This is a genomic window from Streptomyces sp. Ac-502, assembly GCF_045222935.1.
In the GTDB taxonomy this organism is placed as follows: Bacteria; Actinomycetota; Actinomycetes; order Streptomycetales; family Streptomycetaceae; genus Streptomyces; species Streptomyces monomycini.
The window spans coordinates 7,971,913-8,433,285 of sequence record NZ_JBHFFO010000001.1 but is presented as its reverse complement, the minus strand read 5'-3'; the positions used below and the strand labels follow the sequence as shown (position 1 = coordinate 8,433,285).

335 protein-coding genes, 69 pseudogenes and 1 riboswitch (2 of these 405 cut by a window edge) are annotated in these 461,373 nt (G+C 72.0%); of the genes and pseudogenes, 208 read left to right on the top strand and 196 right to left on the bottom strand.

Annotated features, from left to right (window positions below; translation table 11 throughout):
- Together ACEXOX_RS38280 and ACEXOX_RS38275 are read right to left on the bottom strand one after the other, a co-directional pair.
- Positions 1-1,313: pseudogene (locus tag ACEXOX_RS38280) on the bottom strand (type I polyketide synthase) (it extends 2,553 nt beyond the left edge of the window).
- Complete coding sequence (locus tag ACEXOX_RS38275) at positions 1,314-1,712, bottom strand: DUF5988 family protein (RefSeq protein WP_406525363.1); 399 nt, start codon at positions 1,710-1,712, stop codon at positions 1,314-1,316.
- Positions 1,713-2,395: 683 nt separating this feature from the next.
- Between ACEXOX_RS38275 and ACEXOX_RS38270 the strand changes: the two genes are divergently transcribed.
- From ACEXOX_RS38270 to ACEXOX_RS38255, 4 genes are all read left to right on the top strand, one after another.
- Entirely contained in the window at positions 2,396-2,644 is a 249-nt protein-coding gene (locus tag ACEXOX_RS38270) for a hypothetical protein (RefSeq protein ID WP_406525362.1), read from the top strand.
- Between the two features lie 28 nt (positions 2,645-2,672).
- Positions 2,673-4,223 (top strand): ABC1 kinase family protein, encoded by a 1,551-nt coding sequence (locus ACEXOX_RS38265; protein WP_406525361.1) that lies wholly within the window; start codon positions 2,673-2,675, stop codon positions 4,221-4,223.
- Between the two features lie 267 nt (positions 4,224-4,490).
- Positions 4,491-5,201, top strand: coding sequence for a hypothetical protein (locus ACEXOX_RS38260; protein ID WP_406525360.1), 711 nt, complete (start codon positions 4,491-4,493; stop codon positions 5,199-5,201).
- 135 nt (positions 5,202-5,336) lie between these two features.
- The gene (locus tag ACEXOX_RS38255) at positions 5,337-5,816 is read left to right on the top strand and encodes a hypothetical protein (RefSeq protein WP_406525359.1); all 480 of its coding nucleotides are present in this window, start codon (positions 5,337-5,339) and stop codon (positions 5,814-5,816) included.
- A gap of 368 nt (positions 5,817-6,184) precedes the next feature.
- Here ACEXOX_RS38255 and ACEXOX_RS38250 read toward each other — a convergent pair whose 3' ends face one another.
- Positions 6,185-6,379 carry a hypothetical protein gene (locus tag ACEXOX_RS38250; RefSeq protein ID WP_406525358.1) on the bottom strand — a complete coding sequence of 65 codons (195 nt, stop codon included), beginning with the start codon at positions 6,377-6,379 and terminating at the stop codon, positions 6,185-6,187.
- Positions 6,380-6,559: 180 nt separating this feature from the next.
- Between ACEXOX_RS38250 and ACEXOX_RS38245 the strand changes: the two genes are divergently transcribed.
- On the top strand, positions 6,560-7,099 hold the full coding sequence (locus tag ACEXOX_RS38245) for a DUF6211 family protein (RefSeq protein WP_406525357.1): 540 nt from the start codon (positions 6,560-6,562) through the stop codon (positions 7,097-7,099).
- Positions 7,096-7,380 carry a hypothetical protein gene (locus ACEXOX_RS38240; protein ID WP_406525356.1) on the top strand — a complete coding sequence of 95 codons (285 nt, stop codon included), beginning with the start codon at positions 7,096-7,098 and terminating at the stop codon, positions 7,378-7,380. The genes ACEXOX_RS38245 and ACEXOX_RS38240 overlap by 4 nt, the downstream gene beginning before the upstream one ends.
- A gap of 215 nt (positions 7,381-7,595) precedes the next feature.
- On the opposite strand, the gene ACEXOX_RS38235 is transcribed toward ACEXOX_RS38240, so the two are convergent.
- The gene (locus tag ACEXOX_RS38235) at positions 7,596-8,141 is read right to left on the bottom strand and encodes an isoprenylcysteine carboxyl methyltransferase family protein (protein ID WP_406525355.1); all 546 of its coding nucleotides are present in this window, start codon (positions 8,139-8,141) and stop codon (positions 7,596-7,598) included.
- Positions 8,142-8,459: 318 nt separating this feature from the next.
- Here ACEXOX_RS38235 and ACEXOX_RS38230 point away from each other — a divergent pair, with 318 nt between their 5' ends.
- The 4 genes and pseudogenes from ACEXOX_RS38230 (at position 8,460) to ACEXOX_RS38215 (ending at position 12,044) form a co-directional block, all read left to right on the top strand.
- Positions 8,460-9,383 (top strand): acyl-ACP desaturase, encoded by a 924-nt coding sequence (locus ACEXOX_RS38230; RefSeq protein ID WP_406525354.1) that lies wholly within the window; start codon positions 8,460-8,462, stop codon positions 9,381-9,383.
- A gap of 51 nt (positions 9,384-9,434) precedes the next feature.
- Positions 9,435-9,695, top strand: coding sequence for an acyl carrier protein (locus ACEXOX_RS38225; protein ID WP_406525353.1), 261 nt, complete (start codon positions 9,435-9,437; stop codon positions 9,693-9,695).
- Positions 9,682-10,904: pseudogene (locus ACEXOX_RS38220) on the top strand (beta-ketoacyl-[acyl-carrier-protein] synthase family protein). Before ACEXOX_RS38225 ends, ACEXOX_RS38220 begins: the two are co-directional and overlap by 14 nt.
- Before the next feature lie 33 nt (positions 10,905-10,937).
- The gene (locus ACEXOX_RS38215; RefSeq protein ID WP_406525352.1) at positions 10,938-12,044 is read left to right on the top strand and encodes a type III polyketide synthase; all 1,107 of its coding nucleotides are present in this window, start codon (positions 10,938-10,940) and stop codon (positions 12,042-12,044) included.
- A gap of 133 nt (positions 12,045-12,177) precedes the next feature.
- Here ACEXOX_RS38215 and ACEXOX_RS38210 read toward each other — a convergent pair whose 3' ends face one another.
- Entirely contained in the window at positions 12,178-12,516 is a 339-nt protein-coding gene (locus ACEXOX_RS38210) for a hypothetical protein (protein ID WP_406525351.1), read from the bottom strand.
- 72 nt (positions 12,517-12,588) lie between these two features.
- Between ACEXOX_RS38210 and ACEXOX_RS38205 the strand changes: the two genes are divergently transcribed.
- From ACEXOX_RS38205 to ACEXOX_RS38195, 3 genes are read left to right on the top strand one after another with little or no spacing between them, the layout of a single operon-like run.
- Complete coding sequence (locus tag ACEXOX_RS38205) at positions 12,589-13,314, top strand: MMPL family transporter (RefSeq protein WP_406525350.1); 726 nt, start codon at positions 12,589-12,591, stop codon at positions 13,312-13,314.
- Positions 13,227-14,798, top strand: coding sequence for a protein NO VEIN domain-containing protein (locus ACEXOX_RS38200; RefSeq protein WP_406525349.1), 1,572 nt, complete (start codon positions 13,227-13,229; stop codon positions 14,796-14,798). Before ACEXOX_RS38205 ends, ACEXOX_RS38200 begins: the two co-directional genes overlap by 88 nt.
- The gene (locus ACEXOX_RS38195) at positions 14,716-15,465 is read left to right on the top strand and encodes a transposase family protein (protein WP_406518867.1); all 750 of its coding nucleotides are present in this window, start codon (positions 14,716-14,718) and stop codon (positions 15,463-15,465) included. The genes ACEXOX_RS38200 and ACEXOX_RS38195 overlap by 83 nt, the downstream gene beginning before the upstream one ends.
- A 361-nt stretch (positions 15,466-15,826) precedes the next feature.
- On the opposite strand, the gene ACEXOX_RS38190 is transcribed toward ACEXOX_RS38195, so the two are convergent.
- From ACEXOX_RS38190 to ACEXOX_RS38175, 4 genes are all read right to left on the bottom strand, one after another.
- Positions 15,827-17,941 (bottom strand): N-6 DNA methylase, encoded by a 2,115-nt coding sequence (locus ACEXOX_RS38190; protein ID WP_406525348.1) that lies wholly within the window; start codon positions 17,939-17,941, stop codon positions 15,827-15,829.
- The gene (locus ACEXOX_RS38185) at positions 17,887-18,522 is read right to left on the bottom strand and encodes a class I SAM-dependent DNA methyltransferase (protein WP_406525347.1); all 636 of its coding nucleotides are present in this window, start codon (positions 18,520-18,522) and stop codon (positions 17,887-17,889) included. Before ACEXOX_RS38185 ends, ACEXOX_RS38190 begins: the two co-directional genes overlap by 55 nt.
- Positions 18,522-19,091, bottom strand: a complete 570-nt coding sequence (locus ACEXOX_RS38180; protein ID WP_406525346.1) for a type I restriction-modification system subunit M N-terminal domain-containing protein — start codon at positions 19,089-19,091, stop codon at positions 18,522-18,524. The genes ACEXOX_RS38185 and ACEXOX_RS38180 overlap by 1 nt, the downstream gene beginning before the upstream one ends.
- 554 nt (positions 19,092-19,645) lie before the next feature.
- Positions 19,646-19,771, bottom strand: a complete 126-nt coding sequence (locus ACEXOX_RS38175) for a hypothetical protein (protein WP_406526705.1) — start codon at positions 19,769-19,771, stop codon at positions 19,646-19,648.
- Positions 19,772-20,618: 847 nt separating this feature from the next.
- Between ACEXOX_RS38175 and ACEXOX_RS38170 the strand changes: the two genes are divergently transcribed.
- Entirely contained in the window at positions 20,619-21,827 is a 1,209-nt protein-coding gene (locus tag ACEXOX_RS38170; protein ID WP_406525345.1) for an aspartate aminotransferase family protein, read from the top strand.
- A 160-nt stretch (positions 21,828-21,987) separates the two neighbouring features.
- On the opposite strand, the gene ACEXOX_RS38165 is transcribed toward ACEXOX_RS38170, so the two are convergent.
- Positions 21,988-23,022, bottom strand: a complete 1,035-nt coding sequence (locus tag ACEXOX_RS38165) for an alcohol dehydrogenase catalytic domain-containing protein (RefSeq protein ID WP_406525344.1) — start codon at positions 23,020-23,022, stop codon at positions 21,988-21,990.
- Between the two features lie 281 nt (positions 23,023-23,303).
- Here ACEXOX_RS38165 and ACEXOX_RS38160 point away from each other — a divergent pair, with 281 nt between their 5' ends.
- Complete coding sequence (locus ACEXOX_RS38160; RefSeq protein ID WP_406525343.1) at positions 23,304-25,247, top strand: primary-amine oxidase; 1,944 nt, start codon at positions 23,304-23,306, stop codon at positions 25,245-25,247.
- A 193-nt stretch (positions 25,248-25,440) separates the two neighbouring features.
- Positions 25,441-26,927, top strand: a pseudogene (locus tag ACEXOX_RS38155) (pyridoxal phosphate-dependent decarboxylase family protein).
- Between the two features lie 112 nt (positions 26,928-27,039).
- Here ACEXOX_RS38155 and ACEXOX_RS38150 read toward each other — a convergent pair.
- From ACEXOX_RS38150 to ACEXOX_RS38095, 12 genes and pseudogenes are all read right to left on the bottom strand, one after another.
- On the bottom strand, positions 27,040-27,693 hold the full coding sequence (locus ACEXOX_RS38150) for an NADPH-dependent F420 reductase (protein WP_406525342.1): 654 nt from the start codon (positions 27,691-27,693) through the stop codon (positions 27,040-27,042).
- Between the two features lie 73 nt (positions 27,694-27,766).
- Positions 27,767-29,035 (bottom strand): MFS transporter, encoded by a 1,269-nt coding sequence (locus tag ACEXOX_RS38145; protein WP_406525341.1) that lies wholly within the window; start codon positions 29,033-29,035, stop codon positions 27,767-27,769.
- The gene (locus ACEXOX_RS38140; protein ID WP_406525340.1) at positions 29,032-29,235 is read right to left on the bottom strand and encodes an alpha/beta fold hydrolase; all 204 of its coding nucleotides are present in this window, start codon (positions 29,233-29,235) and stop codon (positions 29,032-29,034) included. The genes ACEXOX_RS38145 and ACEXOX_RS38140 overlap by 4 nt, the downstream gene beginning before the upstream one ends.
- Positions 29,223-29,882: an alpha/beta fold hydrolase gene (locus ACEXOX_RS38135; protein WP_406525339.1), complete on the bottom strand. Its 660-nt coding sequence runs from the start codon at positions 29,880-29,882 to the stop codon at positions 29,223-29,225. Before ACEXOX_RS38135 ends, ACEXOX_RS38140 begins: the two co-directional genes overlap by 13 nt.
- Complete coding sequence (locus ACEXOX_RS38130; RefSeq protein WP_406525338.1) at positions 29,882-30,424, bottom strand: 6-carboxytetrahydropterin synthase; 543 nt, start codon at positions 30,422-30,424, stop codon at positions 29,882-29,884. Before ACEXOX_RS38130 ends, ACEXOX_RS38135 begins: the two co-directional genes overlap by 1 nt.
- A complete protein-coding gene (locus tag ACEXOX_RS38125) occupies positions 30,421-34,056 on the bottom strand; it encodes an SDR family NAD(P)-dependent oxidoreductase (protein WP_406525337.1) in 3,636 nt (1,211 codons plus the stop codon). Before ACEXOX_RS38125 ends, ACEXOX_RS38130 begins: the two co-directional genes overlap by 4 nt.
- Complete coding sequence (locus tag ACEXOX_RS38120; RefSeq protein ID WP_406525336.1) at positions 34,053-34,484, bottom strand: beta-ketoacyl synthase N-terminal-like domain-containing protein; 432 nt, start codon at positions 34,482-34,484, stop codon at positions 34,053-34,055. Before ACEXOX_RS38120 ends, ACEXOX_RS38125 begins: the two co-directional genes overlap by 4 nt.
- Positions 34,484-34,827: pseudogene (locus ACEXOX_RS38115) on the bottom strand (beta-ketoacyl synthase N-terminal-like domain-containing protein). Before ACEXOX_RS38115 ends, ACEXOX_RS38120 begins: the two are co-directional and overlap by 1 nt.
- Positions 34,828-34,883: 56 nt before the next feature.
- The gene (locus ACEXOX_RS38110) at positions 34,884-35,255 is read right to left on the bottom strand and encodes an acyl carrier protein (RefSeq protein ID WP_406525335.1); all 372 of its coding nucleotides are present in this window, start codon (positions 35,253-35,255) and stop codon (positions 34,884-34,886) included.
- A gap of 205 nt (positions 35,256-35,460) precedes the next feature.
- The gene (locus ACEXOX_RS38105) at positions 35,461-36,741 is read right to left on the bottom strand and encodes an AMP-binding protein (protein WP_406525334.1); all 1,281 of its coding nucleotides are present in this window, start codon (positions 36,739-36,741) and stop codon (positions 35,461-35,463) included.
- Positions 36,732-37,352, bottom strand: a complete 621-nt coding sequence (gene folE / locus ACEXOX_RS38100) for a GTP cyclohydrolase I FolE (RefSeq protein WP_406526599.1) — start codon at positions 37,350-37,352, stop codon at positions 36,732-36,734. Before folE ends, ACEXOX_RS38105 begins: the two co-directional genes overlap by 10 nt.
- 147 nt (positions 37,353-37,499) lie before the next feature.
- Complete coding sequence (locus tag ACEXOX_RS38095; RefSeq protein WP_406525333.1) at positions 37,500-38,849, bottom strand: condensation domain-containing protein; 1,350 nt, start codon at positions 38,847-38,849, stop codon at positions 37,500-37,502.
- A gap of 149 nt (positions 38,850-38,998) precedes the next feature.
- Here ACEXOX_RS38095 and ACEXOX_RS38090 point away from each other — a divergent pair, with 149 nt between their 5' ends.
- Positions 38,999-39,673, top strand: a complete 675-nt coding sequence (locus tag ACEXOX_RS38090; protein WP_406525332.1) for an HAD family hydrolase — start codon at positions 38,999-39,001, stop codon at positions 39,671-39,673.
- A gap of 189 nt (positions 39,674-39,862) precedes the next feature.
- Positions 39,863-41,187, top strand: a pseudogene (locus tag ACEXOX_RS38085) (lysine N(6)-hydroxylase/L-ornithine N(5)-oxygenase family protein); the annotation flags it as partial.
- 107 nt (positions 41,188-41,294) lie between these two features.
- On the opposite strand, the pseudogene ACEXOX_RS38080 reads toward ACEXOX_RS38085, so the two are convergent.
- The 3 genes and pseudogenes from ACEXOX_RS38080 to ACEXOX_RS38070 form a co-directional block, all read right to left on the bottom strand.
- Positions 41,295-43,069: pseudogene (locus ACEXOX_RS38080) on the bottom strand (IucA/IucC family protein).
- The gene (locus ACEXOX_RS38075; protein ID WP_406525331.1) at positions 43,066-43,566 is read right to left on the bottom strand and encodes a GNAT family N-acetyltransferase; all 501 of its coding nucleotides are present in this window, start codon (positions 43,564-43,566) and stop codon (positions 43,066-43,068) included. Before ACEXOX_RS38075 ends, ACEXOX_RS38080 begins: the two are co-directional and overlap by 4 nt.
- A gap of 76 nt (positions 43,567-43,642) precedes the next feature.
- Positions 43,643-44,913 (bottom strand): annotated as a pseudogene (locus ACEXOX_RS38070) (lysine N(6)-hydroxylase/L-ornithine N(5)-oxygenase family protein).
- A gap of 389 nt (positions 44,914-45,302) precedes the next feature.
- On the opposite strand from ACEXOX_RS38070, the pseudogene ACEXOX_RS38065 reads away from it, so the two are divergent.
- Positions 45,303-46,861 (top strand): annotated as a pseudogene (locus ACEXOX_RS38065) (penicillin acylase family protein).
- Positions 46,777-47,499 (top strand): penicillin acylase family protein, encoded by a 723-nt coding sequence (locus ACEXOX_RS38060; RefSeq protein ID WP_406526598.1) that lies wholly within the window; start codon positions 46,777-46,779, stop codon positions 47,497-47,499. The pseudogene ACEXOX_RS38065 and the gene ACEXOX_RS38060 overlap by 85 nt, the downstream one beginning before the upstream one ends.
- A gap of 188 nt (positions 47,500-47,687) precedes the next feature.
- Here ACEXOX_RS38060 and ACEXOX_RS38055 read toward each other — a convergent pair.
- Positions 47,688-48,110, bottom strand: a pseudogene (locus tag ACEXOX_RS38055) (transposase family protein); the annotation flags it as partial.
- 454 nt (positions 48,111-48,564) lie between these two features.
- Between ACEXOX_RS38055 and ACEXOX_RS38050 the strand changes: the two are divergent.
- Together ACEXOX_RS38050 and ACEXOX_RS38045 are read left to right on the top strand one after the other, a co-directional pair.
- Complete coding sequence (locus ACEXOX_RS38050; protein WP_406525330.1) at positions 48,565-49,566, top strand: HNH endonuclease; 1,002 nt, start codon at positions 48,565-48,567, stop codon at positions 49,564-49,566.
- A gap of 299 nt (positions 49,567-49,865) precedes the next feature.
- Complete coding sequence (locus ACEXOX_RS38045) at positions 49,866-50,615, top strand: transposase family protein (protein ID WP_406518867.1); 750 nt, start codon at positions 49,866-49,868, stop codon at positions 50,613-50,615.
- Between the two features lie 113 nt (positions 50,616-50,728).
- Here ACEXOX_RS38045 and ACEXOX_RS38040 read toward each other — a convergent pair whose 3' ends face one another.
- From ACEXOX_RS38040 to ACEXOX_RS38030, 3 genes are all read right to left on the bottom strand, one after another.
- Positions 50,729-52,171: a flotillin family protein gene (locus ACEXOX_RS38040; RefSeq protein WP_406525329.1), complete on the bottom strand. Its 1,443-nt coding sequence runs from the start codon at positions 52,169-52,171 to the stop codon at positions 50,729-50,731.
- Between the two features lie 68 nt (positions 52,172-52,239).
- A complete protein-coding gene (locus ACEXOX_RS38035) occupies positions 52,240-52,743 on the bottom strand; it encodes a hypothetical protein (RefSeq protein ID WP_406525328.1) in 504 nt (167 codons plus the stop codon).
- Positions 52,744-53,480: 737 nt separating this feature from the next.
- Positions 53,481-53,882 carry a hypothetical protein gene (locus tag ACEXOX_RS38030; protein ID WP_406525327.1) on the bottom strand — a complete coding sequence of 134 codons (402 nt, stop codon included), beginning with the start codon at positions 53,880-53,882 and terminating at the stop codon, positions 53,481-53,483.
- A gap of 354 nt (positions 53,883-54,236) precedes the next feature.
- On the opposite strand from ACEXOX_RS38030, the gene ACEXOX_RS38025 reads away from it, so the two are divergent.
- Both ACEXOX_RS38025 and ACEXOX_RS38020 read left to right on the top strand, forming a co-directional pair.
- A complete protein-coding gene (locus ACEXOX_RS38025; RefSeq protein ID WP_406525326.1) occupies positions 54,237-54,743 on the top strand; it encodes a hypothetical protein in 507 nt (168 codons plus the stop codon).
- 1 nt (position 54,744) lies between these two features.
- Positions 54,745-55,920 carry an MAB_1171c family putative transporter gene (locus ACEXOX_RS38020; protein WP_406525325.1) on the top strand — a complete coding sequence of 392 codons (1,176 nt, stop codon included), beginning with the start codon at positions 54,745-54,747 and terminating at the stop codon, positions 55,918-55,920.
- A gap of 9 nt (positions 55,921-55,929) precedes the next feature.
- Here ACEXOX_RS38020 and ACEXOX_RS38015 read toward each other — a convergent pair.
- Positions 55,930-56,210, bottom strand: a pseudogene (locus ACEXOX_RS38015) (GNAT family N-acetyltransferase); the annotation flags it as partial.
- Between the two features lie 325 nt (positions 56,211-56,535).
- Here ACEXOX_RS38015 and ACEXOX_RS38010 point away from each other — a divergent pair.
- Positions 56,536-56,739, top strand: coding sequence for a hypothetical protein (locus ACEXOX_RS38010; protein ID WP_406525324.1), 204 nt, complete (start codon positions 56,536-56,538; stop codon positions 56,737-56,739).
- Between the two features lie 206 nt (positions 56,740-56,945).
- Positions 56,946-63,608 (top strand): DUF3320 domain-containing protein, encoded by a 6,663-nt coding sequence (locus ACEXOX_RS38005; RefSeq protein ID WP_406525323.1) that lies wholly within the window; start codon positions 56,946-56,948, stop codon positions 63,606-63,608.
- A gap of 147 nt (positions 63,609-63,755) precedes the next feature.
- On the opposite strand, the gene ACEXOX_RS38000 is transcribed toward ACEXOX_RS38005, so the two are convergent.
- Positions 63,756-65,063 carry a PAS domain S-box protein gene (locus ACEXOX_RS38000; protein ID WP_406525322.1) on the bottom strand — a complete coding sequence of 436 codons (1,308 nt, stop codon included), beginning with the start codon at positions 65,061-65,063 and terminating at the stop codon, positions 63,756-63,758.
- A gap of 676 nt (positions 65,064-65,739) precedes the next feature.
- Between ACEXOX_RS38000 and ACEXOX_RS37995 the strand changes: the two are divergent.
- From ACEXOX_RS37995 to ACEXOX_RS37985, 3 genes and pseudogenes are all read left to right on the top strand, one after another.
- Positions 65,740-66,282: pseudogene (locus tag ACEXOX_RS37995) on the top strand (acetyl-CoA carboxylase biotin carboxylase subunit family protein); the annotation flags it as partial.
- A 667-nt stretch (positions 66,283-66,949) separates the two neighbouring features.
- Entirely contained in the window at positions 66,950-68,962 is a 2,013-nt protein-coding gene (locus ACEXOX_RS37990) for a PEP/pyruvate-binding domain-containing protein (RefSeq protein WP_406525321.1), read from the top strand.
- Positions 68,959-70,308, top strand: coding sequence for an MFS transporter (locus ACEXOX_RS37985; protein WP_406525320.1), 1,350 nt, complete (start codon positions 68,959-68,961; stop codon positions 70,306-70,308). Before ACEXOX_RS37990 ends, ACEXOX_RS37985 begins: the two co-directional genes overlap by 4 nt.
- A gap of 137 nt (positions 70,309-70,445) precedes the next feature.
- On the opposite strand, the gene ACEXOX_RS37980 is transcribed toward ACEXOX_RS37985, so the two are convergent.
- Both ACEXOX_RS37980 and ACEXOX_RS37975 read right to left on the bottom strand, forming a co-directional pair.
- A complete protein-coding gene (locus tag ACEXOX_RS37980; RefSeq protein WP_406525319.1) occupies positions 70,446-71,054 on the bottom strand; it encodes a hypothetical protein in 609 nt (202 codons plus the stop codon).
- A 245-nt stretch (positions 71,055-71,299) separates the two neighbouring features.
- Entirely contained in the window at positions 71,300-72,220 is a 921-nt protein-coding gene (locus ACEXOX_RS37975; RefSeq protein WP_406525318.1) for an NADP-dependent oxidoreductase, read from the bottom strand.
- Positions 72,221-72,303: 83 nt separating this feature from the next.
- Here ACEXOX_RS37975 and ACEXOX_RS37970 point away from each other — a divergent pair, with 83 nt between their 5' ends.
- Positions 72,304-72,915 carry a TetR/AcrR family transcriptional regulator gene (locus tag ACEXOX_RS37970; protein WP_406525317.1) on the top strand — a complete coding sequence of 204 codons (612 nt, stop codon included), beginning with the start codon at positions 72,304-72,306 and terminating at the stop codon, positions 72,913-72,915.
- A gap of 183 nt (positions 72,916-73,098) precedes the next feature.
- Here the strand turns inward: ACEXOX_RS37970 and ACEXOX_RS37965 are convergent.
- Positions 73,099-73,253 (bottom strand): annotated as a pseudogene (locus ACEXOX_RS37965) (glycine hydroxymethyltransferase); the annotation flags it as partial.
- A 223-nt stretch (positions 73,254-73,476) separates the two neighbouring features.
- Positions 73,477-73,809, bottom strand: a complete 333-nt coding sequence (locus ACEXOX_RS37960) for a DUF6461 domain-containing protein (RefSeq protein WP_406525316.1) — start codon at positions 73,807-73,809, stop codon at positions 73,477-73,479.
- A gap of 189 nt (positions 73,810-73,998) precedes the next feature.
- On the opposite strand from ACEXOX_RS37960, the gene ACEXOX_RS37955 reads away from it, so the two are divergent.
- The 5 genes and pseudogenes from ACEXOX_RS37955 (at position 73,999) to ACEXOX_RS37935 (ending at position 78,605) form a co-directional block, all read left to right on the top strand.
- Complete coding sequence (locus tag ACEXOX_RS37955) at positions 73,999-75,459, top strand: HNH endonuclease (protein WP_406525315.1); 1,461 nt, start codon at positions 73,999-74,001, stop codon at positions 75,457-75,459.
- A gap of 327 nt (positions 75,460-75,786) precedes the next feature.
- A pseudogene (locus ACEXOX_RS37950) lies at positions 75,787-76,078 on the top strand (urease subunit gamma); the annotation flags it as partial.
- Complete coding sequence (gene ureB / locus ACEXOX_RS37945; protein WP_406526597.1) at positions 76,061-76,495, top strand: urease subunit beta; 435 nt, start codon at positions 76,061-76,063, stop codon at positions 76,493-76,495. The pseudogene ACEXOX_RS37950 and the gene ureB, both read left to right, overlap by 18 nt.
- 5 nt (positions 76,496-76,500) lie before the next feature.
- A pseudogene (locus tag ACEXOX_RS37940) lies at positions 76,501-77,541 on the top strand (urease subunit alpha); the annotation flags it as partial.
- A 65-nt stretch (positions 77,542-77,606) separates the two neighbouring features.
- Positions 77,607-78,605 carry an urease accessory protein UreD gene (locus ACEXOX_RS37935; protein WP_406525314.1) on the top strand — a complete coding sequence of 333 codons (999 nt, stop codon included), beginning with the start codon at positions 77,607-77,609 and terminating at the stop codon, positions 78,603-78,605.
- A 225-nt stretch (positions 78,606-78,830) separates the two neighbouring features.
- On the opposite strand, the gene ACEXOX_RS37930 is transcribed toward ACEXOX_RS37935, so the two are convergent.
- From ACEXOX_RS37930 to ACEXOX_RS37910, 5 genes are all read right to left on the bottom strand, one after another.
- On the bottom strand, positions 78,831-80,606 hold the full coding sequence (locus tag ACEXOX_RS37930) for a PIG-L family deacetylase (RefSeq protein ID WP_406525313.1): 1,776 nt from the start codon (positions 80,604-80,606) through the stop codon (positions 78,831-78,833).
- 115 nt (positions 80,607-80,721) lie between these two features.
- Complete coding sequence (locus ACEXOX_RS37925; protein WP_406525312.1) at positions 80,722-81,180, bottom strand: GtrA family protein; 459 nt, start codon at positions 81,178-81,180, stop codon at positions 80,722-80,724.
- Entirely contained in the window at positions 81,177-82,148 is a 972-nt protein-coding gene (locus ACEXOX_RS37920; RefSeq protein WP_406525311.1) for a glycosyltransferase family 2 protein, read from the bottom strand. Before ACEXOX_RS37920 ends, ACEXOX_RS37925 begins: the two co-directional genes overlap by 4 nt.
- Entirely contained in the window at positions 82,145-84,844 is a 2,700-nt protein-coding gene (locus tag ACEXOX_RS37915) for a YfhO family protein (protein ID WP_406525310.1), read from the bottom strand. The genes ACEXOX_RS37920 and ACEXOX_RS37915 overlap by 4 nt, the downstream gene beginning before the upstream one ends.
- A gap of 550 nt (positions 84,845-85,394) precedes the next feature.
- The gene (locus tag ACEXOX_RS37910) at positions 85,395-85,559 is read right to left on the bottom strand and encodes a hypothetical protein (protein WP_406525309.1); all 165 of its coding nucleotides are present in this window, start codon (positions 85,557-85,559) and stop codon (positions 85,395-85,397) included.
- A gap of 337 nt (positions 85,560-85,896) precedes the next feature.
- On the opposite strand from ACEXOX_RS37910, the gene ACEXOX_RS37905 reads away from it, so the two are divergent.
- Both ACEXOX_RS37905 and ACEXOX_RS37900 read left to right on the top strand, forming a co-directional pair.
- Positions 85,897-86,073: an SHOCT domain-containing protein gene (locus ACEXOX_RS37905; RefSeq protein WP_406525308.1), complete on the top strand. Its 177-nt coding sequence runs from the start codon at positions 85,897-85,899 to the stop codon at positions 86,071-86,073.
- 60 nt (positions 86,074-86,133) lie between these two features.
- Positions 86,134-87,806: pseudogene (locus ACEXOX_RS37900) on the top strand (alpha/beta hydrolase).
- Positions 87,807-87,856: 50 nt separating this feature from the next.
- On the opposite strand, the gene ACEXOX_RS37895 reads toward ACEXOX_RS37900, so the two are convergent.
- Entirely contained in the window at positions 87,857-88,093 is a 237-nt protein-coding gene (locus ACEXOX_RS37895; RefSeq protein WP_406525307.1) for a type II CAAX prenyl endopeptidase Rce1 family protein, read from the bottom strand.
- 708 nt (positions 88,094-88,801) lie between these two features.
- Between ACEXOX_RS37895 and ACEXOX_RS37890 the strand changes: the two are divergent.
- Positions 88,802-89,989 (top strand): annotated as a pseudogene (locus ACEXOX_RS37890) (lyase family protein); the annotation flags it as partial.
- Between the two features lie 142 nt (positions 89,990-90,131).
- Complete coding sequence (locus ACEXOX_RS37885; RefSeq protein WP_406525306.1) at positions 90,132-90,926, top strand: methyltransferase domain-containing protein; 795 nt, start codon at positions 90,132-90,134, stop codon at positions 90,924-90,926.
- 61 nt (positions 90,927-90,987) lie between these two features.
- Here ACEXOX_RS37885 and serC read toward each other — a convergent pair whose 3' ends face one another.
- The 4 genes from serC to ACEXOX_RS37865 all read right to left on the bottom strand — a co-directional run bounded on the left by serC (position 90,988) and on the right by ACEXOX_RS37865 (position 95,558).
- Entirely contained in the window at positions 90,988-92,136 is a 1,149-nt protein-coding gene (serC, locus tag ACEXOX_RS37880) for a 3-phosphoserine/phosphohydroxythreonine transaminase (RefSeq protein WP_406525305.1), read from the bottom strand.
- Between the two features lie 137 nt (positions 92,137-92,273).
- On the bottom strand, positions 92,274-93,665 hold the full coding sequence (locus ACEXOX_RS37875) for a glutamate-cysteine ligase family protein (RefSeq protein ID WP_406525304.1): 1,392 nt from the start codon (positions 93,663-93,665) through the stop codon (positions 92,274-92,276).
- A 40-nt stretch (positions 93,666-93,705) separates the two neighbouring features.
- Entirely contained in the window at positions 93,706-94,395 is a 690-nt protein-coding gene (locus tag ACEXOX_RS37870) for an O-methyltransferase (RefSeq protein WP_406525303.1), read from the bottom strand.
- Positions 94,395-95,558, bottom strand: coding sequence for an amidohydrolase family protein (locus ACEXOX_RS37865; protein WP_406525302.1), 1,164 nt, complete (start codon positions 95,556-95,558; stop codon positions 94,395-94,397). The genes ACEXOX_RS37870 and ACEXOX_RS37865 overlap by 1 nt, the downstream gene beginning before the upstream one ends.
- 640 nt (positions 95,559-96,198) lie before the next feature.
- Here ACEXOX_RS37865 and ACEXOX_RS37860 point away from each other — a divergent pair.
- Positions 96,199-96,684, top strand: coding sequence for a hypothetical protein (locus ACEXOX_RS37860; RefSeq protein ID WP_406525301.1), 486 nt, complete (start codon positions 96,199-96,201; stop codon positions 96,682-96,684).
- Between the two features lie 9 nt (positions 96,685-96,693).
- Complete coding sequence (locus tag ACEXOX_RS37855; protein ID WP_406525300.1) at positions 96,694-97,629, top strand: hypothetical protein; 936 nt, start codon at positions 96,694-96,696, stop codon at positions 97,627-97,629.
- Positions 97,630-97,712: 83 nt separating this feature from the next.
- Here the strand turns inward: ACEXOX_RS37855 and ACEXOX_RS37850 are convergent, their stop codons facing one another.
- The 9 genes and pseudogenes from ACEXOX_RS37850 to ACEXOX_RS37810 form a co-directional block, all read right to left on the bottom strand.
- The gene (locus ACEXOX_RS37850; protein ID WP_406525299.1) at positions 97,713-98,585 is read right to left on the bottom strand and encodes a hypothetical protein; all 873 of its coding nucleotides are present in this window, start codon (positions 98,583-98,585) and stop codon (positions 97,713-97,715) included.
- The gene (locus tag ACEXOX_RS37845; protein ID WP_030023694.1) at positions 98,582-99,703 is read right to left on the bottom strand and encodes an ROK family glucokinase; all 1,122 of its coding nucleotides are present in this window, start codon (positions 99,701-99,703) and stop codon (positions 98,582-98,584) included. Before ACEXOX_RS37845 ends, ACEXOX_RS37850 begins: the two co-directional genes overlap by 4 nt.
- Before the next feature lie 388 nt (positions 99,704-100,091).
- Entirely contained in the window at positions 100,092-100,976 is an 885-nt protein-coding gene (locus tag ACEXOX_RS37840; protein WP_406525298.1) for an ATP-binding cassette domain-containing protein, read from the bottom strand.
- Positions 100,973-102,043 carry an ABC transporter permease gene (locus tag ACEXOX_RS37835; protein WP_406525297.1) on the bottom strand — a complete coding sequence of 357 codons (1,071 nt, stop codon included), beginning with the start codon at positions 102,041-102,043 and terminating at the stop codon, positions 100,973-100,975. Before ACEXOX_RS37835 ends, ACEXOX_RS37840 begins: the two co-directional genes overlap by 4 nt.
- Complete coding sequence (locus ACEXOX_RS37830) at positions 102,040-103,053, bottom strand: sugar ABC transporter substrate-binding protein (protein WP_406525296.1); 1,014 nt, start codon at positions 103,051-103,053, stop codon at positions 102,040-102,042. Before ACEXOX_RS37830 ends, ACEXOX_RS37835 begins: the two co-directional genes overlap by 4 nt.
- Before the next feature lie 279 nt (positions 103,054-103,332).
- Entirely contained in the window at positions 103,333-103,485 is a 153-nt protein-coding gene (locus ACEXOX_RS37825) for a hypothetical protein (protein WP_406525295.1), read from the bottom strand.
- 179 nt (positions 103,486-103,664) lie between these two features.
- Positions 103,665-104,383, bottom strand: a pseudogene (locus ACEXOX_RS37820) (GntR family transcriptional regulator).
- Between the two features lie 245 nt (positions 104,384-104,628).
- Positions 104,629-105,492, bottom strand: coding sequence for a transporter substrate-binding domain-containing protein (locus ACEXOX_RS37815; protein WP_406525294.1), 864 nt, complete (start codon positions 105,490-105,492; stop codon positions 104,629-104,631).
- Between the two features lie 145 nt (positions 105,493-105,637).
- Positions 105,638-106,537 carry a LysR family transcriptional regulator gene (locus ACEXOX_RS37810; protein WP_406525293.1) on the bottom strand — a complete coding sequence of 300 codons (900 nt, stop codon included), beginning with the start codon at positions 106,535-106,537 and terminating at the stop codon, positions 105,638-105,640.
- A 143-nt stretch (positions 106,538-106,680) separates the two neighbouring features.
- Here ACEXOX_RS37810 and ACEXOX_RS37805 point away from each other — a divergent pair, with 143 nt between their 5' ends.
- A complete protein-coding gene (locus ACEXOX_RS37805; protein ID WP_406525292.1) occupies positions 106,681-107,850 on the top strand; it encodes an MFS transporter in 1,170 nt (389 codons plus the stop codon).
- A 289-nt stretch (positions 107,851-108,139) separates the two neighbouring features.
- Here the strand turns inward: ACEXOX_RS37805 and ACEXOX_RS37800 are convergent, their stop codons facing one another.
- The 3 genes from ACEXOX_RS37800 to ACEXOX_RS37790 all read right to left on the bottom strand — a co-directional run bounded on the left by ACEXOX_RS37800 (position 108,140) and on the right by ACEXOX_RS37790 (position 110,978).
- Positions 108,140-109,345 carry a cytochrome P450 gene (locus tag ACEXOX_RS37800; protein WP_406525291.1) on the bottom strand — a complete coding sequence of 402 codons (1,206 nt, stop codon included), beginning with the start codon at positions 109,343-109,345 and terminating at the stop codon, positions 108,140-108,142.
- A gap of 141 nt (positions 109,346-109,486) precedes the next feature.
- Positions 109,487-110,155 carry a bifunctional 4-hydroxy-2-oxoglutarate aldolase/2-dehydro-3-deoxy-phosphogluconate aldolase gene (locus ACEXOX_RS37795; protein ID WP_030023706.1) on the bottom strand — a complete coding sequence of 223 codons (669 nt, stop codon included), beginning with the start codon at positions 110,153-110,155 and terminating at the stop codon, positions 109,487-109,489.
- Positions 110,156-110,534: 379 nt separating this feature from the next.
- A complete protein-coding gene (locus ACEXOX_RS37790) occupies positions 110,535-110,978 on the bottom strand; it encodes a ribonuclease (protein WP_406525290.1) in 444 nt (147 codons plus the stop codon).
- Between the two features lie 170 nt (positions 110,979-111,148).
- Between ACEXOX_RS37790 and ACEXOX_RS37785 the strand changes: the two genes are divergently transcribed.
- The 5 genes and pseudogenes from ACEXOX_RS37785 to ACEXOX_RS37765 all read left to right on the top strand — a co-directional run bounded on the left by ACEXOX_RS37785 (position 111,149) and on the right by ACEXOX_RS37765 (position 115,581).
- Positions 111,149-111,778, top strand: coding sequence for a helix-turn-helix domain-containing protein (locus ACEXOX_RS37785; protein ID WP_406525289.1), 630 nt, complete (start codon positions 111,149-111,151; stop codon positions 111,776-111,778).
- A 20-nt stretch (positions 111,779-111,798) separates the two neighbouring features.
- Complete coding sequence (locus ACEXOX_RS37780) at positions 111,799-111,975, top strand: DUF6126 family protein (RefSeq protein WP_406525288.1); 177 nt, start codon at positions 111,799-111,801, stop codon at positions 111,973-111,975.
- A gap of 276 nt (positions 111,976-112,251) precedes the next feature.
- Positions 112,252-114,219 (top strand): annotated as a pseudogene (locus tag ACEXOX_RS37775) (beta-N-acetylglucosaminidase domain-containing protein).
- 103 nt (positions 114,220-114,322) lie between these two features.
- Entirely contained in the window at positions 114,323-115,018 is a 696-nt protein-coding gene (locus tag ACEXOX_RS37770; protein WP_406525287.1) for a transcriptional regulator, read from the top strand.
- A gap of 122 nt (positions 115,019-115,140) precedes the next feature.
- Positions 115,141-115,581 (top strand): DUF732 domain-containing protein, encoded by a 441-nt coding sequence (locus ACEXOX_RS37765; RefSeq protein ID WP_406525286.1) that lies wholly within the window; start codon positions 115,141-115,143, stop codon positions 115,579-115,581.
- Positions 115,582-115,634: 53 nt separating this feature from the next.
- On the opposite strand, the gene ACEXOX_RS37760 is transcribed toward ACEXOX_RS37765, so the two are convergent.
- Complete coding sequence (locus ACEXOX_RS37760) at positions 115,635-116,342, bottom strand: RraA family protein (RefSeq protein WP_406525285.1); 708 nt, start codon at positions 116,340-116,342, stop codon at positions 115,635-115,637.
- A gap of 109 nt (positions 116,343-116,451) precedes the next feature.
- Here ACEXOX_RS37760 and ACEXOX_RS37755 point away from each other — a divergent pair, with 109 nt between their 5' ends.
- Positions 116,452-117,849, top strand: a complete 1,398-nt coding sequence (locus ACEXOX_RS37755; protein ID WP_406525284.1) for an inositol monophosphatase family protein — start codon at positions 116,452-116,454, stop codon at positions 117,847-117,849.
- A gap of 110 nt (positions 117,850-117,959) precedes the next feature.
- Here ACEXOX_RS37755 and allB read toward each other — a convergent pair whose 3' ends face one another.
- Entirely contained in the window at positions 117,960-119,294 is a 1,335-nt protein-coding gene (allB, locus tag ACEXOX_RS37750) for an allantoinase AllB (RefSeq protein ID WP_406525283.1), read from the bottom strand.
- Positions 119,295-119,732: 438 nt separating this feature from the next.
- Here allB and ACEXOX_RS37745 point away from each other — a divergent pair, with 438 nt between their 5' ends.
- Positions 119,733-120,530 (top strand): IclR family transcriptional regulator, encoded by a 798-nt coding sequence (locus tag ACEXOX_RS37745; protein WP_406525282.1) that lies wholly within the window; start codon positions 119,733-119,735, stop codon positions 120,528-120,530.
- Between the two features lie 53 nt (positions 120,531-120,583).
- On the opposite strand, the gene ACEXOX_RS37740 is transcribed toward ACEXOX_RS37745, so the two are convergent.
- The gene (locus ACEXOX_RS37740) at positions 120,584-120,901 is read right to left on the bottom strand and encodes a DUF5955 family protein (protein ID WP_406525281.1); all 318 of its coding nucleotides are present in this window, start codon (positions 120,899-120,901) and stop codon (positions 120,584-120,586) included.
- A gap of 222 nt (positions 120,902-121,123) precedes the next feature.
- Between ACEXOX_RS37740 and ACEXOX_RS37735 the strand changes: the two genes are divergently transcribed.
- The 4 genes from ACEXOX_RS37735 to ACEXOX_RS37720 all read left to right on the top strand — a co-directional run bounded on the left by ACEXOX_RS37735 (position 121,124) and on the right by ACEXOX_RS37720 (position 124,911).
- Positions 121,124-121,786 carry an NTP transferase domain-containing protein gene (locus ACEXOX_RS37735; protein ID WP_406525280.1) on the top strand — a complete coding sequence of 221 codons (663 nt, stop codon included), beginning with the start codon at positions 121,124-121,126 and terminating at the stop codon, positions 121,784-121,786.
- Between the two features lie 221 nt (positions 121,787-122,007).
- Positions 122,008-123,636 carry a malate synthase A gene (aceB, locus tag ACEXOX_RS37730; RefSeq protein ID WP_406525279.1) on the top strand — a complete coding sequence of 543 codons (1,629 nt, stop codon included), beginning with the start codon at positions 122,008-122,010 and terminating at the stop codon, positions 123,634-123,636.
- 125 nt (positions 123,637-123,761) lie between these two features.
- Positions 123,762-124,553 carry a VOC family protein gene (locus ACEXOX_RS37725; protein WP_406525278.1) on the top strand — a complete coding sequence of 264 codons (792 nt, stop codon included), beginning with the start codon at positions 123,762-123,764 and terminating at the stop codon, positions 124,551-124,553.
- A 94-nt stretch (positions 124,554-124,647) separates the two neighbouring features.
- Positions 124,648-124,911: an SCO5918 family protein gene (locus ACEXOX_RS37720; protein ID WP_406525277.1), complete on the top strand. Its 264-nt coding sequence runs from the start codon at positions 124,648-124,650 to the stop codon at positions 124,909-124,911.
- 21 nt (positions 124,912-124,932) lie between these two features.
- Here ACEXOX_RS37720 and ACEXOX_RS37715 read toward each other — a convergent pair.
- The 3 genes and pseudogenes from ACEXOX_RS37715 to ACEXOX_RS37705 all read right to left on the bottom strand — a co-directional run bounded on the left by ACEXOX_RS37715 (position 124,933) and on the right by ACEXOX_RS37705 (position 129,255).
- Positions 124,933-126,523: pseudogene (locus tag ACEXOX_RS37715) on the bottom strand (YfcC family protein).
- Between the two features lie 8 nt (positions 126,524-126,531).
- A complete protein-coding gene (locus tag ACEXOX_RS37710; protein WP_406526596.1) occupies positions 126,532-127,893 on the bottom strand; it encodes a M20/M25/M40 family metallo-hydrolase in 1,362 nt (453 codons plus the stop codon).
- Positions 127,894-128,175: 282 nt separating this feature from the next.
- Positions 128,176-129,255, bottom strand: coding sequence for an FAD-dependent monooxygenase (locus ACEXOX_RS37705; RefSeq protein WP_406525276.1), 1,080 nt, complete (start codon positions 129,253-129,255; stop codon positions 128,176-128,178).
- Between the two features lie 66 nt (positions 129,256-129,321).
- Between ACEXOX_RS37705 and ACEXOX_RS37700 the strand changes: the two genes are divergently transcribed.
- The 3 genes from ACEXOX_RS37700 to ACEXOX_RS37690 all read left to right on the top strand — a co-directional run bounded on the left by ACEXOX_RS37700 (position 129,322) and on the right by ACEXOX_RS37690 (position 131,810).
- On the top strand, positions 129,322-129,903 hold the full coding sequence (locus ACEXOX_RS37700; RefSeq protein WP_406525275.1) for a TetR/AcrR family transcriptional regulator: 582 nt from the start codon (positions 129,322-129,324) through the stop codon (positions 129,901-129,903).
- 67 nt (positions 129,904-129,970) lie between these two features.
- Positions 129,971-130,813: a GNAT family N-acetyltransferase gene (locus tag ACEXOX_RS37695; protein ID WP_406525274.1), complete on the top strand. Its 843-nt coding sequence runs from the start codon at positions 129,971-129,973 to the stop codon at positions 130,811-130,813.
- Between the two features lie 130 nt (positions 130,814-130,943).
- Positions 130,944-131,810, top strand: a complete 867-nt coding sequence (locus ACEXOX_RS37690) for a chitosanase (protein WP_406525273.1) — start codon at positions 130,944-130,946, stop codon at positions 131,808-131,810.
- A gap of 93 nt (positions 131,811-131,903) precedes the next feature.
- On the opposite strand, the pseudogene ACEXOX_RS37685 reads toward ACEXOX_RS37690, so the two are convergent.
- From ACEXOX_RS37685 to ACEXOX_RS37650, 8 genes and pseudogenes are all read right to left on the bottom strand, one after another.
- Positions 131,904-133,242, bottom strand: a pseudogene (locus ACEXOX_RS37685) (nucleobase:cation symporter-2 family protein).
- Positions 133,243-133,617: 375 nt separating this feature from the next.
- Positions 133,618-135,021, bottom strand: coding sequence for an 8-oxoguanine deaminase (locus ACEXOX_RS37680; protein WP_406525272.1), 1,404 nt, complete (start codon positions 135,019-135,021; stop codon positions 133,618-133,620).
- 75 nt (positions 135,022-135,096) lie between these two features.
- Positions 135,097-136,498: pseudogene (locus ACEXOX_RS37675) on the bottom strand (nucleobase:cation symporter-2 family protein).
- Positions 136,499-136,584: 86 nt separating this feature from the next.
- Positions 136,585-137,532 carry a factor-independent urate hydroxylase gene (gene pucL, locus ACEXOX_RS37670; protein ID WP_406525271.1) on the bottom strand — a complete coding sequence of 316 codons (948 nt, stop codon included), beginning with the start codon at positions 137,530-137,532 and terminating at the stop codon, positions 136,585-136,587.
- Between the two features lie 7 nt (positions 137,533-137,539).
- Positions 137,540-137,956: a hydroxyisourate hydrolase gene (gene uraH, locus ACEXOX_RS37665; RefSeq protein WP_406525270.1), complete on the bottom strand. Its 417-nt coding sequence runs from the start codon at positions 137,954-137,956 to the stop codon at positions 137,540-137,542.
- A complete protein-coding gene (gene uraD, locus ACEXOX_RS37660; protein WP_406525269.1) occupies positions 137,953-138,495 on the bottom strand; it encodes a 2-oxo-4-hydroxy-4-carboxy-5-ureidoimidazoline decarboxylase in 543 nt (180 codons plus the stop codon). Before uraD ends, uraH begins: the two co-directional genes overlap by 4 nt.
- A gap of 171 nt (positions 138,496-138,666) precedes the next feature.
- Positions 138,667-139,047 carry a helix-turn-helix domain-containing protein gene (locus tag ACEXOX_RS37655; protein WP_030025205.1) on the bottom strand — a complete coding sequence of 127 codons (381 nt, stop codon included), beginning with the start codon at positions 139,045-139,047 and terminating at the stop codon, positions 138,667-138,669.
- Complete coding sequence (locus ACEXOX_RS37650; protein WP_078624746.1) at positions 139,044-139,304, bottom strand: hypothetical protein; 261 nt, start codon at positions 139,302-139,304, stop codon at positions 139,044-139,046. Before ACEXOX_RS37650 ends, ACEXOX_RS37655 begins: the two co-directional genes overlap by 4 nt.
- 116 nt (positions 139,305-139,420) lie before the next feature.
- On the opposite strand from ACEXOX_RS37650, the pseudogene ACEXOX_RS37645 reads away from it, so the two are divergent.
- The 3 genes and pseudogenes from ACEXOX_RS37645 to ACEXOX_RS37635 all read left to right on the top strand — a co-directional run bounded on the left by ACEXOX_RS37645 (position 139,421) and on the right by ACEXOX_RS37635 (position 142,977).
- Positions 139,421-140,268, top strand: a pseudogene (locus ACEXOX_RS37645) (TIM barrel protein).
- Between the two features lie 28 nt (positions 140,269-140,296).
- Positions 140,297-141,190, top strand: a complete 894-nt coding sequence (locus ACEXOX_RS37640) for a 2-hydroxy-3-oxopropionate reductase (protein WP_406525268.1) — start codon at positions 140,297-140,299, stop codon at positions 141,188-141,190.
- A 317-nt stretch (positions 141,191-141,507) separates the two neighbouring features.
- Entirely contained in the window at positions 141,508-142,977 is a 1,470-nt protein-coding gene (locus ACEXOX_RS37635; protein WP_406526595.1) for a catalase, read from the top strand.
- 358 nt (positions 142,978-143,335) lie between these two features.
- Here the strand turns inward: ACEXOX_RS37635 and ACEXOX_RS37630 are convergent, their stop codons facing one another.
- Positions 143,336-143,572 carry a hypothetical protein gene (locus tag ACEXOX_RS37630; RefSeq protein ID WP_406525267.1) on the bottom strand — a complete coding sequence of 79 codons (237 nt, stop codon included), beginning with the start codon at positions 143,570-143,572 and terminating at the stop codon, positions 143,336-143,338.
- A 138-nt stretch (positions 143,573-143,710) separates the two neighbouring features.
- Between ACEXOX_RS37630 and ACEXOX_RS37625 the strand changes: the two genes are divergently transcribed.
- Complete coding sequence (locus tag ACEXOX_RS37625; protein WP_406525266.1) at positions 143,711-144,445, top strand: hypothetical protein; 735 nt, start codon at positions 143,711-143,713, stop codon at positions 144,443-144,445.
- A gap of 101 nt (positions 144,446-144,546) precedes the next feature.
- Here the strand turns inward: ACEXOX_RS37625 and ACEXOX_RS37620 are convergent, their stop codons facing one another.
- The 8 genes and pseudogenes from ACEXOX_RS37620 to ACEXOX_RS37585 all read right to left on the bottom strand — a co-directional run.
- Positions 144,547-144,780 (bottom strand): ferredoxin, encoded by a 234-nt coding sequence (locus ACEXOX_RS37620; protein ID WP_406525265.1) that lies wholly within the window; start codon positions 144,778-144,780, stop codon positions 144,547-144,549.
- A 4-nt stretch (positions 144,781-144,784) separates the two neighbouring features.
- A complete protein-coding gene (locus ACEXOX_RS37615; RefSeq protein ID WP_406525264.1) occupies positions 144,785-146,083 on the bottom strand; it encodes a cytochrome P450 in 1,299 nt (432 codons plus the stop codon).
- Positions 146,084-146,169: 86 nt separating this feature from the next.
- Positions 146,170-146,961 (bottom strand): ABC transporter permease, encoded by a 792-nt coding sequence (locus tag ACEXOX_RS37610; RefSeq protein ID WP_406525263.1) that lies wholly within the window; start codon positions 146,959-146,961, stop codon positions 146,170-146,172.
- Complete coding sequence (locus tag ACEXOX_RS37605) at positions 146,961-147,965, bottom strand: ATP-binding cassette domain-containing protein (RefSeq protein WP_406525262.1); 1,005 nt, start codon at positions 147,963-147,965, stop codon at positions 146,961-146,963. The genes ACEXOX_RS37610 and ACEXOX_RS37605 overlap by 1 nt, the downstream gene beginning before the upstream one ends.
- Positions 147,966-148,007: 42 nt before the next feature.
- Entirely contained in the window at positions 148,008-148,898 is an 891-nt protein-coding gene (locus ACEXOX_RS37600) for a DUF4097 family beta strand repeat-containing protein (RefSeq protein ID WP_406525261.1), read from the bottom strand.
- A gap of 101 nt (positions 148,899-148,999) precedes the next feature.
- Positions 149,000-149,532 (bottom strand): annotated as a pseudogene (locus ACEXOX_RS37595) (hypothetical protein).
- A 7-nt stretch (positions 149,533-149,539) separates the two neighbouring features.
- Entirely contained in the window at positions 149,540-151,399 is a 1,860-nt protein-coding gene (locus tag ACEXOX_RS37590; RefSeq protein WP_406526594.1) for an endo-beta-N-acetylglucosaminidase, read from the bottom strand.
- Positions 151,336-151,536, bottom strand: a pseudogene (locus ACEXOX_RS37585) (endo-beta-N-acetylglucosaminidase); the annotation flags it as partial. The pseudogene ACEXOX_RS37585 and the gene ACEXOX_RS37590, both read right to left, overlap by 64 nt.
- A 691-nt stretch (positions 151,537-152,227) precedes the next feature.
- Here ACEXOX_RS37585 and ACEXOX_RS37580 point away from each other — a divergent pair.
- Together ACEXOX_RS37580 and ACEXOX_RS37575 are read left to right on the top strand one after the other, a co-directional pair.
- Positions 152,228-152,932, top strand: a complete 705-nt coding sequence (locus ACEXOX_RS37580) for an ABC transporter ATP-binding protein (RefSeq protein ID WP_406525260.1) — start codon at positions 152,228-152,230, stop codon at positions 152,930-152,932.
- Positions 152,929-154,611 carry a hypothetical protein gene (locus ACEXOX_RS37575; RefSeq protein WP_406525259.1) on the top strand — a complete coding sequence of 561 codons (1,683 nt, stop codon included), beginning with the start codon at positions 152,929-152,931 and terminating at the stop codon, positions 154,609-154,611. The genes ACEXOX_RS37580 and ACEXOX_RS37575 overlap by 4 nt, the downstream gene beginning before the upstream one ends.
- Before the next feature lie 38 nt (positions 154,612-154,649).
- On the opposite strand, the pseudogene ACEXOX_RS37570 reads toward ACEXOX_RS37575, so the two are convergent.
- Positions 154,650-154,742, bottom strand: a pseudogene (locus ACEXOX_RS37570) (aminoglycoside phosphotransferase family protein); the annotation flags it as partial.
- Between the two features lie 605 nt (positions 154,743-155,347).
- On the opposite strand from ACEXOX_RS37570, the gene ACEXOX_RS37565 reads away from it, so the two are divergent.
- The 3 genes from ACEXOX_RS37565 (at position 155,348) to ACEXOX_RS37555 (ending at position 157,512) form a co-directional block, all read left to right on the top strand.
- On the top strand, positions 155,348-155,875 hold the full coding sequence (locus ACEXOX_RS37565) for a GNAT family N-acetyltransferase (protein ID WP_406525258.1): 528 nt from the start codon (positions 155,348-155,350) through the stop codon (positions 155,873-155,875).
- Between the two features lie 317 nt (positions 155,876-156,192).
- On the top strand, positions 156,193-157,080 hold the full coding sequence (locus ACEXOX_RS37560) for a CopD family protein (RefSeq protein ID WP_406525257.1): 888 nt from the start codon (positions 156,193-156,195) through the stop codon (positions 157,078-157,080).
- Between the two features lie 57 nt (positions 157,081-157,137).
- On the top strand, positions 157,138-157,512 hold the full coding sequence (locus ACEXOX_RS37555; protein WP_406525256.1) for an MmcQ/YjbR family DNA-binding protein: 375 nt from the start codon (positions 157,138-157,140) through the stop codon (positions 157,510-157,512).
- Between the two features lie 84 nt (positions 157,513-157,596).
- Here ACEXOX_RS37555 and ACEXOX_RS37550 read toward each other — a convergent pair whose 3' ends face one another.
- Positions 157,597-159,243, bottom strand: a complete 1,647-nt coding sequence (locus ACEXOX_RS37550) for an AMP-binding protein (protein ID WP_406526593.1) — start codon at positions 159,241-159,243, stop codon at positions 157,597-157,599.
- Positions 159,244-159,340: 97 nt separating this feature from the next.
- A complete protein-coding gene (locus ACEXOX_RS37545) occupies positions 159,341-161,113 on the bottom strand; it encodes an AMP-binding protein (RefSeq protein ID WP_406526592.1) in 1,773 nt (590 codons plus the stop codon).
- Between the two features lie 138 nt (positions 161,114-161,251).
- On the opposite strand from ACEXOX_RS37545, the gene ACEXOX_RS37540 reads away from it, so the two are divergent.
- On the top strand, positions 161,252-162,136 hold the full coding sequence (locus ACEXOX_RS37540; RefSeq protein ID WP_406525255.1) for a LuxR C-terminal-related transcriptional regulator: 885 nt from the start codon (positions 161,252-161,254) through the stop codon (positions 162,134-162,136).
- Positions 162,137-162,155: 19 nt separating this feature from the next.
- Here ACEXOX_RS37540 and ACEXOX_RS37535 read toward each other — a convergent pair whose 3' ends face one another.
- On the bottom strand, positions 162,156-162,551 hold the full coding sequence (locus tag ACEXOX_RS37535) for a MerR family transcriptional regulator (protein WP_406525254.1): 396 nt from the start codon (positions 162,549-162,551) through the stop codon (positions 162,156-162,158).
- Positions 162,552-162,674: 123 nt separating this feature from the next.
- Between ACEXOX_RS37535 and ACEXOX_RS37530 the strand changes: the two genes are divergently transcribed.
- Entirely contained in the window at positions 162,675-163,598 is a 924-nt protein-coding gene (locus ACEXOX_RS37530) for an alpha/beta hydrolase (protein ID WP_406525253.1), read from the top strand.
- 118 nt (positions 163,599-163,716) lie between these two features.
- Here the strand turns inward: ACEXOX_RS37530 and ACEXOX_RS37525 are convergent, their stop codons facing one another.
- From ACEXOX_RS37525 to mgtA, 4 genes are all read right to left on the bottom strand, one after another.
- Positions 163,717-164,064: a PRC-barrel domain-containing protein gene (locus tag ACEXOX_RS37525; RefSeq protein WP_030018791.1), complete on the bottom strand. Its 348-nt coding sequence runs from the start codon at positions 164,062-164,064 to the stop codon at positions 163,717-163,719.
- Between the two features lie 159 nt (positions 164,065-164,223).
- Positions 164,224-165,435 carry a GNAT family N-acetyltransferase gene (locus ACEXOX_RS37520; RefSeq protein ID WP_406525252.1) on the bottom strand — a complete coding sequence of 404 codons (1,212 nt, stop codon included), beginning with the start codon at positions 165,433-165,435 and terminating at the stop codon, positions 164,224-164,226.
- 33 nt (positions 165,436-165,468) lie between these two features.
- Complete coding sequence (locus tag ACEXOX_RS37515; RefSeq protein WP_406525251.1) at positions 165,469-166,347, bottom strand: MgtC/SapB family protein; 879 nt, start codon at positions 166,345-166,347, stop codon at positions 165,469-165,471.
- A gap of 68 nt (positions 166,348-166,415) precedes the next feature.
- On the bottom strand, positions 166,416-169,151 hold the full coding sequence (mgtA, locus tag ACEXOX_RS37510) for a magnesium-translocating P-type ATPase (RefSeq protein WP_406525250.1): 2,736 nt from the start codon (positions 169,149-169,151) through the stop codon (positions 166,416-166,418).
- 628 nt (positions 169,152-169,779) lie between these two features.
- Here mgtA and ACEXOX_RS37505 point away from each other — a divergent pair.
- Entirely contained in the window at positions 169,780-170,778 is a 999-nt protein-coding gene (locus ACEXOX_RS37505) for an endonuclease/exonuclease/phosphatase family protein (protein WP_406525249.1), read from the top strand.
- A gap of 13 nt (positions 170,779-170,791) precedes the next feature.
- Here the strand turns inward: ACEXOX_RS37505 and ACEXOX_RS37500 are convergent, their stop codons facing one another.
- Positions 170,792-171,283: a winged helix-turn-helix transcriptional regulator gene (locus ACEXOX_RS37500; protein WP_406525248.1), complete on the bottom strand. Its 492-nt coding sequence runs from the start codon at positions 171,281-171,283 to the stop codon at positions 170,792-170,794.
- A gap of 126 nt (positions 171,284-171,409) precedes the next feature.
- Here ACEXOX_RS37500 and ACEXOX_RS37495 point away from each other — a divergent pair, with 126 nt between their 5' ends.
- Positions 171,410-172,909, top strand: coding sequence for an MFS transporter (locus ACEXOX_RS37495; protein ID WP_406526591.1), 1,500 nt, complete (start codon positions 171,410-171,412; stop codon positions 172,907-172,909).
- On the opposite strand, the gene ACEXOX_RS37490 is transcribed toward ACEXOX_RS37495, so the two are convergent.
- The 5 genes and pseudogenes from ACEXOX_RS37490 to ACEXOX_RS37470 form a co-directional block, all read right to left on the bottom strand.
- Positions 172,851-174,107: an XdhC family protein gene (locus ACEXOX_RS37490; protein ID WP_406525247.1), complete on the bottom strand. Its 1,257-nt coding sequence runs from the start codon at positions 174,105-174,107 to the stop codon at positions 172,851-172,853. The genes ACEXOX_RS37495 and ACEXOX_RS37490 overlap by 59 nt on opposite strands.
- Positions 174,108-174,141: 34 nt before the next feature.
- Positions 174,142-175,599, bottom strand: coding sequence for an NCS2 family permease (locus tag ACEXOX_RS37485; RefSeq protein WP_406525246.1), 1,458 nt, complete (start codon positions 175,597-175,599; stop codon positions 174,142-174,144).
- Positions 175,600-175,767: 168 nt separating this feature from the next.
- A pseudogene (locus ACEXOX_RS37480) lies at positions 175,768-178,192 on the bottom strand (xanthine dehydrogenase family protein molybdopterin-binding subunit).
- A 2-nt stretch (positions 178,193-178,194) separates the two neighbouring features.
- Positions 178,195-178,839 carry a (2Fe-2S)-binding protein gene (locus ACEXOX_RS37475; protein ID WP_406525245.1) on the bottom strand — a complete coding sequence of 215 codons (645 nt, stop codon included), beginning with the start codon at positions 178,837-178,839 and terminating at the stop codon, positions 178,195-178,197.
- Positions 178,830-179,717: an FAD binding domain-containing protein gene (locus tag ACEXOX_RS37470; RefSeq protein WP_406525244.1), complete on the bottom strand. Its 888-nt coding sequence runs from the start codon at positions 179,715-179,717 to the stop codon at positions 178,830-178,832. The genes ACEXOX_RS37475 and ACEXOX_RS37470 overlap by 10 nt, the downstream gene beginning before the upstream one ends.
- 316 nt (positions 179,718-180,033) lie before the next feature.
- On the opposite strand from ACEXOX_RS37470, the gene ACEXOX_RS37465 reads away from it, so the two are divergent.
- From ACEXOX_RS37465 to ACEXOX_RS37455, 3 genes and pseudogenes are all read left to right on the top strand, one after another.
- Positions 180,034-181,713, top strand: coding sequence for a PucR family transcriptional regulator (locus tag ACEXOX_RS37465; protein WP_406525243.1), 1,680 nt, complete (start codon positions 180,034-180,036; stop codon positions 181,711-181,713).
- 467 nt (positions 181,714-182,180) lie between these two features.
- Positions 182,181-183,049, top strand: a pseudogene (locus ACEXOX_RS37460) (hypothetical protein).
- Positions 183,050-183,216: 167 nt separating this feature from the next.
- A complete protein-coding gene (locus ACEXOX_RS37455; RefSeq protein ID WP_406525242.1) occupies positions 183,217-184,092 on the top strand; it encodes a hypothetical protein in 876 nt (291 codons plus the stop codon).
- Between the two features lie 49 nt (positions 184,093-184,141).
- On the opposite strand, the gene ACEXOX_RS37450 is transcribed toward ACEXOX_RS37455, so the two are convergent.
- On the bottom strand, positions 184,142-184,909 hold the full coding sequence (locus tag ACEXOX_RS37450) for a GntR family transcriptional regulator (RefSeq protein WP_406526590.1): 768 nt from the start codon (positions 184,907-184,909) through the stop codon (positions 184,142-184,144).
- A 301-nt stretch (positions 184,910-185,210) separates the two neighbouring features.
- Here ACEXOX_RS37450 and ACEXOX_RS37445 point away from each other — a divergent pair, with 301 nt between their 5' ends.
- Together ACEXOX_RS37445 and ACEXOX_RS37440 are read left to right on the top strand one after the other, a co-directional pair.
- On the top strand, positions 185,211-186,050 hold the full coding sequence (locus ACEXOX_RS37445) for a (2Fe-2S)-binding protein (protein ID WP_406525241.1): 840 nt from the start codon (positions 185,211-185,213) through the stop codon (positions 186,048-186,050).
- Between the two features lie 196 nt (positions 186,051-186,246).
- Positions 186,247-187,370 (top strand): annotated as a pseudogene (locus tag ACEXOX_RS37440) (DUF2637 domain-containing protein).
- A 36-nt stretch (positions 187,371-187,406) separates the two neighbouring features.
- On the opposite strand, the pseudogene ACEXOX_RS37435 reads toward ACEXOX_RS37440, so the two are convergent.
- From ACEXOX_RS37435 to ACEXOX_RS37425, 3 genes and pseudogenes are all read right to left on the bottom strand, one after another.
- Positions 187,407-187,773 (bottom strand): annotated as a pseudogene (locus tag ACEXOX_RS37435) (ATP-binding protein).
- A 286-nt stretch (positions 187,774-188,059) separates the two neighbouring features.
- On the bottom strand, positions 188,060-189,802 hold the full coding sequence (locus ACEXOX_RS37430; RefSeq protein WP_406525240.1) for a pyruvate dehydrogenase: 1,743 nt from the start codon (positions 189,800-189,802) through the stop codon (positions 188,060-188,062).
- A gap of 209 nt (positions 189,803-190,011) precedes the next feature.
- Complete coding sequence (locus ACEXOX_RS37425) at positions 190,012-191,526, bottom strand: protein phosphatase 2C domain-containing protein (RefSeq protein ID WP_406525239.1); 1,515 nt, start codon at positions 191,524-191,526, stop codon at positions 190,012-190,014.
- 298 nt (positions 191,527-191,824) lie between these two features.
- Between ACEXOX_RS37425 and ACEXOX_RS37420 the strand changes: the two are divergent.
- Positions 191,825-192,301: pseudogene (locus tag ACEXOX_RS37420) on the top strand (DUF456 domain-containing protein); the annotation flags it as partial.
- Here the strand turns inward: ACEXOX_RS37420 and ACEXOX_RS37415 are convergent.
- Complete coding sequence (locus ACEXOX_RS37415) at positions 192,184-193,776, bottom strand: DNA-3-methyladenine glycosylase 2 family protein (protein ID WP_406526589.1); 1,593 nt, start codon at positions 193,774-193,776, stop codon at positions 192,184-192,186. The pseudogene ACEXOX_RS37420 and the gene ACEXOX_RS37415 sit on opposite strands and share 118 nt — an antisense overlap.
- Before the next feature lie 217 nt (positions 193,777-193,993).
- The gene (gene rsgA / locus ACEXOX_RS37410; protein ID WP_406525238.1) at positions 193,994-195,127 is read right to left on the bottom strand and encodes a ribosome small subunit-dependent GTPase A; all 1,134 of its coding nucleotides are present in this window, start codon (positions 195,125-195,127) and stop codon (positions 193,994-193,996) included.
- Between the two features lie 345 nt (positions 195,128-195,472).
- On the opposite strand from rsgA, the pseudogene ACEXOX_RS37405 reads away from it, so the two are divergent.
- The 3 genes and pseudogenes from ACEXOX_RS37405 to ACEXOX_RS37395 all read left to right on the top strand — a co-directional run bounded on the left by ACEXOX_RS37405 (position 195,473) and on the right by ACEXOX_RS37395 (position 197,690).
- A pseudogene (locus ACEXOX_RS37405) lies at positions 195,473-196,518 on the top strand (LLM class flavin-dependent oxidoreductase).
- A gap of 372 nt (positions 196,519-196,890) precedes the next feature.
- Positions 196,891-197,292 (top strand): STAS domain-containing protein, encoded by a 402-nt coding sequence (locus ACEXOX_RS37400; protein WP_406525237.1) that lies wholly within the window; start codon positions 196,891-196,893, stop codon positions 197,290-197,292.
- Positions 197,289-197,690 carry an ANTAR domain-containing response regulator gene (locus tag ACEXOX_RS37395; protein WP_406525236.1) on the top strand — a complete coding sequence of 134 codons (402 nt, stop codon included), beginning with the start codon at positions 197,289-197,291 and terminating at the stop codon, positions 197,688-197,690. The genes ACEXOX_RS37400 and ACEXOX_RS37395 overlap by 4 nt, the downstream gene beginning before the upstream one ends.
- A 90-nt stretch (positions 197,691-197,780) precedes the next feature.
- On the opposite strand, the gene ACEXOX_RS37390 is transcribed toward ACEXOX_RS37395, so the two are convergent.
- Entirely contained in the window at positions 197,781-198,737 is a 957-nt protein-coding gene (locus ACEXOX_RS37390; RefSeq protein WP_406525235.1) for an LLM class F420-dependent oxidoreductase, read from the bottom strand.
- A gap of 448 nt (positions 198,738-199,185) precedes the next feature.
- On the opposite strand from ACEXOX_RS37390, the gene ACEXOX_RS37385 reads away from it, so the two are divergent.
- From ACEXOX_RS37385 to ACEXOX_RS37350, 8 genes are all read left to right on the top strand, one after another.
- On the top strand, positions 199,186-200,376 hold the full coding sequence (locus ACEXOX_RS37385; RefSeq protein ID WP_406525234.1) for a zinc-dependent alcohol dehydrogenase: 1,191 nt from the start codon (positions 199,186-199,188) through the stop codon (positions 200,374-200,376).
- Between the two features lie 55 nt (positions 200,377-200,431).
- Positions 200,432-201,430 (top strand): SDR family NAD(P)-dependent oxidoreductase, encoded by a 999-nt coding sequence (locus tag ACEXOX_RS37380; RefSeq protein ID WP_406525233.1) that lies wholly within the window; start codon positions 200,432-200,434, stop codon positions 201,428-201,430.
- A 98-nt stretch (positions 201,431-201,528) separates the two neighbouring features.
- A complete protein-coding gene (locus ACEXOX_RS37375; protein WP_406525232.1) occupies positions 201,529-202,206 on the top strand; it encodes an HAD family hydrolase in 678 nt (225 codons plus the stop codon).
- Positions 202,203-205,295: an FAD-binding and (Fe-S)-binding domain-containing protein gene (locus ACEXOX_RS37370; protein ID WP_406525231.1), complete on the top strand. Its 3,093-nt coding sequence runs from the start codon at positions 202,203-202,205 to the stop codon at positions 205,293-205,295. The genes ACEXOX_RS37375 and ACEXOX_RS37370 overlap by 4 nt, the downstream gene beginning before the upstream one ends.
- A gap of 148 nt (positions 205,296-205,443) precedes the next feature.
- Positions 205,444-207,249 (top strand): thiamine pyrophosphate-requiring protein, encoded by a 1,806-nt coding sequence (locus ACEXOX_RS37365; RefSeq protein ID WP_406525230.1) that lies wholly within the window; start codon positions 205,444-205,446, stop codon positions 207,247-207,249.
- Positions 207,250-207,327: 78 nt separating this feature from the next.
- Positions 207,328-207,960 (top strand): diguanylate cyclase, encoded by a 633-nt coding sequence (locus ACEXOX_RS37360; protein ID WP_406525229.1) that lies wholly within the window; start codon positions 207,328-207,330, stop codon positions 207,958-207,960.
- 127 nt (positions 207,961-208,087) lie between these two features.
- Positions 208,088-208,420 carry a plasmid stabilization protein gene (locus tag ACEXOX_RS37355; protein WP_406525228.1) on the top strand — a complete coding sequence of 111 codons (333 nt, stop codon included), beginning with the start codon at positions 208,088-208,090 and terminating at the stop codon, positions 208,418-208,420.
- A gap of 15 nt (positions 208,421-208,435) precedes the next feature.
- Positions 208,436-209,083, top strand: coding sequence for a DNA polymerase ligase N-terminal domain-containing protein (locus ACEXOX_RS37350; protein WP_406525227.1), 648 nt, complete (start codon positions 208,436-208,438; stop codon positions 209,081-209,083).
- A gap of 2 nt (positions 209,084-209,085) precedes the next feature.
- On the opposite strand, the gene ACEXOX_RS37345 is transcribed toward ACEXOX_RS37350, so the two are convergent.
- From ACEXOX_RS37345 to ACEXOX_RS37315, 7 genes are all read right to left on the bottom strand, one after another.
- Complete coding sequence (locus ACEXOX_RS37345) at positions 209,086-210,408, bottom strand: 4-hydroxybenzoate 3-monooxygenase (protein ID WP_406525226.1); 1,323 nt, start codon at positions 210,406-210,408, stop codon at positions 209,086-209,088.
- A 5-nt stretch (positions 210,409-210,413) separates the two neighbouring features.
- On the bottom strand, positions 210,414-211,667 hold the full coding sequence (gene pcaC / locus ACEXOX_RS37340) for a 4-carboxymuconolactone decarboxylase (RefSeq protein ID WP_406525225.1): 1,254 nt from the start codon (positions 211,665-211,667) through the stop codon (positions 210,414-210,416).
- Entirely contained in the window at positions 211,664-213,103 is a 1,440-nt protein-coding gene (gene pcaB, locus ACEXOX_RS37335; RefSeq protein ID WP_406525224.1) for a 3-carboxy-cis,cis-muconate cycloisomerase, read from the bottom strand. Before pcaB ends, pcaC begins: the two co-directional genes overlap by 4 nt.
- On the bottom strand, positions 213,090-213,881 hold the full coding sequence (gene pcaG / locus ACEXOX_RS37330; protein ID WP_406525223.1) for a protocatechuate 3,4-dioxygenase subunit alpha: 792 nt from the start codon (positions 213,879-213,881) through the stop codon (positions 213,090-213,092). Before pcaG ends, pcaB begins: the two co-directional genes overlap by 14 nt.
- A complete protein-coding gene (pcaH, locus tag ACEXOX_RS37325; RefSeq protein ID WP_406525222.1) occupies positions 213,881-214,744 on the bottom strand; it encodes a protocatechuate 3,4-dioxygenase subunit beta in 864 nt (287 codons plus the stop codon). The genes pcaG and pcaH overlap by 1 nt, the downstream gene beginning before the upstream one ends.
- Positions 214,745-214,816: 72 nt before the next feature.
- Positions 214,817-215,599 carry a CoA-transferase subunit beta gene (locus ACEXOX_RS37320; RefSeq protein ID WP_406525221.1) on the bottom strand — a complete coding sequence of 261 codons (783 nt, stop codon included), beginning with the start codon at positions 215,597-215,599 and terminating at the stop codon, positions 214,817-214,819.
- Complete coding sequence (locus ACEXOX_RS37315; RefSeq protein WP_406525220.1) at positions 215,599-216,438, bottom strand: CoA transferase subunit A; 840 nt, start codon at positions 216,436-216,438, stop codon at positions 215,599-215,601. The genes ACEXOX_RS37320 and ACEXOX_RS37315 overlap by 1 nt, the downstream gene beginning before the upstream one ends.
- 287 nt (positions 216,439-216,725) lie before the next feature.
- On the opposite strand from ACEXOX_RS37315, the pseudogene ACEXOX_RS37310 reads away from it, so the two are divergent.
- Positions 216,726-218,485: pseudogene (locus ACEXOX_RS37310) on the top strand (IclR family transcriptional regulator C-terminal domain-containing protein).
- Positions 218,486-218,651: 166 nt separating this feature from the next.
- Positions 218,652-219,461 (top strand): hypothetical protein, encoded by an 810-nt coding sequence (locus tag ACEXOX_RS37305; RefSeq protein WP_406525219.1) that lies wholly within the window; start codon positions 218,652-218,654, stop codon positions 219,459-219,461.
- Between the two features lie 16 nt (positions 219,462-219,477).
- Here ACEXOX_RS37305 and ACEXOX_RS37300 read toward each other — a convergent pair whose 3' ends face one another.
- From ACEXOX_RS37300 to ACEXOX_RS37290, 3 genes are all read right to left on the bottom strand, one after another.
- A complete protein-coding gene (locus ACEXOX_RS37300) occupies positions 219,478-220,053 on the bottom strand; it encodes a restriction endonuclease (RefSeq protein ID WP_406525218.1) in 576 nt (191 codons plus the stop codon).
- 260 nt (positions 220,054-220,313) lie between these two features.
- On the bottom strand, positions 220,314-220,484 hold the full coding sequence (locus ACEXOX_RS37295) for a hypothetical protein (protein WP_406525217.1): 171 nt from the start codon (positions 220,482-220,484) through the stop codon (positions 220,314-220,316).
- Positions 220,485-220,633: 149 nt separating this feature from the next.
- On the bottom strand, positions 220,634-221,365 hold the full coding sequence (locus tag ACEXOX_RS37290) for an XRE family transcriptional regulator (RefSeq protein ID WP_406525216.1): 732 nt from the start codon (positions 221,363-221,365) through the stop codon (positions 220,634-220,636).
- Positions 221,366-221,498: 133 nt separating this feature from the next.
- Between ACEXOX_RS37290 and ACEXOX_RS37285 the strand changes: the two genes are divergently transcribed.
- The 4 genes from ACEXOX_RS37285 to ACEXOX_RS37270 all read left to right on the top strand — a co-directional run bounded on the left by ACEXOX_RS37285 (position 221,499) and on the right by ACEXOX_RS37270 (position 222,924).
- A complete protein-coding gene (locus ACEXOX_RS37285) occupies positions 221,499-221,696 on the top strand; it encodes a hypothetical protein (RefSeq protein WP_406525215.1) in 198 nt (65 codons plus the stop codon).
- Positions 221,693-221,923: a hypothetical protein gene (locus ACEXOX_RS37280; protein ID WP_406525214.1), complete on the top strand. Its 231-nt coding sequence runs from the start codon at positions 221,693-221,695 to the stop codon at positions 221,921-221,923. The genes ACEXOX_RS37285 and ACEXOX_RS37280 overlap by 4 nt, the downstream gene beginning before the upstream one ends.
- 103 nt (positions 221,924-222,026) lie before the next feature.
- Positions 222,027-222,566 (top strand): YcxB family protein, encoded by a 540-nt coding sequence (locus ACEXOX_RS37275; protein WP_406525213.1) that lies wholly within the window; start codon positions 222,027-222,029, stop codon positions 222,564-222,566.
- Positions 222,559-222,924 carry a hypothetical protein gene (locus ACEXOX_RS37270; protein ID WP_406525212.1) on the top strand — a complete coding sequence of 122 codons (366 nt, stop codon included), beginning with the start codon at positions 222,559-222,561 and terminating at the stop codon, positions 222,922-222,924. Before ACEXOX_RS37275 ends, ACEXOX_RS37270 begins: the two co-directional genes overlap by 8 nt.
- Positions 222,925-223,053: 129 nt before the next feature.
- On the opposite strand, the gene ACEXOX_RS37265 is transcribed toward ACEXOX_RS37270, so the two are convergent.
- Positions 223,054-224,253, bottom strand: coding sequence for a YihY/virulence factor BrkB family protein (locus ACEXOX_RS37265; RefSeq protein ID WP_406525211.1), 1,200 nt, complete (start codon positions 224,251-224,253; stop codon positions 223,054-223,056).
- An 18-nt stretch (positions 224,254-224,271) separates the two neighbouring features.
- Between ACEXOX_RS37265 and ACEXOX_RS37260 the strand changes: the two are divergent.
- From ACEXOX_RS37260 to ACEXOX_RS37190, 15 genes and pseudogenes are all read left to right on the top strand, one after another.
- Positions 224,272-225,941: pseudogene (locus ACEXOX_RS37260) on the top strand (acyl-CoA dehydrogenase family protein).
- Between the two features lie 437 nt (positions 225,942-226,378).
- Complete coding sequence (locus tag ACEXOX_RS37255) at positions 226,379-227,659, top strand: GAF domain-containing protein (protein WP_406525210.1); 1,281 nt, start codon at positions 226,379-226,381, stop codon at positions 227,657-227,659.
- A 24-nt stretch (positions 227,660-227,683) separates the two neighbouring features.
- Positions 227,684-227,809, top strand: a pseudogene (locus ACEXOX_RS37250) (LLM class flavin-dependent oxidoreductase); the annotation flags it as partial.
- Positions 227,810-227,906: 97 nt separating this feature from the next.
- Positions 227,907-228,473: a GNAT family N-acetyltransferase gene (locus ACEXOX_RS37245; protein ID WP_406525209.1), complete on the top strand. Its 567-nt coding sequence runs from the start codon at positions 227,907-227,909 to the stop codon at positions 228,471-228,473.
- A gap of 183 nt (positions 228,474-228,656) precedes the next feature.
- On the top strand, positions 228,657-228,740 hold the full coding sequence (locus tag ACEXOX_RS37240; protein WP_331785330.1) for a putative leader peptide: 84 nt from the start codon (positions 228,657-228,659) through the stop codon (positions 228,738-228,740).
- Positions 228,741-228,944: 204 nt separating this feature from the next.
- The gene (locus ACEXOX_RS37235) at positions 228,945-230,642 is read left to right on the top strand and encodes a nitrite/sulfite reductase (protein ID WP_406525208.1); all 1,698 of its coding nucleotides are present in this window, start codon (positions 228,945-228,947) and stop codon (positions 230,640-230,642) included.
- 189 nt (positions 230,643-230,831) lie between these two features.
- Complete coding sequence (locus tag ACEXOX_RS37230; RefSeq protein ID WP_406525207.1) at positions 230,832-231,536, top strand: phosphoadenylyl-sulfate reductase; 705 nt, start codon at positions 230,832-230,834, stop codon at positions 231,534-231,536.
- A 71-nt stretch (positions 231,537-231,607) separates the two neighbouring features.
- The gene (gene cysC, locus ACEXOX_RS37225) at positions 231,608-232,141 is read left to right on the top strand and encodes an adenylyl-sulfate kinase (RefSeq protein WP_406526588.1); all 534 of its coding nucleotides are present in this window, start codon (positions 231,608-231,610) and stop codon (positions 232,139-232,141) included.
- Positions 232,138-233,108 (top strand): annotated as a pseudogene (gene cysD, locus ACEXOX_RS37220) (sulfate adenylyltransferase subunit CysD). Before cysC ends, cysD begins: the two are co-directional and overlap by 4 nt.
- 2 nt (positions 233,109-233,110) lie before the next feature.
- Positions 233,111-234,463: a sulfate adenylyltransferase subunit 1 gene (locus ACEXOX_RS37215; protein WP_406525206.1), complete on the top strand. Its 1,353-nt coding sequence runs from the start codon at positions 233,111-233,113 to the stop codon at positions 234,461-234,463.
- Between the two features lies 1 nt (position 234,464).
- Entirely contained in the window at positions 234,465-234,596 is a 132-nt protein-coding gene (locus tag ACEXOX_RS37210; RefSeq protein WP_406525205.1) for a hypothetical protein, read from the top strand.
- A gap of 101 nt (positions 234,597-234,697) precedes the next feature.
- Positions 234,698-235,801: an ABC transporter substrate-binding protein gene (locus ACEXOX_RS37205; protein WP_406525204.1), complete on the top strand. Its 1,104-nt coding sequence runs from the start codon at positions 234,698-234,700 to the stop codon at positions 235,799-235,801.
- Between the two features lie 30 nt (positions 235,802-235,831).
- A complete protein-coding gene (locus ACEXOX_RS37200) occupies positions 235,832-236,674 on the top strand; it encodes an ABC transporter ATP-binding protein (RefSeq protein ID WP_406525203.1) in 843 nt (280 codons plus the stop codon).
- Positions 236,661-237,689: an ABC transporter permease gene (locus tag ACEXOX_RS37195; protein ID WP_406525202.1), complete on the top strand. Its 1,029-nt coding sequence runs from the start codon at positions 236,661-236,663 to the stop codon at positions 237,687-237,689. Before ACEXOX_RS37200 ends, ACEXOX_RS37195 begins: the two co-directional genes overlap by 14 nt.
- A gap of 3 nt (positions 237,690-237,692) precedes the next feature.
- Positions 237,693-238,469 carry a sirohydrochlorin chelatase gene (locus tag ACEXOX_RS37190; protein ID WP_406525201.1) on the top strand — a complete coding sequence of 259 codons (777 nt, stop codon included), beginning with the start codon at positions 237,693-237,695 and terminating at the stop codon, positions 238,467-238,469.
- 12 nt (positions 238,470-238,481) lie between these two features.
- Here the strand turns inward: ACEXOX_RS37190 and ACEXOX_RS37185 are convergent.
- From ACEXOX_RS37185 to ACEXOX_RS37175, 3 pseudogenes are all read right to left on the bottom strand, one after another.
- Positions 238,482-238,973 (bottom strand): annotated as a pseudogene (locus ACEXOX_RS37185) (metallophosphoesterase family protein); the annotation flags it as partial.
- Between the two features lie 34 nt (positions 238,974-239,007).
- Positions 239,008-241,040 (bottom strand): annotated as a pseudogene (locus tag ACEXOX_RS37180) (CocE/NonD family hydrolase).
- A 60-nt stretch (positions 241,041-241,100) separates the two neighbouring features.
- Positions 241,101-242,437 (bottom strand): annotated as a pseudogene (locus ACEXOX_RS37175) (acetyl-CoA carboxylase biotin carboxylase subunit family protein).
- A gap of 207 nt (positions 242,438-242,644) precedes the next feature.
- Between ACEXOX_RS37175 and ACEXOX_RS37170 the strand changes: the two are divergent.
- The gene (locus tag ACEXOX_RS37170) at positions 242,645-242,839 is read left to right on the top strand and encodes a DUF2795 domain-containing protein (RefSeq protein ID WP_406525200.1); all 195 of its coding nucleotides are present in this window, start codon (positions 242,645-242,647) and stop codon (positions 242,837-242,839) included.
- 90 nt (positions 242,840-242,929) lie between these two features.
- Here the strand turns inward: ACEXOX_RS37170 and ACEXOX_RS37165 are convergent, their stop codons facing one another.
- The 3 genes from ACEXOX_RS37165 to ACEXOX_RS37155 form a co-directional block, all read right to left on the bottom strand.
- Positions 242,930-244,264: an MFS transporter gene (locus ACEXOX_RS37165; protein ID WP_406526587.1), complete on the bottom strand. Its 1,335-nt coding sequence runs from the start codon at positions 244,262-244,264 to the stop codon at positions 242,930-242,932.
- A 486-nt stretch (positions 244,265-244,750) separates the two neighbouring features.
- Complete coding sequence (locus ACEXOX_RS37160; protein WP_406525199.1) at positions 244,751-245,131, bottom strand: hypothetical protein; 381 nt, start codon at positions 245,129-245,131, stop codon at positions 244,751-244,753.
- Positions 245,128-245,385, bottom strand: coding sequence for a hypothetical protein (locus ACEXOX_RS37155; RefSeq protein ID WP_406525198.1), 258 nt, complete (start codon positions 245,383-245,385; stop codon positions 245,128-245,130). The genes ACEXOX_RS37160 and ACEXOX_RS37155 overlap by 4 nt, the downstream gene beginning before the upstream one ends.
- Before the next feature lie 251 nt (positions 245,386-245,636).
- On the opposite strand from ACEXOX_RS37155, the pseudogene ACEXOX_RS37150 reads away from it, so the two are divergent.
- From ACEXOX_RS37150 to ACEXOX_RS37090, 13 genes and pseudogenes are all read left to right on the top strand, one after another.
- A pseudogene (locus ACEXOX_RS37150) lies at positions 245,637-246,685 on the top strand (glycosyltransferase family 9 protein).
- Positions 246,686-246,812: 127 nt separating this feature from the next.
- On the top strand, positions 246,813-247,670 hold the full coding sequence (locus tag ACEXOX_RS37145) for a polysaccharide pyruvyl transferase family protein (RefSeq protein WP_406526586.1): 858 nt from the start codon (positions 246,813-246,815) through the stop codon (positions 247,668-247,670).
- Between the two features lie 240 nt (positions 247,671-247,910).
- Positions 247,911-248,873 (top strand): UDP-glucuronic acid decarboxylase family protein, encoded by a 963-nt coding sequence (locus tag ACEXOX_RS37140; RefSeq protein WP_406525197.1) that lies wholly within the window; start codon positions 247,911-247,913, stop codon positions 248,871-248,873.
- A gap of 145 nt (positions 248,874-249,018) precedes the next feature.
- Positions 249,019-250,800 (top strand): carbamoyltransferase, encoded by a 1,782-nt coding sequence (locus ACEXOX_RS37135; RefSeq protein ID WP_406525196.1) that lies wholly within the window; start codon positions 249,019-249,021, stop codon positions 250,798-250,800.
- Positions 250,797-251,852, top strand: a complete 1,056-nt coding sequence (locus ACEXOX_RS37130) for a glycosyltransferase family 2 protein (RefSeq protein WP_406525195.1) — start codon at positions 250,797-250,799, stop codon at positions 251,850-251,852. The genes ACEXOX_RS37135 and ACEXOX_RS37130 overlap by 4 nt, the downstream gene beginning before the upstream one ends.
- A 36-nt stretch (positions 251,853-251,888) precedes the next feature.
- The gene (locus ACEXOX_RS37125) at positions 251,889-252,551 is read left to right on the top strand and encodes an HAD-IIIA family hydrolase (RefSeq protein WP_406525194.1); all 663 of its coding nucleotides are present in this window, start codon (positions 251,889-251,891) and stop codon (positions 252,549-252,551) included.
- Positions 252,548-253,651 carry a glycosyltransferase family 9 protein gene (locus tag ACEXOX_RS37120; protein WP_406525193.1) on the top strand — a complete coding sequence of 368 codons (1,104 nt, stop codon included), beginning with the start codon at positions 252,548-252,550 and terminating at the stop codon, positions 253,649-253,651. Before ACEXOX_RS37125 ends, ACEXOX_RS37120 begins: the two co-directional genes overlap by 4 nt.
- Positions 253,648-254,613 (top strand): glycosyltransferase, encoded by a 966-nt coding sequence (locus ACEXOX_RS37115; RefSeq protein ID WP_406525192.1) that lies wholly within the window; start codon positions 253,648-253,650, stop codon positions 254,611-254,613. The genes ACEXOX_RS37120 and ACEXOX_RS37115 overlap by 4 nt, the downstream gene beginning before the upstream one ends.
- Positions 254,610-255,850, top strand: a pseudogene (locus ACEXOX_RS37110) (glycosyltransferase). Before ACEXOX_RS37115 ends, ACEXOX_RS37110 begins: the two are co-directional and overlap by 4 nt.
- A gap of 178 nt (positions 255,851-256,028) precedes the next feature.
- Positions 256,029-256,676, top strand: coding sequence for an SIS domain-containing protein (locus ACEXOX_RS37105; RefSeq protein ID WP_406525191.1), 648 nt, complete (start codon positions 256,029-256,031; stop codon positions 256,674-256,676).
- 34 nt (positions 256,677-256,710) lie between these two features.
- A pseudogene (gene rfaE2 / locus ACEXOX_RS37100) lies at positions 256,711-258,112 on the top strand (D-glycero-beta-D-manno-heptose 1-phosphate adenylyltransferase).
- 17 nt (positions 258,113-258,129) lie between these two features.
- Positions 258,130-259,039: pseudogene (locus ACEXOX_RS37095) on the top strand (glycosyltransferase family 2 protein).
- A gap of 145 nt (positions 259,040-259,184) precedes the next feature.
- The gene (locus ACEXOX_RS37090; protein WP_406525190.1) at positions 259,185-260,129 is read left to right on the top strand and encodes a glycosyltransferase family 2 protein; all 945 of its coding nucleotides are present in this window, start codon (positions 259,185-259,187) and stop codon (positions 260,127-260,129) included.
- Positions 260,130-260,257: 128 nt separating this feature from the next.
- Here ACEXOX_RS37090 and ACEXOX_RS37085 read toward each other — a convergent pair whose 3' ends face one another.
- The 4 genes and pseudogenes from ACEXOX_RS37085 to ACEXOX_RS37070 form a co-directional block, all read right to left on the bottom strand.
- Entirely contained in the window at positions 260,258-261,484 is a 1,227-nt protein-coding gene (locus tag ACEXOX_RS37085) for a S8 family peptidase (RefSeq protein ID WP_406525189.1), read from the bottom strand.
- A 587-nt stretch (positions 261,485-262,071) separates the two neighbouring features.
- Positions 262,072-263,382 carry an ABC transporter substrate-binding protein gene (locus ACEXOX_RS37080; protein WP_406526585.1) on the bottom strand — a complete coding sequence of 437 codons (1,311 nt, stop codon included), beginning with the start codon at positions 263,380-263,382 and terminating at the stop codon, positions 262,072-262,074.
- A complete protein-coding gene (locus ACEXOX_RS37075; protein WP_406526584.1) occupies positions 263,382-264,248 on the bottom strand; it encodes a carbohydrate ABC transporter permease in 867 nt (288 codons plus the stop codon). Before ACEXOX_RS37075 ends, ACEXOX_RS37080 begins: the two co-directional genes overlap by 1 nt.
- A gap of 82 nt (positions 264,249-264,330) precedes the next feature.
- Positions 264,331-265,227: pseudogene (locus ACEXOX_RS37070) on the bottom strand (carbohydrate ABC transporter permease); the annotation flags it as partial.
- Positions 265,228-265,549: 322 nt separating this feature from the next.
- On the opposite strand from ACEXOX_RS37070, the gene ACEXOX_RS37065 reads away from it, so the two are divergent.
- Positions 265,550-266,440 carry an aminoglycoside phosphotransferase family protein gene (locus ACEXOX_RS37065; protein ID WP_406525188.1) on the top strand — a complete coding sequence of 297 codons (891 nt, stop codon included), beginning with the start codon at positions 265,550-265,552 and terminating at the stop codon, positions 266,438-266,440.
- A gap of 61 nt (positions 266,441-266,501) precedes the next feature.
- Here the strand turns inward: ACEXOX_RS37065 and ACEXOX_RS37060 are convergent.
- The 4 genes and pseudogenes from ACEXOX_RS37060 to ACEXOX_RS37045 all read right to left on the bottom strand — a co-directional run bounded on the left by ACEXOX_RS37060 (position 266,502) and on the right by ACEXOX_RS37045 (position 271,108).
- A pseudogene (locus ACEXOX_RS37060) lies at positions 266,502-267,295 on the bottom strand (3'-5' exonuclease).
- Positions 267,296-267,425: 130 nt separating this feature from the next.
- Positions 267,426-268,691 (bottom strand): SAV2148 family HEPN domain-containing protein, encoded by a 1,266-nt coding sequence (locus ACEXOX_RS37055; protein WP_406525187.1) that lies wholly within the window; start codon positions 268,689-268,691, stop codon positions 267,426-267,428.
- A gap of 102 nt (positions 268,692-268,793) precedes the next feature.
- Positions 268,794-269,915: a copper amine oxidase gene (locus tag ACEXOX_RS37050; RefSeq protein ID WP_406526583.1), complete on the bottom strand. Its 1,122-nt coding sequence runs from the start codon at positions 269,913-269,915 to the stop codon at positions 268,794-268,796.
- Between the two features lie 385 nt (positions 269,916-270,300).
- Positions 270,301-271,108 (bottom strand): annotated as a pseudogene (locus ACEXOX_RS37045) (Tat pathway signal sequence domain protein).
- A 238-nt stretch (positions 271,109-271,346) separates the two neighbouring features.
- Here ACEXOX_RS37045 and glgX point away from each other — a divergent pair.
- From glgX to ACEXOX_RS37030, 3 genes and pseudogenes are all read left to right on the top strand, one after another.
- Positions 271,347-273,656, top strand: a complete 2,310-nt coding sequence (gene glgX / locus ACEXOX_RS37040) for a glycogen debranching protein GlgX (protein ID WP_406525186.1) — start codon at positions 271,347-271,349, stop codon at positions 273,654-273,656.
- Positions 273,657-274,131: 475 nt separating this feature from the next.
- Positions 274,132-276,608: pseudogene (gene treY / locus ACEXOX_RS37035) on the top strand (malto-oligosyltrehalose synthase).
- Between the two features lie 320 nt (positions 276,609-276,928).
- Positions 276,929-277,078 (top strand): hypothetical protein, encoded by a 150-nt coding sequence (locus ACEXOX_RS37030; RefSeq protein WP_406525185.1) that lies wholly within the window; start codon positions 276,929-276,931, stop codon positions 277,076-277,078.
- Positions 277,079-277,450: 372 nt separating this feature from the next.
- Here ACEXOX_RS37030 and ACEXOX_RS37025 read toward each other — a convergent pair whose 3' ends face one another.
- A complete protein-coding gene (locus ACEXOX_RS37025) occupies positions 277,451-278,386 on the bottom strand; it encodes a LysR family transcriptional regulator (protein ID WP_406525184.1) in 936 nt (311 codons plus the stop codon).
- Between the two features lie 95 nt (positions 278,387-278,481).
- Here ACEXOX_RS37025 and lpdA point away from each other — a divergent pair, with 95 nt between their 5' ends.
- From lpdA to ACEXOX_RS37010, 3 genes are all read left to right on the top strand, one after another.
- A complete protein-coding gene (lpdA, locus tag ACEXOX_RS37020) occupies positions 278,482-279,972 on the top strand; it encodes a dihydrolipoyl dehydrogenase (RefSeq protein WP_406525183.1) in 1,491 nt (496 codons plus the stop codon).
- Between the two features lie 254 nt (positions 279,973-280,226).
- A complete protein-coding gene (gene otr(A) / locus ACEXOX_RS37015) occupies positions 280,227-282,161 on the top strand; it encodes a tetracycline resistance ribosomal protection protein Otr(A) (RefSeq protein ID WP_406525182.1) in 1,935 nt (644 codons plus the stop codon).
- A gap of 53 nt (positions 282,162-282,214) precedes the next feature.
- Positions 282,215-283,399 carry an IS701 family transposase gene (locus ACEXOX_RS37010; protein WP_406518361.1) on the top strand — a complete coding sequence of 395 codons (1,185 nt, stop codon included), beginning with the start codon at positions 282,215-282,217 and terminating at the stop codon, positions 283,397-283,399.
- 228 nt (positions 283,400-283,627) lie between these two features.
- On the opposite strand, the gene ACEXOX_RS37005 is transcribed toward ACEXOX_RS37010, so the two are convergent.
- Positions 283,628-284,593 carry a helix-turn-helix transcriptional regulator gene (locus ACEXOX_RS37005; RefSeq protein WP_406525181.1) on the bottom strand — a complete coding sequence of 322 codons (966 nt, stop codon included), beginning with the start codon at positions 284,591-284,593 and terminating at the stop codon, positions 283,628-283,630.
- Positions 284,594-284,688: 95 nt separating this feature from the next.
- Here ACEXOX_RS37005 and ACEXOX_RS37000 point away from each other — a divergent pair, with 95 nt between their 5' ends.
- Together ACEXOX_RS37000 and ACEXOX_RS36995 are read left to right on the top strand one after the other, a co-directional pair.
- Complete coding sequence (locus tag ACEXOX_RS37000; protein WP_262036924.1) at positions 284,689-285,054, top strand: VOC family protein; 366 nt, start codon at positions 284,689-284,691, stop codon at positions 285,052-285,054.
- Positions 285,055-285,141: 87 nt separating this feature from the next.
- A pseudogene (locus ACEXOX_RS36995) lies at positions 285,142-286,006 on the top strand (integrase core domain-containing protein).
- 108 nt (positions 286,007-286,114) lie between these two features.
- Here the strand turns inward: ACEXOX_RS36995 and ACEXOX_RS36990 are convergent.
- Positions 286,115-286,660 carry an FHA domain-containing protein gene (locus tag ACEXOX_RS36990; RefSeq protein ID WP_406525180.1) on the bottom strand — a complete coding sequence of 182 codons (546 nt, stop codon included), beginning with the start codon at positions 286,658-286,660 and terminating at the stop codon, positions 286,115-286,117.
- A gap of 284 nt (positions 286,661-286,944) precedes the next feature.
- Here ACEXOX_RS36990 and ACEXOX_RS36985 point away from each other — a divergent pair, with 284 nt between their 5' ends.
- On the top strand, positions 286,945-287,871 hold the full coding sequence (locus ACEXOX_RS36985) for a GNAT family N-acetyltransferase (RefSeq protein WP_406525179.1): 927 nt from the start codon (positions 286,945-286,947) through the stop codon (positions 287,869-287,871).
- A gap of 46 nt (positions 287,872-287,917) precedes the next feature.
- A pseudogene (gene treZ / locus ACEXOX_RS36980) lies at positions 287,918-289,817 on the top strand (malto-oligosyltrehalose trehalohydrolase).
- Positions 289,818-289,854: 37 nt separating this feature from the next.
- Here the strand turns inward: treZ and ACEXOX_RS36975 are convergent.
- Entirely contained in the window at positions 289,855-290,388 is a 534-nt protein-coding gene (locus ACEXOX_RS36975) for a type 1 glutamine amidotransferase domain-containing protein (protein WP_406525178.1), read from the bottom strand.
- A gap of 249 nt (positions 290,389-290,637) precedes the next feature.
- On the opposite strand from ACEXOX_RS36975, the gene ACEXOX_RS36970 reads away from it, so the two are divergent.
- Complete coding sequence (locus ACEXOX_RS36970; protein ID WP_406525177.1) at positions 290,638-292,200, top strand: PucR family transcriptional regulator; 1,563 nt, start codon at positions 290,638-290,640, stop codon at positions 292,198-292,200.
- Positions 292,201-292,430: 230 nt separating this feature from the next.
- Positions 292,431-293,336: a metallophosphoesterase family protein gene (locus ACEXOX_RS36965; protein WP_406525176.1), complete on the top strand. Its 906-nt coding sequence runs from the start codon at positions 292,431-292,433 to the stop codon at positions 293,334-293,336.
- Between the two features lie 72 nt (positions 293,337-293,408).
- On the opposite strand, the gene msrB is transcribed toward ACEXOX_RS36965, so the two are convergent.
- The 4 genes from msrB to ACEXOX_RS36945 all read right to left on the bottom strand — a co-directional run bounded on the left by msrB (position 293,409) and on the right by ACEXOX_RS36945 (position 297,300).
- Complete coding sequence (gene msrB, locus ACEXOX_RS36960) at positions 293,409-293,816, bottom strand: peptide-methionine (R)-S-oxide reductase MsrB (protein ID WP_030024422.1); 408 nt, start codon at positions 293,814-293,816, stop codon at positions 293,409-293,411.
- Positions 293,817-293,831: 15 nt separating this feature from the next.
- The gene (gene murC, locus ACEXOX_RS36955) at positions 293,832-295,238 is read right to left on the bottom strand and encodes a UDP-N-acetylmuramate--L-alanine ligase (protein WP_406525175.1); all 1,407 of its coding nucleotides are present in this window, start codon (positions 295,236-295,238) and stop codon (positions 293,832-293,834) included.
- A 125-nt stretch (positions 295,239-295,363) separates the two neighbouring features.
- Positions 295,364-296,023 (bottom strand): response regulator, encoded by a 660-nt coding sequence (locus tag ACEXOX_RS36950; RefSeq protein WP_406525174.1) that lies wholly within the window; start codon positions 296,021-296,023, stop codon positions 295,364-295,366.
- A complete protein-coding gene (locus tag ACEXOX_RS36945) occupies positions 296,020-297,300 on the bottom strand; it encodes a sensor histidine kinase (protein ID WP_406525173.1) in 1,281 nt (426 codons plus the stop codon). Before ACEXOX_RS36945 ends, ACEXOX_RS36950 begins: the two co-directional genes overlap by 4 nt.
- A 199-nt stretch (positions 297,301-297,499) precedes the next feature.
- On the opposite strand from ACEXOX_RS36945, the pseudogene ACEXOX_RS36940 reads away from it, so the two are divergent.
- Positions 297,500-298,683 (top strand): annotated as a pseudogene (locus tag ACEXOX_RS36940) (ABC transporter permease).
- Between the two features lie 473 nt (positions 298,684-299,156).
- Positions 299,157-299,867 carry an ABC transporter ATP-binding protein gene (locus ACEXOX_RS36935; RefSeq protein ID WP_406526582.1) on the top strand — a complete coding sequence of 237 codons (711 nt, stop codon included), beginning with the start codon at positions 299,157-299,159 and terminating at the stop codon, positions 299,865-299,867.
- Here ACEXOX_RS36935 and ACEXOX_RS36930 read toward each other — a convergent pair.
- Entirely contained in the window at positions 299,833-300,372 is a 540-nt protein-coding gene (locus ACEXOX_RS36930) for an indole-3-glycerol phosphate synthase (protein ID WP_406525172.1), read from the bottom strand. The two genes, ACEXOX_RS36935 and ACEXOX_RS36930, sit on opposite strands and share 35 nt — an antisense overlap.
- A 141-nt stretch (positions 300,373-300,513) precedes the next feature.
- Positions 300,514-301,266, bottom strand: coding sequence for a pyrimidine reductase family protein (locus tag ACEXOX_RS36925; protein WP_406526581.1), 753 nt, complete (start codon positions 301,264-301,266; stop codon positions 300,514-300,516).
- Between the two features lie 434 nt (positions 301,267-301,700).
- Between ACEXOX_RS36925 and zapE the strand changes: the two genes are divergently transcribed.
- Complete coding sequence (gene zapE, locus ACEXOX_RS36920; protein WP_406526580.1) at positions 301,701-302,786, top strand: cell division protein ZapE; 1,086 nt, start codon at positions 301,701-301,703, stop codon at positions 302,784-302,786.
- 168 nt (positions 302,787-302,954) lie between these two features.
- Positions 302,955-304,322, top strand: coding sequence for an alkaline phosphatase PhoX (locus tag ACEXOX_RS36915; RefSeq protein ID WP_406525171.1), 1,368 nt, complete (start codon positions 302,955-302,957; stop codon positions 304,320-304,322).
- Between the two features lie 14 nt (positions 304,323-304,336).
- On the opposite strand, the gene ACEXOX_RS36910 is transcribed toward ACEXOX_RS36915, so the two are convergent.
- The 4 genes from ACEXOX_RS36910 to ACEXOX_RS36895 form a co-directional block, all read right to left on the bottom strand.
- Entirely contained in the window at positions 304,337-304,540 is a 204-nt protein-coding gene (locus tag ACEXOX_RS36910; RefSeq protein ID WP_406525170.1) for a hypothetical protein, read from the bottom strand.
- Positions 304,541-304,670: 130 nt separating this feature from the next.
- Positions 304,671-305,339, bottom strand: a complete 669-nt coding sequence (locus ACEXOX_RS36905; protein WP_406525169.1) for an ABC transporter — start codon at positions 305,337-305,339, stop codon at positions 304,671-304,673.
- Complete coding sequence (locus ACEXOX_RS36900; RefSeq protein ID WP_406525168.1) at positions 305,336-306,328, bottom strand: ATP-binding cassette domain-containing protein; 993 nt, start codon at positions 306,326-306,328, stop codon at positions 305,336-305,338. Before ACEXOX_RS36900 ends, ACEXOX_RS36905 begins: the two co-directional genes overlap by 4 nt.
- 94 nt (positions 306,329-306,422) lie before the next feature.
- Positions 306,423-307,100, bottom strand: a complete 678-nt coding sequence (locus ACEXOX_RS36895; RefSeq protein ID WP_406525167.1) for an AIM24 family protein — start codon at positions 307,098-307,100, stop codon at positions 306,423-306,425.
- Positions 307,101-307,186: 86 nt separating this feature from the next.
- On the opposite strand from ACEXOX_RS36895, the pseudogene ACEXOX_RS36890 reads away from it, so the two are divergent.
- Positions 307,187-307,932: pseudogene (locus ACEXOX_RS36890) on the top strand (peptidyl-tRNA hydrolase).
- 40 nt (positions 307,933-307,972) lie between these two features.
- Here the strand turns inward: ACEXOX_RS36890 and ACEXOX_RS36885 are convergent.
- Positions 307,973-308,338: a darcynin family protein gene (locus ACEXOX_RS36885; RefSeq protein WP_406525166.1), complete on the bottom strand. Its 366-nt coding sequence runs from the start codon at positions 308,336-308,338 to the stop codon at positions 307,973-307,975.
- Positions 308,339-308,539: 201 nt separating this feature from the next.
- Between ACEXOX_RS36885 and ACEXOX_RS36880 the strand changes: the two are divergent.
- Positions 308,540-309,510: pseudogene (locus ACEXOX_RS36880) on the top strand (LysR family transcriptional regulator).
- A 9-nt stretch (positions 309,511-309,519) separates the two neighbouring features.
- Here the strand turns inward: ACEXOX_RS36880 and ACEXOX_RS36875 are convergent.
- Positions 309,520-310,308, bottom strand: a complete 789-nt coding sequence (locus tag ACEXOX_RS36875) for a pyridoxal-phosphate dependent enzyme (protein WP_406525165.1) — start codon at positions 310,306-310,308, stop codon at positions 309,520-309,522.
- Positions 310,305-310,487, bottom strand: a complete 183-nt coding sequence (locus tag ACEXOX_RS36870) for a hypothetical protein (protein ID WP_406525164.1) — start codon at positions 310,485-310,487, stop codon at positions 310,305-310,307. The genes ACEXOX_RS36875 and ACEXOX_RS36870 overlap by 4 nt, the downstream gene beginning before the upstream one ends.
- Before the next feature lie 256 nt (positions 310,488-310,743).
- On the opposite strand from ACEXOX_RS36870, the gene ACEXOX_RS36865 reads away from it, so the two are divergent.
- Positions 310,744-311,685: a LysR family transcriptional regulator gene (locus ACEXOX_RS36865; RefSeq protein WP_406526579.1), complete on the top strand. Its 942-nt coding sequence runs from the start codon at positions 310,744-310,746 to the stop codon at positions 311,683-311,685.
- Here ACEXOX_RS36865 and ACEXOX_RS36860 read toward each other — a convergent pair.
- Both ACEXOX_RS36860 and ACEXOX_RS36855 read right to left on the bottom strand, forming a co-directional pair.
- Positions 311,674-311,895, bottom strand: coding sequence for a hypothetical protein (locus ACEXOX_RS36860; protein ID WP_406525163.1), 222 nt, complete (start codon positions 311,893-311,895; stop codon positions 311,674-311,676). The genes ACEXOX_RS36865 and ACEXOX_RS36860 overlap by 12 nt on opposite strands.
- On the bottom strand, positions 311,889-312,380 hold the full coding sequence (locus ACEXOX_RS36855; RefSeq protein WP_406525162.1) for a nuclease-related domain-containing protein: 492 nt from the start codon (positions 312,378-312,380) through the stop codon (positions 311,889-311,891). Before ACEXOX_RS36855 ends, ACEXOX_RS36860 begins: the two co-directional genes overlap by 7 nt.
- Before the next feature lie 127 nt (positions 312,381-312,507).
- On the opposite strand from ACEXOX_RS36855, the gene ACEXOX_RS36850 reads away from it, so the two are divergent.
- From ACEXOX_RS36850 to ACEXOX_RS36820, 7 genes and pseudogenes are all read left to right on the top strand, one after another.
- Positions 312,508-313,185, top strand: a complete 678-nt coding sequence (locus ACEXOX_RS36850) for a LysE family translocator (RefSeq protein ID WP_406525161.1) — start codon at positions 312,508-312,510, stop codon at positions 313,183-313,185.
- Between the two features lie 196 nt (positions 313,186-313,381).
- Positions 313,382-313,684 (top strand): DUF692 family multinuclear iron-containing protein, encoded by a 303-nt coding sequence (locus ACEXOX_RS36845; protein ID WP_406525160.1) that lies wholly within the window; start codon positions 313,382-313,384, stop codon positions 313,682-313,684.
- Positions 313,685-313,722: 38 nt separating this feature from the next.
- Positions 313,723-314,793, top strand: coding sequence for a DUF692 family multinuclear iron-containing protein (locus ACEXOX_RS36840; RefSeq protein WP_406525159.1), 1,071 nt, complete (start codon positions 313,723-313,725; stop codon positions 314,791-314,793).
- Between the two features lie 5 nt (positions 314,794-314,798).
- Positions 314,799-315,836: a TIGR04222 domain-containing membrane protein gene (locus tag ACEXOX_RS36835; RefSeq protein ID WP_406525158.1), complete on the top strand. Its 1,038-nt coding sequence runs from the start codon at positions 314,799-314,801 to the stop codon at positions 315,834-315,836.
- Positions 315,837-316,037: 201 nt separating this feature from the next.
- Entirely contained in the window at positions 316,038-316,838 is an 801-nt protein-coding gene (locus tag ACEXOX_RS36830; protein WP_406525157.1) for a DUF4142 domain-containing protein, read from the top strand.
- A 14-nt stretch (positions 316,839-316,852) separates the two neighbouring features.
- Positions 316,853-318,169 (top strand): DUF1996 domain-containing protein, encoded by a 1,317-nt coding sequence (locus tag ACEXOX_RS36825; protein ID WP_406525156.1) that lies wholly within the window; start codon positions 316,853-316,855, stop codon positions 318,167-318,169.
- Between the two features lie 181 nt (positions 318,170-318,350).
- Positions 318,351-319,978, top strand: a pseudogene (locus tag ACEXOX_RS36820) (alpha/beta hydrolase).
- Positions 319,979-320,097: 119 nt separating this feature from the next.
- On the opposite strand, the gene hemQ reads toward ACEXOX_RS36820, so the two are convergent.
- Together hemQ and hemG are read right to left on the bottom strand one after the other, a co-directional pair.
- Positions 320,098-320,844 (bottom strand): hydrogen peroxide-dependent heme synthase, encoded by a 747-nt coding sequence (gene hemQ, locus ACEXOX_RS36815; protein ID WP_406525155.1) that lies wholly within the window; start codon positions 320,842-320,844, stop codon positions 320,098-320,100.
- Positions 320,845-320,855: 11 nt separating this feature from the next.
- Positions 320,856-322,322, bottom strand: a complete 1,467-nt coding sequence (hemG, locus tag ACEXOX_RS36810) for a protoporphyrinogen oxidase (protein WP_406525154.1) — start codon at positions 322,320-322,322, stop codon at positions 320,856-320,858.
- 186 nt (positions 322,323-322,508) lie between these two features.
- On the opposite strand from hemG, the gene ACEXOX_RS36805 reads away from it, so the two are divergent.
- From ACEXOX_RS36805 to ACEXOX_RS36790, 4 genes and pseudogenes are all read left to right on the top strand, one after another.
- Complete coding sequence (locus ACEXOX_RS36805) at positions 322,509-323,501, top strand: DUF4349 domain-containing protein (RefSeq protein WP_406525153.1); 993 nt, start codon at positions 322,509-322,511, stop codon at positions 323,499-323,501.
- An 86-nt stretch (positions 323,502-323,587) separates the two neighbouring features.
- A pseudogene (locus ACEXOX_RS36800) lies at positions 323,588-324,813 on the top strand (thiolase family protein).
- Positions 324,814-325,002: 189 nt separating this feature from the next.
- Complete coding sequence (locus ACEXOX_RS36795; RefSeq protein WP_406525152.1) at positions 325,003-326,433, top strand: aldehyde dehydrogenase family protein; 1,431 nt, start codon at positions 325,003-325,005, stop codon at positions 326,431-326,433.
- A 98-nt stretch (positions 326,434-326,531) separates the two neighbouring features.
- Positions 326,532-327,913 (top strand): annotated as a pseudogene (locus ACEXOX_RS36790) (FAD-dependent oxidoreductase).
- A 111-nt stretch (positions 327,914-328,024) separates the two neighbouring features.
- Here the strand turns inward: ACEXOX_RS36790 and hemE are convergent.
- Positions 328,025-329,091 (bottom strand): annotated as a pseudogene (hemE, locus tag ACEXOX_RS36785) (uroporphyrinogen decarboxylase).
- Positions 329,092-329,193: 102 nt separating this feature from the next.
- Between hemE and ACEXOX_RS36780 the strand changes: the two are divergent.
- The 3 genes and pseudogenes from ACEXOX_RS36780 (at position 329,194) to ACEXOX_RS36770 (ending at position 332,278) form a co-directional block, all read left to right on the top strand.
- A pseudogene (locus ACEXOX_RS36780) lies at positions 329,194-329,849 on the top strand (DUF3000 domain-containing protein).
- A 407-nt stretch (positions 329,850-330,256) separates the two neighbouring features.
- Entirely contained in the window at positions 330,257-330,919 is a 663-nt protein-coding gene (locus ACEXOX_RS36775) for a response regulator transcription factor (RefSeq protein WP_030020731.1), read from the top strand.
- A gap of 85 nt (positions 330,920-331,004) precedes the next feature.
- Positions 331,005-332,278, top strand: a pseudogene (locus ACEXOX_RS36770) (HRDC domain-containing protein).
- A 129-nt stretch (positions 332,279-332,407) separates the two neighbouring features.
- Here ACEXOX_RS36770 and ACEXOX_RS36765 read toward each other — a convergent pair.
- The gene (locus tag ACEXOX_RS36765) at positions 332,408-333,079 is read right to left on the bottom strand and encodes a PepSY domain-containing protein (RefSeq protein ID WP_406525151.1); all 672 of its coding nucleotides are present in this window, start codon (positions 333,077-333,079) and stop codon (positions 332,408-332,410) included.
- Between the two features lie 294 nt (positions 333,080-333,373).
- Between ACEXOX_RS36765 and ACEXOX_RS36760 the strand changes: the two genes are divergently transcribed.
- On the top strand, positions 333,374-334,594 hold the full coding sequence (locus tag ACEXOX_RS36760) for an acetyl-CoA C-acyltransferase (protein WP_030020734.1): 1,221 nt from the start codon (positions 333,374-333,376) through the stop codon (positions 334,592-334,594).
- Complete coding sequence (locus ACEXOX_RS36755) at positions 334,591-336,717, top strand: 3-hydroxyacyl-CoA dehydrogenase NAD-binding domain-containing protein (protein WP_406525150.1); 2,127 nt, start codon at positions 334,591-334,593, stop codon at positions 336,715-336,717. Before ACEXOX_RS36760 ends, ACEXOX_RS36755 begins: the two co-directional genes overlap by 4 nt.
- Before the next feature lie 42 nt (positions 336,718-336,759).
- On the opposite strand, the gene ACEXOX_RS36750 is transcribed toward ACEXOX_RS36755, so the two are convergent.
- Complete coding sequence (locus ACEXOX_RS36750; protein ID WP_406525149.1) at positions 336,760-337,284, bottom strand: NUDIX domain-containing protein; 525 nt, start codon at positions 337,282-337,284, stop codon at positions 336,760-336,762.
- A gap of 79 nt (positions 337,285-337,363) precedes the next feature.
- Here ACEXOX_RS36750 and ACEXOX_RS36745 point away from each other — a divergent pair, with 79 nt between their 5' ends.
- Positions 337,364-337,762 (top strand): NTP pyrophosphohydrolase, encoded by a 399-nt coding sequence (locus tag ACEXOX_RS36745; RefSeq protein WP_406525148.1) that lies wholly within the window; start codon positions 337,364-337,366, stop codon positions 337,760-337,762.
- A 41-nt stretch (positions 337,763-337,803) separates the two neighbouring features.
- Here ACEXOX_RS36745 and ACEXOX_RS36740 read toward each other — a convergent pair whose 3' ends face one another.
- Complete coding sequence (locus ACEXOX_RS36740; protein ID WP_406525147.1) at positions 337,804-339,366, bottom strand: amino acid permease; 1,563 nt, start codon at positions 339,364-339,366, stop codon at positions 337,804-337,806.
- Positions 339,367-339,736: 370 nt separating this feature from the next.
- Positions 339,737-341,707, bottom strand: coding sequence for a 1-deoxy-D-xylulose-5-phosphate synthase (dxs, locus tag ACEXOX_RS36735; RefSeq protein ID WP_406525146.1), 1,971 nt, complete (start codon positions 341,705-341,707; stop codon positions 339,737-339,739).
- A gap of 744 nt (positions 341,708-342,451) precedes the next feature.
- Here dxs and ACEXOX_RS36730 point away from each other — a divergent pair.
- The gene (locus tag ACEXOX_RS36730; RefSeq protein ID WP_406525145.1) at positions 342,452-343,441 is read left to right on the top strand and encodes an ArsR/SmtB family transcription factor; all 990 of its coding nucleotides are present in this window, start codon (positions 342,452-342,454) and stop codon (positions 343,439-343,441) included.
- Positions 343,442-343,501: 60 nt separating this feature from the next.
- On the opposite strand, the gene ACEXOX_RS36725 is transcribed toward ACEXOX_RS36730, so the two are convergent.
- The 5 genes from ACEXOX_RS36725 to ACEXOX_RS36705 form a co-directional block, all read right to left on the bottom strand.
- Complete coding sequence (locus ACEXOX_RS36725; RefSeq protein ID WP_406525144.1) at positions 343,502-344,197, bottom strand: TauD/TfdA family dioxygenase; 696 nt, start codon at positions 344,195-344,197, stop codon at positions 343,502-343,504.
- Positions 344,083-344,478 carry a hypothetical protein gene (locus ACEXOX_RS36720; protein ID WP_406525143.1) on the bottom strand — a complete coding sequence of 132 codons (396 nt, stop codon included), beginning with the start codon at positions 344,476-344,478 and terminating at the stop codon, positions 344,083-344,085. Before ACEXOX_RS36720 ends, ACEXOX_RS36725 begins: the two co-directional genes overlap by 115 nt.
- A 41-nt stretch (positions 344,479-344,519) precedes the next feature.
- Complete coding sequence (locus ACEXOX_RS36715) at positions 344,520-344,729, bottom strand: MbtH family protein (RefSeq protein WP_030020743.1); 210 nt, start codon at positions 344,727-344,729, stop codon at positions 344,520-344,522.
- Positions 344,730-344,836: 107 nt separating this feature from the next.
- Positions 344,837-345,859 carry a histidinol-phosphate transaminase gene (locus tag ACEXOX_RS36710; RefSeq protein ID WP_406525142.1) on the bottom strand — a complete coding sequence of 341 codons (1,023 nt, stop codon included), beginning with the start codon at positions 345,857-345,859 and terminating at the stop codon, positions 344,837-344,839.
- 35 nt (positions 345,860-345,894) lie between these two features.
- The gene (locus ACEXOX_RS36705; RefSeq protein ID WP_406525141.1) at positions 345,895-346,908 is read right to left on the bottom strand and encodes a class I SAM-dependent methyltransferase; all 1,014 of its coding nucleotides are present in this window, start codon (positions 346,906-346,908) and stop codon (positions 345,895-345,897) included.
- 410 nt (positions 346,909-347,318) lie between these two features.
- Between ACEXOX_RS36705 and ACEXOX_RS36700 the strand changes: the two genes are divergently transcribed.
- The 16 genes and pseudogenes from ACEXOX_RS36700 to ACEXOX_RS36625 all read left to right on the top strand — a co-directional run bounded on the left by ACEXOX_RS36700 (position 347,319) and on the right by ACEXOX_RS36625 (position 378,107).
- Positions 347,319-348,065 carry an ABC transporter ATP-binding protein gene (locus ACEXOX_RS36700; RefSeq protein WP_033038097.1) on the top strand — a complete coding sequence of 249 codons (747 nt, stop codon included), beginning with the start codon at positions 347,319-347,321 and terminating at the stop codon, positions 348,063-348,065.
- A 3-nt stretch (positions 348,066-348,068) separates the two neighbouring features.
- Entirely contained in the window at positions 348,069-350,690 is a 2,622-nt protein-coding gene (locus ACEXOX_RS36695) for an FtsX-like permease family protein (protein WP_406525140.1), read from the top strand.
- A gap of 165 nt (positions 350,691-350,855) precedes the next feature.
- A complete protein-coding gene (locus tag ACEXOX_RS36690; protein WP_406525139.1) occupies positions 350,856-351,935 on the top strand; it encodes a sensor domain-containing protein in 1,080 nt (359 codons plus the stop codon).
- Positions 351,920-352,132 (top strand): hypothetical protein, encoded by a 213-nt coding sequence (locus ACEXOX_RS36685; protein ID WP_406525138.1) that lies wholly within the window; start codon positions 351,920-351,922, stop codon positions 352,130-352,132. Before ACEXOX_RS36690 ends, ACEXOX_RS36685 begins: the two co-directional genes overlap by 16 nt.
- A complete protein-coding gene (locus tag ACEXOX_RS36680; protein ID WP_361151376.1) occupies positions 352,102-352,782 on the top strand; it encodes a response regulator transcription factor in 681 nt (226 codons plus the stop codon). Before ACEXOX_RS36685 ends, ACEXOX_RS36680 begins: the two co-directional genes overlap by 31 nt.
- Before the next feature lie 279 nt (positions 352,783-353,061).
- A complete protein-coding gene (locus ACEXOX_RS36675; RefSeq protein ID WP_406525137.1) occupies positions 353,062-354,411 on the top strand; it encodes a serine hydrolase domain-containing protein in 1,350 nt (449 codons plus the stop codon).
- Positions 354,412-354,553: 142 nt separating this feature from the next.
- On the top strand, positions 354,554-356,299 hold the full coding sequence (locus ACEXOX_RS36670; RefSeq protein WP_406525136.1) for an amino acid adenylation domain-containing protein: 1,746 nt from the start codon (positions 354,554-354,556) through the stop codon (positions 356,297-356,299).
- A complete protein-coding gene (locus ACEXOX_RS36665; protein WP_406525135.1) occupies positions 356,242-361,104 on the top strand; it encodes an amino acid adenylation domain-containing protein in 4,863 nt (1,620 codons plus the stop codon). The genes ACEXOX_RS36670 and ACEXOX_RS36665 overlap by 58 nt, the downstream gene beginning before the upstream one ends.
- Positions 361,062-364,295: an amino acid adenylation domain-containing protein gene (locus ACEXOX_RS36660; RefSeq protein WP_406525134.1), complete on the top strand. Its 3,234-nt coding sequence runs from the start codon at positions 361,062-361,064 to the stop codon at positions 364,293-364,295. The genes ACEXOX_RS36665 and ACEXOX_RS36660 overlap by 43 nt, the downstream gene beginning before the upstream one ends.
- Positions 364,296-364,349: 54 nt before the next feature.
- On the top strand, positions 364,350-364,577 hold the full coding sequence (locus ACEXOX_RS36655) for a hypothetical protein (RefSeq protein ID WP_406525133.1): 228 nt from the start codon (positions 364,350-364,352) through the stop codon (positions 364,575-364,577).
- Positions 364,484-367,327, top strand: a pseudogene (locus ACEXOX_RS36650) (non-ribosomal peptide synthetase); the annotation flags it as partial. The gene ACEXOX_RS36655 and the pseudogene ACEXOX_RS36650, both read left to right, overlap by 94 nt.
- Positions 367,328-367,416: 89 nt before the next feature.
- A pseudogene (locus tag ACEXOX_RS36645) lies at positions 367,417-375,348 on the top strand (amino acid adenylation domain-containing protein); the annotation flags it as partial.
- A gap of 113 nt (positions 375,349-375,461) precedes the next feature.
- On the top strand, positions 375,462-376,805 hold the full coding sequence (locus ACEXOX_RS36640) for a condensation domain-containing protein (RefSeq protein WP_406525132.1): 1,344 nt from the start codon (positions 375,462-375,464) through the stop codon (positions 376,803-376,805).
- A 2-nt stretch (positions 376,806-376,807) separates the two neighbouring features.
- Positions 376,808-376,978, top strand: coding sequence for a hypothetical protein (locus tag ACEXOX_RS36635; protein ID WP_406525131.1), 171 nt, complete (start codon positions 376,808-376,810; stop codon positions 376,976-376,978).
- Entirely contained in the window at positions 376,975-377,496 is a 522-nt protein-coding gene (locus ACEXOX_RS36630) for an MFS transporter (protein ID WP_406525130.1), read from the top strand. Before ACEXOX_RS36635 ends, ACEXOX_RS36630 begins: the two co-directional genes overlap by 4 nt.
- A 5-nt stretch (positions 377,497-377,501) precedes the next feature.
- Complete coding sequence (locus tag ACEXOX_RS36625; RefSeq protein WP_406525129.1) at positions 377,502-378,107, top strand: MFS transporter; 606 nt, start codon at positions 377,502-377,504, stop codon at positions 378,105-378,107.
- Between the two features lie 108 nt (positions 378,108-378,215).
- On the opposite strand, the gene ACEXOX_RS36620 is transcribed toward ACEXOX_RS36625, so the two are convergent.
- The 8 genes from ACEXOX_RS36620 to ngcE form a co-directional block, all read right to left on the bottom strand.
- Entirely contained in the window at positions 378,216-378,902 is a 687-nt protein-coding gene (locus ACEXOX_RS36620; protein ID WP_406525128.1) for a DUF4097 family beta strand repeat-containing protein, read from the bottom strand.
- A gap of 374 nt (positions 378,903-379,276) precedes the next feature.
- Entirely contained in the window at positions 379,277-380,563 is a 1,287-nt protein-coding gene (locus ACEXOX_RS36615) for a sugar ABC transporter permease (RefSeq protein ID WP_406525127.1), read from the bottom strand.
- Positions 380,560-381,348 carry an ATP-binding cassette domain-containing protein gene (locus ACEXOX_RS36610; protein ID WP_406525126.1) on the bottom strand — a complete coding sequence of 263 codons (789 nt, stop codon included), beginning with the start codon at positions 381,346-381,348 and terminating at the stop codon, positions 380,560-380,562. The genes ACEXOX_RS36615 and ACEXOX_RS36610 overlap by 4 nt, the downstream gene beginning before the upstream one ends.
- 85 nt (positions 381,349-381,433) lie before the next feature.
- On the bottom strand, positions 381,434-382,543 hold the full coding sequence (locus ACEXOX_RS36605) for a substrate-binding domain-containing protein (RefSeq protein ID WP_406525125.1): 1,110 nt from the start codon (positions 382,541-382,543) through the stop codon (positions 381,434-381,436).
- Between the two features lie 168 nt (positions 382,544-382,711).
- Positions 382,712-383,989 carry an ROK family protein gene (locus ACEXOX_RS36600; RefSeq protein ID WP_406525124.1) on the bottom strand — a complete coding sequence of 426 codons (1,278 nt, stop codon included), beginning with the start codon at positions 383,987-383,989 and terminating at the stop codon, positions 382,712-382,714.
- A gap of 291 nt (positions 383,990-384,280) precedes the next feature.
- Entirely contained in the window at positions 384,281-385,198 is a 918-nt protein-coding gene (locus ACEXOX_RS36595) for a carbohydrate ABC transporter permease (protein WP_406525123.1), read from the bottom strand.
- Positions 385,198-386,121, bottom strand: coding sequence for a carbohydrate ABC transporter permease (locus tag ACEXOX_RS36590; protein WP_406525122.1), 924 nt, complete (start codon positions 386,119-386,121; stop codon positions 385,198-385,200). Before ACEXOX_RS36590 ends, ACEXOX_RS36595 begins: the two co-directional genes overlap by 1 nt.
- 69 nt (positions 386,122-386,190) lie before the next feature.
- Positions 386,191-387,633 (bottom strand): N-acetylglucosamine/diacetylchitobiose ABC transporter substrate-binding protein, encoded by a 1,443-nt coding sequence (ngcE, locus tag ACEXOX_RS36585; protein ID WP_406525121.1) that lies wholly within the window; start codon positions 387,631-387,633, stop codon positions 386,191-386,193.
- 678 nt (positions 387,634-388,311) lie between these two features.
- On the opposite strand from ngcE, the pseudogene ACEXOX_RS36580 reads away from it, so the two are divergent.
- Together ACEXOX_RS36580 and ACEXOX_RS36575 are read left to right on the top strand one after the other, a co-directional pair.
- A pseudogene (locus ACEXOX_RS36580) lies at positions 388,312-391,464 on the top strand (GH92 family glycosyl hydrolase); the annotation flags it as partial.
- 128 nt (positions 391,465-391,592) lie between these two features.
- Entirely contained in the window at positions 391,593-392,540 is a 948-nt protein-coding gene (locus ACEXOX_RS36575) for an FG-GAP repeat domain-containing protein (RefSeq protein ID WP_406525120.1), read from the top strand.
- A 210-nt stretch (positions 392,541-392,750) separates the two neighbouring features.
- On the opposite strand, the gene acnA is transcribed toward ACEXOX_RS36575, so the two are convergent.
- Positions 392,751-395,492, bottom strand: coding sequence for an aconitate hydratase AcnA (gene acnA, locus ACEXOX_RS36570; protein ID WP_406525119.1), 2,742 nt, complete (start codon positions 395,490-395,492; stop codon positions 392,751-392,753).
- Positions 395,493-395,756: 264 nt separating this feature from the next.
- Between acnA and ACEXOX_RS36565 the strand changes: the two are divergent.
- From ACEXOX_RS36565 to ACEXOX_RS36545, 5 genes and pseudogenes are all read left to right on the top strand, one after another.
- Positions 395,757-396,673, top strand: a pseudogene (locus tag ACEXOX_RS36565) (ABC transporter ATP-binding protein).
- Positions 396,670-397,646, top strand: a pseudogene (locus tag ACEXOX_RS36560) (ABC transporter substrate-binding protein). The pseudogenes ACEXOX_RS36565 and ACEXOX_RS36560 overlap by 4 nt, the downstream one beginning before the upstream one ends.
- Before the next feature lie 22 nt (positions 397,647-397,668).
- Positions 397,669-399,741 carry an iron ABC transporter permease gene (locus tag ACEXOX_RS36555; protein WP_406525118.1) on the top strand — a complete coding sequence of 691 codons (2,073 nt, stop codon included), beginning with the start codon at positions 397,669-397,671 and terminating at the stop codon, positions 399,739-399,741.
- A 155-nt stretch (positions 399,742-399,896) separates the two neighbouring features.
- Positions 399,897-400,328 carry a helix-turn-helix domain-containing protein gene (locus ACEXOX_RS36550; RefSeq protein WP_406525117.1) on the top strand — a complete coding sequence of 144 codons (432 nt, stop codon included), beginning with the start codon at positions 399,897-399,899 and terminating at the stop codon, positions 400,326-400,328.
- Positions 400,325-401,194: an alpha/beta fold hydrolase gene (locus ACEXOX_RS36545; protein ID WP_406525116.1), complete on the top strand. Its 870-nt coding sequence runs from the start codon at positions 400,325-400,327 to the stop codon at positions 401,192-401,194. Before ACEXOX_RS36550 ends, ACEXOX_RS36545 begins: the two co-directional genes overlap by 4 nt.
- 40 nt (positions 401,195-401,234) lie before the next feature.
- Here ACEXOX_RS36545 and dnaE read toward each other — a convergent pair.
- Positions 401,235-404,836, bottom strand: a pseudogene (gene dnaE, locus ACEXOX_RS36540) (DNA polymerase III subunit alpha).
- A 155-nt stretch (positions 404,837-404,991) separates the two neighbouring features.
- On the opposite strand from dnaE, the gene ACEXOX_RS36535 reads away from it, so the two are divergent.
- Positions 404,992-405,975: a LysR family transcriptional regulator gene (locus ACEXOX_RS36535; RefSeq protein WP_406525115.1), complete on the top strand. Its 984-nt coding sequence runs from the start codon at positions 404,992-404,994 to the stop codon at positions 405,973-405,975.
- Here ACEXOX_RS36535 and ACEXOX_RS36530 read toward each other — a convergent pair.
- The 3 genes from ACEXOX_RS36530 to ACEXOX_RS36520 form a co-directional block, all read right to left on the bottom strand.
- Positions 405,954-407,045, bottom strand: coding sequence for an NAD(P)/FAD-dependent oxidoreductase (locus ACEXOX_RS36530; protein WP_406525114.1), 1,092 nt, complete (start codon positions 407,043-407,045; stop codon positions 405,954-405,956). The two genes, ACEXOX_RS36535 and ACEXOX_RS36530, sit on opposite strands and share 22 nt — an antisense overlap.
- A gap of 122 nt (positions 407,046-407,167) precedes the next feature.
- Positions 407,168-407,527, bottom strand: coding sequence for a GntR family transcriptional regulator (locus tag ACEXOX_RS36525; protein WP_406525113.1), 360 nt, complete (start codon positions 407,525-407,527; stop codon positions 407,168-407,170).
- Position 407,528: 1 nt separating this feature from the next.
- Positions 407,529-408,563, bottom strand: a complete 1,035-nt coding sequence (locus ACEXOX_RS36520) for a DUF1648 domain-containing protein (protein ID WP_406525112.1) — start codon at positions 408,561-408,563, stop codon at positions 407,529-407,531.
- Between the two features lie 151 nt (positions 408,564-408,714).
- On the opposite strand from ACEXOX_RS36520, the gene ACEXOX_RS36515 reads away from it, so the two are divergent.
- Positions 408,715-410,244 carry a UDP-N-acetylglucosamine 1-carboxyvinyltransferase gene (locus ACEXOX_RS36515; protein ID WP_238782730.1) on the top strand — a complete coding sequence of 510 codons (1,530 nt, stop codon included), beginning with the start codon at positions 408,715-408,717 and terminating at the stop codon, positions 410,242-410,244.
- A gap of 374 nt (positions 410,245-410,618) precedes the next feature.
- Here ACEXOX_RS36515 and ACEXOX_RS36510 read toward each other — a convergent pair whose 3' ends face one another.
- The gene (locus tag ACEXOX_RS36510) at positions 410,619-412,016 is read right to left on the bottom strand and encodes a DEAD/DEAH box helicase (RefSeq protein ID WP_406525111.1); all 1,398 of its coding nucleotides are present in this window, start codon (positions 412,014-412,016) and stop codon (positions 410,619-410,621) included.
- Positions 412,017-412,651: 635 nt separating this feature from the next.
- A complete protein-coding gene (locus tag ACEXOX_RS36505; protein ID WP_406525110.1) occupies positions 412,652-412,981 on the bottom strand; it encodes an alpha/beta fold hydrolase in 330 nt (109 codons plus the stop codon).
- 297 nt (positions 412,982-413,278) lie between these two features.
- Here ACEXOX_RS36505 and ACEXOX_RS36500 point away from each other — a divergent pair, with 297 nt between their 5' ends.
- Genes ACEXOX_RS36500 through ACEXOX_RS36490 form a run of 3 tightly spaced genes read left to right on the top strand, consistent with a single transcriptional unit; the run spans position 413,279 to position 414,603 of the window.
- Positions 413,279-413,467, top strand: a complete 189-nt coding sequence (locus ACEXOX_RS36500; RefSeq protein WP_406525109.1) for a hypothetical protein — start codon at positions 413,279-413,281, stop codon at positions 413,465-413,467.
- A gap of 60 nt (positions 413,468-413,527) precedes the next feature.
- A complete protein-coding gene (locus ACEXOX_RS36495; protein ID WP_406525108.1) occupies positions 413,528-414,067 on the top strand; it encodes a winged helix-turn-helix domain-containing protein in 540 nt (179 codons plus the stop codon).
- The gene (locus tag ACEXOX_RS36490) at positions 414,064-414,603 is read left to right on the top strand and encodes a transposase (RefSeq protein WP_406526578.1); all 540 of its coding nucleotides are present in this window, start codon (positions 414,064-414,066) and stop codon (positions 414,601-414,603) included. The genes ACEXOX_RS36495 and ACEXOX_RS36490 overlap by 4 nt, the downstream gene beginning before the upstream one ends.
- Here the strand turns inward: ACEXOX_RS36490 and ACEXOX_RS36485 are convergent.
- The 6 genes from ACEXOX_RS36485 to ACEXOX_RS36460 form a co-directional block, all read right to left on the bottom strand.
- Positions 414,592-416,508, bottom strand: a complete 1,917-nt coding sequence (locus tag ACEXOX_RS36485) for a hypothetical protein (protein WP_406525107.1) — start codon at positions 416,506-416,508, stop codon at positions 414,592-414,594. The genes ACEXOX_RS36490 and ACEXOX_RS36485 overlap by 12 nt on opposite strands.
- A gap of 2 nt (positions 416,509-416,510) precedes the next feature.
- Positions 416,511-417,323 (bottom strand): hypothetical protein, encoded by an 813-nt coding sequence (locus tag ACEXOX_RS36480; RefSeq protein ID WP_406525106.1) that lies wholly within the window; start codon positions 417,321-417,323, stop codon positions 416,511-416,513.
- Between the two features lie 35 nt (positions 417,324-417,358).
- Complete coding sequence (locus ACEXOX_RS36475) at positions 417,359-418,195, bottom strand: vWA domain-containing protein (RefSeq protein ID WP_030020793.1); 837 nt, start codon at positions 418,193-418,195, stop codon at positions 417,359-417,361.
- Between the two features lie 383 nt (positions 418,196-418,578).
- Entirely contained in the window at positions 418,579-419,064 is a 486-nt protein-coding gene (locus ACEXOX_RS36470; RefSeq protein ID WP_406525105.1) for a PTS sugar transporter subunit IIA, read from the bottom strand.
- Positions 419,061-420,320, bottom strand: a complete 1,260-nt coding sequence (locus ACEXOX_RS36465) for an MFS transporter (protein WP_406525104.1) — start codon at positions 420,318-420,320, stop codon at positions 419,061-419,063. Before ACEXOX_RS36465 ends, ACEXOX_RS36470 begins: the two co-directional genes overlap by 4 nt.
- Positions 420,321-420,491: 171 nt before the next feature.
- On the bottom strand, positions 420,492-421,250 hold the full coding sequence (locus tag ACEXOX_RS36460) for a DeoR/GlpR family DNA-binding transcription regulator (protein WP_030020796.1): 759 nt from the start codon (positions 421,248-421,250) through the stop codon (positions 420,492-420,494).
- 163 nt (positions 421,251-421,413) lie between these two features.
- On the opposite strand from ACEXOX_RS36460, the gene ACEXOX_RS36455 reads away from it, so the two are divergent.
- The 4 genes from ACEXOX_RS36455 to ACEXOX_RS36440 all read left to right on the top strand — a co-directional run bounded on the left by ACEXOX_RS36455 (position 421,414) and on the right by ACEXOX_RS36440 (position 425,986).
- Positions 421,414-422,004 carry an HAD family hydrolase gene (locus ACEXOX_RS36455; RefSeq protein WP_406525103.1) on the top strand — a complete coding sequence of 197 codons (591 nt, stop codon included), beginning with the start codon at positions 421,414-421,416 and terminating at the stop codon, positions 422,002-422,004.
- 742 nt (positions 422,005-422,746) lie between these two features.
- Positions 422,747-424,015, top strand: coding sequence for an aspartate aminotransferase family protein (locus tag ACEXOX_RS36450; RefSeq protein WP_406525102.1), 1,269 nt, complete (start codon positions 422,747-422,749; stop codon positions 424,013-424,015).
- Complete coding sequence (locus tag ACEXOX_RS36445; RefSeq protein ID WP_406525101.1) at positions 424,012-425,205, top strand: inositol monophosphatase family protein; 1,194 nt, start codon at positions 424,012-424,014, stop codon at positions 425,203-425,205. Before ACEXOX_RS36450 ends, ACEXOX_RS36445 begins: the two co-directional genes overlap by 4 nt.
- Positions 425,099-425,986, top strand: coding sequence for a zinc-binding dehydrogenase (locus tag ACEXOX_RS36440; RefSeq protein ID WP_406526577.1), 888 nt, complete (start codon positions 425,099-425,101; stop codon positions 425,984-425,986). Before ACEXOX_RS36445 ends, ACEXOX_RS36440 begins: the two co-directional genes overlap by 107 nt.
- A gap of 69 nt (positions 425,987-426,055) precedes the next feature.
- Here the strand turns inward: ACEXOX_RS36440 and ACEXOX_RS36435 are convergent, their stop codons facing one another.
- The 3 genes from ACEXOX_RS36435 to aceA all read right to left on the bottom strand — a co-directional run bounded on the left by ACEXOX_RS36435 (position 426,056) and on the right by aceA (position 428,774).
- Positions 426,056-426,403 carry a hypothetical protein gene (locus ACEXOX_RS36435; RefSeq protein ID WP_406525100.1) on the bottom strand — a complete coding sequence of 116 codons (348 nt, stop codon included), beginning with the start codon at positions 426,401-426,403 and terminating at the stop codon, positions 426,056-426,058.
- A gap of 81 nt (positions 426,404-426,484) precedes the next feature.
- Positions 426,485-427,351 (bottom strand): 3-hydroxybutyryl-CoA dehydrogenase, encoded by an 867-nt coding sequence (locus tag ACEXOX_RS36430; RefSeq protein ID WP_406525099.1) that lies wholly within the window; start codon positions 427,349-427,351, stop codon positions 426,485-426,487.
- 139 nt (positions 427,352-427,490) lie between these two features.
- Positions 427,491-428,774, bottom strand: a complete 1,284-nt coding sequence (gene aceA, locus ACEXOX_RS36425; protein ID WP_406525098.1) for an isocitrate lyase — start codon at positions 428,772-428,774, stop codon at positions 427,491-427,493.
- Positions 428,775-429,138: 364 nt separating this feature from the next.
- On the opposite strand from aceA, the gene ACEXOX_RS36420 reads away from it, so the two are divergent.
- The 7 genes and pseudogenes from ACEXOX_RS36420 (at position 429,139) to ACEXOX_RS36390 (ending at position 438,373) form a co-directional block, all read left to right on the top strand.
- Positions 429,139-430,548 carry a short-chain fatty acyl-CoA regulator family protein gene (locus ACEXOX_RS36420; protein ID WP_406525097.1) on the top strand — a complete coding sequence of 470 codons (1,410 nt, stop codon included), beginning with the start codon at positions 429,139-429,141 and terminating at the stop codon, positions 430,546-430,548.
- An 86-nt stretch (positions 430,549-430,634) separates the two neighbouring features.
- Positions 430,635-430,808, top strand: a riboswitch (cobalamin riboswitch).
- Between the two features lie 207 nt (positions 430,809-431,015).
- On the top strand, positions 431,016-432,515 hold the full coding sequence (locus tag ACEXOX_RS36415; RefSeq protein ID WP_406525096.1) for a CoA-acylating methylmalonate-semialdehyde dehydrogenase: 1,500 nt from the start codon (positions 431,016-431,018) through the stop codon (positions 432,513-432,515).
- A 5-nt stretch (positions 432,516-432,520) separates the two neighbouring features.
- Positions 432,521-433,731 (top strand): annotated as a pseudogene (locus ACEXOX_RS36410) (acyl-CoA dehydrogenase family protein).
- Complete coding sequence (locus ACEXOX_RS36405) at positions 433,728-434,798, top strand: enoyl-CoA hydratase/isomerase family protein (RefSeq protein WP_406525095.1); 1,071 nt, start codon at positions 433,728-433,730, stop codon at positions 434,796-434,798. The pseudogene ACEXOX_RS36410 and the gene ACEXOX_RS36405 overlap by 4 nt, the downstream one beginning before the upstream one ends.
- A 62-nt stretch (positions 434,799-434,860) precedes the next feature.
- Positions 434,861-435,766 (top strand): 3-hydroxyisobutyrate dehydrogenase, encoded by a 906-nt coding sequence (gene mmsB, locus ACEXOX_RS36400; RefSeq protein WP_406526576.1) that lies wholly within the window; start codon positions 434,861-434,863, stop codon positions 435,764-435,766.
- Positions 435,763-436,572: an enoyl-CoA hydratase gene (locus ACEXOX_RS36395; RefSeq protein ID WP_406525094.1), complete on the top strand. Its 810-nt coding sequence runs from the start codon at positions 435,763-435,765 to the stop codon at positions 436,570-436,572. The genes mmsB and ACEXOX_RS36395 overlap by 4 nt, the downstream gene beginning before the upstream one ends.
- Before the next feature lie 115 nt (positions 436,573-436,687).
- Positions 436,688-438,373, top strand: coding sequence for an IS1182 family transposase (locus tag ACEXOX_RS36390; protein WP_406523765.1), 1,686 nt, complete (start codon positions 436,688-436,690; stop codon positions 438,371-438,373).
- On the opposite strand, the pseudogene ACEXOX_RS36385 reads toward ACEXOX_RS36390, so the two are convergent.
- A pseudogene (locus tag ACEXOX_RS36385) lies at positions 438,370-439,060 on the bottom strand (short-chain fatty acyl-CoA regulator family protein); the annotation flags it as partial. The gene ACEXOX_RS36390 and the pseudogene ACEXOX_RS36385 sit on opposite strands and share 4 nt — an antisense overlap.
- A gap of 326 nt (positions 439,061-439,386) precedes the next feature.
- Positions 439,387-440,526 (bottom strand): acyl-CoA dehydrogenase family protein, encoded by a 1,140-nt coding sequence (locus ACEXOX_RS36380; protein WP_406525093.1) that lies wholly within the window; start codon positions 440,524-440,526, stop codon positions 439,387-439,389.
- Positions 440,527-440,902: 376 nt separating this feature from the next.
- Here ACEXOX_RS36380 and ACEXOX_RS36375 point away from each other — a divergent pair, with 376 nt between their 5' ends.
- Entirely contained in the window at positions 440,903-442,558 is a 1,656-nt protein-coding gene (locus ACEXOX_RS36375) for an AMP-binding protein (protein WP_406525092.1), read from the top strand.
- Positions 442,555-443,488: pseudogene (locus tag ACEXOX_RS36370) on the top strand (PaaX family transcriptional regulator C-terminal domain-containing protein). The gene ACEXOX_RS36375 and the pseudogene ACEXOX_RS36370 overlap by 4 nt, the downstream one beginning before the upstream one ends.
- A gap of 13 nt (positions 443,489-443,501) precedes the next feature.
- Here the strand turns inward: ACEXOX_RS36370 and ACEXOX_RS36365 are convergent.
- Positions 443,502-444,266 (bottom strand): HAD family hydrolase, encoded by a 765-nt coding sequence (locus ACEXOX_RS36365; protein ID WP_406525091.1) that lies wholly within the window; start codon positions 444,264-444,266, stop codon positions 443,502-443,504.
- Positions 444,267-444,669: 403 nt separating this feature from the next.
- Between ACEXOX_RS36365 and ACEXOX_RS36360 the strand changes: the two are divergent.
- Both ACEXOX_RS36360 and ACEXOX_RS36355 read left to right on the top strand, forming a co-directional pair.
- A pseudogene (locus ACEXOX_RS36360) lies at positions 444,670-444,852 on the top strand (hypothetical protein); the annotation flags it as partial.
- A gap of 254 nt (positions 444,853-445,106) precedes the next feature.
- Positions 445,107-445,343: a hypothetical protein gene (locus tag ACEXOX_RS36355; RefSeq protein ID WP_406526704.1), complete on the top strand. Its 237-nt coding sequence runs from the start codon at positions 445,107-445,109 to the stop codon at positions 445,341-445,343.
- A 41-nt stretch (positions 445,344-445,384) separates the two neighbouring features.
- Here ACEXOX_RS36355 and ACEXOX_RS36350 read toward each other — a convergent pair whose 3' ends face one another.
- Entirely contained in the window at positions 445,385-446,368 is a 984-nt protein-coding gene (locus ACEXOX_RS36350) for an MDR family NADP-dependent oxidoreductase (protein ID WP_406526575.1), read from the bottom strand.
- 327 nt (positions 446,369-446,695) lie between these two features.
- Here ACEXOX_RS36350 and ACEXOX_RS36345 point away from each other — a divergent pair, with 327 nt between their 5' ends.
- The 3 genes from ACEXOX_RS36345 (at position 446,696) to ACEXOX_RS36335 (ending at position 448,509) form a co-directional block, all read left to right on the top strand.
- On the top strand, positions 446,696-447,292 hold the full coding sequence (locus ACEXOX_RS36345) for a ScbR family autoregulator-binding transcription factor (protein WP_406525090.1): 597 nt from the start codon (positions 446,696-446,698) through the stop codon (positions 447,290-447,292).
- A 234-nt stretch (positions 447,293-447,526) separates the two neighbouring features.
- On the top strand, positions 447,527-448,225 hold the full coding sequence (locus tag ACEXOX_RS36340) for an AfsA-related hotdog domain-containing protein (RefSeq protein WP_406525089.1): 699 nt from the start codon (positions 447,527-447,529) through the stop codon (positions 448,223-448,225).
- Entirely contained in the window at positions 448,177-448,509 is a 333-nt protein-coding gene (locus ACEXOX_RS36335; protein WP_406525088.1) for an AfsA-related hotdog domain-containing protein, read from the top strand. Before ACEXOX_RS36340 ends, ACEXOX_RS36335 begins: the two co-directional genes overlap by 49 nt.
- A gap of 211 nt (positions 448,510-448,720) precedes the next feature.
- Here ACEXOX_RS36335 and ACEXOX_RS36330 read toward each other — a convergent pair whose 3' ends face one another.
- Entirely contained in the window at positions 448,721-449,077 is a 357-nt protein-coding gene (locus tag ACEXOX_RS36330) for a winged helix-turn-helix transcriptional regulator (protein ID WP_406525087.1), read from the bottom strand.
- A gap of 73 nt (positions 449,078-449,150) precedes the next feature.
- Between ACEXOX_RS36330 and ACEXOX_RS36325 the strand changes: the two genes are divergently transcribed.
- On the top strand, positions 449,151-450,077 hold the full coding sequence (locus tag ACEXOX_RS36325) for an NADP-dependent oxidoreductase (RefSeq protein ID WP_406525086.1): 927 nt from the start codon (positions 449,151-449,153) through the stop codon (positions 450,075-450,077).
- Between the two features lie 73 nt (positions 450,078-450,150).
- Here the strand turns inward: ACEXOX_RS36325 and ACEXOX_RS36320 are convergent.
- The 4 genes and pseudogenes from ACEXOX_RS36320 to ACEXOX_RS36305 form a co-directional block, all read right to left on the bottom strand.
- Positions 450,151-452,474: pseudogene (locus ACEXOX_RS36320) on the bottom strand (bifunctional salicylyl-CoA 5-hydroxylase/oxidoreductase).
- A complete protein-coding gene (locus tag ACEXOX_RS36315) occupies positions 452,459-453,286 on the bottom strand; it encodes an enoyl-CoA hydratase family protein (RefSeq protein ID WP_406525085.1) in 828 nt (275 codons plus the stop codon). The pseudogene ACEXOX_RS36320 and the gene ACEXOX_RS36315 overlap by 16 nt, the downstream one beginning before the upstream one ends.
- Positions 453,287-453,461: 175 nt before the next feature.
- Positions 453,462-453,965, bottom strand: coding sequence for a hypothetical protein (locus tag ACEXOX_RS36310; protein WP_406525084.1), 504 nt, complete (start codon positions 453,963-453,965; stop codon positions 453,462-453,464).
- Between the two features lie 87 nt (positions 453,966-454,052).
- Positions 454,053-454,526 (bottom strand): MarR family winged helix-turn-helix transcriptional regulator, encoded by a 474-nt coding sequence (locus ACEXOX_RS36305; protein WP_406525083.1) that lies wholly within the window; start codon positions 454,524-454,526, stop codon positions 454,053-454,055.
- 56 nt (positions 454,527-454,582) lie between these two features.
- Here ACEXOX_RS36305 and ACEXOX_RS36300 point away from each other — a divergent pair, with 56 nt between their 5' ends.
- On the top strand, positions 454,583-455,107 hold the full coding sequence (locus ACEXOX_RS36300) for a DUF6790 family protein (protein ID WP_406525082.1): 525 nt from the start codon (positions 454,583-454,585) through the stop codon (positions 455,105-455,107).
- A gap of 14 nt (positions 455,108-455,121) precedes the next feature.
- Here the strand turns inward: ACEXOX_RS36300 and ACEXOX_RS36295 are convergent, their stop codons facing one another.
- The 4 genes and pseudogenes from ACEXOX_RS36295 to ACEXOX_RS36280 all read right to left on the bottom strand — a co-directional run bounded on the left by ACEXOX_RS36295 (position 455,122) and on the right by ACEXOX_RS36280 (position 459,753).
- On the bottom strand, positions 455,122-456,570 hold the full coding sequence (locus ACEXOX_RS36295; RefSeq protein WP_406526574.1) for an amino acid permease: 1,449 nt from the start codon (positions 456,568-456,570) through the stop codon (positions 455,122-455,124).
- A gap of 224 nt (positions 456,571-456,794) precedes the next feature.
- Complete coding sequence (gene argF / locus ACEXOX_RS36290; RefSeq protein ID WP_406525081.1) at positions 456,795-457,796, bottom strand: ornithine carbamoyltransferase; 1,002 nt, start codon at positions 457,794-457,796, stop codon at positions 456,795-456,797.
- A gap of 143 nt (positions 457,797-457,939) precedes the next feature.
- A pseudogene (locus ACEXOX_RS36285) lies at positions 457,940-459,162 on the bottom strand (arginine deiminase).
- A 117-nt stretch (positions 459,163-459,279) separates the two neighbouring features.
- Positions 459,280-459,753, bottom strand: coding sequence for a hypothetical protein (locus tag ACEXOX_RS36280; RefSeq protein ID WP_406525080.1), 474 nt, complete (start codon positions 459,751-459,753; stop codon positions 459,280-459,282).
- 86 nt (positions 459,754-459,839) lie between these two features.
- Here ACEXOX_RS36280 and ACEXOX_RS36275 point away from each other — a divergent pair, with 86 nt between their 5' ends.
- Positions 459,840-460,088, top strand: a complete 249-nt coding sequence (locus ACEXOX_RS36275) for a hypothetical protein (RefSeq protein ID WP_406525079.1) — start codon at positions 459,840-459,842, stop codon at positions 460,086-460,088.
- Here the strand turns inward: ACEXOX_RS36275 and ACEXOX_RS36270 are convergent.
- Both ACEXOX_RS36270 and ACEXOX_RS36265 read right to left on the bottom strand, forming a co-directional pair.
- Positions 460,046-461,257 carry a hypothetical protein gene (locus ACEXOX_RS36270; protein ID WP_406525078.1) on the bottom strand — a complete coding sequence of 404 codons (1,212 nt, stop codon included), beginning with the start codon at positions 461,255-461,257 and terminating at the stop codon, positions 460,046-460,048. The two genes, ACEXOX_RS36275 and ACEXOX_RS36270, sit on opposite strands and share 43 nt — an antisense overlap.
- Positions 461,254-461,373, bottom strand: the final stretch of a protein-coding gene (locus ACEXOX_RS36265) for a hypothetical protein (RefSeq protein WP_406525077.1). It continues 984 nt past the right edge of the window; the window shows 120 of its 1,104 coding nt (coding positions 985-1,104); its start codon lies beyond the right edge, outside the window; its stop codon occupies positions 461,254-461,256. The genes ACEXOX_RS36270 and ACEXOX_RS36265 overlap by 4 nt, the downstream gene beginning before the upstream one ends.

The following is a 461,373-nucleotide window of genomic DNA, read 5'->3' as shown; positions in this document are numbered from 1 at the left end:
CGCGTGACGGCCCGGTCGGCCGGGGCCTGCTCGACGAGCATGTGCGCGTTGCAGCCGCTGATCCCGAACGCTGAGACCGCGGCCAGCCGCGGGGCCGAGCCCCGCACCGGCCAGGGCACCGTCTGCGTCGGCACGAAAAGCCGCGCGCCCTCGGCGTCGATCTGCGGGTTCCAGCGGGAGAAGTTCAACGTCGCGGGAACGAGACCGTGCCGCAGGCTGGCGATCACCTTCAAAAGCCCGGCGACCCCGGCGGCCGGCTCCGAGTGCCCGAGGTTGGTCTTCACCGCCCCCAGGGCGCAGCCGTCTTTCCCCGCGCCGTAGACCGAGGCCAGGGCGGCGTACTCGATCGGGTCACCGACCGCTGTGCCCGTCCCGTGCGTCTCGACCAGGCCCACCTCGTGCCCGGCGACTCCGGCACGCTGCAGAGCCTGCTGGTAGACCGCCTGCTGGGCCCGCAGCGACGGCGCCGTCAGACGGGTGTCCCGGCCGTTCTGGTTGATCGCGGAACCGCGTAACACCGCCAGTATTCGGTCACCGCCGCGAACAGCGTCCTGGTATCGCTTGAGCACCACCACGCCGCACCCTTCGCCGCGCACATAGCCGTTGGCGGCGGCGTCGAAGGCAGAGCAGCGGCCGGTCGGTGAGAAGACCAGCCAGTGCGCCATGGCGGCTGTGGTCTCCGGCAGCAGATGCAAGATCGCCCCGCCGGCGAGCGCCAGGTCGGCCTCCTGGGCCCGCAGGCTCTGGCACGCCAGGTGCACTGCACCCAGGCCGGAGGCGCAGGCCATCTCGAACGGCAGCTGGGGGCCGCGGACATCCAGCAGGAACGCCAGGCGGCCCATGCCGATGCTGTCGCTGTTCGCGTACAGGGCGTACGGCTCGCTGTCGGCCAGCGGCCGCTGACTGCGCAGCAGGTAATCCCGGCTGTAGAGACCGAAGTACAGTCCCGTCCGGGTGCCGGCCAGGGACAGCGGAGGGATGCCCGCGTGTTCCAGCGCCTCCCAGGTCACCTCCCACAGCAGGCGTTGCTGCGGGTCCACCCAGGCGGCCTCCTGCGCGTTGACACCGAAGAACTCCGGCTCATACGCGTACACGTCGCCGTCGAGGAAACAGCCGTAGCGCATCCGGTCGGCCACCGCGGGCGGCAGGACTGCCAGGTCCGCCTGGGACCATCGGTCGGCGGGGACTTCACCCACCGTCTCACGCCCCGCGAAGAGCAACTCCTCCAGTGCCTCCAGCGAATCAGCGCCCCCGGGAAAGCGGCACCCTGCCCCCACCACGGCGATGGGCTCATCGACCCTGTTGTCGGTCATCTACGGAACCTTCCTTTCTCGATCACAGAAAAAAGCCCCACGCCACTGCCCCCGCAGAGCCTCGGCGTGGAAGGCCGGCCGCAGTCTCGCTGCCCGCGGCAAGACGCCCAGGAATTCCAGACATTGCCGCACGGCACCAGGCCCCGGCCGGATGCGCCAAGTGTCCTCATTCAGCGATTGCGGTGCTGTAAGCCCACTCGGCGACCGGCACCGCAACACCCCCAGCCTCTGGAACCAGCCGGTGAAAGTGAAGTGCTCGTTGCGTCCGCAATGAGCAATCACCAGCCGGTCACTGTCCGCGATCACCGCGTCGGCCAAGGAGAACATCTGCGGCAAAGTCGGCGGCCCGCCACGAAGAAATGCACTGATCTCCTCCGGTGCGGTTTTCCCTTCAGGCATATGACACCCGCCTTTCGAAACCGGAAGACCAAGCCTCCATTCGCTCTACCCGGAAAACGCGAAAGCACGCTGCCATTCCCCGGAAAAAGGTGGTGAAGGAGCACGGGAAGCGCACGCAGTGTGAAACAGGAACGCCCGGTCCGGTCGGCGCACTTTGGGTGGCCGCCGCACTCCTGAGTGCGCCCCCAGCCTGGCTGGGAATGTTCCCCACGTACGCCAGAGGGGGCTGCAGGGCACAACAGAAAGAGTCCCACGTCTCTTCGCCATAGGCCGCCGACTGCTCGCCATGTCCCTCACACTCGCCTCCCGCTGCCTCTCCTGACATGCTCGCCGTGAGACAGCAGGCCCTCCCGGCCGGTACTGGGGCCAGCGGTGCGAACCACTTGCGGAGCGCGTGAACGCACATTCTCGCCCTTCTGCAAAGGGGGCGTTGACGTGAGAGCGTCCGGTCGCGTTAACGTCGAAGAGCACAGGTCGCCGCAGAAGGCGGCAGCACCTGTTCGCCTCAATGTTTTTCTTCGGCAGTGACAGTGACCGGCGCATCAAGCCGTCTTCACGGGCCCGGACGTATTCAGTACCGTTACCGCCCTGCGCTCTGCGTGATCGTGTGCCGGACGGCGCAGCGACGCCGATTGCCGCCCGCACTGCCGCGTAACCGACGTTTCCATGAGAAAGGTTGTGACATGACAAAGAAAAAGAACGTTCTTGAGAGGATGACACGCGGCATGGACCGCGTGGACAAGGACGCCCGAAAAGGCATCAACACGGCCCTGGGGACGAAGAAAAAGAAGAACGGTGCCAAGAAGCGGGCGAAGCAGAACCAGCAGCACCTCGAAGCCCTCTCCGAGCAGGTAGGCCGGCTCAGCCAGCAGGTCACCGCGCTTACCTCGACCGTTGCCGACAGCCGCAAGGGCAGCTCAGCCGACCGGTAACGCGGAACACGGCCCAGTACACCGCCCCGTGGGGAGGAAACATGCCCGAGGGGCGTGCCCGCCGTACCGCCCGCATCGTCGCCGGGGTCGCCGGCGCCGAGACCGCCCGGGCGGTGCGTTCGCGGGGCAGACGCCCCCAGGGGCAGCCGCCCCCGAAGCCGCCAAGCTGGACAGGGCCCGGCGCATCCGGCACACGCTGGAAGAACTGGGGCCGCTGTACGTCAAGGTCGGCCAGATCCTGGCCACCCGCCCCGACTTTGTCCCGCAATACATCCGGGACGAGCTGGAAAGCCTCAACGACCAGGCCCGCATCGAACCGTTCTCCCGCTTCGAGACTGTCCTGGAACAAGACCTCGGGTCCAACTGGCGGACCGGCTTCACCGAGATCCGGACGGAGAAACCCCTCGGGTCGGCTTCACTGGCCCAGGTATACAAAGCGGTCGACACCGACGGCAGACCGTGTGTCATCAAGGTGCAGCGGCCGGACGCCCACGAAGCCGTACTCAAAGACATGACCGTCCTGAAGACGGCCGTGCGCCTGTTCGCCAAGGCGGCCCCCCACTTCAACGAAGTCGTGGACATCGGCGCCATGCTGGACGTCCTGTTCACCGTCATGCAGGCCGAGCTGGACTTCACCAAAGAAGCCCGGAACATGAAGGACGCCCGCAAAGCCGCCAAAGGCTTCAAACGCGTCTGCGTCCCCAAAGCCCTGCACGCCACACCCAGGGTGCTGGTGCAGAGCTTCGCGGAAGGAACCCCCGTCAACCGGATCAAGCCCGACGAGCTCAGCAAGAAACACCGCAAAGCCATCGCCTACCAGCTCATGGAGTACATGTTCCGCGGATATTTCCTGGACCGCCGCTTCCACGCCGACCCGCACCCCGGAAACATCATCATCAGCACCGACGGCAAGGCCCACCTCATCGACTGGGGCATGGTCGGCAGAATCGACCGCGGCACCAGCCTCGCCACCCTGGGAGTATTCCTCGCACTGGCGCAGAACGACGGCGCCGCCATGGCCCGCCAATGGATCAGCCTGGGCACCGCCACACCGTGGAGCAACCCCTCCGCCTTCATCCAGGACATCAGCAGAATCGTCCCCCACTGGACCGACGCCTCCCTGGAAGAACTCAACTTCGGCGTCGCCCTGATGACCCTGCTGCGCTACTCCTCCCAGCGCGGAATCCAGATCACCCCGCTCACCTCCGTCGTAGGCAAGTCGGTCGCCAACATCGAAGGATCGGTACGCTGCCTCTACCCCAAACTGAAACTATCCACCGCCCTGCACGGCACCCTCACAGACGTCATGCAAGACCTCATCCTCGAAACCCTCTCCGGAGAACAAGCCGCCCAGACAACCCTGCACCTGCTGAGCACACTGATCCACGGGCCCGCACAACTACAGTCCTCACTGAACGACCTCTCCACCCGGCAACTCACCTTCCAAGCCCGCAACAACCTGGGAGACCCCATACAGGCAGGACGCCATCATCGCGGCGTGGCTCCCGTCGCCAGCATGCCAGTGCTGGCCCTGGGAGCCGCCTGGGCCCGTGCCCACTCCCGCAGGAAGGGCTCTTGACGGCCCTGTCGCAGGCAGGCAGCGGGGCGGCGGCTGGGCACGCCGCCCCGCGGGCTGAACAACCGGCACCGTACGCTTGCCGAGCATGACGGCCATCGCCGACCGGTGCCCTTGACGGGCTCCCGCAGGCCCGCCGGACAGGCTGGGCCATCCGGTGCTTGTTCAGTCACACTCGCCTCTGCCCGGCTAGGTTCATCCTCGAAGACGGCATGCCGCGGCGATACCAGCGGTCCAAAGGCCCAAGGCGGCGGGTGGGACCATGAGCGTATGCCCGAGATATCCACTTGTGTGACTGCGCGATGGCCGCTGGCTCCCTCCTCTGCAGCCGACTGGCTCCTTGAGCTGTGCGGGGACGGCGTGACCGGCTTCATGCCGCCGGCGATGCCCGACGCGGCCTGGGTCCTCAACGCCATGTACGAGCACGAACAGGGCCCGGCGGACATGTCGCACCACGAGTACCACCAGGCTCGTCTGGCCGACGGAAGCATCGAGCCGCACATCGTGGCGGGCATCAACCTCGACGCCGAGTCGGTCGCCACCGGTGGAGGACTGGGCCACGCCGAGCACCCCGGCCCCGGCTGGCGGCACCTGCGCTGGGCAGACCTCGCGCGCCGCATCGGCGACCCGGTCGTCTGCGAGGGGCTGCTGCCCTCCTACCGCTGCTTCCCTTCAGCCAAGAAGGACGGCAGCTGGCCACTGAGCATCATCCCGCCCACCGAAGGCAGCACGGACCGCGAAACCTGGAACCGGCTGATCACCCTCCTCATCGAGCACAGCCCGGACGGCACAGACACCGCCTGTTTCGCCTACTACAACCCGCTGATGGCCCCGGGCTGCGACTTCGAGAACCTGCACGTGCGCACCGGCCGCCTCGGCGACGCCGTGATGCTCTACGACAACCCCGAGACCGAGTTCAGCCCGTCCAACCTGTGGGCCGCCGACCGCTCATGGGTGCTGTGCACCGACTACGACCTGTGAGCCACCAAGGTCTCCGGGCCCCACCCCTCATCAACGCGCTACTGCACGACAGTGAGATCGAAGCCATACGTATGCCCAACGACCCCACCGAATCAGCGGGCCAGGTGTTGCCTTCGCGCCCCTAGGCTCCGGATCATGAGCACGTCCGATCAGAGCCACCGCGTCCGTATCTCCGCCGCACCCGAGCAGTCCGCCGTCATCGAGGTCGACGGCTACGACATCGCCTCCTCGGTGGAGGCGTACCGGATCACCCAGACCGTGGACGACGGATCCGAGGTGACGTTGTACGTAGCCAAGGGCTGGAACGGTGTGCGGTTCGAGGGCCTGGCGGACGTGGTGGTCGAGCCAGCGGATGTGCGGCACGTCGTGGCCGAGTTCCTGAACGCGGTGGACTGGCGCAAGCCCGACGAAGCCGTCCTCGCCCGTGATGACCTCGACGGCGCGCCCGGCGAGCTGACGCGCGGGATGCTGGCGCAGCTGCGGGAGTGGGCACTGAGATCAGCGCGGTGTCGCCCGGATTGTACGGCTGTTGCCGGGGAACTGGTGTCCGGTCGTTCTAGTACTCCAGTTGTGCTTCTTCGTTGCCCCTGGTCACAGGGCCTCTTTGGGGTCTAGCGAGCTGATGCGCCATCAGGGGGCAGTGGTTCGTGACGTACCCGATCGGGGTGCGTTGAACCGGTCATGGAGCGTTCCCCGGCTGGCGAGCCCTCCCGGCCGTCGACAAGGCCCAGGGAGAGTGGGCGCTGGCCCGCAGCTAACGCCTCTGGCGGCAAATCAGCGTTCGCTACCCACCCGGCTGGATCGGTGCCGGCGCGCCGCTGCTGGTCCGGGCCCGCTGTCGCAAGGAGCACACGACCCGCCGTACAAGAAGTGTTGTCCTGTGCCGCTGATTCTGAGCAGCCACGCGTGCCATGGCACAACTGCCCTGGGGCACCGCCGCACGCGGTAGTGCCCCAGGGCGCAGTCCACGAACGCCGTCGCGGCTACTCGCGGCCGCTCTGCTTGATGCTGGTGATCTGGACGTTGTCCGCGCTGGTATTGCCAGGCGAGAAGACGGAGGCCGGGATGCGCTTGGCGTTGACCAGATTGAGAACGTCGGTGGCGTGCGCCGGCGCGGTGGCGGCCAGTAGGGCGCCGCTCGCGGCGGCCACGGCGAGGATGCAAGAGGTGATCTTCATGGCCTGTGTAACGACCGGATCGTACGATCGTCACCCATGGCACCCGCTGGGCATGCGGGTCTGTGACCGGCACAGATGCTGCGGCGCTCAGAGTCCGGTGTCACGAGCTGCTGTTGGTCAGCCTTCGGCGGCACGTGATCAAGGTTCGCCGTCTCAGGACCAGCGTCTCCGGTACGAGTTGTGCGTGAGCCAGGAAACCCAGCAGGCAACGGCCGCCCCCACGGAATAGAAGACGCTCTTCTGAACGGCCACGGCCCGGAACGCAGCGGTCCCCGACAGCCCCGAAAGAAGGTATTTCCTCGTCGTGGTCTGAGCGGGCAACCTCCGGCCAGTACCCCGGCCCGCTTGGTGGTCGGGCCCCAAACAGAAGTGACGACCAGCGCACAAGGGCAACAAGGCGCTGGCCGGCCGTCGTGTTCTCTCACCAGAAAGAACCCCTCCACGCTAAGCGACCACGACGCCGCTCGTCCCCAGCCCGGCGACCTCGCCCACCTCAAGGTGGGTAACCGCATCGGCGCCGGACCGGACGACCTCTTCGTCATCGTTGACGACGTACCGCCCCGCGGGGAACGTCTCATACTCAACCGCTCGGGCGGCCATCCGGACCGATACGACTGGGCCGCAGCCCTCGTCCTGGCCGACGTCGCCACCCTCACCCGGATCATCCCCGAAGGCACCCGAACCTGGGTGCCGCCCCATGTCCCCGAGGCCACCTCATGACCCCGCCGGCCCCTGACGACCCCGAGCACGGGCAGGAGAACGCCTTGCACCGAGATGACGGCCGCACGCTCTTCTCGCGCGCCGACCTCCAGGAGGGTTACCACCTCAGCGAATCGACCCTTCAGAACCTCTGGACCGACCGGGAGAATAACGATCACCCGGACGCCGAGATCATCGACGGCGTCATGCACTGGGACGACGCCGAGTGGGCCCCCTGGTACCGGAAGCTCCAGCGGCAGCGTGCCACCGTGGCCGAGCAGTCGGCAGGGCCCTTTCGATGACCACTAGAACTTAAGGCTGGACGGGGCTCAGGGCTTTCCAGCATCACTGTTGCAGAACTGCGGTCACCGCGATAGCCAAGGTCATCGCCGCCGAGAAGGCTGTAGACGGTGGCTGGCTGCTTGGGCCCCAGATGTCGGGAGGTTTCCTCTCGCGTCTTCGGAGTGGTGGTGTGCTTGCCGGTTCTGGTGCCTGGCGTCCGTCTTCCGGTGGCGGCTCAGGAGTTCCGTGCCGCCAGGGACAGGGCGGAGTTCTCCACCCGCAGCCGGACGCCGAGGACGGTTGCGTTGGCGGCGGTGAACGACAGGGCGGTGACCCAGGCGCCGTACACCAGGGGAAGGGAGAGTCCTTCGACGGCCACGATGAGGTAGTTGGGGTGCCGCATCCAGCGGTACGGGCCCCGGTCGACCAGCGGCATGCCGGGCACCACGATGACACGGGTGTTCCAGCGCGGCCCCAGGGAGCGCACGCACCACCAGCGGCCGCCGTGCACGAGTACCTGGACGCACAGGGCCGGCCAGCCGAGGGCCGGAACGAAACCGCGGTGCAGGAGGATCACTTCCAGCGGGATGCCGAGGAACAGGCCGATGTGCGCGGCGGCCATGAAGGGGAAGTGCCGCCGCCCGTACTCCACTCCGCCGCGTGCCCTCGCCCACCGGGCGTGGCGGCGGGACAGCCGCAGTTCGAGCAGCCGCTCGCAGGCCACTGCCGGCAAAAGGAGCTGCAGACCCACGGGGAGGGCCGCCAGGTTCACGTAAGACATCACGTTCCGCCTTCGTTGCGCGGGGACACGGTGGCTCGACGACGGCCCGGCGGATGGTTGCCGTACGCTTTTTATCGTACGAATTCTTCGAATGCCTCAGCGGGCCCCCCGAGCGCGTGCGAGCCTTTTTGCGGCTGTTCCTCCCTTTCCGCCGTCTCTCGGAAATTCTTCTACCCGCCCCCTGCATACAGGCGCCATACCCGCGACACACTCACCGTAAGTACGATCAGCCGAAAGGCGTCACCCGCAAGCCGATAAGCATCGATTGGCCTTTGCCGGCGGCTCGTCGGAATCCCGGGAGAGGAAGAGGCGGACCATATGACTGCCACCTCGGCGGACAGCATGCTGCGAGAACTGGAGCCGTCCGTGGAGCGGTTGCTGAACCGGCATCTGGACGTGGCCCAGGACTGGCTCCCCCACCAGTACGTGCCGTGGGGCGAAGCCCGGGACTTCGACGGGCCTTGGGGCGGTGACGCCTGGGAGCCGGAGCAGTCGGCGCTGCCGCGCGCCGTACAGGACTCACTGATCATCAACGTGCTCACCGAGGACAACCTGCCCAGCTACCACTTCGAGATCGCGATCCGGCTCGGGCGGGACGGAGCCTGGGGTGCCTGGGTCCACCGGTGGACGGCCGAGGAGGACCGGCACTCCTTCGTTCTGCGTGCCTACCTCCACGCCCGGCGGGCGGTGGACCCGGTCGTCCTGGAGGATCTGCGGCTGCGGAACATGGCGAGCGGATGGTTTTCCCGCAATTGGTTCACCCCGCTGCACACCCTGGCGTACGCCACCGTCCAGGAACTCGCCACCCGGCACGCTCACCGCAATACCGGTGTCCTGTGCGGTGACCGGCTGGGCGAGAGGCTGATGACCAGGATCGCCGCCGACGAGAACCTGCACATGCTCTTCTACCGAGAGCTGCTGGCCGACGCGTTCCAGGCGTTCCCCGACGACGCGATGACGGCCCTGGCGGACGTCCTCGGCGACTTCCGGATGCCGGGGGTGGGCATCCCGGGATTCGGATCGCGGGCCGCCCGTGTTGCGGCGGCGGGCATCTACAACCCGGCTGTCCACCACGAGCATGTCGTCGCGCCACTGCTGCGCACCCTCTCGGTGCCGGCGGCGACCGGGCTCGGCCCCGTCGGCCGACAGGCGCAGGAGCGCATCGGCCTGCACGAGGAGCGGCTGAAGTCGCGGGCGGCCCGGGCCCGCGACCTCTACGAGAGGACGCGCGCAGGCAGGTGAGCGCCGCTCATCTCCCAGGCTGCCTGCACAGAGGGGATAGGAGCCATGAGCATGACCGAACCGGTGGAAGACTTTGTACTGCCCGAGCGACTCGTCACCTTGCTGACCGACCATCTGAAGGTGGCGGTACCACCTGAACGGCTCTCTCCCGCGATGACGCTGGAGAGCCTCGACTTCGACTCGCTGGCGCTGATGGAACTCGTGGTGGCGGCGGAGGAGACGTACGGGCTCTCCCTGCCCGACGATCTCCTGGACCTCTCTCCCGCCTCCACCCTCGAAGAAGCGGCGAGGCTGTTCGATGCGGCGAGCTGAGATCGCGGTCACCGGGCTGGGCCTGGTGACCCCGGCCGGGCACACCGCGCAGGAGAACTGGGCGACCCTGTGCCGGGGCCGGTCGACGGCCGCCGCCGACCCGGTGCTGGAAGGTCTGCCCGTCGACTTCTCCTGCCGGGTCGTGGGCCTGGACGCCACGGCCGAGTTCGGCCGGTCGGCGAAGCGGCTGGACCCCTTCGCCCGGTTCGCCGTCATCGCGGCGAGGCAGGCGGTCGCCGATGCGGGTCTCGATCCGCTGACCTGGCCCAAGGAACGGGTCGGTGTCGTCCTCGGCGTCACGGGCAGCAGCCTGAGCACCTACGACACCGAGTACGGTCACCTCAACGGGGGCCGGCCGGATCGCGTCTCCCCGCTCGCGGTGCCGCGCAGCATTCCCAACATGGCGGCGGGCGAGGTCGCGATCGACCTCGACGCGCGTGGCCCGAACTTCATCGTCTCCACGGCCTGTGCCTCGGGTGCGACCGCGATCGGGACCGCGCGGGAACTCCTGTACTCCGGCGCGTGCGACATCGTGCTGACCGGCGGTTCCGAGTCGGCGCGCACCCGTATGAACTCCGCGGCCTTCGCCCGGATGCGGGCCCTGTCCCGCCGCCGGGATGAGCCGCACGCCGCCAGCCGGCCGTTCGACGCGGAACGTGACGGTTTCGTCCTGGGGAGGGCGCCGCCGTCCTGGTGCTGGAGCGTCCGTCCGCCGCACGCGCCCGGGGAGTGCCGGTTCATGCTCTGCTGCGCGGCTTCGCGGCCAACACCGACGCGTACCACCCCATCTCCCCGCACCCCGAGGGCCGTGGTGTGCTCCACGCCATCACCACCACGCTCCAGGACGCCGGATGCCGACCCGGCGACATCGGCCACATCAACGCGCACGGCACCTCCACCCCAAGGAACGACGCCCTGGAGGCGGCTGCCATCTCGCGGATCTTCGGAGACCATGCCCCACCGGTCACCGCTCCCAAAGGCGTCGTCGGGCATGCCCTGGGCGCGGCCGGAGCGATCGAGGCGGCCTATACCGTTCTCGCGCTCCGCCACGGATGTGTGCCGCCGGTGGCGAACTTCAGGGACCAGGACGGTGACCACAAGCTCGACATCGTGGCAGGACACCCGCGCCCGGTATCCACGGGCACGGCCCTGAGCTTTTCCTTCGGGTTCGGCGGACAAAACGCGGTGCTGCTGTTCACAGCCGGCTGATGCCCGGGGCGAGGGAAGGGAGGGGACAGACCGATGGAAAGGACGACCGACCCCCCAGTACGGGAGTCGGACGGGCCTGCACCACGAGTAGCGGCGGTCGAGGTGGCCTTCACCCCGCACCGCTACCCGCAGGAAGAACTCGTGGACGCCCAGGAGCGCATGCAAGGGCAGCGCCCGGCGGCACTGCAGATTCTGCGCAAGATCCGTACCAGCACGGGCATCGCCACACGGCATGTGGCACTTCCGCTACCGGACCTCGAAAAGCTCCTCCGGTGCGGGGACTTCACCGAGACCAACGGCGTGTACCTGACCACCGCCCTGGAGTTGGGAGAGCAGGCACTGACCCGGGCCCTGCACTCAGCCGGCATACGGCCGGACCAGGTCGACACCATCATCAGCACCACCGTCACCGGGCTGGCCGTGCCCTCGCTGGAGGCCCGGCTGGCCTACCGGGTGGGGCTGCGCCCCGATGTGCGGCGCGTTCCGCTGTTCGGCAACGGCTGCGCGGGAGGAGCCGCCGGGCTGGCGCGGCTCCACGACTGCCTGCTGGCCCGCCCCGGCCAGGTGGCCGTGCTGCTCGCGGTGGAGATGTGCTCCCTGCACTACCGCGCTGGTTGCGGTGCCGCGGACCTCGTCGCCGGCAGCATCTTCGGGGACGGCGCGGCCGCCGTCGTGGCCGTGGGAGGGAGCCGGTCCGGTACCGCAACCGGGCCGGAGCTGGTCGACACCTCCAGCCTGCTCCTTCCGGACAGCGCGGAGATACTCGGCTGGGACATCGGCTCCCACGGCTTCAGGATCGTCCTGTCTCCGGAGATCCCGGCCCTCGTGAAGAAGCACCTGCCCCATGCCGTGGGGGAGTTGCTCAGCCTGCACGGACTGACGACGCGAGACGTGGGCAGCTGGATCGTGCACGGCGCGGGACCGAAGGTCTTCACCGCCGTGGAGCGGGCCTTCACCCTGCCTCCCCAGGCCCTCGAACTCACCCGCCGGTCGGTGTCCGCCAAGGGCAACCTCTCCTCCGTGTCCGTCCTGGACGTGCTGTGTACGGTGGCAAAAGCTCCGCCGCCTGGGGGTACGCCCGGTCTCGTCGTGGCGATGGGGCCCGGATTCGCCATCGAGTTGGCTCTCATCCGCTGGTGAGCCGCCGTCGCGTGCGGCGCGACGGAAGCACCTCCCCTCATCACGACAACGCCGCCGCTCCCTCATCGGCGGGCGTTCGAGGGACCGCGCACGCGGCTCACCGGCCCGTCGTCCGCGAAGACAGCAAGCTGGATCAGGAGGTGGGCAGGGTGCGAAGAGCCTGGCTGGTCGTCGCCAGCGCCGTTGTGGCGATGGTGTGCGCCGGTGTGCTGGCCCCGGCGGCGTTCGAGGCGCTGAGCACGGGTGGTGCGGCGTACACCGGCAGTGAGGCGCAAAGAGCCCGGCGGGAGGCGGAACGGCTGGGCGTGCCCACCCCTGATCTGCTGCTCGCCCTGTCACCGCGGGCCACAGACAACTCGTCGATACCGGCGGAGGACGCCGCCCGTGCGGTGGTGGAGAAACTCTCTCGGCGCCCCGACGTGCGCACGGCATGGTCCGCGGCGACGGTCGGCGATCCCTGGCTGAGGTCCAAGGACGGCCGGACACTACTGGTGGCCGTACAACTGGAGGGCACGGCCAAGGAACGCTCGGCCACAGCCCCCGCGTGGTGGCCGACGCCCGCTCCGCCGCCCCGGGCAGGCGCGTGGAGCCCAGCGGCGAAGTGTGGGCCAACCGGGAGATCGACGAGGCGATCGAGCGGGACGCGCGCCGCGCCGAACTGCTGGCGGCACCCGTGATCTTCGCCGTCCTGGTGTTCGCCTACGGGTCCGTGGTGTCCGCTCTGCTCCCGGTCGTAGTGGCCGCTCTGGCCGTCGGGTGCTCGCTCCCTGTGCTGGGCGCGCTCACCCAGGTGATCGACGTGTCCCGGACCGCGGCCAGCGCCGCCTCGGCGATCGGTCTGGGCCTGGCCGTGGACTACAGCCTGTTCCTCCTGGCGCGGGTGCGGGAGGAGACGGCACGGGGCGCCACCCTCAAGGCGGCACTGTCGGGCGCGCTGCGCTCCGCCGGGCACTCGGTGGCGTTCTCGGCCGCCGCCATCACCGCCTGTGCCGCGGCCGCCATGGTGGTGCCCGTCCCCCTGCTGCGCGGACTGTGCGTGGCGGCCATGGTCGTTCCCGTCATGGCGGCGGTGGCCGCCTTGACGGTCGTACCCGCCTGCCTGCGGCTGCTCGGCCCCCGCGCCTGTGTCTGGGATCCACTGGCGCGATGGCGGCGCAGCCGTACGGGCGACAAGAGCCCCTTTTGGCAGGGGACGGCGCAGGCGGTGACCGCGCGGCCCGCGGTACGGACGAACTGCGGCGCGCCCTGGGCATCGGATTCGCCGAGCTGAACGACACCCTGCGCGCGATGAGCCCGCCCCTGGACCCGGTCAGCCACGCCGCCGAGCACGAAGAGGCGCTCCGCACCTATCTGGGCCTGCGTAAGAAGGAGCTCGTCAACCGGCTGCGCTGGGCAGTGCTGGAGGACTTTGACGCGCGCCGTCCGATGCCTGACTGGCCCTCGGTCCGGGCGCTGGACTGGATCACCGCGCCGGAGGCATGGGCGTACACCATGGATACGGCCGACACAGGGGTCCTGGAGGCGCATGTGGAGGAGCAGCTGGCGCTGCGCCTGGGCCGCTCGGTGCCGTTGCCCCGGTCGGGCGAACGCCTGCCTGCCTCCGACCAGGTACGCGGCGCGAACTTCCGTACGATCACCAGTCTGGCCGCTGAACTCGTGGTGCTGGTCAGGGCGGCCGGACGCTCGTTGCCGGCGGCCCTGACCGGAGACGAGCCCGCCCAGGAGGTCACCGCGCAACTGGAGGCTGCGGGCGCGCTGGACTTCCGGCCCCTGTCCCCCACCGATGTCGTCGGCTGGCTGGCGGCCCTCGGCCAGTGGCCTGACGGGATGGCGGTGGCGACGGATCCCGAACGGCACGGGCTGTCCGAGGCCGACCTGAAACGGGTGCGCGACGCGGCGGAACACGAGCGCCACGAGCGGGAGCGCAAACGGCGGTCGATCTCCGTCGGCGGCCGCAACTTCGACGTGTACTCCGGCGACTTCACCGCCCTCACCCGCGAGCTCGACCGGATCCTGCACAGCGGCTCGGCGCCAGGCATCACCACCACCGGGCCCCTCCGCTTCACAGACCCCCGCCCCCAGCCCGAGCGCACCCGGACCACCGGCCGCACGCGCGGGCGACAGTACGGGGACGGCGCGGACAACGGGCTGACCAACACCCAGCGGGAGGCCATCGGCTACGTCGGCGAGTGGTACGCGTACCAGTGGCTGTGTGCGCACTACCCGGACCGCATGGACGAAACCTGCTGGGTGTCGAGCAACCGCCGCAAAGCCTTCCCCGGCCCGTCCGGCGACGACAACCTCGGCTTCGACTTCCGGACCGGCTCCGGCAGCCGGCCCTACCTGTACGAGGTGAAGGCGACCCGTGGCGAAGGCGGCCGCTTCGAGCTGGGAAGCAGCGAGGTCCGCGCGGCCCGCCAGCACGCGGGCAACGACCACTGGCGCCTCCTGGTGGTCACCCACACCCTCACCCCTCACCAGATGGCCATCCAGGTGCTCCCCAACCCCTACGGAAAGCGCGGCCGGGACCGCTACCGCGAGGAGGGCGGGGCACTGAGCCTTTTCAGTCTGCCCACTGATCGGGTGATGGTGAGGCGGTGCGCAACGCACGAGGCACCCGTGCCGTTGAGGGAGGTGTTCAACGTCTCGACTCAACAGCGCAGGTGCCTCGTTGGTTCCTTATCCTGCCGCACTCGACTTGCCGCACGCCGTGGTCGAGTGGGTCACGATGCTCATCGTCACCCGCGAAGGTGACCGCCGGTGCAAGCTCCCGCCGCACCAGCGTGCCCTGATCGGTCTGGTGTACCTGCGCCGCCACGACACGCTTGCCCAGCTCTCGGCCGGTTTCGGCATCTCCGTCGGGACCGCTCACGCCTACGTCGGCGCCGTCATCACTCTGCTCGCCGTCCGTGCGCCGGGCCTGCTCAAGGTCCTGCGGGAGAGCGATCCCGGCTTCGCCCTGCTCGACGGGACTCTTGTCGAGTGCGACCGCGTCGGCGACGGCCAGGCGGACTACTCGGCCAGGCACCGGCGTCACGGAGTGAACGTGCAGGTGGTCACGGATCCGGCGGGACGGCTGCTGTGGCTCTCGCCCGCTCTGCCGGGCCGAACCCATGACCTCACCGCCGCCCGCACCCACCGGATCATCAGGATCTGCGGACGCCAGGGCGTCCCACTCGTGGCCGACCTCGCCTACCAAGGAGCCGGCCCCTGGCTGACCACGGCGGTCAAACGACGACCCCGCCAAGAGCTCACCCTGACCCAGAAGACCGTCAATCACGCGCTCGCCCGCACAAGAGTCCCGGTCGAGCGTGGTGTCGCCCGGCTGAAGACCTGGAGGATCTTCCGTCACGCCCGCTGCAGCCCGAATCGAATGACGTCAATCGCCAGGGCTGTCCTCACCCTGGAGCGGCAACGCTGAAAAGGCTCACTGTACTTCTCGTACCTGCTGTGACCTTGACGCTCAACTCCACCGCGAGATGAGTCGGGGTTGAACGTGGGGGTCAAGGAGCTCGTGCACGGTTGACGGTGAGACGCCGGGCCTGGGTGGTTGACCATGGTCGGGTGGTGGGGGAGTCGACGCATGCGGTGATTATCAGCAATCGGCGGCTCACGGGCCTCGTACCAGTCACGCCCCTGAAACCAGGAGAAGACATTGAGCGACGGCATCTAGCTTGCGATCGACGCGGTGTCCCGCAGCCTTCCGGCTGCGGGACACCGCAACTGCCAAAACCCTCTACTCGGCTCAAGCAGTCCCCAGCAGCCGCGCATCCCTCGCGAAATCAATTCTGGTTCTGGGTAGTGTACGGGATTGTCAGCTCGTGCTCCTCCAGGCTGCGCAAAACTGCCGCGCCACCTGAAATGCTGTTAAGCAGGAACAGTTCCCGCGTGCGACAGTCCGGGCACAGGCTGACCATCGCCAATGGCCATAGATCAATCGGGACGCCTGACGGGTTACCGTCGACATATATCCTGTCCGGCCGCAGGGGGTGGTTGATCGACCGGCTAAACGGCTCCCAGCTCGGGTGGCTCCCTCGTAGCCTCAATCCCACAGCCTGAAAAGATGAATCATCGAGGTATTCACAACGCTCCACCCAAAACCAGTCGGTGCTCGAAAGCCAGTTAACTGAGTTGAGCGCCGATACCACATAAGGTTCTAGATTTTCGACATCCTCGTCGATTTCGTGATTCCTGCGCACCCCGTGAGCGTGGTGGGAATTATTACGGTGATCCTTGATTTCCTTTAGGAACGATAACGTGACGTCGTGTTCGCGGAGCGCTAGGAGTTCCGGCAGCTGAGGCGTTGGGACCTCATCCGTAAATCTCTTAATGAGCGTGGTCCAGGTACCAAAGGTCGCCCCATGACCGATAGTCTTGCGTAGAGAGCTGGTGAAGCTCCCATGGTGCGCGATGAGTTCACGCAAGGCAAGGACACCCAGCGTGCGTGCCGTTCCTTCACCAAGCTTGAGCAGTCCGTCCTTCCTCTCGGCCGGGTGGGTGCTCACGCGATAACGCCGCGCGAGAGCGGCTACGTGAAATGGATAGCTTGCCTCTGCACGCCACACGGGGTCATCAAAAGGGCGCACCAATTGTTTCGCGAGGCGCGCCTCGCGGGCGATGAACCGGATGAACTGGCGGATCTCCGCAACGCGTGTCTCGGAGCCGGCGAAGACGTTCGGCAAGATGCCGTCCGTCGCCATTCGTAGCGCATGACGGCCCTCCTGCACCTCTTCCAGTAGATCCTCGACCTCCGGGGCGGCGACCAGCTCCACTGGAACCGGCGTGTCGAGCAGCTCTCGGGCTTGCGGGTACGCCGCGTGTCCCTTGCGGGAGTTGAGCCACTCGCATAGTCCACGACCGCTCCCCGGGGTGGGGTGCAGTACGAACAGCCGAGTCACTGCGTCACCGAACCCTGCAGGCAGAAGGCGCCAGTTACCAGAGCGCCCGACCAAGTCGCCACCCGTACAGGGTGTCAGCTCGGAGTCATCCAGTTCCGCATCCGGCAGTTCCAAGGCCGAGTCGACACTGTGCAGGTAAGAAGCCGTGAGGTGCTTGGGCGGGATGGGCTCTGCCTCGCCGCGTCGCGGACGGCGCAGCTTGACACGCTCTGTCTCCAGCTGCGCGAAGGTACGCAGCGGCCCGAACTCCCCGTCAAGCTCCGCGACGTAGAAGAGCGAAGTCCGGATAGCGCACCCGAGCCGGGTCTTCGCATGGTTGAGCCAGGCATCTGGAGCGTGGGGCAACACCTCTTTACGGAAGTACTCAACAGGATCGTCCCGCAACGGCATGACGACCAGGTCACGCAACTCCGGATCAGGTTCCGTCACACCTCGGCGCTGCTGCACTTCTCCTTGGTCATCGCGCACCCCGATCGCGTTTCGGACGCTCCTTTCGAAGGCGGCACCTCGCGGCCAGGTCTGGCCGGCAGTCGCGACCGCGTGCCGCAGTGCCGAGAAGGCGTCGGAGCTGGTGGCCCAAGACGTTCCGACGAGCCCGCGCAGCGCGCCAACCAGCTTCTCGGGGTGGTCCCCTCGCTGGATCGACCGCAGGGAGGAGAGCTGCTGCAAGCCGTCGGTGGTGAGTTCGAAGCGCAAGCGCAGGGGGCACTCGATAACAATCTGCCGGTATAGCAGGTCCTCGTTCCGCACGACACTCACCTGATCGCGTGGAGATCCGCCGACCGGAGTCGACAGCGCCTCTTCGTAGAGCCGGACGATCTTGTTGAGTTGATCGGGGCCAAGGTACTTCCGCTTGCTGCCCGATGACTGCCGCGCCTTCTGCCAGTGGTCCTGTGCCTTGACCAGGGCCACCCTGCCCCTGTGCGCCGACTTCTTGCGATTACTCAGGACCCACAGGTACGTGCTGACGCCGGTGTTGTAGAAAAGTTGGTCAGGCAAAGCGACGATGCCCTCGAGCCAGTCATTCTCGACAATCCATCGCCGAACGTCAGACTCACCCAGACCAGTGGCTCCCCCTGCATAGGGGAGCCACTGAAAAGGACCGCGACACGACTGCCACCATCACCGGAAGCGTCCACTGGCTTCATCTTCGCCAGCATGTGCTGAAGGAAGAGCAGCGATCCGTCGCTGACACGCGGTAGTCCCGCACCGAACCGCCCTGCGTTGCCCAGCTCATGCTCGGCGCGGACCTGCCGCTCAGCGTGCTTCCAGCTGAGGCCGAACGGAGGATGCGCCAACAGGTAGTCAAAGCGCTGACCGCGGAAGCGGTCCTCCCGCAGGACGTTCCCGAACAGGATCTGCCCCGGGTCGCGTCCGATCATCAGCATGTTGGAACCTGCGACAGCCCAGGTCTCGGCGTTGACCTCCTGGCCGTACAAGGACACATGCGCCTCGGGGTTAGAGGTCTCAATGCGCCTGGCCACCTCCTCGAGCAGTCCGCCCGTTCCGCAGGCCGGGTCATGAACCGTGCGAAGCACGCCGGGCTCATGCTGATCGTCCTGCAGCAGCAGTGCAGACATCAGTCGGCCAACGTCACGGGGGTGACGTGCTCGTCGGCGCCAGTCCCTCCTGCCTGGTCGGCAGAGCGCCGTACGAGGTTCTCGAACACAAACCCCATGTCGCCGGCAGAGAGGGGCGCCCCCAGGTCCATGGAGAGGAACCGGCTGACGACGGCATACAGCAGCCCAGCGTGGTGCAGCCGTTCGACGGTGCGGTCGAACTCGAAGCGCTGGAACACCTCCCTGACGTTCTCGGAGTAACCGCCCACGTACTCACGCAGCAACGCCACCGAGTCGCTCGGGGCGGCGACGACAGCATCCAGAGCGTACCGACTGGTGTTGAAGAAGGGATGACCAGAGGCGCGGCGGAGCGCAACGTCCCGGAACGAGTCCGAATGGGGACCGTTGTCTGCCCATTTGACCGCGGCGTCCAGGACCTCCTGGCGTGTGGGCTCGAGCAGGCAATCCAAACGCCGCAGTACGGTGAACGGCAATATGACGCTGCCGTACTCGGATGTCTTAAAGTCCCCGCGAAGAAGATCCGTGAGTGACCAGATATGCCTGGAAAGCTGCGTCCCCGAGTCGCTCATGACATTCCCCTCCGACCACCCGACCCCTCCCGCACCCCGGGCGGATCTTCACACAGTCAATGGATCTTACGCAGGGGACATCACTGCGGCGCCCCCTCCCCCGCCAATCAGCCAGCGCCGCTCGCCCGGCAGCAGCCCATGCCCCACGATCCCCACCTAACATGACCGGCGTCAGCAGCCGTCATCACGGCACGTCACTACGCTGGCCGGCTCCTTCCGGGACGACCAACCACCATTGCGGCTGGTTCGAGGATGGCGACGCATTCCACGTGATGCGTCGGCGGCGGGTTCGAACTTGAGACTGCTCAGGCAGAGTCAGACTCACGCCTCGCGTTCATCCACTCAGCTCCATGCTTCTCCCCTGCCTCACAGGCAGTCACTCAACGTGCCCTTGGCAGCACCTCCGGCGGCATGACCTCCCGTGCCACCCAGGCCCGCCGCAACGTCACTTCCTGGGGAGAATCTGGGGAGCCGCGTAACGCAGCACGATCCCGAAAGACGCTGAAAGATTAATCCGCGCAGGTCAGGGGCGGGCACAGCCGCATCGATGCAGGTCAGTGCCCCCAGGTGGACAACTTCATGACGTACGTACCGAGATCGTCGGCTTCGACGATCCCCGGAAGTGACCCGCCCTCACGCAACGGCGTGACGTGGCGGGTCGCGATGAGTCCGGACAACATGCGGAACAGGCTACGTCTTGGGCTTCGTCGTCGCTGGTCAGCGACGGATGGAGAATCCAGCACGCCAAGACCAGGTGCACAGCTGAACGAACAGCTGAGTGAACTGTACTGAGATTTGTACAGTCCCTGATGCCAAGGTTACGGTCCTGGCGAAGGAGAACCACCGGAACCATGGCAGCACCCGTACATATCAGGCCGAGGCCGGCTGCGGCGAGCATGCAGCGTGCTCGCGACGCCGGATGCGAGGAATACAGGCGACTCCACGAGGGGGCAGGGGAGTCTCGGCGAGCGAACGCGGACCTCGAAGCGGCCGGTGTGCGCTTCGCCGTGAAGGCCGGCCATGAGTGCGTACGACGAAGTCACGGCTGAGCTCTGAACGGTACGACCGAGGCACCGGCCTCGGCGTGCCGCGGCGCCGTGGCACAGGGGCCGTGGCAGCACACCGAGCAAGTCCAGCGAGCGGCTCCCGGCCGGTGAGCCGCGCAGAAGGAGAACGGCTTCGCTCCGCATCCTGATCGAGTACGGCGAGGGCTTCGGCAGCGCCGGTGGTTCACCTCTTCAATCCGCTGATCCAACCACTACCGGACTTCACGGAATGCGGAGCGGCTCAGACCGCTCCCCCACCCGTCGTGGGAACTGGAGAAACAGACATGACCGTCATTCCTGACCCTGGCCTGGCGCCGACCGACCGCCCGGACCAGGCCGACCTGCCAGCCCCGTCGGTGACCGGGCCCCTGCCGGGCCCGCTCAGCGCCGCCCTGCTGCGCCGGCAGGAGGAGCGCGAGTCCAACTCGCGTTCCTATCCGCGCCGGCTGCCCATCGCTGTCCGCCGGGGGCCGGCAGCTACGTGGAAGACCTGGACGGCAACGTCTTTCTCGACTTCCTCAGCGGGGCCGGCGTGCTCTCGCTCGGACACAACCACCCTGAGCCGCTGGCGGCCGCGCACGCCCAGCTGGACGAGTTCGTCCACGGTCTCGACTTCCCCACACCGGTCAAGGACGAGTTCACCGAGCTGACCATCAGTATGCTCCCCGAGTCCATGCGGTCCCGCACGAAAATCCACTTCTGCGGGCCGACCGGCGCCAACGCCGTGGACGCGGCCCTGAAACTGTGCAAGACCGCCACCGGCCGCGAGGACGTCATCGCTTTCCAGGGAGGCTTCCACGGCGCGACCCTGGCGGCGATGACCGTCTCCGGCCTGGTCGAGCAGAAGGAGCCGGTGCGCGGCCGAATGCCTGGCGTGCACTTCTTTCCGTACTCCTACTGCGCCCGCTGCCCGCTCGGCCTCAAGCGGGAGACCTGTGGGACCAACTGTGCCGAGTACCTGGAACGGGCGCTCAGCGATGCCAACGGCGGCATCCCGTTGCCGGCCGCGGTGCTGCTGGAGCTGGTGCAGGGCGAGGGTGGTGTCATCCCTGCCGAGGTGGAGTACGTCCAGCGGGTGCGCGAGCTGTCCCGGAGACTGGACGTCCCGCTGATCGTGGACGAGGTCCAGACAGGTTGCGGCCGTTCCGGCACCTGGTTCGCCTTCGAGCAGTACGGCATCGAACCCGATGTCGTCGTCGCCTCCAAGGCGCTCAGCGGCATGGGCCTGCCGGCTGCCGTCATTCTCTACGACAAGAAGCTCGACGTGTGGCAGCCCGGTGCGCACAGCGGGACCTTCCGCGGCAACCAGCCTGCCTTCGCCGCCGGGATCGCGACCATGAAGGTGGTCCGGCGCGACGGTGTGCTCGACAACGTCCGCGAGCGGTCTCGGCAGCTCATGGACCACCTCAGCGCCCTGCGCGAAGTCAGCGCCTGGGTTCACGACGTACGCGGCCTGGGGCTGATGATGGGCGTCGAGCTGGCCGATCCGGAAACTGGTCGACCCGCTGCCGAGCTGGCCAAGAAGGTCCAGTGGGAGGCTGTCAGCCGCGGGCTGATACTCGAACTCGGTGGCCGTGCCGACTGTGTGGTGCGCATGCTGCCACCGCTGAACTGCACGGAAGAGGAGATCGACCACGCCGGCCGGATCCTGCGCGAGTCCCTCCTAGCCGCGCTCGCCCAGGCCGTGTGAACGCCTGCCGCGCCGCCGCAGGTGCCGGGCAGCCCGTGGGCAGGGTCCCGCGCCGGCTGTCCGACCTCGGCGTCCAGAACGGCAGGAGAAGAAGCCACTTGCTGCCCGGTGCGAAGCAGCCGCGTACCTGCTTGGGCCGCGAACCCGGGCAGAGTGGGGATCAGGGGCGAAGGAGGACCTTCAGAGCCTCTCGGGCGGCCATGGCGCGGTAGCCCTCGGGCGCCTCCTCCAGGCCGACGGTGCGGTCGAAGACCCGGCCGGGGCGCACCCGGCCTTCGAGCACGTCGGGCAGCAGCTCGTCCATGTAGGCGCGGGCGGGCGCCACGCCGCCGGTGAGCGTGACATTGCGGTTGAAGACCTCAAAGCCGATCGGGCCGGTCTCGTACCGCGGCACGCCCACCCGGCTGACCGTGCCGCCGGCCCGCACGACGCCGAGCGCGGTCTCCAGTGCGGTCAAGGTGCCCACGCACTCCAGGACGGTGTGGGTGCCGTGGCCTGCGGTCAGTTCACGCAGGCGCTCGACGCCCTCCCGGCCCCGTTCCGCGACCACGTCGACGGCGCCGAAGTCGCGCCCCAGGCCGGTACGCTCGGCGTGCCGGCCCATCAGGACGATGTACTCGGCGCCGAGCCGCCGGGCGGCGAGGACGGCCGAGAGGCCGACCGCGCCGTCGCCGATGACCGTCACCGTCGTACGCGGACCGACTCCGGCACGCAGGGCGCAGTGATGACCGGTGGGGAACACGTCGGACAGCGTCAGCAGCGAAGGCAGCAGTTCGGAGTCCGCCGCCACGGGCAGCTTCATCAGAGTGCCCTGCGCCCATGGCACCCGCACGGCCTCCCCCTGCCCGCCGTCCACGCCGTCGAGGCCCCACAGGCCGCCTCGCGGGCAGGACGTGTGCAAACCATCGGCACAGAAAGAACAGACATTGTCGGCGTACACGAAGGGCGCGACCACCAGATCACCGCGCCGCAGCGCGGTGATGTCCGAGCCCGTCTCCTCGACGACGCCGATGAATTCATGGCCGATGCGATACCCCTGTGCGGAGGCGGGCATGGCGCCGAAGTGCAGGAGGTCGCTGCCGCAGATCCCCGAGCGCAGCACACGGACGATCGCATCGGTGGGCGCTTGCAGCCGGGGGTCAGGAACGTCCTCGACGCGTATGTCCTCAGCGCCGTAGATCAAAGTTGCTCGCACCGGCCAATTCCTATCACGACCCTGTCGCCCAACTCCGACCGAGCGTGGTCGCCGTACGTCCGGAGGCTTCGCAAGCCCTTTGAACTGGTTCTTTCCGGTGGGCTTGGATAGAGTCGCTGACCGGCTTGGATGGAGTTGCCTGCGCACCCGGTCGTGAAGGCGCTTGCGTAAGCGGGGTAGCTTCGGATGGGCAGAGCCCTCCAATTCGGCAGGTATCCCGCCCGCCGAACAGCCGCCACGGGCCTCGTCCTTCTACCTCCTCGAAAAGGTGTAGTTCTTTCGTGACCGACCGTATACCGACCCCGGTTCCCCCTGCCCATCCGATCGCTCTGCTCACCACCGAGGAGGTGCACGCGACGCGCGCCATTCTGGAGGAGGCGGGGCGGCTGGGACCCACCGTGAGGTTCGTTTCCGTCATTCCGGAGGAGCCGGGCAAGGCGGAATTGCGGGCGTTCGTTCCGGGCGGACCGGTGGACCGGATCATGCGGGTGCAGTTGCTGGACCTCGCCGACAGCGCATCGTTCGAGGCGCTGGTCTCGGTCACGCACGGCACGGTCGTTTCCTTTGAGCGGATAGACACCGTTCAGGAGGGCCAGCTGCCCATCCTGAACGAGGAATTCGTGATCGTGCAGGAAATCCTCAACGCCGACTCCCGGTGGCGCCAGGCTCTGGCGCGGCGCGGGCTCACGACGGAGACCGTGCTGGCGACGTCGCTCTCGGCGGGGCACTACGGCATCGCGGAAGAAGCCGGGCACCGTATCGTCCGCGCCTTCGGCTTCAACCAGCCGCGCAAGGGTGACCAGCCGTGGGGGCACCCGATCGACGGACTGGTCGCCTACATCGACCTGACGGACCGCAAGGTACGCGAAGTCATCGACCACGCGGTGGTCCCCGTACCGCAGGACCCGGGCAACTTCCACGATCCCGAGTACACCGGGCCGTACCGTACGTCGCTGAAGCCGATCGAGATCACGCAACCTGAAGGGGTCAGCTTCTCGGTGGAGGACAATGTCGTCCGCTGGGAGAACTGGACCCTGCGGCTCGGCTACAACGTGCGTGAGGGCTTGACGCTGCACGACATCTCGTTCTTCGACAAGGGCCAGAGCCGACAGCGCTCCGTGGTCCACCGCGCGTCGATCGCCGAGATGATCGTCCCCTATGCCGATCCCTCGCCGACGCGCTTCTGGCAGAACTATTTCGACCAAGGCGAATATCTCTTCGGCCGGTACGCCAACTCCCTGGAACTCGGCTGCGACTGCCTCGGCGAGATTCATTACACCGATGCCGTGATCGCGAACGAGGACGGCAGCCCGTGGACCATCCGCAACGCGATCTGCATGCACGAGGAGGACTATGGCGTGCTGTGGAAGCACACCGACCTCGTGCTCGGTGTCCACGAGACCCGCCGCCAGCGGCGCCTGGTGATTTCGTTCTTCACCACGGTCGGCAACTACGACTACGGCTTCTACTGGTACCTGTACCTCGACGGCACGATCGGGTTCGAGACGAAGGCCACCGGAGTGGTCTTTACCTCCGGCTACCAGGAGGAGCGCGGTGAGCACGCCACCGAGATCGCTCCGGGCCTCGGGGCGCCCTTCCACCAGCACCTGTTCTGTGCCCGGCTCGACATGGCCGTGGACGGTGACCGCAACGCGGTCGACGAGGTCGAGGTGACGCGGCTCCCGTTGAGCGCGGAGAACCCGTACGGCAATGCCTTCGGTCGCCGGGCGACCCGGCTGGTCTCCGAACAGCAGGCGACGCGCGACGCGTGTCCGGCCCTCAACCGGGAGTGGCACGTTGTCAACCCGGGGTCTCTCAACTACCTCGGCCATCCCGTCGGCTACGCGCTCGTACCCGAGGGCCTGCCGCCGCTGCTCGCCGACGAACAGTCGTCCATCTCGGCCCGCGCGCGCTTCGCCCGGCACCACCTCTGGGTGACCCGGCACGCCGACGACGAGCGTTACCCGGCCGGTCACCTGGTGAACCAGCACCCCGGTGGCGCGGGCCTGCCCGCCTGGACGGCGGCCGACCGCTCCATCGACGGTGCGGACATCGTGCTGTGGCATACCTTCGGCCTCACGCACTGGCCCCGTCCCGAGGACTGGCCGGTCATGCCGGTGGACACCGCTGGCTTCACCCTGAAGCCGGTCGGCTTCTTCGATCGCAACCCCACTCTCGACGTCCCGCCCAACAGCAACGGTCGCGGTTGCCACGGGACCGCTTGAGGCCGTCAGTCGCAGCCGTATCCGTATCCGGAGCGGCGACCAGCGTGGTGCGCCGCGGCGCGCATCCCAACCGCCCGGCCGGTACGAGGCGGTCGCGTCGCGGCGTGTCCGCACCGGCGTCGGCGGGGCGGCCGTCCGTCCCGCCGGGAGCCCGCATAACCGCCGGCTATCTCGATCTTTGAGGACTTATTCCATGGACAGCAGGGCACACCTGCTCAACAGCCACAGCGTCGAGCACTACCAGGAGTCCGTCGCCGCAGGGGCCGAACGGGTGGCGCGGTCGGTCGCCGCGGCGAAGAAACCCTTCAGCGGTACGACGCCCGACGCACTGGCTCCCCTAGTCGACGCCGTCGACCTGGACGTGCCGTTGGGGAGCGTCGCGGACGCCCTCCATGAGCTGGAGGGGCTGTACCTCCGTGACGCCGTCTACTTCCACCACCCCCGCTACCTGGCCCACCTGAACCCCCCGGTGGTGGTACCCGCCGTGGTCGGTGAGACGGTGCTGTCCGCCCTGAACTCCTCGCTGGACACTTGGGACCAGAGCGCCGGGGCGACCCTGATCGAACGGCGGCTGGTCGACTGGGCCGCGCGACAGGCCGGCTTCGGACCAACTGCGGACGGGGTGTTCACCAGCGGGGGACCCAGTCCAACCTGCAGGCCATGCTGTTGGCTCGCGAGGAGGCGTGGCACCGCGCGACGGCCGCCGACCCGCGCCTAGAGCGGGCGGACGTGCTACCGCGCCTGCGCATCCTGACCTCGGAGTACAGCCATTTCAGCATCGTCAAGTCGGCCACCCTCCTGGGGCTCGCGGAGGACTCCGTCATCGCGGTGCCGTGCGATACCGACCGCCGGATGCGCGCGGACGCGCTCGCTGAGCAGATAGCCGGGTGCCGCGCCGCAGGGTTGCTGCCCATGGCTGTCGCCGCCACGGCCGGGACTACCGACTTCGGCAGCATCGATCCACTGCCCGAGATGGCCGCGCTGTGTGCGCGGGAGAGGATCTGGCTGCACGTGGATGCCGCCTACGGATGCGGCCTGCTCGTGTCCCGGCAGCACCGGTCCCGTCTGGCGGGCGTCGAGCGGGCCGACTCCGTGACCGTGGACTTCCACAAGTCCTTCTTCCAGCCGGTCAGTTCCAGCGCGCTCGTGGTACGTGACGGGCGCACGCTGCGGCACGTCACGTACCACGCCGACTACCTCAACCCGCGCCGCAGCGTGCGCGAACGCATCCCAAACCAGGTCGACAAGAGCATCCAGACCACCCGCCGGTTCGACGCCCTCAAGCTGTGGATGACCCTGCGCGTCATGGGCGTAGACGCCATCGGAGAACTCTTCGACGAGGTGGTCGCTCGAGCGGCAGACGCCTGGCGACTGATGGACGCCGACCCGCGCTTCGAGGTCATCACCGAGCCGCGTTTGAGCACCCTCGTCTTCCGCTACATGCCCGGCACGGACGCGGGCATCGCGCCGGAGATCATCGATGAGGCAAACCTGTACGCACGCAAGGCCCTGGCTGCGGACGGCGACGCGGTCGTGGCCGCCACCGTGGTCGACGGGCGGCACCACTTGAAGTTCACTCTGCTCAACCCGGAGACCTCGCTGCACGACATCGCCACCGTACTGGAACTGGTGGCCGGGCACGCGCAGCGATACGTGGACCGGGCCGCGAACGGCGGATGAGCGAGTGCCGCACCGAGTGTTCTCCCCTTGGGGGCGCGGCGTGACGGCAAGGGGCCGGGCCGGACGGGGACTCCGTCCGGCCCGGCCCCTTCGTTCGCCGGGCGGCTCGCCCTCAGCGGACGATCTTGAAGCCGAACATGTGCGTGCCCACGGCCGCCGAGGTATCGATCCACATGCGCAGCATCATCTCCGTGGCGCGGGCGGACCGGATGCCACCGAGATCGAGGACGTCCTTCCAGCCCAGGGAGGTGAGCAGTTCGCTCACCACGGCCTTGGCGGAGGCGTCGTCGCCGCTGACGAAGACCGTATGGTCGCCGTCACCGATCAGCGCGGGCGCCGTCATGGCCTGTGCCGACAAGGTGTTGAGCGTCTTGACCACCTTGGACCGCGGCAGCGCACGCTGCAGGCGCTCGCCGAGGCTGTCGGTGTTGACCGGGTCGAGGACGGCATCCGGGACGGACCAGTCGAACGGGCTCGACACGTCCACGACGACGCGGCCCACAAGGGCCGGGGCAAGCGGGGTGAGCGCCGCGACGCACGATGGGCCGTCGATCGCGTTCACCACCAGGTCGGCCCCCGGCACCGCGTCAGCGAACGTACGCAGTTCCAGGGCGGGGTACCGGCTGGCCAGCCGCGCGTACGCCTTGTTGGCTTCCAGCGTGGTGCGGGGCGAGCGGGTTCCCACGACCACGTCGTGGTCCAGGGACAGCAGTTCAGGGGCGAGGGCGTGGCACACGGCACCTGTTCCCAGCAGGGCTATTCTCATCGGCTTGCTTTCGTTCGAAGGAGCTGCGGCAGGGGGCCGACGGGCCGGGCGGACCGGGCCCGCCGTCTCACGGTCAGTCGACACTCCTGATGGAGCGGGTACCGACCAGGGAGAACATCAGGACCGCCGCGGCGAGCTGGCCGACGACGATGAGCGTCGCCGCTGGGTAGTACTGCGCCAGCCAACCGGACAGACCGTATCCGATCGGCATCAGGGACTTGGTGCCGAACATGTTGATGGCGAAGACGCGGGAGAGCTTGTCCCGGTCCACGACGTCCATCAGCAGGGTCTCCCACAGCGCGTAGCCGAAGCCGCTGAGCACCCCACGTACGAGGCAGATGGCCAGCGCCGCCCCGAGGGAGGTGGACAGGGCCATGAGTGCGCACAGCACGTGCGCCAAGGCCCAGGCGGTGTAGATGAGCACGGCTCGGCGCCGCCCGGGTTGCAGCCTGGCATACAGATAGGCGCCCAGGGCGGTCCCCGCGCCGATGGTCGTGTTCAGCGCTCCCAGCGCACTGGTCCCCGCGCCCAGTTGGTCCTCAACCAGCTGGGGAAGCAGGGTCTGAGTCGGTCCCTCCGCCAGCAGCAGCGCCACGGCGGCCACGGGGATAGAGATCAGCAGGGGCACGGAGAAGATGTAGCGTGCCCCCTCCGCGATGTCGCGCAGTGCCCCGCCGGGACGCTGCGGCCCCTCGGCCGGGCGCGGCTCCTCGGGGAGCTCGAGCAGCATCGCGGTGACGAAAGCGACCAGGAACGAGAACGCCGTCAGCGCCAGGACGGCCGCAGGTCCCGCCCAGCCGTACAACGCCCCGCCGACCAGCGGGCCGCACACGCCGCACACCGCGCGGACGAAGCCCAGCGCGGCATTGGCCGACCCGATGAGGTGGACGGGCACGGTGCGGGGCACGAGACCGCTGAACGCCGGGGAGAAGAACCCGTCGAACAGTCCGGTCACGGCGGCGAACACGGTGAGCAGCGTCAGGTTCGTGCGGTCCGTGAGGGCCAGCACCGCCAGGGCACTCACGGCGAGGAACCGTCCGCAGTCCGAGACGATCATCATGCGCCGCCGGTCCCGCCGGTCGGCGACCGCGCCGCCCAGCAACAGCGTGGCCACCGTGGACAGGGCAACCGCCCCGAGCACCGTTGCCGAGGCCCCGGCTCCGCCGCCGAGCTGGTACGCGTACCAGGACAGCATCGTGAGATAGGCGCCGTAAAACAGCATGGACAAGCTCTGGCCGGCGACGAGCAGGCGGAAGCTCGGGACCGTGAGGGCTGCGAAGGACGTGGAGCGGCCGGTGGACTTCCCAGTCTCCGGGGCGGACTCCGTCAACGGCGCCGTCATGCGGACCGGCCGGATGGTTCGGCGGTCACCCGGGCGCACCAGGCCGACAGCTCGGCGGCGGTCTCCCGTGGGCTGTCCACGTGCGGTGAGTGCCCGGCGCGTGCCACGGTGCGGTACGTGCCGTGGGCAGCGCGCTCGGCCAGTTCCCGCGCCAGGCCGCCTGGGAGCATCGCCGACAGCGCACCGTTCAGTACCAGCACGGGGCACCCGGCCGTGTCGAGGAATGTGCCGACGGCGCGGGCCCGTTCCGCGGCCAGCAGCTCGGCCCCCGGTGGGCGGGCGGGCAGGGCCGCAGGCCGCCCCCAGCTCGTGCTCGCGCCCGCGATGGCGCGCAGCGTGGTGGGCGCGGCGAGCGGATACAGACGCCGCAGCTCCTCCACCGCGTCCGCCGGGTCGGTGTCGCCGGGCACCAGGTCCGGGGCTCCGGCCCGGGGGTGGTGCGGGTCATGCCGAGGTGCTCAGGTACGGGGTCCACCAGCATGGCCGCCCGGAGGCCGGAGCCGGGGGTGGCTCCGGCGCTCAGGAGGGCCGCCGGCGCCCCTGCCGAGTGCCCCACGACCGCGCGCGCGCCGTGCCGGGCCGCGGCGTCGGCCAGCAACCCCGCCAGCTCGACGAGCCGGTCGTACGACCCGCGCGGCGCCGTGCAGGCCGCCGATAGGAGGGGCATGTCAGCGGCAAGCAGGGCGGTGCCGTCCGCGGCCAGCCAGCGGGCGACCGGAGTCCAGTAAGCACCGGTCTGCCCAAGGCCGGGCAGCAGCAGCCAGCGCCGTCGCGCCGGAAACGACCTCTGCGGCAGTACGGGGCGGAGCACCGCGCCGCCGGCGGCGCGGTGGGTCGCGTGCGGCATTACACCGGGCCGCTTTCGGCGGGGCGGAGCACCACGGCGTTCTTGCGGCACTCGCGCGCCTCGACGCGGGAGATCCACACCCGGCCGCCGGTGCTCTCCTGGATGAGGCGGCCCGCCTCCTCCAGCACCCAGGCGGCGGCTCCCTCCATCCCCGTGTGCTTCATGACGCGCAGGTCCACCACGCCACGCTTGGCGAGTTCCTCGAACATGGCTCGCTCGGGGTCGTTCTCCGCGACCAGGGTGGTGTGGTCGAACTGGGAGGCCAGCAGGGCGCGTACACCCTTGAGGGCGCTGAAGTCCACGACGAAGCCGGTGGCTGGGTCCAGTGCGGCACAGGCGAATTCGATCTCGAACGTCCGCTCGTAGCCGTGCAGGAACGCGCACTTGCCCTCGTGCGCCCAGGAGCGGTGGCAGCACGGCAGGTCGTCGAAGAGTTTGGTCACCGTGAACGCCGCCGCCGCGTGCGGCGCGAGCGGCGCCGCCCCCGCGTCGGTGCTAGTGGCGCACCGGCATTCCGGTGCGGTGAGGTCTGGCGTGGTCATCGGGTTCCTTCCGGGGTGATGCGGTGCCGCAGCCGACGGATCTCCGCTGCCGTCTCGGCGATCGTCGGGTTGTCGAACATGGTGATGACGGAGAGGACGACTCCGAACCGCAGGCTGAGCCGGTGGGTGACCGTCACACCGAGCAGGGAGTCACCGCCCAGGGCGAAGAAGTCGCTGGCGGGTGTCAGGTCCTTGGCGCCGAGCACCTCCTGCCACACCTCGGCGATGCCCTGCTCGACATCGTCGGCCGGGTCGCCTGCCGAGGCGTCCGGGGCGGGCGCGGCGGCAGCCACGGAGCCGGACTGCCGGTCCACCGGTTCGCGCACCCACTGGTCGATGCGGCGCTCGAAGTCCGCCGTGGAGATCAGTACCTGGTGCGGCACGGCCATGTGCATCAGCCGGCTGTAGAACTCCTGGCCCTCGCTCGGTCGGATGGCGATCTCCGCCACCACACCGAAGTCGGGGGAGGCGAAGGACGGCGACACCACGGACTGGTGCACGGTGTCGTCGTCGCGCTCGCGGAAGATCCAACCATCCCAGTTGACCGTCATCCACGGGACGTCCTGATTACGGTGCCGCTCCGCGAAAGCGTCCATGAAGGCGTTGCCCGCGGTGTACGCGTAGAAGCCGAGCCCGCCCAGGTGCGAGGAGAGCGAGGACTGCATCAGTACGAAGTCCAGCTTGCGGCCCCGCAGGAACTCCGCGAGCACCAGGGTGCCCTCGACCTTGGGGCGCAGCCGGCGCACACAGTCCTCGCGGCCCGTGTCATCCAGGCCGCGGAAGGCACGCTGGGTCTCGAAGACACCGGCGGCGTGCACGACTCCGTCGAGGCGCCCGAAGCGGGCGTCAATCGCATCGAACAGCTCGGCGGTCTGTTCACGGTCGGCGGCGTCACAGCGCGCGACCATGACCTCGCCGCCCAGCCCCACCAGCTTGCGGATGCGGGCCACGCGTTCAGCGAGTGCCGGATCTTCCACCGGGGTGTCCGCCCCGTCCTCCCACAGGGCGGCGTCCGGCACCGCTTCCATACCGGTCAGCACGAGCCGGGCCCGGCAGGTGGTGACCAGGTACTCGGCCAAGGTCATGCCGATGCCGCCCAGGCCGCCAGTGATCAGATAGACGCCTTCCTCGCGCAGCCGCAGCGGCAGTTCGCCGGCGGGTACGGCCGGGAGGTCGTCGCGTTCGTATGAACGCACCCAGCGGGTGCCGTGGCCCAGCGCGACCGTGGGGTCGGCCGAGGTGGTAAGCAGTTCCGGCAGGACCTCCGCTACGAACGCGTCGTCGGGGATGCCGGTGACATCGACCGTACGGGCGGACATCGCGGGGAAGTCCTGCGGGATGACCAGGCCGGGACCGGCCAACAGGGCGCGCTCGGGAACGACATCTGCCGGATCGGTGGAAACCGGATGCATGCCCGTGGCGATGATGTCCAGGTGGACGCGGCGCGACCCTTGGAGCAGGCCCAGCTCCTGGACCGTGTACAGCAGCGTGTAGAAGCCGCTTTCGTACTCGGTGTCCAGCGTCGCGAGGCGGCTGTCGAGCGTGCCCCCATCGACGACCTCGCCGCGTCCCCACAGGTGCACCACGCGGTCCACCGGGCGCCGTTCCGGAGCCAGGGCGCGGATCATCCCCTTGACCGAGTCCTCGTCGCCCGGGCGGACGGTGACCGCCCCAGGCGCGTCGGCGGACGCGGCGCCCTCGCGCAGTACGAGCACGCAGTCCACGCCCAGGGCGGCGAGCCGGTCGACCAGTTCGGTGCCGGGCCTGTCGCCGTCGGCGAAGACCAGCCAGCGCTGGCCGTCCACGTCCTGCGTCGTGACGTTGCGACGCCTGTTGCGCCAGCTCGGGTAGTACACCCAGCGGTCGATCGACTTTTCGCGGCGCACCACGCGGCGCCCGGCGGTCTCCGTGACCACGGGGGCGGCAGCGGGATCCTTCACGTACATCTGGCGGTTGAAGGCGCGGGTGGGCAGCCGGACGATCCGGGCCTCGGTGTCCGCGGGGCTGGCGCTCACATCGACGGGCAGGCCACCGACCCACAGGGCCGCCAGGGCCCTGAGGTAGGCGGTGCGCGTCCGGGCACCGGCCGGAAGCAGCCGTACGACGTGGACGGCACCCTCGGCGGCCGACTCCACGCAGCGCCCGAGGAAGCCGTCGGGGCTGAGGTCGACCACGGTGCAGCCCCCGGTGGCGGCCAGGGCGGCAGCCTCACGGACGACGGCGGTCAAATCGAGCGGGCCGCACAAGTGGGCCGGCCAGTACCCGGCATCGATCCGCGGACGTCCCGCGACCGTGGTGACCAGGCTCTCGACGGCGCGCGCCGGCACCGTGTCGGCGAGCGTGGCGAAACGCTCGGCGACAGGGGTGAGCAGCGCGGAGTGGTAGGGCACGGCCAGGTCGAGGATCCGGTGCAGATGGCCGGCGGCGCTCAGGCGCTCGCGCACGCCGTCGACGGCTTCGGCCGCCACGGACAGGACGTGCCGGTCTTCGGCGAGCGTCACGGCCGGGACGGTGCCGGGCAGCACCTCGTCGATCTGCTCGCGCGTCAGGCGTACGACGAGCATGGTCCCGGCCGGCGCGTCGGCCAGCAGCCGCGCCCGTTCGACGACCAGCCGCAGGACGTCGGCGGACGAAAGGGCCCCGGCCGCCGCCGCGGCGGCGTACTCACCCAGCGAGTACCCGGCCACCCGGTCCGCCACGAGGCCGCGGGCGAGCAGCTGCTCGTACAGCGCCAGCTCGACGGCCACGTGCATGGCCTGGGCAACGGTCTGGTCCGGCTTCGCGTCCTCGGAGAGGGCCTCGGCGAGCGCGCCCGCTTCCGGCGTCAGCTCCCTGACCGTGCTCCACATCCCGTCCAGGGCAGCGGTGAACACCGGCTCCCAGCCGTACAGGGCACGGGCCTGCGGCAACAGGTCGCTCCCCTGTCCCGGCAGCAGGAGCAGCACGCGAGAACCCGGTCGCCGCCAGCCCTCGACGAGGTGCTCTGTGGCCCCCTGCAGTCCCTCCGCCAGGGCCTCACGGTCGTCACCGACCACGGCCATGCGGTACGCGTGCTCGTCACGGCCCCGGTCGAGGGTGTGAGCGACGTCGGCCGGGTGCGGCGCGTCGGCGGCGGTCAGCCGGTCCGCCACGAGCCCCGCGGTGGCGAGGCAGGCGTCGGGGTCGGCGGCGGACACCTTCAGCACGTACGGACCGGGGCGTGCGCCGGACGGCTGCGAGGCCGGGTCGGCACCGCGTACCAGTACGTGCACGTTGGTGCCGCCGAAGCCGAAGGAGCTGATGCCCGCGACGCGGGCCGCGGGCGGCGCGGTCAGCTCCTCGGCCTCCCGCGGCAGCCGCGCCCCCAGACCGAGGGCGGCGTCCATGTACTCGCGGAGGTTGGCCAGCGGCGGGATGACGCCGCGGGCCACGACCTCGCACGCCTTGATGAAGCCGATGACGCCGGCGCCGACGCGCAGATGCCCGAAGTTGGCCTTCGCCGAACCCAGCGGCGGCAGCGGTGCGCCGCCGAAAGCCTGTGCCAAGGCGTTGAGTTCGCTGCGGTCGCCCAGCTGCGTGCCGGTGCCGTGGCACTCCAGGTAGCTCACCTCGTCCGGGCGTACGTCGGCCGCCGCCAGCGCCTGCTGGATCACCTCCGCCTGGCGGGTCGACCGGGGGCCGTGAACGACGCCTTCTCGGATCCGTCGTTGTTGACCGCCGAGCCGGCGAACACCGCGCGGACCGGCCAGCCGCGTTCCCTGGCGACCTCCAGGTCGGCGAGGAGGACCAGGCCGCCGCCGGAGCCGAAGACGGTGCCGCTGGCCTCGGCGTCGAAGGGACGGCAGACGCCGTCCCTGGACATGATGCCGCCCTCCTGGTGGAGGTAGCTGGTGGGCTGCGGGAACTCGATGTCCATGCCGCCCGCCAGGGCGAGGTCGCACTCACCGGCCTCGATGGCCTGGGCGGCGACGTGGACGGCCAGGAGCGAGGACGAACAGGCCGAACCCACGGACAGGGCAGGGCCGGTCAGACCCAGCTTGTAGGCGATCCGGGTCGCGGCGTAGTGGCCGTCGCCGCCCATCAGGGCAGAAAGGTCGTCGGCCTCCCCGCTGCCGGGGTGCGGGTGTTGAGCAGGTAGCCGCTGAGCCCCGTGGCGGCGTAGACGCCGATGTCGTGCGGGAGGCCGTCGACGCGGACGCCGGCCGACTCCAGCGCCTCGACGGCGCATTCGAGCAGCAGTCGCTGCTGCGGGTCGATGTCCGTCGCCTCCCGGGGGAGTAACCGAAGTGACCGGCGTCGAACGCGCCGAAGTCCCGCAGCACGCCATAGGCGTGCACCCGCCCGCTGGTCGTGGCACCGACGTTCGTGGACGCCCGCGTCACGGTGTCCTGTCCGGCGATGACCGCGTTCCACAGGTCTTCCACCCGGCTGCCGCCGGGCACCCTGCAGGCGTATCCGATGACGGCGATTGCCCGACCATTCACTGGTTTCCTCCAAGCCCGCTGCCGGGCCCCTGTCCGTTCTGTTGACGTGCTTGCTGGGCTGCCCGCGCAGCCCGTCTGCGGTCGGCCCTGGACCGCTGTGCATTGTGGGTCGCCGACGCCGACGCCGACGCTTCCCGGAGGCCCCCGGGAAGCGGCCGTTCCCCGGCCGCCCGCTGCTGTGCGAGCCGGTTGATCTGCGTCCGGATGCGCGGCGCGTCGAGCAGTTCGGCCGCGGTCACGGTGCGGCCGAGCACTCGGGAGAGCCGCGCGGCGGCGGTCACCACTCCAAGCGAGTCGACGCCCGCTTCGAAGAGGTTGGTGTCCGGGTGGACGCCCGCGCCGAGGATCTCCTCCCAGACGGACCGCACGGCGGACGCGACGTCCCCCGCGGCGGGGGTGCCCCGGCCGGTGGCTGGGGCAGCCTGCGCATGTCGACCTTGCCATTGGGCAGGCGGGGCAGCTCCTCGCACAGGTGGAGCCGCAACGTGACCGGGGCGCCCAACGCCGCGACGGTCGCCCTGCGGATGCGGGTTGCGACGTGCGGTTCGCGTCCCACAGGCACCGCCGCGACGGTCAGGCACTCCTGCGGTGCCGTGCCGTCCAGTTCGAGTGTGCCGGGGGCCGCGGAGACCTCCGTGACGTGCCCGGCGGCAAGCAGTTCCCGCTCCACCACGTCGAGTGCCACCCAGCGTCCGGCCACCTTGACCCGGCGTCCTCCGCGTCCCACGACGTACAGTCCGCCGTCCTCCCGCCAGCGGCCGATGTCGCCGGTGCGGAAGGCCGCGGGCCCCCGTCGGGGCTGGGCGCGGTAAAGCGCGCCGCGGTCTGCTCCGCGTCCAGGTATCCGGCGGCGACCGTTGGTCCCGACACCCAGATCTCCCCGGTGGCGGCGGTGTCCGCGCAGGGCACGGTCCGTCCGTCCGGGCCGCGCAGCGTCACCTCCACCCCGGGCAGGGGGTGCCCGACGTAGCCGTTCATGGCCGCCTCGACGTCCGCCGCGGTGATCCGGCTGACCGTCACCTGCCCGGCGGTCTCGGTGGCGGCGTAGGTGTTGACCATGTACGTGTGCTCCGCCCCGGGCAGGGCGAAGAAGTCGGCCAGCTGGGTGCGGTGGGCCGGTTCGCCGCTGAGGATGACGTGTGTGGGCGCGCAGGCACCGGACTCCTGCAGCCTCTGAGTGAGCAGGGTGAGTTCCGAGGGGGTCAGGCAGAGCACCTGGCCCGCGTCGTCGTCCGCGAGGCCGTCGTGCAGCGCGGTGCAGGTCAGGGGGCGTTCGCGGGGGACGATGTCCAACTCGCCGCCCAGCGCCAGCGACCCCAGGACCTCGCACATGGTGTAGCCGAACGTCAGCGGGTGGAACTGGGTCCACCGCAGGCCGGAAGGGACGTGCGGGGCCAGGGCCGTGCGCAGCGAGCCGAAGACGTGCCGCAGTCCGGTCCGGGTGACCACGGGCTCCTTGGGAGCGCCCGTGCTGCCGGATGTGGTCATCACGTAGGCGGCGTCCGGCGGCAGTACGGCCGCGCCCCGGAGTATCCGCCGGGTGCCGGGGCCGCCCCCGGCGCCGTCCGCCAGCGGTACGAAGGCCACTTCGGCGGCAAGCAGCGCGAGCAGTTCGACGATCGTGGCGACGGAGCGCTCCGTACTGAGCGGCACGAGGGAGCCCGGTCCAAGGCCCCGCGCGCGCAGTTCTGTGCCGCGGTACCGGACGCGCTCGCAGAGTTCACCGTACGTCACGGCCCCGGAGGCGTCCCTCAGCGCGGTGCGCCCGGGCTCCGGCAGCCGGGCGGCCGGCGGGGTGCCGAGGCAGAGTGCCAGGACGTCCCCGTGATGCGGGGTGCGGTCCATCACTGCCATCCCGCCGGCGCCTGGCCGGAGCCCTCGGCCCGCTGCATGAACTCCGCGCGGCGCGCCGGGTCGTCGCGCAGAACGCCCCGGGTCGCCGATGTGGTGGTCCAGGAACCGATGGCCCGCACGCCTCGGATGGACATGCAGGTGTGCTGCGCCTGGACGACTACGCCTGCGCCCTGTGGGGCGAGTTCGTCGACGAACCAGTCGGCGACCTGGTTCGTCAGGCGTTCCTGGATCTGCAGTCCGCGGGCGCGGGCCTGTACGACGCGGGCGAGCTTGGACAGCCCGAGCACGCGGCTCCCCGGAATGTATCCGACGTGCGCAACGCCGAAGAAGGGCAGCAGGTGATGCTCGCACAGCGAGTGGAAGGGAATGGAGCGCACCAGCACCAGTTCGTCGCAGCCGTCCTCGTTCGGGAACGTGGTGGCCTTGAATTCGTGCGGTGACAGCAGTTCACGATAGGCGGCCGCGACGCGGCGCGGAGTGTCCGCCAGGGATTCACTGTCGAGGCTGACTCCCAAGCTCACCAAGAGAGCCGCGACCGCTTCTTCGGCGGGGTCCTTGGCGCTAGCCGTACCGTTTTCGCCAGCGAAATCACCCGGCGCCGGAGCGGTAATGTGTGCGCCTATGTCCGTCTTATCCATAGTGGTGCTCATAGTGAATTTCCTGGTCGGTGGCATGAGGGCTGCACCGCTCTCCGGTTCCGTTGGGAGCGACGCGGGGAATATGTGAACTCATGGAAGCGCGTGGGTCGCAGCCGGACGTCACCACACGAGATCCTCGACCACAGCCGTTAGCGTCTCCTCGTAACGGCGGACGACGCGCGCCGCCGTCCGGGGCGTGTACAGATCGGTGTTGTACTCCAGCTGGCCGCTGATTCCCTCGGCCCGCACCCAGAGATTGAGCGTCATGTCGGCCTTGCTGGCGCGCTGGTCGAACGGCCGACGCTCGACGGTGGCATCCCCCAGCCGCAGATCGGTGTGCGGATGGGTGTGGCAGATGAACAGGGTCTGGTAGAGATAACGTGGCAGCGCTTCCTCGCCGTACCTCTCCAGGAGTTCCTGATAGACGTTCCGCAGCGGGATCGCCTGGTTCTGGACCGCGCCTGCGAGGAGGTCCGCCGTGGTGTGCAGCAGATCGCGAGTGGGGGTCGCGGTCGGCAGCCGCTGACGCAGCACATGCGTGTTGATCAGGAGCCCCACGCAGTCCCGGGCTCCGGGCCAGCCGCGGTTCGCCAGCGGCAGCCCGACAGCGACATCCTCCTGCCCGGAGAGCTCGCGCATCAGCAACTGGTATCCGAGCATGGCCACGGCCGTGGGCGTCACCCGCTCGCTGCGGGCGACCTCCCTGATGTGCCTGGCCAGCGCGTCCGGCAGCTCGAAGTCGCACCGGTCCCCCGCGAAGGAGAGGCCGTCGGGCGCCGGGTGATCGTACGGGACGGTGGTGCCCTCGGGCGTGTGCCGCAGCCGACGGACCCAGTGGTCGGTCATGCGGCCGGCCTCAGGGGAGGCCAGCCATTGCCGCTGGTGTTCGGCGAAGTCGCCGAACTGGCGCACGCCGTCGGCCGTGGGCAGAGGGCGGCCGGCGCGCGCCAGGTCGTAGGCGTCCGCGAGGTCATGGAGCAGGACGCCCATGGACCAGCCGTCGAACACCAGGTGGTGCACCACGATCACGAGCACGTGTTCGTCGGGCGCCATCCGGTAGAGCGAGAAGCGTACCGGGGGTGCGTCGGTGAACGAGAAGAGACGGGCGGATTCGGTGGTCACGGCCTCTTCGAGGAGCGCCGTCCGCTCATCCGGTGTCCGCGCTGAGAAGTCGTGCGTGGCCAGGACGCCGGATACCGGCGGCAGGACCATCTGCTGTACGCCTTCGGGCGATTCGGCCAATACCGTCCGCAGGGCGTGATGGCGGTTGACGACCGCGTCGACCGCCGCCATGAGGGCCGGTATGTCGAGCGGACCCCGGATGTCGTACACACTCTCGATGTTGTAGGCCCTGGACGCGTCATCGGAATCCCGTATCAGCGACCAGAGATCCTCTTGGATCACGGACGTCGGACGGTTTTGCCGCTCAATCAGGTCCAGTTGACAACGGGGCGGCTTCGCCTCCGTCACCTGCTGTGTTTCTTGCGGCCTCACACGTCTCCCCGAAATCGACTAGCCGGATGATCTTACCTCACCGTCCAGCGGGACACCTTGCAGGCCACCGCCCCGGCAGCACCCCGAACTCCTTGATGGCGAGCCATTGCCACTAGGGTACGGATGTGAATAGCCCTATTGACATCGTCATATTTGACTGCGACGGAGTCCTGGTCGAGAGCGAATGGCTCGCGGCGCGCATCCAGGCGGAACTCGGTACGGAAATGGGCTGGCCCTTGTCACCGGCCGAGGCCGCCGCGCGCTTCCTGGGCTTGTCGGCCGAATCCATTCGCACGCAGATAGCCGCACACCTTGGGGCCGATGCCGCGCACACCTGGTGGGAGCGCTTCATGGAACGCTACCGCCGGGGTGTCGACGCGGGCCTGGCGCCACCGGTCGACGGTCTGACCGAGGTGCTGGACGACCTGACCGTACCGTTCTGTGTCGCGTCCAGCGGCAGTCACGAAAAGATCGCGTACTCATTGCACCGCGCCGGGCTCTACGACCGTTTCGCGGGCCGCCTGTACAGCGCCACCGACGTCGCCCGGGGCAAGCCGGCGCCCGACCTTTTCCTGTACGCCGCCGAGGCCATGGGGGCCGACCCGGCTGCCTGTGCGGTCGTCGAGGACAGCCCCGCCGGGGTCGCGGCCGCCCGCGCGGCGGGCATGCGGGTGTTCGCCCGCACCTCGGGCCTGTGTCCCCCCAGCCGACTCTCCGGAGCCCGCACCATACTATTCGGCGACATGCGTGACCTGCCCGGACTCTTCGGCCGGGGCCCGCGGCACGGAGCGGAAGAATGACCGTCCCGGCCGGGCTCCCCGGCCCGGGGACGGCCCGGCCGGTCATCGTCCGGGCAGGGCAAAGCGCCCGCACCGAGCTCCCTCGGGACCCGGTCCCGCACCACGGCAGCCACTGACCGGGGGTGCCAGCGCGTCACCCAAGGCGCGGACGGCGCCCGGCCATCGTGTATATCGTTCTGGAGGACAAGAATGACCATGTACGGCGAGGAAGAAACCCTCGATCTGCTGGGGGTGGGCATCGGCCCGTTCAACCTCTCCCTCGCTGCTCTCGCCGACGGCCTACCGGGGCTGCGCACCGCCTTCCTGGAGCGCCGCGCGGACTTCCACTGGCATGCGGGCATGATGATCGAGGGCTCGACCCTTCAGGTCCCGTTCCTCGCCGACTTGGTCACGCTGGCCGACCCGACGAGCCCGTGGTCCTTCCTGAATCACATGCGCACCCGAGATCGCCTCTTCCCCTTCTACGTGGCCGAGCGCTTCCACATCCAGCGGTCCGAGTACGACGCCTACTGCCGCTGGGTCGCCGAGCGATTGCCGTCGTGCCGTTTCAACCACACCGTGGAGGTAGTGCGTTGGGACGAGCGCCGCGCGGTGTTCGCCGTGGACTACACTCGGACCGACGGCGGCGTCAAGGCGAGCGGGCGCCTCTTCACCCGGAACCTCGTCCTGGGCGTCGGCACCGCCCCCCACATACCGGAACCGCTGCGTCCGCTGGCCGAGGACGACGCGGCGGCGGTCTGGCACTCCGCCGACTACCTCCCTCACCGGGAGCGGCTGCTGGCGGCGGACCACGTCACGGTCGTCGGCTCCGGACAGTCCGGCGCGGAAGTCTTCCTCGATCTGCTCCGCAACCGGCCGCCGGGCCGCGAACGCCTCACTTGGATCGCGCGCACCGCCGCCTTCGCGCCCATGGAGTACAGCAAGCTGGGCTTGGAGCACTTCATGCCTGACTACACCCGCTATTTCCGCGAATTGGCGGAGCCGGTGCGCGACGCGCTCCTACCGCAGCAGTGGCAGCTCTACAAGGGCATCAGCGGTGACACCCTCGGCGACATCCATGACGAGCTGTACCGGCGCGCTCTCGACGGGGGTGGCCGGACGTGGTGCTGACTCCCGGTGTCGAGGTGCGATCCGCGCACCGCGGGGGTGGGCGGATCGAACTGCGTGTCGAGCACGCTCAGCAGTCGGACGGCGCGAGCCTGGTCACGGACGCCGTAGTGCTGGCCACCGGCTACGCCGAGCGCCAGGTCGGCACGCTGCTCGAACCGCTGGCGCCCCACCTGGCCAAGGACGCTTCGGGACGGCCGCTGGTGGACGCGGACCACCGCCTCGTCCTGCACGGCGGCGTCGGCGGCTCCGTCTTCGTCCAGAACGCCGAACGCCACACCCACGGCGTGGGCGCGCCCGACCTCGGCCTGGCCGCGTGGCGCAGCGCCACCATCCTCAACGCGCTGACCGGCGGCCGGGCCTATCCGCTGCCCGAACGGACCGCCTTCACCAGCTTCGGGCTGGAAGGCATCCGGGGGCCGGTTCCGGAGCAACCGTGGCAGCAGGTGGCGTCTCGGCCGAGTGACGCCCGGGGGCCGCGGTGCCGCCGGTGCCGCGGCCCGATGAGCGAGCGTCAGGCGAGGGGATTGCGCAGGGTGCCGGCGAGTTGCACACTGCCCGCGGGATCCGTCAGATCCACCATCTGCGCGTTGTCGCGCAGCTGGAGCCGGTTGTGGCACGACAGCGGGAACTCCGGCGCGAACATGTCGTACCTCTGGAACACCTCCCGCAATTCGGGGTGGGAATCCTGGTACTCCGTCACGCACTCGGCGACCCCGCGCCAGAAGTCCGCCTCTGCCAGCACGCCCTCGGCATCGAGGGCCGCGGACAGGAACCGGAAGAACCCGTCGAAGACATCGGTGAAAATCGGCAGAATCTTCTGCTCTTCGGGAAGATCCACCCTGATGCGCTCGACCGCCGGGGAAGCTCCATCTCCCCGTCCATCACAATGATCTCCTCAGCGATGTCCTTGAAGATCACGCGGGAGACGCAGTCGTTGTCGTCGAGCACGAGGATGACATTCTCACCGTGCGGCATGAACGCCAGTGAGTAGGCGTAGTAGCTGTGCAGCAACGGCGCCAGGTAGGCACGCAGGTAGCGGCGCAGCCACGCGACAGGGGCGAGGCCGGACGCCGCGATGAGCGCCCCCGCAACGGAGTGCCCGTCGCGGTCGACATGGAGAAGGCAGGCCATGGTGGCGAGGCGCTCGCCGTCGCGGAGGGACGGCACCGGGCTTTCCCGCCACAGTGCCGCGAGCATCTTTCGGTACGGGCTATAGCGGTCGGTGGCGGCCTCGTACTCCAGGTGCCGGTACCCGGTCGCCGCCAATTCCCGGATGATGGAAAGGCCGGTCGAGCGGAAGTAGTCGTCCTTCTCGATCAGTTCGGCGAGCCAGTCGTTGATCGCGGGCGTCGCCGCCATGTAGGCCGCGGAAAGCCCCCGCATGAAGCCCATGTTGATGACGGAGAGCGCCGTCTTGACATAGTGCTTGCGCGGTTCCGTGCGGTTGAAGAACGTGCGGATGGACTGCTGGGCAAGATAGTCGTCGTCGCCTTCCCCCAGGTACACGAGGTGTTCCCGGGCCACCTCCGAGACGAAGGTCACCGACAGCTTGTTCCGCCACTGCCACGGGTGGACGGGCATGAACAGGTAGTCGTCGGTGTCCAGGCCACGACGGCGCAGGACACCACGGAACCGGTCGAGGGTGCGCTCGCCCAGCTCGGCGCGAAGCAGCTCCTCGTAGTCGACGCCGGAACCGGCGGTGAAGGCAGCGCGGTCACGGCGGGCCGCGAGCCAGACCAGGCGCACGGGCGCGGCCGTTTCGGGTGCGTACGCGAGGTAGTCGGGCCCTCCGAAACCGAGACGACCGCTGTTGGCCACGAAACAGGGGTGTCCCTGGGTCATGCCGCTCTCGATGTCCTGGAATCCGGCGCGGGCCAGTTCGACGGCGGTGGCGGCGCGCTTGGCGGCCTTGTAGCAGTTGCCGGCAAGGGTGGAGGAGATCTCCTCAAGGTAGACCGGGAGTACCGTGTCGCTCAGCCCCAGCACACCGCGCAGCTCACCGAAGAACTCCAGGGCGTCCAGAGGAAGACTCTTGCCGTTACAGGTGTGCAGGCGGGTGATCGAGGCCGGGTCGACCTGCCAGTGGTTCAGCGCCAGTACCCGTGCCTCGTAGACGTAGGCCACACATCCGTCGTCGCTGAGCACGCGGTAGCGGTCGTCGCCGAGCTTCTCCGGGGCCAGCAGGCGTTCATGGGCGAATTCGGAAAGCGCCTTCTGTATGAGGGCACGGCCGGCCCGCGCCCAGGCGTCGGGGGTCAGGTGGGCCGTGTCGGTGTCGGTGGTCATGTCCTCGTTCCTCGGGTGACGGTGAACTGCTCGCGGGTGCAGAAGCTAAGCAGCGCTCTTTTCTCGGGCTTGTCGATCTCTCGCTCCGGCACGAAACCGACCGTGGCGTTCAGCACGTGCACGGCGGTGTTGCGCACGTCCGGCTCGACCACGACGCGGCGCACCGCCGGAGCAGCGAAAAGGAATTCCATGACAGTGCGGATCACGGCACGGGTGAAGCCGGCTGTGCGGACATCGGACGGGGCCGTGAGGAAATGCATGCCCACATCGCCGGGCCTGGCCTCGTACAGACCGCGCAGTTCAACCTCGGCCGGGTCGTAGCGTTCCGCGAGGAACGCCGGGACCCCGCGGTGCAGACCGATGAACGCTTCGTGGTGCGGTGACACCGCAATCTCCGTGTACGCCGCCACGACGTCTTCCGGCCGAGCGTCCTGCATCATCCAGAAGACGGACTTCGGATGCGTCAGCCAGCGGTGCAGCAAGGGCCCGTCGGTCACCGGGTCGAGCGTGCGGAGGAAAACTCCCCCAGGACCGGATGGACCGTGGAGAAGACCGTCTCAGGAGTGTTTGCCGTCATGTGACCGTTTCTTTCGGCGCGGCGAATTCCTGGAAGGCGATCCGCTTCTCCAGGGCATAGTGCTCATAACCCAGGATCTCATTGATGATGTAGGAATTGCGGTACGGGCCCATACCGAGGTCCGGACTGGTGATGCTGTGCGTGTGGACGCTTCCGTTCTGGAGGAAGATCTCCCGTCCGGTGACGTCGATGGAGTAGTTACGGGCCGTGTCGAAACGGCCTTGGCGGTCCCACCTGATCCGGTCACGTACGGGTTCCAGGAAGGCCGGCGGGGTGAAACGGTAACCCGTCGCCAGGACGAGCCCCCCGGTGCGGATCTCGAATTCCTCCCCTGTTCCTGCTGCCGCAGGCCCAGGATGTACGCACCGCTCTCCGGATCGTAAGCCGCGCTTTCGAGTGAGGTGTTGGTGAACAGCCGGGCCGGCACCGCCCCGTCGACGTTCTTCTCGTAGAGGAGATCAAATATGTCATTGATGAGGTCGGCGTCGATGCCCTTGAACAGGCCCTTGTGGGCGGCTTCGAGCCCGTAGCGCTTGGCCTCTGGCAGGGCGTGGAAGTAGTCGATGTACTCCGGAGAGGTCATCTCCAGTGTCAGCTTGGTGTATTCGAGCGGGAAGAAGCGGGGTGACCTGGTCACCCAGTTCAGCCGGTAACCGTGGACATCGATGTCGGACAGCAGGTCGCGGTAGATCTCTGCCGCGCTCTGCCCACTGCCGACAAGGGTGATCGACTCCTTCTTCTGCAGCTCGTCCTTGGCGAACGCGTACTGAGAGTTGTGGATGGCGTCCCCGCCCAGATCACGGCAGCAGCCCGGGACATACGGCGGGGTTCCAGTACCGACCACGAGACGGCGGGTACGGTAGACGTGCCCCGCCGCGGTGATGAGGGAGTAGTGGTCGCCGGTGTGACGGACGGCTTCGACGGTGGTGTTGAAGCGCACGTTCCGCAGCTTCGCGGACGCCCAGCGGCAGTACTCGTTGTATTCCCGGCGCAGCGGGTAGAAGTTCTCGCGGATATAGAACGAGTACAGCCGCCCCGTCGCCTTGAGATAGTTCAGGAAGGAATACGGGGAAGTCGGATCGGCGAGACTGACCAAATCGGCCATGAAGGGCGTCTGGAGGTGAGCGCCCGCCAGAAACATCCCCGGGTGCCACACGAACTCCGGATCCGCCTCCAGGAACACGGCACGCAGCTCGCCGATCGGCTCGATCAAGCAGGCCAGCCCCAGGTTGAAGGGCCCCAGGCCGATCCCGATGACGTCGTACATATCGTCGGGGGCGGTCAATGCTGTCTCCTTCGGTGAATTGATCATGCGAGGGTACTCGAAAGCCAGGGCGCCGAATGACGAGGCCCTCGGGCGGTACGGAGCGGTCAGGAACTGCGCCGCAGACACCGGGCGCATACCTCCGGTAGCTCCGGGCGGGCCTTCGGCGGATGTGGTCCCGGACAGCAGCGGCCGGATCGGGGCAAGGCCGACCCGGACTCGCACGCCAAGGCGCGCGGAGCTCCCCGGTGGCGCGAAGAAGGTTGGCCGGCGCACTCCGAACCATGTCGGTCTGCTTTCGGGCTGACCACCTGTCGGGGCGGCCGGTGAGAGAGCCGATGTGAGGCGAGTCGGGTATTCGTGCTGCTCTGGTAACTCACACGTCCTAGCGCATGGAGGGGCTCTCGGTGACGTTCTCGGTGGCGCTCGCAGGGGAGGGCGGTCGCCGGTGTGCGGTGTGTCTGAGGATACGCTGTCGCACCGACGGCCCGGCCACCGAGTGCGCACGGCTGCCGGCCGTCACGGAAGGCGTGCCAAAGGAGAGACTTCGGGGTGGCTGGCGAAACATACCGGGATGCCTGGGGCATTCCTCATTTGAGGGCCGGCGACATGTTCGAACTTGCCTTTTGCAGGGCCGTAACGCCGCGTTGGACCGCGCGTGGCAGATCGAGGTCGAACGCCACCGCTTCCAGGGGACGACCGCCGCCGTCTTCGGCGCCGACGCCCTCGGCTGGGACCGGTTCGCCCGGCAGGCCCGCCTGGCGGACACCGCGCGCCGCTGTTTCGCCGCCCTCGGGCCCGAGACGCGGGACTGGGTCTCCGGGTACGTCGACGGCGTCAATTCCGGCCTGCAGGAGGGAGCGGAGGCGGCCGACCAGTTCGCCCGCGTCGGCCTGCGTCCCGAGAAGTGGGAACCTTGGACCCCGCTGGGAATGTGGCTCTCCATCCACATCCTGCTCTCCGGATTCCCCACCAAGCTGTGGCGGGGCCGGGTCGCCGAGGAACTCGGCGCCGACGCCATCTCGGTGTTCGCCGCCGACGGGCGCGGCGTGGCGGGAAGCAACGGCTGGCTGGTGTCCGGCGACCGCACGCTCACCGGAAAGCCGATCCTGGCCGGTGACCCCCACCGTGTCATCGAGGATCCCGGCGTCTACCAGCAGATTCATCTGTCCTGTCCGCAGTTCGACGTGGTGGGTTTCGCCGTACCCGGCGTGCCGGGCATACCTCACTTCGGCCACACCGCGAAAGCGGCCTGGTCGATCACGAACGCGATGGCCGACTGTCAGGACGTCTACCGCGAACGGCTACGGCGCCGCGGCAGCGTGGTCGAGACCCTGGGGCCCAACGGCTGGGAGTCCGCGCACACGCACGTCGAGCGCGTGGCGGTGGCGGGCCGCGAGCCCGTCGATGTCGAGATAATCGAGACGGCGCGCGGCCCCGTGATCGTGGGCGGACCGGACGACACCGAGGCGCTGAGCCTCGCGTACCCCGCGCGCTTCGGTGGGCACCTCGGCTTTGACGCGCTGCCCGCGTTGCTACAAGCGACCTGCGTGGCTGATGTGGACGCCGCACTGGACCAGTGGGTCGACCCGGTCAACGTGGTCCAGGCCGCGGACGTGGACGGGGACTCCTGCACCGCGTGGCCGGGCGGGTACCGGTACGCGGGCAGGACAACCGGACGCACCCCGTACCGGCCTGGGATCCGGGGCACGCTTGGCAGGGCTGGTACACACCGATGCCCCAGGAGGCTGTGGACGGCCTGGCGGTGATGGCCAATCAGGCCGGCCTCGCCGCCCCGCTGGGCGTCGAGTTCGCCCCGGACCACCGGGCCGACCGCATCCGCGAACTGCTGGCTGCGCGGCGCGACTGGACGGCCGCCGGAATGACCACCGTCCACATGGACACCCACGCCGGAGCCGCTGCCCCCTGCTCGAACTGCTGGCGGGCCTGACCGGTCTCGGCCCGGAGGCCGAGCGGCTCCGCGACCGGCTCCTACGGTGGGACCGGCACATGCGGGCGGAATCCACCGAGGCGACGGCGTACGCGCGGGTGCGGTCCGCGCTGGTGCGGCGCCTCGCGGAGCGCCCCGCCCTGGCGCCGCTCGCCGAGCTCCCCGCCTATCCGGACGTCCTCCTGCCCTGGCTCTTCCTCGTTCCCCGGGTCGCGATGGGGCTCAACAACTTCCTCGCCGAGGACGAACCGTTCGGCATCGACCGTACCGAGCTGGTGCGGGCCGCCGTCGAGGACGCCGCGGCCCAGCCAGAGCCGGAGCCCTGGGGCATGCGGCACCGGCTCTCCGCCTGGACGGCGCTGCCGGAGACCGACGACGGAGTGGCATGGCCCGAACTCGCCGGCGATTCCGAATGCGTCCTGTCCACCACCCGCATCCCGGATACCGCGGGACACCTCACGCGCGGCCCCGCCGCACGCTATGTGTGGGACCTCGCGAACCGGGATGACAGCCTCTGGATCGTCCCCCTCGGTGCCTCTGGCGTCAACGGCCCCCACCGCTACGACCAGCTACCGCTGTGGGCGCGCGGCGAACTCGTGCCCGTGGTCACGGACTGGAACCTGCTGCGTAAGGAATGACGGCCGCGGCGGCGCGACCGGGCGCCCGCATCGAAGCGGCTTAGGGCTTGCAGAGAAATAACTTGCTTTCGTACACCCTGCTTGAGCTGGGGAGTCAACGACCAGAGCACGTAAGTTGTATCTCTGCGGCCTCTTACGAGTTGGTGCGTGATAGTGCCTGGGCCGTGTCGGGCCTGCTCGGGTGGTGTTCAGGAGGTGCGGGTCCGGTCGAAGACGCGGCTGACGATGGCTCGGTAGGTGTCGGGCAGGCGGTCGCTGCGATGGGACCAGCGCATCAGTTGTTTCCAGCGTTTGTGGTCGGCCACAGCATGTTCGACGGTGATGCGGTCGCTCGAGTGGTCGTGTCGGTCGCGTTCCGGTTGCTCGAATCTGCCGGGCAGTGCTCCTGGCCGTGGTTTTCTCGGCGGGGTAACGGCCTGGCCGGGATGGTCGCGGCCCAGACCCAGGTAGCCGTCATCGAGCACAACCTCGACCAGGCCGAAGTGGCGGAAACAGCCGGTGATACCGGCAGCGCGAGCTGCGGTCACATCGTGCATCCGCCCTGGCCACAGAGCATCGGTCCACAGGGTGCGGCCTTTCCCGTCCGCGACGACGGTGGCTTTCATCGTGTCCGCACATCATGCGCACGCACAAAACTGCCTTACGATGAGTTCCGCTCAGTCATTATCCGTTTGCTTTACTTGGCAGGCAATGTTCATAGATTTCGACCACGAGCCCTTCCAGCCTTCCGCCACACAGCACGTGTTGTGTGGCGGCATACCCGTCGGCTTCGATGTCCCGGTTTACGTGGAAGGTGCGGATCTACATCCGGATCACGTGGCACGAGGGCTACTTCGACGCTACCCAAGAGCACCTCTTGGGCTGTGCACGGCCGAAGCCCTAGCAGAGAACGGTCTCCGTCCGCACAACTTGCTCCAGCCCGACGCCTATGTTCTCGGGCCCGCAACGAAAGCCGTCATACGCGGGCACGGCGGCCCCGATTGGACGGACGTCGTTCACCCGCCCGCACCCCTGTACCGCTCGGACCGCGCCGTGGCACTGACGACTTCGCCAACCACTCAAGAGATGGAAGACGATCGCCAAAGGGCAATCGAGTGGGCACAAGAAGCGCTCCACGACCCAAACACCGTCATCCTCGCCATCAATGCCGTTGGATCGCTGGCACCGACCGCAGAACCGCTCACGCGGGCAACTCCCTATGAAGTGGCCATCACCTCAGCCACGGGCCGAAAGAGGTGGCATCGTCTCATCAACCCGCAGTGGGAGGCGAAATACCTTCAGCAAATCAACCTGCACGGAGCCACGCCACCTGCCCTGGAAGCAGCCCCCACCTTCGGCGAGGTGCGAGATTCCCTACTGAGCAGAATTGCCGGGAAAAGAGTCGTCACCTACGGACGCAACATGCAGTACGCCGCACTCTACACCGCGCTGGAATACTCATGGCTCGGGGACAACCTACCGGAAGGCAGCATGTTCCCCGACACGGCAACTACGCTTAAGGAACTAGCCCGCAGCCGCTGGCAATGCGCACGCCTGCGCCACGCAGAGTTCCAGAACGAGTGGGACCCGCTCAACGGGCACTACACGCTCCCGCCTCTCTTTCCAGCCGGGAACGCCTTGCAACATTGCCGGGCTCTTAGCGAGCTCATGCAGCAAATCGCGGTGCCGACACTGCGCTATGCTCAGCTTAACGCCACGGCCGAACAAGCTGTGCGCGACGGGAAGAGTCACATTCCGCGCCCGCTCTCCGGAGTGCGCCTGAGCCGCATCAGCGCATCGCGCCAGGCAGTCCTCCAGCGAAGCGGCGGAGCCTGCGAGAACCCGGACTGCCCAGACCCCCGCTACACCTCGGCCCGCAGCAGGAACGGCACCTACCTCCTTGAGGTCGATCACATCGAGGACCACGCCAAGCACGGTGAAGACCTACCCCGCTCCATGATCGCTCTCTGCCCGAACTGCCACGCCCTCAAAACGCGAGGCACCGTGACCGAAGAGTTCCGCGAGACGCTACGCGCCACGGCCCTGGCCAACCACCATCGCCTGATGGCGGACGCCCAGCAGCGGTGATTTGGACCATTCACGGACCACCCCTCCCCCAACGACAGCCCCAGCCAGCAACGCAACAGGTCAACACCACCATGGCCCCTGTACCACCAGCAGACGAAGAAACTGTGCGGGCAGTTTCGCCGTCCCACACCCGACCCAGGTCCGTGTCACGCAGCGTACTCACCAAAAGTCTCCGTTAGCGCTGAGCCTTTTCAGTCTGCCCACTGATCGGGTGATGGTGAGGCGGTGCGCAACGCACGAGGCACCCGTGCCGTTGAGGGAGGTGTTCAACGTCTCGACTCAACAGCGCAGGTGCCTCGTTGGTTCCTTATCCTGCCGCACTCGACTTGCCGCACGCCGTGGTCGAGTGGGTCACGATGCTCATCGTCACCCGCGAAGGTGACCGCCGGTGCAAGCTCCCGCCGCACCAGCGTGCCCTGATCGGTCTGGTGTACCTGCGCCGCCACGACACGCTTGCCCAGCTCTCGGCCGGTTTCGGCATCTCCGTCGGGACCGCTCACGCCTACGTCGGCGCCGTCATCACTCTGCTCGCCGTCCGTGCGCCGGGCCTGCTCAAGGTCCTGCGGGAGAGCGATCCCGGCTTCGCCCTGCTCGACGGGACTCTTGTCGAGTGCGACCGCGTCGGCGACGGCCAGGCGGACTACTCGGCCAGGCACCGGCGTCACGGAGTGAACGTGCAGGTGGTCACGGATCCGGCGGGACGGCTGCTGTGGCTCTCGCCCGCTCTGCCGGGCCGAACCCATGACCTCACCGCCGCCCGCACCCACCGGATCATCAGGATCTGCGGACGCCAGGGCGTCCCACTCGTGGCCGACCTCGCCTACCAAGGAGCCGGCCCCTGGCTGACCACGGCGGTCAAACGACGACCCCGCCAAGAGCTCACCCTGACCCAGAAGACCGTCAATCACGCGCTCGCCCGCACAAGAGTCCCGGTCGAGCGTGGTGTCGCCCGGCTGAAGACCTGGAGGATCTTCCGTCACGCCCGCTGCAGCCCGAATCGAATGACGTCAATCGCCAGGGCTGTCCTCACCCTGGAGCGGCAACGCTGAAAAGGCTCACTGTACGGGCCGCTACGGCGCCTCTTCCCTTACGCATACGGACCGGCCCGCGCGACACCCCCCAGCCGAAACCCGGGCCTGCGTGGCGCCTTCGCGGGCCGGGGTCAGGCGGCCCTGTTTGTGTTCTTGTCGCCGGCGGGGGCCGGTGCAACTCCCGCCGCGCCGGACGTGCGGGTTGTCGCGCGCCGGGAGACGTTCTTGAGGAGTTTGACGAGGTCGACTCCGGTGGTGGAGCTGAGGAGTTCGACGCCCTGGGCGACGTTGTCGGTGACCGTACGCGAGAGCCGGCTCGCGCCGTCCGTGGAGATCACCGTCATCTTGTCGACGGCGCTGAGCGGCTCGGACGCCTTGGCCACGACCTGCGGCAGAACCTCGGTCAGCATCTGGATGACCGCCGCGTCACCGTACTGGGCGAAGGCGTCGGCCTTCTTGCGCATCGCCTCCGCTTCGGCAGCGCCCTTGGCGGCGATGGCGGCGGCCTCGGCCTCGCCCTCGATGCGCACGGCGTCGGCAAGCGACGCGCGGTGGGCCTTTTCGCCCTCACCGGTCAGGCGGGCGCGTTCGGCGTCCGCCTCGGCCTCCTTGACCAGGGCGACTCGGCGGGCCTCGGCCTCCTGCTCGGCCTGGTAGCGCGCGGCGTCCGCGGGCTTGCGGACCTTGGTGTCGAGCTCGCGGTCGGTCAGTGCGGCCTGGCGCTGGGCGACCTTTTCCTGCTCGGTGAGGACTTCCTGACGGCGTGCGGCCTCGGCGAGCGGGCCGGCTGCGTCGGCCTTGGCGGCAGCGGCCTCGGTCTCCATGCGTATCTCGGCCTGCTTCAGGGCGAAGGTCCGCTCGGCGATGGCGATTTCCTCGGCCGCCTTGAACCGGGCCTGCTCGGAGGCGCGGCGCGCGTTGGCCTCGGCGATGTCGGCCTCCTGCTTGGCGCGGGCGGCCTCGGGCCGTCCCAGGTCCTCCAGGTAGGAGCCCTCGGTGGTGATGTCCTGGATCTGGAAGGCGTCCAGGACCAGACCCTGGCCGGACAGACTGGCTTCGGCCTCCTCGGCGACCTGGCCGGCGAAGGCCGCGCGGTCACGGATGACGTCCTCCACCGACATGCGTCCGACGATGGCCCGCAGTGCCCCGGAGAGCACTTCCTGGGTGAAGCCGACGATGCCGTCCTGCTGCTGGAGGAAGCGCTGGGCGGCGGCCCGGATGGCGTCCTCGTTGCCGCCGACCTTGACGATGGCGACGCCTTCGAGGTTGGCCTTGACGCCGCGCAGGGTGACGGCGCCGCGCACGGCGACGGGGATGTGCCGGCTGGACAGGTCCAGGGTGAACCGCTGCTGGACGAACGGGACGACGAAGACGCCGCCGCCGACCACGACCTTCTGGCCGCTGTTGTCGATCGTGGTGCGGCCGGTCTCCGGGTCGGTGGACTTCCTTCCGCGCCGGCCGGTGATGATAAACGCCTCGCTGGGGCCGGCGACCTTGTACCGCGTGATCACAACGAGGGCCAGCAGAACCAGGAGTACGACGACTCCCACTACAGCGATGAGGGTTGGACTCATGAGAAATCCCCTCTGCCACCCTGGGGCGGCAGGTTGCGTCGGGCTGTCGGGAAATGGGCTTGAGGGGATCAGCGTTCGACGGGGCGCACGGCGACCGACGTGCTCGACAGGGCGGCTTCCACCCAGATCTCGGTGCCCCGCGTCACGGGCACCTTGCTCTTGGCCGCCAGCTTCACCGGCTGGCCGGCCATCCGGACCAGCACCTCGCCGTACCCATCGGCGGGAATCGCGGTGATGACCGAACCCGGGGTACCGACCAGGTCGTCGCCGCGCGGGGTGGCCGCCGTCTGGCCGCGCATCAGCGCGCGGCTGAGTTTCCACGTCAGCCAGCCCGCGGCCGCGCCGGTGACGATACCGATCGCCGTGGCCGCGCCGACGCCCAGACCGCTGGTACCCAGCACGATGACGCCGGTGAAACCCAGCATCGAGACGAACCCCGCCACAACCGGCAGCGACAGCCATCCGTCGAGCAGGCCGTCCAGGCCGAAAAGCCCTTCGAGGACGTTGCCGAAGACGAGGGAGAGGGCCAGCAGAGCGATGCCCGCCAGGCCGAGTCCGAGGAAGGTGGTCATTTACCCACCCCGCACCCCGGATGCCCATGGCCCTCCAGGACCTCTGCCGGAACTCGTGACCGCGTAGGCGAAGCCCTGGCACGGCTCGACCATGAGTTCCTGCCCCTTCCCCGGCCTGCCGACGTGGGTCCGGTGGAAAAGGCCCCCGTACGGCAGAACCTGCTCCGGCCGACACGGCTGAAAGGGCGTACGGACGGAAAGGCCGGCCATGGCGGGAATCCGTTCTCGCTGTTCGATGGCTCCGTTCGCACGGCTGGCCGAGGCTGCCCGACGCCCGGCTCCGGGTGCGCAGAGGCGACGTGTCGCCCCCTGGGCGGGACCGCTCGTTGCCTCACGAAGTGGAGTTTCACGCGTCCCTCCATGTGCTCTCATCGGGCGCCGAAAGCCCTGAAACGACCGCCGGCAGCCCAAGAAGCCGCCCGGCAGTCAGCGCCCTGACGAACTAGTGACACCGGAACCCCTCCATCGTCCAACAAACTGGACGACGTGATGAATATAGGCCGCCAGGTCGCATGTCTGTCAAGTTGACTGGATGCACACCCCGGGCGACACGAGAGGGTCATCCACTCAAGTGGACGACGGTTAGAATACGGCCACCACAGCGGTGATCTGGTGACGGAAATGGGAGAAGTGATCGCGACGATGGGTGACCAGCAGCCCACCGACAGGCGCACCATTGCGCAAAAACTGGGTTACCTGATCGAGGCGCTCCATCCCAAGGGCCGCGGACCCTACAGTTACCAGGAGATCGCGGAGCTGATCCGGCAGCGGGCGGGCGACGGCGATCCCACGGTCTCCCACGGCACGATCCACAACATCGCCATCGGCAAGGTCACCAACCCCGGCGTGGACTCCTCCGGGCCCTGGGGGACTTCTTCGGCGTCGGTGCTCGCTACTTCCTGGACGACGAGGCCGCGGCAGCCGTGGACGCGCGTATCCGGAACATCCGAGAAGAAACGGAGCGCGCGGACGCCGGCGACGAGCTGGCCGATGTCCTGGAAGACAAAGACGTCCGGGCCGTGGCTTTCCGTCTGCGCGGGCTGTCGGCCAACGCCCTTCGCGGTATCAAGAGCATCGTCGAAGGCGCCCGCCAGGCCGAAGGACTGCCAAAGGTGGAGGGAAACAAGCCCCGACGCCACGGACGATCACAGTAATCGCCCCTCTGCACCTGCACGCGGCCAGGGCCGACCGATCCGCGCCTTTGTCGGCTAATATCACCGACCAGCCAAGGCGTGAAACGAACAGGAACAGCCCGACACGTCCGGCGTGAACGCCCGGACGAGTCGGCGGTCGTAGGACGGAATGGGGATCGGCCAGGCATGCGGTGGTGGAGGAAACGCCCGGTTGGCATCTGCCTCGTCACGGCGAATGAGCTGGAGATTCCGCACCCCTTCGACCTGCGGGACTTCTGTGCGTCCATCGCTCACCAGCGTGGCCGCCCGCTTCTTCTCCTCCCGCTCGACGGCTCGCCGAACCCGGACTTTCCTTGCGGTATGTGGATCGGCCTCGACACTGCTGACCTCGTGTTCTACGAAGCGACCGCCGCCGGCATCCTGCGCGTGCAGATCATCCTGCACGAAATCTCGCACATGCTCCTCGGTCATGTCGCCCCTCAGCTCGGCGGGAGTGAAGACATCTGCGAGGAGGAACTGGCCGCGATGAGTGACCAATTCAAGAGGCTGCTCTCACGCACTTCCCGGGCGGTAGAGGCCCAGCCACCACTTCCGATCGCGGAGATCATGCGCGCCGAATCCAACCGTCTCCGTGGCCTGGCTGCGGCGGCGCAGCCCACCGATGACGAACTGGGCCTGTCCGCCGACCGTATCGTCCGCCTCCTCGGACGCACGAAATTCGACAGCCGCCAGGAGCGGGACGCAGAAACTCTCGCCACGCTCATTCTTGAGCGGGCCAGTCGCAACGAGGCACGACCCACCTGCGAGCAATCGGCCAGGGCTCTCGCCCGCCTCAACGAGAACTTCGGGCATCCGGTACGCCGATAGCATGCACCCCATCCAAAATGTTGTCCTTGCAGCACTCTGGGCTGTTACCGCATGGCGTCTGCCCGCTGCCGTCCGGGATGCGAAGCAGCGATCTGCGTGGATCGCTTTCGCCTCAATGGCTGCCGCCAACACCCTCGCCCACCCCGCCGTTGAAAGCCCCTTCAATGAAGTCACCGGCATCAACAACCTGGCCACATTAACCAGGAACCTGATAGGAATCCTTGGTTTCAGTGCGTTCGTACAGTTCGTCGTCTCCGTAGCCCGCCCTCGTGCTATTCGCTCCAGCCGCCGCCTGCTGACTGTCTGCGGATTCGTCGGGGCGTTCGGACTCGTCTTCCTGTTCGCCGTCACCCCGCGCCCCCGCAACGTCGACAACTTCTTCGAGGCGTATACCGGCCGACCCCTCGGGACCGCGTACTGTTGCGTTTTCCTGGGCTACGTCGGCGTCAGCACGGTGATCGCGACCTGCCTCTTCACGGGATACAGCCGCCACGCCGAAGACGCATGGCTGCGCGCCGGACTGCGCCTCCTGGGCACCGGCACTGCCATCGGCACTCTCTACACCATCTTCTGCGCAGCGCGCATGCTCACCCGGCTCGCCCATCAACCATTTGTGACCAACGACCACACAGCCGCGGCCGTCGCCCACATCATCCAGGACACCGCCATCGCCTTGATCGTCGTCGGCAGCTCGATACCCGCCTGCGGCGTCCTGCGGCGCACCCTCGGCGACCGGCGCACCCTGCGTCGGCTCCGGCCCCTGTGGAGCGCTCTCACCGACGCAGTGCCCGACGTCATCCTGGAAGCCCCTGTCCCCCGCTGCTCACGCATCCGGCTCCTCCGCCAGATCATCGAGATCCACGACGCCATGCTGGTCCTTGCCTGCTACGCCCCTCCTCAGCTGCACGAACAGGCTCGCAGCCGTGCCGCACAGGTCCTACAGAACGAGGAGGGCCGCGCCGCCCTGGCCCAGGCCCTCTGGCTGCGGGCCGCATGCGAGGCCAAGCATGCCGGCGCCCAACCGTCGGCCCACTCCGTCGAAGAGCGCACGGCACACCCGGAGCATCTCGCATTCGACTTCGCCTTCGAAGTCGCCTGTATCCAGCAACTGTGCGATGCGTACAACTCCCCGACCGCCGAAGCCTTCGCACGGGAACATCGGCTGGAACATGCATGACGTCTGCCCCAGCGCGGGGCGGTGTTCCTCCAGCGGCCGAAACTCGAACCAGCCCAGAAAGGTGTCGGTGGTCTTCTCCTGTGCGGGCCAGTAGCCGCGGGTCTGACAGCACGGGTAGTCGTGCAGGAGTCGCGGCAGGGCCGCGTATCGATCGCCGCGCGGCTGGTGGGACGGCCACCATTGATGAAGCGCATGACCTCGGGGGCGTTGTCCAGGGCAAGCAGGTGGTCGGTGTCAGCCGCTGTGAAGGCGCGCAGGACGAGCCGGCCGGTCTCCAGGAAGCCGGTCATGGCGGGACCTTCACCACGGGCGGCTGGGCCCGCCACCGGTTTTCCGACCGGCGGCAGGCTCGCCCCGAGTTGGGCAGAATACGGCAGGGCGTTGCCGACGTTGGCGATCCCCAGCAGTGGCAGGCCGGCCACCTGCCGAGGAACTGCTCCAGCCCGGGCACGAAGTCGCCCGAGGACAGACCGTGCGGATGGAGAAGGGGAAGCACCTCATTGACTTCAGCCTCCAGCACGGCGGCCGGCATCCGCCTCGCGCCCTCCCCGGCCGGGCGGTCTGGAGTGATGGCGCGCGGAAGACGGCAAGACCCCCATGGGACACACAGGTGCCATGAGCAGGGCGCGCTTCGGCACCCCGGTCAGTTGGGAGGTCGTTTCCTCCGGTGTGGATTCTCATGTGAGGCGGCGGGCCACCAGGGCGATCATCGTGGTGCAGGTCCTGGCGATGGGCGGCGGGGATCCGGGTGAGCCGGGTCTCGCCGGCGGTGGAGTCCTGAGCGGCACCGCACTTCACGCCATGGGGCCCAAGTCGTAGGATTTCCCGATCAGGGGGATCGGCGGGACCGGAGCAGCCGGAAGGCACCACTCTCTCGGGAGCGGCTTTGCCCTGGTCTTGTGCGGCTTCATCAGGACACGTCGCTTCTCATGGGCCCCGACGAGAGAACACGAGCAGCTAGGACGAGTGTGGCAAACCCGAGTGCTTTTGGCGACGGTGAAGAGCTGGAACGGTTCAAAGCAATCTTGGCCGACTGGCGGACGTCGCTCGTCGACCTGAGTGGCCGCAATCGGCTCCTCAACTTCAGGCACACCAGGGCGACCACCTTGGAGATCGCGCGTCCGTCGGCCGGGGAACTCGTCGAGGGCCTGGAGCGCGGCTGGGGTTTCGCGCCGCTGCCCGACGAGGAACCCGACGCCCAGGACTCCGAAGGGGCCCAGGCACAGACACGCATCGCCGAACAGCGTGGCGACGCGCACGGGATCGTCACCCAGAAGACGACGGGGCCGGCGCTCCTTCGTGCGCTGACACGCCTGCGCAGCAAATCCACCCAGCTCTTCAACGACTACGGTCTGTGGACTCTCCAGTTGGGCGTCGGCATCCTCCGCTGGCACGAGGACGGCGCGACGACGAGCAGTGATGCGCCGGTCCTTCTCCTTCCCGTGCGTATCGAGCGGCTGAGCAACGGACGTGTCCGTCTGGTGGCCAACGACGACGAGGAACCGCGTCTCAACCCCGCGCTCAGGGTCAAACTGGAGCAGTTCCACATCGACTGGTTACCCGTCACGGAACAGGATCCGACGGACCTTGACGCCGTGATCGACGCGGTCACCACGGCAGTGGCGGGGAAATCGGGCTGGCAGGTCTCGAGGCGCGTGGTACTGGCGCTTTTCGCCTCTCACAAGGAGTCGATGTACCAGGACCTCCTGGACAACGAGGCCCGCATCCTGAACAGCGATCTCGTACGGGCCGTGGCGCTCGGCCCCAAGGCTGGACTGGCGGCGGAGCGCTTCTCTTTCGAAGAGATCGACGCCGACCGGATCGACGAGCTCAGTCCGCCGGAGGACAGCCCGCTCGTCCTCGATGCCGATGCGTCGCAGCGTCAGGCCGTCGCGGCCGCTGTCGCAGGGCAGTCCTTCGTGCTCGACGGCCCGCCGGGTACGGGCAAGAGCCAGACGATCACCAACATGATCGCCGGCCTGATGCACGCGGGCCGCAGCGTGCTGTTCGTCAGTGAGAAGGCTGCCGCGCTCGACGTGGTGCTGGATCGGCTGAAGTCCGTCGGACTCGACTCGTACGCCCTGCCTCTGCACAGCCACAACACCAGCCGCCGGACCGTCGCTCAGGAGCTGGGGAGGGCTCTGGAGGAGGAGCCGCGGGCCCCACGGCTCTCCCAGGAGGCGGTCGCCCGGGCCCGCGAGGCGCGCGAGGCACTCAGTGCCTACGCCGAGGCGATGAATGAGATCAGCCAGCCACTCGGCCGGAGCCTGCACGATGTCATCGGCAGGGTCGGGCAGCTGTCCGAAGCACATGTGGCGTTCCTGGCTTCGGAGGCGGACGGCGGCGCCCGGCAGCAGAAGGTGTTCGACGCCGCAGCCATCAGCGGACAGGACCTGCACCTCGTCATCGAGGCGACGAAGGCCATTGCCGGTGCCTGGCAGGCGGTCGCTGATCCTTCCTTTCCCTGGCGGGGCCTGAAGGCCGACAGCAGCCACCCCCGTCCGGCGCTCGACCAGGCCACGGCCGCACGGGACGGACTTGCCGCGGCGGTGGCGCGTTATCAGGATCTCTCGCGAGACGGCCGGCCGATCGGGACGGAGAACGACGTCCGCCGGCTCATCAAGCTCCTCGCGCTGGTCGAGACACGCCGCCCGGTGCCAGAGACATGGCTGACCAGTGCCGACTTCGCCGACACGGTGGAGAGCCCGGTCGACGACTTCCTGACCGCTCTGAAGAAGGTGGTCAGGGCGCAGGCCACGGCCTGCTCCGTGGCAGGGGACCGCTGGGAGGAACTCTCGCCACGGCTCACCCCCGTGCCGAGCGAGGCCGAGCGCGCCCTGGCCACTCTCTCTCCGGCCGCTATCGATCCCTCTGAGCTGTCGGAAGAGCGCGCGAACAAGTTGGCCCACGAGTTCGAGACGACCGCGGACCGTCTTGAGCGTACGCACCGCAGCCTTGCCGAGGTCGCGCAGCAGCTGGGGCTCGACATCCCGGACAGCGCTGCGGCAGCGGAAGACCTCTGCGACGTCATCGCGCTGGCGGGAGCCGAGCACCGCCCCCTCGAACAGTGGCTTGTGCCCGGAGGAGCATCCAGGGCGGACAGAGCGGCTGTGAACGTGGTCGCCGACGGTCTGCGCGCGTTCTTCGCCCGGCGTGACACGGTTCTGTCCGCACACGCACGCGCGACCACAGAGGCCGGGCCCGGCTGGGCCTCGATTCCCGGCTCGCTCGACACGCAACCTTCGGCGTCCGAGCAGGCCCTTGCCGAGTTGGAGCCGCCCGGCCTGGACGTATGCCCTCTGACACGTACACAGGCCGCAGAGACTCGCGATGGGTTCGCGAGCCTGGGAGCGACTCTCGAATCGGCCGAGCAACATGCCGCAGCCATGGCCGGACTTCTCGGACGTGACCGGCCGAGGAACGCGCAGGAGGCCGAGGAGCTCATCGCCCTCGTGAAGCTGGCCACGGCCTCCCACCGGATGCTGGACACGTGGCTCGACCCTCAGGTGATGTCTCAGGTACGGGAAGCCTGCGCGGAGATCACCGACGCCGCACGCCGGCTCGCCGAGGCCGAGCAGGCTGCGCAGGACGTCTTCCGCCCCGAAACCGCCGTCTCCCCCGGTCTGCCGGACCTGATAGGCCGCCTGTCCGAAGGCTCACGCGGAATCGGCGGCCTGCTGTCCAGTGCAGTACGCGCAGACCGCAAGGCACTCGGTGCGTTGACGGTGGCGGGCTCGTGGCGCAGTGAGCTGTATGCCCGGTTGCCGGTCGCCCTGGCCTGGCATACGGCTCACGACCGCCTGCGGTCTCTCGCCCGTACGCATGCCGCTCTTCTCGGACACTACGCGGGGACGGATCTGCCCGACGTGCCCGCCTTGGAGGCGGCACTGGCGCACGCCAACTCCGTGCACCGGCTCGCGCCGGACACGGTCCTGGACCCGCACCGTCGCACCCTGATGGCCGCCCAGGTCGCGGACGGTGACGCCCCGGCCCCGGAACTGCTGGAGCGCTGTGGGGTATTGAGCGAGAATCTGAACACCTGGCGGCAGGACCTGGCACGCCCCCGCCTTGCGGCCGTCGCGGACGATCTCGCCAAGTGCTCTCTGGCCGACGCCGCCCGCTGGTTCCGCGACCACCTGGATCCGCTCGCTCGGGCCGTCGACGTCATCGACACGGTCACCTCCGTCGGCCGTCGCGACGGCGGACCTGACTTCGCGTACACGCTCGCAGGCGCACGGGCGGCGATCAGCGCCGCGCAGGAGAGCCAGCGAGAGACCGCTGGGTTCGCGACTGAGGAGGACACGTACCGTCGTCTGTGCGGCTCCTGGTACCGGGGGCTGGACACCGATCCCGCCGAGCTGCGTGCCCATTCCTTTGACGCGGCGCAGAGACCCGGCGACATCCTCGGCCTCCTGCACCGGGCCTGGGGCCGCCACGAATCCGCCCTGGGTGCCTGCGCCGACGAGGAGCAACGCAAGTTGCTCGGCCGGTATGCGCTCGACAGCGGCGTCGACACCGCCGCACTGCAGGATGCCCTGGAAGTCGCGCACACCGTGGAGCGGCTGGCGCCGGACACGCTCACCGATCCCGCACGCCAGGCACGTCTTATCGGCTTCCTCGCGGACGAACGTCCCGTTCCGCACGCCCTTGTGCGTCGGACGGAGCCGCAGCTCCGTATCGACCTGCACACCTGGCGGGAGTACGCCGGTCAGCCGCACCTCGCCCCCGCAGGCGCGCACCTGCTCGCCGGCCCGCTGCACGACGCGGTGCGCTGGCTGCGTGCTCACGTCGAACCCTTCGAGGACGCGGCCGACCTCCTGCGCGCTGTGGCGCGCGTCGCCGACGTCGCTGTCGACAGCGGACTGTCCCTGGCGCGGGCTCGCCAGGCAGTGACGGCAGTGTTCGACGCGCGGGCGGCCGATACGCGGTTCACTGCGGACGCCCCACGTCACGAGAGGCTGCTCGGTGAGCTCTACCAGGGCACGGCGACCGACAAGGGAGCTGTACTCGACGCCCTGGACTGGGCCCAGCAGGTACGCCGGACAGCACACGGAGGCCACGGAGCCCCTCTGTCCACCCCAGCAGCCCGGCTGATGCTGGATGCTCCCGCCGACACGTCCGTGGCCGACCGCCACGACGACTGGCAGCGCCAGCGGGACAACCTCGTCGCCCACTTCGAGGTGCAACGCGGCCGTCTCCTGCAACGCGAACTCCGGGAGTCGCTGCCCGCTGCCGCGACCTGCCTGTCCCAGCTGGACCATGACCCCTTCGGCCCCGAGGCATGGACCACGTGCTCCGAGGCCCTCAAGCAATTGCGACGGTACGGCCTGGACGGGCTGCCCTCCCAGCTCGCGCAGCGCGGCGTGTCCGCGGCCGACTTCCCCGCCTCCGTCGAGCGCGCGGTCCTCACCGCCTGGATCGAGCGACGCTTCGGGCTTGACACCCGGCTCAAGCCCCTGCGCGCGGCGGACCGCGATCAGCTGGTCGAGCGATTCCGGGACGCGGATCGCGCCCTTGTGGAGGCTGCCCACGCCGAGGTCATCGCGGCATGCAATGCCCGTCGCCCGCGCCGAACCACCATCGGCCCCGCAGCTGAGTTGCGCCGGCAGTCGCAATTGAAACGCCGCCACAAGCCGGTACGACAGCTACTGGGCGAGACGCGGGACGTCGTACAGCTCATCAAACCCTGCTTCATGATGAGCCCCCTGACGGTCAGCCAGTTTCTGCCCGCGGATTTCCGCTTCGATGTCGTCATCTTCGACGAGGCGTCCCAGGTGCTGCCGCAGGACGCGGTGAACTCCGTCTACCGCGGCAGCGCTCTCATCGTGGCAGGCGACCAGAAGCAGCTCCCGCCGACCTCGTTCTTCAGCGCCGGCGGCGAAGGCGACGATGACGACGAGTGGGACGAGGAGGGCACGGACAACTTCGAGTCCGTGCTCGACGCCTGCAAGGCCAGCGGCGTGCTGCGCGGCCTGCCGCTGCGATGGCACTACCGGAGCCGCCACGAGAACCTCATCGCCTTCAGCAACAACGATTTCTACGACAACACCATGGTGACCTTCCCGGGCGCGTACGAGCAGAGTCCGGACCTCGGCGTCGAGTTCTTCAAGGCCGACGGTGTCTACGACCGGGGCGGTCGAAGCAACAACCCAGGCGAGGCGGCAGCGGTCGCGCGGCGCGTGATCCACCATTTCGCCAACAGGCCGGGGCTCAGCCTGGGTGTGGTCGCCCTTTCCCAGGCACAGGCCGAGGCCATCGAGGAAGGCGTCCAGAAGGCACGAGCCGCTCGGCCCGACCTCGATCGCTTCTTCACCGAAGATCGCCTCGACGGCTTCTTCGTCAAGAACCTGGAGACCGTCCAGGGCGACGAGCGCGACGTCATCATCCTGTCCGTCGGCTACGGTCCGGACCACCGAGGCAAGCTGCTCTCGACATTCGGCCCCATCAACAGAGACGGCGGCTGGCGCCGTCTCAACGTCGCCGTGACCCGTGCCCGGCGACGCATGGAGGTCGTCGCCTCCTTCCATGGCTCCGAGCTGGCCGACAGCACCAACAAGAGTGTCCAGCACCTGAAGCGCTACCTCCAGTACGCCGAGCACGGCCCCCACATCCTGCAGACGGCTGCGGCCGACCCGGACGCCGCGCCGGAGAGCCCCTTCGAGGAAGAGGTGTTGGGCGTCCTGCGCGACTGGGGCTACTCCGTACAGCCCCAGGTCGGCGTCGCCGGTTTCCGCATCGACATGGCGATATGGCACCCCGCCGCCCCGGGCAGCTACGCCCTCGGCATCGAATGCGACGGCGTCATGTACCACTCCTCGCGCGCGGCCCGCGACCGCGACCGGCTGCGGGAGGCCGTACTGCGCGACCTCGGCTGGAAGCTGCACCGTATTTGGGGCACGGACTGGTACCGCAACCGCCGGGACGCGATGGCGCGCCTGCGCGCCGCGGTGGAGGAAGCATGTGCACGGGACCCGTTTCAGGTGATGCCGGATGAGCCGGTCGATGAGGGGACTCCTGCCGAGGGGCCTTCCGCGCCGGACACGGCGGTGGACATGGGGCCGGCGGTGACGTTCGTGGCGGTGGACGACGGGCCGCCGACGTGGAGCCGGGCGTACGAGGAGGTCGTCGACGTTCAACTGGTCAGCCTGCGGGACGCGTCCGCTCAGCGTCGCGGCATGCGGAATGCGGAGCTGCAGGACCCGGACGCGGTGGGAGTCGTCGCCGACGTCGCCCTCTCCGTGATCAAGGCTGAGGGCCCGATGACGGAGGATCTGGTCTTCACCCGGGTCCGTTCGGCGTGGGGTATCTCAAGGGCGGGCGCGGTGGTCCGGGACTCGGTTCGCCGAGCGCTGCGGAGGATCGCCGCCGCGGGCCAGATCGTGCGAGTCGGCGAGGCGTACGACGTTCCTGGCCGGGAGCTGGCCTTCGCTCGCACCCCGACATCGACCGTGGCACGCAAGGTCGGGCAGGTCCCGTCGGTCGAGCGGCGGCTCGTGGTGGGGCGCGTGATCGAGGAAAGTCCGGGCGTCCACCGAGAGGAGCTGCTCCGCGAGGTCGCGCGCTTCTTCGGGTGGACACGGCTGGGCCCTGATATCAGGGATGCACTCACGAGCGACGTGGACGAGCTCGTCGCGAAGGGGGCGGTCCGTGAAGCGAACGGATTCCTGATGCCCGCGGACGGTGACTGACGAGCCACGAAGGGTGCCGCTCGGCGGGACTGCCGTCGAGCGGCCGTGGGTTGAGCTGCACCCCCGCCTGCGGGTCGGTGCCGACTCGCCTGACGCGACGTCGGCACCGCTGCCCCCAAAGGCCCGCCCCGCCCACACCCCCGTACCTCACCGTGATCCGAGCGGATCGCGGGTAGCGGCCGGGCGCGGCGGCCAGGCGCGGGGGGCGAGGATGCCGAGGACGTAGGCGCGGGCTACGAGGGCGGGCCTGGTGTCGGCGTCCAGCAGGTCCCGTAGCCGGCTGAGGTGGTAGTCGACCGCCTGTCGGGAGAGCTTCAGTGAGGTGGCGATCTCACCGTTGGTACTGCCGCCGGCGAGGAGGGACAGTATGCGGATCTGCGCGGCGGTGAGCGGCGAGTGGGCCTCGTGGGCGATGCTCTGGTCGGTGACGACGGCCCACACGTGCGCAACACGGCCGACGGGCCCGCTCACCGTGGACAGGTGGAGCTGCGCGCGGCGCTGGCGCCCCTCGGTGTCCAGGAGTACGGCGGAGGTCTCCGCACGCCTGATGCGGCGGGTGATCAGACCCTCCCAGGCGCGCCGCAGGGGGCGGAGGTCGGGCGTGGCGGCGAGCAGGGTGTGTGCGCGGCGGCCGACGAGGTCGGACAGGCGTGTCCGGAAGAGTTCGGCGGCGGCCGTGCCCGCCTGTTCTATACGGCCGCCGACCGAGAGCAGCGCGCAGGGCAGACCGCTGTAGTCCCGCAGTGCGCGCAGGTTCTCCTCGGCCTCCTGGCGCTGGCTCGTCGCGCGGACGTGGTCGGTGATGTCGACATAGATCCCGGCCACACAGGTCCGGCCGTTCCCCTGGAACGGGAAGCGGTGGCCGGCCGCCTGCCCTGTGCTGCCGTCCGAGCGGTGATAGCGCAGGTGGTGGCGGACCGGCTTGCCGCGGCTGAGTATCTCCTGGTCCAGGGCCCGGAACTGGGCGGCGTCGGAGGGGGTGTCGAGGTCCTCGATACGGCTGCCGACGACCCGCTCCGGTGTGGTGCCGTAAAGATGCGCGTAGGCGTGATTGGCCCATAAGTAGCGGCCGTCGCGGTCACGGAGGAAGGCCGCGGCCGGCGCGAAGTCGGCGAAGTCCGCGAAAGCGGCGTACGGCCGGCCGCCCGCGGGCTGTGCACCGGCCTCCATCGCGAACCCGCGCGTCCAGTCCCGGCTCCCGTCCTGGGGCCGTCTCACGGTGAAGGTCCGGCCGTCGAACTGGACCAGGGGGTGGTCGTCTTGGAGGGCGTCTCCCGGAGCGGACAGCTCTTGGCGCGCGCGGTCCAGGAAGCGCTGCGCGGTGGGCAGGTCGGCGAAGGCCCCGCCGCCCCGCTCCTGGACGCGTCCCTGCTCGTCGGCCTCCCACCAGGAGACGGGGAGGTGTTCCAGCAGTGCCCTGAGACCGGGATCGTCCACGACGGCCTTTCCGTCCATGCTCCCACCGGGCGGCGGGAAGTGACATGGCGATGCCTATCCCGTGCGGAGTCCCGCCATGCTCGGTTATCGGCCGACTGCGGTACGTGAGCGCGTCGCCGGGGCAGTTTGCCATAGGTGATCCACAACCTTCGTCCGTACTCCAACGATGTCCACGACTTTGGCATTTGCCTGATTGGCGCCCGCCTCCGGTGGCACTTCCGGCACTCACTCTCTGATTCCCTTGTGTGTGTCACCGGTTACCCGTCGTGTTCTACGCGGGTTGCGTCTCCGTACCCCGGACGGACGCCCGACGCCCCTGACGACAAGTGGACAGACAAGTGATGGGAGACGAATCTCAGTGAGCACGGTGCTGTTGGTGCACGCCAAGGGCGGTCCGCCGCTCGGCCACGTCCTGTCCCGGGCAGCCGCGCGGGCGGACGTGCACCTGCTGGCGCTCAGCGCGCTTCCGCCGTCGGTCGCCGCGTCCGCGGAGCGGCTGTGCGCCTCGGTCGTGCTGCCCACCGACGCGGAGCGGTCCGACCTGGTCTCGTTGATCGTCTCGCGGGCCGGAGCCGTCGGCGCGGAGGCGGTTCTCACCTTCTCCGAGTACGCGGTCGTGGCCGTCGCCGAGGCGTGTGCGGCGCTCGGTCTCGCCGGGGCGGGAGACGCCGCCGCGCTCGCCCGCGACAAGCGGATGATGCGGCACACCTGGCACATGCACGGCCTGCCGCAGCCCGCGTTCCGCCCCGTCGCCACACCGGCGGACCTTCACGAGGCCGTCGCCGCCCTGACCGCTCCCCTGCTGCTGAAGGCGGCCTGGAGCGCGGGCTCCACCGCCCATCAGATCATCGCCTCCCCGCAGGAGGCCGACGCCGCCTGGCAGCGCTCGCGCGAAACCATGGACCAGTCCGCCCGGCTGGGCTTCGCCGAGCTCCATGTGGCCGAGGCGGCGGGACACTTCGTGGTCGAGGAGATCGTCACCGGCGACACCGCGGGCTGGTTCGACGAGCCCGGCTGGGGCGACTACGTCAGCGTCGAGGGCGTGGTGACCGGCGGCGTCTTCCGGCCGGTCTGCGTCAGCGGCCGGATGCCGACGGTGCAGCCGTTCACCGAGCGCGCCGGGATCACCCCCGCGTCGCTTCCCGCGGACCTCCAGGACCGCGTCGTCGCCCTCGCCCGGGAGGCCGTCGACGCCCTCGGCCTGCGCGACTGCGGCACCCACACCGAGATCAAGCTCGGTGCCGACGGGCGCATGTGGCTGATCGAGACGGCCGCCCGGTTCGGCGGCGCGATGACCGTTCCGCAGATCGAGGAGGTGTTCGGGCTCGACGTCGTCGGCATGCTCGTGGACCATCTGCTGGGCCGTCCGGTCGCCTGGCCCGAGCGGGTCCTCGGTCCGGAGCAGGCGCGGGGCGCCGCGGGTTCCCTCGTCGTCCTCGCGGTGGACGGCCAGGGCGCGGCCTGGCGGGACCGCAGGGTGTGGGACTTCCCCGTGGTGCGGGAGGCCGTCGCGCTGAGCGAGGGCAGCACGCTCTCGGTCGTACCGGAGAGTTCCCTGCCCGACGGCAGCACCGTGCCGGTCTACGACCCCGCCGGCGGCGCCAACACGATGGCGGCCCTGTGCCTGCTCTCCGCCGCCGACGCGCGCACCGTGCTGCGTGACTTCACGGCTCTGGTGGACGCGCTGCCCGAGGTGCTGCCGCCCGCCGTAACCGCCGCGCCGCGGTCCGGGTCCCCGGCCACCCGGCCCCTGTCCACGGCCCCGGCCCCGGCCCCGGCCCTGGACACAGTCCCGGACACGGCCACGCCCGCGCGCACGCCCGCGCCCGCTCCCACGTCCACACCGTCCGCACCCCCGCCCGCCCGCGCGTCCAGCCGGCCGTACCGCCCGAGGGAGTCGCCGTATGACCACCACCCAGCTCACCGTCAGCGTCGCGGACCCCGCGACCGACCGCACGGTCATCGGCGAGAACCTCTCGCTGCCGCTGTTCCGCACACTGTCCGGGGTCCTGGCAGGCCACCCGTACCTGAAGGTCGTCGTCGACCGTGCCGAGACCACCTGGCACCTGCTCGACACGGCCGCCCACCCCTTCCACGTGAACTACATCGCCACCCGTGTCCTCGGCATGGATCTGGCCGAACTCGACGCGCAACTGGACGAGTTCAACGCGTCCGTCTACATGGAACCCGAGCGCCGCTTCCTGCTCGGGGTGCTGTCCCTGCACACCGACGAGGACCGGGAGGGCCGCGAGCGCACCTTCCTCGTGCTGGAGACGACCGAGGCCGACACCATGCACGGGGAGTTGCTGGAGTTCTTCTACACCTTCGTCCGGGAGCGCGTCGACGGCAGGCTGCCGCTCCTGCTCAAGCCCGCCAACCACGGTCAGGAGGAGGCACTGGCCTCGGTCAGTGAGCAGCGGGTGCCGCGCGTTCTCGGTCACGAACTCTTCGGCTCCAGGGTCCGCGTGCCGCTCAACGCCGGGGAAGCCACCGGACGGCTGCGCTGCTTCACGAGCGTGGCGGAGTACGAGGCGGCGGCCGGCGGCCTCGGCTGGTCGGACATCGTCGCCATGCCCTGCCTGCCGGACGGCGTGCAGCGGGTGGCCGGATTCATCAACACCGCGCCCATCACCCCGCTCTCCCACACCAACGTCCTCGCCTCCGGGTGGGGCATCCCCAACGCGATCGTCCGCGACCTGGACCAGCTCGTCCGGAAGGACGGTTTGGACGGGGCCTGGGTCCGCTACCGGGTCAGCGAGGACGAGATCACCCTGGAGCGGCTGGAGCAGGCCCCCGAACTGCGGGCCCCGGCCTGGCACCAGCAGCGCATCCGCCTGGAACCACCGCTCTTGGAGGACGCGCCCGTACTCTCCCTGCACCGGCTGCGCAGCGCCGACCGGGACCGATACGGCACCAAGGCGGCCAACCTCGGAGAGCTGCACCACGTCCTCGACAGCCGCACGGCCGACCTCACCGCGTTCTACGGCCGCCCCCGCCCGCCCCGTAAGAACCTGTACGGGCACCTCGCGGCTCGGCTCGGCCTGGACGCGCCCTCCGCCACCGAACTCCGCGCGGCCGCGTCCTCCTTCGTGGCCGGAACGGTCGCGGCCCCCGAGGGAGTGGCCCTGCCGTTCTCCCTCCTGCACCGTTTCCTGACCTCCTCCCCCGCGCTCCAGCAGGGCATCGGCAAGCTGAAGATGGCGCTCGAACTCGACGCCATGGACGTCCTCGACCCGCTCTGCCTGCAGATCCAGCACCTGATCCGGCACACCGCGATGCCCGACTCCGTCACCGGGGAGATCACCCGGTCCTTCCCCGCCCCGCTCGCCGCGGGCGGCCGTCTCGTGGTGCGCTCCTCCTCCAACGCCGAGGACCTGCCGGGCTTCTCCGCGGCAGGGGTCTACGAATCCGTCACCACCGTCCACGGCACGGACGAACTCCTCGACGCCGTACGGCAGGTGTGGGCCTCCCTGCTCTCCCCGCGCAGTGTGCGGCTGCGCCACCAGGTGGGCATATCCCTGGACGACACCTACATGGGCGTGATCATCCAGGAGTACGTCCCCGCCGCGCTCGGCGGTGTCCTGGTGACCTGCGACCCCACCCGGCGCGAGGACTTCCGCAACGTCTACCTCAACTGTTCGCCGGGCTCCCCCGAACAGGTCGTCGAGGGAGAGGTACTGCCGCAGCAGTACCTCTACAACACCGTCGAGGGCGGCGGACGCACCGTCGCCCTCGGTTCCTGGAGCGAGGGCCTGCCCGCCGCCACACAGGCCCGGCTCGCCGACCTGTCCCTGACCGGCCGGCTGCTGCAGTCCCACTTCAGCGCCCCCGACGTGGACGACCCGCTGGACATCGAGTGGCTGCTGACCGACCAGGGCGACTTCCGCCTGGTCCAGATCCGCCCCTACGCGCTGTGAGCCCCCGCCTCCCGCGCTCCGCGGCGCGGCCCGCGGCCACGCCCCTGACCGGCACCGCCCGGCGCGTCATCCGGCTCAACTACGGCTTCCAGCTGCTGTTCAACCTGCTGTGGTGGATGCCGGTGTTCTACGCCTACCAGAAGGACGCCGGGCTCTCCGACGGGCAGATCTTCGGTATCCAGAGCATCTACTACGTGGCCTTCTGCCTCTTCGAGATACCGACCGGGCTGATCGCCGACCGGATCGGTACCCGCAACTGCCTGCGGGCCGGCGCCGTCGTGATGACGGCCGCGAATCTCGCCCCGGTGGTCAGTTCCTCGTACTCCGGCTTCCTCGTCCACTTCCTGGCCATCGCCGCCGGCCGCTCGCTCACCTCGGGCGCGGCCAGCGCCTACCTGTACGACGGGCTGCGCGCCGAGGGGTGCGAGGAGCACTACCTCAAGGCGGAGGGGACCGCCCGGGCACTCGGACTCGCCGCGAAGATCCTGTGCTGGCCCCTGGTCGGGCCGCTGATGGCTTTCGTCCACCCGGCCCCGTACCTGCTGAGCGCCCTGAGCGCGGCGGGTTCCCTGATCTGCGTCATCGCCCTGCCCCGATCCGCGACGCCCTCCAAGGCTCGCGCCACGACCTCGCCGGGCCGGGCCGGAAAGCCCCGGGCACCACGGGGCGGGCGCGGCACCTCGCTGGGCGACGCGAAGGCAGCGCTGCGCTGCGTCGTCTCCTCGCCGTGGCTGGCGCTGGTCATGGTCCAGGGCGTGGCCGTGTTCACCCTGTCCAGGATCTGCCAGGTCAACCTCTTCCAGCCGATCCTGCTCGACCACGGCATCGGCGAGTCCGCGCACGGCGGGGTACTGGCCGCCATGACGGTGGCGGAGGCCATCGGCTCGGCGCGCCCCCAGTGGCTGGGCCGCCGCCTGACACCGGTGGCCTGGGTCTCCGTCCTCAGCCTCGTCCTCGCGGGCACGCTGGCGGGCATCACCCTCGGCGGGCCCTGGACGGTCGTCGCCCTGCTGTGCGTGTTCGCCGCCGCGGCCGGCTTCGCCTATCCCATCCAGCGCAAACTGGTCAACGACGCCGTGCCTGCCGGTGCCCCACGGGCGACGCTGCTGTCGGTCGAGTCGATCGTGGACCGTGCGGTGTGCGCGCTGGCGGCCGTCGCCGTGGGCGCCTATCTCTCCGCAGGCCATCTGGACGCCCTGCTCTGGCACAGCGCCCTGGCGACCGCGGTGCTGCTCGGCGCCTTCCAACTGGTGCTGCGCAGCACGAAGATGCGGCGCGGTGCTGAGGGGATGACGCAGGAGGCGAAGCCCTCCGCACCGGACTCGCATCGCAAAGCCGCCGTGTAGGACGTCCGCACGCCCGCGCCCACATCGGGGGGCGGGCGTGCGGGCGTACGAGCGCGGGCGTGCGGGCGTGCGTACGGGCGCAGGCGCGCACGCAACGGTTCAGGCGCGCCGGTGAGAGCCGTACGTCAGGGACTCGATCACTCGGACCGGAAGGTAGGCGGGACCGAAGGGCCGTCCGACCCGATAGGCCACATAACCGAGCGAAGCCGCCACGTACGTCTCCTTGGCGGTCTCCCCTCGTAGACGAGGCGGCAGCCGTGCGCCGCGGCCTTGGCACGCTTCCAGAGGGCGGGCGCCGGCTTACGCTCCGCCTCGGTGCGCGGAGTGAGAATCCGGTCGCCGAAGTCCTTCCAGGCGAACGGGACGGGCCCCTTCCAGGCGCCGTCGACCTCCTTCTTCAGGGCGGCAGCGCGCTCGGCGTCCGTCGTGCCCCACGAGGACGGCACGTTGGTGATCAGCCCGACCTTGATGTGCCGCTCCCGCAACGCGCGCAGGTACGCGGCTGCACCCGGCAGGTAGCTGATGCTGGAGTCCGCGGCCGTGTGCACCAGAGTCTCGCCCAGATCGAAGTAGACGATGGCGCAGCCGCGCGCCGAAGGTGCCCGCGTCCCGACCGCCGGAGCGCCGTGCGACACGTCCGCCGGCACGGCCGCACCCGCCGTGGTACCCAGCACGACCGACGCCACCACGGCGGCCGGCAACGCGAGACCGGTACGGAAGAAGCCACGGAAGGAGGTTCTCTGCATGGCGTTCGGCGCCTCTCTCTTCGACGCGCCACTCGGACGCGCCCATGCCGGCTGCGTGACAAACAGATACGCGAAGTGGCCCAACAGCCCCTTGCGCACCCGGAAGAGACCTCTCCCCCGTCATCGCTGCTTCCCGCCATACCCCTGAACGGCACACGCCACTCGCCGGCACGCCACCGAGCACCACGACGGTCAGCGTGGCGTGTGGCGGACCGCCCGGTCGCGACCGGGCGGCCGGCCGCCGTTCACAGGGCGATGACGATCTTGCCGTGAACATGCCTCTCGGTCTGCGTCGTCACGGCTTCGCGAATCCGCTCGACCGGGAAGGTCGCCGCGATCGGCACCGTGATCCCGCCGGAACGAATCGCGTCGGCGATCCGCTCCAGGGCGCCCGGGCTCGCGTCGAGGGCGCCTGCCTTGCGCACACCGGGCGGCAGGGCGGGGCCGTCGGCCACGACGGAGATCCGCTCGGGTGCCACGCCGAGCTTGAGCGCGGTCTCGGCCGCCTCCCGTCCGAACAGGTCGGTTGCGGCGGTGATCCCCTCGGGCGCCAGGGCTCGCACCCGGTCCGCCAGGCCGGGGCCGTACGCCACGGGTTCGGCGCCGAGCCCGCGCAGGAATCCGAACGTCCCCTCGGAGGCGGTGCCGAGCACCCGGGCGCCCGCCAGCTTCGCCAGCTGCACGGCGAAGATGCCCACGCCGCCCGCCGCCCCACCGATCAGGACGGTGTCCCCGGCGCGGAGCCCGATCGCGGCGAGCGCGGCGGAGGCCGTCAGACCGGACACCGGAAGCACGCCCGCCACGTCGTCGCCGATGCCCTCCGGGATGGGCCACAGCGCTGCCGTGGGCGTCTTGACCAGCACGAAATCGGCGACGGACCGGCCGATCGCAGCCCCGAACACCCGGTCGCCGACCGCGAATCCCGTGGCTTCGGCGCCCACCTCGTCCACCACTCCGGCGAAGTCACTGCCGAACCCGGCCGGCAAGGTGATGCCGAACCGCGCCGCCATGTCGGGCTGTGTGGTGATTTGCCAGTCCATCGGATTCAGCCCGGCGGCAGTGACCCGGACGCGAACCTCGTCCGGTGCGGCGTGCGGCTCGGGTATCTCCTGCAGTTCGAGTACTTCGGGACCGCCAAATCGCCGGTAACGCACAGCTCTACTCATCGACGCCGCCTCCTGGGCAGTGATGGGACTTGGTCTCATCGACCGTACACCAACGATGGGACCAAGTCCCGTACACTGCTCCCATGGCTCGCTGGCAACCCGACGCACCAGGACGACTCGCCGCCGCCGCCCTCGACCTCTTCGAGGAGCGCGGCTACGAGAACACGACCGTGATCGACATCGCGGAGCGCGCGGGGCTCACCAAGAGCACGTTCTTCCGGCACTTCCCGGACAAGCGCGAAGTGCTCTTCGGCGGGGGCACGGTGGCCGGCCTGCTCGTCGAAGGGATCGCCTCGGCGCCGCCGGCGGCCGGGCCGCTCGACGCGGTGGCGGACGCCCTCGACGCGCTCGGCCGGACGTTCTTCACCGCCGACCGCCGCGAGTTCAGCGGCCGGCGCCAGGCCGTACTGAACGCCCATACGGAACTGCGTGAACGCGAAGCCCTGAAAAGGATCGACCTCACCGCCTCGATGATCGAGGCCCTCCACCGCCGCGGAGTCCCGGACCTGACCGCGCGCGTGGCCGCGAGGCTGGGCACGCTCGTCTGGGAGATCGCCTACGATCGATGGCTCGACGCCGACAACAGCGAGGACTTCGGCCCGCTGGCACGGCAAGCGCTCGCCGAAGTACGCGCGGCCGGAGCCGGGCGTCAGGAGCGGACCGGCTTCAAAGATCATCCTGGTGGTGGATCATGACGCCGTGGGACATCATCATGAATTCACCGGCCTAGCGGCCCCGTACCCGCCCCGGGCGACCAACAAATAACTCAACCGGCAGCCCCGTATCGTCCCGTATCGGGACACACCCCGCCAGTTCCCCACCGCAACACAACGTCCCGGCCAACGGCCGACACTGCGTGAGGAAGACAGCCCGGCCGGAACGCGCTGCGCCTTCGAAGGAGTGCCCCTACTGGTGGTGCCCCGCTCGGTCGCCGTGAGCACTCTGTCGATCAGGCCGGCGATCTCGCCCATCTCCACCGCACCCAGCCCCGGGTGGTCAATACCGGCGTGCCGATGCGGAGGCCCGAGGTGTACCGACGCGCCCGCCACCACGGTCTCCTGCCTGCTGATCATCAGCACCGCCCTGGTGTTGCTGTTCAGGTCACGGTCAGCAACGTGCGCGGACCCCCACCGGAGCAGCCAGGATGCTGGGCCGGGCGGCCTGGGCCCTGGGCGCGTCCTGTCTGTTTACATGAATTGCCTGGCGACACATGGGCATACAGCGCCCTCCACGCGCTCAGGTGCCGGTGAGCCTGCTCACTGCCTACCGTCACAGGACTCCGAACGTCCCATGTCCGACGCCTCGTCGAAGCCGAGGACGAGTGTCCAGTCGCCGTTCTCGCCCGGAGCGCTGAAGGCGCCCGCGACGTAGGACTCGTCCCCGTAATCATCACCCACCTCGGCGCGGTGAGCTTCGTCCGCCTCGATCAGCCCGGCCGTTCCCTCCCCGGTGCCGCGCGGCTCCGCCTCCATCGCGCGCAGCACCTCGTGCGGGGACCGCCCCTGTATGAGGGTCAGGGTGTATCCGCCCTCCATCATGTGGTGGAAGAGCGGTGAGGTGCGGATCCAGGCGTAGTCGTGCGCGGTCACCAGTTCATACGGCGAAGTGTGCCTGTTGCCGCTGACAACGCCCGGTGCAAGCCGGCGCGGCTCGACAGGCGGCTTTTCGAAGAGGCGCCGCGGGCGATGTCACCACGGGAGAAGAGGATGATGGGAGAACGTTCCAGCAGCGTTGGGAGAAATGTGAACCCCGTCTTGTTGCGAGGGCCCCTCGGGGCCATGGCCCGGGAGACCGCCCGGGGCACCGGCATCGAGGCCGATGAATTGTACGCCGCTGCGGTGTGTTGGTGGTCGACCGCGATCGCTCCTGCCGTCAAGCTTTCACACTGGCCCAAAGCGCCGCTTTCTGTCTGGGCTTCCTTCGTTACTGCCGAGACGGCGCGCCCTCCGTTGGTCGATGCCTTGATCCTCGAACAACTCGCTCCGCTCACCGTTCGCCGCCATGTGAAGAGCGACCGGGAGTTCGGCTCAGCGCTCTACACCGCGTACAAGGCCCGTCGAAACGGCCGTGCCACCGATGCCGTACTGCTGACTGGCAGCCCGTTCCCACATCGGCAGCGAAGGCCCTCGCCGATTTCCCCACTGCTGGAAGGCCCCGTCCGGAAAGCCTGGGACGGTAACCACTGCTTCCTCCCCACTCACTGGAGGCACGCCGTACCTACCGACCCCCCGCCCCGGGTCGGCGTGCTCTGGGAGCTGACCATCGACGAATGGCAACAGTTCGAAGAAGTCAACGCAGCGACCTTCTCCCGCGCCTTGCACTTCGCCCGGCGTCATGCACCCACGACGGCGCACACACATCACTCGGAGACCCCGGACCTGAGATGGTCACACGCTCTGTCCACCGCTTACGCATGGGCCTTCCAGCACCGCCCTGTCCTGGGATACAGCCAAGCCGCCGAGGAGAAGATCATCGCGTTTCGCCTGGCCGACGAGGAGAAGCGTGCAGCATTGCCCCGCCTGGCCCGCTATTTCTTGGTACGGGACAGCGACCATGTGTCCCGCATCGCCGGCACACTCGCAGCGAGCGAAGTGTCCTCCATCAAAGGCGCCCACGTGGACGCCGCCTGGTCACTCGTCCGCCGGGCAAGTCTCGACACTCTGGAACTGCTCCAGGTGCCGGCTTCCACGGTCCACGCCCTGATAGCGGACCTGGATGCGGCGATCTCCAGCGTCACAAAGACGGACACGTCAGCGATTCCGCACCCCGCAAGCGCGTGGGAGCACGAGCCAAGCCCTCGCAAGACGGTCCGCAAGACGCGAGATCCCTCGGTCGTGAAGCGCATCAAAGAGTGGTACGACAGCTGCCAGATGTGCGGTGAAACCATACGCCTGCCGACATCGGAACGTGGTTACACCGAGGCAGCACACATCCAGCCCCTGAATGGTGCCGACCCAGGACCGGACATTATCGAGAATCTTCTCTGTCTGTGCTCGAACTGCCATATACGCTTCGACCATGGCGCCCGAATCATCAATGACGACTTCATGGTGATCGACACCCTCACAGGTCAGAAGCTCCGCGCGCTCACCATCCATCCCTGGCACTACATCGGCCGGACATACCTGCGCTACCACCGGGATCGGTGGAGCGGTCAGATCGCGGCGTCGGCGCAGGATGACCACCGGATGCGTACGTCAGTAGAGAATTCGGAAACGGCCCCACTCCACGACCGCTAGGTTGCCTCGCGTCAACGGGGCAGGATGCGGTCCGAAATAGCAAGGTTCGCGAGGAATGCCGAGCAAGCCGTGCGCGCGGCCTCGCCTCATCAAGTCCCACTGCCCCGCCGTCACTCCTTCGGGTGCCGGTGCTGCGGTCCGTCGATTTCGGGATGGCAGCGTGCCGCTGACGGCTTACGCCATGTCGGGGCCGAGCAGTTGTGGATGTCGATGCTCGGGGCATCGGCATGGGTGGGCGACATCCGGGCCGCCCACCGCGCGGTGGCAGCCTCGACGGTGCCGCGCGGAACAGAAGTTCTGGGCAGGAGCGAATGCAGGGATGCGGCTGTGCACCTGACTCCACACGAACAAGAACGTCTGATGCTGCACGTGGCGGCCGATGTCGCCGAGGAGCGCCGGGCCTGGGGGTGCGGCTCAACTACCCGGATCCATGGCGCTGTTGATCGCGCACGTTCTGGAGGGGCCCCGGGACGGCAGGACCGTCGCCGAGCTGATGTCCTCCGGGCGCAAGCTGCTGACCCGTGAGGAGGTGATGGACGGCGTGCCGGAGATGGTCGAGAACGTGCAGGTGGTGGTCACCTTCCCCGACGGTACGAAGCTGGTGCCCCTCCACGCCCCCTCCCCCGTGGGCCAAGACGAGAAGCTGGTCGTCCTCCCGGGGAAGGTGGACTTCTCTCCCCGGGAAGACGACGCGGTGGTGGTGTTCAACGAGCGCCATAGGCAGGGGGATCAGATCACCACGCTGACGGTGGAGAGTCCGACCGACCGCCCCGTCCAGGTCGGTTCGCACTACCACTTCGCCGAGGCCAACGACGGGCTGAGGTTCCCTCGTGACAAGGCGTGGGGCAAGCGGCTGAACGTCCCCGCCGGCAGCTCCGTACGGTTCGAGCCCGGCGTCACCGAAGAGGTCGAACTCGTACCCATCGAGGGCGAGAGGGTGGTGCACGGCCTGCGCGGCAAGGTCAAGGGGCCGCCCGAGAAGATCGACGGGGCGCTCGACCACCTCAGGGGCCCGTTCGACCAGGAGCGGGTGTGACGGCCATGACTTCGTGCCCCGACTGTTCCTGCTGCCCGGCAGAGCCGGGGCCCTTCGACCACCTGTCCCGCGCCGCGTACGCGGACCGGTTCGGCCCCACCGTCCGCGACCGGATCCGGCTGGCCGACACCGCGCTGAGCATCAAGATCGAGGACGACTTGTCCGGCGGCCCCGGGCGCAGCGGCAACGAGATGGTCTTCGGCGGCGGCAAGGTGATCCGCGAGTGGGCAGTCCGTTGCACCGCGTGACCCGGGCCGGGGCGAGACCGGTCAGGCCGCAGGCCGCCGGGTGCTGCCGCCCGACTCCGCCATCATCGGCGCGGTCGTACTGGACCACTGGGGCATCGTCAAAGCCGATGTCGCCATCCGGGACGGCCATGTCGTCGCGCTGGGCAAGGCGTACAACCCCGAGACGATGGACCCGCTGCACGAGGAGAACGGCGCCGGTCACAACAGCACCGGCCCGGTCCCCACCGACTTCGTCGTCGGTCCGGACACCGAGGTAATCGCGGGCGCTGGCCGGATCCTCACCGCCGACGGCATCGCCACCCACGTGCACTTCGTCTGCCCCGGCCAGGGGGCGAGGCGTTGGCCGTGGGGATCACCACACTGATCGGGGGCGGTACAGGCCCCGTGGAAGGCAGCAAGGCCACCACCGTCACGCCCGGCGCCTGGCATCTGACCCGGATGTTCGAGGCGCTGGACGCCTTCCCGGTCAACATCGGGCTGCTCGGCAAGGGCGCCACCATGTCCAGGGAGTCCATGCTCGACCAGGTGGAAGCCGGCGTCATCGGGCTCAAGGTGCACGAGGACTGGGGCGCGACCCCGGCCGTCATCGACCAGTGCCTGCGGGTCTGCAAGGAGACCGGTGTCCAGCTCGCGCTGCACGCAGACTCCCTGAACGAGGCCGGGTTCGTCCAGGACACCCTCGACGCAGTCAAGGGACGTCCCCTGCACGTCTTCCATGTCGAAGGCACCGGCGGCGGCCACGCGCCCGACATGATCAAAATGGTGAGCGAGCCGAACGTCCTGCCCGCCTCCACCAACAACGGCGTCCAGCCGGTCACCGACTGGGTCCGCGCCCGCCTCACCGACTGGACCACGGGCCCCGCATGACCCTGACCACCTCGCCCGTTTCCACGGCGGCTGCTGGAGGTGTCCACGCGACCGCCCGCATCTCGGCAGCCTGCGAGGGCGGTACCACCGTCCTGCCCGTCCTCGACGGCGACGGGCCCTTCGAACTGCGGCGCCTCCGTTCCCGGAGCACCGAAGCACGCGTATGCGTCATCGGTGCCATGAGCGCCCTACTCGGCGGCGACCGGCTGCGCATCGAGGCCACCGCCCAGCTGGGCACCACGTTGCACATCACCTCCGCCGCCGCGACCCTCGCCCTGCGCGGCGCCACCGCGGACCACGCCACCTACGACGTCCACCTGACCGTCGCCGAGTACGCCGAACTCCGCTGGACTCCCAAGCCTCTGATCTGTGCAGCCGACAGCAACCTGCGGCAGACCTGGACCATCGACCTCGCCCCCACCGCGCGTCTCGTCCTGCGCGAAGAGCAACTTCTCCGGCGTACCGGAGAGCCCTCCGGCCAGATGACCACGCGGCTCACTGTCCAATGCGGCGGACGCACGCTGCTCGACCAGGAGGCCGCCTACGGGCCGGGCGCACCCGGCTGGGCCGGCCACGCCGTCCTGGCCGACTACCGAGCCACCGGCCAAGTCCTCACCGTGAACCCGGCCTACGAGCACGCAACTCCCGTAACCCTCCTTGTCGGCCTCGCACCGGACGGCGGCCACGCAGTCCTCGCCCCGCTCGCCGGACCCGCCAGCCGCGCCGGACGGCCACCGTCTACGCCGCCTCCTCGACACCGCGCAACGTACGCGGGTGATGTGAGGCCCTTCAGCCGGAGACGGGTTGAGTGCGCCACTCCTGGAACGCACTGCCGGTCCCCGCGTCCCGTTGCCGCACCACGTGCAGCCGTCCGTCGTTGCCGAGGACGGCCAGCATCGCACGCCCGCCGGTGTCCTGCCCCACGGCCGCCGCACCCGAATGCGGCACCCTCCCCGTCAGCCAACGCCCTGGCGCCCCCTGCCCCGCGTCACTGAGCGCGTACCGCAACAGACCCGCGTCGTCCTGCCCCGCCAGCACCACCGTCCGCGCGGGCTTGCCGACGGCCGCCAAGGCCACCCGCCCGTACCCACCCACCGGCTCATACCGCGCCGCCACCCGCCAGGAGCCGGACTGCGGCCGCCGCTCGGCCAGCAGCACCCGAGCCGTGACACTCTGCCGGTACGCCACACGCACTTCCCCGCCGCCCAGCGCCGCCAGACTCAACGGACTGCCCGGCTCGGGCAGACCCGTCTCCCCCGTGGGCTCCGGTATCTGCCCCGCTTCCCTCGACACCCAGTGGTGCACGGCCCGGTCAGTGCCCGGCGCCACCACGTGCACCAGCCCATCGGAGTCCACGCACGCGTCCAGCCCGTCGACGACGCCCGGCACCCGCCCCTTCGCTCCCCGGGGGTGGTCGGCGCGTCCAGCTGTCGCCACAGCGACCAGTCCCCGCCCTGGGCGCCGCTGCGGTACGCGATGCCGCCGCGCCAGTCGCGGGCGAAGACGTGCACCGTGCCGTCCTGACCGACCACTGCCACCGGGAAGCCCGTCTCCAAAGACTTCGACGGTGCGGCGTCCGGCGTGCCCAGCGACTCCCACGGGCCGAAGGCCGGCACCCCGTTGCGCGCGGTACCGCTCTGCAACGCGGTCACCAGCTCCCGGCGGTGCGCATGGTTACGGGCGGGCAGGACCGTACGGGAGGCGAAGAGCTGGAGCGCCCCACCCGGATGGCTCACCACGTGGATCTGCCCCTGGAGGAAGCCGCCGCCGAGCCGGTGCGGGCCACTGAAGCTGCCGTTGCCCGGCGCGGTCTCGGCCCAGCACACCGCACCGCCGTCCAGCACCGCGAACGCGGCCAGCCGCCCGTCCTTCAACGGCCGCAGCCAGCTGTTCGACCCGGGAGCCCGCAACCGGGTACTACGCGTCCAGTTACGCGACCACCCCTCGAACGCCGACCCGCCGACCTTACGGTCTCCACACCCCGCCCGGTCCCCACAGTCACGACCGTCCGCCCAGCCGTACACCGACAACAACTCACCCTTACGCCGGGCGGTCGACAGATCGACGTTGTTCGGAAGTGCCCCCAACTCATAGCCGAGGTAACTTTCCACGACCGTCGGGCGGCTGTGCTTGCGCCCCCAGTAGCCCGCCAGTGCCGCCTGCGCGAAGTACGCCGAGCTGGTGTGGTCCTGGTGGTCGTAGTACAGGAAGCCGCGCAGTTTGGGGTCGCCGGTGGGCGGGGGCTGGTGCGGGGCGTGGACCGCGTTCGGGTCGAGGGTGCGCACCACGGTGGGCCGCACCCGTTCCAAGAGGGCGATCAGCGACTCGATGACCTGCTCACGGGTGTAACGGAACGTGCGCTGTACGGGGGTGCCCTCCGGAAGCAGCGTGGGCAGCCCGTCGGTGGCGCCCAGCCACAGGCCGCGCAGGCTCTCCGCGCGCGGCAGGGAGACGGACCGCGCCTCCACCAGCTCCATGAAGACCAACTGGTTCTGCGGCGCGGCCCGCAACGTCTGCATCTCCACCTGCAAGCCAGGCAGCAGGGAAATGGCCTCCACATCCCACGGGCTCAGCGGGTCGCCCGTGGCCATCACCGCGTGCGCGGCCCGCAGCCCGTTGATACGGGCCCGCACGAACGCCGCCCGATCGCTCGGCGGCTTCCGTTCCCCGCTCTTGGGTCCAGGGTAGTTGCGGCCGTCCGACTCGCCGCCGGTCAGGCACACCGTCACCGAGCGGGCGCCGCTGCGCACCGACTGCTCCAGCGCCGGATTCATGAAGTACAACGAGTCGTCGGCATGCGCGACGACGTGCAAAAACGCCTGCTCCGCGCCGTGCGCGGCGGCCTCCCGCTCCCGCGCCGGGTCGGTGACCTGCAACAGCGGGGCCTCCGGCCCGAACCAGGCCCACACTCCGGCCCCGGCCGCCACCGCGGCCGCGCCGCCCCCGGCAGCCTGGAGCAGCCGCCGCCTGGACATACGGGACGGGGGCGTTGACACAACTTGCTCCTTCACGGCACCCAGCAGCACCGAAGACGTACCAGACCGGCCCAAACCGAAATGAGCCACCTGGGTAGAGGGGGTAACGGCGCGCCGGGTTCCCTGATCCCCGTTCTCAGTTCGACGTGCTGGGCACGCTCTCCCAGCCGCCGCTACGCCTCGGCGCCAGGATGCGGGTGGACACCAGGTAGGTGAACGGGATCGCGATCACCGCGGCGACCAGCGGCGCGATACGGGTGTCGAGTCCGCACCAGTTGACCAGCACGACCAGACCCGCGCTCTGCACCACGTAGTTGGTGATCTGGGTGAGTGGGAAGAGCAGGAACTTCTTCCAGGTGGGCCGGGTGCGGTAGGTGAAGTAGGTGTTCAGGAAGAAGGAGCCGAGCATGCTGAAGACGAACGCGATCGTGTAGGCCGCGAAGTACGCCATCCACGGGTGCAGCGCCAGGTAACTACCGTAGAAGGTAATGGTGTTGACGCCGCCGACGACGGCGAAGCGCAGCAGCCTGGCCAGTTGGCCGCGGCGTTCTGCGGTCAGGGCGCCGCGGCCCGGCCCGGGTGGGTGAAGGGTCATCGGCCGGCCCGGCCGGCGAGTCGGGCCTCGGGGAGGTGCGTGGGCGCCGTCCCGTTGGTCTCCTTGACCAGGAAGTGCGGGCGCCGCTTGGTCTCGTAGTAGATACGGCCGATGTACTCGCCGATCAGGCCGAGCATCACCATCTGGAGCCCGCCCAGGCCCACGATGATCGCCACCAGCGTCACATAACCCGGCGCGGTGACACCGCCGACGACCGCCGCGCCGATGATCCACAGGGCGTAGGCGGCGGCCAGCCCGGCCAGGCTCAGGCCCGCGTAGATCGCCACCCGCAGCGGACGGCTGTTGAAGGAGATCATGCCGTCGATGCCGTAGTTGACCAGAGAGCCGAAGCGCCACTTGGTCGCGCCGCCCTCACGCTGGGCGTTGCGGTAGTCGAAGGTGACGGTGTCGAAGCCTATCCAGGAGAACAGACCCTTGGAGAAGCGGTTGTACTCGGGCAGCGAGACCAGCGCGTCCACAGCCGTACGCGACAGCAGCCGGAAGTCGCCGACCCCGTCGGTCAGTTCCACGTCCACCCACTTGTTGACCGCGCGGTAGTAGAGCTTGCTGACCATGCTCCGCAGCGGCTTGTCGCCCTCCCGGCTGCGCCTGGCGATGACCTGGTCGTGGCCGAGCTGGTAGAGGTCCAGCATCTTCTCGATGAGCTCGGGCGGGTGCTGGAGGTCGGCGTCCATCAGGATGACGGCGTCGCCGCCGGCCTCCTTCAGACCCGCGAGCATCGCGGCCTCCTTGCCGAAGTTACGGCTGAAGGAGACGTAGCGGGTGGTGCTGCCGTTCTGCTGGGCGAGGGTGCGCATCCGCTGCAGCGTGCCGTCCGCGCTGCCGTCGTCGACGTAGCACAGCTCGTACTCGACGCCGAGCCGGTCGAGCACCTCGCGGATCTTCTCGTCGAAGCGGCCGATGACTTCCTCTTCGTTGTAACAGGGGACAACGACCGAAAGTTTCATGACTCAGCCCTTTCACCGGGGCGGGTCGCGGCAGCGTGCACCGCGTCCGTGGATGTTCTGGAGCCCGGAAGTGGGCTCTGGGGAGAAGAAGATGCGGATGGCGCCGGGGCACCGGGGCGTGCCGTGCGCCGCCGTACGCCGCAGGTGACGGCCACGGCGGTCAGCGCCAGCAGGGCGCCGCCGCTCGCTGCCAGGCCGGGCAGCAGCCCGGGCGTGCGGTACGAGCAGTCCAGCCGCGTGGCGCCCGCTCCGAGCGGTACGGCCATCAGACCGCCGAACGAGTGCGGGGCGCGCCAGGCACCGCCGTCCACCCGGCAGCCCCAGCCGGTGACCGTCGGCACCGCGAGGACGGCCGTGCCGGTGCTGTGCGCGGGCAGCTCGGCGGAGAGCCCGTGGCCGCTCGACGAGAGCCGTACGGGCGCGTGTTCGCGCAGGTCCGCCACGGCGGCGGCGAGCTTCTTCGGGGCCAGGCAGCCGATCGGGTGTTCCGGGATGTGCTGGGCCTTCGGGCTGCTGAAGGACACCGTCAGCCGCCCGTCGGCGGGAACCGTGCCCAGGCGCTTGATGCCATTGGCCGTCATCTGCTGCCGGCCGACACCGCGTGTGGTGCCTCCCGGGCCGGTGACGTGCCCTGCGTACCAGGGGGCGTACCAGTACGCCGTGCTCCCGGGGGTGCACTGGGCGCTGAAGGAGGTGACCACGTTGCGCTTGGGGGCGGCGGGCAGGCGCCAGCCTCCGTCGAGCTGCCGCGGTGCGGGGCCGGCCGTGGGGCGCAGGCTCGGCACCTGGTAGAGGGAAGCGCCGAGCAGCCGTTCCTGGCGGGCGAAGACCGTGCCGCCGCCGACGCGCGGGTCGTGCCGTACGTCGATGCCCCGCGCGTCGGCCCCGCTCCGCCGCTGGTCGAAATCGTCCGCCGTCAGTCCGGGCCGTACGGTCAGCAGGGGCGCGGCGGCGGACTGTCCTACACGGACCGGGCCTGCCTGCGGTCCGGTGCGGAAGCTGCTCACGCCCATGATCGCCCGGCTTACGGGGTCTTGGACGCTGAGTGTGTGACGGCCCTGGATGTACCAGCCGGCGCCCATCTCGCGCAGGGTGCGCGCGGTCCGCTTCGGCAGGTAGCTGCTGTAGTACGAGCCGCCCTCGCCGCCCAGCAGCAGGGGGTCGTTGTTGGCGAACTCGTGCGGTCCGGGGTCGGTGCGCGAGCGCGGCCAGTCGTTTCGCTGTCCGAGCTCGCGGTGGGTCCTGAGTGCCTCCGCACTCAGAGTGATCTTCGGCTTGAACCACTTGAGCTTGTCCCTGGCCGCCGTCACGGAGAACGCCGCATAGGCCGAACCGAAGAAGACGGCGCAGGTCAGCGCGGCGGCGACGACGGTATGCAGGGTTCGTCCCGCGCGGTTCCGGGCCAGCGCCAGCAGCGCCGCGAGCACCACCGCGCCGGAGCCCAGCACCAGGATCCAGGTGGCCGGGCCGACCCCGCTGCGGCCGTGGCACAGCACGGCGAGCAGGGCGACCAGTACGGCACCGGCCGCCAGCTCGCGCGGGCGCGGCCGGTGCGCCAGCGCCAGCCACGCGATGATCACCAGCACCGCGCTGAGCACGAAGGAGGCGCGGTACGGGCTGCCGTTGGGGACCGCCAGACCGTGCCAGAGCAGCAACGTCGGCTTCCACACGAAGGAGACCGCGACACCGGCGGCCAGGACGTACCAGGCGACCCGCGTACGGACCGGAATGGCACGGACGAACGGGAAGGCCGCCACCAGCAGCAGCCCCAGCACCCCGATGAACAGGTGCGGCGCGTTCACCGCACCCCGCCCGCCGGGCAGCAGCTCCGCCAGGAAGTCCAGCGTCGGCGGCCGCCCCCGGAAGACCGCCTCCGGGGCAGGCTGGGACGCCTTGCTGGCCTTGAAGCTGACGATGACGGCGGGGGCCGCCAGCAGAATGCCGGTCAGCGCCATGGTGGCCGCGCGGGCCAGGGAACGCAGCCGGTCCCGTACGGGCAGGTCCGTGGCGAGCAGCAGGCGTACGACCAGCACCAGCGCCATGGCGAGGGTCGCCATCGCCGCCGTGTAGAAGTTCCCCGCCCACGACACACCGACGAACAGGGTGCCGATCACCCAGCGGCGCCGGTGCAGGCACCAGTCGGCGGCGATGCCGATCAGCGGCAGCGAGACCAGCCCCCACATCCACATCGGGTCCGCCGTACCGTCGCTCACCACCCAGCCGCAGGTCCCGTAGCCCACCGCGAGCAGCGCGCGCAGCCACGGCGAACCGGGGTGCAGCCGCCCGAGGAAGACGGTCATCAGCGCCGTACCGAGCCCGATGCAGCCCAGCGTGACGAGAAAGACCGGCAGCTCGACCAGGTCGCGGGGGAACAGGCCGACGAGCCAGGAGAACGGATTCATCAGATAGGTGAGGAAGTCCGCGAGAAAGGGGACGCCGTAGCCGCTGTTCCAGTTGAAGGCCAAGTCGCCCGTGGCCTTGCCGTGCAGCAGGTCCCACAGATGAGCGTGGAACGGCACAAACTGATTACCGAGGTCGTTGACGGCACGGGAACGGGAGCCGAACGGATAACTGCCCAGCATCGCCATACCGAGGCAATAGGAACCCATGGCCAGCAGCGCCGAGAAAGACGGCGCGAGCCGCGACGGGGTGAGCCGCTCCGCGGGCGAGGCCAGTCTTTTGACCGCCACTGCCACGGAACCCCGCACTTCTCTGCTCACCTGCGTCATGCACGTACAGAGGGCCTTGTTTGCGGACAGGTTCCCCAAACCCGGCGAATGTGATGTGAATCTCCTCGGACGGATGGCGTGGGCATGTAACACGCAAGGAAGACGGAAGCGCCCCGCGGGCACCGAAGCACTTCCACGGAAAGAACTCAGGCCGAAAGGTTGCACGGCACGAGCCGGAGCACCGTAAATGTTGCCGTTCCGTTACCACCCCTCACCTGCGAAGTCGCCTCCCCTGCCGCCGCGCATGCAGGTTTTGCAGTCACTTGTTCACGGAGCGCATTCCATGAACCTGTGAGCGTTCATCATTTCGACGTCAGGACGCTTTCGGGCGGAGCGCGGATCCAGCGCATCGGGTATTGCTCCGCACTCTGCCCTGCCGGGCATCCGGCAGGGCCTTTCGGGCAGTCGCGTAACCCCGGCCGTCACTCGACACGGCCTCGCCCGCGGGCCACGAGCTTGCCGAGTTCCCACAGGAACAGCGGCGCGAGGGCGGGCACGAGGGCCCATGCGAAATGCTTCATGTCGAGGTCGGTGGTGCGAAACTGGCGGTCTTCAGCGCAGTGCCGGTCTCACTGCGGCATTCGAGTGCGGCCACGATCAGGCACAGGTCGAAAGCCGTGAACGCGAGGGAATTGCCGATCGCGAGACTGCCGAAGAGGGACTCGGCGAACTCCCCGCGCACGGACCTCACCGGCGGTCATCCCGCTCATACATCTCGCATCACCTGCCGCCCGTCCAGGACACACGTCCATCGGGAAACGAGCCGCCGAGGTCCGGGGCGGCAGCTGTAGAACGAGGGTACGGCGGGCCATCCGCTGGAGGAACACCGCCCGGCACTTCCCGACGGCGGACGGCGCCCCCGCGTGCGCCGTCCGCTCACCTCTTACGGGGGATGCCGCCCCGCCCGATCCGGCGCTCAATGACGTGCGACTCCCCCAGGGACGGAGAGAGACCGCGATGACGACCGGGACCGGCCCCGCACAGCTGCCGACGAACGCCTCCTGCCGGGCCGGCGCGAGGTGGGCAGGGCGCAGGCCCGGCAGGAGGCGTTCGACGCGTACGTACGCCGGGCCGCGGCGGCGGACACGCCCCGCACCAACCAGGCCGAGACGTTGGCGAAGCTGTCCCGGCTCAAGGAGCGCGGCGACCTCTCGGACGACGAGTTCCAGCGGGCGAAGGACAAAGCGCTGCACTGACTTCCGCGGTGCCGGGCGTCGTCGCGTCGTCCTGGTGGAGCCTTCCGGACGGAGGAAACCATGACGGGAGAAACACCGGAGCCGCCGACCGGTCCGTCCCCGCACGGGGATGCCGCGCCGGCGGCTGACGGTTCCGGCCCTCCGCCGCCGGAGCCCCGTCGCCGCCGGAGGCCGTTCTCCGTCGTCCTGCCCGCGTGCTGGGGTGCGCTGCTGTTCGCCTGTCTCTCCTCCACCCCGTCGCTGCTTCCGCGCGGCGGCATCCTCCAGGGTCTGATCTGCGGTATCGACGCGGCCCTCGGCTACGCGGCCGGGGTGCTGGCCGCGCGGGTGTGGCGCGCGTTCGCCGACCGGGTGCCGCGCCGCCCGCGACGCAGGTCCTGGACCGTCTTCGCCTGGAGCGCGGTCGTCCTGTTCGGCCTTTCCTTCGGCTTCGGGCAGTACTGGCAGTACCGGATCCGCCGGCTGATGGGGGTGACCCAGTTCAGCGTTCCGCTTGCCGTGCTGGCGCCCCTGGTCGCGGTGCTGGTCTTCTGTCTCCTCCTGCTGACCGCGCGCGGCATCCGCGGCCTGTACCGCCGGCTCGCGCGTCTGCTCAAGCGCTGGATCGGGCCACGCGCCGCGTCCGCCGTCGGCTGGACCGCGGTCGCCGCCCTCGTCTGGGCGATCGTCACCGGGCTGCTGCTGGACGGGCTCGTCGGTCTCGCCAACCACACCTTCTCGCTGCGCGACACGACGACCGAGGAAGGGGCGCGCCGGCCCGCGACGACCCTGCGCTCCGGCGGGCCGGGCTCACTCGTACCGTGGGACTCACTGGGCCTGCAAGGGCGCAACTTCACCGGCACCGGCCCGTCGGCGGCCGCCATCGGGACGTTCACCGGCCGCCCGGCGACGGAACCGACCCGGCCCTACGCCGGACTGGCGTCGTCCGACGACACGGAGGCCCGTGCCGCCCAAGCGGTCGCCGACCTGACCCGTCAGGGCGGCTTCCGGCGGGAGAACCTGCTCGTGATGACGACCACCGGAAGCGGCTGGGTCGATCCCGCCGCTGTGGACACCTTCGAGTACCTCAGCGGCGGCGACTCCGCCACCGTCACGATGCAGTACTCCTACCTCCCGTCATGGCTCTCCTACCTGGTCGATCAGACCAAGGCCCGCGAGGCGGGCCGCGCCGTCTACGACGCCTGGTCGAAACTGCCGTCCGACAAGCGCCCCCGGCTGTTCGTCGCCGGGGAGAGCCTGGGGTCCTTCGGCGGCGAGACCGCGTTCAGCGGGGAATACGACCTGCGCAAGCGCACCGCGGGCACCCTGTTCGCCGGCCCGCCGGCCTTCAACACGCTGTTCCGGGAGTTCAGCGACCGCCGTGACGCCGGCAGCCCCGAGGTCCGGCCCGTCTACAAGGACGGACGGACCGGCCCTGGAACGGGAGCCGCGTCCTGTACCTCCTGCACGCGTCCGACCCGATCGTCTGGTGGAGCCCGTGCCTCGTCTTCCGCGAACCGGACTGGATCGGCCGGCGCCCGGGCGACGATGTGCTCGAACAGATGGTGTGGCTGCCGTTCGTGTCCTTCTGGCAGGTCACCGCGGACCTTCCGTTCGCCGCCGACGTCCTGGGCGACCACGGCCACACCTACACCACCGAATACGTGGACGCGTGGCACGCCGTGCTGCGGCCCCCGGACGTCACCGCTCAGGACCTCGGCCGCCTCAAGGACATCCTCGCGAACCCGAAGTGACCGCCGTCCAGAGGGTGCAGACGTCTCACGCGCCCCCACTTCCCGCCTGGTCACCGCAGCAGGAAGCCCGCCAGATAGCCGAAGGCATTGACCGCCCAGTGCAGGCCCATGGGGGCCAGCAGGCTTCCGCTACGGCGGCGCAGCTCGCCGAAGAGCACGCCCGCCGCACCGGTGAACAGCACCGCCACCACCACGGCGAACACCGCGCCGAGCGGGGAACGGCCGAACAGCGGTGTCAGCGCGGGCTTGTCCACGGCCAGCCCCAGCGACGGCAGCACGTGCCACATCCCGAACAACGCGCTCTGAGGGGAGCCCGTACTCCACCGACGAAGAACGCGCTCTCTGGCATAGCCGGACGCCCATCCCACTTACCCACGCCTTGGCGTCAACCCCCGTCGGACTGCCCGGAGTTAATTACACCCTCCACCCACCCGCTTCGCGCTGCCCATGGTGGCGCGTGGACGGGATCGAGTTGCCCATCAGAGGTGCGACAGGGAAGCGTAGGAGACGAAGACTTGCCCGTTTCGCTCCGGCACTGACCTCGGTCACAAGGCGGTGTTGCGCACAATGATCAGGGCGCGTCCTCGTAGCTCTAGCGCCCGGAGCGGGAAGGCGGCTTCCGGACACCGCGCGTCCGGCGCTGAAAGGTCGCCTTCTCCTCGCCCCCGGAACAGTCCCCGCGCACCCTATTGGCCCCGACTCCCCCATGTGGTGCCATGAGGCGAGTTCTGCCGGGATGACCCAAGTGATCTAGAAGCGACTCACTGAACGCGAGGATTCATGGCTATTTCTCGCAGGCACCAGCAGGCACCCGCCACGAACGGGGACGGCCTCCCCCACGGACCCGCCGGCCCCTCGCCCGCGCCACCGGTGTTCGAGGGCGACGGCGGCCGCGCGGCGGCGGAGTGCGGGCACGAGCGGGGGCACGTACTGGACTCCGTCTTCCACGGGCAGGGGTACGCCACGGCCACCAGCCGCCGCATCTTCTGCGACCGATGTCGGCTGCACCGATGGCTCCGGGTGGAGGCGGCCCTGGCGGCCAGTCAGGAACGGCTCGGCATGATCGCCGCGGGTACTGCGGCGCGGGTGGCGCGGGCCTGCGAGCCGGGCCGGATCGACCTGGCTGCCCTGGAGCCCGAGTTCCGCCGTACGGGCCACTCGCTCGTGCCGCTGCTGCGCGGCCTGGCGGCGGCGTGCGAGGGGGCGCGGGGGAGATGGTGCACCTGGGGGCGACCACCCAGGACATCCAGGACACCTCTCAGTCCCTGGAGATGCGGGACGTGCTCGACGAGGCGGACCGGGAACTCGCCGCCATGACGACACGTCTGATCGCGCTGGCCGGGGCACACCGCGACTCCCTGATGGTGGGCCGCACCCACGCCCAGCCCGCGCTGCCGATCACCTTCGGCCTCAAGGTGGCGAGCTGGCTCGACGAACTGGGGCGGCACGGTGAGCGGCTGGCCCAGTTGCGCGAACGGGCCCTGGTGGCCCAGTTGCACGGCGGCGTCGGCACCATGGCCGGGTTCCAGGGGCGCGGGCAGGAACTGCTCACCGACTTCGCCGCCCGCCTCGGGCTCGGGGAGCCCGTCGTCGGCTGGCACGTGGCCCGGGACCGGGTGGCGGAGTACGGCACCACCCTGGCCCTGCTGGCGGGGACGCTGGCCCGGATCGCCGAGGAGATCCGGGTCCTCTCGCGCGCCGAGGTCGGCGAACTGTCCGAGGGCTGGGAGTACGGGCGGGTGGGCAGCAGCACCATGCCGCACAAGCGCAATCCCGAACGTTCCGAACAGGTCGTCCTGCTGGCCCGGCTGGCCCGTTCCGCCGCCGCGCTCGGCATCGAGGGCATGGTGCAGGAGCACGAGCGCGACGCGCGGGGCCTGCGGATGGAGTGGGTCACGGTCGCCGACGTCTCGCACTACACGCTGGCGGCGCTGGCGATCCTGAACGAGGTCCTCGCCGGGCTCCAGGTGCACCGCGAGCGGATGGCGGCGAACGCGGCCTCCGTGGCGGAGTTCCTGTGCACGGAGGCGCTGATGCTGGCGCTGGGCGAACGCATCGGCAAGCAGAGCGCGCACACCCTCGTCTACGCGGTGAGCCAGCGGGCGCAGAGCGACGGCCGCCCGCTGCGCGCCTGCCTGCGCGAGTGCGCGGACATCACTTCGCAGATCTCCGCCACCACGCTCGACGACCTGCTCGACCCGGCACGCTACGTGGGCGAGGCCGGCGCCCTGACCGACCGGGCGCTGGCCCGCGCACGGCACCGGTCCGCCGCGCCCGGGACACCCGGCGCGCCACGGGTGGCCCGTACGGAGGAGGGGTGCCCTCATGACCGCTCTCCTGCGCTTCGACGGCGAACGGGCCTGCGAGGCCGACGTCGAGGCGCACACCCCCGAGATGCGCGGGCAGCGGCAGCACCTGCTCCGGCAGCTCGACGTGACGTCCGGGCAGCGGGTGCTGGACGTCGGCTGCGGCCCCGGCTACCTGATCTCGGAGCTGGTGGACCCGGTGGGCCCGGACGGCGCGGTGTGCGGCATCGACATCAGCGCGTCGATGCTGGACCTGGCCAGGGCGCGGTGCGCGCCGGCCGGCGCGCGGGTGAACCTGGTGACGGGGCGCTGCGAGGAGATTCCGTTCCCCGACGCGTCGTTCGACGCCGCCGTCTCCTCGCAGGTCTACGAGTACGTCGGCGACATCGAACGGGCGCTGGCCGAGCTGTACCGGGTGCTGCGCCCGGGAGGCCGCGCGGTGGTGCTCGACACCGACTGGGACTCCCTGGTGTGGCACTCCGCCGACCGCCCCCGGATGCGGCGGATCCTCACCCTGTGGGAGGACCACGTCGCCGACCCCCGGCTGCCCCGACGGCTCGGTCCACTGCTCCAGGAGGCCGGGTTCACCGAGGAGAGCCTGACCACACTGACCTTCCTCGACCGGCGGTGCCACCGCGACGCCTACAGCTACTGGCAGGTCGGCTTCATCGAGGCGTTCCTCGCCGGCCATCCCGGCGCGGACCCGGAGGAGACCAGTGCCTGGGCCCGTGAGCTGCGCGAGCTGGACGCGGCGGGCCGGTACTTCTTCAGCCTCGGCCGGTACGCGTTCACCGTGGTCAAGCCCGGCGACTGAACCGGCCCGCGGGGCCCGGCCACACCCTGGGCCGGGCCCTCGTCCGCGCGGCCCGCCCGCCTCACCCCCGTACGCGCGCGAACTCCCGGAGGAAGTCCGCCAGCGCCCGTACGCCCTCCAGGGGCATCCCGTTGTAGACGGACGCCCGCACCCCGCCCACCAGACGGTGCCCGGCCAGCCCGAGAAGCCCCTGGTCCCGCGCCCGGTCCAGGAACTCCCCGGTCAGCGACTCGTCGGCGAGCCGGAAGACGATGTTGGTGACGGAGCGGTGGTCCGGGTGGGCGGTGGGGCGGTAGAACGCCGTACGGTCCAGCTCCTCGTACAGCAGCCGCGCCTTGGCCAGGTTCGTCCGCTCGACCGCCGCGAGACCGCCCTGGTCACGTATCCACTCCAGCGTCAGGGCGAGGACGAAGACGGCGAAGGTGTTCGGGGTGTTGTCGAGGGACCTGGACGCGGCGTGGACGGAGTAGTCCAGCAGTCGGGGCGTCTCGGGCAGCGCGTGGCCGAGCAGGTCGTCCCGTACGGTGACCAGGGCCGTGCCGGCGGGCCCCAGGTTCTTCTGGAACCCGGCGTAGACGATGCCGAACCGGCTGTGGTCCAGCCGCCGGGAGAGAATGTCGCTGGTGGCGTCGGCCACCAGCGGGGCGGGGCAGTCGCGTGGGAAATCGTTCCAGCGGGTGCCGTAGACGGTGTTGTTGCTGGTGAGGTGGAGGAAGGCGGCGTCCGGCGGACAGTGCCGTGCGGTCACCTCCGGTATCCGGTCGAAGCCGGTGCCCTCGCTGCCGGCGACTGTCACCGCGGTGCCGTAGCGGGCGCCTTCCCGCCGCGCCTGCTGGGCGAACAGGCCGGTCACGACGTACCCGGCGGTACGGGTCGGTGACCGGCCGACGAGGTTGAGCGGCACGGCGGCGCACTGCATACGGGCGCCGCCGTGCACGAACAGCACATGGTGGTCCTCCGGGAGCCCGGTCACCTCCCGGTACAGCGCCACGGCGGTGTCGAGCACTCCGGTGAAGCGGGGGTGTTTGTGGCTGATCTCAATGATCGACGCACCGTCGCCCACGTGCGCCGCGAACTCCTCGCGCACCCGCCGGACCACCGGCCGGGGCAGCGTCGCGGGCCCGGCGGAGAAGTTGTACGCGTCCCGGGGCTCCGGCCGCGTGCCGGGCGCGCCCCGCCGTTCCGCTTCTTCCGTCTGCCGCCGTCCCATCCCGCAGCCCTCCCGGTCATCCGTACGTCCTCGCCTCCCGGCCGCCGCCCCTCCGTACAGCCTTCACCTCACCCCCACCCCCAGCCGCACGCCCATCACCGCACCGGTCGCCTCCAGCCGTACGGTCCCACCTCCTCTCAACACATCCGCAACCCCTCCACGAACGCCTCGATCCCCTCGGAACGGACCTGCGCGACGGCGTCGGTCGCCGGGCTCGTCCGGTCCCGCAGCCGCCGGGCCAGCGGTTCCAGCTCCTCGGCCGGTGCCACCGGCTCCCGGCGCAGCGACGCGTCCGCCAGGTCCAGGGCGCGCCGGCCCCACTCCGTCAGCGGCACCCCGGCGACCTCGGCCGCCCAGCCGCGGGTCTGGACCTCGGCGGCGGCCGTGCGGGCGTCCTGGAGCGACCAGCCGCCGAACAGTTCGCGGCAGCCCTCGATGTCGCCCAGCCAGCCCAGCAGGACGGCCAGCCAGGCGAACGTCTCCTCCCGGTTCATCGTGGGCAGATGGCGGATCTCGACGAAGGTGCCGCGTCCGCCGTCCCGGAGTACCGCCTCGCCCCGGCCCGCCGCCACCGCCTCCAGCGCCTCGGCGACGGTGCACGACTCGTCCAGCCGCATCCGTACCCGTACCGCCGGCCAGCAGAAGACCAGGCCGGACGCCAGGTCGGCGGTGGTGCAGTGCAGGATGCGCTTGGTGCCGTCCGGGTCCACGAACTCGGCGTGGCCCGCCTCGGCGAACTGCCGCGTCGTCAGCTCGGGCACCAGTGGGGTGTGGAGGATGCCGTGCCGGGTGACTTCGAAGATCGGCAGCGCCCACGCCGCACTCATGTAGTCCGCCAGGCTGCCGTAGAGGTGGCGGGGGTAGTGCAGGCGGTGGGCGAAGAACGGGTTGGTCTCGGACAGTTCCGTGTAGCCGCGCAGCCGCAGGGACTGCCAGGGCTGTACCCGGCCGCCGAAGACCGCGGAGTTGGCACCCCACGCGAAGATCAACGGCGTCATCTTGATGAGCGTGTTGCAGGCGTCGATCACCCGCGGCAGCGGGACGTCGACGTTGAACTGGACGGCGGCGAATCCGGGCCAGGCGTCACTGGCGTAGTGCCCCGGATACCGCTCCGCCTGTGCCAGCCACAGACCGTAGTGCGCCTTGTCGGCCAGGTACGGGCCGCCGAGGGTCTCGGTCAGCGGCTGGCAGCCGTGCGCGAGGGCGGACAGCCCCTCGGCCGCCAGGGCCGGGAACACCACGTCGTCGAGCGTGCGGTGCCAGGCGGCCTTGGCGGCGGCGAACCCCTCTTCCGGCGGCAGGGCCGCCTCGACCGTGCAGACGCCGTAGTCGTTGCCCACGTCCAGGGTCCCGTGGTCCCGCGCCGACCGGGCGCCGACCAGCGTGCCGGTGGTGGCGTCGTGGTACGGGACGAAGTCCGGGCGGGCGGCGAGCCGTTCGAAGACGGCCCGGGTGGCCGGGTGGTCGGCCGCGGCCCCCGACGGTCGACCACGGGCAGTTCTGACTCGATGCCGATCTTCATGTTCCAAGCTCTCCGTCGGAAGAGGGGGCGTCGGTGGCGGGGCCACGCTAGGGCCCGGAACCGGGCCCTCGCCGAACGCCGGGCCGCGCTTCACGCTTTACGGTGAACTCGACCCCGTCCCCGATCTTCAGCACCTGGCTCTGCGCGTCCGGCACACCGTCCACATGCCGCCGGTACGCGGCGATGACCTCGGCGTTCTTCTTCGGGACCAGGATGTTGTCGGCCACCACCAGGCCACCCGGCCGCAGCGCCGGCCAGCAGGCGTCGAAGTCCCGTACGTACAGCTCCTTCCAGTGGTCCAGGAGGACGAGGTCGATGGGACCGGGCAGGGCGGGGACGAGGGCGGGCGCCTCCAGCGCGGTCAGCTCGACGACGTCGGCGAGGCCCGCCTCCGCCACGTTGTCCCGCTGCTCGGCCTGTTTCGCGGGGTCGACCTCGATGGAGTACAGACGTCCGCCGGTGGCCCGGACCGCCTCGGCGAGCCAGAGCGTGGAGTAGCCGACCGAACCGCCGACCTCCACGACTATGCGCGCGGCCGCCGCCCGGACCAGGGTGTTCAGCAGTTGCCCGACGTCCGGGCCGACGTCGAGCATGAACGAGCCGGCACGTGCACGCAGGGCGGTGCCGCCCTCCGCACGCAACGCATCCAGCTCCCGCTGCTCTTTGAGGGATCGTTCCTCCAGCCCCGCCAGGACAGCTTCGAACCGGCTGTCCGGTACCGCCGGAACCCGCCCCATCAGTCGATCCCGAAGAAGCGGCGGGCGTTGTCGCACAGCAGCCGCCGTTTGGCCGCCTCGTCGATGTCCTTCCGGTCGGCCAGAGCGGTGACGGCACCGGGGAACTTGGCGTCAAAATGCGGAAAGTCGCTTGCGAACAGCAGGTTCTCCGCCAGCCCCTGCTCGATCAGCATGGGCAGCAGCGGGTCCTCCGGCTCCACCCCCAGGTAACACTGCCGCTTGAAGTACGTACTGGGCCGCTCGGGAAGCGGCGGCCGGTCCTTGGCGAACTGCTCGGCGTGGTCGTCCATCCGGTTCAGCCAGAACGGGGCCCAGCCCGCGCCGCTCTCCATGAAGGCGAACCGCACGCCAGGAAACCGCTCCAGGACACCGCCGGTGATGAGCAGCATGACCGCCATCATGTGCTCGAAGGTGTGGCTGACCAGGTGGCCCTGCATGGTGTCGTGGGTGCGTTCGGTGCCGATACGGGGAATGCGCGCGACCCCGAACCCCTCGTGGAAGCAGACCGCCACGCCGTGTTCCTGGCAGAACTCCCACAGCAGGTCGTAGACCGGGTCGTCGATGTTGGTGCCGGCCACGGTGTTGGGCCGCAGGATGACGGTGCGCACACCCTGCTCCAGGACCCGGCGCGCCTCGTCCACCGCCAGCACGAGGTCGTGCTGCGGCAGCGCGGCGACCGGGAACAGCCGCTCCCGGTCCTCGGCGCAGTAGGCCAGGACCCAGTCGTTGTACGCCTTGGCGACCTCGTACGCGAAGGCAGAGCTGCGCAGGGCCGGCAGCAGGCCGAGCACCTTGGACGGGAAGATGTAGGCGCGGCTGATGCCCTCCCGCTCCATGGCGGTGAGCCGGTCCTTCGGATCCAGGCCGCCGCGCCGCAGGGCGCCGAGCACGTCCACGGCGGCCGGGTCGTCGAACTTCCAGCTGCCAGGGGTGTAGGTGGCCCCCTGGCTGCCGCCGAACCAGGCGGCCTGGGTGGGCCGGCCGTGGAAGGTGGACGAGGGCTGTTCGATGACCCGTCCCTCGGCGGTCAGCCGATCGTCCTGGTAGGACGGCATCCAGGCGGCATACTTCTCGGGCAGTCTCCCCCGCCACCAGTCGTCGGAATCGGGCAGCACGATGTGGCTGTCGGCGTCGATGACGGGGTAGTCACGATGAGCGACCATGTACCACTCCTTCGGGCGATCCCGGGAAGGTCTGTCGGTCGGCGCACCCGGCCCGCGGCCCCGCACCCACGCCCAGGCCGGCCACCGCCCGCGCGCCCGTACGGATGTCGTCCCCGCGTCCGAGACTCCGGACCATTGTGGCCGCCTCACGGGGAAAGGGAAGAGCGCCGCCGGGCTGATGAAACCTCAGCCGGTTGCTGTCGTTTCTTCTGTCTCGCCGGCCTCTTCCGGCCTCTTCCGCGGGTGGTTGGGTGGCGTGCGCATGGGGTGGTGCGGGTGGGTGCGGGGCCTCCGGAGACGCCGCGAGACGGACTCGGTGATCGCGCCTTCCCGAGGGGCGGACGAGGAGCAGTTGGCCAGATGCCGGGCAGGCCGGAATGCTCTGCTCGCCGCTGACGCAGAGGCTTCTGGCGGCTGGGGCGACGGTCCCGCCCGTACCGGGCGCGGAGGTGCCGCAAGTTGATCATTTGCCCGGTTTTGGGCGGTATTCGGCGTATCCTCGTCTGATCACGCCCGGCTGGGCGGTCCGCTCGGGCCGCACCCGAAGCCACTTCGTGAGCCTGTAGTTCATGTGCCGCCGGTCGCTGGGAGAACGTTCATCCTTCGGGTTCATCGTCAGCTGCCGCACCGCCCGGACCGGGTGGCCCTGTGGGCGCCGGCTGTCGTCGGGCTCGGTTTTGGTTTGTGGGGGATCACGGGTCCCGCCGCGTGGACCGACGAGATCGTCACCATGGATGTGGCGCGGCGGTCCGGGGCGCAGTTGGTGGAACTGCTGGGGAACGTGGACGCGGTGCATGGGCTGCACTACGTGTTGATGCACCTGGTCGGGGTGGGTGTCGGGGTCAGCGAGTTCACGGTGCGGTTGCCCTCGGCGGTGGCGATGGCCGTTGCCGCGGCCGGGCTCTCGTGGATGGGGCGGTTGCTCGGCGGGGTGAGTCTCGGGCTGTACGCGGGGCTGTTGCTCGCCGTGCTGCCGACCGCGTCACGATATGCGCAGGAGGCCCGCTCGTTCGCCATGGTGATGGCGGTGGCGGTGCTGGCCACGGGGACCTTGGTGCAGACCTTGCTGTCGGGTTGTCGCCGGTGGTCGGGCGGCTATGCCGTGCTGATCGCGCTGCTGGGCTGACTCAACGTGATGGGGCTGCTGCTGGTGGCCGCGCATCTGGTCACGTTGGTTCTTCGGCGTCCTGGTCGCGGCGTAGCCGTACGTGTGGTGTCGGCGCAGGCCGCGGGCGTTGCCGCTGTTGTTCCGCTGCTGGTCCTCGGGTTCTCGCAGCGCTCCGCCGTGGGCGAGGTCGCGCCGGTCACCGGCAGTACCCCGTACAACCTCCTCACCTGGCTGCTCACCCCTGGCCAGGGCACGCTCCCCGGCGACCTGAAACTGCTGCTCACGCCCACGTCCCTCGTCGCCGTGGCGCTCCTTGTGGCCCGTCGGCGCGGGGCGCCGCCCCTGGTTCTCGCCGTCGGTGTGCCGTGGCTGGTCGTGCCCCCGCTGATCCTTCTGGCCACGTCTCTCGGCGAGTCGCTTTTCGCCTATCGCTACCTATTGTTCTGCCTGCCGGCTCTGGCGTTGCTGCTCGCGGCGGTCGGCGCCGTCGTCCCGCTGCCCGTGCGGCTGCTGCTCGTACTCCTGCCAGCCGCCCCGTTGGCCATGTCGCATGTGGCCGTCCGCCAGCAGGACAGCCGCCCCTGGGACACCACCGCCGTGATCACCACGCTGCGGAGCCGCGCCGCCTCCGGGGACGGCGTCCTGTTCAGTGGCGGCCGGTGCGGGCTGATCGCCTCTGCCTACCCGGAGGATTTCGCCCGCCTCCGCGACCTGGGTACGGCAGAGTCGGCCGCCGAGCGCGGCACCCTGGACGAGCTGCCCGCCGACCCGGCGCCCCTGCGCCGGCGTCTGGCCGGTGCGTCGCGGGTCTGGCACATCAGCTGTGAGCATCTGTCGTCCGAGGCACGAGGAGAGGGTGCCCGGACGGCGGCGTCCCAGCGGCAGGCTCTCACCCGCGCCGGGCTGGCGGCGGCTTACCGGCGCAGCGCTCATGGTCTGGATATCGTCCCGTATCGACGCTGACCGGACGCACCGGCCCGAGCCGACGCCGGGCAGCCCTCGCTGGGCAGCCGCCGGTCGCCCGCCCACCCGCGCCCGTACGGCCCTCAGCGTTCGAAGCAGACCGTCGAGACGACGTACACCACTGGCTGGCCCGGTTCGTCGAAGTTGACGGTGATGTTCTGGCTCGGGTGGGGGTCCTCGGCCTTGAGGGAGGTGCCGGCCCACTGGCCGCCGCTGAGGTCCCAGCCGACCTTCGCCGCCTGCGCGCCCGTAATGGTGATCTCGCCGTCCTTGAGGGCGTCGCGGCTGGTGCCGATCCACTTCAGGTAGTGGTCCAGGCCCCAGTCGTTGGTGCGGAACTGGACGTACAGGGAGCTGCGGTGCCAGGCGTTGGACTCGTAGTAGTAGACGGGGGTGGCACCCGCCGGGACCGGGACGTTGTAGATGCGCTGCTGCACCTTGGAGGGGTAGTCGTTGTAGAGGCCGGTGGAGGCCGCTTCCTCCTCCTTGCTCTGGCCGCTGTCCCGGCTCTGCTCGGCGGAGATGACGATGTACCCCGCCGGGATGGCGATCAGCAGGAAGATGACCAGCGCGGTGAGCCAGCGGCGGCGCCGGCTCGGCGGCCGAGGTGCCGTGGACGCGCCGGCGGAGGGCGCGGGCGGGGGGCCGGACGGCGGACCGGACAGGGGGCCGGACGAGGAGCCGGACGAGGAGCCGGACGGAGGACCGCTGGGAGCACCGTTCAGGGGCCCGGACGGAGGACCGCTGGGAGCGCCGTTCAGGGGCCCGGCCGGAGAACCGCTCGGAGACCCGTTCAGGGGCCCGCTCGGAGGTCCGGTCGGAGCACCGTTCAGGGACCCGCCCGAAGGCCCGGTCGGTGCCTCCGGACGCTCCGGGGTCTCACGCGCGGCCGGCCCCGGGCCGGGCCGGGCCGGATCGTGTTCCTCGGTCATGGGTGGGGTGTCCAGCTCCGTCATCGCCGGCCCGATCGTTCGTACCGCTCATAGCGTTCCACGCGCCGGCGGTTGGCGCGCCGGAAGCGGCGGGCCACCAGGCGGGCCAGGTCGGCGGCGCCGACCATACCGGCCTCGGGGCCCAGCTGGGCCTTGGCGATACGGGCCTCGGGGCGGTAGCCGCGGCCGGTCAGGGTGCGCCGGAAGGCGTCCCGGGCCGGGCCGATGAGCAGGTCGTCGGCGGCGCTGACGCCGCCGCCGATCACGAAGCAGGAAGGATCCAGCGCGGCGGCGAGATTGGCGATGCCGACGCCCAGCCACTGGCCGATGTCCTGGAGCAGTTCGACGCACATGGCGTCGCCCTCGCGGGCCAGCTCGGTGATGAGCGGGCCGGTGATGTCGGTGACGCGGCCGCCGACCCGGTCGATGATGTTGTACGCGACCGGGGAGTCCGCGGCGGCCAGCTCGCGGGCCTCGCGGACCAGGGCGTTGCCGGAGCTGTACTGCTCCCAGCAGCCGCGGTTGCCGCACGGGCAGCGGTGCCCGGCCGGCACCACCTGCATATGGCCGAATTCGCCGGCCACGCCGTACTTGCCGCGCTTGACCGCGCCGTCCTCCAGGATCGCGCCGCCGATGCCGGTACCGAGCGTGATCATGACGAGGTGGTCCTCGCCGCGGCCCGCGCCGAAGCGCCATTCGGCCCAGGCGGCCGTGTTGGCGTCGTTGTCGACCATGACGGGGACCGCCAGGCGGCCCGCGAGGCGGTCCCGCAGCGGCTCGTTGCGCCAGTTCAGGTGGGGTGCGAAAAGGACGGTGCTGCGTTCGGCGTCGACCCAGCCGGCCGCGCCGATGCCCACCGCGTGCACATCGTGGCGGTCGGAGAGGTCCAGCACCAGTTCGGTGATGACGTCCTCGACGACCTTGGGGCTCTTGGACTTGTCGGGGGTCTCGGTGCGGACCTTCTCCAGGATCGTGCCGTCCGCGTCGACGACGCCGGCCATCACCTTCGTCCCGCCGATGTCGATGCCGACGGTCGGCACGCGCGGCGCGCTCAGGTGGGAGCGCCGCTCACGGGTGCCCACCGTGCGCAGCACGGTCGCTCTGGCGGATCCTCGGTGCACCCGGTCCCGGTACGTGCTCATCGACCCACCTCTTCGCCGATGCGGTGGCGGCGGCTGCGTGCTCGCAAGAGTCGTCTCGTCCCTGCGGGTGTCGGGAGGCCGGGGCCTCGGGCGTGCATGGTCCGGTGTGGTGCTCGTTCGGTGCCGTTCGCGCGTACGGGGTGGCGCTCGTGCCGTGTCGTCCGTGCGTACGGGTCGTGCTCGTGCGGTGTCGTACGCGTACGAGGCCGTGTTCGTACGGTGCCGTACGCGTACGGGCGCTCGCGGGGCCGGGCCCCGAGGGCGCGCGGTGGCCGTGCCGGCGGCGGTGACGTGCACGGTCCGGTGCGATTGTGCCCTAACAGCGCGGCGCGGCGCATGGCGGCGCGGGCCCCGCGGAACCCGCGCCACCGCCCGTGGGCCGCCCCGCTCAGCGCGTGGGGTGGCCGCCGAGGTGGCTGGGCTCGGGCGCGCGGGCCAGCTCGTGGCTGAGCTGTTCCAGCTCGCTGCCGCCTGCCATCTGGCGTGTCAGCTCGTCCAGGGCGATCTCCGACCTGGTGTGGCGGCCGGCCATCGTCCCGCGCTTGAGGAGGACGAAACGGTTGCCCACGAGGTAGGCGTGGTGCGGGTTGTGGGTGATCAACACCACGCCGAGCCCGGCGTCCCGCGCGGCCGCGACGTACTTGAGCACCACGCCGGACTGCTTGACCCCGAGCGCCGCCGTCGGCTCGTCCAGCACCAGGACCTTCGCGCCGAAGTACACGGCGCGGGCGATGGCCACACACTGCCGCTCGCCGCCGGAGAGGGTGCCGATGGGCTGGTCCACGTCGCGCAGGTCGATGCCCATGCGCAGCAGCTCGGCGCGGGTGGTCTCGCGCATCAGCTGTACGTCGAGCCGCTTGAAGGGGCCGGCGCCCTTGGTGGGCTCGGAGCCGAGGAAGAAGTTGCGCCAGACCGGCATCAGGGGGACGACGGCCAGGTCCTGGTAGACGGTGGCGATACCGCGGTCCAGCGCCTCCCGCGGGGAGGACAGCCGGGTCTCCTCGCCCTCGATCGCGAAGCGGCCCGCGTCGTGCTGGTGCAGCCCCGCGATGATCTTGATGAGGGTGGACTTGCCCGCGCCGTTGTCACCGAGCACACAGGTGATCTCCCCCGCGTGCACCTCCAGCGAGACGCCTTCCAGGGCCTTGACGTTGCCGTAGAACTTGCTGACGTCCACCAGCTCCACGAGGGGCGGGGACGCGCCGTCGGAGGGGGCGGCGGGCTCCGGGCCCGGCTCGCTCCCCGTCTCCTCCGGCCTCTCCGGACTGCTCATTTCGTCGCCTCCGCGCGCTTGCGGACCCATGCGTTCAGGAGCGTGGCCAGCAGCAGCATCGCTCCGAGGAAGAACTTGTACCAGTCCGGGTTCCACTGGGCGTACACGATGCCCTTGCTGGCCATGCCGAAGATGAAGGCGCCGACGGCGGCGCCGATCGCCGAGCCGTAGCCGCCGGTCATCAGGCAGCCGCCGACCGCGGCGGCGATGATGTAGAGGAACTCGTTGCCGACGCCGTCGCCGGACTGGATCGCGTCGTACGAGAACAGCAGGTGCTGTCCGGAGATCCAGGCCGCCAGCGCGACCCCCATGTACAGGCCGATCTTGGTCCGGGTGACCGGGACGCCGACCGCCCGCGCGGCGTCGGAGCCGCCGCCCACCGCGAAGATCCAGTTGCCGACGCGGGTGCGCAGCAGGACCCAGGTGGCGAGCGCGACCAGGCCGATCCACCACAGGATGGTGACCTGGATGTCCACGCCGCCGACGCTCAGGTGGGACGCGAAGAGCGCCCGGGCCGAGTCGAAGCCCTCCATGTCGGCGATGGACTTCGTCGAGACGGTGCCGCTGATCAGCTTGGTGAAGCCGAGATTGAGGCCCGTCAGCATGAAGAACGTACCCAGCGTGATGATGAAGCTGGGCAGCTTCGTACGGGTCAGCAGGAAGCCGTTGAAGACCCCGATGGCCAGGGTGACCAGCAAGGACACCCCGACACCCACCCAGACGTTCGCCGTCATCTGGTAGCTGAACATCGACGAGACGAGCGCGGAGCTGACGACCATGACACCGGCCGACAGGTCGAACTCGCCGCCGATCATCAGCAGCGCCACCGGCACGGCCATGATGCCGATCGTGGACGACGCGTACAGCACGGTGGAGAGGCTGGACGCCTGGAGGAACGTGTCGGCGGCGAAGGAGAAGAAGAGGAAGACGGCCGCGGCGCCGACCACCGCGCCCAGCTCGGGGCGGCTCATCAGGCGGCGCGCCGGTGACCGGTGCACCAGCCGCTCGTCCGGTCCGCCGCCGGGCTGCGGTCCGCTGTCCCGTACGGGGGTCTCCGCGGTGCTCATCGGGTCCCCCGCTTCGTGTACTCCTGCAAAGCCGCCGCGTCCTTCTTGGTGATCACCTGGGGGCCGGTGAAGACCGGCTTGCCGCCACCGAGGACGTCGGCGTTGTACTTGTAGAGCCACAGCAGGTCGACGGCCTGGTACCCCTGGAGGTACGGCTGCTGGTCGACGGCGAAGCCGAGCGAGCCGTCCTTCAGGCCGTCGGCGACCTTCGCGTTCAGGTCGAAGGTGTCGATCTCGGCGTCGCTGCCGGCCTGATCCCTGGCCTTGACGGCGGTCGGCGCGAACGGCGCGCCCAGCGTCACCACGGCGTCGATGCCGCGGTCCGACTGGAGCTTGGCCTCGATGGTGGACTGGACGTCGGGCATGTTGGTGCCCTCCACGTACAGCTTCTGCATCTCGCCCTTGAACGTCTTCCGCGCGCCGTCGCAGCGCTGCTCGTGGCCGACGTTGCCCTGCTCGTGCAGGACGCACAGCGCCTTCTTGCGGCCCCGCTCGTTCAGCTCCTCGCCGACGGCCTCGCCGGCCACGGTCTCGTCCTGGCCGACGTGGGTCAGGGCGCCGTAGGCCTTGGACGCCTCGGCGCCCGAGTTCACGGTGATCACCGGGATGCCGGCCTTCTCGGCCCGGGCGACCACGTCCTTCATGGCGTCGGGCTTGGCCAGCGTGACGATCAGCCCGTCGACCTTCTGGTCGATGTAGGACTGCACCAGCTGGCTCTGCCGCTGGGCCTCCTTGTCGTGCCCGTAGACGAACTTGATGTTGTCCTTGTCGGCGGCCTGCCGGGCGCCGTTCTGCACGATGTCCCAGAAGGTGTCACCGTCGCCCGAGTGGGTGACCATGGCAAAGGTCCACCTCGGGGTGTTGACGGCCGCCTTGCCGCCCGCGGTCTGGGCGGCGCGCGCTTCCTCGGCGCGCTTGCCGCCGGTGCTGCTGCACCCCGCCAGGGACGCGGCGAGCACCGCTGCCAGCACCGCGGTCACCGCGCGTACCCCTGTCCGAACCCTTGCCACGAGGTCGAGCCCTTCTCGTTGCTGTTGCTACTGTCACTGCGCGCCTGGGGCGCTGTGCCGGGTTTGGGCCGAAAATGATCGGTCCCGGCCGCCCAAGTATCCGTTACGCCTGTTCCGCGTGGGGTCATCGGGTCCCGCGCCTTGGGCACTCCTCCGGCTGCGGTACGACCGTGCCCGCCTGCGGTGCACCCCGTCCGGCCGCGACACGCCCGGGGCCGGCCGCCGTACGCCCGTACCGGTGACCGCGCGGCCGGGCCGGTGACCCCGCGGCCGGGCCGGTCAGTGCCGGATCGCCGGGAACCGGGCCCGGCGGACGGCGGGGGCGGTCCGGGGCTCGGCGACATCCGGCTCGGTGGCACCGGGCTCGGCGATGTCCGGCTCGGCGGTACCGGGCTCGGTGGTGGAACGGGCCGTGCGCACGGTACGCCTCATGGGACCGTCCTCTCTCCCGTGCCGCCCGACGGCGGCTGGAGGAGTTCTAGCGGTGCGCACCGAGCCCCGTCAATGCTTTGTCAGAACATTCTTACCCGGGCATGACCCGAGTGGCCGGATTTCCGGCGCGCGGCAGTCTCCGGCCCGTACGCGCGACCGGATCTCCGCATGCGGCGCCGTCAGGGCCGTACGAGCAGCTGGAACTCGAAGGCGTACCGGGAAGCCCGGTAGACGTGCGAGCCGAATTCGACCGCTCGGCCCGTGTCGTCGAAGGTCGTACGCTGCATCGTCAGCAGCGGGGCGCCCTCGGGCTCGCCGAGGCGCTCCCCTCCTCCGCCGTCGCAGCGCGCGCGCCGACGGACTGGCGGGCGCTGTGCAGGGTGATGCCCGCCGCCCGCATCAGGCGGTACAGGCCGGTCTCCTCCAACCGCTCGGTACCGAGGTCGAGCAGTCCGACGGGCAAGTGGTTGCGCAGGTGGGCGACAGGTTCGCCGTGCGCGAGCCGCAACCGTTCGACGAGCGCGACCTCGGCCCCCTCCGCGACCCCGAGTGCGGCGGCGACCTCGGCGGTGGCCTCGGTGGTGGTGTTGAGGAGCACACGGGTGGCGGGCTTCTGCCCTGCGGTCTCCAGGTCGTCGTAGAGGCTGCTCAGCTCCAGCGGACGCTTGACCTGACTGTGCACGACCTGCGTGCCGATGCCCCGGCGCCGCACCAGCAGCCCCTTGTCCACCAGCGACTGGATGGCCTGGCGGACCGTCGGCCGGGACAGCCCGAGGCGTCCGGCCAGCTCGATCTCGTTGCCGAGCAGGCTGCCCGGGGCCAGCCTGCCGGTCTCGATCGCCGCCTCTAGCTGCTGGGACAGCTGGAAGTACAGCGGGACCGGGCTGCTCCGGTCCACGCTGAACTGGACGGGGCTCTCGGCGCCCTTGGAGTCTGTATCGCGTTTCCCCACGGGCGGGAGCGTATCCGGCCGCGAAGATGACGGGAAGTCCAGAGGTCACATTGTCCGGACAATCACGTCCGAAGTTGGTACGTACCAGTAGTTTCGGCCACCGGTCACCGGTACCGGCTGCCGGTACCCGCCATCGGCGCCGTCCCCCGCACCGTGGCCGTCCTCCTCGCCTCCGCTCCCCTCCCCTCCCCTCACTTCGCCATCCAGCTGTCCTCGTACTTCTGGTACGTGCCGTCGTGCTTCGCCAGGTGGACCCACTGGTCGACGTATTCCTTGAACGCGAAGTCGGCGCGCGGTACGGCGTAGGCCTTCTCCGAGAAGGTGAAGGGCCGGTCGGGGTGGACCGCGCACAGCTCGGGGTGGATCTTGGCCTGGTAGCGGGTCTCGCTCGCGTCTGTCATCATCACGTCCGCGCGGCCCGCGATGATCTCGTCGAAAACGGTGGTGTTGTCGGGGTGCGTCTTGATGGTCGCGCGCTTGATGACGGAACGGGCGAATTGTTCGTTGGTGCCGCCCGGGTTGACGATCACCGTGGTCCCCGGGCGGTCGATCTCGTCCAGCGTCCGGTACTTGTCCTGATCGGCGCAGCGGACGATCGGGGTCTTCCCGTCGGTGCGGACGGCCTCGCCGAAGGCCACCTTCCGGGCGCGCGGCAAGGTGATCGAAACGCCGCCCATGGCGATGTCGCAGCGCCCCGCCACCAGTTCGTAGACCAGTTTCGCCCAGGTCGTGCGTACGTACCTGGGCTTGGCGTCCAGGCTCTGGGCCAGGTCGCGGGCCATCGAGATGTCCACACCGCTGTACGCCCCGGACGCGGGGTCGCGGTGGGTGAAGGGGCGGTAGTCGCCGGTGGTGCAGACGCGGAGGACACCGCGGCGGGGGATGGTGTCGAGGAGGGAGGCGGGGGTGGGGGTGGAGGTGGGGCGTGTCGTGGAGTGCGCGGTGGTGGCCGGCCGGTCCGGGCGGGTGGCCGGAGCGGTCGGGGCGGTCGTCGGTGCGGCCGTGGTGAGGGCGAGGGCGCAGGTCAGGGCGGAGAGGGCGACGGCGCGGCGCATGGGGCGACTCCTGTACGCGGCGAGGGTGCGGGCAACGGGTCGAACGGGTCGAACGGGTCGAACGGGTCGAACGGGTCGTCAGCGTGGCAGAGGGCGGGAGGGGAGTGAAGGGCGTGCCCGGCTGGCGGGACGGGAGCGAGGGGCGTCACTTCACGTCTGCGGCCCAGTGTTCGCGGGCGATGCCGGCCAGCGCGGTGAGGGCCGCGGTCGGGTTCCGGTCCTTGTGCCGTACGAGATGGACGCCGAGCACGGGCCGGCAGGTCCACGGCAGTACGGCCACCTCGCCGCGCGCCGCCTCGTCCGCCACCGCGACGGCGGGCAGCAGCGCCACACCGAGACCGGCGGCGGCACAGCGCTTGAGGGCCTCCACGCTCAGGAACTCCATCACGGCCGGCCGGACACCCGCCGACCGCAACTCCCGGTCCATCAGCTCGCGCTGGGCACAGGCGTGGTCCATCAGCAGAAGTGTCTGCGTGGCCAGGTCGGCGGTACGGACGCGGGTGCGGCGGGCCAGCGGGTGGCCGGGGTGCGCGATCAGGACCATCGTTTCGTCCGTGAGGCGTTCCGCGTGCGCCACCGGGTCCCGTACGGACTCCTCCAGCAGGAACCCCGCGTCCAGGGTGCCGTCGCGGAGGTTGGCGAGCAGGGTCGTCCTGCTGTCGGGGCCGAAGACGATGCGCAGGCGCGGGAAGCGGTCCTGGACGGCGCGCAGTACGGGCGGCAGGCGGTACGCGCAGAGCGTCTCGGGGGCGGCGATGTGCAGGGTGCCGCTGACCTGCGCCGGGTCGTCGGCGCCGCGTACGGCGTCCCGGGCCTCGTCCGCGTACGCGAGCATCCTGCGGGCGTGCCCGCGCAGTTCGCGCCCCGCCTCGGTGAGGACCACGCGCCGCCCGAGCCGTTCGAAGAGGCGGGTGCCGAGATCCTTCTCCAGGGCCTTGATCTGCGCGGTGACGCTGGACTGGACGTAGCCGAGTTCCTGGGCGGCGCGGGTGAAACTCAACTGCCGGGCCACGGCCAGGAAGGTCGTCAGGTGCTTCAGCTCCATGGGCGGATCGTAGGACGGACCGCGAGAGCCGGGCCGGGCGAGCCGGGACGGCGGGGAAGCGGGTCACCGATCGTCCGCCACGATGCTCCGGATCGGAAACATTCGTTGGACGCGATGGTTCCGAGGACCGTAGAACGGCAGGCATGGCTGCGTTCACCTCCCTCTTCCCGGCCCGGCGCCGACAGCGGCGGCCGCACGGAGTCCGGCGGCCGGCGACAGGTTTGGCCGGCCGGGACTTCCTGCTCCTGCTGCTCGCGACCCTCGGCACCTTCGCGAACTACGCGCCCATGCTGACCGTCGTCCCGCTGTGGACCGCCCGGGGCGCGGCGGGCGAGGGCGGGGCGGGCGCGGCGACCGCCGTCACGATGGCGACGACCGTGGCCGTCCAGCTCTGCATGGGTCGGCTGACACGGCGCTTCACCCTGCGTCGCCTGCTGTGTGCGGGGGCGTTGCTGCTCGGTCTGCCGACGTTCGGGTACGTGCTGTCGTCCGGGCTCGCGTGGGTGCTGACGGTCTCGGCCGTACGGGGCGTGGGCTTCGGCGTGGTGGCGGTGACGGGCAGCGCGCTGGTCGCCGAACTGGTGCCACCGGAGCAGCGGGGGCGGGCCGTCGGCTGGTACGGCGTCGCGGTGGGGCTGCCCCAAGTGGCGCTGCTGCCGCTGGGGGCGTGGCTCGCCGCCGACGGGCACTTCGGCGCCGTCTTCGCAGCGGCGGGCGCGCTGAGCGTGGCGGCGGTGCCGCTGGTGGCGGCGATGTCCGGGCGGTCCGCGGCACGCTCGCGTCCGTCCCGGTCTCCAGAGCCGTCGGCGTCCGGGAGCTACCGCCCGCTGCTCCGCCCGGCGCTCCTGCTGGCCGCCGCTTCGGCCGCGCTCGGCGGGCTCACGTCCTTCCTGCCGTTCGTGCTGGCGCGCCTCGACCTGGCGCCCACCGCGCTGCTCGTGCTCTTCGTCGCGATGATCGTGGGCCGGTGGGCGGCCGGGGTGTGGAGCGACCGGCGGGGCCCGGGGCGGCTGGTGCTGCCGGCCGCGGCGCTCTGCGCGCCGGCCGTCGCCGTGCTCGCCCTGACGGCAGGGCACGAGGAGACCGTACCGGTGGCGCTCGCGATGGTGGCGCTGTACGGGCTGGCCGACGGCGCCCTCCAGAACGAGACCTTGGTGCTGATGTTCCGCCGGGCCGGGCCGCACGGCAGCGGCGCCGCGGGCACCGCGTGGAACATGGCGTACGACGGCGGCACCGGGCTCGGTTCGGCCGGTGTCGGCCTGGCCGCGCCCTGGCTGGGGGCGGCGGCGCGTTCGGGGCCGTCGCGGCACTGATCGCACTCGCCGTCCCGGGCGGTGCGCGCCTGCGGCCCGGCGCGCGGGGGCGGTGAGCACGCCCGCCACCTCTGCGCGCCGGACGCCGCGGCGCGCAGATCGAACTCGTACCCTCGGCGCCGGAGTTCCAGGGCGCCGTACCGTACGTCCGCCGGTCACTACCGTACGGACGCGATCCCTACCGTACGGCCGCCGACCCATACCGTGCGAATGCGACCCATATCGCACGGACGCCACCCCGCACCCTGCCGACGCCGCCCCGTACCGTGCCGACGGCCGGCCGTACCTCCTAGCGCCAGCGCACCGGCAGTTGCTGAGGCCCGCGTATCGTCAAGCCCGGGCGCCAGGTCAGCGCGTCGTTGTCGGCGTCCAGGGCCAGGTCGGGGCAGCGTTCCAGGAGGGTGCGGATCGCGATGCGGCCTTCCATACGGGCCAGCGGGGCGCCGAGGCAGAAGTGGATGCCGTGGCCGAACGCGACGTGGCCGCGCGTCTCGCGGGCGATGTCGAAGGTGTCGGGTGCCTCGAAGCGTTCGTCGTCACGGCCGGCCGCCGCCAGGCCGACGACGACGACCGCGCCCGCCGGGACGACCGTGCCGCCGATCTCGACGGGCTCGGCGGCGAACCGCCAGGTGGCGTTCTCCACGGGGCCGTCGTAGCGCAGCATCTCCTCCACGGCGTTGTCGAGGAGGGAGGAGTCGGCGCGCAGGGCGGCCAGTTGCACGGGGTGCTGGAGCAGTGCGCGCACGCCGTTGGATATCAGGTTGACGGTGGTCTCGTGGCCGGCCACCAGCAGCAGGAAGGCCATGCCGAGGAGTTCCTGCTGGGAGAGCTGGTCGCCGTCCTCGTCGCTGGTCCGCACCAGGGCGCTCAGCAGGTCCTCGCCCGGCGACCGCCGCTTCGCCTCGATCAGGCCGTCCAGGTACCCGGCCATGTCGCGGGCGGCGGCCATCGACGCCTCGTGACTGGTCGGTGAGACCAGTTCGTTGGACCAGACGCGGAAGGGCTCCCGCTCGATGTCGGGCACGCCGAGCAGTTCGCAGATGACGGTCATCGGCAGCGGGAAGGCGAGCGCGTCGACGAGGTCGGCGCGGCCGTCGGGGGCGGCCAGCATGGCGTCCAGGAGTTCGTCGGTGATCTGCTGGACGCGCGGGCGCAGCGCCTCGACGCGGCGGGTGGTGAACTCGCGGGCCACCAGCTTGCGCAGCCGGGTGTGCTGCGGCGGGTCGGCGTCGAGCATGTTCATCAGCTGCCAGTCGGTGTCCTCCCCGGGGCCCAGGACGGGAGCGGCGGAGTGGGTCCAGTCCTTGGCGAGCCGGGGGTCGGCCAGGGCGGCCCGCACCTCCTCGTACCCGACCACGAGCCACACGTCCATGGTCTCGGCTTCGGGGACGCGGACCCGGTGGACCGGTCCCTGGGCGCGCAGCTTGGCGTAGTACGGGTGGGGGTCGGCGACGAAATCCGGACCGTATGCGCTCAGATCGATGATTTCCGGCATGGTCTGTCCGCCCCTCGTAGACGTTTTCGTCACCGTACGTTCGCCGGGGGCGGGGGACATCGGTCCCACGGAGGAGCCGGGGCCCCCGGCATCCTCCGTACGGAGTGCTTCACCTGCGGTACCGGCGCGGGCGGAGCGGTCTCAGACCTCGTAGAGACCCGGCGTCCCCGGGCCGGCGGGCGGCTGCGGCGCGGCGTCCGCGAGGCGGGCGAGCAGGTCGGTGGCGCGCTTGGCGACCGTCTCGCGGTCGCCTTCCGAGAGCGCCGAGCCCATGCCCACGGCCACCGCGCCGGCGGCTATCCACTCGGGCGCGGTCTCGACCGTCACACCGCCGGTGGGCAGCACCGGCGCCTGCGGCAGGGCGGCGCGTACGTCCCGGAGCCAGTCCGGGCGGTGCGCGGAGGCGGGGAAGAGCTTGAGCGCGTCGGCGCCCAGCTCCAGGGCGCGCACCATCTCGGTGGGGGTGGCGACGCCCGGGAAGACCGGTACGCCGTAGCGGTGGCCGGTGCGGATGACCTCGGCGTCGAGGCTGGGCGAGACCAGGAAGCGGGCGCCGGCGTCGACCGCCATCCGCGCCGAGACGGCGTCCAGGACCGTGCCGGCGCCGATGACGGCGTCGTTGCCCAGTTCGCGGCTGAGGGTGGTGACCGCCTCCAGCGCGAACGGCGTGGTCAGCGATATTTCCAGGCTGGTGATCCCGGCGGACAACAGGGTGTCAGCGGTGGCGCTGGCCTCGTCGTAGGTCTCGCTGCGGACGACGGCGAAAACACGCTGCGCCAGAGCGGCCCGGGTGATCTCCCAGCGGTACACGGCAGTTCGCCGCCTTCCTTGTCTCTATCGCCAAACCCGTCGCGGTACACCCGCGGAACGGCCGGGCACACGGCGCCTCCTGGGCCGTGCCGCGTCGCAGGTGACCACGGATCCTGGTCCCTTTGCCACCGTTGCCCGCCCATTCGTCGTTTCTACCGAAACGCTACCGGGGACCACTGACAATCCTCTCGCGGGGGTACGTCCCGCTGCCCGCCGAACGGCGGGAACCGGCCCGGCGGCAGGGCCGCGACACCGATGGTGACGGCTTCCCGGCCGAGCCGCCCCGGGCGGCGGGGCGGACGCCAACGGGGGCCGGGGCACCGCCCCGACCCCCGCCACGCCGGCCGGCCGATCGTTTCAGCAGCTCCGGCTGATCGTTTCAGCAGCTCCGGTCGACCAGGTCGAACGACTTGTAGTGGTCGGCGGTGTAGTAGTCCTCGTCCTTCTTCTCACCGGTCACGATGCGCCGGGCTCCGCGGTCGGGGGAGCCCGGCGTCTTCACGGTGTACTCGTGGTAGTAGCCGCTCTGCTGCTTGGGGAGGACGCCCTCCCGGTTGCTGAAGACCGTGCCGTCCTTCGGGTACGGGTAGGGGCCGCCCTTGGCGATCAGGCCCAGGGTGTCGTGGGCCTGCGAGGGCAGCTTCGAGTAGCAGATGTCGCCGACCGCGTTGATGTGCGCGGCCGGGCGGACGGTGGCCGTGTGCGCCACGGGGGCGGCGGCCGTCGTGGTGGGTGTGGCGGCGATGGCGGGCCCGCCGACGAGCAGGGCCGACGCGAGGGCGCCGACGGCGCCGAACCGGGTGATGCGTGGGGGGATCTTCATGGACACAGCATGACGCGCGTAGACAGGTACCTGTCAATGGCAACGGACGGATGTTCCCCCTGAGTTCACCGGAGATCACCCGACCGAGTGAGCGGAATGCCCTGGATTGATCCACTTGCCTGTGAGGCAAAACTTTTGCCTGAGAGGCGAAACCTGGCTATACCGGGTGCATGAGCGACACCGCTGCCGAGCCCGCCACGGGCGAGCTGCCCGAGGATCTGCCCTCCGTCGCGCCCCGGCTGCGCGAGCTGCGGCGCCGTACCGGCCTCACGCTGGAGACGGCCGCCCGGCGGGTGGGCCTGTCGCCCGCGCATCTGTCGCGGCTGGAGACCAATCAGCGCCAGCCGTCGCTGCCGATGCTGCTGGCCCTGGCACGTATGTACGGAACAACGGTATCCGATCTGCTGGGCGAGGCGGCGCCGGAACGGGACCCGGTCATCCGGGCCGGCCGCGCCGAGCCGTCCGAGGCGGGCGGCTGGACGTACTGGACCCTGGGCGGCGCCGGGCGGGCCATGCAGGCCCTGCGGGTGCACGTGCCGCAGCGCGCGCAGGGCGACCTGGTGCGGGTGCATCCGGGCGAGGAGTGGCTCTACGTCCTCAAGGGGCGGCTGCGGCTCACGCTCGGCGAGACGGCCCATGTCCTCGACCCCGGTGACGCCGCCCACTTCGACTCGCTGACCCCGCACCGCATCGCCGCCGCCACCCGCGGCGGCACGGAGCTGCTGTTCGTCCACACACTGCTGCAGAGCGGCGCGGCCGAGCTGTGCCTCGGCGACACCGCTCCGCGCCGCGGCCTGTGACCGAGGAAGGAACCTCTGCCATGTCCGACGACCCGACCCCCCAGGCCGTCCCCGGGGCCACCCCCGCCCCCGCGCGCAAATACGTGGAGAACAAACCGCCGCGCGGCGTCTACGTGCGCGTCTTCATCTACGTCGTGGCCACCCACGTCCTGCTGGCCTTCATGAGCATCATCTTCATCATCGCGAAGAATCGCTGACAGTGCCGCGCGGGGCCCTGAAAGGCACCTCGCGGCCCCCTGAGACGCACCACCCAAGGCTACTGAAACGCCCCACGCAGGACCCCTGAGAGTCACCACGCAGCACCGCTGAGGGGCCCCGCCCGGCGCCCCCGAGCGGTACGCCGCCGGAACGTCCATCCACCCGGCGCAAAAGTCCATTGTCCTCCGCCCGCGACGGGTGAACCCTGCTGTCGCTCGCAGCGCACGCACCACGGCTGATCCGCGCACCTCGTGGCACCGAGGAGGACTCGAAGGATGCACCGTACGCGCACCGTCGCCACCGCCGCCCTCGCCCTGGCCCTGGCCGCCGTCCCGCTGACCGGCCCGCCCGCCGGAGCCGGCCAGCGGGACGGCGGCGGACGGGACAGACCGCCGTCCGCCGGCCCCGCCATCACCCCGGCACCGCAGTCCGTCCACGCCCTCGGCGGCCGGGTCACCATCACCCCGACCGTCACCGTCGTCGCCGGTCCGAACGCCGACGGACCGGCGCTGGAGGTCGTCGAACGGTCACTGAAGCGGGCCGGCGCCGACCGGGTCGTACGGGCCGGGAAGGCAGGCCGCGGCCTGACCGTGTACGTGGACGGCCCGGGCGCCTACCGGACCCTGGCGGACCTCGGCGCGCGCGGTACCGCCGGACTGCCCGCCGAGGGATACGCGCTCGCCGTCGGCGGCGGCCGGATCGCCCTGGCCGGCGCGGACGCCACCGGCACGTACTACGCCGCCCAGTCGCTGCGCCAACTCCTCCCGCGGCGCGACCGCCCCGGCGCCCGCATACGCGGCACCGCCGTACGCGACTGGCCCGCCACCCCGCTGCGCGGCGTCATCGAGGGTTTCTACGGCACCCCTGGTCGCACGCCGCGCGCCTGGACCAGCTCGACTTCTACGGCGCGCACAAGATGAACACGTACGTCTACTCGCCCAAGGACGACCCGTACCTGCGGGAGAAGTGGCGCTCCCCTACCCGGCGGAGCAGCTCGCGCAGCTCAAGGAGCTGGTGGACCGCGCGCGGGCCCGGCACGTCGAGTTCAGCTACGCGCTCTCCCCGGCCTGTCCGTCTGCTACAGCTCGGACGCCGATCTCAAGGCGCTGACCGGCAAGTTCCAGGCGCTGTGGGACGTCGGCGTACGGACCTTCGCGGTGCCGCTGGACGACATCAGCTACACGGACTGGAACTGCGCCGCCGACAAGGAGCGGTTCGGTACCGGCGGAGGCGCCGCCGGAACCGCCCAGGCGCATCTCCTCAACCGGGTGAACCGCGAGTTCATCGCGGCACACCGGGACGCCGGTGCGCAGCCGCTCCAGATGGTGCCGACCGAGTACTACGACGTGAAGGCGACGCCCTACAAGGCGGCGCTGAAGAAGCAGCTCGACCCGGACGTGGTCGTGGAGTGGACCGGCGTGGGGGTCATCGCGCCGGTGATGACCGTCGCCCAGGCGGACGCGGCCCGGCAGGTCTTCGGGCACCCGATCCTGACCTGGGACAACTACCCCGTCAACGACTACGTCACCAACCGGCTGCTGCTCGGCCCCTTCAACGGGCGCGAGAAGGGACTGCCCGGGCGGCTGGCGGGGATCACCGCCAATCCCATGATCCAGCCCGCCGCCTCCAAGATCGCCCTGTTCACGGTCGCCGACTACGCGTGGAACGACGGCGCCTACGACGCCCGCATCTCCTGGACAGCGGCGCTCAAGGAACTTTCCGGCGGCTCCGCCCGTACGGAACGGGCCCTGCGCGCCTTCGCCGATGCCCACTACAGCTCGGCCCTCAACCCCCAGCAGTCGCCCGAACTGGCCGCTGCCATACGTCGTTTCTGGGACGGTGGAAGCGCGAAGTCCCTGGACGCGGCCCTGCGCACACTCCAGCGCGCGCCGGGAGTGCTCCGCGACTCCCTCCCCGACCGCGGCTTCATCGCCGACAGCGGGCCCTGGCTGGACGCGACCGCCGCGTGGGGCAGCGCCGCCCGCACGGCGCTGCGCCTGGTCGAGGCCTCGCGCGCGGGTGACGACGCGAAGGCCCAGCGGCTGCGCACCCGGCTCGCGGCGCAGGTCGCGGTCGCGAAGTCGTTCGTCTATGTCGACATGAACGGCAAGCGCGTGCCGGTCCTCGTCGCCAACGGCGTGGTGGACACCTTCGTCACGGACGCCATCGCCGAACACGACGGCCGGGGGCGCGGCACGGCCACCCGGCAGGACCGTACGCAAGGCGGCGCGCCCCTCCGCTGACCGGCGGGCCTCCCCCGTGCGGGCCGTGCCGGGCCCTAGACTTCCCGGTACGTACGCGCCCCGGCAGGTCCACCCACCAGCCCGCACGCGGGGAGGCACGATCATGGCCCCTGAGAACGACGCGTCCGCTCCGGGTCGGCCGGGCAGGCCCACCGCCGACGGCATCCTGGCAGCCGCGGCCCGGGAACCGGCCCCCGGCCCGGCGGACGTCCCGCTCGTGGCGCGGATCGCCGCGGGCGCGGCGCCGCGCGAGGTGTTCACCGTGCTCGCCCTGGAACAGCACCAGATCATCACCGCCGACCGGGGCAGTTTCCGCCACCTGGCGCGGCGCGCCGACGGCGATCCGCCGGTGGCGGCCTTCTTCGGGGCGCTGGCCGAGGGCGAGTCGATGGCGCTCGGCGCGCTGAGCGGACTGGAGGAGGCCTGCGGGCTCGACGCCGGCGCGCTGCGGGAGTACGAGCCGCGGGCCGGGTGCCAGGCGTATCCGTCGTACGTGGCGCGGCTGGCGCTGGAGGCGGAGCCCGCCGACGTGGTGATCGCCCTGACCGCCAACTTCGCGGCCTGGGGCGGCTACTGCGCCACCGTCGCCCACGCCCTGCGCACCCGCTACGCCTTTCCCGAGGCGGCGTGCGCCTTCTTCGACTTCTTCGCCGAGCCCGCCGCGGAACTCGACGTCCTGGCGCACGACGCGGTGCGGCACGGCCTCGGCGCGTCGCGGGTCACACCTGGCCTCGCGCACCGTCACGGCCGGCTGCTGCAGGAGTACGAGCTGATGTTCTGGACGGCGCTCGCGGAATGACCGCCCGCGCGCGGCCCCCGGGACACCGGAAAACCGAAAGCCGCATTTTTTCCAATGCCCCTTAGCAGCAGGCGTTTTCCCTGTCAGAATGACCGCTCATGCCCACCGGCCAGGGGAGAATCGTGAAGCACCGCACCGTCGTCGCCTGTTCCGCCGCTCTCATCGCCGCCGCGGGACTCACCGCGTGCGGCGGCAGTGCCAAGAGCGAGAGCCGGCCGGCCGCCGCGCCGTCGGGTTCCGGTGCCCCGTCGGAGCAGGCACCGTCCAAGGCCATCGCCGACGCGGAGGCGCGGCTGGGCATCCCTCCGAAGCCCGATCCCGCCACCCAGCGGCGTTACACCGCCGCCCTCGACGAGATTTCCCGGGAGATCGTGAACGGGAAGCCGGAGCGCGCGGTGAGCCGCGGCAGAAGCACCTGCGGCACGATCCATTCCTTCCCGCAGGACCACGCCAAGCAGGTGGACCTGACCCGGCAGCGTTTCTCCGGGGCGACGCAATTCACCCCGGAGCAGGCGGAGAAGATTCTGCAGGCCGTGCACACCCATCTGTGTCCGAAGAATTGACCGGCGCGGGCCTTTTCCGCCGTACGCATTCCGTGTGATGCGGCGCGGGGCCGTCATTCCTCGACGGCCCCGCCCACGGCCCGCAGATGCGCGCGGAAGGTCAGCGCGGGATCGCGCCGGCGCCCGGCGAGATAGGCGGCGAACGCCAGCTGCCGGCGCAGCGGCTCGCCGTCCCTGATGCGGTCGGCCTGGCGGCGTTCGGTGTCGCGGACGGACTCCGCGAGCGCGAGGAGTTCACCGGCTTCCGCGGCGGGCAGGAAGAGCACACCGTCGTCGTCGCCGAACACCAGGTCCGCGCGGCCGACGGTCCACTCCCCCACCGTGGCACTGTCCAGCGCGCCGTCCGGACGGGCGTCCAGTCGCCGCGGCCCGGTCGGTGTCGCACCCAGGCTGAAGACCGGCAGGCCGATCTCCCGCAGGTCGGCCGTGTCGCGGTGCAGCCCCCAGATGACGATGCCGCCCAGCCCGGCGGCCTGCGCCTCCAGCGCGACGAGGTCTCCGATGCAACTCTCGTCGGTCCGGCCGCCGTTGTCGGCCACCAGCACATCGCCGGGAGCGGCGACGTCCAGCGCTTCGAGAAAGATGTCGACACTGCCCACATGCCGGGCGGGCAGCACCCGGCCCGCCAGCCGAGTGCCCTGGACCAACGCCTGTAGCGGCGGAGGCGCGCAGCGCACCGGTGTCCGGGCGCGCAGGCACGCGTCCGCCAGATGAGCCGTGGTCAGCGCCGCGAACCGTCGTCGCAGCTCTTCGTGTTCCATACCGCGCTCCTCCCCCGGCCGGGCCGGTGCCCGGTGCCGGACGGACACCGTGCGCACACCTTCCTCCGCCGCCGCCAGGGCGCGCCAGAGGCTGTGGGAGGCTGGGCCCATGGATCACCTCACCGGCGTACCGCCCGTCTCCCAGGAGTTGTTCACCTTCGCCGTCCGGCTGACCACGCGCGCCGGGCGGCTGAGCGCCGAAGGGTTCCTCGGCGGCTGGTCGTCCGAACGCAAGGTGGACGGTACCGAGGTGACCTCGGTGGATCTCGCCGTCGAGGAGCTCGTACGCAAGGAACTGGCGGCGGCGTGCCCCGAGGACGCGGTGCTCGGCGAGGAGACCGGGCCGCGGGCCGGGACGTCCGGGCGGCGCTGGGTGATCGACCCGGTCAACGGCACCCAGCAGTTCACCAACCGGGTGCCGACCTTCTCCTGCGACCTGGCCTACGAGGACGAGCACGGGCCCGCCATCGGCGTGGTGCACCTGCCGATGAGCCGGCAGACGGTGGCGGCCGGGCGCGGTCTCGGCTGCTGGCTGCTGCTGGGCGAGGACCCGGACCCGCTGGAAGCGCTGCGCTCGGGGCAGGGCCGGCTGCACGCCCATGGCCGTACGGAACTGAGCGGGGCCACGACGCAGGCGCACAACATCGCGGGCTGGCCGGAGTCGCTGCTGACGGCGCTGCACCGGCGGGTGATGCTCGTACCGACCGGCGGCGGTGTGCTGGACGTCCTCGCCGGCCGGGCGGACGCCTGGGTGATCGCGGGCCCCGCGATGCGGTACGAGGACATCGCGCCGCTGCCCGTGATCGTCGCGGAGGCCGGCGGCCGGATCACGGACCTCACCGGAGCGCCCGTCCTGACGGGTGACGGCTCGGTGCTGATCACGAACGGCCCGCTGCACGACGCGTTCCTGGAGGCGGTGGCGGAGTCCGGAGAGGACCACGAGGCGCGGGCCCTCCTGGTCGACGCCCACCCGGGGTGGGCGGCCGAAGGAAAGGCGATCACCGAGGAGTTGCTGACGCTGCTCGCCCCGCTGGCCCGGCGGGCCGAGCACATCGGGAGCACGTCCGTGCCCGGCATGGCCGCCAAGCCCGTCTTCGACCTCCAGGTGAGCGTGACCGACCTGGCGGAGGCCGCGGACACCTTCGATGCGCCGCTGGCGGCCCGTGGCTTCGTCCGCTCGCCGTACGAGAGCGACCACGTACCGGCGGGCCGGGACGACGACCCGGCCCGGTGGGCGAAGCGGCTGTGGTCGCGGCGCGGCGGCCCCGGCCCGGACGTCAACCTGCACGTACGATGCGTGGGTTCGCCCAACGAGCGGCTGGCGCTGCTGTTCCGCGACTGGTTCCGCGCCCACCCGGAGGCGGTACCGGCGTACGCGCGCTTCAAGCGGGAACTCGCCCACCAGCTCGCGGACCTGGGCAGTTACGCGGACGTCAAGGACCCGGTCGTGGATTTGGTGGCCGAGGTCGCGGAGGTGTGGGCCGCGGAGACGGGGTGGCGCCCCTGAGGGGGCGCCGGGCGGCCCTCTGAGTCCGGTCCAGCAGCACGCCCGCAGGCACGGACAGCCCCCGCCATGGCCGGACCAGCGGCTTCCCCGCAGGCCGCGACAGCATCCCGCTAAGGCCGGCCCAGCAACTCCCCCGCAGGCGCCGACAGCGTCCCGCCGTCGTTGATCCGCCGGCCGCGCAGCCAGGTGGAGCGTACGACGCCGTGCAGGGTGCGTCCGGCGTACGCCGTGATCTTGTTGCGGTGCTGGAGGCCGGCCGGGTCGACGGTGAACGTGGCGTCCGGGTCGAGGACCGCGAAGTCCGCGTCGCGGCCGGGCTCGACGGCGCCCTTGTGGGGCAGGCCGACGAGTGCGGCCGGTGCGGTGGCCATCCAGCGGGCGACGTCGTCCAGGGTGTGGCCGCGTTGGCGGGCGGCGGTCCAGACGGCGGGCAGGCCGAGCTGGAGGGAGGAGATGCCGCCCCAGGCGTCGCCGAAGTCGGGGGTCTTCAGGTCGGCGGTGGACGGGGAGTGGTCGGAGACGACGCAGTCGATCGTGCCGTCGGCGAGGCCCTGCCAGAGGGCGTCCTGGTTGGCGGCCTCGCGGATCGGCGGGCAGCACTTGAACTCGGTGGCGCCGTCCGGTATCTCCTCGGCGGTCAGGGTGAGGAAGTGCGGGCAGGTCTCGACGGTGATCCGTACGCCCTCGGCGCGGGCGTCGGCGATCAGCGGCAGCGCGTCCGAGGAGGACAGGTGCAGGATGTGCACCCGTGCGCGCAGCCGCCGGGCGAGCGCGATCAGCCCGGCGATCGCGTCGTTCTCGGAGACCCGGGGGCGGGAGGCGAGGAAGTCGGCGTACTTGGGGCCGTGCGGCCGCGGCGCGGCCTCCAGGTGGGCCGGGTCCTCGGCGTGCACGATGAGCAGGCCGCCGAAGCCGGCGATCTCGCCGAGCGCGGCGGCCAGCTGCTCCTGGTCCAGCTGCGAGAACTCCTCCACGCCGGACGGGGACAGGAAGCACTTGAAGCCGAGGACACCGGCGTCGTGCAGCGGCCGCAGGTCCTTGACGTTGCCGGGTACGGCGCCGCCCCAGAAGCCGACGTCGATGTGCGCCTTGGAGCGCGCGACCTCGCGCTTGGTGTGCAGGTTCGCTTCGGTGGTGGTGGGCGGCAGGCTGTTGAGGGGCATGTCGACGAGGGTGGTGATGCCGCCGGCGGCGGCCGCGCGGGTGGCGGTCCAGAAGCCTTCCCACTCGGTGCGGCCGGGGTCGTTCACGTGGACATGGGTGTCGACGAGGCCGGGCAGCAGCACGTCGTCGCCGAAGTCCTCGACCCGTGCCCCGGCCGGTGCGGGGGCGTCGTGCGGGAGCAGCTCCGCGATCTTCCCGTCCCGGACGGTGACGGTCGCCGCGCGTGTCCCCCGCGGGGTGACGACGCGTGTGGAGCGCAGCACCAGATCGATCTCGGACACCCGGTCCCCTCCTCGTGCGGTCTCCGCGGGCTTCCGCACCACGGAATTCAACTTTCTGTTGAAGGAGTCTCACCCCGGCGCCGTGGCCCGTCAAGACCCCACCGGACGCGGGCCGGTGGCACAGATCGCGCCGCACGGGAAAGCGGCGGACGGGGGCTCATGACGCGATCACGTACCCGGCCGGTCGCTTGGAGGATTCCACAGAATGGATATGTGCTTTCGCTGAGCAGAACGTAGCTCCGGCCACTGGCCGGGTCCGGGGCGACCGGGTAGCGCCCGGGCGCCGCCGAGGCACGGGGTCCTGACCGGCGGGAACGAGTGTGCGACAGACCGTGTGCCCACCGGAGGGGACCGGTAGGCTGCTCCGGGTCGGTCCCGGCACCCGTACACCCAGCCCTGCGCCGGACCCGCCACCACCTGCCCCGAAAGGAACGCGTCGTGCCGCCGTCCAGCGCCAGCACTTCCGCCGCCAGATCCGCAGCTACCGGCGGTGGCGTCCAGTCCCTCGAGCGCGCCTTCGACCTGCTGGAGCGGATGGCCGACGCCGGTGGCGAGGTCGGTCTGAGCGAGCTGTCGACGAGCAGCGGACTGCCGCTGCCCACCATCCACCGCCTCATGCGCACCCTCGTGGCCTGCGGCTACGTCCGCCAGCAGCCGAACCGCCGGTACGCGCTCGGCCCCCGGCTGATCCGCCTCGGCGAGAGCGCCTCGCGCCTCCTCGGCACCTGGGCCCGGCCCTATCTGGCGCGCGCGGTCGAGGAGACCGGCGAGACCGCCAACATGGCGCTGCTGGACGGCGACGAGATCGTGTACGTGGCACAGGTGCCGTCCCGGCACGCGGTGCGGATGTTCACCGAGGTCGGCCGGCGGGTGCTGCCGCACTCCACGGGCGTGGGCAAGGCGCTGCTGGCGGGCCACCCGCCGGAGGAGGTACGGGCGCTCCTCGGCCGTACGGGCATGCCGGCCGCGACCGAGAAGACCATCACCGACCCGGACAGCTTCCTGGACGCCCTCGAAGAGGTCCGCCGGCTCGGGTACGCGATGGACGACAACGAGCAGGAGATCGGCGTCCGCTGCATCGCGGTGCCGGTGCCCGACTCCCCCACCGCGGCGGCCATCTCCATCTCCGGCCCGACCGGCCGGGTGACCGAGGCGTCCATCGACAAGATCGTGCCGGTGCTCCAGGAGATCGCGGCCGAGCTCTCCGTGGCGCTGGCCAACCAGAACCCGGCGTGACCCGCCGGCCGGGGCGCGGGGCAGGCCGTACGGCTCCCCGCCCCGGCCGGGACTCAGAACCGGCGCGGCTCCTCCCCGTACATGCCGATCAGGTCGCGCACGTCCGCGAGTGCGGGCGCCAGCGCGCTCACCGAGCCGACCGCTCCCGCGATCAGCAGCAGCGAACGGCGCAGCCGGGGCACCTCGGGATCACCGGCGCTCACCAGGGCGTGCAGCGCGGCCAGTTCGTCGTCGGCGGCCGCACGGTCGGGCAACTCCGCCGGGAGAACGGCCAGTTCACGGCGTAGCCGGGCCACCGCCCCGCACAGGGCGACACCCCGCGGGTCGTCTCCGGCTCCTGCGACTCGCCTGTGCTTCTGCCTCTGCTCCACAACGACGGTACCCTCCACGGCCGTTGGCCCCGCTCCACGACGCGGGCCAGTTAACGCCACCCTGCGCGGTCCGCGCCATACGCAGAGCGAAATCAGGATCACCGAATTCCGGTACGCGCCGACCGCCGCCGTGCGGTACCGTTCTCGGCCCGCCCCGCTCCCCGCCGCCACGCCCGGCCCCGCGCCACCCCGCCGGCCCCGGCCATGAGGTAAGCAGGCCCCATGGCACACACCTCACCTCCCGCCTCGGCCGCCCCACCCGTACGCCGCCCGGTCGCCGGGCTGCTGCTCGCCGCGGGCGGCGGACGGCGGCTGGGCGGCCGTCCCAAGGCTCTGCTGGACTTCCGCGGGCGGCCGCTGGTCGAGAACGCGGCCCGGGTCCTGCGGGAGGGCGGCTGCGGTCCGGTGCACATCGTCCTGGGGGCGGCGGCCGAGGCGGTACGGGAGCGGGCCGACCTCGCGGCGTACGAGACGGCCGAGAACCCGGACTGGGCGCGGGGCATGGGGTCCTCGCTGCGCGTCGGACTGGCCGCCCTCGCGGACTCCGGGGCGGGCGCCGCGCTGGTCTCGCTGGTGGACCAGCCGGGCATCGGCGCGGCGGCGGTGGCGCGGGTGATCGCCGCGTACGAGGGCGGGGCGGGGCTGGTCGCGGCCGCGTACGGCGGGAAGCGCGGGCATCCGGTGCTGTTCGGGGCGGACCGGTGGGCGGCGGTCGCGGCCGGCGCCTCGGGCGACCGCGGGGCGCGTGCGTACCTGGAGGAGCACGCGGCCGCCCTCACTCTCGTCGAGTGCGCGGACGTGGCCGAGCCGTACGACATCGACACCCCGGGTGATCTTTTCCGCCTGGCGTCACCGGACGCGCCGCGGGCAGGTGAGGGACGGTGACCGCGATGGCACTCCGAGTCATCCGGTCACCGCTTCTGTCGACGGAGAGAATCTCGACGTCAACAAACCATTGAAGTTCCGCGATAAGGAAACTACTCTCCACTGGTCAGAAGCGCCCTGAACCCCAACGGCGCCCGCCACCGCCTGACGCGGGCTGCGGCACCCCGTGCCGCACCCCGCCCGGCGCCCCCGGGCACCGCCGCTGAATGGAGTGACAGCTCATGTCCGCACCAGCGCCGTCCCCGCTGGCCATCGTCGACGTCGACCCCGGCAAGGCCCCCGCCCGCCAGGACGAGATCCTCACGGAGGCCGCCCTGGCCTTCGTCGCCGAACTCCACCGCCGGTTCACCCCGCGCCGCGACGAACTGCTCGCCCGCCGCGACGCGCGCCGCGCCGAGATCGCCCGCACCAGCAGCCTGGACTTCCTGCCGGAGACCGCCCACGTCCGCGACGACGCCAGCTGGCGCGTCGCCCCGGCGCCCGCCGCGCTGAACGACCGCCGGGTGGAGATCACCGGCCCCACCGACCGCAAGATGACCATCAACGCGCTCAACTCCGGCGCGAAGGTCTGGCTCGCCGACTTCGAGGACGCCTCCGCCCCCACCTGGGAGAACGTCATCGGCGGCCAGGTGAACCTGATCGACGCCTACGAGCGCCGGATCGACTTCACCGACCCGGGGAGCGGCAAGTCCTACGCCCTGAAGCCCGCCGAGGAGCTGGCGACCGTCGTCGTCCGCCCGCGCGGCTGGCACCTGGACGAGCGGCATCTCCAGCTCGACGGCACGCCGGTTCCGGGGGCGCTGGTCGACTTCGGCCTGTACTTCTTCCACAACGCCCAGCGCCTGCTGGACCTCGGCAAGGGCCCGTACTTCTACCTCCCGAAGACCGAGTCGCACCTGGAGGCCCGCCTCTGGAACGAGATCTTCGTCTTCGCGCAGGACTACGTCGGCATCGCGCAGGGCACCGTCCGTGCCACGGTCCTCATCGAGACCATCACCGCCGCGTACGAGATGGAGGAGATCCTCTACGAGCTGCGCGACCACGCCTCGGGGCTGAACGCGGGCCGCTGGGACTACCTGTTCTCCATCGTGAAGAACTTCCGCGACGGCGGCGAGAAGTTCGTGCTGCCGGACCGCAACGCGATCACCATGACGGCGCCGTTCATGCGCGCGTACACCGAACTCCTCGTCCGCACCTGCCACAAGCGCGGTGCGCACGCCATCGGCGGCATGGCGGCGTTCATCCCCAACCGCCGTGACCCCGAGGCCAACGAGACGGCGCTGGCCAAGGTCCGCGCCGACAAGGACCGCGAGGCCGGTGACGGCTTCGACGGCTCCTGGGTCGCCCACCCCGACCTGGTCCCGGTCGCCCGTACCTCCTTCGACGCGGTGCTCGGCGACAAGCCGCACCAGAAGGACCGGCTGCGCGAAGACGTCGAGGTCTCGGCCGCCGACCTCATCGCCGTCGACTCCCTGGACGCCAGGCCCACGTACCAGGGCCTGGTGGACGCCGTGCGGGTCGGCACCCGCTACATCGAGGCGTGGCTGCGCGGCCTCGGCGCGGTCGCCATCTTCGGCCTGATGGAGGACGCGGCCACCGCCGAGATCTCCCGGTCGCAGATCTGGCAGTGGGTGGACGCCGGCGTCGTGTTCGAGAACGGCGAGAAGGCCACCGCGGACCTGGTCCGCCGGATCGCGGGCGAGGAGCTGGCCGCGATCCGCGCCGAGATCGGCGACGAGGCCTTCACCTCCGGCACCTGGCAGCAGGCCCACGACCTCCTGCTGAAGGTGGCGCTGGACACCGACTACGCGGCGTTCCTGACCCTGCCGGCGTACGAGCTGCTGGACTGACCTCGGAGGCCCCTCGGAACGGCCGTCCTGAGGGGCGGTCACCGGGTCGAGGGGGCCGTGCCACCCGCACGGGCCTCTCAACCCGGTACGGTTAGGCTGCCCTTACCAACTTGGGGAGGGTGTCCATGACCACCACACAGCCGATCCGCACCCCGGATCTCCGCCCGACCGAAGCACCCCGCTTCGACCATCTGCTGCACTGCGTGCCGGACGTGGCCGCCACCGTACGGGAGTACACGGCCGCCGGGCTGCCCGCGCACACCAACCCGGTGCACGAGGGCTTCCAGAACGGCGCCTGGCGGCTGGACGACCGGTACGTCGAAATCCTCACCGTCGTCGACCCGGCGACGTACGCGCTCTCCGCCTTCGGCCGGGCGACGGCCCAGTGGCAGCCCCGTATCGACGCGCTCCTGGCGGCCGGCGGCGGCCCGCTGAACTTCGCGGTGCACGTCGCGGACTCCGCCGCCACGGCCGAGCGGCTGCGCCGCGCGGGCCACGGCACCGACGTGCACGACTTCTCCTTCCTGGAGGGCCGGGTCACCTTCCAGGAAGTGATGCTCACGGGCACCGGCGTGCCGCCCTGGGCCCCGTTCTTCATCACCGTCCGCACCGACCCCGCGCTCCGCCGCGAGCACGAGGCCTCCGGCCGTGTCGACCGGGGCGCCTTCGACCTCGCCGGGTTCGTGGTCGAGACGCCCGACCCGCACGGCGCCGCCACCTGGCTCAGCGCGCTCACCGGCATCCCGGTGGACGCGAGCGGCACCGTCGTACCGCTCGAAGGCGGCCGGGTGCACTTCGCCGCCGGACCCGCCGACCGCATCACCACCCTGCTGCTGGCCGGGGACCGGCCGCCGCACACCGAGATCGCAGGACTGCGGGTGCGCGGGGCCCGGAACGGCGCCCCGGATTCCCCGTGACCCGGAATCCGGCGGCGATCGGGGCACCGGAGGAGCGGGCCACGTGAGAAGGTGGAGGCTCGGCTCCATTCCTGCTCACCCTTGTCGAGGCAGTATGCGTGTCACCATCGCCGGCGTCTTCTTCTACCTTCAGGCGAACGAGGTGGAACAGAAGATGAGCGGGGTCGAACCGGAGCCCGTCACCGGCGACTCCGTGCTCGTCGGCTCCGTCGCCTACCCCGTCAAACAGGTCGGCCGCATCGTCACCGGCCAGGACCCGCGGGACTTCAGCGCCGGGGAGATGGTGCGGGCGCTGCGCCGGCTCGGCTTCACCTGCAAGCCGCGGCCCGCGTCACAGGAGCCGACCGCTCTCCTGTGACGCGCGGACCGGCCGGCCCGCTCAGGTCAGCGCCGCCCCCAGTCCCACGAAGCCGCAGATCAGAACGGCGAGGAGGGCGAGCAGGGGCCAGACGAAGCGCAGGTACTTGTCGTAGCCGACCTTGGCCAGCGAGACACCGCCCATGATGACGGCGGTGGTCGGTACCCACAGGTTCATCCACCCGCTGGCCGCCTGCCAGGCCGTGACGACCACCGCGCGCGAGACGTGCGCGAAGTCGGCCAGCGGGGCCAGGATCGGCATGGCGAGGGTGGCGTGGCCCGACGTGGACGGGATGAGGAAGGCCAGCGGCAGGTTGACGACGTAGACCATGATGCCGAACAGGGCCGACGGGGTGCCGGAGACGGCGCCCTCGACGGCATGCAGAACGGTGTCCGTGATGCGCGAGTTGTTCATAAGGGTCGTCACCCCCGGGCCAGTACGATCACCAGGGCCGGTGAGATGAACTCGGCGACCCCCTGCACGAACGTCGAGCTGAGCTTCTGTTCGCCCATCCGCGCGAGGATCCCGACGAGGATCGAGGCCGTGACGAACAGGGCGGCCAGCTGGGGGAAGGACCAGCCCAGTTCGAAGGCGTACGGCGCGGCGTCGGCGTCCCCGGTGAGCGCGCCGGCCCACGGGATCACCGAGAAGATCATGAAGGCGAACACCAGCGCGACGGTGACCAGCACGATCTTGTGCAGCCCGGTCAGCGGCGGTGGTTCCGCCGCGTCGTCGGCGGCCCGCGCGCGGTCCCGGTCGCCGGGCAGGAAGCCGACGAGGGAGCGGTCCGGGTCGGCCCGCACGCGCCGCGCGTAGCGCACCACGTAGCCGATGGTGACGGCGGTCAGCACCAGCCACATCACCACCCGCAGCGCGATGCCGTCGCCGAGCGAGATGTCCGCGGCGGAGGAGGCGACGCCGGTGGCGAAGGGGTTGACGGTGGAGCACAGGACGCCGATGCCCGCCCCGAGGATGATCGTCGCGGTGGCCACCATCCGGTCGTACCCGAGCGCCAGCATCAGCGGTACGACCAGGCCGTAGAAGCCGAGCGTCTCCTCGGCGAACCCCTCGACCGTGCCGAGCAGCGAGAAGACCGCCATCACACCCGCGATCAGCAGCGCGCCGCGGTGGCGGAGGCGGTGGGCCAGCCGGCCGATGCCGCGGTCGAGGGCCCCGGTGGAGAAGACGACCGTGATGAACGCGCCGATGGCCAGCACGAACAGGAACACACCCGCGCTGCCGTACAGTTCGCCGGCCAGCGTCGGGCCGACCTGCCCGGTCTTGGCGTCCTGCACTCCGTAGAGGCCGTTGACCGGGGACAGGAAGAGGTCGTTGAGGCGGTCGGTGAAGGACTGGCCGGAGGGGTGCGGTGGTAGGTGCCCTGCTGCGGGGTGCCGTCGCCGTCGCGGTCGTAGGTGCCGGAGGGGATGAAGAAGGCCAGGAGCCAGACCGCGAGGGTCACGACGACCAGGACGGTCAGGGCGCTGGGGAAGGTGAACCCGCGCCGGGGGCGCCGCGGACCGTTGCCGGGGTCGGCGTCGGCCGTCGCGGTGGACCCGGGTTGTCCGGCGGTCGGGGCTTCTTCGGCGGGCCGGGGGTTCTCGTCGGGCATCGGGACGCTCACGCGGCGGCTCCGGTACGGAACGCGGCGGCGTACTCGCGCAGGAAGACGGCCTCCGCGAGGACGGCGGCGCGCAGCTCCGAGAGCAGCACCCGTTCGTCGGGCGCGTGCAGGTTGCACTGTTTGTCCTCGGCGCCGAAGATCAGCACCTCGGCTTCCGGTACGGCGCGCGCGAGGCCGTTGACGAGCGGGATGGAGCCGCCGCCCGCGGTGTGCACGGGCTCGGCGCCCCACGCGCGGCGCATCGCGGCCTCGGCGACGCGGTAGGCGGGTCCGCCGGTACGGGCCTCGAAGCCGGCGCCCGCGTCGCCGGGGGTCACGGTCAGCGGGACCCCGAACGGACGCAGCCGTTCCAGATGCCGTACGAGCGCGTCGAGCGCTTCCTTCGGGTCCTGGCGCGGGTGGCAGCGCAGGTTGAGCTTGGCGCGGGCGTACGGCACGACGGCCGAGGCGGCCTGGTCCACCGAGGGGGCGTCCAGGCCCATGACGGTGACGGCCGGGCCGCTCCACAGGCGTTCGCCCAGACTGCCGGAGCCGAGGAGCGGCAGTTCTTCCCGTACACCGGCCAGTTCGCGGAACTCCGTCTCGGTGAGGGTGGTGCCGGTCCACGGTTCACGGCGCAGCCCTTCCACGGCGACGTCGCCGTGCACGTCGTGCAGGGTGGCCAGGGCGTTGAGGAGGACGAGCAACGCGTCCGGGGCGGCGCCGCCGTACTCGCCGCTGTGCACGGCCTCGTCGAGGGTGCGCACCTCCACGGTCAGTTCGGCGGCGCCGCGCAGGCCGGTGACGAGGGTGGGCGTACCGGCGCGGAGGTTGCCCGCGTCGGCGATGACCATCGCGTCGCAGGCGAAGCGTTCGGGGTCGGTGGGCGGGTAGTCGTCGAAGGGGCTGCCGTACTCCTCCTGGCCCTCGAAGACGATCTTGATGCCGACCGGGGGCCGGCCGCCGTGGGCGCGCAGCGCGCCGAGGTGGACCAGGAGGTTCGCCTTGCAGTCGGCGACGCCCCGGGCCCGGATGGCGGGGCCGCCGTGCGGATCGTCGAAGTCGGTGGGCTCGAAGGGCGGTGACGTCCACAGGCGGAGGTCGCCCGCGGGCTGGACGTCGTAGTGGCCGTACAGGAGGACGGTGGGGGCGTCCGGGGACGGCGGCGGGACGGTGCCCGTGATGACCGGCGCGGTGCCGGGGAGGTCGAGTTGTTCGATGTCGGTGACGCCGGCGGCGCGCAGCAGGGCGAGGAGTGCGTCGCGTGCCGCGAGGACCGGCTCGGGCGGGTGGCCGGGGAACGCGACCGAGGGGATCGCCGCGAGCCGCTTGAGGTCGTCGCGGATGCCGGGCATCAGGTGGTCGACGGCGGCTTCCAGGTCGTCGGCGGCCGGGGGCCCCGAACGTGCGCCCGGGGGTTCGGAACGTGCGTCCGGGGACGCGGACCGCGTGTCCGGGGGTACGCCTCCGGACACGGGGCCGGTTCTGCGCGGGGGCTCGGTGTCCGGCTGCCGGGCGTTCGGGGGCTGGGCGTTCGGGTGCTGGGCGTTCGGGTCCACCGCGGAACCCCTCTCCGTGGCGTTGGGCGCGCACTTGACTGACGGTCAGGACGAATGCAGCGTATCGGGCAAAACGCCAGCGCCCTCGGCACCCGCCACCCCTCAGGCCGGCGGCCCGCCGAGCGTCAGCGCGGCCCGCATCGCCGCGTTCCGCAGACCCGTCAGCCGCCGCGCGTGCGCCATCCGGTTCATCAGCCGCGCCCTGCGCGCCAGCCGCTGGGTCGCGGAACGCCGTTCATGATCATACGTACGGAGGGCCGTCGTCACGTCGGGCGACACCCGCAGGGCCCGGGCCAACTCCACGGCGTCGAGCAGCGCTTCACAGGCCCCGCGCCCCAGGTCGGGGGTCATCGCGTGGGCGGCGTCACCGATGAGCGCGGTGCGGCCCCGGACGTACGAAGGCAGCGGCGGATCGAGGTGGTACAGGTCCAGCCGCAGCACCCCTGGCTCGTCCAGCCGCTCCAGTACGTGCCGTACACCGGCGTGCCAGTGCCCGAAGCGGGAGCGCAGCACGGCGGCCTCGCGGCCCGGCTCGTGCCGCCCTTCCGGCGCCACCGCACAGGCGAACCAGTTGGTGCGCCCGCCCGTGGTGGGCGTGACGCCGAACCGCAGCCCCTCGCCCCAGGTCTCGGTGACGGCACCGGTGTCGCCGTGGACCGTGCCGCGCCAGGACGACGCGCCGACGTAGCGGGCGCGGTACCGCGACCCGAACAGGGTCGTGCGCGCGGCGCTGTTGAGGCCGTCGGCCGCGATCACCACGTCGTACGCGCCGTCCAGCGCCCGGATGTCGTCGACCGGGCGGGCGAAGGTGACCGCCCCCTCGCCGCCGGCCGCCTCGTACAGGAGGGCCAGCAGTCCGGGGCGGGAGATCAGGCGGACGACATCGCCGGTGCGCCGCTGGAGGGCGGCGACGTCGAGGGTGGCGATGCGTCCCCCGTCGGGGCGCAGGAAGGCGCCCGAGGTCTGCGGCCGGCTCCGGTCCCGCACCTGTTCGCCGAGGCCGAGGGTGTCCAGGGCGGCGAGCGCGCCGGGCCACAGCCCGAGGGCGGTGCCGGCCGCGGGGAGGCGACGGGCGCGCTCGAAGACGTCGACCGACCAGCCGCCTTCGCGCAGGTGGAGGGCGGCGGCCAGGCCGCCGATGCCGCCGCCGACGACGGCTGCCGTGCGTGGTGTCAGTTTCATGCCCGACCACGCTACTATGTTTATAGTGAATCGGCACTACAAACATAGTAACGAGAGGTGCGCAGGGTGGCACGACGGCGGGAGCAGGTCCTGGACGCGGCGATCGCGGTACTGGGCGCCGAGGGGCCCCGGCGGCTCACCTACCAGGCGGTGGACGCCGCCGCGGAGGTACCGTCGGGCACCACCTCCAACTACTTCCGCAACCGCGGCGCCCTGATCGACGGCATCGTCGCCCACCTGGAGACGCTGGAGCGCCGCGACTGGGAGGAGTTCGCCCGGCAGGCCGACCCGGCCGGCGTACCCGAACTCGCGGACGCCGTGACGCGGTTCCTCCTGTACGCGACCGGCCCCGAGCGCGCCAGGACCGCCGCCCGCTACGCCCTCTACCTGGAAGCCTCGGCCCGCCCCGAGCTGCGGCCCGCCCTCACCCGAGGGCGCGAGACCGTCGTCGGCTGGGGCACGGAGTGGATGCGCCGCTTCGGGTCGCCGGCGCCGCAGCGGCACTGCGAAATCCTCTTCGACTACCTCGACGGCATCGCCTTCCACCAACTCTCTTTCCCCGTCGACGACTTCGACCCGGAACCGGGCATCAGGGAACTGCTCACCCGGCTGCTCGGCACACCCCCGGAGCCCGCCGCGACGGCCTGACGCCGATGCGCCACGCCGCGACCGAATTCGATGGCCGCCGGCCGCGGCCTGTGGTGGAGTGACGCCGGTGACCACACAAGACACCGAGTCAGCGCGAGCCGCCGCCTACCGCGCAGCGTACGACGAGCAGATGCGGGACCGCGGTTTCGCGCCGGACACTGCGGACACCGAGCGGGTCGGCCCCGTACTGCGCAGGACCCTCCCCACCCAGGGCGGCCTGATCCTCTACCGCGACCTGGGCGGACTCGACGGGGCGGAGCTGGACGCCTTCATCGCCGCCCAGCGCGACCACTTCGCCGCCCGCGGACTGCCGGTCGAGTGGAAGTACCACGGCCACGACCTGCCCGCCGACCTGCCGGACCGGCTGGCCGCCGCCGGATTCGTGCCGGACGAGCCGGAGACGGTCGTCATCGGCGAGGCGGCGGAGATCGCCGGGCCGCCCGGCGGGGCGCCGCTCCCCGAAGGCGTACGGCTGCGCGAGGTCACCGGCCGCGCCGACTTCGACCGCATCGGGGAACTGGCCGCGACCGTCTGGGCCGACGACCGGAGCTGGCTGGCGCCGGCCATGGAGGAGTGGGTGGCGGGACGGGACGGCGACCCCTGCACGGTGACCGTGGCGGAGTCGCTGGCCGGCGAGGTGGTCTCGGCCGCGTGGATGCGCTTCCACCAGGGCACGTCCTTCACCTCGCTCTGGGGCGGCTCGACGCTGCCCAACTGGCGCGGCAAGGGCGTCTACCGCGCCCTGGTGGCGCACCGGGCGGCGCTCGCGGTGGCGCGCGGCTTCCGGTACGTGCAGGTCGACGCGATGGAAACCAGCCGTCCCATCCTCAACCGGCTGGGCCTGATCAGCGCCGCCACGACCGTGCCGTACGTCTGGCGGCCGTCCGGCGACCCGGCGAAAGGTGTCTGATACGCCGACGGTTGGCGCGATCTGACCGGTGACGGCCCTCGCCGGAGTCTGATAGGAAAGCTTCCTAACGATTGGGATCCCTCACCGCACCCCGGCCCTCACCCGGCCCGCTCCCCACTGGAGGACAACCATGCGTGCCCGCTCCATAGGCAAGGCGCTCCGCAAGCCCGCCACCGGACTGACCCTCGGCCTGGTCCTGCTCGCCGTGCCGGCCACCGCCGTCGCCGGTACGGCCGTCGCCGCCACCGGCCAGGCACCGGCCGCGGCCCGCGCCACCGCCAAGGCGGCGGCCGGCCTGGACGACCCGGCGAAGAAGGAGATCGCCATGCAGCTGGTCTCCAGCGCCGAGAACTCCTCGCTGGACTGGAAGAAGCAGTACGCCTACATCGAGGACATCAAGGACGGCCGGGGCTACACCGCCGGCATCATCGGCTTCTGTTCCGGCACCGGCGACATGCTCGACCTGGTTGAGCTGTACACCCAGCGCAAGCCCGGCAACGTCCTGGCGAAGTACCTGCCCGCGCTGCGCAAGGTCAACGGCAGCGACTCGCACGCGGGCCTGGGCTCCGCCTTCGAGAAGGACTGGAAGAAGGCCGCCCAGGACAAGGACTTCCAGAAGGCGCAGAACGACGAGCGGGACCGGGTCTACTTCAACCCGGCGGTCAAGCAGGGCAAGGCCGACAAGATCGGCGTGCTGGGCCAGTTCGCGTACTACGACGCGCTCGTCATGCACGGTGACGGCAGCGACAAGACCAGCTTCACCAACATCCGCAAGCGGGCCCTGGCCAAGGCGAAGACCCCGGCCCAGGGCGGCGACGAGAAGGCGTACCTCAACGCCTTCCTGGACGCCCGGGTGTGGGCGATGAAGCAGGAGGAGGCGCACAGCGACACCAGCCGCGTGGACACCGCGCAGCGCGTCTTCCTCAACAAGGGCAACCTGAACCTGAACCCGCCGCTGGACTGGAAGGTGTACGGGGACTCGTTCCACATCGGCTGAGCGGGGCTCCCGCCAGGCAGCGCGGCGGCCCGTACCGTTCCGGGAATCCGGTCCGGTACGGGCCGTCGGCGCGTCCGCGCCCGTACGGCGGTCTCAGTGCGCCCCGGCCGTCCGCGGGTCCGGAGCGCCCCGCTCCGGCTGCTGCGGGATCACCTCCAGCGGCGGATCCCCGCGCCGCTTGCCGAGGTGGTTGAAGGCGAGGTTGAGCACGATGGCGACGAGGCAGCCGGTGCTGATGCCGGAGTCCAGGACGACCAGCATGTCCTTGGGGAAGTCGTGGTAGAACCGCGGCGCCGCGATCGGGATCAGGCCGATGCCGACCGAGGCCGCCACGATCAGCGCGTTCTCCCCTTGTCCATCGCGGCCGTGGCCAGCGTCTGGATGCCGCTGGCGGCGACCGAGCCGAACAGCACGATGCCCGCGCCGCCCAGCACCGGCAGCGGGACGAGCGAGATCACCGAGGCGGCGACCGGGCACAGGCCCAGCACGATCAGGATCAGGCCACCGGTGGCGACGACGAACCGGCTGCGCACCTTGGTCATCGCGACCAGGCCGATGTTCTGCGCGAAGGCGCTGTTGGCGAAGCCGTTGAAGAGCGGGCTGAGGGCGGTGCCGAGGGTGTCGGCGCGCAGGCCGCCCTCGATGGTGCGCTCGTCGGCGGGCCGCCCACGATCTTGCCGAGGGCGAGCATGTCGGCGGTGGACTCGGTCATGCAGACCAGCATGACGATGCACATACTGATGATCGCCGCGATGTCGAACTGCGGTGCGCCGAAGTGGAACGGCGTCGGGAAGCCGACGAGGTCGGCCTCGGCGATCGCCCCGAAGTCGGTGATGCCGACGGGTATCGCGATCAGCGTGCCGGCGACCAGACCGAGCAGGATGGATATCTGCTGGAGGAAGCCGCGCAGCACCCGGCGCAGCACCAGTACGACGACGAAGGTGAGTGCCGCCATGCCGATGTTGGTCAGGGAGCCGTAGTCGTGCGCCCGGGCGTCGCCGCCCTGGGACCAGTTGAAGGCGACGGGCAGCAGGGAGACACCGATCAGGGTGATGACGGTGCCGGTGACGACCGGTGGGAAGAACCGCACCAGCTTGGAGAAGTAGGGCGCGAGGAGGAAGCCGAGGACACCGGCGACGATCACCGCGCCGAAGATGACGGGCAGCGCGTCGCCGGGGTCCTGTGCCGTGCCGATGGCGACCATCGGCGTCACCCCGGCGAACGAGACGCCGTTGACGAACGGCAGTCTGGCGCCGATCTTCCAGAAGCCGAGGGTCTGCAGCAGGGTGGCGATGCCCGCGGTGAAGAGGCTGGCGCCCATCAGGAACGCGGTCCCGGTGGGGCTCAGCCCGCAGGCCGGGCCGACGATCATCGGCGGGGCCACCACGCCCGCGTACATGGCGGCCACGTGCTGCAGGCCGCTGGTGAACATCTTGAAGGGCGGGAGGGTCTCGTCGACCGGGTGCTTCCGGTCGCCCTGTGCCGTCCGCCCTGAGGGTGCGGCCACTGCGGGCCTCCTTCGATTTCTGCGCCGCGAGGGGGCGGCGGCGCGAGCCTGTCACGGAGGGCGTGCGTCGGTGCGGTGGTGCAGCGGTCCGCGCTCGTGGCGCGTGAAACATCGTGACGGGTGGTCACATGGCTTTTATGAGACGGGAGTTGGGGGCGACGACGTACAGCGGTACCGGGCCGGGGGCACGGAGAGAGGCCTCCGCGCCCCCGGGTTCCGGCGCTTGTGGATCCCGCTCGGATCCACAAGCTCCCGGCCGGGGCCGTCCCCCGGCCGAGTTCTCGGGCCGCCGGGCGGGGATCAGCCCTCGGCGGCGATACGGGCCAGGCGCTGGGACTCGGCCCGCGCGGTGCGCGCGACGGTCTCCTCGTCGACGTTGGCCAGCCGGCCGTCCTCGACCACCGGCGCGCCGTCGACCAGGGACAGCGTGACGGGCGCGGCGGCACCAAAGACCAGCGCGGTCACCGGGTCGGCGATGGTGGAGTGGGCCAGACCGTCCAGCTTCCACAGCACCAGGTCGGCCAGCTTGCCGGCCTCCAGGGAGCCGATCTCGGCCGTCCGGCCCAGGACCTGGGCGCCGCCGTAGGTGCCCAGGCGCAGCGCCTTGCGGGCGTCGAGGGCCGCCTCCTTGTGCGCGCCGAGCCGGTTGATCAGCAGCGCGGTGCGCAGTTCGGTGTGGAGTTCGCCGCACTCGTTGGAGGCGGTGCCGTCCACGCCGAGGCCGACCGGTACGCCTGCCGCGAGCATGTCGGGTACGCGGGCGATGCCGGCGCCGAGCCGCGCGTTGGAGGACGGGCAGTGCGCCACGCCGGTCTTCGTCCGGGCGAAGGCGGCGATGTCGGAGTCGTTCATGTGGACGCAGTGCGCCATCCACACGTCCTCGCCGAGCCAGCCGGTGGACTCGAAGTAGTCGGTCGGGCCCATGCCGAACAGCTCGTGGCAGAACGTCTCCTCCTCGACCGTCTCCGAGCCGTGGGTGTGCAGCCGCACGCCCTTGCGCCGGGCCAACTCCGCGCCGTTGCGCAGGAGTTCGGTGGAGATGGAGAACGGGGAGCAGGGGGCCACGGCGATGTGCACCATCGAGCCGAAGGAGGCGTCGTGGTGGGTGTCGATGGCCTCTTCGGTGGCTTTCAGCGCGCCCTCGGTGGTCTCGACGGCGAAGTCCGGCGGCAGCCCGCCGTCCTTGACGCCGCGGTCCATCGAGCCGCGGGCCAGGGTGATGCGCGCGCCGATCTCGCGGGCGGCGGCCAGTTCGGCGCCGACCAGGTCGCCGGCGTCCCGCGGGAAGACGTAGTGGTGGTCGGAGGCGGTGGTGACGCCGCCCTTGACCATCATGCCCAGCGAGCCCTGGGTGGCGGCCGCGAGCATCGGCGCGTCGATGCGGGCCCAGGTCGGGTAGAGGGCCACCAGCCAGTTGAAGAGGTTGTGGTCGGTGGCCATGCCCCGGGTCATCCACTGGTAGAAGTGGTGGTGGGTGTTGACCAGGCCGGGGGTGACGAGGTGGCCGGTGCCGTCGATACGGCGCACGACGTTCGCCAGGCCCTCGGGGGCCCGGCCCGCGCCCACCGACTCGATGAGGTTGCCGGCGACCACGACATGGCCCGAGGCGTACTCGGTGTCGTGGGCGTCGACGGTCGCGACGGCGCAGTTCTCGATGACGATGCGTCGCGTCGCCGCGCTGTCAGGGGATGCCGGTGCTGCCATGGTGGTTCTCCTAGAAGATGCGGCATGGGTTTCCCCCGTGCTCGCCGGGAGCCCGGGGGAGGGCACGGCATGGCCCTACGGGATTTGAGTGCCGGAGCCGGGTGAAGCGGCTGACAGGACCGCTGCCCCCTTGGTGCTCCGGGTGCCGAGATGGTGGAAGAACAGGTTGAGCAGGACCGCGACGAGCGCCCCGGCGCTGATGCCGGAGCCGAGCACGGTCTGCGCCCAGGCGGGGAAGTCCTCGTAGAACGTCGGGGCGGCGAGCGGGATGATGCCCGCGCCCAGCGAGACGGCCACCAGGATGATGTTGGAGCTGTCGTCGAGGCCGGCTTCGGCGAGCGTACGGATGCCGCTGACCGCGATCGAGCCGAACAGCACGATGCCGGCGCCGCCGAGGACGGGCATCGGCACGAGGTTGACGACCGCGCCGAGGACGGGGAAGGCGCCGAGGACGAGCAGGGCGGCTCCGGCGACGGCGACGACGTAGCGGCTGCGTACCCGGGTCAGCGAGACGACACCGACGTTCTGCGCGAAGGCGCTGGTGGGGAAGCCGCCGAAGACCGGTCCGACGAGGGTGGCGAGGCCGTCGGTGCGCAGCCCGCGGGTGATGGTCCGCCCCGTCGTACGCCGTTCGCAGATCTCGCCGAGGGCGAGCATCCCGGCCGCGGACTCGGTCATCAGGACCAGCATCACGATGCACAGGGACAGTACGGCGGCGGGCTGGAACTCCGGCGCGCCGAAGGCGAAGGGGTGGGCAGCGCGACGACGGGCGCCTCGCGCAGCGCGTCGAAGCTCGCCATGCCGAACGGAACGGCGGCGAGGGTGCCGGCGACCAGGCCCAGCAGCAGGGCGATCTGTTTGACGAAGCCGCGGGTGAAGCGCTGGATCAGCAGGATGACCACGAGCGTGAAGGCGGCCAGCGCCAGGTACTTCATGGAGCCGAAGTCGGCGGCCTCCTTGTCGCCGCCCTGCGCCCAGCCGACCGGTACGGGCATCAGGGTGACGCCGATGAGGGTGATGACGATGCCGGTGACCAGCGGGGGAAGTAGCGCAGCAGTCTGCCGAAGAACGGGCCGACGGCGAGGCAGAAGGCGCCGGCGACCATCACCGCCCCGTATATGGCGGGCAGTTGGTGGCCTTTGGCGTTGGTCTCGGCGATGGCGAGCATCGGTGTGATGCCCGCCGAGGAGGCGGCGTTGACGAACGGCAGGCGGTTGCCGGCGAACCGGCCGGCGCCGAGGGTCTGCAGGAGGGTCGCGAGACCGGCGATCAGCAGGCTGGCGGCGATCAGCCGGGTGCGGCCCGCGGTGTCCAGGCCGGTGGCCTGGCCGATGATGAGCGGAGGGGTGACGACGCCGGCGTACATGGCGGCGATGTGCTGCAGGGCGGCGGGGACGAGCCGCTTGGGAGCCGGCTTCTCGTCCACCGGGTGGACCGGTGGGACGGGGTGTTTCTCAACGTGCGGTGGCTGTGCCATGGGTCGTTCCCCTCACAGGATTCGCGGGCCCCTCCCCGCTGCGGGACGGGGAGGGACGGCGAGGCACGGCGCTGCGTCGGGAGCCGTCAGAGGTTGGTCAGATCCATCGGGATCCCGGCTTCGACACCGTCGCGCAGGACAGTGGCTTCTATCAGGCCGTACGGGCGGTCCGCCGCGTAGTAGACCTCATGGTCGTTCTTCAGGCCGAAGGGCTCCAGGTCCACCAGGAAGTGGTGCTTGTTCGGCAGCGAGAACCGCACCTCGTCGATCTCCGCGCGGTGGGTGATGATCCGCGAGCCCATCTGGTACAGGGTCTGCTGGAGCGAGAGGCTGTAGGTCTCCGCGAAGGCGTCCAGCATGTGCTTCCTGACCTGGGCGTAGGAGCGTTCCCAGTTGGGCATCCGCTGGTCGTCGTCGGTCCAGTTGAACCGCCAGCGGCCGGAGACCTCGGTGGCCAGGATGCGGTCGTACGCCTCCTTGAGCGTCGTGTACTTGTCCTTGATGTAGCCCCAGAACTCGGAGTTGGTGGAGTTCATCACGACCAGGTCCTTCAGGCCCGAGATGACCTGCCAGCGCTCACCGTCGTAGGTGATCTGCGTCAGCCGGGTCTCCTGGCCCTTGCGGACGAAGGAGTGCCTGACCTCGTCCGCGCCGATGAACCTGGCGTTGGCCTCGGAGGTCTCGATGCGCTCCCAGGCGTACTCCTCGATGCGGATACGGGCCCGGTGGATCGGTTCCTGGCTGGTGACGAAGTGCCGGGCCAGGTGGATGCCGAACTGTTCGGCCGACTCGATGCCGTGTTCCTTGGCGAAGGCGTACACGGTGTTCTTGGTCGTGTCGGTGGGCAGGCAGTGGGCGTTGGAGCCGGAGAGGTGCACCTCTTCGAGGTCGCCGGAGAGCGCGACCGAGACGTTGAGGTCCTTGATGTGGTGGGTGTCGCCGTCCCGGGTGATGCGGACGACGCGGTTCTCCGCCTTGCCGTACTGGTTCTGGCCGAGAATCGCCGGGCGGGCGGGGCGGGACGAGTTGGTCATGTCGGTGCTAGCTCCCTCGGTATACGGAGTAGCCGAACGGGTTGAGCAGCAGCGGTACGTGGTAGTGCTCACCCGGCTGGACGGCGAAGGTGATCGCCACTTCCGGGAAAAAGGCTCCGCTGTCCCTTACGCGGGGGGCGTCCTGCTGTTCCTCGGCTTGCTGGTCGGCCGTCGCGGCCTTGCTGGCGAGGTACGCCTCGGTCTCGAAGTCGAGGCGTACGTGGGTGGTGCCCTGCGGCAGCGCCGGCAGGTCCTTGCAGCGTCCGTCCGCGTCGGTCTTGGAGGCGCCGTGCCCGGCCCAGGTCCCGCCGGGACCGGAGCGCACCGAGAGCGTGAGGGCGATGCCTTCCGCGGGGCGGCCCGTGCTGGTGTCCAGGACGTGCGTGGACACCGAGGTCTCGTGCCGGGCCGTCTCGCTGCTCATGGTCGTGCTCCTTCTGCGGCGTCTGCCGGGTCCGCCGCGTCCTCGACGAGGCGGCCCAGCCGGATGCGATTGATCTTGCCCAGTTCGGTACGGACGATCTCGCGTTCTTGTTCCGGCGTGTTGTCCAGCCGGTTACGGGCGGCGTCCCGCAGCTGCTCACCGGTCCGGCCGGTGGCGCAGATCAGGAAGACGTGCCCGAACTTCTCCTGATAGGCGAGGTTCAGTTCGAGCATCTCCGCCTTGAGGTCGTCCCCGGCCGCCGACATCCCCCGCTGTTCACGGGAGGAGGTCGCGTCGCCCGGGGTGGGCCGGCCGATGGGCGGGTGCCCGGCCATCGCCTCGGCCAGGTCCGCCGCGGTCAGCTCGGCCATGGCGGCGTCGCTGGCGGCGAACAGGGCGTCGGCGCTGGGGTACGGGCGTCGGGCGAGGAGTCGGCTCCCCCACGCTTCGCTGGCGCACGCCTCGCGCAGTGCGGCACGGGCCGTACGGTCGGCTGCGGCGTTGAACCGGGCGAGACCCGGCGTCGGGTTCGAAGACACGGGAAGCCTCCGTGGCCTGGTGCGGTACGGGCTCTGCTTGGCTGGAAACAGCTAAGACCTCCGGCAACATCACGTCAACACTTTGTTGAAAACTCGGCAACAAGAAAGCCGCCGTCCGGTTCGCCCGTACGGCGGCTCGCCCGCAAGTGCCCAACGGGCACCGCTTCCGGGTCAGTCGGCCCCCTTCGCGGCATTCTCCCTGTTCAAGTAGTTGTAGACGGTGAAGCGGCTGACGCCGAGCGCGCCGGCGACCGTCTCGACCCCGTGGCGCACGGAGAACGCGCCCCGCGCTTCCAGGATGCGGACCACCGACTGCTTGGTGCGACGGTCCAGATCGCTGAGCGGCACCCCGTGCCGGCGCTCCAGCTCGGCGAGGAGGTGGTCCAGCGACTCGGACAGGTGCGGCAGCCGTACCGCGACCCGGTCCTGCCCTTCCCAGGCCAGGACGACATCGTCACCCCGCGCCTGGTCCGGCGCGACCATCTCCGCGCCCATGGCGTCCACCAGCGGCTTCACCGCCTGGACGAACGGGTGGTCGGCGGGCTCGGTCACGTGGCGTCCTCCCCGGCCGGCGCGATCACGTTGACCTGGAGGGAGACGCGGGTGGCGCCAGCCTCCAGGGACCTGCGCAGCAGTGCGTCCACCGCGGAAAGCACCTTCTCGCCCTCCCCCTCGGCGGTGTTGCCGAACGGGCCGACGTCGACGGCGTCCAGCCCGGCACCCGTGATGATGTCGCGCCCCACGACCGCGTGGGCGGGCGCTTCGTCCAGATCGAACGGTTCCGTCGTGAATTCCACTCGCAATCGCACCATGCCCCCAAACTAGCGCCGCCGCGGGCCGGCCCCTTGACAGGTCCGGAGATCCGCGGGCAATGTTCCAATCAGCAGAAACAAAGTTCCGCCATACGGAAGGGCGCTCATCCCTCATGGGCTTCTCGGACGCGCGTTTCAACGTCAACCTGTCGATCCTGTTCACCGAACTGCCGCTGCTGGAACGCCCGGCGGCGGCCGCGGCCGCCGGGTTCGGCGCGGTGGAGCTGTGGTGGCCCTGGGCGGACGCCCCGGTGCCCGCGCAGCGGGAGCTGGACGCGCTGCGCGAGGCGTTGCGTGCTGCGGGCACGCAGCTGGTCGGGCTGAACTTCTATGCCGGGCAGCTGCCCGGTCCCGACCGCGGCGCCCTGTCGATTCCGGGGCGGGAGTCCGAGCGGTTCCGGGCCAATGTGGAGGTGGCCGCGGACTTCGCGCAGTCGCTGGGCTGCACCGCGCTCAACGCCCTGTACGGCAACCGGGTGCAGGGCGTGGACCCGGCCGCCCAGGACGCGCTGGCGCTGGAGAACCTGACGCTGGCCGCGCGCGCCGCGCACCGCATCGGGGCCACCCTGCTGATCGAGGCGCTCAACGCGCCCGAGTCGCCCGCGTGCCCGATCGTCTCGGCGCCCAGGGCCGTCGAGGTGGCGGACGCGGTCAACGCCGCCACCGGCCTGGACAACGCCCGCTTCCTGATGGACCTCTACCACCTGGCCAGGAACGGCGAGGACCTGGAAGAGGTCATCGACCGCTACACCCCCGGACCGGACACGTGCAGATCGCCGACAGCCCCGGCCGCGGCGCCCCCGGCACCGGCACCCTGCCCCTCGAAGACCTCCTGGAGCGGCTGCACACCAACGGCTACACCGGCTACACCGGCCTGGAGTACACACCCGGTGACCGGCCCTCCGCCCAGTCCTTCGCCTGGCTGCCCCGCCCCCTGCGCGCCGCCACCGCCGCCCCCTGACCACCCCGTCTCCCGAAAGGCACCGCACATGAGCACTCTTTCGAAAATCGCCTGGATCGGGCTGGGCATCATGGGCGCGCCCATGGCCGAGAACCTGCTCAAGGCCGGCTACCCGGTCACCGGCCACACCCTCGAACCAGCCAAGCTCGACCGGCTCGCCGCCGCCGGCGGCACCCCCGCCGCCTCGGTCGCCGAGGCGGTCCGGGAAGCGGACGTCATCGTCACCATGGTGCCCGCCTCCCCGCAGGTCGAGGCCGTCGCCTACGGCCCCGACGGCATCCTGGCCAACGCCCGGCGCGGCGCGCTGCTGATCGACATGTCCTCGATCACCCCGCAGACCTCCCGCGACCTGGCCGCCGCCGCGGCCGAGCGCGGGATCCGGGTGCTGGACGCCCCGGTCTCCGGCGGCGAGGCCGGCGCCGTCGAGGCGGTCCTGTCCATCATGGCCGGCGGGGCCCGGGAGGACTTCGACGCCGCCTGCCCGCTCTTCGAGGCCCTGGGCACGACCATCGTGCACTGCGGCCCGCACGGCGCCGGACAGACCGTCAAGGCCGCCAACCAGCTCATCGTCGCCGTCAACCTCCAGGCCTGCGCCGAAGCCGTCGTCTTCCTGGAGAAGTCCGGCGTCGACCTCGCCGCCGCCCTCGACGTCCTGGGCGGCGGCCTGGCCGGCTCCACCGTCCTGACCCGCAAGAAGAACAACTTCCTGGAACGCGACTTCACGCCCGGCTTCCGCATCGACCTGCACCACAAGGACATGGGCATCGTCACCGACGCCGCCCGCGCCGTCGGCGCCGCCCTGCCCACCGGCACCCTCGTCGCCTCCCTGGTCGCCGCCCTGCGCGCCCAGGGCGACGGCAGCCTCGACCACTCCGCCCTCCTGCGCGGCGTCGAACGCCTCTCCGGCCACACCACCGGCTGACACCGCGCCCGTCCACGTCTTCGGCTCCCCCGGCGCCGCCGCATCTACGCAGGCACTCGTCACCCACGTCCCGCGACCGCGCGTCCCACCCGAGGCGCAAGCCTCCCCGAGACTTCCCGGCGGCGGCGCCGACACCTGTCCTGTCGCGCCCAGGCGCCGCCGCCGGGAACACCCCCTGAGTACGCCCAAAAGCCGCTCCCGCGCCCCCTCCGAGCACCGCCCGGCAACTTTTCAACAAAGTGTTGACGGAGGTGGGGGTGCTCCCTACGCTCCAACACGCGGAAGCCGACTTCCGCGCTCTCGTACGGAAGGTCACCATGCCGAAGCCCACGACGACGCGCCGCCTCACCACGGAAGCCGGCGCTCCGATCGCCGACAACCAGAACTCCGCCACCGCCGGCGTCGGCGGCCCGCTGCTCCTCCAGGACCAGCACCTCCTGGAGAAGCTCGCCCGGTTCAACCGCGAGCGCATCCCGGAGCGCGTCGTGCACGCCCGCGGCTCCGGCGCGTACGGACACTTCGAAGTGACCGACGACGTCACCGGGTTCACCCGCGCCGACTTCCTGGGCGCGGTCGGCCGGCGCACCGACCTGTTCATCCGCTTCTCGACCGTGGCCGACAACCTCGGCGGCCCGGACGCCGCCCGCGACCCGCGCGGCTTCGCCGTCAAGTTCTACACCGAGGAGGGCAATTACGACCTCGTCGGCAACAACACCCCGGTCTTCTTCATCAAGGACCCGCTGAAGTTCCCGGACTTCATCCACTCGCAGAAGCGCGACCCGTTCACCGGCAAGCAGGAGCCGGACAACGTCTGGGACTTCTGGGCCCACTCCCCCGAGGCGACCCACCAGATCACCTGGCTGATGGGCGACCGCGGCATCCCGGCCTCCTACCGGCACATGAACGGCTACGGCTCGCACACCTACCAGTGGACGAACGCCGCCGGTGAGGCCTTCTTCGTCAAGTACCACTTCAAGACCAACCAGGGCATCCGCTGCCTGGACGCCGCCCAGGGCGCCGAACTGTCGGGCAAGGACCCCAACAGCCACCAGACCGACCTGCTCCAGTCCATCGAACGCGGCGTGTACCCCTCCTGGACGCTGTACGTGCAGATCATGCCGGCGGCCGAGGCGGCGGACTACCGCTTCAACCCGTTCGACCTGACCAAGGTGTGGCCGCACGCCGACTACCCGCTCCAGCGCGTCGGCCGCCTCGTCCTGGACCGCAACCCCGACAACGTCTTCGCCGAGGTCGAGCAGAGCGCGTTCTCGCCCAACAACTTCGTGCCCGGCATCGGCCCGTCCCCGGACAAGATGCTCCAGGGCCGGCTCTTCGCCTACGCCGACGCGCACCGCTACCGCCTGGGCGTCAACCACACCCAGCTGCCGGTCAACGCGCCGAAGGCGACCGTGGCGGACAACTACGGCCGGGACGGCCTGATGGCGTCCAACGCCTACGACCGGCACGCCAAGAACTACGAGCCCAACTCCTACTCCGGTCCCGCCCAGTCGGACCAGCCGCTGTCCGCGCCGCTCGCCCTCACCGGCCACACCGGCACCCACGCGGCCCCGGCGCACGCCAAGGACGACGACTTCTTCCAGGCCGGCGAGCTGTACCGGCTGATGTCCGAGGACGAGAAGAACCGTCTGGTGGCCAACATCGCCGGGGGCCTCGCGCAGGTCTCCCGCGACGACGTGATCGAGAAGAACCTCGCCCACTTCCACGCGGCCGACCCGGAGTACGGCAAGCGCGTCGAGACCCGGCTGCACGAGCTGCGCGAGGACTGACCCCAGGTCAGCGCGGGGGCCGACGGGAGGTCAGCCTCTCGCGCGTCCGTACCGGCCGGTCCGCTGAGGGGTGGCCGGCCGGTACGGAACGGTGGCGCGGGGCTCCGCGGCGTGGAGTCAGGGAACCGACAGCCCGCACGGCCCGGTTCCCGGGAGACACCGGTGCGGCGGTCGTGCCCGTCCGAAGGAAGGACGGGCCGTCTCCCCGACAACGCCTCGGAGCCCGCGTCCCGCCGCCTCCGGGCCTACCCTCCGGCCCTACCTGAACTCCGCCCGGCGGTGCGATTGTCCTGTCGCGCCCAACTCCCGTGCCGCCGGGCGGTACTCCTGCCTGGCCCTCGTGGAACGGGCCGCTTGCCTACGCCGGGCACAGGCCCCGCACCGGCTGGTCCGGGAGGAGTTGTGCCCAGTGGTGCTCCGCGACGAGGCGACAGAGACGCGTGGCGATGTGGTCGCTGTCGGTACTCCAGACGTCCAGGGCTGCTCGGGGGCCGAAGATGGTCAGGGCATGACCGTCGGGGGAGAAACGAAGGGTCTGCGTGTCCGGCCAACCCCCGGCCTCCGACGATCTCCTGGAGAAGCTGGTCGTCAGCATTTCGGGAAACCCGGGCCCGCGCGCATATGTCCACGGTAAAGTCGGCCCCGCATGGGGAAAATCCCCCGGCGTGAAGCCGCTGGAGGGACCATGGACGGCGGGAGAAACCGCCTGCCGACCTACCTGCCAGGAGCCGCCATGGCCGACAGCGTGCCGGTGCGCTGCCCGACGTGCCGCCGCGAGAACGCGTTCACCCCGCCCACCTTCCCGTGCGCGTGCGGCGCCCCGCTGACCCTGCCGGTGCTGCGCGGCGGCATACCCGTGGAGATCCTGCACCGCACCTGGCAGAGCTCCTGGGTGGAGGTGCGCTGCGAGACCTGCGGCCGGCTCGACGAGTGGCCTGCGCCGGAGTCCGGCTGCGCGTGCGGGACGGTAGTACGCGTCCCCGTCGTACCGGTACCGACCCCGCCGCCGCCCAACCTCCCGGCCCCCGGCAGCCCCGCGGCGGCACCGCCCGGCGGGCCACCGCGCAGGCCGCCGGTGCTGCGTCCCGCCTTCCGGCCGGTCACCATCCGTACGGCCGGCGACTGCGTCACCGCCGCCGCCCAGTACCTGAAGTGGCTGGGCTTCACCGACATCGCGCGGGTGCCGGAACGCACCGCGTCGGGCGTGGACCTTCGTGGTTCCGGGGTGGTGGCCCAGGTCGATCCGACGACCCGCGCGACCAAGCTGCGGGAGATCGAGTGCCTGTGGCTCAACGCGCTCAACGACTCCGCGGTCGCCGTCTGCTTCTCCCTGGCGGGCTACTCCCGCGACGCCCGCGCCCGTGCCGACGCCCTGCACATACCGTTGTTCGTCATGGACCTCACGGGCACCCCGCAGCCGGTCAACGACCCGGCCGACGAGCTGATCAGGGACGGTACGGGGCGGTAGGGCGGCCGCCGGTCCGGTGTCCGTGGTGACGGCCGTCGCACACACGAGAACCCCCACCGGCGCTCGGTGCGGGGTTCTCGGTCCGGGACGCGCCCCGGTCACTATGCGCCCGTGTCCTCCGCCGAGGTGAGGGCGACGGCTCCGGCGGGGCAGAGGCCGACGGCCATCCGGGCGGCGGCTCGGTGCTCGGCGGCGGGCGCGGCGTCCAGGACGACCACCAGGCCCTCGTCGTCGTCCTGGTCGAAGACTCCGGGCGCCGTCAGGACACACATGCCGGCGCCCACGCAGCGGTCACGGTCGGCGCTGAGGCGCAGCGGTTCGCGGGGGTCGCTCATCGGGCTACTCCTTGTCCCAGGTGACGGGCAGGCTGACCACGCCGTAGATGTTGGCGCGGTCGCGCAGCGGGACCTCGTGCGGCGGCACCGCGAGGCGCAGGGTGGGGAAGCGGGCGAGGAGCTTCGGGAACGCGACGGTCATCTCGACGCGGGCGAGCTGCTGGCCGAGGCACTGGTGGGCGCCGTGGCCGAAGGCGAGGTGCCCGGTGGCCTTGCGGTGGATGTCGAGCCGGTCGGGGGCGGGGAACTTGAGCGGGTCGCGGTTGGCGGCCTGGACGGACACCGTCACCGTCTCGCCGGCCTTGATCAGCCGGCCCTCGACCTCGACGTCTTCGAGGGCGGAGCGCAGGATGGGATCGGCCACGCTGAGGTAGCGCAGCAGCTCCTCGACGGTCTGCTCCGCGAGGCCCGGATCGGCGCGCAGGGCGGCCAGTTGGCCGGGGTTGCCCAGCAGGGCGAAGGTTCCGAGGCCGAGCATGTTCGCGGTGGTGTCGAGTCCCGCGGCCAGGAGGACCCCGCCGACTCCGATCAGTTCCTCCTCCGTGAGGTCGGAGGCGGTCAGGTCACTGAGCAGGTCGTCGGTGGGCGCGGCGCGCTTGGCGGCCACGAGTTCGCCCATGAGCCGGCCGACCGCCTCGAACGCCTCGCCCTTCGCCGCGACGTCCGCGGCCTGGTCGAAGAGGGTCGCCACATGCGCCTGGAAGCGGTCCCGGTCGGTGTAGGGCACGCCGAGCAGTTCGCAGATCATGAGCGCGGGTATCGGCCGCGCGAACGCCTCCACCAGGTCGGCGGTGGGTCCGGCCTGCTCCATGGCGTCCAGGCACTCGTCCGTGAACTGCTCGACGCGCTCGGTGAGTTGCCGCATCCGGCGGACCGTGAACTTGCCGGCGAGCAGCCGCCGGAAGCGGGTGTGCTCGGGGGCGTCGAGGCCGAGGAAGTCACCGACCGGTGCCGGCTGCATCTCCGTTACCCCCTCCAGCCCGGCCAGTGGCATCGGCAGGTGCAGATGTTCGTAACGGGCGCTGAAGCGCGGGTCGGACAGGACCGCGCGGGCCGCGGCGTGTCCGGTGACCAGCCAGCCGGTGTGCCCGTCGACGTAGCGCAGGCGGCGCAGCGGCTCGTCGCTCAGCGCGGTGAGTTCGGCGGGCGGGTCGAAGGGGCAGCCGGTGCGGCGGTCGGTGGGCAGGGTGGGCAGCTCTTCGGCGGTGGTGGTTTCGGCGGTGGTGACGACGTTGGTTTCGGTGGTGGCGTCGGCTGCGGTGCCGTCGGACAGCGTTCCGGCGGTCGTCGGGTCGTGCGGCATGGAGTTCTCCAGTGATGGTCGGTTCTGGTGAACGTGCTGGTGGCTGCGGCGGGTGACCGCTCAGTGCCGGTGGTGCGGGGGCCGCGTCACCGCTTGGCCCCGGTCTTGAAGGTGCGACGCGCCCAGACGTAGCCGACCAGGGTGAGGCCGACGCACCAGGCGAGGCCGACGACCGCGCTGCTGCCGATCTCCGTACCGAGCCACAGGCCGCGCAGCGTGTCGATGACCGGCGTGAACGGCTGGTACTCGGCGAACCAGCGCAGGGCGGTCGGCATCGACTCGGTCGGCACGATGGCGCTGCCGAGGAACGGCAGGAACGTCAGCGGCATCGGGATGTTGCTGGCCGTCTCGGGGTTCTTGGCGACCAGGCCGATACCGGCGGCGAGCCAGGTCAGCGCCAGGGTCAGCAGGGCGAGCAGACCGATGGCGGCGAGCCATTCGACGGGGGTGGCGTCGGGGCGGAAGCCCACCAGGAGCGCGACGGCGACGACGAGGGTGATGCTGGCCATCGTCTGGATCAGGCTGCCGACGACATGGCCGGTCAGGAACGAGGCGCGGGAGATCGGCATCGTACGGAAGCGGTTGACGATGCCTTCGGTCTTGTCCATGCAGACGCTGATCGCGGTGGTCAGGGCGCCGGACGTGGCGGCCATCAGGATGATGCCGGGCGCGAGGTAGTCGATGTACGCGCCGCCCCCGGCGGCCGACGCCCCGATGCCGCTGCCCAGGGCGGTGCCGAAGGCGTAGTTGAACAGCAGCAGCATCATGACGGGCATGATGACGACGGTGAGTGTCAGGGACGGATAGCGCAGCGCCTTCTTGAGGTTGCGCCGCAGCATGGTCCTGGAGTCCCGGGCCGCGTAGGACAGGGTGGCCATCAGACGTTCTCCTCGGTCGGTGCGGCGGTGCCGGCGGGGCGGGGCTGACCGGTGAGGGTCAGGAAGACGTCGTCCAGGTCGGGGGTGTGCACGGTGAGCGTCTCGGCCCGTACGGCGGTGGTCTCCAGGGTGTCCAGGACGGCTCGCAGGGTGCTGACGGAGCTGTCGCCGGGGATCTGCAGGGTGAGGGCTTCCTCGTCCCGCGTGGCGAGGCCGAAGAGGCCCGCGGCGGTGTCCAGGTCCCGGGCGTCGGCGAACCGCAGCCGGATGTGGCCGCCGGGGATGCGCTGCTTCAGCTCGTCGGCGGTGCCCTCGGCGATCAGTCTGCCGTGGTCCAGCACGGCGATGCGGTCCGCGAGCTGGTCGGCCTCCTCCAAATACTGGGTGGTGAGGAAGATGGTCACGCCGTCGTCGGCGACCAGGCCGCGGATGATCTCCCACATGGTGCGGCGGCTGCGCGGGTCGAGCCCGGTGGTGGGCTCGTCGAGGAAGATGATGCGCGGATCGCCGACCAGGGTCATCGCCAGGTCCAGCTTGCGCCGCATACCGCCGGAGAAGGTGGCGGCGGTCTTGCCCGCCACCTCGGACAGGTCGAAGCGGCGCAGCAGGTCCTTGGCCCGCCGTCTGCCCTCGCGCCGGTCGAGGTGGTGCAGGTCCGCCATGAGCAGGAGGTTCTCCTCGGCGGTCAGCAGGTTGTCGACGGCCGAGAACTGGCCGGTCACACCGATCGCGGAACGCACCGCGTCGGCGGCCCGGGTCAGGTGGCGGCCCGCGACCCAGGCGTCGCCCGCGTCGGCGTCGATGAGCGTGGAGAGGATCTCCACGGTGGTGGTCTTGCCGGCGCCGTTGGGTCCGAGCAGGGCGAAGACGGTGCCTTCGGCGATGTTCAGGTCGATGCCGTCGAGCACGAGCTTGTCGCCGTAGGACTTGCGCAGTCCGGTGGCGGCGATCGCCGGCGCCGTGGTGTCCACGGCGTTCGGCGCGGCGGTATGGGTGACGGTCATGCCGCTGTCCCTTCGGGTGCGGAGCGGTCGAAGTACGTACGGTCAGGCGCGGCGGACGATGACGTCGCCGGTCTCGGTACGGGCGTGCACCTCGACGGTCTCGTCGGAGTCCGCGGGGCCTGCGGCGGAGTCGAGTTCGTTGCGTACCGCGCCGTACTTGGTGTTCAGGTCGAGCCAGGCCGCGGTGCCCTCGTGGACGCCCACGGCGAGGTCGCCGAGGGAGGTGCGCAGGTCGATACGGCCGCGGACGACGTCGCCGACACGGATGCCGCCGGTGGAGCAGGAGGCGTCGACCCCGGCCAGGGCGACGTCGATGTCGATGCGGCCGTTGGCGCACTTGGCGCCGACGCTGCCGCGCGCGGTGCCGACGGAGATGTCGCCGTTGGCCGCGTTGACCTTCAGGTCCCCGGCGGCCTCGGCGATCCGGGTCGCGCCGTTGCCGTTCTTGACGGTCGCCGTACCGGTGACGGCTCCGACCTCGATCCGGCCCGCGCCGGTGATCACGACGTCCCCGGCCGAGCGGTCCAGGCGGATGTCGCCGAGGTCGGTCTTGAGGTCGCCGCCGGTCGCCTCGTCGATCTGGAGGTCGCCGAGCGAGGTCTTGAGCGTGACGTTCCCCAAGCGGCCTTCGCAGTGGAAGTGGCCCAGGCCCGTGGAGCCCCGGACGTCCGACCCCGCGGGCAGTTCGATGCTCACCTCGACGGCGCCCGGCTTTCCGAACAGGGACCGCTTCTTGGGCGTCTTGACCGAGAGGCGGCCGCCCGAGCAGGTGACCTGGGTCTGCTGCACGGCGCGCATGTCGTTGTCATCGGCTCCGTTGCGCGGCAGCACCTCCACGACCGTGTCGGTGCGCTTGCCCGCGGTGATACGGGCGGTGCCGCACTCCAGCTCCAGGGTGGCGATGATCGGGTCCGGGGTCTCGAAGGTAGGCATGACTGTCCTGTCCTCTTGGCGTGGGTGGTTGTTCCCGCTGGTGAGGCGGGTTGTGAGCAGGGTCGGCGGGGCCGGTGGCCCGCCGGTGAAAGCGGGTGGGGCTAGCGCGCCCATCCGACGAGGCCCCGGCCGCCCGGGTCCGGGGCGCGGACCGGCGGGCCGGCGCGCTCACCGCCGTCGAGAGCGGTGGACACGGCCCGCACGAGCCAGGCATTGACCGACAGCCCCTCCGCGGTCGCGGCGCCCTCGGCGCGGACCTTGAGGTGGGCGGGGAGACGGAAGTTGATCCGCGCCACGGTGCCGTCGTCGGCGTCCGCGGACGGCGGTGCCGGTACGGCCCCCGCGCCGGGAACCGCGGCCCGCTCCCCGCCTCGCGGAACGGCTCGGCGACGGGTGGCGCCGTCACCACGAACTCCGGGTCGATCCCGCGCAGCCGTACGTCGACCGAGCCCGGCGCCAGTTCCCGCGTGACCTCGCCCATGGCTGCGGACAGCGCGTCGAGGAGGGTCAGACGGACAGCGGACTCCAGGGGCGCGGCGAGCCGCTCGGCGAGAGCACGGGCATCGTCGCCGCCGGTCTCCGCGGCGACTGCCAGCTCCTGCCGGAGGTTTTCGACGTAGGGCGTCAGGTCCATGGCGTCATCATGGCACATCGATGGCGCCACGGCGAGCCAGATTGGCGTTCCATCTTCGAACAGGTCTCTGACCAGCAGGTTTGCCCGTGAAATCGATACGCCATGACGCCGTACCAAGGGAGTGCAGCAAGCGGTGACGCCACAGCGATGGCACAGTGACGCCACCTGGCCAGAGGGGAACACAGCACCGCACCACAACCACGCGCCATGGCAGCGCCACCGTGGCGCCACCCCGACATCCTGCGGCGGGGCAGCGGCCGGCGGGGTCACCAGGTGATGTCGGCGGTGGCCGTGGGGAATGGGCGCCGTCGTGGCCGACGGCGGTGACGGCGATGCGGGCGGCGGCCCGTTCGCGCGGGGCCAACTGGGGGAGGTAGAAGACCGGGTTGAGGCCGGCTCCCAGGAAGGTCTCCGCGGTGCCGGCGGTCGTCTCGTAGATCTCGTAGTGGTGCACGGCGGATTCATCACCCGGCGGCTGCCAGGCCAGGCGTACGGAGAATCCCCCGGTGATGGTGCGCTCGGGTGCCTGGAATTCCAGATCGGTGGGGGCCGGCGGCGTGCCGAAGGCCGCGTCGTGCACAGCGATCTGTCCGACGGCGAGCGGGCCGTGCACCGGCAGATCACCGGCGGTCAGGCGCAGCCCGAGCTGCGCCGGCGTGCGGACGTGGTCGGGCAGGTAGGCGGTGTAGGCGACCCAGCCGGCCGGGGACTGGCTGCCCCGGGTCAGGGCGACGGCGCCGAGTGTCTCGGGGTCGTGGGCGTCGGCGATCAGCATCTGCACCGTGCAGTCACTGTTGTCCGGGTAGGGCGTCTTGGCGCGCACGGTGAGCTGGGTACCGGGCGTGACCGGCAGGTCGAGCTGATACAGCCGTACCCACGCCGAGCCGCCCGGCAGCAGGTGGGTGTCCAGCATCAGGCAGGAGCCGCCTTCCCAGGCGTCACGGAAGGACAGGTCGGCCTTCACGGCGCAGCCTGGGTCGGCGCCGGTGAGCCACCGGTAGGTCGGCAGGACGTCCTGCAAGGAGAGGTTGGCCCACCCGCCGTGGCGTACCGCGGTTCCGGCGTGGTGGTAGGCGTGCCCGTGTCCGGTGTTGAAGTGGGTGACGAACGGCAGGGTGCCTCGGGGGCAGGCTTCGGCGACGTAGTGGGCGATGCCGGGAAATTCATCGACTGGACCGGTGGAGGTGTGGTCGGGATCGGGACCGGTCCAGAAGGCTGCTTCCTTGGCGTAGAGGTGTTCGGTCCAGGTGGTGTCGTCGACTCCCTTGGGCGGGGTGGAGACGGTGTGGGCCTTGTACAGGGCCAGGGAGCCGCGGTGGGCGTCCTCTGTGAGGAACAGAAGATCCAGACGCTTTTTCCAGTTCTCCTCCAGGACCAGTTCCAGTCCGAAGTACAGGTCGTGGACCGGGCGTTTGATCTGGTCGGCCTTGTTCTTGGAGTTGGTCAGGCCGGAGTCGTCCCAGTAGTAGTCCACGAAGAGCGAGTCGCACACACGCTGGTTGTCGTGTTGCAGAAACTGTGCGTTGTGGTCGTTCAGGCTCCGTTGCCGCATCTCGTACCAGGTGAAGTCGACGGCGCCCGGCTTGCCGGGTTCGGAGAGCGAGCGGCCATAGGCCAGGGCGGCACGGATGGCCGCGTCCCCCTGGCGGATCGTCTCGTAGTTGATGAACCAGCCGTCGAAACCGAAGTACTGGGCAACCTTGACGAGCTTGTCCACGACCGGATAGGTGCCGTCCTCCGCCTTGGTGGTGAAGTCGCGCACCCAGGCCTCTCGGCCGCCCCAGCCCGTGGGGGAAAGAAGACGCTGCCGTACACCTTGACGCCGTTGCGGTGCGCGGCGTCGGTCACGTGCCCGTTGGGCGGGCAGATCAGGCCGGTGCCGGCCACCCCGGCCCAGAAGACGAGGATCTGCACGTACTGCCAGTACCCGAAGGCGTAGTAGCGCGAGGAGGCCAGGCCCTGAGGCGGATTCTCCCCGGTGCCCCAGAACTCGGCACATGACATCACCTGGCCCTGATCGGCCCGCGCCTGCGGACGGGACTTCAGGCGATCGCTCTGCTGCCGGTTTCGCAGCGGAACGCGCGAACGGTGGAAGACGCCGTCCCGGTCCTGGTCCTTGGCCGGGTCCCAGTCCAGCAGGGGCGGGCTCCGGAGGGCAGCTCACTGTGGCCGGGATGCCAGTACGGCACATACGGCGCCCCGTACAGTTTCAGTACCTCTTTCGCCGCCCCAGATGATCGCGTACGGTCCGTGGCCATCGTCTGCTCCCTTCACGAGCAGGTGCTGAGCTTGACCGGCACCACGCCGACGGCTCCGGTGGCGGCTTGGACCGCACCCGAGAACACGGGCGACACGTACGGGGAACGGGCCCCACCGCTCGCGGCGCGAGCGCCTTCTTGCGCTGATGCGCTGCCGGCCCAGCCACGCGCACTGTTCGGCGGACGGCCCCGGCTCCGGGTGCCATGCCTCGAAGAGGCTGCCTGTTCTCATCGTCGGGCATCGGCGCGGACCCAGCATCTTGCGTCCGGTCCGGGCCGCGCCCGCGTCGGCGGCAGGCACCTGTCCTCGAAGCCTGCGCAACCGTGATCACGGCCGGCCCCGACCGCGTACACCGGCCCCGGCAGGCGCCCGCCGATGGTCCGGACCCGGGATCTAAGGTCGGACGCGACCCATCCTGCGGACGGAAAGCACTCCCATGAAGGCCAGGACCGGCGCGAAAGCGCTGTTGCAACTGCGCGGTGTCAGCCGTCGCTACGGCGACCGGCAGGCGCTGCACCCGATCGACCTCGACCTGGCCGCCGGCAGGTGCACAGCCCTGTTCGGCCACAACGGGTCCGGCAAGTCCACCCTGCTGCGCATCGCGTGCGGCCGGGACGCGCCGACCACCGGCACCGCCCGGTTCGCGGGCCGCAAGGTCGCCGAGGACGACCCGGAGGTGCGGGCGCGGGTCGCGGTGGTCGGCGACAGTGTCGCCTGCTACCCGGACCTGACCGTCCGCGAGCACCTGGAGCTCGTCACCGTCGCCCATGCCGTGGACGACGCCCAGGCCTGGATCGACCAGGTGCTCGCCGACCGCCGGCTGGCCGGTCACGCCCACGCGCTGCCGGGTTCGCTCTCCTCCGGCCAGTTGCAGTCGCTGCTGCTGGCCGCCGCGCTGGTACGGCCTCGTGACCTGCTGGTCCTCGACGAGCCCGAGCAGCGGCTGGACCCCGATGCCCGCGCGCGCCTGGCTGCCCTGCTGGTCGCCGAGAAGGCGGACGGCGTGGCCGTGCTGCTCGCCACGCACCAGGCGGAGCTGGCCCTGGAGGTCGCCGACCGCATGGTCGCGCTGGAGGACGGCGAGGTCGTCGAGACCGGCAGCCCGGCCGCGGTACTGGCGAAGCTGGGCGTCCGCTCATGACCGCGCGCGATGTCGAGGAGGAGGCCGGGGAACAGGCCGTCTGGAGCGAGGCCGACGACGACCGCACCGCCGAGACGCTGCACTGGCTGCGCGCCAAGCGCCGCGCCCACCACCGGCAGCGCCGCCGCGACCGGGCCGCCCTCGTCTACTGCGTCGTCCTCGCGGCCCTGGGGTACGGCAGCGGCTACGCCCACCGCTTCCTGCGCGAACTGAAGCTCGGCGCGGACCACGGCAGCCTCGGCGCCGACCTCCAGCGCACCCTGCCGGCCGCCTTCGTCGCCGTCACCCTCGGGCTGGCCGTGCTCGCCGCGCGCGACGCGCTGTGGCGCGGGCCGGTCGTGGTGTCCGGGCCTTCCGTCGGCTGGCTCCTCGCCCAGCCCGTACGGCGCGGAGCGGTGCTGCGCCCGGCCTTCCGTCGTTCCGCCGGGCTGGCCGTGGCGGCGGGGCTGCTGGTGGCGGCGGCCGTGGCCGTGGTCCTTCAGGTCACCGGTCAGGCCTCGTTCGGCGGCGGGTTCCCGGCCCTGCTCCCGGCGGCGGTCTGTCTGCCGCTGCTGGCCGTCTCACTCGGCATGGCGGTGGAACGCAGGCCGCACCTGGCACGGTACGTACGGCGTGCGACGGCGCCCGCGGCCCTGCTGCTCGCCCTCGGCGCGGGCCAGGCAGCCCTGGCGGGTGCCGGTCACCGCTGGGCGCCCCTGGAACTGGCCGAACTGTGGTCCGGCCCATGGGGCTGGGCAGCGCAGCCGGTCGTGTCCGTGACGGGCGGGCCGGCGCACGGGTGGCCGGCTGCGACCGTGCTCCTCGTGGCCGTCACCGCTGCCGCCGCCCTGTACGCCCACCGGGACGCCGCACACGTACCCAACACCCAGCTGCGCAGCCGCGCGGCGACGGCCACGGCCGTCACGTCCGGGGTGTTCGCCCTGGAACTGCGGGCCGCGAAACTGGCGGTCCTGGAGGCCGGCGGCGACGAACCGAAGCGCTGGGTCCGGCTGCCGTCCCCGCCGAACCGGCACCTGATCGTCGTCTGGCGCGACGCGCTGGCCCTGCTGCGCGCGCCCGGCCGGCTGGGCCGCGCCGTCGCCTGGACGGCCGCTGCCGCCGCGTCGGCGGGACTCGGGGCGGCGACGGCGGGCGAGAAGCGCGTCCTCGGCCTGGCCGTGGGCCTGTTGTGCGGGTACGCGGCGGTCGGCGCCCTCGCCGAACCGGCCCGCCTGGAGACCGACAACGTACGGCGGGCGGCCTGGTCACCGTTCCGGCTGCGGACGCTGATGCTGCATCACACGATCGTGCCCGCGGTGTTCGGCGCGCTGCTGGGCCTGCTCGCGGCCGTACCGTACGCGCTGGCCGGCGCGGCGTGGACGCTCCTGCTCATGCCGCTGTGCGCGGTGCCGTTCGCGGCGGCGGCGGTCTTCGGCGCGTGCCGCGGACCGGCCCGTACCGACCTGCTGTTCGTCGGTGGCGCCACTCCGATGGGCGGCCCGGGGCCGTTCGTGTTCGCCGCGTGGTACGCCGCCGGGCCGCTGGTGTCGGTCACCGGACTCGTCCTCGTACTGAACGCGGCCCTCGGCCACGGCCTCGACGCACGGTCCGTGACCTCCGTGGGCGCCGTGGCGGCCCTGCTCACGGCCGGTCTGCTGTTCTTCGTGACCCGCTCGGCGGACCGCCTCGTCAGACACTGACCCGGCGGGCTCGCTGACCCGGCCGGTTCGGCGGACTCCGGGGCGAAGCCGTGCTCGACCAGCCGGCGGACCCCCGGCAGGCTCCGCGACGACCACCACGCGCGGATCACGTCGAGGTCGAGGCGATGTCCCTCGCGCCGGTCCCGGCCCCGGAGGTCCTGTGGCGGACGGTGAAGTCCCGTAGGTGAGAGGCGAACGCGCGACCGGGCCGACGGGCTTCAAGTAGCCCGCCAGGAAATGCCTGGCGGTCGTTACCGACGGAGTCCCGTGGCACGTACCGCTCATCACTTTCCCCGTAGCCGAAGCCGTCATACGGACGCCCGCCTGCCGAACGGCGCCTGGCATTCCGTGGTCGTCCGCGATCTCCGGTACAGCGCCCGCAGCTTGGCCGGATCGGCGCGCGAGCCCGGGAAACCTCGGCCGCTCGCCATTCGCCGCCAGGTGGACGTCCATGCGTTCCCCCGGTACCAGCGGGACCGTTCCGTGGCCCGGTGGTCCGCCGTGGAGGAACGCCGGGCGCGTCAGCGTCTGCGGGCCCGGACCGGAATGCTGCTGCGCCGGGTGAACTCCGCCGGCGAGGAAAGCGCGCTCGACCTCGCGAATACGGTGGACGTGCTGCCGGCGCGCCATCGGCGGGGTTCGCTCTGGCTCGCTTAGGTCTCCCCAGGGCGTTACTGAGCGGGAGAGCACCCGGAATTCGGCTGCCGTACGCCGGGGCATCTGCGACGGTATTTCCATGAACGTCATCGAGACCCGTCCCGTCATCCGCGCGGCCCTACCCCGCGATCTTCCCGGGCTGCGGGACATCGAGCGTGCGGCCGGGGAGGCGTTCCGTGCCGTGGGCATGGGCCCGATCGCCGACGACGAGCCGCCGTCGCTGCCGGAGTTGGCGCGCTACCAGGAGGCGGGGCGGGCGCTGGTCGCCTGTGCCGGGGCGGCACCGGGCGACGCGCCGCTCGCGTACCTGCTCTGGGAGCCGGTCGACGGCTGCGCGCACATCGAGCAGGTGTCGGTCCACCCGGACGGCGCGCGTCGCGGGCTCGGCCGGGCGCTCATCGAGCGCGCCCGGCAGGACAGCGGGCTGCCGTCGGTCACCCTGACCACCTTCGCGGACGTGCCGTGGAACGCCCCGTACTACGCCCGGCTCGGCTTCCGAGTCCTGGACGACGCCGGCCTCACCCGGGGCCTGCGCGAGATCCGTCGCCGGGAGGCGGAGCTGGGGCTGGACCGGTGGGAGCGGGTCTGCATGCGGTGGGACGGCTGACGCTGACGGCCGGGCGGCTGACGCGGGCGACGGTACGGCCGGGCGGCTTACGCGGACGGCCGGCGCGGGGCTCTGCACTGCCGGGCGCACCCGGTGGCCTGGTTGCGTGACCCGCCGGCGCCCCCGGTTGCCCGGTGCTTCGGCTGCCGGGGACCATCGCGGGATGCATCCACGTCGACCGGCCTCTCCCCCGCCCCCGAGCCCGTCGCGACGGGCGTCGGCAACGGCGATGCGTCCAGCGCGGACCGGACGGTCACGCGCCTCTCCCCGCGCGGCGGGTCTGTGCCCTCGCCGCGGCCGGCTGCGTCGTCGTTCTCGTGCCGCTGCTCGGTACGGGGCTCGTGGTCGACGAGTCGTACGAGATCCGATTACCCGGGGACGCGGCCACCGCGCTGCTGCGGGCGGTGCTGCTGGCCGCACTGTGCGTGCAGGTCGGCGAGCTGGCCGGGGCGCGGCTCGCGCGGGGTGTGCGGGGTGTGTCGGCCGGGTTGCCGCGGGGCTGGTCGAAGCGGGCCGCGTGGGTGGGAGGGGCGGCGGCCGTGGGGCAGTTGCTGCTGGTCGCGGGGAGCGGATCGCCCTTGGCGGGGTTGTCGGGGCGGGCTCTGGTCGACGCGTACGCCACCCGGCCCGGTCTGCTGGCCCTCTTGGAGGCCAACGCTTTTCTGCTCGCCGCCCTGTGTGCCGCTTCCAGCCGCCCGGGGTGGGCCGGCATTCCGCTGGCCGCCGTCGTCTTCGGCGAGGCACTGCGGGCCCACCCCGAGACGGACACGCCGGAGATCGGCGTCGCGCTCACCCTCGTCCACCTGACATCGACGGCACTGTGGGCGGGCGGTCTACTGTACGTGCTGCGGACGCGGTGGTGCTGGCGTCAGGAGGCGGCGGCGGGGCGGGGGTTGCTGCTGCGGTACGCCCGGCCGGCGGCGCTGCTGTTCGCCGCGATCACGGTGACCGGGGTGTGCAGCACCCTGCGCCGGCTGCCGCTCGCGGAGACGTTCAGCACGGCGTACGGGCGTGTCCTGCTGGCCAAACTCGTGCTCGTCCTGGTGGTGAGCGGGCTGGCGCTGGTCGCCCGCAGGCGGTTGCGGCGGGAGGTGGCGCTGCCGGGGGCGGCGACCGGGCCGGCCCGCGCGGAGCTGGCGGCGCTGGCCGCGGTGGTGCTGGTCTCCGCCGTTCTGACCGCCGTACCGCTGCTGCCCGCGCCGTGAGGCCCGTATCAGCACCGCACCGGAACCGCTGTGCCCCTCGCGCGCGATAATGGCCGCATGTTCGATGTGAAGCGGCTGCGGGCCGTCTGCCTGGGCTTCAACGGGGCGGTCGAGGAGTTTCCGTTCCCCGGGAACCAGGAGGTGTGCACCTTCAAGGTCGGCGGGAAGATCTTCGCGTTGAGCAGCCTGGACGCCGGGCCGCTGAGTGTGAGCCTGAAGTGCGATCCGGATCTGGCGGAGCGGCTGCGGGCCGCGCACCCCGAGATCGTGCCGGGCTACCACCTCAACAAGCGGCACTGGAACACCGTCTCGCTGACGGGTGCGCTGGACGACCGGCTGGTCCTGGACATGATCGAGGACTCGTACGACCTCGTCGTCTCGCGGCTGCCGCGTGCGCAGCAGCTCGTGCTGGACTGGCCGGGCCGCGCCTGAATCCAGGGCGCGCGGCCCGGCCGTGCCCATCGCTGCGTCTGACCGCCACGTCTGAGCGCTGCGTCTGACCGGTACGTCCGGCCGCTACGTCTGAGCCGCTTCGACGGGACCGGACGGTTCCGGAGCGGCGGCCGGTCCGGCCACGCCTTCCGGTTCCGGCGTCAGCCGCGTCGCCAGCCGCTCCCGCAGTTCGACCTTCCTGACCTTGCCGCTGACGGTCATCGGGAAGGCGTCGAGGACGTGCACGTACCGCGGCACCTTGTAGTGCGCCAGGCGGGAGCGGCAGAAGCGGGCCAGCTCGTCACGGGTGAGCCCGTCCGCGGTGTCGCGCAGGATGACGCAGGCGGCGATCTCCTCGCCGTACTTGGCGTCCGGGACGCCGACCACCTGTACGTCCGCGATCTTGGGGTGGGTGTAGAGGAACTCCTCGATCTCGCGCGGGTAGACGTTCTCACCGCCCCGGATGATCATGTCCTTGATCCGGCCGACGATCCGCAGGTACCCGTCGTCGTTCATCACCGCGAGATCGCCGGTGTGCATCCAGCGCTCCGCGTCGATCACCTCGTCGGTGCGCTCCGGCTCCTCCCAGTAGCCCAGCATCACGCTGTAGCCGCGGGTGCACAGTTCGCCCGGCTCACCGCGCCGTACGGTCGCGCCGGTCGCCGGGTCCACCACCTTGACCTCGATGTGCGGCAGCACCCGCCCCACCGTGCCGGTGCGGTGCGCCAGGTCGTCGTCGCGCCGGGTCTGGGTGGAGACCGGGGACGTCTCGGTCATGCCGTAGCAGATGGAGACCTCGGCCATGTGCATCTCGGAGACGACCCGCCGCATCACCTCCTCGGGGCACGGCGAGCCCGCCATGATGCCGGTGCGCAGCGACGACAGGTCGTACGTGGCGAAGTCCGGGTGGTCCAGCTCGGCGATGAACATCGTCGGCACGCCGTACAGGGAGGTGCAGCGCTCCTCCTGGACGGCCCGCAGGGTGGCCGCCGCGTCGAAGGCGGGGGCCGGGATGACGATGCAGGCGCCGTGCGAGGTGGCGCCGAGGTTGCCCATGACCATGCCGAAGCAGTGGTAGAAGGGCACCGGCAGGCAGACCCGGTCGTGCTCGGTGTAGCCGACCGTCTCGCCCACCCAGAAGCCGTTGTTGAGGATGTTGTGGTGGGAGAGGGTGGCGCCCTTGGGGAAGCCGGTGGTGCCGGAGGTGTACTGGATGTTGACGGGATCGTGCGGCGACAGCTCCTTGGCGCAGGCGGCCAGCTTCGCCTGCGGCACCGCGGCGCCGGCCGCCAGCAGGCCGTCCCAGGTCGGGTCGTCGATGTAGACCACGTCGCGCAGGGCCCGGCTCTCGGCCCGTACCTGCTCGATCATCCGCCGGTAGTCGCTGCTCTTGTGGGCGACGGCGGAGACCAGCACGCTCATCCCGGCCTGCTTGAGCACATACGCCAGTTCGTGCACACGGTAGGCGGGATTGATGTTGACCATGACGGCGCCGATGCGGGCGGTGGCGTACTGCACCAGCACCCACTCGGGGCAGTTGGGGGCCCAGATGCCGACCCGGTCGCCCTTGCGGACGCCCTTGGCGAGCAGGCCGAGCGCGACCTCGTCCACCGCCCGGCCCAGCTCCGCGTAGGTCCAGCGGCGCCCGCCCGCCACGTCGACCAGCGCCTCGCGGTCGCCGAACCGGCCGATCGCGCGGTCCAGGTCGGCGCCGATGGTGCGGTCGAGCAGTGGCCGGCCGGTCTCCCCCGTGTGTACGCCTCCCGGCGGTGCTCCCCGCCGCTCTCCCGTGGTCCCGGCGGGTGGCTCGGCGGCCTGCTCATGTCGGTCATCGGTGGTCTTCCTCTCGGTACTCGGCGGCGCCGCCGCCCTCTTCGGCGGTGCGCTCGCGCAGTTCCACACGGCGGATCTTGCCCGAGACCGTCTTGGGCAGGTCGGCGAACTCCAGCCGCCGCACCCGCTTGTACGGGGCGAGCACCGCGCGGGAGTGCGCGAAGAGCTCCGCCGCGGTCTCCGGGCCAGGCTCCCAGCCGGCCGCCAGCACCACGTACGCCTTGGGCACGGCCAGCCGTACGGGGTCGGGCGCGGGCACCACGGCGGCTTCGGCGACCGCTTCGTGCTCCAGCAGTGCGCTCTCCAGCTCGAAGGGTGAGACCTTGTAGTCACTGCATTTGAAGACGTCGTCCCGCCGGCCGACATAGGTGACATAACCGTCGGCGTCGCGTGAGCCGATGTCGCCGGTGCGGTAGTAGCCGCCGGCCATCGCCTCGGCGGTGCGCTCCGGGTCGCCGTGGTAGCCGGTGGTCAGGCCGACCGGCCGGGCCGACAGGTCCAGGGCGATCTCGCCCTCGTCGGCGGGCCGGCCGGTGACCGGGTCCAGCAGGACGACCTCGAAGCCGGGGGTGGGGCGGCCCATGGAGCCGGGTTTGAGGGGCTGGCCCGGGGTGTTGGCGACCTGGACGGCGGTCTCGGTCTGCCCGAAGCCGTCGCGGATGGTGACGCCCCAGGCTTCCCGTACCCGTTCGATGATCTCCGGGTTGAGCGGTTCGCCCGCCGCGACGATCTCACGCGGCGGGTTCTTCAGTGCCGTCAGGTCGGCCTGGATGAGCATCCGCCACACGGTCGGCGGTGCGCAGAAGCTGGTGACGCCGGCCCGGTCCATCTCGGCCATCAGCCGGGCCGCGTCGAAGCGGGTGTAGTTGTGGAGGAAGACGGTGGCTTCGGCGTTCCAGGGGGCGAAGAGATTGGACCAGGCGTGCTTGGCCCAACCGGGTGAGGAGATGTTCAGGTGGACGTCGCCGGGCTTCAGGCCGATCCAGTACATCGTCGCCAAGTGGCCGACGGGGTAGGACGTGTGGGTGTGCTCGACGAGCTTCGGGCGGGCCGTGGTTCCGGAGGTGAAGTAGAGCATCAGGGGGTCGTCGGCTCGGGTGGGGCCCGTGGGCTCGTACGTCTCGGGGGCGGTGTACGCGTCCTCGTAGGCGAGCCAGCCCGCGGCGGCCGTCGCGGCGTCCCCGCCGACCGCGATGCGGGTGTAGTCGCCGGGTACGGCCGCGAACTTGCCGGTGTCCGCCGCCCGTACCAGTACGTGCCGGGCCCGGCCGCGTCCGACGCGGTCGGCCAGGTCGAGCGGGCCGAGCAGCGGGGTGGCGGGGATGACGACGGCCCGCAGCTTCATCGCGGCGAGGGCGGTCTCCCACAGCTCGGCCTGGTTGCCGAGCATCACCACGATCCGGTCGCCGGCGCGTACGCCCTGTGCGGCCAGCCAGTTGGCGGCCCGGTTGGAGACGCGGCGCAGCTCGTCGAAGGTGCGGCGGGTGTGGGTGCCGTCCTCCTCGACGAGGTGCAGGGCGGTGCGGCCGTTGCCGTCGGCGATGCGGTCGAACCAGTCCAGCGCCCAGTTGAAGTACGCGGGGCGGGGCCAGGTGAAGCCCTCGCGGGCGGCGTCGTAGTCCTCGCGGTGGCGGAGGAGGAAGTCGCGCGCCGCGCGGAACTCCGCGGTGGGGTCGGGGGCGCCGCCGGGGGCGGGGGCGCCGGTGCTCGTGAGGCTCGCCGCATCCACCGCTTTCGTCACTTCCGTATCAGGAGCAACCTCCCCCATACCGTCCGTACCACCCGTCGCGCCTGTCGTATCCGTGTCCGCCATGTGTCCTCCTCATTGCCGCACCGCCTACCGCCATCGTGTAATCAGTGACGCAGGTCTCACCACCCCCGAACGGGGGGAAGCGGAGGTTTCGGCGTGCGGGTCGAATCGGAGTGCGGCGGGTCCGCCGACGTACGGGCGGCGCTGTCGCGGCTGCGGCGGACGAGCGGGCTGCCGGTGGCGTTCGGCGGACTGCGGTACGACACCGGCCGCTATCGCATCAGCGAGCTGACGGGCGCCAGAACCGCCGCGCTGCACGGCCTGGCCGTCCGGCACGGCAACGGCCTCGGCGGCAAGGCGGCCGTGCTCACCCGCCCCTTCGCGGTGACCGACTACCACGCGTCCGCCGTCATCAGCCACGAGTACGACGCCGCCGTGGCGGCCGAGGGGCTGTGCTCCGTGCTCGCGGTACCGGTCGTCGTACGGCGGCGGGTGCGCGGGGTGCTGTACGGGGCGCTGCGCCGTCCCGTACAGCTCGGCGACCGCCCGCTGTCCGCCGCGATGGAAGCCGCCCGCGAACTGGAACAGGCCCTGCTGCTCCAGGACGAGGCGCAGCGGCTGCTGTCGGTCGCCCGGCAGCCCGCGGCGGCCGACCCGGCGGCCTGGGAGGAGGTCCGGGAGGCGCACGGCGACCTGCGGGCCCTGGCGCAGCGCGTCGCGGACCCGGTGCTGCGGCACGAGATGCTGGCGGCGTGCGGGCGGCTGGCGGCGGCGTCCGCCCCCGGACGGGGCCGCACGGACGGCGGACACGGCCATACGGACGACGGGCGCGGCCGGGCGGACGGCACGGTGCTGGCGCCGCGCGAGGTGGACGTCCTGGCGTGCGTGGCTTGCGGCGCGACCAACGCGATGACGGCGGAACGCCTGGGCCTGCGCCCGGAGACGGTCAAGAGCTACCTCCGGTCCGCGATGCGCAAGCTGGGCGTGCACTCGCGGCTCCAGGCGGTGGTGGCGGCACGGCGGGCGGGACTGCTGCCGTGAGCCGGGCGGGTGGGGCCGTTCAGCCCCGTCCCTGCGCGGCCTCGGACCGGCGGACCCGCATGCCCCGTACCGTCTCCAGATAGCCGGCGATCGCGTCCCGGTTGCGGGTCAGGCAGTCGATGCGCCGGGTCAGCTGATCGTGTTCATGTTCCAGAACGTCCGTCATCTCCGGCGTCAGATCGTCGAAGTGGATGCTCCGGGGCCCGTCCAGGCAGGGCAGGATCTGCCGGATGATCCGGGTCGGCAGCCCGGCGTCGAGCAGTCCCTTGATCTGCAGCACGCGGCCCACGTGCGCCTCCTCGTACGCACGGTAGCCGTTGCCGGACCGTCCGGGCGTGAGCAGCCGCTGTTCCTCGTAGTAGCGCAGCAGGCGCCGGGAGGTGCCGGTGCGCTCTGCCAACTCTCCGATCCGCATGCGCTTGAGCCTACGGCTCCGCTTCCGGCCCCTCCGCTTGACCTTCACATCAATGTGATGGTCGGAGACTCGCGGGGCGGCCGGGACGCGGCCGCGGTGCGCCTGCGCAGAGGAGGACCAGTCATGGTCACGATCGATGTCCCCGCCTTCTACCGGGATTGGGCGGCTCGCAGCGGCGACGTCATCGACGCCGCCGCCGGGCGGGGGCCCGACAGCCTGGAAGACGTCCGGCTCGCCTACCGACGGTTCTTCCAGGACTGTTTTCCGGCGCCGGACGGAGTGACGTTCACCCCGGTGTACGCCGACGGGGTGGCCGCCGAGTCGGCGGTCCCCGCGGACGCCGTCCCCGGCCGGCACCTCGTCTACCTGCACGGCGGTGCCTACCTCGTCGGCGACCCGCCGGGCTACCGTGGTCTGACCGGCGAATTCGCCCGACGGCTGCGCGCCCGCGTCCTGGTGCCGGACTACCGGCTCGCGCCCGAGGCGGTCTTCCCCGCCGCCCTCGACGACGCCGTCAGGGCCTACCGCTGGCTGCTGGAGCAGGGAGCCGCGCCCGAGAACGTGGTGTTCGCCGGCGACTCGGCCGGCGGCGCGATGGCGGTCAGCGTCCTGGTCGCGGCCCGCGACCAGGGGCTGCCCCTCCCGGCCGCCTCGATCGCCGTCTCGCCCTGGGCGAACCTCGAACACACGGGGGCGACGATGTTCACCCTCGACGGCGTCGATCCGTCCGTCAACCGCGCGGGACTGCGCCGTGCCGCGGACGTCTTCCTGGGCAGCGCCCCGCCGAACAGCCCGCCGGCCTCCCCCGTCTTCGCCGACACCCGCGGGCTGCCGCCGGTCCTGATCCAGGTCGGCGGGCACGAGGTCATGCTCAGCGACGCCGTCCGGCTGGCCGCCAAGCTGGCCGAGGACGCGGTGGCCGTCCGTCTGGACGTCGCACCGGGGATGGGACACGTGTGGCATCTGCTCGCAAGTCACCTGCCCGCCGCTGACCGGGCTGTCGCCGATGCCGTGGCCTTCGCCGAGGCGCATCTGCCCGCCGCTTGAACGCACCGTGGCAGGGCAGGAAGGGGCAGGGCAGGAAGGGGCGGGGCACGACGCAGCACGGCCGAGGACGGGGCCCGGGAGTCCCGCCCTCGGCCGGCGGAAGGTCAGGCCGCGCCGGTCACTTGTGGTGCGGCTGGTAGTACGAGCCGAGCTGCTGGTGGTAGTCCGGGTTGTTCAGGTGCTTCTCCTTGTCGAACTCCGGCGAGTTCTTGATCTCCTCCTTGGTGCGGGAGACGTAGATCTTGCGCTCGGCGGTGTCCACGGACGCGATGACGCCGGCCGGCAGCAGGACGTGCTTGCCGAAGATCCAGACTCCGGTGTCGACCACGATCCAGGCGGAGCCCACCTCGTCGGAGTGCTTGTCGACCTTGCCGATACCGCCGTCCGTGGCCTCGACCTTGTAGCCCGCGAGGTCCGTGCCGGCCGTGTGGCCGGCGCCGGCCGGGTAGCCCCAGATGTCGGTCATGGAACGCTCCTTCGCACGATCGGGACTCGGAACACGGCGCCGGGTGCCCGGCCGCACGGCACCCAAACGGCGGAGTGCGGCACGGTGCTCCGCTTCCGGCCACCGCGCGCCCCCAGCGGTCCCCAGCGGTCCTCAGCCGTTCGCGCCCCTCGACGGCCCTCAGGTGCCTTCGCCGGCGAGCGGCAGATGCTCCGTCTCCAGCGCGGCGTCCAGCAGCCGGGCCGCGCCGGGCGTGTGCTCCTCGACCAGTCCGGCCTGGACCAACCGCCGCACCAGGACGCCGCCGAGGTAGCAGGCCGACAGGTCCCGTACGTCCAGGGTCAGGTCGGCCGGGTCGCCGGTGGGCCCGTAGGCGGCGCCGGACGGGCCCGCCGTCAGCCGGAAGCAGCCGGCGTTGGCGGGCAGGGTGGCGTCGCGCACGTCCAGTACGAGGTCGACGGGCGCGGCCCAGGAGCGGGCGGTCAGCGCCCGTTCCACGTCCACCAGACGGAGCCACATCGCGGGCCACTGGCCGGTGACGCGCACCTGGGCGCGGTCGGCGGCGAAGTGCAGCAGCGGATCGTCGGGGGCGACCGTCCAGGCCTGCACCTTGCGCGTCAGGTCGATGGAGGCGAGGTAGGACCAGAGGGCGGCGGCCGCCGGCGCGTCGGCCGCCTCCAGTTCGTCCACGGTGACGGTGCCCTTCTCCCCCACCCGGTAGACGACGTATCCGGCGGCGGGAGCGTCCTTGGCGCCGAGGACGACGACGCGCGGCGGGCCGTCCTTCGCGTCGTCACCGGCCTCGTCGTCGGTGCGCGCCGCGCGCCGCCACCACGCCTCGTCGCGGGAGAGCCGTCCGCCGCGCCGCGCCCGGCCCGTCTCGTACAGCGGCGCGAGGACGGTGAAGGTGTCCGCCGGGGCGATCAGCCGCAGCGGGCGCGGGTCGGGCGTGACGCGCAGGGCCAGGGGCCGGGTGGTGTTGATCTCGACGGCGTACGTCTCGGTGGCGGGGCCGAAGCCGAAGCGGCCGTAAATCGCCTCCTCCGACGCCCACAGGCAGGCCAGCGGCCGGTGGCCGGCGGCGCAGCGGCCCAGCAGTTCCCCCATCATGGCGGTCAGCACACCGCGCCGCCGGTGGGTGGGTGCGACCGAGACGAAGTCCAGTTCGGCGACGGGCAGTTCGCCGCCCGGCACGGAGAGGCCCAGGCGGTGCGCCGCGGCGAAGCCGACGATCTCCTCGTGGTCGTACGCCCCCACCCGCTCGCACTTCAGCAGCAGTTCGCGCTGGCGCTTGCGGGTGGCGTCGCCGGCCGTCGCGTGGAAGGCGAGGTGGGCGAGGTCGAGTGCCCGGTCGACGTGCGCTTCGGGGATGTCCCGGATGTCCGTGGTCACCTGAGGGACGGTAACGCCGGGCGCCGCGCGCCGTCACCCGTTTTTACGCGAGGGTCCGCCGGGCCCGGCCGGCCCGCCCGGCCCCGAGAAGAAGTCCCGCACCCGGTGGCGGCGCCCGTGCCGCCCGCGGTCGCCGTAGTCCGCACCGTACGGCTCGTCGTAGTCCCCCTCGCCGCCGTCCGGGTGGTTCAGGACGGTCCAGCTCACGGCCGACACCGCGGGCTCCAGCGACAGCCGGCTGACCGCCTCTTCGAGGAGGCTGTCGTCGCGCCGCTCGGTGGTCAGCTCGGCGGCGACGGTGACCTTCGGCGGTGCCCCGTCGTCCGGCCGGGCGGCGCCGTCGTCGCGGCTGTGCACCGCCCGCAGCTGGAAGCCGGGCCGGGTGACGGCCTGCACGACCAGCGTCCTGATGTGCGCCTCCTCGGTTTCCAGGCACACCGCCTCGAAGTAGTAGTCGGTCGCGACCTCCGCGCCGCCGCCCGGCTCCCGGTCCATCTGCCGGCCGAGCGGCCGCAGCACCAGGTTCGCGCCGACCACCCCGGCCGTGCCGAGTGCCGCGACCACGTACAGCCCGGTGCCCGCCAGGGCGCCGACCGCGGCCGAGCACCACAGCGTGGCCGCGGTGTTCAGGCCGCGTACGTTCAGTCCGTCGCGCATGATGACACCGGCGCCGAGGAAGCCGATGCCGGAGACGATCTGCGCGGCGACCCGCGATCCGTCGTAGCCGGTGGTGCTGGTCGCGGCCGCGAAGCCGTACTGGGACAGCAGGACGAACAGGGCGGCGCCGGCGGCGACCAGCGCGTTGGTGCGCAGCCCCGCCATCCGGGCGCGCCACTGCCGTTCCAGGCCGATGACCGCGCCGAACCCCAGGCCGGCGGCGATGTTGCCGGCCAGCTGCCACTCGTTCACCATGATCCGCGCTCCTCCTCGACGCGCCGGTGCGGGGCCGCCCGGAGGCGGCCCCTTTCTCCATCGGCGGTTCACAGCCAGGTGTTGAACCGCCGGATGTACCAGGTCTTCACGCCCTGGGTCAGCAGGCAGTACGCCAGCAGCGTCCCGGCCAGCCACGGGAAGTAGCCCAGCGGCAGCGCCGTCAGACCGAGCGCCGGGGCCAGCGGCGAGAACGGCAGGGCGATGCCGAACGCCATGACCAGGGCCGTCATCACCAGCACCGGCCAGGTGGCCCGGGACCGTACGAACGGGATCTTGCGGGTGCGCAGCATGTGCACCACGAGCGTCTGCGTCAGCAGCCCCTCGACGAACCACCCGGACTGGAACAGCGCCTGGTGCGCCTCGCTGTCCGCCCCGAAGACGTGCCACATCAGCAGGAAGGTGGTGATGTCGAAGACCGAGCTGGTCGGGCCGAGGACGAGCATGAAGCGTCCGATGCCCCGGGCGTCCCAGGTCCGCGGCTTGCGCACGTACTCCTCGTCCATCCGGTCCCAGGGCGTGGCGAGCTGCGAGATGTCGTAGCAGAGGTTCTGTACGAGCAGCTGGGTGGCGAGCATCGGCTGGAACGGCAGGAAGGCGGAGGCGGCCAGCACCGAGAAGACGTTCCCGAAGTTCGAGGAGGCCGTCATCTTGATGTACTTGATGGTGTTGCCGAAGGTCCGGCGGCCCTGGAGGACGCCCTGTCCGAGGACGGTCAGGTCCTTCTCCAGCAGGATGATGTCGGCGGACTCCTTGGCGATGTCCACGGCGGTGTCCACCGAGACGCCGACGTCCGCCTCGCGCAGCGCCGCGGCGTCGTTGATGCCGTCGCCGAGGAAGCCGACGGTGTGCCCGGCGCCCTGGAGCGCGCGGACGATCCGGGCCTTCTGTACGGGGTTGACCTTGGCGAACACGGTCGTCGTACGGACCAGGGCGGCCAGCTCCGGCTCGTCGAGCAGATCGAGGTAGGGCCCGGTGACGACGGTGCCCGCCTCGATACCGACGTCGGCGCACACCCGCGCCGCGACCAGCTCGTTGTCGCCGGTGACGACCTTGACGGCGATACCGCTGCCGGCCAGGGCCCGCAGTGCCTCGGCGGCGTCCCGCTTCGGCGGATCGAGGAAGGCGAGGAAGCCGCGCAGGGTCAGCTCTTCCTCGTCGGCGACGCCGTACGTCTCGCGGGTGGCGGGCAGCGTACGGGTCGCCACCGCCAGGACCCGCAGTCCCTGCCGGTTGTGGTTCTCGGCGGTCAGGGCGACCTGCCGGCGCAGCGTGTCGGTCAGCTCCACCCGCTGCCCGCCGTCGGTGAGATGAGTGCACAGGGCGAGGACTTCCTCCACCGCGCCCTTGGTGACGAGGAGGTGTTCGGCGGCCGGTCCGTCGAGGTCGTGGCGCCGCAGCACCACCGACATCCGGCGCCGCGCGAAGTCGAAGGGGACCTCGTCGACCAGCGTGAACCGCGCGTCGACGACCACCTCCTCGGCCTCGTGCATCCGGTCGACGACGGCTTGGTCCATGAGGTTGCGCAGCCCCGTCTGGAAGTGGCTGTTGAGGTAGGCGTACTCCAGTACCTCGCCGTCCTCGTGGCCGTGTACGTCGAGGTAGCGGTCCAGGACGACGCGGTCCTCGGTCAGCGTGCCGGTCTTGTCCGTGCACAGCACGTCCATCGCGCCGAGGTTCTGGATGGCGTTCAGGCGCTTGACGACGACCTTGCGCTTCGCCATGGCGACCGCGCCGCGCGCCAGGTTGGTGGTGACCACCATCGGCAGCATCTCCGGCGTCAGGCCCACCGCGACCGCCACCACGAAGGTGACCGCCTCGGCCCAGTCGCCCTTGGTGAGGCCGTTGGCGGCGAACACCAGCGGCACCATCACCAGCATGAAACGGATCAGCAGGAAGCTGACCTTCTTCACCCCGGCGTCGAAGCTGGTCTCCGGGCGCTCGCCCGCCAGCGAACCGGCCATCGACCCGAAGTAGGTGTCCCGCCCGGTGGCGACGACCACGCCGGTCGCGGTGCCGGAGGTGACGGACGTGCCCGCCAGGACCAGGTTGCCGGCCTCCACCGGGTCGGCGGTCGCGTGCTGACCGCCGTCCTCGGCCCGGGTGTCGGCCTTGGCGACGGGCAGCGACTCGCCGGTGAGCGCGGCCTGGGCGACCATGAGGCCCTTGGCGGACAGCAGCCGCAGGTCGGCCGGTACGAGGTCACCGGCGGCCAGCACGACGACGTCGCCGCGCACGACGTCCGCCACCGGTACCTCCACGGTGGCCGGAGCCTGCGTACGGGCGGCTCTGCGCTGTACGGCGGTGGTCGCGGTGACCAGGGCACGCAGCGCGGCGGCCGAGCTGCCCGAGCGGTACTCCTGCCAGAACCGCAGCAGCGCGCTGACCAGCACCATCGCGCCGAGGATCGGGATCTTGGCGTCGAAGGGCTCCTCGTCGGCGACCTGGAGCCACTGCACACACATGACGGCGGCCAGGCCCGTGAGCACGAGGATGAACGGGTTCCAGAACGCCTTCGCCAGCTGCACGTACCAGCGCGGCGGACGCTCGTGCGCGATGACGTTGGGGCCGTCGTGCTCCAGGCGGGCCTCGGCGTTCTCCTGGAGCAGACCGTCGCGTCCGGCGCGCAGGTCCTGGAGGACCCGGGACGCCGGGCGCGCGCTGATCGCGGCCAGGTGCTCGCTGACGACGCGGGTACGGGCCGCCGGCTCGGCGGCCTTCCGCTCCCGGCGGCGCGAGCGGTGGCCCGGCGGAGCGAGCTTCTCGGGGGTGAGCAGGTCGGTCATGACAAAACCTCCCTCCGTACGGGGCGCGGCGGCATCGGGTCAAGAGGGCATGACGGCATGACGGCATGACCCGGTGACGCGGGGCCCCCGGCACAGAGAATTTTGATTATCGGTGAGATGACATCACGGGAAAAGGGAAAAGAAAGCACGCTGAAAAGCGTCACAGCGCAGCCGCACGCATTTCCGCACGGCGCGTTGTGCGCGGCATAAGGAAAAGGGCACGGAAAGGCGGGACGCGGAGCGGGAACGGCCGGGCAGCGCACGCCTGCAGCCGCAGGTCAGCGCCGCGCCCGGCGGTTCACGGGAGCGGACGCCCGGCAGTTCTCAGCGGTGTTGGCACACAGCGTGGCGGCGCACCGGGTCCCTTCGGGACACCGGTGTCAGCTCACGGGAAATCAGGCGAAATCAGCAGTCAGCACACTGCAACGCTGCGGCAAGGACTTCCTTCGGGACTCATCCCGATCACCTCCTTGCTCGCGCGGACACAAACCGGGCACCGCGCGTTCCGGCGCCCTCATCACCGAATAATGCCATATCCGGTCGCCGACCTCTCCCCTTTCGGCCAAGAATTTCCCGAACACCGGTGTGATTCAGCTCACACCCGCCCCCGGTACGGCATCATCGTCCCATGGCGACGGGAAATGCCACGGCCGCTGCGACCGGCACGGCACCACGACGGCGGCGGGCGGCCACGGTCGTCGCGGGCGCCCTCCTCCTCGTCGCCACCGTCCCCCTCGTCTTCCGCGCCGCCGGTTCGGACGGCGTGACGCCCGTACCGCAGCTGCTCGCCTTCCTGCCCTGGCTGCTGGTGCCCGCCGGGCTCGCCCTGGCGCTGTCCCTCGCGGCGCGCTGGCGGCCCGGGCTGTTCTGGGCCGCCGCCGTACTGCTCGGCCTGACGGCGTTCGTCCGGCCGTACGGCGACGGCGCCCCCGCGCCGCACGGAGCGCCCCTCGCGCGCCTCCGCGTCCTCACCGCGAACCTCGAATTCGGCCGCGCCACGGACGGACTGCTCGCCGCGCTCCGCCGGGAGAGCCCCGACCTCGTCGCGGTGCAGGAGTGCGACCCGGAGCGCTGCGCCACCGCCCTGGACTCCCCTGCCGTCCGCGCGGCCTACCCCTTCCGCCTCCTCGCCGGACACGGCGCGTCCGAGGGTTCCGCCGTACTGAGCCGGTTCCCGCTGCGCGCGGACGGCGCGGTGGCGGGCGAACTCGCCATGCCCCGCGCGTCCGTCACCGTCCAAGGCCACCGCCTGCGCTTCCAGGTCGCCCACCCGATGCCGCCGCTGCCCGCCTCCCTGGCCACCTGGCGCACCGAACTCGGCCGCCTCCGCGACCTGGCGGCCGCCCGCGGCCCCGAACCTCTCGTCATCGCGGGAGACTTCAACTCCTCCCAGGACCACGCCGCCTTCCGGGCCGTCCTGGAGGCCGGCCTGCACGACAGCGCCGGGCGGACCGGCAGTCCGCGCACCCCGACCTGGCCCGCCCGCACCACTCCCGTACTGGGCGCCCAGATCGACCACGTCCTGGTCAGTGACGCCCTGCGCCCCCGTGCGGCCCGCTTCCTGGACCTGCCGGAGACGGACCACCGGGCGCTGGCCGTCGACTTGGAGTTGTACGCGACGCGCTGAAGTGGCCCCTCCGTCAGCCCTCCCCCTGATCCCGTTCGCGGCGGTCGTACGCGGCACGGGCCCCGGCGATCTCTTCCTGGTGCTCCTCGGTCCAGGTGACCAGCGCCTGGATGGTGTCGTGCAGGGTCGCGCCCAGCGGCGTCAGCTCGTAGTCGACCCGGGGCGGGACGACCGCGTGCACGGTGCGGCGGACGAGGCCGTCGCGTTCGAGCTGGCGCAGTGTGACCGTCAGCATCCGCTGGCTGATGCCGTCGACCTCGCGGCGCAGTTCGGTGAAGCGCAGCGTGCGGCGGTCCAGCAGCGCGATGACGAGCAGCGACCACTTGTCGGCGACCCGGTCGAGGATCTGCCGGACCTCGCAGCCCTCCCGTACGTCCCACTGCCGGGCGTCGTAGTCGCACTCGGCGCCGGGGGCCGTGCCGGGTCCGTGCGCGCCGTCGTCGCACGGCTCGGCCGGACGGGTTACTCCGGGGTGCCCGGGTGACTTCGAAGTGCCTTCTTCCATAGGGGTTCACGGTGCCGGAAGATGCGGTCGGTAACAAGAGGTAACCGACCGGCACGGGGAGCACCGACCATGGACCGCACCATCGCGGCCACCACCGCCGCCCTGGCGCCCGGGGACGGCGACCGTATGAGCGGCCGCGGCCGGGGCGTGCTGCTGGTGCTGTGCGGAGCGATCTTCCTGGAGGGCATCGACATCGCCATGCTGAACGTGGCGCTGCCGTCGATCCGGGCCGATCTCGGGCTGTCCACCGGCGCGTTGCAGTGGGTGATGAGCGCGTACGTGCTCGGCTACGGCGGCTTCATGCTGCTCGGCGGGCGGGCGGCCGACCTCTTCGGACGGCGGAGGATGTTCCTGCTGCCGCTCGCGGTCTTCCTCGTCTTCTCCGGCCTCGGCGGGCTCGCGGACGACGGGTGGACACTCGTCCTCGCCCGGTTCGTGACGGGCGTCTGCGCCGCGTTCATGATGCCCGCCGGGCTGTCCGTCATCACCACCGGCTTTCCCGCGGGGCGGCAGCGCACCAAGGCACTGCTGGTCTACTCGGGCACCGGGGGCGGCGGCTTCTCGGTCGGGCTGGTCGCCGGAGGACTGCTCACGGCGGTCGGCTGGCGGTGGGTGTTCTTCGCCCCGGTCGTCCTGGCATCCGTGATCCTCGCCGCGGGGTGGCCGCTCGTTCCGCGTACGGAGGAGATACGCGCGAAAGAGGTGCGTGCGGATGCAGTCCGTACGGATGAGGGGCGTACGGATGAGGGACGTACGGAAGGGAGACGTACGGGCGGGGCGCGTACGGGCGGGGCGCGTGCGAAGGGGCCGCGCCCGCCGCGCCCCCGCCTGGACCTTCCCGGCGCGGTCACCGTCACCGGCGCGATCCTCCTGTTCGTCCTGACCGTCGAGCGCGCCTCGTACGCCCCGCCGGTCCAGACCCTGGCCGCCCTCGCCGCCGCTCTCCTCCTCCTGCTCACGTTCGCGCTGATCGAACGCCGGTCGGCGGCGCCGCTGGTGCGGCCGGGCGTCTTCCGTACGCGCTCGCTCATCGCCGTGCTCTACCTGCGCGAACTGCGCGGCTGGTCCACGCTGGAGACGAGCTTCGCGATGCTGGCCATGGGTGCCGACGTGGTTCTCGCGCCGGTCCTGACGCCCCGGCTGGTCCGGCGGTTCGGCACCGCGCGGGTGATTCCGGGCGGTCTGCTGGCGGCGGTCGTCGCGTACGCCGCCTTCCTGCCGATCGGCATGGACCGCGCGTACGCGGCGATGTTCCCGAGCCTGCTGCTGATCGGCATCGCCTTCGCGCTGGTCCACGGGCCGCTCACGATCACCGCCACGGAGGGTGTCGCCGAGCACGAACAGGGTCTGGCCGCCGGACTTCTGTACACGTCCTTGCAGTTCGGCGCCGCGCTGGGCCTGTCGGCCGCCACCGCCGTCGCCACGGCCGTCGCGGGCGCCGCCACGGCCCCCGGCGACGGCGGCCTCCTCACCGCCTACCGCGCCGCACTCCTGGTGCCCCTCCTGACCGCCGTGCTCGCCGTCCTGATCAGCCCGCGGAATCACCGCTGCCGCCGACTCCGCCCCCTCACGCCACCGAAGCCGGCCCTATGCGGTCCAGGGGCGCGGGGTGGTCGTGATGGATAGGCGTGTGGGCGCCGGTCAGAGGGGTGCCGGTGCCGCCGCGGCGGTTGGCGACGATTTCGGCGGCGATGGACAGCGCCGTCTCCTCGGGGGTGCGGGCGCCCAGGTCGAGGCCGATGGGTGAGCGCAGGCGGTTGAGTTCGAGTTCGGTCAGGCCGACGGCGCGGAGGCGGGCGAGGCGGTCCAGGTGGGTGCGGCGGGAGCCCATGGCGCCGACGTAGGCGACGGGCAGGCGCAGGGCGCGTTCCAGGAGGGGGACGTCGAACTTGGCGTCGTGGGTGAGGACGCACAGGGCCGCGCGGGCGTCGAGGTCCTGGGTTGCGAGGTAGCGGTGCGGCCAGTCGACGACGATCTCGTCCGCGTCGGGGAAGCGGGCGCGGGTGGCGAAGACGGGGCGGGCGTCGCAGACGGTCACGTGGTGTCCGAGGAACTTCCCGGCCCGTACGAGGGCGGCGGCGAAGTCGATGGCGCCGAAGACGATCATGCGGGGGGCGGGGACGGAGGTCTCCACGAGCAGGCGGACGGGCTCGCCGCAGCGGGAGCCGTCGGCGCCGATCTCGACGGTGGCGGTGCGGCCCGCGTCCAGCAGGGCGCGGGTCTCGTGGGCGGCGGTGCGGTCCAGGTCCGGGTGGCCGCCGAGGGTGCCGGTGACACCGCCGTCGGGGCGTACGAGCAGGGCGCCGCCCAGGAGGCGGGCCGGGCCGCCGACGACCCTGGCCACCGCCGCCGCTTCGCCCGCGACCGCGGCGGCCAGGGCTGCGGTGAGGGTGGCGGCCCGGCCCGTACCGTCCTCCGTACGGGCCGGGCCGCCGTCCTCCGGTGCGTCCGGTGTGCCCGGTGCACCCGGTACCTCCGTTGCACCCGTTGCACCCGGTACCTCCGCGTCGTACGGCCGTACCGGAGTGACGAGGATGTCGAGGACGCCGCCGCAGGTCAGGCCGACCGCGAAGGCGTCCTCGTCGCTGTAGCCGAAGCGCTCCACCACCGTTTCCCCGGTGCGCAGCGCTTCCTGGCACAGCTCGTAGACCGCCCCCTCCACACATCCGCCGGAGACCGACCCGATCGCCGTGCCGTCGCGGTCGACGGCCAGTGCGGCGCCGGGCTGGCGGGGCGCGCTGCCGCTGGTGGCCACGACGGTGGCGACGGCGAAGGGGCGTCCCTGCCGGGCCCACCGGTGCAGCTCGTCGGCGATGTCCAGCATGTCGGTCTCCTTACGGGTGGGTGCTGGGCAGGCGTTACTTGACGCCCAGCCAGCTCTCGATCGGGTGCAGCGAGAAGTAGACGAGGAAGATCAGACTGAGTACCCACATGAAGGCGCCGACCTCCCGCCACTTGCCCTGTGCGGTCTTGATGGCGGTGTAGGCGACGACGCCCGCGCCGACGCCCGCGGTGATGTTGTACGTGAAGGGCATCAGCGCCACGGTGAGGAACACCGGGACGGCCACCGATCGGTCGCTCCAGTCCACGTGCTTGGCGGCGCCCATCATCATCGAGCCGATGACGACCAGGGCGGCCGCGGCGACCTGGGCGGGCACGAGCTGGGTGAGCGGGGTGAAGAAGAGGCAGGCCGCGAAGAACAGGCCGGTGACGACCGAGGACAGGCCGGTACGGGCGCCTTCGCCGACGCCGCTGGCCGACTCGATGAACACGGTCTGGCCGGACGCGCCCGCGACACCGCCGATCGCGCCGCCCGCGCCGTCGACGAACAGCGCCTTGGACAGGCCCGGCATCCGGCCCTTGTCGTCGGCGAGCCGGGCCTCCGTACCGACGCCGATGATGGTGGCCATGGCGTCGAAGAAGCCGGCCAGCACCAGGGTGAAGACGATCATGCCGACGGTGATCGCGCCGATCTGGTCCCAGCCGCCGAACTCGACGTGCCCGAAGAGCCCGAAGTCGGGCGCGGCCACCGCGCTGCCGTGCAGCTCGGGCGAGGTGCCGCCCCAGTCCTTGTCGGTCAGGCCGCCGAGGCTGGTGGCGAGCACGGACAGGATCGTGCCGACGACGATGCCGATGAGGATGGCGCCGGGGATGTTGCGGGCCTGCAGCATGAAGATCAGCAGCAGGGTGACGGCGAAGAAGAGCACCGGCCAGCCGGAGAGTTCGCCGGTCAGGCCGAGCTGTACGGGGCCGCCGGTGCCCTTGCCGACGAAGCCGGCCTTCACCAGGCCGAGCAGGGCGACGAACATCCCGATGCCCATGGTGATGGCGTGCTTGAGGGCCAGCGGGATGGCGTTCATGATCATCTCGCGGAGGCCGGTGACCACCAGCAGCATGATCACGACGCCGTACAGCACACACATGCCCATGGCCTGCGGCCACGTCATGTACGGGACGACCTGCGAGGTCAGCGCCGCGGAAACGTTCAGCCCGGCAGCGAGGGCCAGCGGCACCTTGCCGACGAAGCCCATCAGCAGGGTGCAGGCCGCCGCGCCGAGCGCCGTGGCGGTGACCACGCCGGCGCCGGGCAGGGTGGTCTTCTCGACGTCCGGCGTGGCCAGGATGAGGGGGTTGAGCAGGAGGATGTAACACATCGCCATGAAGGTGGTGATGCCGCCGCGCACCTCGCGCGCGACCGTCGACCCTCTGTCGGATATGTGGAAGTACCGGTCGAGCCAGGACCGCCCGGCGGGCTGCCGCGAGCCGGCGCCCGCGTCTTCCGCCGTGGTCGGTGGCTCCAGGAACTGCTGGGTCATGGTGCCTTACTCCCAAGGTTCATAGGGGCCCTCGCGTCACGCGCGCACCGCGCCGCGAGATTTGGGATGGAACATCGGCTGCACGACCCGGGGGACGGCCCAGGCGCCTGCGGCGGGGCAGCCGTACGGCGGTGACCGGCACCGCGTACGGCTGTCCCGCCGGAGCGGCTATGTACCGGTGAGATGCTCCGGACGGACCGGAGTCTTGTTCAGTTCGAGCCCGGTCGCGTTCCGGATCGCCGCGAGGACGGCCGGGGTGGACGACAGGGTGGGGGCCTCGCCGATGCCGCGCAGCCCGTACGGGGCGTGCTCGTCGGCAAGTTCGAGCACGTCGACCGGGATGGTCGGCGTGTCGAGGATGGTGGGGATCAGATAGTCCGTGAAGGAGGGGTTGCGCACCTTGGCGGTCTTCGGGTCGACGATGATCTCCTCCATCACCGCGACGCCGAGGCCCTGCGTCGTACCGCCCTGGATCTGGCCGACGACGGACAGCGGGTTGAGCGCCTTGCCGACGTCCTGGGCGCAGGCCAGCTCGATGACCTTGACCAGGCCGAGTCCGGTGTCCACCTCGACGACCGCGCGGTGCGCGGCGAAGGAGTACTGGACGTGGCCGTTGCCCTGGCCGGTGCGCAGGTCGAACGCCTCGGTGGGGCGGTGCCGCCATTCGAGTTCTAGGTCGACGGCCGCGTCCTCCAGAACGTCCACGAGGTCGGCCAGCACCTCCCCGCCGTCGGTGACGACCTTGCCGCCCTCCAGGACGAGCTCGGCGGTGGCCCACGCCGGGTGGTGGGTGCCGAACTTGCGGCGGCCCAGCTCCAGGACCTGCTCGCGCACGTTCTCGCAGGTGTTCTTCACCGCGCCGCCGGTGACATAGGTCTGCCGGGAGGCGGAGGTGGAGCCCGCCGAGCCGACCTGGGTGTCCGCCGGGTGGATGGTGACCTGCTCGACGCCCAGCTCGGTACGGGCGATCTGCGCGTGGACGGTGATGCCGCCCTGGCCGACCTCCGCCATCGCGGTGTGCACGGTCGCGACCGGCTCGCCGCCGACGACCTCCATCCGGACGCGGGCGGTGGAGTAGTCGTCGAAGCCCTCGGAGAAGCCGACGTTCTTGATGCCGACGGCGTAGCCGATGCCGCGTACGACGTCCTCGCCGTGCGTGGTGTTGGACAGCCCGCCGGGCAGCGCGCGGACGTCGGCGCCCTCGGTGGTCTCCCACTGGTGCTCCGGCGGCAGCGGCATCGCCTTGACGCGGCGCAGCAGCTCGGCGACCGGCGCCGGCGAGTCGACCTCCTGGCCCGTCGGCAGCAGACTGCCCTGTTCCATGGCGTTGAGCTGCCGGAACTCGACCGGGTCCAGGCCCAGCTTCGCGGCGAGCTTGTCCATCTGCGCCTCGTACGCGAAGCACGCCTGGACGGCGCCGAAGCCGCGCATGGCGCCGCAGGGCGGGTTGTTCGAGTACAGGGCGATGGCCTCGATGTCCACGTCCTCGACGACGTACGGGCCGACGGCGAGGGAGGAGGCGTTGCCGACGACGGCCGGGGAGGCGGACGCGTAGGCGCCGCCGTCCAGCACGATGCGGCACTTGAGGTGGGTGAGCTTGCCGTCCTTGGTGGCGCCGTGCTCGTACCAGAGCTTGGCGGGGTGCCGGTGGACGTGCCCGAAGAACGACTCGAACCGGTTGTAGACGATCTTCACGGGCTTGCCGGTGCGCAGCGCGAGCAGGCAGGCGTGGATCTGCATCGACAGGTCCTCGCGGCCGCCGAACGCGCCGCCGACGCCGGAGAGCGTCATCCGGACCTTCTCCTCGGGCAGGCCGAGGACCGGCGCGATCTGGCGCAGGTCGGAGTGCAGCCACTGGGTGGCGACGTACAGGTCGACACCGCCGTCCTCGCCGGGCACCGCGAGGCCGGACTCCAGGCCGAGGAACGCCTGGTCCTGCATGCCGAAGACGTACTCGCCGGAGACGATGACGTCGGCGCGGCGGGCCGCCGCCTCCGCGTCGCCGCGCACGATGGGCTGACGGTGCACGATGTTCGGGTGCGGTACGTGCCCGGCGATGGGGGTCCCCCTGGACCGGAGCTTGTCGGAGGCCCTTGGGGAGGTCGGCGCGGTGCTCGTGGACCAGTGGCGCGCCCTCGCGGGTCGCCGACTCCTCGTCGGTGACCAGCGGCAGCTCGGCGTACTCGATCCGGATCTTGGCGGCGGCGCGGCGGGCAGTCTCCGGATGGTCGGCCGCGACCAGCGCGACCGGCTCGCCGTGGTGGCGGACCTTGCCGTGCGCCAGGACGGGCGTGTCCTGGATCTCCAGGCCGTAGTTCTTCACGTCCGTGGGCAGGTCGTCGTAGGTGAGGACCGCGTACACGCCGGACTGGGCGAGCGCCTCGGAGGTGTCGATGGAGACGATCTCGGCGTGCGCGACGGTGGAGCGCAGGGTGAAGCCCCACAGCATGTCCTCGTGCCACATGTCCGAGGAGTACGCGAACTCGCCGGTCACCTTGAGGGTGCCGTCCGGACGCAGTGTGGACGCGCCGATGCCCGCGTCGGTCGTGGCGCCCTGGGTGAGGTGGGTGGGTGTGCGGGTGACTCCGGCCATGGTCAGGCCCCCGTTCCGGTGGTCCGCGCGTCGCCGCGGGCGGCGGCGAGCCGGACCGCGTCGAGGATCTTCTCGTAGCCCGTGCAGCGGCACAGGTTGCCGGACAGCGCCTCGCGGATGTCCGCGTCGGCCGGCTGGGCGTTGCGCTCCAGCAGTTCGTCGGCGGCGACGAGCAGGCCGGGGGTGCAGAAGCCGCACTGCACGGCGCCCGCGTCGATGAACGCCTGCTGGATCGGCGCGAGTCCGGCCTGCTCCCCCGTCCGGCCGCCGGCGCCGGCCGGCTTGACCTGCCAGCGCCGCGCCGCGTCCAGGCTCGTACCGGACGCCTCGCCGGACGCCGCCGTAGCTGCCGCCGTGCCGCAGGCCCCGGTGGCGCATCCGCCGTGCCGCGCGCGCTGCTCGGCGAAGTCGGCCAGCCCTTCGACGGTGACGACCTCGCGGCCCTCGGCCTGACCGGCCGCGACCAGGCAGGAGCACACCGGCACGCCGTCCAGACGGACCGTGCAGGAGCCGCATTCGCCCTGCTCGCAGGCGTTCTTCGAGCCGGGCAGACCCATCCGCTCGCGCAGCACGTACAGCAGGCTCTCGCCCTCCCATACGTCGTCGGCCTGCTGCTCGCGGCCGTTGACGGTGAACTTCACGCGCACTGGGCGCTCCTCTCGTTGCCGCGGTAGGACTCCCAGGTCCAGCCGAGGGTGCGGCGCGCCATGATCCCCACCGCGTGGCGCCGGTACTTCGCGCTGCCGCGCACGTCGTCGATCGGGTTGCAGGCACCGGCCGCCAGCTCGGCGAACTGTTTCGCCGCGGACGGCGGTACGGGCCGCCCCGACTCCCAGCAGCCGCCCTCCTCCAGCGCCGCCGCCAGGAACTCCTCGGCGGCCCTGGCACGTACGGGGGTGGGCGCGGCCGAGCCGATGCCGGTCCGTACCGTCCGGGTGCGCGGGTGCAGCGCGAGGCCGAAGGCACAGACCGCGATGACCATCGCGTTGCGCGTGCCGACCTTGGAGAACTGCTGCGGGCCGTCCGCCTTCGGCAGGTGCACCGCGCGGATCAGCTCGTCCGGCTCCAGCGCGTTGCGCTTGACGCCCAGGTAGAAGGCGTCGATGGGGATCATGCGGCGGCCGCGTACCGACTCGGCCTCGACCTCGCCGCCGGAGGCGAGGAGCGCCGGGTGCGCGTCGCCCGCCGGGGAGGCGGTGCCGAGGTTGCCGCCGACGCCGCCGCGGTTGCGGATCTGCGGGGAGGCCACGGTGTGCGAGGCGAGCGCCAGGCCGGGCAGCTCGGTGCGCAGGTTCTCCATGATCTGCGTGTACGGCACGGACGCTCCCAGCCGTACGGTCTCCTCGCCCACCTCCCACTCCCGCAGGTCGTCCACGCGGTTCAGGTCGAGCAGGTACTCCGGGCGGCGGTGGTCGAAGTTGATCTCGACCATCACGTCGGTGCCGCCCGCGATCGGCACAGCGGTGGGGTGCTCGGCCTTGGCGGCGAGCGCCTCCTCCCAGCTGGCGGGCCGAAGGAAGTCCATACGGGGCTCTCTTCCACGAAACTTCGGTACGGCGGGGCGCCGGGCAGTCCAGGCACCGGCTCCGCTCGCGAATCAGGTCGTCCGCTGCCCGGGGCGAGGACGTTCGGCCCTCGCGTCCGCCGGGCTGTTCATGTCGTGTTTACGCGGTGGGGCCCAGTGAACGCGCCGGGCACCCGCCGGGTGCAGTCACCGAAACCATGAAGCGGTTGGCTGGCCACGGCGCATGTCTTGTAGATTCGAACGAAAGGCGGGGCCCAGAAACCTCGCGGCATTCCACCGGCAACACCGGACAGAGAAGAACGGCGGGCGAGAGACCATGCGGCTCCGCGCACTCCTGGACACCGGCCCCCTCGGCCTGCGGCTGCTGGGCGGCGAGGAGGAACTGGACCGGACCGTGCGCGGCGTGATGACCACCGACCTGCGCGACCCCAGCCGCTACCTGTCCGGCGGCGAACTGGTGCTCACCGGGCTGGCCTGGCGCCGCGAGCCGGCCGACTCCGAACGGTTCGTCCGCATCCTGGCCGCGGCCGGGGTCGCCGGACTGGCCGCGGGCGAGGCCGAGCTGGGCTCGGTCCCCGAGGACCTGGTGGCGGCCTGCGCCCGGCACCGCCTGCCCCTGTTCTCCGTCGTCGAGGCCGTCTCGTTCGCGTCGATCACCGAGTACGTCGTACGGCAGGTCTCCGGCGAGCGGGCGGGCGACCTGGCCGCCGTGGTGGACCGGCACCGCCGCCTGATGACGTCCGGGCCCGCCGGCGGCGGCCCGGAGGTCGTCCTGGACCTGCTCGGCTCCGACCTGGACCTGCGCGCCTGGGTACTGTCCCCCACCGGCCGGCAGATCGCCGGGTCCAGCCTGGCCGGCTCCGGCCCCGAGCTGCCCGTCGAGGTGGGCGCACGGCTGGCCGGCGAGCACCTGGCCGCATCCCGCACCGGCCGCCGCGGCCCCTGCCGCCTCCCGCTCGGCGGCACCACGTACTCCCTCTTCCCCATCCGCGGCACCGGCCGGGACCTGCGCGAGACCGTGCTGTCCGACTGGCTGCTGGCCGTCGAGGCGGACGCGGGCGACTGGGCCGAGGAGCGTCTGGACCTGCTGCACGGCGTCACCCAGCTGATCGCCGTCGAACGCGACCGCCGCGACGCGGCCCGTACGGTCCGCAGACGCCTCGCCCAAGAGGTCCTCGAACTGGTCCAGACGGGCGCCGCGCCCGCCGAGATCGCCGCCCGGCTGCGGGTGGCCGCCCCGGTGCTGCTGCCCGGTCTGGGCACCGCCCCGCACTGGCAGGTCGTCGTCGCCCGCGTCGAGTGGGAGGGCGGGGACGTGCCCGGCGGGCCGGTCGCCCAGTCCCTCCTGGAAGAGGTGCTGGTCGACCCCGGCACGTTCGGGCCCGACCCGTCCGACCGGATCGCCGTCGCGCACACCGGCGACGAGGCGGTGGCGCTGGTACCGCTGCCGGCCGTACCGGACGACGGGGACGCACGGGACGGCCGGGACGCGTCCGCCGCCGGTCTCCAGGCCGGCACCCTGCTGTCCGTCGTCCAGGAGCCGCTGACCCGCGGGCTGGCCGACGACGGGCGGCTGACCATCGGCGTCAGCGCCTCCGTCCATTCGGCGGAGGGCCTGCGCGGCGCCCTGGAGGAGGCCCGGCACGCCCGCCGGGTCGCCGCCGCCCGCCCCGGCCGGGTCTGCGCGGCGGGCCACGAGGAGCTGGCCTCGCACGTCCTGCTGCTGCCCTTCGTCCCCGACGACGTACGCCGCGCCTTCACGGCCCGCCTCCTGGACCCGCTGCGCGACTACGACCGCCGCCACCGCGCCGAACTGATCCCCACCCTGGAGGCGTTCCTCGACTGCGACGGCTCATGGACCCGCTGCGCCACCCGTCTCCACCTGCACGTCAACACCCTCCGCTACCGGGTCGGCCGCATCGAGCAGCTGACCGGACGCGATCTGGCGCGCCTGGAGGACAAGCTGGACTTCTTCCTGGCGCTGCGGATGAGCTGAGGCGTGTACATACGCGGGTGGGACGCGACGCATCTGCGGACGTCCGGCCCACCGCCTGCGCGACACCCCTCCGGCACCGGCTCGTCGGCGCCGGGCGGCAGGGCGCACATCCGGCCATAACGGAATGGCTCGTATGCGCCGTTCCGGCGGCCGATACGCAACTGGTCGCCGGGCGCCGTTAGTTGACTCCGTGTCAGCAGCGGCGAACCGTACCGGCGCGGCTTCACCCGTTCGGGGGTATCGCCGCAGCCCGGCTGAACAGCGCGTCCTGAGCGCACCGGCCCATGGGTCGCCGGGCCCCGCCCGTTTCCCGCGCGGGCCGTCAACCCCGTAGCGCGTCCAAGAGATTGTGAAATCATTCACCTTCCCCCTTGGCCGGGCGGCGGAATCCGTGCTGAGATGCGCCCACTGCTTCTCAGGTCCAGCTCAACGGTGCGCTCGGGGAGGGCAATGTGGCGGACACCGCCATGTCAGGAGCCGCAGGATCCGCGGAACCGGCGGGAACCGCGGAACCGGCGAGATCCGCGGAAACCGCGGCGACCGCGGGACCGGAGCCGGGAATTCCGGCAGCCAGGTCGGCGGCCGGGGCGGACGCCCTGGACCGTGCCGTGTGGCGGCTGCGGTCACGGGGCTGCTGGGACGACGCGGCGGCACTGCTGGAACCCCACGCGGCGGGCTTCCCCCGTACGCGATCCGCCGCGCCGCACTCCTCGTGGAGCGCTGCATGTTCACCGCCACCGGGTGGGCGGCGGCCGAGGACGCGCTGCGCGCCGCCGAGGCGCTGGCCGGCGACAACGACGAGCGCGGCGCCGCGGCCTGCGAGCGCGGCCAGCTGGCGTACGCCGCCACGGTCCTCGGCGTGCGCGACCGCGCCGACGAGGCCCGCTCCGCGCTCGGCCGCGCCGCGGCGCTGCTGGCACCGGCGGCACCCGGCCGCCCGATGCTGGACTTCCGGCGCGGCCTGATGGCCGAACACGTCGCCGACAGCCCGGAGTCCGCCCGCGCCGCCTACCGCCGCGCCCACGCGGGCGCCACCGCGCACGGCGACACCCTGCTGCTGTCCTTCACCTGGCGCCACCTCGCCGGGCTGGCCCTGCGCGACGGCGAGCTGGCGGAGGCCCGGCACGGCTTCGGCGAATCGCTGCGCATCCGCGAGGAGCTGGGCTTCCTGGTCGGTACGGCACCGGCGCTGGTCGCCCTCGCCGACGCGGCCCCGCCGGAGGAGGCGGCGGGACTGCGCGCCGAGGCCGCCCGCCTGTTCCGGCTCATGGGCGGCGTACCGACCTGGCTCGCCGAGCACCTCGCCGACGCGCCGGCGGCGCCCGCGCCGTCGTAGGGCACGGCATGCCACGCTGCCGGGGGCGCGGCAGGGGCATATGTCACTCCGCGCGTCCCACGGACCCCGAATTTGGCCTCAAGTCGCACTGTCCGTCGGCGACTTGGCACTGGATGCTGGTGCGGTCGACTCCCGACCTTCGGCAGCGCCTTTCAGGAGGCCACACCTTGGCAGCAGGAGCACCGCACCCATCGGCCGGCCCGGACTGGGGAAAGGCGGATTTCGAGGCCATCTACGACCGTCCCGACCCGCGCACGTACTTCCGGACGCTGCGCCCGCTCGACTATCAGATCCCGCACCACGGCCAGGGCGTCTTCCGCGCCCTGGCCGAGTCCCTGCAACGACGGCGCCCCGGCCGTCCGCCGCTCCAGGTCGTCGACCTGTGCTGTTCCTACGGCGTCAACGCCGCGCTGCTGAACCACAAGCTGAGCCTCGTCGACCTGTACGATCGGTACACCGACGCCCAGGAGACCGGCGGTCTGGCGCCGGGCCGGCTGGCCTCCGAGGACCGGGCGTTCTTCGACGAACTGCGCCGTCCGGAAGCGGTACGGATCCTCGGCATCGACGCGGCCCGGCACGCGGTCGGCTACGCCGAGCGGGTGGGCCTGCTGGACGCCGGGTTCGCCGAGAACCTGGAGGCCGCCGAGCCCACCGCGCGGCTGCGCGCCGCCATGGCCGGTACCGATCTGATCACCGTGACGGGCGGCGTGGGCTACATCTCCGCCACCACCTTCGGCCGGCTGCTCGCCTGTACGCCCGCCCCGCCCTGGGTCGCCGCGTTCGTCCTGCGGACCGTGTCGTACGCGCCGGTCGCCGCGCTGCTCGCGGACGCGGGCCTGGTGACCGAGCAGCTGCCCGTACGCACCTTCCGCCAGCGCCGGTTCGCCGACCTCGCGGAGCGCCGGGCCGCCTTCGGCGCGCTCCAGGACCGGGGCCTGGACACCACCGGCAAGGAGTCGGACGGCTTCTACCACGCGGACCTCTATCTCTCCCGGCCCGCGGCGGACGTGGCGGCGCTGCCGCTGGAGCGGCTGATCCCCTGAGGCGCGCCGTCGCCCAGTGGCGCGCCGCTGCCCGGACGCGCGCCGCCGCTCAGTGCGCGCGGCGGGCGGACGCCAGGTGTTCGCGGGCGATCCGCTCGACGATCGCGTACTCCCTGGCCATCAGGGCGTCCAGCAGCGCCGTGTGCTCGGACGCGGCGGCGAGCAGGTCGGCGGTGCGGGGCGGGGCGCCGCCGGGCGCCGGCCACTGCGTACGGCGGTGCAGGTCGTCGGCGACCAGGAGGAGCTGGCGGTTGCCGGTGAGCGCGAGCAGCGCGTGGTGGAAGGCGTGGTCGGCCTCCGTGTAACCGGCGCGGTCGCCGCGGGCGGCGGCCGCGACGCCGGCGGCGGCCAGCGGGCGCAGCTCCTCCCAGCGCTCGGCCGGCAGCGCCCGCGCCAGTCGCAGCAGCGCCGGTATCTCCAGCATGGCGCGCACTTCGGCCAGCTCCGCGAGGTCGCGGTGGGTGCGTTCGGCGATGCGGAAGCCGCGGTTCGGGGCGACTTCGACCGCGCCTTCCCCGGCCAGCGTCTGCATGGCCTCCCGGACGGGCGTGGCGGAGACGCCGTAGCGGACGGCGAGCGCGGGGGCCGAATAGACCTCGCCGGGGCGCAGTTCGCCGCACATCAGGGCTTCGCGGAGGGCGGCGAGCACCTGGCCGCGTACGGAATGCCGTTGCGGCTGCTTGCGCGGTACGGCGTCGGCGGGGGAAGCGGGGGCCGGGACCGCCGCGCCTCCCCGTACGCCGCCGTGCGCCGCCCTGGAGGGAGCCGCAAGAGGGGACAGCGGCACGGGCACGAACGCCGTGGCGGGGTCGGGCACGCCGGGGTCGTGCTCGTACGCGGTGTCCGGCGCGCCGGGGCCGGCGGGCACGGCGGGATGCCGCGCGGGCACGTCGCGTCCGGTGTGCTCGCCCCGCACGGGCAGCGAGCCGCCCTGCGCGGGCACCTGGGCGCGCAGCCGCGGCGCCGGTTCCGCTCTGCCCTGCTCCATACGGGTTCCTCCTCACGTCCTCCAGCACCATAGGCGCCCCCTGTGACAGTTCAAACCCGGCTCAAAACCACTGAAGATCGGGTAAGGTAAGCCTTACCTGCCAACGGACGTGATATCGGTGGTGCCCCGCATGGCCTCTCTGCTCGCCGCCCGGCCGCGCATCGAGCCCTTCGCCGGGGCGTACGCCCGGCTGACCGAGGTGTTCCCCACACTGAAGGTGACCGACTGGGAGACGGCGGCACCGCACGGCGAGGGCTGGGTGACGGCCGCCGGGCTGGCCACCGACCCCGCGGCTCTGGACGCCTTCCTGGCCTGGGACGACGCGCAGGTGGTGGCGGACTACGGACAACGGGCCCGCCCCGACGTCGTCGCGACCTTCGCGCTGCACCGTTACGCCTGGCCCGCCTGCCTGCTGATCACCATCCCCTGGTTCCTGCGCCGGCGGGTGCCGCGACTGCCCGTCGGGGCCGTCGCCCACCACCGCGAGCAGGGCCGGATGGCCGTACGGGTGCACTCGTTCGCGTGCCTGCCCGGCGACCCGGCGGCGGAGCTGCCCGGCGCCCGGGTCGTCCCGGACGAGGAGGCCCTGCGCGCCGAGGTGCGGGAGGCGGTCGCCGAGCACCTCGGGCCGGTCCTGGAGGCCTTCCGGCCCCGGATGCGGCGCGGCCCCCGGGCCCTGTGGGGCATGGTGTCGGACGAGATCGCCGAGGGCCTGTGGTACCTGGGGCACCTGCTGGGCGAGGAGCCGCGGGCGGTGGCCGAACTGAAGCGGCTGCTGCCGGGCGGCACGGCCCCGTACCCGGGCGGCGCCGCCTTCCGCGAGCTGACCGGTCCGGACGGCGCGGCGCTGCCCACCCGGGACCGGGCGAGCTGCTGCATGTTCTACACGCTGCGCCCCGAGGACACCTGTGTGACCTGCCCGCGTACGTGCGACGCGGATCGCATCAGCCGCCTCACCGCAACCACCTGACACCCACACCACCCGATCGAGTCGTCGAATTCGAACTCAACCCTGTCTTCTTCCAAGGGAGTTCGAGCCGGACCCACCCATCCGTAGGTCCCCGCACTCCCTTGCGGTGCTCTTGCCCCGAAACCCTTCGGAGCGACGGACGGATTCCGCCAGGATGTCGCGCGAAACCGCGTACGCCGAGGCAAGGGGTCCCTGGATGAGAATGACCGATATATCGCTTAATTGGCTGGCTCCGGGGGTGCTGCTGCTCGTCGGCATCCTCTCCGCCGTGTTCGTGGTCCTGCGCGGCAAGCGCTCGTCCGAAACGGCGGCCGGGGGCGAGGACTCCTGGGAGCGCGGCGAAGAACGCAAGCGCCGCAAGGAGGCGGTCTACGGCACCGCCTCGTACCTGCTGCTGTTCTGCTGCGCCGCGGTGGCGGCGGCCCTCTCCTTCCACGGGCTGGTCGGCTTCGGCGTGACCAACCTCAACCTCTCCGGAGGCTGGGAGTACCTGGTGCCGTTCGGGCTCGACGGCGCGGCGATGTTCTGCTCCGTGCTCGCCGTGCGCGAGGCCAGCCACGGTGACGCGGCGCTCGGCTCGCGCCTGCTCGTCTGGCTGTTCGCCGGGGCCGCCGCCTGGTTCAACTGGGTGCACGCGCCCCGCGGCTTCGGCCACGACGGCGCGCCCCAGTTCTTCGCCGGGATGTCCCTGTCGGCGGCGGTCCTCTTCGACCGGGCGCTCAAGCAGACCCGGCGGGCCGCGCTGCGCGAACAGGGCCTGGTGCCGCGTCCGCTGCCGCAGATCCGCGTCGTGCGGTGGCTGCGGGCCCCCGGGAGACCTTCGGTGCCTGGTCGCTGATGCTGCTGGAAGGCGTACGGACGCTGGACGAGGCGGTCGAAGAGGTACGCGAGGACCGGCGGCAGAAGGAGCAGAACCGTCACCGCAGGCGGGAGCGGGACAAGCTGGACCGCGCCCGTATCAAGGCGATCAACCGCCAGCACCGGCACTGGAGCCGCGGCCGCGGCGGCCGGCAGGTCCCGCTGACGGCGGGCGTCCCGACGGCCCACGGCTCCCCCGCCGCCGCGCAGCAGGCCGGCGCGGAACCTGCGATAGCCGGCGACCCGGAATCCCTGCCGCCCGGAGCGTTGTCCACGGGGTCCGACCCACTGCATCCGGCCGGTTCCCGCCCGGCGCTGAAGGCCGTGCACGGCCCCGGCGCCGACCCGGCGGGCCCGTACCGGCGGACCGTGGACCTGACCGCCGAGGACGACACCCAGGCACTGCCCCGGCTGGACTCCCTGGAGGAGAAACTGGCCCAGATCGAGAAGCAGTTCGGCTGACCCGCGGCGGACCGTGCCCGCACCCCCGGCCTTTCGTCAGGCCGGTCCGCCGCCCAGCTCGAACCAGACGCACTTGCCCACGCCGTGGGCCTTGACCCCCACGCGTCCGCGAGGGAGTGCACCAGCATCAGCCCCCTTCCCGAGGTGCCGTCCGTCGTCGGCGGACGCAGCCTGGGCCGCCGCCCGACGAAGTCCCGTACCTCCACCCGTAGTCGGTCGGTGACCGTGGCGGTCACGACGGCGCTCCCGTTCGTGTGCACGAGAGCGTTGGTGACCAGCTCGCTGATGAGCAGTTCCGCTATGTCGGCGTCCCCGCACTCCCCCACTGGCGCAGCAGCTGACGCAGCTCGGCGCGTACGCCCGCCACCGCCGTCAGATCCGCACGCCGCAGTGTGCGTTCCATCGTCCCCGGCAGCCGGGTACCGTTGCGGACGCCGGCGCGTCCGTCCACCGGTCCGGCTCTGTCCTCGCGCCGCACAGACTGACGCTTCATCCTCCCCGCCCCGTACGCATTTCCGTGCCGTGGTCTCGAACAGCTTCACGGTCATGCATTCCCACCCGACCCGCCGCCATGCTTCGGCCCGCCAGACGGCACGGCAGCAGGCCGCAGGCATGTGCCCGCGGCTCACCTCGGGGAACGTCCGGTCAGCGGCCGTACTCGATCTCCGCCGGGGGCCGGGTCCGCCCGCTCAAGGGCGCGGGATGTTGCGGAGGTTGGAACGGGCCATCTGGAGCATCCGGCCGACCCCGCCGTCCAGCACGATCTTGCCGGCCGAGAGCGCGAAGCCCTGGACCATGTCCTTGCTGATCTTCGGCGGCATGGAGAGCGCGTTGGGGTCGGTGACGATGTCGACCAGGGCCGGGCCCTTGTGCTTGAAGGCGTCGCGCAGCGCGCCGCGCAGCTCCTTGGGCTTCTCCACCCGTACGCCGTGCGCCCCGGCGGCCCGCGCGATGGCGGCGAAGTCCGGGTTGTGGTTGTCGGTCCCGTAGGCGGGCAGGCCGGCGACCATCATCTCCAGCTCGACCATGCCGAGCGAGGAGTTGTTGAAGAGGATCACCTTCACCGGCAGGTCGTGCTGGACGAGGGTCAGGAAGTCGCCCATCAGCATGGAGAAGCCGCCGTCGCCGGACATCGAGACGACCTGGCGGCGCCGGTCGGTGAACTGCGCGCCGATCGCCTGCGGCAGGGCGTTGGCCATCGATCCGTGGGTGAAGGAACCGATCACACGGCGGCGGCCGTTGGGACTGATGTAGCGCGCCGCCCAGACATTGCACATCCCCGTGTCGACAGTGAAGATCGCATCCTCCGCCGCCTCCTCGTCCAGCACGGAGGCGACGTACTCGGGGTGGATCGGCGTGTGCTTGTCGACCTTGCGGGTGTAGGCCTTGACGACGCCTTCCAGGGCGTCGGCATGCTTCTTGAGCATCCGGTCGAGGAACTTGCGGCTCTTCTTGGGCGTGACGCGCGGGTTGAGGCAGCGCAGCGTCTCGCGTACGTCCCCCCAGACGGCGAGGTCCAGCTTGGAGCGCCGCCCCAGCCGCTCTGGGCGCACGTCGACCTGCACGATCTTCACATCGTCCGGCAGGAAGGCGTTGTACGGGAAGTCCGTGCCCAGCAGGATCAGCAGATCGCACTCGTGTGTCGCCTCGTAGGCCGCGCCGTAGCCGAGCAGGCCGCTCATGCCGACGTCGTACGGATTGTCGTACTGGATCCACTCCTTGCCGCGCAGCGCGTGCCCCACCGGGTCCTTGAGGCGCTCGGCGAACTCCATCACCTCGGCGTGCGCCCCCGCGGTGCCGCTGCCGCAGAAGAGCGTGACCTTGCCGGCGTCCTCGATCATCCGGACCAGCTGGTCGATCTCCGCGTCACCGGGGCGTACGGAGGGGCGCGAGGTGACCAGCGCGGTCTCGATGGAGCGCTCGGGCGCCTCCTCGTCGGCGATGTCGCCGGGCAGCGAGACGACCGCGACGCCGCTGAGTCCGATGGCGTTCTGCACGGCGGTCTGGAGCACCCGCGGCATCTGGTCGCGGGTGGAGATCATCTCGCTGTAGTGGCTGCATTCGGTGAACAGCCGGTCGGGGTGGGTCTCCTGGAAGAAGCCGGTGCCGATCTCGCTGGAGGGGATGTGCGAGGCGAGCGCGAGCACCGGGGCCATCGAGCGGTGGGCGTCGAAGAGGCCGTTGATCAGGTGCAGGTTGCCGGGGCCGCAGGAGCCCGCGCAGGCCGTCAGCCGCCCGGTGATCTGCGCCTCGGCGCCCGCCGCGAAGGCGGCGACCTCTTCGTGGCGGACCTGTACCCAGTCGATCGCGGCGTTGCGGCGGATCGCGTCGACGACGGGATTGAGGCTGTCGCCGACGACCCCGTAGAGCCGCCGCACGCCGGCGCGCACCAGAATGTCGACGAACTGCCCGGCCACGGTCTGTTTCGCCATGTCGCCTCGCTCCTCCGGTGCTGGACCGAGGGGCAGACACGCGCCCGACCATGGCCCTTTTGCGGCATTCCTCTCGGTTCTACCACTCCCTCCGAGCCGTGTCCGGCCGGACTACGCCTGCCGCGTCACTCGGACACCGCCACGCCTGCCGCGTCACTCCGGTGCCGCCGTGACGGGCGCGTCACCACCGCTGCGCCGCGCCCGTCGCGTCACTCGGGCTCCTCCGCGGCCATCCCGTCGCGCCCTTCCCAGACCGCCACGGCCGTACGATCCTGGCCGTACCCCTCCGCGTGCAGCCGGACGTCGGCCAGGAAGGACGCGAGGTCCGGTGCCCCGACGCCCGACCAGCGGGCCGCCAGCCGGCCCGCGAAACCGGCCGCCTCGGTCAGCGGGCCGGCGAACCCGGGGCTGCACAGCAGCAAGGCGTCGCCGGGCCGGGTCACACAGGCCCGGAAGCGGAACGGCTCCGGCCACGTCTGCGGCACGGACTCGTACGGCGGACGCCAGTGCTGCCCGGACGGCGCCAGCGGCAGGCCGGGGAGGGTGCCGCCCGGGGCCGGGCTGGACGGGGTGAGGCCGGGGCCCGGGCCCTCGAACGGCAGGCGCAGGTCGGGGCGGGTGTCGGACGGCAGGCGGAGGCCGGGCCCGGCGTCGGACGGCAGGCGAAGGTCGGGCCCGGCGTCGGACGGCAGGCACAGGTCGGGGCGGGTGTCGGACGGCCGCTGGACGCCCCGGTAGAACACGTCCGTGGCGGGGTCGCCGGGAACCGGCCAGGGTGGCGTGTCGCCCGGCGCCTCCTGCGCGTGAGGCTCGCCGCCTGCGGAGCCGTCTCCCGGCTGCCCGGCAGCCACCGCATCGGCCCCGGCGGCCGCCTCGTCGTCCCGGGGCGGCGAGGGCTCCAGGTCGTGCCAGGCGCCGTTGCGCAGCCGGAGGAACCCGCCCGCGCCGACGCCGAAGAACACCCGGGTGCGGCAGGCCGGATCGGCGGGCAGCAACAGGCAGCGCAGCGCCGCCGTGTACTGCTCGGGTTCCATGCCGTGCTCGCCCGCGTACGCGCGGAGCCTGCCGTAACTGCGGTCGGTGAGGCGGTGCAGGCCGGACTTCAGGGCGCAGCGGTCGCCCGTACGGATGTCCTCGGCCAGCCGGGGACAGCTGCGGCCGATGGCGCCGCCGATCCAGCGGCAGACGTCGCGGGCGGCGCGGTGCGCGCCCGCGTACGCGTACGCACCGCCGTTGCCGCCGGCCGCGGTGGCCATCGCGACCAGGATCAGGGCGTGCTGCCCGGCGCCGAACCGGGCGGTGAGCAGGGCGTCCCCGCGTGGCTCGGCCCGGCGGCGGGCCGCTTCGCCGCGCAGCGAGGCGGCCCGCAGGGTGAGCGGGCCGTGTCCGGCGCCGTCCAGTTCCGTGTCGGGCACGAGGTCGTCGAGCGCGGCCGGGTCCGCGGTGGGCAGGGCCATCGGCTCAGGGCCGGAGGCAGGGGCTGCGGGCGGTCCGGGGGCGGGCCCGGACTCCGCTTCCCGGGCCGGGCCCACCCCCGTGGCGTCCTCGGTGGCCGACCCGGCCCCGGGTGTCCGGCTCACCGCGCGGAAGGCGGAGTCCACACGGTCGTCGAGCGTGTCCGGGGCCGTCGCGGGGCCGGTGTCCCGCGCCGCTTCGCCGTGATCCTCGTACAACTCCCGCCACCAGGAGTTCTCGTGGTGGCGCCGATCCCCCTGTGGGTTCATGCGGCGTATTGTCCACCGGCCGGCGTCCTGGAGACAGGGGCGCGGAAGGCACCCGGCGGGCTGCCCGGCGGGTACGCGCCACGGAGGGCACCCGGCCGGTTCGGGCCACGGCGGTCGGCGCGTCCCGGCCCCGGCGGCGCGATCACAGCGCCCGGTGCCGGCGGTCCGGCCACGGACACCCCTTGCCGGACGCCCAGCCCCGGACGCCCAGCCCCGGGCCCCCAGCCCCGGACGCCCGGTCCCGGCTCCCGGCCCCGGCCGAGGAGCGCGCCGGGCCCGCTTCCGGCACGCTGGGCCCATGGGCGTGTGGCAGTTGCTCGCGGTCGGTCTCGTCTTCCTGCTCGGCCTGCTCGGCGTGCTGGTCCCCGGGGTGCCGGGACCGCCGATCGTCTGGGCGGGCGTGCTGTGGTGGGCGATGACCGAGCAGTCCGCCCTGGCCTGGTACGTCCTGTTCGGCGCGAGCGCCGTGCTGCTGGTCGGCCAGGTCCTGAAGTGGCTGCTGCCGCCGCGCGACCCGAAGGCCGCGGGCGCGCCGTACCGCACGCTGTTCCTGGCGGGTGTCGCGGGGATCGCCGGTTTCTTCCTCGTGCCCGTGGTGGGGGCCGTGCTGGGCTCCGTCGGTGTGCTGTACCTGCTGGAGCGGCAGCGGCTGGGCAGTCACGGCGACGCGTGGGCCGCCACCCGTACGGCCATGCGGTCCATCGGGCTCGCCGTGCTGACCGAGCTCCTCGCCTGCCTGCTGGTGGTGGGCGCCTGGACGGGCGCGGTCATCGCGAGCTGACCCGCCCGGGGGCCGGGGCCCCTCTCCTGCCACAGGTGGTGCAGGGCGTACGACCGCCACGGCCGCCACGCCTCCCGGGCCGCCCCGTCGCTGTCGCCGTCCACCGGTCCCACGTCCGGATCGCCCAGCGCCCGCATCCTGATGTACGCGGCGGCCGCCGGGCCCACGCCGGGCAGACCGCTCAGTGCCCGTCCGGCGGCTTCCCGGTCCGCGCCCGCGTCGAGCGTGACCGTGCCGTCCGCGAGGGCGACGCACAGGGTGCGCACCGCCTCCGGCACCCCGGCGCCGGTCAGCGCGGCAGGCTCAGGAAAGAGGTGGGTCAGCGCGCCGTCCGCCGCGTCCAGAGGCTTCCCGTACGCCCGTACCAGCTCGGCGGCGCGCTCGGGCGCCCCGCCGAGGACGGTCCGTACGGCCAGTTCCTCCGGGTCGGCGGCGCCCGGCGACCGCAGCCCGGGGCGGGCCGCGACGAGCGGGCCGAGCAGCGGGTCCGCGCCCAGCCGCTCGGCGACGGCGAACGGGTCGGCGTCCAGATCGAACAGGCGGCGCATCCGCTGGACGGCGGTGGACAGGTCCCGCAGGTCGGTCAGGTGCAGCCGGCATTCCAGCCAGCCGCCGTCCGCGCCCCGGGCGGCCGGGCACACCAGTCCGGCGCGCGGCCGGCGCGGTGGCCGGGCCCCGGTGTACTCGTCGACCTCGGCGACGCCGCTGCCGTGTGCCAGGCGCAGCGTACGGCGGTACGTACGGGCGCCCCGGCCACCGCGTACTTCCTCCACGCCGGGCACGGCGCGCGCCTGGAGGAAGTCGAAGATCTCGGCGGCCGCGTACGGCCCTCGGTAGGCGAGCCGCAACGGCACCCCGGTCGGCTGCGCCTGCCGCCCGGCACCGGACCCGCCCCTCCCCCTGCTGACGCGGGTCCCCGCCGCCGCACGCAGCTCACTCGGCGTACTGGCGTAAATCTCCCGCATCGTGTCGTTGAACTGCCGGATGCTGGCGAATCCGGCGGCGAAGGCCAGGTCGGTGACCGGCAGGCCGGTGGTCTGGAGCAGCAGGCGGGCGGTGTGCGCACGCCGGGCCCGTGCCAGGGCCACCGGCCCGGCACCCAGCTCGGCGGTGAGCTGCCGCTGCACCTGCCGCGCGCTGTACCCCAGCCGCCGCGCAAGTCCGCCGACGCCCTCCCGGTCGACCACACCGTCGCCGATGAAGCGCATGGCACGGCCGACCAGGTCCGCCCGGACGTTCCACTCCGCCGACCCCGGCGCGGCATCCGGCCGACACCGGCGACAGGCCCGGAACCCGGCGCCCTGCGCGGCCGCCGCGGACGGGTAGAACCGCACGTTGGCACGCTTGGGAGTGACGGCCGGGCAGCTCGGGCGGCAGTAGATCCCGGTCGTCACGACGGCGAAGAAGAACTCTCCGTCGAAGCGCGCGTCCCGGCTGGACACCGCCTCGTACCTGGTCTCGTCATCCATCACACGCTCCAGTGTGCGCCACCAGCCGCACAGCTTCTGGCGGGAAACGGACATCGCGCTGGGGCGGGCCCCTTGTCCGGTTCGCCCACCGAGGCCCGGAAACGCCTACTCCTCAGAAGGCGGCTCCCGGCCCTCCCGCGCCGGAGACGAAGGCACACGCCGGAAGCCGACCCGGCCCCTCTGCCAGAGGGGCCGGGCTCTCGCCCCTGGGATCACCTCACCTCCGGGCGCCACCCCGCTTCCTCTCCCCCATGTGGCGGCCCAGGGCCTGCTTCTGCTTCCAGTCCCTGCGCATCTCCGCGCGCAGTCGGGCGTCCGTCTTGGCCACGATGCGTTCGTTCTCGCGCAGGAGCTTGCGGTAACTGTCCAGCCGCCGCTCCGGCAGTACGCCGCTGTCGACGGCCGACAGCACCGCGCAGCCTGGTTCCGTAGCGTGCGCGCAGTCGTGGAAGCGGCAGCGCGCGGCCAACTCCTCGACGTCCGAGAAAGCGCGCGCGAGGCCCGCGTCGGCGTCCCACATGCCGACGCCGCGCAGCCCCGGGGTATCGATGAGCACGCCGCCGCCGGGCAGCACCAGCAGGTCCCGGGTGGTCGTGGTGTGCCTGCCCTTGCCGTCCCGGTCGCGGGCTGCCCGTACGTCCTGGACGTCCTCGCCCAGCAGGGCGTTGGCGAGCGTGGACTTGCCCGCGCCGGACTGCCCGAGCAGGACGGACGTGCCTGCGGTCAGTACGGCGGCGAGTACGTCGAGCCCTTCGCCGGCGGCCGAACTGACCGCCAGCACCCGCACCCCGGGCGCGGCGGTCTCCGCGTCCGCGATCAGGTGGGCCAGCACGTCCGGGCCGCCGGCCAGGTCGGCCTTGGTCAGGACGACCAGCGGCTGCGCCCCGCTCTCCCAGGCCAGGGAGACGAAGCGTTCGATGCGACCGAGGTCCAGCTCGACGGCGAGCGAGACCGCGACCACGGCGTGGTCCACGTTCGCCGCCAGCACCTGTCCTTCGGACCGCTTGGAGGAGGTGGACCGCACGAACGCGGTACGCCGCGGCAGCAGCGCCCGCACCGCACCGTCCCGGCCCGCGCCGACCTCGCCGAGGTCGATCACCGCCCAGTCACCGGTGCACGGCACCCGCATCGGGTCGCCGGTCGCCACCAGCGCGGTGTCCGCCAGTACGGTCCGTACGCCGTCGCCGTCGGGCACCACGGCGTCCACGCGCCCGCGGTCGACGCGGACGACGCGGCCGGGCACGTACCCCTGCCCGGCGAAGGGAGCGAAACTGTCCGCGAAGCCGTCGTCCCAGCCGAAATCGGTCAGCGGGCGCGGCGAAGCGGAGGATGAAACGGAAGACGATTGCAAGGGAAACCCTTCACAAGGGTGGCCCCGGCTCCACGCGCACGGCGCGCGGCGGAAAGTGAGGAGGGGTCAGCCGGAGACCACGGAGGTGGAGTGGATGAACTTCTGGTTGCGGGCAGGGCCCGTCACAGAGACAGCCATCGGTCACACCTCCCTTTCTCACTCAGCCAGACATGGCGGCCGCGCGCAGCCGCGTCGAACACCATCACCGTAGAGGCGCACGCGCTGCGACGCCAACGGTTTTTTCACCGCTTCGCCGCACGGGCACCCGATGTGCACGAAGCTGGGCGGCACCGAACGGCAACGGGAACGGTTCAGCCATCTCACTGGACGGCGAGGAGAGTCACCATGCGGACCGGCATCGTCACGACAGCAGGGCCGGGTGCGGAACACCTGGCCGCCCGCGCGGAGGAACTCGGCTTCGACAGTTTCTGGGTGTACGACACGCCGATGCTCCACGGTGATCCGTTCGTGAGCCTCGCCCTCTGTGCCAAGGCCACCCACCGGATCAGGCTCGGCATCGGTGTGACCTCCCCGGCACTGCGTTCCGCGCCCGCCGCGGCGGCGGCCGTCGGCAGCCTCAACGCCCTCGCCCCCGGCCGCGTCGTCTGCGGGGTCGGCACCGGCAACACGGCGCGCCGTACGCTCGGCATGCGGCCTACGAAGCTGGCGGAGCTGGAGTCCTTCACGGCCGCGCTCCAAGATCTCACCGCAGGCCGCGAGACGGACTACCGCGAGGGAACCCGGTCCAGCAGGGTGCGCTTCCTGCACGCCGGACCGTATGTCGACACCGAGGCTCCCGTGGAGTTCGTCGTGGCCGCGTTCGGCCTGAAGGCTGCCGCGGTCGCCGGCCGGCTCGGCACGGGAGTGATCTCCTTCGGGACGCACGACCCCGCGGCCTGGACCGCCCTCGGCCAGGCCCGGCGGACGGCGGCGCGGGACGCGGGCAGCGCCGGGCGGACCCGCTCGTACCTCATGTCCTCCCTCCATGTCCTGGCCGACGGCGAGGACCGCTACGGCGACCGGGTCAAGGACTCGATGGGGCACATCGCACTGAGCGCACTGATCCTCGGCGCGGAGAACCCCGCCTTCCGCGCGGCCCTCCCCCGGAGGAGGCCGCCGCTGTCGGCCGTCTGCTCCGGCTGCGCGGCACCACCCCCACCGACCCCAAGCGTCACCAGGCGCTCTACCGCAACTACCTGGGCCGGCTGTCCCCCGAGGACCGCGAACTCATCGTGCCCTCCCTGGTGGACAGATTCGGTCTGGTCGGCACCAGGGGCGAGATCGTGGAGCGGATCGACGCGCTGGAGAAGGCGGGGGTCGACGAGCTGGTGATCCAGCCCGCCGTGGACCCGGAGAACGAAATGGCCGAGTTCGCGCGGCTGCTGGCCTGACAGTCGGCGAAGGGCGGCCGTCGGACCGTCCGGGCACGCCGCGTCCGCCTCATCCTCCTCGGCGGGTGTGAGCGTGTTCAACGCCTCGTGCAGGCGGCCCAGCACGCGCCCCGCATCCCGGGTTTCGCTTCGGCCAACCGGTACGACATGACAGCGTGGGCCGCGGTCGCGAGCCGGCCGTCCAACGGGCCGTTGATGCCGGTGCCCTTTCTTCCCCCTCGGGAACTCCCGGTGCGCCCCGGCCCGTTCCGCAGCCCCCGGGCAGCCCCGGCGCACGGTACCGGTGGCACTTCCGGCGGTGTGCTCTCGGCCGTCGGGGCGGCTCCGGTGCGGGCGTGGACAGACCGGTTTGACTCCTGCCACGATGGGGCCATGTCCCTACAGACAGACCGGTCTTCTCTGGCCGGTCCGGATGCCCTGGGGGTCCGTACCCGGCTGTTCGGCTCCTGTGCCGTGCTGACCGTACGGGGCGAGATCGACTACGGCACCGTGCCGGTTCTGGACGAGGCCGTCGAAGCGTTGCCGTGCGGCCTGAAGAGCGTGGTCCTGGAGATGACCGGAGTCACGTTCATGGATGCGGCCGGACTGCACTTCCTGCGGCGCCTGGACGCCTACGGGCAGCGGCGGGGTATTCCGGTGCGTGCGCTCAACCTGCGCCGTCAGCCCCAGCGGGTGATGGAACTGGCCCGCAAGTGGCCCGGCACGCCGCGGCTGGGCACCGTCCCCGGCCGTGCGGCCCCGACCGGGGTGCCGACGGTCCAGGAGCCGCAGTGAGACGGCGCACCCTGGCGGCCCTGCGGCTCGCCACCGATCCGGGGGCGCGGCGCACGAAGACGGAGGAGGCGTCCGGCGGTCCGGACGGCGGGGCGCGCAGCGGCGACGAGGCGGTGGTGGAGCAGCTGCGGGCGGAGAACGCGCAGTTGCGGCAGGCGCTCGACAGCCGGCCGGTGATCGACCAGGCCCGCGGCATCCTCATGGCCCACGCGTCCTGCACCGCCGAGCAGGCGTGGGACATCCTGCGTCAGACGTCCCAGCGCACGAACACCAAGGTGTACGAGGTCGCCGGCGAGGTAGTCGCGAGTGCCACCGGGGCCGTCGCGTCGGGGCCGGTGCGGGCGCAGTTGCAGGCCGCGGTGGAACGGCACCGGGCCGCCCGGCGTAAGAGTGGGTGACGGGTAGGCGGGTGGCCGGCGGGCTGCCGTTGCTGGTGTATCCGGTGAGTGGCGTGTGTGTGGGGGCAGCCGCCGTGCCGGTCCCGGTGCTCAGTCCGCCAGTTGCGGCAGCACCTTCGTACGGTAGAAGTCGAAGAACCCCCGCTGTTCCGGGCCGATCTGGTTGACGTAGACGGTGTCGAACCCGGCCTCGGCGTACGCGTGGAGCGCGGACACGTGCGCGTCCACGTCGTCGCCGCAGGTGACCGCCTCCGCGACGCGTTCGGGGGTGACCAGTTGGGACGCCTGCTCGAAGTGGCGGGGTGTGGGGAGGATCTGCGGCAGTTCGCCGGGGAGCTGTTCGTTGGCCCACAGGCGGTGCGCGGTGCGCACGGCCTCGTCGCGGTCCGGGTTCCAGCAGACCTTCACGCCGCCCAGCACGGGTTTGTTGCCGCCGCCACCGCGCCGGAAGCGCTCGACGGCGTCCGCGTCCGGGGTCATGGTCACGAAGCCGTCGCCGACGCGGGCGGCCAGTTCGGTGGCGTTCGGGCCGAACGCGGAGACGTCGATGGGCACCGGTTCGTCGGGCACGGTGTAGAGCCGGGCGTTCTCCACGGTGTAGTGCTTGCCATGATGGCTGACCTCGCCGCCCTCGAAGAGCTGCCGCATCACCTGGACGGCCTCCTCCAGCATCTCCAGGCGCACCGAGGCCTGCGGCCAGTGGTCGCCGAGGATGTGCTCGTTGAGGGCCTCGCCGCTGCCCACCCCGAGCCGGAAGCGGCCGTCGAGGAGCACTCCGCTGGTGGCCGCCGCCTGCGCCGTGACCACGGGGTGCAGCCGCATGATGGGGCAGGTCACCGCGGTCTCCACGGGCAGTGAGGTGACCTGGGACAGTGCCCCGATCACCGACCAGACGAAGGGGCTCTGGCCCTGTGCGTCGTTCCACGGGTGGAAGTGGTCGGAGATCCACAGTCTGGTGAAGCCGGCCTGCTCCGCCATGCGGGCCTGTTCGACCAGCTCCGCCGGGCTGTGCTCCTCGCAGGAGAGGAAGTATCCGTAGTCGGTCATCGGGGCTCCGTGCGGTCTCGACGGCCCGCGGAGGGCCGGGGTGGGTGGCTGGTGGGTCGCCCCCGTGGGTGCTGCGCCGGGTAACCCTTTCGCGGCCGGGAAAACCCGCGCCGGGGCCGCCGGGGCCGCACCGGTGCCGTAACGCTGCCGTGCCGGCGCCGTACCGCGGTCGTACGCCGAGGTACCGCCCCCGTACCGCCCCCGTACCGCCCGCGTACGGAAACGATTCGGCTCGGATGATCCGGGTACTGGAGCTGCCACGACAAGGCACACCGCTTTAGACTCGAAAGCGGCTTTTGGGTGGATAGAACGGTGATTCCGGCCGGGGCTGTCCGGCGGACGGTCGGCAGAACGGCCGCCGGACGCCCCCGGCCCGGCTGCCGGACCGACCGCCGGACCGATCGCCCGACCGATCGCCCGACCGGCCGCCAGAACTAGGAGATCCGCGATGCGAGCGAACGTCTGGCACGGCAAGCGTGACGTCCGCGTGGAGAACGTCCCCGACCCGCAGATCAAGAAGCCGACCGACGCGGTCATCAAGGTCACGTCCAGCGGCCTGTGCGGATCGGACCTGCATCTGTACGAGGTCCTCACGCCGTTCATGACGCCCGGCGACATCCTGGGGCACGAGCCGATGGGCATCGTGGAGGAGGTCGGCCCGGAGGTCACGAACCTCAGCCCCGGCGACCGGGTGGTGATCCCCTTCCAGATCGCCTGCGGCTCCTGCCGGATGTGCGCTGACGGTCTTCAGACGCAGTGCGAGACCACGCAGGTGCGCGAGCACGGCTCGGGCGCCGCGTTGTTCGGGTACACCAAGCTCTACGGTTCGGTGCCGGGCGCGCAGGCCGAGTTCCTGCGGGTGCCGCAGGCCCAGTACGGGCCGATCAAGGTGCCGCACGGCCCCGCCGACGACCGCTTCGTCTACCTGTCGGACGTACTGCCCACCGCCTGGCAGGCGGTGCGGTACGCCGGCGTCACCAAGGGCAGCAGCGTCGCCGTCCTGGGGCTGGGGCCGATCGGCGCGATGGCCTGCCGGATCGCCCGGCACCTCGGGGCCGAGCAGGTGATCGGCGTCGACCATGTGCCCGAGCGGCTGGCGCGGGCGCGCCGCGACGGGGTGACCGTCTTCGACCTGGACGCCTTCGACGGCGAGGACGGGCTGCTGGAGGCCGTCAAGGACGTCACCGACGGCCGCGGCCCGGACGCCGTAGTCGACGCGGTGGGAACCGAGGCGCACGGCAGCCCCGCCGGAAAGCTGGCGCAGCAGGCCGCCGGGCTGATGCCGTCCCGCTGGGCCGAGAAGCTGATGAGCAAGGCGGGGGTGGACCGGCTGGGCGCCCTGCACCTGGCGATCTCGATGGCGCGGCGCGGCGGCACGATCTCGATCAGCGGGGTGTACGGCGGGATGAGCGACCCGATGCCGATGCTGGTGATGTTCGACAAGCAGCTCACGTTCCGGATGGGCCAGGCCAACGTGCGGCGCTGGGCGGACGACATCCTTCCGCTGCTGACCGACGAGGACCCGCTCGGGGTGGACGACTTCGCCACGCACCGGCTGCCGCTGAACCGGGCGCCCGAGGCGTACGAGATGTTCCAGAAGAAGACGGACGGCGCGATCAAGGTGCTGTTCACCCCGTGACGGGGCGGCGCCTGACGCGCCCGCGTACCCACGGGGCGAGGTGAGAGGACCGGTCATGCCGCATTTCGCTGCCGCACCGCCGATCGCGGGGCTGACGGCCCTGGTGACGGGCGGATCGCGCGGCCTGGGCCTGCTGATGGCGCGTCGGCTCGTGGCGCGTGGCTGCCGGGTGACGATCCTGGCGCGCGACGGGAAGGAGCTGGCGGAGGCCGCCCGGTCGCTGTCCCGTCCCGGCGGGCCGCCGGTCGGTACGGCGGTCTGCGACGTGCGCGACCGGGCGGCGGTCGAGGCCGTCGTCGAGGACGTGGCGGCGCGGGAGGGCGGGCTGGACATCGTCATCGGCAACGCCGGGGTCATCCAGGTGGGGCCGTCCGCGTCCGTGGGCCACGAGGCGTTCCACGACGCCATGCGGACGATCTTCGACGGGGCGCTCAACACGTCCCTGGCCGCCCTCCCCCACCTGCGCCGCAGTCCGGCCGGCGGGCGGCTGGCGCTGATCGGTTCGGTCGGCGGCCTGCTGGCCGTACCGCATCTGCTGCCGTACTCCTGCGCCAAGTTCGCGGTCGCCGCGCTGGCCGAGGGGCTGCACGCGGAGGAGAGCGGGTACGGGGTGTCGGTGACGGCGGTGCATCCGGGGCTGATGCGGACCGGTTCGCATCTGCACGCGCAGTTCGGGGGCGATGCTCCGCGGGAGTACGCCTGGTTCTCGGCGCTGGCGGGCACGCCCGTCCTGTCGATGAACGCCGCGCGCGCCGCCGAGCGCATCGTCTCCGGCGTACAGCGCCGCCGCCCCCGTGTGGTCCTGACGCCGGCTGCCCATCTGGCCGCGAAGGCGCACGGCCTGGCGCCCGTCACCACCACCCGCCTGTCGTCGGTCCTGGCGAGAGTCCTGCCGCGGGACGCGGTGGGCGCACCGGGCGTGACCGAGGGCATCGCGGTGGAGAACGGCGGCCAGGCCCCCGCCTCGCGGCTGCGCAAGGTGTTCAGCGCCCTCAACGACCGGGCCGCCAGGCGGTTGAACCAGTACGGGCGGGCGGCGCCGCCCGCCCGCTGACCGGCGGTCCGGCCCGGCGCGCAGCGGGCCGGGCCCCGGCGACAAGGCACCACGGCCGGATCCGTACGAGACCGGCCCACGCGGAAGGATGGACACGGGTGAGCCCACGCGGAGCCGCACTCTTCGACGTCGACGGAACGCTGGTCGACAGCACCTATCTGCACGCCGTCACCTGGTGGGAGGCGTTCCGGCAGTCCGGGCACCGGGTGCCCATGGCGGAGATCCACCGGACCATCGGCATGGGGTCCGACCACCTGATCGGCCGGCTGCTCGGCGAGGACCGGGACAGCGACGAGGACGAGACGATCCGGACGGCGCACGGCACGCTCTTCGCCCAGTACTGGGAGCGGCTGGCCCCGCTCGACGGCGCCGCCGAACTGCTGCGGGCGTGCGCGAAGCGCGGCTGGACGGTGGTGCTGGCCAGTTCGGCGCACGGCCCCGAGCTGGAGGCGATGCGCCGGGCGCTGGACGCGGAGGACGCCATCACCGCGGTCACCAGCTCCGACGACGTGTCGGCGAGCAAACCGGCCCCCGACCTGGTGCAGAGCGCCCTGGAACAGAGCGGCGCCGCCGCGGACTCGGCCGTGTTCATCGGCGACACCGTCTGGGACGTACAGGCCAGCCACCGCGCCGGTGTGCCGTGTCTGGCGGTGCTCAGCGGCGGCTTTCCGGAGCGTGACCTGCGGGAGGCGGGCGCGCACGAGGTGTACGAGGGTCCGACGGACCTGGTCGAGCGGCTGGACAGCAGCCTGCTCGCGGCGCCGGGAAGGCGATGACGGCGGGGCCGGCCCGCGACGGAGACCGCCCCGCGCCGTGGCCGGAGGAGCGCACCGCCGCGCTGGAGGCGGCGCTCCGCGCCCGCGTGGACGGCGAGGTGCGGTTCGACGCGGGCAGCCGGGGCGCGTACGCCACCGACGGGTCGAACTACCGGCAGGTGCCGATCGGCGTGGTGGTGCCGCGGACGACCGACGCGGGCGCGGAAACCGTCGCGGTGTGCGCGGAGTTCGGCGCGCCGGTGCTGTCGCGGGGCGGGGGTACGAGCCTGGGCGGCCAGTGCACCAACACCGCCGTGATCATCGACTGGACCAAGTACTGCAACGCGCTGCTGTCCGTGGACCCCGACGCCCGTACGTGCGTGGTGGAGCCCGGCATCGTGCTGGACGAGCTGAACCGGCAGCTGGCGCCGCACGGGCTGAAGTTCGGGCCCAAGCCGTCGACGCACAGCCACTGTGCGCTGGGCGGCATGATCGGCAACAACTCGTGCGGCGCGTCCGCGCAGGCGTACGGCAAGACGGCGGACAACGTACGGCGGCTGGAGATCCTGACGTACGACGGGCTGCGCTGCTGGGTGGGCCCGACGTCCGAGGACGCGTACGAGGAGGCGGTCGCCGGGGGCGGGCGCAAGGGGCAGCTCTACGAGGGGCTGCGGAGCATCGCCACGCGCTACATGGCCGACGTCCGCCGCGACTTCCCGGACATTCCCCGGCGGGTCTCCGGTTACAACCTGGACGCGCTGCTGCCGGAGCACGGCTTCAACTTGGCCCGCGCGCTGGTGGGCAGCGAAGGCACGTTGGTGACCGTGCTGCGCGCGGAGCTGGAGCTGGTCCCCGTACTGCCTTACGAGGCGATGCTGGTCCTCGGCTACCCGGACATCTGCACGGCCGCCGACGACGTACCGCGCCTCCTCCAGCACGGCGACCCGACACAGCTGGAGGCCATAGACGGCCGGATGGCGCAGCTGATGCGGGAGGAAGGCGCCTACCTGGACTCGCTGGAGAACTTCCCTGAGGGCGACAGCTGGCTGCTGTTGCAGTTCAGCGGTGACAGCCGGGAGGAGGTGGACTCCCAGTGCCAGGCACTGCTCGACGGGATCGGCCGGTCCCAGGAGGACGCGTCGGTGGCCTTCTCCGACGATCCGGGGCGCGAGCAGAAGATGCTCAAGGCGCGGGAGGCGGGGCTCGGCGTGACCGCCCGGCCGCCGGACGACCGGGAGACCTGGGAAGGCTGGGAGGACTCCGCGGTGCCGCCGGACCGGCTCGGCGACTACCTGCGGGACCTGGGCGAGCTGTTCCACGAGTTCGGCTACGACCACGCGGCGCTGTACGGGCACTTCGGGCAGGGCTGTGTGCACACCCGCGTCCCGTTCGACCTCAAGAGCGCCGAGGGCGTGGCGGACTTCCGCGCTTTCCTCTTCCGCGCCGCCGACCTGGTCGCCTCGTACGGCGGGTCGCTGTCCGGCGAGCACGGTGACGGGCAGGCCCGCGGGGAGCTGCTGCCGCGGATGTTCGGCGAGCGGCTGATGACGGCGTTCGCCGAGCTCAAGGGGCTGTTCGACCCGGACGGCCGGATGAACCCCGGCAAGGTCGTGCACCCGGCCGGGGTCGACGAGCACCTGCGCCTGGGCGCCGGGTGGCGGCCGCGGAGCCCGGACACCCGCTTCGCCTACCCCGACGACGACCACAGCTTCACCCAGGCCGTGATGCGCTGTGTCGGCGTCGGCAACTGCCGTACGCACGAGGGCGGCGTGATGTGCCCCTCGTACCGGGCGACGGGCGAGGAGGAGCACTCCACGCGCGGCCGGGCCCGGCTGCTGTTCGAGATGCTGGGCGGGCACGCGGACTCCCCGGTCACCGACGGCTGGCGCTCCACGGAGGTACGGGACGCGCTGGACCTCTGCCTGGCATGCAAGGGCTGCGAGTCGGACTGCCCGGTCGGTGTCGACATGGCGACGTACAAGGCGGAGTTCCTGTCCCACCACTACGCGGGGCGGCTGCGGCCCGCCGCGCACTACTCGATGGGCTGGCTGCCACTGTGGGCCCGGCTCTCCCGGCTCGCTCCCGGGCTGGTCAACGCCGCGCTGAACGCGCCGGGACTGGCCCGGCTCGGCAAGCGCCTGGCCGGGGTGGCCGCCGAGCGGGAAGCGCCGGTCTTCGCACGGGAATCGTTCGTGCAGTGGTGGCGGGCGCGCGGCACCCCCGAGCCGGACCCGGCGGACCCGCGGACCGTCGTGCTGTGGCCGGACACGTTCAGTACGTACTTCCATCCGGGCGTCGCGAAGGCGGCGGTGCGGGTGCTGGAGGACGCCGGGTTCCGGGTCGCCGTGCCGGAGCGGGCGGTGTGCTGCGGGCTGACGTGGATCTCCACCGGCCAGCTGGACACCGCCGGACGGGTGCTGCGGCGGACCCTGGACGTGCTGCGGCCGTGGATCGAGGCCGGCACCCCCGTCATCGGGCTGGAGCCGTCCTGCACCGCCGTCTTCCGCGCCGACGCGCCCGAGCTGATGCCGGACGACGAGGACGTACAGCGGCTGGCGCGGCAGTTCCGCACCTTCTCCGAGCAGCTGGTCAACCATGCCCCCGAGGGCTGGCGGCCACCGTCACTGGGCCGGTCGGCGACCGTGCAGACGCACTGCCACCAGCACGCGGTGCTGGCGTTCGACGCCGACCGGGAGCTGATGCGCCGGGCCGGGGTGGCCGCGGACGTGCTGGACGCCGGGTGCTGCGGGCTCGCCGGGAACTTCGGCTTCGAGCGCGGGCACCACGGGCTGTCGACGGCCATCGCGGAGCAGGGCGTGCTGCCTGCCGTACGGGACACGCCGCCCGGCTCGCTCGTGCTGGCCGACGGCTTCAGCTGCCGTACGCAGATCGAGCAGGGCGGCACCGGGCGGCAGCCCGTGCACCTGGCCGAGGCGCTGGCCCTGGCGCTCGACCGGCGGCTGCCCGCCGACCGTCCGGAGCGGACCGCCGACCGGCCGGTCCCGCCCGCGGCCGGCACCGGCCGCCTGCTGACCGCCGCCGCGGCCGCGGCCACCGGCGGCGCGCTGGCCGCCGTCACCCGCTTGCTGGTGCGCAGGCTGCGCCGCTGATCTCCCGGACCGAGGACCGTACATCCGTTTGGGACAGGTACGTCCGTTTGAGGACGTTCCGGTCAGCCGTGCATCCGTGGAGCCGGGACGGGCACACGGATAGCCGGGCCGGCACCAGCCGTCGCGATTTGTGAGAGGAAAGAACCGCATGACCACCAAAGTTTCCGACCACATCCTCCAGCGCCTGCGCGAATGGGACGTCGACCATGTCTTCTCCTACGCGGGAGACGGCATCAACGGCCTCCTCGCGGCCTGGGGACGGGCGGACAACCAGCCGAAGTTCGTGCAGGCCCGGCACGAGGAGATGGCCGCGTTCGAGGCCGTCGGGTACGCCAAGTTCTCCGGCAAGGTGGGCGTGTGCGCGGCGACCTCGGGTCCCGGTGCGATCCACCTGCTGAACGGGCTCTACGACGCGAAGCTGGACCACGTCCCCGTGGTGGCCATCGTGGGCCAGACCGCGCGCAGCGCGATGGGCGGCTCCTACCAGCAGGAAGTCGACCTGATGGCCCTGTACAAGGACGTCGCCTCGGAATTCTGCGAGATGGTGACCGTCCCCGAGCAGCTGCCGAACGTCATCGACCGGGCGATGCGGACCGCGTACGCCAAGCGGACCGTCACCGCGGTCATCATCCCCGGTGACGTGCAGGAGCTGGAGTACAGCGCGCCGACGCACGAGTTCAAGATGGTGCCGTCCAGCCTGGGCGTCTCGCAGTACGCGCCGGTGCCGGCCGACGAGGAGCTGCGGCGCGCCGCCGAGGTGCTGAACGCGGGCGAGAAGGTGGCGATCCTGGTCGGGCAGGGGGCCCGGGGCGCCCGCGAGCGGGTCGAGGAGATCGCCGAGCTGCTGGGCGCGGGCGTGGCCAAGGCGCTGCTCGGCAAGGACGCGCTGTCCGACGAGCTGCCGTACGTGACCGGCGCCATCGGGCTGCTGGGCACCCGGCCCAGTTACGAGCTGATGCAGGACTGCGACACGCTGCTGGTGATCGGCTCCAGCTTCCCGTACTCGCAGTTCCTGCCCGAGTACGGGCAGGCCCGCGCCGTGCAGATCGACATCGACCCGTTCATGGTCGGCCTGCGCTACCCCTTCGAGGTCAACCTCGTCGGCGACGCGTCCAAGACACTGGAACGGCTGACGCCGCTGCTCAAGCGCAAGAAGGCGCGCAAGTGGCGGGAGCAGGTCGAGTCGAACGTCGAACGCTGGTGGAAGGTCATGGAGCGGCGCGCCGCCGTACAGGCCGACCCGGTCAACCCGGAGTACGTGGTGCACGCGCTCGACGCGCTGCTGCCCGACGACGTGATCCTGGCCGCGGACTCCGGTTCGGCGGCCAACTGGTACGCGCGCCACCTGCGGCTGCGCGGCTCCATGCGCGGCTCGCTGTCCGGGACGCTGGCCACCATGGGGCCGGGCGTGCCGTACGTCATCGGCGCCAAGTTCGCCCACCCGGAGCGGCCAGCGCTGGCCATCGTCGGTGACGGGGCGATGCAGATGAACGGCATGGCGGAGCTGATCACCGCGTCCAAGTACTGGCGGGAGTGGAGCGACCCGCGGCTGATCGTGGCCGTCCTGAACAACGAGGACCTCAACCAGGTGACGTGGGAGATGCGGGCCATGTCCGGGGCGCCGCAGTTCGAGGAGTCGCAGCGCATCCCGGACGTGCCGTACGCCGACTTCGCGCGCTCCATCGGCCTCGGGGGCGTCCGGGTCGAGCGGCCCGAGGAGGTGGAGGGCGCGTGGCGGCAGGCGCTCGCCGCCGACCGGCCGTTCGTCATCGACTTCCGTACCGACCCCAACGTGCCGCCGATCCCGCCGCACGCCACGCTGGACCAGATCGAGGCTGCGGCGAGCGCGATCCTCAAGGGCGACCCGGAGACGGCCGGGGTGCTCAAGCAGGGCGTCAAGGCGAAGATCCAGGAGTTCCTGCCGGGCAAGGGCCACGGGGACAGCGACAAGTGACCGGCCGGTCCGCGCCCGGCGCCACTGCCGGGCCCGGACCGCGGCCGGACCGGACGACGCGCATCACAAGGAGGACCCGTGGCGAAGTTGACGGCACTGAAGGACTGGCGGCACTGGCGGCGGGGGCGGGCCCTGCGCCCCGCCCCCGGCGCGGACGATGTGGAGAACGCGACCCAGCGCGTGCTGATGTACGGCGTACTGCCCATGTGGTTCGTGCCCGCCGTCGCCGACTGGGTGATGCACCGGCGTACGAACATCGAGAAGACCACCGGCGTCAAGGAGTCGGCGATCCACGCGCTGATGATGGCGGAGGCCGGCGTGCCGGTGCTGGCCGGGCTGGTCGCGCGCGTCAACCCGCTGGTGCTGTCGATGATGGGCGGAGCCGCCGCCGTGCACAGCGCGACCGCCATCTGGGACGTGACGGTGGCCACCGAGGACCGCGAGGTACGCCCGGTGGAGCAGCACATCCACAGTTTCCTGGAGGTGCTGCCGCTGGCGGCCGTGGTCATCACGTCCTGCCTGCACTGGGAGTCCGTACGGGACCTCGCGCGCGGCGGGAAGCGGCCGGACGCGTGGAAACTGCTGCCCAAGGAGCGGCCGCTGCCCAAGAAGTACCTGGCCGGTATCGGGGCCGGGGTGGGCGCCTGCGTCGCCCTGCCGTACGCGGAGGAATTCATCCGGTGCGTCCGGGCCCGTAAGTCCGGTGTGTGATCGCCGGGCGGAGGTGTTCCCCGCGTTCGGCCCGTCGGGGCAGTCCCGAGGGCCGTTCGTTAGAGGCTTCCCTTCACGGGTAACCGTAGGTGTCGAGAACCGGTGTGCGAGACGAAGGAGGATCACCATGCCCGCAGGATCGAACTCCAAGCGTGAGCGTCAGTACGAGCACATCAAGGAAGGCGCCGAGAAGCGCGGTACGTCCAAGGGCCGGGCCAAGGAGATCGCGGCCCGTACCGTCAACAAGGAACGCGCCCGCTCCGGCGAGTCCAAGACCGCCAGCAAGTCCTCGACCAAGGACAGCAAGTCGGCACCCGAGCGCGGCGGCCAGCGCTCCGGCAACCGCACCGGCTCCAAGGGCCCGACGCGCGACCAGCTCTACAACGAGGCCAAGCAGCGCGGCGTGGAAGGCCGGTCGAACATGAACAAGGACCAGCTGGCCAAGGCCCTGGGCCGCTGAGCCGGCGGACCGGCCATGGGCAAGGAACCGCTGCGGACCTACCAGTCCAAACGGCATTTCGACCGGACGTCGGAACCGCGGGGCGGTGCTGCGGCGGACTCTTCGGATTCCGCCGGGAAGCCGCGCTTCGTGGTGCAGATCCATGACGCGAGCACCATGCACTTCGATTTCCGGCTGGAGGTCGACGGGGTGCTCAAGTCGTGGTCCGTACCGAAAGGGCCGTCCACGGACCCGAAGGACAAACGGCTGGCGATGCCGACCGAGGACCACCCGTTGGACTACCGCGACTTCGAGGGCGTCATCCCGAAGGGCGAATACGGGGGCGGCACGGTCATCGTGTGGGACCAGGGCCGTTACCGCCCGATGTCGCACGACAAAAAGGGCCGCCCGGTCCCCTTCGCCGAGTCGCTGGAAAAAGGCCATGCGACGTTCTGGATGGAGGGGAGGAAACTGCACGGCGGTTATGCCCTCACCCGGTTCCGCGGCGGCCCCGGCAGCGACGAGCGGGAATCGTGGCTGCTGGTGAAGGCCGACGATGCCCACGCGGACGGGCAGGGCACGCCCGACCCCCGCCGGGCGCGCTCGGCGCTGAGCGGGCACACGCTCAAGCAGGTGGCCGAGGACGTGGCGGCGGAGTCCGGCGAGGGTGACGGCAAGGCATGAGTTCACCGCTCGACGGGCTGCCGCCCGCCCGGCGCCGCCCGCCGCCTCCCGGCTGACCGGGTCTCGGGCTCGGGCACGGGCACCTGCGGGATGCCTGTGTAGTTCTCGGCCAGTTCGGCGGCCGCGTGCGGGGACGTGGCGATGCGGTCGAGCTGGGCGAGCTGGAGGCGGGTGTCGAACGCGCTCTGGCCCGGGGTCGTGTGCAGCAGCGTCGTCATGAAGTACGAGAAGTGCTCGGCCCGCCAGACACGGCGCAGGCAGGAGTCGGACCAGCCGTCCAGCAGCTCGGTGGAGCCGGTCTCCTTCAGGTGGGCGAAGGCGCGGGCCAGTTCGGTCACGTCGGAGACGGCGAGATTGAGCCCCTTCGCGCCGGTCGGCGGGACGATGTGCGCCGCGTCCCCGGCGAGCAGCACCCGCCCGTACCGCAGGGGTTCGGTGACCACACTGCGCATCGGCAGGACGGACTTGGCGCTGATCGGGCCGCGCGCCGGCTCCCAAGGGCCGTCGGTGGCGGAACGAGCGTCGAGTTCGTCCCAGATCCGCTCGTCGGGCCAGTCGGCCGGGTCGGTGCCGTTGGGCACCTGGAGGTAGAGGCGGCTGACGGTGGGTGAGCGCATGCTGAACAGGGCGAAGCCGCGCTCGGAGTGGGCGTACACCAACTCTTCGCAGGACGGCGGCACGTCGGCGAGGACGCCGAGCCAGGAGTACGGGTAAGCGCGCTCGTACGTACGGCGTGCGCCGGTCGGCACCGCGTCCCGGGTGACGCCGTGGAAGCCGTCGCAGCCGACGACGTAGTCGCAGGTCAGGGTGTGTTCGCGGCCTGCGTGCGCATAGTGGATCACGGGCCGTGCGGTGGCCGCGCCGGTCACGGCGAGCGCGCGGGCCCCGAAGACCAGCGGTCCGCCGCCGGCGAGCTGGAGACCGATGAGGTCCTTGACCACCTCGGTCTGCGCGTAGACGACGACGCTGCGGCCGCCGGTCAGGGCCGGGAGGTCGATACGGTGCGAGCGCCCGTCGTAGCGCAGCCGGATGCCGTGGTGGACGAGCCCGTACCGGTCCAGGCGCTCCCCCGCGCCACAGGCGCGCAGCGTGTCGACGGTGCCCTGTTCCAGGACTCCGGCGCGCTGACGGCGTTCGACGTAGGCGCGGTCGCGGCTCTCCAGGACAACACTGTCGATGCCGGAGCGGTGCAGCAGCCGCGCCAGGAGCAGTCCTGCCGGGCCGCCGCCGACGATGCCGACCGTGGTCGTGGCCGGGGCGGGAGCGGCGGTGCGTGGGCGGGGTGTGGCGGACGTCGGGGTGGCCCTCGGAGGCGTGGTGTGCATCGGGATCAGCTCTCTTCGCGGTGCTCGGCGAGGACGCGGTCGGCCAGCGCGAACGCGGAGTTCGCCGCCGGGACGCCGCAGTAGACGGCCGACTGGAGCAGTACTTCGCGGATGTCCTCGGGGGTCAGCCCGTTGCGCAGGGCCGCGCGCAGGTGCAGGGCCAGTTCGTCGTGGTGGCCGCGTGCCACCAGGGCGGTGATCGTGACGCAGCTGCGGGTGTGCCGGGACAGTCCGGGGCGGGTCCAGATCTCGCCCCAGGCGTAGCGGGTGATGAAGTCCTGGAAGACGGCGGTGAAGGCGGTGGTGCGGGCGGCCGCGCGGTCGACGTGGTCGTCCCCCAGGACGGCACGGCGGACGGCGGTGCCGGCGGCGTGCCGGGGGCGGTCGTCGGTGGGCTGTTCCGGCGCCGGGACGGCCGTGAGATGGCCGAGGAGCGCGGCGAGGACGGGTACGGGCTGCTCGGCGTTGGCCAGGTGGGCGGCGCCGGCGATTTCGGTCAGGCTCGCGGCGGGAATGCCGTCGGCGAGTTCGCGGGCGTGGGCGGGTGGCGTCGCGGGATCGTCTCGGCCCGCGACGACGAGGGTGGGCGCGCCGATCCGGTCCAGGTCGCCGCGCAGGTCGTACGTGGCGAGCGCGTCGCAGCAGGCCGCGTATCCCTCGGGTGCCACGGTCCGTAGCCCGGCCAGCAGTGCGTCCGCTGCCGGTGATCCGGCGAAGGCCGGGGTGAACCAGCGGCCGGCGGCCGTGGCGGCGACCGGCGCGAGGCCCTGTTCCCGTACGAGGGCGGCCCGTTCGTGCCACGCCGCGGGCTCGCCGAAACGGGCGGCGGAGCAGACCAGGGCGAGGGACGCGATCCGGTCGGGGTGGTGCACGGCGAGCCAGGCACCGACCGCGCCGCCCAGGGAGATGCCCGCGTACGCGAACCGGTCGATGCCGAGGGAGTCGGCGAGGGCGAGGACGAGGCCGCCGAGGCCGGCGACCGTGCAGGGCCCGTCCGTACGGCCGGTGCCGGTGCCCGCGCCCAGGCCCGTGCCGGTATCGGTGCCTGCGCCCGTGTTCGTGCTCGCGTTCAAGAGCACGTCGGACGGTGTCCCGCCGTGCCCCGGCAGGTCCCAGCGCACCACGCGGAACCGGCGTGCCAGCGCCTCCACCTGGGGCTCCCACACCTGGAGCGAGGTGCCGAGGGACGGCCCCAGGACAAGCGGAGGCGCGTCGGCGGGCCCGTCCTCGCGGTGGTACGGGGGAACGGGGGATGTCATACGTTCTCCTGAACGGTCGGTGCGGCGCGGCGGGTACCGGGGCGGCGCAGGGCGCGGTCCACGAGCGCGCCCGCCGACCCCGTGTACGCGGCCGGGTCGGCCAGTTCCCGCAGCCGCGCCGCGGGAAAGGCATCGGAGACTGCGGGATGCCGGACGCGCAGGGCGCGGTCCAGTTCCTCGGCCAGGCCGGTGCCCTCCTCGGCCGTCCGGCGCGCCACGTCGGTGAGCAACCGTCTCGCGGTGTCCCGCCCGAGGCGGGCGCCGAGTACGGCCGCCAGGCGCTCGGCGACGATCAATCCGCCGGTCGCGGCGAGGTTCGCGCGCATCCTCTCCGGGCGCACCCGTAGGCCCGCGGTCAGTTCGGCGGCGTCCCGGGCCGCGCCGCCCACCAGGCGCAGGGCGTCCCGCAGCGGCTGCCACTCCGCGTGCCAGGCCCCGGCCGGCCGTTCGTCCTCGGCGGCCAGCGCCCCGTACAGCACCCCGGCCAGGGCCGGTACCTGCCGGGCAGCGGCGGCGATCAGGGTGGCCCGTACCGGGTTGGACTTGTGCGGCATGGCCGACGAACCGCCGCCGCTGCCTTCGGCCAGCTCCGCGGTCTCCGTGCGGGACAGGACCAGCACATCGGCGGCGACCTTGCCGAGGGCGCCGGCAGTGTGGGCCAGCGCGCCCGCGAGGTCGGCGACGGGGGTGCGCAGCGTGTGCCAGGGCAGGTCGGGCTCGGCGAGGCCGGTCTCGGCCGCGTACGCGGTGAGCAGCCGCAGCCCGAGATCCGTGCCGGGGCCGGAGTCCGGCTGCGAGCCGTCGGCCTCCGCGAACGCGTGGAACGCCGCGAGGGTTCCCGCCGCGCCGCCCAACTGGGCGGGCAGCGCGGACCGTACGGCGGTGAGCCGGTCCCGGGCGTCCAGGACCAGCCCGCGCCAGCCCGCCGCCTTGAGGCCGAAGGTGACCGGTACCGCGTGCTGGGTGAGCGTACGGCCCGCCATCGGGGTGTCGCGGTGCTCGGCCGCCAGGCGCCCCAGGGCCGCGGCGGTCTCGTCCAGGTCCGCGAGCACGGCTTCCAGCGCGCGCGAACAGACCAGCATCGTGGCGGTGTCGAGGATGTCCTGGCTGGTGGCGCCGCGGTGGACGTACGCGGCGGCCCCGGCGTCGCGTCCGGCCACGGCGGTGGTGAGCGCGGCGACGAGCGGGATGACCGGGTTGCCGCCGGAGCGTGCCCGTACCGCGAGGTCGCGGGGATCGTCACGGTCAGCGTCACCTGCCGCGGCGGTGACGGCCTCGGCCGCCGCGGGCGGTGCCAGACCGACCGTCGCCTGCGCCCGGACCAGGGCCGCTTCCGCGTCCAGCAGGGCCCGTACGTACGCGGCGTCGCCGGTGGCGGCCTCGACGGCGGAATCCGCCCGGCCCGGCCCCAGCAGACCGTAGTCAGCGGAACTCAAGAAAAACCGTCTCCTCGCACTCCTCGCCGCCTGCCGCCGCACCGTTTCCGGCGTCGGCCGCCTGGAGGCGGATGTCGAAGCGGTACCGGCGCTCGCCGTCGGCCCGCGCGACCAGCGTGCGCGCCCGGTGCGCGGGCAGCCGGGAGAGCAGCGGGTCGGCCGCGTGGGCCGCCGTGTCCCCGGGAAAGTAGACGCGGGTGAACAGGTGGTGCAGCAGACCGCGAGCGAAGACGCACACCGCGATGTACGGCGCCGCGTCCGGGCGGCCCGCCGGGGCCGTGGCGGGCAGGGTGCGCAGGACGTAGCGGCCGTCCGCGTCGGTGGGCACCCGGCCGAAACCGGTGAAGTCCACGCCGTCACGGCCGACGACCGCGCCGGTCGCCGGGTCGCGGCGCAGGGAACCGGGCGCGCCGCGCAGGCTCCCGTCCGGCCCCGCCTGCCAGAACTCCAGCAGCGCGTCCGGCACCGGCTCCCCCACGCCGTCCACGACCCGGCCGTAGAGGGTGACGGTGTCGGGGTGCCCGGCGGGAGCCATGTCACCGCCGCCGGGGAACGGCAGCGCGTAACCGTAGAAAGGGCCGATGGTCTGGGAGGGGGTGGGGGCGAGCGGTTCGGGCGCTCCCGGTTCGCCGGATGCTTCCGGCTCCTCGGCCGCTTCCGGCTTCTGGAACGCCTCCGGCTTCTCGGACGCCTCCGGGGCCGGGGCGGGCTGCTGCGGCACGCCTTCGCGGCGCGGCGCGGTCTCGTACGGGATGGCCTCGTGCGGGCTCGCGGACATCAGCGGTCCTCCTCGGTCCAGGTGGCGGCCGGTCCGTCCAGCACGATGTCCCAGCGGTAGCCGAGGGACCACTCCGTGCGCCCGAGTTCCGGGTCGTAGGCGCAGACCAGCCGTGCACGGGCCCGCGGGTCGGTGCACGAGGCGAGGATCGGGTCGTACGGGAACAGCGGGTCGCCGGGGAAGTACATCTGGGTGACCAGCCGCTGGGTGAAGGCGGTGCCGAAGAGCGAGAAGTGGACATGGGCCGGGCGCCAGGCGTTGTGGTGGTTGCGCCACGGGTAGGCGCCTGGCCGGACGGTGGTGAACGCGTACCGGCCCGCGTCGTCCGTCAGGCAGCGGCCGACGCCGGTGAAGTTCGGGTCGAGCGGCGCCGGGTGCTGGTCGCGCCGGTGGGCGTACCGGCCGGCGGCGTTGGCCTGCCAGATCTCGACGAGCTGGCCGCGCACCGGGCGTCCGGCGCGGTCCCGTACCCGGCCGGTGACGGTGATCCGCTCGCCGAGCGGCTCGCCGGCGTGCTGCCGGGTGAGGTCGGCGTCCAGGGCGGTGACGTCGGTGCCGCCGAAGGCGGGCCCGGCCAGTTCGACGGCCTCCGGGTCGCGCAGCGCGTCGATCGCGGCCAGGGGCTGGACGGGGTGGCGCAGCCGGGTGCTGCGGTACGGGGCGAAGTCGCGGCCGGGGTGCGCCGGTACGGGTCCGCCCGCCGTGCGGACGTGGGCGGCGGCCGTGTGCAGTGCGGCGATCTCACGGTCGATGGCGGACTGCGGTTCGTGGCCGGGGGACGGTGCCTCCGGTACGGCGGCCGGGTCCGCGTGGGCGGTGGCGGCCGGGGGTGCCGGGGCGGCGGATGCGCTGGGTGGAGTCATCGCGAGTTCTCCAGGGGTAGAGCCTGTGGTGGCTGCGTACCGGCGATCCGGGCACCGGAGGCGCCCAGTGGGTCATGATGCCCGCCCGCCGGCTGCTTTGAGGGCGCGCAGGGCGGACAGTTCGGCGTCGGTGGGCGCCTGGGTGACCGTCAGGTCGGGTGCGACGCGCAGGTCCCAGCCGGTCGCCTCCCGTGCCTGTTCCGCCGTCGCTCCGGGGTGCAGCGCGCTCAGGACGAGTTCGGCGGTGTCCGGGTCGGGGCGCAGGATGCCGAGGTCGGTGATGACGGCGGTGGGCCCGGCGCCGCGCATGCCGAGGGCGGCGCGGTCGCCCGGTCCGGCGCCGTGCCCGACGGTGGTGACGAAGTCGAGTGCGGGCACCAGGTTGCGGCGGGTGTGCCGCAGCACGATGAGCACCGCACCGCAGTTCGCGGCGATCTCGGGGGCGCCGCCCGCGCCGGGCAGCCGGCCCTCGGGCCGGTCGGGGCCGCGGTCCACGACGGTGGTGTTGATGTTGGCGAACCGGTCGAGCTGGGCGGCGCCGAGGAAGCCCACGTCGATCCGGCCGCCTTGGAGCCAGTAGTTGAACATCTCCGGCACGGACACCACCGCGTCGGCGGTGTCGGCCAGTTCGCCGTCGCCGATCGACAGCGGCAGCCGGGTCGGCCGGGAGCCGATGGTGCCCGACTCGTACACCAGGACCAGGTCCGGATTGACGGTGCGGCGCGCCAGGTTGGCGGCCGTGCTGGGCAGTCCGATGCCGACGAAGCAGCTCCGCGCGCCGGCCAGCGCGCGGGCCGCGTTGACCTCCATCAGCTCGTCGCGGCCGCAGCGCGCGGCACCTTCCGTACCGCTCATCAAGACCCCTTCCGTACGTTCCGCACGTTTCGTGCGTTTCGCACGTTCTCGTCGAGCCACCGCAGGAACGTGTCCCGGTCGCGGGAGACGGCGTCCCACTGCTGGTAGAAGGCGTTGTCCCGGACCGAGTACCCGGCCGCGTACGAGGGGTGGGCGCCGCCGGGCACGAGCGCGACGGCGTCGATCACCCAGCCGGGCAGCACCACCGAGCCGGGCCGGGGCTCCAGGGCGCCCTCGACGATCTCCTCGACGGTGACCAGCACCCGCCCGGCGGCCAGCACCGCTTCCTTCTGCACCCCGGTCAGGCCCCAGAACTGCACGTTGCCGTGCCGGTCGGCCTGCTGGGCGTGGACGACCGTGACGTCCGGGTTGAGGGCGGCCACGGCGGCCAGCTCCTCGCCGGTGAACGGGCAGGTGACGGTGGCGACCGTGTCCGTACGGCCGGGGATGCCGCTGCCGCGGTAGCCGCGCAGGACCGCGAACGGCAGCTTCGAGGCACCGGCGACGTAGCGGTTGGCCATTCCCGCGTGGCTGTGTTCGTCCAGCTCCAGCGGGTGCGGCCAGCCGTTCTCGACCGCGTCGCGGAAGCGGTGCAGCGAGCCGACGCCGGGGTTGCCGCCCCAGGAGAAGACCAGTTTGCGGGCGGCGCCCGCGCCGATCAGCTGGTCGTGGACCACGTCCGGGGTCATGCGGGCCAGCGTCAGGCCGGTGACGCCCTGCCGGATGATCTCGTGCGCCGCGGCGAAGGGGATCAGGTGGGTGAAGCCCTCCAGCGCGACGGTGTCCCCGTCGTGGACCAGGTCCCGCACGGCGTCGTGCAGGGAACGGATGTCGGCCATGTCCTCGCCCTCGCGTCGTCCTGGGTGCCGGCGCCCCGGCAGAACGGTCCACCGCCCGGCGAGCCCCGGTCCGTCCGGCCGGCCGCTGACCGCCCGGCAGATTCCTGACCGCCCGGCCGGGCTCCACAGCGCCCGGCAGAACGTCCCACCGCCTCGCCGCACCCGCCCGTTCGCCAAGTGAACTTCTGTTCATAATCGGCGTGCCCTGAGTCTGATCCCCGCTCCCGGCCCTGTCAACGGGGCGGCGAGTACGGTTCCGGCGAGACGTCCGCACCGTGGAGAGCCCCATGACGCACCCCGCCACCGACACCCCACTGCCGCCGCCGGCGCCGCCCCAGGAGGCGGTGGGCCCGCTGATGCGCGGCCTGTCCGTGCTGCGCGCGCTCTCCGCCGGCGGCGGCGGACGGCAGGCCGTCGGCGACCTGGTCCGTGCGACCGGACTGGCGCGCTCCACCGTCGACCGCGTCCTGAGCACCCTCGCCCGCCTGGGCCACGTACGCCTCGAAGGCCGGGACGCGGTGCTCGCCCCCGGCCTGCTGGAGCTCGGCAACGCCTACCTGGCCGCCTCCGAACTGCCCGACCGGCTCGCCCCGGCCGCCGACCGGCTCGCCGACGCGCTCGACGAGTCGGTCTCGCTCGCCGTGCCGGACGGCGACGGAGTGCGCTTCGTGCACCAGGCGACGCGGCGGCGGGCGATGTCGCTCGCGTTCCGCATCGGCGACCTGCTGCCCGCCGAACGGGGTGCCGTGGGCGCGCTGTTCGCCGCCGACTGGGACGAGAACGCCTGGCTGCGCTGGCGGCAGCGGCGCGCGGCGGACCCCACGGACGCCGGGTTCCCGGCCGTACCGCCGCGCCGGTACGAGGGGGCGGCACCGGACCGGCGGACGTCGCCGCGGACTTCACCTCCCGCGTCGAAGCGGCGCGGGCCGCGGGGTGGTCACTGGACGACCAGCTCATCGAGCCGGGCCTGGTCGCCGTCGCCATGCCCGTACGCGACCCCCGGGGCCGCCCCGTGTGCGTGGTGAGCGTCGTCAGCCACACCAGCCGGCTGACCGCCGGCGACCTCCCCGCCGCCGTCCTCCCCCGGCTGCGCGCAACCGTCGCCGAGATGGAACGCTCCCTGGCCACCCCGGCCCCGGAACACACCCTGGCCACCCCGGCCCCGGAACGCTCCCCGGCCGCCCCGGCCCCACCCGCCGCCACCTCCCCCTCCAGACCGTCCACCGCCCGGCACGCCTCCTGGACGCGCGCCTCCAAGCAGGAACTGGGCCCCGAGTTCGTCGAGTCCCTGGCCCGCGGCCTGCTCGCCCTCACCGCGTTCGGCACCGGCCGGGCCGCACTCCCCTGACCGCCGTGGCGGAGGCCACCGGCCTGGCCCGCGCCACCGCGCGGCGCGCCCTGCTCACCCTCGAACACCTCGGTTACCTCGCCACGGACGGCCGCCTCTTCCGCCCCACACCGAAACTCCTCGAACTGGGCTTCGCCCCGCTCTCCGGCCTGGCCCTCTCCGACATCGCCCGGCCCCACCTCACCGCTCTGGTGGAGCAGGTGCACGACTCCGCGTCGATGGCGGTGCTGTCCGGTACGGACATCCAGTACGTCGCCCGGGTCCCCACCGTACGGATCATGAGCGTCAACATCACCGTGGGCACCCGCTTCCCCGCGTACCCGACCTCCATGGGCCGGGTCCTGCTCGCGGACCTCGCCCCGGCGGCCCGCGCGGCCCACCTCGCCCGCTCCGGCCTCACCCCCTCACCCGGCACACCGTCACCTCCCCCGAGCGCCTCGCCGCCCTTCTCGACCAGGTGCACGACGCCGGGTACGCCCTGGTGGACGAGGAACTGGAGGAGGGCCTGCGCTCCATCGCCGTCCCCGTACGCGACCGGCACGGCCGCGTCGTCGCCGCCGTCAACATCTCCACCCACGCGGGCCGCCGCTCCCCGCCCAGGACCGCGACGCCTTCCTGCCTCCGCTGCGGGCGGCCGCCGCGCGCATCGAGGCGGACCTGCGCACGGCGGGGCGGTATCTGCGGGTTCCGCTCGCCTGAGCGGGGTCGGCGGGGCCGGTGCCGTTACCGCCGACGGGCCCAGAAGCGGCACCCATAAGGGTGACCGCCCGAGCGAGTCCGTATGCCCGTCGCCCCCGCAAGGCAAAGGCACCGGGAACAGAGACCAGCGGCATCGAGCCCTGACCCCTCTCCCGGAGACCCCCTCATGTTCGTCACCATCGTGGTGGCCGTCGTCGCCCTGATCCTCGGCCTGATCGCCCACCACTTCCTGCGCCGCCACGACTCCGAGGCCGACGACGTGGGGCTGTCGGTCAAGGACCTGATCAGCCCGGTGCAGACCCTGACCGTACTGATCCTCGCCTTCGTGCTGGCCACGGCCGCCGGTTCCTACAACAGGGCCGAGGAGGCCGTGCACACCGAGGCCAACGCGGCCGACCACCTCGCGGAGACGGCGGAGTTCCTCCCCGACGCCGCCCAACGCCGCCGGGTCCAGGCCGACGTCGTCTGCTACGCCCGCGCGGTGCACCACTACGAATGGCCGGCCATGACCGACGGGCACCGCTCCCCCGTGCCCAGTGTCTGGACCGCCGATCTGCGCAGCGCGTTCAAGGACATCGGCACGGACCAAGGCGCCTTCGGCATGCTCGTGGGGGCGGACGACACCCGGGCCAAGGCCCGCCAGGCCCGGCTGACGGAGTCGACCGCGGCGGTTCCCGCGGCGATCTACTGGTTCATGCTCGTCCTGCTCTCGATCACCGTCATCTCCCTGTGCCTGTGCATCCCCCGGCGCCACAACCAGCCCCAGCTCGCCACCCTGGCCATGGTGACCGCCCTGCTCACCGCCACCCTGCTGCTCGTCCACGACGCCGAGCGGCCCTTCGGCGGAGCCATCTCCGTCGGCCCCACCGCCATCACCAACGTCGAACAGCAGGCCACCCGCGACTTCCACGCCGACGCCCCCGGAGCCGCCCTGCCGTGCGACGACCGCGGCGCCAAGGTGAAGAGCGGCGCTTGAGCGGTGACCGCGGAGATCACGCCCAGGGCGCCGGCCCGGCGCCGTTCGTCCACGCCACCAACTGGTCGCCGTCGAAGCAGCGGATGCCGCAGGTGTCGGCGTAGTCGGTGGCCGGTTCGGTGAAGGCGCTGGTGGTGACGACGGCCGCGACATCGGCCTCGTGCACCGTGTAGCAGGTGCCGCCGAAGCGCTGCATGTCCTGGGAGCCGACCTTGTTCGTCGCGCAGTAGCGCTTGCACTGGACGATGATCCGCCGGCCGTCGGACGTGGTGGCCAGGACGTCCGCGCCCAGGTCCCCCGCGCCGCCGACGACCCGCACGTCCCGGCAGCCGTCCCGCTCGCAGAGCCGGGCTATCGCCTGCTCGAAGGCGTCCGCGTCCAGGGCGAGGTAGTCCTCGACGCTCCACATGACGGCGGTGGGCTCGGGGTCGCCCGCCACGACCGGGGCTGCGGCCTGCTCCACGACCGGGGCGCCCTCCTGCTCCACGACCGGGACGGCGGCCTCCTCCGCCGCGACCGCCCTGGCCACTTCCGCCTCCGCCTCCGCCTTCCCCTCCCGGGCCGCCCGCCGCAGCTCGCGCAGGCGCGGCATCCCCGCACCGCCACGACGACCAACGCCAGTACGAACGGGAGGGCGACGACGGTCACGAGGGTGGCCGCGCCCGGATGCTGCACCGCCCACCGGAACATCTCGCGCACGGCGAGGAACCCACCCGTCACCAGGGCACCGAGGACGCCCAGGACGAACACCGTCCGCCGCATCGGAAACGTACGGACACGACGCCGGGCCGACGGCCCGTCAACTCCCATGGGTGCGGCCACAGGCGGTGCTCCTTCACTTCCGCGGGACGGTCATGACTCCTCGTCCGTCTCCTGCCCCGCGAAAGCCGATCCATGATCACCACCGCGCCGCACACGCCTCCGCCGGGCATGCTCCAGATCCCGCGCCACGGCCAGCACGACCGCCCCCACGACGAACACCACCGCCATCGGCGCGGCCGACGACATCAGCATCGAATGCACGGGTCTCCCAAGGAGAAGGCGGCGAAAGGCGGCAGAATTCCGAAGCCCCGAAAACCACCATGCGGCACCCGCCCACCGCCCGCCCCACACCACCCCCGCCCCACGCACCCGACCACCCGAATTCAGCACACCAAGCCCCGCCCATCCCCCTACGCGGACACGCGGCTCCCCTGCCCCCACAATTCCTCGGCGTGTTCGGCGAACCGGTCGAACATGCCACCGTCCGCCTGCCTGCGCAGATGCAGCAGCGGCGCGTCGTGCCCCACCAGCCGGGCAAGGTGCGGCGTCACGAACGCCTCGTCATCGAAGCGGAACACCGAGAGACCCACGTGATAAACGGCGTCCTCGGCAGCGCTGAACCGGATTTCCAGACCGTCCACCGGCCCCATACGGTCCAGTTGCTCCAGCGTGGTACGAATTCGCGTCGAGACCGTCAGCGTCACCTTTTCCGAACGCTCCCGTTCCCGAGTGACATCCCCTTCCGGATCACCGATCAGGAACCGCACCCGGCATCCCGCGCCGGCCTTCCGCCGCAGCGTCTCGGAGAACGCCGGCACCTGCGACCACAAGAAGTAATTCGTGTACCCCGCGAAGAACAGCTCCCTGCCCGCGCCCCGGATCAGCTCGCCCCACACATCGGAGGGACAGGCGGACCGGTACGGATAGCTGTGCACCAATTCCCGGTCGTACCCACTCTTGACGCGGCCCTTGACCGACTGCGGCCAGATCATCTCTTCACCCACTCCCAACGCCCGACAGGCGTCCTCGCGGTTTCGTGCATGGGGTGTCAATTCCGCGTCGGCCAGCCATCTCTCGACCGTCTTACCGGTGACACCTACGCGCACGGCAAGGCGCCGGGGGCTGAGGCCGGCGGTCGCCATAGCCGAGCGTAGGGCAGTGTTCAAGACCCCTCCCCTGGACGTTTGGGCCTTCTCGCGAACGTAGCGCCTCGACGCCCCAACTGTCCCCAACCAGGTACAGGTTCGTCCTTGAGGGTGCTTCACCCTGGATCGCATGACCAATCCGACGCCGTACTCCACCACCCCGATCGTCCTGCCGCTGCCACTGGAGACGGCCCCTGCCCCCGTCGACGGCTGCGCGGGCTGCACCGAACTCGTCAACGTCCGGGACCGGGCCCGCGCCGTCGGCGACCTGACCACCGTGACCGACTGCAACGTCTACCTGCGACGCCATCCGGTAGGCCACCAGTGAGCAGCCGCGCCGTCTACCGCTATGTGCCGCATACGATCCGGCACGTACCCGAAGGCGGCGTCTCCTACGAAGCCTTCTGCACCGCCGCCGGATGCGACGCCGAGTCCGGCCTCCAGGAGGACCAGGATGCCGCTCAGCAGTGGGCTCTGTGCCACAGCGGCCTGACCGGCCACGATCTGTTCCGGCGTGTGGTCTCCGACCACGCGCGGGTGACCCGGGCCGACTGACCACCCGTTCCCCGCCCCGCCCCAGGACCCGCCACCCGATAAATGGTGCGCCCATATCCGGACGATAAGCTTTCGTCCTGAATTTCCATGCACAAGGGGGAACATGTCCGCTGAACCACATACCGGGGCAGGGACCGGGACGCGGATCGAGTTCGCGTACCGGATGGCCGTCGAAGACTTTCGTGAAGGGCTGCGGGCCCGGGCGCGGGTCTCGGTTGCCGCGCGGCGCTACCGGCTGCTGGTGATCGTGGGGGCGGTGCTGCTGCTCGGGGTCATGGTGTGGACCTGGGTGGCCGAGGGGACCGTGGACGTGCCTCTGGTGGTGATACCGGTGGCGCTGCTCGTGATGATGTTCTTGTCGCCCCGGATGCTGGCCCGGCAGTTCCACCGGCGGACCGAGGCGATGGGTGAGTTCCGGGCGGTGGTGGACGAGAGCGGGGTCACGGTCACGAACCGGCAGCGGACCAGCACCCTCACCTGGCGGGCGGTGAATCGTTACGCCGAGACGCCGCGCGCGTTCGTGCTGCTGAGCGGGGACCGGAACATCACGGACATGACGATCCTGCCCAAGCGCGGCGCGTCCCATCCCGCCGACGCCGAGCGGCTGCGGGCCCTGATCGAAGGGCGGCTGACCCGTGTCTGACGACCGGAGCGGTCCCGCGTCCGCGTTATGGCCCCGGCATCCGTCGACACCGGCCGCCTCGTACGTCCCGGCCGTCCCGAACGTCCCGGACGCCCACCTGCGCGGCCGCGGCGCGACCAATCCCTGCGTCTACCTGTCCTGGCCGTTGTGCGGCCTGTCGGTGCTGTGCTGGCTCGTCGTCCTGACGTGGCTGCTCGCTCCGGTGGTGGCGTCGGCGTCCGTACTGACCGCGGTGGTCGGTTTCCGGGAGGCCCGGCGCACCGGTGTGGGGCGGACGGCCGCGTGGTGGGGGCTGGGCGCGGCCTTCGTCGCGCTGGGGACCGGGGCCCTCGGCGTGTACGGGTTGTGCACGCTGTAGGGCGAGGATGCGCCGGGGGCAGCCGTACAGGAGGCAGCTCTCCGGGGGGGCAGCCGTCCAGGGCTCCCGGGTGAGGCCCCTCAGGGCCGGGCTCCCGGGTGAGGCCCCCGCAGGACCGGCACTCGCCCCTCAGGGCCGCCAGTGGCGCTTCGTGTACGTGTGCAGTCGTGCCCGGATGTCGGCCGGGGGCAGGAAGTGGGCCCAGCGTTCGGGGTATTCGGCCGGGGGCGGTGCGCCCGGGTCGTCGTCCTCGTCGCCGTCGTCCTCCTCCTCGTCGTCCGGCTGCGCGTCGCCGGTGAGGGCCGCTTCCCCGGAGACGGCCGTGGCGCCGAAGCCGACGGCCGCCAGGGCGGAGCGCTGGGCCGCGGCCACCTCGCGGGCCCGGCGTTCCTTCTCGGCGCGGCCCGCGGCGGTGGCGACCGAGGGCCATACGCGGTCGAGGGCGGCGTTCATGGCCGCGCCGACCAGGACCGCGAAGGCGGAGACGCCGATCCAGAGGAGGACGGCGACGGGTGCGGCGAGGGAGCCGTAGATGGTGGGCCCCTCGACGGTCTGAGTCAGATACACGCGCAGCAGGAGGCTGCCCAGGACCCACATGGCGAGGGCGACGACCGCGCCGGGGATGTCCTCGCGCCACGGTGAGCGCACCGGTACGGACACGTGGTAGAGGGTCGTGAGGAAAGCGACGGAGAGAATGAGGACGACCGGCCAGTACAGGACACGGATGGCGGTCTCGCTCGCCGGCATCCAGCTGACGACGGTGTCCGGGCCGACCACCATCAGCGGCAGCGCGACCGCGCCGACGACCAGTGCGGCCAGGTAGAGCACGAAGGCCAGCAGCCGGGTGCGGACGATGCCGCGCCGCCCGTCCAGCCCGTACATGATCGTGATGGTGTCGACGAAGACGTTGACCGCGCGAGAGCCGGACCACAGGGCGATGGCGAAGCCGAGGGAGATGACGTCCGGGCGGCGGCCGGTGAAGATGTCGTCGAGCAGCGGCCGGGCGATCTCGTTGACGCCCTTGCTGGACAGCAGCGTGTCGGACGCGCTGAGGATGTTCTCGCGGATGTGGTCGATGGTCTCCTGGCCGATCCACGGCTCCATGTAGCCCAGCAGGCCGATGAAGCCGAGGAGCAGCGGCGGCAGTGACAGCAGGCAGAAGAACGCCGCCTCGGCGGCGAGCCCGGTGACGCGGTACTCCATGCAGGAGTTGACGGTGTCCTTCAGCAGCAGCCAGGCGAGGCGGCGTTTGGAGACGTTCCGGTACAGGACCCGGGCCCTGTGCAGACGGCCGGACGGCCGCTGCGCTGCTTCTTTCACTGGCTGCACGTCTTTACCGTAGCTGCCATGGCAGCCACCACTCATACGGTCACGAACCAGCCTCCGCCGCTGGTCGGGTACGACGTCTTCGCGGCGGACGCGGCGCTCACCGAGGGCGTCGCGCGGCACGTCCCGCCCGCTCTCCGGGAGGAGGTGCGCGAGGAACTGGGCGAGCTGGGCCGCGCGGCGGGTTCCGCCCACGCGCAGCGCTGGGGCGCGCAGGCCGACGGCAATCCACCCGTCCTGCGTACCCACGACCGTTACGGCCACCGGGTGGACGAGGTGGAGTTCCACCCGGCGTGGCACCGGCTGCTGGGGCACGCCGTCTCCTCCGGGCTCACCGACGCCTGGTCACGGCCGGCCGGGCACGTCCGGCGTACAGCGGGGTTCCTGGTGTGGACGCAGGCCGAGTCGGGCCACGGCTGTCCGCTGTCGATGACCCACGCGGCGGTGCCGGCGCTGCGGGCCGACCCGGCGCTGGCGGCGGAGTGGGAGCCGCTGCTGACCTCGCGGGTGTACGAGGCGGGGCTGCGGCCGGTGGCGGAGAAGCCGGGCGCGCTGGCCGGGATGGCGATGACGGAGAAGCAGGGGGTAGTGACGTACGGGCCGTCGGTACGGTGGCCGAACCACTCTCCGGCGACGGGGAGTACGTGCTGACGGGGCACAAGTGGTTCTGCTCGGCACCGATGTCGGACGCGTTCCTGGTACTGGCGCGGACGTCGGGGGACCCGGCGCGGCGGGCGGACGGGGACGGGCTCTCCTGTTTCCTGCTGCCGCGGGTGCTGCCGGACGGCAGCCGCAACTCCTTCCGCATCCAGCGGCTCAAGGACAAGCTCGGCAACCGCGCGAACGCGTCGGCCGAGGTCGAGTTCGACGGCACGACCTGGGCGCGGCGGGTCGGCGAGGAGGGACGCGGTGTCACGACGATCATCGAGATGGTCGCGGCGACCCGGCTGGACTGCGTGACGGGCTCGGCGGCGGTGATGCGGCAGGCGGTGGCGCAGGCCCTGCACCACACCACGTACCGGGAGGCGTTCGGCAGGCCGCTCGCCGATCAGCCGCTGATGCGCAACGTCCTCGCGGACCTGGCGCTGGAGTCGGAGGCGGCGACGGCGCTGGCGCTGCGGCTCGCCGCGGCGTACGACGCGGACACCGACCAGGAGCGGCACTTCCTGCGGCTGGCGGTGCCCGCGGCCAAGTTCTGGGTGACCAAGCGCTGCACTCCGGTGGCCGCCGAGGCGCTGGAGTGCCTGGGCGGCAACGGTTACGTGGAGGAGTCCGGCATGCCGCGGCTGCTGCGCGAGTCGCCGCTGAATTCCGTATGGGAGGGATCGGGCAACGTCCAGGCCCTCGACCTGCTGCGGGCGCTGCGCCGCGAACCGGCGGCGCTGCACGCGTTCCTGACGGAGATCGGGACGGCCCGGGGCGCCGACCACCGGCTGGACGGCGCGATCAAGGGGCTGCTGACCGAACTGGCCGATCTGGAGGGCATCGAGGCCCGCGCCCGGCGGCTGGGGGAGCGGCTGGCGCTGGTCCTCCAAGGCTCCCTGCTCGTACGGTACGCGCCGCCCGAGGTCGCCGACGCGTTCTGCGCCTCACGTCTGGGCACCGACCACGGCACGTCCTTCGGCACCCTGCCGCACACCCTCGCGCTGCGCGCGATCGTGGAGCGGGCGCGGCCGGTGGCGGAGCGGTGAGGTAGCCGAGTCGGCGCGGTGAGGTACGCGGTGGCGGGCCCGGTCCCTCAGGAGGGGGTCGGGTCCGGGGCCCGCCACCGTGTGGGCGGGGAGCGGTGCCGCGCCGACCCGGCGCCGCTCCCCGGTCTCGGACCGGTCCTCAGGACCGGCCCGCGAGGTCTGTCGCCGCCCGTCGCCGCGGCGGTCCGTACAAGGCGGCCGCGACGCGGCGGCGGCCGGCGGCACGGGCTCCGGGAGCGGCGGCCGCGACGGCACGAGGCGTTCTGCTCACCATGACGCTGCCCCCTCTCGCCCTGCCGGTCACCTTGCTCGCCGCCGTCATAGGCCACAACAGTTGCAGCCGGTTGCAACCAATTGACGCAATACCGCGCTCCGAGCGGCCCGGTGACGGCACCATGGGCGGCAAGCCACGGACAGTGCACGACGGAGAGAAGAGCGTGAGCGACAGACCGAGCGACATGGGCATCTGGTCGGCCCAGGAGGTACGCGAGACGACGCGGCGGCTCGCCTCGCTCCGTGAGGCCGCGCTCTGCGGCGGCCGGACGGCCACCGCGCCCCGTGCCGTGATCTGCGAGTCCTGGCGCCGGGCGCTGGACCGCGGTGTCGACCCGGACCGGGACCGGCGCGAACGGCCGCTGACCGTCGAGGAGCTGGAGCACCGGCGGCACAGCTCCCGGCTCGCGTCGCTGCTGCCGCTGTTCAACAGCGGTCTGCTGCCGGCCGTCGAGGCCGCCCAGCAGATCATGGTCGTCACGGACGCCGAGGGCCGGGTGCTGTGGCGGGAGGGCTGCGCGCCGGTCCGGCGGATGGCCGACCGGCACGGCTTCGACAAGGGCGCGGACTGGACCGAGGAGGTCGTCGGCACCAACGCCATAGGCACCGCGCTGGTGGCCCGCCGCCCGGTCCTGGTGCACTCCGCCGAGCACTTCGTCCGTACCCACCACACGTGGACCTGCGCGGCGGCGCCGCTGCACGATCCGCGCGACGGGCGGCTGCTGGGCATCGTGGACGTGAGCGGCCCGGCGTACACCTTCCACCCGAGCACGCTGTCGCTGGTCTCCGCGGTGGCCCGGCTCGCGGAGAGCGAGCTGCGCGAACGGCACCACGGCGCGCTGGACCGGCTGCGGGCGAGCGCCGCGCCCGTACTGGCCCGGCTCGGCGGACAGGCGCTGGCCGTCGACAAGGACGGCTGGACCGCGGCGGTCACCGGGCTGGCACCGCCGGACCGGGTCACCCTGCCCAAGTCCCCGGAGGCCGGGCCGCTGTGGCTGCCGCGCTACGGGATGTGCACGCTGGAGCCGCTGCCCGGCGGCTGGCTGATCCGCGTCGGCGCGCCGCAGGGCGAGGAGCCGCGGGCCAGCCAGGTGCTGCTGGATCTCGGCAGCCGCACCCGGCCGGCGGTGACGGTCACCGGCCCGGCGGGCAGTTGGACGCACGAGCTGAGTCCGCGCCACGCGGAGGTGCTGTTCGTACTGGCGCACCGGCCGGAGGGGCGCAGTGCGGCCGACCTGGCGCAGGACCTCTTCGGGGACCGCGCCCGGACGGTGACGGTACGGGCCGAGCTGTCCCGGTTGCGCCGCCACCTCGCGAGCGTGCTGGCGCACCGCCCGTACCGCTTCGCCGACGGGGTGGACGTGGAACTGCGGCTGCCGCCGAGCCCGGTGGACCTGCTGCCGCACTCGACGGCCCCGGCGGTGCTGGCGGCACGGCACGCGTGAGGGGGCGCCCGTGCTCGCCCTCCCACCACGGAACGCGGGATCCGCGACGCGGTGGCCACCTTCCGCGCCATCGGTGCCGACGAGGTGATGCTCTACTGCCGGGCCACCGACCCGGACCAGGTGGACCGCATCGCGGACTCGGTGCGGTGATCCCGGCCGGGCCGCGCGAGGGCGGTCCGCGTGGCCCGGCCGCCCACCGGGGCCCCGCGGCAGCCGTACGGCCTCGGCCCTGTGATGTGCTGCCCCCATGACGCTCACCGTGACCACCTGGTACCTCGAACAGACCGCGCCCGACGACCTCGCCCCCGCCACCGCTCCCCCGGCGGAGCAGCGGATACGGGTTGCCCGTGCGGAGGTGGCCTCGCCGGAGTTCAGCCGGTTCCTGTACACGTCCGTCGGCGGGGACATCACCTGGACCGACCGGCTGGGCTGGTCGTACGGGCAGTGGGAGGAGTTCCTCGGGCGGCCCGGTGTGGAGACGTGGGTGGCGTACGAGCGGGACACGCCGGCCGGGTTCGTGGAGCTGGACGCGCAGGCCGAAGGGGTCGTCGAGATCAGCTACTTCGGGCTGCTGCCGGCGTTCCGGGGGCGGCGGATCGGCGGGCATCTGCTGACGTACGGGACGGCGCGGGCCTGGGACCTGGACGAGCGGTGGCCGGAGCGGGAGAAGACGCGCCGGGTGTGGGTGCACACGTGCAGCAAGGACGGGCCGTACGCGCTGGAGAACTACCGGCGCCGCGGGTTCCGGGTGTACGCGGCCGAGGAGACCGAAGAGGCGGAGGTGCCCGCTCCGGGGCCGTGGCCGGGCGCCTGACCGCGGGCAGCCGAGGACGGACGGTCATTCCTGTCGGTATGCCGTAAAACGGGAGGGCGGGGGCCACGGAACCCGCCCTCCCGTGGCGTGACCGGCACCACGGTTTCTCGGAATGCGGGACACTCCCGTCCATATTCTGGAAGACGGTGGACTGGCCCAAGAGCGCCATGACACGCTTCCGTCATGTCTACAGCTGGAATTGCCTTGGTGAGTCGGCGGCACGTCGACCTCGGCCGCCTGTCCAGCGCCATCTGTCCGGCGGGCTGACAGCCTCAGCAACGTCACAGCCACGTCGCCTTTTCGCCGTCCCCACCGTCGCGGACGCGCGGGCACCCCGATCCGGCCTGCCCCGGGCATCTCTGTACCCAGCACCTCGCGCCACTCCGCGCCGAGGCGCGTCTTCGCAGGTCATGGCGGGGTTGCCGCTGCCCGCCCCCGCCCTCACCGAGCCGCCCAGAAGGACATACCGCCATGGCCGCCACCCCCGAACGCACCGGTTCCGCCACGACCCGCCGCAAGGCCGGACGCCACCGCGGTGAGGGCCAGTGGGCCGTAGGTCACTTCACTCCGCTGAACGGCAACGAGCAGTTCAAGAAGGACGACGACGGTCTCAATGTGCGGACACGCATTGAGACGATCTACGCCAAGCGCGGTTTCGACTCGATCGACCCCAGCGACCTGCGCGGCCGGATGCGCTGGTGGGGCCTGTACACCCAGCGCAAGCCCGGCATCGACGGCGGCAAGACCGCGGTCCTGGAGCCGGAGGAGCTGGACGACACGCACTTCATGCTGCGAGTCCGGGTCGACGGCGGCCGACTGAGCGTCGCGCAGTTGCGGGCCATCGGCGAGGTCTCCCAGGAGTACGCGCGCGGCACCGCGGACATCACCGACCGGCAGAACATCCAGCTGCACTGGATCCGCATCGAGGACGTCCCCGCCATCTGGGAGAAGCTGGAGTCCGTCGGCCTGTCGACGACCGAGGCGTGCGGCGACTGCCCCCGTGTCATCATCGGCTCGCCGGTCGCCGGCATCGCGGCCGACGAGATCATCGACGGCTCGCCCGCGATCGCGGAGATCGAGCGGCGCTTCATCGGCAGCAAGGAATTCTCCAACCTGCCGCGGAAGTTCAAGACCGCGATCTCCGGCTCGCCGGTGCAGGACGTGGTGCACGAGATCAACGACGTCGCCTTCGTGGGCGTCGAGCACCCCGAGCACGGCCCCGGCTTCGACCTGTGGGTGGGCGGCGGCCTGTCCACCAACCCGCGGCTCGGCGAACGGCTGGGCGCGTGGGTGCCGCTGGACGACGTGCCCGAGGCGTGGGCCGGCGTCGTGGGGATCTTCCGTGACTACGGCTACCGGCGGCTGCGCAACCGCGCCCGGCTGAAGTTCCTGATGGCGGACTGGGGTCCGGAGAAGTTCCGCGAGGTACTGGAGAACGAGTACCTGAAGCGCGAGCTGGCCGACGGCCCGGCGCCCGCCGAGCCCAGCTCGCGCTGGCGCGACCACGTGGGCGTGCACCGCCAGAAGGACGGCCGGTTCTACGTGGGCTTCGCGCCGCGCGTCGGCCGGGTGGACGGCGCCACCCTCGTCAAGATCGCCGAACTGGCGGCGGCGCACGGCTCGGACCGGCTGAACACCACCGTCGAACAGAAGATGATCATCCTCGATGTGACCGAGGATCAGGTCGAGCCGCTGGTCGCGGGGCTGGAGGCGCTGGACTTCCAGGTCCGGCCCTCGCCCTTCAGGCGCGGCACGATGGCCTGCACCGGCATCGAGTTCTGCAAGCTGGCGATCGTCGAGACCAAGGCGCGCGGCGCCTCGCTCATCGACGAACTGGAGCGCCGGATGCCGGACTTCGAGGAGCCGCTCAGCATCAACATCAACGGCTGCCCGAACGCCTGCGCCCGCATCCAGACCGCGGACATCGGTCTCAAGGGCCAGCTGGTGCTGGACGCCGACGGCAACCAGGTCGAGGGCTACCAGGTGCACCTGGGCGGCGCGCTCGGCCTCCAGGCGGGCTTCGGCCGCAAGGTCCGCGGCCTGAAGGTCACCGCCGACGAGCTGCCCGACTACGTCGAGCGGGTGCTGACCCGGTTCCAGGAGCAGCGCGCGGAGGGCGAGCGGTTCGCCACCTGGGCCGCCCGCGCGGAAGAGGGTGCGCTGAAGTGAGCGGGCGGGCCGCGCCGTTCTACTGCCCGTACTGCGGGGACGAGGACCTGCGCCCTTCCGAGGAGGGGCACGGCTCGTGGGAATGCGGGGCGTGCAACCGGGCGTTCCGACTCTCGTTCCTCGGACTGCTGGCCAAGGGTGTCACCACCCCGGCCCGGCAGCACGACAACCGCCAAGGGGCAGCAGCACATGACGGCAACTCAGGAACGTACGGAAGCCGAGCTGGCGGCGCTCGCCGAGCGGGCGGGCCGCGACCTGGAGGACGCCTCCCCGCTGGAGATCCTCACCTGGGCCGCCGGGGCCTTCGGCGAACGCTTCTGCGTCACCTCATCCATGGAGGACGCGGTCGTCGCGCACCTGGCCGCGCGCGCCTTCCCCGGCGTCGACGTGGTCTTCCTCGACACCGGCTACCACTTCCCGGAGACCCTCGGTACCCGGGACGCGGTGGCCGCGGTGCTGGACGTCAACGTCATCACCCTCACGCCGCGGCGGACAGTGGCCGAGCAGGACGCCGAGTACGGGCCGAGGCTGCACGACCGCGACCCGGACCGGTGCTGCGCGCTGCGCAAGGTCGCGCCGCTGGAAGAGGGCCTGGCCGGGTACGACGCCTGGGCGACCGGGCTGCGCCGCGACGAGTCGCCGACCCGCGCCGGCACCCCGGTCGTGGGCTGGGACGCGCGGCGCCGCAAGGTGAAGGTCTCGCCGATCGCGCGCTGGACGCAGCGGGACGTGGACACCTACGTCGCCGAGCACGGCGTGCTCACCAACCCGCTGCTGCTGGACGGCTACGCCTCGGTGGGCTGCGCGCCCTGCACCCGCCGGGTGTCGGCGGGCGAGGACGCGCGGGCCGGCCGCTGGGCCGGCAGCGACAAGACCGAATGCGGGCTGCACTGATGAGCGGCCCCGGGGAGTCCGGCCAGCAGGAGCCGGACCACCAGGACATCCAGGATTCTCGGGAGCGAAAGATGACGGGCGCCACGGTGTGGCTGACCGGACTGCCCAGCGCCGGCAAGACCACGATCGCGTACGCGCTGGCGGAGCGGCTGCGGGGCGAGGGCCACCGCGTCGAGGTGCTGGACGGTGACGAGATCCGCGAGTTCCTCTCGGCGGGGCTGGGCTTCAGCCGGGCGGACCGGGACACCAACGTGCAGCGCATCGGCTTCGTCGCCGAGCTGCTGGCGAGCAACGGCGTCAAGGCACTGGTGCCGGTGATCGCGCCGTACGCGGACTCGCGGGAGGCGGTGCGCAAGCGCCATCAGCGCGAGGGCACGCCGTACCTGGAGGTGCATGTGGCCACGCCCGTCGAGGTGTGTTCCGAGCGGGACGTGAAGGGCCTGTACGCGAAGCAGGCGGCGGGCGAGATATCCGGGCTGACCGGCGTCGACGACCCGTACGAGCAGCCCGAGTCGCCCGATCTGCGCATCGCGTCGCACACCCAGACCGTGCAGGAGTCCGCGGCGGCGCTGTACGCGCTGCTCACCGAGAGGGGACTGGCATGACGACCGCCGCTGCCGTGAGCACGAGCGCCGGGAACTCCGGCGGGACCGAGAAGGCCGGGGACGCCGACAACCCGTACGCGCTGAGCCACCTGGACGCGCTGGAGTCCGAGGCGGTGCACATCTTCCGCGAGGTGGCGGGCGAGTTCGAGCGGCCGGTGATCCTCTTCTCCGGCGGCAAGGACTCGATCCTCATGCTGCACCTGGCGCTGAAGGCGTTCGCGCCGGCGCCGGTGCCCTTCACGCTGCTGCACGTGGACACCGGTCACAACTTCCCCGAGGTGCTGGAGTACCGCGACCGCACGGTGGCCCGGCACGGACTGCGGCTGCACGTCGCCTCCGTACAGGACTTCATCGACCGCGGCGAACTGCGCGAGCGCCCGGACGGCACCCGCAACCCGCTCCAGACCGTGCCGCTGCTGCACGCCATCGAGTCGAACCGCTTCGACGCGGTGTTCGGCGGCGGGCGCCGGGACGAGGAGAAGGCGCGCGCCAAGGAGCGGGTGTTCTCGCTGCGCGACGAGTTCGGCGGCTGGGACCCACGCCGCCAGCGCCCCGAGTTGTGGCAGCTCTACAACGGCCGACACTCCCCGGCGAGCACGTCCGCGTCTTCCCGCTGTCCAACTGGACCGAGCTGGACGTGTGGCAGTACATCGCCCGCGAGAAGATCGAGCTGCCCGCCATCTACTACGCGCACGAGCGCGAGGTCTTCGCCCGCAGCGGCATGTGGCTGGCGCCCGGCGAGTGGGGCGGTCCCAAGGACGGCGAGACCGTCGAGACGCGGCGGGTGCGCTACCGCACCGTCGGTGACATGTCCTGCACCGGTGCCGTCGACTCCGACGCGGCCACCATCGAGGCCGTCATCGTGGAGATCGCCGCCTCCCGGCTCACCGAGCGGGGCGCCACCCGGGCCGACGACAAGCTGTCCGAGGCCGCCATGGAGGACCGCAAGCGCGAGGGGTATTTCTAATCATGAGCACGATTGTCGATCCGGTCGACGTGGCCGGTACGGCCGCCACCTCGCTGCTGCGCTTCGCCACCGCCGGTTCGGTGGACGACGGCAAGTCCACCCTGGTCGGACGGCTGCTGCACGATTCGAAGTCGGTGCTGGCCGACCAGCTCGAAGCGGTCGAGCGGGCCTCGCTGGGCCGTGGTCAGGAGGCGCCGGACCTGGCGCTGCTGACGGACGGGCTGCGGGCCGAGCGGGAGCAGGGCATCACCATCGATGTCGCCTACCGCTACTTCGCCACGCCCCGGCGGCGGTTCATCCTCGCCGACACCCCGGGCCATGTGCAGTACACCCGCAACATGGTCACCGGCGCGTCCACCGCCGAACTGGCCGTGGTGCTGGTCGACGCTCGCAACGGCGTGGTCGAGCAGACGCGCCGGCACGCCGCCGTCGCCGCGCTGCTGCGCGTCCCGCACGTCGTCCTCGCCGTCAACAAGATGGACCTGGTGGACTACGCGGAGCCGGTCTTCGCGGCGATCGCCGCGGAGTTCACCACGTACGCCGCCTCGCTGGGCGTACCGGAGATCACCGCGATCCCGATCTCGGCGCTGGCCGGCGACAACGTCGTGACACCGTCCACGAACATGGACTGGTACGGCGGGCCGACCGTGCTGGAGCACCTGGAGACCGTGCCGGTCGTCGCCGACCCGTCCGAGGACCCGGCGCGCTTCCCGGTGCAGTACGTCATCCGCCCGCAGACCCCCGAACTGCCCGACTACCGCGGCTACGCGGGGCAGATCGCCTCGGGTGTGCTGCGCGTCGGCGACGCGGTGACGGTGCTGCCGTCGGGCCGTACCAGCACCGTCGAGGCGCTGGACGTGCTGGGCGAGGCGGTGGACGTGGCGTGGGCGCCGCAGTCGGTGACCGTACGGCTCGCCGACGACCTGGACATCTCACGCGGCGACCTGATCGCCCCGGCCGCCGCGCCGCCCGCCGTCACCCAGGACGTCGAGGCGACCGTCTGCCACGTCGCCGACCGGCCGCTGAAGACCGGCCAGCGGGTGCTGCTCAAGCACACCACCCGTACGGTCAAGGCGATCGTCAAGGAGATCCCGTCCCGGCTGACGCTCGACGACCTCTCCCAGCACCCGGCGCCCGGCGAGCTGGCCGCCAACGACATCGGCCGGGTCGTGCTGCGCACCGCCGAGCCCCTGGCGCTGGACGCCTACGCCGACTCCCGGCGTACCGGATCGTTCCTGCTCATCGATCCGGCGGACGGCACCACGCTGACCGCGGGGATGGCCGGGTCCGCGTTCGCCGAGGCGGCCGAGGCCGCGGCGGCGGTCGCGGACGACGACGCGGAATGGGACTTCTGACATGACGCTACGGGACCTGCCCACGTCCCTGTACGGGGATGTCTTCGCGACCTTCGCCAAGGAAGGCGGCCGGATCGGCAGCGGCGCCCTGGGCAGCGGCCAGGGCGGCGTCGGGCGATGTGTGTGCCGATGACGTACCGCCGCGTATCCCCCACGCCCCCTTCCGAAGATCCACCGCTCTGCCGGGCCCGCCGTAGGCGCTCGCCGCCCGGCCCTCCGAGAGGACCCCCTCCCGTGCCTGCCGTACGCCACCGCCTGCTGGCCGCCCTCGCCGTCGTCCCCCTGCTGACCGGCGCTCTGGGCGCGTGCGGGTACGGCTCCCGCGCCAAGCAGGACGGGCAGGGGGCGGTCGCGGCCAAGGGCCCCAAGATCGACGGCCTGGACCGGGTGAAGGTCGGCTACTTCGCCAACACCACGCACGCCACCGCGCTGGTCGGCGACCAGAAGGGCTTCTTCCAGAAGGAGCTGGGCGGTACGAGGTTCGCGCCGTCGGTGTTCAACGCGGGCCCGGCGGAGATCGAGGCGCTGAACTCCGGCGCCATCGACATCGGCTGGATCGGCCCGTCCCCCGCGATCAACGGCTGGACCACCTCCCAGGGCAAGAGCCTGAAGATCATCTCCGGTTCGGCGTCCGGCGGTGTCTCGCTGGTGGTCGACCCCGAGAAGATCAAAACCCTGGACGACCTCAAGGGCAGGACGATCGCCACCCCGCAGCTGGGCAACACCCAGGACGTGGCGCTGCTCAACTACCTGGCCGAGAAGGGCTACAAGGTCGACGCCACCACCGGCAAGGGCGACGTGACCGTCCAGCGCACCGAGAACAAGGTCGCCCCGGTCGCCTTCCGGCAGGGCAGCATCGACGCCGCGTGGGTGCCCGAGCCGACCGCCTCCAAGCTGGTCGCCGAGGGCGGCAAGGTGCTGCTGGACGAGAAGAAGCTGTGGAAGGACGGCAAGTTCGTCATCACGAACGTGATCGTCTCGCAGAAGTTCCTCAAGGAGCACCCCAAGGCCGTCGAGGCGGTGCTGCGCGGCTCGGTGAAGACCAACACCTACATCAGGACGCACCCGGGCGAGGCCAAGCGGGCGCTCAACGACAAGCTGGCCGCCGCGGCCGGCAAGGCGCTGCCGCCCGACGTCATCGACCCGGCGTTCCGCAACACCGACGTCACCGACGACCCGCTGGCCGCCACCCTCCAGCTGGAGGCGGACCACGCGGTCCGGGCCGGCCTGCTGAAGAAGCCCGCTCTCCAGGGCATCTACGACCTCACGCTGCTCAACAAGGTGCTCAAGGCCGAGGGCAAGCCGGCGGTCGACGACGCCGGTCTCGGCAGCGAATAGCCCGCGCACGCATCCCAGGAGGTGACACCGATGACGACCCCCACGCTCAGCGAGCCCGGCAGCCGGCCGTCCGCACCGGCGGACGCGGGCGGCGCGGCCGCTCCGTACGCCGCTCGCATCGACCATGTCTCGAAGTCGTTCGGGCGCCCCGGCGCGCAGCAGCACGTGCTGGACGACATCAGCATCGATGTCGCGCCGGGCGAGTTCGTCTGTCTGCTGGGCGCGTCGGGCTGCGGCAAGTCGACGCTGCTCAACCTGGTCGCCGGGCTCGACGGCCCCTCGGCGGGCAGCATCGAGACGCCCGGCGGCCGGCCGGCCCTGATGTTCCAGGAGCACGCGCTGTTCCCGTGGCTGACCGCGGGCCGCAACATCGAACTGGCGCTGCGGCTGCGCGGGGTGCCGCGCGCGGAGCGCCGGGGCGAGGCCGAGCGGCTGCTGGAACTCGTACGGCTCAAGGGCGCGTACGGCAAGCGGGTGCACGAGCTGTCCGGCGGGATGCGACAGCGCGTCGCGATGGCCCGGGCGCTGGCCCAGGACAGTCAACTCCTGCTGATGGACGAGCCGTTCGCCGCGCTGGACGCCATCACGCGCGACGTGCTGCACGACGAGCTGACCCGCATCTGGCGGGACGCCAACGGCAGCGCCTCCGGCAGCGGCGGCCTGTCCGTCCTGTTCGTCACCCACAACGTCCGGGAGGCGGTGCGGCTCGCCGAGCGGGTGGTGCTGCTGTCCTCCCGGCCCGGCCGGATCGCCCGCGAGTGGACCGTGGACATCCCGCATCCGCGGCGCATCGAGGACGCGGCGGTCGCCGACCTTTCCGTAGAGATCACCGAACAGCTCCGTGGGGAGATCCGCCGCCATGGCCAGCACTGAGACCGGTACGGCCGCCGAGGCCGCCGGCACCACCGACGATCCCGCCGACGGCCTCGCGGCCGACGCGGCCACGGGGGCACCCGCCGCCGAGGCACCCGCGCCCGCCGGGCAGGCTCCCGCCGCCACGAAGCCGGACGGCGCGCAGCCGGACCGCTCCGGCGGCGACCTCGCCGGCCTGGAAGCGGGCCTGGACGCCCTGGACACCAAGGTCTCCGACCGGCAGCCCTGGCTGCGGACCCTGACCGCCAAGGCCGTACCGCCGCTCGTCGCCGTGGCCCTCGTCCTCGGCCTGTGGCAGCTCGCCTACCACTTCGAGCTGAAGGACCACTACCTGCTGCCCAGCCCGGTCGACGTGGCCCGCTCGCTCCAGGACAAGTGGCTCGAAGGCACCCTGCTCGACTACGTGTGGACGAGCGTGTCGCGCGGCGCCCTCGGCTTCCTGGCCTCGGTGGCGATCGGTACGCCGCTCGGCCTGCTGGTCGCCCGCGTCAAGCCGGTACGGGCCGCGATCGGCCCGATCCTCAGCGGCCTCCAGTCGCTGCCGTCGGTGGCCTGGGTGCCCGCCGCCATTATCTGGTTCGGCCTGAGCGACGCCACGATCTACGCGGTCGTCCTGCTCGGCGCGGTCCCCTCCATCGCCAACGGCCTGGTCGCCGGCGTCGACCAGATCTCCCCGCTCTACCTCCGCGCGGGCCGCACCATCGGCGCGCGCGGCCTGACCGGCGTACGGCACATCCTGCTGCCCGCCGCGCTGCCCGGCTACCTCGCCGGGCTCAAGCAGGGCTGGGCGTTCTCCTGGCGCTCCCTGATGGCCGCCGAACTCATCGTCAACGCCGCCGACCTGGGCACCGGCCTCGGCCAGCTCCTGGAGCAGGGCCGCGAGCTCCAGGACATGTCCTGGGTGCTCTCCGCGATCCTGCTCATCCTCATCGTCGGCATCGGCATCGAACTGCTGATCTTCGCGCCGCTCGAACGCCGGGTGCTGCGCAGCCGCGGCCTGCTGGTGAAGAGCTGACCCGTGGACGCCCGACCCGCCCGCCCCGCCCGCCCCGCCCTCCTCGTAGTCGCCCACGGCAGCCGCGACCCGCGGCATGCCGCGACCGTCACCGCGCTCCGCACGCGGGTCCAGGCCCAGCGGCCCGGCCTCCGCGTCGAGGTGGCCTTCCTCGACTTCAACGCGCCGGGCGTGCCGCGAGCACTGGAGCGGCTGGCGGCGGACGGCGTACGGGAGGTGGTGGCCCTGCCGCTGCTGCTCACCCGCGCCTTCCACGCCAAGACGGACATCCCGGCGGTACTGCGGGAGGCCGGCACGCGCCTGCCCGGACTCGCCGTCCACCAGGCCGATGTCCTCGGCCCCTCTCCCCTGCTCACCGCCGCCCTGGAACGGCGGCTGTCCGAAGCCGGGCTGCGGCCCGGCGACCGGCGCTCGACCGGGGTCGTGCTGGCCTCGGCGGGCTCCTCCGACCCGGAGGCGATCGCAGTGATCGCTGAAATCGCGCGGGAGTGGCGGCGTACCACCGGTTGGTACGCCGTGCGGCCTGCGTTCGCCTCCGCCTCCCTCCCCCGCACGGCCGACGCCGTACGGGCCCTGCGCGCCGAGGGCGCCGAACGGGTGGCGGTGGCCCCGTACGTGATCGCCCCCGGCCGCCTCCCGGACCGCATCGCGGACGGCGCCGAGGAGGCGGGGGCCGATGTGCTGGCCGGTGTCCTCGGTCCGGCGCCGGAACTGGCCCGCCTGCTGGCCCGGCGATACGACGAGGCGCTGCGCGGGGAAGTACCGGCGCTGGTCGCCTGACCGGGCCGCCCTTCAGGCGCGCGGCGGCAGCCGGTGGAGCTGTACGTCGGTGAGGCGGCCCGACACCACCCGCGCCGTCATGTACGTGCAGTACGGCTGGCGTCTGCGGTCGGTCGGTGAGCCCGGGTTGAGCAGGCGCAGGCGGCCGTCCTCCGTCGTGGTGTCCCACGGGATGTGGCTGTGGCCGAAGACGAGGACGTCGAGGTCCGGGTACCGCTCGGCGCAGCGGCGTTCGCGGCCCTGTTTCTGGCCGGTCTCGTGGACCACGCCCCAGCGCAGGCCGCCGAGTTCGGCGTACGCCACCTCCGGCAGGCGGGCGCGCAGTTCGGGGCCGTCGTTGTTGCCGTACACGCCGAGGAGTCTGCGGGAGCGTTCCTCCAGCAGGTCCAGGGTGGCGGTGTCCACCCAGTCCCCGGCGTGGACGACCACGTCGGCGCGCGCCACCTGCTCCAGCAGCTCCGGCGGCAGGACCTTGGCGCGTTTGGGCAGGTGGGTGTCGGACGTCAGCAGCAGGCGCACGGGCCGACCGTAGCTCCTCTCACAGGCAGTCGCGCGGCAGCGTCTCGTTCCAGGTGCGGGAGAAGACGCGGTGGTCGTTCTCGTAGCCGTCCAGGGTGGCGTCGATGTGGAACTCCTTCTCGGAGCAGCGCAGTTTCTGGTGGGTGACGACCCGGACGTCCCAGTCGCCGCGCCGGAAGCGCATGGTCCACAGCGTCTCCCCGGTGGCGGAGGTGAAGTCGTCGGCGACGGTGGTGTAGCACTCGTAGGCCCGCCGCCCGACCTCCATACCGGTGTCCTCCAGGCGCGCCAGCCCCGGTCCTTGACGATCTCCAGCTCGGAGGCGTAGCCGACCAGGTCCCGCTTGACGTCCCAGCGCTCCTCCGGCGGGGTCAGCTGGGTGACGGTGAGCGGCCGGGCGCCCTCCGGCTCGCCGAACGGGCGCGGGGGCAGCCGGTCCGGTTCGGTGGTGGGCCGGACCGGCAGGGTCAGGGTGCTGCTGCCCTCGTGGACGCTGAGCATGGCGGGCCGGGGCGGCGGCCAGGCCAGCGGCCAGTACGAGGTGGACAGCGACAGCCGGATGCGGTGGCCGGGCGGGAACGCCTGGGCGACGCCGTTGAGCTGGACGGTGGCGCGGTAGCGCCGGCCGGGCTCCAGGGGTTCCGGCTCGCCGACCGTCTCGTGGTGGGCGAGGTTGAGCACGCCGTAGGTGACGCGGGTGGCCCGGCCGTCGGGGGCCACGTCGGACAGGCGGGCGGCGACCATGGCGACCGGTTCGCTGACCGACAGGTCGAGTTCGACGGTGGGCGAGCCGAGGATCTCGACGCGCTCGGTGAGCCGGTCGCTGTCGAAGACCAGCGAGCCGCCGTCCTCCTCGCGCTGGTCGTACGGCAGGTCCGGCGGCGCGTTGTAGGAGGCCCACTTGCCGGCGAACTGGCCGACGGACAGCGGCGACTGCACGGTCAGTACCTTGCAGTCCCGGTCGCCGCACTCCTCGCCGTCGGCGCCGATGCGGTGCCGGAAGAGCGGGCGGGCGACGGAGCGGACGTGCGGGGAGGGCCAGTCCGGCTCGCCGACCCAGCGGCCCGGCCGGGTCTCGTAGGACGTGTACGGCGGCACGCTGTCCTGCATCCAGGCGCTGAGCACCGGCCCGTCCATGACGCCGTTGTCGGCGCCCTTGAGCCAGTGGTCCCACCAGCGCACGACTTCCTGGAGGTAGCCGATCGCGGGGCCGGGTTCACCCAGATGGGGGAACTTGTGCGACCAGGGGCCGATCAGGCCCTTGCGCGGTACGTCGAGGTTGCCCAGCAGCCGGGTCACGGCGTTGGAGTAGCCGTCGGCCCAGCCGCTGGAGGCGAGGACCGGGCAGCGTACGGAGCGGTAGTCCTCGCAGACCGAGGCGTGCCGCCAGTAGTCGTCGCGGCGCTGGTGGCGCAGCCAGTTCAGGGCCCACGGTTCGGTGTGCTCCAGGCGTTCGCGCCACATCTCGCGCCAGCGGCCGCCGACCACGGCCGGGTCGGGCGGGCAGGTGGCGTAGGCGAACATGGTGCCCGCCTCGGCGAGGTTGTCGGAGAGCAGCTGGCCGCCCATGTAGTGCATGTCGTCGGCGTACCGGTCGTCGGTGAAGGACGCGATGACGATGGCGCGCAGGCTCTCGGGCTGCCGGGCGGCGACCTGGAGGGCGGCGAAGGCGCCCCAGGACAGGCCCATCATGCCGGTGTTCCCGTCGCACCAGGGCTGGTCGGCCAGCCAGGCGAGGACGTCCTCGGCGTCGGCCTGTTCCCGCTCCAGGTACTCGTCCTTCAGGACGCCCTCCGACTCGCCGGTGCCGCGCAGGTCGACGCGGACGCAGGCGTAGCCGTGGCCGGCGATGTAGGGGTGGTGGATCGAGTCGCGTACGGCGGTCAGGTCGCCTTTGCGGTACGGGATGTATTCCAGCACCGCCGGCACCGGTTCCTCGTCGGACGCCGTGGGGCGCCAGATGCGCGCCGACAGGCGGGTGCCGTCGGAGACGGGGATCGTGACATGGTTCTCCTCCGTCGTCGCGCAGGGCAGATTGCTGACGAAACGCATGGGGCGACCTTCTCCTCGCTGTCGTGCGGTCGGCGCTGTCGTGCGGCCGGGCGGACCGGTTCAGCCGTCCCCGTCGGCGGGCCCGGCCTTCTCGCAGGCCAGGTTCAGGGCCGCCACGCAGTGGTCGTACTTCTCGCGCAGCTCCTCTTCACTGTCGCCCCCGGTGAAGACATGGGCCAGTTCGAAGCTGTAGCTGTCCTGCTGCTCCATGTCCGACAGGTGCTGGCCCGGCTCGGGAATCACGTGGATGCGCGTGCCCGGGATCTCGCGCTCGATGCGCTCGATCTCCTCCTGGGAGGGCACCGCGCAGGCGACGCCGTCGGCGAACCAGCGGTAGTACCACTTGGCGGCCGTCCGGTAGCGGCCCCGGCGGTGCGGCATCGTCGGGTCCTCGCCGAGGGCGAGGCGCAGCATGGCGTGGTGGTTGGGGGCGCCGTCGACGTACTGGAAGAGTTCGGCGTGCGACTGGGAGTGCCGGGGGTTGACCTCCAGCACGTTGATGTCGTCGGTGTGCGGATCGTAGAAGTACTCGATGCTGAACGTGGCCTCCTGCATCCCGATCTGCCGCATCACGCGGGCGGAGGCGTCGCGCAGCCGGTGCAGCACGGTCTCGGGCAGCGTCGAGGGGTACTGGTGGCGCAGGAAGGACGAACTGCCGGGGTAGTCGATGGAGTCCAGGACGCCGTAGACCGTGACCTCGCCGTCGTGGACGTACCCCTCGACCGCGACCTGGATGCCGGACAGCGCCTCCTCCGCCAGGCAGACCTGCCCGCCGACCCCCGCCATCTCCGGGGGAGGTCGAGGCGGTCGAGGATGTACTCGAAGGGCTGGCCGACGCGGCCGATGCCCTTGCGGATCTTCTCGACGGCCGCGTGGAACTCCGTCTCGTCCCGGACGCCGTAGGCCAGTTCCGAGGAGTAGGCGAGGGCGGGCTTGAGCCACATGGGGAAGGCGACGCCCTCGGGCGGGCCAGGCGGGTCCGCGTGGAGGTCGACCCGGCCGAAGCGCGGGTGGGTGTCGACGGCCTTCTCCTGCTCCAGCCGGCTCCAATACTTGTGCTCGCACTTGACGACCGATTCCAGGCTGGTGCTGCGGGTGCCGTAGCGCTCGCTCAGGATCGGTACGAGGGTGCTGACCGGGAAGTCCCAGTAACCGACGATGGCGTCGATGCTGCCGTCGAAGGAGTCCAGCAGCTGCTGGGCCTTGTCCAGGAGGTCGGGTACGGAGACCTCGCCGACCTGGAGTTCCCTGACGGTGAGCAGCGGGTGGAAGCGGTACCGGTCCGCGTCGGGAACGTCGTGCAGGGCGGGCAGGTTGGCCGCCTCCAGGCCGATCACGAAGATGTTCTTCTGACTCACCGGGGGATCCTCCTCGCCGCTCGCTGTCCGGCGAGGCATGCGGGTACCCGCCGGGATCGCGGCAAACCCCGGGGAGCCGGCCGGGCGACGGCAAGAGGGCTGGTGGGCGGCGTGCCGTGGTGCGGAGGCGAGGTTTTCGCGCACAGGACACCTGTCCGATTAATCCGTAAATGCCCGGGTACTGGAGGGGCGGCCGTCCGGCAGCCCGCCGCACGGCACACCCCACCCCCGTCAAGCGGAGGACCGATGAGCGACACCAACCCGATCGAGCTCCAGAAGGCACTCAAGGGCGCGCACTACCCGGCGAGCAAGGACGACCTGGTCTCCTGCGCCGAGTCCAATCACGCGGGCAGCCAGATGAAGGACAAGATCTCCCACATCCCCAGCAAGAGCTACGAGAACCCTGCCGAGGTGGAGAAGGCCGTCTTCAAGGGCCAGTGAGCCGGGGCCCGGCGAGCGGCGGCCCGCGGGACCGGTGAAAGCCTCCGGGGGCCGGCGGGACATCCGTACCGCCGGCCCCCGGAGCGTCCCTCAGGCCACGGACCGGTAGTCCGCCGCCACGGCGGGGGCGGGCGCCGGTGCCAGCCAGGCGATCTGCCGGCGGGAGCGCAGCAGGGCACCCGCGCCGATCGCCACGGCGATGATCAGACCGCCGGCCACCAGGGCGCCCCGGGCGCCGGCCACCTCCATCAGGAGACCGAGCAGCGGCGGCGCCACCAGGCCCCACACCGTGCTCGCGCTCCGCCACACGCCCAGCACCCGGCCCCGCATGTTCGCGGGCGGGTCCGTCTGGAGCACCGTCGTACCGGCCGTGTCGGAGACCGACTCGACCACCGACATGGGCAGCACCAGCACGAGCAGGACGATCAGCGACGGCGACAGCCCGGCGAAGACCTGGAGCAGCGCACCGGCGGCGGCCAGCGCGCCGACGAGCTTGACCGACGGGTTGCGCAGCCGGGCCGCGAGGATCGCGCCGACGATGCCGCCGGCCGCCAGCACCGAGGAGACGGTGCCGAACGCTCCGGCGCCCGCCGCCAGCGGGCCGGTGACCAGGACGGCCAGGGTCAGCTGGTAGTTACGGCCGAAGATCGCGCTCAGCCCGGTGATGGCGGCCAGCGCGACCAGGCGCGGACGGCGCATGAAGAACGCCAGCCCGTCCCTGGCCCGGTCGCCGACCTCCTCCTCCGGAGCGCCCACGGCCGCCACGGCCTTCTCGGTGGCCCGCGAGGACTTCGCTGGCGCCCGCAACGCCTCGCCGACCGGCCGCAGGAAGGGGATGACGGCCGCGACGAACAGGAAGGACACCCCGTTGGCCGCGTAGGCGGCACCGGTGCCCAGGAAGCCGACGGCGACACCGGCCAGGCCCGTACCGCCGAGGCGCCCGACACTGTGCACCAGCGAGCCGACCGCGATGGCGGAGGGCACGTCCTCCCGGCGCACGAGGTCGTTGCCGAGCAGGGCGGTGGCGGGTCCGTCGATCGTGGCGATCAGACCGGTGACGGCGGCGAGCACCATCAGCAGCCCGTAGTTGAGCTGGCCGGTCGCGACCAGGGCCGCGGTCGTGAAGGCGACCAGGCCCAGTACGGCCTGGCTCAGACCGGCGGTGAGCTTGCGCGGCCAGCGGTCCACGGCGGCACCGCCGAACAGGCCCATGACCAGTCCGGGACCGGCCTGCACCGACAGCGACAGACCGGTGGCCGCCGCGGAGCCGGTGAGCTGGAGCACCAGCAGGTTCTGCACGGTGAGCTGCATCCAGGTGCCGGCGTTGGACACCAGGTTCGCCACCGACCACCAGCGCATGCTGCGGTACCGCAGGGAGCGCCACGGCGCGTGGTCGCCGCCGTCGCCCTTGGCCTTGCGGCCCAGGAGGTAGCGGAAGCCACCGGCACGTCGGCGCACATTTTTTTCGGTTTCGACTGTTTCGGGAGTTTCCGGTGCGGGAATCGTTTCGTGGGAGTCCGCCTGCGCCGGGACACGGGCAGCGGAACGGACGGAAGAGGACGCAGAAGACACAGCGGCAGAAACTTCGTGAAGAGCCCAGCAGGCTCGGAGCGCGGCTCGGCGGGCACGGGGCACGACTGCGTGCGGCGTGGGCACCGATTCGGTCGGAATGCCGGCCTCTCCCGGTCCGTGGCGACGGACCCTCTCAGGCGCAGCAATGTCACATCTTCACAGACGGCTCCCGGCCGGGGAACACCCCGCCGGGAGCCGGCTGCGCCGTGGACCTGCGCGAGCCCCCTGGATCCCGTGTGCCCCAAGGGTTCCAGGGGGTGGGTGGGGTTGCTCACAGGGGCGGCTTGGGGAAGCTGGGGGTCCTGGGAGACCAGGGGCAGAGGCCGCTGCGCGCCCGGATCAGGGCGCGAGATCAAGGACGCGGACCGGTCGGCCTTCCCACTGCTTGGGCTGGGCCGTGGCGATGACCGCCCCGCCGGGACGTTCGGGAGTGGGCTGCGCGGCGCATTGAACGTGTGCCGCAGCCCAGGTCTCCTCCCGCACCACGGCCAGGACCGCCGGAAGGTCCAGGTCCAAGACCTGGACACCGGGCAGGGCGGCAAGGTGTTCGGCCGTTCCGGGGCGGGCCCGGTCGGCTTCGACCAGCGCGCACGCCGGGGCGTAGAGAAACCAGTCCGCCTCGGCGTGGGCCCGGTGGATCAGCCGTGAGGCGAGGATGTTGCCCTGGCCGGCCGCGGCCATCGCCGTGTCGTCGAGGATGATGTGGACCGGCTCGCTCACCGGCCGGCCGCCCGGGCCAGGCGACGGTCGAGTTCCTCGTCCACGTCCCGCTGCTCGTCCGGGCTCGGGGCGTACCCCGTCCACTGGTGCAGTGCCGCCCGGGCCCGTTCAGCCTGCTCGGCCCGCTCCTGCGGAGTCAGCAGGGTGTCGGCGAGACGGGCCAGATAGGCCCGCAACGACAACCCTTCACCGGCAGCTATGGCGGCCAGTCGCTCCTTGGCTTCTTCCGGCATCCGAATGTTGGCATCAGGCATCGTCGTACCCCTTTCCCTTACTCAGTATACGGGTACGTACCCGTATACGTACCCGTATCGGCGGCCCCACACACCGGACCCGGGCAAGCCCTCAGTCAACGGAAGGCCCCCACCGGTCGCGGCCCGCCCGCGCCCCCCGCACATTGGTGTGCAGCGGTGCGTACCGCGCAGGCGGGCCCGCGCCGCCCCCGTACCGCCCCGCGCCGGGGCCCGGCGCCCATGGGGCTCGCAGAACGTCTAGGAGGCCCCGTATGAGCCCGGCCCGCCCCTGCCCGCGCGACCCGCAGCTTCCCGCCGGACGGCCCCGCATCCTGGTGCTCAGGGCGCTCGGCCTCGGGGATCTGCTGACGGCGGTGCCCGCCCTGCGGGCCTTGCGCACCGCGCATCCGCTGCACGAACTGGTGCTGGCGGCACCCCGCCGTCTTGAGGAGGCCGCCCTGGCCACGGGTGTGGTCGACCGGCTACTGCCCGCGTCGGCGCCCGCCCGTGAGGTGCCGCAGGCCATCGGCTGGACCGGTCCGCCGCCTGCCGTCGCCGTGGACCTGCACGGCAACGGGCCCGCCAGCCACCTGCCGCTGCAAGCGCTGCGCCCGGCACGGCTGCTCGCGTACGCACATCCGGCCACCCCGCGGATCGCGGGCCCGGTCTGGCGTGAGGACGAGCACGAGCGCAGCCGCTGGTGCCGTCTGCTGACCTGGTACGGCATTCCGGCGGACCCGGAGGACCTGCGCATCGGGGCGCCCTCGGATCCCTCCCCGCGCCCGGCGCGGTCGTGGTGCACCCGGGGGCGGACGCCGGGGCGCGCCGCTGGCCGCCGGAACGGTTCGCCGCGGTGGCACACGCGCTGCACCGGGCGGGGCGCCGGGTCGTCGTCACCGCGGGTGCCGGCGAGGGGCCGCTCGCCCGGCAGGTCGCCGCGCAGGCGGGGCTGCCGTCGTCGGCCGTGCTGGGGGGCGCGGCGGACGTGCCGTTCGGGGAGCTGGCGGCGCTGGTCGCCGGGGCCCGTGCGGTGATCGTGGGCGACACCGGGCTCGCGCATCTGGCCAGCGCCCTCGGCACGCCGTCCGTGGTGCTCTTCGGCCCGGTGGCGCCGCGGCTGTGGGGCCCGCCCCGGGTGCCCCGGCACCAGGTGCTGTGGCACCCGGACCACCTGGACCGGGCCCGCCCCGGAGACGCGCACGGCGAGCAGCCGGACGGGCGGCTGCTGCGGATCACCGCGGCGGAGGTGCTGACGGCCGTGGCGCGGCTGCCCGAGCCCGTGCGCGTACCGGAGCGGCCGGTCGCGGCGCCGGTGCTGTGAGGGGGCCCGGAGCGCGTAGGGCCGCCGGGGCTTCCGTGCGGGCGGCGCTGTGACCGGAGGCCGCCCCCCGCGGGTCCTGCTCACCGGCTGGTTCAGCTTTCTGCACGGCGAGGTGACGGCCGGCGACATGCTCGCGGCCGAGGCGGTGGAGGCCGCGCTGGACGGTGCCGGGATCGCGTACGACACGGCCTGGTCGCCGGTGTTCCGGCCGGGCGCGCTGCATCTGGACGGCGCCGACCCCGCCCGGTACACCGATCTCGTCTTCGCCTGCGGCCCGGTGCACTCCCGTCCCCCGCCGGACGGCGGGCCGAGTCCGCTGCTGGCGCTGCACGACCGGTTCGCGGGGTGTCGCCGGGTCGCTGTCGGCGTGTCCGTACCCGATCCGGACGATCCGGCGGTGACCCGCTTCGACGACGTACTGGCCCGTGACGCCGCCGGGCAGCCGGCCGGGGCGCGGGATCTGAGCCTGCGGGCTCCGACGGCGTCCGGTCTGCCGCTCGTCGGCGTCGTCCTGACCGGCGGGCAGCACGAGTACGGTGCCCGCCGCCGGCACACCGAGATCGGCGACGTACTGACGGACTGGCTGGGCACGGTCGAGGCGGCACGTCTGCCGATGGACACCCGCCTGGACTCGCGCGACTGGCGGCTGCCCGCGACGCCGGACGAACTGCACGCCGTACTGGCCCGGCTGGACGTGGTGGTGACCACCCGGCTGCACGGCCTGGTCCTGGCGCTGCGGGCAGGCACCCCGGCGCTCGCCGTGGATCCCGTCGAGGGCGGCGCGAAGGTGAGCGCCCAGGCGGCGGCGCTGGGCTGGCCCGCGGTACTGCGCTGTGAGCGGGCGGGCGCGGCCGAGTTGGACCGGCTGCTGGCCTGGTGTCTGTCGGAGCGGGGCCGGGCCCGGGCGGCGCGGTACACGGTCCGTGCGGACCGTGGCGGGCTGCTCGACGGGCTGCTGCGGTGCCTGGCCCGGCCGTACGGGTGACTGTGGGGCGGTAGTCGCTGCCGGGGTGTGCCCGGGAGGTGCCCGTCTCCGTAGGCGGTGCCGCCGGGGCGGTGGGGGCTCGCGGCCCGGAGGCGACCGGTGGGTCACAGGGGGTCGGCGAGAGAGCGACTTTTCACCATAAGGCATGCCATGAAGGGGCGCAGCGTCGCCTAGCGTGACGTTTCCCCTGAAGCAGACGAGGCACCCGATTCGGGGCAAACCCCTAGTCGAGGGAGTCCCATGAACGCCGCTCTTTCCCGGAACTGGAAACACGCCGTGGTGACCGGCGGCGCGGGTTTCGTCGGTTCCCACCTGTGCACCGCACTGCTGGCCCAGGGCGCCCGCGTCACCTGCGTCGACGACCTGAGCACCGGAACACCGGAGAACATCGCCCCGTTGCGGGGGATACCCGGGTTCACGTTCGTGGAGGCCGACGTCACCGAGCCGTTCCGGATCGGGCACGAAGTGGATCTCGTCCTGCACTTCGCCTCCCCGGCCTCCCCCGCCGACTACCTGCGGCTGCCCCTGCACACGCTGGACACCGGCAGCCTCGGTACCCGCAACGCGCTCGCCGTGGCGCGGACGCACGGGGCACGGTTCGTCCTCGCCTCGACCTCCGAGGTCTACGGCGACCCGCAGCAGCATCCGCAGAGCGAGACCTACTGGGGCAACGTCAACCCGGTCGGTCCGCGGAGCGTGTACGACGAGGCGAAACGTTTCGGGGAAGCGCTGACCACGGCCGAGGCGAACACCCACGGCACCGACACCGGCATCGTGCGCCTGTTCAACACCTACGGGCCGCGGATGCGGGGCCACGACGGCCGCGCCGTGCCGACGTTCATCCGGCAGGCGCTGGCCGGGGAGCCGCTCACCGTCACCGGCGACGGGCTGCAGACCCGCTCCCTGTGCCATGTGGACGACACCGTCCGCGGCATCCTCGCGGCGGCCGCCTCCGACCTGCGCGGGCCGGTCAACCTGGGCAACCCGGTCGAGATCACCATGCTCGAACTCGCCCACCTGATCACCGAACTGGCCGGCTCCCGCTCCCCGGTCCGGTACATCGAGCGGCCCACCGACGACCCCGCGGTCCGCTGCCCCGACATCACGATGGCCCGCGGCAAGCTCCAGTGGGAGCCCGAGGTGGCGCCACGGGACGGCCTGGCGCGCACCGTCGCGTGGTTCCGCAAGCGGCAAGGGGCCTGACACCGCCTCCGGTTCCGGCCGCCCCGGGACCGGAGCCCGCGGCGTGCGGCCGTCCCGGCCGCAGCCCGCGGCGTGCGGCCGTCCCGGCCGAGACCGGGCGGCGGGCCGGACGCCGTCCATCCCGACGAAAGGCCAGCGAAACCCCATGCGCATTCTCGGCATCAACGCGCTCTTCCACGATCCCGCCGCCGCCCTCGTCGTCGACGGGCAGACCGTGGCCGCCGCCGAAGAGGAACGCTTCTCCCGACGTAAACACGGCAAGCGGCCGGTGCCCTTCTCCGCCTGGGAGACGCCCGACCAGGCCGCCGCCTGGTGCCTGGCCACGGCCGGCCTGCGCCCCGAGGACCTGGACGCGGTGGCGTACTCCTTCGACCCCCGACTGGCCCGGCCCGCCGACCAGATGGGCCTGGACGACCCCTGGGACCATCTGCGCCTGACGTACGCGCGCGAGGCCCCCGGATTCCTCAAGACCGCGCTGCCGGGCCTCGACCCGCAGCGGGTCCGCTACGTCCCGCACCACATGGCACACGCCGCCTCCGCCGCGTTCGGCGCGCCGGACGCCGACAACTCCTCGGTGCTCGTCCTCGACGGCCGCGGCGAGTCGACCTCGCACCTCGCCGCGCAGCGCGTCCAGGGCAAGCTGGAGCCGCTGCACGGGCAGGAGTTGCCGCACTCGCTCGGCCTGGTCTACGAGGAGCTGACCGCGCACCTCGGATTCCTGCGCTCCTGCGACGAGTTCAAGGTGATGGCGCTCGCCTCGTACGGCACCCCGCGGATGCTGCCCGAGCTGCGCCGCTACGTGTATCCCACCGGCGACGGCGGCTTCCACGCCGCGCACGTGCCGTGGAGCGACCTGTGTGTGCCGCGCAGCCCGGACGAGCCGTGGAGCCAGGCACACGCCGACCTCGCGGCCAGCGCCCAGCTCGTCCTGGAGGAGACGCTGTTGGACCTGGCCCGCTGGCTGCACGGCCGCACGCACGACAGTGTGCTGACGCTGGCCGGCGGGGTGGCGCTGAACTGCGTGGCCAACGCCCGGATCGCGCGCGAGGGGCCGTTCGACCGGGTGTGGGTGCAGCCCGCCGCCGGTGACGCCGGGACCGCGCTCGGCGGCGCGCTGCTGCTGAGCGCCCAGGGCGGCGAGGAGCCCGCGCCGATGCCCGGCGCCGACCTCGGCCGCGGCTGGTCCGACACCGAGCTGGAGGCGTGGCTGCGGACCGCCGCCGTGCCCTTCGAGCGGCCCGCCGACATCGCCGCGACCGTCGCCGAGGCGCTGGCGGAGAACGCCGTCGTGGCCTGGTTCCAGGGGCGTTCGGAGTACGGGCCGCGGGCACTCGGCCACCGCTCCCTGATGGCGCACCCCGGCCACTCGGCCAACCTGGAGCGGCTGAACGACGTCAAGGGCCGTGAGCAGTTCCGGCCGGTCGCGCCGATGGTGCTGGCCGACCGGGCGGGCCGGATCTTCGACGGGCAGCTGCCCAGCCCGTACATGCTGTTCGTGCACGACGTGGCCAAGGAGTGGCGAGAGCGCATCCCGGCCGTGGTGCACGTGGACGGCACCGCCCGCATCCAGACCGTGGACCGGGACGACGAGCCGCTGGTGGCCCGGATGCTGGCCGAGTTCGAGCGGCTGACCGGGCTGCCCGTCGTCGTCAACACGAGCCTGAACACCGCGGGCCGCCCGATGGTCGACGACCCGCGGGACGCGCTGGAGTGCTTCGGTTCCACGCCCGTCGACCTGCTGGCCATCGGGCCGTTCGCGGTACGGCGGGACGCGTTCTTCGCCGCCGGGAACCGGTCGGCGCATCGCGCCGAGGTGCTGTCCTTCCCGGCCGGGATCGAGGAGGAGGTGGCGCCCGCCTCGTACGACCGGCTGGCGCGGCCCGTGCAGGCGCCGGTCGCGGGCAGCGGTGAGGGGGCGGTCCGATGACCTCGCCGACCGCCGCCGACCACACGGTGGTGATCCCCACACTCGGGCGGCCCAGCCTGACAGCGTGCCTGCGGGCGCTGGCCGAGGCCGAGGGTCCGCCGCCGCTCCAGGTGGTGCTGGTGGACGACCGGCCGCTGGACGACTGCACGCCGCTGCCGGTCGAGATCCCCGAGGGGCTGCGGGACCGGACGAAGACCGTGCCGGGCTGCGCACGCGGGCCGGCGGCGGCCCGCAACACCGGCTGGCGGGCGGCGGACGCGACACCGTGGGTGGTCTTCCTCGACGACGACGTGGTGCCAGGACCCACCTGGGGTACGGACCTGGCGGCCGATCTCGCCGCCGCGTCACCGCGTACGGCCGGGATCACCGCGCGCATCGCCGTACCGGTGCCCCCGGAGCGCCGGTCCACCGACTGGGAGCGCAACACGGCCGGGCTGGCCACCGCCAAGTGGATCACCGCGGACATGGCGTACCGGCGGGACGCGCTGGAGTCCGTGGGCGGCTTCGACGAGCGGTTCCGGCGCGCCTTCCGGGAGGACGCCGACCTGGCGCTGCGGGTCCTGGCGGCCGGCTGGTCGCTGGCGGCCGGCACCCGCCGCACCACGCATCCGGTGCGGCCGGCCGGCCGCTGGGTCTCCGTACGGCTCCAGGCGGGCAACGCCGACGACGTCCTGATGACCCGTAAGCACGGCCGGGACTGGTGGCACCACGCGGACGCGCCGCGCGGCCGGCTGCCGTGGCACCTGGCGGTGACGGCGGCGGCCGGGGCCTCGCTGGGCTGCGCCGCGGCCGGACGGCGCCGGGCGGCACTGGCACTCGCCGGGGCGTGGCTGGCCGGGACGGCGGAGTTCGCGTGGGCCCGGATCGCGCCCGGGCCCCGTACCCGGGACGAGGTGGTCACGATGGCGGTGACCAGCGCGCTCATCCCGGCGGCCGCCGCCGGGCACTGGCTGCGCGGGCTGGTGCGGCACCGCCGGGTGGCGCCGCTGAGTGTCCGGCCCGCGCCCGCCGTGCCGCTGGCCGAGCCGCGGCCGGTTCCGGAGCGGGTGTAACCCGTGGGCGCGGCCAGAGATCAAGGGGCCACGGCTGTGGCTGTTCGCGCGGCGGACCACGAGGAGTGCGGGCGCCTGTGGCTGTACGCGCCGGGGCGGAGTGTCCCGGCGCGGGTGCCGGTACCGGTGCCCGCAGGCTCGCCACCGACCGGCGCCACAGGCGCGTTGGAAGCGGTGCTCTTCGACCGGGACGGGACGCTGGTGGCCGACGTGCCGTACAACGGCGACCCGGCGCTGGTGGAGCCGATGCCCGGAGCGCGCGCGGCAGTGGACGCCGTACGGGCTCGCGGCCTCGCGGTGGGCGTGGTGAGCAACCAGTCCGGCGTCGCGCGCGGCCTGCTGAGCGGCGCGCAGGTCGCGGCCGTACGGCAGGAGGTCGAGGACCGGCTCGGGCCGTTCGACGTCTGGGCGGTGTGCCCGCACGGGCCCGAGGACGGCTGCGGCTGCCGCAAGCCCGCTCCCGGACTGGTCCTCGCGGCCTGCGCGTTCCTCGGGGTCTCTCCCGCGCGTACCGCCATGGTCGGCGACATCGGCGCGGACGTGGACGCGGCGCGGGCCGCCGGCGCGCGCGGAGTGCTCGTGCCGACGCCGGTGACGCGCGCGGAGGAGGTCGCGGCGGCGCCGGAGTACGCCCGTGATCTGCCCGGCGCCGTACGCCTGTTGTTGTGCGGCCCGGGTGGCAGGGAGGGCGCCGTATGAGCACGGCTCCGCGCACCCTCGTCGTGCGGCTGGACAGTGCGGGCGACGTGCTGCTGGCCGGTCCGGCGGTACGCGCCGTGGCGGCGGGCTCCTCGTACACGGCGCTGCTGTGCGGCCCGTTGGGCGAGCGCGCGGCGCGGCTGCTGCCCGGCGTGGACGAGGTGATCGTGCACGACGCGCCGTGGGTGGGCCTGCGGCCCGCGCCGGTGGACCGGCAGGTCACGGAGGCGCTGGTGGACACCCTCGCGGCGGGCCGGTTCGACCGGGCGCTGGTGCTCGTGTCGTACCACCAGAGCCCGCTGCCCGCCGCGCTGCTGCTCAAGCTGGCCGGGATCGGCTGGATCGCGGCGGACAGCGTGGACTATCCCGGCGCCCTCCTGGACCTGCGGCACCACCGCAAGCCGGAGCGGCACGAGGCGGAGGCCGCGCTGGACCTCGCGCGGGACGCCGGGTTCGCCCTGCCGCCGGACGACGACGGCGCCCTGGGCGTCCTCCCGCCGCCCGACACCACGCCGCTGACCGGCGGCGACCCGTACGTGGTGCTGCACCCGGGCGCCGCCGTGCCGGCCCGCGCCTGGAGCGCGGCGCGGGCGACGCGGGCGGCGGGCGCGCTGAGCGCGGCGGGGCACCGGGTGATCGTCACCGGCGGCCCCGGTGAACGGGAGCTGACCGCCGCCGTCGCGGGCGGCCACGCACTGGACCTCGGCGGGCGCACCGACGCCTACCAGCTCGCCGGGGTGCTGGCCCGCGCGCGGGCGGTGGTCGTCGGCAACACCGGGCCCGCGCACCTGGCCGCGGCCGTGGGGACGCCGGTCGTCTGCCTGTTCGCGCCGGTGGTCCCCGCGCGGCTGTGGGCGCCGTACGGGGTGCCGCACGTCCTGCTCGGCGACCAGGAGGCGCCGTGCGCGGGCAGCCGTGCCCGGCGGTGCCCGGTGCCCGGCCATCCCTGTCTCGACACGGTCAGCGACACCGCGCTGCTCGCGGCCGTGTCCCGGCTGACCGGCCCCGGCCGGCCACCGGAGCCGCCGGAGGACGGCGCCCGGCCCGCCGCACGGGCCTCCCGGACCGCGACCGACACCGAACGAGGTGCGACTGTATGAACATTCTGCTCTGGCATGTCCACGGGTCCTGGACGACTGCGTTCGTCCAGGGACCGCACACCTACCTGGTGCCGGTCACCCCGGACCGCGGACCCGACGGGCTGGGCCGGGCCCGTACCTTCTCCTGGCCCGACTCGGTGATCGAGAAGACCCCCGCCGAGCTGCGGCACGCCCCCGTCGACCTCGTCGTCCTGCAACGGCCGCACGAGGCCGAACTGGCCGAACGCTGGCTGGGCGGGCGCCGTCCCGGCCGGGACGTGCCCGCCGTCTACCTGGAGCACAACGCGCCGGACGGCGACGTGCCGCACACCCGCCACCCGTGCGCCGACCGCGACGACCTGGTCCTGGTGCACGTCACCCACTTCAACCGCCTGTTCTGGGACAGCGGCGGCACCCGTACGGAAGTGATCGAGCACGGCATCGTCGACCCCGGCCATCAGTACACCGGCCGGCTCGCGCGCGCCGCCGTCGTCACCAACGAGCCGGTCCGCCGCGGCCGTACGGTCGGCACCGACCTGCTGCCCGCACTGGCCGAAGCCGCCCCGCTGGACGTCTTCGGCATGCGCACCGACGGGCTCGCCGCACACCTGGGCCTGCCCCCGGACCGCTGCCGCACGGCCGACCTCCCGCAGGCCGAACTGCACGAGGCGATGGCGCAGCGCCGCTTCTACCTGCACCCGGTGCGCTGGACCTCGCTCGGCCTGTCGCTCCTGGAGGCCATGCATCTGGGCATGCCGGTGGTCGCCCTGGCCACCACCGAGGCCGCCGAAGCGGTGCTGCCCGGCACCGGCACGCTCTCCAACCGGCCCGAGACCCTGGCCCAGGCCGCCCGGACGTACCTGGAGGACCCCGACGCGGCGGCCGAGGACGGCGCGCGGGCCCGCCAGGCGGCGCTGGAACGGTACGGGCTCAAGCGCTTCCTGCACGACTGGGAGCGCGTCCTCACGGAGGTGTCCGCATGACCTCGCCCGGCACCGTCCCACGCCTGTCCGTCGCGCTCGTCTCCGAGCACGCCAGCCCGCTGGCGGTCCTCGGCGGCGTCGACGCGGGCGGCCAGAACGTCCATGTCGCGCGCCTGGCCGGCGCGCTGGCCGACCGGGGGCACCGGGTGACCGTGTACACCCGGCGCGACTCCCCGAACCGCCGGACGAGGTCGTACTGCGGCCCGGCGTACGGGTCCGGCACGTCCCCGCCGGACCGCCGCGGCACGTGCCCAAGGACGCGCTGCTGCCGTACATGCCGGCCTTCGGCGACCACCTCGCCGCACAGTGGCGGGAACGGGCGCCGGACGTGGTCCACTCCCACTTCTGGATGTCCGGCCTCGCCGCGCTGCGGGCGACCCGCGCGCTGGGGCTGCCGCTGGCCCACACGTACCACGCCCTGGGCACCGTCAAGCGGCGCCACCAGCGGGACTCCGACACCAGCCCGCGCTCCCGCGTCGCCGACGAGACGGCGGTCGGCGAGGGCTGCCACCGGGTGATCGCCACCTGCCGGGACGAGGTCACCGAACTGGGCCGGATGGGCATCGCGGAGAGCAAGATCGACGTGGTGCCGTGCGGGGTCGACACGGCGCGCTTCACCCCCGACGGACCGGCCGCCGACCACGACGCGCGGCGCCCGCTGCTCCTCCAGCTCGGACGGCTCGTCCCGCGCAAGGGCGCCGAGGTGTCCATCGCCGCGCTGGCCCGGTTGCCGCAGGCCCGGCTCGTCATCGCCGGCGGGCCGCCCGCGGACCGGGTGGAGCAGGACCCCGAGGTACGGCGGCTGCGCGAACTGGCCCGTGCCGCCGGGGTCGCGGACCGGGTGAGCTTCACCGGCGGCGTGCGGTGCGAGGACGTACCGCAGTTGCTGCGCGCCGCCGACGTGGTGCTGTGCCCGGCGGACTACGAGCCGTTCGGCATCGTGCCGCTGGAGGCCATGGCCTGCGGCACACCCGTCGTGGCCACCGCCGTCGGCGGGCAGCTGGACACCGTGGCCGACCCGGACTGCGGGCGGCTGGTACCGCCCCGCGACCCGGCGGCGCTGGCCCGCGCCGTCGGCGAACTGCTCCTGGACGGCGCGGTACGGGCCGCCTGCGGCGCCGCGGGCCGCCGCCGGGTACTGGCCCGGTACGGCTGGGAACAGGTCGCGGCCGGCACCGAAGCCGTCTACCTCGGCGTCCTGAGTCCGCGGCCCGTCGCCGTCACCGAGGTGGTGTGACCACCGTCCGCGCGACCCCCGTCGCCGTCGAGCGGCCTGACACCGCGGCTGCCCCGCCCCGTCCCCGTCCCCGTCCTTCGAACTGTCCCTCGTCGCCGTCCAACGCCCTGCCCCCGCCGCAGACGTACGAAGGAGGTGCGGGCCCCAGCGCCACCGGCGCCCCGGGAGCCCGACGACCATGAGCCAACCCCTTGACGCCGCACACCGCCACTGCCAGTCGCTCCAGGACGCGGTGCACACCCTGCGCCGGAACAGCCTGCGCCGGCTGGCCGAGTGGGGCACCCACCTCGGCACCGTGCTGCCCGTCGGCGGCCGGCTGCTCGCCGCCGGCAACGGCGGCAGCGCCGCCCAGGCCCAGCACCTGACGGCCGAACTCGTCGGCCGCTACCAGCAGGACCGCCCCGCCTACTCCGCCATCTCGCTGCACGCCGAGACCTCCAGCGTCACCGCCATCGGCAACGACTACGGCTTCGACCAGGTCTTCGCCCGGCAGGTCGCCGCACACGGCCGCCCCGGCGACGTACTCCTGCTGCTGTCCACCTCCGGCCGCAGCGACAACCTGCTGGCCGCCGCCGAGACCGCGCGGGACGCCGAACTGCGGGTCTGGGCGCTGACCGGCCCCCGGCCCAACCCGCTGGCCGACGCCGCCGACGAAGCGGTGTGTGTGGACTCCCCCAGCAGCGCGACGGTCCAGGAGGCGCACCTGATCGCGGTGCACATCCTGTGCGAACACTTCGACGCCGTCGGTGGCGCGCCCCGGACCGCGCAGGCCACGACGGGCGTTCCGCTGGAAGCCGCGGTGGCGGACCGGGACGGCGCGCTGTGAACGCCCGCCGTGACGACGCCCCCGGGAGGCGGTCATGACAGGCCGTCAGCCCTTGGTGGTCGTGGGCGACGTCCTCCTGGACCGGGACATCGACGGCGACGCCTCACGCCTGGCGCCGGACGCGCCCGCCCCCGTCGTGGACGTCACCGACGACCGCAGCCGACCGGGCGGCGCCGGCCTCGCCGCCGCGCTCGCCGCGCGTTCCGGGCGCGAAGTGGTCCTGGTGACCACGTTGGGGCCGGACCCGGCGAGCGAGGCGGTACGGCGCGCGCTGCGCGGGACCGTACGCCTGGTGGAGATCCCCTGGAAGGACGGCTCCCCGAGAAGACGCGGGTGATGGCCTCCGGCCGTCCCCTGGTGCGGTTCGACAGCGGTGGCGGCCACCCGGGCGAGCCCGGCCCCGCGGTGCGCGAGACGCTCGCCGGGGCCCGCGCCGTCCTCGTCGCCGACTACGGGCGCGGCACCGCGGCGGCGGTCCACGGCCTGCTCGCCGACGTGGCGCGCCGGGTCCCGCTGCTGTGGGACCCGCACCCCAAGGGCGGTACGCCCGTACCGGGCGCGCGGCTGGTCACGCCCAACGCGTCCGAGGCCCGTGCCCTGACCTCCGGCGAGGACCGGTCGCTGCGCGCGTGTGCCGTACGGGGTGCCCAACTGGCCGCCGAGTGGCAGGCAGCGGCCGTGGCGGTGACGCTCGGCGTGCGCGGCGCGCTGCTGGCCAGGGCGGGCAGTGACTCGCCGATGCTGGTGCCCGCGCCGTACCGGGCCGACGGCGACCCCTGCGGGGCGGGCGACTGCTTCGCCGCCACGGCGGCCGCCGCGCTGGCCGACGGCGCGCTCCCCGAGGAGGCCGTCCAGCGGGCCGTCGCCGAGGCCGCCGCCTTCGTGGCGGCGGGCGGCGCGGGCAACCGCGCCCTGTGGCGCACCGCTCCCCGCCGGACCGGCCGGCGTCGGAGCGGCCCGCCGACCCGTTCGAGCTGGCCCGGTCCGTGCAGGCCAGGGGCGGAACGGTGGTCGCCACCGGCGGCTGCTTCGACCTGCTGCACGCCGGGCACGTCGGCCTGCTGGAGAGCGCCCGGCGGATCGGTGACTGCCTCATCGTCTGCGTCAACTCCGACGCGTCCGTCACCCGCCTCAAGGGGCCGGGGCGGCCGCTGACCCGGGCGGCGGACCGCACCCGCGTGCTGGCCGGCCTGGGCAGCGTCGACGCCGTCGCCGTCTTCGAGGAGGACTCCCCCGTCGAACTGCTGCGGCGGCTGCGGCCCGACGTGTGGGTCAAGGGCGGCGACTACTCCGTGGACGCGCTCCCGGAGGCGGCCACCCTGCGCGAGTGGGGCGGCCAGGCGCTCGTCCTGCCCTACCTGGACGGCAGGTCGACGACCGCGCTGGCCCGGCGGGCGGCCCGCGCCGCCGCGCCGGGTCCGGGGTACCGGTCGTGACCGCCCCCGCGGCAGGACTGCCGGACACCCGCACCGTGCCGGACGGCCGACGCGCCCCCGAAGCCCCGCGCGTGGGCATCGTCGTGATCACCCGGAACCGCCGCGAGCGGCTGCTCGGCACGCTGGAACGGGTGACGCGGCTGCCCGAGGAACCGCCCGTCGTGGTCGTGGACAACGGCTCGTCGGACGGCACCGCGGACGCCGTCCGCGCGCGCTTCCCCTCCGTACGGGTCCTCACCCCCGGCCGCAACCTCGGCGCGGTCGGCCGTACGTACGGCGCCGCCGCCCTCGACACCCCGCTCGTCGCGTTCAGCGACGACGACTCCTGGTGGGAACCCGGCGCGCTCGCCCGCGCCGCCGAGGTGTTCGCGGCACACCCCCGGCTGGGACTGGCCGCCGCCAGCACCCTCGTCGGTACGGACGCCGCCGCCGACCCGCTCAACGCGGTCCTCGCCGCCTCCCCCTCGGCCGCGAACCCGACCTGCCCGGACCGTCCGTCCTCGGCTTCCTGGGCTGCGCGGCCGTCGCCCGCCGGGACGCCTTCCTGGAAACCGGCGGCTACCACCCCGTACTCCACTTCGGCGCCGAGGAAACCCTGCTGGCCATGGACCTCGAAGCGCGCGGCTGGGGCGTCGCCTACTGTCCCGCCCTCGTCGCCCGGCACGAACCCGACGGCGCGGGCGGCGCCCCCGCCCCGGTCGCACCGCCCGTGTACGCCGCAACGCCCTGCTCACCGCCTGGCTGCGCCGCCCGCTCCGGCACGCCCTCGCGCACACGCTGCGGCTGGCGCTGGACGGCCGTACGGACCCGGAGGCGCGCCTGGCCCTGAACGAGGCGGTACGCCGCCTGCCGGCCGCGCTGGCACGGCGGCGGCCGCTGCCGGGGCTGGTGGAACGCCGGGTGCGGATGCTGGAGGTGACGTCGTGAGCGGGGGCCGTGTTCGGGGGCGCGAGCCGCGTCCGGGGGCGTCCCGCAGTACCCGCAGCGCACCGGCCCGCCGGACGAACGCTCCGCGCCCCCGCACCGCAACGCCGGTGCCGGGCCTGACCGCACCGACCCGAGGACACCTCCCGTGACCGATCCGCGCACCACCGTCATCGTCATCACCCGCAACCGCAGCGACGACCTGCTGCACACCCTCGACCGGCTCGCCGAACTGCCGGAGAAGCCGCCCGTCGTCGTGGTGGACAACGGTTCCACGGACGGCAGCGCGTCCGCCGTACGCCGCCACCCCCTCGCGCCGCGGCTCATCCCGCTGGAGCACAACGCCGGGGCGGTGGGCCGCAATCTGGCCGCGCGGGTGGCGACCACGCCGTACCTCGCGTTCTGCGACGACGACTCGTGGTGGGAGCCCGGCGCCCTGGCCGGGGCCGCCGATCTGCTGGACGCGTACGGGCGGCTCGGCGCGGTGACCGCGCGCATCATGGTCCACCCGCACCCGGACGCCCCGGAGGCGGGCGCCTCGCCCGGGGCCGGCCCGGGCGAGCCCGTCGAGGACCCGATCGTCCAGGAGCTGCGGCACTCCCCGCTGCCCGCCCCTTCCTGGCTGCCGGGCCCGGCGCTCGGCTCGTTCCTCGCGGCGGCCACGGTGCTGCGCGCCGACGCCTTCCGGGCGGCGGGCGGCTTCTCGCCCCGGCTGGTGCTGGGCGGTGAGGAGGAGCTGCTCGCCGCCGACCTCGCGGCCGACGGCTGGTGGCTGGCGTACGCCGACCGGCTCACCGTCCACCACCGGGCGTCGCCGCACCGCGACGCGACCCTGCGCCGGCGCCAGGGCATCCGCAACACCCTGTGGTTCACCTGGCTGCGCAGGCCGCTGCCCGCCGCCGTACGCCGGACGCGCGTACTGGCCTCGACGGTGCCGCGGGACGCGGTGTCCGTACGGGCGTTCGCCGAGGCCGCCGGCGGTCTGCCGTGGGTGCTGCGGGAACGGCGCCCGCTGCCGCGGGAGGTGGAGAGCCGGCTGCGTCTGCTGGAGGCGCCGCAGCGGGAGTCGACGGCGCGGCGGTACTGCGGGTGAGACGGTGCGCGCGCTTGCGGCAGTCCTGCGGCTGAAACGTTTTCGGCCAGGGACGGCACGACGTCGGCCGTCGTGCCCCGTGGGGGCGAGCGCGACGGCCGGCGTCCGGAGCCGAACGGGCGGTGAGGTTACTTCTCGCCGACCTTCAGCAGCTTGTTGGGCGTGCCCTCGCTCGGGTTCTTGATCTTGTCGGGCGTGGCGCCGTCGGTCAGCGCGGTGGCGACCGCGTCCGGCTTGGCGTCCTGGTGACCGCTCAGGTAGACCGCGGCGGCGCCCGCGACGTGCGGGGTGGCCATGGACGTACCGGAGATGGTCTTGGTGCCCTGGTCGCTGTCGTTCCAGGCCGAGGTGATGTCCGAACCGGGCGCGTAGAGGTCCACCGCGCTGCCGAAGTTGGAGAAGTCGGACTGCTCGTCGGTGTTGGTGCTGGAGGCGACCGTGATGGCCTCCTTGACCCGCGCCGGGGAGCCCTGGCCCGCGTCGGTGGACTCGTTGCCCGCCGCCACGGCGAAGGTGACACCGGAGGCGACCGCCTTCTGGACCGCGGTGTCCAGCGCCTCGTCGGCGCCGCCGCCCAGCGACATGTTCGCCACCGAGGGGCCCTTGTGGTTCTTGGTCACCCAGTCGATGCCCGCGACGACCTGCTCGGTGGAGCCGGAGCCCTGGTCGTCCAGCACCCGGACTGCCACGATCTTCGCCTTCTTGGCGACGCCGTGCGCCTTGCCGGCGATGGTGCCCGCTACGTGGGTGCCGTGGCCGTTGCCGTCGGTGGCGTCGTTGTCGCCGTCGATCGCGTCGAAGCCGGAGGAGGCGCGGCCCTCGAAGTCCTGGTGCGTGGTGCGCACACCGGTGTCGATGACGTACGCGGTGACGCCCTCACCCGCGCTGTCGGGGTAGGTGTACTTCTTGTCGCCCTGGGTGTCGGCCTGGTCGATACGGTCCAGACCCCACGACGGCGGGTTGTCCTGGGTGCCGTCGATGTGGAACTTCTTGTTCTGCACGACCTTGTCGACGGCCGGGTCGGCGGCCAGGCGACGGGCCTCCTCGGCGCTGAGGCCGGTGGCGGAGAACCCGTTCAGCGCGGCGGAGTACGTCCGCTTGACCTCGCCGCCGTACTTGCCGGCCAGGTCCTTGTTCTGTTCGGCCTGCACTCCGGCGCTGCGCACCGAGTTCTTCAGCATGACGATGTAGCTGCCGCTGACGGCGCCCTTGGCCTCGGCGCCGTAGATCTTGCCCTCGGCGGGCGAAGCGCCCGCGGTGACCGCGGTGACCGTGGCGATACCGGTCGCGGCGACCACGGCGGTTATCGCGGTGACGAGCCGCTTCTTGCTGGAACGCTTGTGAGCGTGAGCCATTCGAGGGTTCTCCTCGTTCGGGACGTGTGGGGGAAAGCGTTGCGCAACAGCCCGGACGGACAAGAAGATCTCCGCCGGGCTGGCTCGAAACCCTGTCGGATTGACGGGGTCAATTCAAGGCCGCCCGGGCGTTGTGAGATAGGCAACAAGCCTGCGTAATTGCAAACGCCCGCAGAAGGGGGCAAATACGCGTCGCGGCCGCTCGGCGGTACGTCAACTCCGTTTACGTGGCCGCAATATGCCGCAGGTCAGCCGCGATACGGCTGTCGAAGTTACCCACGGTACGGAGCGCGGCGCCCGCAATGCGGGAAAACCAGCCGTTACAGGGAACAGGCGGGCAATCACCCCCGGCGCCCCCTGCTTCTTCACAGATCAACAATCCCCGGTCTGCGCGGCCTCAATCCTCGGCATAACACTTCCGAGGCGTGGCATCACTCACTCGGGGCTCCCCTTCGGCCGAACGCGTTTTATACGCAACGCAATTCCCCCGGCACAGCGGGCGACAGAACGGCCGCGCGCTACGCCCGCTCTCCGCCCCCTTATTGGGAATGCGCCGATATTCCGTCACGAAACACCCGCGGGCCTCTTCAGCGCTGATACCGCGCCAGCACCAGATTCCCGTCGTGGACCAGACGTTCGCGCAGCTCGTCCAGGTCGACGGCGCCGCTGTAGTACTCCTGGAAGGCCGGTGTCGCGATCTTGTCCTTCCACTCCGGGTAGCCCCGCACGGACTGCGCGGGGGCGGCGCGCAGCGTGCCGGCCAGGGCGGTGCCCGTCGACCAGCCGTAGCGGTCCGTGTGGAGTTCAGGGGCCTTCAGCGCCTCCCGGCCCGTCGGCAGCATCCAGTCGCCGAGCGCGAGCCGCACCATGTTGGGCGGTCTCAGCAGGAAGTCGACAAAGGCCATCGCCTCCTCCTTGCGGGGACAGTCCGCCGCGATCGACAGGGTCTGCGGGCTGACGCCCTGGTCCCCGCCGCCGGCGCCGCCGGGCGCGGGCAGCACCGTCCACTCGAACTCCTTCGGGGCCTGCTGCACGATCTGCTGCCGGTAGGAGAACCCGAGCGGCAGGATCGCGTACCGGCCGGCGAAGAAGCCGGGGAGCGTGTCGGCGCCGCCCATGCCCAGCGTCGTACGGGCGGCGCTGCGCGCGACGTTGACCTGGTCGTGGACGGCGCGCGGCACCACCTGGTCGGCGGCGTCGAACCGTACCTCGGCCCGGCCGTCCGGGCGGCGCCGGAAGATCCGGCCGCCGGCGGACAGGGCCAGGTTGAGCGTGACGGACACCGGCTCCTTCAGCGGCCAGGCGACGCCGTACCCGCCGCCGCCCGTCAGCGCCTTCGCCACCTCCCCGAACTCCTCCCACGTCCACGGCTCGCGCACGGTCGGCACCCGCACCCCGGAACGCCGCAGCCGCACCTGGTCGGCGATCAGGACGCGGGGCTCCTGGAGGAAGGGGATGCCGTACACCCGGCCGCCGAAGGTGCCCGACTCCCAGCTACGCCGCGGGATGTCGTCCCGCAGGCGCGGGGGCAGCAGGCCGGTCAGGTCGGCGAGATGGCCGCCGTAGGCGAAGTCGGCGAGGTCGTCGGACGCGTCGTGGATGATGTCCGGCGCCTCGCCGCCCTCGAAGGAGGTGAGCAGCTGGTCGTGGACGGTGGGCCAGGCCCCCTGGACGTACTGGACGGGGGTGTCCGGATGCCGGCGGTTCCACTCCGCGACGAGCTGCTTGTTCGCGTCGACGGACTCCTTCTGCCAGGCCAGCGACTGGAAGCGGAGTACGCCACGGTCGCCGCCGCGGCCTCCGCCGCCGCCCGAACAGCCGGGCAGCAGGGCAGCGGCGGGCACGGCCGCGGCGGCGGCCAGCACGGTACGGCGGCGCGGGCTGCCGGGAGCGGCCATCAGTGCTTCACCGCCCCGGCCAGCATGCCGCCGGTGATCCGGCGCTGGATGACGGCGAAGAGCACCAGGCCGGGCAGCGTGGCGAGCAGGGCCGCCGCGGCGAGCGGGCCGAGGTCGGCGACGCCCTCGGCCCCGAGGAAGTGGGTCAGCACGACCGGCATCGTCTGCTTCTCCGGCGATGTGAGCAGGACGAGCGCGAAGAAGAACTCGTTCCACGCGGTGATGAAGGCGAACAGGCCGGTGGCGACGATGCCGGGCATCAGCAGCGGCCCGGTGACCGAGACCAGGATGCGCAGCCGGCCCGCGCCGTCCACCGCCGCGGCCTCCTCCAGCTCCGGCGGCACGGCCCGGACGTAGCCGGTCAGCATCCACAGCGCGAACGGCAGCGACCACACCACGTACACCAGGACGAGCCCGGTCCGGGAGTCGACCAGGTGGAGGTTCTTCAGCACGAGGAAGAGCGGGATGATCACCAGGACCAGCGGGAACGCCTGGCTGACCACGACCCAGCCGGTCGCCGCCCGCGCTAGGCGGGTTCGACGGCGCGCGAGGACGTACGCCATGGGCGTCGCCAGGACGATCGCGACCAGCGCCGAGACCGCGGCGGCGAGCAGGCTGTTGCCGGCGGCCTGGAGCAGCGGCTGCTCGTCGAAGGCGGTACGGAAGTTGTCGAGCGTCGGCGCCCGGGGGATCCAGGTGGGGTGGATGCTGCCCAGTTCGCGGGGCGGTTTGAAGGCGGTGGAGACCAGCCAGAGGAAGGGGAACGCGAGGAAGGCGAGGTAGCAGAGGAGGGCGAGGTACTGCCCGGCCCGGCCGACGCTGCGCCGGGTGGCCCAAGGGCGCTCGGCCGACGAGGACTTCCGCATCACTGTCACTGTTCCTCCTCCCCCTCAGCCGCCGTGAGAGGTAGACGGCCAGCAGGACCGCGATGAGCGCGACCATCGCCAGCCCCATCGCGGCGGCGTAACCGAACTGCCCGTACCGGAACGCCTCCTCGTACGCGAACAGCATCGGCAGCCGGGTGCGGCCGCCCGGGCCGCCGTCGGTCAGCACGAAGACCAGCGCGAAGGAGTTGAAGTTCCAGATGAAGTTGAGCGCCGAGACGGCCAGCGCGACCGGCTTGATCGCGGGCCAGGTGACCGTACGGAACCGCCGCCAGGCTCCGGCGCCGTCCATTGCGGCGGCCTCGTGCAGCTCACGGGGGACGTTCTGGAGTCCGGCGAGAAGGGTGACCGTGGTCTGCGGCATCCCCGCCCAGACGCCCACGACGATCACGGCGAGCAGGGCGGTGGCCGTACCGCTCAGCCAGTCCCGGCCCTCGTCCGGGCCCAGCCCGAAGCCGCGCAGCGTCTCGTTCAGTACACCCGCGTCCGGATGGTAGACCAGCCGCCACATGATGCCCACCACGACCTCGGGCATCGCCCACGGGATGATCGCCAGCGCGCGGGCCAGCCAGCGCAGCCGCAACTCCTGGCCGAGCAGCAGCGCCAGTCCGAGGGCGAGGAAGAACTGCGGGACCGTGACGCCCAGCGCCCACACCAGCCCGACCCGGAACGAGTCCCAGAACAGGGTGTCCTGGAGCAGGTCGGAGAAATTGAGCAGGCCGACCCACCGGGTGGCCTGGGTACGCCCCGACTGCGCGTCGGTGAACGCCAGCCCGATGCCGTACAGCAGCGGGCCCACGCTCAGCACCAGGATCGGGATCAGCGCGGGCAGGATCAGGAACCACGTCCCGTGCCCGGCCACCGGCCGGCCCCCGGCCCGCGACACCGGCCCCGCACCCGTTCCTCTCGTACGCCCCTGCCCCGGTACGGGACCGTCTCGACCCAACGCGACTCCCCGCATCCGCACACCCGGAACGGCTGTGACCACCACGAACAGGCCGCGCGTCCCCGGCCGGAACGGGCCGGACGACCGCCGTCATCGTCGTGACACCACCCGGCGCAGTCAAGCACCCCACCAGAACTCCGCCTCCGCGTCCCCCTCTCCCCCAGCCCCCTCCCCCCATCCCCTTCTCCCCTATTCCCCCTCTCGTCCCACCCCTCCCTCACCCCCTCCCCGTCCCTCCTGTCCCGTCCCTCCCCCTCCCCCCGACCCGGTCCTCCCGGCCCCTCCCCGCCGGGACCTGCGAGACTGATACCGATCACGCACCGCAGGAGGCGCCCCGATGACCGCACCGAGCACCACTCCGTTCACGGAGGCGCACGCCCGGGACGTCCTGGCCGCGGCCGGCCGGCCCGACGTCGCCGCCGACGCCCGGCTGCTCTCGCTCGGCGAGAACGCGGTCTTCGCCACCGACGGCGACGGCCCGGTCGTACGGGTCGGACGCAGCGCCGAACTGCTGGAGCGCGCCGAACGGGAGCTGCGCGTCGCCGTGTGGCTGGCGGATCAGGGCGTGCCGGCCGTGCGCGCGGCCGAGCCGGCGGCCCGTCTGGTGAACGGGCACCCGGTCACCTTCTGGGAGCGGCTGCCCGACCCCGTACGCCCCGCCGAACCGGCCGACCTGGCCGCCCTGCTGCGGCTGGTGCACGCGCTGCCGGAACCGCCGTTCGCCCTCCCCCGGCGTGAACTGCTGGGAGGGGTGGAACGCTGGCTGCGCCTGGCCGGCGACGCGGTCTCGGCGCGGGACGCCGAGTACCTGCGGGGCCGCCGCGACGCGTTCGCCGCTGCCGCCACCGCGCTGGAACCGCATCTGCCGCGCGGCCCGGTCCACGGTGACGCGCTGACCCGTAATGTCCATGTGGGCCCCGACGGCCCGGTGCTCGTCGACCTCGAAACCTTCTCCTCCGATCTGCGGGAGCACGATCTCGTCGTGATGGCGCTCAGCCGCGACCGCTACGGCCTGCCCGCCGCGGCGTACGACACCTTCGTGCGGATCTACGGCTGGGACGTCCGGGACTGGGAGGGCTGCGCGGTACTGCGCGGCTCACGGGAGACGGCCAGCTGCGCCTGGGTCTCGCAGCACGCTCCCGGCAACCCCGCCGCCCTCAAGGAGTTCCGCCGCCGCATCGCCTCCCTGCGCGAGGGCGACACCACCGTCCGCTGGTACCCCTTCTGACGCGCCCTCTCCTGCCGCACTCCCCTCCTGACGCCCCCGTCCCTTCCCTCCCCTTCTCCCCCTACGCGCTACCACGCGCGGCCGACGCCTGCCCCTGCCCGGGCAGACCCAGATCCAGCTCCAGCTCCTCGGAGCGCTCCCGCGCCCGCTGGTACGGAATGAGCGGCCAGGCCGCCTCGACTATCGCCTCCGGGTCACCGGAGCGGCGCAGATACTTCTGGAACGACGCGGCCTGCTCGGCAGCCGCCTCCTCCTGAAGGGCGTGCAGCGCGGCGAGCGCCGTCCCGGCCACCGCCGGATACCGTTCGCCAATCCGGCGCGCCACACCGGCCGCGGCCACCGCGTCCGCACCCGCTTCGTGCGCCGCCTCCAGCGGGACGCCGTAGTGCCGGCAGAGGGCCTGGAGGGTCCGCTTGCCCTTGCGGTAGCGGTCCACGTGCTTGTCCAGCACCAGCGGGTCGATGACCGGGGCGGGCTGCCGGCCGAGCCGCTCGGCCAGGGTCGGCAGGCCGTACCGTCGGCATTCGCGGTCCAGCAGCGAGAGGTCGTACCGCGCGTTCATCACCACGAGCGGGAGGCCCGCCTCCAGCGCCCCCGCGAGCGCGGTGGCGATCTGCTCGACCCCTCGGCCGCCGCCCGGCCGTGCGCCCGCACATGAGCGGTCGTCATCCCGTGTATGGCCGCCGCCTCCTCGGGCACCGGCACGCCGGGGTCGAGCAGCCAGGTGCTCCGCAGGGCCTCCCGGCCGTCCGCGTCCAGCCTGATCAGCGCGGCGGTGACGATACGGTCCCGCTCGACGTCCGTACCGGTGGTCTCCAAGTCGAAACTGACGAGCAGCCCTTGATGCCAGCCCATGACGGCCTCCTTCGGTGGTGCTTCCCCCGTGTTCCCCTACTCTCCCACGCGACACTGACAACGCCCCGGCTTCCGCCGCTTACCGGCCCTCGCCCGCTTCGCGGCGGCCGGCCGCCCCGGCGGGCCGCCCTCACGACACCGGCCGCGAGTCCGCCCACACGTTCTCGAACTCCTCCCGGTACGTCTCGAAGAGGCCGCGGTCGTCGTCCCGGTCCGAATCCTGGCGCAGCACCTCGCGGCCGCCGCCGCGCAGGACGAGGACCGGCGACTCCATGCCCCGGCTCCGCCGCAGGTACGGCTGGACGACGGCCACGCCGTCCGGGCCGTCCCCGTCCACCAGGTAGGCGGTGAAGCGGGGCGTCTCGTCGAAGACCTGGATCTCGAAGGCGCCGGGGTCGTGCAGCCGGGCCCGTACCCGCCGCATGTGCAGGATGTTCATCTCGATGGAGCGGCTCATCTCGCCCTTTTTGAGCCCCAGTTCCCGTTCGCGGCGGCGGACCGCGCTGCTGGCGGGGTTGAGGAAGAGGAGCCGGACCCGGCAGCCGGACTCCGCGAGGCGGACCATGCGGCGTCCGGAGTAGTTCTGTACGAGGAGGTTGAGGCCGATGCCGATGGCGTCCAGGCGCCGGGCGCCCCCGAAGAGGTCCTCGGCGGGCAGCTGCCGCTGGAGGCGCACCCGGTCGGTGTGGACGCCGACGACGTCCGCGTACCGGTCGCCGACCAGGTCCTCCACCGCGTCGATGGGCAGCCGTCCGGCGGTGCGGGTGCCGATACCGGAGCCGAGTATCTCCAGCAGCCGGGCGGAGGCCCTCTCCGCCTGGGCGAGGACGGTGCCGGTCAGGGCGCGGTTGCGGGAGACGATGTTGCGGGCCACCTCCAGCTCGTCGAGGGCCAGCTCCACCTCCCGCCGGTCGTCGAAGTACGGCTCGAAGCACGGCCAGTGCTGCACCATCAGCTCGCGCAGCTGCGGCAGGGTCAGGAAGCTGAGGATGTTGTCGTCTGCGGGGTCGAGCAGGTAGCCCTTGCGGCGGCTGACCTCGCGGACCGCGACCGCCCGCTGGACCCACTCCTGGCCGGTGGGGCCGGCCGCGGCGATGACCCATTCGTCGCCGTGCACCGGTTCGTAGACGGGCAGCAGCACGGCCGCCACGACGGCCCGCAGCCGCTGTTCGACCAGGTTCAGCCAGATGTAGGCGCGCCCGGCCCGCCGGGCGCGGGTGCGCACCTCGCTCCAGGCCTCGGCGCCCCAGTCCAGCTCCGCGCCGATCTCCATCGGCCGGGCCAGGGAGACCGCCCCGGGCGGGGCGTCGACGGAGCCGCCCTCGTGTCCCTCATGACTGTCCTGGCCGTCATGGCCGTCGTCACCAGGGGGCAACTCCAGCCCGCCCGAGCTCACCTGCGCACCGCCTTCCGAACCCCCGTGCCAACGATCAAGGCAGACTACTGCGGGTCCGGGAGGCGGTGCAGCAGGATGGATCGAGTCTCCGGCCAACTGCCCTTATTGGACGTGACCGTTGTGTCCGGAAAGCTCGGGCGGAGTGAGCGGATTCATAGCGGTGACGTCCCGGGGGGCGAGCTGGAAGCCCTGCCAGTGCACCGGCATGGGCTCCTGGTCCTCGTCCCGGGCGATGTGGTGGTATCCGATGTTGACCCACGCGATGGGGTGGCGGAGCGGCTGTCCGTTGACCCACCGGTCCACGCTGGTGCCCGCGCCGGCTCCACAGTTCGCCAGGTTGTTGCTGGCGAACTGCTCACACTTGTCGTATTCGGTGAAGAACACGTCGTGCCGGGTGAAGGCGCGTCCGGTGTACTTGCTGGACCGACCGGGGACGATCTCGTACGACCGCGGATGACCGTCCTTGTTCTTTCCGATGTTGCTGACCACCCGCCACCAGCGGGTCGGCCCGGCGTCCCCCGCCAGCTCCTTGGTCACCGGGGTGCGGACCGTCGTGGTCTTGGGGGTCAGCCCGCCGCTCTGCGCGGTGGTCGTCGAGTCGAACTGCTCGACCCGGTTGGCCGACGAGCCGTCCAGCCCGAAGTTCAGCCGCCAGAAGACGTTGTGGCTGTGGCTGGTGGCGTAGTCCTTGGCGCCCTTGCCGATCGGCCAGCCGCGCCCGTCACCCGCGTCGTAGTCCGCGGGCGAGAGCGTGCCGGTCGCTCCGACCTGCATGTTCATCGTGCCGTCCGCGGAGAAGCGCCACTCGACGATGTATTCGTACCACCCGGTCTTGTTGACCGTGTAGACGAGCAGGTCCTTGCCCTGGAGCTGCTGGATCCTGGTGGTCTCGCCGGGGTAGCGGCCCAGCCGGTAGGCGTGGCCGCGGGCCCGGGTGGTGACGCACAGTCCGTTGACGTTCTCGTGTTCCGGGTCCCAGGCGCCCGGCACCTTGACCGATTTGATGGTGCCGCCGGGACACTCGCCCGGATCCAGCGTCTGGAGCCCCTGGGCGAAGCTCTGACCGGTGAGGTCGTCGTACTCGTTGCCGCCGTCGTCGTAGGGGACGTGGATCTGCGCCAGTTTCGCGCTGGTCAGCACCTGGATCGGGCGGGGCTCGCTCTTGGGCTGGTACGAGACGTTGTCCAGAACCAGTCCGGCGTTCTCGTCGTAGTGCCAGCACATGCGCCAAGTGGTGCCGGCTTCGAGGGTCTGCGTGATGCTGTACGGGGTACTGCACCCTGCGGCGGTGGACGCGGGCGGGGGCGCGGCCTGGGCGGCGGACGGTCCGGTCATCAGGGCGGCCGTACCGAGCAGCAGCGGCGCGGCGAGCAGTGCGGCGCGCCGGACCCGTGCACGGTGGGTACGGACGTGGGTACGGGCAGGGACACGGGCGCGGCCGTGGCCGACGCGGGCGCGGCGGAAGGGTCTTTCGTGCATGGAAACGCTCCTGTACGTCAGTGGGACGCGAGCTTCGGAGTACGCGGGTGCGTGGTGCTGCACGGTTCCTGCCGGGCGGCGGCCGGCCCGTGGCGGGCCGGGACGCCGTGCCGGGGCACGCGCGGGCGGCTCAGTCCAGCCGGCCGACCGTGCGGGCGCTCAGGTCGACCACATAGCGCCGGGTGTCGATCCACTGGCCGTCGCGCACCTTGGTGAAGAGCCGGACGCAGCGGTGCTCCCCGCAGGCGCGCAGCCCGGCCGGAGCCGGTCCCTCCGCCTCCCCCGGTAGACGAAGCCCCGTACGGCCAGCTGGCCGGGGCCGGTCAGCTCCTTGCCGGTGGCGTGTTTGTAGTCCTCCCGCAGTCCGGCCCCCTCGGGTGCGGCGATCAGCAGCCCGGCCGCGGCCTCGCTCTCGGCCCGGTTGGGCGGCGGCTGCACACCGTGCCGGCTGTCGCTCTTCTCCACCTTCCCGGTCGTGAGGTTGACGGTCTTGGTCACGTACGCGTCGGACCGGTAGTCGTAGAACGACACGTTCGCCCGGCGCGGCGGGGCGGCGAGGCCGGTCTCGTCCGGGCCCAGCTCGGCCAGACCGGTGGTCAGCCGCTCCGGCCCCGTCCTGCCCTTGACGTCCTCGGTCGCGCTGCGGAACGTACGGGGCGTGGCGAGGGCCTGGGCCCGCGCGACCTCGTCGTCCGTCAGCGGGTCCCGGCCGACGCCCGTGCTGCCCTCCGCGGGCGCGCGCTCCACCGCTCCCGGCCGTACCTGCGACGTCTGCCCGGTTCCCGCCTCCGGTCCTTCGACCGCGGCGGCCCGGCTCCCCCGCCGGCCGCTCCGGCGTCCCCCGGCAGGGTCACCGCGGCCAGGGCGGCGGTGCCCGCCAGCGCCACGGCCGCTCCCGCCACCAGCTTGCCCAGGTGGCGGTGCATCATCTTGCGCACTGTTCCCCCCAGCTGCCTCATGGTGCTCAGCACATATCGGTCGTCCTGTATGACGATCCGACTTCGCCGCGGGTTGCTCACCTTTCGGCGCAGATCGCGCGAAAAACCAGCCGTATTGGGCAGGTTGAAACACGAGACGATCGCAGCACCGTACGCAGCAAACGAACACGGCGACGCGTGACCGCCGTGATGCCTCAAGGCTTCGCGGCGCCCATCGAGGAAGTGGAAGAGTCGACGTATGCAGGTCTGGCCGGGACAGATGTATCCCCTGGGTGCCACGTACGACGGTGCGGGCACCAACTTCGCGGTGTACTCCGAGACGGCGGAACGCATCGAGCTGTCGCTGCTGCACGACGACGGCTCGGAGACCGCCGTCGAACTGCGGGAGACCGACGCGTTCGTACGGCACGCCTACCTCCCCGGGATCATGCCGGGACAGCGGTACGGCTTCCGGGTGCACGGCCCGTACAAGCCGGAGCGCGGTGACCGGCACAACTCCGCCAAGCTGCTGCTGGACCCGTACGCGAAGGCGGTCAGCGGCAGCATCGACTGGGACGAGGCGGTGTACGGCTACCACTTCGGCAAGCCGGACAGCCGCAACGACCTCGACTCGGCGCCGCACACCATGACGTCGGTCGTGATCAACCCGTACTTCGACTGGGGCGACGACCGCCCGCCCCGCACCGACTACCACGAGACGGTGCTCTACGAGGCGCACGTCAAGGGCCTGACCATGCTCCACCCCGACCTGCCGGACGATCTGCGCGGCAGCTACGCGGCGCTGGCGCATCCCGCGATCATCGAGCACCTGACCGAGCTGGGGGTCACGGCCCTGGAGCTGATGCCGGTCCACCAGTTCGTGAACGACCACCGGCTGGTGGACGCCGGACTGGCGAACTACTGGGGCTACAACACCATCGGCTTCTTCGCCCCGCACAACGCGTACGCGTCCTGGGGCGACCGCGGGCAGCAGGTGCTGGAGTTCAAGTCGGCGGTACGGGCGCTGCACGAGGCCGGTATCGAGGTCATCCTCGACGTCGTCTACAACCACACCGCGGAGGGCAACCACCTGGGGCCGACGCTGTCCTTCCGCGGTCTGGACAACGCCTCGTACTACCGGCTGGCCGACGACCCCCGCTATTACATGGACACCACCGGCACCGGCAACTCCCTGCTGATGCGCAGTCCGCACGTCCTCCAGCTCATCATGGACTCGCTGCGCTACTGGGTGACGGAGATGCGGGTGGACGGGTTCCGCTTCGACCTGGCGGCGACCCTGGCCCGGCAGTTCCACGAGGTGGACCGGCTGTCCTCGTTCTTCGACCTGGTGCAGCAGGACCCGGTGGTCAGCCAGGTCAAACTGATCGCCGAACCGTGGGACGTGGGCGAGGGCGGCTACCAGGTGGGGAACTTCCCGCCGCTGTGGACCGAGTGGAACGGCAAGTTCCGCGACACCGTACGGGACCTGTGGCGCGGCGAACCGCGCACCATCGCCGAGTTCGGCTCCCGGCTGACCGGCTCCTCCGACCTATACCAGGGCGACGGGCGGCGCCCGCTGGCCTCCGTCAACTTCGTCACCTGCCACGATGGCTTCACCCTGCGCGACCTGGTCAGCTACGACCACAAGCACAACGAGGACAACGGCGAGGACAACCAGGACGGCGAGAGCTTCAACCGGTCCTGGAACTGCGGCGCCGAGGGCCCGACCGACGACCTCGGGGTCCAGGAGCTGCGGGCCCGCCAGATGCGCAACTTCATCGCCACGCTGCTGCTGTCGCAGGGCGTGCCGATGCTCAGCCACGGCGACGAGTTCGGGCGCACCCAGCACGGCAACAACAACGCGTACTGCCAGGACAACGAGCTGGCGTGGGTGCGGTGGCCGGGGGCGGGCGGGGCGGGGGCGACAGCTGAGGCAGACGTGAACGAGTCGTCGCTCGCCTTCGAGGGAACACCGGAAGCGGACGGATCGGGCGCGACAGCCGCATCGGACGCGGACGGGCCGGACACGACAGCAGAGTCGGACACCGGCGGATGGAATGCGGCCGTACCGGACACAGGCGACCAGGGGCAGGCGGCCGTCCGCGAGGAGGACCGGGAGATGCTGGCCTTCGTCCGGCAGATGGTGTGGCTGCGGCGCGACCACCCGGTCTTCCGCCGGCGGCGCTTCTTCCACGGCCGCCCCATGGAGGGCACCCACGACGACCTGTCCGACATCGCCTGGTTCACCGCCGAGGGCGAGGAGATGCGGCAGCGCGACTGGCAGGCGGCGCACGCCAAGTCGCTGACGGTCTTCCTCAACGGCAGCGCGATCACCGAGCCCGGCCCGCGCGGCGAACGGATCACCGACGATTCCTTCCTGCTGATGTTCAACGCGCACGCGGACGACCGGCAATTCACCGTGCCCGTCGACCACGGCCGCCAGTGGCAGGCGGTCGTGGACACCGCCCATCCGGAGGTCGTGGCCGACGGCGGGGGCCTCAAGGCCCAGGCCGGCGACCACCTCACGCTGCCCGGCCGCAGCATGATGGTGCTCCAGCGGCCCGCCTAGGCGTTCCGGGGCCGGTGGACGTACAGGGCCGGGACCGGTGGTCGCGCATGGCCGGGGAACCGTTTGCGCACGGCGGCGGCCCCGGCCTCCCCCTGCCTCCCGGCCCCGGCCCCGGAGCGGTCGCGCGAGTACGGCGCACGGCACTCGCGCCCGTTCCGGATACGCCACCAGCCGTACGCCCGGCTCCGCCATTGCGGTGGATCCTGCCGGTTCCGTACGCCCGGGTTCCGGTTGCCGTACGGCGTAGTACGGACGCCCTTGCTCAGCGGCGGTCAGGTCTCGGCCATACGCCCGTACGGCGGCACCCGTCCCGGGAAAACCGGGTCGGGTACGGACAGCTTCCCGCCCGGGAGCGGCCGACTTTCCGCCTAGGAGCGGACAGCTTTCCTCCCAGGAGCTGACGACTTCCCGCCCGCTGTTCCTTCGAAGCCGGACCGGTGAAACAACAAGCCGTCCGGCGGGTACGGGTGTTCCCATGACGGCCGACTCCAGTGCGCCACCCACCACCACTGTGCCACCTACCGCTACCGCGCCCCCCACCGCCACGTACCGGCTCCAGCTCCAGCCGGACCTGCCCTTCGCCGCAGCCGAGAAGGCCGTGCCGTACCTCGCCGCGCTGGGCGTCTCGCACCTCCACCTCTCCCCCGTGCTGGAGGCGGCGCCCGGGTCCACACACGGCTACGACGTGGTGGACCACTCGGCAGTACGGGCCGAGCTGGGCGGTGAGGAAGGCCTGCGCGCGCTGGCCGCGACGGCCGCGGCGCACGGACTGCGGCTGGTGGTGGACACCGTTCCCAACCACATGGCCGTCCCGGCACCGGAGTCGCTCAACACACCGCTGTGGGCGGTGCTGCGGGACGGCCCCTCCTCCCCGTACGCCCGCTGGTTCGACATCGACTGGGACGGCGGGCACGGGGGACGCGTGCTGCTGCCGGTACTGGGCGGGCGGCTGGGAGACGAACTGGGAAACATCCGGGTCGACGGCGACGTACTGCGCTACCACGACCACGCCTTCCCCATCAGGCCCGGCACCGAGCAGCTTCCGCTGCCCCGTCTGCTGGACGCCCAGTGGTACCGCCTCGCCTGGTGGCGGCTGGCCCGCAGCGAGATCAACTACCGGCGGTTCTTCACCATCTCGGAGCTGATCGGCGTACGGGTCGAGGATCCGGAGGTCTTCGACGCGACACACGCCACCGTCCTGCGGCTGCTGCGCGAGGGCGTCGTCGACGGGCTGCGCATCGACCACCCGGACGGCCTGGCCGCCCCCGGCGACTACCTCACCCGGCTGCACACCGCGACCGGGGGCCGCTGGACGGTGGTCGAGAAGATCCTGACCGGCCGGGAACAGCTGCCGCGCGGCTGGCGGTGCGCGGGCACCACCGGCTACGACGCGCTGCGCCACCTCGACGGCCTGTTCGTCTGCCCGCTCGGCTCCGGACGCCTGTTCAGCGTCTACCGGGACTTCGTCGCCCCGCTCGCGGACGCGGGTGGCGACTGGGAGGAAACCGCACGCCGCGCCGCCTACGAGGTGGTCACCCACGACCTCGCGGCCGAGGTCGACCGCCTGGTGCGCACCGCGAGCCGGATCAGCGACCGGGCGTCCCACCAGGGCGACCACGCGCCCTGGGCGCTGCGCACCGCCGTCCGCGAACTGCTGGTACGGCTGCCCGTCTACCGCCCGTACGCCACCGACGCCGCCGGGGCGCGCACCGCGCAGCGCAGCGAGCTGGACGCGGCGATGCTGGCCGAGGCCGCCGCACGGGCGCGTACGGTCTTCCGCGCGCCGGAGGAGGCGCTGGCGGTGGACCTGGTGCGCGACCTGGCGCTGGGCCTGCTCGGCAACGGCCCGGACTGCGCGGATTTCGCCGCGCGTTTCGCCCAGACCTCCTCCGCGCTGCGCGCCAAGTCCGGGGAGGACACCGCCTTCTACCGTTACGTACCCCTGCTGTCGGCCTGCGAGGTCGGCGCCGACCCGGGGGCGCCCACGGTGGGCGTGGACACCTTCCACGCGTACTGCGCCCGCCTCCAGCGGGACTGGCCGCTGACCTCGACGGTGCTCTCCACCCACGACACCAAGCGCAGCGCCGACGTACGGGCGCGGATCGCCGTCCTGACCGAATGCCCGGACCGGTGGCGGGAACTGCTGCGCCGGGTGTCCGCCGGGCCAACCGGGGGCGAGGGTCCGCAGCCGCCGGACCAGCACCTGGCGTGGGTGGCCTGGCAGACCGCCTTCGGCCTCGGCAAGCCGTCCGCCGAACGGCTGATCCCGTCGGTGCTGAAGGCCGTACGCGAAGCGGGGCTGCACACGTCCTGGACGGACCAGAACGCCGGGTACGAGGAGGCGGTCGGCGACTTCCTGCGCGCCGGCCCGTGCGGACCGGCGGCGTCCTCACTGACCGAACTCGCCGCCGAGCTCGCACCGTACGTCCGCGCCAACGTCCTCAGCGCGGCCCTGCTGCACCTGACCATGCCCGGAGTACCCGACCTGTACCAGGGCACCGAGACCGAGTACAACGCCCTGGTCGACCCCGACAACCGCCGCCCGCCCCGGCTCCGCGCCGACCTGCTCACCGAACTCGACGACGGCGCGGCCCCACAGGACCTGTCCGCCGAAAAACTACTGCTGACCGCGACAGCCCTGCGCCTGCGGCGGACCCATCCCGAGTGGTTCGGCACCCAGGGCACCTACACCCCCTGCACGCCGACGGCACCGCAGCCGGCCACTGCCTGGCCTTCGCCCGGGCCGGCCGGTCGGTGACGGTGGCAACCCGCCTCTCCCTCCGCCTGGCCGAGGACGGCGGCTGGCGCGACACGGAACTGACGCTTCCGAACACCGGCACAGGCACAGTCTGGCGCGAACTGCTCACCGGCCGGGAGGTGCACAGGCCGGTGGTATGCCTGCGTGAGCTGCTGGGGCGGTATCCGGTGGCATTGCTGGTGGCGGGGGGCTGAGGGGCTGCGCATACGGACGGGGCCTGTGTGGCGGCTGCACAGACGCGGCGGCAGCCGGGGCCGCCCCGCGCCCAAGTCGCTCAAGGCTCCGGCCAGCCGTCGGCGCACACGGTGATCAGGCGGTGCCGGCGCCGTACGGATCGATGGGGGCGGGAAGGCGGGCCCGTGGATCTGGGCGCGGGGCAGCCCTGACGGGGCGAGGGCTTCGTCTGCGTGCTGGGCCGCGGTGTCGAGCCGGTGGTCGGCGAGGGCGACCATGCTGCGGGCACCGCAGGCCCAGGCCGTCAACCTCAGGTCGCCCGTGCGCCTACCGGGCGGAGTTGACCGGCTTCGTCGACTCCCCGGTCTGCTCACCCGAGCCGGTTCTGCGCCAGGAACTCGACCTGTCCACCTCGTGGTGGTCATCACTCCGCAAGGACCTGGAACGGCTCACCGCGGTCCGCACCGACCGGGTAGCGGTGCGCCAGTAGTGGACCGACCGGTCCGTGCCCCACTTCACCGGCCTGCCCGCGCCGCAGATCACCGAGTGGGCCACCGCCCATGCGATCTGCACTTCGCCAACCTCACCACCGACCGGCCAGCCATCCTCGCCTGGGAAGGGTGGGGCATCGCCCCGTACGGCTATGACACCGTCCTGCTGTACGTCTACAGCCTCCTCGCGTCGGCCACCGCCGCGCGCGTGAAGCACGAGTTCGCCTACCTTCTCGGCTCTCCGCAGGGACGAGCCGCCCAGATGATCGTGGCCACCGAACTGCTCCAACCCGCCTCCCGCGGCGACCATCCGGACCTCGTACCCCTCCTGCACAGGCTCATCAAGGAGCTCAACGGAGCACTCCAAAAAATCACCGAAGGTGCTCGTCCGTTCCGATTTCGGTTCGAGAGGGCCGGGGCCGAACTCGTTGGCATGTGGGGAGTCGGCGTTCGCGGAGCAGCGTCACGAACCGCGCGGCCGCGCCCGTGGGCGGCACACGGGAGAAGGCGGTGATCTCGCGGCGCCACGGCGGGTCGGTGGGGACGGCGGTGCAGTCCAGGCCGGTCAGTTCGTGGGCGGCGGTGATCAGGACGCCCACGCCGGCCGCGGCCATCCGTACCGCCGTGGACGTGTGCTGCGTACGGACGGCCGTACGGGGCGTGAAGCCGGCCCGTTCGCACTCCACGTCCAGCCACAGCCGGCCCGCCAGGACCGGTTCCAGTGCGCAGCGCACCCAGGGCCGGTCGGCCACTTCGTCGATCCGGACGGCGGCGCGGCCGGCGAGCGGGTCGCCGGGCGGCAGGACCATCACCATGTCCTCGGTGCCCACGACCGTGACCGGGCCCGGCCACTTCTCGGGCCGCGGTCCGACCGCCAGGTCGGCGACGCCGCGTTCCATGTGCGCGAACAGGTCCCCCGTGGTGGCGTATTCGTGCAGGACGAGGCGCACTCCTCCGTGCTCGCGCCCCCAGCGCGCGCAGACCTCCGGGAGTACGCCGACGGCGTGCGCGTGCACCGTCGCGATGTGCAGTTCGCCGCTCTCGGCCCCGGCCGTCGCCAGTGCGGCCCGGCGGGCCTGTTCGGCGCTGCGTACGGCGAGTTCGGCGTGCGGGAAGTAGGCGCGGCCCATGGGCGTCAGCCGGACGCCGCGCGGCAACCGTTCCAGCAGCGGGCCGCCGGACTCCCGTTCCAGGGCCTTGATCTGGTGGGACAGCGCGGACTGGGTGACATGCAGCAGCTCGGCCGCCCGGGTGAAGGACCCCTCTTCGACGACCGTGACCAGGTATTGCATCTGCCGCAGACTCATGCCCGCCCCCCTACGCCCCACCATGAACGTTCTTCATGGCCCCTATGGAAACATTGCCTTGGACTCATGGCGGGAGGTGGGCGGAGGCTGACCGCATGAGAGACACGCAGCGCAAGAGCGGCAGCGGCAGCGGCAGCGGCGGGGGAAGCGGCGAGACCGACGTGATCGTCATCGGTGGCGGCACCGGCGGCTACAGCACGGCTCTACGCGCCGCCGCCCTCGGGCTACAAGTGGTCCTCGCCGAGCGGGACCTGGTCGGCGGCACCTGTCTGCACCGCGGCTGCATCCCCAGCAAGGCGATGCTGCACGCGGCGGAACTGGTGGACGGCATCGCGGAGGCGCGCGAGCGCTGGGGCGTGAAGGTGACGCTCGACGCCGTGGACTGGGACGCGCTGATCGCCACCCGCGACGGCATCGTGACACGTAACCACCAGGGCGTCGAAGGGCACTTGGAGCGCGCCGGGGTGCGTGTGGTGCGCGGCAGCGCGCGCCTGACCGGCACGCGCTCCGTCTTCGTCGAGGCCCCGGACGGCGGGGAGTTCCACGCCCGGCGCGGTGTCGTCCTGGCCACCGGCTCCCGCCCGCGCCTGCTGCCCGGCCTCGTACCCGACGGCAGTACGGTCGTCACCAGCGACGACGCCCTGTTCGCACCGGGCCTGCCGGACTCGGTCCTGGTGCTGGGCGGCGGCGCGATCGGCGTCGAGTACGCGTCCTTCCACCGGTCGATGGGCGCCCGGGTGACGCTGGTGGAGGCCGCCGGCCGACTGCTGCCACTGGAGGACGAGGAGGTGAGCCGCCATCTGGCGCGCGGGCTGAAGAAGCGCGGCATCACGGTCCGTACGGACTCGATGCTGACCGGGGCCGATGTGGCGGACGGCGGGGTGCGGGCCACCGTCCGTACGCCGCGGGGCGAGGAGACCGTCGAGGCCGAGCGGCTGCTGGTCGCGGTCGGCCGGGTGCCGGTGACCGACGGCCTGGGCCTGGCGGCGGCCGGACTGACCGCCGACGGGCGCGGCTTCGTGCCGCCCGCCGACTGGTCCCGGCTGGAGACGGCCGTGCCCGGCATCCACGTCGTGGGCGACCTGCTGCCGCCCCCGTCCCCCGGGCTGGCGCACGCCTCCTTCGCCGAAGGGCTGCTGGTCGCCGAGACGCTGGCCGGTGTCCCGTCCCGGCCGGTGGACCACGCGACCGTGCCACGCGTGACGTACTCCTCGCCCCAGACCGCCTCCGTCGGCCTGACCGAGGCGGAGGCGCGGGCGCGTGGACTGGCCGTCCGGGTCAACACCCTGCCGCTGACGGCGGTCGCGAAGGGCATGGTGCACGGGCAGGGCGGCATGGTGAAGGTCGTGGCGGCGGAGGGCACGGGCGGCGCGGGTGCCGGGGCCGTGCTCGGTGTCCATCTGGTCGGCCCGCACGTCTCGGAGATGATCGCCGAGAGCCAACTGCTGGTGGCCTGGGACGCCGAACCGTCCGACGTCGCCCAGCACATCCACGCCCACCCCACCCTGTCGGAGGCGGTCGGCGAGACGTTCCTGACGCTGGCGGGGCGGGCGTTGCATCAACATCAGCATAAGCATCAGCACTGACCTGCGCTGCTCGGGCAGGGCGGGCTGCCCGGCAGCGCCGGCTCCGCCTCCCGCCTCCCCGAAAAGGAGTTGCGCCACCCCTGCCGCGCGGTCACCATCGGCGCGTGCGACTGGCGCCCCCGCGTACGAGTCGCACCCCGGCGTACGGACACCCCGCACGCGCCCCACCTCAGCCAGGAGCAACGGAATGCGCCGAAGCCTCGGAACTACTCAGCGCCCTTACCGGACGACAGTTCTCGAGGTTTCGACCACCCATGCACACCTTGAACATCGGCATTCTGGCCCACGTCGACGCGGGTAAGACCAGCCTGACCGAGCGGCTGCTGTACGCGACCGGCGCCATCGAGCGGCTCGGCAGTGTGGACGCCGGGGACACCCGGACCGACACCGGGGCCATCGAGCGCGAACGCGGTATCACGATCCGGTCCGCGGTCGCCTCCTTCACCGCGGGTGACGTCCAGGTCAATCTGATCGACACGCCGGGGCACTCCGACTTCATCGCCGAGGTCGAGCGTGCCCTGGGCGTACTGGACGGTGCCGTGCTGCTCCTGTCCGCCGTCGAGGGCGTACAGGCGCGTACGCGTGTCCTGATGAAGACGCTGCGGCGGCTGCGGCTGCCCACCCTGCTGTTCGTCAACAAGATCGACCGGGCCGGCGCGCGGACCGAAGCGCTCGTGGCGGACATCCGCCGCACCCTGGCGCCGCACGTCGTCCCGATGGCAGCCGTACGCGGCGCGGGCACCCCGGGCGCGCGGACGACGCCGCTTCGCGCGCACGTGCCCGCCGTACGCGCCCGGCTGACCGAACTCCTCGCCGACGCCGACGACACCATCCTCGCCCGCGCGGTGGACGGCCCGCCGCCGAGCCCCGAGGAACTGCTGGCCGCGCTGGCCGCCCGTACCGCCGACGGCTCGGTGCACCCGCTGTACTTCGGGTCGGCGATCGGCGGACAGGGCGTCGGCGCGCTCATCGACGGTATGACCCGGTTGATCCCGCCGCCCCCACCCGGTGCCGCCGGTGCCCCGCCGCGTGGCACGGTCTTCGCCGTCCAGCGCGAGCCCGGCGGTGGCAAAAGTGCCTACCTGCGGCTCTACGAGGGCGAGGTGCGGCCGCGGCGGCCCGTCAGTCTGCACCGCCGGGAACCGGACGGCACGGCCGTCCGCGTCGACGGACGGATCACCGCGCTGGAGGTCGTAGGCCGCCCGCCGGGTGACCAGGCGCTGCTGACGGCCGGGAACATCGCGGTGCTGCGCGGCCTGCCCGGCGTACGGGTCGGCGACCGGCTGGGCGGCGAAGCTCCCGGCACGCACCGGGAGGACGGCGAGGCGCTGTTCTCCCGGCCGACCCTGGAGACCGTGGTGCGCGCCCGGCGCCCGGCGGAAGCCGCCCGGCTGCGTGCCGCGCTGCTGGGGCTGGCGGAGCAGGATCCGCTCATCCACGCCCGGCCGGCCGCCTCCGGCGCCACCTCGGTCCTCCTCTACGGAGAGGTCCAGAAGGAGATCATCGCGGCCACGCTCCGCCAGGACCACGGCATCGTGGCGGACTTCGCACCGAGCCGGGTGGTGTGCGTGGAACGGCTCCTGGGCACCGGCGAGGCGTACGAGGAGATCACCGGACGCGACCACGTCGGCTGGTGGGCGACGGTCGGGCTGCGCGTCGAGCCCGGCCCCCGCGGCTCCGGCCCGCGCTTCGCGTACGAGACCGAACTGGGCGCGCTGCCGCACGGTTTCCACCAGGCGGTGGAGGACACGGTGTACGCGTCCCTGCGCGACGGGCCGCGGGGCTGGGCGGTCACGGACTGCCGGGTCGTGCTGACCCGTTCCGGTTTCGTGGGTCCGGTCAGTACGGCCGGGGACTTCCGCGGGGTCACGCCGGTCGTCCTGGCGCGTGCGCTGCGCCGGGCCGGTACGCGGGTGTACGAACCGTGCCACTCCTTCGAGGCGGAGGTGCCACTGGACACCATCGCCCCGGTCACCGCGCATCTCGCGCCCCTGGGCGCGGACTTCGACGACACCTCGGCCGCCGGCGGCCGTTGGCTCCTCACCGGCACTCTGCCGGCCCGCCGGCTCCACGACGCCGAGCGGCGACTGCCGGGCCTCACCCGTGGCGAGGGCACTTGGTGGTCCCAGCCGTCGGGGCCGGAGGGCGACCGGCCGGTGCCGCGGGGGTCGTCGTACGACAGGGGCTAGTACTGCAACGGTGCTTGCCGTGACTGGTGGCCAGTTGGGTCGTTGGTCTGGTTATGGGTGGGGGCCTTGCTGATGTCAGGTTGTGGGCGGGTGAGCTTGAAGCGGTGCATGGGCGGTTCGTGCACCGCTTCAGCCGGGAGGAGCCGCGCCAGTCGGCGCTGGCCTATATGCGCGGGCTGATCTCGCCGCTGGAGCGGAAGAACGGCTGGACGCTGGCGGAGGAGGCTGGTTATGGCGGCCCCGATCGCATCCACCGGCTGCTGAACCGCATCGAGTGGGATGCTGACGAGGTCCTGGGCGACGTACGTGACTACGTCGTGGAACACCTCGGCGACCGGGACGCCGTGCTCATCGTCGATGACACCGGTTTCCTGAAGAAGGGCGTCCGCTCGGCCGGGGTCCAGCGGCAGTACTCCGGCACCGCGGGACGCACCGAGAACTCCCAGATCGGGGTCTTCCTCGCCTACGCGACGGGCCGCGGACGCACGTTGATCGACCGGCGGTTGTATCTGCCCGCGTCGTGGACGGATGACCGTGAGCGATGCCGGCGGGCGGGCATCGGCGACAGTGTCGCCTTCGAGACGAAGGTGGCCATGGCCAAGGAGATGATCCGCCGGGCCATCGCCGACCGGCTCCCGTTTCGGTGGGTGACGGCCGATGCCGCTTACGGCTTCAGCAAGGGCTGGCGCTTCGAGCTCGAGCAGGCCGATGTCTTTCACGTCATGGCCACCACCCGGCACGACACCGTCGTCACCCGCTGGGCCATCGACCACCCCGTCCACGACCTGTTCCCCGGCCTGCCGCGGCAGAAGTGGAAACGCCGCTCCTGCGGCGAGGGGGCCCACGGACGGCGGATCTTCGACTGGGCCCGCGTTGAGGTGCGGCCCTGGCACCGCGAGGACCGTCAGCACTGGGTGATCGCCCGTCGCAGCGTCAGCCGGCCCGAGGAAATCTCCTACTACATCGCCTACTGCCCCGCCGGCACCACTCTCGACGAGCTGATCCGCGTCGCCGGGAGCCGATGGGCGGTGGAGGAATGTTTTCAGAGCGCGAAGCAGGAGTGCGGGCTGGACGACTACCAGGTCCGCCGCTACCCGGGCTGGCACCGCCACATGACGTTGGCCATGGCCGCCCACGCCTGCCTGACTGTCCTGCGGGCCCGTGAGCTGGATGCGGAGAAAGCAGAAACGGATCCTCCCAGCTCATCCACCTCAGTCTTGCCGAAATCCGGCGTCTGATCTACCGACTCACCCACCGCCGGCCGGCACCGGCCGAGCACATCCTGTACTGGTCACACTGGCGTCGACGGCGCCAGCACCAAGCCCGCAACAGTCACTACAAGCAACGCGGGCACAGCCCCTGATCCTGGCCACCAGTCACGGCAAGCACCGTTGCAGTACTAGGTCGACACATCTAGTTGTACCGACCGGGGACATTGATCGAGAGCAGGGCGTGCCACTTAGCAGTCACGAGGCTGGGGCCGAGTGTCTTTCAGCCAGGTCCTTGGCAAGCTGGCTGATGCGTTTGCGGGCTGTCTCTGGGGTGAGTATCTCGATGTGGTCGCCGAACTGGAGGAGCTGACGCACTGACTCGATGTCGGGGTAGCGGACGACGATGGTGCACCAGCCGTTTTCCGTGTCGGAGACATCGTGGATGCGGGTGCCGAGGATGCGCCGTGCCAGGTCGAGGCCATTTTCTGGCAGACGGACGGTCACGCTCACGCGACCTGGCCTCTCGGTGCGTTCCTTCAACGCAGCCCACCTGGTGCGGAGGGTCTCATCTGGTCGGAGAACAGCTGGCGCGTCGAGTTGTTCGTAGGCCGAGAGTCGTTCCAGAGCGAACAGCCGACCGGTCCCCTGGTCGTCGGCGATGAGATACCAGCGGCCTGATTTCGCCACGATCCCGTACGGGTCGACCACCCGCGTCGAGGCCTGTTTCTCGGCGCTGCGCCGGTACTGGATTCGCAGCCGGCGTCGGTGTCGCAGGGCCGAGGCTAGATCCGACACGTCCACCGCTGGCTTTGAGTCAGCAAGCCACGCGTTGCTGTCCACCAGTACCAGGTCCGCCAGTCGCAGCAGGCTCGGCGACTCAGGTGCTGCGGCCTGGCGGGCGGCGATCTTGCGCGCGGCCGACTCCTGCACCGCAGACAGGCCCATGCGCTCAAGTTGCGCGCTGTCCAAACCAGCCACGGAGAGGACCTCCAGCTCTGGTGGTTCCAGATGGGATGCGTTGAGCCGTGCACCGGGGAGCAGAACGATCCCACCGTTCCGCCCGCGTTCGGCATAAACAGGCACACCTGCTGTAGAGAGCGCCTCGACATCCCGCAGCACAGTCCGCCTGGACACCTCCAGACGCTCGGCGAGCTCGGTGGTGGTGATGCGCTGACGGGTCTGCAGGAGCAGCAAGAGGTGCAACAGCCTCGAAGCCTTCATGCTGACCAATGTTTGCAGAAAAGGTGACAGGTTCTGTCGCGATTAGGCGATCAACTGGAGCGGTACCGAGAATTCAACGATCTGAGGAGCGCTCTATGCCCGCACCCAACCTGTTCCTGATCTACGTCCGCGACGCCGAGGCCGCTACGGCCTTCTACAGCGACCTGTTCGAGATCGAACCGACCTTCACCAGTCCCCACTATGTGGCTTTCGAGGTAGCCCCCGGCGTCCTGTTCGCGTTGTGGACGGGGGGCAGCGAACACGCGGTCCCGAGCACCCCTCGCACGAGCGAAGTCGGGCTGATGGTGCCGGGAGCAGCGTCCGCAGTTGACGAGATCTTCACGAGTTGGGTCTCGAAGGGAGTCCATGTCGTGGAGGAGCCGTACGACGCTGTCTTCGGCCGCACGTTCGTGATCACGGACCCCGACGGCAACCTCATCCGGGTCTCCCCGGTGGACTGAGCTGCACGAACCTTACCCACTATGTTCGTTCTCGAAGGGCCGGCCACACACGATGGCCGGCCCTTCAGCTTGTCCAGGAGCTCAGACATGTCACATCCGAACGCTGCCCTCACCCCGCGCCACCGTCTGAAAGTCGCGCGACTCGTCGTTGACGACGGCTGGCCAATCAGCGAAGTTGCGGCCCGTTTCCAGGTCTCCTGGCCCACCGTGAAGCGCTGGGTCGACCGCCACCTTGCTGGCGAGTCAATGCAAGACCGCTCGTCCCGACCGAAGACCTCGCCGAAGAAGACGCCCAAGGCAGTATCGATGCGATGCGTCAGCTTGCGGAGGCGATTGAGAGAGGGCCCAGTTCAACTCGCGACACGACTCGGCATCGCCGCGTCGACAGAAATTCGAGAACATCCCTGACGGCGGTGGATGGCGCTACGTCGGGCGACGGCAAGGCGAGAAGAACCGCTCGGCCACTCCCGACAAGCTGAAGGGCAAGTGGGGCAACCCGAAACTCGGCTACGCCTTCATGCACACGATCATCGACGACCACTCACGCGTCGCATACACCGAGGTCCACAACGACGAGACCGCCATCACCGCCGTCGGGGTGCTGCATCGAGCAGTGGCGTGGTTCGCCGAACACGGCGTTACCATCGAGCGCATTCTGTCGGACAACGGAGGCGCGTACCGGTCCTTCCTCTGGCGCGACACCTGCGAGGCCCTGGCCATCACGCCGAAGCGCACACGCCCTTACCGACCGCAGACGAATGGCAAGGTGGAGCGCTTCCATCGAACAATGGCCGACGGCTGGGCTTATGCCCGCTGCTACCAGTCAGAACAAGAGCGACGGGACGCACTCAAGACGTGGCTACACCACTACAACCAGCATCGGCCCCACACGTCCTGCGGCAACCAGCCGCCCTTCTCACGATTGACTAACGTCTCCGATCAGTACATCTAGGGCGCTGCCGACGTGGGCTGTCTCCGCGGCGTCGCGATGCCTGGCATTGCGACGCCGCGGTACTCACCCTGGGCACCATCGTGATCCGGGCCCCGGCGGCCCCGGCGGCTACCCCTCCGTGAGGACGTAGTCGACACGGCCGAACGCCACGTGGTCGCCGGGGCGGACCAGTACCTCTCCCACCACCCGACGGCCGTTGACGCAGGTGCCGTTGGTGGAGCCGAGGTCGCGCAGGATCCAGCCGCCGTCCGCGCTGCGCAGTTCGGCGTGGGCGCGCGAGACCGTGTCGTGGTTCAGGCGCAGGCCCGAGCCGGGGGCGCGTCCTATGCGGAGGGGGAACGGGTCCGGCGCGGGGAGCAGCAGTTTCGGCAGTCGCTCGCGGCGCCACGCCCTGCGGACCATGATGTTGAACGAGGACATCTTGCCCACCGCGCGCAGCACGGCGCCCTCGACCCGGCCGCGGGAGGCCAGGTCGGCGGTGGCCGCGGCGAGTTCGGCGTGCTGACGGGCGGTGAGCACCAGCTCCAGCCGCCGCAGGAAGGTGTCCTGGGACAGCCTGCCTTGCGCCGCGCCCTCGCGCAGCAGTTCCAAGGCGCGTTCCCGGTCGGCTTCCGACGGGCGCGCCGGTCGGGCCGGGAACTCCAGCGATGTCATGCCGGAGATTGTCCGGTGCCCGCGCGCCGGTGTCCAGCCGGGCGGAGCGGGGTGGGGCCTGGTGGGTGGCCGGGGCGGAACCCGTCGGAGGGCGGGCGGGCCTGCCGGAAATCCGTGGCGCGGCGCCGGAGGTCCGGGCTACGCTCTGCGCCGGCCCTGGACGAGGAAAGGAGGCGAGCGCCGTGCCGAAGTACCCCTACCCGCGCTCCCGCCCCGTCCGTCGGGCCGTTCCGGGCTGATCCCGGCCTGTCGGGGGCGCATCGACTGCCTTCCGAGAGGACCTCATGACCGAGTTGGTCATCCGCGCGCTCACCGAGAGCGACGCGTATCTGTTCGACACGCTGGACGACCCCACTGCCCATCTCGTCGGCCATCCGCCCTTCGGGCGCCGCTACGCGACGCGCGCCCAGGGCGGCCAGTACCGCCCCGAGTGGACGTGGGTCGCGTTGCGCGACGGTGTGGTGGTGGCCCGGGCCGCTTGGTGGGCCGGGCCGGAGGACGCCCGGCCGGTCGCCCTGGACTGGCTGGACTTCGCGCCGGGCGCGTCGGACGCCGCCGTCCGGCTGCTGCGCACCGCGCCCCTGCACGCCGAGTACGTGCTGCAACTGCCGCCGGGCTGGCGGGAGCAGCCGGCGGTGCGGGATGCCGCCCGCGCCCGTACGGACGTGGCGGCCGCGGCCGGTCTCGTACCGCTGGTCGAACGGTTCCGCTACACCTGGACGCCCGAGTGCGGTCTGCCGGAGCCCCCGGGACGGCTGGTGTTCCGGCCCGAGCCGGACGACGGGGTGTTCCTGGACATTCTGCGGCGGGTCGAGACCGGTTCGCTGGACGCCCATGCCCAGCAGGCGATCGCCGAGGGCGGCGTCGAGCAGGCCGCCCAGGAGGAACTGGACTTCTTCCGCTGGTGCCCGTCGCCGCGTGACTGGTGGCGGGTCGCCTGGACGGCCGAACCCGGGCGGGGCGGCGAGCCCGTAGGGCTGCATGTGCCCGCCCGAAACCTCCAGTCGCCGGTCATCGGGTTCATCGGCGTCGTACCGGAGCACCGCGGCCGGGGGTACGGCTACGACCTGCTGGCCGACTGCACCCGCCACCTCGCGCGGCACGGCGCGGAAAAGATCATCGGCGAAACGGACCAGCCGAACGTCCCGATGGCGGCGGCTTTCGCCAAGGCGGGCTACCCGATGACGCAGGAGCGTGCATTCTTCGTCTGAGCGGGCGGGGCCTTTTCGTCCGCCAGGCGGACGAAGGAGGAGAGCCGTGCTGTTCGAGGTGTGGGCACCGAACGCCGGACGGGTCGCGCTGCATTTCGTGACGCCCCGCGACCGGGACGCCGGAGGGACGGAAGGGGAAGATCTCGCCCTCACGACGGGGCACGCCCTCACGACGGGGCACGCCCTCACGACGGGGCACGCCGCGGCGACGGGGCACGTCCGCACGGGGCGGGTCCCCGCCGAGCACGTGCCCATGGAGCGCGATCCCGGCCGTGCGGGCTGGTGGCGGGCCGACGTACCGGCCCGCCACGGCGACCGTTACGGCTTCCGTCTCGACGACGGACCGCTCCTGCCCGACCCGCGCTCGGCCCGGCTGCCCGACGGGCCGGACGGGCCGAGCGCGGTGGTCGAGCACGACCGGTTCGCCTGGCGGCACGACTGGCCCGGCCGGCCCCTGCCGGGCGCGGTCCTCTACGAGCTGCACCCGGGGACGTTCACCGGCGCCGGCACGTTCGACGCGGCCGTCGAACGCCTGCCGCACCTCGCCGAGCTGGGCATCACCCACCTCTCGCTGATGCCGGTCTGCCCGTTCCCCGGCACACACGGCTGGGGGTACGAGGGGTCGCCCCCTGGGCCGTGCACGAGCCGTACGGGGGCCCGGACGGCCTCAAGCGGCTGGTCGACGCGGCGCACGGGCACGGCTTGGGCGTCGTCCTGGACGTCGTGCACAACCATCTCGGCCCGTCCGGCAACCATCTGCCCGCCTTCGGGCCGTACTTCACGGAGACGCATCACACACCGTGGGGCGCGGCCGTCAATCTCGACGCGCCCGGGTCGGACGAGGTCCGTGCGTACTTCATCGAGAGCGCGCTGGCCTGGCTACGGGACTACCGGATCGACGGCCTGCGCCTCGATGCCGTCCACGCTCTGATCGACACCCGCGCCCGCCATTTCCTGGCCGACCTGTCCGCCGCCGTCGACGCGCTCGCCACACACCTGCGCCGCCCGCTGTTCCTCATCGCCGAGTCGGACCTCAACGACCCGCGCACCACCGCGCCGCGCGCACACGGCGGCCACGGCCTGCACGCCCAGTGGAACGACGACTTCCACCACAGCCTGCACGCCGCGCTGACCGGCGAGTCCCAGGGCTACTACGCCGACTTCGCCCGCGCGCCGCTCGCCGCCCTCGCCAAGACGCTGACCGGCGGCTTCTTCCACGACGGTACGTATTCCAGCTTCCGCGGCCGCCGGCACGGCAGCCCGCTGGACCGGCGCGCCACCCCGGCCCACCGCCTGCTGGCCTACACCCAGACGCACGACCAGATCGGCAACCGGGCACTCGGGGACCGGCAGGCCGCCGGCCTCTCCCCGGACTCGTCGCCTGCGGGGCCGCGCTGGTGCTGTGCTCCCCGTTCACGCCGATGCTGTTCATGGGTGAGGAGTGGGCGGCCCGTACGCCGTGGCAGTTCTTCACCGATCACACGGATCCGGAACTGGCCGCGGCGGTACGCGACGGGCGTCGCCGCGAGTTCGCCGCGCACGGCTGGCGGGAGTCGGACATCCCCGACCCGCAGGACCCGGCGACGCGGGACCGTTCCTGCCTGGACTGGTCGGAGCCGGAGCGCGCGCCGCACGCCGCGCTGCTGGCCTGGTACCGCACCCTGCTCGCGGTACGCGCCGCCCACCCGTCGCTCACCGATCCGGATCTGACGCGCACCGAGGTCACGTACGACGAGGCGGCCCGCTGGCTGTCCCTGCGGCGCGGTCCGGTGCGGGTGGTGGTGCACCTCGGCGGGGACGGTGCCGGCACGGCGGAGGTGCCGGGCGGGAGCGCGCGGGAGCGGGTGCTCGCGGCGTGGCCGGACGCGGACGCGGTGACGGCCGGCCCGGGCGGCGTCCTGAGACTGCCGCCCGAGTCGGCCGTGGTGCTGTCGCGGGAGGAGTGACCTGCCCCCTGTTCTCCTGATCCCCGCCGTACGGGGATCAGCGCTTGAACTCCGCCACGAACGTCTCGCAGAATGCCTTCAGGTCGTCCGGCTTGCGGCTGGTGATGAGCTTGTTGGGGCCGCCGGTGCAGACCTTGACCTGCTCGTCCACCCAGGTGCCGCCGGCGTTCTCGACGTCCGTGCGCAGGCTGGGCCAGGACGTCAGCGTGCGGTCGCGCACCACGTCCGCCTCGATCAGCGTCCACGGCGCGTGGCAGATCGCCGCCACCGGCTTGCCCGCGTCGAAGAAGCCGCGGGCGAACGCCACGGCCTTCTCGTTCATCCGCAGCGCGTCCGGGTTGGCGACGCCGCCGGGCAGTACGAGTCCGTCGAAGTCGCCGACCTGGGCCTGGTCCACGGTCTGGTCGACGGGGAAGGTGTCCGCCTTGTCCAGATGGTTGAACGCCTGGACCCGGCCGGACTCGGTGGAGACGAGCTTCGGGGTGCCGCCCGCGTCGATCACCGCCTGCCACGGTTCGGTCAGCTCGACCTGCTCGATGCCTTCGGGTGCTACGAGAAACGCCACCTGCATGGCCGTTCATCCTTTGCGCTCGTCTTGCGTACGAAGGGGTGTTCCCTTTGTGGTCTTCTTTTCGCATCCCCGGTCGCAACCGGGCAAAAACATGCCAAATGGGAGGTGATCCGCCCTCGGTCAGCGGGTACCGGGGTGGGCTGGCCCGCAAACGGGGCGGCGGACATCTGGTGGCGGTCGGGGCCGTCAGGCCGACGGCTCTGCTGGCCCGCCTGTCCATCACCGGTCCACCTGTTAGACACTGCGTCCATGCCCTTGCGTATCGCCGACCTCCTCGCCCGCCCCGAGCTGAACCTGTCGGTGACCTACGACGTCCCGGCCGGACTGCTGGACCGCGCCGTCGAAGCAGCGACCGTCTCCGACCTGCTGCATCCGGGCAAGTGGCTGCAGGGCGGCGAGCTGCTGATGACGATCGGCCTGGTGCTGCCCATGGAACCGGCGGCCTGCCGGGCGTATGTCCGCGACGTGACCGAGGGCGGAGCCGCCTGCCTCGCGCTCGGCCTGGGCACCGGGCTCCCGTACCAGGAAGCCCCTGCGCCGCTGGTCGACGCGGCGCGCGAGGCGGGCCTGCCGCTGCTCACGGTCCCCGACGAAGTGCCGTTCATCGCCGTCACCAAGGCCGTGTTCGACGCGCGCGCCGACGAGCAGCAAGCGGTGCTGCACCGGGCGTTCGTGACGCAGCGGCGGCTGACCGCGGCGGCCACGGACAGCGGACTGCAACCGATGCTGGAGGAATGGACCGCCGCCACCGGCGTCGGCGCGGCGGTGCTCGATCCGCTCGGGCGGCTGCTCGCCACCGGCGGCGGTCAGCGGCCCCCGTCCCCGGCCGCCGCACGTGACCTGGTCGAACGGGTCGCCGCACGCGGTCTGCGCGGCAGCGCGTCCAGTACGGCAGGCGGCTGCCGGATGGAGGTGCAGCCGCTCGGCGCCCGGCGGCTGCGCGGTCTGCTGCTGCTCACCGGCAGCCCGGACGCGGCGGCCCGTGCCGTGGTCCCCGGCCTGGTCTCGCTGCTCTCGCTGGAGCTGGAGCGCCGCCATCTGATGGACGAGCCGGAGCGGCGCCGCAGGTCGGCCCTGCTCGCGGAGCTGCTGTCCGACGAGGAGGGACCGGCGGGCCGGGCTCAGGACATCCTGGCCGCCGCCGGGCTCCACGACGACCGGGTGCGCGGTGTCGTCGTCGAGCCCCCGGCCGACGGTCCGGCGGACAGCGGCCCGCACGACATCGCCGCCGACCTGGCGCTGGCCGTGCCCGGCGGCCTGGTCCGGGTGGCGGCGAGCGGGCTCGTCGAGGCCGTGGTGGGCGCGGGGCTGGACGTGCGCGACGTCCTCGGCCGGTTCGCGCCGCGCTGTCCGGCGGGCATCGGCCCGCTCGCCCCGCCGGACGCGGTACGGGTCTCGCTGCGGCAGGCGGCGGGGCTGCTCGGCGTCAGCCGGGCGAGCGGGGTGCCCGAGGAGGCCCGGCAGAGCGCGGCCAGCCGACTCCTCCTGGGCCTCGGCGACCGCCGTACGCTGCACGGTTACGCCGACGCCGTACTCGGCCCGCTCGACCTGGCCGACCACGGCGAGGAGCTGCTGACGACGCTCGCGGCCTGGCTGGAGACCGGCGGCGCGTGGGACGCGACCAGCCGCCGCCTCGGCGTGCACCGGCACACCGTACGCAACCGGCTCGACAAGGCGATGGAGCTGACCGGGCGCCGCCTCGACGACCCCGACGACCGTTTCGACCTGTGGCTGGCCACTCGCATCCGACGCGGGGGCGAGATCCCGCAGGGGGTGCGGGGCCGTCCTGACGAACGGGCCGGGCTGTCCTGACGGCCGCAGCCGCCGGGGGCCCTGAGGTCCGGAGCCGCCGGGTGGTCCTGAGGCCCGGGGCCGCCGGGTGGTCCTGACGTCCGGAGCCGGGTGACACCGAGGGCCGATGCCTCCGCAAGCCCTGACGACCGGCTTCGAGCGGCCCTGACGACCGCCTTCGCCCCCGGATGTGTCCAACAGCCCACCCCCCGACATGTCCACGCCCCGGCCGCCTGGCCTACCGTCAGGTCATGCAGATCCCATGCTCCGAAGGAGACCGCACCGCCGAGGCCGACCGGGAAAAGGCCGCGCCCGGCAGGCTGATGGCCATCAGCGACCTGCACATCCGCTACCAGGAGAACCGCGCGATCACCGACCGGCTGCGGCCCGGCTCGGACGCCGACTGGCTGCTGGTGGCCGGGGACATCGGCGAGTACGTCGCGGACATCCGCTGGACGCTGACCGTGCTCAGCAGCCGTTTCGCCAAGGTGATCTGGGTGCCCGGCAACCACGAGCTGTGGACCCCGTCCAACGACCCCGTACAGCTGCGCGGAGTCCAACGCTACGAGCACCTGGTGGAGATCTGCCGAGAGTTGGGCGTGCTGACGCCCGAGGACCCCTATCCGGTCTGGGAGGGCGAGGGCGGCCCGGTCGTGATCGCCCCGCTCTTCGCCCTGTACGACTACACCTTCCGCCCGGCCGGCACCCACACCAAGGAGGCGGCGCTGGCGGTCGCGGAGGCGGCCGGGGTGGTCTGCACGGACGAGTTCTTCCTGCACCCGGACCCGTACCCGACCCGGGAGGCGTGGTGCCGGGCCCGCGTGGCCGCCACCGAGGCGCGGCTCGCCGAGATTCCCGAGGACCTGCCCACGGTGCTGGTCAACCACTGGCCGATCGTCCGCGAGCCCACCGCGCCGCTGTGGCACCCGGAATTCGCCCTGTGGTGCGGCACCGAGGCCACCGCCGACTGGCCGCGCCGCTTCCGCGCCGCCAGTGTCGTCTACGGCCATCTGCACATTCCGCGCACCATCGAGGTGGACGGTGTCCCGCATGTGGAGGTGTCCCTGGGCTACCCGCGCGAGTGGCGTCGCCGCAAGGCGGCTCCGGGGCAGCTGGTGCAGATCCTGCCCGCGGTGGCGCGGGCGCCGCAGTTCTGACGGGGGCGACGAGGCGGGTACGAGCGGCACCGCCGCCGGGCCGGCTCCGCGCCGGGCCCGGCGGCACCGTGGTCAGCTGCCGTCCGGCGCCAGCCGCACCGAGATGGAGTTGATGCAGTACCGCTGGTCGGTCGGGGTCGGGTAGCCCTCGCCCTCGAAGACATGGCCGAGGTGGGAGCCGCAGCGGGCGCAGCGGACCTCCGTGCGGACCATGCCGTGCGAGCGGTCCTGGAGGAGCTCCACGGCGTCGCTGTCCTTCGGGTCGTAGAAGGACGGCCAGCCGCAGTGGCTCTCGAACTTGGTCTCCGAACGGAACAGTTCGGCACCGCAGGCGCGACAGGAGTAGACGCCCGCCGTCTTCGTGTCGGTGTACTCACCGACGAACGCGGGCTCCGTGCCGCCCTGGCGCAGGACCTGGTACTCCTGCGGGGTCAGCTCGGCGCGCCACTGCTCGTCCGGCTTGTCGATCTCGTACGGCATGAGTCCCTCTGCTTCCTATCGGCTCTGCAGGCGCGCGAGGATCTGCGGGCCGAGTTCGGTCACGTCGCCCGCGCCCATGGTGAGAACAAGGTCGCCGGGCTCCGCCATTCCTGCGACCACCTCGGGGACCGCGGACATGTCGGATTCGGCGGCAACCCGGGCTCCCTTCGCCTGGGCCGCTTCGATGATCAGGGCGCTGGTGACGCCCGGGATCGGGTCCTCGCGGGCCGGGTAGATGTCCAGCACGACGGAGGCGTCGGCGAGGGTGAGCGCCTCGCCCATCTCCTTGCCCAGCTCCTGGGTGCGGGAGAAGAGGTGCGGCTGGAAGACGACCAGGACCCGGGAGCCGGTGGCGGCGCCGCGGATGGCCTCCAGGTCGGCGGTCATCTCGGTGGGGTGGTGCGCGTAGGAGTCGATGACCTGCACGCCGGCCGCCTCGCCCTGGAGCTGGAGACGGCGCTTCACACCGGTGTACGTGCCGAGCGCGGAGGCCAGGTTGTGCGGCGGGAGGCCGAGCGCGGTGCCGGCGGCGAGGGCCGCGACGGCGTTCAGCGCGTAGTGCCGGCCGGGCACGGAGACGGTGAAGGTCAGGACCTTGCCGTTCGCGAGGACGACGGTGACCTCGCTGGTCAGCCCCCGCTGGTTGATCTTGTGGACCCGAACGTCGGCGTCCTCGGCCTCGCCGTAGGTGACGATCTCGATGTCCAGGCGGCCGGAGAGGCGGGCGGTCAGCTCGCGGGCGCCGGGGTGGTCGGCGGAGACGACGAGGGTGCCGCCGGGGCGGATACGCGCGGCGAAGGTCTCGAAGGACTCGTAGATCTCGTCCATCGAGGCGTAGTTGGCGTGGTGGTCCAGCTCCACGTTGAGGACGATGGCGACCTCGGGCGCGTACTTGTGGAAGCTGCGGTCGCTCTCGTCCGCCTCGGCCACGAAGATCTCGCCGCTGCCGTGCTCGGCGTTGGAGCCGGGGGCGTCCAGGTCGCCGCCGATGGCATACGACGGGGACAGGCCCAGCGAGCCGAGGGAGACGGCCAGCATGGAGGTGGTGGTCGTCTTGCCGTGGGTGCCGGCCACGGCGATCGGGCGCAGGCCCTCCATCAGGGCGGCGAGCGCGTCGGAGCGGTGCACGACGGGGATGCCGCGCTCCCGGGCGGCGGCCAGCTCCGGGTTGTCGTCGCGGATCGCGGAGGAGACGACGACGCTGGTGGCGTCCTCGGCGAGGTGGGCGGCGGCGTGGCCGAGGTGGACCGTGGCGCCCGCGTCGCGCAGGGCGCGGACGGTGGCCGACTCCTTGGCGTCACTGCCCGCGACCCGGGCGCCGCGCTGCGCGAGGATCTTCGCAATGCCGGACATCCCGGCGCCGCCGATGCCGATGAAGTGCGGTCGGTCCATCGCGTCGGGGATGCCCGGGGACGGTGCCATGCGTCAGTCTCCTGCTCGTCGGTCTCTACGGTCCGCCGGTCTCTGCGGTCCGTACGGGCACGATTCTCGCACCCGGCACCGACAGTCCCGCGCCGGGCGGGCCCGCGGCACCGGGCCGGGGCGGATCAGCGGCGGATCAGCCCGCGCGCGGTGGCCGCGGCGACCGCCGACGTACGGGAGTCGACGCCCAGCTTGGCGTAGATGTGCACCAGGTGGGACTTGACGGTGGCCTGGCTGAGGAAGAGCTGCTTGCTGATCCGGGCGTTGGACAGGCCGTCGGCGACGAGTTGCAGCACCTCCGTCTCGCGCCGGGAGAGGGCCGTGGCGGGCGCGCGCATCCGGTCCATCAGGCGCAGGGCGATGGTCGGCGCGAGGGCGGACTTGCCGGCCGCCGCGGTACGGACGGCCGCGGCCAGCTCCTCGGGCGGCGCGTCCTTGAGGAGGTAGCCGGTGGCACCGGCCTCGATGGCGGCGAGGATGTCGGCGTCGGTGTCGTACGTGGTCAGGACGAGGACCCGCGGGGCGTCCGCACGGGCGGTGATCGCGGCGGTGGCCTGCGAGCCGAGCATCCGGCCGCCGAACTGGAGGTCCATCAGGACGACGTCGACGTCCGGCCGGGCGGCCCGTTCGACGGCCTCCTCGGCCGTGGGGACGTCCGCGACGACCTCGAAGTCCGGCTCGGTCTCCAGGACGGCGCGCAGTCCGGCCCGCACGACCGGGTGGTCGTCGGCGAGGAGGAGGCCGATGGCGGCGGGGCGGGGGCCGGTCTCGGGGCGGTGGGTCACGCGGTGGCCTGTTCGGGGTCGGGAGGGGTGCCGGGGGTGGGAGGGGCGCCCGGGGCGGGGGAAGGGGCGGCGGCCGGGGCCCGGGGGACGGCCGGTTCCGGGTACGGCAGGGTGACGGCGACCGCCGTGCCCTCGCCGGGCGCCGACTCCACGGCCAGCGTGCCGCGCAGCGCGCGGGCGCGGGCGCGCATCGCGGCCAGCCCGAACCCGGTGCCTTCGGCGGCGCCGGAGCCCGGGGACGGCACCGCGTCGGGCGCGAACCCCGTACCGTCGTCCACCACGTCGAGGGCGACTTCGGTGTCCATGTAGGAGAGGGTCAGCTCGGCCCGGCCGGCGTGCGCGTGCTGGACGGCGTTGGCCAGGGCGGACTGCGCGATGCGCAGCAGCGCGACCTCGTGCGGGGTGGGCAGTTCGACGGGCGCCCCGGAGACCTGGCAGTGCACGGGCAGGCCGGAGGAGCGCGCGGTGGTGACGCACAGCCGCTCCAGGGCGGCGGGCAGCGACCCGGCCTCCAGGTCGGGCGGGCTGAGCGCCCGGACGAAACGGCGGGCCTCGGCGAGGTTGTCGACAGCGGCCTGCCGGGCCTGCTGGACGTGGCCGAGCGCGGCGCCACCGTCCGGCCGCTGCTCCATCGCCCGTTCCGCGGCCCGCAGCAGCAGCTGGATGCTGGAGAGTCCCTGCGCGAGGGTGTCGTGGATCTCGCGGGCGAGCCGCTCCCGCTCGGCGAGCACTCCGGCGGCGTGCTCGGCGGCCGCCAGCTCGCTGCGGGCGGCGGTCAGCTCCTCGATGAGGCGGCGGCGCTGCTCGCTCTCCCGGTAGAGGGCCTGGTAGCCGAGGACGACGGCGACGGCGACCGCCGCGCCCAGCGCGGGGCCGACGACCGTACCGACGGTGAGCGTACGGGTGTGCCAGCCGAACCCGCCGATCGCGACGAGGGTGGTGACCAGGACGGCGGGCAGCGCCCAGCGCAGCGGGAGCAGGTGCAGCTGCACGAAGAAGAGCGGGAAGGCGAGCCAGACGCCGAGGGGCGTGAGGGCGAGCAGCACGGCCCACACCGCCATGACGGCGGTGAGCCAGAGCACCGCCGCGGCCGTGGAGGTGCGGACCGGCGGCAGGGTGGGGCCGACGGCGTACACGGCGAGCAGCAGGACGGCGGCGCCGACGACGGCCGGAGCGTCCGGGCTGTGGTCGGCGACGGCCCGCACGGCGGCGAGCGCCAGCAGGGCGGCCACCATCAGGTGCAGGCAGCCGCGCAGCACCCGCAGGGCGGGGGTCATGGAGTGGGGAGTCACAGCCCTTCCAGGCTAGGCGCCCGGGGCCGTACCGGCATCAATCAAAAGATGGAAGGCGGACCTGGCCTTTCGATGCGGGCGGACCACTCCGGGGTGCGATGCCCGACGGCCCCGTTCCCGGCGACGGTGGGGGCAGCCGCCGGGCACCGGGCCCGGCACCCCTCGGAAGGATGGCCCAGACCCCGTGTTCGTCGCCTGGAGAGACCTGAGATTCGCCAAGGGCCGGTTCGCCCTGATGGGCACCGTCATCGTGCTGATCACCGTGCTGGTGGGGCTGCTGTCCGGGCTGACGGCGGGCCTGGGCCGGGAGAACACCTCGGCGATCACCGCACTGCCCGCCGACCGCCTCGCGTTCACCGCGCCCGCCGACGGCGGTGACGACGTGTCGTTCACCGACTCGCACGTCGGCGAGCGGACCTGGGACGCCTGGGCCCGGGTGCCGGGCGTCCGGTCGGCCGAGCCGCTGGGGATCGGTACGGTCAAGGCCACGGCGGGCGACGGCGCCGGAGAGCGGACCGCCGCGCTGTCCGCCTTCGGGGTCCGGCCCGGCTCGCCGCTGGCGCCCGAGGCCGGGCGGATCGCGGACGGCACGGCGGTGCTGTCCACGAAGGCCGCCGAGGAGCTGGGCGTACGGGCCGGGGACCGGTTCACGCTGAACGGGCGGTCGCTGACGGCGGCGGCGGCGGTGGCGGGCGAGGCGATGTACAGCCATACGCCGGTGGTCTGGACGTCGCTGGACGACTGGGCGGCGGTGTCGGGGGGCGGGGGCTCTGGGGCGGTGCGTTCCGGAGTGGCAGGTTCCGGGGGTCGGGTTCCGGAGCGGCGGGTTCCGGAAGCGGTGCTTCCGGTGCTTCCGAGGCGCGGACGGCCACCGTGGTCGCCCTCACCACCTCCTCGGACGCCGACCTGTCCGCCGCCGACCGCAAGCTCGGCACCCGCACGGTCACGACCGGCGAAGCGCTGAACGCCATCGGCTCCTACACCGCGGAGAACGGCTCGCTCCAGCTGATGCGCGGCTTCCTCTTCGCCATATCGGCGCTGGTCATCGGCGCGTTCTTCACGGTCTGGACGATCCAGCGCAGCGGCGACGTCGCCGTGCTCAAGGCGCTCGGCGCGCCCACCCGCTACCTGCTGCGGGACGCGCTCGGCCAGGCGGTCGTCCTGCTGGTGATCGGTACGGGCCTGGGCACCGCGCTCGCGGCGTCGGCCGGCGCGGCCGTCGGCGGCACCGTGCCGTTCGTCCTGGAGCCGGCCACGGTGCTGGTCCCGGCCCTGGTCATGATCGCGCTGGGGGCCGTCGGCGCCGCGCTGTCCATCCGCCGCATCACCGCCGTCGATCCGCTGACGGCGCTGGGGAGCGCGCGGTGAGACCGGCGGATTTCTCCGCCCGGACGGTCTCGGTGAAAGCGTTTCCCTCCCCGGCCCGCTCTGCGCGGACTATTCCGTGAGCACGTTCCCGGGCCGCCGGGCGTGCGGCCTTCATCATGCGGCAACCGGCGCCGGAAATTCCGGCGCGAGCCCCGATTCCCGTTCCGGTCCCGGCCTCGTTCTCGGCCTCCATTGCGGCCCCGGTTTCGATTCCGTCCCCGGTTTCGATTCCGTCCCCGGCTCCGATTCCGTCCCCGGCTCCGATTCCGTCCCCGGCTCCGATTCCGGTTCCGGTTCCGATTCCGGTTCCGGTTCCGTACATATCCGTACGGATTCCGCAGCCGCGAAAAACCGGACCGTACAGCCTTCCCACGCCCCGCACACCACCCGATTCCCCACCCAGCAACGGACAGCGACGGACCACACCTCATGAAGAAGAACTCCGCCACCCCCGGCCCCGCACGAGCCCCGGAATCGGGACCTCACCCTCCGCCGGCCTCGCCCTCACCGACGTCACCCTCACCTACCCGGACGGCGCCGGCCGCCTCACCGCCCTCGACGACATAAGCCTGACCGTGCCGCCGGGGTCCGTGACCGCCGTGGTCGGGCCCTCCGGTTCCGGCAAGTCCAGCCTGCTGGCGGTGGCCGCGACGCTGATCTCCCCGGACGTCGGGCGGGTGCTGATCGACGGTACGGACACCACCGGAATGAGCCGGTCCGAGCTGACCACCCTGCGCCGTACCAGCGTCGGCACGGTCTTCCAGCAGCCCAATCTGCTGCCCTCGCTGACGGCCGTGGAGCAGTTGCAGGTGATGGCCCACCTGGACGGCCGGCCGCCGCGCGCGGCCCGGCCGCGGGCCCTGGAACTGCTCGACGCGGTCGGTCTGGCCGACCAGGCGGCGCGCCGCCCGCACCAGCTCTCGGGCGGCCAGCGGCAGCGGGTGAACATCGCCAGGGCGCTGATGAACGAGCCGGCCGTCCTGCTGGTCGACGAGCCGACCAGCGCGCTGGACCACGAGCGCGGCGCCGCGGTCCTGGACCTGCTCACCACGCTCACGCACCAGCGCGCCACCGCGACGGTCCTGGTCACGCACGACCGCGCCCACCTGGACGTGGTGGACGCGGTCGCGGAGATGGTGGACGGGCGGCTCAGCTCCCGGCGGAGTCCCCTTCCCGGCCGCTGACCGGGCCCGGGTTGTGCGCCACGTCCTGCGCCGGGTCGTCGGCCGCGTGCGAGAAGAGCTTGAGCACCGGCACGCCGACCTTGTGCCGGGCGCGGGAGGCCCAGTCGCGGTGGAAGAACTCCTCGACGAAGTGCGGGGCGGTCAGCACGATCACCTCGTCGGCGCCGGTCTCGTCGACGACCGACCGCAGCAGGTCCAGCGGGTGGTCCTCGACGACCTGCCCGATCGCCTCGGCGCCCGCTTCCCGCAGGGCGTGGAGGGTGTAGGACAGGGCGCGCCCCGCGGGCGGCTCCGCCTGGCCGCCCTCGGGCTCGTCACCTTCCCGTACGGCGTCCTCGAACTCGCCCAGCGCGACATCGTCGATGGCCCTGAGCAGGCGGTCCTGATTGCCGCGCGGCTGCATGAGGACGACGAAGGACACCTGGTCGTCGCCGTGCAACGTGGTGACGAACTCCACGTCGGCGGGCGTCAGGGGCTTCTCGATCATCAATACGCTCGTGAACACGGCGGACGCCCTTCTTCTCAACTCGCGGCCCGCCTGGGGAGCGAACCGACAGAAACCATCCTGCCCCGTCGCCACACGGGACCTGTTGGCCTTTAGTGTGCCCAGCGGAAGCTAAGCGGAACGAATAATTCCGCCTTTTGTTCAGGACCGACGGTAACGGGTGAACAGGAAGCCGGCCTCCTCCAGCACGGACGCGAGTACGAATGTTTCCGGAACGGTCGTCATCGGCGCGTTCATGATGCGTGACGCGTCACCGGCGACCACCAGCGGTGCCAGCGAGAGGCACAACTCGTCGAGTGCCCCGCTTCCGGCGAACTGACCCAGGAGCCGCGGCCCGCCCTCCGTCAGCAGCCGGGTCAGGCCCCGCCCGGCGAGCGCGCCGACCACCCGCGACGGGTCGACGGCGGCCCCCTCACCGGCGAAGACGACCTCGGCACCGGCCTCGCGGGCGGTCCGCACCCGGTCCTCGTCGGCCCCCGCGCCGGTCACCACGACCGTCGGCACCAGCGGCTCGGTGAACAGCGGCTGCGAGAAGTCCAGGTCCAGACTGGCGGTGACCACCGCGATCGCGGGGGCGGGCGCCTGCCCGGCGGCGGCCCGGCGGGCCGCGAACGCCTCCCGGGCGCGGGCCGGGCGGTAGCCCTCCTTGCGTACGGTCTCGGCGCCGACGACCACCGCGTCCGCGAGGCCGCGCAGCACGCCGAAGATCCGCATGTCCGCGTCGCTGGACAGCGGCTGCGAGCGGCCTTCGTGGTGGGCCGCGCCGTCCAGCGAGGAGACCATGTTCGCGCGGAGCCAGCCCGCTCCCTCGTCGAGACGGGGGTACGCGTAGGCGTCGGCCAGTTCGTCCAGGCTCCACCGGCGGTCGGTGACATCGGCGGCACCGGGCGGCATGGAATCGGCGCCGCCGGCCGTACGGAAACCGGCCGGGCCCGCCGTACCGGAATCAGCGGAACCGCCCGTACCGGAATCGGCCGGGTCCGCCGTCCTGGAATCGGCCGGGACTGCCGTATCGGAACCGCCCAGGGCTGCCGTACCGGAATCCGGGGCGCCGGAAACGGCTCCGGTGTCGGTCCCCGTCGCGGTGCCGGCAATGGCGCCCGGTTCCGCCGCGAGAGCGGACGCGACCGCGGCGGAATTCTCGTCGCGCGGAGTATCCGGAGTACCCGGGAAATCACCGGACGGCACAGGCGGGGCGGGAAGGGGAAACAGGCGTCGCATAGGCGGCAGTGTGACATGCCTCGCTCACCCGGCGGAGTCCTCCCGCGCAGCGACTAGGCTGGACGGCTGTGTCGCCTTCCCAGCCCTCGTCATCCCAGTCCTCCCCCATAGCCGGGCCGCCGGCCGAGGGGGCCGGATCGGCTCCCGCCGCGCTCACCGCGCGCGCACCGCACGTCCCGGCCGACCGCCTGGTGGCGGAGATGGTCCCGCCGCCGCGGTTCCAGAGCGCGCGCTTCGAGACGTACATCCCGGACCCGAACCAGCCCAGTCAGTCCGCGGCCGTGGAGGTCCTGAGCGGCTTCGCCGCGGGGATCGGCGGCGGCGCGGACCCGTCCGGCGGCAAGCGGCGCTGGTTCGGCCGGAGCGCCAAGAAGGCCGCGGCCCCCTCGGGCCCGCGCGGCGTCTACCTGGACGGCGGATACGGCGTCGGCAAGACGCACCTGCTGGCCTCCCTCTGGCACGCGACCCCCGCCGAGCCCGCGCTCAAGGCGTTCGGCACGTTCGTGGAGCTGACGAACCTGGTCGGCGCACTCGGATTCCAGCAGACCGTGCAGACGCTCAGCGGTCACCGCCTGCTGTGCATCGACGAGTTCGAACTGGACGACCCCGGTGACACGGTGCTCGTCTCCAGCCTGCTGAGCCGGCTGGTCGAGGCGGGCGTCGCGCTCGCCGCCACCTCCAACACGCTCCCCGGCAAACTGGGCGAAGGCCGCTTCGCCGCGGCCGACTTCCTGCGCGAGATCCAGGGCCTGAGCGCCCACTTCCGGCCGCTGCGCATCGACGGCGAGGACTACCGTCACCGCGGGCTGCCCGAGGCCCCGCCCCCGTTCGACGACGCGACCGTCACCCGCGTCGCCCACCGCACCCCCGGCGCCTCGCTCGACGACTTCCCGTCCCTGCTGGAGCACCTCTCGAAGGTGCACCCCAGCCGGTACGGGGCGATGTGCGACGGCATCACCGCCGTCTGCCTGACCGATGTGCAGGCGGTGCCGGACCAGTCCACCGCGCTGCGTCTGGTCGTCCTCGCGGACCGGCTGTACGACCGGGAGGTGCCGGTGGTGGCGGCGGGCAAGCCGTTCGACGCGCTGTTCAGCGAGGACATGCTCAAGGGCGGCTACCGGAAGAAGTACTTCCGCGCCATCTCCCGGCTCACGGCGCTGGCCCGCGACGCCAAGCCGTTGGTGGAGGGGTAGCGAGGAGCAGTACGCAGTTGGCGGACGCGGCGGGCAGGACGGAGCCGTAGCCGCGGCTCCCGGCCGGTGCGGCGGGTCCCGGGCCCGCGCGCGGCCGGTTCCCGGCGGCCGACGTGCGTGGTACACACATGCGGGTCACATCACCTGTCCGCCAGCAGGGAGTTGCCCATGTCCGCGACACGTCGTCAGGTCCTGGCAAGAACCGGCGCGCTGGGCGTTTCGATCGCCTTCGCCGGCAGCATCCCCGAGCTCTTCGCCGGAACCGCCACCGCGCAGAGCGCGGGCCGGCACGGCTACGGCCCCCTGATACCCGACCCGGCGGGTCTGCTCGACCTGCCGAAGGGGTTCCGGTACCGGGTGCTGTCCCGTGAGGGCGACCCGCTGCCCTCCGGGGAGGGCCGGATACCGGGCAACCACGACGGCATGGCGGCCTTCCCCGGCCGCGACGGCCGCGTGCACCTCGTACGCAACCACGAGAACCGCGGCAAGTCCCGCGTCCCCGTACCCACCGTGGACGGGCTGACCTACGACCCGGCGGGCGAAGGCGGCTGTACGGCGCTGGAGGTGGACCGGCACCACCGCGTCCGGTCCGAGCGCGTCGCCATCGCCGGCACCTCCACCAACTGCGCGGGTGGGCCCACCCCGTGGCACACCTGGCTGACCTGCGAGGAGACCGAGGCGCGGGCGGGTGAGGGCGGGTACACCAAGGACCACGGCTTCATCTTCGAGGTCGATCCGTACGATCCGCGCCGCACCGGCGCCGTACCGCTGACCGCCATGGGCCGCTTCCAGCACGAGGCCATAGCCGTCGATCCGGAGACCGGCACGGTCTACGAGACCGAGGACGCGTTCGACAAGCCGTTCGGCCTCTTCTACCGGTTCCGGCCCGCCAAACCGCTGGGCGGCCGGGGCTCCCTACGGGCCGGCGGGCGGCTCCAGGCCCTGCGCGTACCGGACGTCAAGGACCTCTCCGCCGTCCGGGAGACCGGCACCAGCTTCCGCCACGTGGAGTGGGTGGACGTCCCGGACCCGCTCGCACGGCGGACCCCCATCCGTTTTCAGGACTTCGGGCCGCGCGGCATCACCCACGCGCAGAAGCTGGAGGGCTGCTACTGGGGCGGCTCCAGCGTCTACTTCGTCTCCAGCTTCGCGCGGAGCAAGGACGGTTCGGCCGCCGACCACCACGGCCAGGTGTGGCGGTACGACCCGGCCGCGCGCCGCCTCACGCTGGTGGTCGTCTTCGGCCCGGACGCCGACGTACAGCTGCCAGGGGAGTCCCCCGACAACATCTGCCTGGCGCCCGGTGGCGGGCTGATGGTGTGCGAGGACGGCGACGGGGCGCAGCACGTCTTCGGTCTGACCCGGCGCGGCGCGGTGTACCCGGTGGCACGCGGCCGGCAGAACATCGGCACGCCGGAGAAGCCGGAGTGGGGCGAGTTCGCGGGGGTCACCTTCTCCCCCGACCACCGCACGATGTACGTCAACTGCTACACGCCGGGCACGACGTTCGCGGTCACCGGGCCCTGGGAGGACTAAAGGGACCAAGAGGACTAACCGGAGCAGGCCGAGCGCTGGGCCTCCAGCCACTCGCAGTGCGGACACAGCAGCGCGCCGGGCCGGTCGGCGGGGTACTCGGTGGGCTCGCCGCAGTGCACGCAGTCGGCGAGGGGCGGGCCGCTGTCCGCTCCTTCGTCCGTACGGTTCGACTGCTGTGCTTCCGTACGGTTCGTCTGCTGTCCTTCGGTGCCTGGCATACGTACGATGCTACGCGCGGGCGTGCAGGCGGGCGTACGGACGGGCGTGCGCGCGGGCGCAGGAGCAGGCGTACGGACGGTGCGCGAGCGGGCGTGCAGGCGGGCGGGCGTGCCGTGTCAGGGGCGCTCGTCAGATGCGGCGGGAGCTGAGGCGGCAGGCCAGGGCCGTGGCGGCGCCCGCGATCAGCAGGCCGGCGAGCAGCGGCAGCCAGGGCAGGTTGATCGTTCCGTGGGCGGAGCCGGTGACCAGGCCGGAGACGGCGGCGTTCGCGGGCGAGGCGCCCCCGACCAGCAGCAGGAGCGCGGCGAGCAGCCCGGACAGGATCGACCAGCCGGTGCTGCGCAGCACCGGCCAGTTGCAGAGCGCCCCCACGGCGGTGCCGAGCAGCACGCAGACCAGCCCGGCGAGCAGCCCGGCGCAGGCGGCGGCGAGCACGGGGACGGCGGTCCGGTGGTCGGAGGCGTGCGGGTCGGCGACGAGCGAGACGTACGCCGTACCGACGAGGGCGAGGCCCGTCGCCGACAGGCTCCCCGTCAGGACCGCGGCGAGGTGCGCCTTGCCGGGCCCGGCTGCCGCCGCCGTGCAGGAGCGGGCGGCCGGCGGCTCGCTCGTGACGCAGATCCGGCACAGCCAGGCGGCGAGGGGCAACAGCCCGAACGCGGCGACACCGTACGAGTCGAGGATCGGCCCGCCGCCCTGCACGCCCACGGCGAGGAGGGCGGCGTACAGGAGGACCGGCGGCAGCCAGCGGTGCGACCGCAGGAGCAGGGCGGACTGGTAGCGGAGGAGCGGGATCACGGGTACCGGTTCTCGTCGTCGGAGGCCGGGCCGACCGCTGCGGGCCGGGCCGGCGGGCCTGGTGTTGTCGCCGACGGTCCCGCCGGTGCCGGCGAGACCGCGCGGATGTGCCAGGGCGGGTGCGCCGCGAGCAGGGCGCGCAGCAACGCGTCGGAGTGGGCGGCGGCAACGGTCAGCCGGGCCGTCGTGCCGTCCGGGCTCCGCGTGACGTACGGCCTGCCCGGCAGCTCCGCGAGGTCGCGCGCGGCGAGGTGTCCGGCCGCGCCGGGAGCCTCCGCCTCGATGTTCACCCGGGGGCCGGACGGTGGCGCCCCGCCGTCCTCCGCCAGGTGCGCGTCCGTCCCCGCGCCCTCCGGTCCCGCATCCGTCCTCGCCCCGGCCGGGAGCCGGTCCAGGCCGTCGCCCGTGACGCGGTACCGCGCGTCGGCCGCGCCCGCCAGGCGCCGCGGGTCGTGGTCGACGAAGACGACCGTGCCGCCCGCCGCGACGCGCTCGGCCACCGCCCGGTCGAGGACGTCACGGGCCGCCGGGTCCAGGCCCGTCCAGGCTTCGTCGAGGACGAGCAGTTCCGGGTCGGCGAGCAGGGCCTGGGACAGCGCGACCTTCTGGCTGGTGCCCTTGGACAGCTCGGCGAGCGGTGTACAGGCGTGGCCGCCGGCGCCGAGACGTTCGAGCCAGTCCGTGGCGCGGCGGGCCGCGTCGGGGCCGCGCAGCCCGTGGATCCGCCCGAGGTGGGTGAGGTAGCCGACGGCCGTGAACGGGAGGGCGGCGGGGAAGCGTTCGGGTACGTACGCGCTGCGCGGGCGGCCGGTGACGCGGCCCTTGCTGGGCGCGTCGATCCCGGCCAGGATCCGGAGCAGCGTCGACTTGCCGCTGCCGTTGCGGCCCTCGATCCGCACCAGCGACCGCCGCGGCAGGTCGAGGTCGATGTTCCGCAGCACCCACGGGCCACGCGCCCCGTAACGCCGACCGACCCCGTCCAGTCTCATCGGTCCCCCGGCCGTCATCCTCGTCGCCGCTCCCGCCGCAACCGCCACTCCCGCTGCAACCGCCGTCCCCGCCGTTCCGCCCGTCGCCTCGCCGTCAGTTCCCGGCCGACTTCTCGGGACGCAGCTCGCTGGGCCGTACGATCACGAAGCCCTCGCCGTCCAGCCGGAGCTGCACCGCCTCGCCGGAGCCGCCGCGCAGCATCGAGCCGAGGCTCTGCGAACGGTGCAGCGAGGTCTTCAGCGACGCGGTCCAGCCGACCACCGCGTCGGTGTCCACGAACACCGGGGCCTGCGGCGACACGGGGATGACGATGGGGTTGCCCTCGCAGATCACGGCGAGCTTGCCCTGGCCGGTGAAGACGGAGTTGAACAGGCCGCCGCCGGTCATGCCGGCGCCCTTGACCGTGGATATCTCGTAGGACAGGGACGGGTCGAAGCACAGCACGTTGCGGCCGTTGACCGTGAGGCCGTCGCCGGGGGCGATGTCGACGATGAAGCAGTTGGCGGCCTCGTGCGCGAACCAGACCTCGCCGCGGCCGCGCACGGCCATCAGGGCCAGGCCCTCGCCGGTCACGGCCCGCTTGAGGAACTTGCCGACGCCCTGCCCCTGTTTCTCGAACCGCAGGTCGCCGCGGTAGGCGACCATCGAGCCCTGGCGCGCGAAGCACTCACCGTCCACGGCGTACTTGACCGACTTGGCGTTCTGCAGGGTCATGCCGGGCGCGGAGGCCGGCGTGACCACGTTCTCGGAGGCGAAGAGGTCGCTGTGCATAAGGAGGATAATCACCCGGAACGATCCGTTCCGCCAAGGCGTCGGCCCGAGCCGTGCGGTTCCGGGTGGCTGGCACACTGGTCCGTGTGACCAGCACCGATCTCGCCGGACCCGGCGATCCGACCGACGCCCCGGCCGACGCGCCCCGCCCCGCGGAGACCGGCCGCGACGCCGCCCCGCAGTACGTCCTCCCCCTCGTCGTCCGGATCGAGCGGGACGACCCGCCCGCCCGCACGGACGCGCTGGAGACCTCGGCACGGGCCGTGCTGACCCTCCTCTCGGACGAGCGGGCCACGGGCGACGGCGAGTGGGCGGCGGCCGTGCACGCCTGGGAGGACGCCCGGATCCGCAAGGTCGTACGCCGGGCCCGCGGCGCGGAATGGCGCCGCGCCGAGGCGCTGCCGGGGATCACGGTGCACGGCGGGAGCGCGGAGGTCCGGGTCTTCCCGCCGGTCCCGCTGGACGGCTGGCCCAAGGACCTGGCCCGCCTCCAGGTCTCCGGCACCCACCTCGACGACCCGCGGGAGCCCGCCGCCCCCGATGCCGACGCCCCGGTGCTGTGGCTCAATCCGGACCTGGACATGTCGGCGGGCAAGTCGATGGCCCAGACGGGACACGCCGCGCAACTGGCCTGGTGGGCCCTGCCCGAGGCCGCCCGCACCGCCTGGCGCGCAGCCGGCTTCCCCTGTCGGTACGCCCGTGCCCGCCCCACCGGTGGACCGAACTGACGGCCAGCGGCCTGCCCGTGGTGCGGGACGCGGGGTTCACCGAGGTCGTGCCCGGTTCGTGCACGGTCGTCGCCGACCATCCGGGGCTGCGGGGGCGGGGCTAGGGCGGGGGCAGGGCTTGACGCAGGCTGCGCGACCGGATCCTCAGGTGCTGATGGTCGTGACGGGGTCGACGTTGTAGGTGCGGGCGTAGCCGTTCTCCGTGCCGACGAGGAGGTCGACGATCTCGAAGTAGCGGTCCCAGAACGGGGTTTCCCGCAGCGCGTCGATCAGGAGCTGGTACGCGGCGTGGTCGTCGGCCTCCCAGACCCAGACGTCGGTGACGCGGGTGGAGTAGAACTCCGTGTCGTAGAAGCGCGACCGGACGCCGGTGGTCTTGGCCTTGACCACCGGCATGACCTTGGTGTTCAGGGCGTCAACCCGCTCGTGCGGGGTCATGGCGAGCCACTCGGGTGTGGTCTTGATGAGCATGAAGGCGGTGACCACCGGGGCGGTTTCCTGTGCGGACATGACGGGTCCTCCGAAGAGACAGAAGTGGCGGAAGTAGCAGGTGAGGACGGTCGCGCACGCCACGGGTGACGGCCGTGCGGGCCGCCTGACGGCGGGCTCCGACGACCCCGTGGGGCGACCGGACCGGTACGTCTCCATCCTGCGAGCGGCCCGGCGTTGCCACAATGGGAATGTCAGCAAGGGATCATTGCCTGAAATGGAATTACACTGGTGAACAGCGTGAACAGCTCTGACCCTGACCCGGTCATCGACGCCAACCTCGTCGTCGCGTTGGACGCCCTGCTCGCCGAACAGAGCGTCACCCGCGCCGCCGCGCGCCTGCACACCTCACCCGCCGCCATGAGCCGCACCCTGGCCCGCCTGCGCCGCGTCCTCCAGGACCCCCTTCTGGTGCGGGCCGGGCAGACCATGGTTCCCACGCCCCGCGCCCAGGCCCTGCGCGACGAAGCCGCCGCGGTGGTGCGCCGTCTCGGCACCCTGCTCACCCCCGGCGCCGGTGTCGACCCCGCCGCCCTGCGCACCACCTTCACCCTCCAGGCCGCCGACCTGGTCGGCGCGGCCCTGGCCCCCGGGCTGCTGCGGCTGGCCAGGCAGGAGGCGCCGGAGGTCTCGTTGCGGTTCCGGGCCGAGGAGCTGGAGGCCGGGCCGGCCCTGCGCGACGGCCGGATCGACCTGGAGATCGGGGCCATCGACCACATCGCTCCCGAGACCCTGGTCGAAGAGCTGGTCACCCTCCGGATGACGGCGGCCGTCCGGCCCGGCCACCCGCTCACCGAGGGGAGCTGACCCCGGCCCGGCTCGCCGCCGCCGAACACGTCTCGGTCAGTCGCCGCGGCCGGTTCACCGGACCCCTGGACGCCGCCCTGGCCGAGCGGAACCTGCACCGCCGGGTGGCCGCCGTCCTGCCCAGTCATGTGACCGCGATGACCCTCGCCGCGCGCAGCGACATCGTCTGCCTCGTGCCCACCGCGGCGCCCGGCGCCGCGCCTTCGCCCTTCAGCGACGCCGCCACCGCCCTCGGGCTGCGCCTCCTCGACATCCCCCTGCCCCTGCCGCTGGTGACCATCGGCATGGCCTGGCATCCCCGCCACGCCGCCGACGGCGCCCACCACTGGCTCCGCGACGCCGTCCGCCGGGCCGTGCGCGAGCCCGGGAGCGTCCTGGCGGACTAAGTGATCCGGTCACTCACGCGGGGCCTCCCCGGCGGAGGGTGCGGAGCGCTCCGTGCTCAGCAGCACGACAACCGAGTCCGGGGTGAGACCGAGCGCTTCGCGGCCAGTGGGGTCGGCGAGGACGCCGCGTACGGCCGGCACGCAGGCCGCTCCGCAGGGCCCCGCGGAAATGCCGGCTTCCATGAGCCGGCGGGTGGCGGCGAGAGCCTGCGTGTCGGTCACCGTGACGCTGGCGTCCAGCCCGTCCCGCAGGTACGGCCAGGCCAGCGAGGAAGGCGTACCGCAGTTGAGCCCGGCCATGACGGTGGAGCCGGTGGCGACGCTGACCGGCCGCTGTGCCCTCAGGCTGGCCTGCACACACGCCGCCGAGTCCGGTTCGACGCCCAGGACCGTCACCCGCCGGCCGCGGCTCTTGTAGTGGGTGACGACAGCCTGGGTCAGGGAGCCGACCCCCACAGGCGTGACGACCAGCGACGCGGTGTCGGATGCGAGCTGTTCGTCGACCTCTGCGAACATCGTCGAGTACCCGTCGACGATGAACTGCGGGATCGTCTCGTAGCCGTCCCAGGCGGTGTCCTGGACGAGCACGGCATCCGGCCGGGCATCGGCGTCCGCCGCAGCACGGGCGACGGCGGTGTCGTAGTCCTCCGCCACGACGACGACGTCGGCGCCTTCCCGACGGATCGCTTCGATCGCCTCGGACGCTACGACGTCGGGTACGACCACCCGCGCGGTGACCCCCAGGAGCCGGGCGACGTGCGCCAGAGCGCACCCGTGGTTGCCGTCCGTCGCCGTCACCAGCTGCAAGGAGGGATGCGGCGCGCGGCGGCACGCAGTGAGCCGAGATCCGGGGCCACGTCGGTGCCGAGCCTTGCCTGCACCACGCGGTAGACGGCGTAGAAGACGCCGAGCGCCTTGAAGGCGGGCAGGCCGAGACGGGCGGATTCGTCCTTGACCGCGACCCGGCGCACCCCCACTCGACGGCCAGCGACGGAACATCACGCAGCGGGGTGGGCCGATAGCCGGGGAGAGAGCGATGGAAGGCTGCGGCCTGCGAAGGCGGCGGCTGGCAGCTCCAGTCAGCGGCCGCGGGCTGAGCGCACCACCGCGGGGAGGCGTGATCGGCAAGGGAGGTCATACCTCGACGCTCACACGGCACACCCTTCACGTAAAGCGACGATTACCGAGCTGACACCTTCGGAATCTCCGAACGGTTGGGGCCCCGTGTAGGACCTGCACCGCCTGCGACTGCTGCTGGAGCTGAAGCATCGCGGCACCCTCGGTGCCGTGGCCAAGGCGCTGAACTACAGCGCTTCGACGATCTCCCAGCAGCTCTCCCAGCTGGAGGCCGAAGTCGGTGTCGAGCTGCTCGAACCGGTCGGCCGCCGGGTGCGGCTCACCTCGCAGGCGGACACCCTGGTGGCACATGCGGAGATCATGCTGAGACAGATGGAGGCCGCCGAGACGGCCGTCGCCCAGTCACTCGCCGAGATCACCGGAACCGTACGGATCGCCACCTTCCAGACCGCCCTGACGCTCGTGTCCAGGGCTCTGGTCCGGATCGAAGAGGCCCACCCGCGGCTACGGGTCGAAGTCCTCCAGGAGGAGCCGCAACGGGCCCTGCCCAGACTGCTCGCCCACGATCTGGACCTCGTCGTCGTCGAGGAGTTTCCCCACCACCCGCTCCCCCGCCGGTCCGACATCCACTATCAAGAACTCCTGCGGGACAGGCTGCGCATCGCGCTCCCGGCCGGCACCCCGTCGGCCTCCGACGTGTGGCAGTGCCTCGCCGGACGCACCTGGGCGGTCGAGCCACTGGGAACCGCCTCTCGCGACTGGATGCGGATGATCTGCCGGGAAGCCGGCCACGAGCCCGACATCCGCTTCACGACCACGGACCTGCTCATGCAACGGCAGTTGGTGGCGGACGGCCACGCCGTCGCCATCCTCCCGGACCTCCTGGGCCCGGCGGACGATCCCGGTCTGACCCTGGTCGACATTCCCGGCGGCCCCTGTTATCGCGACGTCCACACCGCAACCCGTCAGGACCGGGCCGCCCATCCGGCGATCACCGCGGTGCGGAGCGCTCTCACCGACGCGTGCGCTCGACAGGCGGCTCCATCGGCCTCGGGCGGCTGCGGGCCGTTCGGTTCCGGGACGCTCTCAGGCCCGTAGCCAGGTGCGACGGTTGCGGGCGACCGTGTAGACGCGTTCGACGCGGTCGGGGGCGAGCACCCCGCCGAGCCGTCCGAGCTGGGGTATGTCACGTTCGTCGCGTATCACTCGTACGTCCCGCAGGGCCGGATCCAGCTCCACGTCCGCCGCGCCGGCGAAGGCCAGCACCGGCCGTGCCTCGACGCGGAACCGGCAGCCGCGGGTCAGCACGTACGCGGCGCGCCGGGCGTGCTGCCTGCACTCGCGGACGTACGGCTGCGGCTCGCGCCCACGGCCGGTGCCCACGGTGTCCTCCCCACCCGCACCCGGGCCCCGCGTACGTGATGGGTGCCGACGCACAGCACGCCGCCGGGCCCGATGAGCAGGTGCCCGATGACCGCCGCGGGCGGCAGCGGGATGGAGTGGATCACGTACCAGCCGCCCGCCGCCAGCTGGTCCAGGGCCGTGCCGACGGCCTGTTCGCCGAGGAGCTGCCGGTGCCAGGCCTCCTGGGGCGGGCGCCGGCCGAGCAGGCGGGCGCACCACAGGGCAGCCCGGGCGCGCGGCTGTTCGGCGAGCCGGACCCGCAGGGCCTCGCCCGGCCGGTTCGGGGCGAGGTCGTCGTCCGGCGGCAGGAACAGCCGGTCCGGGTCGCTCGCGTACCGCGTCTCCTGCTTTCCCTCGTACGCTCCGGGCTCAGGACGGAAGTCACTCATACCCATCACCCCCCGATGGCCATGGGAGCAGGCGCCCGGCCCCCGGGCAAGAGGTACGCAGCGGTGTGCAGGCGTACGAGGGGATGCCGGGGAAGCGTTGGCCTGAGGACGACGTACGGTTACGTCTGTGTTTTCCTCCCTCCTTGGTTTCACCGCGGTGGCCGTCCTGCTGACCGTCTCGCCGGGCCCCGACTTCGCCGTCGTGCTGCGGACGTCTCTCGGCTCGGGGCGGCGGTCGGCGCTGTGCTCCGCGCTCGGCATAGCCGCGGGCTGCTTCGTGTGGGGACTGGCCGGCGCGGCCGGGCTCACCGCCATGCTGTCGGCGTCGCAGGCGGCGTACGACGTACTGCGCGTCGCCGGGGCGCTGTACCTGATGTGGCTGGGCTCCCAGGCGCTGCGCAGCGCCCGCCGCTCCTCGAAGGCGGCGCGCGGCACCGAGGCGGGCGCTCCCGTTCCGGAGGCGGGCGCTGCCGTCCCCGAACCCGGCCAGGCCGGCCGGCAGTCGCCGCTCCGGGCGTTCCGTACCGGCCTGCTCACCAATGTGCTGAACCCGAAGGTCGGGGTCGTGTACATGTCGCTGCTGCCGCAGTTCATCCCGCACGACGCGCCGGTCGTGACCACGACGCTGCTGCTGGTCGCCGTGCACGCCGTACTGGGCTTCGGCTGGCTCGGCGGGATCGCCCTGGCGGTGCACCGGGCGCGCGCCTTCTTCCAGCGCCCCCGCGTCCGCCGGCGCATGGACCAGGCCACCGGCGGCGTCCTGCTCGCACTGGGCGCCGCGGTCGGCGTCGAGACCGCGCGCTGAGCCGCCGGACCGCTGCGGAGGCGCTGCCGGGCCGCTTCGGGGCCGCTTCGGGGCCGCCTGGGGTGCCGACGCCGGGCACAGCACGTCGCAAGCTCAAATCATGCTCTGAACCCGCGCCTTCCGGGGTTGGCCCGGCAGCGGCGGGGCGATGAGTACCGGACACCACGGGGGTGCACGAGTGGGAGGGGGAACCACCATGACTCGGCTCGGTACGGGCATCGGCTGGCGGCCCGAGATCGCCGACGGGATCGCGGAACTGCCCGGCGTGGACTGGGTGGAAGTCGTCGCCGAGAACATCTGTCCAGGTCATCTCCCACCCGCCTTGCAGGCGCTGCGCGAACGCGGCACGACCGTGGTACCCCACGGGGTCTCCCTCGGGCTCGGCGGCGCCGAGCGTCCGGACGCGGGCCGGCTGGCCGCGCTGGCCGAACGCGCCGAGGCGCTGGGCGCGCCGCTGGTCACCGAGCACATCGCGTTCGTACGGGCCGGGGGCCGCTGACCGCCTCCCCCGCGATGGAGGCGGGGCACCTGCTGCCCGTGCCCCGCACCCGTGACGCGCTGGACGTGCTGTGCGAGAACGTCCGGATCGCGCAGGACGCGCTGCCCGTGCCGCTCGCCGTGGAGAACATCGCGGCGCTGGTCAACTGGCCCGGCGAGGAGATGACCGAGGGACAGTTCCTCGCCGAGCTGGTCGAGCGCACCGGCGTACGGCTGCTCATCGATGTCGCCAACCTCCACACCAATCATGTGAACCGGAACGAGGACCCGGCCACGGCACTGGACGAGCTGCCGGTCGAGGCCATCGCGTACGTGCACGTGGCGGGCGGCGTCGAGCGGGACGGGGTCTGGCACGACACCCACGCCCACCCGGTGACCCAGCCCGTCCTGGACGTACTGGCCGAACTCTGCGCCCGCGTCTCCCCGCCCGGCGTCCTGCTGGAGCGGGACGAGGACTTTCCGGCGACCGGCGAACTCGCCTCCGAACTCGACGCGATCCGCACGGTCCTGAAGGAGGCCCCGACCCCAGCCGCCCTGCCGACACCGGCACCGTTCCGGGCGCCCGGCACCGTCGCGCCGCGCGGCACGGCGGCGGCCGTCGCCACAGCCGGGGCCACCGCCACAGCCGGGCCCGCCGCCACGTCCGGGGCCACCGCCACGTCCGGGCCCACCAGCACGGCCACGGACACCACTGCCCCCGCCCGCCGGCGCCTGGCCGTCGCGCAGACCGCGCTGCTCTCCGCGCTGGTCGCCGGGACGCCGGCGCCGGAGGGCTTCGACCGGCGGCGGCTGCTCGTCCAGAGCCGGGCCCTGGCCGCCAAGCGGGCCTCCGTCGTCGCCAAGATCGCTCCGGAGCTGCCGGACATCCTCGGCGAGGGCTTCCGGCCCGGCTTCCTCGGCTACGCACGGCACCGGCCCATGCGCCACGGCTACCGCCAGGACGCCATGGACTTCGCCGTCCATCTGCTGGCCGAAGGCGGGCCCGCCGACCCGGACGCCCGCCGCCGCCTGACGCAGTGGTGGCGGGACCGCGCCGGTCCCAAGCCGCCGGGCGGCGGCCCGGCACACCGACTCGCCCACGCCGTACGCCGCGCTCTCCACCGGAGGTGAAGGACATGCCCGCTCTTCTCGTGACCCTGGCGGTGGTCGCCTCCGCGCTGCTGCTCGTCGTCCGTACCGTCCGCATCGTCCGGGCGGTTCCCCGGCCCAAGTACCGCAGTGCGTCCCAGTACGAACTCTGGGAGATCGCCTTTCTCGCCGGCGGCCCGGCCCGGGTGGCGGACGCCGCGATAGCCGGGATGCACCAGGACGGCCGGCTCGCCGTGGGCGGGCCCGGTGTGGTGTCCCTACGGCAGTCGGTGGCGTACGACCCGGTCGAGACGGCCGTGCTGGACTCGCTGGCACGGACCCCGGACGGCGCGCTGGACACCCTGCGCCGCCATGTCATGCGGGCCCCGGCCGTCCAGGCCATCGGCGACCGGCTGGCGAAGCGCGGCCTGATGCGGCACCCCCGCGCCGGCCGCCCCTGGCGTCTTCTCGCCGCCTGGCAGACCGCGATCTGTGGGGTGGGTTTTCTGCTCGTCCTGCTCTTGACGCTCGCGGGAGCCGTCGGCGGGGAAGGGGTGCCCTTCGTCGTCCGGATCCTGCCCGCGGCAGTCCTCGGCGCGGTGACCGGCGTGGTGTGCCGGAAGGTGCTGGGGCGGCGGGTCACACCGGCCGGGGCCGCGGCGGTGCGGACGTACCGTACGGCGCACAAGAAGGACCTGGTGAGCGAGGCGACCCAGTCCGCCGCGCTGGTCGTGGCCCTCGGCAGCACCGCGCTGCTGGTGGACGACGTGCTGCGCGACCAGCTCGACGAGGCGCAGCGCGCGGCGGTGGGCGCCTCCGCCGGGGCGTACTCCGGGTCCTCCGGCAGCTCGTCGACCCCTTCCTCGAACGCGGCCTGCGGCTGGAACGTGCCCGACGACGACTCGCACACGTCCTGGTGCGGTTCGTCGTGCGGTGGCGGGTCGGGGTCGGGGTCGGGCTGCGGCGGTTCGTCCTGCGGCGGAGGGTCGTCGTGCAGCAGCAGCTCCGGGTCGAGCTGCGGCAGCAGTTCGTCCTCGTCCTGCAGCAGTTCCTCCTCGTCCTGCGGTGGCGGCTGCGGCAGCTGAGCCGCGCGGCGTCGGCGGTGCCTGGGCCCGGCACCGCCGACGCCCCCGCCGCCTCGCTCCCCCGGAGCCTCTGATGCGCCTGACACCCCTGGGCAACCGGTCAACGTAGCAGCGGGCAGGGCACGTTGACGGGGCTTCCCCGAACGGGGGACGGGATCAGCGCAGAGCGCACTAGCGTGCGGTGCCGCACCAGGAGGCACCATGCGATCCGTAACCGGCACCGGCCTCGTCGTCACCGCGCTCGCCGCGACCCTCGCCGCGCTGCTCTTTCCGATCTGGTCGTTCGCCGACAGGCTGGGCGCGGGCGGGGACGTCAACACCCAGACCGTCGCCACCTCGTTCGGCCCGCTGTCGGCGCTCGACCGGGACTTCGTCAATCGCGTGCGGCTGGCGGGCCTGTGGGAGCTGCCCGCGGGGCAGCAGGCCCAGCAGCGCGGGACCGTGCCGGCCGTGCGGGAGGCGGGTGACCATCTCGTCGACGGCCACGCCTCGCTCGACCGGCATGTGCGCGAGGTGGCCGCGCAGCTCGGTCTCGGGCTGCCCGACCGGCCCAACGCCCAGCAGCAGCAGTGGCTGAGGGAGCTGAGCGCCGCGCGCGGGGCCGCGTACGACCGCAAGTTCGCGAACATTCTGCGGCTGGCGCACGGCAAGGTCTTCACCGCCGTCGCGCAGGTCCGCGCGACCACCCGCAACGCGCTCGTCCGCGCTCTGGCCGACGACGCCAACCGCACGGTCCTGGACCACATCTCCATGCTGGAGCGCACCGGATTCGTCGACTTCGACGCGATCGCCGAGGACGCGGCCACCTCCTCCCCACCGCCGAGCCCCTCGGCCCCGCCGCCGTCCCTCGACGCGGCGCCCGCCCCGTCGCCGAAGCCCGTCACACCGTCAGCGACGTATTCGCTGCCTCCGCCCGCGACGCCACCCGCCACCGCCACCGGCGGTGCCACCAGGGCCCCGGCTCCCGCCGGGTCCTCCGGCGAACGGCGTCAACACCCCTGAGAGAACGGGAAGAAGTGATCTCCCATGCCCGACCACCGGCACTCCGGAACCCCCGAGCCCCCGCGGCCGCCCCGCCCTTCGCCGCCACCGCGACCGTCGCCGCCCGCCCCCGGCCCTCGCGGCACCGGCGCCGGCTCGGCACCAAGCACCTCGTGCTGATCGCCCTGCTCGCCGTGCTCGGCTCGGCCGGCACCTTCGTCTCCGTGACCGGAAATGCCTCGGCTCACAACACCACTCCCCTGTCCGGGTCTCCACCCGTCGGCACGTCGTCCACCCCAACGTCACCCAGCGTGACACAGCCCACTGACAACGCCTCCGCGACCGCCCCCGGCACCGGTTCCGCCGGGCCGTCGAGCACCCCCGCCGACGCCCCCGACGGGCCCGCGGGCCCCACCACGTCCGGCGCTCCGGCATCCCCCGGAGGTACCTCCGGAACCGGCCAAAGCGTCCCGGCGGCCGGTGACTTCGCCGACATCCGCTCCGTACGGCCCGGCCCGCAGCCCCCGCGCGCCGGACGCGACGCCTCCACCGGCACCTTCACCAGCAACTGCGGCCGCAACGAGAACCGGCACCAGAACTCCGACAACTTCATCGTCACTCCCGGTGTCGCCAACGGCGCCCACCACCTCCACGACTACGTGGGCAACCGCTCCACGGACGCCTTCTCCACCGACGACTCGCTGCGCGCCGCCGGGACCACCTGCGCCCGCGCCGACAAATCGACGTACTTCTGGCCCGTACTGCGCCGCCTGAGCGGGCAGGACGGCCCGAGCAGCGGCAACGGACAGGACCCGGCGGACGGGAACGTGGGCCGGGTGCTGACCCCGAGCTCGGTCTCGCTGACCTTCCGGGGCAGCCCGGCGGGCAAGGTCGCCGCCATGCCCGAGGGCCTGCGCGCCATCACGGGCGACGCCAAGGCGTTCACCAACGGCACCGCCAACGCGCGGGCCCAGTGGACCTGCACCGGCTTCGAGAACCGGCGCCTGGCCGACAAGTACCCGCTGTGCCCCGGCGGCAGCCAGGCCGTACGGCTGCTGGACTTCCCGAGCTGCTGGGACGGGGCGAACAAGGACAGCGCCAACCACCGCACGCATCTCGTCTTCCCCGACCGGGCCTCGGGCCGCTGCCCCACCGGCACGAAGGCCGTGCCGCAGCTCCAGATGCGGCTGACCTACGCCGTGCGGCCCCGGCCACGCGCCTTCGCCCTCGACAGCTTCCCCGAACAACTGCGCAAGCCGGTGACCGACCACGCGGACTTCGCCAACTTCATGCCGCGCGACCTGATGGCGCGCGCGGTGCAGTGCATCAACTCCGGCCGCCGCTGCCAGTGAGGAACACGGGGCCGGGTCCACGCATGGCTGTACGAGCCGAACGGCCGTGACACCCGCACCGCGCTCCACTCGTTGGGGGCATAGCTCCCGACACCGGAGCGCGGTGCTTTACAAGCCCAACCCACGCCTCAACCATCCCTTTTGTATGCCCACCGGGCGCCTCCATACGAAGGGACGGCTTGTGAAAGCAGTAGCGCTGTACGGCACCCTCGGGTCGCTGGTCCTGACCGCCCTCGTCGCCGTCCCCGCGGACGGAACCGACCGGTCCGCCGGCGCCGGGACCCCGGCGCCCGCACCACCCCGCATCGCCTTCGGCCACTGCGCCCCCGAGGAACACCTGCCGGCCGGTGTGGAGTGCGGCCGGCTCACCGTCCCGCTGGACTACGCCCGCCCCGCGGACAAGAAGATCACCCTCACCGTGAGCCGGGCCCGCGCCACCGGCTCCGCCAAGGAGCGCCAGGGCGCGCTCGTCTTCAACCCGGGCGGCCCGGGGGCGTCCAGCATGAACTTCCCGCTGTACGCGAAGGTGGACCGCTGGCGCAGGACGGCGCGGGCGTACGACTTCGTCGGCTACGCGCCGCGCGGTGTCGGGCGCTCGGCGCCGCTGACCTGCCAGGACCCGGCCAAGTTCGCCAAGATTCCGAGCGAGAGCCCGCGGCACCCTCGGAGGCGTTCAAGCGCGGGAAGGCCGCCGAGGCGAAGGCGTACGCACAGGGCTGCGCGCGCAACGCGGGGCCCGCGCTGCGCCACTACACGTCCGCCAACAACGCCCGTGACCTGGACATGCTGCGCGCCGGGCTCGGCGAGAAGAAGCTCACGTACATGGGCGCCTCCTACGGCACCTACTTCGGGGCGGTGTACGCGACGCTCTTCCCCGGCCACGTCCGCCGGATGGTCTTCGACAGCGTCGTCAACCCCGACCCCCGGCAGGTCTGGTACCGCAACAACCTCGACCAGAACATCGGCTTCGAGCGCCGCTGGCAGGACTGGGGCCGCTGGGTGGCCAAGCACCACCAGGTGTACCACCTGGGTACGACACCTCAGGCGGTGCTGCGTGCGTACGAGAACGTACGGGAGCGGCTGCACCGGCGGCCCCTGGGCGGCAAGGTGGGGTCGGCCCAGTTGCAGGCCGCCTTCCTCAAGACGGGCTACAACGACGCCTACTGGCCGGTGCGCGCCGCGGCCCTCGCCACGTACGTCAAGGGCGATCCCAAGCTGCTGCTCAAGCAGGCCACGCCGCTGCCGGGCGGCGAGAAGGCGGACGAGAACGGCAACGCGGTCTACACAGCCGTGGAGTGCAACGACGGACTGTGGCCGCGTGACCTGCGGGTCTGGGACCGGGACAACACCGCGAGCGCGCGTGTCGCGCCCTTCGAGACGTGGGACAACGCCTGGATGAACCTGCCGTGCGCCTTCTGGCCCCGCTACTCACCGAGGGGCGTCGTCCAGGACCCCACCCGGTACGCGGAGGACGTGACCGACGTGGCCCTGCCGCAGGCGGGGGCGCCGCACCGCCCGGTCGACGTGCGGACCGCGCCGGGCGCGCTGCCGCCGGTGCTGCTGCTGGCCGCCGAGCGGGACGGCGCGACACCGCACTCCGGCGCGGTCGAGCTGCGGCGCCGACTGCCCGGCGCGTCGCTGGTGACCGAGCGCGGCGCCGGGACGCACGGTGTGTCGTTCGGGACGAACGCCTGCGCCAATCAGCATGTGGAGCGGTACCTGCTGACCGGGCGGACCCCGGCGCGGGACACGTTCTGTGGGCCGCGCGCGGAGCCCAAGCCGGTCATGCCCGCCAAGAAGCGCAAGTAGCACGACGGGCTAAGCGGCGCGAGGGGCCACTCGGCAAGCGACAGACCGCTCAGCAGACGACAGGCCACTCAGCGGACCACGGGCCGGGTGCGGCACCGCACCCGGCCCGTCGCGCCGTCTCAGGCCAGCCCGGCGACCAGCTCGGCGACCGGCTTGCGGCGCCCGGTGTAGAACGGCACCTCCTCGCGGACGTGCATCCGCGCCTCGGAGCCGCGCAGGTGCCGCATGAGGTCGACGATGCGGTACAGCTCGTCGGCCTCGAAGGCGAGGATCCACTCGTAGTCGCCCAGCGAGAAGGACGGCACGGTGTTGGCGCGCACGTCCGGGAAGCCGCGGGCCATCTTGCCGTGGTCGGCGAGCATCCGGCGGCGGTCCTCGTCGGGGAGGAGGTACCAGTCGTAGGAGCGCACGAACGGGTAGACGCTCACGTAGTCGCGGGCGACCTCGTCGGCCAGGAAGGCCGGGATGTGCGACTTGTTGAACTCGGCCGGGCGGTGCAGCGCCATGTTCGACCAGACCGGCTCCAGCGCGCGCCCCAGCCGGGTGCGGCGGAAGAGGTTGTACGCCTCCTGGAGCGCGTCGGAGTTCTCCGAGTGCCACCAGATCATCACGTCGGCGTCGGCCCGCAGACCGGAGACGTCGTAGGTGCCGCGCACGACGACGTCCTTGGCGGCGAGCTGCGCGAACAGCGTCTCGACCTCGTCGGCGTACCCGGTGCGGTCCTCGGGCAGCGCGTCGCGCAGCTTGAACACCGACCAGAGCGTGTAGCGGATGACCTCGTTCAGGTCCTTCGCCTTCTTGCCGGCGTTCGGGGTCTTCTCGGGAGCGGCCCCGGTGGGGGTGGCGGGGGCGGAAGCGTCAGTCATGGGTCCCATTCTCACTCGCCCGCCGTGGCGGCTTGCGGCAGGGTGTCCAAGATGTCGTCCGCGGCCGTGCGCGCGGAGGCGATGCAGGCCGGGATACCCACGCCGTCGTAGAGCGCGCCGCACACCCGCAGGCCGGGCAGCTTGCCGGTCTCGGCCCGGATCCGGGCGACGCGCTCCAGGTGGCCGACGGGGTACTGCGGCAGTCCGCCGTCCCAGCGCGTGACCCGCCGCGCGACGGGCCGGGCGGCCAGGCCGACGGCCTCGCCGAGGTCGCGCAGGGACAGTTCCACCAGGTCGGCGTCGTCCCGTGCCAGGTCGGTCTCGTCGCCGTACCGTCCGACGGAGGTGCGCAGCACGAACAGGTCCGGGTCGCCGTCGGCGATCCAGCCCCACTTGTTGCCGGCGAAGGTGGCGGCCTTGATCTTGCGGCCGTCGACCGGCGGCACGAGGAAGCCGCTGCCGGTCAGCGCCGCCTCGACGTCCGCGCGGCGGAAGGCCATGGTCACCAGGGCCATGGAGGCGTACTCGACGGCGGACAGCTCGGTGGCGGCGGCCGGCGCCTCGGCGGCCAGCAGCCGGGCGGCGGCGGGCGCCGGGGCCGCCAGGACCACGGCGTCCGCGTCCAGCGCCGCCGGCCCTTCGCCGCCGTCCAGGACGACGCGCCAGCCGTCGGCGGTGCGCCGCAGCTCCCCTACCGGGGTGTTCGTACGGATCTCGCCGCCGGCGGCCCGTACCGCGTCGGCGACGGCGCCCGGCAGCGTACCCACACCGCCGTGGATGCCCATGAAGACCGGCGCCGGCGCCTGGTCCGGCCCGGCGGCGCGCGCCGCCGTCCGCGCCTGGATGCCCCTTACGCCCTCGATCAGCGAGCGCTCGGCGCGCGCGGCCTCGAAGAGCTGGGGGACGGCGGCGCGCATCGAGATGCGGTACGCGTCGCCCGCGTACACGCCGCCGAGCAGCGGTTCGACGAGCCGGTCGACGACCTCGCGGCCCAGCCGGGCGGCGACGTACTCGCCGACCGCCACGTCCGCGCCGACCTCCGTGCGCTCCAGCGCCTCGTCCTCGGCGATCCGCGCCATGCCCTCGGAAGAGATCACTCCGGAGGCGGCCAGCAGGCCCAGGTCGCCCGGTACGCCCATCACGTGCCCCTTGGGCATCGGCCGCAGCGCGCCGCGCGTCCACAGGGCGGCGGTGGCGGTCGTGGGCGGCTGGAGCCGGTCGCCGAGACCCACGGCGCGTGCCAGGTCCACCGCCTCCGGGCGCCTGGCCAGCATCGACTCGGCGCCGAGGTCGACCGGCACCCCCGCGATCTCGCCGGCGCGCAGCTTGCCGCCGAGCCGGCCGGACGCTTCCAGCACGGTCACCCGGGCCCCGCCGTCCAGCAGTCGGTGGGCCGCTGCCAGCCCCGAGATGCCCCCACCGATGACGACGACATGACTTCCGGGCGCGCGGCCCGCACTGGTGTGCGCTGTGCTCATGTCCCCAACTCTCTCAGAGTCCGTCCGGAGTCCGGACCGTGACCGCATCGCGACGCACGGACGGCAACCAGCGGCTCCCCCGCCACGTCGAAGTGGCAACAGCGGCACACCACTTCGGGGGTACGGGACATGGGCTCAGCGGGCAGGTCGTACGGGGCGCGGCGGGCGGCCGCGACAGCGCTGCTCGTGGCATCCCTCGGGGTCGCCGGATGCGGGGCGGCCGGGCCGGGCGACACCGAGCAGGCGAGCGCGGAGCGGAGCGGCACGGGGGCCGCGCGGGGCGAGCAGGGCATGGTCGGGCCCAAGGCGCCGGGCGCCGGGGAGTCGGCCGACGGGGAGGCCGGTGCGGACAGGGGCAGCGACACGGGCAGCGGCACCGGGAAGCCCGCGCCGGTCGCGACGGCGCAGATCATCCGTACGGCGTCGCTGACCGTCGAGGCCGAGGACGTACCGGGAGCCTTGGCCAAGGCCCGTACGGCGGCCAAGGGCGTCGGCGGCTACGTCGGGGACGAGTCCACCGACCAGGACGGCGAAGGGCGGGAACGCTCCCGGGTGGAGCTGCGGGTACCGCCCGAGGCGTACGACGGGCTGCTGGACCGGCTCTCCCGGCTGGGCACGCTCAAGAAGCGCCAGGTCTCGGCGAAGGACGTCACCGATCAGGTGGTGGACACCAGCAGCCGCATCAAGACGCAGCAGGCCAGTGTGGCGCGGGTGCGGGCGCTGATGGACAAGGCCACCACGATCGGCGACATCGTCACGCTGGAGTCCGAACTCAGCCGCCGCCAGTCGGAACTGGAATCCCTCCAGGCCCGCCTGAAGTCGCTCCAGGAGCAGACCGGCATGGCGACGGTGACGCTGGTGCTGCACGAACCGGACGCGGCGGCGGACGACGAGGGGACCTCCTTCGGGGACGCGCTCAGCGGTGGCTGGGGCGCCTTCACCGAGGGGGTGCGGAGGCTGCTGGTCGCGGTCGGCGCGTCGCTGCCGTTCCTCGTGGCGGGGGCGCTGGTGTCCGTGCTGTGGCAGGTGCTGCGGGGGCGGATGGTGCGGGGGCGGCTGTCGCGGCGTACGCGGTCGTCGGGGACCGCAGCGGCACCCGCGCGGGAAGAGTCCGCGGAGACCGCACGGGAGAGTGACGCGGAGACCGCACGGGAGAGTGACGGACCGGGGGACCGTTGACAGCCGCGGGCGGCGGGCAAAGACTCGGGGCGACAGCGCCGATCTTCGGGCGGACAGCTTCGGGCGGACAGCGAGGACAGGGCCGGATGACCGAGCAGGGTGCACGGGACGCACGAGGCGCGTGGGGCGCCCGGGACGTCTACATCGTCGACGCCGTACGGACCCCGGTCGGCAAGTACGGCGGCGCCCTCGCGGGCACCCGCCCCGACGACCTCGCCGCCCACGTCGTCAAGGCCCTCGTGGAGCGCACCCCGGACCTCGACCCGGCCCGCATCGACGACGTCGTGTTCGGTGACGCCAACGGGGCGGGCGAGGACAACCGCAACGTGGCGCGGATGGCCGTACTGCTGGCCGGGCTGCCCACCTCCGTACCCGGAGTGACGGTCAACCGGCTGTGCGGCTCCGGCCTGGAGGCCGTCATCCAGGCCGCCCGCTCCATCGCCCTGGGCGACGCGCACATCGTGGTCGCGGGCGGCGTGGAGTCGATGAGCCGCGCGCCGTACGTCCTCCAGAAGCCCGAACGGGCCTTTCCCGCCGGGCACCAGGAAATGTTCTCCTCGACGCTGGGCTGGCGGATGGTCAATCCGCGGATGGCGCCCGAGTGGACGGTCTCGCTGGGCGAGGGCGCGGAGCTGATCGCCGACAAGTACGGCATCGGACGCGAGCAGCAGGACGCCTTCGCGCTCGACAGTCATCGCAAGGCAGCGCGCGCCTGGGAGGAGGGCGCCTACGACGCGGAAGTCGTACCGCTGCCGGAGGTGGACCTGACGCAGGACGAGTCGATCCGCGCCTCGACCTCCACGGAAGCGCTGGCCAAGCTCCGCCCGGCCTTCCGCAAGGAGGGCGGCACGGTCACGGCGGGCAACGCCTCCCGCTCAACGACGGCGCCGCGGCGCTCCTCCTCGTCGACGAAGAGGGGCTGCGGGCCACCGGGCGGGAACCGCTCGCCCGGATCGGCGCGAGCGCGGTGACCGGCATCGAGCCGCAGCTGTTCGGGCTGGGGCCGGTGGAGGCCGTACGGCGGGCCCTGGACAAGGCTGGGCGCGGCGTCGCCGACCTGGCCGCATTCGAGCTGAACGAGGCGTTCGCGGCCCAGGCGCTGGGCTGCCTCGCCCAGTGGCCCGAACTCGACCCGGAGGTGGTCAACCCGCGCGGCGGCGCCATCGCCATCGGGCACCCGCTGGGCGCGTCCGGCGCCCGGCTGGCCGGCGCGGTCGCCCACCAGCTCGCCGCGCGCGACTCCGGTACGGGCCTGGCGGCGCTGTGCATCGGCGTGGGGCAGGGCCTGGCGCTCGTACTGGAACGCGAGTAGGGGGACGCGCGCCGGCCCGGCCGTGCACGGTGGGACAGGGCGGCGCGGGCCGAACGCGGACAGCGCGCACCGGATGCGGACGGCGGGCCCGGACCGCCCCGCCCCGCCGTCCACGCTGATCACCGATGCGGGAGGATGAACCGAACTGGTTCATTCCTCAACCGTTCATCCGACCGGAGGCCGCGCGCGATGCCCCTGCTCGACCTGGACCACCTGCCCCTGCTGCACGGCGGCGAGACCACCGCGGCCGAACCGGCGACCGGCGAGGCCCTGGCCTCCTTCACCCTCGCCGCCCCCGCCGACGTGGAGGACGCCGCAGCCGAGGCCGCGGCCGCCCAGCGCGCCTGGGCCCGTACGCCGTACACGGAACGCGCCGCGGTGCTGCGCCGGGCCGGGGAGCTGATCACCCGGCACGCCGCGGAACTGTCCGAGTGGATCGTCCGGGAGGCCGGCAGCGTCCCCGGCAAGGCCGCGTTCGAGCTACGGACCGCCGCCGAGGAGTGCTACGAGGCCGCCGCGCTCGCCCACCACCCGCTGGGCCAGGTGCTGCCCTCCGCCGCGCCCCGCCACTCGTACACGACCCGGGTACCGGCCGGTGTCGTCGGCGTCATCGCGCCGTTCAACGTCCCGCTCGTGCTCGCGATGCGCTCCGTCGCCCCGGCCCTGGCCCTCGGCAACGCGGTCGTCCTCAAGCCCGATCCGCGCACCGCGGTGTGCGGCGGCCACGCCGTGGCGGCGGTCTTCGCGGCGGCCGGGCTGCCCGAAGGGCTGCTGCACGTGCTGCCGGGCGGCAGCGAGGCCGGGCAGGCCCTGGTCGGCGACCGGCACGTCCGGGTGATCTCCTTCACCGGCTCCACGAACGCGGGCCGCAGCGTCGGCGCGCTCGCCGCCCGGCACCTCAAGCGGGCCCACCTGGAGCTGGGCGGCAACAGCGCCTTCCTGGTCCTGGAGGACGCGGACCTGGACGCCGCGATGTCCGCCGCCGCCTGGGCCTCCTTCTTCCACCAGGGCCAGGTCTGCATGTCCTCGGGCCGCCACCTGGTGCACGCCTCCCTCTACGACGCGTACGTGGAACGGCTGGCGGCCACGGCGGACGCGCTCGTCGTCGGCGACCCGTACCGCGAGGAGGTCCAGCTCGGACCGGTCATCGACGGCGGGCAGCGGGACCGGGTGCACGGCCTGGTCCGGGCGAGCACGGCGGCGGGCGCCCGGCTCGCGGCCGGCGGCACCCACCGGGACCTGTTCTACCGGCCCACCGTCCTGGCCGACGTGGACGACCGGTCCCCCGCCTACGCGGAGGAGGTCTTCGGGCCGGTCGCGCCCGTACGCAAGTTCCACACCGTCGACGAGGCCGTGGCCCTGGCGAACGACACGCAGTACGGGCTGGCGCTCGGCATCGTCACCCGCGACACGGCGCGCGCCCTGGAGCTGGCCGACCGCATCCCGACCGGCCTGCTGCACATCAACGACCAGACGGTCAACGACGAGCCGATCGCGCCGATGGGCGGCTTCGCCGACTCCGGCACCGGCGCGCACTTCGGCGGTACGGCCAACCTCGACGCCTTCACCGAGACCCGGTGGACCACGGTCCGCGCCACCCCGGCCGGGTACCCGTTCTGACCCGTAACCTGCGCCATACGGACGGCCAGTCGTACGGACGGCCATCAGGGGCAACCGTTACGAACAGGTACCGGCACACGACGAAGGGAGCGTCCGCGATGGCGGAGCGACTGGTGGTCATCGGCGGCGACGCGACGGGCATGTCCGCCGCGTCCCAGGCCCGGCGGCTGAAGAAGCCGGACGAACTGGAGATCGTCGCGTTCGAACGGGGCCACTTCGCCTCGTACTCCGCCTGCGGCATCCCGTACTGGGTCGGCGGGACGGTCGACGGCCCGGACGACCTGATCGCCCGGACGCCGGAGAAGCACCGCGAGCGCGACATCGACCTGCGGATGCGGACCGAGGTCACCGAGCTGGACCTGGACCGCGGCCGGGTCCGCACCCGCGACCTGGACGGCAGCGGCACCGAGACCTGGACCGGCTACGACAAGCTGGTGATCGCCACCGGCGCGCGGCCGCTGCGCCCGCCCCTGCCGGGCATCGACGCGCCCGGCGTGCACGGTGTGCAGACCCTGGACGACGGGCAGGCGCTGCTGGACACCCTGAAGGCCACCGAGGGCACCAAGGCGGTCGTCGTCGGCGCCGGCTACATCGGCGTCGAGATGGCCGAGGCGCTGGTCACCCGCGGCTACGACGTCACCGTCCTGGACCGCGGCGCGCAGCCGATGTCCACCCTCGACCCCGACATGGGCGAACTGGTCCACGAGGCGATGTGCGGGATGGGCATCGAGACGGTGCGCGGCGCGACCGTCACCGGTGTCCGCACCGACGGCTCCGGGCGGGCCTGCGCGGTGACCACCGAGGACGACGGCGAGTTCCCGGCCGACGTGGTCGTACTGGGCCTGGGCGTACGGCCCGAGACCACCCTCGCCGAGCAGGCCGGGCTGCCGCTCGGCGACGCGGGCGGGCTGCTCACCGACCTGTCGATGCGGGTGCGCGGCCACGACGCCGTATGGGCCGGCGGGGACTGCGTGGAGGTGCTGGACCTGGTCCTGGGCCGCACCCGGCACATCGCGCTGGGCACCCACGCCAACAAGCACGGCCAGGTCATCGGCTCGAACGTGGCCGGTGACTACGCGACCTTCCCCGGCGTCGTCGGCACCGCCGTCTCCAAGGTCTGCGACCTGGAGATCGCCCGCACCGGGCTGCTGGAGGAGCAGGCGGACTCCGTCGGCCTGCAGTACGTGACCGTGACCGTCGACTCGACCAGCCGCGCCGGCTACTACCCGGGCGCCCGGCCGATGCGCGTGAAGATGATGGCCGAGCGGCGCACCGGCCGCCTCCTCGGGGTCCAGATCGTCGGCCGGGAGGGCGCGGGCAAGCGCGTGGACGTGGCGGCGGTGGCGCTCACGGCACGGCTGACGGTCGAGGAGATGACCGCGCTCGACCTCGGCTACGCGCCGCCGTTCTCCCCGTGTGGGACCCGGTCCTGGTCGCGGCCCGCAAGGCGGCCGCCGCGGTACGGGCGGCCGCCGACTGAGCGTACGGGCCCGGAACCGGCCAAGGGCTCGGGCCGGACCGGGCCGGGTTCGCGACGGGCCGGGCCGGATCCGCGACAGGCCGCCGGGCTTCCGGCGGCCCGCCCGTCAGGTCAGCGCGCCGTCTGATCGTGGACGTACTCGACGAGGCGGGTCAGCGCGGCCGGGTCCGTGTTCGGCAGCACGCCGTGGCCCAGGTTGAAGATGTGGCCCTCCAGGCCGGCGGCTGCGTCCAGCACCTCGCGGGCCTTGGTCTCCACCGCCTCGCGCGGCGCGAACAGCACGGCCGGGTCGATGTTGCCCTGGAGCGCCTTGCCGGGGCCGACGCGGCGGGCCGCCTCGTCCAGCGGCACCCGCCAGTCGACGCCCACCACGTCCGCGCCCGCCTCGCCCAGCAGGCCCAGCAGCTCACCGGTGCCGACGCCGAAGTGGATGCGCGGGACGCCGTACCCGGACACCGCCTCGAAGACCTTCGCGGAGGCGGGCATGACGGAGCGGCGGTAGTCGGCCGGGGCCAGCGCGCCCACCCAGGAGTCGAAGAGCTGCACGGCGCTCGCGCCCGCCTCGATCTGCACCTTCAGGAAGGCGGAGGTGATGCCCGCCAGGCGGTCGAGCAGGTCGGCCCACAGCTGCGGGTCGCCGTACATCATCGCCTTGGTGTGCTCGTGGTTGCGCGACGGGCCGCCCTCGACGAGGTAGCTGGCGAGGGTGAAGGGCGCGCCGGCGAACCCGATGAGGGGGTGGCGCCCAGCTCGCCCACCAGCATCCGCACCGCCTCCGCGACGTAGGTGACGTCGCCGGGCTCCAGCGGGCGCAGCCGCTCCAGGTCGGCGCGCGTACGGATCGGCTGCTCGACGACCGGGCCGACGCCCGGCTTGATGTCCAGATCGACGCCGATGGCCTTCAGGGGCACGACGATGTCGCTGAAGTAGATCGCCGCGTCGACGCCGTGCCGGCGGACCGGCTGGAGGGTGATCTCGGTGACCAGCTCCGGCATCATGCAGGATTCCAGCATGGCCGTGCCCTCGCGGGCCTTGCGGTACTCGGGCAGCGACCGCCCGGCCTGGCGCATGAACCACACCGGCGTGTGCGGCACCGGCTCCCGCCGGCAGGCCTTGAGGAAGGCCGAGTCGTACGTACCGGTCTGCTGCTGGCCCGTCGGGCGGTCGTTGGCGCTCACGCACCAAATCTTCGCACGCGTGCGAGGGCGCCTCCGAATGGGCGACGCGCGCACCGGGTGTCCTCCCTCACCGAGCGGCTCCTTCCGCCTAATCTTCCGGGCATGGCTGCGGCTCACGAACACCTCACGGACAGCGCGGACAATGTCCCGATCCCCTTCCGTCAGGCGATCGAGGCGCTCCGCGCGGCACGGCTGCGTCCCGAGATCGAGATCGAGCCGACGCCCGCGCCCAAGCGCCTCGCGCCCTACGCGTACGCGCTGGAGGCAGCGGTCGTCGAGCCGGGCACCGGCCCCGAAGGGAGGACACCGACCTCGCCGACGGCAGACTGGTGCTGCTGCACGACCCGGCCGGGCACGACGCCTGGCAGGGCACCTTCCGCGTGGTGACGCTGGCGCGCGCCGAGCTGGAGCCGGAGATGGGCTCCGACCCGCTGCTGCCGGAGGTGTCCTGGTCCTGGCTGACCGGGGCGCTGGACGCGCGCGGCGTGCGGTACGGGGAGCCCAGCGGCACGGTCACCCGCGCCAGTTCGCACTACTTCGGCGGGCTCGCGGAGCGGGCCCCGGCGACCCAGATCGAGATGCGCGCCTCGTGGACCCCGGAGGAGGGGCAGGGCGGGGTGCCGGATCTCGCGGCCCACCTCTGCGCCTGGTGCGACCTGCTGTGCCAGGTGGCGGGGCTGCCGCCGGTGGCTCCCGAGCCGTCGCCGCGCGGCGGGGTCGTACCGCTGCCGCAGCGCCGGGGGCCGCAAGCGCGCTGAGGCGCCGGCGCGTCCGGCGTGGGGCTGCGCCCGGCGCGGGGATACGCCCGGCGCGTGGGCACCCCCTCTCGCGCATTGCCCGGCGTGTAGATGCGCTGGGGAGCGCGCGTAGCCGTCCGCACTCCGCGTCGCCCGGTCCGACCGGGCGGCAGGTCCCGACTCCGACCGGGCGGCAGGTCCCGGCCTGCTCCGCGACGCTCGAACGCCTTCACGGCAACCTTCCGCCGCAGGGTCACTCCAAAGTCGATCAAGCGACCGATTTGACCGAAATGAACCAACTAAGTTGAGATCAAACTCTAAAGTCGGGCCGGTTTGGTGCCGAAGAGGTCAGTGACCCTTCAAAGACGGAGCATTCCGACTCGCCCCCACATGTCGGCATCCGTCCCGCCACTCCCCCAGGAGGCCCGGTGTCAGTTCTCCTCGAGCAACCTTCGAGCCTGGTCGCCTACCGCCCGAACAAGCCGACGGCCATGGTCGTCGTGGCCGACCCTCGCGTCCGCTCCACCGTCACCCGCCACCTGTGGGCCCTCGGAGTACGTGACGTGATCGAGGCGTCGTCCATCGCGGAGGCCCGTCCCCGCGTCGGCAGCCCGCGCGACATCTGCGTTGCCGACGTCCACCTGCCCGACGGCTCCGGCCTGACCCTGCTGTCCGAGACCCGGGCCGCGGGGTGGCCCAACGGCCTCGCCCTGTCCGCCGCCGACGACATCGGTGCCGTACGCAACGCCCTGGCCGGCGGCGTCAAGGGATACGTCGTCACCGGCACCCGCACCAACCTCGGCCTCCCCGGCCGCCCCGGCGCCGCACCCATCGGCGCCAACGCCGCCCGGATGCACCGCCGTCCCCCGGGCACCCCCGGCCACCCGGGCGGCTACCGCGAACTGTCCGGCCGTGAGGTCGAGGTGCTGCGGCTGGTCGCGGAGGGCCAGTCCAACAAGGCCATCGGTGTCTCGATGGGCCTGTCGGCGCTGACCGTCAAGAGCCACCTCGCCCGCATCGCCCGCAAGCTGGGCACCGGCGACCGGGCCGGCATGGTCGCCGTCGCCCTGCGCACCGGCATCATCCACTGACCACCGACCTGGCGAATCCGCCGTCACGCCCGTCGAGGGAACGTTCCCTCGGCGGGCGCCGTGCATACACAGATACCCTTGACTGGTGACCGACGCCCAAAAGACCGCAGAAGACTCGACACTGCGAACAACCGGAGACTCCCCTCCGGACACCCGCCCGGCGCCGGTCCCCCTACTGGAACCGCGCGAGGGCACCCCGCCGTGACGGCGGCGGCAGAGGAACTTGCCGAAGTCGTGTCGGCCTTCGCGGCCGGCACGGGTCCGGTGGCGGTGGACGCCGAGCGGGCCTCCGGCTACCGCTACGGCCAGCGCGCCTATCTCGTACAGCTGCGCCGTGAAGGCGCGGGCAGCGTACTGATCGACCCGGTCGGCTGCCCCGACCTCTCGGCGCTGGGCGAGGCCGTCGCCGACGCCGAGTGGGTGCTGCACGCCGCCACCCAGGACCTGCCGTGCCTGCGCGACATAGGCATGATCCCCTCCCGGCTCTTCGACACCGAGCTGGCCGGGCGCCTCGCGGGCTTCGCCAGGGTCGGCCTCGGCGCGATGGTGGAGAACGTCCTGGGCTACGCCCTGGAGAAGGGCCACTCCGCGGTGGACTGGTCCACCCGTCCGCTCCCGGAGCCCTGGCTGCGCTACGCCGCACTCGACGTCGAACTGCTGGTGGACCTCCGCGACGCCCTGGAGGAGGAGCTGGACCGGCAGGGCAAGCTGGAGTGGGCGCACCAGGAGTTCGCGGCCATCGCCGCCGCTCCCCCGGCGCCGCCCCGCAAGGACCCCTGGCGCCGTACGTCCGGCATGCACAAGGTGCGCCGCCGTCGGCAGATGGCCGTCGTACGGGAATTGTGGACCGCCCGGGACCAGGTCGCCCAGCGCCGCGACGTCTCGCCGGGCAAGGTGCTCGGCGACGCCGCGATCATCGAGGCCGCGCTGAACCTGCCGCCCAACGCGCACGCGCTCGCCGCGCTCAACGGCTTCGGCCACCGGATGGGCCGCCGCCAGCTGGAACAGTGGCAGGCCGCCGTGGACCGCGCCCGCGCCCTGCCGGACAGCGAGCTGCCGCAGCCCGGCCAGCCGCTGAACGGGCCCCCGCCGCCCCGCTCGTGGGCCGACAAGGACCCGGCCGCCGCGGCCCGGCTCGCCGCCGCCCGCGCCGCGGTGACCGCGCTGGCCGAGGAGCTGAACCTCCCGCAGGAGAACCTGATCACCCCCGACACGGTGCGGCGACTGTGCTGGGAGCCGCCCGCCGACCCGGCCGAGGAGACGGTGGCCGCCGTACTGGCCGGCCACGGCGCCCGTCCCTGGCAGATCGAGCAGGTCGCCCCACTCCTCACCGAGGCCCTGCACACCACCGGAGCCTGATCCTCCGGGGGCGGACCGGGAACCCCGGCCCGCCCCCGCCGGCTCAGTACCGGTCGACGTACCCGCACTGCAAGCCCCTGCCGGCTCGGTCCCGGCCGCCCCATCCCCACTGGCTCGGTCCCGGCCGGCTCAGTCCCGGTCGACGTGCTCGCGCAGGATCTTCCGGTCCTTCGCGTCCACGTCGAACGTGGTCTTGTTCCAGTCGTCCGTGGTCACCACGTCCACCGACCAGATCTCCTTCTTCTGGTCGTTGGTGTCCAGCTCCACGGCCGTGACCGTGCCGCTCTTCTTCCCGGTCGCCGTGTCCGCCGCCTGCCGCGCCGTGACAGTGGCCCGCGCGAGCCGGTCCGCCAGCTCCTTCTTGTCGTCGCCGTCCTCGTTCTTGGTCTGCGGCTTGTCCGCCTCACCGGTCACGGCGTCGACCCGTACGGTGCTCTCCGTACCGTCCGAGGCCGCCACCTTCGCGTGCCACTCGGGCTTGCCGCCGGCTCCCCGCTTCAGCTCCACCGACACCGGCTTCGAGCCCGCCACCGCCTCCGTCGCGGCCTTCAGCGCCTTGTCGTACGAGACCTTGGCCTCGGGGACGAGCGCCTTACGGGAACGCTGGTCCTCGGTCATCTGTCCCGAAGCCCCGGAGGACTCCCCGGCCGACGGTGACGCCGACGGCGCCGAGGCCGAGGCCGAGGCCGAAGGTGAGCTCTCCTTTCCGCCTCCCCCGCCGTCGTCCCCGCACCCGGCCAGCAGGGCTCCCGCCGCCGCGACGGCACACACGGCTCCGGCGCCTCGAACACGCTTGGTCATCCCATCGCTCCCATCCGTATCCCTACGGGCACGATAAGTCCGTGATGTCTCTCATGCCCCCCGGCACCGCGCACCCGGCCCGCCTCGCCACCCCGAGTGCCCGGCCATCGCGCACCCACGCACCGGGGGCGCACCGCCCGCACCCGGCCCCCGTCGGCGAAGTCGACATTGTGACCTTCGCCGCTTACCCCGGAGGGGCTGGGCAGCCCGGTTACCCGCAAGTAGCATGAGGGACGTGACGCGCCTCCGGGCGCGCCCGCAGCAGTGCCATCCCGCACCTGGAGGAGAGCCAACGTGCCTCGTACCGCTAGGGACGTCGTCTTCGTCGACGGCGTCCGCACCCCGTTCGGCAAGGCGGGCCCGAAGGGCATCTACCACGAGACCCGCGCCGACGACCTGGTCGTCAAGTGCATCCGGGAGCTGCTGCGCCGCAACCCGGATCTCGACCCGGCCCGGATCGACGAGGTCGCCCTCGCCGCCACGACCCAGATCGGCGACCAGGGCCTGACCCTGGGCCGTACCGCCGGCATCCTCGCCGGCCTGCCGCAGTCCGTCCCCGGCTTCTCCGTGGACCGGATGTGCGCCGGTGCCATGACCGCCGTGACCAGCATCGCGGGCGGCGTCTCCTTCGGTGCGTACGACATCGCCGTGGCCGGCGGCGTCGAGCACATGGGCCGCCACCCCATGGGCGAGGGCGTCGACCCCAACCCGCGCTTCGTCAGCGAGAAGCTGGTCGACCAGTCGGCCCTCTTCATGGGCATGACGGCGGAGAACCTCCACGACCGCCTGCCGCACCTCACCAAGCAGCGCGCCGACGAGTACGCCGTGCGCAGCCAGGAGAAGGCCGCCAAGGCGTACGCCGACGGCAAGATCCAGGCCGACCTGGTGCCGATCTCGGTACGCCGCACCAACGCGGAGGCCGGCGAGACCGGCTGGGGCCTGGTCACCGCCGACGAGCCGATGCGCCCGGGCACCACCCTCGAAAACCTCGCGGGCCTCAAGACGCCGTTCCGCCCGCACGGCCGGGTCACCGCGGGCAACGCGGCCGGTCTGAACGACGGCGCCACCGCCTCGCTGATCGCCGCCGAGGACGTGGCCCGCGAGCTGGGCCTGCCGGTCAAGATGCGCCTGGTGGACTACGCCTTCGCGGGCGTGGAGCCGGAGGTCATGGGCATCGGCCCGGTCCCGGCGACCGAGAAGGCCCTCGCCAAGGCGGGCCTGAGCATCGACGACATCGGCCTCTTCGAGATCAACGAGGCGTTCGCCGTCCAGGTGCTGTCGCTGCTGGACCACTACGGCATCGCGGACGACGACCCGCGCGTCAACCAGTACGGCGGCGCGATCGCCTACGGTCACCCGCTCGCCTCCTCCGGTGTGCGCCTGATGACGCAGCTCGCGCGGCAGTTCGAGGAGCAGCCGCAGGTCCGTTACGGCATCACGACCATGTGCGTCGGCTTCGGCATGGGCGGCACGGTCATCTGGGAGAACCCGCACTTCGAAGGGGCTGGCAAGTGAGCACCACGACAGAACTGCTGAAGGGCGCGGCCGAGCTGTTCCCGGACGAGGTCGTCACGCAGGCGCACGTACGGCACCTGGAGCTGCCGGGCGCCGGCACCTTCGCGCTGATCACGCTGGACAACGGCCTGGACCACACCAAGCCGACCACCTTCGGCCCGCAGTCGCTGGCGAACCTGGACGCGGCGCTCGACCAGGTCGAGGCGGAGGCCAAGGACGGCAAGATCGTCGGCGTCGGCATCACCGGCAAGCCGTTCATCTTCGCTGTCGGCGCCGACCTCAAGGGCGTCGAGCTGCTCAAGCGGCACGAGGACGCGCTGGCCATCGGCAAGGGCGGCCACGACGTCTTCAAGCGCCTGTCCGGCCTGGCCGTGCCGACCTTCGCGTACTACAACGGTGCCGCGATGGGCGGCGGCGTCGAGGTCGGTCTGCACTGCACGTACCGCACCGTCTCCAAGGCGCTGCCCGCGTTCTCGCTGCCCGAGGTCTTCCTCGGCCTGGTGCCCGGCTGGGGCGGCTGCGTCCTGCTGCCGAACCTCATCGGCGCCGACCGCGCGGTCTCGGTGATCATCGAGAACTCGCTCAACCAGAACAAGCAGCTCAAGGGGCAGCAGGTCTACGACCTGGGCATCGCCGACGCGATCTTCGAGGGCGCCGACTTCCTGGAGCAGTCGCTGCTGTGGACCGCCTCGGTCCTCAAGGGCGACACCGAGGTCGTACGGGCCGACGTCGACCGCGGCGAGGCCTGGGACCAGGCCGTGCAGCGCGGCAAGGGCATCGCGGACAGCAAGGTGCACGGCGCCGCCCCGGCCGCGTACCGCGCGCTGGACATCATCGCGGCCGCGAAGAACGGCGACCTGCGCCAGGGCTTCGACGCGGAAGACCAGGCCCTCGCTGACCTGATCATGGGCGGCGAGCTGCGCAGCGGCATCTACTCGTTCAACCTGGTGCAGAAGCGCGCCAAGCGTCCCGCCGGTGCGCCGGACAAGGCGCTCGCGCGTCCGGTGACCAAGGTGGGCGTGGTCGGCGCGGGCCTGATGGCCTCGCAGCTGGCGCTGCTGTTCGCGCGCCGTCTGGAGGTGCCGGTGGTCCTCACCGACATCGACCAGGCGCGGATCGACAAGGGCGTGGAGTACGTCCACGGCGAGATCGACAAGCTGCTCCTGAAGGGCCGCGTCAACCAGGACCAGGCCAACCGCCTCAAGGGCCTGGTCAGCGGCCACCTCGACAAGGCCGCCGCGTTCGGTGACGCGGACTTCGTCATCGAGGCCGTCTTCGAGGAGATGGGCGTCAAGCAGCAGGTGTTCGCCGAGGTCGAGGCGGTCGTGCCGGAGCACGCCGTGCTCGCCACCAACACCTCGTCCCTCTCGGTCACCGAGATGGCGTCCAAGCTCAAGCACCCCGAGCGGGTGGTGGGCTTCCACTTCTTCAACCCGGTCGCGATCCTGCCGCTGCTGGAGATCGTGCGCGCCGAGCAGACCGACGACGCGTCGCTGGCCACCGCGTTCTCCGTCGCCAAGTCGCTGAAGAAGACGGCCGTGCTGGTCAAGGACGCCCCGGCGTTCGTGGTCAACCGCATCCTGACCCGCTTCATGGGCGAGATCCAGAACGTCATCGACGAGGGCACCCCGGTCGAGACCGCCGAGAAGGCCATCGAGCCCCTCGGTCTGCCGATGTCGCCGCTGGTGCTGCTGGAGCTGGTCGGCCCGGCGATCGGCCTGCACGTCTCCGAGACGCTGCACGGCGCGTTCCCGGAGCGCTTCACCGTCTCGCCGAACCTGGCCGCCGTGGTCAAGGCTGGCAAGCGCGGCTTCTACGTCTACGACTCCGGCAAGCCGGAGCTGGACCCGGAGGTCGCCGCCCTCCTCAAGCAGGGCGACTCCGTCCTGACCGAGGAGCAGGTCCGTGACCGCGTCCTGGACGCCGTCGCGCAGGAGATCGGCCTGATGCTGGACGAGGGCGTCGTCGCCGAGGCGCAGGACATCGACCTGTGCCTGATCACCGGCGCCGGCTGGCCCTTCCACCTGGGCGGCATCACGCCGTACCTGGACCGTGCGGGCGTCTCCGAGCGCGTCAACGGCAAGAAGTTCCTGGCCCCGGGCGTGGCGAGCGTGCCCGCGTAGGACCGGACAACCGTTTCACCGGCTGCCCTGGCACCGCTGTTCTCAGTGGTGCCAGGGCAGTTGTACGGGTACGGACGGCGTCCGGCCGTCCAGCAGGCCGGCGAGCAGCGGCGGCAGCCCGTACGGGAAGACGGTCTCGCCCGTCGTCGCCAGGTCGTTTACGGGCCACCACCGGTGGCCCGTGACGGAGGCGTTCTCGTGTTCCTTGAAGCCGCTGGTGTCGACCGTGTACGGAGCGACGCGGTGCAGGAAGAAGACGTCCTCGAACATGCCGCTCGCCCAGGGCAGTTCCGCGTACCCGGAGGTACGGGCGACCAGCGGCCCCAGCTCCTCGGGCGCCGCCCGCAGGCCCGTCTCCTCCGCCAGTTCCCGTGCCGCCGCCTCGCGCAGCGACTCCCCGTCGTCCACGCTGCCGCCGGGGGTGAACCAGCAGTGTCCGGCGTCCGGGCGGGCGGGGTCCAGGTAGCCGCGGAAGAGCAGCAGACTGGCGTCCGTGCCGAGGAGCAGGACGCGGGCGGAACGGCGTACGGGGGCGGCGGCCTGGGGCGGCGACGTGGTGTCGGGCATCCGGGCATCGTAGGCCGCGGTCACGTCACGCGGCAGAGGTTTTCCCATGCTCCCGCGCCCCCCGTGCCACGCTGGAACCATGAGCACTCTGGTGGTCGTGGACGCGGCGAACGTGATCGGCTCGGTGCCCGACGGCTGGTGGCGGGACCGGCGCGCGGCGGCCGAACGGCTGCGGGACGCGCTGGCGGAGCAGGCGGCCGACGGGCGCGGGCTGCCCGGGCTCGTGCCCGGCGGGCCGCCCGTCGAGCTGGTCCTCGTCGTCGAGGGCGCGGCCCGGGGTGTGGCGTCCGTGCCCGGCGTGGAGGTCGTCGCGGCGCCGGGCAGCGGGGACGACCGCATCGTGGAGCTGGTGCGGGACGCGGTCCGGGGCCCGGACCGCGTGGTCGTCACCGCCGACCGCGGGCTGCGGGCGCGCGTGACGGCGCTCGGGGCCCAGGTGGCCGGGCCGCGGACCGTCCGGCGCGGGCGCGGCGGCTGACACCGGCGCCCGTTCCGCCCCGGGCTCATCTGCCCCCGGCCTCACCCGCGTCCCGTGCCCCCGTTCGTCCGGCTGTTCATCCGGCTGTGGCCGCGCCCGTACGCGAAGTACACGACGAAGCCGAGCAGCATCCACACCGCGAACCGCAGCCACGTCTCGGCGGGCAGGTTGAGCATCAGCCACAGTGAGGCCAGGACCGACAGGGCCGGGACGAACGGCACCAGCGGGGTGCGGAAGGAGCGGGGCAGGTCGGGGCGGGAGCGGCGCAGGATGACGACGCCGAGCGCGACCACGACGAAGGCGAACAGGGTGCCGATGTTGACCAGTTCGGCGAGTTCGTCGATCGAGGTGAACCCGGCGACGACGGCGACCACGACGCCCAGTGCGACGGTCGAGCGGTACGGGGTGCCGAAGCGCGGGTGGACCTGCGAGAACAGTTTCGGGAGCAGGCCGTCGCGGCTCATCGCGAAGAAGACCCGGCTCTGGCCGAGCAGCAGGATCATGCAGACCGAGGTCAGCCCGACGGCGGCGCCGAAGCTGATCAGCCCGGCCCAGAACGGGTGCCCGACGGCCTTGAACGCGTCGGCGAGCGGGGCGTCCGTGGACAGTTCGCTGTACTTCTGCATGCCGGTGACGACGATCGACACGGCGACGTACAGCACCGTGCAGATGGCGAGCGAGCCGAGGATGCCGCGCGGTACGTCGCGCTGCGGGAGGCGGGTCTCCTCGGCGGCGGTGGCGACGATGTCGAAGCCGATGAAGGCGAAGAAGACGACCGCGGCGGCCGCGAAGACGCCCATCACACCGAAGTCGGCCGGGGTGAAGCCGAAGACCAGCTGGGACAGCGGCGCCGCGAGGCCGTCGCCGCCCTCGGTGGCCCGGCTCGGCGGGATGAACGGCTCGTAGTTGGCACCGGTGACGAAGAAGGCGCCCGCGATGATGACGAGCAGCACGACGGTGACCTTGATACCGACGATCACCGAGGTCACCCGGGACGACAGCTTCATGCCGACCACGAGGACCGCCGTCAGGACGAGCACCAGGACGCACGCGAGCAGGTCGAACCCGAAGGTGCCCTCGTGCGTGCCGGACAGCCCCTGCGGCAGGTGGGCCCCGGCGGTGTCCAGCAGCGAGCGGACGTACCCGGACCAGCCGACGGCGACCACCGCGCAGCCCAGCGCCAGCTCCAGCACCAGGTCCCAGCCGATGATCCAGGCGGGCAGCTCGCCGAGGGAGGCGTAGGAGAAGGTGTACGCGGAGCCGGCGACCGGCACGGTCGAGGCGAACTCCGCGTAGCAGAGCGCGGCCAGGGCGCAGACCAGGCCGGCGACGGCGAAGGAGAGGGCGACGGCCGGGCCCGCGGTCTCCTTGGCGATCTTGCCGGTGAGGACGAAGATGCCGGTGCCGATGACCACGCCGACGCCGAAGACCGTCAGGTCGAGGGCGGAGAGGGACTTCCTGAGCGCGTGCTCCGGCTCCTCGGTGTCCCGGATCGACTCCTCGACCGTCTTGGTCCGGAGCAGGCCGCCGCGGCGCCCCCGAGCGGGGTTCGTGCCGCCGCCGCGCTCCCGTCCGCTTCCCGTGCCCCGATGTGTGCTGCTCATGGGCCAACCCTCCGCCTGGACGACCGTCGCGACTCGTGAACTGACCGAGTCTGCGCAATGGTCGGGACGAGTACGGTGCGGCGGGCCTGCACACGGCGGGGATTCACCCGATGGTACGGACGGGTGGATATGCCGACGGGCCGGTGGTTGCACCCGTTCGGGTGGCCCACCAGCCCATCGTATGACCGTTCAGCGATGTTTGTGCAGAGTTGTGCGCCGGTTCGTACCGCCTTGGGCGGCGCGTGTGCGTCCGGTGCACGGCCGGTACGAGCGGTCACCCGTTCGTGCAGGCGTGCCACGGGACGCGCGCATCTCCCCCACAGGAGGAACCGGCCGCGCCGGTTCCTCCTGCCGTCGCCGTCCGCCGCCGTCAGTCGCGGGCGGCCTCGGCCCGCTCGGCGCCGTCCGCCGCGGTCACGGACTCCGCCGCGTCCACGGACCGGTCCGTGCCCTCGTACCGGCCGTCGATCTTGGAGACGAGGCCGGTCACCTGCCGGGCGATGTCCGGCGCGGTGAGTCCGATCTCGGCCAGGATCTCCTTGCGCGAGGCATGGTCGAGGAAGCGCTCCGGGATGCCGAAGTCCCGCAGCGGCACGTCCACGCCCGCGTCCCGCAGCGCCTGCGCGACCGCGGAGCCGACACCGCCCGAGCGGCTGTTGTCCTCGACCGTGACCACGACGCGGTGCGCGTCGGCCAGGCCCGGCAGCGCCGCGTCGACCGGCTTGACCCAGCGCGGGTCCACCACCGTCGTCGAGATGCCCTGCTTGTCGAGCAGGTCGGCGATCTCCAGGCACATCGGCGCCAGCGCGCCCACCGAGACCAGCAGCACGTCGGGCCGCTCGACCCCCGTACCGGGCTCGCGCAGCACGTCCATGCCGCCCACCCGGGCCACGGCCTCCACGGCCGGGCCGACCGCGCCCTTGGAGTAGCGCACGACCGTCGGCGCGTCGTCGACGTCCACGGCCTCGCGCAGCTGGGCGCGCACCTGGTCGGCGTCGCGCGGGGCCGCGATCCGCAGGCCGGGCACGACCTGGAGGATCGACATGTCCCACATGCCGTTGTGCGACGCGCCGTCGGTGCCGGTGACACCGGCCCGGTCCAGGACGAAGGTGACGCCGCACTTGTGCAGCGCCACGTCCATCAGGACCTGGTCGAAGGCGCGGTTGAGGAACGTGGCGTAGACCGCGAAGACCGGGTGCAGGCCGCCGGTGGCCAGGCCGGCGGCGGAGACGGCGCCGTGCTGCTCGGCGATGCCGACGTCGTAGACCCGGTCCGGGAACGCCTTGGCGAACTTGTCCAGGCCGACCGGCTGCAGCATGGCGGCCGTGATGGCGACGATGTCGGCGCGCTCGCGGCCGAGCTCGACCATCTCCTCGGCGAAGACCGAGGTCCAGTCGGCGCCGGAGGAGGCGATCGGCAGCCCCGTGTCGGGGTGGATCTTGCCGACGGCGTGGAAGCGGTCCGCCTCGTCCTGGAGGGCGGGCTGGTAGCCGCGGCCCTTCTCGGTGAGGCAGTGCACGATGACCGGGCCGCCGAAGCGCTTGGCGCGCTGCAGCGCCGACTCCAGGGCCTCGATGTCGTGGCCGTCGATCGGCCCGAGGTACTTCAACCCCAGGTCCTCGAACATGCCCTGCGGCGCGATGAAGTCCTTCAGGCCCTTCTTGGCGCCGTGCAGCGTCTCGTACAGCGGCCGGCCGACGACCGGGGTGCGCTCCAGCAGGTCCTTGCCGCGGGCGAGGAAGCGCTCGTAGCCGTCGGTGGTGCGCAGGGTGGCGAGGTGGTTGGCGAGGCCGCCGATGGTCGGCGCGTAGGAACGCTCGTTGTCGTTGACGACGATGACCAGGGGGCGGTCCTTGGCGGTCGCGATGTTGTTCAGCGCCTCCCAGGCCATGCCGCCGGTCAGCGCGCCGTCCCCGATGACCGCGACGACATGATCGTTTTTGCGCAGCACCTCGTTGGCCTTGGCCAGGCCGTCGGCCCAGCCCAGCACGGTGGAGGCGTGGCTGTTCTCGATGACGTCGTGCTCGGACTCGGCCTGCGAGGGGTAGCCGGACAGGCCGCCCTTCATCTTCAGCTTCGAGAAGTCCTGCCGGCCGGTGAGCAGCTTGTGGACGTAGGACTGGTGTCCGGTGTCCCAGAGCACCTTGTCCTTCGGGGACTCGAAGACCCGGTGCAGGGCGATGGTCAGCTCGACCACGCCGAGGTTGGGTCCGAGGTGCCCGCCGGTCTTGGAGACGGCGTCGACGAGGAAGGTACGGATCTCCCCCGCCAGCTGCTCCAGCTGCTCCGGTCCGAGTCGGTCCAGATCGCGCGGTCCCTTGATACGGGTCAGCAGCGCCACCCGTGCCTCCTTGCTGTCGAGCTGGTTCGAGCGATTCGTGCTGCTTCGTGCAGATTCGCCTGGTTGTAGCTGGCTCTGGCTGGTCGAGCTTGCCGATCTGCCGAGTCTAATGTTCCGCTTGCGACGGCGGAGAACGGGCCGTGCGATGTATGTCACGCGGATGGCCGTTTTGCGGCTCTGCTCCCCCGGCGGCCGCGACCTTCGACCGAAAACCTGCGCCGAGGCGCGTATGCGACCCCGCGAACGGGCCGATCGGCGCCCTGACGACCCACTCGGGCCCGCCCGGACGCCCCCTCGCCACCACCGCCGCGCCCCGGCGATCCGTGGGCCCCGGCGCCCGCCGGGCCGGCCCTCCAGAACCGTCGCTTACGGAACGACCGCCGCGGCACCCCTGAGGCGCGGCGGTCACGCCGCGTGATCCACCCCGGAGCGTCGCAGGATGCCGCAGGTGCCACAGTTGCCGCCCGTACGGGCCGGGCGTCACGGGAAATATCGGCAAAGTTCCGTTTTGCAAATTTGACAGGGGATTCGCGGGGGTAGAGGTAGCGCTACCCCATCCGTATCAGTTAGCCTGCGCCCAGTGATTGGTAAACGGGGGTTCCGGACGGGGCGACGGAACACACTTTCATGCGTAAGTCAATGTATTCACGCGGTGACCTCCCCAGGGCAGCCCCTCGGGTACTTGCGTCGCCAGGCGGATCGACCGGCCTCGGCGCGCAGGTGCAGGAGGCAGAGTCGATTCCTATGAATCCCAGTAGACGTCTTTCCGGTGTCTCCGCACAGCGCATCCACTGCACACTCAACGACCTGTTAAGGCTGCGCGTCAGCACCACCGTCGCACCGCACGTCGAAACGTTTTTCGCGCTGCGGTCGCTGTCCGGTCCCGGAGCGGCGGGACTGACCGAATGGCAGCTGGAGGTCTATCCGAAGCTGGGCAGGAACCTGCCGCTGCTCAAAAAGCTTTCACGGGTGTTCCCTTCCCCCGGCGCGCTGCTGCGGCTGTTGCAGGGGAAGGCCCCGGAGGCCCGGATCGCGCTGGTGCGCGTCGGGGAGACGGTGGAGCGGCTGGCGGACGCCGTCCACGAGTTCTGGCGGGTAGCGGTGGCGCCGTACTGGTCGCGCATCCGCGGCCGCGTCCAGGCCGAGCAGGCCTCGCTGGAGCGGATGCTGGCCGTCGGCGGCGTCGAGCACCTGCTGTCCAGTCTGCGGGGCGGCGGCCGCTGGTCGACGCCGGTGCTGGAGCTGCCGCACGAACGGGACGAGGACGTCAGGCTCGACGGCCGGGGACTGCTGCTGGTCCCGTCCCTCTTCCTGCCGCCGCGGCAGGGACACCTGCTGGACCTGGCCGAGCCCCAGGGGCAGCGGCAGCTGCTGCTCTCGACCGGCCCGGTGCCCGATCCGGAGACGTTCTGGTCGGAGCCGGAGGAGGAGGGGCACGCCCTCGCGGCGCTGGTCGGCGCCACCCGGGCCAGCGTGCTGGAGGCCCTGGTCGTCAGCCGCACCACGGGGGAGCTGGCCCGCTGGCTGGGCATCTCGGGCCCGGGGGCCAGTCAGCACACGGCGGTACTGCGCGGCGCCGGCCTGATCGCCACCCACCGCGACCGCAACACCGCCCGGCACGAACTCACTCCCCTGGGGCGGGCGCTGCTGCGCGACCGGGGAGTCACCGGCCTGGACGATCCGGCCGACGACTGGCTGAACGGTGCGCTGCCCGAGCCGGCCCTCAGCCGGTGACAGCCGGCCACGACCGCCGGCGGCACGGTGTGCCGCCGGCGGTCCCTTCACGTGCGCCGCTCAGGCGGGAATGATCCTGGAGCGGCTCGCGCTGTGCGTGTACAGACGGCGGATGTCCCGGCTGATGTTCAGACGCTTCAGCCAGCGGTCCTTTCCGTCATAGCGGGCGGCAAAGGGCTCCCGTCCGTGTACCACCTGATAATTGTCGATGAATACCGCGTCACCGGGTTCCAGAGCGACCCGGCCCGCCGCATTGCTCAGAATTTCCTGAGTGGCGATGACGGCTTCGGCGGCCTCCGCGTCCTCGCCCGACATGAAGTCGATGTCGAATCGCAGATACGGCGCGTGCGCGGGGCCGTAAAGTACCGGCCCGGTCATTCCGGCGGCCTCGGCGCCGGCCCCGCCCGCCGCGTTTCCGGGGAGTGAAGTCCCGGTGTGCGAGTCGTCCGGGAAAAAGCGGAATCGAGGTTTCCGCAACGTGCTGCGCAGGGATTCCGGGAAATCCAGGGAACCGACCCGGGTGACCGTGGTCCCCACCGCGTCAGGATTGCGCAAGCAAAGCAGCGAGACGTAGTCCGCGCGGCACGGGTGAAAGACGTCCTCGGTGTGCAGCGACAGCGTCTTGGCGCTGCTGGCGCTGGTCAGCGAGGACTCCATGCCGGGCGCCGGGCAGACGTCGTGGACGATGCGCCCGTCCTGCTGGCTCTCCCAGCCGAAGGGGTCGCCCAGCGCGGTGCCGCACAGCAGCAGGGCCACTTCCTCACGGTGGCCCGCGCCGGACTTCGCTGCGAGGTCCCACCCGCTCGGCGTGGGGGAAGGTCGGGGTGGATCGGGAGACCGGACACGACGGTGACGTCCGACTCCTCGGCGCGCGCCTGTGCCAGGAACGCGCGCAGGCGCAGCGGCAGCGACGGCGCCGCCTCGGCGGCGCGGTCCATGGCCGCCATCGGGTCCCAGTTCTCGTCGGCGGCGACGATGCCGTCGATGAGGGCGTCGATGTTCTCCCGCTCCTCGGCGGTCAACACCAGCTTGTGCACTTTTTGCTTCTCCAGTCCTGCGAAGGCCCGAACGCGGCGGTTCAGGCCGCCGGCTGCCGCACCAGGCTCGCGGGCCGCATGTCGGTCCAGTGGGCATTGATGTAGGCGAGGCACGCCGCACGGCTGTCCTTGCCGTGGACGGTCTCCCAGCCCGCGGGGACCTCGACGAAGTCCGGCCACAGGGAGTGCTGTCCCTCGTCGTTGACCAGTACCAGGTAGCTGCCGTCCGCGTCCTCGAACGGGTTGGCCATGGTGGTTCCTTCCGGATCACGGCCCGCCGGGAACGTCGTCCGCGCGGGCGATGGGGGCGCCGGTCCGGCGCCGGGTGGGGCGGAGGCGGGGTCCGCGTGCGCCGCGGTCAGCCCGCCGCGGCCTGTTGGGCGGCGGCCAGCACCAGGTCGTTGGAGTCGGCGGTGCCGATCGTCAGCCGGATGCCCTCGTCGGGGTACAGGCGCACCTGTACGCCCCGGTCCGCGCAGGCCGCGTGGAACGACGCGGCGCGCTCCGGCTCGTCCAGCCAGACGAAGTTGGCCCGGCTCTCCAGGACCCGCCATCCCTGGGCACGCAACCCGGCCTGTACGCGGGCGCGTTCGGTGCTGATCTCGGTGATCCGCCGGTCCAGGTCCGCCTCGGCCCCGATGGAGGCCGCGACGGCCGTGTGGGCCAGCTCGCTGATGCTGTACGGCACGGACATGGCCCGTACCCGCTTGACGACCTCGGGCGCGGCCAGGCCGTAGCCGATGCGCAGCCCGGCGAGGCCGTACGCCTTGGAGAAGGTGCGCAGGCTCAGCACGTGATGTCCCGCGCGCAGCAGATCCAGTCCCTGCGGCAGGTCGTCGGCGTCGCAGGCGAACTCGGTGTACGCCTCGTCGAGGATCACCAGCACGTCCTGCGGCAGCGACGTCAGGAAGTCGTCCAGGGCCTTGTGCCCGATCACGGTGCCGGTCGGGTTGTGCGGGTTGCACAGGATCACCACGCGGGTCCGGTCGGTCACCGCCTCCCGCATCCGCGGCAGGTCCTGCTCACCGTCGGGGGTCAGCGGCACCTCGACGCGCTCCGCGCCCGCCATGTCGGCGATGATCGGGTACGCGTCGAACGCCCGCCAGGCGTACAGGACCTGGTCGCCGGGTTCCTGGATGTACGCCTGAAGGGCCTGGAGGGCCACGCCGACCGAGCCGCTGCCCACCATCACGGAATCGACGGAGACACCGCGCCACGCGGCGATGACCTCCATCAGGTCGTCCGCGTAGAACTGCGGATAGCGGTTGATTTCCGCGACGGAATCCGCCAGGGCCTTCCGCACCTCGGGCAGCGGCGGGTACGGCGTTTCGTTCAGCGCCAGCCGGTGCAGCGGCGTGTCGTTTTCAGTGGTGTACGGCACTACGTTCCATCCTCTTCACTCTGCCGTTTTCCCGGTCAGCCGGAAACCGGCTCCAGCTGGAAGATGACGGTGCTCGAAGGCGTGCTGTACACATGCTGCTTGGTGCACTTCCAGCCGGCCTCTTCGAAGACCGACTCCCATTCCGCGCGGGTGGGGATGTACTGGCCCATCAGCGCGTGCGCGGTCTCGAATCCCAGGGTGAACACGGGAAGTTCGGTCACCGAATTCGTGGTGTCCCGGTGCGTGTCGGCCAGCAGGAAATACTTGAGGTTCGGGAGTTCGGTGCGGATGCTGCGCAGCAGCGCCACACAGTCCTCCCGGGGCCAGAAGTCGTGGCCCATGAGGTAGGAGGTCATCAGCTCGACGTCCGCGAACTCCGGGTACTGGCTGAGCTTTCGGGCGTCGCCCTGGATCAGCTTCACCCGGTGCTGCATGCCGTTCTCGGCCAGCGCCTTCTCGCCGACGTCGATGGCGCCCTTGGCGATGTCGATGCCGACGCAGCGCACCGACGGGTCACGCTTGGCGAGCTGCACCAGCCGCTCGCCGCTGCCGCAGCCGAGGTCGGCGGCGACCGAGAACTCCAGGCCGTCGAGGGCGCCGAAGAACGCCTCGTCCATGAAGACCTCGTTCACGTCACGGCAGGCGATGCTCACCGCGGTGGAGTCCCGCCGGATGAAGTCGCCGTCGCGCCCGGCGGTGTACGTCACCTCGCCCATGCGCTGGAACAGCGAGCCGTAGCCCTTCGTCAGCCACTGGAAAAGGCCCTTGGACCGGGAGAATTCCCCGAAGGTCGCGCCGCGGGTGACGCGGTCGCCGTCGACCTCCACCACCTCCGCGTACGTGAGCGCGCGGACCGTCGCCCGCAACGAGGGCTCGTGCAGCTCCTTCTGTGCCGCGTACGCGGGAATGTCGAAGGCGTCGGCGCCGTCCAGTACCTCGAAGATTCCGATGTCCCAGGCCGCGCTCACCGCCCAGGTGGCGATGGTCGAATTGAACAGCTCCGCAGACTTCTCGAAGCCGGTGGTTTCCCCGGTGATTGCGCCGCTCATGCTGGCCATGTCCCCCGTTCTCTGTGAAGGTTCGCGAATTCGTCCGCGCTGCCGCAGCGGCCGGCGGTCCGGTCCCGTTACCCACCCTCCCGCTGCTTCCAGTTGCTTACTGTCGTGTGCCGCCGACCGGGGCGCCACCTCTGTAAGCTGACGCGAAAAGAAGCAGGTCCTTCCGAGCATCCGCGACTGCTTCCCCCGTGTCCGTCCGCGCGGTCCGCGCGGCTGTCCGGCCGTGTTCCCGGGCCGGCAGCGGAAACCGGGAGCGGACCGTGTCCCCGGTACGGCCGGGTGGAGTTTTCTCCACCCGGAAGACGGGATGTGACGCCCGTGCGCCCCCCGGTCCCGTACCGGTTGACTGGCGGCACGCCGTGGACACGACCGTGCACGGACCCCAAGGCCGAGGAGGAGAAGTGCCCGTCACCGGAGTCGGCGTCGAGCAGGCCGTGACACTCAGCGCGGTGGCCAGGCTGTACGGCCGCGGCAACAGCAAGGTGCCCGCCCTGCGCGGTGTGCACTGTTCCTTCGGCCGCGGGTCGTTCACCGCGGTGATGGGGCCTTCGGGCTCGGGCAAGAGCACCTTGCTCCAGTGCGCGGCGGGCCTGGACCGCCCCACCTCGGGCCGGGTGTTCATCGGCGACACCGACATCAGCGCGCTGTCCGAGACGGAGCTGACCAAGCTGCGCCGGGAGCGGATCGGTTTCGTCTTCCAGTCCTTCAACCTCATGCCGTCGCTGAACGCCCGCAAGAACGTGGCCCTGCCGATGCGGCTGGCCGGGCAGCGCCCGACCCGCGCCCAGGTGGACACCGCGCTCCAGCAGGTGGGCCTCGGCGACCGGGGCGGCCACCGGCCGGCCGAGATGTCCGGCGGCCAGCAGCAGCGGGTGGCCATCGCCCGTGCTCTGATCAGCCAGCCCGACGTGCTGTTCGCCGACGAGCCGACCGGCGCCCTGGACACCAACACCAGCCGTGAGGTGCTGGGCCTGCTGCGGTCCGTGGTGGACCACGCCGGGCAGACGGTGGTCATGGTCACCCACGATCCGGTCGCCGCCTCCTGGGCGGACCGGGTGCTCTTCCTGTCCGACGGTGCGGTGCACGGCGAACTGATGGCTCCGACGGTGGCCGCGGTGAGCGAGCACATGGCACGGCTGGGTGGCTGACGCATGTTGTCCATCGCTCTCTCCACCCTGCGCACCAGATGGTCGCTGTTCGCCGGCACCTTCATCGCGCTGGCGCTCGGCGTCGCGCTGATCGCCAGTACCGGTCAGGTCCTCGACGCCACCCGGGGCTCCTCGAAGCCCAGCAGCCCCGGGCGTTATGACGCCGCGGCCGTCGTGGTCCGGGCCGGCCAGTCCTTCACGGTCGACTTCGGCTCCGGCGGCGGCGCGTACGACCAGCGCCAGACCGCCACCTCCCCGCACCGCCTGGACCACGCGCGGCGGACCGCCGACGCGGTCCGCGGCGTGCCCGGGGTACGCCAGGCCGTCGTCGACCGTTCGCTGCCCGCCCAGGTGGTGGCCGGGGACGCCGGTGACACCGCCGACCGCCCGGTCGGCCACGGCTGGTCCAGCGCCCAGCTCACCCCGTTCCGTCTCACCGAGGGGCGCGAGCCCGCCGGTGACGACCAGGTCGTGCTCGCCGCCTCGCTGGCCAAGCGCGCCGGCGCCGCCGTCGGCGACAAGGTGCCCGTGGTGACCCCGCAGGGCCGCCGGGAGATGACCGTCGCGGGCATCGCGGCTCCGCCCGGCAAGGGCGGGGTGCCCGGTGAGGCCACCGTCTTCTTCTCCGACGCCACCGCGCAGCGGCTGTCGGCCGACCCGGACCGCGCCGACGCGGTGGCCGTGCTCGCCGAGCCGGGCACGTCGGCCACCGAACTGGCCGGCCGGATCAAGGCCGTACTGCCGGACAAGTCCCTCAAGGCCGGGACCGGTGCCGCCAAGGGCGGCGACCTGACCGCCGCCTCGCGCGCCGCGGCGCTCGGTGACGTCGCCACCCTGCTCGCCGTCATGGCGGTGATCGCCGGCTTCGTGTCGATCTTCGTGGTGTCGGGCACCTTCGCCTTCGCCATCGCCCAGCGGCGCCGGGAACTGGCCCTGCTGCGCACCATCGGCGCCGCGCCGCCCCAGGTACGCCGCATGATCATGGCGGAGTCGGCGGTGCTGGGCGTGGTCGCCTCGGCCGCGGGCTGCGGCATCGGGATCGCCGGCGGCCAGCAGCTCGCCTCGGTGCTGTCCTCCTTCGGCATGGCGCCCAAGGACTTCGAGGTCCCCGCGTCCCCGCCGATCCTGCTGCTCAGCTTCTTCGTCGGGCTCGGCGTGGCGCTGCTCGGGGTGTTCGCCGCCTCCCGCCGGGCCGCGAAGGTCCGTCCGGCCGAGACCATGCGGGACTCCGCGGTGGAGACCCGGGTGATGACGACCGGCCGCTGGATCACCGGCTCGGTGTTCGCGGGCATGTCGCTGCTGTTGCTGGTCATGCTGCCCCAGGCGGGCAGCGACGGTGCCGTGGTGATCTCGCTGGTGCTGACCGAGATCCTGGTCGTGACGATGGTGGCCTTCTCGCCGCTGCTGGTGCCGCCGCTGGTGCGGCTGGCGACCTTCCCGCTGGCCGCGGTCACCCACATCACCGGCTCGCTGGCCGGTGACAACGCCCGCGCCGCGGTGCGCAGGACCGCCTCGGCGGCCGCCCCCATCCTCGTCACGGTGGCCGTCGCCGGGTCCATCATCGGCGTCACCAACGCGAGTTCGGCGACCACCGTCGCCGACGCCCGCAAGCACCTGAAGGCCGACGTGGTGGTCGCCGCCGGCGGCGGGGCGGGCCTGCCCTCCGCCGCGGTGCGCGAACTGTCCTCGGCGCCCGGCGTCCAGGCCGCCTCGCCGGTCTCCGAGACCAGCGGTTTCCTCGTCGGCTCCAGTTACGTCATGTCGAGCGGCATCGGCGCGGTGGACCCGAAGAACCTGTCCGGCGCGCTGCGGCTGGACCCGGTCAAGGGGTCGCTGGGCGATCTGCGCGGCGACACGGTGGCGGTGACGGAACTGGTGGCCGGCCAGCTGGGCTGGCGCACCGGCGAAGAGGTCGACGTCTACCTCGCCGACGCCACGAAGGTACGGGTGAAGGTCGCCGCGGTGCTCAGTTCGTCGGCGGGGCTGCCCCCGGTGCTGTTCCCGCAGGGCACGCTGGCCCGGCACGCGCCCGACACCATGACGAACGCCGTCTACCTGTCCCTGGCGCCGGGCGCCGACCACGCCGCCGCGACGGCCGCCGCCCAGAAGGTCGCGGACGGGTACGGCGCGGCCGCGCAGGACCGGGACAGCTGGCTGGCCGAGCGCGCCTCCGCCACGCAGGAGGAGGGCCGCATCCTGGTCCTGGTGCTGCTGGGCATGGCGATGCTCTACACCGGTATCGCCATCGCCAACACCCTGGTCATGGCGGCCGGGGAGCGGGCCGAGGGCATCGCGCTGATGCGCAAGATCGGCGCGACCCGCGGGCAGGTGCTGCGCACCGTCGTGTGGGAGACGCTGACCGTGGTGGTCGTCGGCGGGGTGCTGGGTGTCCTCGCGGACGGGGTGACGATGATCGGGATGAGCCGGGCACTGTCCGAGTCCGGTGAGGGCGCCGAGTTCCCGGTGCCGTGGCTGGAGATGGGCTCGGTCCTGGCCGGCTGTCTGATCGTCGCCATGCTCGCCACCCTCGTACCCACCCTGCTCCAGCTGCGCTCCTCCGGCCGTGCCGCCGAGGAGGACGAGGCGCCCAGCACGCGGGAACCGGTGCTGACGGGCGTGGGATGAGCCGTCCGTTCCCTCTGGACCAGCCGGTCCGGCAGCCCGCGACCCCCGCGCGGAACCTGCCGGACCGGCCTCCCGCCGGCGCCGTCCTGTCCCGGCGCCGGCCCGCGCCGGTGGGCCCGCGACCGCGGGCCCACCGGTCTCCGGCGGAGCCCTACTGTGGACCGAATGAGCTCCTCTCCCATCTGGCGGGCCGTGACCCGGAACCCGGTCAGCTTCCTCACCTCCGCCGCGCCCTGGCGTGCGCTCGGGTACCTCGCCACCTCCGGTCTGCTCGGGCTGCTCTCGCTGATCGTGCTGGGGGGTGTGGTGGTGTGCGGGCTGCTGCTGTCGGTGGCGGGGATCGGGCTGGTGATCCTGGCGGGTTCCGTCCTCCTCGGTATTCCGCTGGCCGCGCTGGAGCGGCGCAGGCTGCGCCTGCTGGAGGGGCCGCACGCCGACCGGCCGGCCAGCCCGCACCGTGCCGTCGCGCGGCCGGGACTATGGCCGTGGCTGACCACCCGGTTGCAGGAGAGCGCGACCTGGCGGGAGTTCGGCTTCGCCATGGTGTTCGCGGTGCTGCTGTCCGTCGTGGACCTGGCCCTGCTGACCCTGGCCGGCTCGTTGGTCGTACTGATCGTCTTCCCGGTGGAGGTGGCGGTCACCTCCGGGCAGCCGGAGGCGCTGCTGCTCACCGGCCTCGGGATCGCCGTCCTGCCGGTCGCCGCTTATGTCCTGGGGGCGGCGGCCGCGGCGCAGGGCTGGTTCGTCCGGCTGATGCTGGCGCCCAAGGAGGGCGGGCAGACCGACCGGGTCGTGGAGCTGACCCGCTCGCGGGCCAGGATGGCCGACGCCTTCCAGGCCGAGCGGCGCCGGATCGAGCGGGATCTGCACGACGGGGCGCAGCAGCGGCTGGTGGCGCTGGTGATGACGCTGGGGCTGGCCGAGATGGAGTTCGGCGGTACGGAGCCGAAGGGCGGCCGGGCCGGCGAGCTGATATCCCGGGCCCGGGGGAGGCGAAGCAGGCGCTGGACGAACTGCGCGACCTGGTCCGCGGCATCCATCCGCAGGTCCTCACCGACCACGGCATCGCCGCCGCGGTGTCCGAGGTCGCGGTACGCTGCCGGGTGCCGGTGGATGTGGACGTGGAGCTGGCCGGGCGGCTGCCCACGCAGGTCGAGGCCACCGCCTACTTCTTCATCAGCGAGGCGCTCACCAACGTCGTCAAGCACAGCGGTGCCACGTCCGCCACGGTGCACGGGCGGCTGACGCGGGATCGGCTGTCCGTCACGGTCACCGACAACGGCGTCGGGGGTGCCGAACTGCGCGCGGGCGGCGGGCTGGAGGGCTTGGCCGACCGGGTCGCGGTGGTCGATGGAAGACTGGTGCTGTCCAGCCCCTCTGGCGGCCCCACCGCCCTCAGCCTGGAGATTCCGTGCCAGCACAGTCACTCCGTATCGTCCTAGCCGAGGACTCGGCGCTCGTCCGTGAAGGGATCGTCGAGCTGCTGCACAAGTTCGGCCACCAGGTGGTCCGGGCGGTCGGGGACGCCGACTCCCTGATCACCGCGGTACGGGAGTGCTCCCCGGACATCGTCGTCACCGACGTACGGATGCCGCCGGGGCACGGGGACGACGGGCTGCGGGCCACGACGGAGCTGCGCAAGAGCTACCCGGACCTGCCGGTCCTGGTGCTGTCGCAGTACGTCGCGAACGCGTACGCCAAGGAACTCTTCACCCCCAGCAGAACACCGCACCGCCAGAGCCGGGCCGGCCTGGGCTACCTGCTCAAGGACCGGATCGGTGAACTCAGCGAATTCGCCCAGGCCGTCGAACGTGTCGCCGCAGGAGCCATGGTGATCGACCCCCAGGTTGTCCAGCACATACTGATGGAGCGCGACCAGCGCCACCAGTACCAGCTGCTGTCCGCCCGCGAACAGGAGGTGCTCGGGCTGATGGCCCACGGCTACTCCAACGCGATGGTGCGGGACGCCCTGAACATCAGCGACGGGGCGGTGGCCAAACACATCGGCAACATCTTCGCCAAGCTGGGGCTCTCCCCCGACGACGGCAACCGCCGGGTGCTCGCGGTCCTGGCGTACCTGCGCGACGAGTGATCCCCCGCACCCCGCCCCGCCCCGTCCCGCCCGCTGCCGGCTTCCCGCCGGCGGTGCCGTGACCCGGTTGATTTCGCGACAGCTTACGAAGGTGGCGCGCCGGGCCCGCCCGGGGGGATGGTGTCCACGCAGGCCCGTCGGACGCAGTGCGCGTGCCGGGGCCGGACCGTCCTGCCCGGCAGGCGGACCCGGCCGGCGGGCCGCGGGACCAGTACAGGGAAAGCAGGCCGAGGCGGCGTCACCGTTCGGGTGAGCCGCCGGCGCCTGTAGGGGGATTTCATGAACGTGGAAGAGCTGTCCGGGCGCCTGCCCGCGCTCGCACGCGAACACGGTGTTCCGGGCGGGCAGTTCGCCCTGCACCACAAGGGCGAGACCCGTTCCTTCGTGTTCGGCGAACAGGACGCGGCGGGCACGGTGCCGGTGACCGGGGACGCCAAGTTCCCGGTCGGTTCCATCACCAAGGCGTTCACCGCCGCGCTGGCCATGCTGCTGGTCGACGAGGGCGACCTGGACCTCGACGCGCCGGTGGCCGAGGTGCTCACCGAACTGCGGACACCCGGCGCCCGCTTCGGCGCCGCGACGACCCTGCGCCAGCTGCTCAGCCACAGCGGCGGGCTGCCGCCGGGCCGCGACTCGGACAGTCTGGCCGGCGCCACCCGCCGGGGCTATCTCGCCGACTGCGCCCGGATGGCGCCCATCGACACGTTCGGCTCCTCGTTCTCCTACTCCAACGTCGGCTACACCGTCATCGGCATGCTCGCCGAGCAGGCCGTACGGATGGACTGGCGCGAGGCGCTGGAGAGCTTCCTGCTGGACCCGCTGGACATCGAACCTGCCTATATCGCGGGCACTTCGGCGCGGCCGTACGTCTCCGGACACGCGGCCCGTACCGCGCCGGCCCGCGCGGTGCCGGTCCGCCAGACCCTCCCCGCCATCGAGGCGCCGGCCGGGGCGCTCGCCCTCAGCGCCCTGGACCTGCTGGCCTTCGGCCGGCTGCACACCGACGACGCGGACGGCGTGCCGGGACTGCTGGACGCCGAGGCCCTGGCCGGAATGCGCACCGGCGTGCCCGGGGCCGAGCCGTTCGGCCTCGCCGACGGCTGGGGGCTGGGCCTGTCGCTGTACCGTGCCGACGACGGCACCCACTGGACCGGCCACGACGGTACCGCCGACGGCACCTCCTGCCACCTGCGCGTCGACCCGGCGGGCGGCACCGTCGTCGCGCTGACCACCAACGCCCACACCGGCATGGCCATGTGGGAGAGCCTGCTGGAGGACCTGCGGCGGCTCGGCCTGGACGTGGCCAGCTACTCGTACTCCGCCTTCCGCGACCCGCGGGAGAAGATCCCGGCGCCGCCCGGCTGCCTGGGCCGGTACGTCAACGGGGAGACCGAGTACCTGGTCGGCCCGGGCGGCGGGAACGGTGGCGAGGACGGGAACGCGGACGAGCTGACGCTGCGGCTGGACGGCGAACCGTTCGCCCGGATCACCGTCCACGAGGGGCTGGAGTTCACCCTCCGGGAGTTCGCCGAGGGCGGCATGGTCTACCTCGGCCGCTTCCTGCGGCACCCCGGCACCGGCGACATCGACCAGATCCAGGTCACCGGCCGGCGCGCCCAGCGCGTCTGACACCGCCGGTCACCGGCCGGCCGCCGCTCCCGTACGGCCACGGGGGCGGCGGCGCACACGACGGGCAGGGCACCGAAGCCCTGGCCCGCGTACGACTTGTGCAATTTTTCCACCGGCGGCATGCCCGAGCCCCTTGGGCGGCGTGCCCCCGCACCGAATCCGGAAGAGGGAACATGGAACGCGGTACGGCATCCCTGCGACCGATCGCCGTGGCAGCCGGGTCCTCTCAGGACCCCGCCGGCGCCTCCCCACCGACCGTTGTCTGCACGAGCTGTTCCAGGAGCGGGCGGCGCTGGTGCCGGACGCGACGGCGCTGGTCTTCGGCGGGGCGCGGGTCACGTACCGGGAGCTGAACGAGCGCTCCAACCGGCTGGCACGGCTGCTGGTGACGCGGGGCGCGGAGCCGGGTTCGGTGGTCGCGGTGTGTCTGGAGCGCGGACCGGAGCTGGTGGTGGCGCTGCTGGCGGTGCTCAAGTCCGGTGCGGCGTACGCGCTGCTGGACCCGGCGTTCCCGGACCGGCGGCTGGCGGACCTCCTCGGTGAGACGGGTGCGCGGCTCGTCGTCAGCGACGGCGTACGGGCCGGGCGGCTGCCGGGCGGGGTGGCCGAGGTGGTGTCGCTCGACGGCGACCGGCAGCGGCTGGAGACGCTGGAGGCGGACGACCTGCCGCGTACGGCGGGTCCGCTGGACGCGGCCTGCGTGATGTTCACCTCCGGCTCCACCGGCCGTCCCAAGGGCGTCGTCGCGCCGCACCGGGCCGCCGTACGCGTCTTCTTCGGCCAGGACCTCCTGGCCTTCGGGCCGGACCGAGTGTGGCTCCAGGCCGCCCCGATGTCCTGGGACGCCTTCGCGCTGGAACTGTGGGGCGCCCTGCTGCACGGCGCCACCTGCGTCCTGCACCCCGGCTCGACGCCCGACCCCGAGGTGATCACCGAGCTGATCGCCGAACACCGGGTCACCACCTGCTTCCTGTCGACCAGCCTGTTCAACGTCATGGTCGACGAGTACCCGGACGCCCTGGGCGCGGTGCGCGAGGTGATAACCGGCGGCGAGGCGGTCTCGCCGGGGCACATGGCGCGGCTGCTGGCGGCCCACCCCGACGTGGCACTGGTCCACGGCTACGGCCCGGTGGAGAGCATGGTCTTCGCCACCTCCCACCGGGTCACGGAGGAGGATGTGCGCGGAACGACGGTCCCGATCGGTACAGCTCTCGCCCACACCACCGTGCACGTCCTGGACGAGCGGCTGCGCCCGGTGCCGGCCGGCGCGACGGGCGAGGTGTGGATCGGCGGGGACGGCCTCGCGCTGGGCTACCTCGGGCGGCCCGACCTGACCGCCGAACGCTTCGTCGCCGCGCCGTTCGCCCCCGGCGAGCGCCTGTACCGCACCGGCGACCTGGCCCGCACCCTCCCCTCGGGCGCGCTGGAATTCGTCGGCCGCACCGACGACCAGGTCAAGATCCGCGGCTTCCGCGTCGAGCCGGGCGAGGTGCGCTCCGCGCTGCTCGCCCACCCGGCCGTCGGTTCGGCCGCCGTCACCGCCGTACGGCGCGAACAGGGCGCCTGGCAGCTGGTGGCCCACCTCGTCGCCGCGCCCGGCGCCGAGGTGCCGCCGCCCGCCGCGCTCCGCGCGTTCCTCGGCGGCACGCTGCCGGAACACCTGGTCCCCAGCGCCTTCGTCACCCTCGACCGGCTGCCGCTCACCCCGGCCGGCAAGCTCGACCGCCGTGCCCTGCCCGCGCCCGACTGGGACGCGCAGACCACCGCCCACGTCGCGCCGCGCACTCCCTGGAGAGCACGATCGCGCACATCTGGGCCGACGTCCTGGGTGTGCGGCGGGTCGGTGTCGAGGACGACTTCTTCGCGCTGGGCGGCGACTCCATCCTGAGCATGCGGATCGTCTCCCGCCTCCGGGCCGAGCTGGGCGTCCCGGTGCCGCCCCGGGCGCTGTTCGGCGCGCCCACCGTGGCGGACCTTGCCGCGACGCTGGACGCGGCCGACGGCGAGAGCGTCAGTGGTGACACGGCGCACGCCCCGATCCCGGCGATACCGCGCGAGGGCGCGCTGCCGCTGTCGTACGCACAGCAACGCCTCTGGTTCCTCTACGAGTTCGAGCACGGCGCGGTCGAGTACAACACCTCCGTAGGGCTGCGGCTGGCCGGACCGCTGGACGCGACGGCGCTGAGCCGTGCCCTGGGGGCGCTGTCCGCCCGCCACGAGTCGCTGCGCACCACCTTCGACGCCGTGGACGGACGGGGCGTGCAGTATGTGCACGCCACGTTGGAACCGCCGCTGCGCACCGTGTCCCTGACCGGCGCGGAAGAGGCGCGGGAGGTAGCGCCGGACGGGCGGCAGGCGGAACTGGACCTGCTGCTGCGCGCGGACGCCGGGCTCCCCTTCGACCTGCGCCAGGGACCGCCGTGGCGGGCCCTGCTGATCCGGCTGACCGACGGCGAACACCTGCTGGTCCTCACCCTGCACCACATCGTCACCGACGGCTGGTCCATGCGGGTCCTCGCCGAGGAGCTGGCGTCGCTCTACGCGGCAGCGCACGACGGCGCCGAGGCTCTGGACGCCGTACTGCCCGACCTGCCCACGCAGTACGCCGACTTCTCGGTGTGGCAGCGCGACCGCCTGTCGGGCCCGGCGTTCGACGACCAGCTCGCCTACTGGAAGCGCCGTCTCGACGGCCTCACCCCGCTGCGGCTGCCCGCCGACCGCAGCCGCGCCGCCGTCCGCGCGACGGGTGGCGCGGCGCACCGCTTCGCGCTGCCCGCCCCGCTGGTCGCGGCCCTGCGGGAGCTGGGCAGGGAGCAGGGCGCCACGCTGTTCATGACGCTGGCCGCGGGCGTGCAGCTGCTGCTGTCGCGCTACAGCGGCGAGCGGGACGTGGCGGTCGGTACGGCGTCGTCGGGGCGCTCCCGTCCCGAACTGGAGCAGCTGATCGGCTTCTTCGTGAACACCCTCGTGCTGCGCTCCCAGGTGGACCCCGCCCAGGGCTTCGCGGGCTTCCTCGGCGAGGTGCGCACGACGGTGCTGGAGGCGTTCGACGCCGAGGACGTGCCGTTCGACCGGGTGGTCGAGGCGGTCGCTCCCGAGCGTGACCTCAGCCGCAACCCGCTGGTCCAGGTGGTGGTGGCGCTCCAGCAGGGGCAGCCGGAGCTGCCGGAGGCCGGCGGGCTGCGGATCAGCGGGTACGACCTGCCCCGCTACTCCTCGCGCTTCGACCTGTTCGTCGAGTTCTGGCCGCAGGGCGACGCGCTGGACTGCGTGATCGAGTACAGCACCGACCTGTTCGACGCCGCCACGGTCGAGACCATGGGCGGCTACCTGCGCACCCTCTTCGAGGGCGTCGTGCAGGCACCGCACCGGCCGATGGGTGACCTGCCGCTCTCGATCGCCACCGAGGAGCACGGCACCCCGGCGGCTGCCGGGGAGCGCAGCGAGGACGGCGCGCTGAACCAGTGTCTGCACGAGGTGTTCCAGGAGCAGGCGGCGTCGGTGCCGGACGCGACGGCGTTGGTGTACGGCGGGACGCGGGTCTCGTACCGGGAGCTGAACGAGCGGGCCAACCGGCTGGCCCGGCTGCTGACGGCGCGCGGCGCCGGGCCGGGCGCGGTGGTCGCGGTATGCCTGGAACGCGGTACCGACCTGATCGTGGCGCTGCTGGCGGTGCTCAAGTCCGGTGCGGCGTACGCGCTGCTGGACCCGGCGTTCCCCGACGGGCGGCTGGCGGACCTGCTGGCCGAGACCGGGGCGCGCGTCGTGGTCAGTGACGACACGCGGGCCGCGCGGCTGCCGGACGGGCCGGCCGACGTGGTGTCGCTCGACGGCGACCGGCAGCGGCTGGAGTCGCTGGAGGCCCACGACCTGCCGTGCGTGACGAGCCCGACGGACGCGGCCTGCGTGATGTTCACCTCCGGCTCCACCGGCCGTCCCAAGGGCGTGGTCTCGCCCCACCGGGCGGCGGTACGTGTCGTACGCGGCCAGGACTTCGCCGAGTTCGGTCCGCGGCACGTCTGGCTGCAGAGCGCCCCGATGTCCTGGGACGCCTTCGCGCTGGAACTGTGGGGCGCCCTGCTGCACGGCGCCACCTGCGTCCTGCACCCCGGCTCGACGCCCGACCCCGAGGTGATCTCCGAGCTGGTCGCCGAACACCGGGTCACCACCCTGTGGCTGTCCGCCAGCCTGTTCAACGTCATGGTCGACGAGTATCCGGCGACGCTGGGCGCCGTCGGGCAGGTCATCACCGGCGGCGAGGCCGCCTCGCCGGCGCACGTGGCCCGCGTACTGGCCGAATATCCCGCGCTGCGCCTGGTCAACGGCTACGGGCCGGTCGAGAGCATGGTCTTCGCCACCGCCCACCGCATCACCGCGGAGGACGTGCGGCGCCCCTCCGTGCCGATCGGACGCCCGATCGCGCACACCACCGTGCACATCCTGGACGAGCGGATGCTGCCGGTCGCACCGGGCATCCCCGGTGAGCTGTGGATCGGTGGCGCGGGCCTCGCGTCCGGTTACCTGGGGCGGCCCGACCTGACCGCCGAACGCTTCGTGGCCGCGCCGTTCGCCCCGGGCGAGCGCCTTTACCGCACCGGCGACCTGGCCCGCGCCCTGCCCTCCGGAGCGCTGGAGTACCTCGGCCGCATCGACGACCAGGTCAAGATCCGCGGCTTCCGTATCGAACCCGGCGAGGTCCGCACCGCGCTGCTCCACCACCCCGCCCTCACCGCCGCCGCCGTCATCGCCCTCCAGGTGGAGAACGGCCCCAAGCGGCTGGTCGCCTACACCGTCACCGCCCCTGGCGCCGACGCCCCGGAAGCCGCCGTACTGCGCGACTTCCTCGGCCAGTCCCTGCCGGCCCACATGGTCCCCAGTGCCTTCGTCACCGTCGACCGCCTCCCCCTCACCCCCGCGGGCAAGCTCGACCACCGCGCCCTGCCCGCACCCGACTGGCACACCTCGGCGGGCACGAAGGAGTACGTCGCCCCGCGCGGGCCCGTCGAAGAAGCCCTCGCCGGGATCTGGGCGGACGTCCTGGGTGTGGAGAAGGTCGGCGCCGAGGACAACTTCTTCGAGCTGGGCGGCGACTCCATCCTCAGCATGCAGGTCATCTCCCGGGCCCGTGCCGCCGGTCTGACCGTGCACTCCAAGGACGTCTTCCTGCGGCAGACCGTCGCCGCGCTGGCCGCCGCCGCGGTCACCCACGGCGCCGCCGGCAAGGACGCCCGGCCCCGGGCCGAGGCCACCGGTGACGTCCCGCTGACCCCCGTACAGCACTGGTTCTTCGACCATCACCGGACGGGTCCGGAACACTTCGACCAGTACGTGGTCCTCGACCTCGACCCGGCCGCCGACCGTGCCGCGCTGGCGGCCGCCGTCGCCGCGCTGCCCCGGCAGCACGACGCGCTGCGCAGCCGCTTCACCCGCGTCGACGGGCAGTGGCACCAGTTCACCGCACCGGCGCACGCGGACGACACGGTGCTGCGCGGCATCGATCTGTCCGGCCTGGACGGGCCGGAGCAGGACGCGGCGGTACGTGCCTGGATCGAGGGTCCGGACGCCAGGTTCCGCCTGGAGGAGGACGGCAAGTTCACCGCCGTCCTCGTCGAGCGCGGCGCCGTACGGCCTCCGCAACTCCTGCTCAGCGCACACCACTTGGCCGTGGACGGCGTGTCCTGGCGGGTGCTGGCCGAGGACCTGGACACCGGATACCGGCAGGCCGCGGCCGGCCGGGCCGTCGACCTGGGGCCGGGCACCTCCTCGTTCCGCGAGTGGGCGCTGCGTCTGTCGGAGCACACCGCCGCCGGCGGCTTCGCGGCGGAGACCGGCCACTGGGACGCGGTCACCGCGGTGGACGGCGGTCCTGTCGACGCCGGGGCCCTGCCTGTGGACGGCGAGGGGCCCAACACCGTCGCCTCCACCCGTACCGTGACCGTCCGGCTGAGCGCCGAGGAGACCCGCGCCCTGCTCCAGCAGGTCCCCGCGGTCTACCGCACCCGCGTGGACGACGTCCTGCTGAGCGCCTACGGCCGGGTGCTCGCCCGGTGGACGGGCAGCCCGCGCACCCTCGTCGACCTGGAGGGCCACGGCCGCGAAGAGCTCTTCGACGACATCGACCTGACCCGTACGGTCGGCTGGTTCACCAGCATCTACCCGGTGGCGCTGACCGTCGATCCCGCCGCGGACTGGGCCACCACGCTCAAGTCCGTCAAGGAGCAGCTGCGGGCCGTCCCGGGCCGCGGCCTGGGGTACGGCGCGCTGCGCCACCTCGCCGGGCCGGACACGCCCCTGGCGCGGCCGGACCGGGCCGTCCCGCAGATCAGCTTCAACTACCTGGGCCGGTTCGACACCGGCGCGGCGGCCGGTTCGCCGCTGCGCCCCGGTGGCGACGGGGTCCAGCTCACCGGGCACCCCGGGGAGCGGCGGCCGCACCTGCTGGACGCGGTCAGCCGCGTGGAGTCCGGTCAGCTGTCGATGACCTGGTACTACTCGGCCGACGTGCACGACAGGACGACCGTGGAGGGGCTGGCGGAACAGACCGCCGAGGCCCTGCGGGAGATCCTGCGGCACTGCGCCGACCCCGCCGCCGGCGGCGTCACCCCTCCGACTTCCCGCTGGCCGGACTCGACCAGGCGACTCTCGACCGGGTGGCCGGCGACGGCCGTGCCGTCGAGGACCTCTACCCGCTGACGCCGATGCAGAGCGGGATGCTCTTCCACAGCATGACCGAGCCGGACCGGCCGCTGTACGTGGAGCAGGTCTCCTTCGTGCTGGACGGCGTGACCGATCCGCGGCTGCTCGGCCAGGCCTGGCAGCAGGTCGTCGACCGTACGCCGGTCCTGCGCACCAGCGTGCTGCGCGACGGGCTCGACGAGCCGTTGCAGGCCGTGCACCGTACGGTGTCGCTGCCGGTCGACCACCTCGACTGGCGCGGCCTGGCGCAGGACGCGCAGCGGCGCGCAGCGCTGGACGAGCTGTTCGAGCGGGATCAGGCGGCGGGCCTGGACCTGTCGTGCGCCCCGCTGATGCGGGTGACCCTCGCGGCGCTGCCCGGCGACGCGGTGCAGGTGTTGTGGACCTTCCACCACCTGCTGCTGGACGGCTGGAGCGCCTTCCAGGTGCTGTCCGACGTGTTCGCGTGCTACGGCGCGCTGCGGCGCGCGGACGCCGACGGCAGCGCGGCGGAACCGGCGCTGCCGTTCCGTCCGCCGTTCCGCGACCACGTGGCGTGGCTCGCGGACCAGGACACCCGGGCCGCCGAGGAGTTCTGGCGCGACGCGCTGCGGGGCTTCGCCGCCCCCACCGCGCTGCCCTACGACCGGCAGCCCACCGGCGCGCACGACAGCCGCTCCTCCGGCCGGGTGGCTCTGGAGCTGACGCCGGAGCTGACCGCCGGACTGAACGCGCTGGCCAGGGAGCACCGGCTGACGCTCAACTCCCTGGTGCAGGGCGCCTGGGCGCTGCTGCTGGCGCGGCACAGCGGGGAGCGGGACATCGTGTTCGGCGCCACCGTCTCCGGCCGCCCGGCCGAGCTGGCCGGGGCCGAGACCATCCACGGCATCTTCATCAACACCCTGCCGGTACGTGTCGGTATCGACGACGGCGCCCCGCTGGTGTCCTGGCTGGCCGGGCTCCAGGCCGCGCAGGCCGAGTCCCGCGCCCACGACCACCTGCCGCTGGCCCGCGTGCAGGCCACCGCCGAGGTGCCGAGCGGCAGCGCCCTGTTCGAGAGCATCGTCATCTTCGAGAACTACCCGATCGACGAGGAGGCGGGCAGCGCCCACGGGCTGCGGCTGCGCGACCTGTACGCCGAGGTCGAGACGACCAACTACCCGCTCGCCGTGACGGTCTACCCCGGTGAACGGCTGCGGTTCGGCTTCGCCTTCGATCCGGCCCTGTTCGACGAGGAGTCGGTACGGACGCTGACCGGCCGGCTGCGGGAGATCCTGGCCGGGGCGGTGGCGGACCCGGGGCGGACGCTGCGCGAGCTGCCGTGGCTGACGCCGGACGAGCGGCAGGCCCTGCTGGAGGCCGGTACCGGTCCGGTGCGCGATGCCGGTACGGGCACGGTGCTGCGGATGCTGGGCGAGCAGGTGGCCCGTACCCCCGAAGACGTCGCTCTCGTCCACGGCTCGCAGCGCGTCACCTACCGGGAGCTGGACGAGCGGTCCAACCGGCTGGCACGCGAGCTGATCGCGCGCGGCATCGGTCCCGAGGACCTGGTGGCGGTGGCCGCCGAGCCGTCGGTGGACCTGGTGACCGGGCTGCTGGGCGTGCTCAAGGCAGGCGCCGCGTACGTGCCGGTCGACCCGGCGCACCCGGCGGAGCGCATCGCTCACGTCCTCGACGACGCGGCGCCCGCGCTGGTACTCGCCGACTCCGCGTCGCAGGCGGTGGTCCCGGCCGCCCGGCGGCTGCTTCTGGACGGAGCGGGCACGGACGGGCCCGGTGCGGGCCTGGCCTGCGGTCCGGTGCGGGACGACGAGCGCACCACCCCGCTCGACCCGGCACACCCGGCGTACGTGATCTACACCTCCGGCTCCACCGGCCGCCCCAAGGGCGTCGTCATCGAACACCGCTCCTTCGCCGACTACGTCGCCTGGGCCGCCGTCGCCTACCCCGGCGCCTCCGGCACCGCCGTACTGCACTCCCCCGTCACCTTCGACCTCACCGTCACCGCCCTCTACACACCACTCATCAGCGGCGGCCGCGTCCTCATCAGCACCCTGGAGGACACGGCCGCCCTGTCCGGCGCGGCGCGCGACTGTTCCCTGCTGAAGGTGACGCCCTCGCACCTGGCGCTGCTGGGCACCCTCGCCGACGACCTGCTCACCACCGGTCAACTCGTCGTCGGAGGCGAGCAGTTGCTCGGCGAAGTACTCGAACAGTGGCGCCGGACGCACCCGGACGTCACCGTGATCAACGAGTACGGCCCGACCGAGGCGACCGTCGGCTGCATGGAGTACCGCATCGAGCCCGGCGAGCACGCCGAGCCCGGTCCGGTGCCGGTCGGCCGGGCCCGCGACAACACCCTCCTGCACGTCCTGGACGCGGGCCTGCGGCCGGTGCCCGCCGGAGTACGGGGCGAGCTGTACGTGGCCGGGGCCGGACTGGCCCGCGGCTACGTACGACGCCCCGGACTGACCGCCGAACGCTTCGTCGCCGACCCGTACGGGCCGCCCGGCTCCCGGATGTACCGCACCGGCGACCTCGCCCGGTGGCGGCCGGACGGCCGGCTGGAATTCCTCGGCCGCACCGACGACCAGGTCAAGATCCGCGGCTACCGCATCGAACTCGGCGAGATCGAGTCCGCCCTGCTGTCCCATCCGCTGGTCGCCGAGGCCGCGGTGATCGCCACCGGCGGCGACGGCGGCTCCGGCCACAGCCGCCTGACCGGCTACGTCGTGCCCGCCGAGGACCGGCAGCCGGACCCGCGGGAACTGCGCGAGCACACCGCCGTCTCGCTGCCCGGCTACATGGTCCCGGCCGCCGTCGTCGTCCTCGACGCGCTGCCGCTGACCCCCAACGGAAAGCTCGACCGGGCGGCGCTCCCCGAACCGCAGGCGGCGCAGGACGCCGAGGACCACGTCCCTCCGGGGACGCCCACCGAGGAGGCGCTCGCCGACCTGTGGGCGGACCTGCTGGGCGTCGAACGCGTCGGCGTCCACGACAACTTCTTCGACCTGGGCGGCGACTCCATCCTCAGCATCCAGACGGTGCTGCGGATGAAGGTCGCGTTCGGCCTCGACCTGTCCCCGCGCGACGTGCTGACCGCACCCACCGTGGCCCAGCTCGCCCTGGTCGTCGAGGACCGCATCCTCGCCGAACTGGAGCAGGCCGCCCTGGCGGACTTCGAGAGCGACGGGCCACCGGCCTCCTGAGCCCCGTCGACACCGCCGCCCCTGAGCCTTACGACTTCCACGGAGAGACACCAAGTGAACGCCCCGGACCCGCGTAACGACCGCATAGCCGCCCTGCCCGCACACCTCCAGGAACAGCTGCGCCGCCGTCTCGCGGGCGGCGCCCGCAAGGCGGCGGAGATCCCGGCCGTCCCCGGGACGGCGCACCGCTGCCCCTCTCCGCCGCCCAGCGCCGGCTCTGGCTGCTGGACGAGCTGGAGCCGGGCTCCACGGAGTACAACTCCGCCGCCGGGCTGCGGCTGACCGGCCCGCTCGACACCGCCGCCCTGACCGGCGCGCTCAACGACCTGGTGGCCCGCCACGAGGCGCTGCGCACCACCTTCGACCAGGTGGACGACGCTCCCGTGCAGACGGTCCGGGCGCCGTACGACGTGCCGCTCCCGCTGATCGACCTGGTCGAGCAGGCCGGCGCGGACGCGGCCCCCGGGCTGCTGGACGCCGTCGCCCGCGCGCAGGTCGACCAGCCCTTCGATCTGCGGACCGGGCCGCTGTTCCGGCCCGCCCTGGTACGGGTGGCACCGGACGAGCACGTGCTGCTGCTGTGCGCCCACCACATCGTCACCGACGGCTGGTCCACCGGCGTCCTCCTCGAAGAGCTGGGGACGCTCTACGCGGCCCGCCGCTCCGGCAACACCGCCGCGCTACCCGAACCGGGCCTGCAATACGCGGACTTCGCTTCCTGGCAGCGCAACCGGATGACCCCCGAGTGGCTGGCGGAGCACCTGGGCTACTGGCGTGGGCAGCTCGCCGGCCTCACCCCGCTCGACCTGCCCGGCGACCGCCCCCGTCCCCCGGTGCGTTCGGGCGCCGGAGCCGTGCACGACTTCAGCCTCCCGGCGGACGTCGCCGCGGGCCTGCGGGAGCTGGCGCGCGCCCAGGACACCACCCTGTACACCGTGCTGGTGGCCGCCTGCCAGGTGCTGTTCGCCCGGTACGCGGGACAGCGGGACGTCGCCGTGGGCACCGTCACCTCCGGCCGCAACCGGCCCGAACTCACGCGCATGGCCGGGTTCTTCGTGAACACGGTGGTGCTGCGCTCGACCGTGGACGACGACGCCGTGTTCACGGACTTCCTGGCCGGGGTCAAGGACACCGTGCTGGACGCGTTCGCCAACGACGAGGTGCCCTTCGACCGTCTGGTGGAGGCACTGCGCCCGGAGCGCGACCCCAGCCGTACGCCGCTGTTCCAGACGCTGGTGGTGCTCCAGAGCGGCACCGAGCGGCTGCCCGAGCTGCCCGGCCTCCAGGTCGCGGCCTACCAGGTCCCCCGTACCTCCGCCAACTTCGACCTGACCGTCGAGTTCCAGGACGCGCGGGGCGGCCGGGCGGCGGACGGCGCCCTGACCTGCTCGATCGAGTACGCCACCGACCTCTGGGACGCCGCGAGCATCGACCGGATGGCCGGACACCTGCGGACCCTGCTGGCCGGTGTGGCGCGGACGCCGCGGCGGCCGGTGCGTGACCTGCCGTGGCTGGACGACGCGGAACGCGCCGCACTGCTGCGGGCCGCCGCCGGAGACGACTTCAGCGTCGGCGCCGCCACCGTCGTCCAGCTCCTGGACGACCAGGCCGCCCGCACCCCGCGCGCGACCGCCCTGGTCAGCGGCGCGGACATGCTCACCTACCGGGAGCTGGACGAGCGCTCCAACCGCGTGGCCCGGGCTTTGATCGCCCGCGACGTCGGCCCCGAACAGCTGGTGGCCGTCGCCGCCTCCCCGGGGACCGACCTCGTCGTCACGCTGCTCGGCGTCCTGAAGACCGGCGCCGCCTATGTGCCCGTCGACCCGCAGCACCCGGCCGAGCGCATCGCGTACGTCCTTGAGGACGCCGCGCCCAGCCTGGTGCTCGCGGACTCCGCCGCGTACGCCGCGCTGCCCGCCGGCACGGCGCGCACGCTGCTGGACGGCGCAGGCGCCCAGGGCCTGGGAGCGGACCTGCCGTGCGGTCCGGTGCGGGACGACGAGCGCACCACCCCGCTCGACCCGGCACACCCGGCGTACGTGATCTACACCTCCGGCTCCACCGGCCGCCCCAAGGGCGTCGTCATCGAACACCGCTCCTTCGCCGACTACGTCGCCTGGGCCGCCGTCGCCTACCCCGGCGCCTCCGGCACCGCCGTACTGCACTCCCCCGTCACCTTCGACCTCACCGTCACCGCCCTCTACACACCACTCATCAGCGGCGGCCGCGTCCTCATCAGCACCCTGGAGGACACCGAAGAGCCGCCCCCGGCCTCGGAGTCCTGCTCGCTGCTCAAGGCCACCCCGTCCCACCTCACCCTGCTGGCGACCACCCCGCAGCCGCTCCAGCCCACCGGTGAACTGGTCATCGGCGGCGAACAGCTCCTGGGCGAGAACCTGGACCGGTGGCGCGAGCTGCACCCGGGCACCACCGTCGTCAACGAGTACGGTCCGACCGAGGCGACCGTCGGCTGCATGGAATACCGCATCGAGCCGGGCGACGTCCTGGCCCCCGGCGCAGTCCCGATCGGCCGCCCGCGCCCCAACGCGCGGATCCACCTCCTGGACGCGAGCCTGCGGCCGGTGCCGACCGGCGTACCGGGCGAGCTGTACGTGGCCGGGGCCGGACTGGCCCGCGGCTACGTACGACGCCCCGGACTGACCGCCGAACGCTTCGTCGCCGACCCGTACGGGCCGCCCGGCGCCCGCATGTACCGCACCGGCGACCTCGCCCGGTGGCGGCCGGACGGCCGGCTGGAATTCCTCGGCCGCACCGACGACCAGGTCAAGATCCGCGGCTACCGCATCGAACTCGGCGAGATCGAGTCCGCCCTGCACCGGCACCCGCAGGTGGCTCAGGCCGCCGTCACCGTACGCGAGGACACCGCGGGCCACCCGCGGCTGATCGGCTACGTCGTGGCCGCCGACGGCACCTCCCCGAGCCCGCAGGACGTCCGGGAGCACACCGCCGTCTCGCTGCCCGAGTACATGGTCCCGGCCGCCGTCGTCGTCCTCGACGCCCTGCCGCTGACCCCCAACGGAAAGCTCGACCACAAGGCGCTGCCCGCCCCTCGGCCGCGGACGCCTCCGAGTACGCCGCGCCGCGCGACGCCGTCGAGGAGATCCTGGCCGGGATCTGGGCGGACCTGCTGGGCGTCGCACGCGTCGGTATCCACGACAACTTCTTCGACCTCGGCGGCGACTCGATCCTCAGCATCCAGACCGTCTCCCGGGCCCGCCGGGCCGGGCTGCGGCTCGCCTCGAAGGACGTCTTCCTGCACCAGACCGTCGCCCGGCTGGCGCAGCACATCGCCACCGCCGACGGCGACACCGCTCCCGCCGCGCCCGCGCCCGCCCTGTCCGGGCCCGCGCCGCTGACCCCCGTCCAGGACTGGTTCTTCGACACCTACCGCGTCGGCCCGGACCGCCTGACCATGTCCCTGTACGTCGACCTCGACCCGGCCGCCGACGCCGCCGCGCTGCGCACCGCCGTCGAGGCACTGGTGGCCCACCACCCCATGCTGCGGGCCCGGTTCACCCGCGACGGCGACCGCTGGACACAGGACTGCGCCGCGACGGAGACCGCCGAGGTCTTCCGCCGCGTCCACCTGTCGCAGGCATCCGGCGCGCCCCGGGAAGCCGCCCGGCAGGAGGCCGCCGACGCGCTGCGCGCCGGACTGAGCCTGGAGAACGGCCCGGTGTTCGGCGCGCTCCTCTTCGACGAGGGCGGCGAGGGCAGCGCGGCAGGCCGTCGCCTGTTCCTGTCCGCGCACCACATGGCGGTGGACGGCGTGTCCTGGCGGATCCTCCTGGAAGACCTGGAACGGGCCTACGAGCAGGCCCGCGCGGGCCGGCCCATCGACCTCGAACCGGCCGGCACCCCCTTCGGCACCTGGTCGCGCCTCCTGCACGACCACGTACGCGCCGGGCACCTCGACGGCGAACTCGGCCACTGGCGCGACGTGTTCCAGGACGGCGACGGACGCCTCCCGGTGGACCACGACGGAGCCAACACCGCCGGTTCGGTACGCAGCGTCAGCGCCTCCCTGGACCGCGAACGCACCGACGCGCTGCTGCGCCGGGTGCCCCCGGTCTACCGCACGCGCGTCAACGACCTGCTGCTGAGCGCCGTCGGCACGGTGCTGAACCGCTGGGCGGGCAGCGAGCGGATCGTCCTCGCCATGGAAGGCCACGGCCGCGAGGAACTGATCGAGGGCACCGACCTGTCCCGTACCGTCGGCTGGTTCACCACCCTGTACCCGGTCGCCGTACGGACCGGTGACGGCGACGGCTGGCGCCAGACGATCACCTCGGTCAAGGAACAGCTGCGCGCGGTGCCCGGCAACGGCCTCGGCTACGACGCCCTGCGCCGGCTCTCCGCGGACGGCGCCCCGGCCCGGTCCCTGCTCCAGGACCCCGCGCCGCAGGTGTCGTTCAACTACCACGGCCGCTTCGACGCGGCCGCCGAGGACGGCGGCCTGGTCCGGGCCCGGCTGGACGGCCTGGCCGACACCCCGGCCGCCGACGAGCCGCGCCCCCACCTGCTGGACGTGGTCGGCGTGGTGGAGGACGGCACGCTCGGCCTCACCTGGTTCTACTCCTCGGACGTGCACGAGGAGCAGACCGTGCGGCAGTTGGCGGACGCCCTGGTCACCGCCCTGGAACAGCTCGTCGACCACTGCCTGGAGCCCGCCTCCGGCGGCTGCACCCCGTCCGACTTCCCGCTCGCGCGCCTGACCCAGGACGAGGTCGACACACTGGCGGGCGACGGGCGCGGCGTCGAGGACATCTACCCGCTCACCCCCATGCAGCACGGAATGCTCTTCCACCGGCTGATGGACCCCGCCTCCCAGTCGTACTTCAACCAGCTCGCCCTGCTGCTGGAGGGCGTGCGCGACCCCGACGCCCTGGCCGCCGCCTGGCAGCGGGTGGTGGACCGCACCCCCGCACTGCGCACGGCCATCGTCTGGGAAGGGCTCTCCGAACCCGTGCAGGTCGTGCACCGCGAGGTGCGCGTCCCGGTCGAGAGCCACGACTGGCGGGACCGTACGGAAGCCGAGCAGGACGCCCTTCTGCAAGAGCTGCTGGCGGCCGACAGCGCGCTGGGGCTCGACCTCGCCGTACCCCCGCTCATGCGGCTGACCGTCATCCGCATCACCGACGACACCGTCCGCCTGGTGTGGACGTCGAGCCACCTGCTGCTGGACGGCTGGAGCACGGCCGCCGTCTTCTCCGCCGTCGGCGAGGAGTACAAAGCCGCGACCTCCGGGCGGACCGTACAGCCGGAAACCCTCCGCCCCTTCGGCGAGTACGTGGCCTGGCTGGCGGAGCAGGACGCCGACGCGGCCGAGGCACACTGGCGCGCCGCCCTCTCCGGGTTCGACGCGCCCACCCCGCTGCCCTACGACCGGCAGCCGGCCGAGGCACACCGCGCCCAGTCCTCCACTCCCGTGAACTTCGCGCTGTCCGCCGGTCTGACCGACCAGCTGGCCCAGATGGCCAAAGACCACCGGCTGACCCTGAACACCCTGATCCAGGGCGCGTGGGCGCTGCTGCTGGCCCGCCACAGCGGATCGCGGGACGTCGTGTTCGGCGCGACGGTCTCCGGCCGCCCCGCCGAACTGCCCGGTGTGGAGTCCATGGTCGGCCTGTTCATCAACACCGTCCCGGTCCGCGCCCGTGTGACGCCGCACCAGCCGCTCGCGCAGTGGCTGCAAGAACTCCAGGCCGAGCAGCTGGAGGCCCGGCCCTACGAGTACGCGGGGCTGAACCGGCTCCAGACCTGGAGTGACGTCCCGGCCGGCACCAGCCTCTTCGACAGCATCGTCGTCTTCGAGAACTACCCCCTCCAGGACGGCGGCGCGGCCGTGCACGGCCTGCGCATCCGCGGCGTCGACGCCCTGGACACCAACACCTTCCCGCTCAGCCTCAGCGCCCACCGCGACGACCGGCTCCGCTTCGAGCTGGCCTACGATCCGCAGCTCTTCGACGCCGCCACCGTCACGCGGATGGCCGGGCAGCTGGAAGTGCTGCTCACCGAGACGGCCGCCGACCCGGACCGGCCGCTGTCCCGCCTGCCGTGGCTGACCGGACAGCAGCGCGCGGAACTGCTGCGCGCGGGCACCGGCACCGTACGGGAACGTCCCGCCGACCGCCCCGTGCACGAACTGTTCGCCGAGCAGGCCGCGCGCACACCCGACGCACCGGCCGTCCGCCACCAGGAGGTGACCCTCACCTTCCGCGAACTGGAGGAGCGCGCCAACCACCTCGCCCACCACCTGCGCACCCTGGGCGTCAAGCCCGGTGTCCTGGTCGGGCTGAACGTCGACCGCGGCACCGACATGGCCACCGGCGTCCTCGGCATCCTCAAGGCGGGCGGCGCCTACGTGCCGCTGGACCCCGAATACCCGGCCGACCGCCTCGCCCTCATGGTCGAGGACTCCGGCCTTCCGGTCCTGCTCACCCAGTCCGCACGCGCCGCCGACTGGCGCGCGGGCGAGCGGACGGGCGGCCCGCGCACCGTGTGCCTGGACACGGACCTGCCGCCCGTCGGCAGCTACCCGGCGGCCGCGCCCGAATCCGGGGCCGCCCCCGCCGACCTGGCGTACGTCATCTACACCTCCGGCTCCACCGGCCGACCCAAGGGCGTCATGGTCGAGCACCGCCAGCTCTGCTACATCCTCGACGCCTGGGAGGACCGCTACCGGCTCTCCGAGCTGCGGCTGAACTTCGTCTCGGTCACCAGCCTGTCCGTCGACCTGTTCTTCGCCGACATGCTGCGGTCGCTGCCCTTCGGCGGCTCCCTGACGATCTGCCCGGCCGAGGTCGTCACCGACCCGCCCCGGCTGCTCGAACTCATCGAGCGCACCGGCGGCGACGCCCTCGAACTGGTGCCGACCCTGGCCAACGCGCTGGTCTCCGAGGTCGCCCTGCGCGGCACCCGGCTGCCGCGGCTGAAGCTGCTGTCCGTCGGCTCCGAGGGCTGGCGCTCCGACGACTGCCTGCGGCTGCTGGACCACCTGCACCCGGACACCCTGGTCGTCAACGCCTACGGCGCGACCGAGGTGACCATCGACGCCACGGTCCTGACCCCCGCTCCCGACGTGCTCGGCGCCGGCGCGTTCGTCCCCGTCGGCCGCCCGCTGGCCAACACCCGGGTGTACGTCCTGGACGACGACCTCAACCCGGTGCCCGTCGGGGTCGGCGGCGAACTCTTCGTGGGCGGCGACGGGGTGAGCCGCGGCTACCGGGGCAGGCCGGAGCTGACCGCCCAGCGGTTCGTCGCCGACCCGTTCACCCCCGGCGCCCGGCTGTACCGCACCGGTGACCGGGTGCGCTTCCGCGCGGACGGCAACCTGGAGTTCCTGGGCCGGGCCGACGACCAGGTCAAAATCCGCGGGTTCCGGGTGGAGCTGGGCGAGGTCGAGGCGGCCCTGTCGGCGCTGCCCGCCGTACGCGACGCCGCCGTGACCGTGCACCGCGACCACGGCCGCACCCTGCTGGTCGGCCATGTCGTCCCGGCGTCCGGAGCCGGCCAGGTCACCGGCGCCGCGCTGCGCGAAGCCCTCCTGGCGGACCTGCCGGACCACATGGTCCCGGCCCGGTTCACGACCCTGGAGGCGCTGCCGTACACCCCCAGCGGCAAGGTGGACCGCAAGGCGCTGCCCGCGCCCGAGGGCCACGCGGAGCTGTCCGCCGAGCACGTGGCACCGCGTGACGCCACGGAGGAGCGGATCGCCGCCATCTGGGCGAGCACACTCGGCCTGGAGCGGGTCGGCGTGCACGACAACTTCTTCGAACTCGGCGGCGACTCGATCCTCAGCATCCAGATCACCTCCCGGCTGCGCGCCGCCTTCGGCACCGGCCTCTCGCCGCGGGCGATGTTCACCACGCCCACCGTCGCCGGGCTGGCCGCCGCCGTCTCCGACACCGCCGTCTTTGACACCGCCGACCGGATACCGGTGGCGGACCGCGACGGCGCGCTGCCGCTCTCCTTCGCCCAGCAGCGTCTGTGGTTCATGGACGCCTACGAGCCCGGCGGGACCGAGTACCTCTCCCCGACCGGCCTGCGGCTGCGCGGGCCGCTGGACACCGAGGCGCTGCGCCGGGCACTGGACGACCTCGTCGAGCGGCACGAGTCGCTGCGGACCGTCTTCGACACCGTCGACGGCAAGGGCGTCCAGGTCATCCGCCCGGCCGCCCCGGTGCCGCTGCCGCTGACCGACCTCGCCCCGCTCCCCCAGGACGAGCGGGACGCCGCCCTCGACCAGTTGCTGCGCGAGCAGACGGCGGCCCCCTTCGACCTGCGGCGCGGCCCACTCCTGCGCGCCACTCTGGTACGCCTGGGCGAGGACGACCACGTACTGGCCCTGTGCCTGCACCACATCGTCACCGACGGCTGGTCGGCTTCGGTCATCACCCGCGACCTGGAGGCGATGTACCGGGCGCGACTGCGCGGCGAGCGTGCCGAGCTCCCCGAACTCGCGGTGCAGTACGCCGACTTCGCGGCCTGGCAGCGCGCCTCGGACGACTCCGGGGAGAGCGAGCGGCAGCTCGCCTACTGGCGGGACCAGCTCGCGGACGTACCGCCGCTGGAACTGCCCACCGACCGCCGCAGGCCCGCCGTACGGACCACGAACGGCGCGATCCTCGACTTCCGCATCCCCGAGCGGGTCACCGAGCGGTTCAAGGAGCTGGCGACCGGCCAGGACGCCACCCTGTTCATAGCGCTCGTCGCCGCCTGCCAGCTGCTGCTCGCCCGCTTCAGTGACCAGGAAGACATCGCCGTGGGCACCGTGACCTCCGGCCGTGACCGCGTCGAACTGGAGCCGCTGGTCGGCTTCTTCGTCAACACGCTGGTGGTGCGCTCCCGCATCGACGAGCGCGAGAGCTTCAGCGACTTCCTGGGCCGGGTGCGCACGACCGTCGTGGACGGCTTCGCCCACCAGGACGTGCCCTTCGAACGGCTCGTGGAGGCACTGGCCCCGGAACGCGACCCCAGCCGCTCGCCGCTCTTCCAGGCGATGGTCGTGCTCCAGAACACCCCGGCCGCGCCCCCGGCCCTGTCCGGGCTGCGCATCGAGGAGTTCGCGCTGCCCGCGACCAGTGCCGCCTACGACCTGACGCTCCAGTTCGAGGAGGTGGACGGCGGCCTCGCCGGCGGCCTCCAGTACAACACCGACCTTTTCGACGCCGGCACCGCCCGGCGGCTGGCCGACCACCTCCAGGCGCTGATGGCGGCCCTGGCGGAGGCACCGGCCCGGCCGCTGGCGGCCATCGGCTCGCTACCCGCGGACGAGCGGGACCGGCTCGCGCGGTGGAACGACACCGCGCGCCCCCAGCCGCCCCTGCTGCGCGCCGACGCGGTCTTCGCCGCGCAGGTGCGCCGTACCCCCGACGCGCCCGCCGTGATCGACGGCGCCGAGGTGCTGACGTACGCGCAGCTCGACGCCCGGGCCAACCAGCTGGCGCACCACCTGGCCGAGCGGGGCGTCGGCCCCGACGTCCTGGTGGGGGTCTGCGCCCGCCGCGCCCCGGAGATCGCCGTGGCCGCGCTGGCCGCGGTCAAGGCCGGCGGCGCGTACGTACCGCTGGACCCGGACTACCCGGCCGACCGGCTGACGATGATGTTCGAGCAGACCGCCGCGCCCGTCCTGCTGACCCAGGAGGCGCTGCTCGGCCAGCTCCCGCCGACCGGCGCCGAGATCGTCTGCCTGGACCGGGACCTGCCGGAGATCTCCCGGCACCCGGTCACCGCCCCGCCCGCCACCGGCGGGCCGGACGACCTCGCGTACGTCGTCTACACCTCGGGCTCCACCGGCCGCCCCAAGGGCGTCATGATCGCCCACCGGTCGCTGTGCCACCTGGTGGACGACTTCGTCGACCGCTTCCGGATGGGCCCCGGCGACCGGCTGCTCCAGCACCTGTCGTTCAGCTTCGACGGCGGCGTGTCGGACATCTTCGTCACCCTGCTGTCCGGAGCCACGCTCTGCCTGACCCAGTCGGAGGAGGCGGGCGACCTGGCCGACGAGATCCGGCGGCAGCAGGCCACGGTGCTGATGACACCGCCCGCGCTGCTGTCCGCCCTCGACCCGGCCGCCCTGCCCAGCCTGCGGGCGGTGGGCGCCGCCGGTGACACCTGCCCGGTCGAACTGGCCGAGGCGTGGTCCGCGCGCGGCGACTTCTTCAACATCTACGGGCCCAGCGAGACGACCCTGGTCGCCACCCTCTTCCAGGGCAGCGACCGCGGCGGTGCCGAGAGCCTGCCCATCGGCGGACCGATGGCGGGCGTCCAGCTGCACGTGCTGGACCGCCTGCTGCGGCCGGTGCCCCTCGGCTGCCCCGGCGAGCTGTACATCGCCGGCACCGGCCTGGGCCGGGGCTACCTCGCCCGCCCCGACCTGACCGCGGAGCGCTTCGTCGCCTCGCCGTTCGGCGCCCCGGGCGAGCGGCTCTACCGCACCGGCGACGTGGTGCGCCGACGGCCGGACGGCACCCTGGAGTTCGTCCGCCGCGACGACAACCTGGTCAAGATCCGCGGCTTCCGCATCGAACTCGCCGAGGTCGAGGCCGCGCTGCTGAGCCACCCGCGGGTCGCGGAGGCCGCGGTGACCGCCACCGCCTCGGAGAACGGCCACAAGCGCCTGGTGGCGTACGCGGTGCCCCGCACGGACGACGACGGTGCGCCGCTGGACGCGACGGAGCTGCGCTCCCACCTGGCCGCCGCCCTGCCCGCCTACATGGTCCCGGCCGCGTACACGGTGCTCGACGCGCTGCCGCTGAGCCCCAACGGCAAGGTGGACCGCACAGCGCTGCCCGCCCCGGACTTCCAGGCGGCCGGAGAGCAGCGTTACGTGGAGCCCGCCACCGAGGTGGAGCGCACGCTCGCCGGGATCTGGGCCGACGTGCTCGGCCTGGAGCGGGTGGGCGCCACCGACCGGTTCTTCGACATCGGCGGCGACTCCATCCTCAGCATCCAGGCCGTCTCCCGGGCCCGGGAAGCCGGCCTGCGCATGAGCGCCAAGGATCTCTTCCTGCACCAGTCCGTCGCCGAACTGGCCACCGTGGTGGTCCTGGACGAGGACGGCGCGCAGCCGGCGGGCGACGCGGGGCCGGTCGTCGGACCGGTGCCGCTCACCCCTCCCAGCACTGGTTCTTCGACACCCGCGTGCACCCGCACCACTTCAACCAGTCGACGCTGCTGGAGCTCGTCGCGGACGTGGACGAGCAGGCCCTGGCCGCCGCGCTCGCCGCGCTGCCCGAGCACCACGACGCGCTGCGGATGCGCTACACCCGCGACACGGCGGGCTGGCACCAGGAGACCGCGCCCCCGGAGCCGGTACCGGAGCACGAACTCCTCGCCCGCCGGGACCTGTCCGGCGTCGCCCCCGACGATCAGCCGGAGGCCCTCGAACGCGTCGCGGTCGAGGTGCAGGAGAGCTTCGACCTGGCACACGGCCCCCTGATCAAGGGCGTCCTGTTCACCGGCGCGCCGGGCACCCGCAGCCGGCTGTTCCTCACCGTGCACCACCTCGTCGTCGACGCGGTCTCCTGGCGCATCCTGCTGGACGACCTGGAGCGCGGCTACCGGCAGGCGGTACAAGGCGAGCCCATCACCTTGGGCGCCCGCACCACGTCCTTCCAGGAGTGGTCGCGGCGGCTGAACGAGCACACCGCCGACGGCGGCTTCGACCACGAGGCGGAGCACTGGAGCGAGGTGCTGCGCGCCGCCGAACCGCTGCCCGTCGACGGCCCCGGACCCAACTCCGCCGACACCGCCGCGACCGCCACCACCTCGGTGGGCGAGGCGGAGACCGCCCTGCTGCTGCGGTCGGCCCCCACCGTGTTCCGCACCCGCATCGGCGAGGTGCTGCTCGGCGCGCTCGCGCAGGCGCTGGCCGGGTGGACGGGCCAGGAGAAGGTCGTCATCGACGTGGAGAGCCACGGCCGGGAGGAGGTGTTCGACGGGGTCGACCTCTCCCGTACGGTCGGCTGGTTCACCAGCGTCCACCCGGTGGCCCTCACCGTCCCGGCGGACCGCGCCACACCCGGCGACGGGCCCGACTGGCCACGGCTGATGAAGTCGGTCCGCCGCGACCTGCGCGCGGTCCGGGACAACGGCCTGGCATACGGCGCGCTGCGCCACCTCGCCCCCCAGGGCACGCCGGGCGCCGCGCTCGGCGCGCTCAAGGAGGCCGAGACCGTCTTCAACTACCTCGGCCAGTACGAGAGCACGTCAGCGGCGGCCGCCGCCGCGGGCGGGCCGCGCGGACCCGTCCACACCCAGCACGGGGCGATCGGCCAGGACCAGAGCCCGGCCGAGCAGGCCACCCACCTCCTGGAAGTGGTGGGCAGCGCCGTCGACGGACGGCTGGAATTCACCTGGCACTTCTCCACCAATGTCTTCGACCCGGGCACGGTCCGGAAGCTGGCCCAGTCCTTCGAGGACGCGCTGCGCGGTGTCGCCGGACACTGCGCGGCCGTCACGGCCCGGAAGCGGAGCGACCGCTAGACATGACCACGACCCCCTCGCCGCGGCTCCTGCCGGACAAGCAGGAGCCGCCCCGCCGGTCCAAGCCCCTGTGGCGCAACCGCGACTACAACATCCTGTGGATCAGCCGCTCGCTGACCGAGGTCGGCTTCAACGCCTCCACCATGGCCTTCCCCTGCTGGTGCTGGCGGTGACCGGGTCCCCCGGCACCGCGGGCCTGGTGCAGGGCGTCAACGCCGCCGCCCAGCTGGCCGCCGGACTGCCGGCCGGCACGCTGGTGGACCGGTGGAACCGCAAGGCGGTGATGCTGGCCTGCGAAGCCGTCCGTGCGGTGGCGCTGGTCTGGCTCGTCTGGATGATCTGGACCGACACGGTGACGGTCTGGCACATGGCCGCGGTCGCCGCGGTGCTCGGCGTGTGCAGCGCCCTGTTCGACCCCGCCGAAGAGGCGTCGCTGCCGCACGTGGTGCCACCCGACCAGCTGGCGACCGCGGTCTCGATGAACCACGCCCGCAACTCGATCGGCAACCTCATCGGCACCTCACTCAGCGGCGCGCTGTTCGGGGTGAAGCGGGTCCTGCCGTTCGTGGCGGACGCGGTGACCCACGTCGTGTCGTTCTGCATGCTGCTCTTCGTCCGGCTGCCGAAGCCGGCCCGGCCGGAGGAGGGGCGCCGCCCGCCAACTTCCGGCGGGAGACGCTGGAGGGCCTGAAGTGGGTGTGGGGCCACCGGCTGATCCGGGTGACCGCGCTGTGCGCGATCGCGGTGAACTTCCTGTTCCAGGTCCTGTACCTGGTCATCATCGTGGTGGCCCAGCAGAGCGGCGTGCCCGCGGCGCAGATCGGCGTGATGGCCGCCATGTTCGGCGCGGGCGGCCTGCTCGGCGCGCTGGTCGCGCCCCGCCTGTACGCGCGGTGGGGGCCGCGGGTGTCGGTGATCCTGACGTTCTGGGTGATGGCGGCCCTGGCCCCGGTCACCCTGGCCACCGGCAACGGCCTGGTCATGGGCGTGGTGCTGGCGGGCATCGCCTTCCTCGCGCCGACCGCCAACACGGCGATCAGCACCTACCAGCTGCTGACCACCCCGGACCGGCTGCGCGGCCGGCTGAGCGGCGTCATCGGACTGGTCGCGGGCGTCTCGGCGGCGCTCGGCCCGATGATCGGCGGTTTCCTGATGGAGGTCGCCGGCGCCCGCTGGGCGATCCTGCTGTCCACGCTCGGCATCGCCGTCCTGGCGGTCACCGTCACGCTCAACCCCACGCTGCGCCGCTTCGCCGAGCCCGACGCCGCGCTGCCCGCCGAGGACGCTCCCGGTCCCCGCTGACCCGCGAGCCCCACGAGGGCGGGCCCCGCCGGCTGTCTGCGCCGGCGGGGCCCGCCCTTTTCCGTCGTCCTCTGTGCGGCCTGGTCCCGGCCGCGCCCGGTCCGGCTCCTACTCCGCCCGGTCCAGCCGGACACTGCCGTTCTGGCTCTTCAGCTCCAGCTTGCGGTCACTGCCCTTGGTGTCCGGCACCGCCGAGTGGGACTGGCCGTTGGTCGCCTTCGCCGTCACCCGGTACGTCTCGCCGCCCTTGGGAAGGGTGACGTTCACGTTGCCGTTGCCGGCCGAGGCGGTGACCGTCCGCGGTGCCGCCGCGAACGTGGCCTTCACCCGCCCGTTGGTCGTCGTCGCGGAGAACTCCCCGGACGTGAGGTCCGTCGCCGTGGCATTGCCGCCGGAGACGGTCATCCCCAGCTTCCCGGAGATCTTCTCCACCTCCGCCGAGGCGTCCTTGACGTGCAGGTCCAGCGACTGCCCGAGGCCGGTGGCGCTGACCGGCCCGGCGGTGCTGGTGACCTCGACGGCCGCGCCCTTCGGCACGGACACCGTGTAGGCCGCCTCGCAGGACAGGGAGATGCCGTGGCAGTCCGTCCGCAGGGTCAGCGTCGAGCCCTCCAGGGACCACTCGGAAGCGTCGGCGTCCCCGGCCTTGCCCTTCAGCGTCCGCTGCACGCGGACCGTCCCGTCACCGTCACCGGCTTTCAGCCGCACCGATGAATTGGCGGCCCTGATCGAAAGCTTCTTGCCCGAATACGCGAAGTCCCGATTCTCGGTCTTGCTTTCCTCGCTCGTCGTCATACCGCACGAACTCACCGCGAGAGTCACCACTACGGCCCCCAGCACTGCGGGTATCAGGCGCGTGCGATTCAACTTCGTTCCCCCTTGACAGGTGGCGATTCCACCCGCCGTCGCGACGTGGGAATCCGGTCATGTCACTGTCGGGGCTCGGACCTGCGGTCCGTGCCCCGGCCCGACTACTCTATGGGCACCGGCCCCCGATCTCCCCGATGTGACCGAAAAGCTTTAAGGCGACGACATTTTCGGGACTTTCCTGGTGCACGGGCCGCCATTTCCTTCTTCGAGGCAACCCTTGCACCCTTCTCTGCGTTGTACGGGGACCGGCCCACCGGGCCCCGATTCGGGTGCCGGCCCGCCGGTTCCCCGTGGCGCGGCTAAGCCCGGCCTGCGGTCTTCTGCGTCTTGCGGGAGACCGAGTCGATGACGACGGCCGCCAGCAGGACGGCGCCGGTGATCATGAACTGAACGGCCGAGGCGATGCCCAGCAGCGCCATGCCGGAGGCGATGGACTGGATGACCAGAACGCCCAGGAGGGCGGACCAGGTCTTGCCGCGGCCGCCGAACAGGCTCGTACCGCCGATGACCGCGGCGGCGATCGCGTTCATCAGCAGGCTGCCCGCGCCCGAGGACTGGTTCGCGGCGTTGATCTGGGAGGCCAGGAACATACCGCCGACCGCCGCCATCGTGCCGGCCAGCGAGAAGACCGAGATCCGGATGAACGCCACGTTGATGCCCGCGCGGCGGGCCGCCTCGACGCTGCCGCCGAGGGCGAAGACCTGGCGTCCGTACCGGGTGCGCCGCAGCACGAAGTCGAGCGCGACCACGACGCCGAGGAAGATGACGACCGCGAGGGGCAGGCCCTTGTACTGGTTCAGCAGCCACGCCACCAGATAGGCGGGGACGGCGAGGACCACCGTACGCAGCACGGTCTCGCTCAGCGGCCGGCTCGGAACGCCCGCGGCCTCGCGGCGGCGCGACTCCAGGAGGGAGAGGCCGAGGAAGGCGAGGACGGCGACCGTCGCCAGGCCGTACGCGGCGGCCACGTCGGTGAAGTAGAAGTTGGTCAGCTTCGCGACAAGGCCGCTGTCGTCCAGGTTGATGGTGCCGTTGGAGCCGAGCACCTGGAGCATCAGGCCGTTCCAGCCCAGCAGTCCGGCGAGGGTGACGACGAAGGCGGGCACGCCGATACGGGCGAAGAAGAAGCCGTGCAGGGCGCCGGCCACGGTGCCGGTGAGGACGGCGAGGAGGAGGGCGAGCCCTTCCGGCACGCCGTTGTTGATGTTGAGGACGGCGAAGACCGCGGCGGCCAGGCCGCTGACCGAGCCGACGGACAGATCGATCTCGCCGAGGATCAGCACGAAGACGATGCCGACCGCGATCAGCCCGGTGCCGGCCGCCGTCACGAACAGGTTCGAGAGGTTCTCGGCGCCGAGGAAGGCCGCGTCCTGGAGCTGGAAGACGATGCCGATGACGATCAGGCCGACGACGACCGGCAGCGAGCCCAGCTCGCCGCTGCGCGTCTTGCGCCGGAACTCGTCCAAATAACCCTTGAAGCCCTGCTGCCGTACGAGCAGCCGCGGGTCCACGGCGGTGACGGCGCCTTCGGCCGCGGGCGCCGCGTCGACCGGCTCGTCGCCGGCCTTGGAGAGGTTGGTGGTCACTTCTTGGCCTCCGCGGTGCGGGCCTTGCGCCGGGTCACGGCATTGTCCGTGGCGCCGGTGATGGCGGAGATGATCTCTTCCTGACTGGTGCTGCGGACGTCGAACGTGCCGTTGTTGCGGCCCAGCCGCAGCACCGCGACCCGGTCGGCGACGGCCTTGACGTCGGCCATGCTGTGGCTGATGAGGATGGTGCCGAGACCGCGCTCGCGCAGCCGCTCGACGAGGTCGAGGACCTGCGCGGTCTGCTCCACGCCGAGCGCCGCGGTGGGCTCGTCGAGGATGACGACCTTGGGCTCGCCGAGCAGCGAGCGGGCGATGGCGACGGTCTGCCGCTGGCCGCCGGAGAGCGAGGCGATGGGGATGCGGACGCTCGGGATGCGGATGGCGAGGGTGGCGAGCAGCTCGCGGGCGCGGCGCTCCATCTCGACCTCGTCCAGCACCCCGGCGCGCACGATCTCGCGGCCGAGGAAGAGGTTGCCGACGACGTCGAGGTTGTCGCAGAGCGCGAGGTCCTGGTAGACGGTCGCGATGCCCAGTTCCTGGGCGGTGTGCGGCCGGTCGACGGTGACCGGCCGGCCCTCCCACTCGATCACGCCGTCGTCGGCGGGTCCGACGCCGGCGATCGCCTTGACGAGGGTGGACTTGCCGGCGCCGTTGTCGCCGACCAGGGCGACGACCTCGCCGGGGTGGATCTCCAGTTCGACATCGGTGAGCGCCTGTACGGCACCGAACCGCTTGGAGATCCCGCGCAACGCCAGCACGGGCGTAGCGGACACGTGAATCATCTCCTTCGCCGCCTGGCCGGCGGGAATGCGCCGTCCGGCCCCCGGCGCCCGGTCTGCGGGCGGCGGGGCCGGGCGGACGGCAGGCTTACTTCAGGCCGGCCCGGGCGCAGGCGGACTGGAACTTGGCGGTGCAGATCTCGGCCTTGGTGAAGAAGCCTTCCTGGCCGACGTACTTCGCGATGTCGGCCTTGGTCAGCGCGAAGGGCGTCACGATGACGGACGGCACCTTCTTCTCGGTGGCGCTGTCGACGGTGGTCTTGGCGACCGAGTCGAGCTTCTTGCCCTGGGCGAGCGCGACGGCCATCGAGGCGGCGGCGTCGGCCTCCGGCTTGTACGGCTTGTAGACGCTCATGAACTGCTCGTCGCCGAGGATGCGCTGGACGGCGGAGAGCTCGGCGTCCTGGCCGGTGACCGGCGGCAGCTTGGTGAACCCGGCGCTCTTGAGGGCGGTGATGATGCCGCCCGCCATGCCGTCGTTGGCGGAGTAGACGCCGATGATCTTGTCCTTGCCGAGCGAGGAGATGGCGCCCTTCATGTTCTCGTTGGCGTTCTCCGGCTTCCACTCCTTGGTGTCGTACTCCTTGCCGATCTTGACCTTGCCGTCGAGTACGGAGTGCGCGCCGTCCTTGTACATCTTGGCGTTCGGGTCGGTGACCGACCCGTTCATCATGACGATCTCGCCCTGGCCGACCTTGTCGCCCAGCTCCTTGAGCAGCGACTCGCCCTGGATCCGGCCGACCCGCTCGTTGTCCACGGAGGTGTACGCCTTGATCGGGCCCTCGGCCAGCCGGTCGTAGGCGACGACGGGTATGCCCTTGTCGTTCGCCTTCTTGACCGAGGCGGCGATGGACTTGGCGTCCACGGCGTCCAGGATCAGCGCGTCGACCTTCTTGGTGATCATCGTGTCGACCTGCTGCTGCTGGACGGCGGGGTCCTGCTTGGCGTTGTCGTAGAGGATCTCGGTGTCCTGGCCCGCCAGCTCGCGGATCTTCTTCTCGATCAGCGGCTTGTCGAACCGCTCGTAGCGCGCGGTCTGGTTCTCGGGCAGCAGGAGGCCGATGGTCAGCGGCCCCTTCTTGTCCTTCTTGGCGTCCGAGTCGCCGCCGGCCTCCTTGGCGGAGCCGCAGGCGGCGAGTCCGGCGGCCATCGAGACGGCGGCCGCGGCCACGGCAGCACGACGCAGGTGCGAGTTCACGGTGAAACCTCCCTGACGAGGCCGCGTCGTTGCGGCCGAGGTGGCTGGAAGTCAACTCGGCCGCTCGCAGACCGTCAAGGAGTAAATACTTAACGAGATGACAACGGTGCCATGCGTTAGCTGTGTGAACTCAGCGTGCCCCGTATACGGCAGCGTGCCCCGTATACGTCAGGCAATGGCAGAGGTACCGGTGCCGTCGGCGGGCCGCGCACCGGCGACGGCGGGCACACCGGGGGCCGGCCGCCCGTTCGGCTGCGCCGTCCCCTCGGCGGACCGCGTGCCGTCCAGCAGCGTCGAGTCGCCCATCTCGCTCAGCACCAGCGCCAGCGCGCCGAGCACCTCGGCCCGGCCGCCGAGCGTCCCCGGCACGATCCCCAACTGCCTCGCGGCGCTGGGGATCGCGTACCGCGACACCGACTCCCTTATCGGCCCGAGCACCAGCTCCCCGGCCTCCGCGAGGTCGCCGCCGAGCACCACCCGGCTCGGGTTGAGCAGGTTGCACAGATTGGCCACCCCGCTGCCGATGTGCCGCCCCACGTCCCCGATCACCCGGCGGCAGCCCGGGTCGCCCTCCCGGGCCAGCCGGACCACTTCCGCCATGGTCAGGTCGGGGCCGTGGCTGGGCTGGAGCAGTGGGAGGACGTACCGGGCGGCGGTGAAGGTCTCCAGGCAGCCGCGGTTGCCGCAGCGGCAGACCGGCCCGGACTCGTCCAGCGTGATGTGCCCGATCTCGCCCGCGGTGCCGCCAGGGCCCCGGTAGATCTGGCCGCTGATGACCAGGCCCGCGCCGACGCCGCTGGCGACCTTGATGTACGCCAGGTCGGCGGCGCCGCGCCCGCTGCCCCAGACCAGTTCGCCGAGCGCGCCGAGGTTGGCGTCGTTGTCGACGTACACGCCGACGCCCAGCCGGCCGGACAGCTCCTCGCTCGGGTTCGTACCGCTCCAGCCCGGCAGGATGGCGGTCGAGCCGAGCGTGCCGGACTCCACGTCGATGGGGCCCGGGACACCGAGGCCGACGCCGATGACCTTGCCCGGGCCGACACCGGTCGCCTCGACCAGCCGGTTGACCAGCCGCTCGGCCCGGTCGAAGCCCTCCGCGGCGGAGGCGTCCACGTCGATCGGCTCGGTCTCCTCGGCGAGCACCTGGTGGGCGAGGTTGCCGACCGCGACCCGCAGGTGCGAGTGGCCGAAGTCGACGCCCACGACGATCCCGGCGTCACCGGAGAGCGAGACGCTGCGGGCCCGGCGGCCGCCGGCCGAGGTCGGGGTGACCTCGACGGTCCCGGCGTCCTTCAGTTCCCGAACGATGTTGGAGACGGTGGCCGCCGACAGGCCCGTGCTCCGGGCGATCTCCGCCTGGGTGAGCGAACCCGCCATGCGCACCGCGCGTACGACCCGCTCCAGATTGGCCCGGTGCAGCGAGGACTGCGAACCCGGAGTCTCCATCGACTCATCCACTCCCGCCTGTAGCGCCCGGCACGACGACCGGCCGCCGGCCGGGCCACGTCGACGGGACCCGGCTTGTCTCCAACATGTGAATCTAAGCTGACGTGCCCGGGTCCGGTTCCGTCAAGTCCTCGACCGGGTGCACCGGGCCTGTGGCCAAAACCCGGCCGTCCGGCGGACACCGCGGCGGCCCCCGCGCCCGCGTCAGGGCGGGGGCGGGGGCTGCCGCGCCGTACGGGTGACGGCGCGCCGGTACGCGGCTCGCACCGGCGCGCGCACCGGCTCCCGGAGCTACTTCAGGGCGCCCGCCGTCAGCCCCGCCACCACCTGCCGCTGGAAGATGATGTACGCGCCGAGCACCGGCAGCATGGCGATGGTCAGGCCCGCGAACAGGCCGGACCAGTCGCCCTTGTACCCCTGGCTGACCGCCAGCGCGACCAGGCCCTGGGTCAGCACCTTCTTGTCCGGGTCGCCGACGTTCAGCACCGTCGGCAGCAGGTACTGGTTCCACTGCCCCAGGAAGTTGAAGATGCCGACGCTGATCAGGCCCGGCTTGGCCATCGGCAGCATGACCTGGAAGAACGTCCGCGTGTGGGACGCGCCGTCGATCAGCGCGGCCTCCGCCACCGACGACGGCAGCGTCTTGAAGAACCCGCTGAGGAAGAAGACGGTGAACGGCAGCGAGTACGCGATGTAGACCAGGATCAGGCCGTGGTAGGTGTCCAGCAGGGCCATGTTCTTCATGACGAAGAACAGCGGGACCAGCGCGAGGATGACCGGGAAGCCCATCCCGCCCACGAACAGGAAGTAGAGGAAGCGGTTGCCCGGGAAGTCGAACCGGGCCAGCACGTACGCCGCCATCGAACCCAGCAGCATGGTCCCGATCAGCGACCCGCCGACCACGATCAGCGAGTTGAAGAAGTACTGGCCCATGTTGGCCTTGTCCCAGGCGCGCGCCCAGTTGTCGAAGTGCAGCGCCGACGGCAGGCCCCAGGGCGAGCCGAAGATCTCCCCGTCGTCCTTGAAGGAACTGACCACCGCCCACAGCAGCGGCATGGTCACCAGCAGGCCCCAGACGACCAGGACACCGTGCGAGAAGACGTTCAGGACCCGGCCTTCACCGCTCCCGCCGCCCCGGCCGCCCGTACCGCCCTTGCCGCCCGCGCCGCCCCGGCCCGTCGCGGCCGGAGGCTCGGTCTGCACGCTCATCAGAACTCCAGTCGCTCGCGCCGGCCCAGCCGCATGACGACGGCCGAGAAGATCAGGGTCACTATCAGCAGGGAGACGCCGATCGAGGTGGCGTAACCGGCCTGACCGTCGCGGAAGGTCTTCTGATAGACGTACAGCGGCAGGACCTCGGTGGAATAGTCGGGGCCGCCCGGCCCGACGCTCATGATCTGCACGAAGGCGAAGGCCGACACGTCCAGGGCGAGGATGCCCATGTAGATCCAGCCGGTCTGCACCGTGTCCCAGAGCAGTGGCAGGGTGATTCTGAAGAACGTGTTGAACCGGTTGGCGCCGTCCAGCAGCGCGGCCTCGTAGAAGTCCTTCGGTATGGAACTCATGCCGGCCGAGAAGAGCACGACGTAGAAGCCGACGTTGGCCCAGATCATCGCGCCCATGATGCACCAGAGCGCGGTCTGCGGATCGCCCAGCCAGTCGGGCTGGACGCTGTCCAGTCCGATCGCCTGGAAGAAGGCGTTCAGCGCGCCGCTCTCCGGGTTGTACGCGAACTGGAAGAGCAGGGCGACGATCGGGATCGACAGCACCTGCGGGAAGAAGTAGAGAATCTTGTACGTGCCGGAGCCGCGTACGCCGCCGATGACCGCCTTCTTCCTGCGGCGGCCACCGACGTTGAGCATGAAGGCGAAGAAGATCCCGAGCGAGAGCGTCACCACCGGCAGCAGCAGCAACAGCGTCACACTGTTTCCCACCGAGGCCCAGAAGACGCTGTCCTTGAAGAGACGCGTGTAGTTGTCGAACCCGACCATTTTCATGTCCGAGCTCAGGCCGGTCCAGTCCGTGAAGGAGTAGTAGATCGCCTGCACGAACGGCGATATCACGAAGATCGCGTATATCGCCAGCGGGAGGACCAAGAACCCTGCGATGAAGCGGTACTTACCGTGCTGCATGACTACCGATCCCGTTCTTTCCCGCGACTGCCGTAACGGCCACCGCTGGTGACGCGTGAGATGCACCGGTCAGCGCTTGTACTTCTTGACGCTGCTGTCCTCGCGCGTCTCGTCCGCGTACTTCTGGATCTTGTTGATCGCTTCGTCGGGAGTCATCCGGCCCGCCATCATCTCGCCCAGCGCGCCGACGCCGATCTTCTCCTTCTGCAACGCCACGTACCAGTCCTGGATCCGCGGGTTGACGATGTTCTGGCCGGCCTTCTGCAGCGCCTGCTGCGCCGAGTCCAGGCCCGGGGGCAGCGTCAGGCCCTCCGTGCCGCCGTTGAGCGAGGTGAGCGAGGAGACCTGCTTGATGAAGTTCTGCGAGGACTTCTTGCTGAGCATGATGCGCAGCATCTCCATGCCGCCGGGGACGTTCGCGGCCTGCCGGGGCACGATGTACGGCTCGCCGCCGGAAGCCCAGATCGTGCCGAACGGCATCTTGTCCGAGCCGGAGAGGCTGGACGGCGCGCCGACCGAGAGCTGGAAGTCGGGGTTCTTCTCGATCTGTTTGGCCGACTCGTTCTCCACCCACGACCCGTTGGGTATGAACAGGGCCTTGCCCTCGGCCCAGGCCTTCTGCGACTGGAGGTGGTCCAGGCCGGGCGAGCCCTTGAGGACGTAACCCTTCTTGTACAGCTCGTAGTACGCGTCGAAGGCGGCCTTGACGGCCGGGTCCTTCCAGGCGTTCGGCTCCAGGTTGTCGATCTTCCGGAGCACCTCCTCGCCGCCGATCTTGGCGATGAAGGGGTAGAGGCTGAAGGGCAGGTAGTACGGGTACTTGCCGGGATAGGTCCAGCCGGCGACGCCCTTCCTCTTCGCCTTCTCGCACACGGCGAGCATCTCTTCCCAGGTCTGCGGATATTCCGCGTCGGCGACCTTCTGGAGGTTGGTCTTGGAGTACCAGACGCCGTAGACCGTGTACGCGTAGTACATGATCCAGGTTTCCTTGCCGCCGAACTGGCCCATCTCGACCACGCCGGGGCGCAGGGTGTCGCGCACCTTCTTGTCCGGGTCGTCGATCGACGGCGCGTCGAGCAGCGGGGTGAGGTCGGCCAGCTGGTTCTTGGAGACCAGGGTGCCGAAGTCCATCTGTTCGGCACCGGAGTTGTCCACGAGGTCCGGCGGGTTGCCGCCGTTGAAGCGCGGCTGGAGCGTGGACTGGATCTTCTGGGTGGAGGCGAGCTTGACCTTCCCCTTGGCCTTCGGGAAGGCGGCGACGTATTCCGCCTGGGCATCCTTGGCGTACTTGTCGCCGAATCCGCCGTCGAAGATGACGACGTCGAGAGCGGCGCCGTCATTGACCGCCAACGGATTCTTGGCGGACTTCTGGCCCTTTTCGACCTTCTCCGCGCCGTCACTGCCTCCGCCGGCGCACGCCGACAGCACGCCCATGGCCGGTACGGTGACGATTCCGAGCGCCGTGGCCCGCTTGATCAGGTCGCGACGGCTGAAATCTGAGGTGAATCCCATGCGCAAGTCCTCGCCTTCTTCAGGACTCAGGCGGTGTACCGGAGCCACCCCGGCACCGCAGGTCAGATGAAGCTGAGTTGTACGGGATGTGCACCGGGCGCGCCAGAGATGTGCGGGGCCGATTTCTTGTGCTGCCGCGCAGGTCCACCCGGGTCCGGGACGCCGTTCGCACAGACGCTCGGACGCCGACAGGTATAGTCCACTTCACGTCAACTCGGCAAGATCGTAAGCAAGTTCAGGCCGTCATCTTTCCCGAGTTGAGACCTCGCCGGTATGCACCGCCGCCGCCGCGGACTTCCGGCCGCCGCACACAGGGGCATCCTTGACAACAATGGCCCCACCCACCTTACTTATTCTGCATTATGCAGCTGACAACGATGTCACCATCGTCGGAATGTCGTCTTCGTCGAGAGGTACGCGCGTGCGGCTCAGACACCGGCACAGACCCCTGCCCGGCACGGCCCGCCCCGTCGCACTCGCGGCCGCGGCCCTGCTCGTCCTGACGGCCCCCTCCCCGCCGTCGCGGCACCGTCCCAAAAGCCCCTGGAGCCGAGGACGTTCAGTTCCTCCTTCGAGGTCGGTGATCCGTCGCCGGACTGGCGGGACGCCGTCGAGACCGGGCCGGACGGCGCCGCGAAGACCTCCGGGGTGAGCCCGGAGAGCGGCCCTGGCGCCGGCATGAGCAGCCACCCCGACTCGGGCCCCACCGCCTCCCCCACCGCCAGGACGAACGCGGGCTTCAGCGGGCTGCGGGCCCTGCGGTACGCGGGGACGCACACCGCGGCCGGCCGTGGCCACTCGTACAACAAGGTCTTCGACGTCGACGTGCCCGTCACCCGCGCTACGTCCCTCTCGTACAAGGTCTTCCCCGAGATGGCCGCCACCGACCTGGGCTACCCCGCCACCCACGTCGCACTCGACCTGGCCTTCACCGACGGCACGTACCTCAGCGAGCTGCGCGCCACCGACCAGAACGGCGCCCCGCTGACCCCGCGCGGCCAGGCCGACGCCAAGACGCTGTACGTCAACCAGTGGAACCACCGCCAGTCGCGCATCGGCGAGGTGGCGGCGGGCAAGACCGTCGACCGCATCCTGGTCGCGTACGACGCGCCCGCCGCGCCGAAGGCCACGCCGGTCTTCCGAGGCTGGGTGGACGACATCACGCTCGGCCCCGAGGCCCGGCAGAAGCCGCCCGCCCACCTCTCCGACCAGGTGGCGACCACCCGCGGCACGAACTCCAGCGGCAGCTTCTCGCGCGGCAACAACTTCCCCGCCACCGCCGTGCCGCACGGCTTCAACTTCTGGACGCCGGTGACCAACGCGGGCTCCACCGACTGGCTGTACGAGTACGCGCGGAAGAACAACGTCGACAACCTGCCCACCCTCCAGGCGTTCGCCGCCAGTCACGAACCGAGCCCCTGGATGGGCGACCGGCAGACGTTCCAGATCATGCCGTCCACCGCCGCGGGCACGCCGGACGCCGGCCGCACCGCCCGCGCCCTGCCCTTCCACCACGCCAACGAGACGGCGAAGCCGCACCACTACGGCGTCACCTTCGACAACGGCCTCACGGCGGACATCGCCCCGACGGACCACGCGGCGCTGATGCGCTTCACCTTCCCCGGCGACGACGCGAACCTGATCTTCGACAACGTCAACAACAACGGCGGGCTCTCCTCGACGCCGCGCGCGGAGTCGTCACCGGCTTCTCGGACGTCCGCAGCAACCTGTCCACCGGCGCCACCCGGCTGTTCGTGTACGGCGTGCTCGACGCGCCGGTCACCGCGGGCGGCAAGCTGAGCGGCGGCGGTGGCCCGGACGTCACGGGCTACCTGAAGCTGCGACCCGGCACGGACCGAACGGTCACGCTGCGCATCGCGACCTCCCTGATCGGCGTCGACCAGGCGCGCGCGAACCTGGAGCGGGAGATTCCGGCGGGCGACTCCTTCGAGCGGGTCAGGGACCGCGCCCGCGACCGGTGGGACGGCATCCTCGGCCGTGTCGAGGTGGAGGGCGCGAGCCGGGACCGCCTCGTCACGCTCTACTCCAACCTCTACCGGCTCTACCTCTACCCCAACTCCGGGTACGAGCAGGTGGGCGCGCGCACCCGGTACGCGAGCCCCTTCTCCCCGCGGACCGGCCCGGACACCCCGACGCGCACCGGGGCGAAGATCGTCGACGGTGAGGTGTACGTCAACAACGGTTTCTGGGACACCTACCGCACCACGTGGCCCGCCTATTCCCTCCTCACGCCCCGGCAGGCGGGGAAAATGGTCGACGGGTTCGTCCAGCAGTACAAGGACGGCGGCTGGATCTCCCGCTGGTCCTCGCCCGGTTACGCGGACCTGATGACCGGCACCAGTTCGGACGTGGCCTTCGCCGACGCGTACGCGAAAGGCGTGAAGTTCGACGCCGCCGCTGCCTATGAGGCGGCGGTCAAGAATGCCACCGTCGCCCCGCCCAGCCCCGGTGTCGGCCGTAAGGGCATGGCCACCTCGCCCTTCCGCGGCTACACGAGCACGGGCACCAAGGAAGGCATGTCCTGGGCGCTGGAGGGTTATCTCAACGACTACGGCATCGCCCGCATGGGGCAGGCCCTGTACGAGAAGACGAAGAAGCCGCGGTACAAGGAGGAGTCCGCGTACTTCCTGAACCGCGCCCGCAATTACGTCAAGCACTTCGACAGCAGGGTCGGCTTCTTCCAGGGCAAGGACGCCGCCGGGAACTGGCGGCTGCCCCCGACCGGTTCGACCCGCGCGTCTGGGGCCACGACTACACCGAGACCAACGCCTGGTCCTTCGCCTTCACCGCGCCTCAGGACACCCGCGGCCTGGCCAACCTGTACGGCGGCCGGGCGGGCCTGGCCAAGAAGCTGGACACCTACTTCGCCACCCCGGAGACCGCGGCGAGGGAATTCGCCGGCTCCTACAACAACGTCATCCACGAGATGACCGAGGCCCGGGACACCCGGATGGGCATGTACGGGCACAGCAACCAGCCGTCGCACCACATCGCGTACGCCTATGACGCGGCCGGACAACCGTGGAAGACGCAGCAGAAGGTCCGCGAGGTCCTTTCCCGGCTCTACCTGGGCAGCGAGATCGGCCAGGGATATCCGGGCGACGAGGACAACGGCGAGATGTCCGCGTGGTACGTCTTCAGCGCGCTCGGGTTCTATCCGCTGGTGATGGGTTCACCCGAATACGCCGTCGGCTCGCCGCTCTTCACCAAAGCCACCGTCCATCTGGAGAACGGCCGCGACCTGGTGGTCGAAGCGCCGCGCAACAGCGACCGCAATGTCTACGTACAGGGGCTGCGGGTCAACGGAAAACCGTGGCATTCCACCGCGCTGCCGCACGCCCTGCTCGCCCGCGGCGGCACCCTGGAATTCGCGATGGGCCCGCGCCCGTCCTCCTGGGGCACCGGCGAGAACGCGGCACCGTCGTCCATCACGCGGGACGACCGGGTGCCCGTACCGGACGGCGACCTGACCGTGCCGGGCAGCAGCCCGCTCCTGGACGACACGTCGGAGACCACGGCGTCCTTCACGTCGGTCCCGGTGTCCCTCCCGTCGGCGGCGCGGGTGACCTCGTACACCCTCACCTCGGCGGCGAAGGGGAGGCGCCCGCCTCCTGGGTGCTGGAGGGCCGGGACCGGCACGGGAAGTGGCGGACCGTCGACCGGCGGACGGGTGAGTCCTTCACCGCGGACCGGCAAACCCGGGTATTCGCGCTCAGAACACCCGGTACCTACACCGATTACCGCCTGCTCCCCTCAAGCCGCGCCACACTGGCGGAAGTTGAGCTGATCGGAGCGACCAAACGGACTTAACCGGCCAATCAATCAGACCATCCGCAAACCAGTTGACATGTGAAGAGCTTGTGCAAAGATCCTGAGCATCCCGCGACGCACCTCATGTAGGTGCGTCGCGCCTCATCACCTGGCAAATGGAGAATTACGTGGCCAAACTTCCCGGCCGTAAGCGCGGGCGCGCCCTGTCGCGTCTGGCTGTCGCGGCGGTCGCCGCCGCCCTGGTCGGCACCAGTGCCTCAGCCGCGGTGGCGGACGCCCCGGCGCCGGTCCCCGCCCCGGTCAAGAAGCTCGACATCGACTCGCTGGCGCAGACGCCGCCGAAGGCCGGAGCCTCGGCCCGCGTCAAGGCCCAGGAAGCGCCGGCCTTCGGCCTCTTCGGCGTGGAGCGCTCTTCCGGCTTCCTGTACCACTACGCCCCGAACGGCACCGGCGGTCTCGACGAGCGCCTGTTCGCCGGGGCCGACTGGGACCTGATCAAGGCCGCGGCCCTGGTCGACCAGAACGACGACGGCATGGGCGACGGCTCCTGGGCCTGGGACTACGCCGGAAACCTGTACTTCTCCGACGCCCAGACCGAGGACGAGGCCCGGACCATCGGCAGCGGCTGGAACATCTACAACAAGGTCCTGTCGCCCGGCAACCTCGGCGGCGGCACCGCCTACGACATCCTCGCCCGCGACGGCTCGGGGGTGCTGTGGCTCTACCTCGGCTACGACAACGGCAAGGTCGACCCGCGCGTCAAGATCGGCGCCGGCTGGGGTGGCTATACCCAGATCTCCGGCAAGGGCGACCTGACCGGCGACGGCAAGGCCGACATCGTGGCCCGGGACGGCTCCGGCGTGCTGTGGCTCTACAAGGGCACCGGCAACTACAAGGCGCCCTTCGCGCCGCGCGTGAAGATCGGCGCGGGCTGGAACGAGTACAACACCCTGGTGACCACCGGTGACGTGGACATCGACGGCCGCGCCGACCTGATCGCCCGTGGCTCCGACGGCAAGCTGTGGCTGTACAAGGGCACCGGCAACGCGTCGGCCCCCTTCGCGCCGCGGAAGCAGCTCGGCTTCGGCTACAACATCTACAGCTGGATGTTCTAGCCCGTAAGGACACCGGCAGCCGGGAGACTCCTGTCGGCCCGCCCGCCGGTGAGGTGATGGTGCGACGCGTCCCCGCGGGGGCGCGTCGCACCGCTGTTTCCGGCGGGCGCGGTGTCCGGCGGCGACACCCCCGTACGCACCAGGGCCGCACCCCGTCCGGGATGCGGCCCTGGTCGCTTCACCCGCTCGCGTACGCGGCGGGCGTGCGGCTTACTTGCGGATCAGCGAGCGCAGCACGTACTGCATGATGCCGCCGTTGCGGTAGTAGTCCGCCTCGCCGGGGGTGTCGATGCGCACCTTGGCGTCGAACTCGACACTGTCACCGTCAGCGGCTCCGCCGCGGGCCGCCTTGACCTTGACGGTCTCCGGGATGCCACCGTCGTTCAGCGCGGTGACGCCGGTGATGTCGAAGGTCTCCTCGCCGGTCAGGCCCAGCGACTGCGCCGAGGCGCCCTCGGGGAACTGGAGCGGGAGGACGCCCATGCCGATCAGGTTCGAGCGGTGGATGCGCTCGTAGGACTCGGCGATGACGGCCTTGACGCCGAGCAGCGCGGTGCCCTTGGCGGCCCAGTCGCGGGACGAGCCGGAGCCGTACTCCTTGCCGGCCAGGATGACCAGCGGGATGCCGGCGGCCTGGTAGTTCTGCGACGCGTCGTAGATGAAGGAGACCGGGCCGTCCTCCTGCGTGAAGTCACGCGTGAAGCCGCCCTCGGTGCCCGGCGCGATCTGGTTGCGCAGGCGGATGTTGGCGAACGTGCCGCGGATCATGACCTCGTGGTTACCGCGGCGCGAGCCGTAGGAGTTGAAGTCGCGGCGCTCGACGCCGTGCTCCGTGAGGTACTGGCCGGCCGGGGTGTCGGCCTTGATCGCACCGGCCGGGGAGATGTGGTCGGTGGTGACCGAGTCGCCCAGCTTGGCCAGCACGCGGGCGCCCTGGACGTCGGAGACCGGGCTGGTCTCCATCGTCATGCCCTCGAAGTACGGGGGCTTGCGGACGTAGGTGGACTGCGGGTCCCACTCGAAGGTGTTGCCGGTGGGGATCGGCAGCGCCTGCCACTGGGCGTCGCCCGCGAAGACGTCCTTGTACGACTTGGAGAACATGTCCTCGCCGATGGCGTTGGCCACGACGTCGTTGACCTCGGCCTCGGAGGGCCAGATGTCCTTCAGGTAGACCGGGTTGCCGTCCTGGTCGGTGCCGAGCGCCTCGGTGGTGATGTCCACCTTCATGGAGCCGGCGATGGCGTACGCGACGACCAGCGGCGGGGACGCCAGGTAGTTCATCTTGACGTCGGGGTTGATCCGGCCCTCGAAGTTGCGGTTGCCGGAGAGCACCGAGGTGACCGCGAGGTCGGCCTCGTTGATCGCCTTCGAGATCTCCTCGTCCAGCGGACCGGAGTTGCCGATGCAGGTGGTGCAGCCGTAGCCGACCAGGTTGAAGCCCATCTTGTCCAGGTAGGGCGTCAGGTTGGCCTTGTCGAAGTAGTCGGTGACGACCTTCGAGCCGGGGGCGAGGGTGGTCTTGACCCAGGGCTTGCGGGACAGGCCCTTCTCGACCGCCTTCTTGGCCACCAGCGCGGCGGCGACCATGACGTAGGGGTTCGAGGTGTTGGTGCAGGAGGTGATCGCGGCGACGGTGACGGCGCCGTGGTCGATCTCGAACACCGAGCCGTCGGCGGCCGTGACCTGGGTCGGCTTGCTGGGCGTGCCGTTGGAGACCGCCGGGGCGTCGGAGGCCGGGAAGGACTCCTTGCCCGCCTCGTCGAGGTCCGCCTCGCTGACGTAGTTGCGCACGTCCTGGCCGAACTGCTGGGCGGCCTGGGCCAGGATGATGCGGTCCTGCGGGCGCTTGGGGCCGGCGATCGACGGGACGACCGTCGACAGGTCCAGCTCCAGCTTCTCGGAGAAGTCCGGCTCGGCGGCCGGGTCCAGCCACAGGCCCTGCTCCTTGGCGTACGCCTCGACCAGGGCGACCTGCTGCTCGGAGCGGCCGGTCAGCTTCAGGTAGTTCAGCGTCTCGTCGTCGATCGGGAAGATCGCGGCGGTGGAGCCGAACTCCGGCGACATGTTGCCGATGGTGGCGCGGTTGGCCAGCGAGGTGGCGGCGACGCCCTCGCCGTAGAACTCGACGAACTTGCCGACGACGCCGTGCTTGCGCAGCATCTCGGTGATGGTCAGCACCAGGTCGGTGGCGGTGGTGCCGGGCTTGAGCTCACCGGTCAGCTTGAAGCCGACGACGCGCGGGATGAGCATGGAGACCGGCTGGCCCAGCATCGCGGCCTCGGCCTCGATGCCGCCGACGCCCCAGCCCAGCACGCCCAGGCCGTTGACCATGGTGGTGTGCGAGTCGGTGCCGACGAGGGTGTCGGGGTAGGCCTGACCATTGCGGATCATGACCGTACGGGCCAGGTGCTCGATGTTGACCTGGTGGACGATGCCGGTGCCGGGCGGGACGACCTTGAACTCGTCGAAGGCGGTCTGGCCCCAGCGCAGGAACTGGTAGCGCTCCTTGTTGCGGCCGTACTCCAGCTCCACGTTCTGCTGGAAGGCGTTGGCGGTGCCGAACTTGTCGGCGATGACGGAGTGGTCGATGACCAGCTCGGCCGGGGCCAGCGGGTTGATCTTCGCCGGATCGCCGCCCAGCTCCTTGACGGCCTCACGCATGGTGGCGAGGTCCACGACGCACGGCACACCGGTGAAGTCCTGCATGATCACGCGGGCCGGCGTGAACTGGATCTCCTGGCTGGGCTGCGCCTGGGAGTCCCAGCCGCCCAGCGCGCGGATGTGGTCGGCGGTGATGTTCGCGCCGTCCTCGGTGCGGAGCAGGTTCTCCAGCAGCACCTTCAGGCTGTAGGGAAGGCGGGCGGAGCCCTCGACCTTGTCCAGCCTGAAGATCTCGTACGACTCGTCGCCCACGCGCAGCGTGCTGCGGGCGTCGAAGCTGTTCGCCGACACGACAGTCTCCTTCAATGCATGATTCGCGCGTACCACCGCAATCCTGCCGTCACAGATCCTTGCCGATCAGCTAAGGTAAGGCTAAGTTAGGCAAGCCTTACTAGCGCGGCAGCGGTACGCCTCCCGGCAGATATCTCGATGTCGAGATAACTCTAGTACATCCCCGCCGCGGGGTCATGCGCGCCCGGCCGCTCAAGACGGGCGGACATCGCCCCCGAACCACCCGAATTCGGCCAAAAGTTAGGTTAGGCTAACCTTCTCTGCGTGAAGGCCGGTGAAGAACTCCCCCAGGCCGCGCAGTCCCGCGGCCACACCCTGACCGCCACGGACATCACCGTGGCGTACGACGGTGTCGACGTCGTGCACGACGCGTCCCTGCGGCTCGCGCCCGGGCAGGTGACCGTCCTGGTCGGCCCCAACGGCAGCGGGAAGTCGACGCTGCTGCGGACCGTGGCACGGCTGCAGCGGGCGCGGAACGCGGCCCTGACCCTCGGCGAGGAGACGGACGGATTCGCCCTCTCCCCCGCGCGTTCTCGCGACAGGTGGCGCTGCTCCCCCAAGGGCGGCCCACACCCAGCGGACTGACCGTCCGGGACGTCGTGGAGTTCGGGCGCTACCCGTACCGGGGGCGCTGGGGCCGGTCCGACCCGGACGGACCCGCGGCGGTGGAGCGGGCGCTCCGCCTGACCGGGGTCGCCGACCTGGCCGAGCGCGGTGCCGAGCATCTCTCCGGCGGCCAGCTGCAACGGGTGTGGCTCGCGGGCTGCCTCGCGCAGGACACCGGCGTCCTCCTGCTGGACGAGCCGACGACCTACCTCGACCTGCGGTACCAGGTGGAACTCCTGGACCTGGTACGGGACCTGGCGGACGACCACGGGATCGCCGTCGGCGTGGTGCTGCACGACCTGGACCAGGCGGCCGCCGTGGCCGACCGGATCGTACTGCTCCGCTCCGGCCGGGTGACCGCCGACGGAACGCCCGAGGACGTCCTCACCCCGCAGCGGCTGACGGAGACCTACGGCATCCGGATCGAGGTCTCCACCGACCCGTCGACCGGACGGCTGCGCACCCGCGCGGTCGGCCGGCACCACACCCGGCGGACGCCGCCCGGCGACACGACACGGAACAGCAAGCACGACGCGCACCACGCGCACAGCGAAAGGCTCGGTGCCCCCTCATGAGACGACTCCTCCTCACCGTCGCCGCGGCCACCGCCGCCGCGCTCACCCTGGGCGCGTGCGGCACCACCGAGCCCGCCGCCGACCAGGCGAAGAAGTCCGCCGGGCACATCACCCTCACCGGCGCGTCCGGGACGAAGGTGGAGCTGGACGGGCCCGCCAAGAAGGTCGTCGGCACCGAGTGGAACGTCGTCGAACACCTGGTCGCGCTGGGGGTCGACCCGGTCGGCGTCGCCGACGTCAAGGGATACAAGTCCTGGGACAAGGCCGCGCCGCTGAAGAACGAGCCGAAGGACATCGGCACCCGCGGCGAGCCGAGCATGGACACCGTCGCCTCGCTCGCGCCCGACCTCATCGTCGCCACCAGCGACCTGCCCAAGGCCGCCCTCACCCAGCTGCGGAAGATCGCCCCGGTGCTGGACCTGAAGTCCGCCGACGCCGCCGACCCGATCGGGCAGATGACGAAGGACCTGGACCTGATCGCCCGGGCCACCGGCACCACGGAGCGGGCCGGCAAACTGAAGAAGGGCTTCGAGGCGAAGCTCGCGGCGGGCCGGCAGGAACTGGAGAAGGCCGGGCGCAAGGGCACCGCGTTCGCCTTCGCCGACGGCTACGTGGACGGCAGCCAGGTCACCATCCGGCCGTACACCGGCGGTTCGCTGGTCGGCGCGGTGAACGAGAAGCTCGGGCTGAAGAACCCTGGACGATGAAGGGCGACCCGGCCTACGGGCTCGGCACCACCGACGTCGAGGGGCTGACCAAGCTCGGTGACGTGCAGTTCGCGTACATCGGCAGCGACGACGACAAGACCAGCAACCCGTTCACCGGCGCGCTCGCCGGCAACGCGGTCTGGAAGTCACTCCCGTTCGTGAAGGCGGGCAAGGTGCACCGGCTGCCCGACGGTGTGTGGATGTTCGGCGGCACCGCGTCGATGGAGTCGTACGTGGACTCCGTCGTCGCCGCGCTGAAGAAGTGACGGCGGGGCGCGCGTAGACATCATGGCCGTCACCACCACCGCTCCCCTCCCCGCCACGGCGGCGTCCCGGAAAGGCGGCGCGGCAGCGGTGACGGCCGTGCTCGTCCTGCTGATCGCCGCCCTCGCCCTCGTCGACATCGCCCAAGGCACCGCCGGCGTCGGCGCCGCCGAGGTGTGGAAGGCGCTCACCGGCCAGGCCGACGCGGCGGACGCCTCCGTCGTCGTCGCCTCCCGGCTGCCGCGGATGGCCGCCGGACTCCTGGTCGGCGCGGTGCTCGGCATGGCGGGCGCCGCGCTCCAGGCCGTCAGCCGCAATGTGCTCGCCGCGCCGGACACCCTCGCGGTCAACGCCGGTTCCTACTTCTCGCTCGGCCTGGTCGCCGCGACCGGCGTCTCCCTGCCGCTGCTCGCCTCCTCCGGCATCGCCTTCGTCGGCGGCCTGGCGGCCGCGGCCGTCGTCCTCGGACTGTCCGGCCTGGGCGCCGGTACCGTCCGGCTGGTGCTGGCCGGCAGCGCGCTGACCCTCGGCCTCAGCTCCGTCACGGAGGGACTGCTGCTGCTGTTCCCCGAGCAGACGGAGGGGCTGTACGCCTGGAACCAGGGCAGCATCGCGCAGAACGGTTTCGGCGGGGTGCTGTGGATGCTGCCGCTCGCCGTCGCCGGACTGGCCGGGCTGCTGCTCGTCGCCCGCCGGGTCGACGCCCTGGCGCTCGGCGACGACGCCGCGCGGGGCCTGGGCGTCTCCGTACGCGCCACCCGGGTCGTCACCGTCGTCCTGGCCGCGCTGCTGTCCGCCACGGCCGTCACCCTCGCCGGACCGATCGGCTTCGTCGGGCTGAGCGCCCCGGCCGTCGTCCGCCTGCTGGCCCGCCGCTACCGCGGCTTCTCCCGGACGCGCGCGAGCGTGACACGCTCCGCGCTCACCGGTGCGGTGCTGGTCCTCGGCTCGGACGTCGCGCTGCGGGCGCTGGTGCCGTCCGACGTGGCGGTGGCCGTGCCGACCGGCGTGGTCACGAGCCTGGTCGGCGCCGTCTTCCTGGTGGTGCTGGCGACCCGCGGCCGGGACACCGGCGCCGCCGCCCCGCCCGACCGGCTGCGCATCCGCAGCCGGACCGTCTTCCTGACGGTGGCCGGGACGCTGGTGGCGGCGCTGCTCGCGGTGACCGTCGCGTCCGTACTGCTCGGCGACTCCAAGCTGCTGCTCGGCGACGTCCTGAACTGGACGCAGGGCCGGGCCGGGCGGGTCGTCTCCTTCGTCCTCGACACCCGGGTGCCACGGGTGCTCGCCGCCCTCCTCGCGGGCGCCGCCCTCGCCCTGGCCGGCACCCTGGTCCAGGCGGTGACCCGCAATCCGCTGGCCGAACCGGGCGTCATGGGCGTCTCCGGCGGCGCCGCGCTGGGCGCGGTGGTCCTGGTGACGACCCTGCCCGAGGCCGGACCGACGGGCCTCGCCGCCGCCGCTTTCGCGGGCGCCGCCCTCGCCTCCGGGCTCGTCTTCGGACTGTCGGCGCGCGGCGGTTTCCGGCAGAACCGGCTGGTGCTGGTCGGCATGGGCGTCGCCACCGCGAGCGCGGCCCTGATCAGCCTGCTCATCGTCCTCACCGACCCGTTCAACGCCACCAAGGCGCTGACCTGGCTGTCCGGTTCGACGTACGGACGGACGCTGCCCGACCTGCTGCCGCTCGCCGTCGTCCTCGCGGTGGGCGTCACCGTGGCGCTCGCGCGGCGCACCGAACTCGACCTCGTCTCGCTCGACGGGGACACCCCGCGGCTGCTGGGCCTCGGCGTGCCCCGGGCGCGCCTCGGCTTCCTGGCGCTGGGCGTCCTGCTGAGCGCGGCGGCCGTCGCCGTGACCGGCACCATCGCCTTCGTCGGCCTGGTCGCCCCGCACGCCGCGCGCGCCCTGGTGGGCCGCCGGCACGTGCGGGTGGTGCCGGTGGCGGTGCTGTTGGGCGCGGTGCTGGTGGGTACGGCGGACATGGTGGGCCGGACGGTGATCGCCCCGGCCCAGCTCGGCGCGGGCCTGCTCACGGCGGTCATCGGCACGCCGTACTTCCTGTGGCTGCTGATCCGGACCAGGAGCGCGGCGCGGTAGCGGCGCGAACACCCGGCCATGTGCCGGGCGGATGGCGGGCGGGCGGTGAACGCGACAGAGGTCGCCTACACCGCCCGCCCGCTTCCGTCTTCCCACCCGTTCATTCCCCAACCTTCCCTATTGCTCCCCTTCATAGGGAAGGTTAAGGTACTTTCGTGAACGACCGCTTCTACTCCGTCGACCAAGTGGCCGAGCAACTGGGCCTGCACGTCCGCACCGTCCGCAACTACGTACGGGACGGGCGGCTCGCCGCCGTCCGCATCGGCAAGCAGTACCGCATCGCGCACGAGGACCTGGAGGCCTTCACCGGCCGCCCGGTCCCGGCGGCTCCCGAGGAGCCGGCCAGGGGGCGGCGGCACAGCGAGGCGACGAGCGTCGTGGAGATCGACGCGGTCGACCGCCGGACCGCCGACCGGCTGTCCACCCTCTTGACCAGTGCGGCGGCCCATCGCGGGCACGGCGACCGGCCGCTGCGGATCGAGACGGTGTACGACCCGGAGCGGGCCCGGATGAAGGTCGTCATTCTCGGCGGCCTGGCGGACACGGCCCGGCTGTTCGACTATATGGAGGGGGTGCTCGACTCATGAGCACGAACACGGACACCGACACGCACACAGCCACGCTCTACAAGTCGGCGGCCGGGGAGCGCGAGCTCCGGCGGCGCTACCTGGAGGCGCTGGACAACTGGCCCGTTCCCGCCGAGCGGCTACGGGTGCCGACCCGCGAAGGCGAGACCTTCGTGCTCGTCTCCGGCCCGCCGGACGCTCCTCCGGTGGTCCTGCTGCACGGCTCGGGCGCCAACGCGACCATGTGGCAGGGCGATGCCGCCGCCTGGTCACGGCACTTCCGTACGTACGCCGTCGACGTCATCGGCGAACCGGGCCTGAGCGCGCCGTCCCGCCCGCCCCTGGCCTCCGACGCGTACGCGCGGTGGCTGGACGAGGTACTGGACGGGCTGGGCGTCCCGGCCGCCTCCTTCGTCGCCACCTCCTTGGGCGGCTGGCTGGCCCTGGACTACGCCACCCGCCGCCCGGACCGGGTCTCCCGCCTGGTCCTGCTGTGCCCCGGCGGCCTGGGCAAGCAGCGGATGGGGCTGCTCTTCAAGTCCCTGCTGCTGCGGCCGTTCGGGCGCTGGGGGATCCGTCGGACGGTGCGCAGCGCCACGGGACTGGACGCACCCGAGGCGGGCCCGGTCCTCGACCAGGTGGCGCTGACCTTCACCCAGTTCAAGCCCCGCAGGGAGCAGCTGCCGCGGTTCTCCGATGACGAGTTGCGCGGCCTGGGGATGCCCGTGCTGCTGATCGCCGGTACCGACGACGCCTTCTTCGATTCGGCGGAGACCGCCCGTCGCGTAAGGGAGAACGTTCCGGACGCGACGGTGCGGCTGCTGCCCGGGGTCGGGCACGCGATCTTCGGTCAGACGGAGACCGTGTCGGAGTTCCTGCGGGGGTGAGGGGCGGGGGCGCGTGGGGCATGTGCGCGTGGGGGGCGCGTCATGCGAAGCCCGCCCACGCGTCAGCCCCGAACGTGCCCTTCACGTCGGACGCGACGGTGGTGGCGTCCACCGTGGCCCGCAAGGCGTACACGGTCGTCCTGCGGGCGCCGCGGACACTGAGGTGGACCGGACTGTCACCCGGGTGCTCCGCGAGGATACGTTTCAGCTCCCGGACGGACGCCTCGGTGATCCGGTGGGCGGGCAGGGCGAGCCGCACGGGCGGCCGGCCGCCGTGCTCGGCGGCGGACACGTCCAGAACCGCGAGTTCCTTGCCGAAGACCTGCACGGTTCCGTCCCGGTCCTCGGCCCTGCCCTTGACGGAGACGACGTTGTCCTCGGCCAGCGCGTGCTGTACGAGCTGGTAGGCGGCGGGGAAGAAGAGCACTTCGACGGCGGCGTCACGGTCCGCGAGCTGCACGACGGCCCAGGCGTTGCCCTGCCGGGTCATCTTGAGCTGGATGCCGGTGATCAGTCCGGACAGCCGCACCTCTCCGGAGGCGCGGCCGGAGGCGAGCAGTTCGGCGACGGAGCAGTCCCGGGCGCCGGCGAGTATGTGCTCGGCGCCGTCCAGCGGGTGGGCCGAGACGTAGAGGCCGAGCATGTCGCGTTCGGTCGCCAGGAGTTGCCTGCGGGGCCACTCCGCGTCGTCGATCGGGAAGTCGAGGCCGAAGCCCGGCCCGTCACTTCCCTCTCCGTCCCCGCCCAGCCCGGCGAAGAGGTCGTCCTGCCCGTAACTCGCCGCCTTCTTGACGGGGATGACCGCGTCGACGGCCTCCTCGTGGACTGCGGTGAGGCCCTTGCGTGAATGCCCCAGGGAGTCGAAGGCACCGGCCTTGATCAGGGACTCCACGGCCCGCTTGTTCAGTGCGGGCAGGCCGGCCTTGCCGAGGAAGTCGGCGAAGGAGGTGAACTTCCCTTCCCGGCGGCGCGCGTCGACGACGGCCGCGATGACGTTCTCGCCGACGTTGCGTACGGACCGCAGCCCGAACCGTACGTCGTCGCCGACGGCGGTGAACTCGGCGACGGATTCGTTCACGTCCGGCTGGAGCACGCGGACGCCGTTCTTGCGGGCGTCCGCGAGGTAGACCGCGGCCTTGTCCTTGTCGTCACCGACCGAGGTGAGCAGCGCGGCCATGTACTCGGCCGGGTAGTTGGCCTTGAGGTAGGCGGTCCAGTACGAGACGAGTCCGTACCCGGCGGTGTGGGACTTGTTGAACGCGTAGCCGGAGAACGGCAGCATGACGTCCCACAGGGCTTTGACGGCTTCCTCGCTGTACCCGTTGCTCCGCATGCCGTCGTGGAACTTGTCCCACTCCGCGGCCAGCACCTCCGGCTTCTTCTTGCCCATCGCACGGCGCAGCAGGTCGGCGCCGCCGAGGGTGTAGCCGGCCAGTTCCCGGGCGATGGCCATGATCTGCTCCTGGTAGACGAGCAGGTGGAAGGTGGTGCCGAGGATCGGCTCCAGGGCGTCCCGCAGCTCGGGGTGGATCGGGGTGATCTCCTCGCGGCCGGTCTTGCGGTGCGCGTAGTGGGTGTGCGCGTCGGCCGCCATGGGGCCGGGCCGGTAGAGGGCGTTGACGGCGGCGATGTCCTCGAAGCGGGTGGGTTCCATCTGCCTGAGCAGGACGCGCATGCCGCCGCCGTCGAGCTGGAAGACGCCGAACGTGTTGCCCTCGGCCAGCAGCCGGTACGTCTTCGCGTCGTCCAGCGGGATCACGACGGTGGCCGGGTCGCCGTCCAGAGGGTCCACGGTGGCCAGGCTGACGCCCCGGTTCTCCCGGATGTTCTCGATGGCCTGGTCGATGACGCCCAGGTTCCGCAGGCCCAGGAAGTCCATCTTGACCAGGCCCATGGCCTCGCAGGACGGATAGTCGAATCCGGTGATCTTCACGCCGTCCGACGCCCGCATGTGCAGCGGGATGCGGTCGGTGAGCCTCGTCTTGGACAGGATCACCGCCGCGGCGTGCACACCGGTGCCGCGGGTGAGGCCCTCCACCCCGCGGGCGGTGTCGACGACCCGCCGCACGTCCTGCTCGCCCTCGTACATCTGCCGGATCTCGCCGGCCTCCGCGTACCGCTCGTGGGCGGGGTCGAAGACGGCGGCCAGCGGGGCGGGCTTGCCGTTCTGGTCGGGCGGGAGCGCTTTGGTGATCCGCTCGCCGTGGGCGTAGGGGTAGCCGAGGATGCGCGAGGAGTCCTTGATCGCGTTCTTGGCCTTGATCCTGCCGAACGTGTTCACCATGGCGGTGTACGCGTCGCCGTACTTCTCGGTGACGTAGCGCACCATCCGGTCGCGCTGCCGGTCGTCGAAGTCGAGGTCCACGTCCGGCGGGTTGATGCGCTCGGGGTTCAGGAAACGTTCGAAGAGCAGGCCGTGCTCCAGGGGGCACAGCTCGGTGATACGGGTGGCATAGGCGACGAGGGAACCGGTGGCCGAGCCGCGGCCGGGACCGAGGGGAATCCTGTTCTGCCGGGCGTGGCGGCAGATGTCCGCCACGACGAGGAAGTACGAGCTGAAGCCCATCGGGCCGATGACCGCCATCTCGGTCTCGAAGCGCTCCAGGATGTGCGGCGGCACCGGACTCCCGTAGCGCATCGCGAGCCCCGCGAGGACTTCCTTGCGCAGCCACGACTCCTGCGTCTCGCCCTCGGGCACGTCCGGGAACCGCGGCATCTCGTCGACATGGTCGAAGACCTCGTCGTAGGACTCGACGCGCTCGGCGATCAGCAGGGTGTTGTCGCAGGCTTCCGGCAGTTCGGCGAAGAGGGCGCGCATCTCGGCGGCGCTCTTGAGGTAGTAGCCGGAGCCGTTGAAGCGGAAGCGGCCCGGGTCGTCCTTGTTCTTGCCGACGCCGATGCACAGCAGGCTGTCGTGGGCGTCGGCCTGGTCCTCGGTGACGTAGTGCGCGTCGTTGGTGGCCAGCAGGGGAGGCCCAGGTCCCTGGCCAGGCGCAGCAGGTCCTCCCGGACCTCCCGCTCGATGTCCAGGCCGTGGTCCATCAGCTCCAGGAAGTAGTGCTCGCGGCCGAAGATGTCCTGGTAGGCGGCGGCAGCGGCCCTCGCCTCGGCGTACTGGCCCAGCCGCAGGCGGGTCTGGATCTCGCCGGAGGGGCAGCCGGTGGTGGCGATGATGCCCTCCGGCCGTCCGGCGATCAGCTCGCGGTCCATGCGCGGCTTCCCGGCGGGGAACTGGCCCTCGTAACTGGCCTGCGTACTGAGCCGGAACAGGTTGCGCAGGCCCTGGCTGTTCCGCGCCCACATGGTCAGGTGGGTGAACCGGCCGCCACCGGAGACGTCCTTCGACCCCTCGCCGTCCGCGTTCATCGCGCGACGACCGCCCGGCCCCCAGAACTCCTGCTTACGTACGAACCGGGACGAAGGCGCCACGTACGCCTCGATGCCGATGATCGGCCTGATGCCCTCGAAACCCTTGGCGACCTGCGCGAACTCATAGGCACCGAACATGTTGCCGTGGTCGCTCATGGCGATCGCCGGCATGCCCTGCCGGGCCACCTCGCCGAACATCGGCCGCAGCTTCTGCGCGCCGTCCAGCATCGAGTACTCGGTGTGATTGTGCAGGTGGACGAAGGAATCCGGCACGGGTGCATCGCCTCCGGAAGGGGAGCCTGCCAAACCGCAGGTTGACCGGAGACATCCAAGCGAGCACGGAGTTCCCGGATCAAGCAACCGAGTGACCACCCACGATCAACGATCGGTTGTCCACCCAGTCCGTCCGCCCGCCTAGGATGTCCGGCGTGGATCTCACTGCCGTACGCACCTTCGTCGCCGCCGCGGACGCGGGACAGTTCCAGGAAGCCGCCGCCGACCTGTCGATCACCCCGCAGGCCGTCTCCAAGCGCATCGCCGTACTGGAGAAGGACCTCGCCGTGCCGCTGTTCAGCCGCACGGCCCGGGGGGCCCGGCTCACCATCGACGGGCAGGCGTTCCTGCCGTACGCCCGGGCCCTCCTCCAAGCCGAGGAACGCGCCGCCGCTTCGGTACGGCCGGGGCGCCGGGCGCTGCGCGTCGACGTGATCGGCCGCCGGGTCTCGGTCGCCGGGCTGCTGCGCGGCTTCCACCGTGCGCACCCCGGGACCGAGCTCGACGTGGTGACCCTGTTCGACTCCGACACGGCCATCGCCGCCGTCCGGTCCGGCACCATCGACGCGACCTTCCGCGCCGTGACCATGCCGGGCCGGCGGCTGCCCGACGAGGTGCGGGCCACGCCGGTCTTCGACGAACCGCTGCACCTGTTCACCGGACCGGCGCACGAGTTCGCCACCGCCCGCGCGGTCGCGCCCGCCCAGCTCGCCGGGCGCCGGATCTGGATGCCCGGCAACATGCCCGGCACCGAGTGGGCGGCGTACTACGACGAACTCGCCGCCGCCTTCGGCCTCACCGTCGAAGCGACCGGCCCCAACTTCGGCATCGAGCACCTCCTGGACACGATCGCGGCCTCCTCGACCCTCGCGACCTTCGTCAGCGAGCAGACTCCCCTGGTCTGGCCGGCCGGCCACGACCTGCGCAGCATCCCCCTGCACGACCCGACCCCGGTCTACCCGCACTCACTGATCTGGCGCGCCGACAACCCGCACCCCGCCCTCGCCGCGCTGCGCGAGCACCTCACGGCCGCGTACCCCGGGCGCCCCGAGAGCGGGGTGTGGACGCCGGAGTGGGTGCTACCGGCCCCCGGCCAGATGCAGGCCCCCGGCCCGGTTCAGGCGCGCAGCCAGGCGTAGACGGCGGTGCGGGCGCCGAACGTCGCGTAGCGGCAGACCTGTTCCTTGATCACCGCCGCCGCGCGCCCGGCGAGGTGGAGCCGCCGCGCCGTACCGTCCCGGCGGTCGACCTGGAGCAGCCCGTCGCGGCGGCCGAGGCTCACACCCTGCCCGGTGTATCCCATGGCGTACGGCTTGGGCCGGCGGCCCTGGACCGTCCGTGCCAGTGTGTCCGCCGCATGCGCACCCTGCGGCATGGCCGTCGCGCAGGCCGCCCGCGAACCCGGGACCGCCGCGCAGTCACCGACGACGAAGATCCGCGGATCGGTGACACTGCGCAGAAAACCGTCGACCACCGCACGTCCGGCGTCATCCACCTCCAGTCCGCTCCGGGCAGCCAGATCGGGCACGCTCCCGATGACCGCCCACAGCGTGAGGCCGGAGACGAACCGCCGGCCCGCCCGGAGGTGCACCACGTCGCCGCCCCCGTCCCCGGCGCCGGGGTCGATCCGCGCGACCGCGTCCTCCACGACCTCCACCCGCAGGCGCTCCAGCCCCGTGAGCACCCGCTTCCGCGCTCCCGCCGACAGACTCTCGCCGATCGTCTGCCCCACGAGGCGCACCCGGAGGCCGGGCCGCCCGAAGGCGATCTCGGAGGCCGTCTCGATGCCCGTCAGCCCGCCGCCGACGACGGTGACCGCCGCCCCATCGGGCAGCTCGGCCAGCGCGGCCCGCGCCTCCTGCGCCCCTTCCCAGGTCCCCACCGCGACCGCACCCGGCAGCGGTACGGCCGTACTGCCCACCGCGAGGAACAGGTGGTCGAAGTCGAGGCTCGCCCCGTCGCCGAGAACGACCTGGCCGTCACCGATCTTGTCGACGGTGCCCACCCGCGTCGTGATGCCTTCGCCCAGCATCGACGCCAGCGGCACCGCCGCGGCTCCGGTCCCCGCGACCTGCTCGTGCAGCCGCACCCGCTCGACGAAGTCCGGCCGGGGGTTGATCACCGTGATCTCCGCCGACTTCACCTTCTTGGCCAGCCGGTTCGCCGCGATCGTCCCCGCGTAGCCGGCTCCTGCCACCACAACCCTCATGCGTGCCTCCCGTTGTGTCGTCACTTCACACACGGGACGGCTCCGACCCTCGCATCCGTGACAGCCATCCGGAGTGAACTGCGTCACCCACGACCGCCACGGAGCGGTCCACGCCCCCTCCCCTACCCCATCGACAACCGCGTCCGCACCAACGTCACGACTTCGTCGTCCGTGAGGCCGAGGGTGCGGGCCTCGGCCACCAGCTGGCCCACCTGTTCGGTGAGACGTACGCGCGCCGGGGAGGCATCGCCGGTCACCACGGCGCCACGGCCGCGGCGCAGCTCGATCAGGCCCTCGTCCTTCAGCCGCTGGTAACCGCGCAGCACCGTATGGACGTTGACGCCCAGGGACTCGGCGACCGCGCGGGCCGCCGGCAGCCGTTCGCCGGACCGTACGGAGCCTTCGGCGAGCGCGCCGCGGACCGAAGCGGCGATCTGGTCGCCGAGCGGGACCGGGGAGCCGTGGTCGACACGGAAGAGCACGTCAGCCTCCTTGGCCGGAGCTGGAACCGGGCCCGGGGCCGACGGTGGGAGCCTTGGCCGCGAGCGCGTTCAGGAGCGCCGCCGCGGTGGCCGCGTCGTCGACGGTCACCACGAACACACGGCCGTTCGTCAGCCGCAGCGCCAGCGCCTCACCGGCGCGCAGCACGATGCCGCTGCGCCCGGATCGTATCCGGTAGCCCCAGCCGCCGAAGTCGGCCAGCGGCCTGACCCGCTGGACACCCGCTTCCGCCACCCGGGCGAGTGGGATGCGCAGGCGGGGACGCGGCACCACGGGCGAGGCGACGGTCAGGCCACGGTGGTCGACGGTGACCCGTACACCCGCGAACGCGACGCAGAGCAGACACACGGCGGCGAAGACGGCCGCCCCGGCCCAGCTCCCCGAGACGCCGATGAACACACCGGCGACCAGCAGCCCGGGGCCGAGGACGAGCAGGACGGGCGAGCCGACGGTCCGCGACCAGCTCGCCCGCTCGCCGTCCGCGAGGGCGAGCGGCGGTGTGCTCCGCGACGGCCCGGCCACCCGGTCCGCCCGCACCCGGTCGGGTCCGGCGCACAGCCACCCCACCCCGCCGCTGAGCAGCGCCACCCCCAGGGCCATGCCCAGGTGCTCCATCGGGAGCCGGACCGCCGACGCGTCACCGGCGTCCGCGTTCACCAGCAGGCTCGATACCCCCAGACAGCCGAACAGGCCCGCCATTCCGTATCCGGCGCCGATCGCCCAGCGCAGGACGCCCGCCGCTTCGTTACGGAGCACCAGTACGCCGATGACGGCCCCGAAGACGAGTGGCATGACCGCCCACATCGTGAGGAAGTCGGACACGGAGGCGTAACCATCGCTGGCGCCACCGGCGGTGAAGTGCACGGCCAGCGGGTCAGGCATCCGGTCACGCAGCACCCAGAAGACCGTGACGACGGTCGCGAAGGCGAGGAGGAACGGCAGTACGGCGATCAGCGCCCGCCAAGGGCGACGGGCATCGGGCGGTCCGACGGCGGACCCGACGTGCACGGCATTCATGAGCGCCCCCTTTATTCGCATACCAATAGAACAACCATAACCCCAGCACGGTTCAGCCGACCACGACCCCCGGACCGGTCCGCCGCCGAAACTCGCCCTCACCCGACACCCGACTACTCGCCGATCTCATATCTGAGATACCGTCTTGCTCATGGCAGACGACTACCTCGTACGCATCGGCAGGCTCATCCGCGACGCGCGGCAGCATCGGGGCTGGACCCAGACGCAGCTCGCGGAGGCGCTCGGCACGAGCCAGAGCGCGGTCAACCGCATCGAACGCGGTAACCAGAACATCAGCCTTGAGATGATCGCGAGGATCGGCGAGGCCCTGGACAGTGAAATCGTCTCGCTCGGGTACGCGGGACCCATGCACCTCCGCGTCGTCGGCGGCCGGCGCCTGTCCGGAAGCATCGACGTCAAGACGAGCAAGAACGCGTGCGTGGCGCTGCTGTGCGCCACGCTCCTCAACGCGGGCCGCACCACGCTGCGCAGGGTGGCCCGTATCGAGGAGGTCTACCGGATCCTGGAGGTGCTGGGCAGCATCGGCGTCCGCACCCGCTGGATCAACGACGGCAACGACCTGGAGATCGTGCCGCCGGCCGAACTCGACCTGGACGCCATGGACACGGAGGCGGCGCGCCGCACCCGTAGCGTCATCATGTTCCTCGGTCCGCTGCTGCACCGCATGGACAACTTCAAGATCCCGTACGCGGGCGGCTGCGACCTCGGCACGCGGACGATCACGCCGCACATGACGGCGCTGCGCCACTTCGGCCTGGAGATCACCGCCACCGAGGGCACGTACCACGCCGACGTGGACCGCTCCGTCTCCCCCAAGCGCGCGATCGTGCTGACCGAGCGCGGAGACACCGTCACCGAGAACGCGCTGCTGGCCGCGGCCCGCCACGACGGCGTCACCGTCATCCGCAACGCCTCCTCCAACTACATGGTCCAGGACCTGTGCTTCTTCCTGGAGGAGCTGGGCGTACGGGTCGAGGGCGTCGGCACCACCACGCTGACCGTGCACGGCGTCGCGCACATCGACCGCGACGTGGACTACGCGCCGTCCGAGGACCCGGTCGAGGCGATGAGCCTGCTGGCGGCCGCCGTCGTCACCGAGTCCGAACTGACGATCCGCCGCGTCCCGGTCGAGTTCCTGGAGATCGAACTCGCCGTCCTGGAGGAGATGGGCCTCAACCACGAACGCAGCGCGGAGTACGCCGCCGACAACGGCCGCACCCGCCTCATCGACCTGACGGTCCGCCCCTCCAAGCTCCAGGCCCCCCTGGACAAGATCCACCCCATGCCGTTCCCCGGCCTGAACATCGACAACGTCCCGTTCTTCGCGGCCATCGCCGCCAGCGCCCAGGGCCAGACCCTGATCCACGACTGGGTCTACGACAACCGCGCCATCTACCTCACCGATCTCAACCGCCTCGGCGCCCAGGTCAAACTCCTCGACCCGCACCGCGTCCTGGTCGACGGCCCCACCCGCTGGCGCTCCGCCGAAATGATGTGCCCGCCGGCTCTGCGCCCCGCGGTGGTCATCCTGCTGGCCATGATGGCGGCCGAGGGCACGTCGGTGCTGCGCAACGTCTATGTCATCAACCGGGGGTACGAGGACCTGGCGGAGCGGCTGAACTCGATCGGGGCGCAGATCGAGATTTTCCGGGACATCTGACGCACGAGTGCCGCCACACCCCGCCTGTCCTGCTGCTTAACAGGTCAGCAAAGGGTGCGGCGGCATCTCTGGGACTTCTCTGGGGCTTCGCTGGGACTTTGGGCCTGCGGCGGGACACGGGCCACGCTCCACAGGCTCTGCCGACCCGCTGCGTCTACGCGAAGATCGCGTCGATGGCGGCGCTTCCCCGTGGACGGTCCGTACCGGTTCTTTCCCGCCTGCCGAGGCCGAAGGGCCGGCCGGCAGCCCGCGCGATACGGCCGGCGGCGAGAAGCCGGACACCGGCGCCCCGGCCGTCATACCGTCGCCTGCCGACACCGCACGACCGGCGCGGACCACCGCAGGCACGTACGCCCCGGCAGCAGGACCGGCTCTCAGCTGCCGCGGCGGACCCGGGCCGCCCTGCGGGCCTCGGCGAGCTTTCGGGCCTCGCCGGCCTTGCGGGACTTGCCGCCGGTGCCGCGGGAGGCGTCCTTGCTGGTGCCCAGGCCGCGGAAGGGGGCATTGGTGTTCTTGGCCCGGGGTGCGGCGGGCCCACCGTCGAGCGGGATGCCGGAGGGGGCCTTGGCCCCGGTGATCCGGCTCAGCTCCGCCTCGCCCGAGCGCACCTTGGTGATCGTCGGCTTGATGCCGGCCTCGGCCATCAGGCGGCTCATCTCACTGCGCCCACCCGAAAGGACCAGGGTGACGACGCGGCCGGACTCACCGGCCCGCGCGGTGCGGCCCGCGCGGTGCACGTAGTCCTTGGGGTCGGTGGGCGGATCGACGTTGACCACCAGATCGAGGTCGTCGACGTGCAGGCCACGGGCCGCGACACCGGTCGCCACCAGGACGGTGATCCGGCCGCTCTTGAACTGCGCGAGGGACCGGGTGCGCTGCGGCTGGGACTTGCCGCTGTGCAGGGCCGCGGCAGGCACACCGCTGCTCCGCAGGTGCCGGGTGAGCTGGTCGACCGCGTGCTTGGTGTCCAGGAACAGCAGCACGCGGCCGTCGCGGGCGGCGATCTCCGTGACGACGGCGTACCGGTCGGGGCCATGGACGACCAGCACATGGTGGTCCATGCTCGTGACCGCGCCTGCGGACGGGTCGACCGCGTGCTCGGCGGGGTCGTGGAGGTAACGCCGGACCAGTTGGCCGACGTCGCGGTCCAGCGTGGCGGAGAACAGCATCCGCTGGCCGTCCGGGCGCACCTGGTCGAGCACCTCGGTGACTTGCGGCAAGAAGCCCATGTCACACATCTGGTCAGCCTCGTCGAGGACGGTGATCCGTACCCGTCCCGGACGGCAGGCCCCGCGCTCGATGAGGTCACGCAGGCGGCCGGGCGTGGCGACGACGACCTCGGCCCCGTCGCGCAGCGCGGCGGCCTGCCGGCCGATCGACATGCCACCGACGACCGTGACCATCCGCAGCCGGAGCGCGTCGGCATACGGCGCGAGCGCTTCGGTGACCTGTTGGGCCAGCTCCCGGGTAGGCACCAGGATCAGGGCGAGGGGCTGCTTCGGCTCCGCGCGCCGCCAGGCCGTCCGCACCAGCAGCGGCAGCCCGAAAGCGAGGGTCTTGCCCGATCCGGTGCGCCCGCGCGCCAGGACGTCGCGTCCCGCGAGGGCGTCGGGCAACGTGGCTGCCTGAATCGGGAAGGGCTCGCGCAGGCCGCGCTCGGCGAGCGTTCGCTGCACCTCGGCCGGCAAGGCCAGGTCGGCGAAGGAGGCAACGGGGGCCGCCGGCTGGGCGAGGTCGCCGTGCGAGGTGCCGAGGTGGTCCGGGTGGTTCATGAAGAGCCTTCCGCGTGCGGGACGTACCGAGGGAAGGCCCGGCAGGGGAAACGAGCAGCCGACGCACAAGGGAAACCAGGCGGAATCACCGACCGCCACAGCCCTCTCGCCACAACCGCTCAAAGACCTAAGGATAACACAAAGTAACCACACGGCTCACGTGGCGCTGAGCGCTCCGACGACGACGGCGGCGATGAGGCTCACGGGGACTTCCGGCTGCCCGAGCCGCACACCGGACCCCTCGGGCAGCACCGCGCATGCGGTCGCCCATGGTGAAGCGCGCCCTGGGGCTTGCGGCAAGCCCCAGGGCGCGCTGTGGTTGTCAGCGGTGAGGAATTACGTAATCCCCGCCCTTATTTGTCACCGTGGGTCCGGGCGGCCCGGACGTCCGGGCTCAGACGCCCGGAGCGCCCTGCGCCTGCATGTACACCGTCTGCAGGCTCCCGCGCGGATCCACCAGCACGGGGAAATAACTGCCGCTTCACGAACGCGCGCTGCACAAGGCCCACCCGCAGCGACCGTGCCAGGACACGCACAGCTCCGGGTATGCGGAGCAGGCCACGCATCGGCACAAGGAGTTTCGGCGGGCAGTTGTCGAAGGCGTCCGAAGGCGGAAGTACCAGTTGGTCGAACCGTTACGGGGAACGCGTCACCGCGATCTGGGAGATGGCGCCGCCCGTGTCGCTGCCCACCAGGACGATGGGTCCGGGAACCTGCCGGGCCAACTCCACGACACGCACGGCGTGCGTCTCCAGGGAGCAGTCCGCGTCCGGTTCGAGCGGCGTGTGGTGGCCCCCTGACGGCAGGTCGGGCAGCACGATGTGGAACTGGTCGCGCAGTCCCGGGACCAGTGGGTCCCACAGGTGTCCGTTGACCATCAGGCCGTGCACGCACAACAAGGTCTTTCCCTGCCCGGCATACCGTAGGTCGATGCGGCCGCCGGCCGTTTCCCTCTGAGCGGTCATACGTTTCTTGCGGGCGGCCCTTTCGCGGGCCGGCCCAGCGCAGTGAGCATCTCTACGTCGTGGACCCGTGCTTTGTCATACGGGCGATCAGGGCCCGGGGCCGGCGAACGGTCCGCGTCCTACGTGACCTGCTGGTCAAGATTGATGCACGCCGGGCGGCTGCACATGACGAGGACGGGCGCCTTCGCGCGCAGATCACTCAGCTCACCGGCCGCTGTACAGGAAGCGTAGGTAACGCGCATAAGTCAGTCCGCGCTGCCGGGCCCTGGCCGCCTCCACGTCGGTGGTCAGGGTCGCGTGCAGGGTGTTGTTCTGCTGGATTTCGGTGGTGCGGCGGCTGAATTCCTGGCGTTTTTGGCGGGCGCTGGTTTCGGCGGCGGTGTTGTGCCTGGCGAGGTGTTCTCGTGCCTCCTCCAGGCGCTTCTTCGCCTGCTTGCGGGCGGTTTCGGTTTCGGACTCGACAGCGGTGTGCCGGGACGTTACTGACCTTGTAGGAGCGGTGTCGCGGGGGCTGACGAGTGCTGTTCATTGCGGTATGTGCAAGGCATGAGGTATCCGCAAGGTGGTGGCCTGACGGACGAGCGCCGGGCATTTCGCGAGCGTATCCGGATGGAGGCGGCCGGAAGGTTCGCTGCCGGACAGGGCAACGCTCTGGTGGCACGGGAGCTGCGGATCAGTGTGCGGTCGGTGCAACGGTGGCGCCGCTCCTGGCGGGACGGCGGTGAAGAGCCTCTCAGGTCCAGGGGGTCTGCGGGGCGGCCCCGGCTGAGCGAGGCCCTGTTCAGGGCGCTGGAACAGGAACTGGGCAAGGGGCCGGTCGCGCAGGGCTGGCCGGACCAGACCTGGACCCTGCAGCGCATCAAGACGCTCATCGGACGCCGGTTTCACAAGACGATGACGCTCTCGGCCATCGCGCAGATGCTCCACCGGCACGGCTGGAGCCACCAGGCCCCCGCGAGGCGGGCCCTGGAGCGTGACGAGGCGAAGGTGACGGGCTGGGTGAAGGACACGTGGCCACGGGTGGAAACGCCGCGGCGGCGCGCGGGGCCTTCATCGTCTTTGAGGACGAGGCCGGCTTCTCGATGACGCCGCCGACCCGCAAAACCTGGTCCCGGCGCGGGCACACGCCTGTGGTCCGGGTGCGGGGACGGTCCCAGCGCCGATTCTCCGTGGCCGCCCTGGCCTGCTACAAACCCGGTGAACGCTCGCGTCTGATCTTCCGGACCAAACGGCATGCTGATCACAAGCGCGGCGGCCGGCGCAGCTTCACCTGGACCGATTACCGCGACCTGCTGACCGCCGCCCACCTGCAGCTCGAGACCCCGCTGGTGCTTGTCTGGGACAACTTGAATGTGCATCTGGACGCCCGCCTGCGGGCCTTCATCGACGGCCACGACTGGATCACCTCGTTCCAGCTGCCCTCGTACTCACCCGACCTGAACCCGGTCGAGGGCATCTGGTCTCTGGTGCGGCGCTCGGGTCAGTGCAACACCGCCTTCACCGACCCCGAGCACCTGATGCGGGTGCTGCGACGCAGGCTCCGGGAGATTCAATACCGGCCCGACCTCATCGACGGATGCCTTGCCGCCACCGGACTCACGCTAACGACATCACACCCATAAGGTCAGTAGCTGGGCCCGGCGGTGGGTGATGTTCTGTTCGACCGGCTGTTGCTCCGCCGTGCTGAGGGTGGTCGGTTGCCGGGCGACAGCGGAAGCAAGCACTTCTTGGCGCCAGGCGACCAGAGCCGCGGCCTTGGCCTCGCCGATGCCGCGGACGTCGGCGCGGCGGCCGCCGGGCAGGACGAGTACGGCTCCGGTGCTGTTGTACGAGCTGTTCTGCACGGTGCGGTAGCCGGTGAAGTCGGCTGCTGTCCGGATGCCGTGGTCATCGGCGAGGCGGGCGACGAGCTTCGGTCCGATGCCGTGCGGGGGTGACTGGGCGATCGACCGTCGGCCGAGCTGGTGCCGGACGTACGCGGACTGCTTGTCGGCGAGGGCCTTGGCCAGGGCCCTGCGGCGTTCTTCCGAGAGGCCGTCGATCTTCTTGGCGATGTCGCGGAGCTTGCGTGTCCTGCGCTGTTCGGCATCCTTGAGCGCGGCGTGGTACTGGGCGGTGAGCTCGTCCTGGGTGCGCGGGTGAGCGGCCTGGCGGTGTTTTTCCGCCACCTCGAAATTCTTACGTTCCTTGTGCAGCTTCGCGGTGGCTTTCGCCGGGTCCTCAACCTGGGCCAGCTGATGCGTCAGTGCGTCCAGGGTGGCCCGTGACCGGACACGCTCGGTGCGGCGGCTCCGGGCGAATGCGGTGGCTGTGGCGGCGAGGGCCAGGGGGATGAGGGAGCCAGGTAATGCCGCCGCGATTCTGGTGAGAGGTAGGAGGAGGGCCGCTATGAAGGCGAGGGGCCACAGCACGGCTACGACGACGTCGAGCGCCGTCCGGGTGTGGAAGCCGTCCGGCGAGGCCGTGACGGGTGTGGCCGGTGTGGTCGCGGGATGCTCCGCCAGGTGCCCGGACATCCAGCCGGGCAGGCCGCCGGGAGCAGTCGCGCCCGCGGGCTGCGGCATGGGGGCCGCCGTGGCGGAAGTCCGAGGTCCCGGTACGGCCAGGTCCAGTGGGGGAAGCAGTTCCAGTGGCTGGAAGGCCAGCGACCTCACCTGTTCCGCGAGGTCACTCACCGCCCGGTCCGCGTGGGCGAGCAGTGCCCGCAGGCCGGTGGAGCCGGCCGGGCTCTTGAAGTCCTCCTCGGTGAGGAGCAGGAACTCGCCGCTCGGCTCGTGCAGCCGGCTCCACAGGGCGGGGTCGGCGGCGATCGCCTTGAGCGACAGGAAGATGACCCAGGCGGAGAACCGGTCCAGCTCCGCGCCATAGTCGTCGTTCCCGCGCAGGGGTGACTGGTAGTTGCGGTGGCCCCGTTCGGTGCCGCCCAGGCCGGCCAGGGCGGGGACGTACATGCCGTCGTAGTCGACGAGGCGGAAGGTGCCGTCGCTCGCGACCAGCAGGTTGCCGTGCTGGAGGTCGCCGTGGGCGATGCCGTGCGCCGACAGGTCCCGGGTCAGGGCCTCGAACCGGTCCGCCAGCCGGCCGACGGCCGGCCGGTCGGCGTGGTGGGTGTCGAGCCACGCGGACAGCGTCACGGCTTCGATCCAGTCCATCTTCAGGACGGGGTAGAGGTCCTTGCCGACCCGGACGGCGTCGGGAAGGTACTCGAAGCCGAGTTTCCACGGCTGGGAGAGCCCGGCCGGGTCCAGCAGCGCGAGCCGGGAGCTGATCGCCTCGTACCGCTGCTCCTGGTCCGGGACGTGGCGGGTGAAGCACTTGACGGCGTACCGCTGCCCCGAGGCGGCGGACGTCAGTGAGAAGACACTCGCGAAGGCTCCGGAGACGGCACGGGGCAGGCCGAGTCTGGTCAGTTCGGCTCGGGCGCCCTGGAGTTCGGGGTGCCGGAAGCACAGCTGGGAGTGCTGCAAGGCCTCCGCGTAGGCGGCACCGCTGGGGAACTGCCGCTGCGGGCCGGTGGGCGAGCCCACTGTCACCTCCCTTCGAAATCGATCCGTACGACGGCCACGTCGTCGTTGCGCAGTTGCCGGCGTTCCCTGAGGCCGTCCAGCCAGGTACGGAAGGCGTCCAGGTCGTCGGGGCCGGAGAATTCCAGGAGTTCGCGTACGGCGCTGTCCTGGTCGGCGGCCGACAGGAACCACGCGGCCAGCGCGTCGGTCATCAGGAACAGCCGGTCGCCGGGCTCGCACCGCCCTCGGGCGAACCGGGCGCGGCGGGCCAGCAGTCCGGTGTCGTGGTTGCGGCTGCCGAACAGGTCGGGCGCGGTGCCGAACGCCTCGGGTGTCGCCACGGGGAACGCTCGGAGCAGCCGGTCGTCGCGTAGCTGGAACAGGCAGCTGTCTCCCAGGGCGGCGGCCCGCCATCGCCAGACCGTCGGCTCGCATGCGGCCGGGTCGGGGGCGGGGGCCGGGTCGGTGCGTACGGTGAGCAAGGTCGCGTACGCGCCGGCGGCGAGCTTGGTGTGCTCGTACCACTTCAGCGGGCGCCCGTCCGCGACGCGTGCCTGCGTGTACGTCGCGAGCCAAGGCTCCCATTGCGCCACGGCCGACGCCGCGAACGTCTCGAACGCCCCGCCGCCCGCCAGCAGTTCGGGACACTCCATGGCCTGCTCGGCCGCCGCCCGGGACAGCAGTCGCGCCCAGTCCTTGGCCAGGGCGCTCTCCGTCGCCCCGTCGCACACGGCCGCGGTGAGCGGCCCCCGCAGCATGTCGTCGTGCGCGCAGCCCGGGAGCACGGTGACCGCGTCCTCGCACTCCGCCTCCGTGCTCCCGGATTTGGGAGTCACGAGATGCGTGACGTACACGCAGGAAGGCGGAGCGGTCACCGCAGCTCGGTGGCGCGGGTGCCGATGTCGAGGAACTGGACGACCGAGGTGATGTCCGCGTTGTAGACGAAGCCGCGGGTGGTCTCGCTGACGCGTCGGCCCTGTGAGGCGGCGTACGCGCGCATGTGGGCGGGCAGCGGGCTCGACATGGCGAAGAGGGTGCGGGCGTAGCTGTCGGGGAGGCCGTCGGCCGTGTCGGGGAAGGCGGTGGGTGTTCCCCCGGCGGCGGAGACGTGCAGGTTGAACAGCAGAGCGGCGCCGTCGGCCGTGGCGTGCGCGGTGACGGCCTCGGCCGCCGCGCTGGGCTCACCGTCGGTCGACTCGCCGTCCGTGAGGTTGATGACGATCGGCGGGAAGCCGGCCGGGTAGCGCTCGGTCCAGCCGGCCACGAGGTTCTCGGCGTACCGCAGGGCCCGGTTCATCGGCGTGCCGCCGCTGGCGACGGGGTCCATCCACAGCGGGAAGTTGACCGTCGTCTCCACCAGGCCGCCGGCGCCGTCGGGCACCCGCTTGCTCCGCTCGTCGACCCGGGCCGGGTTGTCCGCCACCTCGCTGAGGGGAACGATGTCCCGGCCCGCGAGCGAGCCGGCGAACGCCGAGCCGACGGTGGCGCCGTAGCCGATGACGGCGACGTGGAAGTAGTCCCGTACGCCTTCTTCCTTGGCGCACTTGACCGACAGTTCGGTGAGGAGCCGGTTGATGGCGTCGGCGACCACGTCGGCCTTCTGCTGCGGGACCTCCCCGCCGATGGGGTCGCTCATCGAGGTCGACTGGTCGACGAGGAAGATGATGCTCGTCGGATTGCTGCGGCTGATCTCGGCCGTGTACGGCACGTTGCGCTCCCGGCGGATGGCGAGGACGAAGACGAGGGCGGGGAAAGCGGGAAGACCAGGGGCGCCGGGAGGATGACGTCGGAAGGGACGCGGCGGCGTGGTGACGTTCCGGTTCCGGAGCGGCGCAGGCCGGGGATCCGGGTCCCTACGAGGCCCCGCTCCCCCGCGCTTTCACTTCTGCGAGATCCCCCACGAGATCCCCCGGTGGCATCGTAGTACTGGATCTCTGGCATACGGGGGTGAACGGCCGAAATGGGGCCGGGTCGCGCGGGGCGGGCCGCAGCCGTACGGGGTGGCCCGGGCCCGTGACCGGATGGAGGCGCTGCGCGAGGCGGACGAGCGGCGTGGTTGTAGGGCGTACGGGGCCGCCCCGCCAAGGAAGTTCAGCGGATGAGGCGGAAGAGGTCGTACAGGTCGTCGGTGGTGCGGGCTGCCGCCAGCATGCTGCGGAAGCCCGGGTGGGCGGTGTGGCGGGCGAGGACGGAGTACGCCTGTACGCAGCGGACGTCCCGGAGCTTGCGGGGGGCCGCGAGGAGGAACACGTCGCGCACCGGGCGGTCGTCGGCCCCGCGCCAGCCGAGGTCGGCCGGTATGCGCGCGAAGGCGGCCGCCGGGTCGCTGACCGCCCGGCTCCGGGCGGCCAGCAGGGCGATGCCGTGGAAGCCGTTGGCGCCCTGTGCCGTGCGCAGGCGTACCGCGCGGACGAAGGCGCGGACGTCACCGAGGGCGCCCGCGGTGTGCAGGCCGCCGGCCAGGGCTTCGAGGAGTTCTTCCCTGGTGGCGGCCTGCGCGCGGGGGTGGATGCGCTGCTTGTCCAGGTAGTCGGCGAGGCTTCCGGTGCCGCCGGCCACCGTACGGGTGCGGGTCATGCCTCGGCCGGCTCCGGTTCGGGAGCGGTCGTCGTCCTGCGGGCCGGGCGGAGAATTCCGGCGGAGAACACCGCTGCCACGCAGAAGGCGACGGGCAGGAAAAAGGCCAGGTTCAGGGGAACCAGGTGGGTGAGCGGTCCGATGATGGCGGGGCCCGCGAGCATTCCGACATATCCCATGCCCGCCACCCGGGACACATTCGCGCCGGACGAGGCCGGGTCGACATTGCCCGCCGCGGTGAAGAACTGCGGAATGCACCCGGACAGGCCGATACCGAAAAGGGTCCAGCCGAGCAGGGCCATCGGCACCCAGGGGGAGAGCGAGGCGAGGGCCAGGCCGAGGGCGGCGAGCCCGGCTCCGTACCGTACGACGAAGACCCGGCCGAAGCGGGCCACCACCCGGTCGGTGACGAACCGGCCCACGGTCATGGCGGTGGAGAAGCCGCCGTACGCCAGGGCCGCGGTCGCGGCGGGAGCGTCGAGCACGTCCTTGAGATGCAGCACACTCCAGTCGTTCGCCACGCCCTCGCACAGCATGAGCATGAAGGCGAGCACGCCCAGTGCCCAGACCTGCGACGGTGTACGGCGCCTGGCGGCCGGGGCCGACGCCTTCGACGTGCCGGGGTCCGCCGTCTTCGGGCCGGTCGGAGCGGGTGCGGGGTGCTCCGGGGGCAGCATGCCCGGCACCAGCGCGAGCGTGATCAGTACGCCGGCCACCGCCACGGCGGCGAGGGTGAGGGAGGGCTGCCAGTCCCAGCTGATGGTGCGGGCGCCGATCAGGGCGGCGATGACGCCGCCGACCGAGAACACCGCGTGAAAGGCCGACATGACGGGCCGGCCGTAACCGCGCTCCACCTGAACAGCCTGCGTGTTCATACTGACGTCCAGGCAGCCGTTGCCGAACCCGAGTGCCAGCAGGGCCGCCGCCAGGGTCCACGGCGAGTCCGCCAGGCCGGGCAGGACGACCGTGGCGCTGCACAGGGCGCCGCCGGCCAGCACGATGGCGCGGCTGCCGAACCGGTCGGCCAGCGCCCCGCAGAGCTGCATGCCCGCGAAGGCGCCGCCGCCCAGGAAGAGCAGCAGCCAGCCCAGGACGGCATGGGTGATGCCGACCCGGTGCTCGATCGCGGGGATGTGCACGATCCACATCCCCATGACGAAACCGTTGAGCGCGAAAGCCACGAAGGTGCAGGCGCGCGCCGTACGCAAGCGCCGCGACAGCGGCGACCCGGTGGTGGAGGCAGTCGATTCACTCATCACGGCTGACCATAACGCACACCACGTGTGTGCGTAAGGACTTTCGGGAACTTCCGGCGCGTTCCGCGGCGGGCCGGGAGCGGCGGCACCGGGAGGTGGCAGTTGGACGCCGGGCACCGCCCAACTCCGCGCCATCGCAGCGGCGTTCGCCGCACAAGGCCCGGCAGGGCGTCACACGTGCACGATGTTCACGCCGGCGGCGCGCATCTCCTCGACCACCGTCGAACCCTGGGGCGCGTCGGTCACCACCACGTCGAGCTGTTCGACCGAACAGATCCTGCCGAGCGCCACCCGCCCCAGCTTCTCCGCGGTGGCCACCAGGATGATGCGCCGCGCCGCCCGGGCCGCGACCCGCTTCACGTGCACGTCGTCCAGGCTGTAGGCGGTGGCGCCGCTGGCCGCGTCCACCCCGCAGCAGCCCAGGATGAAGGTGTCGTAGCGCAGGTCCTCGAAGGTGCGCAGCGCCGTCTCGCCGTAGAAGGACAGCTCCCCCGGCCTGACCTGCCCGCCCGGGAGCAGCAGGCGGATGCCCTCGTGCTCGGCGAGCGGCATGGTCGCGTGCAGGGACAGCGGGGTGACGGTCAGCCGGCGGCCCGCCATGGCGTGGGCGACGGCCACCGCCGTGGTGCCGGTGTCCAGGGCGACGGTCTCCCCGTCGTTGAGCATCCGCACGACCACGTCCGCCAGCTTGGCCTTGGTCTCGCTGCCGACCATGGACCGTACCGCGTACGGCGGTTCCACCCCGCTGAGCAGGGCGGTCACGGCGCCGCCGTGCACCCGGCGGAGCGCGCCCCGGGACTCCAGGAGCTCCAGGTCCCGGCGGATGGTCATCTCCGACGTCTGGGTGGAGCGGGCGAGTTCGGCCACGGAGGCCCGGTTGCGCTCGGCCAGCAGGGCCAGGATGAACCGGTGGCGTTCGGAGACATTCATGCCGCTGATGTAGCACATCAACACGCCCGCTGCGAGTTGGTTCCCTTCCGCCCGTTGGGCTTACCGGCCCGTCGGGGAATCGGCGGTTGACATCCGACCATGCCGCGTGTGTACTCACACGCACCCTGTGTGCGTACGGACCGGCCTCCGGAGAGGTGATGGCATGACCGCGGTACTCTTCGACATGTTCGGCGTGATCGCCCGGCAGCAGTCCCCCGCCGCCTGCGCCCGGCTGGAAGAGACGGCAGGACGGTCCGGCGCCGCCTTCTGGGAGAGCTACTGGGGTCTGCGGCAGCCTTATGACCGGGGTGACCAGAACGGTGCGCGGTATTGGCGGACGGTCGCCGAAGCGCTCGGAACGCATTTCGACGAGGAGCGCGTCGCGGAACTCATCGCCGCCGATGTGGCGAGCTGGAGCCGGATCGACGACGAGATGGTGGAATACGTCGCGGAACTTGCGGACAGCGGCACCACCATCGGTCTGCTGTCGAACATTCCGGAGGAATTGGCGGCGCATTACGAGGAAAGCCAGGAGTGGCTGAAGCACTTCTCGGTCCTGGCCTTCTCCTGCCGCATCGGGCACGCCAAGCCGGAGCCCGGCGCGTACACGTGGTGCAGTACGGCGTTCGGCCTGCCGCCCGAGCGCGTCCTGTTCGTGGACGACCGGGCGGACAACGTACGGGCGGCCGAGGCCCTGGGCATGCGCGGCCACCTGTTCACGTCGCTCGCGGAGCTGCGCCCGGCACTGCGCTGAGGGCGGACGCCCGACGCGCCCTTCCATACCGGCGCCGGGGCGGGGGACCTGACACCCCGCCCCGGCGCCTCGTCGTGTGACGCGCCCGCCCCGGCCCCCGTGCCCCGTCCCGGCCGCCGCGAACGCGACCGCGACCGCGACCGCGACCGCGACCGCGACCGCCCCAGCCTCCGCGCCCGGTCAGGCCGGCCCGACCACACACGCCCGCGCGGGCGCGCGGCCGCGCGCCCTCCCGACCGCACCGAACAGACCCGCCGCCCAAGTTCTCATCAACAGTGTTTGAAATTTGCGTAAGGCCGTGAAACGAACACTCCAACTCTCCGTATGTCGCCCCTTAGAGCCTTGTCGAAGTCTCCCGCGGCCCCGGCGAAGGAACTCCGCCACCGCCCGGCCGAACTCCGCCCCCTCCCCGCGGCACCCCGTTCGCCCAGCTCACGTGCTCCATCAGCGCTTCTTCACCGGCCCCGCCCGCACGCCGATCTGATGCATTCCAGCCGATTCACAGACGATCAAGCAAAACGAACATCCTGACTGTTAGTGTCGATGGCGTCAGAAGTTGAAGTGCCCGGCCGGGGACCGACCACCCCGCGGCGTCCGGGCCCACCACCGGACCGCACGCCACCCCTGCCACCTCCCGCCACCGGCCGGCCTCCAGGCCCGCCCGGGTGGCGCCCGTCAGGGGCCGGACCGGCGTGCCCACGCATGTCTGGCAACAGCATGTCTTCTTCGAGGAGAACTGTTCATGGACGCCACCAACGTACGTGATCTGCTCTATTACCCGGTCAGCGCCCAGAAGATGGTGCGCGGCGAAGGGGTCTACCTTTACGACGAGGACGGCAACGAATACCTCGACTGCGCCTCCGCCACCTTCAACCTCAGCCTCGGGTACTCCCACCCGGCGGTCATCCAGGCGATGAAGGACCAGCTGGACGTCTTCACCCACCTGACCTCCTCCGTGCAGAGCGACCCGATCAACGGCCTGGTGCGCCGGCTGGTGGAGGTCTCCCCCGACAACCTGACCAAGGTCCACCCGAAGGTCTCCGGCGGTTCCACCGCCAACGAGGGCGCCATCAAGATGGCGCAGCACGCCACGGGACGCTCGGAGGTCATCTCCCTGTTCCGCAGCCACCTCGGGCAGACCATGATGATGACCTCGATGTCGGGCAACGCCTTCCGCAAGGAGCCGTTCCCCTCGCTCTTCCCGCGCACCCTCCAGGTGCCGGACCCGTACTGCTTCCGCTGCTTCTACGGTCAGAAGCAGGGCAGTTGCGGGATGATGTGCGTGGACCGCATCGAGGACTTCCTGGAGTACGCCAGTACCGGGCAGGTCGCCGCCATCATGGTGGAGCCGATCTCCGGCAACGGCGGCAACATCGTCCCGCCGGACGGCTATTTCCAGAAGCTGCGGGCCTTCTGCGACGAGCACGACATCGTGCTGATCTTCGACGAGATCCAGACCGGCATCGGCCGTACGGGCCGGATGTTCGCGGCACAGCACTTTGACGTGGAACCGGACGCCATCACCACCGCCAAGGGGCTCGGCGGTTCGGGCGCGCAGGTCGCGGCGATCCTGACCAACGAGCGGCTGGCGGGCCTGCCGGCCAACCACCACTCCTTCACCTACGGCGCCAACCTGCTGGCGGCCTCGGCGGCCAACGTCACCCTGGACATCGTCCGGCAGCCGGAGTTCCTGGCCAACGTCCGGGCCACCGGCAACTACATCCTCGGCCGCCTCGCGGACATGCAGACCCGCTACCCGGCCATCGCCGACGTGCGCGGCGTCGGCCTCATGATCGGTTTCGAGATCGCGCACCCCGACGGCAAGCCCGCCGTCAAGCTGACCAACCACCTGGCGAGCGCGGCCGGGCAGCACGGACTGATCCTGCGCACCTCCCGGTACGGCTACGGCAACGTGCTCAAGATCCGGCCGCCGCTGATCCTCACCCTCGACCAGGCCGAGCTGCTCTGCGACCGCCTGGAGAACCTCTTCCGCGCGGAGCTGGCCGCATGACCCGGCTGAAGAACCTGCTGACGGGCCTGGGGCAGCACGTCAGGACCGAGCTGACGGCCTACGCCGGCCGGGGTCTGGCCCGGCAGGTGCACGGCGACTCCCCCGGCGGCGACGCGCAGTTCGACGTGGACGAGGTGGCCGAGCGGGCCGTGCTGGCGTATCTGCGCGAGCACGCGGACGTACCGCTCGCGGTCTACACCGAGGACGGCTCGCTGGTCGAGCTGGCCCCCGACCCGCGGTACGTGCTGGTCGTGGACCCCATCGACGGCACCCGGCCGACCTCGGCCGGACTGGAGATGGGCATGGTCTCGATCGCCGCGGCGCCGCTGGCGGGGCCCGCGCCGACGCTGGACGACGTCACCGCGGCGTACCTGCTGGAGATCAAGACGGGGGCGTGGATCTACGGTGACGACGACGAAGGGCTGTCGCACGGCGGCTTCCCGCACGCGCTGCCCCGGCTGAGCCGGACCACCGACCCGGCGAAGATGTTCTGGTCGATCGAGTTCAACGGCCATCCCATGCGCCTGATGACGGCGGCCTACGCGCATCTGGTGGACCGGTCCGCCAACACCGGCGGCATCTTCGTGTTCAACAGTGCCACCTTCTCGATCTCCCGCATCATCACCGGCCAGCTCGACGCGTACGTGGACATCGGCAACCGCGTCCTGCGCGACCACCCGGCGACCGAGGCGGACTTCCTGGCGGCCGGGCGCGGCTCGATCCTGCACCTGTTCCCGTACGACATCGCCGCCGCGACCTACCTCGCCAAGCGCGCCGGGGTCACCATCACCGACGCGTACGGCGCGGACCTGGGAACCACCCAGCTGCTCGACCTGGACCCGATGAACCAGAAGTCGTGCATCGCGGCGGCCACCCCCAGTTGCACAAGGAACTGCTCGGCGCCATCCGGTGGGACCTCCCCGGCGCCGCCCCCACCAGCGCAGGAGGAACCCGATGAAGGCCCTGATCCTGAACGAGCGGCGCACGGTGTCGCTGGTCGACCACCCGAAGCCGGAGGCCTCGGTGCCCACCGACGTGGTGGTGCGGGTCGTGCAGACCGGCATCTGCGGCACCGACCGCAGTGTGCTGGTGGGCAAGTTCCCCGCCGAGCCGGGTGTGGTGATGGGACACGAGGCGGTCGGTACCGTGGACACGGTGGGAACGGCGGTGACCGCGCACAAGCCGGGTGACCGCGTCATCATCAACCCGACGCTCTACTGCGGCAGTTGCCCCTCGTGCCTGCGCGGGCACTGGGACTTCTGTGCCAACAAGGCCGGTACGGAGGTCGGGCTCGACCTGGACGGCGCGTTCGCCGAGTTCATCCGACTGCCCGAGCGGTTCGTCCACACCCTGCCCGAGGGCATGGACTTCGACCGCGCGGTGGTCGTGGAGCCGCTGGCGTGCGCGCTGAACAACATCGAGGCGGGCCGGCTGGAGGCCGGCGAGACCGCGGTGATCGTCGGCGGCGGGCCGGTGGGCGTGGTCTGCGCGATGGCGGCCCGGCACTACGGTGCCCGGGTCCTGCTGATCGAGCCGGACCCGTACCGGCAGGAGCTGTGCCGCACGGTGTTCGCGCGGGACGGTGACGGCCGGGTGACCGTGCACACGCCGGACGACCCGGACCTCGCCGGGCGCGGTGACGTGGTCGTCGACACCGTGGGCAGTCTGCTGGAGCAGAGCCTGGGGTACGCCGCGGTCCGCGGCCGTGTGGTGATCATGGGCTACCACAGCAAGGCGTCGGCCACCGTGCGGCCGTTGGAGATCCTTCAGCGCGGGCTGCAGATCATCGGGGCCGGTGACTACAACAGCCAGGTGTTCCCGAAGGCGATCGAGCTGGCCCGGTGGCTGCCGCTGGAGCGGCTGGTGACCCACCGCTTCCCGCTGGAGGAGCACGAGGCGGCGTTCGCCGCGCTGGCCGCGGCGCCCGGGACCCCGTACTCGGCGCTCAAGGTGGTGCTCGTACCGCAGTGACGGGTCCTGCCCCGGCCTCTTCCGGCCGGCCCGCGAGGCGGGCCGGAAGAGCCGTCGACCGGACAGCCGTCAGGAGAAGTCGACGGCGGCCAGCACCGGGCCGGCGGCGAGCAGGGCGTACTGCACCCACACGGTGCTACGCCGTGCCCGGTAGCTCATCGGGAGGGCGAGCGCGACCAGACCGGAGACGAGGGACAGCCACATGACCGTCTGGGCCACGCCCACCAGCGGCCCGCTCGCCCCGTCACCGCTGTACGCCTGGTTGAGGACCACGATCGCGAACAGCACGTACGCGACGCCGAGCAGCGGGATGCCGAGGGCGGCGAACACCCGCAGCGCGGTCGTGGACGGTGCGAACGGAGCGGGCGCGGACGGCGACAGGTCGGCGGGGGCGGACGGAGGGGCTGGTGCGTTCATGATCACCAGCTTGCCCGTCATGGCACGGCGCGGTATCGGGGCGGGTACTCAGAGGCCGGGGGCACGCGTACTCAGTGCCCGTCAGGTCTCGTACGTGTGGAACCCGCGCCCCGTCTTGCGCCCCAGCAGCCCCGCCTCCACCATGCGCTGGAGCAACGGCGGCGGGGCGTACAGCGGTTCCTTGAACTCGTCGTAGAGGGACCGCGCGATGGCCGCGACGGTGTCGAGGCCGATGAGGTCGGCGAGTCGCAAGGGGCCCATGGGGTGGGCGCAACCCTGCTCCATGCCGGCGTCCACGTCGGCGGCGGTGGCGAAGCCGGACTCCGCCATCCGGACCGCGGCCAGCAGATAGGGCACGAGCAGGGCGTTGACCACGAAGCCCGCGCGGTCCTGGGAGCGGAGCACGGTCTTGCCGAGGACGGCGGTGGCGAACTGCTCCGCGGTGGCGGCGGCGTCGGGGGCGGTGTGCAGCGAGGTGACGATCTCGACGAGCGGCATGACCGGAACCGGGTTGAAGAAGTGCAGGCCCAGGACGCGGTCGGCGCGGCCGGTCGCCATGCCCAGGCGCATGACGGGCAGCGACGAGGTGTTGGTGGCGAGGACCGCCGACGGGTCCTCGACGGTCTTGTCGAGGATGCCGAAGACCTCCGTCTTGGTGTCGGCGTGTTCCACCACGGCCTCGACGACGAGCTGCCGGTCGGCCAGGTCGGCCGGTTCGCCGGTGAAGGTGATCCGGGCGAGGGCGTCCTCGGCCGCGGGGCGGTCGGTCCTGCCGCGGTCGACGGCGCGCTCCAGGGACCGGGTGACCCGGTCGCGGGCCCGGCGGGCCGCGGTGGCGTCCACCTCGCACAGCACCGTGTCCACACCGGCCCGCGCACACACCTCGGCGATGCCGGCGCCCATCTGACCGCCGCCGACCACGCCGGCCCGCGCGATACGTGTACTCATGGTGATTCTCCTGGTTCCGGGCGAAGTTCCGGGCGAAGAGGCCGGGCGGGCGGCGGATGCGGGGCCCGCCCGGCGGGAGAGGCCGTTTCCAGGGACCGCCTTTGAAGCCGTCTCCGGGGGCCGTCTTCAGGGGCCGTCCCTAGTGGAACTGCTCCTCTTCGGTCGAGCCGCGCAGCGCGGTCGTCTCGGAGGCCGGGTTGACGGCGCTTGCGACCAGGTCGAAGTAGCCGGTGCCGACCTCGCGCTGGTGCTTGACGGCGGTGAAGCCGTGCTGCTGGGCGGCGAACTCGCGCTCCTGGAGGTCGACGTACGCGGTCATGCCGTGTTCGGCGTAGCCGCGCGCGAGGTCGAACATGCCGTGGTTGAGGGAGTGGAAGCCGGCCAGGGTGATGAACTGGAAGCGGTAGCCCATCGCGCCCAGCTCGCGCTGGAACTTGGCGATCTGGTCGTCGTCCAGGGCCGCCTTCCAGTTGAAGGACGGCGAGCAGTTGTAGGCCAGCAGCTGGTCGGGGTACCGCGCGTGGACCGCCTCGGCGAACTCGCGGGCCCGGGCCAGGTCGGGCGTGCCGGTCTCCATCCACAGCAGGTCCGCGTACGGGGCGTACGCCAGGCCGCGGGCGATGGCGGGGGCCATGCCGTTCTCGACGCGGTAGAAGCCCTCCGCGGTGCGCTCGCCGGTGCAGAAGCGGGCGTCGGTCTCGTCGACGTCGCTGGTCAGCAGGTTGGCGGCGAGAGCGTCGGTACGGGCGACGATCACCGTCGGCACATCGGCGACGTCGGCGGCGAGGCGGGCCGCGCCCAGGGTACGCAGGTGTTGGGAGGTGGGCACGAGGACCTTGCCGCCGAGGTGGCCGCACTTCTTCTCGGAGGCGAGCTGGTCCTCGTAGTGGATGCCGGCCGCGCCCGCCTCGATCATCGCCTTGGTCAGCTCGAAGGCGTTGAGCGGGCCGCCGAACCCGGCCTCGGCGTCGGCGACGATCGGCACCAGCCAGTCGGTGGTGTCGCCCGCGCCTTCGGCGGTGGCGATCTGGTCGGCGCGCAGCAGGGCGTTGTTGACGCGGCGCACCACCTGCGGCACCGAGTTGGCCGGGTACAGGCTCTGGTCGGGGTAGGTGTGGCCGGCCTGGTTGGCGTCGGCGGCGACCTGCCAGCCCGAGAGGTAGACCGCCTGGAGTCCCGCCTTGACCTGCTGCACGGCCTGGCCGCCGGTCAGGGCGCCGAGGGCGTGGAGGTAGTCCTGCTCGTGCAGTTGCCGCCACAGGCGCTCGGCGCCGCGCCGGGCCAGGGTGTGTTCCTCGCGGACGCTGCCGGACAGCCGCAGCACGTCGGCGGCGCTGTGGGTACGGGTGGTGCCCTGCCACCGCGGATCGGTCGCCCACCGCCGGGCCAGTTCCTCGGCCGTCTCGGTACCTGCCTGTGCCATGACCATCTCCCGGTTGTTCGCTCGGACCGCTGTGCTGGGTGGTGGAGTGCTGTGGTGGACTGCTGGAGTGGGTTGCTGAGGCGGGCTGCTGGTGAAGGGTGCGAATTCTCGGCACCGAGTGCACCGGGTGCCGTAGCAGCGCCACGAACTGCTGAGGTGCGGCCCGCCGGAGATCCCGGTGGCGGGGTGAGCAATGCTGCCGGGGGCCGCACTGCCGACTCTTTCAGTGGCACTACGTGCCATCAACGGTGGCCCGCAGCCAAGTTCTGCCCATCTTGTGGCGCCCTTCTGCCAAGGTTGCGAAGGTCCGTGGCAGCCGTACGGCGACTAGGGTGAGCCGGGCGGCAGCGACGGAGGGGGCACCATGAGCAAGATCTACGCCGGGGCGCGGCTGCGCCGGCTGCGGGAGGAGCGCGGGTTCAGCCAGGCGGCGCTGGCCCGCCTGCTGGCCATCTCGCCCAGCTACCTGAATCAGATGGAGCACGACTCCCGGCCGCTGACCGTGCCCGTCCTGCTGCGGCTGACCGAGGCCTTCGGAGTGGACCCCGGCTTCTTCTCCGAACGCAACACCAGCCGGCTGCTGGCCGACCTGCGCGAGGCACTCGCCGACGAGCTGGCCGCCGGCCGGGTCTCCCCCACCGACCTGTCCGAACTCGCCTCCCGGCAGCCCGCGGTGGCGTCGGTGCTGCTCGGGCTCGGACGGCGCAACCTGGCGCTGACCGAGCGGCTGGCGGAGGTGACGGAGGGCCGGGACGGCGGCGGCGCCGACCCGGCCGCGCCGCTCTCCCCGCACGAGGAGATCCGCGAGTTCTTCTACCGGCGGCAGAACTATCTGCACGAGGCCGACACCGCCGCCGAGGAACTCGCCGCCGAGCTGGGCATCCGCCCCGGTGAGGTGGGACGCGCCCTGACCACCCGGCTCACCGCGCGGCACGGCGTACGGCTCGTCGACACGCCCGACGGGCCGCTGCACCACTACGATCCGTCCGCCCGGGTGCTGCGCCTGTCGGCGGGGCTGCGGCCCGGGCAGCGCGCCTTCCGCATGGCGACCCAGCTGGCGCTGCTGGAGGCCGGTGAGGAGCTGTCGCGGCTCGCCTCCGAGGACTTCGAGGAGGGCACGACGGCCTGGTCGCTGGCGAGGATCGGGGTCGCCAACTACTTCGCGGCGGCGCTGGTGCTGCCGTACGGCCCGTTCCACGCCGCGGCCGAGGAGCTGCGGTACGACATCGAGCGGCTGACCGACCGGTTCGGCCTCGGGTACGAGACGGTGTGCCACCGGCTGAGCACCCTGCAACGGCCGCGCCGGCGCGGGGTCCCGTTCTCCTTCGTCCGCGTCGACCGGGCCGGCAACATGTCCAAGCGGCAGTCCGCCACCGGCTTCCACTTCTCCCGGGCGGGCGGCACCTGTCCGCTGTGGAACGTCTACGAGGCGTTCACCGCGCCCAGCCGTATCCACGTACAGATAGCCGCCATGCCGGACGGCCGCCGCTACCTGTGGACGGCCCGCACCGTCACGCGGCACCGCGGGGGCTGGGGCGATCCCGGCAAGACCTTCGCCGTCGGCCTCGGCTGCGAGATCCGGCACGCCTCCCGGCTGGTCTACTCCGACGGCCTCGACCTGGACAACGCCGGCGCCGCCACTCCCATCGGCATGGGCTGCCGGGTCTGCGAACGCCTGGAGTGCCCGCAGCGCGCCGTGCCGCCTCTCGGCCGTCCGCTGGCCATCGACGAGAACAGCAGCACGTTCGTACCGTATCCGGTGCGGGAGGGCTGACGGACGTACGCGGACGCCGCATCCCCGTCCGGGGCACCCGGCGGATCACCGGCACCCCTGGACTTACTAGGACGTCCAACTATATGTTCGTGCCGTAGGCCCGCGGTGCAGGGAAGCCGGTGCGAATCCGGCGTGGTCCCGCCACTGTGACCGGGGAGTGCGACGTCGGGCAACACGCCACTGACGCGGGTGCGTCGGGAAGGCGGGCGGCGCACGGTGATCCGGAAGCCAGGATACCGGCCGCGGGTGTTGTTCCGTGTTGTCCACGAGGATGGAGCAGACACGCATGGCACCGGTGCGTACCCACAGCCCAGGTGATCCGGCCCGGCCCGCGGCACCGCCCACGCGCTGACGGTTCCACGCCTTTCGCGTCCCACGGCCCCGCCCCTCGGTCCGCGCGCCATCCGCGCCGCCCGGGTGCCCGGCCGTGCCATCCCCGGATCTCACCTGACGAGAGCAGGCCTTCCATGGTCCGAGAACTGACCCACTTCATCGGCGGCGAGCACGTACCGGGAACATCGGGTGCCCACGGCGATGTGTACGACCCCAACACCGGCACCGTGCAGGCCCGGGTCCCGCTCGCGGACCGGGCCGGGACGACGGCCGCGATCGCCGACGCCGCGGCGGCCCAGCCGGAGTGGGGCGAGTGGAACCCGCAGCGGCGCGCCCGCGTCCTGCTGAACTTCCTGCGTCTGGTCGAGGGCGAGCGGGACGCGCTGGCCCGGCTGCTGTCGAGCGAACACGGCAAGACGGTCGCGGACGCGCACGGCGACCTCCAGCGCGGCCTGGAGGTGGTGGAGTTCGCGGCCGGCATCCCGCACCTGCTCAAGGGCGAGTTCACCGACAACGCCGGGACCGGCATCGATGTGCACTCGCTGCGCCGTCCCATCGGTGTGGTGGCCGGGATCACCCCGTTCAACTTCCCCGCGATGATCCCGCTGTGGAAGGCCGCGCCGGCCATCGCCTGCGGCAACGCATTCATCCTCAAGCCGTCCGAGCGGGCGCCTTCGGTGCCGCTGCGGCTCGCCGAGCTGTTCCTGGAGGCGGGCCTGCCGCCGGGCATCCTCAATGTCGTGCACGGCGGCAAGGAGTCGGTGGACACGCTGCTGGAGGACCCGCGCGTCGAGGCGCTCGGCTTCGTCGGGTCCACGCCGGTCGCCGCGCACATCTACGCGACGGCCGCCGCGCACGGCAAGCGCGCCCAGTGCTTCGGCGGTGCCAAGAACCACCTGATCGTGATGCCGGACGCCGACCTCGACCAGGTGGTGGACGCGCTGGTCGGCGCCGGGTACGGGTCGGCGGGCGAGCGCTGCATGGCGATCTCGGTCGCCGTACCGGTGGGCGAGGAGACCGCCGACGCGCTGGTGGCACGGCTCAAGGAGCGGGTCGGCACGCTGCGCATCGGCCGCTCCGACGACCCGCACGCCGACTTCGGGCCGCTGGTCAGCCGCGACGCGCTGGACCGGGTCCGCGCCTATGTGGACCTCGGTGTCACCGAGGGCGCGGAACTCGTCGTGGACGGGCGCGGCTTCACCCTGCCCGGCCACGAGGACGGCTTCTTCGCGGGCGCCTCGCTCTTCGACCGGGTCACCCCGGACATGCGGATCTACCAGGAGGAGATCTTCGGCCCGGTCCTGTCGGTGGTACGGGCGGCGGACTACGAGGAGGCGCTGCGGCTGCCCACGGAGCACCCGTACGGCAACGGCGTGGCCATCTTCACCCGCGACGGTGACACCGCGCGGGACTTCAGCCGCCGGGTGGACACCGGCATGATCGGCGTGAACGTGCCGATCCCGGTGCCGGTCGCGTACCACACCTTCGGCGCCTGGAAGCGGTCCGGCTTCGGCGACCTGAACCAGCACGGCCCGGACGCGATCCGCTTCTACACCCGCACCAAGACCGTCACCTCGCGCTGGCCCTCCGGGGTCAAGGAGGGCGCGAGCTTCACCATCCCGACGATGGGCTGAGCGCGATGAGCGTCATGACCACCGCCGCCACGGCGGCCTCGCTGACCTCCCTCACCGCCGACCAGCTCGCCATCGTCGAGACGACGCTGGACTTCGCGCAGGAGCACATCGCGCCGCACGCCGTGGCCTGGGACCAGGACAAGCACTTCCCCGTGGACGTACTGCGCAAGGCAGCCGGGCTCGGGCTCGGCGGGATCTACGTACGGGAGGAGTGCGGCGGCTCCGCGCTGAGCCGCGCGGACGGCGTGCTGGTCTTCGAAGTGCTGGCCACCGCCTGCCCGTCCATCGCGGGCTATCTCTCCATCCACAACATGGTCGCCTGGATGATCGACCGGTACGGTGTCGCCGCGCAGCGCGCCCGCTGGCTGCCCGGCCTGTGCTCGATGGCCGACCTGGGCAGCTACTGCCTGACCGAGCCGGGCGCCGGGTCCGACGCGGCGGCGCTGCGCACGCGTGCGGTGCGCGACGGCGACGACTACGTGCTGAGCGGCGTGAAGCAGTTCATCTCCGGCGCCGGGACCTCACAGGTGTACGTGGTGATGGCCCGCACCGGCGAGGACGGCCCCGGCGGCATCTCGGCGTTCCTCGTCGAACGGGACGACCCGGGGCTGTCGTTCGGCGCCAACGAGAAGAAGATGGGCTGGAACGCGCAGCCCACCCGCCAGGTGATCCTGGACGAGGTGCGCGTCCCCGCCGACCGGCGGCTCGGTGCGGAGGGCGACGGCTTCCGCATCGCGATGAGCGGCCTCAACGGCGGCAGGCTCGGTATTGCCGCCTGCTCCCTCGGCGGCGGGCAGAGCGCGCTGCACGCGGCGCAGGCGTACCTCGCGGACCGGGAGGCGTTCGGGGGCGGCTGCTGGAGGCGCAGGCGTTGCAGTTCCGGCTCGCCGACATGGCGACCGAGCTGGCCGCCGCCCGCGCGCTGGTGCGGCAGGCGGCCGAGGCGCTGGACCGCGCCGACCCGCAGGCGCCGCAGCTGTGCGCGATGGCCAAACGGTTCGCCACCGACACGGGCTACGCCGTCGCCGACCGTGCGCTGCAACTGCACGGGGGCTATGGCTACCTGAGTGAGTACGGCATCGAGAAGATCGTCCGCGATCTTCGGGTGCACCAGATCCTGGAAGGGACGAACGAGATCATGCGTTTGATCGTGGCCCGCGGGCTGACCGGGGCGAAGGGCGGCGGCGCCCGCGCCGGGGCGGAGGCCGCCCGATGACCGACGACTCCGTACTGCTGCGGACCGAGGGCCGCGCGGCGTACCTCACGCTCAACCGGCCCAAGGCCCTCAACGCCCTCGACCACGCCATGGTGCGCCGGATCGACGCGGCCCTGGACGCGTGGGAGCACGACCCCGCGGTGGAGACCGTGGTGATCACGGGTGCGGGTGAGCGCGGGCTGTGCGCGGGCGGCGACATCCGCGCCATCCACGCGGACGCGCGGTCCGGGGGCGGTGCCGCGTCCGCCGCGTTCTGGCGCGACGAGTACCGGCTCAACGCCCGTATCGCGCGCTTCCCCAAGCCGTATGCCGCCGTCATGGACGGCATCGTGATGGGCGGCGGCGTCGGCGTCTCGGCGCACGGCAGCGTACGGATCGTCACCGAGCGCTCCAAGGTCGCCATGCCCGAGACCGGCATCGGCTTCGTACCGGACGTCGGCGGCACGTACCTGCTGGCGCTGGCGCCCGGGGAGCTGGGTACGCACCTGGCCCTGACCGGTGCGCCGGTGGGGCCCGGGGACGCGCTGCTGTGCGGGCTCGCCGACCACTTCGTCCCGTCGGAGCGGGTGGCCGGGCTGCTCGCGGACCTCGCCGTCGCCCCGGTGCCCGAGGTACTGCCCCGGTACGTGCAGGAGGCACCCGAGGGCGAACTGGCGGCCCACCGCGAGTGGATCGACCCCTGCTACGCGGCCGGCACCGTCGAGGAGATCGTGGACCGGCTGCTCGGCAGCGGCGTCCCGGAGGCCAAGGAGGCCGCCGAGACGATCCTCGCCAAGTCCCCCACCTCGCTGAAGGTGACCCTGGCCGCGCTGCGCCGGGCCCGCGGCCTGGGACCGCTGGAGCGGGTCCTGGACCAGGAGTACCGCGTCTCGTGCGCGGCGCTGGCCTCGCCGGACCTGGTCGAGGGCATCCGCGCGCAGGTGATCGACAAGGACCGCGCGCCGCGCTGGTCCCCCGCCACCCTCGCCGAGGTCACCGACGAGGCCGTGGCCCGGTTCTTCGCCCCGCTCGGCGCCCGCGAACTGGGGCTCGCCGACGGTGCCGGTACGCAGGAGGTGCCCTGGTGAGCACGGAGACCCGGCAGGAGGGCGGCACGCCCGCCACCGTCGCCTTCGTCGGACTCGGCAACATGGGCGGCCCGATGGCCGCCAACCTGGTCAAGGCCGGTCACCGGGTGACCGGTTTCGACCTCGTACCGGAAGCGCTGGCGGCGGCCGCCGAGGCCGGTGTCGAGCCCGCCGCCTCGGCGGCCGCCGCCGTGACGGACGCGGACGTGGTGCTCACCATGCTGCCCGCCGGCCGGCACGTCCTGGCCCTCTACCAGGACGGCGGACTGCTCGCGGCGGCCCGCCCCGGCACCCTGTTCATCGACTGCTCGACCATCGACGTGGCCGACGCCCGCGCCGCCCACGAGGCCGCCGGACGCGCCGGTCACCAGGCGCTGGACGCACCGGTCTCGGGCGGTGTGGTCGGAGCCGAGGCCGGCACGCTGACGTTCATGGCGGGCGGCGGCGCGGCGGAGTTCGCGCGCGCCGAGCCGCTGCTCACGGCGATGGGCAAGAAGGCGGTGCACTGCGGCGCGGCGGGCGCCGGGCAGGCGGCGAAGATCTGCAACAACATGATCCTCGGCATATCGATGATCGGCGTCAGCGAGGCCTTCGTCCTCGGCGAGAGCCTGGGCCTGTCCCATCAGGCCCTGTACGACGTGGCGTCCACCGCCAGCGGCCAGTGCTGGGCGCTGAGCGTCAACTGCCCGGTGCCGGGCCCGGTACCGGGCAGCCCCGCCAACCACGACTACCGCCCCGGCTTCGCGGCACCGCTGATGGCCAAGGACCTGGGCCTGGCCGCCAACGCGGTCCGGGCCGCCGGCGTGGACGCGGAACTCGGCCTGCGCGCCGCCGAGCTGTACACGGCGTTCGCCGAGGGGGACGGCGCGGCGGAGGACTTCTCCGGGATCGTACGCGCCATCCGGCAGCGCTCCGGCGGCGGCGCGGACACACAGGCACCCGAGCAGAACGGAACGACGACCGCATGACCGACACCACCACGCCCGTGGACGACCGTACCCACCCCTACGAGACGATCCTCGTCGAGCGCACCGGCCGTACCGCCACACTCACCCTCAACCGCCCCAAGGCGCTCAACGCCCTCAACCTCCAGGTGATGACCGAGGTCGTGGCGGCCACCGAGGAACTGGACCGCGACCCGGACATCGGCTGCATCATCATCACCGGCTCGGCGAAGGCCTTCGCCGCCGGAGCCGACATCAAGGAGATGCGCCCGCGGTCGTACATGGACATGTACCTCAGCGACTGGTTCACCGCCTGGGACCGCCTCGGCGCCCTGCGCACGCCCACCGTCGCGGCGGTGGCCGGCCACGCGCTGGGCGGCGGCTGCGAACTGGCGATGCTCTGCGACATCCTGCTCGCCGCCGACACCGCCGTCTTCGGGCAGCCCGAGATCAAGCTGGGCGTCATCCCCGGCATCGGCGGCTCCCAGCGGCTCACCCGCGCCGTCGGCAAGGCCAAGGCGATGGACCTGTGCCTGACCGGCCGCACCATGGACGCGACGGAGGCCGAGCGCGCCGGACTGGTCTCCCGGGTGATACCGGCCGCCGACCTGCTGACCGAGGCCCGCACCGTCGCCGATCAGGTCGCGTCGATGTCGGCCCCGGTCGCGATGATGGCCAAGGAAGCCGTCAACCGCGCCTTCGAGACCACCCTCGCCGAGGGTGTGCGCTTCGAACGCCGCCTGTTCCACGCGGTGTTCGCCACCGCGGACCAGAAGGAGGGCATGGCGGCGTTCGTGGAGAAGCGTGCGGCGGAGTTCCGGCACCGCTAGTGAGGTCCGGCCCGTCCCGCCGCGCCGGACGCTGTTGGCGAATTGACTGCGTGTGACCTTGTCGGCCCCCGAGACTTGTTCTCGGGGGCCGACGTCGTGCGTGTGGAGGTCGGCGGTGTCGTTGCGGGCGGGGAAGCCGCGGGAGGTTCCGGCGGAGACAGTGCGGGTGGCCCGGGCGGCCTTCCCGAAGGGGAGCCTGGCGATCCGGGTTCGGGACGAGTTGGGAACGCTGTTTTGTGACGAGGAGTTCGCGGGGCTGTTTCCCGCGCGGGGCAAACCTGCCTGGTCACCTGGCCGACTCGCGTTCGTGCTGGTGTGGCAGTTCGTGGAGGGGCTGACTGACCGGCAGGCCGCGGAGGCGGTGCGGGCGAGGATCGACGTCAAGTACGCACTCGGGCTTGAACTCGGTGACCCGGGGTTCGACCACTCGGTGCTCTCGGAGTTCAGGGACCGTTTGATCGCCGCCGAGGCCGGGCGGCAGGTCCTGGACGGGATCTTGGACGCGGCCCGAGGGCGCGGGCTGATCAAACCCGGCGGCCGGGCCAGGACCGACTCCACGCACGTGCATGGTGCGGCCCGCGAGCTGAACTGGCTGGAGCACGTCGCGGAGACACTGCGGTCCGCACTGAACGCGCTGGCCGAGGCTGACCCCGAGTGGCTGGTGGAGGTGGCAGAGCCGGACTGGTTCCACCACTACGCCACTCGGGCGGAGGAATCACGCTTCCCTCAGGCCCGATCCCAGAGAACCGGGGTCGGCCTGCGCATCGGGGCAGACGGGATGCACCTGCTGCAGGCCGTGGTCCGTGCAGACGGGGCCGACTGGCTGCGTGTGCTGCCGGAGGTGGAGGCCCTGCGGCAGATCTGGGTCCAGCACTTCCACCTGGTGGAGGGAGAGGTGGCCCGCCGAGGCTCAAAAGACCGCCCGCCAGGCGCTCTGCGCCTGGTGGGCCCCTATGACATCGAGGCGCGCTGCGGCCGGAAGAACGACACCCGTTGGGACGGCTACAAGGTCCACCTGACCGAGACCTGCGAGCCGGACGCCGTGCACCTGATCACGAACGTGGTCACCACCGCCGGAGCGGTATCCGACGACCGGATGGCCGCCGTCGTCCACAACGGCCTTGCCGCGCGCGGCCTGCTGCCCGCAGAACACTGGGTGGACGCCGGTTACGCCAACGCTCTCGCGCTGGCCGCGGCACACCGGGACCACGGCGTCGCGCTGCACGGCCCCCTCAAGGCGGTGACCTCGGCCCAGTCCCAGGGCGAAGCTACCTACGGTCAGGACGCCTTCGCCATCGACTGGGATCAGCATCAGGTGACCTGCCCCAACGGCAAGACCGCCACAAGCTGGCGGGACGCTCGCTCCCAGGCTGGGCTCCCCGTGATCCGCGTGCAGTTCCCCTTGCACGACTGCCGGACCTGCACCATGCGAGCTGATTGCCTCGGCTCCACCAACCGACGCTATCGCGAGCTCACGCTGCGGCCCGAAACCGAGTACGAAGCCCTTCGACAGGCTAGAGCCCTCCAGCAAACCGATGAGTGGAAGGAGAGGTACAAGATCCGCGCTGGAGTCGAAGGCACCATCTCCCAGGGAGTCCTGCGCTGTGACCTGCGCAGATCCCGCTACCGGGGCCTGGCCAAGACCAGCCTCCAACACCAGCTCACCGGCGCTGCAATCAACCTCGCCCGCATCGACGCCCACCTCACCGGAACGCCCAGGGCCCGCACCCGCACCAGCCACTTCGCAGCACTTCGCCCCGCCGAACCAGTCGACGGGGCGAAGCAACACAGCCCGAATTAACCAACAGCGTCCGCCGCGCCGGGGCGGGCCCCGACCACCGGATACGGCACATGCGTACGCCGGTCCGGGTCCACGGCGAGGCGGCCGCCCGCCGGGGGCGGGCGCGCTGGGCGCAGTCGCGGCGTTCGCACAGGCGGCAGCCGAGGCCGATGGGGGTGGCGGCGCGGGGATCGTCCAGGGCGATGCCCGCGGCGTAGACGAGGCGGTGGGCGTGGCGGAGTTCGCAGCCGAGGGCGACGGCGAAGTCGGCGCGGGGCGCGTGGTGGCCGAAGCCGCCGCGGGTCACCGTGCGGGCGATCCAGAAGTGGCGTTTGCCGTCCGGCATCTCGGCGACCCGGATGAGGACGCGGCCGGGGCGGCGAACGCCTCGTAGACCGTCCACAGGGGGCAGGTGCCACCGAGGCGGGAGAAGTGGAAGTCGGTGGCGGACTGGCGTTTGGAGATGTTGCCGGCCCGGCCCACCCGCAGGAAGGCGAAGGGGACGCCGCGCCGGCCGGTGCGCTGGAGGGTGCTGAGCCGGTGGCAGACCGTCTCGAAACCGACGCCGAAGCGGGTCTGGAGAAGTTCGATGTCGTAGTGCAGTTCCTCGGCGGCCGTGTGGAAGGCGGTGTACGGCATGAGGAGCGCACCCGCGAAGTAGTCGGCGAGGCCGATGCGGGTGAGGGCGGCGGATTCGGGCGAGGAGGGGCGGGCGGGGGCGGAGGCGCGCTCAGCCTCGCCCATCGTCGTGACCCGCCGTACTCCGTCGGCGCTGCTCCCCGGATCGGCTGCGCGAAGATCCACTTGGGGCGGGAGGTCCGTCACCTTCTCGTCGGTGACCGCCGGATCGACGTGCGCGGACGGCGCAGGCTCGTCATCGCCTGGCGGTCCGCCCGCGCCGGGCTCCGTCCCCTCGTCGTGGCTCTCGGGCGCGATGGCGCGGAGTTCTCCCGTCTCGGCCCCGAAGACGTCCTGGACTCGCACACCTGGGCGCTGCTGAGAGAGGAACCGCAGGAGGACGGTTGAGCCGGCGTTCACCCCTCCCGGAACAGCTCCCGCGCGATGATCGACCGCTGGACCTCGGTGGCCCCCTCGTAGATGCGGGGTGCCCGGACCTCGCGGTAGAGGTGTTCCAGGAGGTGGCCGCGGCGCAGGGCGCGGGCGCCGTGGAGCTGGACGGCGGTGTCCACGGCGTGCTGGGCGGTCTCGGTGGCCAGGAGTTTGGCCATCGCGGAGCGCTTGGCGATGTCGGGGGCGCCGCTGTCGTACGCGGACGCGGCCGCGTGGACCAGGAGGCGGGCGGCCTCGATACGGGTGGCCGTCTCGGCGAGCTGGTGGGAGACCGACTGGAGGTCCTTGAGCGGGCCGCCGAACGCCGTGCGTTCCGCGGCATGGGCGAGGGCGGCGTCCAGGGCGGCCTGGGCCATGCCCACCGCGAAGGCGCCGACGCTCGGGCGGAAGAGGTTCAGGGTGCGCATCGCGACGCCGAAGCCGCGGTCCACCTCGCCCACCACGTCGTCGCGGGTGACCGGGACGCCGTCGAAGGCCAGGGTGCCGATCGGGTGCGGGCTGAGCATGTCCAGCGCGGTGCCGGACAGGCCGGGGCGGCCGGCCGGGACGAGGAAGGCGGTGATGCCGCGGGAGCCCACGCCGCCGCCGGTGCGGGCGAAGACGGTCGCGAAGTCGGCCTCGGGCGCGTTGGAGATCCAGCACTTCTCGCCGGTGAGCCGCCAGCGGCCGGCGCTCGGCGGGCCGTCCGGCTCGGCGGCCAGGGCAAGCGCGGCGGCGTCGGAGCCCGCGGCCGGCTCGCTCAGCGCGAAGGACGCCACCGCGCGGCCCGCGACCACCTCGGGCAGCCAGCGGTCCCGCTGGGCGGCCGTTCCGGACTGGACGACCGGGTACGTGCCCAGGCCCTGGAGTGCGAGCGCGGTCTCGGCCTCGGTCGACTCCTGGGCCAGCGACTCGCGCAGCAGGCACAGGTCGAGGGCGCGTACCGGTCTTTCGGCGGGGAACATACGGCGCAGCAGGCCGAGTTCGCCGAGGGCGGCCACCAAGGGCCGGTTGACGCGGCCGGGCTCGCCGCGTTCCGCCAGCGGGCGCAGCCGCTCGGCGGCGAGGGCGCGCAGCTCGGCGCACCACTTCCGGTCCTCCGGTTCCAGCGCGAATGCGGTCACGGGCGGCTCCCTCGTCTCGGGCCCGGGGTGTGGCCGGGCGGGTCGCTCGGGGCGGTGTGGTGCGCAGTGCTGAGGGGTGCTGTGGCGCGGCGTGCTGAGGGGTGCTGCGGCGTCGGTGAACGGTGCGGTACCGCCCGCGCCGCCGGACCGTATCGCGCTCTGTTGACTGTCGTCACCGACACGTTACGCTGACGGCGGGCCGGCACGGCAGTACCCGGACGGTTTCCTCCGCACGTCACGGCCGGGTGCCGGGCAGGCCCTAGGTCCTGGTCGTCGCATTCCCGCCTGCTGTGCGGGCGGAACGACGGGAAGGTGACGACAGGACCCAGCAAGGTTCCGAGCGTCCCCGCCGTCGTCCGCAAGGGGGCATCCCGGCATGGACCTGACGCCTTCGGCACACCTCGACACCTTCACCCGCGACCACCTACCGCCGGCCGACCAGTGGCCGCGCCTCACGGACCTCGGGTATCCCGGGCGGCTCAACTGCGGCGCCGAACTGCTCGACGCCACGATCGAGCGGCTGGGCACCGGCCGCCCGGCCTTCCGGGACGCGTCCGGCACGGTCTGGACGTACGGGGAACTGCGCGAGCGGGTGGACCGCGTCGCGCACGCCCTCACCGACGACCTCGGTGTGCTGCCCGGCCACCGGGTCCTGCTGCGCGGCCCCACCACGCCCCTGCTGGCCGCCTGCTGGCTGGCGGTGATGAAGGCGGGCGCGGTGGCCATGACCGTGCTGGCCGCCCAGCGCCCGCACGAGCTGGCGACGATCTGCGGCCTGGCCCGGGTGCAGCACGCGCTGTGCGACGTACGGGTGGTCGGGGACCTGGCGGCGGCCGGTGTGCCGGGACTGCGGATCACCCCGTACGGCGGGGACGGCCCCGGGGACCTGCTGCGGCTCGCCGGGCGGCATCCGGGCCCGTACGAAGCGGTGCCGACCGCGGCCGACGACGTCGCGCTGATCGCGTTCACCTCGGGCACCACCGGGCGGCCCAAGGGCTGCATGCACTTCCACCGCGACGTGCTGGCCATCGCCGACACCTTCTCCGCGCAGGTGCTGCGGCCCGCCCCGGACGACGTGTTCGCAGGGAGTCCGCCGCTCGGCTTCACCTTCGGGCTCGGCGGGCTGGTGATCTTCCCGCTGCGGGCCGGCGCGTCGGCGTACCTGGCCGACTGGGGCGGCCCGGAGCAACTGCTGCGCGACATCGCGCGGCACCGCGTCTCCGTGCTGTTCACCGCGCCGACCGCCTACCGGGTCATGCTCACGAAGCTGCCCGGGTACGACCTCTCCTCGCTGCGCCGCTGTGTGTCGGCGGGCGAGAACCTGCCCGCCGCGACCTGGCGGGCGTGGGAACGGGCGACCGGTCTGCGCATCATCAACGGCATCGGCGCGACGGAACTGCTGCACATCTTCGTCTCGGCCGCCGACGAACGGGCCAGGCCGGGGACGACGGGCGTGCCGGTGCCCGGGTTCGAGGCGCGGGTGGTCGACGCGGACGGCCGGCCGGTGCCGGACGGGACGCCGGGGCTGCTCGCGGTGCGCGGCCCGACGGGCTGCCGCTATCTGGCGGACGCGCGGCAGCGGGAGTACGTACGCGACGGCTGGAACCTGACCGGCGACACCTACGTCCGGGACGCGGACGGCTACTTCAGCTACGTGGCACGGGCGGACGACATGATCATCTCGGCCGGGTACAACATCGCCGGACCCGAGGTCGAGGACGCCCTGCTGCGCCATCCCGACGTCGCCGAGGCGGCGGTCGTCGGACGGGCCGACGCGGAGCGCGGCCAGATCGTGGTGGCCCACCTCGTGCTGCGTACGGGGGTGCCGCGCGGGGCGGAGACGGTGGCGGCGCTGCGCGCGTTCACCAAGGAGGCGATAGCGCCGTACAAGTGCCCGCGTGAGATCGTCTTCCACGACGCGCTGCCCCGGACGCCGACGGGCAAGCTCCAGCGCTTCCGGTTGCGCGGGGGCGGAGGCGGGAGTCCGGGGGCCGCGGACCGGGACACGACGAGGCGGGAAACGATGACGTGAGCGACCAGTACGCGCAGGGCACGCCGGGGTCCCTGATCGTCACCTTCTACGGTGCGTACGGGCGCGGGTGGGCGGACGGCCCGGAGGGTCCGGGCGGCCTCGACGTCGCGGACCGCGCGGACGGCCCGGACGGCGGGGACCGCACGGACGGCCCACCCGGCCCGGTGCCGGTCGCCGCGCTGATCAGGCTGCTCGGAGTGCTCGGCGTCGACCCGCCGTCGGTGCGCTCGGCGGTCTCCCGCCTCAAACGCCGCGGGCTGCTTGTCGCCGCCCGTACGGAGTCGGGAGCCGCCGCGTACGGCCTCTCGGACGCCGCGCACCAGCTCCTGGACGACGGTGACCGGCGGATCTACGGCCGGCCGTCCCCCGCGCCGTCGGACGGCTGGGTGCTGGCCGTCTTCTCGGTGCCCGAACAGGAACGGCACAAGCGGCACTTGCTGCGCTCGCGGCTGGCCAGGCTCGGATTCGGCACGGCCGCGCCGGGGGTGTGGATCGCGCCCTCCCTCTGTACGACGAGACCCGGCACACCCTGGACCGGCTGCGCCTCTCCCCGTACGTCGACCTGTTCACCGGCGCGCACGCGGGCTTCGAGCCGACCGCCGACGCGGTGGCGCGCTGGTGGGACCTGGAATCGCTGGCCGGACGGCACCGTGCGTTCCTGGCGGCCCACGAGCCGGTGCTGCGCCACTGGTCGGGCCGCCGCCCCGGCCGGCCCGAGGCGGCGTACCGCGACTACCTGTACGCGCTCGACGCCTGGCGCCGCCTCCCGTACGCGGACCCCGGCCTGCCCTCTCCCTCCTGCCCGAGGACTGGCCGGGCGGCCACGCGGCGGACGTCTTCGGCCAGTTGCACACGCGGCTGCGGGCGGCGGGCGCCCGGTTCGTGCGGACGGCGCTCGACGGGCCGGGCCGGGCGGCGGTCACCGCCTGACGCCCGCGCGCGGTCAGCGTCTCCGCTGCTGGGAAGCGGTGGCGGCCATCGGACGCGGCCGGGCGGCCGCGATGGTGGAGACGACCTCCTTGAAGGAGCCGCACATACGGGTACCGGCCACCGCGGCCAACTCGCCGAACCTGCCCACCCCGTAGGTGACCGCGACTGGTTCCATACGGGCCGTCACCGCCATCCGCATGTCGCTGACCGTGTCGCCCACGTACGCGCTCTCCCACGGCGCCACCCCCAGGTCGGCGGCGGCCCGCAGCACCATTTCCGGGTGCGGCTTGCCGCGCCGGACCATCTCCTGGCTGATGACGGGGCCCAGCAGGTCCCGGATGCCCAGCACGTCCAGCAGGGCCTCGGCGCCGCGGGTGCCCTTCGATGTCGCCACGGCCAGCTCGATGCCGTGCGCGCGCAGCGCGGACAGGCCGGCGGCCACGCCGGGGAAGAGTAACCGCGGCCCCTCGCGCAGCACTTCGCATGCGAACAGCTCGCGGTAGCGGCCGATGGCGGCCGCCACCGCGTCGTGGTCCTCCGGCATCCCGAGCAGCTTGCCGAAGGCCGGCCCCGGCGGCTTGCCGATCGCGGCGGCGGCCTGCCGGGGCGTGACCGAACGGCCCTGTTCGGAGGCGACCTTGACCAGCAGCCTGCTGATCGCCGGCAGGGTGTTGGCGAGGGTTCCGTCGAGATCGAAGACGGCGGCCCTGATGGTCTCGCCGACCGCGGCCCGCGCGGCGCCCCGGGGACGTGGCACGGCTCCCGCTGAATCACGCATTGCTCGACACCTTCCGATTTCCTGTGAGCTTTGTGCATCTGTGGGTCCGGTCGCCTTTCGTGACGACGGCGCCGGACGCGGGAAGACGTGCCGACGGCGCCCACCCGGCAAGCGGCGGACGCGCCGGCGCACACCGGTGTCCAGGAGTGGCGTGCCCGCCCCGGAGCGGACGTGCTCCGGTTGAGCCCCTCCCCTGCCTCGCCTCCGCCAGATTTAAAAACCGTCTGCGCTGTTTGTCAATGCACCCTGCGTCGCTTCCTGCACGCAGAGCCACCATCCCATGGCGCCGCGGGGACACCGGAACTGAGGGGTAGTGACGCAGACAGCAAACACGTACACACCACCAGCATCAGAAGATCACTGCAATAACAGCAGTCACTCCCTAGGGCAGTTTCCGAACCGCATGGTTGGTTTAGTATGTAGAATGCCGTGCGCTCACAGCCGGACTAGAGACAGGACGGACACTGTGCCGACGCAGCATCGAGCGATACAAAGCCGCCAGGCTCTCCTCCGATCGGCCGCCGAGGCCTTCACCGAGAAGGGCGTGCCCGCCTCGGGCATGGTCGACATCAGCCGACGCGCCCGGCTGAGCAAAGGAGCTCTCTACTTCCACTTCGCGTCCAAGGAAGACCTCACCTTCGCGGTACGGGACGAGGCCCTCGGCGCGCTGCGGATCCTGGAGGACGAACTGGCCCGCGCCCCGCACCCGGCCCCCGCCGCCGTACGGGACTTCGCCATCGGGCTGCTCGGCCGGGTGGACACCGACGTCGTCGTACGGGCCGGACTCCAGCTGCGCCCGGAAACCGCGCCGGGCATCGCCGAACCGGCACTCCAACAGCGATGGTTCGCCCTCTTTCTGGAGAAGATCACGGCCGACCAGGCAGCCGGGAAGCTGCCCCCGGCGACGACCCGCGGCGCTCCGCACGGCTGCTCACCGCACTCGTCGTCGGCCTGCTGCACCTGGGTCAGGAAGACCGTACCTGGTGGGAGAGGGACGTCGTCACGGACCTGTGGGCACCGTTACTGCCCAGCGGGGCGGACACGGCGGCCGGGCCCGTACCGGAACCGGCCCACTGACCACCCCGCGGCGGCTCACCACCCGGCCGGCACCGGCCCGTTCACACCTCGACCAGCACCGCGCCCGTATGGCGGCCCCGCGTCAGTTCGCACAGGGCTCGCGGTGCCTGGTCGAGACCCCGCACCCGGGTGTGGGCGAAGACCAGGGAGCCGTCCCGCAGTCCGCGCCCGAACTCCGCCGTCCACTCCTGGACCGCATCGGGGTGGTCGACCATCGAGAAGCCCCGCATCGCGACCCGGCGCGTCACCATGAGCACGGAGTCCACCTCGACCGGCGCCGCCATGCCCGCGCCGCCGCCCAACTGCCCGGAGAGCGCGCCCACCAGCGCGAACCGCGCGCCCGTACGGGCCACGGCGAGCGCCGCGCGCAGCTGTTCACCGCCGACGAGATCCAGCAGGACGTCGATGCCGTCCGGCGCCGCCCGGCGCAGCTGCTCCTCGACCGGTCCCGCGCCGCGGAGCACCACGTCGTCGTAGCCGAGCGTCTCCCTCAGGTACGGGACCTTGTGCGCGGACCCCGTGCTCCCGATGACGCGGACCGCGCCCAGCCGCTTGGCCAGCAGCCCCGCCATGCTCCCGACGCCGCCCGCCGCCCCCGTCACGAACACGGTGTCCCCGGGGCCGGTCTGCGCGGCACGGGTCAACGCGGCCCAGGCGGTCGCGCCCTGTGACAGGTGCGCGGCGGGATCGGGCAGCTCGCCCGGCTCGACGCGCCGGGCCCGGCCCTCCTCCACCGCCGCGAACTCCCGCCAGCCGTACGGGTGCACCACCAGGTCGCCGGGTGCGAACCCGCCGCCGGAGGCCCGTACGACCTCGCCCAGCGCCGTTCCCCACAGCGCCTGCCCCGGCGCGAAGGACGGCATCGGCAGATCGGCGTCGGTCATCATCGTGCTCATGGCCGCCGTCACCGCCATGATCCGGTTGCGTACGAGCAGCCGGCCCGGGCCCGCGGTGGGCACCGGCGCCTCGGCGAGCGTGAAGTGCTCCGGCCCGAGGGCCCCTCGGAGGCGGGCGGCGAGCCGGATCTCCTGGTGGGTGGCGGGGACTTCCGGGTCCGAGGAGGCGGACGGGGCTAAGCGGGCGGGCGGGGCCGGGGGTACGGAAGGGGCGGGTGGTTCGGGTACGGCGTTCGACGCGGTCACGGCGGACTCCTGTGAGATGGGCGGCTTCCGGCGGGCTCTGGCGAGGTAACCGCCGACCCGCCCGTTTCAATACCGCATGGTTGGCTTTTTTAACGTGCCGAAAATACACTGACGGACCGGACTCATAAGGTTGCCCCCAAGCACGACACCCCCTCGAAGAGCACGCGAAAAGCATACGGAGGACGATCGGTGGTCAAGCAGGAACGCGCAGTGCGCACGCGACGTGCCGTCCTCGAAGCGGCGGCGCAGGTCATCGGCACGCGCGGGTACGAAGCGGCCACGATGGCGGAGATCATCCAGCGGGCCGGCGTGACGAAAGGCGCCCTGTACTTCCACTTCGCCTCCAAGGACGCCCTCGCCCGCGCCGTCATCGCGGAACAGACCGACCCCTTCATCCCTCAGGTCACCGACTCCCGGCTGCAGGACGCCATCGACTTCACGCACCAGGTGGCGATAGGGCTGCGGGACGATCCGCTGCTCCAGGCCGGCACCCGGATCGCCGTCGAGACCACGTTCACCGACGAGCCGCTGGTCCCCTACCAGGCCTGGATCGACATCGTCACGACGATGTTCGCCGACGCCAAGGAGAAGGGCGAACTGCTCCCGGCGATCGCGCCGGAGCGGGCCGCGGAGTTCTTCGTCTCCGCGTACATGGGGGTGCAGCTGTTCTCGCACGCCGCGTCCAACCGTCTCGACCTGCCCGAACGCGTCACGGCACTCTGGAAGCACATCCTCCCCGGCCTGGCCTCGCCGGGCGCGCTGAGTCATCTCGACCCGCACGGCCGCTCGGTACAGACCGCGGCCTGACGGCCCGGCAAGCCGCACCCCCACTCCCGGCGGCCGCTCCAGCCCGCACCGGCTGCCGCTCCGGCCGTCGGCGCTCCCCTCCGCACCGGCCACCACCCCCTGTGCTCCCCGGCAAGAAAGCCGGTGGAAGCACTAGAAAACAAACCATCCGGTTTGTATCTTGGGCCGCGTCGGTCCGCCACCGAGGCCCACCCCGTCCGAGCGGAGTGAGCCGCTACCAGGGAGGGAACCCGCATGGCCAGCGCCACGCTCACCGCGCCGTCCACCGCAGCAGACCACCGTCCGTGCGCCGGACGGGAGCACCGCAGCCTCTCGGACCTGCCGCCGCTGACGACCACCGTGCCCCGGCAGTACGTGCACCGGACCGCCGTGTCCGAGGTGTTCCTGACCGACTGGCGCCGCGCGGGGAGCGGCGCCTGGGCGGTGAGCGCCCAGTGGCCGCGGGCGCACAGTTTCTACGGCCCGGTCGATGGTCTGCACGACCCCATGCTGCTCGTGGAGACGATGCGGCAGGCCAGCATCCTGCTGGCGCACGTGGCGCACGACGTACCCCTCGACCACCCGATCATCTGGCAGGCCCTGCGCTACTCCCTCCGCCCCGAGGCACTGCGCGTCACCGGCGCACCCGCCGAGATAGAACTGCACATCACCGACCACGACCTGCTGCACCGCGGCAGGAGGCTGGCAGGCGCGCGACTGCGGTACCACGTCCTGCGCGACGGCGCCGAACTGGCCACCGCCGAACTGCACTTCGCCTGCCAGACCCCCGCCGTCTACCGCCGGTTGCGCGGCGAGTACAGCGACGTCCAGCGGGCCAACGCCCGCACACTGGACCTGGCCGAGCCGGTCGCCCCCGACTGGTCGCCCGCGACCGCACCGACGACGTGGTCCTCTCCCCCACCGGCCACGCCAACCGCTGGCAGCTACGGGTGAACACCGCGCACCCGGTGCTCTTCGACCACCCCGTGGACCACGCCCCCGGCATGCTGATGGTGGAGGCCGCCCGACAGGCCGCGCACGCCGCCGCCGGCCCCGGCTTCTCCCTGCCCGCCGACATGGAGTGCGCCTTCCACCGCTACGGCGAACTGGACGCCCCGTGCTGGGTCGAGGTGGCCCCGGGACACGCCACGCAGGACCGCCACCTTCTCGACATCACCATCCAGCAGAACGGCCACCCCGTCTTCACGGCCCGCACCGCGGACCGGACGCTGCGCTGAACCTCAGGACACGCACCGTGTGCGTCAGGCGCGACAAGCAGGGGTGGCGTAAGGACATGACGGCTCGCCGCCTCTGCCGAAATGGCCCGGGAACAGGAAATGCGCACGGAAGGCGAACAGGGCCTGATTGCGAAATGCTCCGCGCGCAGCAGAAGAATGACGAGCTGCCGGGAGAATGCGTCACCTTCGGGTATCGGACGGTGCGCGGACCTCATTCGGCGTCGAGCGCGTCGAGCACCGCTTCGCCGTTCGCCATGGCCCACTCGGTCAGCATGTGGATCGGTTCGATCAGTGTCTCCCCGAGCGGGGTGAGTTCGTACTCGACGCGGGGCGGTGCCTCGGCGTAGGCGTGGCGGCGGACGAGGCCGTGTGCCTCCAGGCGGCGGAGCGTCTGGGTGAGCATCTTGCGGGAGATGCCACCGATCAGGTCGATCAGTTCGCCATGGCGCACCGGGCCCCTGCTGAGGCCGTAGAGCACGACCACCGTCCATTTGTCGGCGATCAGCTCGACCGCCATACGCGCCGGGCAGTCGGCGAGGAAGGGACCACCGGGGCCGAAACCGCTCATGGCGCCAAAGGTACCTGCTGGTTCCTGTCGGATACCTAGCCTGGTTTCTCCCCCTTTCCGAGTCAGGAGAGTCATGCGAGTCATCACCCAGCAGACGCTCGGCGGTCCCGAGGTGCTCACTGTCGTGGACGCACCCGAGCCCCGGCCCCTTCCGACCGAGGTCCTCGTGCGCGTCAAGGCGATCGGACTGAATCCGCTGGAAGCGCGGCTGCGGGCCGGCGAGTTCCCGCTGGTGGGCCGGCCGCCGTTCACCCTCGGCTGGGACATCAGCGGTGTGGTCGAGGAGGCGCGGACATGGCGGTTCAGGCCCGGGGACGAGGTGTTCGGGATGCCGCTGTTCCCGCGGGCGGCGAACGCGTACGCCGAGGCCGTGTCGGCACCGGCGCTGCACCTGGCACGCAAGCCGGCCGCGCTCTCGCACGTCGAGGCGTCGGCGCTGCCGGTCGTCGGGCTGACGGCGTGGCAGGGCCTCGTGGACTTCGGCGGGGTGGGTGAGGGCGACCGTGTCCTGGTGCACGGCGGTGGCGGCGGGGTCGGCCATGTCGCGGTGCAGATCGCGAAGGCGCTCGGCGCGCACGTGATCGCGACCGCCGCCGGGAGCAAGCGGACGTTCGTCGAGGGCCTCGGCGCCGACGAGGTGGTCGACTACACGGCGGTCGACTTCACCGAGGCGGTGAGCGACATCGACGTCGTGCTCGACACGCTCGGCGGCGACACCGCCGAGCGGTCGCTCGGGGTGCTCCGCCCGGGCGGCCGCCTGGTGACGGCGGTCGCCGAGCAGAACGCGCGGCTCATCGCCGCGTCCGAGGCGGCCGGGATGCGCTTCAGCGGGATCGCGGTCGACCCCGATCCGGTCGCCCTGCGCGGCCTCGTCGCACTCGTCGAACAGGGCAGGCTCCGGGTCCATGTGCAGGAGACGTTCCCGTTCGAGCGTGTCGCCGACGCGCACCGGCTGCTCGACGGCGGTCACCTCCAGGGCAAGCTCGTCCTGACCGTCTGACCCCGTCGCCTCGTCGTCCCAGTCTCAGCCTCGTCGTCCCAGTCTCAGCCTCGCCATCCCGGCTTCAGCCTCGTCACCCCAACCTAAGCCGCGGCTTCGGCGCGTCCGTGCGGCCGGTGGGCGGGGTACGGCTGCCCGCGCGGTACGGGAGGGGCCAGGGGGCGCCGGGGCCCGAGTAGTCCTGCTCGGCGGCCGCGTGCAGGGTCCAGTGCGGGTCGTACAGGTGGGGGCGGGCCAGGGCGCACAGGTCGGCGCGGCCCGCCAGGAGCAGGGAGTTGACGTCGTCCCAGGAGGAGACGGCGCCCACCGCGATCACCGGGACGCCCAGGCGGTTGCGGATGCGGTCGGCGAACGGGGTCTGGTACGAACGGCCGTACTCGGGCCGCTCGTCGGGGACGACCTGGCCGGTCGAGACGTCGATGGCGGCGGCGCCGTGGGCGGCGAAGGCGCGGGCGATCTCCACCGAGTCCTCGGCGGTGGTGCCGCCCTCGGCCCAGTCGGTGGCGGAGATCCGTACGGTCATGGGCCGGTCGGCGGGCCAGGCGGCGCGTACCGCGTCGAAGACCTCCAGCGGGAAGCGCAGCCGGGCGGCGAGGTCGCCGCCGTACGCGTCGGTGCGCCGGTTGGTGAGCGGGGACAGGAAGCCGGAGAGGAGGTAGCCGTGGGCGCAGTGCAGTTCGAGGAGGTCGAAGCCGGCGCGGGCCGCCGATCGGGCGGATCGCACGAACTGGTCACGCACGGCGGCGAGTTCTGGTTCGGTGAGGGCGTGCGGTATCTGGTTGACGCCGGGGCGGTACGGCAGCGCGGAGGGCGCCACGAGCGGCCAGTTGCCTTCGGGCAGCGGCTGGTCGATGCCGTCCCACATGAGGCGGGTGGAGCCCTTGCGGCCGGAGTGGCCGAGCTGGACGCCGATGGCGGTGCCCGGTGACCGCGCGTGCACGAAGTCGGTGACCCGGCGCCAGGCCGTCTCGTGTTCCGGTGCGTACAGGCCCGTACAGCCGGGGGTGATGCGGCCCTCGGGGCTGACGCAGACCATCTCGGTCATCACCAGTCCGGCGCCGCCGAGGGCGCGGGCGCCGAGGTGGACGAGGTGGAAGTCGCCCGGTGTGCCGTCGCCGTCGGCGGAGTACATGTCCATCGGGGAGACCACGACGCGGTTGCGCAGGGTCAGTCCGCCGAGCCGCAGCGGCGTGAACATGGGCGGAGTGCCGGCGGGGACGCCGGCCTCCTCCTCGACCGCCGCGACGAACTCCGGGTCGCGCAGCCGCAGGTTGTCGTGGGTGACGCGGCGGCTGCGGGTGAGCAGGTTGAAGGCGAACCGGCGGGGCGGCTGGCCGGTGTACTCCGCCAGCTCCTCGAACCAGGCGAGGCTGGCGCGGGCGGCCCGCTGGGTGGAGGCGACGACCGGTTGCCGCTCGGTCTCGTACGCGGCCAGCGCGTCGGGGAGACCGGGGTGCTCCTCCAGGCACGCGGCCAGCGCGAGGGCGTCCTCGACGGCCAGTTTGGTGCCGGAGCCGATGGAGAAGTGGGCGGTGTGCGCGGCGTCGCCGAGCAGGACCGTGTTGCCGTGCGACCAGCGGTCGTTGACGACGGTGCGGAACGCGGTCCAGGCGGAGTTGTTGGAGCGCAGCGGGCGGCCGCTCAGCGCGTCGGCGAAGACCTTGGCGCACCACTCGGCGGACTCCCGCTCGTCGCACCGGTCCAGGCCGCCCCGGCGCCAGACCTCCTCGCGCATCTCGACGATGACCGTGCCGGCACCGTCCGGGTGCTCCGTCCCGGGCTCGGGGCGGGCGTAGGGGTAACCGTGCAGCTGGACGACGCCGTGCCCGGTCTCGGCGATCTCGAAGCGGAACGCGTCGAACGCGAAGTCCGCGGCGAGCCAGATGTAGCGGCAGCGGTGGGTGGTGACGCTGGGCCGGAAGACGTCGGCGTGCGCGGCGCGGGTGAGGCTGTGCACGCCGTCGGCTGCGATCACCAGGTCGTGTGTGGTGGCGAGTTCGGCGGCGGGCGGGGCCTGGGTACGGAAGTTCAGCCGTACGCCGAGGAGCGGCAGCGCTCGTGGAGGATGCGCAGCAGCCTACGGCGGCCGAGGGCGGCGAAGCCGTGCCCGCCGGAGGTCAGGGTGTGCCCGCGGTGCACGATGTCGATGTCGTCCCAGCGCACGAACTCGCGTTGGAGCGCGCGGTACACCTGCGGGTCGGCGTGCTCGATGCCGCCCAGGGTCTCGTCGGACAGCACGACGCCGAAGCCGAAGGTGTCGTCGGGAGCGTTGCGCTCCCAGACGGTGATGTCGCGCTCCGGGTCCAGGCGCTTGAGGAGGACGGCGGCGTAGAGGCCGCCCGGGCCGCCCCCGATGACGGCCACCTTGCGGGCGCCCACCCTTATTTCCCCTGCCATTTCGGGGGCCGCTTCTCGGTGAAGGCGGCGTGGAACTCGGCGTAGTCGGCGCTGTTCATCAGCAGCGCCTGGGTGGCGGCGTCCATCTCGACGGCGGCGCCCAGCGGCATGTCCAGTTCGGCGGTGAGCAGGGCCTTGGTCTGGGCGTAGGCGAGGGCGGGCCCTTCGGCGAGCCGCCGGGCGAGGATGTGGGACGCGGCGTCCGCGCGGCCCTCCTCGGCCAGTTCGCTGAGCAGGCCGATGCGTTCGGCCTCGGTGGCGCGTACCGGTTCGCCGAGCATCAGCAGCCGGGTCGCGTGTCCGAGGCCGACCACCCGGGGCAGCAGGTAGGCGGCGCCCATGTCGCCGCCGGAGAGGCCGACCTTGGTGAAGAGGAAGGCGAAGCGGGCCGAGGGGTCGGCAACGCGGAAGTCGGCGGCCAGGGCGAGCACGGCGCCGGCCCCGGCCGCGACGCCGTGCACCGCGGCGATCACAGGGAACGGGCACTCCCGCACGGCCCGTACGACCTGGCCGGTCATCCGGTTGAAGTCGAGCAGCTGCGCGGTGTCCATGGCGAGCGTGGCGCCGATGATCTCCTCGACGTCGCCGCCGGAGCAGAAGCCGCGGCCTTCACCGCCGAGGACGAGGGCGCGCGCCGACCGTGCCCTGGACAGCTCGGCGAGCAGGTCCCGCAGGTCGGCGTATGCCTCGAACGTGAGCGCGTTGAGCTTGTCCGGACGCGCGAGGGTGACGGTGACGATGCCGTCTTCCCTGGTCACGCGGATGTGCTGCCATGCGTCGGTGGTACGGGCGGAACCTGTGAACGGGCTCATCGGGCAACTGCCCCCTTCAGCCGGACGGCTGGTGCAGACACGCAATCGCGCTTCGAAGTTATCACCGTTGTGTGACTGTCGTCACGAGTGCGCGATAACCGGCCGGGGTGTCGGCGGCTGCGGCCGACCCCGCGGCCGGGGGCGCGTCATCCGAGGACGAGCGCGCCGGCCGGAGTCAGCAGCCGGGGCCGACCGGCGGAGACGACGTGAGGGCGAGGGCGGCGTTCCGCAGCTGGTCCGCCCACTTCTGCTCGTTGAGCCCCAGCGTGTACTCGATACAGCACTCGCATTGCGGGATCAGCGCCACGAACGACCGCTCCGCCGCGGTCCCGGCCTCCGTCTCCCACCATGCGTCCCTCGCCAGGTCAGCGGGAGCTATTTCGCCGTCGACGAGTTTCGCCGCCATCCGGCGCAGAGCGTGGCGCCGCGCCAGGTCCCGGCTCGGCAGTTCGATCCCGGACTCGGCAAGTGCTTGCTCGAACGTGTCGCGGATATCGCGGACATCCGCGCTGCGCGGCCGGCCGGCCAGCTCGCACAGTGCCGGGGCGTCCAGTCCGGCTGCGAGCGCCTCGGCAGCGACCATCGGCAGATCCTCCGGGCGCATCTCGTCCGCCTGATAGCGGCACGCCACCTCACTCAGGGCCGTGAGTCCACGCCGCGCCGAAGATTCCGGTTCCACTGACGTTCCTTCCTTCACTTCCCGGCTTCCTTCACTTCCCGACTTCCTGACGGGAAGCCGTTTCTTTCCCGCTCACGGCGCCCCCGCTCATTCCGTTCCCGGTGTGCCGTTCGGCTGCCGGGCCGTGGCTCCGCGGCGCGGCTCCGCGGATGTCAGCAGCGCGGCGAGCCGGTGGGTGTCCGCGAGGTAGCGGTCGTAGGGGAAGCCGGCCTCCAGGAGGGCGGTGCGGAATTCCTCCTCCAGGGGCTTGCCCTCGGCCAGGAAGGTGGCCTGGCCGGTCGGGGTGAGGGCGACCAGGCGCCGGCGCTTGTGGGCGGGGTCGACGCTGATCGTCACGTACCCCTCCGCCTCCAGCGGGCGCAGAGCGCGGCTGACGGCGGGATCGGACAGGGTCAGGGCCTCGGCGAGCTGGTGCTGGGTGGCGGGCTGGATCTCTTCGAGGGTGCCCAGCAGCCGCAGTTGACTGGGGGTGAGGCGCTGGTCCGGGCCGGAGCGGCGCCGGGCCGCCTCGCCCATCAGCATGACCACGCGATACAGGAGCTCTGCCAGTCCTTCGTCCATGCGGCCAGCCTACCGGACTCTTGCGCCGTTAATATTAACCATGCAACACTCAAGCCATGGACACTCTCCCGTACGCCGTTCAGACCACGTTTCCCCTGCTCTTCATGCTGGTGCCCGCCCTCGGCGCACTGCTGAGCCACCGCCGCAGCCCGGGCCGGCCGGCGGCGGAGATCTGGCAGCGCTGGTGGTCCGTCGGCGCCCTCGGCATCGGCAGCCTGTGGATCACGCTCGCGTTCCTGGCGTTCCCCGAAGGCATGGCCGACACCATCGGCTTCGCCCACTCGCCGTTCCAGTTCGAGATCGCCTTCGCCAACCTCGCCCTCGCCGTACTGGGCTTCCGCAGCGCCTCCGCGTCACCCCGGGAGCGCCTCACGAGCGGGCTGGCGGCCGCCGCGTTCCTGTGGGGCGCCGCGATCGGCCACGTCTACCAGTGGTTCGCCAACGGCGACCACGCCGCCGGGAACACGGGCGGCATCCTGGCCAACGACATCCTCATCCCCGCCGTCATGATCGCCCTGGCCGCCCGGGACGTCCGCCGCACCGGCTCCCGCCGCGGCCACGCCCTCCACCCGGCCGCCTGACCGCGGCGGCCCGCCTACGCGCCTTCGGAACCGGCGCCCGCGGACCCGGCACCGCTGCGGCCCAGCCGGGAGTGCCGCCGCCCGTACAGCGCGTAGACGAGCGCGCCGGCCACCAGGAACCCGGCGAACTGGAGCCAGGTCGCCGACCCCGTCCCGTAGATCAGATAGCCGCAGAAGGCGATGCCGAGCACCGGGCTGACCGGGAAGAGCGGCACCCGGAAGCGGCGCGGCAGGCCGGGGCGGGTGCGGCGCAGGACCATGACGCTGACGTTGACCACGGCCATCACGGCGAGCGTGCCGATGGTCGTCAGATTCATGACGACGTCCAGCGGGACCACCGCGGCCGGGATCGCGAAGAGCACGGCGACGATCCAGGTGCCCGCCACCGGCGTGGAGGTCTTCGGCGAGATCCGTTCGAAGACCCGGGGCACGAGCCCGTCGCGGGACATCGACATCAGGATGCGGGTCTGGCCGTACATGACGGCCAGGACGACGGAGGCGATGGCGACGACCGCGCCGAAGGCGATCACGCCGCCGCCGACGGCGGAGCCGGTGACCTGGTTGACGACGAGCGACAGGGCCGCGGGCTTGTCGCCGACCTCGTCGGCGGAGAGCGCGCCGATGGCGGAGAGCGCGACCACGCAGTACAGCACGGTGACCAGACCGATGCAGATCATGATCGCGGTGGGGATGTTCCGGCGCGGGTTCTTCACCTCTTCGCCCGCCGTGGTGATCGCGTCGAAGCCGATGTAGGAGAAGAAGGCGACCGAGGCACCGGAGGTGATGCCGGCGACGCCCTCCGGGGCGAACGGCGTGAGGTTGCCGTCCTGGAAGGCGGTGAAGGCGATGACGCAGAACAGGACCAGGATGCCCAGCTTGAGCACGGCCATCGCGGCGGTCGCGCGGGCGCTCTCCCGGATGCCGCGCACCAGCAGCACCGCGGCCAGCAGCATCACCACGACGGCCGGGACGTTGACGATGCCGCCGTCGCCGGGCGGGCTGGACAGGGCGGCGGGCAGCTGCCAGCCGACCAGGCTGTTCAGCAGCTCGTTCAGGTACTGCCCCCAGCCGACGGCGACGGCCGAGACGGAGACGCCGTACTCCAGCAGCAGGCACCAGCCGACGAGGAACGCGGTGCGCTCGCCGAGCGTGGCGTACGCGTAGGAGTAGGAGCTGCCGGACACCGGGATCGCGCCGCCCAGCTCCGCGAAGGAGAAGGCGGTGAAGACGCAGGTGACGGCGGCCAGCACGAAGGAGACGAGGACGGCGGGGCCGGACCGGGCGACGGTGTCGGACAGGCCGACGAAGATGCCGGTGCCGACGATGGCGCCGATGCCGAAGCACACGAGCTGGAAGAGCCCCATGGTGCGCTTGAGGCCGTGGCCTTCGAGATCCGCGCCGGATTCGGCGACGAGGACGTCGGGGGACTTGATGCGCAGTCCGGACGGACCTGACGGAGGCATGGGGGTGGTTCTCATCTCTGGTGGAGCGTGGTGCGTGGTGCCTGGTGCGGCGCGCGGCGGGGTGGGCCGCGCGCGGAGCGGGGTCGGGGCCGGTGGGCCCGTACCCGTGGGTCCGTTCGATGGTAGCCCGTATACCTGCATGATCGCCCATGGGGTCGTATAGCCATGCATTACGGGCGCACGAAGCCGCGCGGCGCCGGGCCGCGCGGCTGTGCCGGCGGCCCTCAGGCCATGGTGGCGACCAGGACCGCCTTGATCGTGTGCAGCCGGTTCTCCGCCTCGTCGAAGACGACCGAGTGCGCCGACTCGAAGACCTCGTCGGTGACCTCCAGGGAGGTCAGTCCGTGCCGCTCGAAGATCTCTTGGCCCACGGCGGTACCCAGGTCGTGGAAGGCGGGCAGGCAGTGCAGGAACCTCACGTCCGGGTTGCCGGTGGCGCGCAGCACGTCCATCGTGACGGCGTAGCCGCCGAGCAGCGCGATCCGCTCGTCCCAGACCTCCTTGGGCTCGCCCATCGAGACCCATACGTCGGTCGCCACGAAGTCCGCGCCGCGCACCCCCTCGGCCACGTCCGCGGTGACGGTGACACGGGCGCCGCTGTGCGCGGCCAGCTCCTTGGCCCGGCTGACGACCTCCTCGTCCGGCCACAGGCCCTCGGGCGCGACGATGCGTACGTCCATGCCGAGCAGCGCGCCGGTGATCAGGTAGGAGTTGCCCATGTTGTAGCGGGCGTCGCCGAGGTAGGCGAGGGTGATCTCCGACAGCGGGCGGCCGGGCGCGTGTTCCTTGATCGTCAGCACGTCGGCGAGCATCTGGGTGGGGTGCCACTCGTCGGTCAGGCCGTTGAAGACCGGGACGCCGGCGTACGCGGCCAGCTCCTCGACGATGGACTGCGAGCTGCCCCGGTACTCGATGGCGTCGAACATCCGGCCGAGCACCCGGGCGGTGTCCTTCACCGACTCCTTGTGCCCGATCTGCGACCCGGCGGGGTCCAGGTAGGTGGTCGAGGCGCCCTGGTCCGCGGCGGCGACCTCGAAGGCGCAGCGGGTGCGGGTGGAGGTCTTCTCGAAGATCAGGGCGATGTTGCGGCCCCGCAGGCGCGCGACCTCCTCGCCCGCGCGCTTGGCGGCCTTCAGCTCGGCCGCCAGGTCGACGAGGCCGTGGAACTCCTCGGCGCCGAAGTCCAGCTCCTTGAGGAAGTGGCGGCCCTTGAGGTCTGTCGCCATGGGGTGGGCTCCTAGGTCGCGGCGATCGGGACACTGGAAGTGTATACGACAGTCCGTATCTCTATTCAGGACGGCTGTCGGTCCCGGCCCCGTACGGCGCCGCACCCCTCCCCTACTCTTCCCCGCCGCGGACGGTTCCTCCCCTACACCGGATCACGCTCCACCGGGCAGCTCATGCAGCGCGGGCCGCCCCGGCCGCGCCCCAGCTCGCTTCCCGGAATGGTAATGACCTCGATGCCGCGCTTGCGCAGGAAGGTGTTGGTGGTCACGTTGCGCTCGTACGCCACCACCACGCCCGGCTCGACGGCGAGCACGTTGCACCCGTCGTCCCACTGCTCACGCTCGGCCGCGTGCACGTCCTGCGTCGCGGTCAGCACCCGGATGTCGTCCAGGCCCAGCGCCGCCGCCATGGCGCGGTGCATGTGCTCCGGCGGATGGTCGGTGACCTTCAGGTCCTGGTCGCCGGCGCCCGGTTCGATCGTGTACGAGCGCAGCATCCCCAGCCCCGCGTACTGCGTGAACGTTCCGCCGTCCACCATCGTCATGACCGTGTCCAGGTGCATGAACGCCCGCCGCTTGGGCATGTCCAGCGCCACGATCGTCCGGGCCGACCCCGCCGCGAACAGGCCGCGCGCCAGCATCTCGACCGCCTGCGGGGTGGTCCGCTCGCTCATCCCGATCAGCACGGCGCCGTTGCCGAGCACCAGCACGTCACCGCCCTCGATGGTCGACGGGTAGGCCGCCTGCCCCTCCGACCAGACGTTGAAGCCGCCGCCGCGGAACAGCTTGTGGTGCCGGTAGATCGCCTCGTAGTGCACGGTCTCGCGCTGCCGGGCCGGCCAGCGCATGGCGTTGATGGACACCCCGTCGTACACCCATGCCGAGGTGTCGCGGGTGAACAGGTGGTTGGGCAGCGGGCGCAGCACGAAGTCGTCGAGGTCCATCACGTGAAAGCGGACCGAGGTGGGCTCCGGGTGCGCCGCCAGGTACTCCCGCTTGGTCATCCCGCCGACCAGCGCCTCCACCAGTTCGGGGACGGGCAGCGCGTCGAAGACGGCCCGCAGGTGGTCGGTGGCCAGCGGCCCGTACTCCTTCTCGTGGAAGACCCGGTCCAGGACGAGCGTCCGGGCCTCGGGAACCTGAAGGGTCTCGGCCAGCAGATCCGCGAACAGGTGCACCTCGACCCCCGGTCCCGGAGGATGTCCGCGAAGGCGTCGTGCTCGGCGCGCGCCCGGCGCACCCACAGCACGTCGTCGAAGAGCAGGGCGTCCTTGTTGGTCGGGGTGAGTCGCTTCAGCTCCAGATCGGGGCGGTGCAGGATGACGCGGCGCAGCCGCCCGGCCTCGGAGTCGACATGGAATGCCATGCCCCCATCTTCGCCGCTGACGGCCCGCGGCGGAGGGTCACGGAACTGCCGCGACACGGGTTTCGCTTCCGCCGTACGGCCGCGACGCGGGCGGCACCGGGCGGGCAGGCAGGCCTCCTAGGAACCCGTCACGGCGAGGACGGCGATCATGATCACGGCGACGGCCACCACCATGAGGAGCGCGCCGACCCATATCTGGCCGGCCGGAGCCTCGTCCCGGTCCCGGTCCGGGTCCGGGTCCGGGTCCGGGTCGCCGTCCGGCGCGCGGCCGCCGCGGAAGCGCGGCACGCGGGACCGGAGGCCGCGTCCGGCGCTCCGGCGGGCGGCGAACCTGCGGGCGCCTCGCCCCGGCTCTTCCCGCACCGGCGCGGCCGCCGGCATCGTCGTGCCGGTGTGTGTCGCGGCCTCGAACAGCGCCCGCCAGCCCTGCTCCCCGAAACCGGTGGGCCGGCCGTCGTCGAGGAGGTGCGCCAGCATCTCGCGGCCCAGCCCGTGGTCACCGTGCCACAGGTCCGGCAGAACCTGCCGCAGCAGGCCAGGGGCCTGGCCCTGGTCGCCGTACGGACGCACCAGCCCGTCGTACAGGCGCACGGCGGTGTGCACCCTCCCTGGCCGTCCGGCCCGGTGACCGGGTACTCGGCACGGCGCTCTCCGTACGGGCCGAGGAACAGACGGGCGTGGAGCAGCCGTTCGCAGACCCCCTGGGCGTCGGCGGCGGAGCGGTGCGGAGCCCGGAGGATCAGCACCCGGGCCACGCGGTCGGCCTGCTGGGCGGGGAGGCCGCCGCCCAGGACCTCCAGGAGCACCCGGTCCGAGCTGTTGGCCAGGTATTCCCCGGCCTCCGTGCCGTCGCGGCGCAGCACGCCGTCGAGCATCTGGGCGCTCACGCCGCGGGCGAGTCCCGCGCCGGCCCGGACGGCCTGTGAGGCGGGCGGGTCGTAGGACTGCCTGCCCCCTGATCCTGGTCCTGCCGCAAGTTGTCGAACACCGTGTCGTACCTCTGGCCGCCGTACCCCGCGCTGTCGTACCGCTCCTCCCGGGCCCGCTCCTCCCGGGCCCGGTCGTACAGCGTCCCCTGCGACGGCTCACGGGACTCGGCCGGCCGGCCCGTTCGGGAGCGGCGGTGGTCCCCGGCGTGGCTGAGCCACTTCAACGCCTCGTGCACCAGGCGCACCCGTTCGTCGAGGCGTTCCTCCTCGAAGACGCGCCGCTCGGCCAGTGCGCGGCGCGTCTCACGCAGCGCACCGGAATCGTGGCGGATCTCCAGGTAGTGCTCGGCCAGCCGGGCGGCGGCCTCCCCGGCCGGATCGCCGTGGTCCGGCGCGCGGCTGTCCCGGCCGTCCCGGCTGTCGCCGCGGCTCGGGCGGGCGGGGTCCAGCCGGGTCAACTGCTGGTCCCGCGTGGCCGACACGGGCCAGCGCGGGACGAAGACGTAGCGGAACGGCCCGCCGTCCCGGGTGTCGTGGGTGGCGAAGGACCAGCCCGGCAGCGCCCGGCCGGCCAGGTTCCGCAGCGCCCACAGGACGTGGACCGGCCCGTCGCCGCCGGTGCGGTCCCGCACGGAGAGCCGCTGCCGCGGTTCGCGCAGGCGCGCGGCGAGCACCGCCGTCAGTTCGGCGTCGAACAGCCCGGCCCGCTCGGTGAGTTCCGGCGCCGCCCGGTCGGTGGCCGCCCGCAGCGCCTGGGCCGGTACGCACTCCAGGGACCGCCCCTCGACCTCCAGCAGGTCGATGCCGCTGCCCTCCCAGCGCCAGGCGTGCAGGCCCAGGCAGCGGCCGGGCGTCAGCACGGACGGGCTGCCCAGCAGCGCGTGGGAGCAGGTGCTGGGGCGGCCGCCCCGGTCCTGGCCGGGGACGCGACGGATCAGCAGGACCGAACTCTCGGCCCCCCGCTCGCCCCGCAGCTCCACCCGGGCCAGGCTCTCGCGGGCCTCGTCGCCGGGCACGCTCAGCAGCGTGGCGACCTTGCGGTAGATGGGCTCCAGCCCGTCCCGGTTGCCCGACCAGGCGACCGGGCCGACGCCCGCGCCGCCGACGGCGAGGTCCGCGTCCCAGCGGAAGACGATCTGGTGCACCGGTGCGTCGGTCCCGCTCACAGTCCCACCTCCTGGGAATCGGCTCCCGGCAGGAGCCCGCACATCGCGAAGATCGACAACAGTGGGGAGAGCACCCGCCTCGGCCGTACGCCCTGGGGGAAGCCGCCCGCGTCCTC

Coding starts and splice junctions, on each gene's coding strand:
- ACEXOX_RS38250 (WP_406525358.1), bottom strand. CDS start 6,379: ATGAAGATCACCTCTTGCATCCTCGCCGTGGCCGCCGCGAGCGGCGCC.
- ACEXOX_RS36515 (WP_238782730.1), top strand. CDS start 408,715: ATGGCAGACGACTACCTCGTACGCATCGGCAGGCTCATCCGCGACGCG.
- ACEXOX_RS38120 (WP_406525336.1), bottom strand. CDS start 34,484: ATGGGCGGCGACGGCCACTACGCCGCGACCCGGATCGCCTACAAGCTG.
- ACEXOX_RS37680 (WP_406525272.1), bottom strand. CDS start 135,021: ATGGCAGCACCGGCATCCCCTGACAGCGCGGCGACGCGACGCATCGTC.
- ACEXOX_RS37990 (WP_406525321.1), top strand. CDS start 66,950: ATGACCACCACCCAGCTCACCGTCAGCGTCGCGGACCCCGCGACCGAC.
- ACEXOX_RS36635 (WP_406525131.1), top strand. CDS start 376,808: ATGACCACGACCCCCTCGCCGCGGCTCCTGCCGGACAAGCAGGAGCCG.
- ACEXOX_RS37415 (WP_406526589.1), bottom strand. CDS start 193,776: ATGGATGACGAGACCAGGTACGAGGCGGTGTCCAGCCGGGACGCGCGC.
- ACEXOX_RS36600 (WP_406525124.1), bottom strand. CDS start 383,989: ATGGAGACTCCGGGTTCGCAGTCCTCGCTGCACCGGGCCAATCTGGAG.
- ACEXOX_RS36450 (WP_406525102.1), top strand. CDS start 422,747: ATGGACGCCACCAACGTACGTGATCTGCTCTATTACCCGGTCAGCGCC.
- ACEXOX_RS37400 (WP_406525237.1), top strand. CDS start 196,891: ATGTCCCTACAGACAGACCGGTCTTCTCTGGCCGGTCCGGATGCCCTG.
- ACEXOX_RS37555 (WP_406525256.1), top strand. CDS start 157,138: ATGTTCGATGTGAAGCGGCTGCGGGCCGTCTGCCTGGGCTTCAACGGG.
- ACEXOX_RS37300 (WP_406525218.1), bottom strand. CDS start 220,053: ATGCCGCGCCTGCGCGAGCTGCGGCGGGCGGCCCGGGAGGGGAAGGCG.
- ACEXOX_RS36470 (WP_406525105.1), bottom strand. CDS start 419,064: ATGACCCGCACCCGTACGGTGGCCGGCGGCACCGGAAGCCTCGCCGAC.
- ACEXOX_RS36795 (WP_406525152.1), top strand. CDS start 325,003: ATGCCCCTGCTCGACCTGGACCACCTGCCCCTGCTGCACGGCGGCGAG.
- ACEXOX_RS37130 (WP_406525195.1), top strand. CDS start 250,797: ATGACCTCGCCGACCGCCGCCGACCACACGGTGGTGATCCCCACACTC.
- ACEXOX_RS36895 (WP_406525167.1), bottom strand. CDS start 307,100: ATGCACAGCGACCTCTTCGCCTCCGAGAACGTGGTCACGCCGGCCTCC.
- ACEXOX_RS37615 (WP_406525264.1), bottom strand. CDS start 146,083: ATGCCGCACGACCCGACGACCGCCGGAACGCTGTCCGACGGCACCGCA.
- mgtA (WP_406525250.1), bottom strand. CDS start 169,151: ATGACCGACCTGCTCACCCCCGAGAAGCTCGCTCCGCCGGGCCACCGC.
- ACEXOX_RS37240 (WP_331785330.1), top strand. CDS start 228,657: ATGTCTACAGCTGGAATTGCCTTGGTGAGTCGGCGGCACGTCGACCTC.
- ACEXOX_RS36910 (WP_406525170.1), bottom strand. CDS start 304,540: ATGCCAGGCACCGAAGGACAGCAGACGAACCGTACGGAAGCACAGCAG.
- ACEXOX_RS37200 (WP_406525203.1), top strand. CDS start 235,832: ATGACGACCCCCACGCTCAGCGAGCCCGGCAGCCGGCCGTCCGCACCG.
- ACEXOX_RS37920 (WP_406525311.1), bottom strand. CDS start 82,148: ATGAAACTTTCGGTCGTTGTCCCCTGTTACAACGAAGAGGAAGTCATC.
- msrB (WP_030024422.1), bottom strand. CDS start 293,816: ATGCCGTACGAGATCGACAAGCCGGACGAGCAGTGGCGCGCCGAGCTG.
- ACEXOX_RS38185 (WP_406525347.1), bottom strand. CDS start 18,522: ATGTCTGCACTGCTGCTGCAGGACGATCAGCATGAGCCCGGCGTGCTT.
- ACEXOX_RS36405 (WP_406525095.1), top strand. CDS start 433,728: ATGACCGACGACTCCGTACTGCTGCGGACCGAGGGCCGCGCGGCGTAC.
- ngcE (WP_406525121.1), bottom strand. CDS start 387,633: ATGGGATTCACCTCAGATTTCAGCCGTCGCGACCTGATCAAGCGGGCC.
- ACEXOX_RS37825 (WP_406525295.1), bottom strand. CDS start 103,485: ATGAGGCGTACCGTGCGCACGGCCCGTTCCACCACCGAGCCCGGTACC.
- ACEXOX_RS37320 (WP_406525221.1), bottom strand. CDS start 215,599: ATGAGCGGTACGGAAGGTGCCGCGCGCTGCGGCCGCGACGAGCTGATG.
- ACEXOX_RS36750 (WP_406525149.1), bottom strand. CDS start 337,284: ATGCCCGACACCACGTCGCCGCCCCAGGCCGCCGCCCCCGTACGCCGT.
- ACEXOX_RS36715 (WP_030020743.1), bottom strand. CDS start 344,729: ATGGCCAACCCGTTCGAGGACGCGGACGGCAGCTACCTGGTACTGGTC.
- ACEXOX_RS37630 (WP_406525267.1), bottom strand. CDS start 143,572: ATGCTGACGACCAGCTTCTCCAGGAGATCGTCGGAGGCCGGGGGTTGG.
- ACEXOX_RS38025 (WP_406525326.1), top strand. CDS start 54,237: ATGTGGATCGGCCTCGACACTGCTGACCTCGTGTTCTACGAAGCGACC.
- ACEXOX_RS36855 (WP_406525162.1), bottom strand. CDS start 312,380: ATGAGTGACTTCCGTCCTGAGCCCGGAGCGTACGAGGGAAAGCAGGAG.
- ACEXOX_RS36975 (WP_406525178.1), bottom strand. CDS start 290,388: ATGCAGGTGGCGTTTCTCGTAGCACCCGAAGGCATCGAGCAGGTCGAG.
- ACEXOX_RS36965 (WP_406525176.1), top strand. CDS start 292,431: ATGCAGATCCCATGCTCCGAAGGAGACCGCACCGCCGAGGCCGACCGG.
- ACEXOX_RS37490 (WP_406525247.1), bottom strand. CDS start 174,107: ATGCTGGACATCGCCGACGAGCTGCACCGGTGGGCCCGGCAGGGACGC.
- ACEXOX_RS37840 (WP_406525298.1), bottom strand. CDS start 100,976: ATGAGCAGTCCGGAGAGGCCGGAGGAGACGGGGAGCGAGCCGGGCCCG.
- ACEXOX_RS36445 (WP_406525101.1), top strand. CDS start 424,012: ATGACCCGGCTGAAGAACCTGCTGACGGGCCTGGGGCAGCACGTCAGG.
- ACEXOX_RS37980 (WP_406525319.1), bottom strand. CDS start 71,054: ATGCAGAGAACCTCCTTCCGTGGCTTCTTCCGTACCGGTCTCGCGTTG.
- ACEXOX_RS36730 (WP_406525145.1), top strand. CDS start 342,452: ATGAATCCCAGTAGACGTCTTTCCGGTGTCTCCGCACAGCGCATCCAC.
- ACEXOX_RS37120 (WP_406525193.1), top strand. CDS start 252,548: ATGAGCACGGCTCCGCGCACCCTCGTCGTGCGGCTGGACAGTGCGGGC.
- ACEXOX_RS37465 (WP_406525243.1), top strand. CDS start 180,034: ATGCGGCTCCGCGCACTCCTGGACACCGGCCCCCTCGGCCTGCGGCTG.
- ACEXOX_RS36305 (WP_406525083.1), bottom strand. CDS start 454,526: ATGGACGAAGGACTGGCAGAGCTCCTGTATCGCGTGGTCATGCTGATG.
- ACEXOX_RS37385 (WP_406525234.1), top strand. CDS start 199,186: ATGCGAGCGAACGTCTGGCACGGCAAGCGTGACGTCCGCGTGGAGAAC.
- ACEXOX_RS36835 (WP_406525158.1), top strand. CDS start 314,799: ATGCCCGCTCTTCTCGTGACCCTGGCGGTGGTCGCCTCCGCGCTGCTG.
- ACEXOX_RS37925 (WP_406525312.1), bottom strand. CDS start 81,180: ATGACCCTTCACCCACCCGGGCCGGGCCGCGGCGCCCTGACCGCAGAA.
- ACEXOX_RS38150 (WP_406525342.1), bottom strand. CDS start 27,693: ATGAGAATAGCCCTGCTGGGAACAGGTGCCGTGTGCCACGCCCTCGCC.
- ACEXOX_RS37610 (WP_406525263.1), bottom strand. CDS start 146,961: ATGGCCACCCTGTCCTACGCGGCCCGGGACTCCAGGACCATGCTGCGG.
- pcaH (WP_406525222.1), bottom strand. CDS start 214,744: ATGACTCCACCCAGCGCATCCGCCGCCCCGGCACCCCCGGCCGCCACC.
- ACEXOX_RS36465 (WP_406525104.1), bottom strand. CDS start 420,320: ATGAGTGAATCGACTGCCTCCACCACCGGGTCGCCGCTGTCGCGGCGC.
- ACEXOX_RS37235 (WP_406525208.1), top strand. CDS start 228,945: ATGGCCGCCACCCCCGAACGCACCGGTTCCGCCACGACCCGCCGCAAG.
- ACEXOX_RS36520 (WP_406525112.1), bottom strand. CDS start 408,563: ATGAATGCCGTGCACGTCGGGTCCGCCGTCGGACCGCCCGATGCCCGT.
- ACEXOX_RS37955 (WP_406525315.1), top strand. CDS start 73,999: ATGGCCCGGGAGACCGCCCGGGGCACCGGCATCGAGGCCGATGAATTG.
- ACEXOX_RS37975 (WP_406525318.1), bottom strand. CDS start 72,220: ATGAGTAGAGCTGTGCGTTACCGGCGATTTGGCGGTCCCGAAGTACTC.
- ACEXOX_RS37245 (WP_406525209.1), top strand. CDS start 227,907: ATGACGCTCACCGTGACCACCTGGTACCTCGAACAGACCGCGCCCGAC.
- ACEXOX_RS36595 (WP_406525123.1), bottom strand. CDS start 385,198: ATGAGCGTGCAGACCGAGCCTCCGGCCGCGACGGGCCGGGGCGGCGCG.
- ACEXOX_RS36295 (WP_406526574.1), bottom strand. CDS start 456,570: ATGCCTCCGTCAGGTCCGTCCGGACTGCGCATCAAGTCCCCCGACGTC.
- ACEXOX_RS37155 (WP_406525198.1), bottom strand. CDS start 245,385: ATGCCTGATGCCAACATTCGGATGCCGGAAGAAGCCAAGGAGCGACTG.
- ACEXOX_RS37605 (WP_406525262.1), bottom strand. CDS start 147,965: ATGACCGTCACCCATACCGCCGCGCCGAACGCCGTGGACACCACGGCG.
- ACEXOX_RS36990 (WP_406525180.1), bottom strand. CDS start 286,660: ATGACATCGCTGGAGTTCCCGGCCCGACCGGCGCGCCCGTCGGAAGCC.
- lpdA (WP_406525183.1), top strand. CDS start 278,482: ATGAGAGACACGCAGCGCAAGAGCGGCAGCGGCAGCGGCAGCGGCGGG.
- ACEXOX_RS37195 (WP_406525202.1), top strand. CDS start 236,661: ATGGCCAGCACTGAGACCGGTACGGCCGCCGAGGCCGCCGGCACCACC.
- serC (WP_406525305.1), bottom strand. CDS start 92,136: ATGGGACGGCGGCAGACGGAAGAAGCGGAACGGCGGGGCGCGCCCGGC.
- ACEXOX_RS37005 (WP_406525181.1), bottom strand. CDS start 284,593: ATGAAGGCTTCGAGGCTGTTGCACCTCTTGCTGCTCCTGCAGACCCGT.
- ACEXOX_RS37790 (WP_406525290.1), bottom strand. CDS start 110,978: ATGAAGATCCCCCCACGCATCACCCGGTTCGGCGCCGTCGGCGCCCTC.
- ACEXOX_RS37815 (WP_406525294.1), bottom strand. CDS start 105,492: ATGCGCCGCGCCGTCGCCCTCTCCGCCCTGACCTGCGCCCTCGCCCTC.
- ACEXOX_RS36340 (WP_406525089.1), top strand. CDS start 447,527: ATGGCCAGCGCCACGCTCACCGCGCCGTCCACCGCAGCAGACCACCGT.
- ACEXOX_RS37105 (WP_406525191.1), top strand. CDS start 256,029: ATGAGCCAACCCCTTGACGCCGCACACCGCCACTGCCAGTCGCTCCAG.
- ACEXOX_RS36435 (WP_406525100.1), bottom strand. CDS start 426,403: ATGAACGCACCAGCCCCTCCGTCCGCCCCCGCCGACCTGTCGCCGTCC.
- ACEXOX_RS37770 (WP_406525287.1), top strand. CDS start 114,323: ATGGCCCCTGAGAACGACGCGTCCGCTCCGGGTCGGCCGGGCAGGCCC.
- ACEXOX_RS37935 (WP_406525314.1), top strand. CDS start 77,607: ATGACCCTGACCACCTCGCCCGTTTCCACGGCGGCTGCTGGAGGTGTC.
- hemG (WP_406525154.1), bottom strand. CDS start 322,322: ATGAGCACAGCGCACACCAGTGCGGGCCGCGCGCCCGGAAGTCATGTC.
- ACEXOX_RS38255 (WP_406525359.1), top strand. CDS start 5,337: ATGAGCACGTCCGATCAGAGCCACCGCGTCCGTATCTCCGCCGCACCC.
- ACEXOX_RS37640 (WP_406525268.1), top strand. CDS start 140,297: ATGAGCACTCTTTCGAAAATCGCCTGGATCGGGCTGGGCATCATGGGC.
- ACEXOX_RS37210 (WP_406525205.1), top strand. CDS start 234,465: ATGACGCTACGGGACCTGCCCACGTCCCTGTACGGGGATGTCTTCGCG.
- ACEXOX_RS37530 (WP_406525253.1), top strand. CDS start 162,675: ATGGTCACGATCGATGTCCCCGCCTTCTACCGGGATTGGGCGGCTCGC.
- ACEXOX_RS37305 (WP_406525219.1), top strand. CDS start 218,652: ATGTTCGTCACCATCGTGGTGGCCGTCGTCGCCCTGATCCTCGGCCTG.
- ACEXOX_RS38275 (WP_406525363.1), bottom strand. CDS start 1,712: ATGCCTGAAGGGAAAACCGCACCGGAGGAGATCAGTGCATTTCTTCGT.
- ACEXOX_RS37895 (WP_406525307.1), bottom strand. CDS start 88,093: ATGTGGCACGTGCTGCCGTCGCTGGGGCTGGCCGTGGACAAGCCCGCG.
- aceA (WP_406525098.1), bottom strand. CDS start 428,774: ATGGCACAGGCAGGTACCGAGACGGCCGAGGAACTGGCCCGGCGGTGG.
- ACEXOX_RS37350 (WP_406525227.1), top strand. CDS start 208,436: ATGGGCAAGGAACCGCTGCGGACCTACCAGTCCAAACGGCATTTCGAC.
- ACEXOX_RS37315 (WP_406525220.1), bottom strand. CDS start 216,438: ATGGCCGACATCCGTTCCCTGCACGACGCCGTGCGGGACCTGGTCCAC.
- ACEXOX_RS37525 (WP_030018791.1), bottom strand. CDS start 164,064: ATGACCGACATCTGGGGCTACCCGGCCGGCGCCGGCCACACGGCCGGC.
- ACEXOX_RS38145 (WP_406525341.1), bottom strand. CDS start 29,035: ATGACGGCGCCGTTGACGGAGTCCGCCCCGGAGACTGGGAAGTCCACC.
- ACEXOX_RS36745 (WP_406525148.1), top strand. CDS start 337,364: ATGAGCACTCTGGTGGTCGTGGACGCGGCGAACGTGATCGGCTCGGTG.
- ACEXOX_RS37010 (WP_406518361.1), top strand. CDS start 282,215: ATGGGTGGGGGCCTTGCTGATGTCAGGTTGTGGGCGGGTGAGCTTGAA.
- ACEXOX_RS38130 (WP_406525338.1), bottom strand. CDS start 30,424: ATGACCACGCCAGACCTCACCGCACCGGAATGCCGGTGCGCCACTAGC.
- ACEXOX_RS37625 (WP_406525266.1), top strand. CDS start 143,711: ATGGCCGACAGCGTGCCGGTGCGCTGCCCGACGTGCCGCCGCGAGAAC.
- cysC (WP_406526588.1), top strand. CDS start 231,608: ATGACGGGCGCCACGGTGTGGCTGACCGGACTGCCCAGCGCCGGCAAG.
- ACEXOX_RS38235 (WP_406525355.1), bottom strand. CDS start 8,141: ATGTCTTACGTGAACCTGGCGGCCCTCCCCGTGGGTCTGCAGCTCCTT.
- ACEXOX_RS37870 (WP_406525303.1), bottom strand. CDS start 94,395: ATGGGGCGGGTTCCGGCGGTACCGGACAGCCGGTTCGAAGCTGTCCTG.
- ACEXOX_RS36355 (WP_406526704.1), top strand. CDS start 445,107: ATGGTTCGCCCTCTTTCTGGAGAAGATCACGGCCGACCAGGCAGCCGG.
- ACEXOX_RS38010 (WP_406525324.1), top strand. CDS start 56,536: ATGAGCAGGGCGCGCTTCGGCACCCCGGTCAGTTGGGAGGTCGTTTCC.
- ACEXOX_RS37065 (WP_406525188.1), top strand. CDS start 265,550: ATGACCGCACCGAGCACCACTCCGTTCACGGAGGCGCACGCCCGGGAC.
- ACEXOX_RS36545 (WP_406525116.1), top strand. CDS start 400,325: ATGAGCACGAACACGGACACCGACACGCACACAGCCACGCTCTACAAG.
- pucL (WP_406525271.1), bottom strand. CDS start 137,532: ATGACCAACTCGTCCCGCCCCGCCCGCCCGGCGATTCTCGGCCAGAAC.
- ACEXOX_RS36455 (WP_406525103.1), top strand. CDS start 421,414: ATGACCGCGGTACTCTTCGACATGTTCGGCGTGATCGCCCGGCAGCAG.
- ACEXOX_RS37505 (WP_406525249.1), top strand. CDS start 169,780: ATGGCGACGGGAAATGCCACGGCCGCTGCGACCGGCACGGCACCACGA.
- ACEXOX_RS37600 (WP_406525261.1), bottom strand. CDS start 148,898: ATGCCTACCTTCGAGACCCCGGACCCGATCATCGCCACCCTGGAGCTG.
- uraH (WP_406525270.1), bottom strand. CDS start 137,956: ATGAGCAGCGAGACGGCCCGGCACGAGACCTCGGTGTCCACGCACGTC.
- ACEXOX_RS36505 (WP_406525110.1), bottom strand. CDS start 412,981: ATGACCGCTCAGAGGGAAACGGCCGGCGGCCGCATCGACCTACGGTAT.
- ACEXOX_RS37760 (WP_406525285.1), bottom strand. CDS start 116,342: ATGGAACACGAAGAGCTGCGACGACGGTTCGCGGCGCTGACCACGGCT.
- ACEXOX_RS37805 (WP_406525292.1), top strand. CDS start 106,681: ATGGCTGCGTTCACCTCCCTCTTCCCGGCCCGGCGCCGACAGCGGCGG.
- ACEXOX_RS38050 (WP_406525330.1), top strand. CDS start 48,565: ATGGAAGACGATCGCCAAAGGGCAATCGAGTGGGCACAAGAAGCGCTC.
- ACEXOX_RS38105 (WP_406525334.1), bottom strand. CDS start 36,741: ATGGCAGTGATGGACCGCACCCCGCATCACGGGGACGTCCTGGCACTC.
- ACEXOX_RS36590 (WP_406525122.1), bottom strand. CDS start 386,121: ATGCAGCACGGTAAGTACCGCTTCATCGCAGGGTTCTTGGTCCTCCCG.
- ACEXOX_RS37635 (WP_406526595.1), top strand. CDS start 141,508: ATGCCGAAGCCCACGACGACGCGCCGCCTCACCACGGAAGCCGGCGCT.
- ACEXOX_RS36705 (WP_406525141.1), bottom strand. CDS start 346,908: ATGAGCGGCGCAATCACCGGGGAAACCACCGGCTTCGAGAAGTCTGCG.
- ACEXOX_RS37855 (WP_406525300.1), top strand. CDS start 96,694: ATGGGGCTGCTGCTGGTGGCCGCGCATCTGGTCACGTTGGTTCTTCGG.
- ACEXOX_RS37690 (WP_406525273.1), top strand. CDS start 130,944: ATGCGTGCCCGCTCCATAGGCAAGGCGCTCCGCAAGCCCGCCACCGGA.
- ACEXOX_RS36945 (WP_406525173.1), bottom strand. CDS start 297,300: ATGACCCCCGCCCTGCGGGTGCTGCGCGGCTGCCTGCACCTGATGGTG.
- ACEXOX_RS37470 (WP_406525244.1), bottom strand. CDS start 179,717: ATGGACTTCCTTCGGCCCGCCAGCTGGGAGGAGGCGCTCGCCGCCAAG.
- ACEXOX_RS36395 (WP_406525094.1), top strand. CDS start 435,763: ATGACCGACACCACCACGCCCGTGGACGACCGTACCCACCCCTACGAG.
- ACEXOX_RS37380 (WP_406525233.1), top strand. CDS start 200,432: ATGCCGCATTTCGCTGCCGCACCGCCGATCGCGGGGCTGACGGCCCTG.
- ACEXOX_RS37545 (WP_406526592.1), bottom strand. CDS start 161,113: ATGGGGGAGGTTGCTCCTGATACGGAAGTGACGAAAGCGGTGGATGCG.
- ACEXOX_RS38020 (WP_406525325.1), top strand. CDS start 54,745: ATGCACCCCATCCAAAATGTTGTCCTTGCAGCACTCTGGGCTGTTACC.
- ACEXOX_RS37885 (WP_406525306.1), top strand. CDS start 90,132: ATGACCGCTCTCCTGCGCTTCGACGGCGAACGGGCCTGCGAGGCCGAC.
- ACEXOX_RS37135 (WP_406525196.1), top strand. CDS start 249,019: ATGCGCATTCTCGGCATCAACGCGCTCTTCCACGATCCCGCCGCCGCC.
- ACEXOX_RS36610 (WP_406525126.1), bottom strand. CDS start 381,348: ATGATTCACGTGTCCGCTACGCCCGTGCTGGCGTTGCGCGGGATCTCC.
- ACEXOX_RS37080 (WP_406526585.1), bottom strand. CDS start 263,382: ATGGCCGCTCCCGGCAGCCCGCGCCGCCGTACCGTGCTGGCCGCCGCC.
- ACEXOX_RS37515 (WP_406525251.1), bottom strand. CDS start 166,347: ATGGTGAACGAGTGGCAGCTGGCCGGCAACATCGCCGCCGGCCTGGGG.
- argF (WP_406525081.1), bottom strand. CDS start 457,796: ATGGCGACAGACCTCAAGGGCCGCCACTTCCTCAAGGAGCTGGACTTC.
- ACEXOX_RS37025 (WP_406525184.1), bottom strand. CDS start 278,386: ATGAGTCTGCGGCAGATGCAATACCTGGTCACGGTCGTCGAAGAGGGG.
- ACEXOX_RS36900 (WP_406525168.1), bottom strand. CDS start 306,328: ATGAGACTGGACGGGGTCGGTCGGCGTTACGGGGCGCGTGGCCCGTGG.
- ACEXOX_RS36420 (WP_406525097.1), top strand. CDS start 429,139: ATGAGCAAGATCTACGCCGGGGCGCGGCTGCGCCGGCTGCGGGAGGAG.
- ACEXOX_RS36415 (WP_406525096.1), top strand. CDS start 431,016: ATGGTCCGAGAACTGACCCACTTCATCGGCGGCGAGCACGTACCGGGA.
- ACEXOX_RS37485 (WP_406525246.1), bottom strand. CDS start 175,599: ATGACCCAGCAGTTCCTGGAGCCACCGACCACGGCGGAAGACGCGGGC.
- ACEXOX_RS37725 (WP_406525278.1), top strand. CDS start 123,762: ATGACCACCACACAGCCGATCCGCACCCCGGATCTCCGCCCGACCGAA.
- ACEXOX_RS37145 (WP_406526586.1), top strand. CDS start 246,813: ATGCTCGCGGCCGAGGCGGTGGAGGCCGCGCTGGACGGTGCCGGGATC.
- aceB (WP_406525279.1), top strand. CDS start 122,008: ATGTCCGCACCAGCGCCGTCCCCGCTGGCCATCGTCGACGTCGACCCC.
- ACEXOX_RS37720 (WP_406525277.1), top strand. CDS start 124,648: ATGCGTGTCACCATCGCCGGCGTCTTCTTCTACCTTCAGGCGAACGAG.
- ACEXOX_RS36830 (WP_406525157.1), top strand. CDS start 316,038: ATGCGATCCGTAACCGGCACCGGCCTCGTCGTCACCGCGCTCGCCGCG.
- ACEXOX_RS37075 (WP_406526584.1), bottom strand. CDS start 264,248: ATGCGGAAGTCCTCGTCGGCCGAGCGCCCTTGGGCCACCCGGCGCAGC.
- ACEXOX_RS37620 (WP_406525265.1), bottom strand. CDS start 144,780: ATGAGCGACCCCCGCGAACCGCTGCGCCTCAGCGCCGACCGTGACCGC.
- ACEXOX_RS37810 (WP_406525293.1), bottom strand. CDS start 106,537: ATGGAGCTGAAGCACCTGACGACCTTCCTGGCCGTGGCCCGGCAGTTG.
- mmsB (WP_406526576.1), top strand. CDS start 434,861: ATGGGCGGCCCGATGGCCGCCAACCTGGTCAAGGCCGGTCACCGGGTG.
- ACEXOX_RS37355 (WP_406525228.1), top strand. CDS start 208,088: ATGCCCGCAGGATCGAACTCCAAGCGTGAGCGTCAGTACGAGCACATC.
- ACEXOX_RS37085 (WP_406525189.1), bottom strand. CDS start 261,484: ATGGCTCACGCTCACAAGCGTTCCAGCAAGAAGCGGCTCGTCACCGCG.
- ACEXOX_RS38215 (WP_406525352.1), top strand. CDS start 10,938: ATGGAAAGGACGACCGACCCCCCAGTACGGGAGTCGGACGGGCCTGCA.
- ACEXOX_RS37565 (WP_406525258.1), top strand. CDS start 155,348: ATGAACGTCATCGAGACCCGTCCCGTCATCCGCGCGGCCCTACCCCGC.
- ACEXOX_RS37115 (WP_406525192.1), top strand. CDS start 253,648: ATGAACATTCTGCTCTGGCATGTCCACGGGTCCTGGACGACTGCGTTC.
- ACEXOX_RS37755 (WP_406525284.1), top strand. CDS start 116,452: ATGGATCACCTCACCGGCGTACCGCCCGTCTCCCAGGAGTTGTTCACC.
- ACEXOX_RS38180 (WP_406525346.1), bottom strand. CDS start 19,091: ATGAGCGACTCGGGGACGCAGCTTTCCAGGCATATCTGGTCACTCACG.
- ACEXOX_RS36490 (WP_406526578.1), top strand. CDS start 414,064: ATGACGCCGCCGACCCGCAAAACCTGGTCCCGGCGCGGGCACACGCCT.
- hemQ (WP_406525155.1), bottom strand. CDS start 320,844: ATGACTGACGCTTCCGCCCCCGCCACCCCCACCGGGGCCGCTCCCGAG.
- ACEXOX_RS36375 (WP_406525092.1), top strand. CDS start 440,903: ATGGACCTGACGCCTTCGGCACACCTCGACACCTTCACCCGCGACCAC.
- ACEXOX_RS38240 (WP_406525356.1), top strand. CDS start 7,096: ATGACCCCGCCGGCCCCTGACGACCCCGAGCACGGGCAGGAGAACGCC.
- ACEXOX_RS37850 (WP_406525299.1), bottom strand. CDS start 98,585: ATGACGGAGCTGGACACCCCACCCATGACCGAGGAACACGATCCGGCC.
- ACEXOX_RS37580 (WP_406525260.1), top strand. CDS start 152,228: ATGAAGGCCAGGACCGGCGCGAAAGCGCTGTTGCAACTGCGCGGTGTC.
- ACEXOX_RS37575 (WP_406525259.1), top strand. CDS start 152,929: ATGACCGCGCGCGATGTCGAGGAGGAGGCCGGGGAACAGGCCGTCTGG.
- ACEXOX_RS37290 (WP_406525216.1), bottom strand. CDS start 221,365: ATGGCGACCGCCGGCCTCAGCCCCCGGCGCCTTGCCGTGCGCGTAGGT.
- ACEXOX_RS37835 (WP_406525297.1), bottom strand. CDS start 102,043: ATGAGCACCGCGGAGACCCCCGTACGGGACAGCGGACCGCAGCCCGGC.
- ACEXOX_RS38225 (WP_406525353.1), top strand. CDS start 9,435: ATGACCGAACCGGTGGAAGACTTTGTACTGCCCGAGCGACTCGTCACC.
- ACEXOX_RS37495 (WP_406526591.1), top strand. CDS start 171,410: ATGAGCGGCCGCGGCCGGGGCGTGCTGCTGGTGCTGTGCGGAGCGATC.
- pcaC (WP_406525225.1), bottom strand. CDS start 211,667: ATGACATCCCCCGTTCCCCCGTACCACCGCGAGGACGGGCCCGCCGAC.
- ACEXOX_RS36695 (WP_406525140.1), top strand. CDS start 348,069: ATGTTGTCCATCGCTCTCTCCACCCTGCGCACCAGATGGTCGCTGTTC.
- ACEXOX_RS36925 (WP_406526581.1), bottom strand. CDS start 301,266: ATGCCGCCCGGTGCCGCCGATGTCACCGACCGCCGGTGGAGCCTGGAC.
- ACEXOX_RS38230 (WP_406525354.1), top strand. CDS start 8,460: ATGACTGCCACCTCGGCGGACAGCATGCTGCGAGAACTGGAGCCGTCC.
- ACEXOX_RS38135 (WP_406525339.1), bottom strand. CDS start 29,882: ATGCCGCACGCGACCCACCGCGCCGCCGGCGGCGCGGTGCTCCGCCCC.
- ACEXOX_RS36690 (WP_406525139.1), top strand. CDS start 350,856: ATGAGCTCCTCTCCCATCTGGCGGGCCGTGACCCGGAACCCGGTCAGC.
- ACEXOX_RS38175 (WP_406526705.1), bottom strand. CDS start 19,771: ATGTTGTCCGGACTCATCGCGACCCGCCACGTCACGCCGTTGCGTGAG.
- ACEXOX_RS36555 (WP_406525118.1), top strand. CDS start 397,669: ATGGCCGTCACCACCACCGCTCCCCTCCCCGCCACGGCGGCGTCCCGG.
- ACEXOX_RS37050 (WP_406526583.1), bottom strand. CDS start 269,915: ATGTGCTGGCACTACGACGAGAACGCCGGACTGGTTCTGGACAACGTC.
- ACEXOX_RS37845 (WP_030023694.1), bottom strand. CDS start 99,703: ATGAGCACGTACCGGGACCGGGTGCACCGAGGATCCGCCAGAGCGACC.
- ACEXOX_RS37275 (WP_406525213.1), top strand. CDS start 222,027: ATGTCCGCTGAACCACATACCGGGGCAGGGACCGGGACGCGGATCGAG.
- ACEXOX_RS37445 (WP_406525241.1), top strand. CDS start 185,211: ATGGCCTCTCTGCTCGCCGCCCGGCCGCGCATCGAGCCCTTCGCCGGG.
- ACEXOX_RS37800 (WP_406525291.1), bottom strand. CDS start 109,345: ATGCCGGAAATCATCGATCTGAGCGCATACGGTCCGGATTTCGTCGCC.
- ACEXOX_RS37500 (WP_406525248.1), bottom strand. CDS start 171,283: ATGGAAGAAGGCACTTCGAAGTCACCCGGGCACCCCGGAGTAACCCGT.
- ACEXOX_RS36460 (WP_030020796.1), bottom strand. CDS start 421,250: ATGAATGTCTCCGAACGCCACCGGTTCATCCTGGCCCTGCTGGCCGAG.
- ACEXOX_RS38040 (WP_406525329.1), bottom strand. CDS start 52,171: ATGAGTCCAACCCTCATCGCTGTAGTGGGAGTCGTCGTACTCCTGGTT.
- ACEXOX_RS37390 (WP_406525235.1), bottom strand. CDS start 198,737: ATGACCGACTACGGATACTTCCTCTCCTGCGAGGAGCACAGCCCGGCG.
- ACEXOX_RS37170 (WP_406525200.1), top strand. CDS start 242,645: ATGAGCGACACCAACCCGATCGAGCTCCAGAAGGCACTCAAGGGCGCG.
- ACEXOX_RS37780 (WP_406525288.1), top strand. CDS start 111,799: ATGTCCGACGACCCGACCCCCCAGGCCGTCCCCGGGGCCACCCCCGCC.
- ACEXOX_RS37865 (WP_406525302.1), bottom strand. CDS start 95,558: ATGGTCGCTCATCGTGACTACCCCGTCATCGACGCCGACAGCCACATC.
- ACEXOX_RS36970 (WP_406525177.1), top strand. CDS start 290,638: ATGCCCTTGCGTATCGCCGACCTCCTCGCCCGCCCCGAGCTGAACCTG.
- glgX (WP_406525186.1), top strand. CDS start 271,347: ATGCAGGTCTGGCCGGGACAGATGTATCCCCTGGGTGCCACGTACGAC.
- ACEXOX_RS36675 (WP_406525137.1), top strand. CDS start 353,062: ATGAACGTGGAAGAGCTGTCCGGGCGCCTGCCCGCGCTCGCACGCGAA.
- ACEXOX_RS36510 (WP_406525111.1), bottom strand. CDS start 412,016: ATGAACCACCCGGACCACCTCGGCACCTCGCACGGCGACCTCGCCCAG.
- ACEXOX_RS36495 (WP_406525108.1), top strand. CDS start 413,528: ATGAGGTATCCGCAAGGTGGTGGCCTGACGGACGAGCGCCGGGCATTT.
- ACEXOX_RS36620 (WP_406525128.1), bottom strand. CDS start 378,902: ATGACGACGAGCGAGGAAAGCAAGACCGAGAATCGGGACTTCGCGTAT.
- ACEXOX_RS38035 (WP_406525328.1), bottom strand. CDS start 52,743: ATGACCACCTTCCTCGGACTCGGCCTGGCGGGCATCGCTCTGCTGGCC.
- ACEXOX_RS37970 (WP_406525317.1), top strand. CDS start 72,304: ATGGCTCGCTGGCAACCCGACGCACCAGGACGACTCGCCGCCGCCGCC.
- ACEXOX_RS36885 (WP_406525166.1), bottom strand. CDS start 308,338: ATGTCCGCACAGGAAACCGCCCCGGTGGTCACCGCCTTCATGCTCATC.
- ACEXOX_RS37285 (WP_406525215.1), top strand. CDS start 221,499: ATGACCAATCCGACGCCGTACTCCACCACCCCGATCGTCCTGCCGCTG.
- ACEXOX_RS37230 (WP_406525207.1), top strand. CDS start 230,832: ATGACGGCAACTCAGGAACGTACGGAAGCCGAGCTGGCGGCGCTCGCC.
- ACEXOX_RS37735 (WP_406525280.1), top strand. CDS start 121,124: ATGGCACACACCTCACCTCCCGCCTCGGCCGCCCCACCCGTACGCCGC.
- ACEXOX_RS37365 (WP_406525230.1), top strand. CDS start 205,444: ATGACCACCAAAGTTTCCGACCACATCCTCCAGCGCCTGCGCGAATGG.
- ACEXOX_RS37345 (WP_406525226.1), bottom strand. CDS start 210,408: ATGCACACCACGCCTCCGAGGGCCACCCCGACGTCCGCCACACCCCGC.
- ACEXOX_RS36845 (WP_406525160.1), top strand. CDS start 313,382: ATGACTCGGCTCGGTACGGGCATCGGCTGGCGGCCCGAGATCGCCGAC.
- ACEXOX_RS37215 (WP_406525206.1), top strand. CDS start 233,111: ATGAGCACGATTGTCGATCCGGTCGACGTGGCCGGTACGGCCGCCACC.
- ACEXOX_RS36365 (WP_406525091.1), bottom strand. CDS start 444,266: ATGCGTGATTCAGCGGGAGCCGTGCCACGTCCCCGGGGCGCCGCGCGG.
- ACEXOX_RS37000 (WP_262036924.1), top strand. CDS start 284,689: ATGCCCGCACCCAACCTGTTCCTGATCTACGTCCGCGACGCCGAGGCC.
- ACEXOX_RS36430 (WP_406525099.1), bottom strand. CDS start 427,351: ATGAGTACACGTATCGCGCGGGCCGGCGTGGTCGGCGGCGGTCAGATG.
- ACEXOX_RS37535 (WP_406525254.1), bottom strand. CDS start 162,551: ATGCGGATCGGAGAGTTGGCAGAGCGCACCGGCACCTCCCGGCGCCTG.
- ACEXOX_RS36740 (WP_406525147.1), bottom strand. CDS start 339,366: ATGAGCAGCACACATCGGGGCACGGGAAGCGGACGGGAGCGCGGCGGC.
- ACEXOX_RS36315 (WP_406525085.1), bottom strand. CDS start 453,286: ATGAGCCCGTTCACAGGTTCCGCCCGTACCACCGACGCATGGCAGCAC.
- ACEXOX_RS36530 (WP_406525114.1), bottom strand. CDS start 407,045: ATGAGGGTTGTGGTGGCAGGAGCCGGCTACGCGGGGACGATCGCGGCG.
- ACEXOX_RS37370 (WP_406525231.1), top strand. CDS start 202,203: ATGACGGCGGGGCCGGCCCGCGACGGAGACCGCCCCGCGCCGTGGCCG.
- murC (WP_406525175.1), bottom strand. CDS start 295,238: ATGGCACCGTCCCCGGGCATCCCCGACGCGATGGACCGACCGCACTTC.
- ACEXOX_RS36300 (WP_406525082.1), top strand. CDS start 454,583: ATGGACACTCTCCCGTACGCCGTTCAGACCACGTTTCCCCTGCTCTTC.
- ACEXOX_RS36325 (WP_406525086.1), top strand. CDS start 449,151: ATGCGAGTCATCACCCAGCAGACGCTCGGCGGTCCCGAGGTGCTCACT.
- ACEXOX_RS37140 (WP_406525197.1), top strand. CDS start 247,911: ATGAACGCCGCTCTTTCCCGGAACTGGAAACACGCCGTGGTGACCGGC.
- ACEXOX_RS38260 (WP_406525360.1), top strand. CDS start 4,491: ATGCCCGAGATATCCACTTGTGTGACTGCGCGATGGCCGCTGGCTCCC.
- ACEXOX_RS36330 (WP_406525087.1), bottom strand. CDS start 449,077: ATGAGCGGTTTCGGCCCCGGTGGTCCCTTCCTCGCCGACTGCCCGGCG.
- ACEXOX_RS38000 (WP_406525322.1), bottom strand. CDS start 65,063: ATGGACGGAAAGGCCGTCGTGGACGATCCCGGTCTCAGGGCACTGCTG.
- ACEXOX_RS36985 (WP_406525179.1), top strand. CDS start 286,945: ATGACCGAGTTGGTCATCCGCGCGCTCACCGAGAGCGACGCGTATCTG.
- ACEXOX_RS37425 (WP_406525239.1), bottom strand. CDS start 191,526: ATGAACCCACAGGGGGATCGGCGCCACCACGAGAACTCCTGGTGGCGG.
- ACEXOX_RS38270 (WP_406525362.1), top strand. CDS start 2,396: ATGACAAAGAAAAAGAACGTTCTTGAGAGGATGACACGCGGCATGGAC.
- ACEXOX_RS36765 (WP_406525151.1), bottom strand. CDS start 333,079: ATGACCAAGCGTGTTCGAGGCGCCGGAGCCGTGTGTGCCGTCGCGGCG.
- ACEXOX_RS37705 (WP_406525276.1), bottom strand. CDS start 129,255: ATGAAACTGACACCACGCACGGCAGCCGTCGTCGGCGGCGGCATCGGC.
- ACEXOX_RS37430 (WP_406525240.1), bottom strand. CDS start 189,802: ATGGCGAAACAGACCGTGGCCGGGCAGTTCGTCGACATTCTGGTGCGC.
- ACEXOX_RS37785 (WP_406525289.1), top strand. CDS start 111,149: ATGAGCGACACCGCTGCCGAGCCCGCCACGGGCGAGCTGCCCGAGGAT.
- pcaG (WP_406525223.1), bottom strand. CDS start 213,881: ATGTCCGCGAGCCCGCACGAGGCCATCCCGTACGAGACCGCGCCGCGC.
- ACEXOX_RS36915 (WP_406525171.1), top strand. CDS start 302,955: ATGTCCGCGACACGTCGTCAGGTCCTGGCAAGAACCGGCGCGCTGGGC.